421 protein-coding genes, 8 tRNA genes, 2 pseudogenes, 2 riboswitches and 3 other annotated features (2 of these 436 running past the window's edge) are annotated in these 461,373 nt (G+C 49.3%); of the genes and pseudogenes, 156 read left to right on the top strand and 275 right to left on the bottom strand.

Annotation, left to right across the window (positions count from 1 at the left end):
- The 11 genes from ACGTIC_RS03490 to ACGTIC_RS03440 form a co-directional block, all read right to left on the bottom strand.
- Positions 1–1,070 carry the 5' portion of an HAD family hydrolase gene (locus ACGTIC_RS03490; protein WP_257536630.1) on the bottom strand. Its footprint begins 55 nt before the window's first position, so 1,070 of the gene's 1,125 nt are visible here — the first part of the coding sequence; it begins with the start codon at positions 1,068–1,070; its stop codon lies beyond the left edge, outside the window.
- Positions 1,071–1,087: 17 nt separating this feature from the next.
- A complete protein-coding gene (hisIE, locus tag ACGTIC_RS03485; protein ID WP_059076077.1) occupies positions 1,088–1,804 on the bottom strand; it encodes a bifunctional phosphoribosyl-AMP cyclohydrolase/phosphoribosyl-ATP diphosphatase HisIE in 717 nt (238 codons plus the stop codon).
- Positions 1,804–2,568, bottom strand: a complete 765-nt coding sequence (gene hisF, locus ACGTIC_RS03480; protein ID WP_059076076.1) for an imidazole glycerol phosphate synthase subunit HisF — start codon at positions 2,566–2,568, stop codon at positions 1,804–1,806. The genes hisIE and hisF overlap by 1 nt, the downstream gene beginning before the upstream one ends.
- Entirely contained in the window at positions 2,569–3,285 is a 717-nt protein-coding gene (hisA, locus tag ACGTIC_RS03475) for a 1-(5-phosphoribosyl)-5-[(5-phosphoribosylamino)methylideneamino]imidazole-4-carboxamide isomerase (protein ID WP_113855382.1), read from the bottom strand.
- A 4-nt stretch (positions 3,286–3,289) separates the two neighbouring features.
- Positions 3,290–3,904, bottom strand: a complete 615-nt coding sequence (gene hisH, locus ACGTIC_RS03470) for an imidazole glycerol phosphate synthase subunit HisH (protein ID WP_059076074.1) — start codon at positions 3,902–3,904, stop codon at positions 3,290–3,292.
- A 1-nt stretch (position 3,905) separates the two neighbouring features.
- The gene (hisB, locus tag ACGTIC_RS03465) at positions 3,906–4,547 is read right to left on the bottom strand and encodes an imidazoleglycerol-phosphate dehydratase HisB (RefSeq protein ID WP_372237432.1); all 642 of its coding nucleotides are present in this window, start codon (positions 4,545–4,547) and stop codon (positions 3,906–3,908) included.
- The gene (gene hisC / locus ACGTIC_RS03460; protein WP_113855381.1) at positions 4,483–5,568 is read right to left on the bottom strand and encodes a histidinol-phosphate transaminase; all 1,086 of its coding nucleotides are present in this window, start codon (positions 5,566–5,568) and stop codon (positions 4,483–4,485) included. The genes hisB and hisC overlap by 65 nt, the downstream gene beginning before the upstream one ends.
- Complete coding sequence (gene hisD / locus ACGTIC_RS03455) at positions 5,558–6,850, bottom strand: histidinol dehydrogenase (protein WP_113855380.1); 1,293 nt, start codon at positions 6,848–6,850, stop codon at positions 5,558–5,560. Before hisD ends, hisC begins: the two co-directional genes overlap by 11 nt.
- A gap of 26 nt (positions 6,851–6,876) precedes the next feature.
- Entirely contained in the window at positions 6,877–7,509 is a 633-nt protein-coding gene (gene hisG / locus ACGTIC_RS03450) for an ATP phosphoribosyltransferase (RefSeq protein ID WP_059076070.1), read from the bottom strand.
- Position 7,510: 1 nt separating this feature from the next.
- Positions 7,511–8,728: an ATP phosphoribosyltransferase regulatory subunit gene (locus ACGTIC_RS03445; RefSeq protein ID WP_059076069.1), complete on the bottom strand. Its 1,218-nt coding sequence runs from the start codon at positions 8,726–8,728 to the stop codon at positions 7,511–7,513.
- A 131-nt stretch (positions 8,729–8,859) separates the two neighbouring features.
- Positions 8,860–9,072, bottom strand: a complete 213-nt coding sequence (locus ACGTIC_RS03440) for a DUF951 domain-containing protein (RefSeq protein ID WP_059076068.1) — start codon at positions 9,070–9,072, stop codon at positions 8,860–8,862.
- Between the two features lie 232 nt (positions 9,073–9,304).
- On the opposite strand from ACGTIC_RS03440, the gene ACGTIC_RS03435 reads away from it, so the two are divergent.
- Genes ACGTIC_RS03435 through ACGTIC_RS03425 form a run of 3 tightly spaced genes read left to right on the top strand, consistent with a single transcriptional unit; the run spans position 9,305 to position 10,829 of the window.
- Positions 9,305–9,586 carry a hypothetical protein gene (locus ACGTIC_RS03435; RefSeq protein ID WP_059076067.1) on the top strand — a complete coding sequence of 94 codons (282 nt, stop codon included), beginning with the start codon at positions 9,305–9,307 and terminating at the stop codon, positions 9,584–9,586.
- 7 nt (positions 9,587–9,593) lie between these two features.
- Positions 9,594–10,382: a DUF1700 domain-containing protein gene (locus ACGTIC_RS03430; protein ID WP_075581931.1), complete on the top strand. Its 789-nt coding sequence runs from the start codon at positions 9,594–9,596 to the stop codon at positions 10,380–10,382.
- A 3-nt stretch (positions 10,383–10,385) separates the two neighbouring features.
- Positions 10,386–10,829: a hypothetical protein gene (locus ACGTIC_RS03425; RefSeq protein ID WP_113855379.1), complete on the top strand. Its 444-nt coding sequence runs from the start codon at positions 10,386–10,388 to the stop codon at positions 10,827–10,829.
- 262 nt (positions 10,830–11,091) lie between these two features.
- On the opposite strand, the gene ACGTIC_RS03420 is transcribed toward ACGTIC_RS03425, so the two are convergent.
- The 3 genes from ACGTIC_RS03420 to ACGTIC_RS03410 are packed head-to-tail and all read right to left on the bottom strand — an operon-like array spanning position 11,092 to position 13,559.
- Positions 11,092–11,961: a DMT family transporter gene (locus ACGTIC_RS03420; protein ID WP_113855378.1), complete on the bottom strand. Its 870-nt coding sequence runs from the start codon at positions 11,959–11,961 to the stop codon at positions 11,092–11,094.
- Positions 11,962–11,985: 24 nt separating this feature from the next.
- Complete coding sequence (locus ACGTIC_RS03415) at positions 11,986–12,693, bottom strand: response regulator transcription factor (RefSeq protein WP_059076063.1); 708 nt, start codon at positions 12,691–12,693, stop codon at positions 11,986–11,988.
- 26 nt (positions 12,694–12,719) lie between these two features.
- Positions 12,720–13,559 (bottom strand): D-alanyl-D-alanine carboxypeptidase family protein, encoded by an 840-nt coding sequence (locus ACGTIC_RS03410; protein ID WP_059076062.1) that lies wholly within the window; start codon positions 13,557–13,559, stop codon positions 12,720–12,722.
- Between the two features lie 313 nt (positions 13,560–13,872).
- On the opposite strand from ACGTIC_RS03410, the gene ACGTIC_RS03405 reads away from it, so the two are divergent.
- From ACGTIC_RS03405 to hemB, 4 genes are read left to right on the top strand one after another with little or no spacing between them, the layout of a single operon-like run.
- Positions 13,873–14,529, top strand: coding sequence for a bifunctional precorrin-2 dehydrogenase/sirohydrochlorin ferrochelatase (locus tag ACGTIC_RS03405; protein WP_162816211.1), 657 nt, complete (start codon positions 13,873–13,875; stop codon positions 14,527–14,529).
- Positions 14,519–15,466 (top strand): hydroxymethylbilane synthase, encoded by a 948-nt coding sequence (hemC, locus tag ACGTIC_RS03400; RefSeq protein ID WP_059076060.1) that lies wholly within the window; start codon positions 14,519–14,521, stop codon positions 15,464–15,466. Before ACGTIC_RS03405 ends, hemC begins: the two co-directional genes overlap by 11 nt.
- Positions 15,463–16,989, top strand: coding sequence for a uroporphyrinogen-III C-methyltransferase (gene cobA, locus ACGTIC_RS03395; protein WP_113855376.1), 1,527 nt, complete (start codon positions 15,463–15,465; stop codon positions 16,987–16,989). Before hemC ends, cobA begins: the two co-directional genes overlap by 4 nt.
- A complete protein-coding gene (gene hemB, locus ACGTIC_RS03390) occupies positions 16,979–17,971 on the top strand; it encodes a porphobilinogen synthase (RefSeq protein ID WP_059076058.1) in 993 nt (330 codons plus the stop codon). Before cobA ends, hemB begins: the two co-directional genes overlap by 11 nt.
- 73 nt (positions 17,972–18,044) lie before the next feature.
- On the opposite strand, the gene ACGTIC_RS03385 is transcribed toward hemB, so the two are convergent.
- From ACGTIC_RS03385 to ACGTIC_RS03355, 7 genes are read right to left on the bottom strand one after another with little or no spacing between them, the layout of a single operon-like run.
- A complete protein-coding gene (locus tag ACGTIC_RS03385; protein ID WP_059076057.1) occupies positions 18,045–18,284 on the bottom strand; it encodes a sulfurtransferase TusA family protein in 240 nt (79 codons plus the stop codon).
- Complete coding sequence (locus tag ACGTIC_RS03380; protein ID WP_113855375.1) at positions 18,281–19,144, bottom strand: 4Fe-4S dicluster domain-containing protein; 864 nt, start codon at positions 19,142–19,144, stop codon at positions 18,281–18,283. Before ACGTIC_RS03380 ends, ACGTIC_RS03385 begins: the two co-directional genes overlap by 4 nt.
- Positions 19,117–19,563 carry a M67 family metallopeptidase gene (locus ACGTIC_RS03375; protein ID WP_059076055.1) on the bottom strand — a complete coding sequence of 149 codons (447 nt, stop codon included), beginning with the start codon at positions 19,561–19,563 and terminating at the stop codon, positions 19,117–19,119. The genes ACGTIC_RS03380 and ACGTIC_RS03375 overlap by 28 nt, the downstream gene beginning before the upstream one ends.
- Entirely contained in the window at positions 19,560–20,381 is an 822-nt protein-coding gene (locus tag ACGTIC_RS03370; protein WP_113855374.1) for a molybdopterin-synthase adenylyltransferase MoeB, read from the bottom strand. Before ACGTIC_RS03370 ends, ACGTIC_RS03375 begins: the two co-directional genes overlap by 4 nt.
- Positions 20,378–20,587, bottom strand: a complete 210-nt coding sequence (thiS, locus tag ACGTIC_RS03365; protein WP_059076053.1) for a sulfur carrier protein ThiS — start codon at positions 20,585–20,587, stop codon at positions 20,378–20,380. Before thiS ends, ACGTIC_RS03370 begins: the two co-directional genes overlap by 4 nt.
- Positions 20,588–20,598: 11 nt before the next feature.
- Positions 20,599–20,820 carry a hypothetical protein gene (locus ACGTIC_RS03360; protein WP_075581923.1) on the bottom strand — a complete coding sequence of 74 codons (222 nt, stop codon included), beginning with the start codon at positions 20,818–20,820 and terminating at the stop codon, positions 20,599–20,601.
- 52 nt (positions 20,821–20,872) lie between these two features.
- Entirely contained in the window at positions 20,873–22,351 is a 1,479-nt protein-coding gene (locus ACGTIC_RS03355) for a putative sulfate exporter family transporter (protein ID WP_075581922.1), read from the bottom strand.
- A gap of 305 nt (positions 22,352–22,656) precedes the next feature.
- On the opposite strand from ACGTIC_RS03355, the gene cysK reads away from it, so the two are divergent.
- The 4 genes from cysK (at position 22,657) to ACGTIC_RS03335 (ending at position 26,985) form a co-directional block, all read left to right on the top strand.
- Positions 22,657–23,589: a cysteine synthase A gene (gene cysK / locus ACGTIC_RS03350; RefSeq protein WP_113855373.1), complete on the top strand. Its 933-nt coding sequence runs from the start codon at positions 22,657–22,659 to the stop codon at positions 23,587–23,589.
- Positions 23,590–23,731: 142 nt separating this feature from the next.
- Complete coding sequence (gene hemA, locus ACGTIC_RS03345; RefSeq protein ID WP_113855372.1) at positions 23,732–24,988, top strand: glutamyl-tRNA reductase; 1,257 nt, start codon at positions 23,732–23,734, stop codon at positions 24,986–24,988.
- A 21-nt stretch (positions 24,989–25,009) separates the two neighbouring features.
- On the top strand, positions 25,010–26,320 hold the full coding sequence (gene hemL / locus ACGTIC_RS03340) for a glutamate-1-semialdehyde 2,1-aminomutase (RefSeq protein ID WP_059076048.1): 1,311 nt from the start codon (positions 25,010–25,012) through the stop codon (positions 26,318–26,320).
- A gap of 5 nt (positions 26,321–26,325) precedes the next feature.
- Positions 26,326–26,985 (top strand): Crp/Fnr family transcriptional regulator, encoded by a 660-nt coding sequence (locus ACGTIC_RS03335; RefSeq protein WP_113855371.1) that lies wholly within the window; start codon positions 26,326–26,328, stop codon positions 26,983–26,985.
- 94 nt (positions 26,986–27,079) lie between these two features.
- Here the strand turns inward: ACGTIC_RS03335 and ACGTIC_RS03330 are convergent, their stop codons facing one another.
- From ACGTIC_RS03330 to ACGTIC_RS03300, 7 genes are all read right to left on the bottom strand, one after another.
- Positions 27,080–27,409, bottom strand: coding sequence for a helix-turn-helix transcriptional regulator (locus ACGTIC_RS03330; protein WP_257536629.1), 330 nt, complete (start codon positions 27,407–27,409; stop codon positions 27,080–27,082).
- Positions 27,410–27,582: 173 nt separating this feature from the next.
- The gene (locus ACGTIC_RS03325) at positions 27,583–28,323 is read right to left on the bottom strand and encodes a hypothetical protein (RefSeq protein ID WP_113855369.1); all 741 of its coding nucleotides are present in this window, start codon (positions 28,321–28,323) and stop codon (positions 27,583–27,585) included.
- Between the two features lie 108 nt (positions 28,324–28,431).
- A complete protein-coding gene (locus ACGTIC_RS03320; protein WP_059076044.1) occupies positions 28,432–29,193 on the bottom strand; it encodes a formate/nitrite transporter family protein in 762 nt (253 codons plus the stop codon).
- A 10-nt stretch (positions 29,194–29,203) separates the two neighbouring features.
- Positions 29,204–30,253, bottom strand: a complete 1,050-nt coding sequence (gene asrC, locus ACGTIC_RS03315; RefSeq protein ID WP_075581916.1) for a sulfite reductase subunit C — start codon at positions 30,251–30,253, stop codon at positions 29,204–29,206.
- A 13-nt stretch (positions 30,254–30,266) separates the two neighbouring features.
- Entirely contained in the window at positions 30,267–31,076 is an 810-nt protein-coding gene (gene asrB, locus ACGTIC_RS03310) for an anaerobic sulfite reductase subunit AsrB (RefSeq protein ID WP_075581915.1), read from the bottom strand.
- The gene (asrA, locus tag ACGTIC_RS03305; protein WP_113855368.1) at positions 31,066–32,088 is read right to left on the bottom strand and encodes an anaerobic sulfite reductase subunit AsrA; all 1,023 of its coding nucleotides are present in this window, start codon (positions 32,086–32,088) and stop codon (positions 31,066–31,068) included. Before asrA ends, asrB begins: the two co-directional genes overlap by 11 nt.
- Positions 32,089–32,365: 277 nt before the next feature.
- A complete protein-coding gene (locus tag ACGTIC_RS03300; RefSeq protein WP_113855367.1) occupies positions 32,366–34,066 on the bottom strand; it encodes a subtype B tannase in 1,701 nt (566 codons plus the stop codon).
- Positions 34,067–34,295: 229 nt separating this feature from the next.
- Here ACGTIC_RS03300 and ACGTIC_RS03295 point away from each other — a divergent pair, with 229 nt between their 5' ends.
- From ACGTIC_RS03295 to ACGTIC_RS03270, 6 genes are all read left to right on the top strand, one after another.
- A complete protein-coding gene (locus tag ACGTIC_RS03295) occupies positions 34,296–35,432 on the top strand; it encodes an efflux RND transporter periplasmic adaptor subunit (protein WP_113855366.1) in 1,137 nt (378 codons plus the stop codon).
- A 15-nt stretch (positions 35,433–35,447) separates the two neighbouring features.
- Positions 35,448–36,152: an ABC transporter ATP-binding protein gene (locus ACGTIC_RS03290; RefSeq protein WP_113855365.1), complete on the top strand. Its 705-nt coding sequence runs from the start codon at positions 35,448–35,450 to the stop codon at positions 36,150–36,152.
- Positions 36,142–37,359 (top strand): ABC transporter permease, encoded by a 1,218-nt coding sequence (locus ACGTIC_RS03285; RefSeq protein ID WP_059076037.1) that lies wholly within the window; start codon positions 36,142–36,144, stop codon positions 37,357–37,359. Before ACGTIC_RS03290 ends, ACGTIC_RS03285 begins: the two co-directional genes overlap by 11 nt.
- A gap of 251 nt (positions 37,360–37,610) precedes the next feature.
- Positions 37,611–38,852 carry an LL-diaminopimelate aminotransferase gene (locus ACGTIC_RS03280; RefSeq protein ID WP_113855364.1) on the top strand — a complete coding sequence of 414 codons (1,242 nt, stop codon included), beginning with the start codon at positions 37,611–37,613 and terminating at the stop codon, positions 38,850–38,852.
- A gap of 25 nt (positions 38,853–38,877) precedes the next feature.
- The gene (gene ychF / locus ACGTIC_RS03275) at positions 38,878–39,984 is read left to right on the top strand and encodes a redox-regulated ATPase YchF (protein ID WP_059076035.1); all 1,107 of its coding nucleotides are present in this window, start codon (positions 38,878–38,880) and stop codon (positions 39,982–39,984) included.
- 211 nt (positions 39,985–40,195) lie between these two features.
- Entirely contained in the window at positions 40,196–41,122 is a 927-nt protein-coding gene (locus tag ACGTIC_RS03270) for an RNA-guided endonuclease TnpB family protein (protein WP_394542148.1), read from the top strand.
- A 212-nt stretch (positions 41,123–41,334) separates the two neighbouring features.
- Here ACGTIC_RS03270 and ACGTIC_RS03265 read toward each other — a convergent pair whose 3' ends face one another.
- The 12 genes from ACGTIC_RS03265 to ACGTIC_RS03210 all read right to left on the bottom strand — a co-directional run bounded on the left by ACGTIC_RS03265 (position 41,335) and on the right by ACGTIC_RS03210 (position 53,987).
- A complete protein-coding gene (locus tag ACGTIC_RS03265; RefSeq protein WP_257536628.1) occupies positions 41,335–41,943 on the bottom strand; it encodes a DNA-3-methyladenine glycosylase I in 609 nt (202 codons plus the stop codon).
- Between the two features lie 102 nt (positions 41,944–42,045).
- Complete coding sequence (locus ACGTIC_RS03260; RefSeq protein WP_113855363.1) at positions 42,046–43,338, bottom strand: CitMHS family transporter; 1,293 nt, start codon at positions 43,336–43,338, stop codon at positions 42,046–42,048.
- Positions 43,339–43,425: 87 nt separating this feature from the next.
- Positions 43,426–44,802 (bottom strand): tripartite tricarboxylate transporter permease, encoded by a 1,377-nt coding sequence (locus ACGTIC_RS03255; RefSeq protein ID WP_257536627.1) that lies wholly within the window; start codon positions 44,800–44,802, stop codon positions 43,426–43,428.
- Positions 44,799–45,248: a hypothetical protein gene (locus tag ACGTIC_RS03250; protein WP_113855362.1), complete on the bottom strand. Its 450-nt coding sequence runs from the start codon at positions 45,246–45,248 to the stop codon at positions 44,799–44,801. The genes ACGTIC_RS03255 and ACGTIC_RS03250 overlap by 4 nt, the downstream gene beginning before the upstream one ends.
- A gap of 18 nt (positions 45,249–45,266) precedes the next feature.
- The gene (locus ACGTIC_RS03245; RefSeq protein ID WP_113855361.1) at positions 45,267–46,526 is read right to left on the bottom strand and encodes a hydroxymethylglutaryl-CoA reductase, degradative; all 1,260 of its coding nucleotides are present in this window, start codon (positions 46,524–46,526) and stop codon (positions 45,267–45,269) included.
- 61 nt (positions 46,527–46,587) lie between these two features.
- Positions 46,588–46,908: a hypothetical protein gene (locus tag ACGTIC_RS03240; RefSeq protein WP_199595676.1), complete on the bottom strand. Its 321-nt coding sequence runs from the start codon at positions 46,906–46,908 to the stop codon at positions 46,588–46,590.
- A gap of 4 nt (positions 46,909–46,912) precedes the next feature.
- Entirely contained in the window at positions 46,913–48,274 is a 1,362-nt protein-coding gene (locus tag ACGTIC_RS03235) for an acyclic terpene utilization AtuA family protein (protein WP_257536626.1), read from the bottom strand.
- Positions 48,275–48,502: 228 nt separating this feature from the next.
- Complete coding sequence (locus ACGTIC_RS03230) at positions 48,503–49,948, bottom strand: sigma-54-dependent Fis family transcriptional regulator (RefSeq protein ID WP_162816210.1); 1,446 nt, start codon at positions 49,946–49,948, stop codon at positions 48,503–48,505.
- 300 nt (positions 49,949–50,248) lie between these two features.
- Positions 50,249–50,662: an amino acid-binding protein gene (locus tag ACGTIC_RS03225; protein ID WP_059076989.1), complete on the bottom strand. Its 414-nt coding sequence runs from the start codon at positions 50,660–50,662 to the stop codon at positions 50,249–50,251.
- Positions 50,663–50,693: 31 nt separating this feature from the next.
- Complete coding sequence (locus ACGTIC_RS03220) at positions 50,694–51,734, bottom strand: 3-deoxy-7-phosphoheptulonate synthase (RefSeq protein WP_059076990.1); 1,041 nt, start codon at positions 51,732–51,734, stop codon at positions 50,694–50,696.
- Between the two features lie 91 nt (positions 51,735–51,825).
- A complete protein-coding gene (locus ACGTIC_RS03215; protein ID WP_059076991.1) occupies positions 51,826–52,518 on the bottom strand; it encodes a response regulator transcription factor in 693 nt (230 codons plus the stop codon).
- A complete protein-coding gene (locus tag ACGTIC_RS03210; RefSeq protein WP_059076992.1) occupies positions 52,515–53,987 on the bottom strand; it encodes a cell wall metabolism sensor histidine kinase WalK in 1,473 nt (490 codons plus the stop codon). The genes ACGTIC_RS03215 and ACGTIC_RS03210 overlap by 4 nt, the downstream gene beginning before the upstream one ends.
- A gap of 167 nt (positions 53,988–54,154) precedes the next feature.
- Between ACGTIC_RS03210 and ACGTIC_RS03205 the strand changes: the two genes are divergently transcribed.
- Both ACGTIC_RS03205 and ACGTIC_RS03200 read left to right on the top strand, forming a co-directional pair.
- The gene (locus ACGTIC_RS03205; RefSeq protein WP_113855359.1) at positions 54,155–55,618 is read left to right on the top strand and encodes a glycosyltransferase family 39 protein; all 1,464 of its coding nucleotides are present in this window, start codon (positions 54,155–54,157) and stop codon (positions 55,616–55,618) included.
- Between the two features lie 229 nt (positions 55,619–55,847).
- Positions 55,848–56,279, top strand: a complete 432-nt coding sequence (locus tag ACGTIC_RS03200; protein ID WP_113855358.1) for an Hsp20/alpha crystallin family protein — start codon at positions 55,848–55,850, stop codon at positions 56,277–56,279.
- A gap of 165 nt (positions 56,280–56,444) precedes the next feature.
- On the opposite strand, the gene cytX is transcribed toward ACGTIC_RS03200, so the two are convergent.
- The 5 genes from cytX to ACGTIC_RS03175 all read right to left on the bottom strand — a co-directional run bounded on the left by cytX (position 56,445) and on the right by ACGTIC_RS03175 (position 62,183).
- Positions 56,445–57,611: a putative hydroxymethylpyrimidine transporter CytX gene (cytX, locus tag ACGTIC_RS03195; RefSeq protein ID WP_113855357.1), complete on the bottom strand. Its 1,167-nt coding sequence runs from the start codon at positions 57,609–57,611 to the stop codon at positions 56,445–56,447.
- 42 nt (positions 57,612–57,653) lie between these two features.
- Positions 57,654–58,019 carry a DUF488 domain-containing protein gene (locus tag ACGTIC_RS03190; RefSeq protein WP_075581887.1) on the bottom strand — a complete coding sequence of 122 codons (366 nt, stop codon included), beginning with the start codon at positions 58,017–58,019 and terminating at the stop codon, positions 57,654–57,656.
- Positions 58,020–58,109: 90 nt separating this feature from the next.
- A complete protein-coding gene (locus ACGTIC_RS03185) occupies positions 58,110–58,943 on the bottom strand; it encodes a pyridoxamine kinase (RefSeq protein ID WP_113855356.1) in 834 nt (277 codons plus the stop codon).
- 96 nt (positions 58,944–59,039) lie between these two features.
- Entirely contained in the window at positions 59,040–60,977 is a 1,938-nt protein-coding gene (locus ACGTIC_RS03180; protein ID WP_113855355.1) for an ABC-F family ATP-binding cassette domain-containing protein, read from the bottom strand.
- A gap of 21 nt (positions 60,978–60,998) precedes the next feature.
- A complete protein-coding gene (locus ACGTIC_RS03175) occupies positions 60,999–62,183 on the bottom strand; it encodes a CaiB/BaiF CoA-transferase family protein (RefSeq protein ID WP_113855354.1) in 1,185 nt (394 codons plus the stop codon).
- A gap of 112 nt (positions 62,184–62,295) precedes the next feature.
- Here ACGTIC_RS03175 and ACGTIC_RS03170 point away from each other — a divergent pair, with 112 nt between their 5' ends.
- The 3 genes from ACGTIC_RS03170 (at position 62,296) to ACGTIC_RS03160 (ending at position 66,488) form a co-directional block, all read left to right on the top strand.
- Positions 62,296–63,237 (top strand): carbon-nitrogen hydrolase family protein, encoded by a 942-nt coding sequence (locus ACGTIC_RS03170; RefSeq protein WP_059077000.1) that lies wholly within the window; start codon positions 62,296–62,298, stop codon positions 63,235–63,237.
- Positions 63,238–63,475: 238 nt separating this feature from the next.
- Positions 63,476–63,718 (top strand) — a binding site (T-box leader).
- Between the two features lie 79 nt (positions 63,719–63,797).
- Complete coding sequence (locus ACGTIC_RS03165) at positions 63,798–65,078, top strand: O-acetylhomoserine aminocarboxypropyltransferase/cysteine synthase family protein (protein WP_059077001.1); 1,281 nt, start codon at positions 63,798–63,800, stop codon at positions 65,076–65,078.
- Positions 65,079–65,189: 111 nt separating this feature from the next.
- The gene (locus ACGTIC_RS03160; protein ID WP_113855353.1) at positions 65,190–66,488 is read left to right on the top strand and encodes a branched-chain amino acid transport system II carrier protein; all 1,299 of its coding nucleotides are present in this window, start codon (positions 65,190–65,192) and stop codon (positions 66,486–66,488) included.
- Between the two features lie 117 nt (positions 66,489–66,605).
- Here ACGTIC_RS03160 and crcB read toward each other — a convergent pair whose 3' ends face one another.
- From crcB to ACGTIC_RS03110, 10 genes are all read right to left on the bottom strand, one after another.
- Entirely contained in the window at positions 66,606–66,983 is a 378-nt protein-coding gene (gene crcB / locus ACGTIC_RS03155) for a fluoride efflux transporter CrcB (RefSeq protein ID WP_113855352.1), read from the bottom strand.
- A gap of 59 nt (positions 66,984–67,042) precedes the next feature.
- Positions 67,043–68,191, bottom strand: a complete 1,149-nt coding sequence (locus ACGTIC_RS03150; RefSeq protein WP_257536625.1) for a type II secretion system protein GspD — start codon at positions 68,189–68,191, stop codon at positions 67,043–67,045.
- Positions 68,175–68,759: a hypothetical protein gene (locus ACGTIC_RS03145; RefSeq protein ID WP_113855351.1), complete on the bottom strand. Its 585-nt coding sequence runs from the start codon at positions 68,757–68,759 to the stop codon at positions 68,175–68,177. The genes ACGTIC_RS03150 and ACGTIC_RS03145 overlap by 17 nt, the downstream gene beginning before the upstream one ends.
- The gene (gene galE / locus ACGTIC_RS03140) at positions 68,749–69,744 is read right to left on the bottom strand and encodes a UDP-glucose 4-epimerase GalE (protein ID WP_113855350.1); all 996 of its coding nucleotides are present in this window, start codon (positions 69,742–69,744) and stop codon (positions 68,749–68,751) included. Before galE ends, ACGTIC_RS03145 begins: the two co-directional genes overlap by 11 nt.
- Positions 69,745–69,825: 81 nt before the next feature.
- Positions 69,826–71,265 carry a glucose-6-phosphate isomerase gene (locus tag ACGTIC_RS03135; RefSeq protein WP_113856506.1) on the bottom strand — a complete coding sequence of 480 codons (1,440 nt, stop codon included), beginning with the start codon at positions 71,263–71,265 and terminating at the stop codon, positions 69,826–69,828.
- A 118-nt stretch (positions 71,266–71,383) separates the two neighbouring features.
- Entirely contained in the window at positions 71,384–72,151 is a 768-nt protein-coding gene (locus tag ACGTIC_RS03130) for an amino acid ABC transporter ATP-binding protein (protein WP_059077007.1), read from the bottom strand.
- A gap of 11 nt (positions 72,152–72,162) precedes the next feature.
- A complete protein-coding gene (locus ACGTIC_RS03125) occupies positions 72,163–72,813 on the bottom strand; it encodes an amino acid ABC transporter permease (protein ID WP_059077008.1) in 651 nt (216 codons plus the stop codon).
- Positions 72,814–72,906: 93 nt separating this feature from the next.
- Positions 72,907–73,710: an amino acid ABC transporter substrate-binding protein gene (locus ACGTIC_RS03120; RefSeq protein ID WP_075581879.1), complete on the bottom strand. Its 804-nt coding sequence runs from the start codon at positions 73,708–73,710 to the stop codon at positions 72,907–72,909.
- A gap of 17 nt (positions 73,711–73,727) precedes the next feature.
- Positions 73,728–74,528 carry an amino acid ABC transporter substrate-binding protein gene (locus ACGTIC_RS03115; RefSeq protein WP_113855349.1) on the bottom strand — a complete coding sequence of 267 codons (801 nt, stop codon included), beginning with the start codon at positions 74,526–74,528 and terminating at the stop codon, positions 73,728–73,730.
- 160 nt (positions 74,529–74,688) lie between these two features.
- Complete coding sequence (locus ACGTIC_RS03110; protein ID WP_059077011.1) at positions 74,689–75,198, bottom strand: hypothetical protein; 510 nt, start codon at positions 75,196–75,198, stop codon at positions 74,689–74,691.
- Between the two features lie 155 nt (positions 75,199–75,353).
- On the opposite strand from ACGTIC_RS03110, the gene ACGTIC_RS03105 reads away from it, so the two are divergent.
- Together ACGTIC_RS03105 and ACGTIC_RS03100 are read left to right on the top strand one after the other, a co-directional pair.
- The gene (locus ACGTIC_RS03105; protein ID WP_070807769.1) at positions 75,354–76,127 is read left to right on the top strand and encodes a GntR family transcriptional regulator; all 774 of its coding nucleotides are present in this window, start codon (positions 75,354–75,356) and stop codon (positions 76,125–76,127) included.
- Positions 76,117–76,989, top strand: a complete 873-nt coding sequence (locus tag ACGTIC_RS03100) for an epoxyqueuosine reductase (RefSeq protein WP_113855348.1) — start codon at positions 76,117–76,119, stop codon at positions 76,987–76,989. Before ACGTIC_RS03105 ends, ACGTIC_RS03100 begins: the two co-directional genes overlap by 11 nt.
- A gap of 64 nt (positions 76,990–77,053) precedes the next feature.
- Here the strand turns inward: ACGTIC_RS03100 and dnaB are convergent, their stop codons facing one another.
- From dnaB to ACGTIC_RS03030, 14 genes and pseudogenes are all read right to left on the bottom strand, one after another.
- Positions 77,054–78,379 carry a replicative DNA helicase gene (gene dnaB / locus ACGTIC_RS03095; protein WP_113855347.1) on the bottom strand — a complete coding sequence of 442 codons (1,326 nt, stop codon included), beginning with the start codon at positions 78,377–78,379 and terminating at the stop codon, positions 77,054–77,056.
- An 11-nt stretch (positions 78,380–78,390) separates the two neighbouring features.
- Positions 78,391–80,297: pseudogene (lonC, locus tag ACGTIC_RS03090) on the bottom strand (Lon family ATP-dependent protease).
- A gap of 16 nt (positions 80,298–80,313) precedes the next feature.
- Positions 80,314–80,760 carry a 50S ribosomal protein L9 gene (gene rplI / locus ACGTIC_RS03085; RefSeq protein WP_059077015.1) on the bottom strand — a complete coding sequence of 149 codons (447 nt, stop codon included), beginning with the start codon at positions 80,758–80,760 and terminating at the stop codon, positions 80,314–80,316.
- Positions 80,757–82,766: a DHH family phosphoesterase gene (locus ACGTIC_RS03080; protein ID WP_113855346.1), complete on the bottom strand. Its 2,010-nt coding sequence runs from the start codon at positions 82,764–82,766 to the stop codon at positions 80,757–80,759. Before ACGTIC_RS03080 ends, rplI begins: the two co-directional genes overlap by 4 nt.
- Positions 82,767–82,783: 17 nt before the next feature.
- Positions 82,784–83,740: a DUF2232 domain-containing protein gene (locus ACGTIC_RS03075; protein ID WP_059077017.1), complete on the bottom strand. Its 957-nt coding sequence runs from the start codon at positions 83,738–83,740 to the stop codon at positions 82,784–82,786.
- Between the two features lie 85 nt (positions 83,741–83,825).
- Complete coding sequence (locus tag ACGTIC_RS03070; protein ID WP_059077018.1) at positions 83,826–85,487, bottom strand: ribonuclease J; 1,662 nt, start codon at positions 85,485–85,487, stop codon at positions 83,826–83,828.
- Positions 85,488–85,654: 167 nt separating this feature from the next.
- Positions 85,655–86,584 (bottom strand): hypothetical protein, encoded by a 930-nt coding sequence (locus ACGTIC_RS03065; protein WP_059077019.1) that lies wholly within the window; start codon positions 86,582–86,584, stop codon positions 85,655–85,657.
- 20 nt (positions 86,585–86,604) lie between these two features.
- Positions 86,605–87,405: a bifunctional hydroxymethylpyrimidine kinase/phosphomethylpyrimidine kinase gene (thiD, locus tag ACGTIC_RS03060; protein ID WP_113855345.1), complete on the bottom strand. Its 801-nt coding sequence runs from the start codon at positions 87,403–87,405 to the stop codon at positions 86,605–86,607.
- A 30-nt stretch (positions 87,406–87,435) separates the two neighbouring features.
- Entirely contained in the window at positions 87,436–87,933 is a 498-nt protein-coding gene (locus ACGTIC_RS03055; RefSeq protein ID WP_113855344.1) for a histidine phosphatase family protein, read from the bottom strand.
- Between the two features lie 26 nt (positions 87,934–87,959).
- Positions 87,960–88,274 (bottom strand): helix-turn-helix transcriptional regulator, encoded by a 315-nt coding sequence (locus tag ACGTIC_RS03050; protein ID WP_059077022.1) that lies wholly within the window; start codon positions 88,272–88,274, stop codon positions 87,960–87,962.
- A gap of 150 nt (positions 88,275–88,424) precedes the next feature.
- Positions 88,425–89,195, bottom strand: a complete 771-nt coding sequence (locus tag ACGTIC_RS03045; RefSeq protein ID WP_113855343.1) for a serine hydrolase — start codon at positions 89,193–89,195, stop codon at positions 88,425–88,427.
- Positions 89,188–89,646, bottom strand: coding sequence for a Fur family transcriptional regulator (locus tag ACGTIC_RS03040; protein ID WP_059077024.1), 459 nt, complete (start codon positions 89,644–89,646; stop codon positions 89,188–89,190). The genes ACGTIC_RS03045 and ACGTIC_RS03040 overlap by 8 nt, the downstream gene beginning before the upstream one ends.
- Before the next feature lie 4 nt (positions 89,647–89,650).
- Positions 89,651–90,469: a metal ABC transporter permease gene (locus ACGTIC_RS03035; protein WP_075581874.1), complete on the bottom strand. Its 819-nt coding sequence runs from the start codon at positions 90,467–90,469 to the stop codon at positions 89,651–89,653.
- Positions 90,462–91,139, bottom strand: coding sequence for a metal ABC transporter ATP-binding protein (locus tag ACGTIC_RS03030; RefSeq protein WP_059077026.1), 678 nt, complete (start codon positions 91,137–91,139; stop codon positions 90,462–90,464). The genes ACGTIC_RS03035 and ACGTIC_RS03030 overlap by 8 nt, the downstream gene beginning before the upstream one ends.
- Positions 91,140–91,259: 120 nt before the next feature.
- On the opposite strand from ACGTIC_RS03030, the gene ACGTIC_RS03025 reads away from it, so the two are divergent.
- Entirely contained in the window at positions 91,260–92,180 is a 921-nt protein-coding gene (locus tag ACGTIC_RS03025) for a metal ABC transporter solute-binding protein, Zn/Mn family (protein ID WP_075581873.1), read from the top strand.
- Between the two features lie 82 nt (positions 92,181–92,262).
- Here ACGTIC_RS03025 and ACGTIC_RS03020 read toward each other — a convergent pair whose 3' ends face one another.
- Complete coding sequence (locus tag ACGTIC_RS03020) at positions 92,263–93,600, bottom strand: acetyl-CoA hydrolase/transferase family protein (protein ID WP_113855342.1); 1,338 nt, start codon at positions 93,598–93,600, stop codon at positions 92,263–92,265.
- 48 nt (positions 93,601–93,648) lie between these two features.
- Positions 93,649–94,863: a MalY/PatB family protein gene (locus ACGTIC_RS03015; RefSeq protein WP_075581871.1), complete on the bottom strand. Its 1,215-nt coding sequence runs from the start codon at positions 94,861–94,863 to the stop codon at positions 93,649–93,651.
- A gap of 392 nt (positions 94,864–95,255) precedes the next feature.
- Between ACGTIC_RS03015 and ACGTIC_RS03010 the strand changes: the two genes are divergently transcribed.
- Entirely contained in the window at positions 95,256–95,957 is a 702-nt protein-coding gene (locus tag ACGTIC_RS03010) for a helix-turn-helix domain-containing protein (protein ID WP_113855341.1), read from the top strand.
- A 62-nt stretch (positions 95,958–96,019) separates the two neighbouring features.
- On the opposite strand, the gene ACGTIC_RS03005 is transcribed toward ACGTIC_RS03010, so the two are convergent.
- The 7 genes from ACGTIC_RS03005 to ACGTIC_RS02975 form a co-directional block, all read right to left on the bottom strand.
- On the bottom strand, positions 96,020–97,357 hold the full coding sequence (locus tag ACGTIC_RS03005; RefSeq protein WP_257536623.1) for a M20/M25/M40 family metallo-hydrolase: 1,338 nt from the start codon (positions 97,355–97,357) through the stop codon (positions 96,020–96,022).
- Between the two features lie 118 nt (positions 97,358–97,475).
- Complete coding sequence (locus ACGTIC_RS03000; protein WP_059077034.1) at positions 97,476–98,225, bottom strand: amino acid ABC transporter ATP-binding protein; 750 nt, start codon at positions 98,223–98,225, stop codon at positions 97,476–97,478.
- Positions 98,226–98,242: 17 nt separating this feature from the next.
- Positions 98,243–98,908: an amino acid ABC transporter permease gene (locus tag ACGTIC_RS02995; RefSeq protein ID WP_394542145.1), complete on the bottom strand. Its 666-nt coding sequence runs from the start codon at positions 98,906–98,908 to the stop codon at positions 98,243–98,245.
- A gap of 60 nt (positions 98,909–98,968) precedes the next feature.
- Complete coding sequence (locus ACGTIC_RS02990) at positions 98,969–99,763, bottom strand: amino acid ABC transporter permease (RefSeq protein WP_234995414.1); 795 nt, start codon at positions 99,761–99,763, stop codon at positions 98,969–98,971.
- A 19-nt stretch (positions 99,764–99,782) separates the two neighbouring features.
- Positions 99,783–100,646 (bottom strand): transporter substrate-binding domain-containing protein, encoded by an 864-nt coding sequence (locus ACGTIC_RS02985; protein WP_059077036.1) that lies wholly within the window; start codon positions 100,644–100,646, stop codon positions 99,783–99,785.
- Positions 100,647–100,686: 40 nt separating this feature from the next.
- Positions 100,687–101,685 (bottom strand): uroporphyrinogen decarboxylase family protein, encoded by a 999-nt coding sequence (locus tag ACGTIC_RS02980; RefSeq protein WP_113855340.1) that lies wholly within the window; start codon positions 101,683–101,685, stop codon positions 100,687–100,689.
- 422 nt (positions 101,686–102,107) lie between these two features.
- A complete protein-coding gene (locus tag ACGTIC_RS02975; protein ID WP_113855339.1) occupies positions 102,108–102,878 on the bottom strand; it encodes an SDR family NAD(P)-dependent oxidoreductase in 771 nt (256 codons plus the stop codon).
- A gap of 138 nt (positions 102,879–103,016) precedes the next feature.
- On the opposite strand from ACGTIC_RS02975, the gene ACGTIC_RS02970 reads away from it, so the two are divergent.
- The gene (locus ACGTIC_RS02970; RefSeq protein ID WP_059077039.1) at positions 103,017–104,417 is read left to right on the top strand and encodes an FAD-binding oxidoreductase; all 1,401 of its coding nucleotides are present in this window, start codon (positions 103,017–103,019) and stop codon (positions 104,415–104,417) included.
- A 96-nt stretch (positions 104,418–104,513) separates the two neighbouring features.
- On the opposite strand, the gene ACGTIC_RS02965 is transcribed toward ACGTIC_RS02970, so the two are convergent.
- The 6 genes from ACGTIC_RS02965 to ACGTIC_RS02940 form a co-directional block, all read right to left on the bottom strand.
- Positions 104,514–105,674 carry a sugar MFS transporter gene (locus ACGTIC_RS02965; protein ID WP_257536622.1) on the bottom strand — a complete coding sequence of 387 codons (1,161 nt, stop codon included), beginning with the start codon at positions 105,672–105,674 and terminating at the stop codon, positions 104,514–104,516.
- A 233-nt stretch (positions 105,675–105,907) separates the two neighbouring features.
- The gene (locus ACGTIC_RS02960) at positions 105,908–106,681 is read right to left on the bottom strand and encodes a response regulator (RefSeq protein ID WP_206084848.1); all 774 of its coding nucleotides are present in this window, start codon (positions 106,679–106,681) and stop codon (positions 105,908–105,910) included.
- Positions 106,668–108,386 carry a sensor histidine kinase gene (locus ACGTIC_RS02955; RefSeq protein ID WP_059077040.1) on the bottom strand — a complete coding sequence of 573 codons (1,719 nt, stop codon included), beginning with the start codon at positions 108,384–108,386 and terminating at the stop codon, positions 106,668–106,670. The genes ACGTIC_RS02960 and ACGTIC_RS02955 overlap by 14 nt, the downstream gene beginning before the upstream one ends.
- 23 nt (positions 108,387–108,409) lie before the next feature.
- On the bottom strand, positions 108,410–110,074 hold the full coding sequence (locus tag ACGTIC_RS02950; protein WP_113855338.1) for an iron ABC transporter permease: 1,665 nt from the start codon (positions 110,072–110,074) through the stop codon (positions 108,410–108,412).
- On the bottom strand, positions 110,061–111,170 hold the full coding sequence (locus ACGTIC_RS02945; RefSeq protein ID WP_113855337.1) for an ABC transporter ATP-binding protein: 1,110 nt from the start codon (positions 111,168–111,170) through the stop codon (positions 110,061–110,063). The genes ACGTIC_RS02950 and ACGTIC_RS02945 overlap by 14 nt, the downstream gene beginning before the upstream one ends.
- 86 nt (positions 111,171–111,256) lie before the next feature.
- On the bottom strand, positions 111,257–112,303 hold the full coding sequence (locus ACGTIC_RS02940; RefSeq protein ID WP_059077043.1) for an ABC transporter substrate-binding protein: 1,047 nt from the start codon (positions 112,301–112,303) through the stop codon (positions 111,257–111,259).
- Between the two features lie 299 nt (positions 112,304–112,602).
- Positions 112,603–112,700: riboswitch (SAM riboswitch) on the top strand.
- Between the two features lie 89 nt (positions 112,701–112,789).
- Between ACGTIC_RS02940 and ACGTIC_RS02935 the strand changes: the two genes are divergently transcribed.
- The 3 genes from ACGTIC_RS02935 (at position 112,790) to ACGTIC_RS02925 (ending at position 114,375) form a co-directional block, all read left to right on the top strand.
- Positions 112,790–113,614, top strand: a complete 825-nt coding sequence (locus tag ACGTIC_RS02935; RefSeq protein WP_113855336.1) for a MetQ/NlpA family ABC transporter substrate-binding protein — start codon at positions 112,790–112,792, stop codon at positions 113,612–113,614.
- Between the two features lie 136 nt (positions 113,615–113,750).
- Positions 113,751–114,116 (top strand): thioredoxin, encoded by a 366-nt coding sequence (trxA, locus tag ACGTIC_RS02930; protein WP_083237093.1) that lies wholly within the window; start codon positions 113,751–113,753, stop codon positions 114,114–114,116.
- A 19-nt stretch (positions 114,117–114,135) separates the two neighbouring features.
- A complete protein-coding gene (locus ACGTIC_RS02925) occupies positions 114,136–114,375 on the top strand; it encodes a TIGR03905 family TSCPD domain-containing protein (protein WP_113855335.1) in 240 nt (79 codons plus the stop codon).
- Between the two features lie 91 nt (positions 114,376–114,466).
- Here the strand turns inward: ACGTIC_RS02925 and ACGTIC_RS02920 are convergent, their stop codons facing one another.
- The 4 genes from ACGTIC_RS02920 to ACGTIC_RS02905 form a co-directional block, all read right to left on the bottom strand.
- Positions 114,467–115,240, bottom strand: coding sequence for a PhzF family phenazine biosynthesis protein (locus ACGTIC_RS02920; RefSeq protein WP_059077047.1), 774 nt, complete (start codon positions 115,238–115,240; stop codon positions 114,467–114,469).
- A gap of 91 nt (positions 115,241–115,331) precedes the next feature.
- Positions 115,332–116,720 carry a PLP-dependent aminotransferase family protein gene (locus ACGTIC_RS02915; RefSeq protein ID WP_113856503.1) on the bottom strand — a complete coding sequence of 463 codons (1,389 nt, stop codon included), beginning with the start codon at positions 116,718–116,720 and terminating at the stop codon, positions 115,332–115,334.
- 82 nt (positions 116,721–116,802) lie between these two features.
- A complete protein-coding gene (locus ACGTIC_RS02910; RefSeq protein WP_162816209.1) occupies positions 116,803–116,940 on the bottom strand; it encodes a hypothetical protein in 138 nt (45 codons plus the stop codon).
- Positions 116,940–117,146, bottom strand: a complete 207-nt coding sequence (locus tag ACGTIC_RS02905) for a hypothetical protein (RefSeq protein WP_162816208.1) — start codon at positions 117,144–117,146, stop codon at positions 116,940–116,942. The genes ACGTIC_RS02910 and ACGTIC_RS02905 overlap by 1 nt, the downstream gene beginning before the upstream one ends.
- A 209-nt stretch (positions 117,147–117,355) precedes the next feature.
- On the opposite strand from ACGTIC_RS02905, the gene ACGTIC_RS02900 reads away from it, so the two are divergent.
- Entirely contained in the window at positions 117,356–117,721 is a 366-nt protein-coding gene (locus tag ACGTIC_RS02900) for a helix-turn-helix transcriptional regulator (protein ID WP_113855334.1), read from the top strand.
- 61 nt (positions 117,722–117,782) lie between these two features.
- Here the strand turns inward: ACGTIC_RS02900 and ACGTIC_RS02895 are convergent, their stop codons facing one another.
- From ACGTIC_RS02895 to ACGTIC_RS02885, 3 genes are all read right to left on the bottom strand, one after another.
- On the bottom strand, positions 117,783–118,682 hold the full coding sequence (locus ACGTIC_RS02895; RefSeq protein ID WP_257536621.1) for a 5'-nucleotidase, lipoprotein e(P4) family: 900 nt from the start codon (positions 118,680–118,682) through the stop codon (positions 117,783–117,785).
- Positions 118,683–118,998: 316 nt separating this feature from the next.
- Positions 118,999–119,700 (bottom strand): RraA family protein, encoded by a 702-nt coding sequence (locus tag ACGTIC_RS02890; RefSeq protein WP_075581860.1) that lies wholly within the window; start codon positions 119,698–119,700, stop codon positions 118,999–119,001.
- 40 nt (positions 119,701–119,740) lie between these two features.
- Positions 119,741–120,151, bottom strand: coding sequence for a hotdog fold thioesterase (locus ACGTIC_RS02885; protein ID WP_236699689.1), 411 nt, complete (start codon positions 120,149–120,151; stop codon positions 119,741–119,743).
- A gap of 137 nt (positions 120,152–120,288) precedes the next feature.
- On the opposite strand from ACGTIC_RS02885, the gene ACGTIC_RS02880 reads away from it, so the two are divergent.
- The 3 genes from ACGTIC_RS02880 to ACGTIC_RS02870 are packed head-to-tail and all read left to right on the top strand — an operon-like array spanning position 120,289 to position 122,159.
- Positions 120,289–121,221 (top strand): PTS glucose transporter subunit IIA, encoded by a 933-nt coding sequence (locus ACGTIC_RS02880; RefSeq protein WP_059077052.1) that lies wholly within the window; start codon positions 120,289–120,291, stop codon positions 121,219–121,221.
- A 12-nt stretch (positions 121,222–121,233) separates the two neighbouring features.
- On the top strand, positions 121,234–121,623 hold the full coding sequence (locus ACGTIC_RS02875) for a NusG domain II-containing protein (RefSeq protein WP_059077053.1): 390 nt from the start codon (positions 121,234–121,236) through the stop codon (positions 121,621–121,623).
- A gap of 11 nt (positions 121,624–121,634) precedes the next feature.
- Positions 121,635–122,159: a Gx transporter family protein gene (locus tag ACGTIC_RS02870; RefSeq protein WP_113855333.1), complete on the top strand. Its 525-nt coding sequence runs from the start codon at positions 121,635–121,637 to the stop codon at positions 122,157–122,159.
- A gap of 101 nt (positions 122,160–122,260) precedes the next feature.
- On the opposite strand, the gene ACGTIC_RS02865 is transcribed toward ACGTIC_RS02870, so the two are convergent.
- From ACGTIC_RS02865 to nifJ (ACGTIC_RS02845), 5 genes are all read right to left on the bottom strand, one after another.
- Positions 122,261–122,863, bottom strand: a complete 603-nt coding sequence (locus tag ACGTIC_RS02865) for a hypothetical protein (protein WP_113855332.1) — start codon at positions 122,861–122,863, stop codon at positions 122,261–122,263.
- Between the two features lie 18 nt (positions 122,864–122,881).
- Entirely contained in the window at positions 122,882–123,859 is a 978-nt protein-coding gene (locus ACGTIC_RS02860; protein WP_059077056.1) for an AEC family transporter, read from the bottom strand.
- Between the two features lie 32 nt (positions 123,860–123,891).
- Positions 123,892–124,557 (bottom strand): 3'-5' exonuclease, encoded by a 666-nt coding sequence (locus ACGTIC_RS02855; protein ID WP_113856501.1) that lies wholly within the window; start codon positions 124,555–124,557, stop codon positions 123,892–123,894.
- A gap of 185 nt (positions 124,558–124,742) precedes the next feature.
- Positions 124,743–127,118: a phosphoketolase gene (locus ACGTIC_RS02850; protein ID WP_113855331.1), complete on the bottom strand. Its 2,376-nt coding sequence runs from the start codon at positions 127,116–127,118 to the stop codon at positions 124,743–124,745.
- Between the two features lie 266 nt (positions 127,119–127,384).
- On the bottom strand, positions 127,385–130,918 hold the full coding sequence (gene nifJ, locus ACGTIC_RS02845) for a pyruvate:ferredoxin (flavodoxin) oxidoreductase (protein WP_113855330.1): 3,534 nt from the start codon (positions 130,916–130,918) through the stop codon (positions 127,385–127,387).
- Positions 130,919–131,383: 465 nt separating this feature from the next.
- On the opposite strand from nifJ (ACGTIC_RS02845), the gene ACGTIC_RS02840 reads away from it, so the two are divergent.
- The 3 genes from ACGTIC_RS02840 to ACGTIC_RS02830 are packed head-to-tail and all read left to right on the top strand — an operon-like array spanning position 131,384 to position 133,359.
- Positions 131,384–132,022 carry a tetratricopeptide repeat protein gene (locus ACGTIC_RS02840; RefSeq protein ID WP_113855329.1) on the top strand — a complete coding sequence of 213 codons (639 nt, stop codon included), beginning with the start codon at positions 131,384–131,386 and terminating at the stop codon, positions 132,020–132,022.
- 12 nt (positions 132,023–132,034) lie between these two features.
- On the top strand, positions 132,035–132,679 hold the full coding sequence (locus ACGTIC_RS02835) for a lactate utilization protein (protein WP_113855328.1): 645 nt from the start codon (positions 132,035–132,037) through the stop codon (positions 132,677–132,679).
- A gap of 35 nt (positions 132,680–132,714) precedes the next feature.
- Positions 132,715–133,359 carry a lactate utilization protein gene (locus tag ACGTIC_RS02830; RefSeq protein WP_059077061.1) on the top strand — a complete coding sequence of 215 codons (645 nt, stop codon included), beginning with the start codon at positions 132,715–132,717 and terminating at the stop codon, positions 133,357–133,359.
- Between the two features lie 111 nt (positions 133,360–133,470).
- Here ACGTIC_RS02830 and gmhA read toward each other — a convergent pair whose 3' ends face one another.
- From gmhA to ACGTIC_RS02810, 4 genes are all read right to left on the bottom strand, one after another.
- Positions 133,471–134,028 (bottom strand): D-sedoheptulose 7-phosphate isomerase, encoded by a 558-nt coding sequence (gene gmhA, locus ACGTIC_RS02825; protein ID WP_059077062.1) that lies wholly within the window; start codon positions 134,026–134,028, stop codon positions 133,471–133,473.
- A 12-nt stretch (positions 134,029–134,040) separates the two neighbouring features.
- A complete protein-coding gene (locus tag ACGTIC_RS02820; protein ID WP_075581852.1) occupies positions 134,041–134,604 on the bottom strand; it encodes a carbonic anhydrase in 564 nt (187 codons plus the stop codon).
- A 10-nt stretch (positions 134,605–134,614) separates the two neighbouring features.
- Entirely contained in the window at positions 134,615–135,979 is a 1,365-nt protein-coding gene (locus ACGTIC_RS02815) for an NAD(P)-dependent oxidoreductase (RefSeq protein ID WP_059077131.1), read from the bottom strand.
- A gap of 55 nt (positions 135,980–136,034) precedes the next feature.
- Positions 136,035–136,111 (bottom strand) — tRNA-Arg (locus tag ACGTIC_RS02810).
- 193 nt (positions 136,112–136,304) lie between these two features.
- Here ACGTIC_RS02810 and murQ point away from each other — a divergent pair.
- Genes murQ through ACGTIC_RS02795 form a run of 3 tightly spaced genes read left to right on the top strand, consistent with a single transcriptional unit; the run spans position 136,305 to position 139,683 of the window.
- Positions 136,305–137,225 carry an N-acetylmuramic acid 6-phosphate etherase gene (murQ, locus tag ACGTIC_RS02805; protein ID WP_075581850.1) on the top strand — a complete coding sequence of 307 codons (921 nt, stop codon included), beginning with the start codon at positions 136,305–136,307 and terminating at the stop codon, positions 137,223–137,225.
- The gene (locus ACGTIC_RS02800) at positions 137,225–138,598 is read left to right on the top strand and encodes a PTS transporter subunit EIIC (RefSeq protein WP_113855327.1); all 1,374 of its coding nucleotides are present in this window, start codon (positions 137,225–137,227) and stop codon (positions 138,596–138,598) included. Before murQ ends, ACGTIC_RS02800 begins: the two co-directional genes overlap by 1 nt.
- Before the next feature lie 2 nt (positions 138,599–138,600).
- On the top strand, positions 138,601–139,683 hold the full coding sequence (locus ACGTIC_RS02795; RefSeq protein ID WP_113855326.1) for a MupG family TIM beta-alpha barrel fold protein: 1,083 nt from the start codon (positions 138,601–138,603) through the stop codon (positions 139,681–139,683).
- Between the two features lie 2 nt (positions 139,684–139,685).
- On the opposite strand, the gene ACGTIC_RS02790 is transcribed toward ACGTIC_RS02795, so the two are convergent.
- The 9 genes from ACGTIC_RS02790 to ACGTIC_RS02750 form a co-directional block, all read right to left on the bottom strand.
- The gene (locus tag ACGTIC_RS02790; RefSeq protein ID WP_059077067.1) at positions 139,686–140,525 is read right to left on the bottom strand and encodes an MBL fold metallo-hydrolase; all 840 of its coding nucleotides are present in this window, start codon (positions 140,523–140,525) and stop codon (positions 139,686–139,688) included.
- A 49-nt stretch (positions 140,526–140,574) separates the two neighbouring features.
- Positions 140,575–141,084 (bottom strand): flavin reductase family protein, encoded by a 510-nt coding sequence (locus tag ACGTIC_RS02785; protein ID WP_075581847.1) that lies wholly within the window; start codon positions 141,082–141,084, stop codon positions 140,575–140,577.
- A 108-nt stretch (positions 141,085–141,192) separates the two neighbouring features.
- Positions 141,193–142,158, bottom strand: a complete 966-nt coding sequence (locus ACGTIC_RS02780; protein WP_059077069.1) for an ATP-dependent 6-phosphofructokinase — start codon at positions 142,156–142,158, stop codon at positions 141,193–141,195.
- A 30-nt stretch (positions 142,159–142,188) separates the two neighbouring features.
- Entirely contained in the window at positions 142,189–143,217 is a 1,029-nt protein-coding gene (locus ACGTIC_RS02775; RefSeq protein WP_113855325.1) for a zinc-binding dehydrogenase, read from the bottom strand.
- Between the two features lie 72 nt (positions 143,218–143,289).
- On the bottom strand, positions 143,290–144,048 hold the full coding sequence (locus tag ACGTIC_RS02770; protein ID WP_059077071.1) for an SDR family NAD(P)-dependent oxidoreductase: 759 nt from the start codon (positions 144,046–144,048) through the stop codon (positions 143,290–143,292).
- A gap of 79 nt (positions 144,049–144,127) precedes the next feature.
- Positions 144,128–145,471 carry an MFS transporter gene (locus tag ACGTIC_RS02765; protein WP_113855324.1) on the bottom strand — a complete coding sequence of 448 codons (1,344 nt, stop codon included), beginning with the start codon at positions 145,469–145,471 and terminating at the stop codon, positions 144,128–144,130.
- Between the two features lie 63 nt (positions 145,472–145,534).
- Positions 145,535–146,470: a transketolase family protein gene (locus tag ACGTIC_RS02760; protein WP_059077073.1), complete on the bottom strand. Its 936-nt coding sequence runs from the start codon at positions 146,468–146,470 to the stop codon at positions 145,535–145,537.
- A gap of 1 nt (position 146,471) precedes the next feature.
- Positions 146,472–147,302: a transketolase gene (locus ACGTIC_RS02755; RefSeq protein ID WP_113855323.1), complete on the bottom strand. Its 831-nt coding sequence runs from the start codon at positions 147,300–147,302 to the stop codon at positions 146,472–146,474.
- Positions 147,303–147,554: 252 nt separating this feature from the next.
- Positions 147,555–148,283: a FadR/GntR family transcriptional regulator gene (locus tag ACGTIC_RS02750; protein WP_113855322.1), complete on the bottom strand. Its 729-nt coding sequence runs from the start codon at positions 148,281–148,283 to the stop codon at positions 147,555–147,557.
- 251 nt (positions 148,284–148,534) lie between these two features.
- Here ACGTIC_RS02750 and ACGTIC_RS02745 point away from each other — a divergent pair, with 251 nt between their 5' ends.
- The 3 genes from ACGTIC_RS02745 (at position 148,535) to ACGTIC_RS02735 (ending at position 151,799) form a co-directional block, all read left to right on the top strand.
- The gene (locus ACGTIC_RS02745) at positions 148,535–149,629 is read left to right on the top strand and encodes a M48 family metallopeptidase (RefSeq protein ID WP_113855321.1); all 1,095 of its coding nucleotides are present in this window, start codon (positions 148,535–148,537) and stop codon (positions 149,627–149,629) included.
- 148 nt (positions 149,630–149,777) lie between these two features.
- Positions 149,778–150,641, top strand: a complete 864-nt coding sequence (locus ACGTIC_RS02740) for an NYN domain-containing protein (RefSeq protein ID WP_113855320.1) — start codon at positions 149,778–149,780, stop codon at positions 150,639–150,641.
- Positions 150,642–150,680: 39 nt separating this feature from the next.
- Positions 150,681–151,799, top strand: coding sequence for a hypothetical protein (locus ACGTIC_RS02735; RefSeq protein ID WP_075581841.1), 1,119 nt, complete (start codon positions 150,681–150,683; stop codon positions 151,797–151,799).
- Positions 151,800–151,884: 85 nt separating this feature from the next.
- Here ACGTIC_RS02735 and ACGTIC_RS02730 read toward each other — a convergent pair whose 3' ends face one another.
- From ACGTIC_RS02730 to ACGTIC_RS02710, 5 genes are all read right to left on the bottom strand, one after another.
- Positions 151,885–152,697, bottom strand: coding sequence for a CpXC domain-containing protein (locus ACGTIC_RS02730; protein ID WP_113855319.1), 813 nt, complete (start codon positions 152,695–152,697; stop codon positions 151,885–151,887).
- A gap of 15 nt (positions 152,698–152,712) precedes the next feature.
- A complete protein-coding gene (locus tag ACGTIC_RS02725; protein ID WP_075581839.1) occupies positions 152,713–153,468 on the bottom strand; it encodes a macro domain-containing protein in 756 nt (251 codons plus the stop codon).
- Between the two features lie 193 nt (positions 153,469–153,661).
- Positions 153,662–154,417 carry a class I SAM-dependent methyltransferase gene (locus tag ACGTIC_RS02720; RefSeq protein ID WP_113855318.1) on the bottom strand — a complete coding sequence of 252 codons (756 nt, stop codon included), beginning with the start codon at positions 154,415–154,417 and terminating at the stop codon, positions 153,662–153,664.
- Positions 154,418–154,425: 8 nt separating this feature from the next.
- A complete protein-coding gene (locus ACGTIC_RS02715) occupies positions 154,426–155,373 on the bottom strand; it encodes a metal-sensing transcriptional repressor (protein ID WP_113855317.1) in 948 nt (315 codons plus the stop codon).
- Between the two features lie 90 nt (positions 155,374–155,463).
- The gene (locus ACGTIC_RS02710; RefSeq protein WP_059077083.1) at positions 155,464–156,207 is read right to left on the bottom strand and encodes a class I SAM-dependent methyltransferase; all 744 of its coding nucleotides are present in this window, start codon (positions 156,205–156,207) and stop codon (positions 155,464–155,466) included.
- Between the two features lie 235 nt (positions 156,208–156,442).
- On the opposite strand from ACGTIC_RS02710, the gene ACGTIC_RS02705 reads away from it, so the two are divergent.
- Genes ACGTIC_RS02705 through ACGTIC_RS02685 form a run of 5 tightly spaced genes read left to right on the top strand, consistent with a single transcriptional unit; the run spans position 156,443 to position 161,286 of the window.
- Positions 156,443–157,381, top strand: coding sequence for an ABC transporter permease (locus ACGTIC_RS02705; protein WP_059077084.1), 939 nt, complete (start codon positions 156,443–156,445; stop codon positions 157,379–157,381).
- Positions 157,382–157,384: 3 nt separating this feature from the next.
- Positions 157,385–158,200, top strand: a complete 816-nt coding sequence (locus ACGTIC_RS02700; protein ID WP_059077085.1) for an ABC transporter permease — start codon at positions 157,385–157,387, stop codon at positions 158,198–158,200.
- 5 nt (positions 158,201–158,205) lie between these two features.
- Positions 158,206–159,753, top strand: a complete 1,548-nt coding sequence (locus ACGTIC_RS02695) for an ABC transporter substrate-binding protein (protein WP_113855316.1) — start codon at positions 158,206–158,208, stop codon at positions 159,751–159,753.
- Positions 159,754–159,771: 18 nt separating this feature from the next.
- Positions 159,772–160,530, top strand: a complete 759-nt coding sequence (locus ACGTIC_RS02690; RefSeq protein WP_113855315.1) for an ABC transporter ATP-binding protein — start codon at positions 159,772–159,774, stop codon at positions 160,528–160,530.
- 12 nt (positions 160,531–160,542) lie between these two features.
- Entirely contained in the window at positions 160,543–161,286 is a 744-nt protein-coding gene (locus ACGTIC_RS02685) for an ABC transporter ATP-binding protein (protein WP_059077088.1), read from the top strand.
- A 32-nt stretch (positions 161,287–161,318) separates the two neighbouring features.
- Here the strand turns inward: ACGTIC_RS02685 and ACGTIC_RS02680 are convergent, their stop codons facing one another.
- The gene (locus ACGTIC_RS02680; protein WP_113855314.1) at positions 161,319–162,683 is read right to left on the bottom strand and encodes a replication-associated recombination protein A; all 1,365 of its coding nucleotides are present in this window, start codon (positions 162,681–162,683) and stop codon (positions 161,319–161,321) included.
- 131 nt (positions 162,684–162,814) lie between these two features.
- On the opposite strand from ACGTIC_RS02680, the gene ACGTIC_RS02675 reads away from it, so the two are divergent.
- Together ACGTIC_RS02675 and ACGTIC_RS02670 are read left to right on the top strand one after the other, a co-directional pair.
- Positions 162,815–164,026 carry a diaminopimelate decarboxylase gene (locus ACGTIC_RS02675; protein ID WP_162816207.1) on the top strand — a complete coding sequence of 404 codons (1,212 nt, stop codon included), beginning with the start codon at positions 162,815–162,817 and terminating at the stop codon, positions 164,024–164,026.
- Between the two features lie 13 nt (positions 164,027–164,039).
- Complete coding sequence (locus ACGTIC_RS02670) at positions 164,040–164,918, top strand: MBL fold metallo-hydrolase (protein ID WP_113855312.1); 879 nt, start codon at positions 164,040–164,042, stop codon at positions 164,916–164,918.
- A 170-nt stretch (positions 164,919–165,088) separates the two neighbouring features.
- On the opposite strand, the gene ACGTIC_RS02665 is transcribed toward ACGTIC_RS02670, so the two are convergent.
- From ACGTIC_RS02665 to ACGTIC_RS02610, 12 genes are all read right to left on the bottom strand, one after another.
- Positions 165,089–166,276: a pyridoxal phosphate-dependent aminotransferase gene (locus ACGTIC_RS02665; protein ID WP_113855311.1), complete on the bottom strand. Its 1,188-nt coding sequence runs from the start codon at positions 166,274–166,276 to the stop codon at positions 165,089–165,091.
- Between the two features lie 31 nt (positions 166,277–166,307).
- The gene (locus tag ACGTIC_RS02660) at positions 166,308–167,069 is read right to left on the bottom strand and encodes an IclR family transcriptional regulator (protein WP_113855310.1); all 762 of its coding nucleotides are present in this window, start codon (positions 167,067–167,069) and stop codon (positions 166,308–166,310) included.
- A 64-nt stretch (positions 167,070–167,133) separates the two neighbouring features.
- Positions 167,134–168,579 (bottom strand): 4-hydroxyphenylacetate 3-hydroxylase N-terminal domain-containing protein, encoded by a 1,446-nt coding sequence (locus ACGTIC_RS02655; protein ID WP_307788817.1) that lies wholly within the window; start codon positions 168,577–168,579, stop codon positions 167,134–167,136.
- Positions 168,580–168,688: 109 nt separating this feature from the next.
- On the bottom strand, positions 168,689–169,582 hold the full coding sequence (locus ACGTIC_RS02650; protein WP_113855308.1) for a thiamine pyrophosphate-dependent enzyme: 894 nt from the start codon (positions 169,580–169,582) through the stop codon (positions 168,689–168,691).
- A gap of 1 nt (position 169,583) precedes the next feature.
- The gene (porA, locus tag ACGTIC_RS02645) at positions 169,584–170,765 is read right to left on the bottom strand and encodes a pyruvate ferredoxin oxidoreductase (protein ID WP_113855307.1); all 1,182 of its coding nucleotides are present in this window, start codon (positions 170,763–170,765) and stop codon (positions 169,584–169,586) included.
- Positions 170,762–171,064, bottom strand: a complete 303-nt coding sequence (locus tag ACGTIC_RS02640) for a 4Fe-4S binding protein (protein WP_113855306.1) — start codon at positions 171,062–171,064, stop codon at positions 170,762–170,764. The genes porA and ACGTIC_RS02640 overlap by 4 nt, the downstream gene beginning before the upstream one ends.
- A gap of 1 nt (position 171,065) precedes the next feature.
- Positions 171,066–171,611, bottom strand: coding sequence for a 2-oxoacid:acceptor oxidoreductase family protein (locus ACGTIC_RS02635; RefSeq protein WP_113855305.1), 546 nt, complete (start codon positions 171,609–171,611; stop codon positions 171,066–171,068).
- A 121-nt stretch (positions 171,612–171,732) separates the two neighbouring features.
- A complete protein-coding gene (locus tag ACGTIC_RS02630) occupies positions 171,733–172,926 on the bottom strand; it encodes a DUF362 domain-containing protein (RefSeq protein WP_113855304.1) in 1,194 nt (397 codons plus the stop codon).
- A 30-nt stretch (positions 172,927–172,956) separates the two neighbouring features.
- Entirely contained in the window at positions 172,957–174,714 is a 1,758-nt protein-coding gene (locus ACGTIC_RS02625) for a cobalamin-dependent protein (protein WP_113855303.1), read from the bottom strand.
- Positions 174,715–174,856: 142 nt separating this feature from the next.
- Positions 174,857–176,614, bottom strand: coding sequence for a cobalamin-dependent protein (locus tag ACGTIC_RS02620; protein WP_113855302.1), 1,758 nt, complete (start codon positions 176,612–176,614; stop codon positions 174,857–174,859).
- Positions 176,615–176,632: 18 nt separating this feature from the next.
- Positions 176,633–178,021 carry a methylaspartate mutase accessory protein GlmL gene (glmL, locus tag ACGTIC_RS02615; RefSeq protein WP_113855301.1) on the bottom strand — a complete coding sequence of 463 codons (1,389 nt, stop codon included), beginning with the start codon at positions 178,019–178,021 and terminating at the stop codon, positions 176,633–176,635.
- Positions 178,022–178,061: 40 nt separating this feature from the next.
- Positions 178,062–179,387 carry a sodium-dependent transporter gene (locus tag ACGTIC_RS02610; RefSeq protein WP_113855300.1) on the bottom strand — a complete coding sequence of 442 codons (1,326 nt, stop codon included), beginning with the start codon at positions 179,385–179,387 and terminating at the stop codon, positions 178,062–178,064.
- Between the two features lie 909 nt (positions 179,388–180,296).
- Here ACGTIC_RS02610 and ACGTIC_RS02605 point away from each other — a divergent pair.
- Positions 180,297–181,190 carry a LysR family transcriptional regulator gene (locus ACGTIC_RS02605; RefSeq protein ID WP_162816206.1) on the top strand — a complete coding sequence of 298 codons (894 nt, stop codon included), beginning with the start codon at positions 180,297–180,299 and terminating at the stop codon, positions 181,188–181,190.
- Between the two features lie 110 nt (positions 181,191–181,300).
- Here the strand turns inward: ACGTIC_RS02605 and ACGTIC_RS02600 are convergent.
- Positions 181,301–182,866: pseudogene (locus ACGTIC_RS02600) on the bottom strand (IS3 family transposase).
- 382 nt (positions 182,867–183,248) lie between these two features.
- Between ACGTIC_RS02600 and ACGTIC_RS02595 the strand changes: the two are divergent.
- Positions 183,249–183,572, top strand: coding sequence for a pyrimidine/purine nucleoside phosphorylase (locus tag ACGTIC_RS02595; protein ID WP_113855298.1), 324 nt, complete (start codon positions 183,249–183,251; stop codon positions 183,570–183,572).
- Positions 183,573–183,608: 36 nt separating this feature from the next.
- Complete coding sequence (locus ACGTIC_RS02590; RefSeq protein ID WP_113855297.1) at positions 183,609–184,766, top strand: hypothetical protein; 1,158 nt, start codon at positions 183,609–183,611, stop codon at positions 184,764–184,766.
- 435 nt (positions 184,767–185,201) lie between these two features.
- On the opposite strand, the gene ACGTIC_RS02585 is transcribed toward ACGTIC_RS02590, so the two are convergent.
- Together ACGTIC_RS02585 and ACGTIC_RS02580 are read right to left on the bottom strand one after the other, a co-directional pair.
- A complete protein-coding gene (locus ACGTIC_RS02585) occupies positions 185,202–186,053 on the bottom strand; it encodes an alpha/beta hydrolase (RefSeq protein WP_113855296.1) in 852 nt (283 codons plus the stop codon).
- A 22-nt stretch (positions 186,054–186,075) separates the two neighbouring features.
- Positions 186,076–187,422 (bottom strand): branched-chain amino acid transport system II carrier protein, encoded by a 1,347-nt coding sequence (locus ACGTIC_RS02580; protein WP_075581818.1) that lies wholly within the window; start codon positions 187,420–187,422, stop codon positions 186,076–186,078.
- Between the two features lie 276 nt (positions 187,423–187,698).
- On the opposite strand from ACGTIC_RS02580, the gene ACGTIC_RS02575 reads away from it, so the two are divergent.
- Both ACGTIC_RS02575 and ACGTIC_RS02570 read left to right on the top strand, forming a co-directional pair.
- Positions 187,699–188,622 carry a LysR family transcriptional regulator gene (locus tag ACGTIC_RS02575; protein ID WP_059077099.1) on the top strand — a complete coding sequence of 308 codons (924 nt, stop codon included), beginning with the start codon at positions 187,699–187,701 and terminating at the stop codon, positions 188,620–188,622.
- A gap of 39 nt (positions 188,623–188,661) precedes the next feature.
- Positions 188,662–189,447 carry a hypothetical protein gene (locus tag ACGTIC_RS02570; RefSeq protein ID WP_113855295.1) on the top strand — a complete coding sequence of 262 codons (786 nt, stop codon included), beginning with the start codon at positions 188,662–188,664 and terminating at the stop codon, positions 189,445–189,447.
- A gap of 156 nt (positions 189,448–189,603) precedes the next feature.
- On the opposite strand, the gene ACGTIC_RS02565 is transcribed toward ACGTIC_RS02570, so the two are convergent.
- The 21 genes from ACGTIC_RS02565 to ACGTIC_RS02465 form a co-directional block, all read right to left on the bottom strand.
- Positions 189,604–190,860: a peptidoglycan-binding protein gene (locus tag ACGTIC_RS02565; protein WP_394522470.1), complete on the bottom strand. Its 1,257-nt coding sequence runs from the start codon at positions 190,858–190,860 to the stop codon at positions 189,604–189,606.
- A gap of 232 nt (positions 190,861–191,092) precedes the next feature.
- Positions 191,093–192,103: a GGGtGRT protein gene (locus tag ACGTIC_RS02560; protein ID WP_059077102.1), complete on the bottom strand. Its 1,011-nt coding sequence runs from the start codon at positions 192,101–192,103 to the stop codon at positions 191,093–191,095.
- A gap of 13 nt (positions 192,104–192,116) precedes the next feature.
- Entirely contained in the window at positions 192,117–192,809 is a 693-nt protein-coding gene (locus ACGTIC_RS02555) for an iron-sulfur cluster assembly scaffold protein (protein WP_113855294.1), read from the bottom strand.
- 14 nt (positions 192,810–192,823) lie between these two features.
- Positions 192,824–193,699, bottom strand: coding sequence for a LysR family transcriptional regulator (locus tag ACGTIC_RS02550; RefSeq protein ID WP_059077104.1), 876 nt, complete (start codon positions 193,697–193,699; stop codon positions 192,824–192,826).
- Between the two features lie 210 nt (positions 193,700–193,909).
- Positions 193,910–195,058, bottom strand: coding sequence for a galactonate dehydratase (gene dgoD / locus ACGTIC_RS02545; RefSeq protein WP_113855293.1), 1,149 nt, complete (start codon positions 195,056–195,058; stop codon positions 193,910–193,912).
- A gap of 221 nt (positions 195,059–195,279) precedes the next feature.
- Positions 195,280–195,558, bottom strand: coding sequence for a TIGR04076 family protein (locus tag ACGTIC_RS02540; RefSeq protein WP_113855292.1), 279 nt, complete (start codon positions 195,556–195,558; stop codon positions 195,280–195,282).
- 43 nt (positions 195,559–195,601) lie between these two features.
- Complete coding sequence (locus ACGTIC_RS02535; RefSeq protein WP_113855291.1) at positions 195,602–196,378, bottom strand: TatD family hydrolase; 777 nt, start codon at positions 196,376–196,378, stop codon at positions 195,602–195,604.
- Positions 196,378–198,315, bottom strand: a complete 1,938-nt coding sequence (metG, locus tag ACGTIC_RS02530; protein WP_113855290.1) for a methionine--tRNA ligase — start codon at positions 198,313–198,315, stop codon at positions 196,378–196,380. The genes ACGTIC_RS02535 and metG overlap by 1 nt, the downstream gene beginning before the upstream one ends.
- Before the next feature lie 71 nt (positions 198,316–198,386).
- Complete coding sequence (gene rsmI, locus ACGTIC_RS02525) at positions 198,387–199,244, bottom strand: 16S rRNA (cytidine(1402)-2'-O)-methyltransferase (RefSeq protein ID WP_113855289.1); 858 nt, start codon at positions 199,242–199,244, stop codon at positions 198,387–198,389.
- Between the two features lie 50 nt (positions 199,245–199,294).
- Positions 199,295–200,029 carry a tRNA1(Val) (adenine(37)-N6)-methyltransferase gene (locus ACGTIC_RS02520; RefSeq protein WP_113855288.1) on the bottom strand — a complete coding sequence of 245 codons (735 nt, stop codon included), beginning with the start codon at positions 200,027–200,029 and terminating at the stop codon, positions 199,295–199,297.
- Positions 200,019–200,861, bottom strand: coding sequence for a stage 0 sporulation family protein (locus ACGTIC_RS02515; protein ID WP_059077111.1), 843 nt, complete (start codon positions 200,859–200,861; stop codon positions 200,019–200,021). Before ACGTIC_RS02515 ends, ACGTIC_RS02520 begins: the two co-directional genes overlap by 11 nt.
- A complete protein-coding gene (locus ACGTIC_RS02510) occupies positions 200,862–201,854 on the bottom strand; it encodes an AAA family ATPase (protein ID WP_113855287.1) in 993 nt (330 codons plus the stop codon).
- 98 nt (positions 201,855–201,952) lie between these two features.
- Complete coding sequence (locus ACGTIC_RS02505; protein ID WP_113855286.1) at positions 201,953–202,630, bottom strand: thymidylate kinase; 678 nt, start codon at positions 202,628–202,630, stop codon at positions 201,953–201,955.
- 4 nt (positions 202,631–202,634) lie between these two features.
- Positions 202,635–204,092 carry an aminotransferase class I/II-fold pyridoxal phosphate-dependent enzyme gene (locus ACGTIC_RS02500; RefSeq protein WP_113855285.1) on the bottom strand — a complete coding sequence of 486 codons (1,458 nt, stop codon included), beginning with the start codon at positions 204,090–204,092 and terminating at the stop codon, positions 202,635–202,637.
- A complete protein-coding gene (locus tag ACGTIC_RS02495; RefSeq protein ID WP_075581807.1) occupies positions 204,085–204,558 on the bottom strand; it encodes an NUDIX domain-containing protein in 474 nt (157 codons plus the stop codon). Before ACGTIC_RS02495 ends, ACGTIC_RS02500 begins: the two co-directional genes overlap by 8 nt.
- Before the next feature lie 123 nt (positions 204,559–204,681).
- On the bottom strand, positions 204,682–205,719 hold the full coding sequence (locus tag ACGTIC_RS02490; protein ID WP_257536619.1) for an LD-carboxypeptidase: 1,038 nt from the start codon (positions 205,717–205,719) through the stop codon (positions 204,682–204,684).
- Positions 205,716–206,252 carry a hypothetical protein gene (locus tag ACGTIC_RS02485; protein WP_257536618.1) on the bottom strand — a complete coding sequence of 179 codons (537 nt, stop codon included), beginning with the start codon at positions 206,250–206,252 and terminating at the stop codon, positions 205,716–205,718. Before ACGTIC_RS02485 ends, ACGTIC_RS02490 begins: the two co-directional genes overlap by 4 nt.
- Before the next feature lie 20 nt (positions 206,253–206,272).
- Positions 206,273–208,123, bottom strand: coding sequence for an ATP-dependent zinc metalloprotease FtsH (gene ftsH / locus ACGTIC_RS02480; RefSeq protein WP_075581806.1), 1,851 nt, complete (start codon positions 208,121–208,123; stop codon positions 206,273–206,275).
- Between the two features lie 140 nt (positions 208,124–208,263).
- Entirely contained in the window at positions 208,264–209,046 is a 783-nt protein-coding gene (locus ACGTIC_RS02475; protein ID WP_113855284.1) for an amidohydrolase, read from the bottom strand.
- A gap of 11 nt (positions 209,047–209,057) precedes the next feature.
- Positions 209,058–210,302 carry an L-fucose:H+ symporter permease gene (fucP, locus tag ACGTIC_RS02470; protein ID WP_059077118.1) on the bottom strand — a complete coding sequence of 415 codons (1,245 nt, stop codon included), beginning with the start codon at positions 210,300–210,302 and terminating at the stop codon, positions 209,058–209,060.
- Positions 210,303–210,322: 20 nt separating this feature from the next.
- Positions 210,323–211,099, bottom strand: coding sequence for an SDR family oxidoreductase (locus tag ACGTIC_RS02465; RefSeq protein WP_059077119.1), 777 nt, complete (start codon positions 211,097–211,099; stop codon positions 210,323–210,325).
- Positions 211,100–211,376: 277 nt separating this feature from the next.
- Between ACGTIC_RS02465 and ACGTIC_RS02460 the strand changes: the two genes are divergently transcribed.
- Complete coding sequence (locus ACGTIC_RS02460; RefSeq protein WP_059077120.1) at positions 211,377–212,243, top strand: AraC family transcriptional regulator; 867 nt, start codon at positions 211,377–211,379, stop codon at positions 212,241–212,243.
- A 132-nt stretch (positions 212,244–212,375) separates the two neighbouring features.
- Positions 212,376–213,743 (top strand): MATE family efflux transporter, encoded by a 1,368-nt coding sequence (locus tag ACGTIC_RS02455; protein WP_162816205.1) that lies wholly within the window; start codon positions 212,376–212,378, stop codon positions 213,741–213,743.
- 122 nt (positions 213,744–213,865) lie between these two features.
- On the opposite strand, the gene ACGTIC_RS02450 is transcribed toward ACGTIC_RS02455, so the two are convergent.
- The 5 genes from ACGTIC_RS02450 to ACGTIC_RS02430 form a co-directional block, all read right to left on the bottom strand.
- The gene (locus ACGTIC_RS02450) at positions 213,866–214,870 is read right to left on the bottom strand and encodes a PdxA family protein (RefSeq protein ID WP_113855282.1); all 1,005 of its coding nucleotides are present in this window, start codon (positions 214,868–214,870) and stop codon (positions 213,866–213,868) included.
- A gap of 24 nt (positions 214,871–214,894) precedes the next feature.
- Complete coding sequence (locus ACGTIC_RS02445; protein WP_059076130.1) at positions 214,895–215,566, bottom strand: cyclase family protein; 672 nt, start codon at positions 215,564–215,566, stop codon at positions 214,895–214,897.
- A 17-nt stretch (positions 215,567–215,583) separates the two neighbouring features.
- Positions 215,584–216,816 carry an MFS transporter gene (locus ACGTIC_RS02440; RefSeq protein ID WP_159897787.1) on the bottom strand — a complete coding sequence of 411 codons (1,233 nt, stop codon included), beginning with the start codon at positions 216,814–216,816 and terminating at the stop codon, positions 215,584–215,586.
- Between the two features lie 551 nt (positions 216,817–217,367).
- Positions 217,368–219,296: a sigma 54-interacting transcriptional regulator gene (locus ACGTIC_RS02435; protein WP_113855281.1), complete on the bottom strand. Its 1,929-nt coding sequence runs from the start codon at positions 219,294–219,296 to the stop codon at positions 217,368–217,370.
- Positions 219,297–219,317: 21 nt separating this feature from the next.
- Entirely contained in the window at positions 219,318–220,406 is a 1,089-nt protein-coding gene (locus ACGTIC_RS02430) for a hypothetical protein (protein WP_113855280.1), read from the bottom strand.
- Positions 220,407–220,608: 202 nt separating this feature from the next.
- Here ACGTIC_RS02430 and ACGTIC_RS02425 point away from each other — a divergent pair, with 202 nt between their 5' ends.
- From ACGTIC_RS02425 to ACGTIC_RS02405, 5 genes are all read left to right on the top strand, one after another.
- Complete coding sequence (locus ACGTIC_RS02425) at positions 220,609–221,505, top strand: DMT family transporter (RefSeq protein ID WP_162816204.1); 897 nt, start codon at positions 220,609–220,611, stop codon at positions 221,503–221,505.
- 223 nt (positions 221,506–221,728) lie between these two features.
- On the top strand, positions 221,729–222,292 hold the full coding sequence (locus ACGTIC_RS02420) for a manganese efflux pump MntP family protein (RefSeq protein WP_113855278.1): 564 nt from the start codon (positions 221,729–221,731) through the stop codon (positions 222,290–222,292).
- Positions 222,293–222,586: 294 nt separating this feature from the next.
- Positions 222,587–223,795 carry a hypothetical protein gene (locus tag ACGTIC_RS02415; protein WP_059076136.1) on the top strand — a complete coding sequence of 403 codons (1,209 nt, stop codon included), beginning with the start codon at positions 222,587–222,589 and terminating at the stop codon, positions 223,793–223,795.
- A 297-nt stretch (positions 223,796–224,092) separates the two neighbouring features.
- Entirely contained in the window at positions 224,093–225,301 is a 1,209-nt protein-coding gene (locus ACGTIC_RS02410; RefSeq protein ID WP_113855277.1) for a hypothetical protein, read from the top strand.
- Between the two features lie 150 nt (positions 225,302–225,451).
- Positions 225,452–226,621, top strand: coding sequence for an amidohydrolase (locus tag ACGTIC_RS02405; RefSeq protein WP_059076138.1), 1,170 nt, complete (start codon positions 225,452–225,454; stop codon positions 226,619–226,621).
- Positions 226,622–226,689: 68 nt separating this feature from the next.
- On the opposite strand, the gene nrdG is transcribed toward ACGTIC_RS02405, so the two are convergent.
- From nrdG to ACGTIC_RS02385, 4 genes are all read right to left on the bottom strand, one after another.
- On the bottom strand, positions 226,690–227,244 hold the full coding sequence (gene nrdG, locus ACGTIC_RS02400; protein ID WP_113855276.1) for an anaerobic ribonucleoside-triphosphate reductase activating protein: 555 nt from the start codon (positions 227,242–227,244) through the stop codon (positions 226,690–226,692).
- Between the two features lie 74 nt (positions 227,245–227,318).
- Positions 227,319–229,529 carry an anaerobic ribonucleoside-triphosphate reductase gene (gene nrdD / locus ACGTIC_RS02395; RefSeq protein WP_059076140.1) on the bottom strand — a complete coding sequence of 737 codons (2,211 nt, stop codon included), beginning with the start codon at positions 229,527–229,529 and terminating at the stop codon, positions 227,319–227,321.
- A gap of 343 nt (positions 229,530–229,872) precedes the next feature.
- Positions 229,873–230,703 (bottom strand): hypothetical protein, encoded by an 831-nt coding sequence (locus tag ACGTIC_RS02390; protein ID WP_113855275.1) that lies wholly within the window; start codon positions 230,701–230,703, stop codon positions 229,873–229,875.
- A gap of 135 nt (positions 230,704–230,838) precedes the next feature.
- On the bottom strand, positions 230,839–232,236 hold the full coding sequence (locus ACGTIC_RS02385) for a metallophosphoesterase family protein (RefSeq protein WP_059076142.1): 1,398 nt from the start codon (positions 232,234–232,236) through the stop codon (positions 230,839–230,841).
- 209 nt (positions 232,237–232,445) lie between these two features.
- Between ACGTIC_RS02385 and ACGTIC_RS02380 the strand changes: the two genes are divergently transcribed.
- The 4 genes from ACGTIC_RS02380 (at position 232,446) to ACGTIC_RS02365 (ending at position 237,201) form a co-directional block, all read left to right on the top strand.
- Positions 232,446–234,584, top strand: a complete 2,139-nt coding sequence (locus ACGTIC_RS02380; protein WP_257536617.1) for a TonB-dependent receptor — start codon at positions 232,446–232,448, stop codon at positions 234,582–234,584.
- A gap of 55 nt (positions 234,585–234,639) precedes the next feature.
- On the top strand, positions 234,640–235,572 hold the full coding sequence (locus ACGTIC_RS02375; RefSeq protein ID WP_113855274.1) for an energy transducer TonB: 933 nt from the start codon (positions 234,640–234,642) through the stop codon (positions 235,570–235,572).
- A gap of 218 nt (positions 235,573–235,790) precedes the next feature.
- Positions 235,791–236,258 carry a GAF domain-containing protein gene (locus tag ACGTIC_RS02370; protein ID WP_113855273.1) on the top strand — a complete coding sequence of 156 codons (468 nt, stop codon included), beginning with the start codon at positions 235,791–235,793 and terminating at the stop codon, positions 236,256–236,258.
- Between the two features lie 88 nt (positions 236,259–236,346).
- Positions 236,347–237,201 carry a fumarylacetoacetate hydrolase family protein gene (locus ACGTIC_RS02365; RefSeq protein WP_059076144.1) on the top strand — a complete coding sequence of 285 codons (855 nt, stop codon included), beginning with the start codon at positions 236,347–236,349 and terminating at the stop codon, positions 237,199–237,201.
- A 71-nt stretch (positions 237,202–237,272) separates the two neighbouring features.
- On the opposite strand, the gene ACGTIC_RS02360 is transcribed toward ACGTIC_RS02365, so the two are convergent.
- Positions 237,273–237,707 (bottom strand): SoxR reducing system RseC family protein, encoded by a 435-nt coding sequence (locus ACGTIC_RS02360; RefSeq protein WP_059076145.1) that lies wholly within the window; start codon positions 237,705–237,707, stop codon positions 237,273–237,275.
- A gap of 184 nt (positions 237,708–237,891) precedes the next feature.
- On the opposite strand from ACGTIC_RS02360, the gene ACGTIC_RS02355 reads away from it, so the two are divergent.
- Positions 237,892–238,287: a VOC family protein gene (locus tag ACGTIC_RS02355; RefSeq protein ID WP_113855272.1), complete on the top strand. Its 396-nt coding sequence runs from the start codon at positions 237,892–237,894 to the stop codon at positions 238,285–238,287.
- 238 nt (positions 238,288–238,525) lie between these two features.
- Here the strand turns inward: ACGTIC_RS02355 and ACGTIC_RS02350 are convergent, their stop codons facing one another.
- The 8 genes from ACGTIC_RS02350 to ACGTIC_RS02315 all read right to left on the bottom strand — a co-directional run bounded on the left by ACGTIC_RS02350 (position 238,526) and on the right by ACGTIC_RS02315 (position 249,755).
- Positions 238,526–239,701 carry an MFS transporter gene (locus ACGTIC_RS02350; protein WP_113855271.1) on the bottom strand — a complete coding sequence of 392 codons (1,176 nt, stop codon included), beginning with the start codon at positions 239,699–239,701 and terminating at the stop codon, positions 238,526–238,528.
- A 10-nt stretch (positions 239,702–239,711) separates the two neighbouring features.
- Complete coding sequence (locus tag ACGTIC_RS02345; protein WP_059076148.1) at positions 239,712–242,105, bottom strand: AAA family ATPase; 2,394 nt, start codon at positions 242,103–242,105, stop codon at positions 239,712–239,714.
- 169 nt (positions 242,106–242,274) lie between these two features.
- Positions 242,275–243,219, bottom strand: coding sequence for a glycosyltransferase family 2 protein (locus ACGTIC_RS02340; RefSeq protein WP_113855270.1), 945 nt, complete (start codon positions 243,217–243,219; stop codon positions 242,275–242,277).
- The gene (locus ACGTIC_RS02335; RefSeq protein WP_113855269.1) at positions 243,216–244,892 is read right to left on the bottom strand and encodes a glycosyltransferase family 39 protein; all 1,677 of its coding nucleotides are present in this window, start codon (positions 244,890–244,892) and stop codon (positions 243,216–243,218) included. The genes ACGTIC_RS02340 and ACGTIC_RS02335 overlap by 4 nt, the downstream gene beginning before the upstream one ends.
- A gap of 220 nt (positions 244,893–245,112) precedes the next feature.
- A complete protein-coding gene (locus ACGTIC_RS02330; RefSeq protein WP_059076151.1) occupies positions 245,113–246,414 on the bottom strand; it encodes an MFS transporter in 1,302 nt (433 codons plus the stop codon).
- A gap of 237 nt (positions 246,415–246,651) precedes the next feature.
- Entirely contained in the window at positions 246,652–248,103 is a 1,452-nt protein-coding gene (locus tag ACGTIC_RS02325; protein ID WP_075581784.1) for a 4-hydroxyphenylacetate 3-hydroxylase family protein, read from the bottom strand.
- 68 nt (positions 248,104–248,171) lie between these two features.
- Positions 248,172–248,588, bottom strand: coding sequence for a MaoC family dehydratase (locus ACGTIC_RS02320; RefSeq protein ID WP_059076373.1), 417 nt, complete (start codon positions 248,586–248,588; stop codon positions 248,172–248,174).
- A gap of 27 nt (positions 248,589–248,615) precedes the next feature.
- Positions 248,616–249,755, bottom strand: a complete 1,140-nt coding sequence (locus ACGTIC_RS02315; RefSeq protein WP_059076372.1) for an acyl-CoA dehydrogenase — start codon at positions 249,753–249,755, stop codon at positions 248,616–248,618.
- A 377-nt stretch (positions 249,756–250,132) separates the two neighbouring features.
- On the opposite strand from ACGTIC_RS02315, the gene ACGTIC_RS02310 reads away from it, so the two are divergent.
- Positions 250,133–250,936 carry an IclR family transcriptional regulator gene (locus tag ACGTIC_RS02310; RefSeq protein ID WP_059076371.1) on the top strand — a complete coding sequence of 268 codons (804 nt, stop codon included), beginning with the start codon at positions 250,133–250,135 and terminating at the stop codon, positions 250,934–250,936.
- A gap of 165 nt (positions 250,937–251,101) precedes the next feature.
- Here ACGTIC_RS02310 and ilvD (ACGTIC_RS02305) read toward each other — a convergent pair whose 3' ends face one another.
- Entirely contained in the window at positions 251,102–252,823 is a 1,722-nt protein-coding gene (ilvD, locus tag ACGTIC_RS02305) for a dihydroxy-acid dehydratase (protein ID WP_075581782.1), read from the bottom strand.
- A 113-nt stretch (positions 252,824–252,936) separates the two neighbouring features.
- Positions 252,937–254,256, bottom strand: a complete 1,320-nt coding sequence (locus ACGTIC_RS02300; RefSeq protein WP_059076369.1) for a lactate racemase domain-containing protein — start codon at positions 254,254–254,256, stop codon at positions 252,937–252,939.
- Between the two features lie 564 nt (positions 254,257–254,820).
- On the opposite strand from ACGTIC_RS02300, the gene ilvD (ACGTIC_RS02295) reads away from it, so the two are divergent.
- Positions 254,821–256,503 carry a dihydroxy-acid dehydratase gene (gene ilvD, locus ACGTIC_RS02295; protein WP_257536616.1) on the top strand — a complete coding sequence of 561 codons (1,683 nt, stop codon included), beginning with the start codon at positions 254,821–254,823 and terminating at the stop codon, positions 256,501–256,503.
- 57 nt (positions 256,504–256,560) lie between these two features.
- Here the strand turns inward: ilvD (ACGTIC_RS02295) and ACGTIC_RS02290 are convergent, their stop codons facing one another.
- The 12 genes from ACGTIC_RS02290 to ACGTIC_RS02235 form a co-directional block, all read right to left on the bottom strand.
- On the bottom strand, positions 256,561–257,826 hold the full coding sequence (locus ACGTIC_RS02290) for an MFS transporter (protein WP_113855267.1): 1,266 nt from the start codon (positions 257,824–257,826) through the stop codon (positions 256,561–256,563).
- A gap of 305 nt (positions 257,827–258,131) precedes the next feature.
- Entirely contained in the window at positions 258,132–258,893 is a 762-nt protein-coding gene (locus ACGTIC_RS02285) for an SDR family NAD(P)-dependent oxidoreductase (RefSeq protein ID WP_075581779.1), read from the bottom strand.
- A 16-nt stretch (positions 258,894–258,909) separates the two neighbouring features.
- A complete protein-coding gene (locus tag ACGTIC_RS02280) occupies positions 258,910–259,668 on the bottom strand; it encodes an SDR family NAD(P)-dependent oxidoreductase (RefSeq protein WP_059076365.1) in 759 nt (252 codons plus the stop codon).
- 39 nt (positions 259,669–259,707) lie between these two features.
- Positions 259,708–260,478, bottom strand: a complete 771-nt coding sequence (locus ACGTIC_RS02275; RefSeq protein ID WP_059076364.1) for an IclR family transcriptional regulator — start codon at positions 260,476–260,478, stop codon at positions 259,708–259,710.
- A 200-nt stretch (positions 260,479–260,678) separates the two neighbouring features.
- Positions 260,679–262,088 carry an FAD-binding oxidoreductase gene (locus ACGTIC_RS02270; RefSeq protein ID WP_059076363.1) on the bottom strand — a complete coding sequence of 470 codons (1,410 nt, stop codon included), beginning with the start codon at positions 262,086–262,088 and terminating at the stop codon, positions 260,679–260,681.
- Positions 262,089–262,383: 295 nt separating this feature from the next.
- A complete protein-coding gene (locus ACGTIC_RS02265; protein ID WP_113855266.1) occupies positions 262,384–263,703 on the bottom strand; it encodes an MFS transporter in 1,320 nt (439 codons plus the stop codon).
- Positions 263,704–264,310: 607 nt separating this feature from the next.
- Positions 264,311–264,607 carry a hypothetical protein gene (locus tag ACGTIC_RS02260; protein ID WP_059076354.1) on the bottom strand — a complete coding sequence of 99 codons (297 nt, stop codon included), beginning with the start codon at positions 264,605–264,607 and terminating at the stop codon, positions 264,311–264,313.
- Positions 264,608–264,614: 7 nt separating this feature from the next.
- The gene (locus ACGTIC_RS02255) at positions 264,615–266,063 is read right to left on the bottom strand and encodes a 4-hydroxyphenylacetate 3-hydroxylase family protein (RefSeq protein WP_059076353.1); all 1,449 of its coding nucleotides are present in this window, start codon (positions 266,061–266,063) and stop codon (positions 264,615–264,617) included.
- Positions 266,064–266,158: 95 nt separating this feature from the next.
- The gene (locus tag ACGTIC_RS02250) at positions 266,159–266,920 is read right to left on the bottom strand and encodes an HpcH/HpaI aldolase/citrate lyase family protein (RefSeq protein WP_059076352.1); all 762 of its coding nucleotides are present in this window, start codon (positions 266,918–266,920) and stop codon (positions 266,159–266,161) included.
- Positions 266,921–267,007: 87 nt separating this feature from the next.
- Positions 267,008–268,168, bottom strand: coding sequence for a UxaA family hydrolase (locus ACGTIC_RS02245; RefSeq protein ID WP_059076351.1), 1,161 nt, complete (start codon positions 268,166–268,168; stop codon positions 267,008–267,010).
- A 15-nt stretch (positions 268,169–268,183) separates the two neighbouring features.
- On the bottom strand, positions 268,184–268,468 hold the full coding sequence (locus ACGTIC_RS02240) for a UxaA family hydrolase (protein WP_059076350.1): 285 nt from the start codon (positions 268,466–268,468) through the stop codon (positions 268,184–268,186).
- Positions 268,469–268,698: 230 nt separating this feature from the next.
- Positions 268,699–270,312, bottom strand: a complete 1,614-nt coding sequence (locus ACGTIC_RS02235) for a gamma-glutamyltransferase family protein (RefSeq protein ID WP_234995356.1) — start codon at positions 270,310–270,312, stop codon at positions 268,699–268,701.
- Positions 270,313–270,525: 213 nt separating this feature from the next.
- Here ACGTIC_RS02235 and ACGTIC_RS02230 point away from each other — a divergent pair, with 213 nt between their 5' ends.
- Positions 270,526–271,464, top strand: a complete 939-nt coding sequence (locus tag ACGTIC_RS02230) for a diacylglycerol kinase family protein (RefSeq protein ID WP_059076349.1) — start codon at positions 270,526–270,528, stop codon at positions 271,462–271,464.
- Positions 271,465–271,531: 67 nt separating this feature from the next.
- Here ACGTIC_RS02230 and rpsR read toward each other — a convergent pair whose 3' ends face one another.
- The 4 genes from rpsR to ACGTIC_RS02210 all read right to left on the bottom strand — a co-directional run bounded on the left by rpsR (position 271,532) and on the right by ACGTIC_RS02210 (position 276,475).
- On the bottom strand, positions 271,532–271,762 hold the full coding sequence (rpsR, locus tag ACGTIC_RS02225) for a 30S ribosomal protein S18 (protein WP_059076348.1): 231 nt from the start codon (positions 271,760–271,762) through the stop codon (positions 271,532–271,534).
- 45 nt (positions 271,763–271,807) lie between these two features.
- Complete coding sequence (locus ACGTIC_RS02220; protein WP_059076347.1) at positions 271,808–272,269, bottom strand: single-stranded DNA-binding protein; 462 nt, start codon at positions 272,267–272,269, stop codon at positions 271,808–271,810.
- Positions 272,270–272,285: 16 nt separating this feature from the next.
- Positions 272,286–272,570: a 30S ribosomal protein S6 gene (gene rpsF / locus ACGTIC_RS02215; RefSeq protein ID WP_059076346.1), complete on the bottom strand. Its 285-nt coding sequence runs from the start codon at positions 272,568–272,570 to the stop codon at positions 272,286–272,288.
- A 161-nt stretch (positions 272,571–272,731) separates the two neighbouring features.
- Positions 272,732–276,475 (bottom strand): phosphoribosylformylglycinamidine synthase, encoded by a 3,744-nt coding sequence (locus tag ACGTIC_RS02210; protein WP_113855265.1) that lies wholly within the window; start codon positions 276,473–276,475, stop codon positions 272,732–272,734.
- A 201-nt stretch (positions 276,476–276,676) separates the two neighbouring features.
- On the opposite strand from ACGTIC_RS02210, the gene ACGTIC_RS02205 reads away from it, so the two are divergent.
- Positions 276,677–277,252, top strand: a complete 576-nt coding sequence (locus ACGTIC_RS02205; protein ID WP_059076344.1) for a xanthine phosphoribosyltransferase — start codon at positions 276,677–276,679, stop codon at positions 277,250–277,252.
- 84 nt (positions 277,253–277,336) lie between these two features.
- Positions 277,337–277,948 carry a hypothetical protein gene (locus ACGTIC_RS02200; RefSeq protein ID WP_059076343.1) on the top strand — a complete coding sequence of 204 codons (612 nt, stop codon included), beginning with the start codon at positions 277,337–277,339 and terminating at the stop codon, positions 277,946–277,948.
- 277 nt (positions 277,949–278,225) lie between these two features.
- Here ACGTIC_RS02200 and pepD read toward each other — a convergent pair whose 3' ends face one another.
- The gene (gene pepD / locus ACGTIC_RS02195) at positions 278,226–279,674 is read right to left on the bottom strand and encodes a beta-Ala-His dipeptidase (protein ID WP_059076342.1); all 1,449 of its coding nucleotides are present in this window, start codon (positions 279,672–279,674) and stop codon (positions 278,226–278,228) included.
- Between the two features lie 244 nt (positions 279,675–279,918).
- Between pepD and ACGTIC_RS02190 the strand changes: the two genes are divergently transcribed.
- Positions 279,919–281,997 carry an OPT family oligopeptide transporter gene (locus ACGTIC_RS02190; RefSeq protein ID WP_113855264.1) on the top strand — a complete coding sequence of 693 codons (2,079 nt, stop codon included), beginning with the start codon at positions 279,919–279,921 and terminating at the stop codon, positions 281,995–281,997.
- 167 nt (positions 281,998–282,164) lie between these two features.
- Here ACGTIC_RS02190 and ACGTIC_RS02185 read toward each other — a convergent pair whose 3' ends face one another.
- The 9 genes from ACGTIC_RS02185 to ACGTIC_RS02145 form a co-directional block, all read right to left on the bottom strand.
- A complete protein-coding gene (locus ACGTIC_RS02185; protein WP_059076340.1) occupies positions 282,165–282,428 on the bottom strand; it encodes a DUF3343 domain-containing protein in 264 nt (87 codons plus the stop codon).
- Positions 282,425–283,021, bottom strand: a complete 597-nt coding sequence (gene yedF, locus ACGTIC_RS02180) for a sulfurtransferase-like selenium metabolism protein YedF (protein ID WP_059076339.1) — start codon at positions 283,019–283,021, stop codon at positions 282,425–282,427. The genes ACGTIC_RS02185 and yedF overlap by 4 nt, the downstream gene beginning before the upstream one ends.
- Before the next feature lie 12 nt (positions 283,022–283,033).
- Positions 283,034–284,056: a selenide, water dikinase SelD gene (gene selD, locus ACGTIC_RS02175; RefSeq protein ID WP_113855263.1), complete on the bottom strand. Its 1,023-nt coding sequence runs from the start codon at positions 284,054–284,056 to the stop codon at positions 283,034–283,036.
- Positions 284,057–284,225: 169 nt separating this feature from the next.
- A complete protein-coding gene (locus tag ACGTIC_RS02170) occupies positions 284,226–285,497 on the bottom strand; it encodes an MFS transporter (RefSeq protein WP_113855262.1) in 1,272 nt (423 codons plus the stop codon).
- 72 nt (positions 285,498–285,569) lie between these two features.
- Positions 285,570–286,736: a M20 family metallopeptidase gene (locus ACGTIC_RS02165; RefSeq protein ID WP_059076336.1), complete on the bottom strand. Its 1,167-nt coding sequence runs from the start codon at positions 286,734–286,736 to the stop codon at positions 285,570–285,572.
- Between the two features lie 181 nt (positions 286,737–286,917).
- Positions 286,918–288,063, bottom strand: coding sequence for an aminotransferase class V-fold PLP-dependent enzyme (locus ACGTIC_RS02160; protein WP_113855261.1), 1,146 nt, complete (start codon positions 288,061–288,063; stop codon positions 286,918–286,920).
- 189 nt (positions 288,064–288,252) lie between these two features.
- Positions 288,253–289,545 carry an adenylosuccinate lyase gene (gene purB, locus ACGTIC_RS02155; RefSeq protein ID WP_059076334.1) on the bottom strand — a complete coding sequence of 431 codons (1,293 nt, stop codon included), beginning with the start codon at positions 289,543–289,545 and terminating at the stop codon, positions 288,253–288,255.
- A 105-nt stretch (positions 289,546–289,650) separates the two neighbouring features.
- On the bottom strand, positions 289,651–291,384 hold the full coding sequence (locus ACGTIC_RS02150) for a proline--tRNA ligase (protein ID WP_113855260.1): 1,734 nt from the start codon (positions 291,382–291,384) through the stop codon (positions 289,651–289,653).
- A gap of 72 nt (positions 291,385–291,456) precedes the next feature.
- Positions 291,457–292,848, bottom strand: a complete 1,392-nt coding sequence (locus tag ACGTIC_RS02145) for an NAD(P)/FAD-dependent oxidoreductase (protein ID WP_059076332.1) — start codon at positions 292,846–292,848, stop codon at positions 291,457–291,459.
- 219 nt (positions 292,849–293,067) lie between these two features.
- On the opposite strand from ACGTIC_RS02145, the gene ACGTIC_RS02140 reads away from it, so the two are divergent.
- Complete coding sequence (locus ACGTIC_RS02140) at positions 293,068–293,508, top strand: hypothetical protein (protein WP_059076331.1); 441 nt, start codon at positions 293,068–293,070, stop codon at positions 293,506–293,508.
- A gap of 115 nt (positions 293,509–293,623) precedes the next feature.
- On the opposite strand, the gene nifJ (ACGTIC_RS02135) is transcribed toward ACGTIC_RS02140, so the two are convergent.
- The 3 genes from nifJ (ACGTIC_RS02135) to hydF form a co-directional block, all read right to left on the bottom strand.
- Positions 293,624–297,136 carry a pyruvate:ferredoxin (flavodoxin) oxidoreductase gene (gene nifJ, locus ACGTIC_RS02135; protein WP_113855259.1) on the bottom strand — a complete coding sequence of 1,171 codons (3,513 nt, stop codon included), beginning with the start codon at positions 297,134–297,136 and terminating at the stop codon, positions 293,624–293,626.
- Between the two features lie 327 nt (positions 297,137–297,463).
- Entirely contained in the window at positions 297,464–298,030 is a 567-nt protein-coding gene (locus ACGTIC_RS02130; RefSeq protein ID WP_075581765.1) for a phosphatase PAP2 family protein, read from the bottom strand.
- Between the two features lie 11 nt (positions 298,031–298,041).
- Positions 298,042–299,241, bottom strand: coding sequence for a [FeFe] hydrogenase H-cluster maturation GTPase HydF (gene hydF / locus ACGTIC_RS02125; RefSeq protein WP_113855258.1), 1,200 nt, complete (start codon positions 299,239–299,241; stop codon positions 298,042–298,044).
- Positions 299,242–299,369: 128 nt separating this feature from the next.
- Between hydF and ACGTIC_RS02120 the strand changes: the two genes are divergently transcribed.
- The 6 genes from ACGTIC_RS02120 to ilvD (ACGTIC_RS02095) all read left to right on the top strand — a co-directional run bounded on the left by ACGTIC_RS02120 (position 299,370) and on the right by ilvD (ACGTIC_RS02095) (position 306,319).
- Complete coding sequence (locus ACGTIC_RS02120) at positions 299,370–299,567, top strand: zinc-ribbon domain-containing protein (protein WP_059076327.1); 198 nt, start codon at positions 299,370–299,372, stop codon at positions 299,565–299,567.
- 258 nt (positions 299,568–299,825) lie between these two features.
- Positions 299,826–300,059: a binding site (T-box leader), on the top strand.
- Between the two features lie 37 nt (positions 300,060–300,096).
- Complete coding sequence (ilvC, locus tag ACGTIC_RS02115; RefSeq protein WP_372237435.1) at positions 300,097–301,122, top strand: ketol-acid reductoisomerase; 1,026 nt, start codon at positions 300,097–300,099, stop codon at positions 301,120–301,122.
- A gap of 21 nt (positions 301,123–301,143) precedes the next feature.
- Complete coding sequence (gene ilvB, locus ACGTIC_RS02110) at positions 301,144–302,844, top strand: biosynthetic-type acetolactate synthase large subunit (RefSeq protein WP_113855256.1); 1,701 nt, start codon at positions 301,144–301,146, stop codon at positions 302,842–302,844.
- Positions 302,841–303,347 carry an acetolactate synthase small subunit gene (gene ilvN / locus ACGTIC_RS02105; RefSeq protein WP_113855255.1) on the top strand — a complete coding sequence of 169 codons (507 nt, stop codon included), beginning with the start codon at positions 302,841–302,843 and terminating at the stop codon, positions 303,345–303,347. Before ilvB ends, ilvN begins: the two co-directional genes overlap by 4 nt.
- Positions 303,348–303,359: 12 nt before the next feature.
- The gene (locus tag ACGTIC_RS02100) at positions 303,360–304,619 is read left to right on the top strand and encodes an ATP-binding protein (RefSeq protein ID WP_113855254.1); all 1,260 of its coding nucleotides are present in this window, start codon (positions 303,360–303,362) and stop codon (positions 304,617–304,619) included.
- Positions 304,620–304,666: 47 nt separating this feature from the next.
- Positions 304,667–306,319: a dihydroxy-acid dehydratase gene (gene ilvD / locus ACGTIC_RS02095; protein ID WP_075581760.1), complete on the top strand. Its 1,653-nt coding sequence runs from the start codon at positions 304,667–304,669 to the stop codon at positions 306,317–306,319.
- Positions 306,320–306,404: 85 nt separating this feature from the next.
- Here ilvD (ACGTIC_RS02095) and ACGTIC_RS02090 read toward each other — a convergent pair whose 3' ends face one another.
- The 4 genes from ACGTIC_RS02090 to ACGTIC_RS02075 form a co-directional block, all read right to left on the bottom strand.
- On the bottom strand, positions 306,405–307,763 hold the full coding sequence (locus tag ACGTIC_RS02090; protein ID WP_059076321.1) for an acetyl-CoA hydrolase/transferase family protein: 1,359 nt from the start codon (positions 307,761–307,763) through the stop codon (positions 306,405–306,407).
- 239 nt (positions 307,764–308,002) lie between these two features.
- Positions 308,003–308,908 carry a polyphosphate kinase 2 family protein gene (locus tag ACGTIC_RS02085; protein WP_113855253.1) on the bottom strand — a complete coding sequence of 302 codons (906 nt, stop codon included), beginning with the start codon at positions 308,906–308,908 and terminating at the stop codon, positions 308,003–308,005.
- 158 nt (positions 308,909–309,066) lie between these two features.
- Positions 309,067–310,278 carry a DUF819 domain-containing protein gene (locus tag ACGTIC_RS02080; protein WP_075581757.1) on the bottom strand — a complete coding sequence of 404 codons (1,212 nt, stop codon included), beginning with the start codon at positions 310,276–310,278 and terminating at the stop codon, positions 309,067–309,069.
- A gap of 465 nt (positions 310,279–310,743) precedes the next feature.
- Entirely contained in the window at positions 310,744–311,505 is a 762-nt protein-coding gene (locus ACGTIC_RS02075; RefSeq protein ID WP_059076318.1) for an HpcH/HpaI aldolase/citrate lyase family protein, read from the bottom strand.
- A gap of 259 nt (positions 311,506–311,764) precedes the next feature.
- Here ACGTIC_RS02075 and ACGTIC_RS02070 point away from each other — a divergent pair, with 259 nt between their 5' ends.
- Together ACGTIC_RS02070 and ilvD (ACGTIC_RS02065) are read left to right on the top strand one after the other, a co-directional pair.
- The gene (locus ACGTIC_RS02070; RefSeq protein ID WP_059076317.1) at positions 311,765–312,454 is read left to right on the top strand and encodes a GntR family transcriptional regulator; all 690 of its coding nucleotides are present in this window, start codon (positions 311,765–311,767) and stop codon (positions 312,452–312,454) included.
- Positions 312,455–312,660: 206 nt separating this feature from the next.
- Positions 312,661–314,322 (top strand): dihydroxy-acid dehydratase, encoded by a 1,662-nt coding sequence (gene ilvD / locus ACGTIC_RS02065; RefSeq protein ID WP_113855252.1) that lies wholly within the window; start codon positions 312,661–312,663, stop codon positions 314,320–314,322.
- Positions 314,323–314,378: 56 nt separating this feature from the next.
- Here ilvD (ACGTIC_RS02065) and ACGTIC_RS02060 read toward each other — a convergent pair whose 3' ends face one another.
- Positions 314,379–314,627 (bottom strand): helix-turn-helix domain-containing protein, encoded by a 249-nt coding sequence (locus tag ACGTIC_RS02060; protein ID WP_059076315.1) that lies wholly within the window; start codon positions 314,625–314,627, stop codon positions 314,379–314,381.
- Between the two features lie 251 nt (positions 314,628–314,878).
- Entirely contained in the window at positions 314,879–315,151 is a 273-nt protein-coding gene (locus ACGTIC_RS02055) for a hypothetical protein (protein ID WP_059076314.1), read from the bottom strand.
- A gap of 211 nt (positions 315,152–315,362) precedes the next feature.
- On the opposite strand from ACGTIC_RS02055, the gene ACGTIC_RS02050 reads away from it, so the two are divergent.
- Both ACGTIC_RS02050 and ACGTIC_RS02045 read left to right on the top strand, forming a co-directional pair.
- Positions 315,363–315,438, top strand: a tRNA-Ala gene (locus ACGTIC_RS02050).
- A 159-nt stretch (positions 315,439–315,597) separates the two neighbouring features.
- On the top strand, positions 315,598–316,647 hold the full coding sequence (locus tag ACGTIC_RS02045) for a protein tyrosine phosphatase (RefSeq protein WP_113855251.1): 1,050 nt from the start codon (positions 315,598–315,600) through the stop codon (positions 316,645–316,647).
- Here ACGTIC_RS02045 and ACGTIC_RS02040 read toward each other — a convergent pair.
- The 5 genes from ACGTIC_RS02040 to ACGTIC_RS02020 form a co-directional block, all read right to left on the bottom strand.
- Complete coding sequence (locus ACGTIC_RS02040) at positions 316,619–317,584, bottom strand: metallophosphoesterase (RefSeq protein ID WP_162816203.1); 966 nt, start codon at positions 317,582–317,584, stop codon at positions 316,619–316,621. The genes ACGTIC_RS02045 and ACGTIC_RS02040 overlap by 29 nt on opposite strands.
- Before the next feature lie 164 nt (positions 317,585–317,748).
- Positions 317,749–318,216 (bottom strand): hypothetical protein, encoded by a 468-nt coding sequence (locus ACGTIC_RS02035; RefSeq protein WP_113855249.1) that lies wholly within the window; start codon positions 318,214–318,216, stop codon positions 317,749–317,751.
- A gap of 171 nt (positions 318,217–318,387) precedes the next feature.
- On the bottom strand, positions 318,388–319,227 hold the full coding sequence (locus ACGTIC_RS02030; protein WP_113855248.1) for a hypothetical protein: 840 nt from the start codon (positions 319,225–319,227) through the stop codon (positions 318,388–318,390).
- A gap of 37 nt (positions 319,228–319,264) precedes the next feature.
- Positions 319,265–319,435, bottom strand: coding sequence for a hypothetical protein (locus tag ACGTIC_RS02025; protein ID WP_162816202.1), 171 nt, complete (start codon positions 319,433–319,435; stop codon positions 319,265–319,267).
- Positions 319,436–319,443: 8 nt separating this feature from the next.
- Complete coding sequence (locus ACGTIC_RS02020; RefSeq protein WP_113855247.1) at positions 319,444–320,046, bottom strand: SWIM zinc finger domain-containing protein; 603 nt, start codon at positions 320,044–320,046, stop codon at positions 319,444–319,446.
- Positions 320,047–320,213: 167 nt separating this feature from the next.
- Here ACGTIC_RS02020 and ACGTIC_RS02015 point away from each other — a divergent pair, with 167 nt between their 5' ends.
- The 3 genes from ACGTIC_RS02015 (at position 320,214) to ACGTIC_RS02005 (ending at position 323,833) form a co-directional block, all read left to right on the top strand.
- Positions 320,214–321,545 (top strand): anaerobic nitric oxide reductase flavorubredoxin, encoded by a 1,332-nt coding sequence (locus tag ACGTIC_RS02015; RefSeq protein ID WP_059076307.1) that lies wholly within the window; start codon positions 320,214–320,216, stop codon positions 321,543–321,545.
- Between the two features lie 224 nt (positions 321,546–321,769).
- Positions 321,770–323,005 carry a [Fe-Fe] hydrogenase large subunit C-terminal domain-containing protein gene (locus ACGTIC_RS02010; RefSeq protein ID WP_113855246.1) on the top strand — a complete coding sequence of 412 codons (1,236 nt, stop codon included), beginning with the start codon at positions 321,770–321,772 and terminating at the stop codon, positions 323,003–323,005.
- Between the two features lie 24 nt (positions 323,006–323,029).
- Entirely contained in the window at positions 323,030–323,833 is an 804-nt protein-coding gene (locus ACGTIC_RS02005; protein WP_075581748.1) for a C39 family peptidase, read from the top strand.
- A 128-nt stretch (positions 323,834–323,961) separates the two neighbouring features.
- Here ACGTIC_RS02005 and ACGTIC_RS02000 read toward each other — a convergent pair whose 3' ends face one another.
- The 16 genes from ACGTIC_RS02000 to ACGTIC_RS01925 all read right to left on the bottom strand — a co-directional run bounded on the left by ACGTIC_RS02000 (position 323,962) and on the right by ACGTIC_RS01925 (position 335,236).
- Complete coding sequence (locus ACGTIC_RS02000) at positions 323,962–325,491, bottom strand: ATP-binding protein (protein ID WP_113855245.1); 1,530 nt, start codon at positions 325,489–325,491, stop codon at positions 323,962–323,964.
- Between the two features lie 326 nt (positions 325,492–325,817).
- On the bottom strand, positions 325,818–326,270 hold the full coding sequence (locus ACGTIC_RS01995; RefSeq protein ID WP_162816201.1) for a SoxR reducing system RseC family protein: 453 nt from the start codon (positions 326,268–326,270) through the stop codon (positions 325,818–325,820).
- A gap of 71 nt (positions 326,271–326,341) precedes the next feature.
- A tRNA-Val gene (locus tag ACGTIC_RS01990) sits at positions 326,342–326,417 on the bottom strand.
- Positions 326,418–326,424: 7 nt separating this feature from the next.
- Positions 326,425–326,499 (bottom strand) — tRNA-Glu (locus tag ACGTIC_RS01985).
- Between the two features lie 16 nt (positions 326,500–326,515).
- Positions 326,516–326,591, bottom strand: a tRNA-Lys gene (locus tag ACGTIC_RS01980).
- Between the two features lie 5 nt (positions 326,592–326,596).
- Positions 326,597–326,671 (bottom strand) — tRNA-Gln (locus ACGTIC_RS01975).
- A gap of 3 nt (positions 326,672–326,674) precedes the next feature.
- Positions 326,675–326,750, bottom strand: a tRNA-Asn gene (locus tag ACGTIC_RS01970).
- Positions 326,751–326,755: 5 nt separating this feature from the next.
- A tRNA-Gly gene (locus ACGTIC_RS01965) sits at positions 326,756–326,830 on the bottom strand.
- Between the two features lie 339 nt (positions 326,831–327,169).
- A complete protein-coding gene (locus ACGTIC_RS01960; protein ID WP_113855243.1) occupies positions 327,170–327,718 on the bottom strand; it encodes a glutathione peroxidase in 549 nt (182 codons plus the stop codon).
- A gap of 15 nt (positions 327,719–327,733) precedes the next feature.
- Positions 327,734–328,186, bottom strand: a complete 453-nt coding sequence (locus ACGTIC_RS01955) for a desulfoferrodoxin family protein (protein ID WP_113855242.1) — start codon at positions 328,184–328,186, stop codon at positions 327,734–327,736.
- A 176-nt stretch (positions 328,187–328,362) separates the two neighbouring features.
- Positions 328,363–329,649, bottom strand: coding sequence for an RNA polymerase factor sigma-54 (gene rpoN / locus ACGTIC_RS01950; RefSeq protein ID WP_113855241.1), 1,287 nt, complete (start codon positions 329,647–329,649; stop codon positions 328,363–328,365).
- Positions 329,650–329,745: 96 nt separating this feature from the next.
- On the bottom strand, positions 329,746–330,504 hold the full coding sequence (locus ACGTIC_RS01945; RefSeq protein ID WP_113855240.1) for a sulfite exporter TauE/SafE family protein: 759 nt from the start codon (positions 330,502–330,504) through the stop codon (positions 329,746–329,748).
- Between the two features lie 217 nt (positions 330,505–330,721).
- The gene (locus ACGTIC_RS01940; protein ID WP_113855239.1) at positions 330,722–331,297 is read right to left on the bottom strand and encodes an indolepyruvate oxidoreductase subunit beta; all 576 of its coding nucleotides are present in this window, start codon (positions 331,295–331,297) and stop codon (positions 330,722–330,724) included.
- A complete protein-coding gene (iorA, locus tag ACGTIC_RS01935) occupies positions 331,297–333,078 on the bottom strand; it encodes an indolepyruvate ferredoxin oxidoreductase subunit alpha (protein WP_113855238.1) in 1,782 nt (593 codons plus the stop codon). Before iorA (ACGTIC_RS01935) ends, ACGTIC_RS01940 begins: the two co-directional genes overlap by 1 nt.
- A 35-nt stretch (positions 333,079–333,113) precedes the next feature.
- Positions 333,114–334,022, bottom strand: coding sequence for a hydroxymethylglutaryl-CoA lyase (locus tag ACGTIC_RS01930; RefSeq protein ID WP_113855237.1), 909 nt, complete (start codon positions 334,020–334,022; stop codon positions 333,114–333,116).
- An 11-nt stretch (positions 334,023–334,033) separates the two neighbouring features.
- Complete coding sequence (locus ACGTIC_RS01925; protein ID WP_113855236.1) at positions 334,034–335,236, bottom strand: CaiB/BaiF CoA-transferase family protein; 1,203 nt, start codon at positions 335,234–335,236, stop codon at positions 334,034–334,036.
- A 203-nt stretch (positions 335,237–335,439) separates the two neighbouring features.
- On the opposite strand from ACGTIC_RS01925, the gene ACGTIC_RS01920 reads away from it, so the two are divergent.
- On the top strand, positions 335,440–337,311 hold the full coding sequence (locus tag ACGTIC_RS01920) for a sigma 54-interacting transcriptional regulator (RefSeq protein ID WP_257536615.1): 1,872 nt from the start codon (positions 335,440–335,442) through the stop codon (positions 337,309–337,311).
- Positions 337,312–337,397: 86 nt separating this feature from the next.
- Here the strand turns inward: ACGTIC_RS01920 and ACGTIC_RS01915 are convergent, their stop codons facing one another.
- Positions 337,398–338,684 carry an SLC13 family permease gene (locus ACGTIC_RS01915; RefSeq protein ID WP_113855234.1) on the bottom strand — a complete coding sequence of 429 codons (1,287 nt, stop codon included), beginning with the start codon at positions 338,682–338,684 and terminating at the stop codon, positions 337,398–337,400.
- 412 nt (positions 338,685–339,096) lie between these two features.
- On the opposite strand from ACGTIC_RS01915, the gene ACGTIC_RS01910 reads away from it, so the two are divergent.
- Together ACGTIC_RS01910 and ACGTIC_RS01905 are read left to right on the top strand one after the other, a co-directional pair.
- Positions 339,097–339,924 (top strand): hypothetical protein, encoded by an 828-nt coding sequence (locus ACGTIC_RS01910; RefSeq protein ID WP_113855233.1) that lies wholly within the window; start codon positions 339,097–339,099, stop codon positions 339,922–339,924.
- A complete protein-coding gene (locus tag ACGTIC_RS01905) occupies positions 339,924–341,321 on the top strand; it encodes a VWA-like domain-containing protein (protein ID WP_113855232.1) in 1,398 nt (465 codons plus the stop codon). The genes ACGTIC_RS01910 and ACGTIC_RS01905 overlap by 1 nt, the downstream gene beginning before the upstream one ends.
- A 121-nt stretch (positions 341,322–341,442) precedes the next feature.
- On the opposite strand, the gene ACGTIC_RS01900 is transcribed toward ACGTIC_RS01905, so the two are convergent.
- The 4 genes from ACGTIC_RS01900 to iorA (ACGTIC_RS01885) all read right to left on the bottom strand — a co-directional run bounded on the left by ACGTIC_RS01900 (position 341,443) and on the right by iorA (ACGTIC_RS01885) (position 347,032).
- A complete protein-coding gene (locus tag ACGTIC_RS01900) occupies positions 341,443–343,092 on the bottom strand; it encodes an RNA-binding domain-containing protein (protein ID WP_257536614.1) in 1,650 nt (549 codons plus the stop codon).
- 135 nt (positions 343,093–343,227) lie between these two features.
- A complete protein-coding gene (locus ACGTIC_RS01895; RefSeq protein WP_257536613.1) occupies positions 343,228–344,385 on the bottom strand; it encodes a M20 family metallopeptidase in 1,158 nt (385 codons plus the stop codon).
- Positions 344,386–344,660: 275 nt separating this feature from the next.
- Complete coding sequence (locus tag ACGTIC_RS01890; RefSeq protein ID WP_059076288.1) at positions 344,661–345,251, bottom strand: indolepyruvate oxidoreductase subunit beta; 591 nt, start codon at positions 345,249–345,251, stop codon at positions 344,661–344,663.
- Positions 345,251–347,032, bottom strand: coding sequence for an indolepyruvate ferredoxin oxidoreductase subunit alpha (gene iorA / locus ACGTIC_RS01885; RefSeq protein ID WP_113855230.1), 1,782 nt, complete (start codon positions 347,030–347,032; stop codon positions 345,251–345,253). The genes ACGTIC_RS01890 and iorA (ACGTIC_RS01885) overlap by 1 nt, the downstream gene beginning before the upstream one ends.
- A 235-nt stretch (positions 347,033–347,267) precedes the next feature.
- Here iorA (ACGTIC_RS01885) and ACGTIC_RS01880 point away from each other — a divergent pair, with 235 nt between their 5' ends.
- Positions 347,268–349,142 (top strand): sigma-54-dependent Fis family transcriptional regulator, encoded by a 1,875-nt coding sequence (locus tag ACGTIC_RS01880; RefSeq protein ID WP_113855229.1) that lies wholly within the window; start codon positions 347,268–347,270, stop codon positions 349,140–349,142.
- 56 nt (positions 349,143–349,198) lie between these two features.
- Here ACGTIC_RS01880 and fucO read toward each other — a convergent pair whose 3' ends face one another.
- From fucO to iorA (ACGTIC_RS01840), 8 genes are all read right to left on the bottom strand, one after another.
- A complete protein-coding gene (gene fucO, locus ACGTIC_RS01875) occupies positions 349,199–350,350 on the bottom strand; it encodes a lactaldehyde reductase (protein WP_113855228.1) in 1,152 nt (383 codons plus the stop codon).
- A gap of 255 nt (positions 350,351–350,605) precedes the next feature.
- Entirely contained in the window at positions 350,606–352,561 is a 1,956-nt protein-coding gene (locus ACGTIC_RS01870) for a sigma-54-dependent Fis family transcriptional regulator (RefSeq protein WP_113855227.1), read from the bottom strand.
- 358 nt (positions 352,562–352,919) lie between these two features.
- Positions 352,920–353,627 carry a B3/4 domain-containing protein gene (locus tag ACGTIC_RS01865; protein WP_059076282.1) on the bottom strand — a complete coding sequence of 236 codons (708 nt, stop codon included), beginning with the start codon at positions 353,625–353,627 and terminating at the stop codon, positions 352,920–352,922.
- Entirely contained in the window at positions 353,624–354,961 is a 1,338-nt protein-coding gene (locus ACGTIC_RS01860; protein WP_075581736.1) for an acetyl-CoA hydrolase/transferase family protein, read from the bottom strand. Before ACGTIC_RS01860 ends, ACGTIC_RS01865 begins: the two co-directional genes overlap by 4 nt.
- A gap of 53 nt (positions 354,962–355,014) precedes the next feature.
- On the bottom strand, positions 355,015–356,199 hold the full coding sequence (locus tag ACGTIC_RS01855) for a pyridoxal phosphate-dependent aminotransferase (protein ID WP_059076280.1): 1,185 nt from the start codon (positions 356,197–356,199) through the stop codon (positions 355,015–355,017).
- 181 nt (positions 356,200–356,380) lie between these two features.
- The gene (locus ACGTIC_RS01850) at positions 356,381–357,574 is read right to left on the bottom strand and encodes an MFS transporter (RefSeq protein WP_113855226.1); all 1,194 of its coding nucleotides are present in this window, start codon (positions 357,572–357,574) and stop codon (positions 356,381–356,383) included.
- Positions 357,571–358,149: an indolepyruvate oxidoreductase subunit beta gene (locus tag ACGTIC_RS01845; RefSeq protein ID WP_113855225.1), complete on the bottom strand. Its 579-nt coding sequence runs from the start codon at positions 358,147–358,149 to the stop codon at positions 357,571–357,573. The genes ACGTIC_RS01850 and ACGTIC_RS01845 overlap by 4 nt, the downstream gene beginning before the upstream one ends.
- 2 nt (positions 358,150–358,151) lie before the next feature.
- On the bottom strand, positions 358,152–359,933 hold the full coding sequence (iorA, locus tag ACGTIC_RS01840; RefSeq protein ID WP_257536612.1) for an indolepyruvate ferredoxin oxidoreductase subunit alpha: 1,782 nt from the start codon (positions 359,931–359,933) through the stop codon (positions 358,152–358,154).
- A 202-nt stretch (positions 359,934–360,135) separates the two neighbouring features.
- Here iorA (ACGTIC_RS01840) and ACGTIC_RS01835 point away from each other — a divergent pair, with 202 nt between their 5' ends.
- The 4 genes from ACGTIC_RS01835 to ACGTIC_RS01820 all read left to right on the top strand — a co-directional run bounded on the left by ACGTIC_RS01835 (position 360,136) and on the right by ACGTIC_RS01820 (position 365,961).
- The gene (locus ACGTIC_RS01835) at positions 360,136–362,013 is read left to right on the top strand and encodes a sigma-54-dependent Fis family transcriptional regulator (RefSeq protein WP_113855223.1); all 1,878 of its coding nucleotides are present in this window, start codon (positions 360,136–360,138) and stop codon (positions 362,011–362,013) included.
- Positions 362,014–362,062: 49 nt separating this feature from the next.
- Positions 362,063–363,250, top strand: coding sequence for a M20 family metallopeptidase (locus ACGTIC_RS01830; protein WP_113855222.1), 1,188 nt, complete (start codon positions 362,063–362,065; stop codon positions 363,248–363,250).
- Positions 363,251–363,334: 84 nt separating this feature from the next.
- Positions 363,335–363,549, top strand: a binding site (T-box leader).
- Positions 363,550–363,612: 63 nt separating this feature from the next.
- Positions 363,613–364,794 carry a M20 family metallopeptidase gene (locus ACGTIC_RS01825; protein ID WP_236699651.1) on the top strand — a complete coding sequence of 394 codons (1,182 nt, stop codon included), beginning with the start codon at positions 363,613–363,615 and terminating at the stop codon, positions 364,792–364,794.
- A 15-nt stretch (positions 364,795–364,809) separates the two neighbouring features.
- Positions 364,810–365,961 carry a hypothetical protein gene (locus ACGTIC_RS01820; protein ID WP_059076274.1) on the top strand — a complete coding sequence of 384 codons (1,152 nt, stop codon included), beginning with the start codon at positions 364,810–364,812 and terminating at the stop codon, positions 365,959–365,961.
- 148 nt (positions 365,962–366,109) lie between these two features.
- Here the strand turns inward: ACGTIC_RS01820 and ACGTIC_RS01815 are convergent, their stop codons facing one another.
- From ACGTIC_RS01815 to ACGTIC_RS01755, 13 genes are all read right to left on the bottom strand, one after another.
- Positions 366,110–366,790, bottom strand: coding sequence for a GntR family transcriptional regulator (locus ACGTIC_RS01815; RefSeq protein ID WP_201784365.1), 681 nt, complete (start codon positions 366,788–366,790; stop codon positions 366,110–366,112).
- Between the two features lie 40 nt (positions 366,791–366,830).
- On the bottom strand, positions 366,831–367,514 hold the full coding sequence (locus ACGTIC_RS01810; protein ID WP_059076272.1) for a GntR family transcriptional regulator: 684 nt from the start codon (positions 367,512–367,514) through the stop codon (positions 366,831–366,833).
- Positions 367,515–367,556: 42 nt separating this feature from the next.
- Positions 367,557–368,243: a GntR family transcriptional regulator gene (locus ACGTIC_RS01805; protein ID WP_113855221.1), complete on the bottom strand. Its 687-nt coding sequence runs from the start codon at positions 368,241–368,243 to the stop codon at positions 367,557–367,559.
- Positions 368,244–368,514: 271 nt separating this feature from the next.
- Positions 368,515–369,192, bottom strand: a complete 678-nt coding sequence (locus ACGTIC_RS01800; protein WP_059076270.1) for a cyclase family protein — start codon at positions 369,190–369,192, stop codon at positions 368,515–368,517.
- A gap of 35 nt (positions 369,193–369,227) precedes the next feature.
- Entirely contained in the window at positions 369,228–369,929 is a 702-nt protein-coding gene (locus ACGTIC_RS01795; protein ID WP_059076269.1) for a cyclase family protein, read from the bottom strand.
- A gap of 54 nt (positions 369,930–369,983) precedes the next feature.
- Positions 369,984–371,264, bottom strand: coding sequence for an MFS transporter (locus ACGTIC_RS01790; protein WP_059076268.1), 1,281 nt, complete (start codon positions 371,262–371,264; stop codon positions 369,984–369,986).
- Positions 371,265–371,700: 436 nt separating this feature from the next.
- The gene (locus ACGTIC_RS01785; protein WP_059076267.1) at positions 371,701–372,720 is read right to left on the bottom strand and encodes a zinc-binding alcohol dehydrogenase family protein; all 1,020 of its coding nucleotides are present in this window, start codon (positions 372,718–372,720) and stop codon (positions 371,701–371,703) included.
- Positions 372,721–372,761: 41 nt separating this feature from the next.
- Positions 372,762–374,363: a mannitol dehydrogenase family protein gene (locus ACGTIC_RS01780; protein WP_113855220.1), complete on the bottom strand. Its 1,602-nt coding sequence runs from the start codon at positions 374,361–374,363 to the stop codon at positions 372,762–372,764.
- A 39-nt stretch (positions 374,364–374,402) separates the two neighbouring features.
- The gene (uxuA, locus tag ACGTIC_RS01775) at positions 374,403–375,482 is read right to left on the bottom strand and encodes a mannonate dehydratase (RefSeq protein ID WP_059076265.1); all 1,080 of its coding nucleotides are present in this window, start codon (positions 375,480–375,482) and stop codon (positions 374,403–374,405) included.
- Between the two features lie 157 nt (positions 375,483–375,639).
- Positions 375,640–376,587, bottom strand: coding sequence for a 2-hydroxyacid dehydrogenase (locus ACGTIC_RS01770; protein ID WP_113855219.1), 948 nt, complete (start codon positions 376,585–376,587; stop codon positions 375,640–375,642).
- A 121-nt stretch (positions 376,588–376,708) separates the two neighbouring features.
- Positions 376,709–377,146, bottom strand: coding sequence for a MarR family winged helix-turn-helix transcriptional regulator (locus tag ACGTIC_RS01765; RefSeq protein WP_236699650.1), 438 nt, complete (start codon positions 377,144–377,146; stop codon positions 376,709–376,711).
- Positions 377,147–377,154: 8 nt separating this feature from the next.
- The gene (locus ACGTIC_RS01760; protein WP_113855218.1) at positions 377,155–378,366 is read right to left on the bottom strand and encodes an MFS transporter; all 1,212 of its coding nucleotides are present in this window, start codon (positions 378,364–378,366) and stop codon (positions 377,155–377,157) included.
- 148 nt (positions 378,367–378,514) lie between these two features.
- Positions 378,515–379,069, bottom strand: a complete 555-nt coding sequence (locus tag ACGTIC_RS01755; protein ID WP_113855217.1) for a 3'-5' exonuclease — start codon at positions 379,067–379,069, stop codon at positions 378,515–378,517.
- A gap of 188 nt (positions 379,070–379,257) precedes the next feature.
- On the opposite strand from ACGTIC_RS01755, the gene ACGTIC_RS01750 reads away from it, so the two are divergent.
- Complete coding sequence (locus tag ACGTIC_RS01750; RefSeq protein WP_113855216.1) at positions 379,258–379,977, top strand: M48 family metallopeptidase; 720 nt, start codon at positions 379,258–379,260, stop codon at positions 379,975–379,977.
- Between the two features lie 10 nt (positions 379,978–379,987).
- Here ACGTIC_RS01750 and ACGTIC_RS01745 read toward each other — a convergent pair whose 3' ends face one another.
- The 6 genes from ACGTIC_RS01745 to ACGTIC_RS01720 all read right to left on the bottom strand — a co-directional run bounded on the left by ACGTIC_RS01745 (position 379,988) and on the right by ACGTIC_RS01720 (position 385,616).
- Positions 379,988–380,854, bottom strand: coding sequence for a cation diffusion facilitator family transporter (locus ACGTIC_RS01745; protein ID WP_059076259.1), 867 nt, complete (start codon positions 380,852–380,854; stop codon positions 379,988–379,990).
- Positions 380,855–381,069: 215 nt separating this feature from the next.
- Positions 381,070–382,257 (bottom strand): ABC transporter substrate-binding protein, encoded by a 1,188-nt coding sequence (locus tag ACGTIC_RS01740; RefSeq protein ID WP_075582468.1) that lies wholly within the window; start codon positions 382,255–382,257, stop codon positions 381,070–381,072.
- A gap of 78 nt (positions 382,258–382,335) precedes the next feature.
- Positions 382,336–383,253 (bottom strand): peptidoglycan DD-metalloendopeptidase family protein, encoded by a 918-nt coding sequence (locus tag ACGTIC_RS01735; RefSeq protein WP_236699649.1) that lies wholly within the window; start codon positions 383,251–383,253, stop codon positions 382,336–382,338.
- A gap of 41 nt (positions 383,254–383,294) precedes the next feature.
- Entirely contained in the window at positions 383,295–383,819 is a 525-nt protein-coding gene (locus tag ACGTIC_RS01730; protein WP_059076258.1) for a DUF4446 family protein, read from the bottom strand.
- Between the two features lie 89 nt (positions 383,820–383,908).
- A complete protein-coding gene (locus ACGTIC_RS01725; RefSeq protein ID WP_234995368.1) occupies positions 383,909–384,850 on the bottom strand; it encodes a ParB/RepB/Spo0J family partition protein in 942 nt (313 codons plus the stop codon).
- Positions 384,840–385,616: a ParA family protein gene (locus ACGTIC_RS01720; protein ID WP_059076257.1), complete on the bottom strand. Its 777-nt coding sequence runs from the start codon at positions 385,614–385,616 to the stop codon at positions 384,840–384,842. Before ACGTIC_RS01720 ends, ACGTIC_RS01725 begins: the two co-directional genes overlap by 11 nt.
- A gap of 195 nt (positions 385,617–385,811) precedes the next feature.
- Between ACGTIC_RS01720 and ACGTIC_RS01715 the strand changes: the two genes are divergently transcribed.
- Positions 385,812–386,468 (top strand): hypothetical protein, encoded by a 657-nt coding sequence (locus ACGTIC_RS01715; RefSeq protein WP_059076256.1) that lies wholly within the window; start codon positions 385,812–385,814, stop codon positions 386,466–386,468.
- A gap of 156 nt (positions 386,469–386,624) precedes the next feature.
- Here the strand turns inward: ACGTIC_RS01715 and ACGTIC_RS01710 are convergent, their stop codons facing one another.
- From ACGTIC_RS01710 to ACGTIC_RS01700, 3 genes are all read right to left on the bottom strand, one after another.
- On the bottom strand, positions 386,625–387,908 hold the full coding sequence (locus tag ACGTIC_RS01710) for an adenylosuccinate synthase (protein ID WP_059076255.1): 1,284 nt from the start codon (positions 387,906–387,908) through the stop codon (positions 386,625–386,627).
- 285 nt (positions 387,909–388,193) lie between these two features.
- Complete coding sequence (locus ACGTIC_RS01705; RefSeq protein WP_113855215.1) at positions 388,194–389,267, bottom strand: site-specific integrase; 1,074 nt, start codon at positions 389,265–389,267, stop codon at positions 388,194–388,196.
- Positions 389,268–389,478: 211 nt separating this feature from the next.
- Positions 389,479–390,459 carry an Abi family protein gene (locus ACGTIC_RS01700; protein ID WP_394522787.1) on the bottom strand — a complete coding sequence of 327 codons (981 nt, stop codon included), beginning with the start codon at positions 390,457–390,459 and terminating at the stop codon, positions 389,479–389,481.
- A gap of 122 nt (positions 390,460–390,581) precedes the next feature.
- Here ACGTIC_RS01700 and ACGTIC_RS01695 point away from each other — a divergent pair, with 122 nt between their 5' ends.
- Positions 390,582–390,767, top strand: a complete 186-nt coding sequence (locus ACGTIC_RS01695; protein ID WP_113855213.1) for a hypothetical protein — start codon at positions 390,582–390,584, stop codon at positions 390,765–390,767.
- A gap of 120 nt (positions 390,768–390,887) precedes the next feature.
- On the opposite strand, the gene ACGTIC_RS01690 is transcribed toward ACGTIC_RS01695, so the two are convergent.
- The 4 genes from ACGTIC_RS01690 to ACGTIC_RS01675 form a co-directional block, all read right to left on the bottom strand.
- The gene (locus ACGTIC_RS01690) at positions 390,888–391,757 is read right to left on the bottom strand and encodes a DNA adenine methylase (protein WP_113855212.1); all 870 of its coding nucleotides are present in this window, start codon (positions 391,755–391,757) and stop codon (positions 390,888–390,890) included.
- A gap of 342 nt (positions 391,758–392,099) precedes the next feature.
- Positions 392,100–393,188 (bottom strand): topoisomerase DNA-binding C4 zinc finger domain-containing protein, encoded by a 1,089-nt coding sequence (locus tag ACGTIC_RS01685; protein WP_113855211.1) that lies wholly within the window; start codon positions 393,186–393,188, stop codon positions 392,100–392,102.
- Positions 393,189–393,212: 24 nt separating this feature from the next.
- Positions 393,213–393,857 (bottom strand): hypothetical protein, encoded by a 645-nt coding sequence (locus tag ACGTIC_RS01680; RefSeq protein ID WP_113855210.1) that lies wholly within the window; start codon positions 393,855–393,857, stop codon positions 393,213–393,215.
- Positions 393,858–393,969: 112 nt separating this feature from the next.
- Positions 393,970–394,416, bottom strand: a complete 447-nt coding sequence (locus tag ACGTIC_RS01675; RefSeq protein WP_113855209.1) for a helix-turn-helix domain-containing protein — start codon at positions 394,414–394,416, stop codon at positions 393,970–393,972.
- A gap of 134 nt (positions 394,417–394,550) precedes the next feature.
- On the opposite strand from ACGTIC_RS01675, the gene ACGTIC_RS01670 reads away from it, so the two are divergent.
- The 46 genes from ACGTIC_RS01670 (at position 394,551) to ACGTIC_RS01445 (ending at position 434,611) form a co-directional block, all read left to right on the top strand.
- Positions 394,551–394,745 carry a helix-turn-helix transcriptional regulator gene (locus tag ACGTIC_RS01670; RefSeq protein ID WP_257536611.1) on the top strand — a complete coding sequence of 65 codons (195 nt, stop codon included), beginning with the start codon at positions 394,551–394,553 and terminating at the stop codon, positions 394,743–394,745.
- 663 nt (positions 394,746–395,408) lie between these two features.
- Positions 395,409–395,588: a hypothetical protein gene (locus ACGTIC_RS01665; RefSeq protein WP_113855207.1), complete on the top strand. Its 180-nt coding sequence runs from the start codon at positions 395,409–395,411 to the stop codon at positions 395,586–395,588.
- Positions 395,589–395,832: 244 nt separating this feature from the next.
- The gene (locus tag ACGTIC_RS01660) at positions 395,833–396,159 is read left to right on the top strand and encodes a hypothetical protein (RefSeq protein ID WP_113855206.1); all 327 of its coding nucleotides are present in this window, start codon (positions 395,833–395,835) and stop codon (positions 396,157–396,159) included.
- Between the two features lie 5 nt (positions 396,160–396,164).
- On the top strand, positions 396,165–396,398 hold the full coding sequence (locus ACGTIC_RS01655) for a hypothetical protein (protein WP_162816200.1): 234 nt from the start codon (positions 396,165–396,167) through the stop codon (positions 396,396–396,398).
- The gene (locus ACGTIC_RS01650) at positions 396,395–396,637 is read left to right on the top strand and encodes a hypothetical protein (RefSeq protein WP_162816199.1); all 243 of its coding nucleotides are present in this window, start codon (positions 396,395–396,397) and stop codon (positions 396,635–396,637) included. The genes ACGTIC_RS01655 and ACGTIC_RS01650 overlap by 4 nt, the downstream gene beginning before the upstream one ends.
- Positions 396,638–396,804: 167 nt before the next feature.
- Positions 396,805–397,629 carry a hypothetical protein gene (locus ACGTIC_RS01645; protein ID WP_113855204.1) on the top strand — a complete coding sequence of 275 codons (825 nt, stop codon included), beginning with the start codon at positions 396,805–396,807 and terminating at the stop codon, positions 397,627–397,629.
- 138 nt (positions 397,630–397,767) lie between these two features.
- Complete coding sequence (locus ACGTIC_RS01640; RefSeq protein WP_113855203.1) at positions 397,768–398,067, top strand: hypothetical protein; 300 nt, start codon at positions 397,768–397,770, stop codon at positions 398,065–398,067.
- 224 nt (positions 398,068–398,291) lie between these two features.
- Positions 398,292–398,516, top strand: a complete 225-nt coding sequence (locus tag ACGTIC_RS01635; RefSeq protein ID WP_162816198.1) for a hypothetical protein — start codon at positions 398,292–398,294, stop codon at positions 398,514–398,516.
- A 1-nt stretch (position 398,517) separates the two neighbouring features.
- On the top strand, positions 398,518–398,724 hold the full coding sequence (locus ACGTIC_RS01630) for a hypothetical protein (RefSeq protein ID WP_113855201.1): 207 nt from the start codon (positions 398,518–398,520) through the stop codon (positions 398,722–398,724).
- A 13-nt stretch (positions 398,725–398,737) separates the two neighbouring features.
- Positions 398,738–399,217, top strand: coding sequence for a DUF1492 domain-containing protein (locus ACGTIC_RS01625; RefSeq protein WP_113855200.1), 480 nt, complete (start codon positions 398,738–398,740; stop codon positions 399,215–399,217).
- A gap of 106 nt (positions 399,218–399,323) precedes the next feature.
- Positions 399,324–399,512 carry a hypothetical protein gene (locus ACGTIC_RS01620; protein ID WP_113855199.1) on the top strand — a complete coding sequence of 63 codons (189 nt, stop codon included), beginning with the start codon at positions 399,324–399,326 and terminating at the stop codon, positions 399,510–399,512.
- Positions 399,509–400,108 (top strand): helix-turn-helix domain-containing protein, encoded by a 600-nt coding sequence (locus ACGTIC_RS01615; RefSeq protein ID WP_113855198.1) that lies wholly within the window; start codon positions 399,509–399,511, stop codon positions 400,106–400,108. The genes ACGTIC_RS01620 and ACGTIC_RS01615 overlap by 4 nt, the downstream gene beginning before the upstream one ends.
- On the top strand, positions 400,105–402,555 hold the full coding sequence (locus ACGTIC_RS01610; RefSeq protein WP_113855197.1) for an LAGLIDADG family homing endonuclease: 2,451 nt from the start codon (positions 400,105–400,107) through the stop codon (positions 402,553–402,555). The genes ACGTIC_RS01615 and ACGTIC_RS01610 overlap by 4 nt, the downstream gene beginning before the upstream one ends.
- A 4-nt stretch (positions 402,556–402,559) precedes the next feature.
- The gene (locus ACGTIC_RS01605) at positions 402,560–402,814 is read left to right on the top strand and encodes a hypothetical protein (RefSeq protein WP_113855196.1); all 255 of its coding nucleotides are present in this window, start codon (positions 402,560–402,562) and stop codon (positions 402,812–402,814) included.
- Between the two features lie 5 nt (positions 402,815–402,819).
- Positions 402,820–404,562 carry a portal protein gene (locus tag ACGTIC_RS01600; protein WP_113855195.1) on the top strand — a complete coding sequence of 581 codons (1,743 nt, stop codon included), beginning with the start codon at positions 402,820–402,822 and terminating at the stop codon, positions 404,560–404,562.
- Positions 404,559–404,915: a hypothetical protein gene (locus tag ACGTIC_RS01595; protein WP_113855194.1), complete on the top strand. Its 357-nt coding sequence runs from the start codon at positions 404,559–404,561 to the stop codon at positions 404,913–404,915. Before ACGTIC_RS01600 ends, ACGTIC_RS01595 begins: the two co-directional genes overlap by 4 nt.
- Positions 404,912–405,583, top strand: a complete 672-nt coding sequence (locus tag ACGTIC_RS01590; protein WP_113855193.1) for a hypothetical protein — start codon at positions 404,912–404,914, stop codon at positions 405,581–405,583. Before ACGTIC_RS01595 ends, ACGTIC_RS01590 begins: the two co-directional genes overlap by 4 nt.
- A 13-nt stretch (positions 405,584–405,596) precedes the next feature.
- A complete protein-coding gene (locus tag ACGTIC_RS01585) occupies positions 405,597–406,604 on the top strand; it encodes a major capsid protein (RefSeq protein ID WP_113855192.1) in 1,008 nt (335 codons plus the stop codon).
- 9 nt (positions 406,605–406,613) lie between these two features.
- Positions 406,614–406,967: a hypothetical protein gene (locus ACGTIC_RS01580; RefSeq protein ID WP_113855191.1), complete on the top strand. Its 354-nt coding sequence runs from the start codon at positions 406,614–406,616 to the stop codon at positions 406,965–406,967.
- Positions 406,967–407,125, top strand: a complete 159-nt coding sequence (locus ACGTIC_RS01575; RefSeq protein ID WP_162816197.1) for a hypothetical protein — start codon at positions 406,967–406,969, stop codon at positions 407,123–407,125. Before ACGTIC_RS01580 ends, ACGTIC_RS01575 begins: the two co-directional genes overlap by 1 nt.
- Before the next feature lie 42 nt (positions 407,126–407,167).
- Positions 407,168–407,764: a hypothetical protein gene (locus tag ACGTIC_RS01570; protein WP_113855190.1), complete on the top strand. Its 597-nt coding sequence runs from the start codon at positions 407,168–407,170 to the stop codon at positions 407,762–407,764.
- Entirely contained in the window at positions 407,757–410,021 is a 2,265-nt protein-coding gene (locus ACGTIC_RS01565; RefSeq protein WP_113855189.1) for a hypothetical protein, read from the top strand. Before ACGTIC_RS01570 ends, ACGTIC_RS01565 begins: the two co-directional genes overlap by 8 nt.
- Positions 409,990–410,544 carry a hypothetical protein gene (locus ACGTIC_RS01560; protein ID WP_113855188.1) on the top strand — a complete coding sequence of 185 codons (555 nt, stop codon included), beginning with the start codon at positions 409,990–409,992 and terminating at the stop codon, positions 410,542–410,544. Before ACGTIC_RS01565 ends, ACGTIC_RS01560 begins: the two co-directional genes overlap by 32 nt.
- On the top strand, positions 410,465–411,253 hold the full coding sequence (locus tag ACGTIC_RS01555; RefSeq protein ID WP_162816196.1) for a hypothetical protein: 789 nt from the start codon (positions 410,465–410,467) through the stop codon (positions 411,251–411,253). Before ACGTIC_RS01560 ends, ACGTIC_RS01555 begins: the two co-directional genes overlap by 80 nt.
- Before the next feature lie 131 nt (positions 411,254–411,384).
- Entirely contained in the window at positions 411,385–413,883 is a 2,499-nt protein-coding gene (locus tag ACGTIC_RS01550; RefSeq protein WP_162816195.1) for a transglycosylase family protein, read from the top strand.
- Between the two features lie 10 nt (positions 413,884–413,893).
- Positions 413,894–421,321: a hypothetical protein gene (locus ACGTIC_RS01545; RefSeq protein ID WP_113855185.1), complete on the top strand. Its 7,428-nt coding sequence runs from the start codon at positions 413,894–413,896 to the stop codon at positions 421,319–421,321.
- Entirely contained in the window at positions 421,318–422,166 is an 849-nt protein-coding gene (locus ACGTIC_RS01540) for a hypothetical protein (RefSeq protein ID WP_113855184.1), read from the top strand. The genes ACGTIC_RS01545 and ACGTIC_RS01540 overlap by 4 nt, the downstream gene beginning before the upstream one ends.
- A gap of 67 nt (positions 422,167–422,233) precedes the next feature.
- A complete protein-coding gene (locus ACGTIC_RS01535; RefSeq protein WP_113855183.1) occupies positions 422,234–422,740 on the top strand; it encodes a hypothetical protein in 507 nt (168 codons plus the stop codon).
- 5 nt (positions 422,741–422,745) lie between these two features.
- Positions 422,746–422,997, top strand: coding sequence for a hypothetical protein (locus ACGTIC_RS01530; protein ID WP_162816194.1), 252 nt, complete (start codon positions 422,746–422,748; stop codon positions 422,995–422,997).
- Positions 422,998–423,017: 20 nt separating this feature from the next.
- Positions 423,018–423,356, top strand: a complete 339-nt coding sequence (locus ACGTIC_RS01525) for a hypothetical protein (protein WP_113855181.1) — start codon at positions 423,018–423,020, stop codon at positions 423,354–423,356.
- Positions 423,357–423,508: 152 nt separating this feature from the next.
- Positions 423,509–423,916 carry a hypothetical protein gene (locus tag ACGTIC_RS01520; protein WP_162816193.1) on the top strand — a complete coding sequence of 136 codons (408 nt, stop codon included), beginning with the start codon at positions 423,509–423,511 and terminating at the stop codon, positions 423,914–423,916.
- Positions 423,855–424,310: a hypothetical protein gene (locus ACGTIC_RS01515; RefSeq protein ID WP_113855180.1), complete on the top strand. Its 456-nt coding sequence runs from the start codon at positions 423,855–423,857 to the stop codon at positions 424,308–424,310. The genes ACGTIC_RS01520 and ACGTIC_RS01515 overlap by 62 nt, the downstream gene beginning before the upstream one ends.
- Before the next feature lie 137 nt (positions 424,311–424,447).
- Complete coding sequence (locus tag ACGTIC_RS01510) at positions 424,448–424,687, top strand: hypothetical protein (protein ID WP_113855179.1); 240 nt, start codon at positions 424,448–424,450, stop codon at positions 424,685–424,687.
- A 10-nt stretch (positions 424,688–424,697) separates the two neighbouring features.
- Positions 424,698–425,006 (top strand): hypothetical protein, encoded by a 309-nt coding sequence (locus ACGTIC_RS01505; protein ID WP_113855178.1) that lies wholly within the window; start codon positions 424,698–424,700, stop codon positions 425,004–425,006.
- Entirely contained in the window at positions 425,003–425,221 is a 219-nt protein-coding gene (locus ACGTIC_RS01500; protein WP_113855177.1) for a hypothetical protein, read from the top strand. The genes ACGTIC_RS01505 and ACGTIC_RS01500 overlap by 4 nt, the downstream gene beginning before the upstream one ends.
- Before the next feature lie 63 nt (positions 425,222–425,284).
- Positions 425,285–425,566, top strand: a complete 282-nt coding sequence (locus ACGTIC_RS01495) for a transposase (protein ID WP_113855176.1) — start codon at positions 425,285–425,287, stop codon at positions 425,564–425,566.
- On the top strand, positions 425,503–426,477 hold the full coding sequence (locus tag ACGTIC_RS01490) for an IS3 family transposase (RefSeq protein WP_113855175.1): 975 nt from the start codon (positions 425,503–425,505) through the stop codon (positions 426,475–426,477). Before ACGTIC_RS01495 ends, ACGTIC_RS01490 begins: the two co-directional genes overlap by 64 nt.
- A 57-nt stretch (positions 426,478–426,534) precedes the next feature.
- Positions 426,535–426,768 carry an MW1434 family type I TA system toxin gene (locus ACGTIC_RS01485; RefSeq protein WP_113855174.1) on the top strand — a complete coding sequence of 78 codons (234 nt, stop codon included), beginning with the start codon at positions 426,535–426,537 and terminating at the stop codon, positions 426,766–426,768.
- Between the two features lie 3 nt (positions 426,769–426,771).
- Positions 426,772–427,353 (top strand): N-acetylmuramoyl-L-alanine amidase, encoded by a 582-nt coding sequence (locus ACGTIC_RS01480; RefSeq protein ID WP_113855173.1) that lies wholly within the window; start codon positions 426,772–426,774, stop codon positions 427,351–427,353.
- A 15-nt stretch (positions 427,354–427,368) separates the two neighbouring features.
- A complete protein-coding gene (locus ACGTIC_RS01475; RefSeq protein WP_162816192.1) occupies positions 427,369–427,821 on the top strand; it encodes a hypothetical protein in 453 nt (150 codons plus the stop codon).
- 347 nt (positions 427,822–428,168) lie between these two features.
- Positions 428,169–429,278 (top strand): NADH:flavin oxidoreductase, encoded by a 1,110-nt coding sequence (locus ACGTIC_RS01470; protein ID WP_113855171.1) that lies wholly within the window; start codon positions 428,169–428,171, stop codon positions 429,276–429,278.
- An 84-nt stretch (positions 429,279–429,362) separates the two neighbouring features.
- A complete protein-coding gene (locus ACGTIC_RS01465) occupies positions 429,363–430,097 on the top strand; it encodes a hypothetical protein (RefSeq protein WP_113855170.1) in 735 nt (244 codons plus the stop codon).
- Entirely contained in the window at positions 430,090–430,515 is a 426-nt protein-coding gene (locus ACGTIC_RS01460) for a GerW family sporulation protein (RefSeq protein WP_059076252.1), read from the top strand. Before ACGTIC_RS01465 ends, ACGTIC_RS01460 begins: the two co-directional genes overlap by 8 nt.
- 117 nt (positions 430,516–430,632) lie before the next feature.
- Positions 430,633–431,061, top strand: a complete 429-nt coding sequence (locus tag ACGTIC_RS01455; protein ID WP_059076251.1) for an OmpH family outer membrane protein — start codon at positions 430,633–430,635, stop codon at positions 431,059–431,061.
- Between the two features lie 315 nt (positions 431,062–431,376).
- On the top strand, positions 431,377–431,727 hold the full coding sequence (locus ACGTIC_RS01450) for a metal-sensing transcriptional repressor (protein ID WP_059076250.1): 351 nt from the start codon (positions 431,377–431,379) through the stop codon (positions 431,725–431,727).
- A gap of 10 nt (positions 431,728–431,737) precedes the next feature.
- A complete protein-coding gene (locus tag ACGTIC_RS01445; RefSeq protein ID WP_113855169.1) occupies positions 431,738–434,611 on the top strand; it encodes a heavy metal translocating P-type ATPase in 2,874 nt (957 codons plus the stop codon).
- A 142-nt stretch (positions 434,612–434,753) separates the two neighbouring features.
- Here the strand turns inward: ACGTIC_RS01445 and ACGTIC_RS01440 are convergent, their stop codons facing one another.
- The 4 genes from ACGTIC_RS01440 to ACGTIC_RS01425 all read right to left on the bottom strand — a co-directional run bounded on the left by ACGTIC_RS01440 (position 434,754) and on the right by ACGTIC_RS01425 (position 437,747).
- A complete protein-coding gene (locus ACGTIC_RS01440; RefSeq protein ID WP_162816191.1) occupies positions 434,754–435,032 on the bottom strand; it encodes a DUF1294 domain-containing protein in 279 nt (92 codons plus the stop codon).
- A gap of 108 nt (positions 435,033–435,140) precedes the next feature.
- Entirely contained in the window at positions 435,141–436,244 is a 1,104-nt protein-coding gene (locus ACGTIC_RS01435) for a cell wall metabolism sensor histidine kinase WalK (RefSeq protein ID WP_113855167.1), read from the bottom strand.
- Positions 436,237–436,938, bottom strand: coding sequence for a response regulator transcription factor (locus tag ACGTIC_RS01430; RefSeq protein WP_059076246.1), 702 nt, complete (start codon positions 436,936–436,938; stop codon positions 436,237–436,239). The genes ACGTIC_RS01435 and ACGTIC_RS01430 overlap by 8 nt, the downstream gene beginning before the upstream one ends.
- 155 nt (positions 436,939–437,093) lie before the next feature.
- The gene (locus ACGTIC_RS01425; protein ID WP_234995370.1) at positions 437,094–437,747 is read right to left on the bottom strand and encodes a DUF6803 family protein; all 654 of its coding nucleotides are present in this window, start codon (positions 437,745–437,747) and stop codon (positions 437,094–437,096) included.
- A 322-nt stretch (positions 437,748–438,069) separates the two neighbouring features.
- Here ACGTIC_RS01425 and ACGTIC_RS01420 point away from each other — a divergent pair, with 322 nt between their 5' ends.
- The 3 genes from ACGTIC_RS01420 (at position 438,070) to ACGTIC_RS01410 (ending at position 442,039) form a co-directional block, all read left to right on the top strand.
- Entirely contained in the window at positions 438,070–439,176 is a 1,107-nt protein-coding gene (locus ACGTIC_RS01420; RefSeq protein ID WP_113855166.1) for a histidinol-phosphate transaminase, read from the top strand.
- Between the two features lie 60 nt (positions 439,177–439,236).
- Positions 439,237–440,382 (top strand): hypothetical protein, encoded by a 1,146-nt coding sequence (locus ACGTIC_RS01415; RefSeq protein WP_394522743.1) that lies wholly within the window; start codon positions 439,237–439,239, stop codon positions 440,380–440,382.
- A gap of 250 nt (positions 440,383–440,632) precedes the next feature.
- Positions 440,633–442,039, top strand: a complete 1,407-nt coding sequence (locus ACGTIC_RS01410) for a sodium:solute symporter family protein (RefSeq protein ID WP_113855165.1) — start codon at positions 440,633–440,635, stop codon at positions 442,037–442,039.
- 83 nt (positions 442,040–442,122) lie between these two features.
- On the opposite strand, the gene ACGTIC_RS01405 is transcribed toward ACGTIC_RS01410, so the two are convergent.
- Entirely contained in the window at positions 442,123–442,929 is an 807-nt protein-coding gene (locus ACGTIC_RS01405; protein WP_113855164.1) for a basic amino acid ABC transporter substrate-binding protein, read from the bottom strand.
- 219 nt (positions 442,930–443,148) lie between these two features.
- Positions 443,149–444,402 (bottom strand): NADP-dependent malic enzyme, encoded by a 1,254-nt coding sequence (locus ACGTIC_RS01400; RefSeq protein WP_059076242.1) that lies wholly within the window; start codon positions 444,400–444,402, stop codon positions 443,149–443,151.
- Positions 444,403–444,561: 159 nt separating this feature from the next.
- Between ACGTIC_RS01400 and ACGTIC_RS01395 the strand changes: the two genes are divergently transcribed.
- The 3 genes from ACGTIC_RS01395 to ACGTIC_RS01385 all read left to right on the top strand — a co-directional run bounded on the left by ACGTIC_RS01395 (position 444,562) and on the right by ACGTIC_RS01385 (position 450,539).
- A complete protein-coding gene (locus ACGTIC_RS01395; RefSeq protein ID WP_113855163.1) occupies positions 444,562–445,515 on the top strand; it encodes a LysR family transcriptional regulator in 954 nt (317 codons plus the stop codon).
- Positions 445,516–445,715: 200 nt separating this feature from the next.
- On the top strand, positions 445,716–449,249 hold the full coding sequence (gene nifJ, locus ACGTIC_RS01390; RefSeq protein ID WP_113855162.1) for a pyruvate:ferredoxin (flavodoxin) oxidoreductase: 3,534 nt from the start codon (positions 445,716–445,718) through the stop codon (positions 449,247–449,249).
- A gap of 84 nt (positions 449,250–449,333) precedes the next feature.
- Positions 449,334–450,539, top strand: coding sequence for a CaiB/BaiF CoA-transferase family protein (locus tag ACGTIC_RS01385; protein WP_113855161.1), 1,206 nt, complete (start codon positions 449,334–449,336; stop codon positions 450,537–450,539).
- A 58-nt stretch (positions 450,540–450,597) separates the two neighbouring features.
- Here ACGTIC_RS01385 and ACGTIC_RS01380 read toward each other — a convergent pair whose 3' ends face one another.
- The gene (locus ACGTIC_RS01380) at positions 450,598–452,487 is read right to left on the bottom strand and encodes a PrpR N-terminal domain-containing protein (RefSeq protein ID WP_113855160.1); all 1,890 of its coding nucleotides are present in this window, start codon (positions 452,485–452,487) and stop codon (positions 450,598–450,600) included.
- Between the two features lie 229 nt (positions 452,488–452,716).
- Here ACGTIC_RS01380 and ACGTIC_RS01375 point away from each other — a divergent pair, with 229 nt between their 5' ends.
- The 6 genes from ACGTIC_RS01375 to ACGTIC_RS01350 all read left to right on the top strand — a co-directional run bounded on the left by ACGTIC_RS01375 (position 452,717) and on the right by ACGTIC_RS01350 (position 458,333).
- The gene (locus ACGTIC_RS01375; protein WP_113855159.1) at positions 452,717–453,841 is read left to right on the top strand and encodes an aconitase family protein; all 1,125 of its coding nucleotides are present in this window, start codon (positions 452,717–452,719) and stop codon (positions 453,839–453,841) included.
- Positions 453,842–453,857: 16 nt separating this feature from the next.
- Positions 453,858–454,355: a 3-isopropylmalate dehydratase gene (locus tag ACGTIC_RS01370; RefSeq protein ID WP_113855158.1), complete on the top strand. Its 498-nt coding sequence runs from the start codon at positions 453,858–453,860 to the stop codon at positions 454,353–454,355.
- A 10-nt stretch (positions 454,356–454,365) separates the two neighbouring features.
- On the top strand, positions 454,366–455,619 hold the full coding sequence (locus tag ACGTIC_RS01365; RefSeq protein WP_113855157.1) for an aconitase/3-isopropylmalate dehydratase large subunit family protein: 1,254 nt from the start codon (positions 454,366–454,368) through the stop codon (positions 455,617–455,619).
- Positions 455,620–455,630: 11 nt separating this feature from the next.
- On the top strand, positions 455,631–456,263 hold the full coding sequence (locus tag ACGTIC_RS01360) for an RraA family protein (protein ID WP_113855156.1): 633 nt from the start codon (positions 455,631–455,633) through the stop codon (positions 456,261–456,263).
- Between the two features lie 18 nt (positions 456,264–456,281).
- Positions 456,282–457,313, top strand: coding sequence for a 2-keto-3-deoxygluconate permease (locus ACGTIC_RS01355; RefSeq protein WP_113855155.1), 1,032 nt, complete (start codon positions 456,282–456,284; stop codon positions 457,311–457,313).
- Positions 457,314–457,418: 105 nt separating this feature from the next.
- Positions 457,419–458,333, top strand: coding sequence for a LysR family transcriptional regulator (locus ACGTIC_RS01350; RefSeq protein ID WP_113855154.1), 915 nt, complete (start codon positions 457,419–457,421; stop codon positions 458,331–458,333).
- 153 nt (positions 458,334–458,486) lie between these two features.
- Here ACGTIC_RS01350 and ACGTIC_RS01345 read toward each other — a convergent pair whose 3' ends face one another.
- A complete protein-coding gene (locus tag ACGTIC_RS01345; protein WP_113855153.1) occupies positions 458,487–459,524 on the bottom strand; it encodes a sirohydrochlorin cobaltochelatase in 1,038 nt (345 codons plus the stop codon).
- Positions 459,525–459,649: 125 nt separating this feature from the next.
- A riboswitch (cobalamin riboswitch) is annotated at positions 459,650–459,828 on the bottom strand.
- Between the two features lie 91 nt (positions 459,829–459,919).
- On the bottom strand, positions 459,920–461,373 hold the 3' portion of the coding sequence (ptsP, locus tag ACGTIC_RS01340) for a phosphoenolpyruvate--protein phosphotransferase (RefSeq protein ID WP_113855152.1). It continues 178 nt past the right edge of the window; the window shows 1,454 of its 1,632 coding nt (coding positions 179–1,632); its start codon lies off the right edge, out of view; it ends in the stop codon at positions 459,920–459,922.

Below are 461,373 nucleotides of genomic sequence, written 5' to 3'. Positions count from 1 at the left end.
TCTTTTTCGAACATGGCCCGGGCGTTCTGGCCGTCGAGGCCGGTGAGGGTGCCAATCATGACGGCGCCCATGGATCTGGCACACCATACGTCAGCCAGGGAGTCGCCTACGACGTAATAGGTCCCCTGTTTGAACGTATCCGGATGATCTGCGTAATCAGCGTAGCGGTCCGGGTAATGGCCGAAGGCTCCCAGGTAATAAGCAAAAGGATTGGGTTTGTCCAGGGAGCGGTGGAGCAGGGCCGCCGCTTCGTCGACGTCGGTCGAAGTCGAGATGTAGAGAGGATCGAATTCGTCATACCAGCCGTAGTGGCGGAAGGGAATTTCCATTTCCCGGCGGCTGCGGCCGGTGGCGATGGCGATGTCATAGCCGCGGCGCTTCAGTTCCTGGAACAGGTGACGGATATCATCCGGATCGGCCAGGGGGGCTTCGTTGGTGAGAAAACCGATTTTTCCGGGGTTATCCGGTTCCCTGCCGTACGTTTCCCGGTACAGGTCGTCGCCGAAATACCAGTTCTGGAAGCAGTCCACGTGGAGATGCCACAGAAAGGAGTCGAGGGATGCATAGGGTACGAGGGCCTGTCCGCCCTTCGATTCGCCGGCGGCTTTGCCCAGGTATTCAAAGACCTGGTCCTTGCTGGCGCCGTCGGGGACGGTATCCCTGAGGACATCCAGTACATCGCTGGCCGTAGGCATGTCGCAGTTTTTCAGGAAAATACCTGCCAGGCGGACGCCGCGCAGGGTGTCAAAGGAGAGGCGGCGGATCTGTCCTGTCGTCGCCGCATACTGTTCCAGCATGAGCCAGAGGGTCACGAAAATATGAGCGTGGACCATATCCCAGTTGTCGTTGACGCCATGGCCTTTGAGCCACTGCAGGATTTCATCGTCTTTCCAGTAACGGGCCCGCAGGTCCCGTATTTCCTCTTCTGTCAGATTGGCCCGGACCGGTTCCTGGGACAGCCCCATGTACAAAGGGCTGTTGTACCATTCCCAGAGAGTCAGGGCCGATACGTCAAAATAGCGTTTTTCGCTGAGAAGCACGCCATCGACATCAAAAATTACTTTCTTCATTTTATTTCACCTTGTAATCAAAATGTCTTGTCCTGATGGCCGACGGTTTTTTTATTGCCTTTGACATGGCTCCGCCCTTCGAGGATGGTCATGACATCGTTGACGGTCACGCCCGTATCTTCCCAGAGCACGGCCAGATGATACAGGAGGTCGGCCGATTCCTTGCACACTTCCAGGCGCAGATTGTCCGCTTCTTCGTTCTGTTCTCCAGCCACGGGATCGGCGTTTTTGGCGGCGATGATGACTTCTGCCCCTTCTTCGCCGATTTTCTTGCCGATTTTATCGATGCCCGTCTGCAGGAGATAGGCCGTATAGGATTTTTCCGTCGGATGGACCCGTTTTTCCTTTATTTCATCCTGCAGGTCGGCCATCATGGACAGGCTGCCCGCATAGGATGTTTCGTCTTTGCCGGCAAGGCCCCGGTAGAAGCACGATTTGTGCCCCGTATGGCAGGCGGCTCCCGTCTGATTGACGGTGATGAGCAGCGTATCGGCATCGCAATCGACGGCGATAGCCTGCACGTCCTGGAAATGGCCCGATTCTTCGCCTTTGTTCCAGAGTTTCTGGCGGCTGCGGCTGTAGAACCAGGTCCGCCCCGTTTCCAGGGTCTTTTTCAGCGATTCTTCGTTCATGTAGGCCATCATCAGGACTTTTCCGCTCCGGCCTTCCTGTACGATAGCCGGCACGAGGCCTTTTTCATCAAATTTGATATTCTGTATATCTACATATTCCATTATTTTTCTGCCCCTCTCATGGGAATTCCTTCGCCCTGAAGATACGCTTTGAGGTCCGGGATGGCGATCTGGCCGAAGTGAAATACCGATGCAGCCAGAGCGGCATCGGCACCGGCGTCGAAGACGTCCTTGAAATCTTTCATTGTGCCGGCCCCGCCGGAGGCGATGATGGGCACGGGCAGTTCCGTGGACAGGCGGTGGTTGAGGGCCAGGTCGAAGCCCGATTTTTCACCGTCCGAATCCATAGAATTGATGCAGATTTCCCCGGCTCCCAGAGCAACGCCCTGCTTGGCCCAGGCGATAGCATCGAGGCCGGTATTCTTGCGGCCGCCATCGACGTAGACCTGCCAGCTGCCCTGACCATCGCGCTTGGCATCGATGGACAGGACGACGCACTGGCTGCCGTAGCGTTCTGCCGCTTCACGGATGAGTTCCGGCCGCCGTACAGCTGCCGAATTGACAGAAACCTTGTCGGCACCGGCCCGCAGGACCTGATGGAAATCGTCGATACTGCTGATGCCGCCGCCGATGGTAAAGGGAATGTTGATTTCTTCCGCTACGGCCCGGACGACATCGATGAAGATATGACGTTTTTCGTATGAAGCGGTGATATCGTAGAAAACGAGTTCGTCCGCCATCTGATCGGAGTAGAATTTCCCCAGTTTCACCGGGTCATCTACGTCCTGTATATTCTTGAACTGTTTGCCTTTGACGACGCGTCCGTCGCGCACATCGAGGCATGGTACAATACGTTTTGCCAGCATTTACCGTCCCCCCAGACTTCGGATCTGTTCCATCGTAATCCGGCCTTCGTACAGGGCCTTGCCTGTAATGGCCCCGTAGACACCCATATTCTGCAGCGTCTTCAGGTCTTCTATGCTGCTGATGCCGCCCGAGGCGATGAGGCGGATGTACGGCAGATGCTGCAGCTGTTCCATCATGTCCAGATTGGGGCCGGTGAGCATGCCATCGCGGCTGATATCCGTGTAGACGATGGTCCGGAGGCCAATGGAAATGAGGAAACTGGCAAAGGGCAGGACTTTCTTGTCGCTCCCTTCCACCCAGCCGCGAGTCGCGACCGTGTCGCCCTTGGCATCGATGGAAACGACCAGTTCCGAGCCGTATTTCTTTGCCATTTCGCGGGTAAAGGCTTCGTCTTCGGCGGCCTTGGAGCCGATGATGACCCGGGCCACTCCCTGTTCGAGATAGGTGTTGATGGCTTCTTCGCTACGGATGCCGCCGCCCACTTCTACGGGGATATCGACGGCGTCGCAGATGCGGCCGATGACCGAAGCGTTGCAGCGGTCGCCCTTGAAGGCTCCGTCGAGATCGACGACGTGGAGAAACTGAGCTCCCCCGTCGGCCCATTTCCGGGCGGCTTCGACGGGATCATCAAAATAGGTCGTGCTGTCTGTCTCTACGCCCTGGCGCAGGCGGACGGCATGGCCGTTTTGTATATCTATAGCCGGAAGTACGATCATACTATCATCCCTTCTGTACGTAATCTAAGACATTCTGCAGGAGCTGTGCTCCGACGGGACCGCTCTTTTCCGGATGGAACTGCATGCCCAGGACGTTGTCCCTGCCGCAGATAGCCGGGACCGGTCCGTCGTAATCGGCGGTCGCGATGACGTCGGGCGTATCGGCCGGCGTCTTGTGGTAGGAGTGAACGAAGTAGACGTAGGGATGGGCGGGAAGATTTTTCTGCAGCCAGTGGGGCTGACAAAATTCCAGTTCGTTCCATCCCATGTGGGGTACTTTGAGCTTCGTCTGAAATGGTACGACTTCGCCGGGAAGGAAACCCAGGCAGTCGTATTTGCCGCCTTCGTAATCGGTTTCAAAGAGTGCGTGCATGCCCAGGCAGATGCCCATAAAGAACTTTCCCGCCTGTACCTGTCCGGTCAAAAGCGGAATGAGGTCGAATTTCTGCAGATTGGCCATGGCGTCGCGGATGGCGCCGACACCGGGCAGTTCCACCAGGGCCGCGTCGCGGATGACCTGGGGATCGCGGGTGATGACCGGATCCTGGCCGAGGCGGCGCCAGGCATTGTATACATTGGCCAGATTGCCGATTTCATAATCAATGATGGCTATTTTCATCTTATAACACCCCTTTGGTAGAAAGTACGCTGTCGGCATTGCCTTCGATGGCAACGGCCTGACGGAGTGCATGGCCCAGACCCTTGAATACCGATTCGACGATGTGATGGGCATTGGTGCCGTACAGATTGGTCACGTGCAGGTTCATTTTGCCGTGGACAGCCAGGGCGTAGAGGAAATCCTGCAGCATTTCCGTTTCAAAGGTGCCAATCCGTTCGACCGCCAGTTTCACATCATAGACCAGATAGGGACGGCCGCTGAGATCGATGACGACCCGCGTCAGGGCTTCATCCATGGGGCAGTAGAACATGCCATAGCGGTTGATGCCTTTCTTGTCGCCCAGGGCCTGGGTGAGGGCATCGCCCAGGACGATGGCCAGGTCTTCCAGTGTATGATGGGTGTCGACGTCGAGGTCGCCGTGGACGTGAAGCGACAGGTCCATGCCACTGTGGCAGGCCAGGAGATTGAGCATGTGGTCAAAAAAGCCGATGCCCGTCGAGCCGACAAAGGTCCCTTCCCCATCGAGTTCGAGCGAAACGGCAATCTGTGTCTCTGCCGTTTCCCTGTTGACAGACGCATTACGCACGGCCGGCCACCTCCTTGTAGAGGCTGCGGAACACGGCGAGGATCCGGTCGGCCACATCGCGGGTCGTCACGGTGAGGCGGATGCAGTTCTGCAGGTCTTTGGCGCTGTAAAAGCGGACGCATATATCGGCTTTTTTCATAGCAGCGATGAGGGCCGGACCGTCGGGGACGCGGACGAGGATGAAATTGGTCGCGCTGGGATAGACCGTGACGCCCTCAAAGCCGCTCAGTTCCCGTTCCAGATAGTCCCTGTTTCCGATAGTCGGCGGGACGTTGTGCCCGAGGATTTCATCACGGTGTTTCATGGCCACGCAGCCCATGAGCTGGGTAACGCTGTTGAGGTGATAGCTCAGCTTGGTCAGCGACAGGGCGTCGATGACGTCTTCCCGGGCCACGCCGTAGCCCAGACGGAATCCGGCCAGGCCAAAGGCTTTGGACAGGGTGCGGATGACGATGAGGTTGTCGTACCGGTCCATGAGGGGAATGACGCTGTCCTGTCCGGAAAATTCCAGATAGGCTTCATCGACGACGACGATATTGTCTGCCGTCTGCAACAGTTTTTCAATGACCGCAACGGGCCAGATGCTGCCCGTCGGGTTGTTGGGATTGCAGACGAAGGTCACTTTCGGCTGCATGTCGGCGATGGCCTGCTGCAGTTTTTCCGCATTGCGGCAGTATCCGTCATCGTCGGGTACGTGGACGACGCGGGCGCCGAGGACCGTGGCGTCGATGCCGTAGATGTCAAAGGTCGGCGTATGGACCAGCACGGTGTCACCGGGGTTGATAAACGTATTCAGGATGAGACTGATCGTTTCATCGCCGCCGTTGGTAGCCAGAATCTGGCCGGGACGGCAGTGGACGTACCCGGCGAGGGCCTTGCGCAGGTCTTCGGCGTAGGGGTCTGGATAGCGGTAACTTTTGATTTCATCCAGACCTTTCAGGAAATCGGCCCGGACCGATGGGAAATCGAGGATATTATAGGGGCTTTCATTGGCATTAATAATCGTATGTTCTTGTATTTCCGGTACCTTATACGGTTCAAAATCGCGTATGGTCTGACGCAGCCATTCAGTTTTCATCGATTCTCCTCCTTACAGCCAGGCCGTGAGCCTGCAATCCTTCTACATTGGCGAAGCGGATGACTTTTTCTGCCACCTTGTCAAAGGCTTCTTTATTATACGACAGGAGACTGCTCCGTTTTACGAAATCATAGACTCCCAGGGGCGAGGAAAAGGCCGCCGTCCCCATGGTCGGGAGGGTATGATTCGGACCGGCAAAATAGTCGCCGATCGGTTCCGGCGTATAGGGTCCGATGAAAATAGCGCCGGCGTTCTGGATCTGATCCACATACTGCTCAGCATCGGGGAAATCGATTTCCAGATGTTCCGGGGCGATGAGGTTCATGATATCGATGGCCTGCTGCCGGTCTTTGGTAATGAAGATTTTGCCGTGGTCGGCTACGGATGCAGCGGCAATATCCTTCCGGGGCAGCTCTGCCAGCTGTTTTTCCACTTCCCCTTCGACGGCCGATGCCAGGGCGGCACTCGGCGTGGCCAGGAAGACGGCGGCCCGGCGGTCGTGTTCGGCCTGGGCCAGAAGGTCTGCTGCCACCCATACGGGATTGGCGTTTTCATCGGCCAGGATGCCCACTTCGCTGGGACCGGCAATCATGTCGATGCCGACGGTGCCGAATACGAGGCGCTTGGCCATGGCGACGTAGGCATTGCCGGGGCCGACGATTTTAAAGACCGGCGGGATGCTTTCCGTGCCAAAGGCGGCAGCGGCGATGCTCTGGGCGCCGCCGACTTTATAGATTTCCGTAGCACCGGCTACGTGGGCAGCGGCCAGGATGTAGGGATTGACTGACCCGTCTTTGGCAGGCGGTGTAAAGACGGCGATGGATGGCACGCCGGCCACTTCGGCCGGGATGACGTCCATGAGGACCGTCGAGGGATAGGCAGCCGTACCGCCCGGCACGTATACGCCGACCCGCTGGATGGGCGTATACCGGGCTCCGAGGCGCACGCCGTCGCGGAAGGTATCCATCCACGATTCCTGTTTTTGCCGTTCATGATAGGCCCGGATATTATCCCGCGCTTCCGTCAGGATATCCATGAATTCCGGCCCGACCTTGCGGGCTGCTTCCTCGATTTCCTCTGCCGTGACCAGGAAACTGTCGAGGCGCACACCATCGAATTTTTCTGTCAGCTCCCGCACGGCCCGGTCGCCTTCTTCCTGTACAGCCGTGAGGATATCTTCCACACTCTGGCGGATACCGGCGTTTTCTGCCTGGCTCCGTTTGGTGATATTCCGTATTTCCTGCAGCGTCAGCCCGTCATCGGGCACTTCTATCCATTCCATGTATATCTCCCCCTCTGGTAGCGGTCTTATCGGATTTCTTTCTTCTTGATGACATCGATCAGCGTATGTATTTCATCATATTTCATCTTAAAGGAAACGGGATTGCAGATCATGCGGGCACTGAAATCCATGAAATAATCCAGGACTTCCAGCCCGTTGGCCCGCAGGGTATTCCCTGTTTCGACGATATCGACAATGACATCGGACAGGCCGACCAGCGGTGCCAGTTCGACTGAGCCATTGAGCTTGATGATATCGACGCTGTGATGATTTTCTTCAAAATATTTCCGGGCGATGCGCGGGTATTTCGTCCCGACCGTGATGCGCCGGGACATATCCACTTTCTTTCCCTTGACGCCGGCTACGGCCATGTTGCAGCGGCCGATGCCGATATCGAGTACTTCGTAGACGTTGGCGCCGGCATTGTCTTCGATGAGGACATCTTCCCCGACGATGCCGATGTCGGCAGCGCCCCGTTCGACGTAGACGGCCACATCGGGCGATTTGACCAGTGTCAGCTTCAGCGTATGGCCGGCATCTTCAAAGATGAGTTTGCGGCTGTCTTCCGAATAAGATGGAAATTCATAGCCGCTTTCCATCAGATATTTCATAACTACTTTATGGATGCGCCCCTTGGCGAGCGCTATATGTATGGACATCTCAAAGCCCCCTCATCATGTCTTCCAGATCGTGTGCGCTCATTTCGCGGCCGTCTTTATAATAGCTGTGATTGCGGTATACGGCGTGGATACTGTAATCACCGCTGTCGATAAAGGACGAGTCGGGATAGGCGGCGACGCGGAAGCCCCGCTGACGCCACTGCATGAGGTCGCGGATCAGCGTCTGGTCACTGTCCGTATAGGAGACGGCCAGCTGGAAACTGGGCTGGGCGTCTTCGAGAAGGCCGGCGTCACTCATGAATTCGTAGAGAAGGTTGATGTTCATGCCAAATCCGCAGGCCGGCCGGTCTACACCGAACTGGGCCGATAATTTGTCGTAGCGGCCGCCGTCGATGACATCGTACAGGGCGCCGTCCACGTAGACTTTGAACACCATATCCGTATAATATCCCAGGGTGCTGGTAAAGCCGAAATCGAGCTGTACCTTGTCGGCATAACCGGCATAGAGGATGTAGTCGTAAACTTTTTCCAGCCGCGTCAGGGCATTGCGCATGCCGCTGTTGATGCAGTAGCCGCGGGCCTTGCTGAGCGTTTCCGCATAGGGGCCGAAGAGGACCGGGATGGCTTCCAGGGCCTTGCGGGCTTCGCTATCGAGGGACAGACCCGAGAGGTACTTGCCAAAGGCGACGAGATTGCGCTCTGCCATATACTGGCGCAGTGTCTGCTTCTGAGCTTCTTCCAGGGGCAGTCCGTCGAACAGGGCCTGGGTATAGGCCGCCGTCCCCATGTCAATGCGGATATGTTCCACGCCGACGGCTTTGAGGATTTCCGCCGCCATGACGATGACTTCCCCATCGCATTCAGGACTGGGATCGCCGAGGATTTCAATGCCGCCCTGAAGGAAATCCTTGCCATAGGTAGACCGGCCAAAATATTCCCGGAATACTGTGCTGACATAGCCGAATTTGAGGAGCTGGTTGGCCCGGGGAAATTCCCGCGCTGCCGTTTCGACGAGAGGCACGGTCACATCAGGCCGCAGGACCAGGACCCGGCCGTCCGTATCGATGGTCTTGACCATCTGCTGGCGCAGCTGGGGAAAGTAATGCTGGTATACATCATAATCTTCAAAACTTGGCGTTTCGATGATTTTGCAGCCGTGATTCATGATGACCGACACGAGTTTTCCCTGGATGCGGTCATAATTCCGCATTTCATCGTGATGGAGCATCTTGACTCCATCCAGTGTATTACTGAGCATCTTTATGCACTCCTTGCATACTATGTATTTGCTTTATTTCTTTATCGCTTTACCGAAGTAAAGCAATGAAGAACGACTGATTAGAATTGTAGCACAAATCACAGCAAATAAAAAGCCCTTTTTCAAAAAATTTACCCATCTTGTTCCGGTGTGGCACGACGGATGATTTTCCTGACCGATTTTTCAAATTTCGGGCGCGGCACCATGACCCGGTGGCCGCAGCCGCAGCAGCGGATGACAAAATCGACGCCGATGCGCAGCACTTCCCATTCATTGGAACCACAGGGGTGGGATTTTTTGAGCTGGACTACATCCCCGATCTGATAACGGACAAAATCTGCCATAACAAGTACCTCCTTTACTGCCTCGTGCAGTCTATGATACATTATGTTACTTCAAATACGGGCGGGATGCAAGCCAAAGGGAAAACGACTCTCCCGGCAGACAGGCTGCCGGCCCCTTTCCACGGAATACTGGAAAGGAAGGCCGTTATGTGATAGTATAGTGTGAGCAGCGTACGCCATACAAGGAAAAATACGCTCATTTCTGATTATATTTCTGGGAGGTAGTCCTATCATGGCAGATTCACCCCGTCCCCGGACCCTGCGCGCAGCCTATCTCATGCTGTATACGCTGGGCGGCTGCTGTACCGCCGTCTGCGTGGCCCTTCTGGCCTGGGTCGCTTTTTGTATTGCAATGGAAAAAGAGCCGCTGGCAGCGATTTCTTTCCTGCCCCACGTCCCGGCCGCCGTCATTCTGCTCCTCATCCTGGCCATCATGGTCCTGGGAGTCGTCTGCTGGCAATGGGGCGCCCGGTTTCATCAGCGTTACGAAGAGTATGTGTTAAAACAGAGGTAAGGAATCCATGCGAAAGTCTGAATTTATGGACCTGTTGAAATACTATTTCCGCAAGGCCGATAAAGACGACCTGAAGGGCATCATCGAGGACTGTGAAGAACAGTTCCGCCTCGGTGCCAAAGAGGGGAAATCGGAAGAGGAAATATGTGTCAAACTCGGTTCACCAAAAAATATTTACCGTTATTACATCGGCAAGCCCATCATCCCCGAAGACAATCCCCGTCTTCCCGGCGATGATTACGATACGCCCCGGAGCCAGCGCCGCAATGCCGCGCCCTACGACTGGGAAAAGGATCCGGACCGGCTGCGCCGCCGTGCCCAGAGCCAGCAGTATTACCGCGATGGCAAGAGCTGGGACGATACCTTTTACGATAACGGAAATCCGCCGCAGAATCGCCGTTCTTATGATGATGACGGATATTACGACAGCCGCAGGCCGCGGCGCCGGGGACGCAGCCGCCGCCCGTCTGCAGGGGAAGACTTTGAATGGGATAAGGACGATTCCCTCAGCCGCGCCGGAAAGGCCGCAGCCCGGCCGGTACTTGATATCATCGGGACGCTGTTCTCCGTCCTGAGCGGCATGATCTACGCCGTCCTCTTTCTGGCCATCATCGCCTGCCTGTTCCTCGTCGCCATGCCGTCGTACCTCTTTTTCGGCCTCGTCCCCATGCCGCCCATTTCCGGCAAGACGATGATCTTCCTTCTCCTGACAATCCTCTTTGCCGGCATGACAGCCAGCTCGGCCGCCTCGGCCCTGCACGCCGCCGCCAAAAGTCCGAAAGAAAGGAGGGCCTGAATCATGGCCAAAACCATTATCTGTCTGGTGCTGACGGCCGTCTTTGCTTTCCTCAGCCTCAGCTCCTATACCAGTACGGATGCCCCGCGCATGCGCCAGTGGCTGGCCTATTACGAAGAATACCAGGCACTGAAGACCCTGGGCGACCGTGGCGATGACGCCAAAATGACCCTCCTAAACAAACTGCGCACCATGTATCCGGAAAAGGCCAGCCTCTACGAAGCCAAATTCAAGGAAGAATTTGGCGACCTCGAGGCCAAGGCCGAAGCCGAAAAAGAAAAGGCCGCTGCCGACGAACGGGCCAGGGCGGAAGTCGAAGCCCACCGCCGTGAACTAGCCCAGGAAAAAGCCCGCCTCGATAAAGAACGGGAACAACTGCGCCAGCAGCAGACCCGTCAGAGCAATCAGACCCAGAAAAACAGCAATACGAACGGGAATAGAAGATGATAGTTTGTAGTTTGAGGTTTGATGAAAAGAGCGGTTCGACGGATAGCGAATCTTTGCCGTCCCTGCGATAAGCAGAGGACGCCATGCTATACGGCACTTCAAACCGACATTCGTACCTAAAAACTAACACAAAGCGAACCCCCCGGGGAGCTGTACAAAAGCAGACAGCTCCCAGGGGGGTTCGCTTTTAACTATCTTTTTCTATGCTTTTTCTTCAAACATCAAACATCAAACATCAAACTATCTTTTCACTATCTTTTCACTATCTCTTATTCAGTATGATGACCGATCCCAGGATGAGGGCCATGCCTATGAGTTTCAGCGGGCCGTGGGGTTCGGCAAAGAAGAAGATGCCCACAGCCGATCCTACGAAGGGTTCGATGGTCGCCATGATGGCGGCTTTTCCCGATTCCATATATTGGAGTCCAACCGTATAGAGAAAATATGGCAGGACCGAGCAGACGACGGCGATTCCCGTAACCCAGAGCCAGAGGGACGGGTCTCCCATCAGTACTGCAAAGATATAGCGGGGATGGCCCAGAGGAAGCATCGCTGCCGTAGCAAAGGTAAAGGTATAAAAGGTAACGGTCAGCGGGTCGTAGCGGCTCAGGGCAAAGCGGCCAAAAATGGAATACAGGGCGTAGAGAAATCCCGACGCCAGCCCCAGGGCCAGTGCTGGAAGCGGTACGGCCAGATGCCCCTGGAAGACGCCTGCCACGAGAACGCAGCCCGTAACGGTACACACCAGGGCCAGCCATTTCCGGCGCGTCATCCGTTCATGGAAGATCACCGCTGAAAGAAGGGTGACAAAAACAGGCGATGTATACAACAGCATGACCGCTACCGACACCTGGCTCATGGCGACAGCCATAAAATAGCACGTACTGAATAAGGTATAACTGATGACGCCCGTACCGATAAAGTACCAGCAGTCGCGCAGGCGGATGGAAAGCAGCTGCGGTGAGCGGATGGCCAGGAAGGCCCCGGTAATGAGCCACGCCAGCAGGGTACGGATCAGGCAGACCTGCAATGCCGATAACCCGGCTCCGTCGAGGTGGCGGATAAAAATACTAATCGTTCCCCACATGGCGCCGGCAGCCAGCACACAGGCGTTCGCTTTTCCCGCCGTCATAAGCTTCACCCCTTTTCAGGAAATTTAATTTTCGAGACGGAAGCGGTAGCCATTGCCCCAGACGGTTTCAATGGCTGTAAATTCCGGTTCCACTATATTCATCTTGTCCCGGAGGCGGTTGACATGGACCGTGACCGTAGCCATTTCTCCCAGGGCGTCGAGATGCCATATTTTTTCAAACAGTTCTTTTTTTGAAAGAACCTGATTGGGATGCTGGGCCAGATATAACAGGAGATTGAATTCTTTCCCTGTCAGCGGGATTTCCGTCTGTCCCCGGAATACCTGCCGGCGGCGGATATAGATGCGCAAATCTCCGCTCTGGATGTCCGGCACGGCTTCATCTTTCGTCAGGTGTGCCCCGGCCAGCAGGTGTTCATGCATCACCATATGGGCCTTGATGCGGGCTACCATGACCGACGGATTGAACGGTTTGATGATATAGTCATCGGCACCCAGGGCCAGCCCTCTGATCTGGTCTTCGTCACTGCCGCTGGCTGTCACAAAAATGACGGGAATATCGTATTTTTCACGGATGGCACGGCACAGGTCAAAGCCGTTTATATCGGGCAGGTGGACGTCGAGGACGACGGCATCGATAGCCATCTGTTCCAGCGCCCGGAGTCCCGGCCGGCCTTCGCGGGCCACCGTGACTTCAAATCCATTGTTCTGCAGAAAATCCCGCTCCAGCGCGGCAATTAATTCATCATCTTCTATGACTAATATGCGTTTCATAGTCTTTCCCCCTCTCGTGCTAACGGTCAGCGACCTGTCTGGATGCGTCGGAAGCCATAGTCCAGGATGGCCGGCGCATCTTCCCAGCGATCGTCATCATTGAACAGGGCTACTACCAGCGTGTGTCCGTTGCGGGTCGCCGAGGCGACCAGGCAGTCTCCGGCCGCCTGGGTATATCCCGTCTTGACTCCGCTGGCTCCCTCATAGCCACTGGTCAGGAAATGATTGGTCGTCGTGACATATTTGGTGTGACCGTCTATATAATGCATCTGATACGACGGCAGAGCCACCGTATAGGCAAATTCAGGATAATGCTTGAGTCCATACGCGGCCATACGGGCCATATCGACGGCCGTCGTATGATGTCCCGCTGCGGTCAGCCCGTTGGGATTGACGAAGTGGGAATGGGTCGCCCCCATCTTGACGGCTTCGGCGTTCATCATGTCGGCAAATCCGGCGACAGAGCCGCCGACCGTTTCCGCTACGGCTACGGCCGCATCATTGCCGGAAACGACCATCATCCCCCGCATCGCTTCTTTCAGGGTAATCTGGTCTCCCGGGGCAATGCCCAGGCAGGATGGTTCCGTATTGGCTGCTCCCCAGGATATGTACAATGGCTTGTCGAGCTTGTCTTTCCCCTGATCGAGGGCAGTAATCATGGTCACGATTTTCGTCGTACTGGCCGGATGGACCCATTTATCGGGATTGACCCGGTACAGGATGCGTCCCGTATCGGCGTCGATCAGACAGGCCGCTTCGGCCGACGTAGGCGGTACATCAGCCTGAACGGATCCGGCCGTGCCGCCGACGGAAACAAGCAGAATGACAAACAACGAGCATAGTAATTTTTTACAAGCAGAAAACATCCAATCTCTCCTTTTAGATCATTTTGTGTCTGATTGTATCCAGACTCTAACAAAACGATTTTTTCAATACCAGAAAGCATGCTGGTACAGTTTATATTTTTTATAATCTCTCACATATTATTATGCAAATCGGTAGGATTGTCAATAAAAAATATCTATTCGCTGCCACACTGTCCGATACTGCCACCGGTTAGTATTTTCGCGGATTGTTGCTCCGGCAACGCGCAATTCTATAAAGATGTGCTATAATAACAAGTATGTGCCATATTTTTATAAATCCATTATACACATGCACAGAAAGGACCTATCGTTCATGTACCCTATAAATCTCATCCTTGATGACAAGGAATGTCTCATCCTGGGCGGCGGCGCCGTAGCTGCCCAGAAAGTGCAGGGTCTGCTCGACGCCGGCGCGGCCGTCACCGTCCTGTCGCCGTCGCTCTGTCCGCCTCTTCAGGAACGGGCCGACCGGGGAGACATCACCTGGCTGAAGAAACTATACGAAGAAGGCGACGAAAGCCCTTTTTATCTGATTATCTGCGCTTCCAACGACAGCGAAACCAACAGCGCCTGTGCCGCTGCAGCCCTTAGCCAGCACAAGCTGGTCAATGTCTGCGACGCCCCACAGGAAAGCAACTGGACGACGCCGTCCGTCGTCCGCCGCGGCGATATCCTCTGCAGCATATCGAGCAATGGGAAATCACCGGCCTTTACCCGCTGGATGCGTCATCATCTGGAACAGGAAATCACCCCCGACTGGTCCCGGTGCCTGGACCGTCTGGCCGTCATCCGTCAAGAAGTGCGTTCCCAGATTCCATCCGGCAAAGACCGGCAGGTCTTCTGGCGTTCGTCGCTTACAGACGAACTCATGGAACAAGCCCTCGGCGGCCAGATGGCCGAAGCCGAACAGGTACTCTGGCAGAAACTGGCCTTCTGGCTCATCGGGAAAGGAGGTCCCCATGCTTCCTGATTCTCTCGTCATCGGCACCCGCCGCAGCCGCCTGGCCCTGTGGCAGGCCGGTTACGTCCGCCAGCTCCTGCAAAAGGCCTGTCCCGGCCTTACCATTACCCTGCAATGTGTCACTACCCGCGGCGACCGCATCATCGACCGGCCCCTCAGCGCCATCGGCGGCAAGGGCCTGTTTACGGAAGAAATCGAGCGCGGTCTCTATGGCCACACGCTGGACCTGGCCGTACACAGTCTGAAAGATATGCCATCGGAACTGCCGGACGGACTGATCCTGGCAGCGGTCCCGGCTCGGGGAAATGAAAAAGACGCCTTCGTCTCACGCCGCTACCAGAGTCTTTCTGACCTTCCCAGAGGCGCCGTCGTCGGTACATCCAGTCTGCGCCGAAAGGCCCAGCTGCTGCACCTGCGGCCGGACCTTACGGTCTCTGACCTCAGGGGCAACGTCGATACGCGCCTGTCCCGTCTCGATGACGGGGACTACGACGCCATCATCCTGGCCGCAGCCGGTCTCATCCGCCTGGGCCTTTCGGACCGTATCACCAGCCTGCTGCCGCCGGATCAGTTCCTGCCCGCCGCCGGACAGGGGGCTCTTGCCATCGAAGCCCGTTCGGATGACGAACCGGTCCTCCGGCTGCTGCAGGCCATCCACGACGAGCGGACGGCAGCAGCCGTCACGGCTGAACGGGCCTGCGCCGCAGCCATCGGCGGCAGCTGCCAGATTCCGGCCGGAGCCTTTGCCTCCTGGCAGGGAGGAGACCTCGTCCTGCGGGCCTTCATCGCCTCACCGGACGGCCGCACCTGCCTGAACCGGCAGGCCACAGCGCCGGCAGCCGATGCCCGGAAACTGGGCTATGAGCTCGGCAAAGACATGCTGGCCGGCGGTGGCGAAGCCCTGCTCCGCTCACTTCGAACTACCATAAAAGGAGATACATTATGACAGGAACCATCTATCTCGTCGGCGCCGGTCCCGGAGACTGGCGCCTGCTCACCCTCCGGGGAAAGGAATTGCTGGAACGGGCTGATACGGTCGTCACCGACCATCTGGCCGACGAACGGCTGCTGGACTTCGCTCCGCCCCAGGCCGAACGCATTTACGTCGGAAAAACCGCCGGTCATCATACGCTGCGTCAGGAAGAAATCAACGACCTGCTCATCGCCAAGGCCCGAGAAGGCCGCACGGTCGTGCGCCTCAAAGGGGGCGATCCCTTCGTCTTTGGCCGGGGCGGCGAAGAAGGTGCTGCCCTGTCCCAGGCCGGCATTCCCTTTGAAGTCGTGCCGGGCATTTCCTCGGCCATCGCCGTACCGGCCTATGCCGGCATTCCCGTGACCGAACGGGGCATGGCTTCCTCCTTTTCCGTCATTACCGGCCATGAAGACCCGAAGAAAAACGGATCGGCCATCGACTGGGAAAAACTGGCGACCGGTACGGATACACTGGTCTTTGTCATGGGCGTCCGCAACCTGCCCGACATCACGGCGCGGCTCATCTCCTGTGGCCGCAGCGCCGATACGCCGGCGGCCATCATCCGCTGGGGCACCCGCAGCGACCAGACGACTATCGTGACGACCCTGGGAAGCGCCGCCTATGAAGCCGCCCGACAGGGCATCACGCCGCCGGCTATCTTTCTTGTCGGCGACGTCGTCCGCTGCCGCGGCCGCCTGCGCTGGTTCGACAAACGGCCCCTCTTCGGTCTCACCGTCGGCATCACCCGTACACGCCGTCAGGCATCGGCCCTGTCGGCCCGGCTGGAAGAACTGGGCGCATCGTGCATCGAAATCCCTACCATCCGCCTGGAAGATCCGTCAGACCACTATGCAACCCTCGATCAGGCCATTTACCACCTGACCTCGTACGACTGGCTGCTCTTTACCAGCAGCAACGGCGTCCACCGCTTCTTCCGCCGCCTCCGGGAATTTAAGGAAGACAGCCGCGCCCTGGGAAACCTCCGGCTGGGTGTCATCGGCAGTGCCACGGCAGAAGCGCTCCGCTCATACGGCCTGCGGGCCGACGTCGTGCCGCCTGAGTACCGGGCCGAATCGCTGGCCGACAGCCTCCTGCCCCATATTTCCCCGTCTTCCCGCGTCCTGCTCGTCCGGGCCGAACAAGCACGCAACGTCCTTCCGGACCACCTGCGTGGCGCCGGTGCCAGAGTGACCATCGCCCCGGCATACCGGACGGTACCCGCTTCAGAAAACAGAGAGCGCCTCGTATCGCTTCTCGAAGAACACGCCCTGGACCTCATCACCTGTACCAGTTCTTCGACAGTCACCTCTCTTCTGGACCTCCTGGGAGACCGCCGCGACCTGTTGGAACCGGTACCACTGGCCTGTATCGGTCCCGTGACTGCCGCAACCTGTACCCGCGAAGGACTCACACCGGCTCTCACGGCTTCGACCTATACCATAGAAGGCCTGACTCAGAATATACTCGATTGGAGACGACATCATCATGAAATATAACGCCTTACGCCCGCGCCGCCTGCGCATTTCCGCTCCCGTCCGCTCTATGGTTCGGGAAAACCACCTGTCCGTATCGGACCTGATTTACCCTATCTTCGTCGTTCCCGGCAGCCATGTAAAAGAAGAAATCCCCAGCCTGCCCGGCTGTTATCACCTGTCAGTCGATAAAGCCGTAGAAACGGCCCGCCTCGCCGTTTCCCTCGGCATCCCGGCCATTGAAGTATTCGGCCTGCCCGGATACAAGGATGAAACAGGCTCATCGGCATGGGACCCGAAGAGCCCGGTGCAGCGGGCCATGGAAGCCATCAAAAAAGAACTGCCCGGTCTGGTCATCGTCGGCGATGTCTGTCTCTGCCAGTACACCAGCCATGGCCATTGTGGCAAGCTCTGCGGCCATTACGTCGATAACGACGCTACCCTGCCGCTCCTGGCCCGGACGGCCGTCAGCCAGGCAGCAGCCGGTGCCGACATCATCGCCCCGTCAGACATGATGGACGGCCGCATCGCCGCCATCCGCACAGCCCTCGATGAAAAGGGTTTCCAGAACGTTTCCATTATGTCCTACGCCGTCAAATACGCCTCGGCCTTTTATGGCCCCTTCCGCGATGCGGCCAACTCGGCCCCGCAGTTCGGCAACCGCCGCCAGTATCAGATGGATCCGGCCAATTCCCGTGAAGCCATGAAGGAAATCAGCCTCGACCTCGATGAAGGGGCTGACATCATCATGATCAAGCCGGCCATGACTTATCTCGATATCGTCCGTCAGGCCCGGGACCGCATTGACCGCCCCATCGCCGTCTACAACGTCAGCGGTGAATATGCCATGGTCAAAGCGGCTGCCCAAAACGGCTGGATCGACGAAAAACGGATCGTCCTGGAATCGCTTCTGTCCATGAAACGGGCCGGTGCCGATATCATCATCACCTATCACGCTCTGGACGTCGCCCGTTGGCTCAGCGAAAAAGATTGTCTGACGTTTTAAATTTGATGTTTGAGGTTAAGCAAAAAACGGATTCTCCTGTGAAATCAGCTGTTTCATAGGAGAATCCGTTTTTTTAGTCGTCCTGTCCCCGTTCGACGAGAATCGTGTAAGTCCCGTCTTCGTTGTCTGTCACGTCGAAGACGCGGTGTCCGTCATTTTTCAGACTCCGCGGGACGTTCTGCAGAGCGTCGCCGCTGTTGAGCCGGACGGACAGGACCTGTCCCGGTTCCATATCTTCCAGTTCGACCTTTACTTTGACATAGGTCACGGGACAGACGACATCCGTAATATCGATAGTGTTGTCTATGTTCATAATACCTCCCGAACGAGTCGTTCTACTGTGTCCCAGCCAATCCGTTCTACCGTTTTGGCAAAGCGTTCTCCCGGTTTGGCGTGGTTTTCAAAAAAGTCGAGAACTACATCGATGACGCGATACAGTTCTTCTTCCGAGTGAAGGAGGGGCAGGAAATGCCTGCCAATAGTGATCTGCTTGCCATAGAGGCCTCCCAGGGATACGTTATAGCCGGCTGTTCCTACCCAGGCCGAAGACGGGCAGGTGGTAACGCACTTGCCACAGAACAGGCACTGGTCCGCCGTAAAAGAAAGGGTCTTTTCTTTCTTATCCACTGTAATGGCCGAAGACGGGCAGACGGCCTGACAGAGGCCGCAGAAAATACAGTCATCATGATGCCATTGCGGTTCGATGCCGCCTTTGATGCCCAGGTCATTTTCTTCCGTCTTCAGACAGTTATTGGGACAGCCTGTGATGCCGATTTTGAATTTGGCTGGAAATTCCCGTCCGCCATAGCGGGCTTCACATTCCCTGGCTATGTGCTGGGTGTCGATCAGCCCCGACGGGCAGACGGCGTTTCCCTGACAGGCCGTAATCGTGCGCAGCCGGGCGCCACAGACGCCATTCTGTACGCCGCCTTGGGCCAGTTCTTTCTTTACCGTATCGATGTCTTCCAGGGCGATAAAGGGGATTTCAATGCCCTGCCGGGATGTGAGATGGATATATCCGTGTCCATAGGTTTCGGCGACGTGACGGATCGTTTCCAGCTGTTCTATAGTCACCTGTCCGCCAATAGTTTTCAGCCTCATGGAGAAACGATCTTTCTGCTTCTGTTTCATGAAGCCGCCTTTTTTTAGTTCCTTGAAATTTGCATCTGCCAATGTGATTCCTCCTCTTCGATGTGTAGTGGCTCTGCTATCGCCTCGCCGCCGCGGATACGAAAACTGCGCAGGACCGGCCCGCTTTCCGCCAGCGACAGAATCAGATAGCGCAGCGACGGGTCGAAGGCCAGCCGTTTGTCTTCGTCGGACGGGCGGGACGGCGTTGCCGGGTGGCTGTGGAAATTGCCGATGAGGGCCAGATTACGCTGGCGTATATCCCGCATGACGGCAAACTGCTCTGCCGGATCCATGGAAAAATGTTCCGGACTGGCATCGGTATTGTTCAGATAATATACCTTCTCAACGAATGCGTCGCCACCACTTCGTTTTCCCGCCAGCAGACCGCAGCATTCATTGGGCAGCTGTTCCCGGGCATAGGCCGTCATGGCCTCATAATCAGACCGTGTCAGATGTATCATAGCGACCCCTTTCCCACTTTGCTTTCACATACAGGCTGTTTATAGTCGATGAGCTCGTGAATGGACGGGGCGTCGCCGCAGATTGCGCAATGAGGATTATGTCCAACAGGAATCTTGCGGAATCGCATGGTCAGAGCATCGTAGGTGAGAAGGGCACCGGTGAGCAGTTCACCCTGTCCCAGGAGGTACTTGATGGCTTCTGTGGCCTGTATGCAGCCGATGACGCCGCCAACGGCTCCCAGTATGCCCGCTTCTTTGCACGATGGCACCGCCCCGGCCGGCGGCATGGTGTCAAAGATACAGCGGTAGCATGGACCTTTGCCCGGCACATAGGTCAGGGTCTGACCGCCGAAGCGGATGATGCCGGCATGGGAAAAGGGATGGCCTCCCAGTACGCAGGCATCGTTGATGAGGAACTTGGCCGGGAAATTATCCGTCGCGTCGATGATGAAATCATAATGCTGGTCGTCGATAATCTGGGGCAGCGTCTGGGAATTGACCCATTCATTATAGGTGACGACGTGCACATCCGGATTAAGTCCTTCCAGGGTATGGCGGGCCGAATCGACCTTGCGCTGGCCCACCGATGCCGTGGAATGGATGATCTGGCGCTGCAGATTAGACAAATCGACCACATCGTAATCGACGATGCCGATAGTACCGACGCCGGCCGCTGCCAGGTACAGAGCCGCCGGTGCACCCAGTCCACCGGCACCGATGACCAGCACCTTGCCGGCCAGGAGTTTCTTCTGTCCCTTGCCGCCAAATAGGATGATGTGCCGCGAATACCGTTCCAGTTGTTCGTTCGTCAGTTTCACCGGGAACCGCCTCCCATATAGTACAGGAAATCGACGACATCGCCATCGCTGAGCACGGTCGTATCAAAATCGTCCCGGCGGATAAACTGCTGATTGAGCTGGACGGTCACATATTCCGGGGCTTCTACCCGGGCTTCTTTCAGAAGCGTTGTCACGCTGATCGGGATTTCTGTCTGAAATGGTTCCCCATTTACCTGAATGGTCATATTGATGCCTCCTATAATACTTTAAATATAATCACGAAAATAAAGAGCAGGATGATTCCCAGGCCGAACGTATAGGCGCAGAGTTTCTTTTCGATGGGCTGGAGGGGAAAATAGGCCCCGGCGTCCGCCCCTGTTTCTATTTCGTTATCCCTTGGGGTAATGTGATTGTTCGTCTGTTTATAATAGTATTCGTCAGCCTGTGGCAGCCGATGCGATGTCAGTTCACTTGCCATAGATGATCACACCTTTCATACGGTAACTATTCCTATTTATTGTACTTATATGTTATATGGCCGGCGGGACGATGCCCTGATAAAAGAGCCAGGAAATACCGAGGCCGACCCAGATGATGAATCCCAGGAGCGCTACGGCATAAACACCGGTCACGCGTCCCAGGCCGGCATGCCATAATTTGCGGACATTGGTCACTAGTCCGATGGAGAAAAAGCAGAGGCCGAAAAAGATTGTCCGGATGAGATTAGCCTGTCCGGCACCGGCTTTGAGTCCCGCAATCAGGTCGGGACGGACGAGTCCGGAGAAAAAGACCACCGCCAGGAGTCCGACGAAGCCGATGATGAATTTTGGGAACCGGTCCCAGATTTCCCGTTTGGAAACGCTGCCGGCAGGACGGCTCACGCCGTCGCGGCTGCTCAGGTGCCAGACCGACCATACGACGGCCAGGATAAAGGACCAGACGCCGATGAAGATATCGATGAAGACTTTGGCTGTCGTCGTCGCCATGAGAATCCACCCTTCCTGATAGGCTATCCCCGTCTGTTCCAGTACCTGACTGCGGATGAGCGAATCAGCGATGGCTCCCGATGCGACGGCACCGCCATCGCTCTTGACGACCAGTCCCAGCCAGGAGCCGGCTACCATCGGTTCACCGGAGAGAAAGAAGGCGGCGGCGAAGGGCAGGATCAGCAGTTCCACGGCGACGAATACGATAATGACCGAAGCCAGTATAGCCGGGATGATCTGCCGTGCCCGGATGGCACTGCCTGTGGCAATGGCAGCGGCGACGCCGCAGATGGAAATGCCGGAGGCCATGGGGGCCGCCCATTCCGGTGTGAAATGGAAGAACTTGCGGGCGATGATATAGACGACAGGCCAGTAAATGAGGTAGGCTTCGACGACGGCGCACAGGCCGCGGACGATGACCGTTCCGGCCAGGCTCATGGCACTGATGGCCTGAATGCCGATGTTGGCACCGAGGATGACAATGCCCGTCTTGATATACCATTCCGGTCTGGCTGCTACCGAGAGGAAGCGGGCCGCCGACGGAAAGAAATTTCCGATGATGAGTCCTGCCACAAGGGCAAAGACGAATCCCAGTTCACCCAGGCTCAGAGACCAGGTGATGTGAAAAGCCGCCCGTTTATCCGGCGTCGCTGCCAGATATGCATAGTTGCCGAGTATATTGGCTCCGATGGTGAGCCAGTACAGGATAGAAAAGCTGGCTATGAACCGTTTGATCCGTGCGCCCATGAACCAGGCGCCTATAGTCGTAAGAAGGAGGACAAAGAAATAGGCGGCGATGACAGTTCCGGCACCGCCGAGCCAGGAAAAGGCCGGGGAATTGGCCGCCACGGCTTTGACCGGATCCATCCAGACGCCGAATTTTGGAACCCATCCCAGAAGATCGACATCCCCGATGCGTCCGGCACCGAGGGCAAAAATGAATAATCCCAGCCACACGGCCCACCAGTCTTCACTGGCAAGAAAAGCCGAACGGCTCCGTGCAGGTATTGAAGTATCGGTCATACATATCACCTCTAACATAAAAAACATGAAATGATGGAACAAGAGACAGTCCCGTCACCAAGCGGACAGCTCCCTTTCGATCTCCCTCACCGTTTCGATGTCAGGAAATACGAGTACATAGAAGCATTGCAATGTTTACGCAAATAGTACACTTTTATATTTCGTCTGTCAAGAGATTACAGTCCTTTGAAATAAAAAATTTAGAATTAAATTCTAATTATTTGACATGGCGTAATCTCGGTATATAATAGGGATTATCCAAATCATTACCAAATTTATATATTTTAAAAGGAGAACGTAATACTATGAAAAAAGTGTACACTGGCATGACCGGCCTCGTCGGTCATACGCCCCTTCTGGAACCGGTCCGCTTCAACGACAGCCACCATCTGGCAGCCCGCCTTCTCGTTAAACTGGAATACCTGAATCCCGCCGGCAGCGTCAAAGACCGGGTCGCCCTGGCCATGATTGAAGACGCCGAACACCAGGGCATCCTCCAGGCGGACTCGGTCCTCATCGAACCGACCAGCGGCAATACGGGCATAGGCCTGGCTGCTGCCGCTGCCGCCAAGGGATACCGGGCCATCTTCGTCATGCCCGATACGATGAGCATCGAACGGCGGAACCTCATGGCCGCTTACGGTGCGGAAATCGTCCTGACCGAAGGGTATAAGGGCATGACCGGTTCGATTGAAAAAGCACAGGAACTGGCCCGGGAAATTCCCCACTCCTTCATTCCCGGCCAGTTCACCAATCCCGTCAATCCCAGGATCCACGAAGAAACGACGGGGCCGGAATTATACGATGACACGGACGGACAGATTGACCTGTTCCTCGCCGGCGTCGGCACGGGCGGTACTCTGAGCGGCATCGGTCATTATTTAAAACGCACCATCCCGTCGGTACGCATCGTCGCCATCGAACCGGCTGATTCGCCTCTGCTCTCGGAAGGTCATGCCGGTCCGCACATGCTCCAGGGTATCGGCGCCAATTTTATTCCCGACACGCTGGATACGCACGTATACGATGACGTAAAGACTATTACCACAGAAGAAGCTTTCACGGCTGCCCGGCAGTTCGCCCGCACGGAAGGCATCCTGACCGGTATTTCCGGCGGAGCCGCCCTGGCTGCCGCCGTTTCGTATGCCCGGCAGGAAGCATATCGCGGAAAAACTATCGTCACCCTCCTCCCCGACTCGGGAAACCGTTACCTGACTATCCCCGGATTTTTGCGCTAACCCAACATCAGACATCAAACAAAAAAGGCGGCTCCATTAAGCAACTAACGCTTATCAGGGCCGCCTCATTTTCTATTTTCCTCTTGTAATGTTATAAAGAATTGACTACACTAATAACAAGAACAACTATAAGGAGATTATTATGGAATTATTCGTCTGGGGCCTGAATCACAAGACAGTCCCCGTTTCCGTACGTGAACAGTTCTCTGTGCCGCCGGAACGCATCCGCACTGCCTTGTCGCAGAGCGGACAGTATCAAACAATACATGAAGCGGTCATCCTCTCGACGTGCAACCGCAGTGAAATCTATGCTGTCTGTCCCGAAGGCACGCCGGCCCGCGTGCTGCAGGATTTCTTTCTTTCCCTGCTGAACGGTAAACCGGAAATCCGGCCGGACTATTTCTATACCTATACCGGGCGGGACTGCATCGTCCACCTGTTGCGCGTCGCTTCCAGCCTCGATTCCCAGATCATCGGCGAAGGCCAGATTCTCAGTCAGGTAAAGCAGGCTTATCTGCTGGCCCATGACTGCGGTGCCACGGGAATCGTCCTAAACCTCCTGTTCCATCAGGCCATCGCCACAGGCAAACGGGTCCGGACGGATACGCACATCGCCTACAACGCCGTTTCCGTAAGCTATGCCGCCGTCCAGCTGGCAGAACATCTCCTGGGAGACGTCACCGGAAAGACACTGCTCCTCTTCGGCGCCGGTCAGATGGCGGAACTAGCGGCCCGCAATTTTTTAGGCAAAGGTCTGAAAAAACTGTATATCGTCAACCGCCATATCGAACGGGCGCAGAAGTTGGCATCCCTTCTTTCCGGCACGGCCGTCCATTACCAGAAGGGCAATGAAGCTGCTGCCCGGGCCGATATCATCGTCACTTCTACGGGAGCGCCCCACTACGTCCTGACTGAAGAACGGCTGGCCGCCATCATGAAGGCCCGCAAGGGGCGTCCGCTGCTTCTCATCGATATCGCCGTTCCCCGGGATATCGAGCCGTCTGCCGCAGATCTTCCCGGCATTTCCCTGTATAATATTGACGACCTGACGACGACGGTGGCGGAAAATGAACAATCACGGCAGCGCGAAGCCGCCCTGGCCGGAACGATTGTCCAGGAAGAGGCAGAGGAACTGCTGCAGCGCTTCCGCTACCTTCCCGTACGGCCGGCTCTCCTGCGCCTGTCGGAAAAAGCAGAACAGGCCCGGAAGCGGGAATTCCGCCGGGCCATGAACAAATTACCGGGCCTGACAGACGAACAGTACCGCATCATCGAAAATATGACCCACATGATCGTACGCAAACTCCTGCGCGATCCCATGATGCAGACCGTCGGCGCGGCCCGGACCGATAAAGAAGAAGAAACGGTCCGCTCTCTTTCCGATTTCTTCAAACTGTAACCGATCAAGGAGGATGTATCCATGCTCACACTGACTCATTCCCAAGCTGCATTTAAGGACGCCCAGTCCCTCATGCCCGGTGGCGTCAACAGCCCCGTCCGTTCGTACGGACGCGTCCGCTGCACACCGCCATTTATCGCCTCGGCCAAAGGATCTTCCATCACCGATATCGACGGCAACACCTATATCGATTACGTCGGTTCGTGGGGTCCCATGATCGCCGGCCACGCCCATCCCCGCGTCGTCAAGGCCCTGCAGGAAGCGGCGGCCCGCGGCACGAGCTATGGCGCGCCGACCCTGCTCGAATCGGAAATTGCCCGCCTCATCAAGAGCATCTATCCCTCTATCGAAAAGCTGCGCATGGTCAATTCCGGCACGGAAGCCACCATGAGTGCCCTGCGCGTCGCCCGCGGTTTTACGGGCCGCGATAAAATCATCAAATTCCAGGGATGTTATCACGGCCATGCCGACAGTCTCCTGGTCAGCGCCGGCAGCGGTGCCGCCACCTTCGGCCAGCCCGACAGCCCCGGTGTTCCCGCTGCGACGGCTGCCGACACCATTACCCTTCCCTATAACGACAGTAAATCCTTCAACCGCATCATGGACGGTTTCGGCAACGACATCGCCGCCGTCATCGTCGAACCCGTTGCCGGCAATATGGGGCTGGTCCTGCCGGAGGAATCGTTCCTGCAGGCCCTGCGCAGCCAGACCCAGGCCCACGGCGCGATTCTCATTTTCGATGAAGTCATGTGCGGATTCCGTACGGCCCTCCACGGTGCCCAGGCCTATTATGGCATTACGCCGGACATGACCTGTCTCGGCAAAATCATCGGCGGCGGCCTGCCGGCAGCGGCCTATGGCGGCAAAGCCTATCTCATGGACTGCGTCTCCCCGGCCGGCCCCATCTATCAGGCCGGGACCCTTTCGGGCAACCCCCTGGCCATGACAGCAGGCATCGAAACGCTGCGCATCATCACGGAAGATCCGTCTTACACGGTGCGGGTAACGGCCCATACGACGACCCTTACGGAAGGTCTGCGTCAGAAAGCGGCCGAAGCGGGCGTAGCCGTCTGCGTACACCAGTCCGGTTCCATGTTCAGCCTGTTTTTCACCGACAAAGATGTGAAGAATTTCGCCGACTCGTCTGCCGCCGACCAGGACGCCTTTGCCGTCTATTTCCAATCCATGCTGGAACAGGGTATCTACCTGCCGCCGTCCCAGTTTGAAACGTGTTTCGTCTCCGGCGCCCACACCGATGACGACATCAGACGGACCATTGAAGCCGCCGGCACGGCCTTTGCCGCTGTCGCATCGTATCGTCAAAGCAGGTGATCGCCATGCGTCCCGATTATGAAATGCTGTCCCACCTGTCTCTGTTTTCCGGAATCCACACAGATAACCTGCAGGCCATGCTGCAATGCATCGGCGGCCGCTTCCAGACACTGCATAAGGGAGAATTCCCCATTCTGGCCCGGGATGAAGTCCCCTATGTCGGCATCATCCTTAAAGGGCGGATCCATATGATCCACGAAGACGCCTGGGGCGATACGGCCATCCTGTCTGCCATGGGGCCGGGCGAGTTGTTTGGCGAAACCTTCGCCTGCGGGACCAACCTGCACTCGTCTGCCACCTTCCAGGCCGTCCGTGAAACCCGCATTCTGGCGCTGCCCTTCCGCAAGGTCATCCATACCTGCCAGAACTCCTGCCCGTTCCACTATCAGCTCATCGAAAATATGCTGCGCATGGTATCCGATAAAAATGCCCGGCTCATGGAAAAACTGGAAATCGTTTCCAAAAAAACGCTGCGCCGCAAAATCCTGACCTATCTGTCTTTTCAGGCAGAGTGCCAGGAAAGCCGTACCTTCGAACTGCCTCTGAGCCGCACCCAGCTGGCCGACTATCTCTGCGCCGACCGCACGGCGGTCGCCCGGGAGCTGGCCCGGATGAAACAGGAAGGCCGGATCGATTTCGAAAAAAATACATTTACTCTTTTATAACAAACAGAGGCTGCCCCACTGTGCAAAAAAGCACGATGGGACAGCCTCTGTTTGATGTTTGAAGTCTGACGTTTGGGTTTGATGTTTGAGGTGGTCAGTCTGTTTCTGGCAGACGTTCTGATTGGCATCGGCAGGCGTCCGATACGGGTTTTTTTTCCTGGAACAGGTCTTTGAGTGCCTGTTCTGCCCGGCCGGCCCGGACGCGGTTCAGGGAATAATACACCCATTTTCCTTCTTTGCGGCTCGTCACCAGATGAGTTTCGCACAATATCTTCATATGATGGGATAAGGTAGGCTGGGACAGATTCACATGTTCCAGCAGGACACAGGCACAGCGTTCCCCATGCTGCAGCATGGAAAGAATATACAGGCGGTTTTCATCACCCAATGCCTTGAATAATTTCGCTGTCTCTCCATACTCCATAGTCATTGCCTCCGCCATAAATGATATTGATACTTATAACTTCTTTTATCTGTAGTGTACTATTGTTGAATACGTTTGTCAATATAGAGAAACATGGAGGAGCGTATCCCTGCTGTTAAAACACCGTATGGATACGCTCCTCTTCGTACGACTGATGGCAAATATTCTGTTCCTTACATCCGGAACGCTTCCCGGTGCTGGAACAGCAGCTCTGCCAGATGGACCGCCCTGGCCCCTCCCAGAAGCAGCCCTTCCATACAATAATGACAATAGGATACAACTTCATTTCCCTGAAAGCGCTGGCAATAATCACTCATGGCCTGTTTCTGTTCATCCGGCGTATACGGGCGGAACTTGTCCTGGGCATTGGCATTGCGGGAAAAGCGCTGCGGTGCCAGTTTCAGGTTGCGCGGCGGTGCCGGGCGCAGAACGGAAACGCCGCAAAAATTCGTCTGTTCCCGGTTATCCGGCAATTCGGTTATCGAAACGCCCATGCGCTGCAACAGGGTCCGGACGGCATCCTGTTCCCCCATGCGGTCGAAGGCCCGCCAGCAGTCCTGAAGGATCATCGTCCGGCCCGTAAGTTCCGGCAAGGGAAACGATCCGTCCGCCGCGATGTATTCCCAGAGTGAGGTAACGATAACGCCGGGTTTCGATTCTTCCAGGATGGCCGAACAGTTGTGACAGAGGGAATACACCGTATCACCGGGCTGGAAATCTCCCGAGTCCGGCAGGGCCTGCCACTGTTCTTTGTACAAATTGGGCATGAGTCCCGTAAAATGGGGCAATTTGTATTTGGGCACACAGCAGCGCACGACCTGGATGCCATGGGCCGTCATATACTGCTGGATCATCTGGCTCAACTCCGGATAATGCCAGGTAAAGACACAACTGGCAATATAATATGTACTCATCATAAAACCTCCTTCAGACAGGAATACCGTCCGGCCATTGGCAGGCACGGCGTCTGTTCATATAAACAAACAGGACAGTACTGCACTGACAGTACTGCCCGTAGGAATTTATTTTTTCAGCGCCCCGATTCCATAGGGAATAGACAGGAACAGGACGGCGCCGACGATATTGCCCAGCGTAACGAAAAACAGGTTATAGGCATAGCCGCTGAGGCTGACGGCGGCATCGAAGGGAGCCAGCATGCCGACGGTGAGGACGGTCATATTGGCGATGCTGTGTTCAAACCCGCAGGTAAAGAAGGCGTAGAGACACCAGAATACCATGATGAGTTTGGCCACGTCATTTTTCGTGCGGAAGCCGCACCAGACAGCCAGGCACACGAGGACATTACAGAGGATGCCCCGGGCAAAGAGCACCAGTGGCGGCAGGCTCATCTTCATGGCAGCCGCCGCAGCCAGAGCCTTGCCCGTCGCCCCGACCGGACCGGCCGCCGCCAGAAAGAGCAGCGACAGGATGATGGCACCTGCCCAGTTTCCCAGGTAGCAGACGACCCACAACTTCAGCACGTCCCCGGCCGTCACGGTTTTAAGGCGAAGGCCGTTGAACATGACGAAGGCATTTCCCGTAAACAGTTCTGCCCCGGCAAGGACGACCAGACTCAGGGCGACGCCAAAGGACAGGCCCATGGCAATTTTCGTGAACGGCATAGCCCCCAGGGTGCCGCTTACCGTAAAGGATAAGAGGATACCAAAGCCGATATAGGCCCCGGCCAGTGCCGAGAGAAGGAAATATCCCAGAGGGTTCTTCCGGAGCATGCCGGCTTTCGCTGCCGCACCGGCAGCCGATGCAGCGTATTCGTCGTTGTACATGAGATTCTCCTTATTTGAGCGGCAACGGTTTCTGGAACACATCCAGATCGGCGGGGTTTACGTCCTTGCCTACATAGAACGGTTCCGATTTCAAGCCGACATAGCGGATACCGGACCAGTTGAGAGGACGGTAAATTTCTGCTTTCTTCGGCAGATGTACGTCCTGAAGGATGAATTTGATGAATTCTTCCGGACCGGTACGGTCTACCATGTAGCCGATGTGTTCCTTGCCGCCGGGAGCCGTCGGATCGATATATTTCTTGGCAAAGGCATATACGTTGGAAACGATTTTTACGACGCTGTCCGCATCGGCCCATTTAATGAAATCGACGCCCATGCGCGGATTCTTTTTGCCGGAGCGGCCCAGGAGGGTAATGCGGAAATACTGTTCCTTGCTGCGCGTCCAGGCGCGGTTCGGGCAGGCCCAGACGCATACGCCGCAGCCGATGCATTTTTCCACATTGCGGACCGGACGGAAATTCTTCATATGCAGGGCTTCTACGGAAAGCTGTTTGCACTTGCGGACGCACATGCCGCAGCTGACACACCGCGTGGGGTCGAACTGGGGTTCAGTCATGCCCATGATGCCGAAGTCATGCATACGCACTTTATCACAATCGTTGGGACATCCCGTAAGAGCGACCTTGACGTGAAGATCGTTAGGGAAAATAGCCTTTTCGATGCGTTTTGCCAGTGCCGTCGTATCGTAGTTGCCAAAGGGGCAGACGCGGTTGCCGATGCAGGCCATGACGTTCCGCGTACCGGACGCTTCAAAACCAGCGCCCCGTTCACTCTGATTGATGTCGAGTTCATCAATGATCGGTTGCAGTGCTTTCTTGACTTCTTCCACCTTGTCAAAGGGAATCCCCAGGATTTCAAAGCCCTGACGGATGGTCAGATGGACGTCGCCATTGCCATACGTTTCTGCAATATACTGAATCTGGCCCAATATCTTGGCATTCAGGGAGCCACCGGGGACACGTACACGGGCCGAAGCCACATCGCGATGCTTCGTTACCCGGAAAGCGTATTTCTTTAACTTACCACAATTCATATCCATGGCTATATCCCTCCTAGTCAATCATCGAACTGATTTTCGTATATTTGAACACCGGTCCGTCCTGGCAGATATAGATGTCGCCAATGCGGCAGTGACCGCATTTTCCCAGGCCGCAGCACATCTTGCGCGATTCGGACAGCCAGATATTTTCCACGTCGAAGCCGATTTTCTTCAACTCCAGGATGGAGAATTTAATCATCGGCGGTGGACCTACGACGACGGAGATGGCATTGGGCATGTCTTCAAAAGTCAGGTCAGGAATGTATTTGGTAACCATGCCGACGTGGCCCGTATAGCCTTCGGGAGCCCGGTCGACGGTAGTGATGAGGGAAATTCCTTTTTCAGCCCAACGTTTCTGATCTTCCTTAAAGAGAATGTCGTCCGGCGATTTAAAGCCGACAATGACTGTCAGCTTCTTGCATTCATCCATGTGGTCGGCAAAGTAATCAATGACGCCGTGGATAGGCGACAGGCCCGACCCGCCGGCGACGAGGATGATTTCCTTGCCCTTGAACATATTGACATCGAAGCCGTTGCCATAGGGTCCGCGCATGAAGAAATAATCGCCGACGTAGTTTTCGAAGATTTCGTCCGTCAGCGAGCCGACGCGGCGGATGGTGAAATCGAGGGAATGGTCCGTAATACCGCTGACGGAAATAGGCGCTTCCCCGTATTTCGGGATGGAAATTTCAAAAAACTGGCCCGGCTTGACCGGATGTTCGTCGCCGCGGTCATAGGACATGCGGAATGTATATTCCAGTTCGGCATGTTTGATGACTTCCAGAATTTCCGAACGGAAAGGCAGATATTCATTATTGACCATTTTCCAGTACCTCCTTCATGCCCTGGGGCAGCTTTTCATTAATGCAGTGAGTGAGCGAAATGTATTCCGGACAGATGGCATCACAGCGGCCGCAGCCTACGCACATCTGAAAACCGGCTCTCTTCTTGAAATCGAGGACTTTGTGCAGTACCTTGAAGCGCATCCGTTCGCCCGCTTTCTGCCGGAAACAGCCCCCACCGGCGACGAGCGTATAGTCGTCGAACATGCAGCTCGTCTGTACACGGCGCCGTTCACCGGCCTTGCCGTTTTCCGTGTAGAAGATATCCTGCATAGACCAGCAGGTACAGGTCGGGCAGGCCAGGGTGCAGCGGCCGCATTTGATGCAGCGTTTGTCGTATTCATCCCAGATAGAACTCTTGGCGATGGCCGATGTCAGGTTGTCCGGGATATGGACTTCCACATCGTCTTTTTCCACGTGATCGGCTGTCACGTCGCAAGTTCCTTCGGCATGATTTTTCAGGGCAGCCGCCAGGATTTCATCAGGACAGTCCACATAATACATGCCATCTTTAAAATTGACAGCCGCATCATAATTGGTGCTCACGTTGGTACCCATAGACACGCAGAAGCAGCCGTCAAAGGTATGGTCACAGCCCATGACGACGAATTTCACCTTGTCCCGCAGAGTCTTATAGTAGTAATCTTCCGGCCCGTTCTGGAGGAACATATAATCGAGTCGTTTCACGGCATGCAGATCGCAGCTGCGCAGGAAAATGATGGCTCCTTTTTTGGGAAATTCCGATTCCTGCACGCTGTGTTCCGTAAAGTAGAACAATACCTGACATACAGGAATCAGGATTTCTTTAAAGGAATAATCAGACCGTGCGTCCCAGACGATATCGGCGGGATCGGTCACTTTGCCATAACGGATGACATCGGTTTCGGAAAACCGGCCCGTACCGGCAAATACGGTAGGAGCGTACACATCGTACGTCCCGGACCAGGATTTAAAGGCGTCGGCCAGAGCCCGTCTGCTCAATTGATACCCCATTCTGTTACCTTCTTTCTCTTGTATTCACAAGAAACCATAACAAAAAAACTGTAATTTATAACCAAAAGAAAAATTTCACATACTATGTCGCAATAGTACGGTATCGTATTGACAAGTGTATGCTATCAGAAAAAATGAGTTCCTTCTGTTGCTATGGCAACGAAAAGAACTCATTTTGCTGTTTACCTATATCTATATTTCATTCTTAATCATTTTAATTTGCACATAGGTAATCTTTATTTCTTATTGATTTATCTGGCAGACATGTTACATTATTTTACGATTTATTTACAATCTGTGTGTTCCCGCAAATGGTGTCGATCCAGGCAAAGAGTTCGTCCAGATCATAGTCTCCGGCGTGGCCCCGTCCCCAGGGAACGGCAAAATCTACGTCATGGCCGGTCTGCTGCAGGCACAGGGCCAGAATAGCCGGTACGACCAGAGACGTGTCACGGTCTTTGCTGCCATGGCGGATCCGCCAGTGGGGAGCAGTGGTGACATCCCGTTTGCCGATGAAATAAAGCGGATTCAGGAGATGAATGAGTTTACTATCCGCCTGGTATGCTTTACCGGCTGTATTATATTTCTTCCCCCAGGGAGTGAAATGACGGGCATTGATGGTTGCACTACCGAATTCACTGTTTTCCCCTGCTGAAAGGTCCAGCGAGTCGAAGGCAGGAGCTGCCTTGAGACGGGTTGCATACACGGCGTATTTTCCCAGATCCATATCGGTTACAACGCCATTGTGGATGGTCAGCCAGTCCATACCGGACAGGTCCGTTCCTGAATCGAGAGCCGTCTGGGCCGATTTCATGTATAATTTCTTGATATATTCCTTGAACGTCCCTTCGCCGTTCTTGTCCAGAGTCAGAGCTGTTCCGTCAGGAGCCGTAAGGTGCAGTCTGTTCACATAGGCAGGAAAGGCCTTGCGCAGGACGGCGGAAACGGCTTTCTGCTGGTCGCTCATTTCCGTGCCTTTCTGTTCTTCTGCCGGTGCATCGGCAGGCCGGTCCAGGACGAGCATATTCTGATTGTTACTGTCCGTACTGCCCGGGCTGGCAACGACCGGTCCCGGCCCCATGGGAATCGTCTGACCGCCGGCCTGGAGAAATGCAGGCATCGCCCCTATGGCATTATTCTGATGATAGTCCGTCACGTCTCCAAAGACCCATTCATAGGCCATATCGGCATGTTCCAGATCGGTAATAGGGCAATAATCACTGGAGGCAAAGATATCGTCCCGTTCCTCTGCTGCCCCCATGGCTTTGAGATACGGTTCGTACTCTTTGCTGTTCCCCGTCGCCCCGATGAGGGCCGAAAGGGCGCCGCCGGCACTGGTACCATTGGAAATGATTTTTTCTGTATCGCCGGGAAGGACCCCTTTATTGTGGCGCAGGTAGCGGATGGCAGCTTTCATATCGACCAGAAGCGCCGGGGCCTTGCCTGTATAGGTGCCATCGGCAGCCTGATTCGTCCTGCCTCTGGCACCGGGAGCCGCTACGACGCAGCCCCGTGCCAGGGCGGCCAGTATGGCGTTAGGACCGCCCTGCCGCTGATCGTATTCTGACGGCTGTCCTGCCTTGCCCGGCATATAACCGCCGACGGTATTGGGCAGGAATATGGGGGCCGTCTGCGCCGTATACCCATGGACGGATTTTCCTTCAAAGTATTCTTCCGGCACGTAGATATTCATGGACTGATATGTCGTATCGACGGGGTGTGCGACGTAGACTTTATTTTCATAGGCCCGGAACACGATGTGTTTCCCCTCGTACTGCATCGTATCGACAGCATAATCCGACACATCCAGATCCAGACTATAGGTCTGCTGCGATTGCTGCGTTGTCTGTTGTGTCTGCTGTAATTGCTGCCTTGTCTGCTGTGCCGGAACGGCAGTGGTCCCGGTCGTATCGGCTGCATATACGGCCCCGGTGCACAACATCGCTGCCACCACGGCTGTCGTGAGTTGCTTCTTCATACCTATCCCTCCGGATATTTTATATATTGAGAATTATATTTAATTCGTTCCATGATGTAGTATACCATAGAAAAAAGACAGATTTGTCACAATTTTTAGTAATCTTTTCCATACAGCCTGTTCTGTCTTTTTTACTGCTTTTTTCTATGATATACTTAATAAAACATACAGTACCCCACGTATGTTTCCGTTATATTGTAACTCATTCCTATTTTCAAAAGGTGATCCCATGAAGCTGAATAAAAAAATCACAGCCGCCATCGCTGTCATTATCATTGCCGCCTGTGCCGGCGGCGGCTGGTATTACTACCAGACACAACAGAAGGCCCAGCAGGCATCCGCCGTCGAAACGGCCCAGGTAGAACGCATGAATCTCACATCCAAAGTCTCTGCGACCGGTACGATCCGCCCTGTCGATTCTGTCGAAGTCTCACCGAAAATCACGGCCCGTATCAGTCAGGTTCTGGTCAAGGAAAACGACCAGGTCACAGCCGGCCAGACCGTCGCCACGCTGGATGGCAAGGACTATCAGGCCAAATACGATCAGGCCCAGTATAAAGTCACCAATACGCGCCTCGACTACGAACGGTATAAGATGCTCTATGACCAGGGTGCCGGTACCAAACAGACACTGGATAATGCCGAATACGAATACAAGACGGCCCTTTCCAATCTGAGCGCCGCCGAATCGGATCTGGCAGAAACGACGATCACCGCCCCCATGAGCGGCGTCGTCGTCGGGGAACCCAAGCCAGCCGGTACCATGGCCGTACAGGGAAACAGCAACCCGACGGTCATCATGCGCATCGCCGATACGAGCAAAAAGCAGATCATGGCTAAAATAGATGAAACGGATATCGGCAATATCAAGGTCGGCCAGGATGCCACCTTCACCGTCGATACCTATACCAATCAGACTTTTACGGCTCACGTGTCCAAGATTTCCCAGACCGATACGAGCAATACGTGGGATACGAACGGCACGAGCACTTCATCCAGTTCGTCTTCTTCGTCGGCCAGCGTCATTTATTACTATGTCACCCTCGACGTGGATGACCCCGATGACGTACTGCGCCTCGGCATGACCGCCCGGGTAGAAATCAACACAGCCGAAAAAGAGGATGCTCTGGTCGTCCCCATCGCCGCCCTCAAGACCAACGACAACGGATCCTACGTACTGCGCGTCAATACCAGCGGCCAGACCGAACAGGTTCCGGTCACGACGGGTATCTACAGCGATGAATACGTGGAAATCCTGTCGGGCCTTTCTGAAGGAGACAGCGTTTCCGTTTCCTATAATGCCCCATCCAAATCTTCTTCCCAGTCATCCAATTCCAACAGACGACAGGGACCGCCGCCCATGTAATCAGGAGGCATCACCATGAATCATGTCATTGAATTAACCGACATCAAAAAGATTTATCACATCGGCGGGGAAGATTTTGCCGCCCTGGCCGGCATTACCCTGAATATCGAAGAGGGGGAATTTGCCGCCCTCATGGGACCGTCGGGTTCCGGTAAATCGACACTCATGAATATCCTCGGCTGTCTCGACAGGCCGACGTCCGGCTCGTACCGGCTGGGCGGCAAAGAAGTAGCCAACCTGAGCGACGACGAACTGGCCTCCGTCCGCAACCAGCATATCGGCTTTGTCTTCCAGAATTTCAATCTCCTCTCCCGCATCTCCGCTCTCGACAACGTGGCCCTGCCCCTGGTCTACGCCGGCGTAGGCCACAAAGAACGGACCCAGCGGGCCATGGAAAAGTTAAAAGCAGTCGGCCTGGAAACCTGGGCCCACCACAAGCCCAACGAACTCTCCGGCGGCCAGCGTCAGCGCGTCGCCATTGCCAGAGCTCTAGTGAATAATCCCCATATCATCATGGCCGACGAACCGACAGGCAACCTCGATACGAAATCGACACGGGACATCATGGGTCTTTTCGAAGCCCTTCATGAAGAACACAAGACCATCATCCTGGTCACGCATGAACCGGAAATCGCCGCCTGTGCCAACCGGCAGCTCCTCTTGTGTGATGGCAGAATTACCAAAGATGCCGGAAAGGGGGTCGTCATGGATGTTGTTTAGTGAAAGCGTACAGATTGCCGTTACGGCACTCTTGTCCAATAAACTGCGCTCCATCCTGACCATGCTGGGCATCATCATCGGTGTCGGCGCCGTCATCGCCATGATTTCCATCGGCATGGGCGTGCGCCAGAACGTCACCAATTCCATTGCCAGCCTGGGCAGCAATATGCTCATCGTCACACCGGGTTCGACCAATAAGGGGGGCGTCCGATCGGCCGCCGGTTCCGGCCAGAAACTGAAATACGACGACGCCGAAGCCATCAAAAAGAAAATCAAAAATATCGACTATGTTTCGCCGACCGTCAACAGTTCCTATCAGGTCGTAAACGGCAATCAGAACTGGAACACCTCCGTATACGGCGTGACACCGGAATACCTCCACATCCGCTCTCTCAACGTCCAGAGCGGTTCCTTTATCACCAACAATGATTTGAAATCGCGCAACCGCGTTGCCGTCATCGGGACGACGGTCGCATCCAATCTGTTCGATACATCCAATCCCGTCGGCAAGACAATCCGCATCAACAACCAGCCTTACCGTATTATCGGCGTACTGGAAAGCAAGGGCCAGTCTTCCATGGGCCAGGACCAGGACGACATGGTCATCGTTCCTCTCACGACTGCTCAGGAACGTCTTCTGGGCATCACCTACGTGCGTTCCATCAATATCCAGGTCTCCCGCTCTGATAAAATCGAACAGGTGCAAAGTGAAGTGGAAACACTGCTGCGCCAGCGCCACCACATCACAGGGGACAAGGAAGATGACTTCACCGTCCGCAACCTGACCAGCCTCATGGAAACCATGACCAGCACGACGACTATGCTGACCCTGTTTCTGGGAAGCATTGCCGCTATCTCCCTTATCGTCGGTGGCATCGGCATCATGAACATCATGATGGTATCGGTCACAGAACGGACGCGGGAAATCGGCATCCGCAAGGCCCTGGGCGCCACCTTCCAGAATATCATGATGCAGTTCCTCATCGAATCGGTCGTCATCGGTGTCATCGGCGGCCTGCTGGGCATCGCCTGCGGCGTCGGCATCGCCCTTACCATTGCAAAAGCCGGACTCTTCCAGACGGTCATCACGGCGGCACCGATCATCATTTCCTTCAGCTTCTCCGTCGGCATCGGCCTGTTCTTCGGCATCTATCCGGCGCGGAAAGCGGCCCGCCTCGATCCCATCGAAGCCCTGCGCTACGAATAGTGAAGGAGAGTACGACGGCCCCGGCCTTAACCACGACGAACGCCAAGCAGCAAAGAGCGCTGCCACACGAAACAGAGATTTCTTTGTGTGGCAGCGTTTTTCATTGAACACTGAGACAAATTACAGTGATTTTAATTTCTCATCATCCGGAAGTACCCTCTGTCCTTTTCAAGCGATGGCGAATGTAGTACAATGAATAGTGTTGTATAGCCAATATATACTCATTATCGCATATAAAAGGAGGTCATTTTATGGCTCACGTAAATGAAAATTACTTAAAACTTCCTGGCAATTATCTCTTTGCTACCATTGCCAAAAAAGTTGCAGCCTATTCCAAGGCCCATCCCGACGCGGACATCATCCGTCTCGGTATCGGCGACGTAACCCGCCCGCTGGCTCCGGCCATTATCGAAGCGATGCATAAAGCTGTCGATGAAATGGGAAAAGCCGAAACGTTCCGCGGCTATGGTCCCGAACAAGGCTATGATTTTCTCCGTCAGGCCATCATTGACGGAGATTATAAAACGCGCGGTATCGACCTGGAACTGGACGAAGTCTTCGTCGGTGACGGTTCCAAGACCGACGTTGCCTGCATCCAGGAAATCTTTGGCAGCGACCTGACCTTTGCCGTAGCCGATCCGGTCTACCCCGTATACCTTGACTCCAACGTCATGTGCGGTCACACCGGTGTATACCATGCCGAAACAGGCAGATACGATGGCGTCGTCTATCTGCCCTGCACACCGGAAAACGGCTTCAAAGCCCAGCCGCCGAAAGAAAAGGTCGATATTGTCTACCTCTGCAACCCGTCCAACCCGACCGGTACAGCCATGAGCAAAGCAGAACTGGAAAACTGGGTCCGGGCTGCTAAGGAAAACAATTTCGTCATCATCTACGATTCGGCCTATGAAACATATATCACCGAACCGGACGTTCCCCACAGCATTTTCGAAGTGGAAGGCGCCAAAGACGTAGCCATCGAACTGCGCTCCTACTCCAAATGCGCCGGCTTCACCGGTACGCGCTGCTCCTATGTCGTCGTTCCCCATGCCTGCAAAGCCTATAAAGCCGATGGTTCCGCTGTCGAACTGAATCCACTCTGGAATCGCCGCCAGTGCACCTTCTTCAACGGCACACCGTACGTCGTACAGCGCGCAGCCGAAGCATACTACAGCCCGGAAGGCCAGAAACAGTGCCTGGCTGATGTCGATTACTACATGGAAAACGCCCATATCATCCGCGACGGCCTGACCGAAGCCGGCTACACCGTATATGGCGCGACCAACTCCCCTTATGCCTGGGTACAGACACCTAACGGCATGAAGAGCTGGGATTTCTTCGACCTCCTGCTGGAAAAAGCCCACGTCGTCACCACGCCGGGTTCCGGATTCGGCCCCCACGGTGAAGGCTACCTCCGCCTTACGGCATTCGGCACACGGGAAAACACTATCGCTGCCGTAAAACGCATTGCCGATCTGCACATCATAAAATAAGAAATAGAGAAAGGACTGCTCACTCATGAGTACCAATCTGGAAATAGGCATTGTCGGACTGCCGAACGTAGGCAAGAGCACCTTGTTCAATGCCATTACCAAAGCCGGCGCAGAAGCGGCTAATTATCCATTCTGCACGATTGAACCGAACGTCGGCGTCGTCGAAGTCCCGGATAACCGCATCCAGGTCCTGACCGACATGTACCATCCCAAACGCACCATTCCGGCCGTCACCCGCTTCGTCGATATTGCCGGCCTCGTCGCCGGGGCATCCAAAGGTGAAGGTCTGGGGAACAAATTCCTCAGCCACATCCGCGAAACCGATGCCATTGCCGAAGTCGTCCGCTGCTTTGAAGACAGCAATATCACCCACGTATCGGGCTCTATCGACCCCGTACGCGACGTCGATGTCATCAACACGGAACTGTGCCTGGCCGATATCGAAACGACACAGAAACGGGCCGACCGCATCGCCAAAGTCGCCCAGTGCGGCGATAAAACGGCCAAAGCCGAATACGACGTACTGAAAAAAGTGCTGGCCTGCCTGGAAAATGGCGAACCGGCCCGTAAGGCAGGGCTCACCAAGGATGAACTGCCACAGGTCCACGATCTCAACCTGCTGACGCTCAAGCCGATTCTCTATATCGCCAACGTGGCCGAAGACGAAGCATCGGATCCCGATTCCAATCCCCACGTACAGGCACTGCGGGCTTTTGCCGAAAAAGAAGGGTCGGAAGTCGTCGCCGTCTCTGCTAAAATCGAAGCGGAAATCGCCGAACTGCCCGATGATGAAGCCCAGGTCTTCCTGGAAGAACTGGGACTTCCCGAAGCCGGCCTCGATAAACTAATCAAAGCAAGCTACGCCATGCTGGGCCTTATCAATTTCTTTACGGCCGGTGCCGACGAAGTCCGCGCCTGGACCATCGTCAAAGGCACGAAAGCCCAGAAAGCAGCCGGTAAGATCCATACCGATATCGAACGGGGCTTTATCCGCGCTGAAATCGTTTCCTACGATGACCTCATTGCCTGCGGCAGTGAACAGGCCGCTAAAGAAAAAGGCCTCGTCCGCCTGGAAGGAAAAGACTACGTCATGCAGGATGGCGATGTCACCTACTTCCGGTTCAACGTCTGATAGGTCATCCCTGCCTGCTCCTGGCAGGCAGAATATTCCTGTCCTGCGTCAACACCAACAGCAAGGGACTTACGCATGAAGGTTTCTACTATCATACGTAAGTCCCTTTTACTGTATAGTTTGTAGCTTATAGAAGATGATTTAACCTAATCCGCCTTCATCCTCCACCTCTTAGGTGGGGGATGAAGGCGGGTAGGAAGAATTCCCTTGGCTGAAAGAAGTGGACAGTCTTGCTCTTGCCAATGCACAGATGAACCTGAACAAGGCATATAACAATTTTTTTCGCAACCGAAAACATTTCGGCAAACCGCACTTCAAGTCTAAGAAGACAGGCCACTGCTCATATTCTACGAACAATCAGAAAGGCTCTGTCCGATTAGAAGGAAATAAGGTTAAATTGCCTAAAGTTGGTTGGGTAAAATTATGTCTGCATCGTCCCCTGATGGAAAACAGCACGATAAAGAGCGTTACCATAAGCAGAACACCTTCAGGAAAATTCTATATCAGTATTTTGGTGGAGTACGAAAACCAAATACTCCCTATAATGCCGAAGAAATTTCTTGGGCTTGATTTTGCCATGCACGGTCTATATGTTGCTTCTGACGAAGATGATGCGAATTATCCAAACTTTTTGCGTAAAACCGAGAAGAGATTGGCTCAAGCACAAAGAAAACTATCCAAAAGGCAAAAAGGAAGCCACAATCGTGAGAAGCAAGGGCTTCGCGTAGCTGTGCTTCATGAGAAAATTGCCAATCAACGCCGCGACTTCCTGCACAAAAAAGCCCGCTACTTGGTAGACCACTATGATGCCATAGGTATTGAGGATATCCGCGTCAAGGCGATGGCTAAACGCAAGAAAGGCGGTAAATTCAGTTTTGGTAAGTCCCTAGCCGACAATGGCTGGAATATGTTCACAAATATATTGGAATATAAATTAGCATGGCAAGGAAAACAGCTTGTAAAGATAGACAAGTGGTATCCAAGCAGTCAGCTATGTCATGTTTGTGGCTTCCAAAACGATGCAACTAAGGACTTATCTGTAAGGGAATGGGATTGCCCTAAATGTGGCAGTCACCATAACCGAGATAAGAACGCTGCGATAAATATACGAGAAGAAGCTAGGCGAATATCTGCCTGACATAACGCATAAAGTACCGTGGGTCGTACGGGAATCTACGCCTGTGGAGAGAGTGTAAGCCGCAGCAGTTCCTCGGAGCTGTAGTGCTGTTCTCGTTGAAGCAGGAAGCTCCCGCCTCTGTAGGCGGGGGTACGTTCACACTTTTTAACCCACTACAAACGGCAAACTCAAACTCAACGGGGAGCTGTCTTTATGCGACAGCTCCTCGTTTTTTATGGGCATACCGGACGGTCTTCCGCATGCTGCACCTGCTTCCAGCATCCCTCATCATGACTGCAGATGACGCCCATGGCCTGCAGGTAGGCATAGATGATAGTCGTACCGACAAAGGTCATGCCCCGTTTCTTAAGGTCCGCCGAAATCTGGTCCGACAGAAGAGACCGGGTACAGCCCTGCTCACATATGACCTTCCCCTGCGTCCAGTGCCACAAGTAGGCATCAAAACAGCCCCACTCCGCCTGAATGGCCAGAAAGACGCGGGCATTGGTCCTGGCAGCCCTGATTTTCAGCTTATTCCGTATAATGCGGGAATCGTGCCGCAGCGCTTCTAATTTTTCATCGGGATAACGGGCTATCACCAAAGGATCGAACCCGTCAAAGGCCTGACGGAACCCTTCCCTCTTATTGAGAACACATTCCCAGGAAAGACCGGCCTGAAACCCTTCCAGGACCAGCATCTCAAACAACCGCTGATCATCATGGCAGGGCACACCCCACTCCGCATCATGATAGGCAATATACAGCGGATTCTGTGGATTGCACCACCGGCACCGCACCCTGCCATCGGCCCATTGCATGATATGATTATCCTGTTCAGACATTTTGCCACCTCTCCATACGGCTATATCTAATTTCATTTATTTTTTATTGTATCATATATTAGGCCGGCATTGGTAAAAAATATATATCATCTATTCTTATTATCAAAGATTAATACTACCTGTAAAAACAGCCGTAGATAACATAATCAACGTTACCAAAAAGGCCCAGGGCAAGGTGTGTTTTTGATGATCCGCCAAACTTACGCCACTTAATCCCATTAATACGAACGTACTACCCGTTAAAGGACTGAAGGAAAAGCCCATATTCATTTGTCCGAGAAAAGCCGCCCGTACGATACTCATTGTATCGACACCATTCAAATTTCCCACTTCTGCCAATACGGGCAGTACTCCGAAATAAAAGGACGACGGATCAAAAATAAGACTGGCAGGGACTGATGCAATCCCCATAATGAGTGGTAGATGTATTCCCATACTTTCCGGGATAATAGTCGCTATAGCATATGCCATAGCGGTAATCATACCCGTTTCATTTAGGATTCCTACAAGAACGCCTGTTGCAAAAACGACACCAGACATGGTCAGTGCATTTTTAGCATAATGTGATATAATGAATTTCTGATCTTCCAGATTGGGATAATTGATAAGGAGAGCTACCGAAAAAGCAATCATAAATACAGCTACCGATGATAGGTAACCACTCACGAGACCTTCTAACGTTGCAACTACCAAAAAAGAATTCATCATAACGTTTCCGGGCCTCTCATAAGCACCGTATGGATTTTCTTTCTCTTTTTTCGCATTAAATATTATTTTATTTACCGGAATTCTACGCTTTTCCTGCCATCCCAGAAAGCCATCAATACAAACAATACAACACATACCCACTCCCAGCGGTACAACCAGTGGAATCCATAAATCATTAATTCCAATCTGAAAAGCAGCCATACATCGCTGTGCCGTCGCACCCCAGGGTTGTGTATTCTGCAATCCGGCACTGAGACCAATGATAGTCGTCAGTGTAATCCGCCGCATGCCCAACATATCAAAAATAGAAATCATAGGAGGAATGAGCAACATATAAGTAACTGCTCCACTACCACTTGTATGTACCAAAAAAGTTAAGAGCCCAAGTCCAACGCAAATTTTGATTGGATTTCTGCCCGCAGCGCGGATAAAAAAGTTCATATACGGTTTTAACGTACCTGCTGTCAGGATAACCCCGAAAAATAATGTAGCAAAAATGAACATAACACCAATAGGTGCTACAATATAAATCCCTTTTACGATAATATCTGATATCGTCTCTCCATATCCTCCTATGACGGCACATAGGACAGGTACAATGATAAAGGCAGGAAGAGGATTCATAATTTTTTTCAGAATAAGCAACACCGTAATAAAAATAATAGCAAAGCCCAGAATAGCCGTCATCTGTATTCTCCCCGCAATAAAAGCCAACGATCCGACTCACTTGAGATAAGACCGCTGGCTTTCTTTGCTTTTAATCATTTAAATATTTTACTTAATTCCTAACAATGTAAGCATGAGCCATGGCGATGCATAATAGACCATATATTGTACACCTGTATGTACACCGAAATAGCGATTCAAAATGCCGCCAAATACAGCAATCGTTACTGCGATAGCAATTCCAACCGGCCCTGCTTCAAAATAAGAGATAACTACAATCAGGCCAGAAAACATACTGATAATAGCTTCCTGACTGACATGCTTTAAAACCCATGCACTAGCTTTTCTAGCGTAATTCATAGAAAATGGATAGGCAACCAGAAATGCGACAACCAGTCCGATATACCCGTAAAACAGATAATCTACAGGAGTCAGAAAATTATGCAGATTATGAACCGGTTGTGCGGAAAAGACAGGCGGGGCATTGAAGAGCGGTGCTGCCGGGCCCAATCCGACAGGACTGAGGGGAATGCCAAATGCCAGCAGTGGGATAACCGTTTCTGCAATATAGGTGGCTTCCGTCGTTCCATTCATGACAGCCAGAGTCGATGTCATTCTCTGATATAACCCTTTGATCCGGGCACCTACAAACTCACCCATCATAACAGTCATGCCTACAGGGCTGAAGGTAAACGTAAGTGCTGAAACAGCGGCTGTCAACGCATTGTACAAAAGCTGATGTCTGGACAGGATTTTAAAAGGATTTGGGAAATATCCCTTCCATGTTTTTAACTCAGGAGCCAGCCAGAATTCCCGTGACGATTTTCTCTGCAGGATATGCCGGGATCCCGGAGACAATATAGTCATCAAATCAGCAAACATAGGACCAATTGCAATCCCCAGGAACATGCTGATAAATACACCATGTCCGATACTGGCAATAGCCATCTTATTTAATCCCTGTACAAAGAAAGCAAACGGAATCAGTGCAAACAGGCTCGCCCATTTTCCTCCAGAAGTATAGGCAATGATAATGGCCGCTACCGTAAATACGACAGGAGCCCAGGCTTTAACAATATCCGCAAACGGTGCCAGCAGAGAAGCAAAACCAACACTAATGGGCAAAGCCAGAAATGCGGCTATGATACCGCCAGATATCATCTTACGAAGGGCCATATGTGGAACACCTAATTTCCGTAAGACTGAAGCATCTTCCAGCATAGGAACAGCCATAGTATCACCAGGAACACCCATAAGCGCCGTCGGAATGGCATGAATCATATGCTTCGATATAGCAGCCGCCATGAACCAGGAAAAAATAGCAACTGGCGGGACCCCCAGCAATACGATTAATAGTGTCAGTGGCGCAATAGTTGATGTTTCATCTGTACCTGAAATCAACCCTACACCGGAGAATATAATCCCACCAGCCAAGGCCATCCCCAGGGCCCAGAGCAAATCATTGAATACGAAGCCATCCATCATGTTTCATCTCCTTTTGGCGGGCTGCTCGGGGTTTGTTCAGTACGTTCCGGCCCATAAAATAATTCATATAACTTTAAATCTTTCATTTCCTGAAGTACCTTTGGATCTGCGTATTTTAGTTCTTCTTTTTCCTTCTTAACATCAACATTCAATTCTTTTAGCACACGGTCTCTGTCCTGCTCAGAAAACTGTTCTTCATTCAGTGTCCGTTTAGGTTTAAACAAATTGGCAGACACAATGGCGGAAATGACACATCCCCCGATCCCGAACAACAGGGAATATGCGGAAACCAATTTTTCAGCCATATCCGGAGCCTGCATAGCAATCACTTTATTTGCACCTAAATAACAACTGAGGCTGATAATAATCCCAATAATAATCCCCTTGCCTAAGTCATGCAGATCAACCGTATCTCCCCATATATCTGCTAAGTATCCTTGTTTCATTGCAGGAGCCTCCTTATTTTATAATTTGGCAATCAGTTCTTTGGCATATTCAACAGAAATCTTTTTATCAGCTACCATCCTGGCTACTACTTTATCCAGCATATCTCCGGTTGCACCTGCTACTGTTGCAATGTTTCTGGCATGTAATTTCATATGGCCTTTTTGAATACCATCTGTTGCAAGCGCACGCATAGCTGCAAAGTTCTGTGCCAGCCCCACTGCTGCAATGATACGGGCTAATTCTTCTGCCGTTTTTACACCGAGAATCTTAATAGCCGCCTGAGCTGCCGGATGAATCTTGGTTGCACCGCCGACAAGGCCCACCATCATAGGAATCTCAATGGCCCCGGTCAGATTTCCATCGGCATCTTTTTCCCATCGTGTCATAGAAGTATATTTTCCATATTTATAATACATATATGAATGTGCTGCCGCTTCCATACCACGCCAGTCATTACCCGTTGCAACTACAACAGGATCCATACCATTCATGATTCCTTTATTACTAGTTGCTGCACGGAACGGATCGGCTTCAGCAAAGGCATATGCGGCAATAATGCCATCAACCACAGAGTCTCCACCAATAGCGTCTTTATAAAAAGTGGCTGTCGCCCGTGCTAATCTGTAGGCAGCAAGGTTAGATAAGATCCGAAGTTTGACCGTACCATGCGTAATTTGTTCAATGAGTGGTGCTACTGCTTCTGCCATTGTGTTAACGGCATTCGCCCCCATAGCATCTCCTGTATCAACAATCAGATGCGCAATAACCATAGGACCAATCAGTGTATCAATAACCCTGACTTCGACATCTTTGGCCCCACCCGTAATTTTCACTAGTATAGGATCTTTTGCATTGGCAGCCGCTAATATTTCTTCTTTATGATGCAAGATAGAGTGGCATGCAAAATGTGGATTAGAAACGCCTACTACCTGAACCTGGGCAATCATAATATTTCCTGTATAGCTGGTATAAAACCCCCCGCTCGGTCTAGCCATTTTAGCCGCATTGGAAGCCGCCGCAACAATAGAAGCTTCTTCGACAACCATGGGAATTAACCGCTCTTGTCCATCAATAACAAAATTCATAGCAATCCCCATGGGCAACTGATACGTTCCAATAACGTTTTCAATACATTTATCAGCTACATTGTCCGAAAGTGCACCTGGTTTCGTAATATGCGCCAGTTCTTCCGCTGTCAGACCTGCAAATTCTGCTACTTCCTGAGCACGCTGTTCCATTGTAAGTTTATGAAATCCCGAATACTGATTTGTCTTCATGATATTTATCTCCTTTTATTTATAAAATTAAATTCATATCGATATATTTGTAGTATACTAATTATTCATCATCAATTTCAATATACATTCTGAGAAGAGCAGCTTCCATGCATTTTCCCAGTGTGTCCAGGCGCAGGGAACGGGTCGCACCGCCATCGAGGGCATGATGCATGACGAAGTTGAAGCCGTCCAGCTGGGGGACGTCGTAACGTACGACATCGCCGAATACGAGTCCTTCGAAATGACGGCGCACGGCATCAGCCGTCAGTTGTTTTTCCATCGCTTTATAATACTGGGGTTTCCGTGCATAGATGCAGATATTGGATGTATCGCTTTTATCGCCGCAGCGGCCATGGGCGATATCTTTTAATTGTACTTTCATGATTTCAGACCTCCTCAACAAATGTCGTAAGTTTGATAGCGTCACGCGGAATCAGTGTCGGCCAGAGAGCAAATACTTCACTGGGACGGCTGCGGCCACCGAAGAAGCAACCCTGTGCCGGGCCGTTCAGATTACTGACAGCTGCTACTTCCGGCGTCAGTTTCAGGCCTTCTTTTTTCGATTCCGTCATGATTGCGTAGCGGAGGACGACTTCATTGAGGTCGGCATCGATTTCCGGAGCCAGCGGTCCATGGAGGGCATTGACGCCGAGATAGCTGATGTTCTTGCGGATGATTTTAGCATTCTTCATGGCAAGCCGTTTGTCGAGGATATCGGCAGCCATTTTTGCCTTGTCGTAAGCGCGCGGCCAGGAATAGGGCAGGTAGGCAATGGTACGGTACCCTTCCAGATAACCGACGCAGAGTTTTAGTGTATCCGGAGCCGGTGTACCTGTAACACCGCGGACAGCTACGTGATCCCGTTCGATTTCTTCCAGTGTAATCTTGCTGAAATCGGCGACGACATCGGGAGTAATGTATTTGGATGGATCATGGATTTCATAGAGCAGCTGTTCTTTGACCGACTGAGGCGTAACCAGGCCGCCGGTATTCTTCGTCTTCGTCAGGACGAGGCTGCCTTTTTCGCTGATTTCGGCAATAGGATAGCCAAGGTTTTCCGGGCTCGGCACGTGTTCCCAGTCGTAGTCATAGTTTCCGCCGGTCGCCTGGGCGCCACATTCGCAGAGATGGCCTGCCAGGATGCCCGTAGCTTTGGCTGTCCAGTCGTCGAGTTTCCAGCCAAATTCATAAATGAGGGGCGCTTCAAACATAGCTGTATCGGTCGAGCGGCCGAGAATGATGATGTCTGCTCCGTCTTCCAGGCATTTGACAATCGGTTCTACCCCGTAATATACGTTGGCGTTTACCATATTGGGCAGGATGCGGTCGATATCTTCACCCGTATCCATGTGTTTCATCGTGATACCCTGGGCACGCAGCTGGGGAATCAGTTCGCGCACGTCGTCACCGAGTACATAGCCGACTTTCAAATGATAACCGCCTTCGCGGATGGCTTCTTTTGCTTTTTCCACGCAGGCTTTGACATTCATGCCACCGGCATTGGTAATGACCTTGGTCCCTTTTTCGGCAAGATAGGGAAGCATACCTTTTAGAGCCGTGATGAAATCGCGGGCATAGCCGGCTTCAGGCCGTTTTTCCTGCTGGCGCCGCATAATAGAGAGTGTAAGTTCTGCCAGATAATCACAGCAGATATAATCAAGATTGTCTTCCCGTGCCATCGTAATGGGGGCATCGCTCAGATCGCCCCAGAACCCCTGGCCTCCGCCGATCCGGATTGTTTTCATCATAACGTAACCTCTTTTCATAAATAGTTGTGATAATAAGTATATGCAAGTCATGACTGTAACACATTGCTTTCACCATTTTATATGAAATTATAATGCCAATAAATTCTTCCGGAAGTATACGCGGAAACCATCCATAATATGCCCTTTTGACACAGAAACAGCCAGCGTATCCACTCCTCGTTGTATACACTGGCTGTTTCTTTTGTATACTAGGTATACACATAATGTTTACTTAGTATACACATTATTGGAAAAACCATATAATTTATATTTTTTATAAAAAGTCCGCCGGCTGATGCCCAATAATTCCATGGCTTTCGTCTTGTTTCCCTGTGCTTTTTCCAGGGCTTCACGCATCCGTTCCCGTTCAATCTGCTGAATATCCATCCGAAGCGGCGATACATTCTGCTCCTGGCCGGACGGAGCTCTCTGTTCTTTTTCAGGCAATTCTGCCGTATATCCATCCCGGCTCTGTCCCTGCAGCAGTTCGTCAGGCAGATCTTCCGGCAGGATCACACTCCCTCCTGCGACGATGACGGCATATTCTACGCAGCTTTCGAGTTGCCGGACATTTCCCGACCAGGGACTCTTCTGCAATACGGCTGCCGTACCGGGAGAAAAAGACAGGTGCTTATGATATTTTTCTGAAAAAATATCCAGGAAATGGTTTGCCAGGAGCAGGATATCTTTCCGCCGTCTGCGCAGGGGCGGTATGACAATTTTAAAGGTATTGAGGCGGAAATACAAATCTTCCCGGAATTTCCCGTCTTCTACCATCTGTTTCAGATTCCGGTTCGTCGCCGCAATGACCCGGACATCCACTTTCTGTACTTTGTCGGACCCTATCTTCTGGATTTCTCCGGACTGGAGAACCCGCAATAATTTAGACTGCATGAATAAGGGCATCTCGCCGATTTCATCGAGAAAAATCGTACCGCCATCAGCCAGTTCAAACTTGCCGGCTTTCCCGCCCCGGGAAGCACCCGTAAAGGACCCCGACGTATAACCAAAAAGTTCGCTCTCAATCAGCGTTTCAGGAATGGCCGAACAATTCATGCTGACAAACGGATAACTCCGTTTGCCGCTCAGGCTGCGGATAGCCTGCACGAAAACTTCCTTCCCGGCTCCGCTTTCCCCTTCGATGAGGACCGTCGCATCCGTCGGCGCCACGATTTCCGCCATTTTCAAACAGCGTAAAAAGGCCGGGTCTTCGCCGATAATATGAGAAAATTCCCTTGGCAATGACGGCTTCTCCGTTGACAAAGCTTTAAATATGGAATGACTCAGGCGCTGGGTCTTCTCCAGTTCCCGCTGCACTACTGTAATTTCCGTAATATCTTTAAATACCGATATGGCACCACAAAAGACGCCTTCCTTAAAGATAGGCGTAATGTTGACGAGAATCTTCTTTCCCCGCGTCCGTACCTCAACAAACTGATGCAGCCGCGGCTTATGATCCATCAGCGTATCCAATATGACCGCTCCCGGTTCAATTTCATCCATGCGCCGGTATAACACTTTTTCTTTTTTTACGTTCAAAATATGCGTATACGCTTCATTTAAATACACAATCCGCGAATCCGTATCGACAATGACGACGCCATCGGTTACGGCATCCATTGCCTCCATAAGCATATCCGGGCTGACACCCTGCACGGCCCGTTTTCCTGCCACGACGACCACCTCCGGAATACATTGCATAATTTTTTATCGTCACGTTACATGTATCAAGATATCACCATAGATATCGATTCCTTCATTGACCATTTACCTTTATTATACAATGAACCATCCTGCTTTTGCCACAAAAATGCATGGATTATGTAGATTGTAAACTGAAAAAGACCGCATACCTCGCGGTACACGGTCTTCTTCAATCAACATTAATAGAGGAGAGCCGATGTGCTGCCACCGGACTATCTCCTTTTTTAGTATTATCACACGAAAGGAAAGACTGGACAAACACACGCCGCATCAGAAGCGGTCTAACAGGCGATAGCCTTTGCCTTTGAGAAAAGTTTCCGTTTCCGGTTCGTCTGTTTTGAGAACAGCTATGGGAGAGGATGTTTCCCGGTCAAAGGAAATGTAGCAGTATTTGACGAATACGTTGGCCCGGCTCAGGTTGGACAGGATTTTGTTCAGTGTGCCTGGTTTATCCGATGCCATATCAATGGCCAGTACTTTGTCGATGCGGCACTGATAGCCCGCTTTGACCAGTTCTTCCTGCGCTTTTTCCGAGTCATCTACGATCATGCGGAGGATGCCGAATTCGGCACTGTCATTGGCCAGTATGGTGTAAATATTGATATTTGCCTTAGCCAGCACATCTGTAACCCGGCCCAGGGCGCCATTTGTATTTGCCGTGAAGAGAGAAATCTGTTTAAGCATGAATGTTATCTCCTTATATCTGAAATTTAGGTTAGTAATCTACGCGGTCTGCCAGTTCCAGAATCAGTGCTTCTGTTTTTTCCCAGCCCAGGCAGGGGTCAGTAATCGATTTGCCATATACGCCATCACTGATTTTCTGGTTTCCGTCTTCAATATAGCTTTCAATCATCAGTCCTTTTACCATCTTTTTGATGTCCTTATTCATATGACGGCTGTAGAGGACGTCATTGGAAATGCGGATCTGTTCCAGATATTGTTTACCTGAGTTGGCATGATTGACATCGATGATGACGGCCGGATTTTCCAGGTCCCGTTTGCCATATTCTTCGAACAGGCGCTGCAAGTCTTCATAATGATAGTTGGGAAGGCTTTTGCCGAATTTATCCACATAGCCACGCAGGATCGCATGGGTCAGCGGATTCCCCAACGTCTTGACTTCCCAGCCACGGAACAGGAACTGCTGTTCATGCTGGGCTGCGGCGATAGAATTGAGCATGACGGAAATATCACCCGATGTCGGGTTTTTCATTCCTACAGGAATACCGACGCCGCTGGCAATCATACGGTGCAGCTGATCTTCGACCGAACGGGCCCCGATGGCGGCATAGGATAATAAGTCCGATAAATACCGGTGGTTTTCCGGATAGAGGATTTCTTCTGCACAGGTAAATCCCGTTTCCCTGATGACCCGCATGTGCATATCACGGATAGCGATGATGCCGGCCAGCATGTCTTCTTTACCTTCCGGATCCGGCTGGTGCAGCATTCCCTTGTACCCTACCCCGATGGTACGCGGTTTATTGGTATATACGCGGGGAATGATATAAATCGTGTCCTTGACCTGTTCCTGCACGCGGGCCAGGCGGTGTGCGTAGTCCACGACGGCTTCTTCATTATCGGCAGAGCAGGGCCCGATGATGAGCAGGAAACGGGAATCTTTGCCCGTAAGGATATCTTTAATTTCTTCGTCGCGCCGGCGTTTCGTTTCATAAATGGCCGGCTCGACCGGATAATCTTCTTTCAGTTCCTGCGGCGACGGCAGTTTCCTGATGAACTCCATTTCCAATTCCATATACTATACCCCCCAAAAAACTAAATGGTAGCTTCAATTATACCATAGGAAGGAATCTTTCATCCAGTATTTTTCACGGATTCCGTGCCTGTTATGGCTTAAACTTATACCCTACGCCCCATATGGTGAGCAGATGGCACGGCTTATTGGGATCTTTTTCGATGGCTTCCCGGAGGCGGTTGATATGGACCGGCACCGTGGCCGTATTGCCCAGGGAATCCATGCCCCATATCTTGTCATAAATCGTTTCCTTGCTGAATACCATATCGGCATTGACCATAAGAAATTCCAATACCTGGAATTCTTTATTGGGCAGGACTTTTTCCTTATTTCCCACAAATACCCGGTGTGTATCAGGGTCGAGGGAAATATTTCCCAGAGTAATGCGCGATTTTTTCCTGAGCGATGACCCTTTCAGGCGCTGGTACTGGGCCAGCTGGGATTTGACCCGGGCCACGAGGACGCTCGGTGAAAAAGGCTTTTCCACGTAGTCGTCGGCACCGAAGCCGAGTCCCCGGATTTTGTCGATATCTTCCCGCTTGGCCGTGACGATCATAATAGGGATATCAACCTTGTCCCGCAGGCGGCGGCAGACTTCAAACCCGTCCATGCCGGGCAGCATGACATCGAGAAGTACCAGCTGGTACGTACCACTCAGCGCTTCGTTCAGCCCGGCCAGCCCGTCAGAGGCAATGACGACGGTATATCCGCTCATTTCCAGGTAATCTTTTTCAATAAAGGCAATATCCTGATCATCTTCTATTATTAAAATACGTTCATTCATAGAGCATCTCCCCCGGCAGGCAGTTCCATATGTACACATAAGCCATGAGGATGGACCGGCAGAAAAATGACGGTCCCGCCCATGAGCTGCATCCCCCTTGCGACTATAGAAAGGCCCAGGCCGCTGCCATCACCAGTACGGCTCCGCGCCTTATCCGTCCGGTAAAACGGCTCTGCCAGGCGCGTCAGCGCTTCTTCCGGCACACCCGGCCCATCATCGGCGACTTCCAGGCAGACCGTGTTATCCTGCCTCCATGCGCGGATACGGATATGTACATCTTCTTCTGTTTTATATTTTATACTATTGGCCACCAGATTCGTCATGATGCGCTGCCATACTTCCCGGCTTCCGATCACAGGCAGTTTCTCTGGGGAACGCTGCCACACTACCAGAGCCTGATGACACTGCCAGCCTTCTTTATTTTCTTCTATTATATCAGAAATTACTTCATTTAGCTCTAGTGACTGTAGAGGCAATGCTTTTTCTCCCAGATCCATTTTAGAAAAGAGGAACAGCTGGTCAATCATGCGGCTCATATCTTCTGTCTTTTTCTGGATGACCTCAATATAGTGTCTGCGCCGTTCCGGCGTATTGGCCACGTTGTCAGCCAGCCCTTCAATATAGGCACGGATAGCCGTGAGGGGCGTGCGGATGTCGTGGGACATGCTGGCGATGAGTTCCTTTCTGTTTTCTTCCTGCCGCGTCCGTTCCTGCAGCGACCGTTCCAGTTCTTCCGTCATGATATTGAAGGTATCGACGACGGGCGCTACTTCATCCATATGGTTGTAGGTCAGGCGGCAGGTGAGATTTCCCTGCCGCACCTGATCCGATCCGTTCTGAAGCAGCCGGAGCGCCTGCAAAATATAGCGCAGTACAAACCGCGTCAGGAAGAAAATGGTCCCGGCCAGGAGCAGGAAAAAGGCGAGAAAGATGGCAAAGAGCGTTCCCTGGGTAGCATGTTCCACGGCATCATCCGTACCATGAGGCATCTGCCGGCTGACAAAATACAAATGATACAGCGAATCATTGATATATTGTTTTTCCATATAATAAAACTGCCCCGTATCGGCATGGACGTATGTATCCCGCTTCTGGCTGAAAAACGGACGTTCCCGGATATCACGGGGAATGTCTTCCATCATGCCGGCAAGCTGGCCATTGCCGTATTCGTAAATACGGCCGCCGTCTTTTTCCAGTACGACGTAACTCTGTTCCGGCGACAGCATTTCAATGATCCATTTATAATGTTCCGGATCATCACCGCTGCTGCGCAGGGCCCGGAACACGAAATGATGGACCACATCGCTGGCCCGGTTAAACTGGGTGGAACTTTCGACGTAGACGTGGTTTCCACTCTGCGTAAAAAGCCAGAGTCCGCCGGCAGCCATCAGAAACAGGATGGCCGTCATGAGTATGGGTACGACGAAGACGAGTATATGCGATAGGATCAGGCGTTTTTTTATAGTCACAATCATCCCTCCCGTTCTATCTTACTATCCGTCCGCCCCGGTTGCAATGACCGTTTTTTCTGTTTAATTTTTATTTAACACTTCTTATATTTTCTTTAAATGTCCTTACGCTTTTTATAACATTTCTCTGGTACCATAAACCTATCTTGCAGAAAGAAGGTTATGGTATGAAGTACATCGAACGGCATCCCTATGTAGTTCTCAGCATCTGCGCGCTCGTCCTGTTTCTGGCGGCCAATTCGTTTCTGGCGATTACCGATTCCGCCGAATCGAATTACGCCCTGACGGCAAAGGAAATGGTCCTCTCCGGCGACTGGCTATCGCCTCAGATATACGGCCATTACTGGTATGATAAGCCTATTTTCTATTACTGGGAACTGGCCCTTTCCTTTTCCGTATTTGGTTTTACAGAATTTGCGGCACGACTTCCGTCGGCGCTGATGGGGACTGCAGGTGTACTGTTCACATACTGGTTCACCGCCCGGGTATACGGCCGGTCTCTTGCCTTTTCTGCCGCTATCATCCTCATGACCAGCGTCGAATGCTGGCTTCTCTCCAAGGCAGTCATCACCGATGCGACGTTATTCCTCTTCATGAGTGCCTGCCTGGCCTTCTTCTACCTCGGCTATAGGGAAAACCGCCGCTGGTACTGGGCCGCCTATGTCATGGCCGCCCTGGCAGTACTGACCAAAGGTCCCATAGGACTGGCCCTGCCGGCACTGGCTGCCCTGATATTTCTCATCCTGCGCCATGACCTGAAAGAACTGCTCCACGTCCATCTGCTGAGCGGCATGGTCCTTTTCTTCGTCATCACCGGTCTCTGGTACGGCTTCATGTACAAGGTTCATGGATCGGATTTTCTCCTGAACTTCTTCGGTGTCCACAATTTTCTCCGGGCAACCGTTCCGGAACACGGCAGCAAAAACGTCTGGTATTTCTATATCATCATCTTTTTTTCCGGTTTTGCCCCCTGGAGTTTTACCTGGCCCTGGGCTCTCTGGAAATACAGGAAAGAACGCCGTATGCCCTTTGCAGGCAGTGATCCCTGTGCGCTGCTGCTCGCCCTGTATGCTGCCGTAACATTCATCTTCTTTACTCTTATCGCCACGAAATACACGACCTATACCTATCCCGCCCTATTTTCTCTCGCCATCCTGAGTGCCGGCATGCTGCAGCACTGGCATCTGCCTGTCCGGAAAATCGCACTGGCCGGCGGGGTCCTGTATACGATTCTCGCATTTACGGTGGCTCCGCCCATCATGCTGCACCAATCCGGCAAGACCATCGGTCAGACTCTGGCCCAGATGGACACCAGCAACACGGCTATCTGCTTTTACAAAGGATACAGCACCAGTGCCGTGTTTTATAGCGGCAAAACGATATACCGGGCCGTACCTTCCGGTGAATTGGAGAAATTACAGCCGGGAAAGCTGGACTGGAATGCCAAAAACGTCATGCCCATGGCTCCCATCGACAGTCTCATGCAGAATAATCCGAAGCTGATCATCATCGACCAGAATCACGATACGGCTCTGGCCAGCCGCTATTATGCCCTGTACGGCCAGATGCCGGATCATATCTCACTGCCCGGTCATACGACCATCTGGTCTGCCAGCCATGCCAAAAGTTGACACGATGCAAGATATCCCTGAAAAGTTCCCACAACGGGGGCTTCAGGGATATTTTTTAAAAAATAATAATTTTTCTTAGCACTCTATTGACATGGTGGCTAACAAGACGTATAATACAAGTGTAATCGGAAGTAAGAAGATTACAAGGAAAGGTCAAAAGAACAGAAGCAATGCACAGACCTGTAAATAATGATCTCAGGCATTACCAATTACGAAAGAGGGTATTATTATGAGAGACTTATTTCCAGTATTAAACAATGATTTTTCTATTCCGAGTGTATTTGATGATTTCTTTAATGACGGCTTTTTCTCCCGTATACCGCAGATGAGCATGCCGAAATGCGATATTGAAGACACGGGTACCGCTTATATTGTGACGACGGATCTGCCCGGTGTCAATAAAGAAGACATCAGCGTCACCTATGACAACGATGTCCTGACTATTGCCGCCCAGCATAAAGAAGACCAGCATGATGCACAGCATCAGACGAGTTATGTATGCAGAGAACGGATGAATACAGCGTTCCAGCGCCAGTTTGTCATCCACAATATTGACAAATCCGGCATTAAAGCAGCTTTCCGCAATGGTGTCCTGAAAATCGGCCTGCCGAAACTCAACCCCCAGACGCAGGAACAATCAGGCACGATTGATATCCAATAACCCCCCTTTGTCCAGGGCCTGACGCCACTAGGTGCCAGGCCCTTTTCCTATCATTCCGGCAATCATGGCAGCTATAAAAAACGGGCCGGTATACCATGAATACGTTTATCCATGGTATACCGGCCCGTTTCGCTTATCCGGCGACGGAGCGCTATGGCACGGCCCTTACGCTCTGGCCGGCAACAGTTTATGAATGATGGCACTGGCCAGCATGACCAGTACGATGACCGGGAAAGTAATCCCCCACGGCGTCTGCACATCGAGGAGTGCCCGGTACAGGGCAAAGCCCGCTACCCAGAGAATCAGATTAATCCAGCAGACATTCTGACTGCTATGGTCCTGCCGCAGGATAAAGTAATCCGAAAGGAGGATAGCCGTCATGGGCGCAAAGACTGATCCGATGAGATAGAGGAAATCTTCAAACCGGCTGGCATCGACAGCAATGGCCAGGACCATACCGCCGGCACAGGCGATAAGGGCCAGGACCGTATCGGAAACCTGGGGGATCAGGCTGCGGCCGCTGACACCGGCGGAAAAGGCATCGAGGAAGGTCGTCGTCACAGTGGACAGGAGGATGATCAGGATGCCGATCAGCCCCATCCCTGCCTGGAGCATAATGGCGGCAATGTCGTCTTGTCCCGTGTACAGAGCTGCCCCCATGCCGATGACAAACATCCAGGTACTCGCTATAAAGTAGGCGCCACAGCTGGCGGCCGTCGCCTTGATGGGCTTTTCTGCCGTACGGGTATAATCAGAAATAATGGGCAGCCAGGAAAGGGGCATAGCTACGGTCAGTTCGATGGCTTCCCCCATAGTCATCGTGCCATCCGCCTGGAAAGATGCACCACCACCGAAAATGACAGCGCTCAGGACCAGCGTGAGGATCAGCAGGGCCGCTATGACGATGACATTGATGCGTCCCAGATTTTTCAGTCCCAGCACGATCCACAGCGCGATGAGAGCTGCTATGATGACGCTCCAGAAGGCCGTACCGATAGCCGCAATCGTATTGGCCGCTACGGCAGCACTGGCAATCATGACGGCAGTCCAGCCGATGAGCTGGATGACGTTCAGCCCGGCAAACAGTTTTGCGCCCTGGCGTCCAAAAGAAATCTGCACCGTTTCCATGGCGCTCCTGCCGGTCCGGCCGCCGATCACGCCGGCGCCGAACATGACAGCACCGCCGATGACGTGGCCGATGATAATGGCCAGAAGCCCCTTGCCGAACCCCAACGGTGCCAGAAGCATCCCCGTCAGAATTTCGGCAATAGAAATACCGGCGCCAAACCATAAAAGTCCATTGGATAATACCGAAGTTTTTGTTTCATTCATGAAAATACATCCATCCTTTCTTTCTATGTCTCTGTCCTGTCGTTATGGCAGGGCCTGAAGCAGCCAATGCTGCAGGACCAGGGCATGACTGTGTGCCGTGTCTTTTGCCGCATATACGAGGGTCACATTTCCCCGCTGCAGATAGGCACGACAGTCCTCCAGAAATGAAGCACCTGCCTCATTCATGTCAAGTTCTGCCACATAGCGCTTTGAAAATTCTTCATACAACGCCGCATCATGGCCATACCATTTCCTAAGTTCCGGCGACGGGGCGATTTCCTTGGCCCATCGGTCCAGATGGGCCCGTTCCTTTGAGATTCCCCTGGGCCAGAGCCGGTCTACGAGAATCCGTGTGCCATCGGCCGATTCCGGCTGATCATATATCCGCTTGATTTGTATCGTATACATCGCAATCTCTCCTATCTGATATGATTCATATACCTGCCATTATCCATAAAAAAGCACTGCTGCCCTCCGGCTGCAGCGCTCTTTTCCATGTCAATCGGTCTGTACTTCTTCGACGAGATTCAGGCATTGTTCGATGGGGATTCCTTTGTAAATATCCTGTACTCCCATATTGGCGGCGATAAGATTTCGCACACTCTCCATGGAAAGAAGGGCCGCTGTTTCCAACGCATGTCCACGCAGCACCTGTCCTGTCAGGATAGCTGAAAAAGCATCGCCCGTGCCCGGGAAGCGGACGGGGATCAGATTGTACGGCAGCTGGAAATAGGTATTCCGCTCATGATCATACCCCAGCACGACATAGGTTCCCCCGGTCCGCACGCTGGTAATAAGGATGGAATGAGGACAGATGGCGCGGAGCGCATCGACGAGCTGCCGTGTTTCCGTTTCGTCCAGGTCGCCTTCTCTGCAGTCCATGCCGGCCAGATAGGCGGCTTCTGTATAATTGGGCATGATGTAATCGGCAACACGGCACAGATTACGCATCCGCTCTACCGTTTCTGTTTCCACGCCATTATACAAATGTCCTTCATCGCCCATGATGGGATCAACAAAAATGCGCACACCCCGGCAGGATTGTTCCTGGCAGAAGCGAGTCACAATGTCTGCCTGTTCCTGGGATACGATAAACCCCGTCGTAACGGCATCGAAGGAAAAGCCCAGTTCATCCCAGACCTGCAGCGCCTTTTTCATGTATTCCGTCGTTTCCAGGATATCGAACTTCCCATAATCCAGCGTATTGGATACGACGGCCGTCGGCAGATTATACACATCGTATTTCATATGGGCCAGAATGGGCATCATCGCTGCCAGTGCTACTTTTCCATACCCCGGTATATCATTGATCAGCAAAATTTTTTCGTTCATCTACATAACTCCCTGCTTTGTATTTGTCAACACGATGTCACTCTACTGGTTAGTATATATTACATTGGTGCTGACTGCAAGGAAAAGGAGCCATCTTTATTCTTTTTCTGATAGTTCCGCCCAGGTGTCATAAGCTTCGTCCAACTTCTGCTGCGTACATTCATAGAGTTCTGTCAGTTCCATCGCCTTATCAGGGTCCGTCTGATTTTCCGGCTGGTTCAGCTGGAATTCATACATTTTGACGGTCGCTTCCAGTTCGGCAATCTTCATTTCTATCTGTTCCAGCTTGCGTGCCGTCCCATAGGACGGCGCTTTTTTCACGGCTGGTGTATCAACCGCTTTGACCGGTTGTGCCGCTGTCTGGGAAGACGGCCGTTTTTCTTCTTGTTTTTCTTCCGTTTTTCCAGTTCCCTGTTCTGCTGCCTCCTGTGCCTGCAGTTCCGCCGCTTCCCGTTCTTTTTCCCGGTAATAGGTGTAATTGCCCAGGAATTCCTTCAGCTTCTTGTGTTCCAGAACCAGCGTCCGCCCGGTAATCTTATCGAGGAAATAGCGGTCATGGGATACGACCAGATAGGTACCGCCGAAATCAAGCAGGGCCTGTTCCAGGATTTCCCGTGTCGGAATGTCCAGATGGTTCGTCGGTTCGTCGAGAATGAGGAAATTCGGGCCTTCGAGAAACAGCTTCAATAAGGCCAGACGTGCCTGTTCGCCACCGCTCAGACTATCGATTGTTTTAAATACATCGTCGCCGGTGAACAGGAACCGCCCCAGGACATTGCGTGCTTCATCTTCGCTGTAGCTGAAGGCATTCATGATTTCTTCCAGTACACTCCATGCCCCGTGCAGTTCCGTATGTTCCTGGGCAAAATAGCCGATACGGACCCGGCTCCCCAGTGTGATATGACCGCTGTCCGGTTCTTTTTCTCCCATAATCATCCGCAGCAGCGTCGTCTTGCCCGTCCCATTGGGGCCGATGAGGGATGCCGACTCACCGCGGCGCAGGAGCAGGCTCAGGTGATCGAAAAGCTGTCTGTCACCATAACCGCCACAGACATTGTCGAGGACCAGCACTTTTTCCCCGCTGCCTTCCGCCGGGGCAAAATGAAAATGCAGTGTCGCTTCTTCCGGTGCCAGTTCAATCCGTTCCAGCCGGTCCAGCTGGGACTGACGCCCCCTGGCCTGTTTGGCCTTGATTCCGGCTTTGTATTTGCGGATATACTCTTCCGTTTCGTGAATGTGTTCCTGCTGCTTCCGGTAGGCATTTTCCAGTGCTTTGCGACGGGCACGGCTTTGTTCTACATACCGCGTATAATTTCCTTTGTACTTGGTGATTGTCCCATGGCTCAGTTCCAAAATCCCCGTAGCGACCCGGTCGAGGAAATACCGGTCATGGGATACGATGAGAATGCCCCCGCCATAGGATAAGAGGTATCCTTCCAGCCATTCGAGCATATCCATGTCGAGATGGTTCGTCGGTTCGTCCAGGAAGAGATAGTCCGGACGCCGCACCAGTGCCTTTGCCAGATTGATACGCGTCTTCTGTCCACCGGAAAAGCTCTGTACGGGCCGGTCCATATCCGCTTCTCCAAAGCCCAGTCCCTGAATGATCTTACGGCTCATCGATTCATATTCGAATCCTCCCAGCCATTCGAACCGTTCCTGCATATGGGCATAACGGTTCATCAGTTCCATATTATCCGGCTGGCTCTGCATCTGTTTCTCTACATCTTTTAACTGGCCTTCCAGACGGAGGACATCCTGCCAAGCCTCTGTCATCGTGTCCCTGAGCGTTATGTCATCATCATAGGTGATGTCCTGCTGCAGGTATCCTACCGATTCTCCTTCGGAAAGGACAAACGTTCCTCCATCATACTCTTCTTCTCCGATGAGACATTTCAGGAGTGTCGATTTGCCCGCACCATTGGCCCCGATCAGGCCCAGCCGTTCTCCCCGGCGCAGTTCAAAGGATACGTCGTGGAAAATATTCCGTACGCCAAACGATTTTTCTAATTTTTGTACTTTTATGCTGCCCAATTGTATATAATTCCTTTCTTTCTAGACGATGTCCCGGTCTTTCAACTCCTGTATTTTTTCCTTGCTAAAGCCGAGCATGACCGCCAGGACGTCATCCGTATCGGCGCCGAGGAGCGGTGCCGCTTTGCGGACCGGAGTCTGTATTTCTGAAAAGTGAGCGGGAAATCCCGGCATTTCAAAATCACCGATGATGGGATGATGCTGCGTTTCCATCATGCCGCGCTGCCGTATCTGCGGGTGATGTACCAGTTCATCGATGCGCAGGAGCGGTGCCACCGGTACTCCCGCCTGATCAAACAAAGAAACGATGTCTGCCGTCGTATGCTCTTTCATCCACGCCCCAATGATGGGCTTCAGCTCGACATAGTTCTTGCGGCGCAGCGTATTTTCGGCAAACCGCGGGTCCGACATGATATCCATGCCCATGGCGTCCTGCATGCGGCTGAACAGGCGGTTGCTGGCCGTCGCCACGGCGACATAGTCGTCTTTCGTCACATAGACATCAAAGGGCGCCGAGGCCGAATGTTCATTGCCCATCCGTTCGGGCACGACGCCGTTCAGCGTATACTGAATGACGAAGTTTTCCAGCACGGACATGGTCGTTTCCATCATAGAAATGTCGATATACTGGCCTTTTCCCGTATGCTCATGATAGTACAGGGCAGCCATCAGGCAGAACGCCGCGTGAATGCCTGCGTTGGCATCGGCAATAGATACCCCTACTTTGACCGGCGGCTGGTCCGGATATCCCGTGACCCGCAGCAGGCCGCTCATAGCCTGGGCGATATTGTCATAGGCCGCTTTATGACAGAGGGGGCCGGTCTGGCCGAATCCGGAGATGGACGCATAGATGATGTCAGGGTGGACCTTCCGGGCTTCTTCATAGGAAAGACCCAATTTCTCCATCGTACCGGCAGAAAAGTTTTCTATGACGATATCGCTCTGCTTCATCAGCCCGAGGGCTATCTCTTTCCCTTCCGGCGATTTCAAATCCAGGGTGATACTCTCTTTATTGCGGTTCAGATAGGCGAAATACCCGCTTTCATTATTTTTAAATGGCAGGTAATGCCTCGTGTCGTCGCCACTTCCCGGCCGCTCTACTTTAATGACTCTGGCCCCCAGGTCGGCAAAGAGCATGGTGCAGTACGGACCGGAGTAGACATGTGTAAAATCTAATATCGTTATATTTTCAAAGGGATTGTTCATGATTCATTTCACCTCACGGCTTCTAGTATATCATAGATTCTCCTTTGAGCGTATCTGCTAATCTATGATATAATAAACTATACCAATTCACTATGAACGGAGGAATCTATCCATGAAAAATCTGAAAAAGCAGCTGCGGGCTGCCATTGTCCAGGCTTCACCGGTCTTATTCGACAAAAAGGCTACGATCGACAAAGTCGTGCGCCAGATCATGGAAGCCGGTCAGAACGGAGCCGAGCTCATCGTTTTCCCGGAATCGCTCATCCCCTGCTATCCCTACGGGCTGACCTTTGGCTTTACCGTTGGCAGCCGTAATGAAGACGGCCGCAAGGACTGGAAAGTCTATTATGACAACGCTGTCGTCGTCCCCGATGATACGATCAGCATTGCCGCCGCTGCCAAAAAAGCCCACGCCTACGTCAGCATCGGCGTTACTGAACGGGATCCCATCAATTGCTCCTTATACTGCAGCAATCTGATTTTCTCGCCTGAAGGAGAACTGGTTTCCCTGCATCGCAAGATAAAACCGACCGGCGCCGAACGCTATATCTGGGCCGACTCCCATGTACCGGAAACGTACTTTCCCATGGTCGATACGGAATGGGGCCGCATGGGAAGCCTGATCTGCTGGGAAAACTACATGCCCCTGGCCCGCGTCGCCTTGTATGAAAAAGGAGTGGCCCTCTATCTGGCTCCCAATACCAACGACAACCCCGAATGGCAGGATACGATCAAGCACATTGCTATCGAAGGGCACTGCTACGTGTTCAACGTCGATCAGTATTTCACTAAAGACATGTATCCCTCTACCCTTCTGGAACAGGAAGAAATCAGCCGCCTGAAAGATGAAACGTGCATTGGCGGCAGCTGCATCATCGACCCCTATGGCCATTACGTGACGGAACCGGTCTGGAACAAAGAAGCGATTATCTATGCCGACCTCGACATGGACAAAGTTCCCATGAGCCGCATGGAATTCGATGCCACCGGCCACTATTCCCGTCCGGATATTTTAGAATTCTACATCAACGACGGCGACGAAGAGTTTGAATAATTATACAATCAAAAAACTGGGGATGACTTGCCATGAGCTGTCCCCGTTTTTTTTGCATTTCTATAGAATGATATTTTTATTATTTTTTTATTTCCCTTTTCTCTTATATAATATATACATATACGGCCTTTATTGGCATTCATCTAATTGGAACTAAATTCTAATATTTTAAAAATTTCTCTGAAAAAGAGTTTGACAAATCCTGTTTTCCATGGTAGACTTACGTCATCAACTTGATAGTGTTGCAATGAAGAGAAGAGTACATGGAAGGAAATGGCACAGAGAGCTTCCGTCCGGTGAAAGGGAGCGCAGGGAATTCCGTGGAAGATGGCCTCAGAGCAGATTGGTCGAATAATTAGACCGTCCGGTTGCACCCGTTATCGTGCTATGGTATTCAAGACTACAGTCTGCGTACCTGAAGAGGCCTGGCTTGTGAGAGTCAGGTGAAATTGGGTGGTATCACGGTGCTTCCGTCCCTTACAAGGGGACGGAAGCTTTTTTTATTACAACACGCCTTCAAGTAAAAAAATTACATTTTTACATCACAGGAGGAATTCACTATGAGCACAAATTACAAATTCGAAACATTACAGCAGCATGCAGGTCAGGTTCCCGATCCGGCAACAGGCGCCCGTGCCGTTCCTATCTATCAGACAACAAGCTATGTATTTGAAAATACACAGGACGGCGAAGACCAGTTCGGCCTGAAGAAACCGGGCTTCATTTATTCCCGCCTTGCCAATCCGACCTGGGATGTGCTGGAAAAACGGATTGCCGCACTGGAAGGCGGCACGGCTGCCCTGGCTACGGCTACCGGCGCTGCTGCTATTTCCCTTTCCCTCATCAACCTCGCCGGCGCCGGTGATGAAATCATCGCTGCTCCGACGCTGTATGGCGGCACCATCGAATTGTTCACCGATACATTCAAACATCTCGGCATTACCGTCAAATACGCCGACCCCGATGATCCCCAGTCCTTTGCTGCACTGATTACGGACAAGACGAAAGCCATCTATCTGGAAAGCCTGGGCAATCCGGCTATCAACATTCCTGATTTCGAAGCCATTGCTGAAATCGCCCATAAAAACGGCATCCCTGTCCTCGTAGATAACACCTTTGCTACGCCGTTCCTCTTCCGCCCCTTCGAACACGGCGCCGACATCGTTCTCCATTCGGCTACCAAATTCATCGGCGGTCACGGCACGACATTGGGTGGCCTCATCGTAGAAAAAGGCGATTTTGACTGGGAAGGCTCCGGCCGGTTCGAAGACCTGGTAAAACCGGATGAATCGTACGGCGGTCTCAGCTTCGTCAAAGACGTACCCGGTGCCAGCTTTGTAACCCGCGTCCGTGCCAAATACCTCCGCGATCTCGGCGCATCGCTCAGCCCGTTCAACGCATGGCTGCTCATCCAGGGTCTCGAATCCCTGTCCCTGCGCATTGAACGCCACGTCTCCAATGCCCAGAAAGTAGCCGATTTCCTGGAAAACCATCCGAAGGTTACGAAAGTAAATTATCCGTCCCTGCCGAGCTCGCCGTACTATAAGCTGGCTCAGAAATACTTCCCGAAGGGCACGGGCTCAATTTTCTCCTTCGAACTCCAGGGCGGCCGGGAAGCAGCCCGCCGTTTCATCGACGCTGCACAGATTTTCTCCGATCTGGCCAATGTAGGCGATTCCAAGTCACTCCTCGTACATCCGGCTTCGACGACACATCAGCAGCTGAATGACGAAGCGCTCAAAGCGGCCGGCATCACCAGCGGCACGATCCGCATTTCCGTCGGTCTGGAAAATGTCGATGATTTGCTTGATGACTTGAAACAGGCTTTGGAAAAAGCATAAAATCGTACCAGGACCACTAAAAAAGTATACTTCGACCAAAGAGGGCCGGTAATGCCTGTATACGGTGTCATTGCCGGCTCTCTTTGTATACGTATTTCAGGAGGTTTTATCATGTCTGCTCTTCATTCTATCCGCTTCCGCGATGTATGCATTCTGGGTTTTGCCTTCTTTGCTACGTACTTCGGTGCCGGCAATCTGATTTTCCCGCCCCAGCTGGGTCTCAACAGCGGGTCGGCCTACCTGGCCGGTCTTTCCGGTCTGACCCTGTCAGGGATTTTCCTTCCCATTTTCACACTCATCGTCATCGGCCTCAACGGAGATGTACACGCCATTACCGATCATGTCGGCAAATACACCTATAACATCCTGCTGGCCGCACTGATGCTGGTCTGCACCTTCGTTTCCATCCCCCGCACGTGTGCCACGGCTATCCAGCTCGGTATCCAGGGCAATGTTCCATCAGCACCGTTCATTCCTCTCGTCATCGTATATTTCATTATTTCATTCTTCTTCGCCGCTGATAAGAACAACGTAATGGACCGGATGGGCAAATACCTGACGCCTCTTTTGGCCCTGATTTTGGTCGTCATCGCCATTATGGGCGTCGCCAGCCCCATAGGAACACCCATTGATCCGGCTGTTCCCAATTCCTTTGTCAACGCATTCCTGGGCGGATATAATACAGGCGATGTACTGGTCAGTTTCATTATGGCCGCTGTTTTCATCAGTTCCATCAACGCCAAAGGATATACGACGGTCGCACAGCGCAACCGCTGCCTCATCGGCTGCGGCATCATCGCCTTTGTTCTGCTGTTCATCATTTACGGTTCCCTCCTCTACATGGGAGCCTGCGTCAGCAGTGACTATCCCCAGTCTATCGGCCGGGCTGAACTTTTGGTAGCGATTATCCAGCGCGTAGGCGGTGCCGTCATGATTCCCATGGGCATAGCCGTCGTACTGGCCTGCCTGACGACGGCTATCGGCCAGATTGCAGCCGTAGCCGAATTCACCAGCCAGGCCACAGGCCGTTTCTCTTATCGTCAGGTAGCCATCGTCTGCTGTATTCTTTCCGCGCTTACGGCCCTTCTTGGCGTAGACGGCATCGTCACTTATGTAGGCTGGATTTTCGGCGTCTGCTACCCGCCCTGCCTGGCTCTGCTGGTTCTGGGCGTCCTGGTCCGCATCATCCCCAATGACGGTGCTTACAAGGGATCGGTCTATCTGGTGACGATATACGCACTCCTCGAATCCCTGCCCGGTCTTTCCGGCCTCGGCTTTGCCAAAGCTATCGTCGCTGCCACACCGCTTTCTACGTACGGTTTCGGCTGGATTATCCCGTTCATCATCGGCTTCGTCCTCGGCACGATAATCTACACTGCCAGAGAAAAAAAAGAACAGGCAGCGGCATAAACGGAATTCTAACAAGCAAAACGCAAAAAGACTGACGTCGGAAGTAACTGATCTTCCGGGTCAGTCTTTTTTGATGTCCCTGGATAATACATTTATATAGAAACTAGTATCATACCATCAGACGATGGCATTGCCGGCTGCGTATCCCAGCCAGCAGGCCGCAAAACCGCCGATGACATTGAGTCCCAGATAGAGCAGGGCAAAGGTAAATTCGCCGGTCCGGGCCATAGTCAGGAGTTCCATATTGTATGTAGAAAAGGTCGTGAATCCTCCGAGAACGCCTGTTACGAAAAGGAGTTTGACCAGCGGTGAAAGAGAGGAATGGCTGTTGAAAAAAACAAACAGGACGCCGATCAGAAAAGACCCGATAACATTAGCCAGTACTGTCCCATAGGGAAAAAATGCCCCTCCATGCATGTTGCACAGTTCCGTCAGTATATACCGGCAGGCCGCCCCGATGCCGCCTCCCAATGCTACACATAGTATTTTTTCCATCTGTTCCTATCCCCTTTCTGCTGAAAACACATCTATGGTAGCAGATTCCATACGGCCTGTCAACGAACCGATTCCGGGGAAGATGATGCTGCGCGGGACCGGATGAGGATGACCAGTTCCGTTTCTTTTTTTGATGTGTAGTGATACCGGAATAACTTTCCCAGGACAGGGATGTCTGCCAGTATGGGGACTTTGCGCAGATTATTGATTTCCTCCCGGCTGATGAGGCCGCCGATGAGCAGGTCCCTCCCGGGCTGCATACAGACGTCCGTATCGGCCCGGCGCGTCGTAATCCGGTAGGCCTTGAGTTCCGGTACGAGGATAGGCGTTCCCACTTCGGCCCGGATGTGGGCAGTCACACTGCCATCCTCATGAATCCGCGGCGTAAAGCTCAGCTTGATGCCCGCATCTTCATATTCTGTCGTGCGGGACACTTCCCCATCGGTCACGTGTTCTGTCAGGACGGGGATGCGGTCCCCTATGAGGATCTGCGCTTCCCGCCCATTCTGTGCCATAAGATGAGGACGGGCCAGGACCCGGGCTTTACCCTTGCTTTCCAGCGCCCGCAGCTGGCCCGTATACAGAAAAGACCGGTGGCCCGGTCCGCCTTCCATGGCCGTCCAGTCCCAGGAAATCCCCCTGTCTTTGACGGCATCGGTCTGAAGGGACAGGAATTCTATTTCCACACTGACCTGCCGCACCGGCACATCGAGGGATTGCACCAGCCGGTCTACCGCCGCTGCAGTCTGGGCCGAGCCATGAAGGACGAGAGCATTGGTATCGCTGTGATAGCCGATATGACCAGACCCTGCCATCGCTTCTGCCGCCTGACGCACACTGTCCGGATCGGCATGATGAAGTTTCCAGGTATAGCAGCTCCTGGCCTGATCATGAGCTCTTCCTGCCGTAATGAAGGCAATGGCCCCGTCCGTGCGGTACAACAGATTCTGGCTGCCCGCCAATACGCGGATTGCCTCTTCTGCCGGTACATCATGAAGCTCCATCGTCACCGTGCCATCCACTGTGTCGTCTATGACCAGGTTGATTCCAGCACTGCGTGCCAGTCCGGCCAGAACGGTACGGACCGGAGCTTCATGAACGCGGACATCGAGAGCTTCCGCCTGTACCGGCCATCCCATCAGCATCATCCCCATGGCCAGAAATCTCAGTGGCAGCCACGTCTTCCCTGTCTTAAAAATACACTTCATGAATGACACCTTCTTTCGAAAGACCTGCTACACCGTGGGAAATATAAGCAATCTGCCAGGAATCAAACGATTCTCCTGCCGCACAAGCCTGTGACCGCAATCCATTGCTGAGCAGGATAAGACGCCGGCCTCCTTCTTCCAGCACTCCCAGTACCTGTGGCAGCGGTACCGGCCGGGACAGTTTCTCTTTCTCTCTGCCGTTCTGTTTTTTCTTCTGTTCCGGATTATCTTCCTTTTTTGCTTCTTTTCCCGCAGTCTCCATGGCAACTGGCGACTCAAATAAATCGGCCAGTGGTTTTGTCCGCCGGATGCCCGCCAGGCTGTGGATACACCTTCCTTCTCCTTTTGAAGGGGGACCGGCTTTTTTATGCAAAAAAGAAGGAGGCGGAGAATCGGTATGATTCTTCGTCTCCCGTACTACTACGCTCTGATCTGATGCCGGTCCATCCCACCAAAACCAGATTCCTGTCAGACATGCCAGGATTACTCCATACGGGAGCCATGTTTTCGCGTGATGAACTAAAATGTTCCAAACAAGGTGACTATATGCGGACAGCCTATTTCCCATCCCCGTATCCTTCCGGATGCGTACGGTGCCAGTTCCAGGCGTCGGCAATGATGTGTTCCACATCACTGTGGACAGGACGCCAGCCGGTTACGGCCTGAATCTTTTCCGAACTTGCGATGAGTACGGCCGGATCACCGGCACGGCGGGGCGCTTCTTCTACGGCAAAGTCGCGGCCCGTTACCTTTTTAGCCGTCTCGATCATCTGGCGCACACTCATGCCGTGCTGGGTTCCCAGGTTGAAATACTGGGACTGGCCGCCACGGGCCAGATAGTCCAGGACCCGCACGTGGGCATCGGCCAGATCCGTTACATGGATATAATCACGGATACAGGTTCCGTCAGCCGTCGGATAATCCGTACCAAAAATCTTGATACTCTGACGCTGTCCCAAAGCCGTCTGCAAAATCAACGGAATCAGATGGGTTTCCGGTGTATGATCTTCCCCGATTCTGCCATCTGCATCGGCTCCGGCGGCATTAAAATAACGCAGGGCCACATACCGCAGACCATAGGCACGGCTGAACTGGGCCAGCATGTGTTCGATCATCAATTTTGTCTGTCCATAGACATTGGTCGGCGCATACGGCATATCTTCTGTAATGGGAGTCTGTTCCGGTTCCCCATATACGGCAGCGGTAGATGAAAAAACCATATAAGGCACACCGGCCTGGCGGACCGCTTCCAGCAGGTAATAGGAACCGACTATATTATTGTCATAATAGATAGTCGGTTTGACCATCGATTCCCCTACCTGGCTGTGGGCGGCAAAATGCATGACCCCTTCGATTTTCCGGTCTGTCAGGATTTGTTTTACCCGTTCCAGATGGTGTATGTCTTCTTCAATGAGTTCCACGTCTGCTGGTACGGCCTGACGGTGTCCCCGGGACAGATTGTCCAGTACGACTACGGAATGACCTTTTTCCAATAATGCTTTTACAGTATGGCTGCCAATATATCCGGCACCCCCGGTAACGAGAATATTCATAATACACAGTACACCTTTCACTACAAATTTAAACGAAAGACATCAGATCTACGCCTAATGGCGGAGCCGGGAACGAACCCGTTATTTTTTCATTTCTGCCAGATGCTGCCCCAGATAGCGTTTGTATATTTCTACCCCCGGCTGGTTAAAGGCATCGACATCGGCATATTCCCCTTCATAGGCAATGGACCAGCAGAGCAGGAACATGAGCTCTCCCAGATAAAAGGCGTTCAGTTCAGGAAGGATGAAATTGGCACTGGGCCGGCCATCTCCAATGAGGGCTTCTTCATTAGCCCGGCGCGCCGCTTCCAGGATCCGGCTCAAGGGCAGGCCGCTGAAGGCAGCCAGCTTGGCAAAGGAATCGTACGTATGGGGAACGACGAGATCATCAGGCCATTTTTCGATGGAGACGAACTGGACGACTTTGTCCTGGGGGCCTTCCTGGTGTTCCTGCGTCTGGGCATGCATATCCGTCGTACCGACAGCGACGATCGGCGTCCGTCCATAATGGACGACCTGCCCTTCTTTATTCAGCCGTTTACCCAGTGATTCTGCCAGGAGCTGGATATACCATTCGGATAAAGATTTCAGATTGTCGGCATAGGGCATGAGAACTTCCAGGTTTCTCCCATGGCGGCTTCCGGCCAGGAATTTCAGGACACTGTTGAGAAGGGCCGGATTTTTCGTGATGTCATCGCTTTTGACAGCCTGATCCGCTTCACGGGCACCGGCAAGGAAGGACCGGATATCAAATCCCGTAAGGGCTCCGACGATGAGTCCTACTTCGGAAAAGACGCTGAACCTGCCACCGATGCCGTCCGGTACGTAGAAGATAGGCCAGCCCGATTCACGGGCCAGCGTATGCAGCAGCGTTTCCTTTTCTCCTTCATGGGGATCGGTGACGGCTACGGTTTCCATAGAAATCCCCGCAGCTTCCATGGCTTCTTTGAAAATCATATAATTCGACATGGGTTCGATGGTAGATCCCGATTTGGATATAACGACGGCCATGACCGTGTAATCCTGCTGTCCCGTACTTTCTGCACGCATTGTCTGGATCAGGCCGGACAACTTATGGGCATCGACGTTATTGCCGGCAAAAAATGCCTTAGGGTATCCGTTGCGTTCTTTCCGGCTCCTAAGATTCCAGAATTCGCCGCACTGGACATCAAACAGGACTTTGCCGCCCAGATACGACCCGCCAATGCCGAAGAATACGACGGCATCGACGCGGTTGCGCACCGTCCGTCCCAGTTCTTCCAATGCCACGATGCGTTCAGGATTATTGATATTGCCTTCTGCAATATACGGCAGCTGCGGAAAGAGTACCGCTTCCGGTTCCCCATCTTTAGAAAGGTGGCCGGCAACCGTTCCCTTTTGGCGCAATTCCATCATGACAGAGTGAGCTTTCTGATAGACAGGAGCAAACTCTTCCACTTCTCGTTCCGTTATCAAGGCATCCGGCCCGTAAAGGTGGGACATATCCAATACAAGGCCAGACGGCAAGGTAATCCGATTCATCATAATACCACAGCCTTTCGTTCGAATTGTTTACCTTTCCATTATATCATAAATACCGGAATCCGTGGGAGAAATAAAAAACTGCACCATATATCTAAAATATACAGTGCAGCTTTGATCAAAAGCGCAGCATGGATTTCAGGAAACTCTGGGTCCGTTCATTCTGCGGATGTTCAAAAATCTGTTCCGGATTTCCTTCTTCCTGGACAATACCGTCTGCCATGAACAGGACCCGGTCGGAAACTTCTTTGGCAAAGGCCATTTCATGGGTCACGATGATCATGGTCATATCTTCATCGGCCAGCTGCTTGATAGTCCGCAGTACTTCTCCGGTCAGCTCCGGATCGAGTGCCGATGTCGGTTCGTCAAAGAGCATGATATCCGGCTGCATGGCCAGAGCCCGGGCAATGGCCACACGCTGTTTCTGTCCGCCCGAAAGCTGGGACGGATAGGCGTCCTTCTTACTCCACAGGCCGACCCGTTTGAGGAGTGATTCAGCTATAGGCAGGATTTCATTCGTCTTCATTCCCTTGACGACACGGGGAGCCTCGAGAATATTATCGAGGACCGTCATGTGGGGGAAAAGGTTGAAATGCTGGAATACCATGCCCATGCGGCGGCAGATGGCCCGTACACGGGAAGCCGGTTCGTAGACGGCGCGCTGGCTGCCTTCCGGCGTCTTGACCATGTACTGTCCATCGACGATGATTTCTCCTCGATTGATGGTTTCAAGCTGACAGAGACACCGCAGGAAAGTACTCTTGCCACTGCCGGATGGACCGATGATGGAAATGACTTCACCGCGTTCCATATGCAGCGTCACATCTTTCAGTACTTCCAGATTCCCGAATTGTTTACGGATATGATTCATTTCAATAAAACTCATCGTAGTGCCTCCTATTCATCGTATACGGCAAAGCGTTTTTCCAGATAACTAAATACCTTGGTGAGGATAAACGTAAAGAAGAGATAGAAGACGGCGGCTACGATAAAGGCGGTCGTATCAAAATCGCGCTGTACGATGGACCGGGTAATGCGCAGGATATCATTCATGGCCAGGATATAGACCAGGGACGTATCTTTCAGCAGGTTGATGGTTTCATTCGCCACCGGCGGCAGGACGCGTTTTACGACCTGGGGCAGGATGATGCGGCGCATGGTCTGGACATAGGTCATACCCAGAACTTTAGCCCCTTCATACTGGCCTTTGTCAATAGACTGGATGCCGCCGCGGAAAATTTCAGCGAAATATGCGGCGTAGTTAAAGACGAAGGCGATGATAGCTGCCGGGAAGTCCGCCAGTTTCAGACCGTCGATGATAAAAGGCAGGCCATAATAGATAAAGAGGATCTGCAGCATGAGCGGCGTGCCCCGCATGATATAGATATAGGCTCCCATAAACTTGCTGAGGGGCTTGATTTTTGAAATACGGGCTATAGCCATGACCACCCCGAGAGGCAGGCTGAGCACAATAGTAATGATGAAAATCTTCAGCGTAACCTGCAGCCCCACGGCTACGGCAGGCACGATATGCAATAAATACTCCATAAGGCACTCCCTTACTATGTACCTGTGTCAGGACAAACAAGCGGGCCGCCCAGACACAGGCGGCCCCTCCACCAGATACAGCAACACTATACACTATTTAACGGGAATCGTAATATCTTCCCCGAACCATTTATCGGACAACTTAGTCATTGTACCATCTTCTGTCATCTGTTTCAAGACGTCGTTCAGCTTATCCTGAAGCACTTTGTCGTCCTTGCGCATGCCGACGCCAAACTGTTCATCGCCCATCTTATCATCGATGACTTTGAACTTTCCTTCTTTCTTGGTCATGTAATAGCGGCCGACTACGCTATCGACGAGGACACCGTCAGTCCGGCCGATTTCCAGGTCCATAAAGGCGTTGACGAAATCGCCGTATTTCTTGACTTCCTGAAGGGAATTTTCAAATTCTTTATTCTTATCCAGAGCATCAATAGAACTGCTGCCTTCCTGGGTACCGATAATCTTTCCGGCAAGACCAGCCCGGTCCGTAATCGGGGAATCCGCCCGCACGACGAGAAGCTGAGCGTTTTTCATATACGGCTTGGAAAAAGCTATCTTTTCCGAACGGTCTTTGGTAATAGTCAGGCCATTCCAGAGGAGGTCTACCTGCTTGCTCTGTAAGGCCGCTTCCTTACTGTCCCAGTCAATGGGCTTGAATTCTACTTCCACACCCAGCCGTTTGGCCGCTTCTTTTGCCAAGTCGATATCAAAGCCGACGAGTTCGCCGCTTTCATTGCGGAATCCCATAGGCGGGAAATTATCGTCGAGGCCGATGACGATTTTATCAGGCAGCTTCTGGTCTGCTGCCTTTTTATCCTGTCCGCCGCAACCTGTAATCATGGCTGCCGTCGTGACTGCCAGCGTGCCTGCCAGTATTACTTTTTTTAAGTTCATATTTCATATCCTCCTTATTACATCGAAATATCAATGCCAAACCATTTTTCCGAGATGGCTTTGCTCGTACCGTCATTATGCATGTCTTCCAGCACTTTATCCAGTTTTGCCTTCAGTGCCGTATCGTCCTTGCGCATGCCGACGCCACTGGGGATATCCGGATATCCTACATCGATGATGCGGAAGTTCGCCTTGTTCTTCTGCATAAAATAAGCGGCTGTCGTCTTGGCTACGACGACGGCATCAATACGTCCGACTTCCAGATCCATGAAACTCGTCACATTATCCGAATATTGCTTGAGTTCTTTGAAGGAATCACGCAGCTGTGGTTCCTGGTTGATGGCTTCCAAACCGGTACTGCCCTGCTGCGTGCCTACGATTTTGCCTGCCAGGTCCGCTTTTCCCTGGATGGGAGAATCGGCCCGTACGAGGAGAATCTGCGGCCCGTTTTCATACGGCCGGGAAAAGAGGATATTCTTTTCCCGTTCCGGTGTAATAGACAGGCCATTCCAGATGGCATCGATTTTCTTGCTGTTCAATTCCGTTTCTTTGCTATCCCAGTCTATCGGTTTGAATTCTACTTCAATGCCCAGGCGTTTGGCCGCTTCTTTTGCCATATCGATATCAAAGCCGACGAGTTCCCCGCTTTCATCGTGAAATCCGAAAGGCGGGAAATTGTCATCGAGACCGATGACGATTTTATTTTTTTCTCCTGATGCACCCTGTTCTGCTTTTTTATCACTGCCACAACCGGTCATAAGACCGGCAGCCAGTACAGCCGTCATGCCTATTGCGGCATATTTCTGCCAATGTTTCATCTGATCGCTCCCCCACATCCTGTTCAAGGACTATAAAGTAAAACATCAATGCCTATATTTTACTTTATTTTATTAAAATAATAAAGTAAAATAGGTATACGGAATTATCATAGTTCAGGTCAGGATAATGCAATAACACATAGTTAAACAGAAACGCCTATCATCCCTTTTTATCGTCCTTATCATCCGTTTCCTGTTCTTTTTTAATACGGTCCATGATTTCCTGCTTATATTGCCGGGGAAGGAATTGCAGATGAACGGGCAGTACGGCCAGGCCGCCTTCTTCTGCCGCTCCGAGCTGTATTTCCTTCCAGTTGTCGGAAATTTCAAAAATATCTTCATAGCGGATAAACACCAGATTGCGGTCCGGATGGAGCTGTTCATCAAAAAACTCTTCCAGAGACATGAACTGCCGCCGGACGACCAGCCCCTTTGCCGTGACGTAACAAATGACATCGCGCTGCCGGTCGATACGCCAGAGACAAAAAATCAGGACGGCTATGTTATCCAGCTTGGCTGCCAGTGTCGTTTCTGCCAGCATGAGCCAGAAGAAATAAATGCCGACGCCCGTAAACAGAAGCTGCATAAAGACAGAAAACCATTTGGAATTTTCATATGCTTGTTCCACTGTACCGCAGCCGAAATGCTGCGATATTTCTTCCCTGGTCATGATTCAGCCTCCCATCCCACATCCCCCGACGCCCTTATTATACCATAGCCTGCCATCTCTGGATATGCCAAAGACAGCCACCACTGGTTAACAAACTATTGTGGGATATGATATAATACTGATAGCTCATTAAACACAAAGGGGTTGATATAGTTATGGAATACAAAAATCAGTCCTTACAGATGCAGGTCTACCGTACGATGAAACAGCGGCTTCTCGATCAGACCTACGTCAATGGCCAGATGCTCAGCGAACGCACGCTGGCCGCGGAACTTCAAATCAGCCGCACGCCTGTCCGCCGGGCTGCACTGCAGCTGCAGAAAGAAGGCTGGATCCAGTATATTCCCAAGCGGGGTATCCTGGTCAAGGGGCTCAGTATGCAGGATCTGAAAAACATCTTCCAGATCCGGACAGCCCTGGAAATTCTTGCCGTACGGCTGGCCTGCGAACATATCTCTGCCGACCATCTGGAAGTCCTGCGCCAGACGGTGCAGCAGCAGCTGTTTAAGTATAAGCAGACCCAGGCGGCACCGGATTATCAGGAATTCATCCGTTCCGATACGGAGTTCCACAACACGATCATCGTCGCCAGCGGCAATCTGATGTTGCGCCGTCTCGTTGAAGAAATGCGGGATAAAATCAAACGGACCGGCATTAATTCTTTATACAGCCGCCGCAGCCGCTGTGCCGAAGCAGCGGAAGAGCACTGGCGGATTGTCCATGCCCTGGAAAACAAAGACACACACGAAGCCTGCCAGGCCATGGACAGCCATCTGGGCATTTGCTATATAACGGCTCATGACTATATTCTCCGCCACACGCCGGCACTGGCTGCCGATACACTTCCCACAGAGTCCCTGTCCGTAGAAGGGATGATCCTGCCGCCGGAACTGGAAGAACCGGTATCAGAAGCAGTCCATGAACACTGATTTCATAAAAGACGCCGCCCGCAGGCTCGGCCTTACCTGTACCGGCATCGCCAGCGCCCATCTGCCCGTTCCGGAAACAGAGCAGCCCGTCTGTCCGCTGGCATCGGGAAAGGGAATGGAGCGCTATGACCTGACGTCTCTGTTACCGGATTGCAAGGCCGCCGTCGTCATTCTGTTTCCCTATTACAACAAAGAGACAGAAAAGACGAATCTTTCGCTCTACTGTCAGCTCGAAGATTATCATCTCATCGTCCCGGCCTATCTGGAAAAGCTGTCTGCTATCCTGACCTCGTATGGCGGTACACAGCGCTGTATTGCTGACACATCCCCTCTCACAGAACGGCTGCTGGCCGTAGAGGCCGGTCTGGGATTTGTAGGTGACAATCAATGTCTCATCCATCCCGTGTATGGATCGTACTGCTTTATCGGTGCCATCCTGACAACACTGCCTCTCACACCGGACGCTCCTATGGACAGGGAATGTCTCCATTGCGGTGCCTGCCAGCGCATATGCCCTGGCGGCTGCCTGTCGGAGGGAACATATGACTATCATCTCTGCAAATCCTATCTTACCCAGAAGAAGGAACTCCTTACCGATAGGGAAATGGAGGTTATAGCCAGGACACCGCTCATCTTCGGCTGTGATGAATGTCAGCGGGTCTGTCCCCATAATAAGGGTGTTCCCATAACTCCCATAGTGGAATTCCGTCAAAACCGCCTTACGATGCTGCGGAAAGAAGATATAGAATCACTTACGAACCGCCAGTTCCGCACAACTTACGGGAACCGGCCTTTTTCCTGGCGGGGGAAAAAGATTCTCTTGCGCAATCTCGATATCGTACATGCCAAAACGGGGCTGTAGCAACATGGAAAGAACCGTGTTGTTACAGCCCCGTCTGGGTATATGGGTAAAAGCAAAATATCTTTTATTCGTGAGTCGGGTCCAGATTCAGGAACAGCGTATATTCGCCACGGAAGTAGAGTTTAACCGTATCCGTCGGGCCATTGCGGTGTTTGGCCACGATGACTTCCGTAATATGCTGATTCTCTGTTTCCTTATCGTAATAATCTTCCCGGTAGAGAAAGGCAACAATATCCGCATCCTGTTCCAACGCCCCCGATTCGCGGAGGTCACTGAGCATGGGCCGCTTGTCCTGGCGGCTTTCTACACTGCGGCTGAGCTGGGAAAGGGCGATAAGAGGTACTTTCAGCTCTCTCGCCAACGCTTTTAGTGAGCGGGAAATTTCTGAAATTTCCTGCTGGCGGCTTTCTGAATTCCGTCCCTGCATGAGCTGCAGATAATCGACGATAATCAAATCCAGACCGTGTTCCGATTTCAGCCGCCGCGCCTTGGAGCGCATTTCCGATACGGAAATCCCCGGCGTGTCATCGATATAAATCGGCGCCTGATATAATTTGTCACACGCATCGGTGAGCTGGGCCCAGTCCTTATCCGTATTGAGCTGGCCTGTCCGGAGCTTCTGGGAATCGATATGGGAAATCTGGCACAGCAGCCGCTGCACCAGCTGTTCCTTGCTCATTTCCAGAGAGAAAAAAGCGACCGTCTTATGCTGACGCACACCGACATTCTGGGCAATATTCAGCGTAAAGGCCGTCTTGCCCATACTCGGCCGGGCTGCAATGAGAATCAGGTCTGATGGCTGCAAGCCCGACGTCAGCTTATCAAGGTCCCGGAATCCCGTAGGCAGCCCCGTCAGGCCGGCTTTATTTTCATAAAGCTTGGAAATCTTATCCAGCGTGTCTTCGACGACTTTTCCGACAGGATCAAAGTCGCCGCTTTTTTTATTTTCAGCGAGGTGGAATATTTTTCGTTCCGCATCGTCTATGAGTTCGTCTGCTTCTTTTTCTCCATCGTAGGCTTCTGTCGTCAGATCCGTACATGTCGTGATGAGATCACGGGTCATTGCCTTGTCTTTGACGATATTGGCATGATATTCAATATTGGCTGCCGTTGCCACCAGATTGGGCAGACTGAGGACGTATTCCAGACCGCCTGCTGCATCCAGTTTTTTCATACGGCGCAGCTCTTCCGGTAAGGTAATCAGATCGATTTCCTTATTTTCACGGTGCAGGTTTTCCATAGCCTCAAAAATGGTCCGGTGTATTTCCCGGTAAAAATCATGGGGCTGCAGGACTTCCATAGCCGTGACGACAGCATTATGGTCGAGCATCATGGCGCCGAGTACGGCCTGTTCTGCTTCGACATTCTGCGGCGGAATCCGTTGTTCCATACTATTCTCCCCTATTTTACAAGCATGATATCGAGGACTTCCTCAATGGTGCGGGTACTATAAATTTGAAGATTCAGATGATGCTCCGGTATATCCCGCTGATTTTCTTCGGGAATCACTATGCCTTTCATGCCAGCCTGGCGAGCTCCGTATGCTTTTTCAAACACACCGCCGACGGGCTTGACAAGTCCCTGTATCGAAATTTCGCCAGTCATGGCAATGTCCTGTCGGACCGCTTTCCCCGTAACTGCCGAAATCAGTGCCGTCGTGATGGCACAACCCGCCGAGGGGCCATCGATGTTGCCACCTCCAACGAAGTTGACATTGACATCGTAATCAGACAATTCCTTACCGGTTATGCGGCGTACGACAGCGGCGGCATTGAACATGGAATCCTTGGCCATGGAGCCGGCCGTATCATTGAAGCGGAAATACCCTTTTCCCGGCGTACGGGCCGGATAGGCAACAGCTTCAATTTCGATGGCGGAACCGAGAAAACCGGCTACGCCCAGTCCAAAGACTTTGCCCACAGCTGGAAGGGATGACGCTTTTTCGGTCACATACGGGACGAGACGGCTGATCTGGGCCACCCTCTCTACCAGCTCTTTCGTCAGTACGACATGATCATTGCTGCCGGAGCGGAAGACAGCCAGACCGTACGTATCGGCCAGGATATTGACGGCTTTCCGCCCTTCAATAGTAAAGGTACTAATCAGTTCGGCTACACCGTCCTCCATGGTAACACCCAGGGACTGTGCCGCATTGGTGACGATCTGCTGGATATCAGCCGGCACGAGGGGCTCGAAATATATTTCGGCGCACCGGGACCGGATAGCCGGATTAATTTCTGACGGATCCCTCGTCGTCGCACCGATGAGCACGAAATCAGCAGGCGCTCCTTCGGCAAATAATTTGCGGATATACGCCGGAATATGGGGATCCGTTTCATCATAATACGCTGATTCAAAGCGGACCCGCTTGTCTTCCAGTACTTTCAGGAGTTTATTGAGCAGCATGGGATCCATTTCACCAATTTCATCGATGAACAGAATGCCGCCGTGGGCTTCCGTCACCAGTCCCGGTTTTGGTTCGGGAATCCCCGTTTCAGCCAGGTCATGACGGGCACCCTGATAGATGGGATCGTGGACCGATCCGATGAGCGGATTGGTCATATCGCGGGCATCCCAGCGCAGTGTCGCCCCGTCCGTTTCGACAAAGGGCGCATCTGGTCCAAAGGGCGTAAAAGGCAGCTTTTTTGCCTCATTCAGGACAATTCTGGCTGCCGTCGTTTTTCCCACGCCGGGAGGCCCGTACAGGAGCAAGTGCTGGGGATACACCGATGCCAGCTTGCTTTCCATCGCTTCGACAGCCCGGTCCTGACCTACAATGGCTGAAAGCGTTTTAGGCCGGACGCGCTGCATGACCGATTCTGTCAGATGAATGGAATCAAGATGCTGCAGATCGTCCAGCTTTTTTTCGTCTGCGGTGTTTCCACATCGTGGAGTTCCTCCTTGATGAGCTCCATTTTGATTTCCTGTACGTACTCCTGCTGCTTTTCTTCCATGCGCTGACTGATTTTCTTTTCCAGCCGTTCTTCCACGGCCTGACGGGCCAGCATTTCTGCCAGCACATTCTCCAGCTCGTTCAGGACATCGACAACTTCGTCATCAGAAGGCACCTTATCATATGACGCATCTTCATAGACCAGCCGCTGCAGCCCGACGATACGACGGCGGGGGTCTTCCGAATGAACGTACGCCAAAGCCGAATATTTGCTGGCCCGGAGAACCATCTTTTCCGGACCGATCAGGCCGGTAAAGGCACCGTACAGGACATTCACCTGACGGCGCAGTTCTTCTTCCGCAGTCGGTTCCAGATACTTATGACGCTGCAGCAGCTTATCCAGTAATTCTTTCATAGGCTGACCTCAGGAATTATTCTTCTACGACATGAATTTTAATTTCACTGGAAATAGTAGGATGGACATGAATCACGACATCGTACGTTCCCAAAGCTTTAATCGGATTCTTGATTTCTACTTTCTTCTTGTCTAAATCGATATTATATTGCGCTTTAGCGGCTTCGCTGATTGTTTTCCCCGTAATAGCGCCAAAAATCTTTCCACCTTCTCCGACGCGGACAGGAATCGTCAGTTCTACCTTTTTCAGCTGGCTGGCAAGGATAAGGGCTTCATCAGAAGCGACCTGTGCCTTGTGGACAGCGGCAGCCTTTTTCTGTTTGGCATCGTTGATATTGCCGGATGTTCCCGGTGCAGCCAATTTGCGGGGCAGCAGGAAATTGCGGCCATAGCCTTCGGATACTTCTATGATATCGCCTTTTTTACCTAATTTTTTTACATCCTGTAATAATACTACTTTCATACTGTATCTCTCCCTTTATCGAGTACTTCATGGATGGCATCCATGACTTCATCTTGTGCTTCTATGAGCGTGCGCCCTTTGAGCTGTACGCCGGCGACCGTGCGGTGGCCGCCGCCGCCAATGGCTTCCATAATGAGCTGCACATTGATATCACCCTTGGAACGGGCGCTGACACCTATGATATTATCGGGTAATTCATAAAATGTAAAGGCTGCTTCTACATCAGTAATATTGACCAGCATATCGGCTACCTGGGCGGATATGATCTGAGCGTTGGGAACCTCTTTGGGACAGCTCGTCATGGCGATACCATCAGCAATGCGCGCTTCCGACAGCAGCCGTGCCTTAAGTTTGACCGAATCAAAATCAGAACTGAACAATTCGCGGACAATATCCGGATCTGCGCCACAGCGGCGCAGATAGGCAGCCGCGTCAAAGGTGCGCACACCCGTCTGGACAGAAAAATTCTTCGTATCGACGACGATGCCAGCATAGAGGGCGGTCGCTTCGATTTTCTGCAGTTCCGGGTCTTCGTCAAAATATTGCAGTAATTCTGTCACCAGTTCGCTCGTCGAGGAACTGGACGGTTCCGTATACACGAGCAGTGGTTTTTTGATGAAATCACTGCTGCGGCGATGATGATCGATGACGACACGCCGTTCCGTCTTATCGAGAAGCTGCGGTGCCACGGTCATATCCGGCCGGTGCGTATCGACGATGAACAGCAGGGTCTGGTCATTGCAGGCCACTTCGGCCATATCGGCCGTGATGAGCAGGTCCTTAAACTCCGGCACGTCGCGGATTTCCTTTTCAATCCGGCTGATGGCTTCCGTCTGGCGGCTGATGACGATATGAACCGGTTTGCCCCCGATTTTTGCCATGCGTGCTACGCCGATAGCGGCGCCGATGCTGTCATAATCTTCCCGTTCATGGCCCATGATGAGCACCAGATCAGAGGTTTCAATGAGTTCTCTGATAGCCTGAGATACGACTCTGGCACGGACGCGGGTATTTTTTTCTACAGACCGGGTCTTTCCGCCATAAAAATGCGCGGTCCCATCTTCTTCATAGACGACGACCTGATCGCCGCCACGCCCCAGGGCCAGGTCGAGTCCGGAATGAGCCTTGTCCGCCAGTTCGTTGAAATTGGCCTTTCCTTGTGTAACAATATCTTCAGAAAACGCGGCTATCCCCATGCTGACCGTAACGGGTATGCGGTTGACCGTATGGATAGAACGGATTTGTTCCAAGAAGGAGAAATTATCTTCCTTCAGCGTATTCAGCGCTTCCCGGCTCAGGCAGGCTATATAATTGTCATTGCCATAAGAACGGACAAACGCATTGTGTGCTGTCAGCGCATCAATCAGACAATTGTTGACGTTGGTCCAGAGCGTCGCCTGCTGTACGGCCGTCATGCCTTTACCAACTTCTTCCATATTATCGATGGCGATATCACAAAAGACAGGCATTGCAGCCAGACAATTCATTTTCTGCTGTTCCGTTTCCGTGATATCTTCAAAATACAATATGAGATAGTTGTCTTCTTCCGATCCCTCTGTCTGCAGATACTTATAGACTACGCGATAATAGCGCTTGCCAATATGTTCAAAAAAGTAACCGAATTTCCCCCAGAATTTGTCGATATTGAGGTTCGGCATAATATAATCCAGCCGCTGATCGTCTTCGATATCACCGACCCAGTCTCGGAATACGCTGTTAGCCCAGCACAGGCTCGATTCCATATCGACAATGGCGATGCCAATAGGCAGATTCTGGACGGCATAGGTCGATGCCTGGTCTACACTCTGGGAAATCGCATCGAAAAGCTGGCTGATTTCCCTGTTCCGTTCCGTATTGGTCTTATGCGTCAGAACATAGACGCCGCCGATGACAATGCCGGCAAGGAGCGCAATAATCCAGTTGTAAAAGGCAATGATCAGGAGCAGTACCAGCACGACGCCGATAAAGGTCTCTTCATTGCGGTTGGTTAATAATTTTTTAAACATATTCCCGCCTCCTGCGGTTACATGGCTTCCCGTTTTTTGCGGTAATTGAGCAGCATATCCGCGAGTCCGAAAATAAACGCCACAATCTGGAATATGGGGACAAAGAGTACGAGGATGACTATCATAGCCTGCGATCCCGATTTTAACACAAGCCGGTGTTGCAGCAGGTACAGAATAAAAGCCAGTCCTTCAATACAGATAAAAAATGAGGCCAGCTGATCGGCATTGACGGCCAGTATATTCAGCCAGTCAATGTGCCGGGACGTCCCCCAGTATTTCATGACCATAGCCAGTATATATAAGTATACCATAGCCCGTGGAATTTCCCAAAGCCGGATAGGGGGAAAGGGCAGAATATTATAGCCTTTGCGTGCCAGGACCGGCTGGGTAATGCGGATCTGCAGGTAGACCGTCATGAGAATTCCCATGCAGACCTGAAGTGGTATCATGACGGGAATGGTCTTCTTCAGCATTTCGACTTCCTGATGGACAGCTACTACCTGGGCCGAAGCGGGATTGCTCTGTATATAATACGCTACGGCTTCATCGGCTGCCTGGTTCACAATCTGCTGAAGCATATCGTATAATGGTACCTTTCCGATGACAGTCACACCGAGACAGGCGAGCAGGGCAAGGGCGATGATGCCGCCTGCCACAAATCCGAAGATGCGCAGTGGGGCGATACGGCGGCTATACCCGGTTCCTACAGCAAAGGCCATAACAGCCGGGATGCCCCACTGCAGCGCCGCCAGCACAGGAGAGGCCATAAAAGCCAGGACCAGCACAGGACCGGCCGCCAGTAGCAATGCCACTGGAAGTCCATACTGGACACACAGGACCGGCAAGTAAAATATAAGAATCAAAGCTCCGATAAAGGGCAGTCCCGGCACCAGCGGGGCCAGCAGCGCCATGATCAGCAGCAAAGCAGCAAAGAAGACGCCTGCTGTCCAGTAACCGGCACGTGTCTGCTCCATAGAGTTCCACTCCTTCCAGATAAAAGGGCTATCAAAACTGACAGCGGAGGCATAAACCTCCGCTGCCTGCTGTATGCAATTTAGGCTATACTTCCATGATGATAGGCAGAATCATGGGACGCCGCCGTGTTTTTTCATAGAGATAGCGGCTCAGCGTATCCCGGACCTGCGACTTAATGACAGCCCATTCGCGGATATTACCGGCTTCGCAGCGTTCCAGTACAGCTGCTACTTTTTCGTGGGCTTCACGCATGAGTTCTTCTGAATCCCGGACATAGACAAATCCACGGGATACGATATCCGGGCCTGCCAGAGCATGACTCGTGCCCTTTGCCAGGGTCATGACGACGATGACAACGCCTTCCATAGCCAGCTGCTGCCGGTCCCGGATGACGATATTACCTACATCGCCGACGCCGAGGCCATCGACAAAGACGCGTCCGGCATTGACATGGCCCGTCTTATGGCCGGAACGGTTGGAGAATTCGAAAATCTGCCCGTTATCGCCGATGAGGACGTGATCTTTCGCCACTCCCATCTGTACGGCCAGTTCCCCGTGTTTCCGCAGCATGCGGTATTCACCATGGACAGGGATGAAGTATTTCGGCTTGATCAGGCTGAGCATGATCTTCAATTCTTCCTGACTGGCATGGCCGGAAACATGCATTCTTTTATCCCGACCGGCAATGACCGTAGCGCCCAGCTTCATCAGGTTATCGATAGTCCGGCCCACACCGGTTTCATTGCCTGGAATCGGCGTTGCCGAGATAATAACCGTATCACCGGGCATGATGCTGACGCTGCGGTGATTATTAGATGCCATACGGGACAGGCCGGCCATAGGTTCGCCCTGGCTGCCCGTCGTCAGGATAAGCACCTGATCGGCTGGATAGCGGTTCAGTTCATCCGGTTCGATGAGCACGCCGTCCGGTACTTCCAGGTAGCCCAGATCAATGGCAATCTGCACGTTATTGACCATGCTGCGCCCGAGGACAGTAACTTTCCGTTTGAACAGTACGGCTGTATTGATAGCCTGCTGGATACGGGAAATGTTGGATGCAAATGTCGCCAGGATAATCCGGCCTTTCGCTTCGCCGAAGGCTTTGCGGAAGGCGACACTGACGGTTGTTTCCGACTCCGTATACCCCGGCCGTTCCGCATTGGTACTGTCTGACATGAGAAGCAGTACGCCGCGGCGGCCCAGGTCGGCAAATTTGTGGATATCCATAGGCAGTCCGTCTACCGGTGTCAGGTCCATCTTGAAGTCACCCGTATGGACAATGGTACCTACAGGCGTACGGAAGTAGAGAGCGCTCGCATCGGGGATGGAATGATTCGTATGAATGAACCCCACCTTCATACAGCCGATCTGCACTTCATCTCCATGATGCACTTCGTTTAACTGATAATTTGTAATATGATTTTCTTTTAACTTTCCTTCAATGAGACCGCAGACGAGTTTCGTCGCGTATACAGGCGCATTCACTTCATTCAGCAGATAGGATAAGCTGCCGATGTGGTCTTCATGACCATGCGTAATGACAATAGCCCGTACTTTATCTTTGTTTTCAATCAAGTAACTCATGTCGGGGATGACCAGGTCGATACCGAACATGTCATCGTCAGGAAATGCCAGCCCGGCATCGATGACAACAATATCATCGCCGTACTGGATAACGGTCATGTTCTTACCGATTTCACCCAGGCCTCCCAGAGGAATTACAAGAAGTTTTTCCTTCTTAGCCAATTTCTTACCTCCTATACATATTTGGGTTCGTGCTGTATCCGCTCAAACTACTTACTATTATTTTCTTTTATTTTGGGCTATCTGTCAATAACTATCGATTTTCTTTGACAAGAATTTTTCAAAATAACGATAAAAATATACACTATATGCCTGGCAAAAAGCATATATTATTTCTGGTCGCCGACCTGAAGCACGAGAATATTGCCATCTTTATCTTCTACCGCTTTTTTCTTAACTGATTCTGGTACAGTGAGATCAATCCCCTGAGGCAGCAGAGACCAGTCACAGTCAAAAGATACCGTACTATTCATGGCAAACTGTTTGGCCATAGCCAGTTCCGCTTTCTTGTCCGGTGCATAATCTGCTGCCTTATCGGCTATAGCCGATGTGACAGACCGCATCTGTGCCGTCAGCGGTACCGAGACATGGGTAATCCGGTGGGAACGGGGGTCAATGGTCAGCTGGGCCGATACATCGCCACTGTCCTTCAGAGCCAGAAGAACGGATTTCAACAGTTCCCGGTCCTCCGCTTTCGTAAGTCCCTGTTTTTCCCATTCCTTTTCGTCGCCATCTTTATAAATGCGGGACATATCATAGACGACATTATACCGGTCACCGCCGAGGGCCGTCACCGATTTAACGCCATTCAGGACATCTTTGTGCTGTTCATGACGAATGATTTCTGCCATAGAACGGCCGTCTTTCAGAGGTATGGATGCTTTCTTCCATACTGTTTTGGACGACTTGTTTTTATTCCGTTCTGTCTGGGGATAATAAATGACCAGTCTGGCCCCGTCCTGTTCCATGTAACCGGAAACTTTTTCACTGTCCCCGCCCTGGCTGCTTGTCGCCCACGTGTCGAAACGGGCTTTTGCTTCTGGTTCAAGCTGGATAAACGCCTGCTGATGGCCCGTAACGGTACCAACAAAGGGCATGACAATCTTCACCTGGGTCGTATACGTCCCTTCCGGATGGGTACTCATCGTATTCACTGCATCCATATAGGTCTGCTGCGGTGTCGCCGCAAAGGCCGCTCCGCCGATGGTACAAATTGCCGCCGCTGCCAGGGCAGCCTTTTTCAGTTTTTTTGTAAACATAGTATCACCTCACACCGGGGCTATTGCAGGCCCGCCTTTTTATATAATTCATAGAAATGATGGATCGGTCCGTGCCCCTTGCCAATCGGTTCGGCATGGGCAATCCCTTCATACACATACTGCTTGGCTTCCGCCACGGCATCGGCAAGGCTCATGCCATTAGCCAGGTCTGAAGCAATGGCGCTTGACAACGAACAGCCTGTACCGTGGGTACTCGTACTGTCTACGCGTTTGCCCTTGAAGTAATGGAGTTCCTGACCGTCAAATAAAATGTCCGTAGCATCTTCCACGCGGTGCCCGCCTTTGACCAGGACGGCCCTGGCACCCATGGCACTGATAGCTTTAGCCGCATCTTCCATGTCGGACAGGTTTTCTATCGTCTTTCCCGTCAGCACTTCTGCTTCAGGAATGTTTGGCGTAAGGACATCGGCCAGTGGAAGCAGGACTTCTTTCAGCGTCTGTTCCGCTTCGGGGACGAGCAGCCGGTGTCCGCTGGTAGCTACCATGACCGGATCAATGACGACAAAGCGCGGCTGATACTGCCGGAGTTTATCGGCAATGACGCGAATCGTTTCCGGCACACTTACCATGCCTATTTTGACGGCATCTACGTCGATATCTTCAAAGACAGCATCAATCTGGTCGGCAATGAGATCCGGCGTTACATCCATATATCCGCGTACGCCCTGTGTATTTTGCGAAACAACAGCCGTAATAACATTGAGGGCAAAACAGCCGTGGGCACAAAAGGTCTTGCAGTCCGCTGCCGCACCGGCACCACCGGACGGATCTGTACCGGCAATCGATAACACATGTTTCATATATAAAACCTCCCAAGAGTCAAAATCACATTACTGGGCAGCCTGTCCCAGGAACAGGCGCGCGCCAGCCGGGTGCAGATATAAAAGCAATTTTCCCTTTCCGAAGTTCCCATCATAGGGATCATACGAAACCAGGGCCATACTGGCCGTCTTGAATCCTGCAGAAGAACCGGTCCAGGCTTCGGTCCACCGGTCCAGATACGGCTGATGTCCGACAATCAGCAGTGTATCCATTTCCGGCAAGGCCTTCAGCTCCTCATACAGGCCGGAAAGGTCGCCATCGCCTATGTAGCAATCCGTGCGGATGGCGGCCGGCTGCAGGGACTGGCTCATGATATCTGCCGTCTGACAGGCCCGGATAAGCGGGCTCGTCCAGATGCGGGTCGTACCACCGGGCCACCATTTCCGGGCCAATGCCGCCATATCACGGACATCCTGTATACCCCGGCTGGTCAGAACGCGTCCGCTGTCATCCTGCCCGTCCCTGTATGGTTCCGCTTTACCGTGACGCATCAAACAAATATACATATAAATCCTTCTCTCTCAGCTACGGCTCATTCCGCCACATGCTCCAGCCCTACTTTCAGCAGGGTATATACGTGTTCATCGGCAAGGGAGTAATAAACCGTTTTTCCCTGACGCCGGAACTGGACAAGCGCCGCATCCCGGAGGACACGCAACTGGTGGGATACGGCCGATTGTTCCATGACCAGTTTGTCCGCCAGATCACTGACACAACACTCTCCTCCCATCAGTGCCTGCAGGATGCGCAGGCGCGTCGGGTCACCAAGGACCTTGAAAACACCTGCCAGCGGCACGATATATTCCTGTGGCACCGGAGCCTGCTGTGATGTTTCCTTTTCTGCCACTATTTCTCTCCCCTATTCCGTCTGGCATATGACTGCCACATATTATTGAATATCTTATTATATCATATGCGCATGATTTCTACAGCCTTTTTGTAGAAAAGTATTCTAAAAAATTTATAATATGTCTGAATATATCTGATTGCCGTGTTTCTATGACCGGGCCAGTTCATCATATACCGCCCGGGTAAAATACGAAAGCCCATAAAACAGACGGGGTTCATCGGATACGCCATCCGCCATGAGGCATAAAATGAACGGTCCGGACGGAGCATAAATGAGTCCACAGTCATGGTATATGCCATCCAGTTCCCCCGTCTTGTGATCCACCCGTACCGTATGAGGCAGCTGGGCCGGTAGGATGCAGTTATCTTCCTGATGGCTCAGGATATCCAGCATGCGCTGATCCCGGGCGGCATCGACGGCATGTCCTCGTGAAAGGAGCGAAAAAAAGCGCCCCATATCGGACACGGTCGTCATATTTTCCCGGCCATCCCGGCTGGCGATAAAGTCCATCATCTTGCGCTGCAGGATAGTGTGAGTCATTCCCAGACGCCGGATTTCCTCGTTGACCGCATCCATTCCCAGGCGGTCGATGAGAACGTTGGTACACGTATTGTCGCTTTCGACGATCATATGAAAAATCAGCTCGGAAATCGTGGCCAGTGTCCCGCCCCGTTTATAATAGGATCCGCCTTCTACGGGACTGGTAATCCGCAGCTTTTCCGAAAAAGATACCGTCCCTTCCTTGTCCTTGCGGAACAATGTACTCATGATGGGTAATTTTATCAGACTGGCCGACGGCAGGACCCGTTCATGATAGACAACGGGAGTCCCCTGCTCCAATGGGCGGCAATAGATGGACAAGTCCGTGCCGGCCGGAAGATATGGCGTCAGATGTTCTTCAATCCATTGACTATTCATGGTATTCTTTTCCCTCCCGTTTTTCCTTTTCCTGACAATCCCGGCACAGCCCGTATAATTCCAACCGGTGCCCTACCAGTTCAAATCCTGTTTCTGCTGCAACCTGTTTTTCAAAAGCCGAAAGAGGACAGGCCGAAATATCTACTTTTTTATGACACCGGATGCAGATGAGGTGATGAATATGACCGGGTACGCGCAAAAAATACCCGTAGCGGCGCACTTCCGGCAGGAAATCTTTTTCCACCAGTTTTTTTTCTTCAAATAAATCGAGTACGCGGTATACTGTAGAAACATTGACCGATGCCCCTCCGGCCAGGAGCTTCTGATAAATTTCTTCCGCCGTCACCAGTCCTTGCTGCTGCAGGAGCACTTCCAGTACCCAGCGCCGGGGCCGCGTATTTTTCATGCCATATTTATGGAGACACAAATCATATTTTTGCAATTCTGCCATCCTGTTACACCCCTTCCGGCCGTTTTTCCAATACCGTCCGCAGCTGTCTGCCAGCAATGACCAGAAGCAGCAGCAATACGGAAGTAATAGCCGTCACGCCACCTGGTGCCGCATCAATCCAATACGAAACAAACAGTCCGGATAAAATATCGATAAAGCTGAATACGACAGACCACTGCAGTGTACGGCGGAACCCCTGCTGCAGCTGGAGCGCCGTTGCTACCGGCAGAGCAATGAGTGAACTGATGACCAGGATACCGACGATGCGGATAGAAACAGAAATCGTCGCGGCTACGAGAATGGCAAAAATGTAATTAATAGCCCGGCAGCGGATGCCCGCGATGCGGGCCCCGTCTTCATCAAAGGTAATCATGACCAGCTGGGGATACAGCCAGAGAATCGTAGTGAGGGAAATGATACTGAGGATGACCACAGACCATACATCCGCTTGCGATACGGTAAGGATACTGCCAAACAGGAAGGACTCTACATTCGTATGGACCAGTCCGGCACTGATGATGGTAATGGCAATGCCGACGGAAAGTGACAGCACGATAATCAGCACGAGTTCGGCGTAGCGGCGGAACATGTTGCGCAGCACTTCGATGAGAACGCCAAAAAAGCTGGTCAGGCAAAACGCGCTGATAATAGGATTGACATCGATGAGGAGTCCCACGGCAACCCCTGCCAGCGATGCATGGGCCAGGGTATCTCCAATCATAGAGTAGCGGCGCAGGACGAGGAACATGCCTATCATGGGACAGACGAGAGATATGAGAAGAGCTACGATAAAGGCATTCTGCATAAAGGTGTATTCAAACATAGGATTCACTCCCTGTATTTTCAGAAACATATTCGCGGATATACTCATCAGGCGAGCAGAGATGACCGCTGCCACCGGCTACGTGGTACATATATTGGGAATTGCGCATAGCCGCCCGCAGATTATGTTCCACTGTGACGATGGTGATGCCATGCTCTGTATTGAGCTGTTTCAGGAACGGATATAATTCTGCCTGGGACTTGACATCAATTCCCGTAGACGGCTCGTCCAGTATGAGAAGGTCTGGATGGGCCATGAGAGCCCGGGCAATGAATACTTTCTGGCACTGCCCGCCTGACAGGTTTCCGATGAGTGATTCCCCGTAGGCATCCATTTTCATGAGCCCCAGATAATGGCTGACCGCTTCTTTATCCTTTATGCCGAGGACTTTACGGTATGTATTCATCACTTCACGCACCGTAATGGGAAATTGGCGGTTCAGCGTTTCAAACCGCTGGGGCACGTAGCTGGTCCGCTTGAAATCATTGACCAGTGTGCCCCTGGATGGCTTTAACAGCCCGAGAAGCAATTTTATGAAGGTACTTTTTCCAGATCCGTTTTCTCCTACAATAGAGATATAATCCCCATTGTGGATAGTCAGATTCAAATCGCGCAGCAAATAGGGTGTCCCCGTTTCATATGCGTAATAGACATGAGATATGGTAATCATAAGGCAGTCTCCTCTGTATATTGACAAGTAGTGTAATATATTATATCCTAATCCTAACCGCAAGTGCAAGTGATTTGCATTTATATATCTTTTTCATTTATAAGATAGGAAGCTGCCTGTATGAAACGTCTTTTCTATATATTCACTATCCTGTTGCTTCTCCTGCTCGGCGGATGTGCCCCGGAAAACAAAAAAACACCTCCTCCAGAAGCGGGAAAACTCCCGGTCGTCGTTTCCTTCCACGCTATGGGAGAACTGGCCCATGCCATCGGCGGAGACAAGGTCGATATCCACATGATCATACCGGAAGGGGAAGAACCGCATGACTTCCAGCCTAAATCATCCGATTTGACGGCCTTATCCCAGGCCCGTATCTTTATCATCAACGGCTGTGGACTGGAAACCTGGGCTGATAAAGCGGTAGAAGCAGCGGGAAATGAACAGCTTGCTGTTGTCACGGCATCAGACGGAGCCGATATCCACTATGTAGAAATGAAGCAGATTCTGCCCGGCCGGAAGCCGGAAAAACAGGCCGATCCTCATGTCTGGCTGAGTCTGAAAAATGCCAAGATAGAAGCGCGCAACATACGCGATGCTTTCGCCGCAGCTGACCCGGACCATGCAGACTATTATACCCAGCGGTATATGGAATTTGTTCAGAAAACAGATGCGCTGTACGCCCGGTACCAGCTGAAATTTAATACGGCCCCATCCCGGACGTTCGTCACCGGTCATGCAGCCTTTGCGTATCTGGCCCGGGACTTCGGCCTCCGCCAGCTCAGTCTGACTAATGTCTTTGCCTCGGGAGAACCCAGTGCCCGTCATATGACAGAATTGGCTGATGCCTGCAAAGCCGCCCATGTCCAGACCATTTTCGTAGAAAACATGGAAAGTCCCAAAATAGCGGAAACCCTGGCCCAGGAAACAGGAGCCAGCCTGGAATCGATAGATACGCTGGAAGAAGGAGACGAGGACGAAACGTACCTTTCTGTCATGGAAGACAATCTGGAAAAAATATACACATCCCTCCAGGAATCGTAATTAAATAAAAAGAGAGGGGGCCGCAACATGAACATTCCCGTTCATGTTGCGGCCCCCTCTCTTTTATCTATTGATAGTAATATTATCGTTTATGAGAAGCGCGCCATATGTGCTGGGCTTCCGCCGCACGGATCAGAGATTCGCGGAAATCGGGATGGGCAATGGCAATGAGCGCTTCTGCCCGCTGCCACGTCGTCCTGCCTTCCAGTTCTGCTATCCCGTATTCCGTTACGATACACGGAGCTATGGCCCGTACCGTCGTAACGATATCGCCATGTGAGAAAAACGGCTGTATGCGTGAATGTACGATACCCTGCCGGTCTGTATACGTCGAAGGCATAGTCAGAAAGGCCTGCCCATGAGGAGACCAGAAGGCACCGCTAATAAAATCGACCTGTCCCCCCGAGCCGCTGATATGCCAGAGGCCAGCCGATTCCGAGCAAACCTGTCCATATAAATCGACGGCCAGGCAGCCATTGATAGAAACGAACTGGTTCAGCTGACGGATCTGATCCACGTGATTGACATATTCAATAGGGGCTGATAGTAATGCCCGGTTGTGATCGACGAAATCGTACAGTTCCGTGCTGCCGGCACAAGTACCATACACGCCTTTGCCCGGCAGGAGTTCTTTTCTGCGATTCGTTATCTTCCCTGCCTCATACAGTTTCAGGCAGCCATCACTGAGATATTCCGTATGCATGCCCAGATCTTTCAGATCCGAATCGGCAATGAGCATCCCCAGGGCATTGGGAATACCGCCGACACCGATCTGCAGCGTCATACCGTCTTTCAGATAGGGGAGCAGCCAGGCCGCAATTTTCTTATCGATTTCCTGTACGGGCGGATTGGGTGCCATAAGCACCGGTACATCACTTTCCACGATAGCATCAATATCGGAAATATGAATAAAATCTCCTCCCAGGCCGTACGCTTCCGGCAGGTTGGGGTTAACTTCGACGATGATGCGGTCTGCTGCATCGAGAGCGCCCTGAGTGGCCGACGGATTGCAGGCAAAACTGAAGTTCCCATGACGGTCCATAGGAGAAACGGTCATCATGACAACATCGACCGGTGCCATTCCCCGGCGGTAATATTCTGCCAGATGACTGTACTGAATCGGGGCGAAATAAGCCCGGCCTTCATTGACATCCCTGCGGTCTATCTGGCTGCTATGCCAGGTATGATACGTAAAAGATACGCTATGGGGATCTTTTTCCAATATCTGCGGCCGTTTCAGGCAGAACATGCAGCGGATCTTCACATCGGCCAATTCCCCTGTCCGTTCTGCCAGGGCCTCATCGAGAAGCTGGGGAAAGGTAATACCCTGGGTGTAATCGACCCAGTCCCCGTCGCGGATCAGCTGCACTGCCTGCTGCGGTGTACAGCGTTTGCTCATGTATTCACTCTGGTAATCCATCAGCTCATCTCCCATCTGACTGACACCGTTTCTGCCTGACAATCCCTATTATCGTTCCTTGATGGCCTTGACGATGCGTTTCATCCCTTCGGCTATGATAGAGCGCGGCATGGCCAGATTGAGGCGGATATAGCCCTTGGCGTTATCGACAAAGAGCGCATCTCCTCCTTCCAGCAGTACGCCGGCTTTATTGGCCATAAAGTCAGGAATATCTTCCACATCGCCGAGATACGGATTCATGTTGACCCATGCCAGATAGGTTGCCTGTGGAATCTGGAAGGTGATATCCGGGAGTTCTCTGTCCAGAGTGTCCTTCACAAACTGGAAATTCCCGTCCAGATACGTCTTGAGCTGGTCCAGCCATTCACTCCCGTGTTCGTAAGCTGCCTGATGGGCGGCGATAGAAAGGGGATTTACGTTCATAGCATAGGCATTGGTCGTACCGATATAGAGATCGCGCAGCCCTTTATCGCGGATGATGATTTCGGCAAACATCATACCAGCCATATTGAAGCACTTGGAAGCTGACGTGCAAGTAATCAGTTTTTGATAATCCGGCATAATTTTAGCCATAGGAATGTGATGGACACCCTGCCGGAGTATATCACAATGGATTTCATCACTGATGATCCAGAGATTATATTTTTCTACAATAGCTGCTACTTTCCGCAGTTCTTCTTCCGTCCAGACGCGTCCCGTCGGATTCTGGGGATTACACCAGATGAGAAGCTTGGCCAGCGGGTTGGCTGCATCCCGTTCGAGGGAATCAAAGTCGATGGACCAGTTGCCTTCGTCATCGCATTTCATCTTATTATGAATAGCGTGTTTGTGCCGTTCATCGACAGGGTGTTGAAAATATCCGTATGCCGGCGTATTGATGATGGCATAATCATGGTCGCCCAGGAGCAGATCTACCAGCGTATACAAAGCCGGTATGATTCCCAGGGAAAAGCAGATTTCTTCTTTCGGATAGGTCCAGCCGTACATCTTTTCACTCCAGGCATTGTAAGCCTGGAAAAATTCCGGTTCAAACACCTGGCTGTATCCGATAATGCGCTTGTCGGCCCGGTCTTTGATTGCCTGGATAATAGCCGGGCACATGGCAAATTCCATATCGGCTACCCACATGCGGACAAATTCATCGTCCTTGAACGGAAAGGTCTTTTTCCCTTCAAAATCATGGAAAATGTAGCCACGGAACCCATCCGTATTGAGTGCATTCGTATGTCTCCTATCGACGATTTCATCAAAATTATACTTCATGTATCCCACTCTCCCTTGCTAAAAAATATACCATAAGACGCCTTGCTATAATTACTATATCAAGAAATGCATCCCCCGGCAAATATTTTATACTATACCGGCATGCCACATATTTACCAATTTTCTACAAATATGTGATTATTCAGAATTATAATTATTATAGGTAAGAGCGCTCTGTTTATGCTCATACTATATCAGTTCCGATGTCCACTGGCAAAAGCCCCTATGTTTCGTTTAAAGACATAAACATAGTCATTATGTTTCTTTAAGCGAAACATAAGAGCCAATCATCTTCCAATTTCATCAGAAGACATGTTTTTTCAATTGTTTTTTTTATTTTGAATATTTTAAAGAAACAAAAAAACGTGTACAATGACATCAGAGGTGATTTCATGTCTCTGGTAACAGAAAATACGGGTAAGGCAATCCGTACATTCCGGAAAAAGAATAAGCTGACCGTCCAGGAACTGGCGGATCGTATCTGTAAGAGCAAAGCAACAGTTTCCAAATATGAAAGCGGTAAAATTTCTTTGGATTTGGATACCCTGTTCGATATTGCACAGGTATTACAGGTCCGCCTCGAGCAGTTATTATACATGCCACCGGAAAATGTCCCAACAGAAACTGTAACCGTTCCCAATTTCTTCAAAAATCTGAATCACATGTACATATATATGTATGATGGCCGTAATAACCATCTGAACCGCACGATTATCGATGTATTTCCGGAAAATCAGCATATATTTCCAGCCATCATGTACATGAATATAAAGAATTATGATGAATATCAGAATTGTGAAAACACTTATACAGGAACAATATCCCATTACGACGCCCTGACCACTATGGAATTCCAGAATCAGGATACCTATATAGAAAAATATATTATCCGTGTCCTCGCGTCGTTTTTAGATGCTCCCACCAAATGGGCCATGGGATTCGGCGTTTCTTCCCGACCATTAATGCCCGTCGCTACCAAAATGCTTATTTCAAAAAAAATTCTCCCGGAAACAGACGACCTCATCAAATCTCTGATGATTTCCAAAGAGGATATCCGCCGCATGAAGCAATACAACATGCTATCTTTCGTATAAGTAAAAAAACTGGCTTATGGAACAAAATACTCCATGAACCAGTTTTTTTTAGGCTTATTCTGTTATGCATTGTAATTTTCCATCAGTCTGCGGAAGAAATTACGAGATCCCGGAAGTGCGGCAGCAGGAATGCGTTCGTTGACACCGTGCATGGGCCCCCACGTATCGTCCTGTTCATAGCCACTGAAAAGGAAGATGTGTTTAGCAATGTCCTTATAATAGCGGGAATCTGTCGCAAACAGCATCAGTTCCGGCATGACGATGACATCGTCGCCGTATACATCGTGGATAGTCTGTTCGACCAGACGGAATTCTTCACTGTCCGGGGTGTCTTCGTTGACCGGGTCGATGCCGGATACGCAGCGGACCTGAATGCCACCGGTGAGGTGCTGCTGGATATACGCCAGAATTTCGTCCCCCGTTTCCCCGGGAAGTACGCGGGCACTGATGGTAGCGCTTACGTGTGCCGGGATGACGTTAGGCTGCTGGGCTCCCTGGGCCATGGTCACACATATCGTCGTATGGAGCAGCGCATCGAGGCGGGCATCCTGACGGGCCAGTTCACACACTTCATCCCAGTACCGGTCGGGGTCACTGAAAATCCGCTGTTTATCCCCCGTTTCCAGTTTAGCCATACCTTTCAGCTGACCCCGGGATAAATCCGTCAGTTTATACGGACGGGGATGATCTTCCAGTGCCACGATGCAGCGGGCCAGAGCTCCCATATCCGTATGCAGTCCCGGTACACTGGAATGGCCGCCTGTCCCGTCTTTATAGAGTTCGTAGACAATCTGCGACTTATCTCCCAGACCGACGTGGGCAATGCGGTGCCCCTTATCGTCGGTCGTCACACTGCCGCCTTCGTCAAAGAGAACGATCTGATGAACGCCCCGTGCCGCCAGTGCTTCCTTGAGAAGCCGTCCGCCGTCTTCCCCGCTGATGGTATAAATTTCTTCACTGTATCCCAGTGCAATGTAGAGGTCATAGGAAGGACGGAATCCATCGGAAAAGGCGGCTTCCACGGCTTCCATTTCTGCCAGGAAGAGGTGTTTGCAGTCTGTCGTACCCCGTCCCCAGATGATGCCATCTTCATAAGCGCCGGAAAAAGGTTCTTTCTTCCAGAGTTCCAGGGCTCCCGGTTCGACTACGTCCTGATGGGCGCTGAGTACGAGCGGCGTTTTTTCCGGATGGCCCGAATCATAATGAAACAGCAGGCCCGCCCGGCCAACCGGAATGACTTCAAACAGTTTATATATAACAGGATAGTAGGCTTCCAGCAGGGCATGAAGCTTGGTAAATTCCCGCCAGTCCACTTTATCCAAATCTTCATTAGAAATGGTCTGACAGGCAATAAAGTGCTGCAGATGATCTGTCAGTTTCTGTTCTTCTGTAAAAGCCATATTGCATTCCTCCTTTAGATACCATCATCATATACAGGTTTGTCTGTTGCGTCAATACACATAATGAAAAGAGGAACTATTTTCCGTACAAGTTCTGTCAGAAATAGCTCCTCTCTGATTATTCGTAAGTATGGCAGAGGACGCGGTGCAGGAACTTTTTAGTCCGTTCTTCTTTGGGATGCTCGAAAATATCTTCCGACGTCCCTTCTTCGACGATGACACCGCCATCCATAAAAATAACGTGGGTTGCCACATCGCGGGCAAATTTCATTTCATGGGTCACGACAATCATGGTCGTTCCGGCTTTTGCCAGGTCCCGCATGACTTTCAGTACTTCCCCGACCAGTTCCGGATCAAGGGCCGATGTCGGTTCATCAAACAGGATGACATCGGGCTTGACAGCCATGGCCCGGGCAATTCCTACGCGCTGCTGCTGGCCGCCGGAAAGCTGGGACGGATAATAGTCCATCCGTTCCGCCATGCCGACACGCTGCAACGCGTCGCGGGCAATGGCTTCGGCATCAGCTTTTTTCATTCCCCTGCCCGTAGTCAGACCGAGAGTCACATTTTCAAGGACCGTCTTATTGGCAAAGAGGTTGTATCCCTGAAATACGAAAGCCGTCTTTTTCCGCACGGCCGTAATATCTTTTGTCGAAGGATGGCTGAGATCGATGTGCATACCGGCAAAATCCATTTCCCCGGCATCGGCCTTTTCCAGAAAATTCAGGCAGCGCAGGAATGTCGTCTTGCCCGACCCGCTGGGGCCCAGAATGACGACAACGTCGCCTTTTTCAATATCCATATGCACGTCTTTCAGTACTTCCAGATCGCCAAAGCTCTTGCGGACATGCTTAATTGACAATAACATGGGATAAATCTCCTTTCTTATGCACCGGCCCGGAAGGCACCTACATGCTGTTCTGCAAATTTATATGCCAGCTGGATGACCGTACATACGATGAGATATACAATAAACACATCCAGGTACGATTCGATATAGTTATAACCATAGGAAGCGGCAATTTTTCCGATAGCCAGGACATCTTTGACAGTCATAAGGAATGCCAGGGAAGTCCCTTTGATCAGATTGACCGTAATATTGCAGACCGCCGGCAGCGCTACGACCATAGCCTGGGGAATGATGACTTTACAGTATGTCTGGAATTCCGAAAGGCCGATAGAAACGCCGGCTTCAAGCTGTCCCTTAGGGATACTCAGCAGAGCCGAGCGGAATACTTCTGCCAAAAGGGCGATGGTATTCAGGGAAAAGACGACAACCGCATACCAGAACGGGTCGACGCTGTCGAAGACATTGAAGTCTGAGCCCAATGCTTTGACAACGACGTTGAGAAAGCTTGGGAGCAGGCTATAAAGAAGCAGAATCTGCAGAATAATAGGCGTACCCCGGACAAAGGATATATAAGCCTGGGTAATGCCACTGCCGATGAGATTGCCTTTAATGCGGAGGACCGCCATATAAAACGCAATCGGTGCCGCAATGAGGAGACTCAGGGCTGTCAGTCCCAGTGTCGTGCCAATGCCCCCCCCCATACCTTATAAAAGGTTTCTATCATAAATGTATAATCCAGTTCCATATGGTTACTCCTTTTTCTAGCCCTGACGCTGAATGCGCCGCATCAGCGCCGGTACGCTTTTCCATACAGGCAGTATGCGTGCTTTTGCCTGTGCCGGATTCTTTGCCCGCAGGCTCTGCCCTTTGTCAAGATGTTCTTCCAACCGGAGGAATCCCTTGGCAATGCAGGTCGTCATAATCCAGTAGACAATCATGCAGGCCAGATAAATTTCCACACCATATGCCCCAAAGTTCTGGGCAATGATCAGATTTCCCTTGCCAATCATATCGATGAGGCCGATGGTGTAGGCCAGGGCCCCTTCTTTCAGCAAATTGATGACGGAATTGCCAAAGTTCGGCAGGGCTATGACTGTAGCCTGGGGCAGCATGACCTGGCGGAATGCCTGAAACGGGGTCAGGCCAATGCTGACTGCCGCTTCATACTGCCCTTTGGGGACAGCCTGATAGGCGGCCCGGAATACTTCAGAAATATAGGCGCCAAATAACAACGTAAAGGTGATGATGGCAAAGACGGCACGGTTTGTATCGTTGATATCATAATCGGTCATCGACTCCACCAGTTTCGGCAGACCGTAAAATACGATGAACAACAGGACAATGGAGGGCGTGCAGCGCATGATATAGATGTAACCGTTGGCAATCCAGCGCAGCACGCGGTGGTGACCCGTCCTGGCCCAGGCCAGTATCATCCCCAGCAGAGAGCCGAGGAGGATACTTGTGACGGCTACGAGCAAAGTCACGTCCAGATAGGACAGAAGGTCCGGTATGACCTGTACGATCATGGACGGATCAAATACTCTCGTACTATTCACAAAGCACTCCTCCTCTCACTTACTGTCCGATATACTGGGACAGGCTTTCACCAAAATATTTTTGTTCCAGTTCGGCAATCTTTCCTTCATCACGAAGTTCTTTGATAGCCTGATCGACTTCGTCTTTCAATTTCGTTTCTTTCTTATTGATCAGCGGATAAGTCGGGATACCTTTGTAGCGGATATAGGTCAGCTGATCGTTGAACTGATGGTACGGAGCGTCGTCTTTGACGATATTGTTCTTGTAGCTCAGTTCAACTTCCAGATAGGCATCATAGCGGCCTTCCATGACCCAGCTGTAGGCATCGGCAATCTGGAATGCTTCCGACGATTTCAGGTCGATGGGCTTATCCGGATGTTCTTTATTGTATGTATCAATGACCATGTAGCGCGCATCCTGTGGGGCAATCGGCACGAGTTTGCCACTGTACTGGGCAAAGGAATCCATGTCTTTTACTTTATCGGCTTCATCTTTGCGGATGACCAGGCCTATGACGCTGGCACCGATGTAATTATCAGTAAAGAGATATTTCTTTTCCCGGGCTGCCGTTTTCCAGATGCCCTTGGTACCAATGGTGTATTTCCCCGATTCGACACCGATCAGAAGATCGTCGTCCGAGGTCGGCGTGAATTTCCATTCGTACTGCGGCAGTTTTTTGGCAACTTCTTTCATGACTGCTACTTCAAAGCCGTCGGCTTCTCCTTTGTCATTGACGAAATCATAAGGTACATAGTAATTCGTATACGCTACGTTGACGACTTTTTTCTTGCCGCCATCGCCGGCTGCAGCACTATCTTTCTTGCTGCATCCGGCAAGGCCGGCTGCGACGACACCAATCAAAGCGGCTGTGATGACAAATTTCCCTAATTTTTTTATATTCATGATATATTCCCCCTATATGCTTTACCCGTTATAATATCTATTATTTTGCAGCTTCCCGTACCCATTCAAAACGCTGCCAGTCCGTATCGCGCGGCACCGTGCAGTCTGCACCGAGGATGACGCCCTGCCGTCCGGCATGGTCCAGGATACGCTTCGTTTCGGCCTGTACTTCTTCTTTCGTACCATTGTACAGTACTTCCGTTTCCAGATTGCCAAATCCGCCGAGAGCAGCCCGGCCGCCAAAAATCTTCCTTCCTTCTTCCAGAGGCACGCCTTCGACGACAGCCGCCCAGTTAATGGTCTTCACATCGTAATCGGCATACCAGGTCAGATCATTGCGGTGGCCGGACCAGCCGCAGATATGGAGGATGTTGTAATCGCTTGCACTGTTAGCCGCGGCGAGGATCTGTTTTTCACCCGGCGCCAGCACCTGATCGTAAACATCTTTCGTAATTCCCTCACCGAGCAGATTCTGGAGACTGAAGTAAATACCGGTCACGCCGCCTTCGGTAATAATCCGGCGGGCCAGTTTTGCCAAATCTCCGGAAATGACATCGAGTCCCTGACGGACGGCGTCTGCATCTTCCTGTATAAGACGGCTCAGCCAGGCATCGCCCTGGGTAATATCGGGAAGCATGAATTTCACTGTCGTACCGGCGCAGAAGAGATTGTAAAACATGGCTACGTCATTACCGTATTTACTGGTCAGTCTCTTTGCATAGGCAATCTGCGTCGTAAACCACGGATCATCGTCAGCAAGGGGCTGGATCCGCTTGAAATCGGCCGCGCTTTTCAGATTGAATGCCGTTCTATTTTCATAAGGAAAGAATCCATCGGTCATGATTTTTACAAAATCCGGCTTGGCCGTTTCGATGTATTTCGTCTGTCCCGCATAGAGCTGTTCGATCAATTCCGGATGCTGAAACGAATCGGAATGGATTTCATCTCCCAGGAAATGAAACCAGAATCCCACAGGAACACGGTCTACCGGCTTGTTATCCATAGCGGCTAATACTAATTCTTTTTTACTCTGTGTCATAGTCATATCCTCCTCTATTACTCCCATCACATTTCATGAATTTTTAAAATATGTTTTGAAACATTGGCGAAATATCCTCGTTTTTCCCATTTAGAGACAAAAAAAACACCGTCCCCATGACAGAGACGGTGGTCCGTGGTTCCACTCTGCTTACAGCAAATGCTGTATCTCGGCCCCCGTAACGTGGGAAATCCGTATGAGCCTACTCGATTCGGCACATCCGCTCGCGGAGGCATTCCAGCGCATTTGGCTTCTGCAGGAACTCTCAGCCTGGATTCCTGCTCTCTGTCTGACCGCCTGCGTGTACTTGTTCCGGTCTTGGCGTTTCCAATGTTTACGAACATAGTACACTTTAAAACAGCACTTGTCAAGTGGACTTTTAAAAAATTAGAACATAATTCAATTTTATTTTTAGAATGTCATTATTCCCCATAGGAATACCCCGGATTCAGGGTCACACTACGGCCGCCGGAAATCTCAAGAGACGCTGCCGTCATATAGGAAGCCTGGGAGCTGGCCAGAAAGACAATAGGTCCGGCAATTTCTTCCGTTGAAGCGGCCCGGCGCAAGAGGCAGGTACGGCTCTGCTTTTCCAGATCAGCAGGGGCAATGGTCGCCCGGACCAGCGGCGTCAGCGTAAATCCCGGCAGTATGGATACGACACGGATGTGCTTTGACGCCACTTCCCCGGCAAAGGTATTGGTGAAGTTGACAACACCTGCTTTAAACGCTCCATAGAGCGTAGCCCGCCCGGATGTCGCACACCGCGCCGCCAGAGATGCCACATTGACAATGACCCCGCCCTGACGGGACAAATAGGGTACGGCTGCCTGGCTTCCCATGACGACGGATTTGAAATTGACGGCATAGGTCCGGTCAATTTCTTCTCCCGTATACCACGTCCCCTTCCGGGCAATGGTCGCACCGACATTATTAACCCATACGTCTATGCGGCCGAACGTATCAAAGACGCGTCGGGCAAAGTCATGGACATCGTCTTCCTTTGTCATATCACACGATACGCCAAAAGCCCGCGGCCCCAGTTCTGCCACGGCATGCGCCAATACGTTTTTTCTGCGTCCACATATAGCGGTATAGGCCCCTTCGGCAATAAAAGCTCTGGCAGCTGCAAATCCGATACCTTCACTCCCACCGGTAATAACGACAACTTTATCCTGCAATCCCATGTCCATATAAATCACTCCTTTTCGGTATAGTCTAGCAAACATAATTACACATTGCAAATAAGAATAGGAAATGACTCTTTCCAGCCTGCAGAAATGTGATAGAATATACGCATAATCAGATTACTTTATGACAGGAGGATCATTATGGAAACGTATCAGCCCATCACACCGGAAATCATTGAAAAACTCAAAGCCATTACCGGCCCTTCTTACGTAAAAACAGATAAAGACATACTGCTCCAGTACCAGACAGATTACGAAACGGACCCGCGCCGCTTCCATCTACCGGAAGCAGCCGTCATCCCGGCCAATGCCGAAGAAATTTCCCAGATTGTCAAACTGGCCAATGAATATCATTTTCCCATTACCGTCCGCAGTGGCGGCACAAGCCTGGCCGACGGTGCCATCCCTGTCTGCGGCGGCCTTGTCCTGTGCATGGAACGGCTCAACAAAATCATTGAACTCAATGAAGAAGGCATGTATATGACCGTCGAAGCCGGCGTGCGTACGGTAGATCTGCAGAAAGAAGCCAAAGCTCATGGCCTGCTCTACGCCGGAGACCCCTCCAGTGCAGAAAGCTGCATGATTGGCGCCAATCTGGCAACCAACGCCGGCGGCCTCAAAGCCGTCCGCTACGGCGTCACACGTCATCAGGTCTATTGTCTGGAAATGGTCACGCCGACCGGCGATATCGTCGAATGCGGCCGCATCCTGAAGAAATGCTCCACCGGCTACGACCTGGAACAGCTCATCATCGGCAGCGAAGGAACGCTGGGCATCATCACTAAAGTCACAGTCAAACTCATTCCCCTGCCGCCGTACCGGTTTGACGTCCTCGCCGTGTACACAGACCCGCGCAAAGCGCTGTACATGGTTCCCAAACTGCTTAAGGCCGGCATCGACCCGACCAGCGTGGAATACATGGATAACTCCTATGTCCGTGACACCGCCGATTATTGCCACTATTCGGATATGCCTCACTATGAAGACGGCATTTACGTCATCATCACCGTAGAAACGTTCCGTGAAGACGAACTGGACAGCAAGATGGAAAGTGTCTGCACCATCTGTGAAGAATCAGGCGCCGTCGATGTCCTCGAAGCGGATGAACGCATCTGGAATATGCGCCGCAATGTCCAGACATCGTGTGAAATGGTCAGCAAAGTCTTCCTCACCGATGACGTCGTCGTACCGGTCCACAAAATCGCTTCGACCATCGAAAAAATCATGGAAATCGGCGAAGATTACCCGTTCCAGGTCAAGATTAATGCCCACATCGGCGACGGCAACCTGCACATCGTCCTGTGCAAGATGGATATGAGCGACGAAGAATGGGAAACGAGCGTCGAAAAATTCCATCAGCAGGTATACGCCTATGCCTACAGCGTCGGTGGACGCCTGGCTGGTGAACACGGCATCGGAGCCAAGAAGCTCAAGTACATGGAAGAATTTACACCTAAAGGAGAACTGGCTATCATGAAAACCATCAAACGGGCCATGGATCCTAACAACATCCTCAATCCGGGAAAACTGATTGATGCATAAAAAAAGCGGCTGTCGTCCGAAGACAGCCGCTTTTTTGAGTTTGAAGTTGAAAGTTTGATGTGGATGGACTTTAATTTAAAACCAATGTTTCAAACGTCAAACATTCTTTAAGAGCCGCAGAGCTATGACCGACATGACGACCAGAAGAACCGTGACCAAGCCGAAGGAAGCATACAGGCTGAAGGCACGGCCGATAAAGCCGAGAACAGCCGGAGCCAGCAGAATCCCCACATAGCCGATGGTACTGACCGCCGAAACAGCATCCGCCACAGGCATGACCTTCTGCGTACCCAGCAGTGAGTAAAAGACCGGTACCGTATTGGCACAACCCACGCCAATCAGAATAAATGCCAAAAAGAGCAGCGGTCCCGGTGGCAGGAATAAAATGCCAAGAAATCCGGTAAAGGCGATGGGCAGAGAAACGGTCAGAATATGCCGGCTGCCAAAATGCATGACCAGGGAATCACCGGGCAGGCGCATGAGAAAGGCCGCTGCCGTAAACAGCGTCAGACCCAGCCCGGAATAAGAAATATCCACTCCCTTTTCTGTCGTCAGGAATACACCACTCCAGTCATTGATAGACCCTTCGACAAGAAAGGAGATGGTACAGATGACGCCGATAAGCAGAATATACGGCTTAGGCCGCACAAAATGGGAAGACCCGCGATTTCCCTGCCGATTCTGCATCAGGTGGGGAGCAAAAAAGAACAAGCATCCGGCAATGACCATAGTCGCCGCCAGAGCCACCAGTTTCCAGTGCAGTCCCAACGAGAGAAGCAGGGCGAAAAAAGCGGCGCCGGAAAAATTGCCCAGAGACCACATAGCCTGCAGTCCCGACATGAGCCTCTTGTGGATTTTCCGCTCTATATAAATGCCATTGATATTGACCACCACATCCGAAAGCCCCAGGGATGCTCCCAGTATAACAGCAAATCCTATCGCCCCGGCATAGACCGGCGCATGGCACAGCCCATTGAGACAGACAATCATACCCAGACCGCCCACGGTCAGTGAACGGCGGCATCCCAGCCGGGCCGCGATGGCACCGGCAAAGAACATCATGACCAGTGCCCCCGCTCCCAGTGTAAGGAGCAGAATGCCCAGGTGGTCATCGGGTATTTCCAGATTATGTTTCAAAAAAGGAATCAGAGATGCCCAGGCCGTAAAACCGAAACCGCCGAGGAAATAGAAGGCTTTTGCAGAATATATTTCCCAACGTATCTTTTTCTTATGCTCCATAGCTTCTGTATACCCCATTGGTCATCACCTCCACAAACAAAAATGCCGGACAAGAACCGGCAGGACATCCATATCTTACTTCGACAGGTATCCGTACGCAGAGACCTGTCCTCCGATATTTCGTCTGCCGACATCTTATCCGGCTGTATACATTACGGTTATACATCCTCCGATGAGCAGTATGTATTGTAACATGAAAAGACACATTCTGACAAGAGTCTCTTACTCCTTATGTCCACTTAGACAGCACATCATATTCTACCCGATCGTTCAAAAAATTTTTTCGGTGACATGCCGACGTATTTTTTGAATACTTGTATAAAATATTTGTAATCAGAAAAACCGACCATATCCGCGATTTCATAGACCTTATAATCGGTTTCCTTCATCTTTTTGACCGCCTGCTGAATCCGATAGCGATTGAGAAAATCGTGAAAGGTATAATGCATTTCTTCCTTAAACTTTGTCTGCAGATACACACTGGATACGCCCAGGTCTTCACAGAGATTCTGCAGGAGGATTTTTTGTGGATACTGCGACTCTATAATCTGCAAGACTTTTTTCACATAGCGGTTTCCCGGTTCCGGCAGCCCGTCCGGCAGATTCATCTGTACCGGATGGAACAGTGCCTGTTGTTCCATCTGGCGAAGAGCACCCAGTTTTTCCTTTACCCGCATCAAAGCTTTCTGGAGAGCGGTAAAATCCACTGGCTTCAGCAGATACTCCGTGACATCCAGAGAAATCGCCCGCTGGGCATATTCAAATTCATCATAGCCAGAAATGACAATGGCGGCATACGGTATAGACCGGGTCTGTTCCAGCATATCCAGGCCGCTCATAAAAGGCATCCGCACATCGGTAATGACGATATCCGGTCTCATCTGACGAATTTTTTCTGCACCTTCTGCCCCATCTCCGGCCTCACCTATGATGACACAGCCTTCCGTTTCCCAGTCCATCAGATACATGAGTCCTTTACGGATAATCTCTTCATCTTCTACGAGCAGTACCTTATACATCGTCATAATGTGACACCTCTTCTTTTACCATCGGCAGGGACAGAAAAACGCGGAACCCCTGGGCATCTCCTTCAATGCGGATGCCTGCCGTCCTGCCATATCGGAGCCGCAGTACGCGGTGCACGTTATACAGGCCGATATGGCTGGGTGCTACCACGTCCGATGTCAGCAGACGACGGAGAGATGCCATTTTTTCAGGGCTGATACCGGAACCATTGTCGATTACTGACAATACGAGCATATCTTCTTCTCTTTTTCCAGTAATGCTGATATGAATCGACCGTACATTTTCCAGTCCATGGACAATACTGTTTTCTACGACAGGCTGCAACAACAGCTTGGGAATCTGGCAATGATACAAATCCGGATCGATGACAACATCATAGGATAATCGTTCGCCGAAGCGCATCTTTTGAAGAGCCAGATAATCTTTTACGTACTGAAGATCCGTTTCCAGACTGACATCACCTTCACCGCGATGGATACTATAGCGCATCAGCCGGGCAAAGGAGACAGCCAGTTCCGATGCCTTTTTCGGATCAAACAGAATTTCATAGCGCAGCCCTTCCATGACATTGAAGGCGAAATGGGGATCCATCTGTCCCTCCAGATTCCGCACTTCCATGAGCCGTTTCCGTTCTGCCAGTTCTTTATTGCGTTCCATAAGACGATGGATTTCCCTCATCATACGGTTAAATTCCTGATAAATGACCTGAAATTCCTGCAGGCTCTGCTCTGGTTCCAACCGGTAATCGAGATTTCCATTTTTCCCTTCCCGCACAGCAACCAGCAGTCCATCCAATGGCTTCAATACTTTACGGGACAGTTTCCGCGCCACCAGAAATACAGCCAGACAGGCCGCTATGCCAATACATCCCAGGAAAAGAAGTACTGCCTGAAGCAGAGAATCTGTATGGGGAATAGCCGTGAACGCAATGACCTGAAGTTTATCTCCCCGGGCCGGCCGGCTGACATAATAACTGCGACCCTGAACAGTTTGTTTCCCTTCCATGGTCAGGGGCGTGCGCAATTTACCCATAGCATCTACAAACTGCGGGTTCGTTGAAAAAACGACGTGATCGAGGGTATCCATAATGACAATCTGCTCTGCCGGCCATGCGTCGGTCAGCTCCTGGAATCCTTCCTGCCGGAAAAAAAGGAAGATGTATCCTGCCGTTCCTGTTTCATCCCACACAGGCCTGAGAAGATAATACTGTTCCTGCTGACTATGTTGCAGCGGCAGTATCACCGGACCATAACGCAAATCCCTGACACCATCTGCCCCGGCCCGATGCAGCATGTCCTGTATATCCCGGTTCTCCATGACAAGCCCCAGATTATCCTGATACAGGCTGGTCATGACCGGTTTCCTTTTGCTGTCTAAAAGGAGGAAATCACCACGGACGACACCACTGTTCGTTATGTCATACAACTGTTGTGCCAGCTCCTGATCGGCCTTTCCGTCCTGCAAGGCGCGGATGAGGACAGGATTCCTGCCCAGTTCATCCAACATAGCCACACAGCGGTTCCACTCCCGGCTGACGGCCTGTTCTGCCTCTGCTGCATGGGCATCCGTTCCATCTACAACGCGTACCTGATAAAAACAGACCAGAAAGGATACGAATAAACATATCAGGAACAGTATGAGCAGTGCCGCCCCTTTAGTAAAAACCTGTTGTAAGTACAGATGAAAACTGCGTGGTCTGCTCATACCGCCCCTCCTTAAAAGTTAAATCAGATACTGATATCACGCCGTCCCGTCAGCTTGAAGAAAATCAGCAGGGACAAGATGGAGGTCAGCGCCAGAATTGTAGCATATGCTGATGCATTGCCGTAATTACCGCGGATGACTTCGGTATAAATAGACACAGTCAGCGTCTGATTGGCTGTCGTATATAAAATAATGGAAGAACTAAGCTCACTGATGATGGTCACCCAGCTCATAATGGCCCCTGCCAGGACGCCGGGCATCATCATGGGAAGGGTAATCCGGCGGAATGTCGTCATGTCGGAAGCCCCCAGCGAAATAGCCGCTTCTTCTACATTTTTGCTGATCTGTCCCAGAGCTGCCACGCTGGAACGCACGGTGTAAGGCATACGCCGGATGGCAAAGGAAATAATCATGATCAGAGCCGTACCGCTTAAAACGATAGGCGGACTGTTGAAGGCAAACAGGAAGGAAATCCCCAGTACAGACCCGGGAATAATGAAGGGGAACATGGTCACCGTATCGAGGATGCTGTTGAGGAGATTCTTTTTCCGTACACTCAGATAGGCAATGATAACTCCCATGACCAGTACGATTGCAATAGCGACAATACCCAGGAAATAGGTGTTCCAGATGACCGTGTTATCTTTGGCGAACAACGTCGCTTCATAACTCTGGAGCGCATACCCGCCAGTAAAGACCTGACCGCCATTACTGCGCAGAAACGATGTATACACGACGACGAGCTGGGGCAGAATAGCCAGCCCTGTTACTATATACACGATACCATGAGCCATGATATTGCGCAACCCCGATGCTTTTTCAGCTACGATAGGCTTCAGTGCTGTCATCGTATAGGTACTGCGGTTCGCCAGATAACGCTGGGCAAAGAACATGACCACCGTCAGTACAATCATGATGACGCAGATAGCCGCAGCAAATCCATCATCACCGCCGACTTCTCCCATAAAGGACGTATACACCAGTACGGGCATGGTCTTGAATCCTTCACCGATCAGCATAGGTGTACCAAAATCGGCAAAGACCCGCATGAAGACGAGCATCGAACTGGATAACAGCGTCGGCAGCAGAAGAGGTACCAGGATCCGCCGCATCCGCGTGAAGCGGGAACAGCCCAGGCTTTCCGCCGCTTCATTCAGCGAATTATCGAAAGTCTTGAGCGATCCGGACAAAAATATATAAATCAAAGGAAAGGACTGCAAGGTAAAGACGAGGACGATACCAGAAAATCCATAGACACCATTAAACGATGTATGAAACAGCTGGTTAAAAAACTGGGTGATGACACCGTTGCGCCCCAACAGCTGAATCCAGGCATAGGCTCCGATGAACGGCGGTGACAAATAGGAAATGACAATCAGGATATTGAGAAGGGCACTCCCCTTTATCTTGATACTCCGCATGAGATAAGCCATGGGAAGCCCCAGAAGAGCTGCCAGGATAGTAGAGACGACCGTGACTTCCATACTGTGAACCATGGTTTCCCAATAAAAAGGCTTGGTAAAGAACCGGGTAAAATAGGCCATCGTCGCACTGCCCGAAGCAGGGTCCACTACGCTCTTATATAATACGAGTATCAGAGGATATAAAACAAAAATGGCAAAAAAAGCAAAGAGCCAGAGACTGATTACGGTCCAGAATGAAATATGAGATCGTTTAGTTTGTGCCATTATGACCACCTTCTATCATCGTTTCTGCACTGTCGCTATGGAATACGTTGATACGGCCGCTCTTAAGCTGCAGACTCACGGCCGTCCCATCGGGAAGATAACTGCCTTCACCCTGGTACTGGATGACTTCCAGATTATTTCCATCATCCGATTTCATAAAATAGTGAGTAGCAATTCCCAGGAATACGCTGCTTTCGACGACTGCAGAAATTCCCCTTTCACCGGCCGGCACAATAGAAAATTCTTCCGGCCGTACGGATACGATGACGGACTCTCCATCTTTTGCCGACTCATCGAGATTATCCATGGTCACGTTATATCCATCTTTGAAATGCAGGGTATGGGCATTCCCGTCTTTTTGCAGCTTTGCATCGAGAAAATTGGACAGACCGATAAATCCGGCTACAAACGTATTGAACGGCCGTTTGTAAATATTCTGCGGCGTCCCGATCTGCTGAATAACACCATTATTCATGACAGCGATGCGATCTGATACAGCCAATGCTTCTTCCTGGTCGTGGGTTACATACACCGTCGTAATGTGGATATGACGCTGGATTTTCTTTATCGCATTCCGCATTTCTACCCGAAGTTTGGCATCCAGATTGGACAATGGTTCATCCATTAGGAGTACTTCCGGCTGAATGACGATAGCCCGCGCCAGGGCAACCCGCTGCTGCTGGCCGCCAGAAAGAGCCGCAGGCATACGGTCCTTTAAATGGTCAATTTTCACAATTTTCAGTATGTCGTCTACCCGTTTTTCTATATCGCCTTTCCCGGCCCCCCGCATCTGCAGTCCGAAAGCCACATTGTCCCGTACCGTCATATGGGGAAATATGGCATAGTTCTGAAACACCATGCCCATATTCCGTTTCTCTACAGGCACATCATTGATACGCTTCCCATTCAGCCGGATTTCCCCTTCTTCAATAGAGTTGAACCCGATAATCATCCGCAGCAGCGTCGTCTTGCCACAGCCCGATGGTCCCAGCAGAGTAAAAAACTCCCCTGGCTTAACATGAAGAGACAATCCCTTTACTACCGTATTGTCCCCATAGCGCTTTACCACGTGATCAATATCAATGGATACGCTCATTTTCTCTTCCTCCCTATAAAAAATGCGGCAGGACCCGCTGCACTGATACTGAGTTTCCTGCCGCAAACTGATGCAAATACAATCATTTATCTGTTATTTTCGAGATGCTGGTTCCACATCGACACGATATCCTGTTTATGATCCGATACCCAACCTTCATCATAGTTGGGGAACAGATGAATCTGATCAATAGGCGTCATATACGAAGCCAGCTCGATATTTTTGCGAAGCGGCCGCACCGTCAGTTCCTTACCAGCCATTTCCTGAATCTTCTGTGAAATCATGTAATCGACAAATTTTTTAGCGTTTTCCGGATGTTTGCATCCTTTGATAATCTGCACCGATTCACCAGGGAAAATAGCTCCTTCTTTCGGGAATACGACTTTGACGGGAGCGCTGTTGCGGACATAGGTAGCTGCCGGGTCTTCCCAAGTGAGGCCTACCGTATATTCCCCATCGGCAACGCCTTTGTGGACAGCGCCGGAACTGTTCAGCATCTTGCCATCGAGATTCTGAATGAATTTATCCACATATTCCCATGCTTCCGGACTCATAGGATCACCATTTTTTCCTTTGGCATAGAGCATAGCCATGAGAGACTGGAATGCCGAACTGGAATTAGCCGGGTCGCCAAAGGCGATCTTACCCTTTAATGCCGGATTCAGCAGGTCATCAAAGGTCTCGATTTTCGTGTCACCAGCCAGATTCGTGTTGACGATAAGGACGGTAGGATCAGCAAAAGCTGGTGTGAAATATCCCGTCTTATTGCGGAACGCTTCCATCATATTTTTATCTTCCGGCGACACATATTCCATGAATAAGTCTTTCTGGGATTCCAGCATCGTCTGATCTGCTGCCCAGAGGATATCGCCCTGTGGATTGCCCTTTTCTGACGAAACGCGTTTTAATAACGGTCCCGTACCGGCTACGACGACATTGACTTTGATTCCCGTATCTTTTTCAAAATTAGGAATGACCAGATTGTTCAGGCTTTCGCTACGGGCCGTATACACCGTAAGCACCTTATCATCACTGCCAGATGCACTCTTCTGACCACCTCCGCAGCCAGCCAATGAAACCAGTGTCGCCGCTGCAATCGCCAGGGTAATGATTCGTTTTGTGATTTGTTTCATCTTTCTGCTCCTTTCGCTTTACCAAATTCCGAAACACGTATTGCGCACTTTTATTGTACTGTATTCACATATATTGTCTATCCGGTAAAAGATAAAAAACATCTAATTTTCTTAATACATCCTATTTTTTCACATATAGTATATGTCATTTTTTATAAAAATTATCATATATTTCAATTGGAAATAATACAGTGCATTAAAAAACGGTATTTTTGCGGTCTGTATTTTTAGATATAGAAAAAACTAATACTTGACAAGAGAAAAAAACTATGCTAATATCTGCATCATCAACTGAATACGTTTCATCAAGAGCAGTCGAGGGAATGGCCCGATGACACTGCGGCAACCGCCATAAGGTATGGTGCCAACTCCATCGGATTATTCCGGCAGATGAATCATAGGATTAATAAAGCCGTCATCTGCATGACGGCTTTTTTGTTGATACGGACTTATTTTGTATGCACACTCAGGAGAGGGGTACGAAACATGAAATCATCTATTAAAAAAATCATTTCCGCCGGCCTCATCGCAGCTATCTGCGTATTTGCTGCCGGCTGCGGTTCCAGCAATGACAGCAAAGGCGACCAGGCAAAAAAAGAAATTAAAGTAGGGGTAACAGCCGGTCCTCATGCAGAAATCATGGATGAAGTAGCGAAAGAAGCTGCCAAACAGGGGATTACCATCAAAGTCGTAGAATTCAACGATTATGTACAGCCTGATAAAGCACTGGCCGAAAAAGACCTCGACATGAACTCCTACCAGCATCAGCCGTACCTTGACAATATCGTCAAAAAGCAGGGCCTGAAGCTCACGTCTGTTGGAAAGACGATTCTCATGCCTATGGCCGTTTATTCACACAAATATAAATCTCTCGATGAAGTCGCTCCGGGCAGCAAAGTCACCATTCCGAATGACCCGTCCAACGGTGCCCGTGCCCTGCTTCTCCTGCAGCAGGCCGGCCTGATCAAACTGAAGAACGGTGATTCCATCGAAGCATCCGTTGCCGATATCACGGAAAATCCGAAAAACCTGCAGTTCGTCGAACTCGATGCCGCCCAGACGCCGCGTTCTCTCGATGATACAGACATCGCCTGCGTCAATACCAACTACGCCATTCCGGCCGGTCTGAATCCGAAAAAAGATTCCATCCTCGTCGAATCGATTGAATCGCCCTACGCCTGCGTATTCGCTGTCCGCCAGGGTGATGAAAACAACGAAACATACAAAAAAGTCGTTCAGATTTATCAGTCTGAAGCGATCAAGAAATTTATTAATGACAAATATCAGGGAACCATCCTGCCTGCATTCTAATAGCCGGCAAAGCGGTCCGTCACATCGGTGGCGGACCGTTTTTTATTGGGATAACTATTGAATTTCTAAAATTATTAATATGTTTCATTAAAATATATCAGATATTCTTTATTATTTTTCTCGTAAAATTTGACAAATGTGTGATATAATAGAAGTGTCTCGCAGACAATACGCATACCAAAGGAGTGAATCATATATGGAATACACATTTACCAATGATAATTTCAATCAGGAAGTCCTGCAGTCCGATAAACCGGTCCTCGTTGATTTCTGGGCCACCTGGTGCGGTCCCTGCCGTATGGTAGCCCCCGTCGTCGAAGAAATAGCTAACGAACATCCGGAATACAAAGTAGGCAAAGTCAATGTAGATGAACAGCCGGAACTGGCCCAGCAGTTCAATGTCATGAGCATCCCGACTCTCCTGGTCTTCAAGAATGGCCAGCTCTACAAGAGTTCTGTCGGTGCCCAGCCGAAAGCCAGCATTCTGGCACTCTTCGATTAATGGCGAAAGGAGGATCCCCTTGCATACGTATAAACCGAGTGGCATCTGTGCCACACAGATTGATTTTGACGTCAGAGATGGAAAAGTCTATGATGTCGCCTTTACAAAGGGCTGTCCCGGCAATCATCTCGGCCTTTCCAGCCTTGCTGAAGGAATGCCCGTCGCCGAAGTCATCCGCCGTCTGGAAGGCATCCGCTGCGGAGAACGCACTACGTCCTGTCCGGATCAGCTGGCCCAGGCATTAAAAGAATACGTCTGATCTGGTTATCCTGACCGCTTAAAAGGGGATTGTACCAGCATGAGTAACCTCTCATGCCGGTACAATCCCCCTTTTATATTTTCACAATGAATCAAATTTTAAGGTCAGCTTCCGAATACAAGACCGCATAACCCGCCATGGCGATGTGACCATCTTCTATATGGCAGTACAATTCCCCGCCACGGCGTGACGCCTGATAGGCAACTAAATCACTCTTACCTAGTTTTTCTGCCATGACCGGGATAATATGGCAATGCCCGCTGCCGCATACCGGGTCTTCCGGCACGGATAATTTGGGAGCAAAGGAGCGGCTGACACAGTCATACTCCGTTCCTTTTGCCGTAACATTGCACAGCAGTCCATCAAGGTGTTTTAGTTTTTCCATATCGGGCTGGCATTCCCGGACCTGTGTTTCATTTTCCAGTACACAGAGAAGGTCCCGGGCCATGTATGCTTCTACCGGGCGGACTCCCAGCGCGTTTTCCATGGCATCGGTCACAGGCACCGGCTTCATATCATAAGCGGGAAAATCCATGGAGAACAGTTGACCTTTCCGGGTCACTGTAAGCACGCCGCTCAATGTATGAAAGACAAAGGTCTGACACTGTGGTTCGACAAAATTTGCCAGGACAAAGGACGTCCCCAGCGTCGCATGACCGCAGAGATCGATTTCTCCGCCTGGCGTAAACCAGCGCAGCCGGTATCCATCTTTTTCCTTTACAGTAAAAGCGGTCTCGGACAAATTATTTTCCATGGCAATGTTCTGCATCATCTCATCGGAAGGCCAGGAATCCATAACGCATACAGCGGCCGGATTTCCTTTGAATACTTCTTTCGTAAAGGCATCGACGACGTAACATTTCATGACCCATTCCTCCTCTTTTCAGACGAACCTGTTTTTGATATATTCATCATATCACGAGGGGAACCATCATACAATCAGTTAATTGTGTGGCCTACAAATTTCTCTGATTATCCAAAATCTCCCGCAGGCGCCATAAAGCCGTTTGTAATTCCTCTCTATCCCGGGGAGAGCCGACGGATAATCGTACGCCATGTTCCGGAGGCTGGGTTCCCACGGTAAAATGTTCTGCCCCAAGGACATGCACTCCCTTTTGCCGGGCCAGATTTTCAAACCGGCTGCCCGTAAGCGGCTCCGGCAATTCTAACCAGCGGCACAAGCTGCAGTCATCACCCCGGACCGTATATCCCTGCAAAATCGCATTGACGGCACTATTGCGCATGGTAATTCTCCTGCGGCGAAGGGACATCAAATCCTGTACCCTATGGGAAACGATAAGCCGGCTGGCCAGTTCCAGCAAGATTTCTGACTGGGACAGGTTCATCGCATACAACGTTTCTGCCAGAGAATCCCTGATGAGTTCCGGCACGACCAGATACGCCAGGCGCAGTGCCGGCAGTATCGTTTTGGATAAACTCAGGATATAGACAGTCTGCTCCGGCAGAAATCGCCGGACTGGCGGCAATGGCCGGGGCAACAAAAGACTTGTAATGGCATCTTCAATGACCAGAATCTGCGTTTTTTTAGCCACCCGTGCCAGCATGCGCCGTCCGTCGGTACTCATGATATGAGTCGTAGGATTCTGAAAGTCCGGTGTAATATAAATCCCCTTGATATGGTGATTCCGGATGGCATACCAGAGTCCTTCTTCACTCATTTCCCCACGTTCCTGCCCCACCGGCACGAGACGGATTCCCAGCAGTTTGGCTGCACTCTTCAGCCCCGGGTAGACCAGAGGATCGACACCGATACGGTCTCCCGGCCGGAATAAACCGGCCAGAACCGCTGCAATGGCATTCTGTCCGCCGCTGGCCAGGAGAATATCGCCCCGTGCCGCTTCTATGCCTGCCTCTCGCAATAGTGCCAGTGCCGCATCGCGATGCCAATTCTCCCCGCCCATACTGTACTGGAAAAAATCAAACCTCCCTGGTTCATCCATCATCTGACGCAAGAGACAGGTGATTTCATCGTCTGCCAGTGTTTCCGGCATCATGGATCCCATTTCAATCATCGGACTTACCTGATCCGGCACAACAGACAGACTGGTCCGGACATCGTAGGCAACAAAGGTGCCGCTTCCGGTAACACTGGTCAGCATCCCTTTATCCGAGCAGAGCCGGAAGGCGCGGGATACGGTACTGACATTGATATCAAGGAAATCGGCAAGTTCCCGCTGAGGAGGCAGCTTCGTCCCTGGAAGCAGAATGCCATTCATTACGTCATCGGCAAGCTGTCTGGCCAATGCCAGATACAACGGCCGTGAATTCCTGTCCAATACGGGTTTCCACGACATGGGATAATCGGCAAATGAATTGTACGGCATGTCCTCATCTCCTGTCTTTTCGTCTTTGTATGCCCGTTTCACCAGCCGTGATGAACCGCAGAAGCAGCATCTGCAGATGGAATCACGCATCATCCCGTTTCCAGTGATGATGACGGTTCACAGCATAGGCGCCATATATTTTAAAGGTAAATGCGGCTTCTGCTTCTTCCCGTTCATCCCAGCCAGCTCTTTTTACATCATCTATACGAGTTGTTCCCATTATAGGAAACAAAACTCGATACCGTCAATAGAAAAAAACAGGAAATCATCGGTACTGCCCAAATTGCATCCACCTATCAGCCCGATGTCATCATCGCGAACACCGGAGCCGCCACACTGCAGCACTGCGAACGTCTCATCATGAACACGGGCGACCTGCTGACCATGCACCACGCTCTCCCGACAGCACAGATTATCACCACCCACCTGGACAGCGTCCCCCCCACAATCTCTTTATGCGTCGCATATTGCAGGAGCAGCTGGAACTGGCCGGACTCTCCCACGCCATCTGCATTTCGTCAGATGGAAAAACACTGACATGTTAATCTAATCCGGGCCATGAAAATTCCCTGTTTTTTTATGCTTTCTTTTGTGATATACTAAATTCCGTATCTCATGATAAAGGAAGGCCCATTATGAAAAACGATGAAAAGAAAAAAAATTTCAGCTTTCATCTCCAGCAGCTGCTTGCCGGACAGAAACTGACGAAAAAACAAGTCTGTCTGGACCTGGGGATAAAACCGACGACACTATCGGCCTGGCTTAAAGAAGAAAAATTCCCCCGCAAGGACCGGCTGAAGGATGTCGCTGCCTATTTCCATACCAGCATGGAAGATCTGACCAGACCGGCTGGTCCGGACACTTCCACGGCTACACAACCAGTTCATGTACCATATGAAACAAAACTGGTCGATACCATCCGCCTTCTTTTGGAAGTATCCCCGGAAGAACTCTCCAGCATCGCCGACTACGCCGCTTTCATCCATCAGCGCAATCGATAAAGGTACGTAAAAAAAGATGGCCTATGTCACTACGACATGCGGCCATCTTTTGCCATCTCTATTAATAGTTTTTTGTCAGAAATTCCCGGTTGACTTCATCGCGCTGTTCCGGTGTCATGGTAAGATAATTCTTGGCAATAGCACTGACCCAGGCCCCGTATACGGGATTAGGGAAGACGATGTATTTCGTTCCGAAGTCGGCCTTGTGCGCATCGACAATCTGATTGCGTTCTGTCAGACTCTTACCATTCGTCCCGATGGGAAGGTCCCCGGCATTATCCCCCATATACACGACGACATCATAATCAGCCGTTATAGTATTAAAACGCAGTTGTTTATTGCCGCTCTTTTCCATGAGCAGGATGTGTTTTTTATCTGCCTGGGGAAAACGCAGAGCCTTCAGATTGGCTTCTGTCGCTTCATAATTGACCGGCGCATAGCGGTTCGATACGTAGAATATGGCCAGCCCTTTCTTATCTACCTGCTGGAGAAAATCGACGGCTCCCGGCATTGCGCCCGATTTACCTTCATGAACGACATCGCGCCACCAGATACTCTTATACTGGCCATTCCCATCGGCCGCCGCCTTTGCCAGAGCCGGTGTATTATCCGTTACCGTTTCATCACAGTCCAGGACAATAGCCAGCGGTTTGCCCTTCCGTGCCGGATCACTCAGTGCTTTATCCACTTCCATCATAGCCGCATTGTAGCCCTGATAGCAAAGTGCCCGGTATTCTGCGGCAGACCGCATCCACAAAAGTGCCATCGTTTCTTCCTGTGCCAGCTGCTTTTGTGTGCGCCAGGTCTCAATGGCGGATGTTCCCACTGACACCGGTGCCGATTGCTGGACCGGGACAGCACGCACCGGTACCGCTGCCGGACTACCGGCAGCCATCGCCGTGCTGCCTGCCAATACACAAACCGTTACTAAAGTTGCTAATTTTTTCTTTCCTTTTAACATCAGACATGCCCCCTGATAATAGTTATGGGCAAAAGAAAAAGCTTTCCAGCCAGGGCCAGAAAGCATACTACAACGAAGTAAAACGGGCAGACTCCTGCCCTGTCACCGTCCCGGTCCACTTCGGATCCAGGCAGTTGTGAAAAATATAACAAATGACACTACGAAAAGTATAACTCACCTACGGTGATATTATCTTCTGCCCTGTGCGTATAGTATCACAGGATGTCCGGGAAGGCAAGACGGAAAGAGAATAAAATCAGTTTAAATACATACTGCCTGTCCCGGATAGCAGGGCAGGCAGTATGTATCTACATGGTTACTGTTCTATGGCACCGCCGATTTTGCGCAGATGGTCACGGAAGCTGTACGATGGGGTCACGCTGTGCTGGGCCAGGTATTCTTTAAAATGCAGCTGGTCCCTCAGGCTCTTTCCTTCTTTCAGAAGTTTTGCCTGCCGTTCTTCCGCCGCTTTGATGGCTTCCCCCGCTTCGATGATGTCCGTCAGATGATCTGACGGCAAAAAGATGACGCCGTCGCGGTCGCCTGCAACGATATCGCTTTTACCGACAATCCAGTCTCCTACGCGGGCCCAGGCCAGAGCATCGGCCGCAGGCCGGCGGTCCAGTCTGACGGGCCCGGTAGGGATATGCCCCTGGGAAAAGAACGGTAACCCCGTTTCATGAATCTGCCACGTATCCCGGTGCAGACCCCAGATGATAATTCCCGCCAGACCTGCAGCCTGTACTTCGCGGGCAACGAGGTCACCAACGCAGGCATGATCTGTACGACCGCCATTATCAATGACCAGTACATCGCCGGGCTGCGCTTCTTCCAACGCGGCAAAAAAGATGTCTACACTGCCTGCATGACGGACAGGACAGACCCGTCCGACACAATGCATATCCGGTTCCAGTGCCTGCAGGTTACTGGGCGCACAGCGCACAGGGATTCCCAGACGCATACAGGCATCGGCTAACAGAGGTGTACTCAATTGATACAATCGTTCGTTTTGTTCCATACAAACCGCTCCTTTCCGGATATATATCCTGTACCATACTTTATTTGGCACTCATCATCTTGGCAGTCGCTTCGGCTGCTATGGACCCATCTTCTTTGGTAATCCTGCCCATCGTTTCATAGAGTCGTCCCCGGTGATGGACTACGTTACCCTCGATTTTAATTTTCTCCCCAATCCGCACAGGATGGCGAAAACGGACTTCTATGCGTGCCGTATAAGCCGGTATCCCCGTCTTCTGGTAGATAAAATCCCCCATCACTTCGTCGAGAAGTGTACTAATGAGTCCGCCATGCATGCGGTCATCATAACTTTCATGCTGTTTTTGCGGGACAAACCAGGCATAACAGCCATCTTCTGTCAAATGCATGTCCAGATGCAGTCCATGCGGATTCTTTTTACCGCATACGAAGCACCATGTATTCCGGTCTTCCATCGGTCCAGTCGGTTCCATCACAATCACACCCTCATCTATATTTAGATTACTTTATCCTTCGGTTTATGTTACAATATAATAGTACTTCTCATGACGTGCCCTGTCAAACAGCAATATGACAGAGACGGCATGGGACAGCAGGAGGTATAGCAGCAGTGGAACACGAATCACCTATTCCTTTCAATTCCCCTTTTACAGGAGAACTTCACCCAATCACGGACGCACCGGATGAAGCCTTTGCTCAAAAGATGACCGGTGACGGCTTTTTTGTATACCCTGAAGAAAATACGGTCTATGCGCCCTGTGACAGTGAGGTAACCTTTGTCTTTGATACCCGTCATGCCATAGGACTGACAGCGGCAGATGGAACAGAATATCTGCTCCACATCGGAATTGATACAGTCCGGCTGCAGGGAAAAGGATTTACGGTCTTTGCCGAATCAGGACAGCACGTCAAAAAAGGGGACCGGTTGCTAACTTTCGATAAAAAACTCATCTGTGAAAAGGCAACATCCGATGCCTGCATCTGCCTGTTCCCGGAGCTGCCGGAACATTGGGAGGTTCGGCTCTGTGCCGGCCCCCGCATCGCAGCCGGTGAAGAAGCCGTCCGCATCATCCCACCGTCATCTCCATCTCCGCAGTCTCATATTTTCTACGCGCCTTGTACAGGTATGCTCCATCCTCTTTCGGAAGCACCGGATCCGTTCTATTCCCATAAATCTACAGGAGACGGTTTTTTTATCTATCCGTCTGAATCCATTCTGTATGCTCCCTGTGACGGATCCGTCTTTTTTATTTTTGAAGAAAAAAATGCCATCGGCATGCATACAACCGACGGATTGGAGTATATGCTGCAGGTCGGCATAGGGACGGATGTACTAAATGGAAAGGGCTTTACCTTTTATGTCAAAGACGGTCAGACAGTCCGGAAAGGGGACCGGCTCCTTTCCTTTGATGATGCCTATATAAAAGCTAATGCCCAGTCCAATGCCTGTTTCTGCATCTTCACAGATCTGCCTCCAGAAAACGTCATTCATTTGAAACATCAAGGTTTTATCCAGACCGGTCAGGAAGCTGTCTGGTTTTAGGAGAGTGAATATATGATACGAAAATGGGATGTCGCCCTCATCGTCAGTCTGCTCATCTTATCCTGTATCCCTGCCGCCTTATTCTGGGCCAGCGGTCAGGCTGCTTCTGCCAATGGCACACACGCCATCATCTATGTAGACGGCAAGGAATACAAAACGATTCCTTTATCGGAACACCATGGGACAGATACACTGACTATCCGCACATCATCCGGATACAATACCATCCTGATCCGCGATGAAGAAATTGCCATCATCGATGCCGATTGCCCTGACCAGGTATGCGTCCACGAAGGATTTTTGAAAAATCCCGGTCAGACCAGCGTCTGTCTGCCCCATAAAGTCATGGTGGAAGTCCAGGCCAATGATGCATCGGATCCCGATATTATCCGCGCCCGTTAGAGAGGTATCTTATGAACAAAACGTTCCACCTTATTATATTGAGCCTGTTTGTTGCCCAGTCCCTGGTACTGTACATCGTAGAAGGCATGCTTCCCGTCCCGTTCATCGCCCCCGGCGCCAAGCTGGGACTGGCCAATCTGATTACGGTCATTGCCTTATACGCCCTTCCCCGGAAACGGGATGTTGCACTGATTCTCCTGCTCCGCATCATTCTTTCCACCGCTTTTGGCGGCGGAATCAACGCTTTCTTCTACAGTGTATCCGGGGCTGCTCTCAGCCTGGGAAGTATGCTGGTTTTCCAAAAATGCGGCAAATTCAGCCTTATTGGTGTATCGGCCGCCGGTGGCATTTTTCACAACTTCGGCCAGGTCCTCGTGGCATGTTTCATCGTAGAAAACATGAAAATCATGCTGTACCTGCCCGTACTGGCAGTTGCCGGAATGGGAACAGGCATACTCATTGGCATCACCGCCATGGTGACATTGAAACATCTGCAAAAACTGCCTTTGTACAAGCGCATACAGCAAACATGCTGACGGCCCAAAAAGATCCTGCTCGCTACAAACGACAAATGTAAAGGAGCGGCTTTCATACGAAACCATGGCTGTTTCATATGAAAGCCGCTCCTTCTGTACTATTATTTTATTATCGTAACAGATTTCATGATGTCGTCAATAGCCGGGGCATTCTTAGAATCGGCATCACAGGCGACGAGGATGACCCAGGTAGCGTTGCCATGGGAAAATCCCAACAGCTGCGCCTTCATCCGTTTATCATCGGCGGTAAACGTATAGGTCTGTTTCACCGCATGTTCCCCGGAAACACTGGCAGCTTCCTGCATGGCAGATACATTTTCTGCATCAATGCTGCTTAAAATAGCCTGAGACGCCCGTTCAATATTTTCGCTGAGCGTATTTCCCAGAGCCTGGCCATTCGTCAGATGCAGGTCACTGTACATCTGTCCCGAGTCAATGCTGACCGTAAAGATTCCGATGTGCAGTCCCTGATTAATTTCCCCATAAAAACGCTGTCCCTTCAGGTATCGTTGTGTCAATGGATCCAATGTGACCGGCAGGGGCAGTTCGTGGGCATTGCCGGGCAGTGCTATTGTAATCTGGGAATCGATACCGTCAATGCGCTTTTCCGTCAGGTTGACGGCATGACCACATCCGGCCAGAAACATTGCCATGATACAGGCTGTGCACAAAAACAACCACGATTTCTTCAGTTTTAAAATCATAAGTCACCTCTCATTAAATCAGGTAAAGGTAAGATATCCCAGGTGGACCAGAAAATAAAAAACGGGATAAAACAGGAATATATAAAACGCCGTCGTCGTAATAAAAGCGGACATAGCCAGATTGACATTGAGGTTGTATAAGCGTACGGCAAAGAGAGAAAAGATAGCCGTCGGCATCGACATGAGAATCATGAGCGTCCCAATCAGAACGGGATCGGTGAAACAGAATGTGCCCAGGACATAGCAGATAGCCGGCGTCACCAACAGCTTGATGGGTACGAGGTCAAAGGTCTTCTTATAGTACCGGGAGAGAGCCGCAAACTCTATCATGAACCCAATCGGTACCAGCCCGGACCAGGCCCCGATATGAATCAGCCCCTGAAAGGCATAATCCAGTATTTGTGGTCTGGAAATCCCGAGAGCATAAAGGGCAATACCCAGGGCCATGCCGACGACGGGCATCTGATTCCAGTTGATAAAGAGTTTACGCCAGCTCATAGAAACGAGATTGAGATGGCCGCCCGCTTCAGCACTGTACTTATAATAAGCTCCCAGAGGAAAAGCAATAAAAAAGGTGACGAAATTCTGAAATACGGCTGTCAACTGGGCATAAGCAAAGCCCCGTTCACCATACAGGATATAGCCACACAAACCGCCCAGTGTTCCCAGATTCGTCAGGAGCGCCGCCAGGATATAACTGCCCTGATCGGCCATGGATGTGAATTTGCGCTGCCGGTGAAAGAGAAAAATGACCCCTACAGGTATAAATGCATTAAGCACCATGAAAACAGGCAGCAGCATGAGATGCGGCTTAATCGGAAGGACCCAGAATGTCAGCGTCGTCAGCAATGTTGTAATGATAGTGATGTTGATGCGGATAAGGATATTGCATTGTTTTTCATCCAGCCACTGTTTCTGTCTGCACGCATAACCGGCTGCCATAGGCAGGATCACATCGATAAATAAAAAAATGATACGGATACCAACTTCCCCCAAAAGCTCTTTCCTTCTTTCTCTTCTATTTTTCCTTATCGCCTGGCTTTTTTAAAGGCTTCTGCCATAGAAAACGTAAGCGGTTCGGCCGAGGCCGTTACCTCGATGATGGAATCCATGACTTTGCGAAATTCCTCTTTCTTTTTGGACAACATATATAATTTGGCTGTATTGCGGGCATCCCACAATGCGTCATGCATCTGACCGTCAAAGGGTTCCCCCGTCGTCTCGATTGCCTTGTCCAGAGAAATGACATTATCCAGTCCCAGCAGATTGCAGTATATCTGCTGAAAATTCTGCCAGTGCCCCAGCATCCATGCCACACGGTCCGACTGGGTATTGATTTTTTTCAGCCGCATTTCATTATGGAGCTGCCGCCAGTCGTTTTCACTCCAGGCGTACATTTCATAATCATTTTCCCCGGTTTCATTGCACCAATCCAGAAACCGCCGGAATGCCGGTACAAACGTGTCGGCCTGACAAAGCATGTCCATGGTGATTCCCGTCAGTTCCTGACAAGTCTCATCCATCTCTGTCGCATATTTAGGCAGGACATATTCTTTAAAGCTACTGATTTCCTGCGCCTGTTCGTCGAGTTTGACCGCACCTATTTCGATGATTTCTCCCGGGCAGATTTTTCGTATCTGCCGACGCTCCTTGCTGATGGGATTCATTTCAAAATCCACGAATATTAATTTCATGATGGTCATCCTATCTCTCATTCACTCTTATTTTTAGGCTTATCATGTAATTATACCACAAGTCCGTTCCCTTTCACACGGTAATCCGTCAAGTAAAAACACTCTGTGAAGTAAGACAAGAACTCCTGCCATACAATGCTGGCAGGAGTTCTTGTCTTGTGATGCTGAAAGAGGTTAGTGATGTATTAGTCTTCCCATTTCCACTGGGATACTTCCGGTAAATCAACGCCCTTGTCATGAATGTACTGTTTGTGTTCAACAAGCTTGTCATTCATTTTTTGGAATAGGTAAGCCCCCCGGTTCCCAAGATTCGGGAGTCGTTTCAGAGCGCTGCGGACGAGGTGGAAACGGTCAACATTATTTTGTACGCGCACGTCAAACGGTGTCGTTATAGTCCCTTCTTCACGATAACCGCAGACGTGCATGAGACGGTTATTATGACGATGATAGGTCAGTTCATGGACCAGTTTGGGATAACCATGGAAATTGAAAATGACCGGTTTGTCTTTGGTAAAGAGCATGTCGTATTCGACATCAGTCAGTCCATGGGGATGTTCTGTCTGAGGCAGGAGTTTGAACAGATCCACTACGTTAATGAATCGGATCTTCAATTCTGGCAGTTCTTTCCGCAAAATCGATACGGCAGCCAGAGCTTCCAGTGTCGGCGTTTCACCGGCGCAGGCAAATACGATATCCGGGTCCTGTCCCTGGTCATTGGAAGCCCAGTCCCAGATGCCAATACCCTGGGTGCAGTGTTTGACCGCTTCTTCCATAGAGAGCCACTGCGGACGGGGATGCTTGCTGGCAATGATGACATTGACAAAATTCTGGGTACGCAGGCACGTATCCATGGTTGCCAGGAGGCAGTTTGTATCGGGCGGAAGGAAAATGCGGACGACATCGGCATTTTTATTGGCCATATGATCCATGAAGCCCGGATCCTGATGGGTAAATCCATTATGGTCCTGTTGCCATACAGTCGAGCACATCATGAGGTTCAGGGAGGCAATGCTGTGTCTCCATGGGAGCTGATTGCAGACTTTCAGCCATTTTGCATGCTGGGCTGCCATCGAATCGACAATCCGCGAGAAGGCTTCATAGGTGTCAAAGAAGCCGTGACGGCCAGTCAGAAGATATCCTTCCAGCCAGCCTTCGCACATGTGTTCCGACAGCATGGAATCCATGACGCGTCCAGACGGCGATAAATGATCATCTTCTGCCGTTGCCTGTACATTCCAGTCTCTATTTTCTACATCAAAGACGGCCTGGAAGCGGTTGGAATTGTTTTCATCGGGAGAGAAAATCCGGAAATTCTTTGCATCGTCATTCAGTTTGAAAATGTCACGGATATACGGACCGAGGTTCTGCGTATCCTGGCTGTCTTTTTCCCCGTGATTACCAATGTCAAAGGCATAGTCACGGAAATCAGGCAGCCGCAGTTCTCGGTACAGGATACCACCATTAGCATGAGGATTCATACCGATGCGGCGGTCGCCTTCCGGTGCCAGTGCCCTCAATTCCGGGAGCAGTTTTCCCGTTTCATCAAATAATTCCTCTGCATGATAGCTATGCAGCCAATCGGAAAGGAGCTGCAGATGTTCCGGTTTATCCATGGCAATTGGCACCTGATGGGCCAGGAAATTTCCTTCAATGCGTTTGCCATCGACTACTTTCGGGCCGGTCCATCCTTTGGGTGTGCGCAGGATGACCATCGGCCATACGGGGCGTGTGGCATCGTTCTGCTGCCGTGCATGGGCCTGGATTTCTTTGATTCTGGCAATGACCGTATCCATCGTATCTGCCATCAGCCGGTGCATCGTCATGGGATCGTCGCCTTCGACGAAGTACGGTTCCCAGCCGCAACCGTGGAAGAAATCGACCAGTTCCTGGTGGGACATGCGTCCGAAGATAGTCGGGTTGGCAATTTTATATCCATTCAGATTGAGGATGGGCAGTACGACACCGTCTGTAATCGGATTGATGAATTTATTGCACTGCCAAGACGTTGCCAGCGGTCCCGTTTCGGCTTCGCCATCACCTACGACAGTAGCGGCAATCAGGTCGGGATTGTCAAAAATAGCCCCACAGGCGTGGGCAATAGAATAACCCAGTTCGCCGCCTTCATGGATGGAGCCCGGCGTTTCCGGAGCGCAGTGGCTGGGCACGCCACCGGGGAAGGAAAACTGTTTGAACAGCTTCTGCATCCCTGCTTCATCCTGAGAGATATTCGGATAAATTTCACTATACGATCCATCCAGATAATCATTGGCAATGAAGAAATTTCCGCCGTGACCCGGGCCGGATAATAAAATCAAATCCAGGTCATAGAGTTTAATCAGGCGGTTCATATGAACGAATACAAAATTCTGTGCCGGTACAGTTCCCCAGTGGCCGACGATTTTCTTTTTTATCATGTCCGGCGTAAGCGGCTTTTTCAGGAGTGGGTTATCCAATAAATACAGCTGGCAGGCTGACAGATAATTGGCAGCACGCCAAAACTTGTTCATTTTTTCCAGATAGGCATTACTTGCTGGTACTTCATTCGTTACCATTTCAGTCATGTTATCCTTCCTTTCTGAATCCTCAGGTACGTCATTTCTGATTACGGCTATATTGTAACATCCTATGTTCAACATTGCAAGCAATATCTCTTGTAATAATCATAAAAAAAAGATAATGCCCTTTGTAAAAAAAGAACGAAACTGTCGCATTACGTATTTACGCTTAATGCAACAGTCTCGTTCATGAGTTTGAAGGTATAACAATAGGAGCTGCCGCTCCGTTATGCATGCGACAGCTCCTATTGTCTTTCTTATAAATCTGACTATCAGACTTCTGCAGCCAGTCTCTTGTAGAATTTATACCGCTTCATAGCAGCAGCTTCGGCTTCCGTAAAGAGCTGATCGGCTACTTCCGGGAAAGTACGCGTCAGTGCAGCATACCGTGTTTCACCCATCAGGAATTCACGATATTTGCCGTTCGGTTCCTTGGAATCGAGGCTGAATGGATTCTTGCCTTCTGCTTCCAGAGCCGGATTGTACCGGTAGAGCGGCCAGTAACCGCATTCGACGGCTTTCTTTTCTTCCATCTGTGCCGTGCTCATGCCCTTGACAAGGCCGTGATTGATGCACGGGCTGTAAGCCAGGACGATAGATGGGCCATCATACGCTTCCGCTTCTTTGAGGGCTTTCATCATCTGAGCTGGGTTAGCACCCATGGAGACAGAGGCGACATAGATGTGACCATAGCCAATCATAATACGGCCCAGATCCTTCTTATTGGTCCGGCGGCCGGCAGCAGCGAACTGTGCCACAGCGCCTTTCGGTGTAGCCTTGGAGGACTGGCCACCGGTGTTGGCATATACTTCGTTATCGATGACGAGAACGTTGAAGTTTTCCGTCGTTGCCATGATATGGTCCAGACCACCATAACCGATATCATATGCCCAGCCATCGCCGCCGACGATCCAGACGGTCTTCTTGCCGATGTGTTCTTTGTGAGCCAGGAGATAAGCCACTTCTTCGCCCGCTTTACCTGTAAGCTGTGCTTTTTCCAGTTCGGCAATCAGATCTGCGCTGATCTGTTTCGTCGTTTCGCCTTCATTATGGCAGCCATAGGAGTCGAGCCATTTCTGGATAGACGCTTTGAGCGAACCTTCATCGATGAGACCAGCCAGTGCTTCGAGATGGTTCTTTACATCTTCCCGCTGCTGATGGAGAGCCAGGTACATGCCGAAACCAAATTCGCCATTATCTTCAAACAGGGAGTTCGTCCAAACCGTCCCTTTGCCGTTCTTATCTTTTGTCCACGGGATGCACGGAAGTGCAGCAGCCCACGCCTGCATACAGCCAGCCGGCGTAGCGATATAGAGGCGGTCGCCATACAGCTGGGTCAGCAGTTTGACATACGGTGTTTCGCCGCAGCCTGCGCAGGCGCCGGAGAATTCCAGATACGGCAGTTTGAACTGGCTGCCTTTGACACTGAATTCATCGAGGCCCGTATCTTTGATGCTGACCGTCTGGGCATAGTCCCAGTTTGCCGCTTCTTTGCGCTGGGAATCGAGCGGTGCAAAGGAGAGTGCCTGTACAGGACAGGTCTTAATGCAGGAACCGCAGCTGTAGCAATCGAGCGGAGATACCTGAACGCGGAATTCATATTTTTCAAGGCCTTTGCCGACGGCTTTCTTCGTCACGAAGCCTTCGGGAGCTGCTTTTACTTCACTTTCATCGAGGAGATACGGACGGATAGCGGCATGCGGGCAGACCATAGAGCACTGGTTGCACTGTACGCATTTCGTTACATCCCAGACCGGGACATTGGTTGCAATGCCACGTTTTTCATAAGCCGCGCTGCCTACGGGGTAATCGCCGTTTGCATAAGGCAGGAATTCGCTGACCGGCAGGTCGTCGCCTTTCTGCAGATTGGACGGAATACAGATTCTCTTGACAAAATCAGGCAGATCTTTTGTCATATCTTCGACGGCTTCGTCTTTCGCCGTAGCCCATGCTTCCGGAACCTTGATTTCAACAACACCGGATACGCCGCGTTCAACGGCTTCACAGTTCATATTGACAATCTTTTCGCCCTTGGCCGAATAGGTATTGACGATGGCTTCTTTCATATATTTGACGGCATCATCGATAGGAATAATATTGGCCAGTTTGAAGAAGGCAGCCTGCAGAACCGTATTGGTACGGTTGCCCAGACCTATTTCAGCGGCAATCTTCGTCGCATCGATGGTGTAGAATTTAATATGTTTATTGGCAATCTGACGTTTTACGCTGGCTTTCAGGTGTGTTTCAAGGGCTGCCTGATCCCAGCTGCAGTTGAGGAGGAAGATGCCGCCATCTTTAATTTCACCGACGATATCGTAATCTTTGATATACGCTTCTTTATGACATGCTACGAAGTCAGCCGATTTGACATAATAGGTCGAACGGATCGGGCGGTTGCCGAAACGCAGATGGGATTTCGTAACGCCGCCGGATTTCTTCGTATCATATTCGAAATAAGCCTGAACGTACTGGTCCGTATTATCGCCGATAATCTTGATAGAGTTCTTGTTGGCACCAACTGTACCATCGGAACCGAAGCCCCAGAACTTGCAGCTGATGATTCCGTCCGTCTTGACATCCATCGGTACGAGAGGAATAGACAGGTTGGTTACATCATCATTGATGCCGACGGTGAAATGTTGTTTCGGATTATCACTCATGAGATGAACAAATACGGATTTGATGTGGGAAGGCGGAACGTCCTTGGAGGACAGGCCATAGCGGCCGGCAATGATCATGGGATCACTGTCAGAATTCTGGAATGCCGTACATACATCTTCATACAGCGGTTCGCCGATTGCACCCGGTTCCTTCGTGCGGTCCAGGACAGCAATGCGTTTAACCGTCTTCGGCATAGCTGCAAAGAAGTGTTTCAGCGAGAACGGACGATAGAGGTGTACCTGTACATAGCCGACTTTCTGGCCTTCTGCCGTCATGGCATCGATGCATTCTTCAATAGCGCCTGTTACGGAACCCATGGCTACAATGACGTATTCTGCATCGGGAGCACCGTAGTAGTTGAACAATTTATAAGTCCGGCCTGTAAATTCACTGATTTTGTCCATGTAATCCTGGACGATATCAGGCAGTTTGTCATAATAGGAATTGACGGCTTCACGGTTCTGGAAGAAAATATCCGGGTTATTAACGCCGCCGCGCATGGTCGGATGATCCGGGTTCAGTGCTTCATGTTTGAATTTATAGAGGGCATCGCGGTCCAGCAGTTTATCTAATTCTTCATAGGGCATAACTTCGACTTTCTGAATTTCGTGAGATGTACGGAAACCATCGAAGAAGTGCATCATCGGCAGGCTGGCTTTAATAGCAGAAAGATGTGCTACGCCGGCAAGATCCATGACTTCCTGGACGCTGCCGCTGCAGAGCATGCCCCAACCGGTATTACGGCAGCCCATGACATCGGAATGATCCCCGAAAATAGAAAGGGCATGAGACCCTACAGAACGGGCAGCTACATGGAGTACAGCCGGTTTGCATGTTGCGGCAATACGGTGCATGACAGGAATCATGAGCATCAGGCCCTGGGAAGCCGTATAGGAAGTACCCAGAGAACCTGCTTCAACGAGGCCGTGCAGGGCGCCGACAGCACCGGCTTCAGCCTGCATTTCCATGACGCGCACCGGCTGGCCGAAGAGGTTCTTTTTACCATGAGCCGCCCATACATCCACGTGTTCCGGCATCGGGGAAGACGGAGTAATCGGGAAAATTGTTGCAACTTCTGTCAATGCATACGATACGTATGCGGCAGCTTCATTACCATCCATTGTTTTCATCAATTTTTCAGTCACTTTAAACATCTCCTTGAGAAATAAAATGAGAAAAATAATAGTAGACAATACAAGCGCTTACAATTACAGAGGTTATTTAAACGTTTAATCTCTCTACCTTTATTATAGCAAGCTGAATTTATTTTTCAATTCATTTGCATAAATAGCACCATTCAGTATAGTCTATTGCGTTTCGAGCATGAGTATTGCGTTTTGAGCATACTAAAAATAAGCAAAATTCATCCTAAAATGGTATGGTTTCCCATCTGGTACATGTAGAATAAATTCACTTTACAATTAAAAATATTATCCGGTTGGCCGTGTACGGAAAGAAACTTCTATAAAAATGATACCATAGATAGTATAATAAAGCTATCCATAGTTTATGTATACATAGTAAGAAAACGTGAATACCGTGTATACGACTTTGTGCATTTATGAATTTTCTTATATACTATACGTAGCGTATGTATATGAGGTGAAAAAATGAAAAAGATTCCTATAGCAGTGGCCTTATGTCTTGCAGTTGGCCTGTTCATAGCCGGCTGCGGAAATCAGGAGCAGCCGGCACCGGCACAGAACCAGCAGCAACAGCAACAGGTTCAGATAGATGCCGCCTCAGAAGCCCTCTTTGAAAAGGGCTTGTCTTTCTACCAGCAATTCCAGTATGATCAGGCCATTTCCCTGTATAACCAGGCACTTGCCAAAGACCAAAAAAATTATAAAGCACTTTCCGGCAAGGGAATCGCCCTGGCCATGCGCGGCAACGGGGTAAATCCAAAGGAGGTCCGTCAGGGAATTTCTCTCATCCGGCAGGCACTGGAACTAAAACCAGATTATGTCCCATCTTTCTATGACCTGGCACTGGCCCTGAAAATCGACAAGCAATACGATGAATCGATTACCTGGTTCCAGAAAGTCATCGACAGCGAACCGGATAACACGTGGAGCTATTATGGCATCGCCACCATTTACGGCGACCAGGGGAATGCCGAAAAGGCCGTTTTATACCTGAAAAAAGCCGCTGCCATCGATAAAGAAAATGTAAAAGAGGCCGCCCGCAGCCAGTCTCATTTTGACCGTATACGTAATACCCGCGCATTTCAGGACTTTATGAACCAATAAGGAGGTTTTACAATGGAAAGAACCGATATAATGCATACCATGTATGATAAGAAAGGGCCGGCCGTTGCCCGGAACTTTGAAAAAAGAGGATTTGCCGCCTGGTACTGTCCAACTTGTGAGGAAGCCCTGGCTAAAGCTATTTCTCTCATTCCCAAAGATGACGTCGTCTCCTGGGGCGGTTCCCGCTCCATTGATGACATCGGGCTCCACGCTTATGTACAGGCCCATTACAAGGTCATTGACCGCGACACGGCAAAGACAGCGGAAGAACGGGTAGAACTCATGCGTAAAGCATTGTTATGTGATACCTTCCTCATGGGGACCAATGCTGCCGTCCAGGATGGTGAATTATTGAACATCGACGGCAACGGCAACCGCGTAGCGGCGCTCTCCTATGGTCCCCGTCAGGTGCTGGTCATCGTCGGCATGAATAAGGTCGTTCCAACAGTGGCTGCCGCTCTGGCCCGGGCCCGCTCGACCGCATCAGCCATCAACATCAACCGCTTTGCCGGCTCCAAAACACCGTGCTACCTGACAGGCATGTGCGCTGACTGCAAAGGCCAGGACACGGTATGCCGTCAGATACTGCGCACCCGCGCCTGCAATCCGGGCGGGCGCATCAAAGTCATTCTCGTCGGTGAAAACATCGGCTTTTAGCCTATGTCACAATATATATTTTAGGAGGAGTTAATATGGATCGTTCCGATATGATGCACACCATGTATGATAAGAAAGGGCCGGCCGTTGCCAAAAATTTTGAAAAACGCGGTTTTGCCGCCTGGTATTGTCCTACCAAAGAAGAAGCCCTGGCTAAAGCGGTATCACTGATTCCGGAAACAGACGTCGTTTCCTGGGGTGGTTCCACCTCTATTGTAGAAATGGGACTCTATGATTACGTCAAAGCCCACAACCCGGTTCTCGACCGCGATACGGCCAAGACACCGGAAGAACGGATGGAAATCATGCGTAAAGGTCTGACCTGCGATACGTTCATCATGAGTACGAATGCCGCCACCCAGGATGGTCAGTTATTTAATATCGACGGCAACGGCAACCGCACGGCAGCGCTCATCTTCGGGCCCAAACAGGTCATAGTCATCGCCGGCATGAATAAAGTAGAACCGACACTGGAAGCGGCCATCGCCCGGGCCCGTTCGACTGCCGCTCCAATTAATGCCCAGCGTTTCGGCATCCCGACGCCGTGCAACACCAACGGCATGTGCGCTGACTGTCTCAGCCCGCAGAGTATCTGCAATCAGATGGTCCGGACCCGCCGCAACAGCGGACCCCAGGGCCGTATCAAGGTCATCCTCGTCGGGGAAAACTTAGGATATTAATATCGCTGTTTTCCCTTCGTCAAAGGAATCAGAATGTATAGCAACAAAAACGGGAACAGAATGACGTAAAGCCATTCTGTTCCCGTTTTTTGTTGAACTAAGACTATTGTATCAATACGTTTCTTCTGCAATTTCACAGATGATATGGCCCATCATGATATGCATTTCCTGGGTGCGGGCCGTCACTTTGGAAGGAACGGCCAGACAAACATCACACAAGTCCGCCATTTTTCCACCACCAATGCCGGTAAAGCCGATGACGCTCATCTGCTTTTTACGGGCCGTTTCGATGGCGGCAATGACGTTCTTGCTATTCCCCGATGTAGAAATGCCAACCAGTACATCTCCGGCATTCCCAAGTCCTTCTACCTGTCTGCTGAATACCGTATCGTACCCGTAGTCATTAGCTACGGCTGTGAGGACCGATGTATCTACGGTCAGTGCCAGTGCAGGCAGGCTGGGCCGTTCTTTCTGGAAGCGGCCGACGATTTCTGCTGCCAGATGCTGGGAATCGGCAGCGCTGCCGCCATTTCCGCAGAATAAAATTTTGTGGCCACCAGCCAGCGCATCCCGGATCAGAGTGCCTGCTCTTTCTATATCAGGAGCCAGTGCTTTTGTCGCAGCCAGGACAGCTGCATGATCTGCCATACGTTGTTCAACGAGATTCATAATCTGCCTCCTTTATTTCTTTTCCGCATCCGTAATTACGAACCGGACGGCCCCTGTATCAGGATGGATGACTGCTCCATGGTAATGGATTCCCCTGGGCAGATAGGGATTGCGCTGCAAGTTGCGTACGGTAACCCGTACCGATTCTTCGCAGTCACAGATGGGATCGGCCCAGGCCATGAGCTGTGGTTCCACATCATCAATGATTGCCGGGTCAATCCCCGCCTCAAACATTTTTTTACAAAGTCCTTCTGCCGTCGTATGGAGCATGCCGCAATCTTCATGTCCGACGACGATAATGTCCGTCACATGAAGTTCATAGACAGCGACCATCAGACTGCCAACGACACTGTTAAAACTGCGGCCTGCCGTATTGCCAGCCACTTTAATGATCTTAGCTTCGCCCCGTTTCAAACCCATGGCAGGTTCCAGAAAATCCAGCAGGCGCGTATCCATACAGGTAAGGATGGCTACGCTGCGGGACGGATATTTGCTTACTTCTGTCAAGCCTCCGGCCTTATGTTCTTCTACAAAGGCCGCATTGGCTTTTTCAATCTGCTGTATCAGTTCGGACATATGGACCTCCTTATCCCTTGTTGACCTCTTCCATCATGTGTTTAGCCCGGATATATTCATCGATACCAGCCGCTGTCCGCTTGCCTTCACGCATAGCCAGCACGACCGTTTTCGGCTTGTGTACGACGTCACCGGCAGCAAATATACCGCGCCGGCTGGTCATACCGTAAGGGATATTGCGGGATTCGATGTAACCGTCTTCCGTAGCTTCAGCACCAAAAGCCTGAATAATGTCCATTTCCGGTCTATTGCCAATGGCAGCAATGATCTTATCGGCCGGCACAATTTCAAATTCTCCTGTCGGTACCATCGTCCCATCGTCCAAGATCTTCTGCTTTTCAATCCGGAGCCCTTCTACATGATCGGTACCGACGACGGCACGGGGCGCCGAATAGAACTGGAACTGGATTCCTTCCTCTTTTGCTTCCATATATTCGGAGGGCAGGCATTTCATATTCTTTTCGCCCCGGCGGTATACGATTTTTACCTTTGCTTTCAGGCGCAGTGCCGTACGGGCCGCATCAATAGCCACATTACCGGCACCGACGACGAGGACCGTATCTCCCGGTTTGACGGGCAGCCTGGATAATTGTTCTTCACCAAGCTGTACCTGTTCCACCTGGTACAGGAACTGGGCCGCATCAATCACACCAGATAAATGGTCATTTTCGACTCCCAGTTTCCATCCTTCCATTGTGCCGACGGCAATAAAAACAGCATCAAAGTCTTCGGCCAGTTTATCCAGAGAAATATCACGGCCCACTTTTGTTTCATACCGTATGGTAACGCCCAACTGCTCCATCCGTTCTACTTCCCGGAGGACATATTCTTTATGAAGGCGGAATGTCGGTATACCATAGGTAAGCGTTCCTCCCGGTTGGGTAGAACTTTCAAAAATCGTCACATCGTAGTCCATCCGTGCCAGGTCCTGGGCTGCTGCCATGCCTGCCGGGCCACTGCCGACAATAGCAACGGTCCCATTGCATTTTTTGCTGGGCACGTCATCGAGAATGTGATTATCCAGAACCAGATCGGCCACAAACCGTTCCAGTTTTCCGATTTCTATATGCTTTCCTTTTTTGCCCAGTACACAGGCCCCTTCACATTGCGTTTCCCTGGGGCAGATACGTCCACACAGTGCGGGAAAATCACTGCGGTGATAGATGTATTCGGCGGCCGCACCAAAATTCCCTTGTGCCAATTCATGAATGAACTGAGGTATTTCATTTTCTATGGGGCAGCTATTGCGGCATTGGGGCACACGGCAATTAAGACAGCGTTTCGCTTCGGCTACAGCCTCAGCCATGGTATAGTCACGGTCAGAAATAGGTTCTTCATGGAAAAAAGCAAGAGGGTTCTTTTCTATTTGGGACATGCAGACAGCCACCTTTCTGCTGAAGTTTGCAATAAATACAAAACAGATATAAAAATGGTGCGCCCAAGATGACTCGAACATCCGACACGCAGTTTAGGAAACTGCTGCTCTATCCAGCTGAGCTATGGGCGCACAGGCATGCACAGATTTTCCGTGCAAAAATATCATACCATGAAAAGGGAGGATTGTAAATTATTATCCTCAAATGGATGTATATTATCAAAACATTTGCATACATCCTGCGTATCCTGAATCACATCCGGTTGCTACAATACGGCTCCTGTTTTATAATATAATACACCTTGTAGAGAAAAGAGGCTCTATTATGATTGAATTAGCAGCTATTGCAACAGAACAGCGGAATCCCCGCAGTAAGAACATAGATCAGGTTTCTACGGAAGAAATGGTCCGCATCATCAATAGGGAAGACCATCGGGCGGCATCGGCCGTAGAAGCCATCATACCGGACATCGCAAGAGCCATTGACCTCATCAGCCATCATCTTCATGAAGGTGGCCGCTTGTTTTACGCCGGCTCTGGTACATCGGGACGGCTCGGGGTCCTCGATGCAGCAGAATGTCCACCCACCTATTCTACTGATCCGGACCTCGTCCAGGGACTGATTGCCGGAGGAGAATCTGCCATGTTCCGTGCCCGTGAAGGCGCAGAAGACGACGAAAATCTGGGAAAAAAAGACCTGCTCGACAAGGGCCTTACGAAAAAAGATGTCGTCGTCGGTCTTAGTGCTTCCGGCCGCACGCCTTACGTCATAGGTGCTCTCACCTGCGCCCGTCAATGTGGCGCTGCCGCCATTGCCGTTGATTGTTCTCCCCATTCTCCCATAGGCGCCTGTGCTGATATTGATTTATGTGCCGTTACCGGTCCGGAAGTCATTACCGGTTCCACCCGTATGAAAGCCGGCACTGCCCAGAAAATGATTCTGAATATGTTGTCTACGGGAACGATGATCCGCCTCGGTAAAGTTTACGGGAATCTGATGGTCGATGTCAAAGCGACGAATCATAAACTGGAAGAAAGAGCGCGGCGCATTGTCATGGAGGCCGCCGGCTGCAGCCGTGATGAAGCCATCCGGGCCCTCGCACAAAGTAAAGGACAGGCTAAACCAGCCATCGTCATGCTGCTCCTGCATATTTCTTATGAAGAAGCACAAGAAAAATTACAGACTGCCGACGGCTTTATTTCGAAGGTGCTTTCTGCTCAATCCGCTGCGAAAGGGACGATATAATGGATTATAAAGAACTGGCCCGGGAAATCTACGCTCTCACAGGACCTGCCTCCAATATCGTCCAGGCCTATCACTGTATGACCCGTCTGCGCCTGGTCGTAAAGGAAGAACATTTCATAAAAGAAGATATAGGCCGCCTGCGCGGCGTCATGGGCATCAATAAGTCCGGTGATGAATGGCAGATTATCCTGGGACCGGGCAAGGCCCAGGAAGTGACCCGGGAATTTCTGGAATTACTGAAAGAAGACAATCAATCTGCATCAGTTGGCGAGCTGGCCCGCAATGCCGCTGTCGGAGACGGGCAGGCACTGCATGAAGCCATCCGCAGAAAAAACGCCACTCCGGCCAGAGAAGCATTGAAAAAGATTGCCCAGATTTTTGTACCCATCATCCCCGCGTTCATCGCCTGCGGCCTGATTACGGGGCTGCTGAATATTGCCCTGAAACTCAATCCGGAATTATCCGCCCTGCCTGTAATACAGATATTTGCCATTGCCGGCAATGCCGCGTTTTACGGTCTCAATATCTTTGTCGGCGTCAATGCAGCCAAAGTCTTTGGCGGTTCGCCCATGCTGGGTGGTGTCATGGCCGCTATCATTACCCATCCGGGACTGGCCCATATCGTCTTTTCCGGCCAGCCTCTCGTTCCAGGGCGGGGCGGCATCATCGCCGTCATCCTCGTCGTCCTCTTTGCTTCCCTGCTGGAAAAGAAACTGCACCGCGTCATCCCCGATATGTTTGACCTCTTTCTGACGCCGCTCCTGGTCGTCCTCATCGCGACCTTTGTTGCCCTATTCATCTGCCAGCCCATCGGTGGATGGCTGTCGGAAGCCATCGGATATGCGGCAACTGAATCCATCGGCCGCGGCGGCGCCGTGACGGGCTTCATCCTCGGCGGCACGTTTCTTCCCATGGTCATGCTAGGCATCCATCAGGGCCTGACGCCTATCCATGCGGAACTACTGGCCCGCTATGGCGTTACCATCCTGCTCCCCATCCTGGCTATGGCCGGTGGCGGCCAGGTAGGCGCCGCAGCAGCCGTATATGTCAAAACAAAAAACAGGCAGCTGCGCAAAACCATTGCCTCTGCACTGCCTGTCGGACTCATGGGTATCGGTGAACCGCTGATTTACGGCGTTACGCTTCCTCTGGGAAAACCGTTTATCGGTGCCTGTATCGGCGGGGCCTGCGGTGGTGCCGTACAGGCTGCCTTTATGGTCGGCGCTGCAGCTATGGGCATATCCGGCCTTCCCCTGGCCGCCAGCACAGACAATATCCCCGTGTATCTTTCCGGGCTTTTCGTCTCCTATCTTGCCGGTTTTATTGCTACGTGGATCATCGGATTTGATGACCCTGCCGAGGAGGTTTGCTGACTATGAAAACAGGTATTTCTCTCTATCCCGGTTTAGGCCGCAGCTGTGCCGATGAACTGGCCCTTCTGGAAGAAGCGGCCGCTATGGGCATTACGCGGGTGTTTACATCCCTCCACATTCCCGAATCAGACACAGACGTCCTATCTATGGAGCTTCAGGAAATTTTATCTGTCGCTCGTCACCATCACTTCGATGTCATAGCTGATGTATCACCAAAGACGCAGGAATTACTGAATCTGCCATCTCTGACACCGGAACATCTGCTTTCCCTGGGCATTACGACGGTCCGCTTTGATTATGGATTCGATGTCCGCAAAATAGCTCTGTTCAGCCATATGATGAAGGTGCAGCTCAATGCCTCCACCCTCCGCCCGGCAGAACTGGCAGCCCTTCAGGAAGCCGGGGCTGATTTCAGCCATATAGACAGCCTGCACAACTTTTATCCCCGCCCTCATACGGGTCTGGGAGAAGACTATGTACAAAAACAGACACAGTGGCTGCAGAACCAGGGTATTTCCGTTGGTCTGTTCATCCCCAGTCAGGCCGGCCGGCGGCTGCCCCTCCGGGAAGGACTGCCCACATTGGAAGACGATCGGAATCGCACAGTAGATCTGGCGGCCCGCCACGCCCAGGCTATGGGCGCAGATACCGTTTATATCGGTGACTCTGCCCCCTCACAGGAAGAACTGACCGCTCTTTCCCATGCGGGCCGGGAGGAAAAAGGCCGAATCGTTCTCAAGGCACGCCTTCTCAGTCATGACCCGTTCCTGCAGGACCTTCTCAGCCAGCCTATGACGGCCCGCCTGGACCCGGCTCAGGATGTCATCCGCGCCGCAGAAAGCCGCTCCCGGCTGCAGGGGCACATCATTTCGGGTGATGAAACGGCAGACCAGCCCGTATCGTACGGCGACATCACCGTAGACAATGAAGGATACGGCCGTTATATGGGCGAGGTACAGATCAGCCTGAAGTCCTACCCAGGCGGCCCTAATTGCAACCGGGCAGCTTATATCCTGCCGGAAGAACAATTTCTCATACCCTATATCACGCCGGGGCGGGCTTTCCGCCTGGAATTCGTCCGCTGAGTCTATTCGTCGAAGCGCAGGCGAGTACCAGCTCCCAGTTCTTTTACGGGCAATTCCCGTGCAAGGAGTGTCTTATTTTCCAGGCTGACGCAATGGCAGGGATATACCAGCTCCGGCTGGCAGTCTTCTATGAAATCCAGTGTTTTCCGCATGACGTCCGGATTGTCCCGCAAAAGATGGAATCCGCCAATAACAGCATACACCGTATCGGTATGGCATACTTTTTTCGCATATGCAATGGTATTGCAGACGCCGGCATGGGCGCAGGGCGTTACAATGACCAGGCCCTTATCGGAACAATAGACCATGGCCGAGTCATCATACAAATAATCGTCTTCCCATACGCCGTTGCGCAGCGTATGACCTAAAGGCTTTTTCGCTTCAAAATCATTGGTCCGTTCAATTTCACTGAGGAATACGAGCCGGTCTGTCAGCCAGACCGGTTCTTTTGTTGTATGGACCGGCAGGATGGCATGGAGCGAAGCTTCGTCCAGGATGGAACCGATATTTTTGCCCCCTGCTTCCTTGGGCAGAAAAGTATCAGGATGGGCGTACACAGGCGCTGCTATGCGGGGGCGTTTTTCATACGTCGCTTCAATATGTGCCTGTACCAACGGCAGGAGGCCCCACGTATGGTCATAGTGACCATGGGATAAAACGACAGCATCGGCCTGGAGGCAGTCAATACCGCGGCGCCAGGCATTTTTCATGAACATGTCTGAGCGGCCGGCATCGAGGAGGACTTTCTTATCCCGGTCTTCAAACCAGGCAGAAAAGCCGGATTCTGCGCCGTAGCAGCCCCCGCTGATGGTGTAATTATCAATAAGAATGGTTAATTTCATAGGTATCACCTCTGATAAGTTAATATAATAGGAACATCTTAATTGGCGGTCATTCGGCTTTCTGATGATACGCTTCTACTACCTGACCTATGTACATGCGATGCCAGCCTTCCCGCGTATAGGAGCGAAGGACACGGGAATCGGTCACTCCCTTTGGCGACAGATCCTGCACGTACAGTTTCTTGCAGACCAGGGTCCAGTCTGCACTGGCAATGAACGGGGCATCCCCCATCCCATACTGCAAAGGGAATCCACAATTTTTGATTTTATCCGTATCGCGTCCACTGTGGATACCACAGTATATGACCTTGTCATGAAGAGCCATCGGCAGCACCGATACGGTAAAATAATCAAACCGCTCCATATACTCATACGTATACCGTTCCGGCCGTACATAGACGATGCACGTAGGAATATTCCAGGTCCGCCCCGGATTGGCCCAGCCAATCGTCATGACCCGTGCATCGTTTTTGTCTCCTGCCATGAGAAGTCCGTTATTCGTACCAAAAACAGAAAAAATATCCAGCTGCAGCTTGTCAGCTGTTACGAGTTCAAGCATCCATACCGCCTCCTGTTCTATATCTCTTATTATATGGGAAAGTACAAAAAAAAAGAAGAAGAAACTGCATGGGGAGATACAGTTCCTTCTTCTACAGAAGAGGGGAATTTACGTGCCTAACGCATGTACTAAGTCATATTCGTTTTCATCAATGGTAAACTTATATTTATCTACCTCGGTATAAGGCGTTGCCACAATCTTATCGTGAATAGAGCCAATGACAGCATCTTTTCCACCGGAAAGAAGGTAATCGACGGCCTTCTGGGCAAACAGCCCCGCCATTTTGGCATCTCTTGCCGAAGGGGCACCACCGCGCTGGAGATATCCTAGTACGGTCAGGCTGGGATTCATTTCCGGATGATGCTGTTTCATGTAGGTCAGCACGTCACATCCACTGACGGCACCTTCGGCAACGATGACAATACTGCTCATTTTCCACTGTTTATGGGATTCCACGAGATGGTCGGCCACTTCTTTCAGTGTGACTTTCTTTTCCGGTACCAGAACGATTTCTGCCCCGCAGGCCATGCCCGATTCGAGGGCAATGAACCCGGCGTGACGTCCCATAACTTCTACAATAGCTACCCGGTCATGGGAAGACGCCGTATCGCGGATGCGGTTCACTGCTTCCAGTACGGTATTGACAGCCGTATCATAGCCCAACGTATATTCTGTGCCAGGCATATCATTGTCAATCGTTCCGGGAATCGTTATCGTCGGTATGCCCAATGCACTCAGTTTTTCTGCCCCTTTCATAGATCCATCGCCGCCAATGACGACTAATGCGTCAATGTGGTTCTTCTGCAACCATTCATAGGCCTTTTGCCGGCCTTCTTCTGTCCGGAATTCTTCCGAACGGGCCGTCTTTAATAGTGTACCTCCGCGATGAATGATTCCGCCGACAGAACGGCGTGTCAGGGCAGTGCTGTCTCCATGGATCAATCCGTCATATCCCCGCAATATGCCTTCTACAGTCAGTCCTTTATACATAGCGTAACGGGTAACGCCGCGGATGGCAGCGTTCATCCCCGGTGCATCCCCGCCGCTGGTCAATATTCCGATTTTCTTTATCATAGGCGTCACATCCTTACGCTGTTTCACGATCTAAAATTCCAGAAGTGTCTTTACGACCGGTTCCGGCCGCTTATCCGTAAATTCCAGGGCTTCACCAAACTGGGTAATGGGGAAGCGTTTTGTAATAAACCCTGAGGGCTTCATATTGCCTGCCGCAATTTCTGCCAATACAGCTTCATAGTCACTACGGACATACATATTGGACCCGTCCACATGCAGCTCTTTCACCTGGATAAGGTCAAACGAAGCCTTTATATCCTTACCCATGATGGCGATTTCCGAAATCGTGCCGCCCGGACGGGTAATTTCCGCCGCCTGACGGACGCAGGCATCATTACCGAAGGCCAGGAAGGTGATATCGACGCCCTTACCATCGGTCCGTTCCATAATTTCTTTGACGACATCATCGCGCGTGCTGTTAAACGCAGCAACAGCTCCCATGGAGCGGGCTTTTTCCAAATTAAAATCGATGACGTCGATGCCAAAAAGGGCCGCCGGATGAAAACAAGCCGCGCTGAGAACGACACCCAGTCCTATCGTACCACAGCCGATGACGGCCACCTTTGTCGTCTCCTGTACATGATGCGCCCGTACGGCATGCATGCCGACCGCCAGTGGTTCAATGAGCGCCCCTTCGGCAAAGGATACGGCGTCCGGCAACGGTACGATGCATTGCTGGGGCAGAACGACGTACTCACCAAACGATCCGCTCCATCCGGAAGCGCCGAGTATCTTCTTTTCCGGGCACAGATTATACCGCCCGCTCTGGCATAAATAACAATGGCCACAGCCATATTGTGGTTCGGCCGTCACCCTGTCACCGGGCCGGCACGTCGTTACGGCGCTGCCCGTTTCGACGACGACCCCGGAAAATTCGTGGCCTGATACGACGGGTGGCACCCGCCAGGGATGCTTCCCATGATAAGCATGTACTTCAGAACCGCAGATGCCCGTCGCCCGGACCTGGATTTTGACATCCGTATCCCGTTCCAACTGAGGCTCCGGTGCGTCATTGATAAAGTAGGCTTTCATCGGTTTTTCTATAAATCCTGCTCGCATATCCCGTCCCACCTTTCGTAGAAAAGGGCGGCAGGAAGCCTGCCTGCTTTCTGCCGCTCGTTATATCCACTTTTAGTCCATGTGCTGACCGCCGTTGATATCGATTTCTTCGCCTGTAATGTACGATGCTTCTTTAGAAGCGAGGAATACGACCGTATCAGCGACTTCCTGCGGTTCACCCGGACGGCCCATAGGAATATTGTCGATAACTTTCTGGGCTTCGTCTTTCGGCAGGGATTTCCAGATTTCTGTATTGATCAGGCCCGGCGTTACGCTATTGACGGTGACACCATAGGGAGAAATTTCACGGGCCAGGTTCTTGGAGAAGCCGAGAACTGCCGCTTTAGCTGCCGAATAATGAGCGCCACCGAAGATGCCGCCACCGCGCTTGGCCGATACGGAGGAAAGATTGACGATACGGCCATAACCGGCTTTGACCATCGGTTTCATGCAGGCCTGGGTGCAGAGGAACAAGCCAAACATGTTGACGTTGAAAATGCGTTTCATATCATCGAGGGTCATATCGGCTACAGTAACATGCTGTGAAATGCCGGCATTATTGACGAGAACATCGAGGCGGCCATAGGTCTTCATGATATGATCGACCATGGCTTCGCACGATTCCTTGCTCGTAACATCCAGTTTGATGCCTTCGGCTTTGCCGCCTTCATTTTTGATGATATCGACCGTTTCCTGAACGCCGGCCATGTTGATATCTGCAATGATGAGCTGAGCGCCCTGCTTTGCAAATGTGCGGGCCATGACACGACCCATACCTTTAGGAGAACCACTACCTGTAACGATGACTACCTGATCTGTGAAATCTAACATTTGAAAAACCTCCTTGAAATAGCGCGTGTAATCTTACACGGTGTTAATAAAATGTATTGATGTAATAGATTGTGAATATTTATTTATCAGCTGAATCAACTGCATTTAACTTACTATCGTCGATAGCTTTCCCTGTCTGTTTAACCAGGACCGTGACGACAAAGGCACTGATGACCATGCAGATGGCCAGGAAGAGGACGCCGGCATCAAAGGAACCGGTTACGGTGCTGACGTAACCCATGACATAAGGACCAAAGAATCCGCCCAGGTTGCCGACACTGTTGATGAGGGCAATACCCGCTGCCGCAGCAGAACCGGAAAGATACGCCGGCGGAATGGCCCAGAACGGAGAATAGGCACCATAGGCGCCGCTCAGTGCGACGGCAAAGACGATGAGACTGGCTATGACGTTGGACTGGGCAATGTAGACGCTGGCGACGAGACCGACAGCAGCGACTACCAGACAGCCGGCTACATGATACCGCCGTTCATTGACTTTATCGGAATGACGGCCGACAGCATACATGACAAATGCAGCCAGGAGATACATGAGTCCGATAATCCAACCGATGGTCGTCGTAGCAATGGTGCTGGAAAGGCCATGAACCAGTGTCGGCAGGAACATGACGATGCCGTAATATCCGCAGATCCAGGCAAAGTATCCCAGGGCGAGGATGAGGACATCCCGTTCTTTCAGAGCCGTAAGGAAGGATACTTTCTTTTTCTTGGCCTTTGCAGCCTGTTCTTCGGCCACAATATTCTTCAGCCATTCCCTTTCATCCGTTTCCAGCCAGTGGGCTTCTTCAATCGAATCGGTCAGGTAATAGAAGCAGGCGACGCCGAGGATGAGCGACGGGATAGCTTCGAGGATAAACAGGGTCTGCCAGCCTTCCAGGCCAAAGAGGTTCAGTTCCAGCAGGTACGTAGAAATAGGCGAGCCGACGGCACTGGCGCTGGGGATAGCGATCATAAATCCGGCGATAGCCTTGGCATGGTTCTTCGTCTGGAACCAGTTGCTCAGATACCAGGCCATGCAGGGAAAGAAGCTGGCTTCGCAGACGCCAAGAGCAAATCGTACGCAATAAAACTGGATGTCGTTCTGTACAAATGCCGTCAGACAGGATACGAGGCCCCAGGAAACCATGATACGGGAAATCCAGCGACGGGCGCCGAATTTGGTCATGAGGGCACTTCCCGGCACTTCCAGGAGGAAGTAGCCGAAGAAGAAGATGCCGGCACCAAAGCCAAAGACGGCACTGGAAAAGCCGAGATCGGCATTCATCTGGAGGGCGGCAAACCCAATATTGACGCGGTCCAGGATGGAAATGGCAAAGCAGAGGAACAAGAATGGAATCAGTCTTCGTGTTACTTTGTGTACAGTACGTTTTTCTATATCCGCAACATTAGCTGCTGCTGTTGTCATAAAACTGCACTCCCTTTCTCCCAATATATGTCCAATAACCATTCAACGTTCAATGTAGGTTGTTTATTGGCAAAAGGATTTGGCCGTTTCTACGATATGGTCGACAGAGACGCCGTTCTTTGCCAGGAGATGTTCGTATGGAGCCGATTCGCCGAAGCGGTCCTGGATACCCATGCGTTTGACCTGACCTTTGCCAAGTTCTGCTGCTACTTCACAGACAGCGCTTCCCAGGCCGTTGATGATATTGTGGTCTTCGACGGTAATAACCTTGCCGATCGTTTCCAGGCAGTCTTTGACAACTTCTGTATCAAGAGGTTTGATGGTGTGCATGTCGATGATGCGTGCGGAGATACCTTCAGCCTGCAGTTTCTTTCCCGCTTCAATAGCCAGGCGGACCGTATCGCCGTTGGCAATGATGGCAATGTCTTTGCCGTCCTGAATCTGATGAGCTTTCCCAAGCTGGAGTTCTACGTCATCATCGTAGAGGACTGCAATGGGATCGCGTGTAAAGCGCAGGTATACCGGACCATACATTTCAGCAGCAGCTTTCGTCAGTTTCTTGGCTGCTACATAGTCAGCTGGCATGCAGACCGTCATGTTAGGCAGCGTCCGGAGAACACCCATATCTTCAATAGACTGATGGCTGGCGCCATCATTAGCCGGGGTAACACCGCCATGGGAGCAGGCAATCTTGACATTCAGATTAGGATAGCAGATTTCCTGGCGGATCATTTCGCACATGCGCAGGGAACCGAATACGGCATAGGTAACGACAAACGGGATTTTGCCGCATGTAGCCAGCCCTGCTGCCAGGCCGGCACCATTCTGTTCAGCAATGCCGACGTTGACGTGCTGTTGGGGCAGAGCCTTGGAAAAGGGCGTCGTCCGGCACGATTTCGCAATATCCACATCAACTACATATATATCTTTGTTATCTTTACCAAGGTTCAGTATTTCTTCACCGAAACCATCGCGGGTTGCTTTTGTCATATCTGCCATTTTATTTCAGGCCTCCTTCGAGTTCTTCCATCGCTTGTTTATATTCCGCATCGTTCGGAGCAACACCGTGCCAGCCGCACTGGTTTTCCATATACGATACGCCCTTGCCCTTTACGGTATGGGCGAAGATGCAATGGGGCTTCTTGTTTTTGCGCATGCGAATCATATCGAGTGTATGGACAATCTGGTGCATATCGTTGCCGTCGATTTCATATACGTCAAAACCAAAGGCTTCAAATTTCTTGCCCAGGTCACCGTTCGGCATAACTTCGTCCGTCGTACCATCGAGCTGCAGATTGTTGTTATCGACGAAAACAATCAGGTTATCCAGTTCGTATTTGTGCGCCGTATTGGCAGCTTCCCAGATTTCCCCTTCCTGGGCTTCGCCGTCACCGACGACTACGAATACACGATAGTCTTTATTATCCCGTTTGCCTGCCAGTGCCATGCCGACGCCACAAGCCAGGCCCTGACCGAGAGAGCCCGTCGAAATATCGATGCCCGGGCATTTCTTCATATCCGGATGGCCTTGCAGGATCGATCCTTCTTTCCGCAGTGTATGGAGTACATCAAGGGGGAAGTATCCCAGTGTTGCCAGAGCCGCGTACTGAATGGGGCATACATGGCCTTTAGACAGGATGAACCGGTCCCGGTCTTCCCATTTCGGATTCTTCGGGTCAATATTCATTTCACCAAAATAGCAGGCAGCTACAAAATCAGCGACGGAAAGTGAACCGCCGGGATGGCCGGATTGTGCTTCATAAATCATGGTTACGGCTTTTTTCCGCAGGTCTTTCGCAACCTCTTTCAATTCCTCTTCTGTTCGTTTCATGCAATGTCACCTCGTAAGATAAATAATAGATAAAAGTGTATTACTCTTTTCATCCCCTGTTGAACATAGGATGTTTAACTTTTGACTGTATTATACTTCCAACGTAGGATGTTGTCAATGACTTTATACAATTACGCGTTTGCTCCTTTTGCATCGATATAACTACTCTGATGAGCCATAAACATAAAGGCGGTCCTGTCTGGGTTATGACACCCTGACAGGACCGCCCGTGCAATAAACATCTATATCGTTTTAATTTCCTTCTTCATCCAGAACGCCATATTCATAGAAATATCCCTGACGCACTACTTCATTGACCGAAGCAAAGCGTTTGCCTTTGATAATATCGTACATGGATTTATGAATATCATACATTTCCTGAATTTTTCCCATTTTTCCCATATTATACACGGTCTGATAGCGGATTTTTTTTGTTAACAATCTCGTCACATCACCAATTTTAGCAAATAAAATATTATGAGTCATATCCGCCATACACTGATGAAACTCATCGTCGGCATCACACATGGCTTTGAAATTCTTGTTCACTGCCGCTTCCCGGATAGCGTCCAATGCACCTTTTAATTTCCGTAAGTCCTCATCATCTGCTTTCTGGGCGGCCTTATAAATGATACCGACATCAATCCATTCCCGCAACTCTTTCAATGATTCCATCGATTCCGTATCACTCAGGATGATGCCATAAAGGAGTGGATCAATCATGGATTCACTGAACCCCTGGCAGACAAAGGTCCCTTCAGGCCGGCGGATTTCCAATACGCCATAGGAAACGAGGATCTTGATGGCCTCCCGCACGGAGTTGCGTGACACGCCAAAGGATTCAGCCAATTCCTGCTCGGTCGGGATTTTATCGCCGGGATGAATGCGGTGATTTACAATCGCCTCCGTAATGCGGTCGATGACCTGTTGGACGACAGATTTGCTCTTTATAGGTTTTAAATACGTTTTTTCTGCTGCCATAATGATTCACATCCTGATTCAAAGTATTATTTAAAAATCTATACCTTAGTCATTATCCTCTGACCATTATTCTCTTCTAAATCTCTTCTTTAGTTTAATATATTTTATATTATATACAAAAATAGCCTACTATGCAATATACTTTGTTGAACGTTGGATGTTTATTTTTTTGTGAATCCCATGTTTTACCCCATGCTATTATGGTATAATGGGCTGTATAGAGTGTACCATGCGAAAGGAGTGGGGGTATCATGTTTATACACAGAACGAAACGGACCTTGCTGGCTGCCGCCGCGGTCCTGAGTCTTAGTTTTTGCACCATGGCAGAAACGTCTCCCGTACAGGCTATTGATATTGGTACCATCGGTACGATTGCCCAGGCTGGCGCCTATTACGCCCAGTTAAATCAGCAGCTTAATTACCTGGATAATGAAGGCCGCGACGACTATATGAAGCAGATAAAAGCCAAGTATGGCGTCAATACTGATTATCAGGCCAACGCCATGACAGAACGGGTCATGACGCGTCTTTCCAATGCCATTGCCAAAACAGATCCATCTATCCTGAAAAAGCCCTACAATTACTTTGTAAATAACGACATGAGTTTCAATGCGTTCTGCACTATCGGACATAATATGAGTGTCAATATCGGTCTCTTTGAACCGCTGAATTACAATGAAAATGAAGTTGCCTTCGTTCTGGCCCATGAAATGGGACATGGACAAAAAAATCATGCCATCAGCGGCGTAAAAAAACGCATGCCCCTCGACCTTCTGGCAGCGATTTATGGTTCCGGCGGAGGAGCCGCCCAGCTGGGTGCGGCTATTCTGGACCAGATAGGCTCTGCCAAACTGGTAACCAAACCGATGGAAAAGGAAGCCGATGCCCTCGGGTTCCAGTATGCCGTAGCGGCCGGGTATAACGTCGGTGGCGGCGCCGCCTTATGGCAGCGGTTCCTCGATAAAGAAAAAGACGTGCAGACCAGCGGCATTATGGAACTGTTCAACGATCATCCTACGACGGTAAGCCGCCGCGACACGTATAGCGCCGATATTACAAAATGGAGCAATAATGTCGTCGCTGTCAATAAGGACACAGGCATGATCACCATCCGCAAAAAGGACTTCTATCAGCCTCAGGATATCCCCAACATGAGTGGAAAAGAACGGGCATATCTGATTGCCGGCAATCTTTCAGCGGTCTACCACAATAACGGCAAACCATCCGTCAGCGATGTCCATGTAGACGGCAATAATATCTTATGCGTCGGCCAGCAGCAGATTATGGATTTATCCCCTGTCAAAAATCCGGAAGAAGTAACCAGTACACTGAAAAAATTATTATAATCCCTGTAACACGGCAACAGGGGCATCCGGTAAGTCGAGTTTTACTTTACCGGATGCCCCTGTTATTTTTTCCATTTCCTATAATCCTCTGCTTTATCTTTATTACGCTACATGATAAAATAATTCTATACAGGAGGAGCATACAGTTATGAACCAGGAAATGAAACTTGCGGTGTTGATTGATGCCGAAAATATTTCGACAAAGTACATTGATGTTATTTTATCTGAAGCCAATAATCTTGGCGATGTCATTTATAAACGGATTTACGGCAACTGGACTACACCACAGATGGCGTCATGGCGGACGACGATTCTCAACAATGCCATACAGCCCATTCAGCAATACAGTAATACGACGGGAAAAAATTCGACTGACTCAGCATTAATCATCGACACGATGGACCTGTTATACCAAAGCAATCTCGACGGTTTCTGCATCGTTTCTTCAGACAGCGATTTCACCCGTCTGGCATCCCGGCTCCGGGAATCACAGAAATACGTCCTCGGCATGGGAGAGAGTAAGACGCCCCGGTCTTTTATCTCGGCATGCAATAAGTTCCTCTATCTCGATGTCCTGCTGGAAGAAGCAGAAAATGAAGCCGATACAGAAACAACGGATGCGGCCAAACCGGCAATCATCGATGATACACCGCCTGTCATCTCTCCCGTCACAGAAGAACCGGTCAAATCAGAAAAAACTTCGGGCAAAAATTTCCGCACAATCCGGCAGGCGCTGGTAAAAATCACGGAAGAAAATTCCGACGATAACGGCTGGATTTTCTCCGGTACGCTGGGCAATCTGCTCAACAAACAATTTTCCGACTTCGATGTCCGCAATTTCGGATTCAAGAAATTTGTCCCCTTCATCGAATCTCTGGATATGTTCGAAGTCAATACGATTACCGATGATAAAAATAAAACGGTCAAGCACAATTATTTCAAATTAAAACCGGTTCACCGTCATCATTACACCCATTCATCCCGGTCCAGAAAGCGGCAGAGTAAAGTCTGATAGCCGCATACCAGATGCTCTTATAGAAAGGATGGTATTATGGAGGAGGACATCAAGACACAACAAATTTTACAATCCATCATGCGCCGTAAAAATAACTCGGCCATTGCCATCGCTTTCGACAAAGCCAGCAGCGACGATACCAGCATCTGCCGTATCGCTATCGCCTGGATCAGTGAATCCAAAGCTCACAGCATGACCTATCTGGTAAAGCCACCGGTAGATGACTTTTCATGTTCGCGCAAAGTGACGGCTTCTATGGTAGCACATAGTGCAGATTTTGCCACCGTATGGGACCGGCAAATCCTTCCCCTTCTGAAAGGAGATGTCCTGGCCTTGTATGATGCTTCACGCACTCTGCGTACACTGAAAGCCAGTTATGAAACATCGGGCCGGACATTTATGCTGCCTGAATTATACATACGCGATCTCCGTTTCCTCGCCATTACCTATATGCCCAATCTGGGAAACGATTCATTTATTTCTATTATCCACCGCCTGCGTCTCAGTGCCGATCTGGATGATGCTGCCAGCCGGGCCCGGGCCTGTACGAGCGCCCTCGACCGGTTGCAGATGATTTATCCGGCCAGTGGATACGGTGTCCCTCTTTCTATGGTACTGGCCGGGGCCCTGAATCTCCCTGCCGATACACTGCAGGAAGAAGAAAGTATGGAAGATGAGGAAGAAGAAGAACCACAGCCCCTTTCAGAGCGGTTGACACACGCTACCCGTTTCAGTCTCATTCCTCTTCTGATTATCTGTCTCTGCCTGTTTGGGTACTACATGTACCGCCAGCGCCAGAATGCACCGGCTCACGTCGATTTCTCATCGTATTCATCGACGGAAGTTCCTAAATCACAAAAAAAGGAATTTCCCAATTTTGAATCCGGAAAAACGTACATGATGACACGCGGCACTTATGTCGTCATAAACGAAAAGGACATTGATCTGTTTATTACAGCTGCTAAAAACCACGATACGGATAAAATCCGCACGATGCTGCGGAACAATCAGGTACTGGTTTTCCAATCGGCCGTTCCCATCGAAGTGACAGGCAATCCCCATGGAAACGGATTCGTTCCCATCACAATTAAAGAAGGAGATCATGCCGGGCAGAGCGGATATGCCGCTTACAGTATGATTACAAAAGCCAAATAATGTACGGAAAAATCAAGAGGCAGCAGCAAAATGACTTCCCACAGTTCATTTTGCTGCTGCCTCTGTCTTGTATTCGGAATAAATGTTACTGCCCTTTTAATTCTGTCTGAAAAATTTCGCGCCCTATCGTCCGTATCCAGAATCCGACGAGCTGACTGTACGTCTCCATCCCGGGCTTTTTGGCTGCTTCTATGATATATTTCATAAAATGTTCAGCCCAGGAATATCCATACCGTTCAAATACCCCCTTCCCGGCTTGCGGTGAAAGTTTCTGCAGAACCGGCAGGAATACATCGTGAGTCACTTCCAGCATCTTCGTATTCACGGGATATACATAGCCGTTTCCCTTCTGGTCTGCTTCCATGAATACAAGGGCCAGCTGATCTGGCTGATACGAATCGTCAGCGTAATCGAAGTGGTACATTTCCAGAGGCAGTTTTTCTTTCTGATCCGGTTTCAGCAACTGATATGCCCCATATTTAATCAGCTCGTACAGCCGGTCGTCAAAGGAACTTTCCATTTCTATAATCTTTTCCCGCCATTCTCCCCAGGTAAGAGCTACCCGGCAGTCATATCCGGAAAAATCATTCTGTCCCAGGAAATCTTCAACTTCTCCACTGGTAACGGTCATTTTTAAATCGGGAATATGCCATACCATGAAATGCTTCTTTTTATCAAAGTACAGACATTTTTCTTCTACATGGACTGCACTCTGGCAGTGTGGACAGGTGTAGAAGAAGAGTGACTGGTCATGCAGTACGCGCTGGCGCATTGCCAGGTCATCGGTACCATTGATACAGTCCCACGTATGAAATACGCCCTTTCCGTGACATGCCGGACAGGTCAGGGACAAATCGATTTCATGACTGCCACCGCTGCCAATAATAATAGTATCCATCTTTCATATCTCCTTTTAGTTGGCCTGTGCCTTCGTCCCGGCCAGATGATAAATGTCCATCACCTGCCGCGCCGTACTTTCCAGATTCATAATGCTCCGCGGTACCGGCAGGGCTGCAAACGGATGCAGAGTATGCCGCAGGGACAGAAGCATATCAGCCTGGGCCATCGGTTCCTGGCCATCACTCGTCTGGCGAAGCACGGTCAATGCCGTCAACGCCTTTTCCAATACGGTGTGTATATCCTCTTTTGCCGCATCATTGATCTGCTGCAGCCAGTAAAAAATGACCGCCTTAGTATAGGCGTCCTGTTCTTCTTGTGTTTCACAGACGAAGTCAATACGCGAAAACCCAAATCCTTCTTCCAGAAGTACAGGGATGGCAACGTCCGCAGCCCGGTTCAGAGGAATCCGTTTATCTCCCGTTCCCAGAGACGAAAATGCCAGATGATGCACTTCCTTTTCTCTCGCCAGAGACAGACTGGCCCGGTAACAAGACAGCAGCTGCGACTCTTCGTGATGGCTTCCTCCGCGCCAGAACGGAGCCACCGTATGAATCACATAGCGGGCCGGCAATTTATACCCAAAGGTAAGTACCGCTTTCCCTTCCGGGCAGCCGCCGAGACTGCTGCAGGCAGCACGCAAGGAAATGCCTCCTGCCTGATAAATGCGGTTATCCAGGCCGCCAGTACTCATCAGGCTTTCACTGGCTGAATTGACAATCGCCTCTGCCGGCCAGGTCGTTATATCTCCACAGATAATGCGCAATTGCATGGTATCACATCCTTTAGTAAGAGGAATCTCTTTACCGTATTATAACATATAATCCCCCTTTCTGTATCCCGTGCGGCTGAAGGAAAAAGAAAACGGGCTGTCCTAAAAACAGTCCCGTTTCGTGTATAAAATCATCCTTATTGCCGGTCCGCCAGCACCTATCCGCCACAGACAAGATTTTATCCGTATCCTATTATTTTTTATCTGCCGTCACCATAAAAAGCGGAATAGAATGGAATAACAGCCGGTACTTTTCATCATAGACCTGCTCGTTCAGCCGTGGCGTAATCTGCACGTTGGTAAATCCAAACCGGGACAGATGGTCCCGGTCCCAACGCGGCCGGTCAACGTGATTAAAAAACAGGGTCTGTTGAAACATCTGATCGGTAAGATCATCACCACAATACGTATCGACAGGCACGCCATATAACCGGCGGTATTCTTTCTCATCGCGTTCCCTTGCCGCCCGTTCCGCTTCGTCTTTTACATAATACCAGTTGGCATCCAGATACAAAAGACGGCCCCCTGGCTTTAACAGCCGGAACCACTCGCAAAAGGCTTTTTCCGGGTCATACAGAATCCAGGTGACATTCCGGCAGACTATGTAATCGAAGGACTGGCCGGGAAAAGATGTGGCATGAATATCTTCATGCCGGAATGTGGCATCTATTCCCGCTTTCCGGGCATTACGCGATGCCGTTTCTATCATGGCGGCCGAACAATCTATGCCTGTGACCTTCCAGCCGGCTTTTGCCATGAGGATGGCAAAAAATCCCGGTCCTGTACCTATATCGAGTAATTCGCCCGATTGGGCAGGCCGATGTGCCATAAGCAGCTGACGCCAGCATTCTTCCTGTGTCTGCCGTTCTTCTTCTATTATCTTGTCGTACCCGGCGGCACAATAATCCCAGCGCTGGCCCACAGCCCGGGCCTTGTCCTGCATCTCCATATTATCTCCTATTTAATGAATGTCGTAATGGCTTTTTTCAAATTGTCTACAGCTTCCATATCATTATCTTTTACCGCATCGACAATGCAATGGTCAATATGATCGCGGAGAATCACTTTTCCCACACTTACCAGGGCAGAATCGACCGCAGAAATCTGAATTAGAATATCACTGCAATCCCGTCCTTCTTCTACCATGCGCTTAATCGCTTCCAGATGGCCGCTGATCCGGGCCAGCCGATTCATGACAGCCTTTGTCTGCGTATGACTGTGTACGTGACTGTGCCCGGAAGTATCCGTTTCCTGACGGGAAGTTTCTTCCTGAAAATGCGGTTCCGGATACTGTTCATAGGGGATATACTGCTTCTTTTCCGCCTTGATGAAATAGTATGAATCCGTATCCATGGCTATTGATACAGAAAGTCCCGCCGTAATCAGCATCGTTGCCATGATATCTACAGGAGGAAGGACGCAGGACAGCGTTTTTTTCCCCTGATCATGCAGCGCATTGACCCGGTTCCGGGCCATGTCGTGCATGATGATAAGTGCCCCGTCCTGTTTAAGCGCATTGGTCATCTTCTTAATAAAGACTTCTTTATACTGTGCAATGTGTGGATAAAAGTTCAGGCAAACTATCGCATCATATGCATTCTGTGGAAGTTTGTATTTTAAAATATCCTTTTCTGTATATGTAATGCCCGGAACGGATGCAAACTTCTGTCTGGCCTGTTCCAGCATACGATGGGAATAATCCAGTTCTTCCACCCGTCCGGTGTCCGTTACCGCCTGATGCAGATAGGGAAGCAGAATGCCCGTCCCGCTGCCGGCGTCGAGTACCGTATCACCGACCGAAAGCCCTATGAGTTTTACCAGGAATGACAGGATTTCCGGATTTTCCTTGCGGTCCCGGTCCCAGGTCCCGGCATAATTTTCAAAAAAAACATGTTCTTTATCCATTGCTTTCACCACTATTTGAAAGAATTGTCACACGTTGTCATGTCTTATGATACGTTCACCGTCGCCGTGTGTCAATGGAAACAAATCATGTCAATGGGCACAGCGGGCCAATCCTTTTTTGTGTGCTGAAAGGCAGAATAAGGGAGCCGAATCATATTGCATACACGATGAAATATGAACAACCGGACGGATATCTTTTACGCACTGACAATCGGTAAATCCGATATCCTGCAGCCGGTACATATCCCATGCCGGACGACATTCCCTGCTGATAGATAAGGCATCTTTCAGGGATTCGCACTCCCGGATAAGGTCCGAATCGACAGTATGATGAATATTCTTTTCTTCTGATGCAGCCGAGGTAAACTGAACAGGACCATAATCGGAATCAAAATTCAAAAGCAATCCGCCATCGCGCAGTACGCGGTGCCAGTCCTGGTACGCCTTCACTGCATTTGGCAGGTTCCACGTCAGATTACGAGACAATACTACGTCAAACGAAGCCGATGCAAACGGCAGTGCCTGAGCGTCACCTGCCTGAAAATCAACAGATACGTGATGTTCCGCCGCATTCCGCCGGGCCTCTTGTATCATGCCTGTCGAAGAATCAATGGCTGTGACATCATGTCCCAGGCGTGCCATGAGAATAGCCAGGAACCCCGGGCCGGTACCGATATCCAATATCTTCAATCGGCGGCCACGTGGTAAATATTTCATAATATAGGACTGCCAGGCCAGTGCATCCGGGCTGGCCAGTTCTCTGCGTCGCACTGTACTAAAATCCTGACTGCGCTTATTCCAATATTCCTGAATTTGTTTGCTAAGTTCCTCCATCTGTATTTCCCCCTGATGATTTATAGCATACCCGTATATTTACTTAAAAGTATATAAGCAAAACTCTTTTTTGACTATCCCCTCAGGGGGCATATGGAAACACAGAATTCCTGCATGCAGTATAAGAGACTTTTATTGACTGCATCCCCCTACCCGGCTTACCATTTTTCATAAAAATATATTATAATTAATAGCGTTGATTACCGATAGATTCTCCCAGGAAAGAGGTCTCTTTATGAAACGGTATATATGGAAACGGCTGCTGCACCTTATTCTCATACTGATAGGCATTACGTTCATGTCATTCGCCCTGATGCACACCGTTTCGACCGATACAGTCGATATCCTGTATGACCAGAACGGGGGCGCCAACGAAGCTGCAGCGGCTGCCCGCCGTGCCAGTCTGGGCCTGGATCAGGATTTTTTTACCCAGTATGCATCCTGGGTCGTTAACATACTCCATGGCGATATGGGAAATTCCTTCGTTTCCGGCATGCCCGTCTTTACGATGATTATGGACAAGCTGCCTGCTACGATTGAATTGATGGCCATGGCATTGGGGCTGACATTGCTCATATCCCTGCCGCTGGGCATTCTTGCGGCAATCCGCAAAGGCAGTATCTGGGACCAGCTGGTCCGCCTGCTGTCGTTTACCGGAAATTCTCTGCCAGATTTTTTTATCGCTATTATTTTGTTATATATATTCGCCGTAAAGTGGCATGTTTTTTCTTTTCTGGGTACCAGCTCATCCATGCTGCCCATTCTGCCCGCCCTTACCCTTGCTATCGCTATGACGGCCAAATACACGCGCCAGATACGGGCTGTATTCCTCGATGAACTGAGCAAGGAATATGTACAGGCCGCCCTGTCCCGGGGACTATCTTACCAGTTCGTCATCACCCGCTATGTACTGCGTTCCGTACTGGCACCCCTTCTGGCATTGCTCGCCGTATCGGCCGGATCCCTGCTGGGCGGTGCCGCCATCATCGAATCTATCTTCCTTTGGGACGGCATCGGAAAATTGGCTGTAGATGCAATTATGATGCGCGATTATCCCATCATTCAGGCATACGTCATATGGATGTCCCTTATATACGTCGGAGTCAATCTTCTTTCTGATATAGTCTGCCGTTTTCTCGACCCGCGCATTGCTGCCCGGGAAAAGGAGGACTGACTCATGTACCTTACGAAACAACGCCGCTTTTACTTCTTTTTATCCCTGATTCTGGTAATCCTTGCAACCTCTCTTCTGGCAGACTATATGATGCCCTTTGGCCCGTACGACCAGAATCTGACTATGGCACTCAGACCACCCGATGCCATCCATTGGCTCGGGACAGACCGCTATGGCCGGGATATGTTGTCCCGCACCTTAGCGGGAGCCAGGACAACCGTATGTACTGCCCTGGCAGTAGCCCTGACAACATCTTCTTTTGGCGCCTTTATCGGACTGATCTGCGGTTATCATAAAGGAAAGGCAACGACCATACTGCTCCGCCTGACCGACGTATTCCTCGCCTTTCCATCTATGGTCTTTGCCATTGCCGTAGCGGGAATCCTGGGCGGCGGTACGTTCAATGCCGCCGCGGCCATCGCCGCCGTTGCCTGGCCTAAATATACACGTCTCGTACGCAATCAGGTACTGCCGCTACGCCATGAATATTACATCGAAGCGGCCCTCATGAGCGGTTTTTCTCCTTTAAAAATCTTGCTCGTACAGATTCTGCCTGAAATCATAGGTCCCGTATTGATCACCGCCGCTCTTGACATCGGTACGATTATCACGGAAATTGCCGGTCTTTCCTTTCTCGGACTCGGTGCTGCCCCGCCGGCTGCTGAATGGGGATCGATGATGAGCGGTGCGCGTAACCTGCTGCAGACTGCCCCATGGACAATTTTTGTTCCAGGTGCTGCTATATTCATTACCGTGGCCATATTCCAGCTTTTTGCCGATAGTCTGCGCGATCTGGCCGATTCCAAAACGACGAGGTGACATGTATGAACAACAAATTCAAATACCTGATTACGGCCCTTCTGGGAGCAGCCCTGCTCGTATCGGGCTGCGGATCCGATGCAGGCAAAACAGCGAAAGAAGAAGGGAAGATATTTCATTATGGGACCATGGCCTACGGCCCGGCTATGCAGAATGCCAGCACAGATCCTCATGATACCTACTGTGGCTGGAGTACAATCCGCTATGGTGTAGGGGAAACACTGTTTAAATTCGACAATGAAATGAATGTCCAGCCCTGGCTTGCCGAATCATATGAACAAATGGATGATTATACGCTAAAAATCCACTTGCGCGATGATATTACCTTTTCTAACGGAAAAAAAGTAACGGGCGAAGCCGTTAAGGCCTGTCTGGAAGACCTCATCAAACGGAATGACCGGGCTCCCCATGACCTGAAAATCGACCAGATCACCGCTGACGGTCAGACTGTCACCATCCATTCGTCAGAAAAGGTACCTGCCATGATTCATTACCTGGCAGATCCTTATGGTGCTATTATCGATATGGAAGCCGGCATCAAAGATAAAATCGCTGTCGGTACCGGCCCCTATGTGGCAGTCAAAGTGACCGACCAGGGCATAGAACTCAAAAAGAACGAACAATACTGGGGCCAGACAAAGCCAAAATTAGATAAAATCGTCGTCCGCAGCATTACTGATGGCGACTCCTTGTCCATGGCTATGCAAAGTGGAGAACTCGATGCCGTTCAGGGTCTCCCCTATGCCAGCCTGCCTAATTTCCAGGATACAGACAAATATAATATTAGTTCGGCTGCCACGTCCCGTGTATATCAGGCAGCTATGAATCTTAAAACACCGGCACTCCAGGATAACCGCATACGCAAAGCCATCGCTATGGCCTTGGACAAAAACACCTTTGTAAATGTACTGCTGAATGGCAACGGAGTGATCGCAACAGGCGCTTTCCCTGATACGACACCTTATGGAAAGGGACTGAATGGCCCTGGATATGATCCGGAACAAGCCAAAACCTTGCTGAAAGAAGCGGGGTATACAGAAACAGACAGCGATGGTTACGTCATAAAGGACGGCCAGCCTCTGACACTGCGCTGGCTGACTTACACGTCACGCCAGGAACTTCCCCTTCTCGCCGAATACGCCCAGTCGGCCCTGAAAGATATCGGCATCAAACTCGATGTCAACGCCACGGATAATTACAAGGATTTCCTGAAACGCGGGGAATACGATATATATGCCCAGGCAATCGTGACAGCACCTACGGGGGATCCGGAATATTATCTCATGAGTAAAATCTATTCGGGCCAGCCTTATAACAACGGCAACTACAACAATCCCCGGACCGATGCAATGATAGATGAACTTCACAATACCTTTGATGCCGGGCAGCGCATAGAACTGGCACGACAAATCCAGCAGCAGGTACTCGATGACAACGCCGTATGGTACGCCTCATTCCTGAAGATGAATATCGTCATGAAAAAGAACGTAACCGGCTTTTCCGCCCATCCCTGTGATTACTATGAAATCACACCGGAATTAGATATCCAATAGAACCAGGAGCCTCTCACTATGTCAGAACCTCTCCTTGCGTTTCAGCACATTACCATTTGTGCCGAAAACCAGCTATTAGCAAACGATATCTCCTTTACCCTACAGGAAGGAGAAATACTGGTGATTGCCGGTGAAAGCGGCAGTGGCAAATCGACACTACTGCGCACCGCTGCCGGCCTGCCGGCACCCGATACCACGATCACCCGGGGAATCATTACCTGGGACGGCCACCGGCTCCATCACCGGGCATCCTGGAAAGCGCTCTATCCTACAGGAATGAGCGTCGTATTCCAGGATGCCCTGACATCCTTCTGCCCGGTCTGTACGGTGTACCAGCAGCTTTGGGATGCCGCCCGCGCTGCCGGCCTCTGTCATCAGGAATTTGACCGCATCCTCGCCGACCGGGCTTCTGTTCTGTCCCTGCTGCCAGATAGTCTGGCTTCCTATCCGAAGGAACTGTCCGGTGGCATGATCCAGCGGGCTGAACTCTTATTTCCCCTTATCATCCCGCCACGACTGGTCCTGGCTGACGAACCGACTTCAGCCGTAGACAGCATCACCCAGAAAAAAATGGCCGATGCCCTACTCCGTCTGCGCCGTCATCATCGCACAGCCATCATCCTCGTCACCCATGACCTGCGGCTGGCATCCTATCTGGCAGATACACTGCTCATTTTAAAATCGGGCCGGATCCAGGAATACGGGCCGGCGCCTGCCGTGTTGAAACATCCCGGATCTGCATATACCCGGGAACTGTTGTACCATTCCGGACTATGAAAGGATTAACCTATGTTTTTTGAAGTACAGGATCTGACAAAAACCTATACTCATAACGGTCATCATTTTGCTGCCGTAGATCATCTGTCTTTCTCTCTGGCCCCCGGTGAAATTCTCGCTGTGGCCGGTGAAAGCGGCAGCGGAAAAAGTACGCTCTGCCGCATCATCTGTCAGTTTTCCCGGGCCGACAGCGGCCATATTCTCTTTCATGATCAGGACATTACTAATGTGCCAGAAAAAGAAAGGAAACAACTATACCGGCACATACAGATGGTCTTTCAGCATCCGTACCGGTCTTTCCATCCCCGGTTTACACTGGAAAAAAGCATTCTGGCCGGAATTCGCAATTATCACCTTCCGGTTACACCAGAAATGTTCCAGCAATATATGGAAGAAGTACATTTGACGAGAGATATTATCCGGCGCTATCCCCATGAAGTCAGCGGTGGCGAATGTCAGAGAGCAGCCCTGCTCCGCAGCCTTGTCATAGGCCCGGAACTGCTCATCTGTGATGAAGTGACCAGTGCTCTCGATGCCACCATCCGCAATGAAATCGCAGGCCTGATACGCCGCATATGCCAACATCACCGCATAGCCTGCCTGTTCATTACCCATGACCTCTATCTGGCCCGGACCATGGCAGACCGGATTCTCATCATGCATCACGGACGAGCTGTAGAGGAGGGGCCGGCAGAACAACTATTTCATCATCCACAGCAGACCTATACGCAAGAATTACTGTCGTCCCTGTTATGAAGACAACCAAAACAGTGCAGACATGTATGCTTCTATACGTCTCCATCTGGTGACGCGTTGTTTTCCTGCTTTTCCCCCTGCCTGTGCGCTTTTTTCCATTGTTTGATGCGCTGCAGGCGGGCAGAAAATTCTGCTTCCTCTCCCTTTTGTCCCGGCCGGTAGTATTCCCTTCCTGCCAGTGCATCGGGAAGGCACTGCATGTCCGTCAGCTTTTCTTTTGTTTCATGGGCATACTGATATCCCTTCCCATATCCCAGGTCTTTCATAAGCTTCGTTACCCCGTTCCGTATCACCAGCGGCACCGGTTCGGATAATGTCCGCAGTGCATCATGACGAGCCTGGCCATAGGCCGTATACAGCGCATTGGATTTGGGAGCCAGTGACATATATACGACGGCTTCGGTCAGATGAACCGTACATTCCGGCATGCCGATAAAATGGCAGGCCTGGTACGCGGCGACGGCAATGGTCAGCGCCCGTGGGTCTGCCATACCGATATCTTCACTGGCAAAACGTGTGACCCGGCGGGCCACATATAGTGGATCCTCGCCGGCTTCCAGCATGCGGGCCAGCCAGTAAACAGCCGCATCGGGATCGGAATTCCGCATAGACTTATGCAGCGCCGAAATGATATTATAATGCTCTTCCCCATTCTTATCATATAGAAGAGATTTCTGTGACGTACACTGCTCCAGTATATCGGGGCTCACTACCAGCGTACCGTCCTCCTTGCATTCACTGTTCAGGACAACCATTTCCAGTGTCGATAAGGCCGTACGGGCATCCCCGTTGGCAAAGACGGCAATCCGAGTCAATACATCTTCGCTTATAGATACAGATTCTTTCCCCAATCCGCGGGGACTCTGGACAGCCCGCCGGAGGAGCTGTACCAGATCATCCGTTGTCAACGCTTTCAGGACAAATACCTTGCACCGTGAAAGGAGAGCACTGTTGATTTCAAAAGACGGATTTTCTGTCGTAGCACCGATAAGAATAATACTTCCCTTTTCCACAAAGGGAAGAAAGGCATCCTGCTGGGCTTTGTTGAACCGGTGGATTTCATCGACAAAAACGATGGTCCGTTGTCCGTACATCCTGTTTTTCTCCGCTTCTTCCATGACTTTGCGGATTTCCCGTATACCGCTGGTAACGGCGGAAAAATCAATAAATACCGACTTGGTATGGTGAGCTATGATCCGTGCCAGCGTCGTTTTGCCTACACCGGGCGGTCCCCAGAAAATCATAGAAGAAATACAATCTTTTTCAATCAGATTATACAGTACCTTCCCCTTTCCTATGAGGTGCTGCTGACCGACAAATTCATCCAGTGTTTCCGGCCGCATGCGGCTGGCCAGCGGTTGCGGCACATCCTGTGAAAAAAGCGATTCTTCACGCATTTCGTTTCCTCCTCCAACGCAAGATATACGTCTGGAATTTCTGTTAACAATATGGTACGCTTATAGTAGCATTATACCACGTCTATAGCGAATCGTATCTGTATTCCATCCCGAAAAAGAGGTGCATGTCTATGTTAACCCAGCGTCTGCGTACCCTATTACTGGCCGAAGCAAAAAAGCACGAAAGTTTCTATTTCTATGATGAACAGACCCTCGTGGAATCCATTCATCATCTGCAGCAGGCCTTTCCTCATGAACAGATTTTGTATTCCATCAAATGCAATCCCCATCGGGCAATCTTAAAGACCATATTCTCCAGTGACATCGATGCCGATGCTGCCAGTCTGGGAGAAGTGTATGCTGCAAGTGACTGTGGCGTACCATCCGACCACATCTATTACTCTGCCCCAGGCAAGAGCGATTATTGTCTGGAAAAAGCACTAGGCCAGTGTATCCTCATCGCCGACAGTCTGAATGAAATACGCCGTATCAACGCACTGGCCGCCACAAAGAATATGAAAGTCCCCATCGGCGTCCGCATCAACCCCAATTTCTCCTATACTGACAAGAAGGGACACAGCTCAAAATTCGGCATCGATGAAGATGCGTTTTTCTCTGCTCTGCCGGAATTAAAAAAATTATCTCATATCCTCATTATCGGGGTACACACCCACCTGCGCAGCCAGGAGCTGAACTGGAACACACTTTGCAGCTATTATAAAAATGTCTTCTCCCTGGCTTCACTCATTCAGGAAAAACTGGACAGCCCGCTATGCTTCCTCAACCTGGGCAGTGGCATTGGTATCCCCTATTGTCAGGACGAAACAGATTGCGACATAGAATCTCTGGGACAGGAACTGGAAAAACTACGCGTCATTTATGAAGATACGTTTTCACAGGCCCGTATCCTGATTGAAAGCGGCCGCTATCTGGCGGGCCCCTGTGGCTGGTATGTCACCCATATCATCGATACGAAAGAATCTCACGGCAGCCATATCGCCATAGCAGCCAATACATTAAATGGTTTTCTCCGTCCCTGTCTGGAACACCTCGTCACCAGCATCAGTGAAACAGCACCAGCACGGGAACCCTTATTTTACCGCACCGGTTCGACTCCCTTCTACGTGCTGAACGACACGCAGGAAATGGAAAAAGTCACCATCTACGGCAATTTATGCACGGCAGCAGACATCATCGCCTCGGACGTGCTCCTGCCAAAACTATCGCCTGGGGACGTATTAGCTTTCCCTCACGCCGGAGCGTACAGTGCCGTACTCACACCATTCCAGTTTTCCTCACAAGTTCCCCCGGAAATCCTGTTTCTCACAGCATCCAAACCGTAAAGAGGTGTCCTGAATGTTTGAACTTACGGCCCTTACCGGCAAAACCTATTATATCGAAAGCCCCGCTAAAATCGGCGTCTGGTGCCCCGACGGTGCCCACGCCTGGTTTATCGACAGCGGGAATGACAAAGATGCGGGGCGAAAACTGCGTCAAATCTTGGAACAACAGGGCTGGCAGCTGCAGGGAATCCTCAATACCCACTCCAATGCGGACCACATCGGAGGCAATCAATATCTGCAGCGTCAGACGGGATGCCGCGTCTATGCCGGCGGACTGGAAAAGGCATTTACATCGTATCCCATTCTGGAACCATCCTTTTTATATGGCGGCTATCCCATGAAAGATTTGAGACACAAATTTCTCATGGCAAAAGAAAGTCATGTCACCGATTTTTCCGACCCGTCCTTTCCCCAGGATATAGAAATCATTCCCCTGCCCGGCCATTTCTTCCATATGGTTGGATTCCGTACACCCGATAATGTCGTATTTCTCGCAGACTGCCTGAACAGCCGGGCGATTCTCGATAAGTATGCCCTGGGATATATCTACGACGTTCAGGCTTATCTCGATACACTGGACAAAGTAGAAACGATGGAAGCAGACTGGTTTGTACCGGCTCATGCTGAAGCCGTGCAGAATATCCGCCCGCTCGTGCAGTACAACCGGCAGAAGGTGCAGGAAATCGCCGATCTGATTCTCCAACTCTGCCAGGCCCCCCTGAGCTGGGATGACATATTGCAGTCCGTATTTGACTATTATCATCTCACACTCACAGTGGAACAATACGTCCTCATCGGAAATACCATCCGGTCCTACCTTTCCTGGCTCCGCGATACGGACAAAGTGACCATTCTCATCAAAGCAAACCGCCTGCTCTGGCAGGCCGTATAACCAGGAAATCGTGAAAAAAAATATAGCAACAGACAGTGGCATGAAAAGTATGAATTCATGCCACCGTCCGTTTATCGTAAGATATCCAAAAACCGTTACAATATAGGGGACAAGCCATATTGTAACGGTTTTTCATAAAGAGAAAAGGGGTATTGATTTGTATATAATTATTACTTGTACATATCTCGAAGTTTCTGGAAGACTGGCAGAGACCGTTCAACCATCTCTGGCTGTTTACAGTAGGATATGCGAACATATCCCGGGCAATCAAATCCTGTCCCTGGTACGAGGAGCAGATTGATTTTCTTACCATTTTCCATGAGCTGCATATCATCGCCGTCAGGCGCTTTCATGAATAAGTAGAAAGCACCGCTAGGATATACGCAGTCAAATCCCATTTCACTGAGATTATTGTACAGTGTCTTACGGTTCTGGTCATAGACGCTGAAATCGGAAGTCATACCCATACATTTCAGGATGACATGCTGATAGAGATTGGGCATGTTGACAAACCCCAAGGCACGACCGGCGCCAATGACGGCCGTATAAACATCTTTTCCATCTTCTACGCCTCCCGGCACCAGGATATAGCCGGCACGGTTGCCCGGAAGCGATAAGGATTTGCTGTACGAATAGAGGATAATGGAATCCTTATAGAACTTCGGTACATACAGAATGGGAATATTATCATAGACGATTTCCCGGTACGGTTCATCGGAAATCAGATAAATGGGATGTCCCAGTTCCTGTGATTTTTCCCGCAGAAGATCTCCTAATTTCGTCAGCGTTTCTGCTGAGTATACCATCCCTGACGGGTTATTCGGCGAATTAATCAGGACAGCTTTCGTCCGCGGGGTAATCGCCGCTTCCAGCTTTTCAATATCGAGCTGGAAGTGTTTTGTGTCCGGTGGCACAATGACGACTTTACCACCCGGTACAGTGACGAAGGTTTTATATTCCGGGTAATAGGGAGCGATGATGATGACTTCATCCCCATCCTGTTCTATGAGTGCCTTCATGATAATAGACAACGAAGCACTGGCACCACAGGTAAGATAGAAGTTATCTGCCTTAAGCTCCGCCCCATAAGTCTTATTCATATAGTCGGCTAGTCCCTGACGGACTTCCGAAAGACCCATAGCCGGAGTATAGCTGTTGATTTCCATAGGGGAATACTTCGTTGCCAGTTCGACAATGGCATCGGATACAGCCTGCGGTGGTGGCACCGACGGATTGCCGATACTGTAATCAAACACATTTTCTTCCCCAACTGTTTCAGCCTGCTGCAGGCCGAACATGTAGAGCGTACGGATCAGGTTGGCTTTAGCTCCCAATTCATACATTTTCGTTGCTACCATATCTATCCCTCCCTGATATCAGTTCAGTCCATTATAAACACAGAATTTGTGCATAAGAGTGAGAAATACGCTTCGTTGCAGCCAGTGTACATTGTAAAATATGTTGCACAATATCTGGAGTAATCCGGGCCTTGGGCACACTGACACTGACTGCAGCCGCTACCTTGCCGGGGTAGGCAAAAACAGGTGCCGCCACACAATATAACCCAAGGCTGAATTCCTCATCATCCAGGTAATATCCCTGTCTGCGGGTCTGGAGGACCGTATTGTAGAGATGCTCGAAGTCCGGCTGTGCCCGGTCCGTACCCGCCGTGAAGGTTTCCGGCAGAAGTTCCCGGATATCTTCCCGCGGCAGATATGACAACAGACACCGCCCCAGTCCCGTACAATACAGAGGATATCGTTTCCCTAAGATGAAATTGGGCCGCAGCAGCTGGTCTGTATCGACTTTGGCGATATATTCCAGCTCACCGCCCATCCGGATTCCCAGATTGACAGTTTCATGTGTTTCTTTCTGAAGACGAGTCAGTTCTTTTTTCGCAGCGTCCAGCCACTGTGGTGCATACCGTGCCGATGACAATGAGCGAAGAATACGCAGAGAGAGGCGGTATTTTTTATTGTTGGGATTTTGAAAAATGACTCCGATAAATTCCAGTGTATTGACCAGGCGCTGAATCGTACTTTCCGGCTGTCCGGTCAACTGACTGAAATCACCGATGCCGTACTCATCTGTATCACCATGATAGCAGTCCAGCAGGGCCATTCCTTTGATTAATGAGCTGTTATAGGCCATAGGGACCTCCCACCTTCAGGTAAAATGCAATTCTGTCATACAGACTGACTATATATTACGAGAGTCAGTCTTCTACTTTCACACCGGCAATCTTGAGAGCCGCTTTCTTTTTTGCTTCCAGATTTGCCAGTTTGGAATACATAACTTCCTGAGCCTGAGGGCTGCCCGCGCCATGCATGCTTTCTGCCAATGCCGTGCCACCTGTCATGACTTCGATTAGACGGGCTACCCGCATGCGGTCTGCCGTCGATACGCCATCAACGCCTTTGAAGTATTTTTCTACGTATTTACCGACTTCCGGGCTTTCCAGGTCTGCCTGGCTCGGAAGCGTCGCGATGAAACCACCGGCAATATCATGTGCCAGTCGATCGATTTCATAGATATACCGGGTAACATTGTGTTTCCCGACATTAGCTAAAAGCATATTGACAAAGTACTGACCGCTTGGCAGCTGTACCCCTTCGGCTGAGCAGGCGATGGAGCACGCATACAGCGTTTCTGTCAGGTGGATCATTTCATTAATCTTCGATTTGATATGGTTGGCCTTGGCATAGCCGTTCATGTCGGCAATAGCTGCCGCTGCACCGATGACGATATCCGATACGCCACCTTTGCATCCGCCGTAGTTCTGGCGGTGGTAGCTGGCAAATCGCGTCACCAGCATGCCGGCAAAATCCGTTTCGCCGCACATGAAGACCCGTTCCCACGGTACAAAAACATTATTCAGGACCGTCAGGCATTCTCCACCAACTACGCCATACTTAGCATTGCCCTGATCAATATCTCCTTCCAATTTTCTATCATCATTGCTCTGACGACCAAAAATGTGAATTACCCCCGGCGCATCAACCGGCAGAGCACAGCAGACAGCATAGTCTTTGTCTTCCGGTTTCAGGCTCATGGTCGGCATAATCAACATTTCATGGCTGTTGACCATCCCTGTCATATGGGCCTTGGCACCGCGGATGATGATACCCTTGTCATTCTTTTCTACGACGTGGACGAACAGATCCGGGTCACTCTGCTGACTCGGCCGTTTGCTGCGGTCGCCCTTCGGGTCGGTCATGGCACCGGCTAACATGAAGTCCGTATTCTGTATGTATTCAAGAAATTTCTTGAAGCGTTCATGATAGTGAGTACCATATTTCTGGTCCATTTCAAAGGTCGTACCATATGTGGCATTCATGGCATCGAAGCCGACGCAACGTTGATAGCACGTCCCGGTTTTCAAGGAAATCATCCGTAACATTTTAACCTTCTTAATCAAATCATCGACGCTCTGATGAATATGTGTAAAACGATTAATCTTTTTCCCCGTTAAATGAGAAGTCGCTGTCATTAGTTCTTCACATGTAGGATCAAAAGCTAAATCATAAGTTAGTGCTGCAGAATTAACGTGACCACGAAGATATGGATTATTAGGAATTTCTTTTGCTGGAATTTGTTTTCCTTTAAAATAAACAATAATATTTCTTTTACGCAAACTATCTTTATATTCCTGCCCAGTCATCATAATTGTTCAACCTCCCATTTACATTAAAATATTTTTCGGGTCCTGCTACGGACACACGAGCAGGACCCATATTTCCCTATTGCAATAAAAACAACCTGATTCATCATTATTTGCAGTTCCAGTGCTTGCGCATCTGTGCCCATTTGGCATCGCGGATCTTGCAGATTTCTTCAATGTCCTTATCTTTCAGGTGGGCAAACCGTCCCTGTTTTTTCAAATATTCTCTGACATCACTGAATGCTTTCGGGTTGCGGTTCAGCGTATATTCATGATTTTCGTATTCTGCCAGATACCAGAGACCGCTGTCTACGGCTTTTTTCGCAATATCTACAGTCAGTTCAGAGGCACATCCCCAGCCAGTAGGACAGGGAGCGAAAATATGAATATAAGAAGGTCCGTCGATTGCTTTGGCTTTAGCGACTTTATTAAGCAGATCTTCCGGATATCCCAGACTTGCCGTAGCCGCATAGGGAATATCGTGAGCGGCAACGATTTCAAAGACATTCTTCTTCGGCTTCGTGTTGCCCGGCAGACGGTCACCGGCCGGAGAGGTCGTTGTCTTGGCACCATACGGCGTAAGACCCGATGTCTGGACGCCCGTATTCATGTAGGCTTCGTTATCGTAGCAGATGTACATGATCCGGTCGCCCCGGTCAATAGCACCGGAAAGAGACTGAAGGCCGATATCGGCGGTACCGCCATCACCGGCAAAACCGACGACGGTATAATCCGTAAGGCCAAGAGCTTTAGCCCCAGCTTCAATTCCAGCTTCCATCGCAGCAGTTCCAGCAAATGGTGTAATAGTACCACTGCATCCAAAGGTCATGCTCGGATAAATGAAGGCAACTGTAGACATGCAGTTTGGCGGCACCACTACAAAAGTACGTTTTCCGAGTACTTTCATAACCAACCGGATTGATAATGCTGCACCGCAGCCGCCACAGGCCTTATGCCCGTAGAATAATTCTTCATTTGTTATATTCTGTGCATTCAAGCCCATCTTATTCACACCCCAATTTCACAAATTCAACGGTCGGAGACTGCGGCGTTCCGGCAGCCTGACACAATAACTTAGCAAAGCAGTTTTCGATGTCGCTCTTTAAGATAGAGCGACCGCCCAACCCGGCAATAAAGCTGAAGGTTGCCGGTTTATCAGCAGCACGCATAAGCGCAGAGTTGACGTTCGTGTAAACAACACCTTCAAAACCATGGTCCACATCTTTTTCCAGCACACCGACAGCTTTGACACCTTTGAGTGCATCAACGATTTCCTGAACGGGGAACGGACGCATGCAGCGGATACGGAGCAGGCCGACTTTCTTTCCTTCTTCACGCATCTTATCGACAACACAGCGGGTCGTCCCGGCAACGCTGCCGAGGGTAACAATGACAGCGTCAGCATCGTCCGTCTTATAAGTTTCAATCATACCGCCATAGGTGCGGCCAAAGAGTTTTCCATATTCTTTATCGGCAGCTTCTAATTTTTCACCGGCTTTGATTGTTGCCAGGTGCTGCTGATAATGGAGTTCCATATTATAATCCGGACCAGCTGTAACGCAGTTGCTCATGGGATGTTCCAGATCCATTCTGTTGGCATACTTCTGATACGGAATGAAGGCATCTACCTTATCCTGTTCTGGAATTTCTACGACTTCATAAGTATGTGTCAGGACAAATCCATCGAGGCAGACCATGACAGGCAACATGACTTCCGGATCTTCGGCAATTTTGTAAGCCTGAATCGTCAGATCCAGTGCTTCCTGGGCATCTTCGGCATAAAGCTGTATCCATCCGGCTTCGAGCTGGGACAGGGAATCGCGCTGGTCACCATAAATATTCCAGGGAAGAGCAAGTGACCGGTTGGCATCCATCATGACGATAGGAAGGCGTCCACCGCTGGCGTAATAAAGGCCTTCAGCCATATACAGGAGACCCTGGGAAGAAGTAGCCGTAAAGGTACGGGCTCCGACAGAAGCAGCACCGATAGAAGCCGTAATAGCACTGTGTTCCGATTCGACGTGGAGGTACTGGGCATCGAGGCTGCCATCTTCTACATAGTCGGAAAGACGTTCAACAACAATGGTCTGCGGCGTAATCGGATACGCTGCAATAACTTGTGGTCTGGCCAGTTTTGCGCCGAGAGCGACCGCTTCATCGCCGCAGATAAACATTTTTTCACTCATGCTTCTGTCTCCTTTACTAATGTAATGGCGCCGACTTTGCATTCATGGGCGCAAACACCACAGCCTTTGCAGTAATTGAGATCAATCTGCAACTGATCTTCCGATTTATCAATCGTGCCTTCCGGACAGACGAGGAAGCAGCGAAGGCAATGAACGCATTTGTCATGGTCGATAACCGGACGGAATGTACGCATACCGGCATTGATACCGACGATATGGGCTGATGGACAGCACGGGCCGAGAGGATAATCAGCCAGTTTTTTAGGCGGTACAAACTCTACAGGCAACGGTTTATTCATGTTATTTATCCCCCTTTACAGCATTATAGGCGGCAACGAACAATTTTTTATTCTTTTCGCAGATCCGCGGTGCCAGCTGGTCATCAATAGCAGCCAGGACCGAATCTACGCTGACATTGTCCGATGCGGCAGCCAGTGCAGCCAGCATGGGAACGTTTGTGATAGGCCGGCCCAGGATATCCAGGGCCAATGCTGTCGCATCAATAGTGATGACCTGATAATCGCCAACTTTCGGAAATGCCGATGCTTCTTTTGTCGTATTGATAACAAGAACACCTCCGTCTTTCAGACCTTTGGTTACATTTTCACCATATAGCGTATCATCGAGGACGACGACATAATCACATGTTTCAACTTCGCTGCGGTCTGTAATTTTTTTGTCATCGATACGCGTAAAGGCAAGGACAGGTGCTCCCCGGCGTTCCGGCCCAAATGATGGGAATGCCTGCACGTATTTGTGTTCATGAATCGCAACTGCCTGACCCAGGAGACGTGCTGCTGTAAAAGCGCCCTGGCCGCCACGGCCATGCCAACGTACTTCAATCATGACTAATCAACCTCCGTCAAAATAAATATCAAAACGATATCATGCATATTTTAAGGACAGATACAGGTGGATAATAACTTCCAGTTCCACCTGTATTCCTCATTATATAAATTAATTTCTACTAATCTTTTTCATCCTCTGCATAGCGACGTCCAACTTTCATTCGATCACCAGCAACAGCTTGAACAAACCAAACATTGTTCGGCGGACAGCCTTTACACGGTGTACCCATATCCCAAAGATGACGAGTGCAGACGCCCATGAGGATAAGGTCTTCTTTTTTGATGCCAGCTGGAATCCGTTCTTTCGGTACCGGTCCGAGAACGATGGTTTTTCCTTCGAGAAGATGTTCGATGTGCTGGGCTTTCATATCCATGATAGCACTGATCATCGTCGTCTTGCAGCCCGTGCAGGCTTTATCATCTTCTATTTTCGTAAAGGGCGGTACCCCTTCAATTTCCACTTCACTGGCCCGTTTGAAACGTTTGCTTACATCGGCCAGTTTTTCCCCAACAATGTCAATCTTGTCGAGATCCATCTCTCCGAGTCCCCGTTCGTGAGCCATTCTGGTTACTTTAACCTCTTCTGGTTCGTATCCCATGACAGCACTAGTTACAGCATCACAGGCTACGCAATCTTTAGAAGCAATAATAAGGTCCATCTGTACCGGCTCCCCGAAAATGGGACCAAGGCCCTGCTGTCCTACAATCCCATCAACAACGGTAAGCACGCGGGGAACACATTGGTTGATATCCACGACGCCGCCGAAAACACCTTTTTTATGAAATTCTTTCTTTTCCGTATCCTGGATCAGACCTTTGAGATTCTTGATGCCCAAGGTGACTTCTGTCTGATCGTGGGTTTTCATGACCGGAACACTGATGATAGCATCGGCATCAACAACAGGCTGCCAGGTATCAAGTTCCTGTACAATTTCTCCCTGTGGGAACGGAATGACTGCTTTCTTTTCTTTTTTGAGGTCTAGTACGGTATATCCCTGTTCACGAAGTTTGGTATATTCTGCAAATTCAATGACTTTTTCTGTATCGACACCGGCTGCAGACGATTCGGCAATGAACGGTTCTGCTCCGGCTTCCTTACAAATATCGTAGATGGCTTTACAGACTTCATAGCGGGTTACAGCACCAGAGAAACGGTCAGATCCGGGAGCTACGAGGTTCGGATTAATAAGGACTTTATATCCCGGTTTGATAATATCGCTGATGCCTCCAATTGCATCCAGTGCTTTGCGGACAGCTGCCAGTACAGCTGTTTCATCATGACCTTGTGTTTTGATAATAGATACTGTGCTCATAATTTTCGCTCCTTTTCATGCATGATATAGTTACATATTTTTTTTAATGATATCTACCAATTCATCGGCACTTGCGGAACAAATAATCCCAAGTTCTGTCAGTTCTTTATCTACATTAACGGGCAGGGACTCTCCTTTCATATTTTCATTGAGAAGGCCTCCCATGATGACAGTCGTATCACCCAATCCTTTTTTCTTCAAATCCTTAAGTAATGTTTTGCCATATGTAAGCGCAATTCCATTATATGTAGACATAAGGATAAAACTGCTTCCTGTTTCTACGACTGTATCAACCACTTCATCAGGAGTAACGTTTGCACCCAGATCGAATACAGTAGCTCCGGCTTCCTGCAGTACCGCTTTAACGATTTCCTTACCAAATTCATGAACATCCGTAGCTCCCACGACCGCATGAACACCGGTAAGAGAATTTTCTAAATTATCAATACTATCACATATTTCACCACAACGTTTATCAATATTCGCTACAATATCCGTCGGTTTGATTGGAACATGGCCCCGCATGGCCTTCGGATCTTCTTTGCCTGCTCCATACAATTCTTCCATCTTCGCCGGCCCCATCGCTTTGAGCGCCAGGAACATTTCGCATGGATTCCTCGTATCGACACCGATATCACTGAGACCATTCATGAGCCGTTCGAAGAACACTTTCCCACCGGCCAGAAGCATATCCCGCTGGGCTATCAGTTTTTTAATATCAAGGAAGTCTTTATAATAATGTGCCTTATGTTCCAGCATATTCGCCGTCACATGAACCTGAATGATTTCATCTGCCGAAGGAATCCGGATAGCCTCGGTAATAGGAATCGGCGTCACCGCATGTCCTGACGGGAAGAGGAGTTCTGCACAAGAATCGGCCAGAACAAAGGAACAGAGCGCCCCGTAGTTACGGTCATAATCATTGGAAAAATCAATGGTATTTCCATACATCATGGAACCAGGTGTATGGTATTTATTGATGGCATTATTAACCATGAGGAAAATAATGCGCAAAATCGGATCACTGAACAAGTTGCCAAAACAGTGAGAAAGGCGCCCGCCCAGGAGTTCTTCTACCAGATACCGTTCCATCATAGCCCAGCCAGTCATATTAGCCAGATCGTGGAACATGGCCCCGAATCCATCATCCAGATTAGAATGGATAACCGCCCCCTGATCCCGGAAAATTCCCATAAGTGCAATAGCTGTACACATATTGACGACCCGGTCTTCTTTGGAAATAGGAACGCCTGGATATTCATAGGTATAATACTGGGCAATATTACCCATACACGTGACCCCAGCGTTTAATGCCAATCTGACATTTTCCGTAGAGTTCAGGGAACCAATCATGTGATCTCCGAAATGTGGCTGAATGGGTACCACCTGACCGACAGCAGCCCATTCTTCCGGCGTTTCAAAAATCAGGCTGCCACCTTTCATGACCTTGTCCCGGTGTTCTTCCGGCACTCCCATGACCCAGTCCAGCGCTACGCCGAATCGATCCAGGACGACATCACACTTTTTGAGTTCTTCATAGATGTAGCGGAAACCTTTTGCTGTTTCTTCCCAGGAATTCCAGCCGATGTGGGCATGGTGCATGACTTTGCCTTTTTTGGCCATCTTCATTTTGTATTCGGCTTCAGACCGTACACCATATTCTTTCATGAAAAATGTTGTTCCTACAGACAGCCCTTCCGATTCTTTGCGGGCCCGTGACAGTATTTCTGTCAAATCGGGTACTTCGTTGGGAACCAAATCTTTTTTCAGAAATACCGTACTACTCATCTTTATTACCACCTCATATCAGACTAAGAGAACAAGTTATGTTTCAATATGTACAATGCCTTCCCAGAACCTTTCTGAATCAGAAGACCAACTGATATATGACTAATCACCGTTTTGATGGGAAGAATATCTTTTTATATAGTTACATATTTTTTTTAATTATATCTACCAATTCATCGGCACTTGCGGAACAAATAATCCCAAGTTCTGTCAGTTCTTTATCTACATTAACGGGCAGAGACTCTCCTTTCATATTTTCATTGAGAAGGCCTCCCATGATGACAGTCGTTTCACCCAATCCTTTTTTCTTCAAATCCTCAAGTAATGTTTTGCCATATGTAAGCGCAATTCCATTATATGTAGACATAAGGATAAAACTGCTTCCTGTTTCTACAACTGTATCAACCACTTCATCAGGCGTTACATTAGCCCCAAGATCAAACACAGTTGCCCCTGCTTCAATCAAAACAGATTTAACAATTTCTTTTCCAAATTCATGAACATCTGTTGCACCAACTACAGCATTAACACCAGTAAGAGAATTTTCTAAATTATCAATACTATCACAAATTTCATCACAACGTTTGTCAATATTTGCTACAATATCCGTCGGTTTGATAGGAATATGCCCCCGCATGGCTTTAGAATCTTCTTTACCAGATCCATACAATTCTTCCATTTTAGCTGCACCCATATTTTTTAGTGCCATAAACATTTCACATGGATTATTTGTATCGATACCGATGTCATCAAGTCCATTCATGAGTCGTTCAAAGAAAATCTTGCCCCCCTGCAGCAGAATATCCCGCTGAGCTTTTAATTTTTCCACATCCAAAAAATCTTTATAAAAATGGGCTTTTTGTTCTAACATATTCGCTGTCACATGAACCTGGATGATTTCATCTGCCGATGGAATCCGGATAGCCTCGGTAATAGGAATCGGCGTCACCGCATGTCCTGACGGGAAAAGCAACTCTGCACAGGAATCAGCCAGAACAAAGGAACTTAGTGCTCCATAATTACGATCGAAATCATTAGAATAGTCAATGGTATTCCCATACATCATGGAACCAGGTGTGTGGTATTTATTGATGACATTATTTACCATAAGGAAAATAATGCGAAGCATAGGATCACTAAATAAATTACCAAAACAGTGGGAAAGACGCCCGCCCAAGAGTTCTTCTACAAGGTAGCGTTCCATCATAGCCCAGCCAGTCATATTAGCCAGATCATGGAACATGGAACCAAATCCATCATCCAAATTAGAATGAATGACAGCTCCCTTACTGCGGAATAAGCCCATCAAAGCAATTGCCGTACACATGTTGATGACCCGATTTTCTTTGCTAATTGCAACACCAGGATATTCGAAAGTATAATATTGAGATATATTACCCATGGTAGTTACACCAGCACTAAGAGCTAATTTAGCGTTTTCTGTAGAGTTTAAGGACCCAATCATGTGATCTCCAAAGTGTGGCTGGATAGGCACTACCTGACCGACAGCTGCCCATTCTTCCGGCGTTTCAAAAATCAGGCTGCCACCTTTCATGACTTTGTCGCGGTATTGTTCCGGCACGCCCATAACCCAATCCAGCGCTACACCGAATCGATCCAAGATGACATCACGTTTTTTGAGTTCTTCATAAATATGACGAAATCCTTTAGCCGTTTCTTCCCATGAATTCCAGCCAATATGGGCATGATGCATGACCTTACCTTTTTTAGCCATTTTCATTTTATATTCTGCTTCTGATGTAACGCCATATTCTTTCATAAACAAAGTAGTGCCTACCGTAAGCCCATGTGCTTCGCTATGAGCTCTGGACATAATATCCTGCAGATTGGGCAGTTCATTAGGTACTAAATCCTTTTTTAGCAATACATTATTGCTCATATTTCATACCACCTTATACTATGTCAAGGGAACTAAATTTTGTTTTAATAATTTTAATGCAGTCTTTTTATCATATTTTGCTAACAATCCAGCTGCATAAAAAATGTACGATGTATCTAAATAAAATCGTGCTGCACTTGGTATGAGAACATTTTTCTCATCCGATGATTTTAATGCTTGTTTTAAAATCAAGCGTGGATTCTCACTATCTATAATAGGTCCTCCTGTGCCAACAATAGCTTTTACATTCAATAAATCTTTTCCTTTTTGAATCCGCTGTACTCCTTCTGCATATCCATCATAAATCTGACCAGCATGACGCCGTACTGAAACCCGCACAGCTTCCATAGCAATAGCCTGTTCAAATCGCTTTTCCATTTCTGTATCAGGGACAAAATCATGATGAGCCAGGCGTTTATCACGGCAAGCGGCAATCGCTTCTTCTGAAAGTCCCGATATATTCCGAAGCCTTCTCATATCAGCCGCTTCAATCAACGAATTGACCGATTCTCTGGCTCCGATATCACCTTCGACAGTTCGTTTTGCTTTAGGTTCTGGAGCTCCAACAATACGCACGCCTTCCAACGAATCTTGCTCGGCATAAGAGTGAACATCAGTAGTGGCTCCTCCCATATCGACAAGCATGACTTCGTCCCATCCTTTTTCATCATAAGTTCCTTTAGCCAAAAGCTCTACTCCAGCCAATACAGCTGCCGGTGTTGGCATAACGATATCACCAACATATTGCCGCACCGTATCAAACCCTTTCATATGCGTGATACGTTTCATGAAGATATTTCGGACAGCTTCTACTGAAGATTCAATATCCAACTCATTAATAGCAGGAATAATATTGTGAGCTAAAATGCAAATTTTATCATGTTGCATAAAAGCAAGCCGTACTTCTGCTGCTATGTGACTATTCCCTGCATAAACGACAGGAGCTTGTATTGTAGGACTTGCAGCTATTTTTTTTGCATTTTCTAGAACCCAGGTAGTATTACCATTTTCATATCCACCACATAAAAGAATAATTTCTGGCTGTATATCGCCAATTTCTTCTATTTCATTTTTGGTAAGATTACCAAAAAAAGTTTTAATAATTTTCGCCCCAGCACCGTAAGCAGCATTTTTCCCCGCTGTCAGGCTGAGTGATTCCGTTAGGCCCACTACAATCATCCGCAAGCCTCCAGCCGCACTACTGGAGGCTATCTTTTTGGATGATCGTAATTCCTCAATACCGATAACCGGCTGTATAGCATCAAAACATTTACATAACCCAATCGATGCATCTGTACCAACTGTAGAAGGAGTCCTAAACGTATACGCAATGCATTGTTTATGCATATCAACAACAGTAGCTTTGGTAAACGTACTGCCAAAATCAACTAAAATAGTAAAACCCATCTACTATCCTCCCCCTTTAGTGTCCAAAAGCACGCATCTTTTAGAAAAACACCTTAGGTATATTCATCAACGATTGGATAAACAAAAAGATGAATATAGGTACTGCTACGTACTTACAAAGAATATCAAACCATTTCCCTAAAGGAATACTGCTTCCATCCATCCATTCGGTGCGAATCTTTTTTATTCCAACAACCCAGGAAAGGACAATGACAGAGAACATGGCTGTAAAGGTGTATCCCAAATCCCCCACTAGATAATCAAGTTTTGCAAGAAATGCATCACTCCAAATACAAGGAATACTGCCAAGAACAGTAATAATAACTACGGCCAGCAACGTTTTTTTACGACTCCATCCCAATCCGTCACTAAACGTTGTTACAGAATTTTCCATAATGCCAATAGCGGCTGAAAGCCCCCCAAGAAGCATCGCAAAGAAAAACAGGAATGCAACCAGCCCTGGCATAGGCATCTGGGCAAAAACATACGGCATTGTTACGAAAGTAAGATTCGGTCCAGATTGCAAATCAAGGCCAAAAGCAACTACTGCCGGAATAACAACTAATCCTGACATGATACATCCAAACAAATTCCACCATGTTATAGTAAAGAAGTCCATAGGAATATCAGATTTTTTAGGCAGATAACTACCATAAACAATAAGATACCCAGGTCCAAGGCCTACAGCAAACAACGCCATCCCCATAGCACGGGCCCAAACAGAAGGATCAAGAAGCATGGACATATCCGGTTTTGCAAACATCATCAACCCTTCTTCAATCCCTGGCAGAGTAAGTACACGGATAACAAGCGCAAAAAGGATAATAAAATGCAACGGAATACAGAATTTACAGAATTTTTCTACGCCATTCTTTATCCCCTTTAAACAGACAACAGCAATAACCAGCAATGTAAATACAACCCATGCAAAGACGCCTATGCGATTCCCCGTAAAAGATTGAAAGAATCCTACAGAATCAGCCGTAATTTCAGGCCCGCAATATAAACTAAAGAGTGTATAAGCCATTGTCCACGCTACAACAATGAGATAATACATATTTAATCCCAAAGGTATGAAAGGGAATACCCAGGATATTTTACCCAATTTAGGTCCTAAAACCTTATGATAAGCTGCAACGGGACTTGTACGTAGCTTTCTTGCAAAAGCAATTTCAGCCCAACTTGCCGGTAATACGATAAAAACAGTAATTATCGTAAAAGCTAAAATGAATGCACCGCCACCACTTTCAGCAGCAACATATGGAAAACGCCAAATAGCGCCAAGCCCAAATGCCATACCTATTGTCGATAAAATAAAACCAATTCGAGAACCCCATACTTCGCGTTCTTGCGTTTGCTCAGCCATAATTGCGCCTCCTTTTGTCAATCATTCCAATTATCTTTATTCCGTAAACTATGAACTAATGTCCAAATTGCAATCCCACCAATACCAATAATATATACGCCTAGCATAAACCATGTTGCACCATCCATATTTTTCACCTCTCTTAACCACACAGTTAAAGAACCATTATATATATTTGTCTGCGCATGACAAACTTCCAAAAATGAAGAATTGATTAGTGTCAAATATTTACTCTCGTGCCGTGTATCATTAATTAAATGATACAACCGCATTTATAAAATGTAAAAAGGTAAACTATTATATTGGTATAAAGCTTTTTCATACTATTCCATTTTTATGAATTACTTTTAATCTTACACAACAGTTTTTGATACGTTTCACAATTAATTCACCTACCCATAAAATAAAAGGCGCTGTATTCACGAATTGTTTCTTTTCGAAAAAATACAGCGCCGTATCAAATACTATTTTCTTTATTTTTTACTTTTCAATACTTATGAAATATTTTAATTTAACTTTTTCAATTAGTGAAGTTTGGATTCTTCATAATGATATGACAGTTATTCATGGTTAACTTAAAATAGTTTTATTATTTGATATAATATAAGAAATAACTATATATTATTTAGGTAACTTTAATTGCTATTTTTATGTTCTCTAATCAATTTATTTATCCCCAAATTTGTTGTTCTCATTGTCAAGGTAATTCCATTTTTGATAATTATACTGACAAACTTATTCATCATCTAAACCAAAAGCTTTGTGCTCTCTTTATAAAAAACTTTCTACAATCAAATTCTGTTGTTCCCATTCTTATTTTATGTTAACATTTATATTGTAATTTTATTATTCCTATTAATGCTATATGATATGTTTTCTATTATTCTTAACATGAAGAGGGATGATTACATGGATATCAAAAAATATGAAGTTTTATTAGCAGTCATAGATAAAGGGAGTTTTATAAAAGCAGCTTCTGATTTAGGTTACACACAATCAGGTATCACTTATATGATGAACAGTTTAGAAAAAGAATGCGGATTCCCATTACTACAACGCAGCAACAAGGGCGTCGTTTTAACGCTTGAAGGAGAACGTCTGATTCCAGAAATACGCCAGCTGGTCCAACTAAATAAAAGACTGGAACAGGATTTTTCAGAAGTAAAAGGTACTATTGAAGGAAAGGTCCGTATTGGTTGTTTTTCTACTATTCTCTACGCGATTGTTCCCCATATCATGAAAATCTTTCATAATAAATTTCCCAAAATCACTTTTGATTTAGTTGAAGAAAACAGTGCTGGTATCTTAGAACAATGGCTTAATTCAGGTTTTATTGATATGGCTTTTATCAGTCGTCAGCCACAATACGATTACGAGTGGATTCCTTTAAAGAACGATCCATTTGTTATTGTCTGTCATAAAGATTCAAAACTCGCTCAATACGAAACTATTCCCATATCTGAATTAAAAAACCAATCCTTATTCATATACCGTGGGGTAGACGGAGTAGATGTTGACATAGCCAAATATTTTAAACGCTATCACGTGGATTTATTCCCTACCTTTACTAGCTGTTCCGATTACGCAGTATTGTTTATGATTAAAGAAAAATTAGGGATTGGCATGGTCCCAGAACTTTTAACAAAACTAAAAGAACAAAATTTTCCCACTCTTACTACACGATATTTAGATCCTATGGCAAGTCGTGAAATCGGTCTGGCCGTAAGGAATTACAATGAAAGTACCCTCGCTGTTCGAAATTTTGTTAAAACTGTCCAAAAGTATATTTCTACAGAACTATAGTTATTCGTATTTAATCTATTGATTCCTGATAAGTTTCCTAAATTACTCATTTTTTCTTGTCAAGGCCGGAATATTTTTGACCTATTGGGGGTGCGGATATTTTTTTGGACCTACACCGCAATGCCCTGCATCTTCCTATATTGTATTGGGCTCATACCACCAAGTGAAACTTTAATCCTTTTTTCAGCATACCAGTGGATATATTGATCCAATATATCCATGAACTCTTGTATAGTTACCGTTGATCAAGAACGATTGTAAAATAATTCATTCTTGAGACGTCCAAAAAAGCCCTCACAAGCTGAGTTGTCTGGAGAACACCCCTTCTTGGACATAGAACGGATCAGACCTGAATTTTCCATTCGTTCAATCCACCCTGGCCAACGATAATGTGCACCCCGATCGGAATGCACTATTGGCCGTTCACCATTCTTTAAGGTAGTAATGGCGGTGTCCAACATGGTGTTAACAAGCTCTGCGTTGGGAGAAGTTCCTATGGTCCATGCTACAGGAAGACCGTCAAAACAATCAATGACAGGAGAAAGATAGACTTTCCCATCAGGAATATGGAATTCTGTGATATCGGTCAGCCACTTCTCATTTGGCTTTTCTGAATGGAAGTCTCGTTGCAGTAAATTTTCTACTGCTGGGCTGATTTCACCCTGATAAGAACTATATTTCTTGTGCTTTATGCATTTAACAATAAGTCCTTCTTCCCGCATTAAGCGACGAATGACCTTTTCTGAATAATTACTGCCATCTGGTTTCTTCAAACATAGATGCATACGGCGATAACCGTAGCTTTCGTAAGTTTCCGTAAAGATTGACCGAAGTTGTTCCCGAGCTTCTTTGTATTTATCCGGTTCAGAGAGTACCTTCTTCTGATAACAGTAACTGCTTTTCGAAGAGTGACATATTATCAATAACTCCTTAAGGCTATATCTATTTCTAAGGACACCAATCACTACAGCCTTTTCTCTGTTCGATAGAGTATCAAGACTGATGCCCTGGTCTTTTTTTATTAATTTTGCTGCTATCTCAAGTGCTTCTTTTTCTAATTTCAACCGATGGACTTGCTGTCTTAGCTGGTTTGCCTCATCCGTTAATGTTTTTACTTCGCATTTTAGAATTTCTATATTTTTAGATGTAGAGTGATATTCCGCCTTATCTTTCGTCATCTGGGTAGGTCTCCAATCGGGAAAAAGCTTGTGCTTCCAGGCATAAAGTGAAATTCGACTGACACCATATTGGTCAGCAACATCCTTGGCAGATCCAGTACGTGAGCATAAATCCAATACAGCTTGCTCTTTTTGGGCTTTTGTTAATTTTACTAAAGATGTGCTTTGCGTACAATAGGGAAAATCTTCTGGATGTATTTCTCGCAGCCATTCGCCTAATACAGTGCGGCTTGGGAAGCCAAGTTTGCGAACCGTTCTAGCAAGACACCGCCCATGTTCATAATAGTAGTTGATTGCCAGTTGCTTCTGTTCAGGAGAATATTTAAGCCTTCTTGAAGATTTTTTATGCAATCCTTTCGTTTCCTCAAATTCTTTATACCATGCCTTCAGAGTCTTTCGATTTTGGGGATATCCTAATTCATGCTGGACAGACGAAAGACTATAATCATACTGAATATATAGTTTGACAGCCCTCATGCAATCATCGTATGAATACATTACGCTTGAACCTCCTGATTTATCCTAAATCAGGTCCAAGATTTCGTCCGCACCTCCTTTAGGTCAATTATAGTCCGGCCTTGACATTTCTTTAGTATATTATAAAAATCCCTGTTATTAATATGAATATTCCTATCTTTACTTTCAATCTTACATGTTTTATTCTTCTTTTATGAAGAGGAAGTATCAATATTACATTTTATATACAATGTCGTATATAACATGAATCAGCTCATGTTATATACGATATTTTTTTACGTAAATTGAGTGATTCAAACACTGCTATGATACTTTCTGTCTTCTGATTTTAATTGTCCCTTGTTATCATTTAATTAATAAAAAATGATAACGTATTTATTCTAATATTTAGGAGGTAATTTGTATGATTACAAAAGAACTGCTTGATATTAAAGTAACGACAAAGGCTAATATTTATTGGAATGGAAAAGTAGTCAGCCGAACATGTTATCGAAAAGACGGAAGTAAATTTACCCTAGGTATTATTACCACCGGCACGTATACCTTCGATGTCGGTGATAAAGAAGTGGTCTCTCTTATCGCTGGAGAAGCAGAAATTATCTTACCTGATGAAACAGAATGGCGGGTTGTAAAAACTCCTGACGTTTTTGAAATTCCCGCTCATTCAAAATACCAGATTCGCACACCAGAAGTAGTTGAGTATCTTTGTGACTACATTCCTGATTAATGTAGGTAAGGCTAATTATTAAAAGGGGGCTATCATATGAATATCAAGCGTGTATTGACAATAGGCGGAGCCTTTACAGCATATTGCATTGGAGCCGGCGTCGCTTCCGGACAAGAAATATTACAATTTTATGGAGCATGGCCCGGATCAACTCCATTTCTGCTCGTTGCTCTTGGTTTTATCTTGATGCTCCTATTCTGTATCGGCACATATAAAACCGGTGCTATCAAACACTTTAAAGATCCTAACGAAGCATATTCTTATTATTGCGGTCCCCATTTAGGACGCCTTATTGATTATTTTTGTACGCTCTCATTAGGCCTCTGTACATTGATTATGTTCGCTGGAAGTGGAGCCGCATTAAATCAGTATTTAGGAATTCCCGTTTATGTCGGCACAATCCTCATGGGAATTGTCGCCATTGTCGTCGTTTGTCTGGGATTGCAAAAAGTTGTCGATGTATTAGGTTGTGCAGGCATTATTATCATTGCTATAACGGTTATAGCAGGCATTTATTGCGTAACTACCAGTCCTGTAACTATTGCAGAAGCACAACAGCGCCTTCCTGAATATATCGCAAATGGATCCATTTTACAGGGAAAATTCATGGGAATTAATAGCTGTGTCGTTGCAATGTTTTCATTGATAGGGGCATATATAACCTTGGGTGTATTATTTAATGTATCCCTTGGTTATAATATTAAAAACAATTCTGAAGTATTGGCAAGCGCCTTTTGTTCAACGATTTTATATTACGCAGGCATTTTAATGGTACTGCTTACCCTAATAAAAAACCTCGATTACATAGCTTCTATTAAAGCACAAATTCCTATGTTAGCCGCTATTGAAAACAATATCCCTGTTCTGGCATTCCCGTTTACATTTGTTATCGTTATAGGTATCTTCACCACAATTGTAGGATATCTTTGGGCCTTCGGCAGACGCTTTGCAGAAGATAAAACAAAGAAACAACGGATTATCGTCATTGTTGTTACGCTTATCGGAGTAACGGTAGCCTCTTTTATCCCCCTGGCCCAGCTAGTCAACGCCATCTATCCCGTCGTAGGCATTGCCGGGGTCTTACTGCTCATTGGTATTGTATACCGGATGTTTACAGACAAAGAAGGATTTCATGATGACGTAGCTGAAACATCTGCTCCTGCAAGCACTAATACTTCTGTTACTGATAGATAGTCAATCCCTTAAATTGTTTTACTTTCAATAAAGTGGGTTAAACATGCATCGTCCGAACAAAAAGACAGTGAAAAGAGAGTACGCCTCTCATTCCACTGTCTTTTTGCCTATACGCATCCGGATTCATTCGAAGAATCTTGCAAAACATTAATATACCATCTTCATCCCTATGTATCTCGTCATCAAAAGGCATAGAAGATATCGGAAAATAGCCCTGCAGGTATATGCTAAATCCCATCAGTTTTTTCAAATCATTTGATAAACCCAGGTGAGTTTTATCAAATCTTTTATAAAATTCTCGATAAATTTCACTTAATTTTCATTTTATTCCATTCGTTTTTATAAATCATTCTTCGTAATTTATAAAAACAGACCTCCTGACGAGTTTTTATCCATATCAGGAGGTCCAATGTAATCAAATAGGCTATCTTTTATTTACGTTTCTGCTTCCAGGACTTTGTCAATCCACTGGGCAAACATGCGACTTACAGTAAGGCGCACGTCATTATAGGCATGTTCTGTCGGCAGTGTATCATAATCCTGGATAGCCGTTGTCTGATGCTGGCTGAGCTGGTTCCAAAGAGGTTCAATCATCGTTTTGGCAGGTGCCACGTCATCCTGGCTGGCTCCGATAAAATAGAGGTTCCGGTCTTTGATATCTTCAAAAGCCTGGGAGATACCGTATCCCTGCTGACAGCAGTATACGACGTTCCGGTACAAGGCTTCCGGTGATTCAATATGAAGAACGTAAAGGCTGGAGTCGATGAGTTCGTGCATAGCCGCGTCCAGACCATGGGCAGGCCAGTACGGCAGGTCATACGGTGACATGACGGCCGTCCCTTTCAGCCAGGGAAGGCGCCGTGTGACATTAATGGAGACAAAACCGCCCATACTGTGACCAATGAAGAAGATGTTGTTTTTATCGATGTGGTATTGAGCTGCGTTTTTTTCGTCATGAGCCCATTCGGCCACGCAAACGGCATCGTCGATAGCACCAGAAAAGGTATAATTCCCCTGACTCCCCCAGTTGCCACGGTAAGAAAAACTGATGACTACCAGGCCGGTACGGCGCAGGTTCTGGGCAATGTCAAAAGTTGAGGCAAAACCGGGAAAGCCATGGCAGATAATGACACAGGGATAGGTCTGGTCCCTGGCTCCACCGGGAATCAGAGCCGTGCCATATACCTGGCAGCCATGACTGGAAAAAGTCAGCGATTCCAGTGATGCCGGCCGTTCCTGAGGACAACAAAGAGGGTCTTTTTCTATATTTTCAATCTGTAACGCCATATCAATCGCTCCTTCGTCCGTTTTACTGATTTTTCGAAATCATAGGATAGGGATCGCCGCCTTTGGATTTTACAATGACAGTGCCAACGATGAAACCAATAACAGCCGGCAGAACCCAGGCAAAGCCTTCCGCTGCAAAGGGAATGTGATTATACAGCTGGATGAGTGAGTCGAGGGGAAGATTGGTAATACCACTCTTATTGAGCTGCATCAGCCCTTCAAACAAACCGATAATGGTTGCCATGGCGATGGTCCCTTTCCAGGCACCATGATTAGGAACGTATTTGCAGAATACGCCAAGAAGCATAAGGGCGATAGAAACGGGATAAATAGCAATGAAAATCCAGAATGTATAACGGATGATCCCCTGTACGCCAATGCAGGCTTCAGCAAGGCCGAAGAGGCACACAAATACCATCATGTATTTGAAAGGAATCTTACCATCTGATAAATCAACGGTCAGATTGGCAATAGTCGAACCGACGCCAATGGTCGTCGTCAGGCAGGCCAGGAAAATACCAATGCCGAGCACAACATTACCGGTAGCACCGGTCAGCGCATGGACGAGGCCATTGAGAAGAGCTGTCTGATCCATTTTGCCATCAAACATACTGGATCCGGTAGCACCGAGGTACAACAGGCCGCCATAAACGATGAGAAGTCCCAGGAAGGCGACAACGGCAGCTTTCAGTGTCATTTTATGCCGTGCTGACGGGTCGGTATATCCTTTGGCTTTGATGGAAGCGACGAACATGCCCGCAATGGCAATGCCGACGGCAACGTCACCAGTCTGATAGCCCTGCAGGAAAGAATAGGAGAATACGTTATCTACCTGCGGCGCAATCGGTGTTCCCAGCGGTTCGAAAACAGCCAGGGCAATCATGACGACCAGGCAGATGAGCAGGAACGGTGTCAGATATTTTCCGACGATATCGACGATTTTAGATGGACGGAAGGTAAGCGCCAGAACGATGACAAAATATCCTGCCAGAAGAGCAATACGGACGGCGTCATTTCCTTGCAGTCCCGGCAATACGCTGAGCAGGCCGCTTTCAATGCCAACGCCTGCCTGCCGGGGCACGCCACAGGTGAGGATAAAGATAATCCACATGACCATGTAGCTTTTCGTAAACCATTTGGCTACAGGTGCACAAATAGCCTGGACGTTACCGCCCATATTATCGACAGCAATAATCGTAGCAATAGGAAATAAAATAGCTGAAATAGCAAGGCCGATAATAGCGATTTCCCAGGAACTCCCTGACATGAGCCCGATAAGAGGCGGAAATACCAGATTGCCCGCACCGAAGAATACGGCAAACATGGCAAAGCCAATAATCAGGGCATTTGCGTTTGCATTTTTTGACATAGGTAACATCTCCTTAAAATAGGTGAATGTATATTCACAATATACATTTGTCTTTCATTATATCTCGTTATGAGACATATGACAATACACCACTTCCATGTCTTATAGATTAAAATATTATTAAAATTTCAGCTTATAGATAAAAAGTCCCCTCTGCCTTACACACATGATGAAAAATAAATAAACTTGACATATCAGTAACATTCCATTTATGCATGGTTCTATTATGCTAAGAAATATGGTAATATAGTGTCATAAGAGAGGTGACGTAAGGCTATGGATCTATTTCAATTAACCTACTTTGTCGAAGTAGCCCAGAAAAAAAGTTTTACCAAAGCTTCAAAATCACTGCATATCAGCCAGCCTTCCATCAGTAAAGGCATTAAGGCACTGGAAGACCATTGGAATGTCAAGTTGTTTAACCGGAACGGCAAACGCGTCGAACTGACGGAAACGGGCGCCTGGCTGCTTCCGCGTATCGAGTCACTCATAAAAGACTTTTCTCAATTGAATGAACAGATGGAATCCCCCCAGCTCCTCAATTCCGGACAACTGACGGTTGGGATTCCCCCCATGATCGGCTCGTCTTTCATCACGTCATTTATCCGGCATTTCATCTCCGATTATCCCCAAATTGAATTAGAACTGCTGGAAGTCGGCTCCAATGACATTATTTCATCGATTGACGAAGGACTTATCCAGGTCGGGTTTGTTGCGCTACCCGTGGCAACGGAAATGACCTACGATTTCTTTATCTTCAACGAAGAGCACCTGGAAGTTGTCCTCTGGCCGGAACATCCCCTTGCCAAAAATAAAGTCATTACCCTGGAAGAGATAAAAGACGAACCGCTGGTATATTATCCCAAATCATTCTCTCTCAATCCGTTCATCAAGACATTTTATCAGAAAATCATGGCCCATCCCCGGATTGTCTGCCAGAGCAGCAACTGGGATTTCCAGGCCGAAATCGTACGCACCCAGCTGGGCATTGCACTCCTGCCTCACACGATCTGTCAGCGTCTGGATGACGAAAAACTCGTCCATATTCCCCTCGTAGAGCCGCAGATTCCCTGGACACTGGCCATGGTATGGAAAAGCAAGGGCTTCCTGCCTCATCCGGCTCGTACATGGGTACAATCATTCAAAAATTTTTACAGCGATTCCCACAAAGCAGCAGAAAAAAATGCATCTGCCCAATAACGTTCCGGACAGATACCTCACCAAAAAGGACCGATAGAAATGGATACATCCGATTTGACAGAAAATGATTTCAAGCAGATTTTTTTCCAGCAGCCAGTTTCTGGAACCTTCCGTGTACTTGCCGTTTCCTGCAGCGGCCTGAACTATCTGCAGGCATTGAAGCGTACCTTCGCCGATAGCCAGCTGGACCAGCCATGCCGGCAGAAGGCCGCTCATGACTGGCTCGCGCTGGAACCCCGTCTGTACCGGTACACCTGCCAGAACACGCCGCTGAGCATTTACGATGCCGGATATAAAGAAGAAATGAAAGCGTATATCCGTCTCCGCACCATCTGGCTCGATGCTGCAGACTGCACGTTCATGCGCCATCGTCATGCCATGCTGATGGATCTACTGCGCCTGTGTCATAACGATATCTGCCAGTGCCTGCCCACAAGGGATATCATGGCCAATGAACTGGAAAAACAATTATTCCATGAGTATCTGCTGTATGACATGGGGCTGGAAAACACCCGTTTCGTCGGCAGGGAAGCCGTATCGAACGGATATCATGAATGCGACTTCACACTGGAAATCGAAGATATTATGAAAGAACCTCACCAGGCCATTCCCCGGACACGGTTCCGTTACCTGAAGCGCAGCCTGTCGGAAAGCCGCATGGCCCGATGCTGTGCCCAATGGCTGTATGAACACCGCCAAAATCTGCGGCGGAATCACTGGATTGTCGATGAAACAGCCATTGAAAAATCCTATGACAGTGGTGATAATCCTGAAATAACCGATGCTATACTGCATGAACTGGAACAGGTCTACTGCAATATATAAAGAAAATAGGATTGTGGTACGCTTTCGTTAAAGAAGTGGTTTTTCCCACGATAAACAAACAGAGGCTGCACTAAAATGATTGCTAAAGACATTTTAGTGCAGCCTCTGTTTAATTGGCAACTCGCCCCATGGTGATATTTCCTACAAACCTTATTTTTACATAACCCGTTTTGCCCCTACATAGCGGCTGGACCAATAGCGGCTGTCCAGGCTGTCAATACTGACCCCGGAATTGGAGGCATTGATAAACTGGTTATTTCCGATATAAATCCCTACATGGGAAACACCGGGCAGATAAGTCGTGAAAAATACGAGGTCCCCCGGCTGCAAATACGAACGGGATACATCGTATCCTACATTATATTGTTCGTCAGCCATGCGGGGCAGATCGATTCCTACGGCCGAATAGACATACCGGGTAAAACCGGAGCAGTCAAATCCGGACGGATCATTTCCGCCAAACACATAGGGTACGCCAATATACTGGTTTGCAATGCCCATAAGGCGCTGAGCCCTATCTGCCACCATAGTAGATCCGCCATATCCCCCGTTACCAAAGCGGCGCAGCGGACCGGAAGGAAGGAATTTCCCAGTCAGTTCATAAAACGTAGCCTGGCCGGCTACGCCATCTACTTCCAATCCATGACTGGCCTGGAAATTGCGGACGGCATTTTCCGTTCCGACGCCAAACACGCCGTCTACATCGACATCATATCCATTATTGGCCAGCGCCTGCTGCAGTAACACAATAGCGTTGGACGCCGTTGCCGGTTCTAAAGAGGCAGCAGGCTTATTATCTGCCGGTGCTGCTGGAGCCGTATCAGTCCGGAACCGGTCTGCCATGGAAAAGGTTGTCTGTCCGGCAGGCATAGGCTGGCCCATCAGTGCTTCGTAAGTAGCCGGGCCAATGACACCGTCGGCATTCAGACCATTACTGCTTTGAAAAGACCGGACAGCCGCATCGGTTCCTTTGCCGAATACGCCATCCACATCAACACTGTAGCCCCGATCAGCCAGCGCCTGCTGGATATCCTGCAGCTGGGAAGGCTGCACCGGTGCTGCTTCTGGGGCCGGTGCGTCTTTCTGCACAAAATGACTGCTCATATTATCCGGCATAGCCGATCCCATCAGGGCTGCATAGGTCGCTGCGCCGAGAATGCCATCAGCCGTCAGGCCATGATCCCGTTGAAACTCCCGGATTGCCTCCGTCGTTCCAGTCCCGTAGTCCCCATCAACGGTCAGTGAATAGCCGTCAGCGGCCAGTTGCTGTTGTACTGCCAGAACCTGGCTGCCCCTGTCGCCAGGATGGAACGTGGCTCCGGCAAAAGATGTAGAAACGAAAATCATGCAGCAGGCAAGACCTGCAATTTTTTTATGTCTGCCATTGTATCCCCTTTCTGGTATTCCTGCCAATCATCTGCAACTCGTATTTCCAGCTCTTAAGACGTACTGCTAATCTTTATGGCGTATGAAACAAGCTATCCGCCAAGGCCTGCTCGTTGGATAGCTTGAATTTGTGCATTGATTATAAATCCGCTATATATTATAGCATAATATGAGACTATGTGTCAAAAACAGGACTACTAACGAAGTGTACCTGACTTCGTCGGTAGTCCTGTTCATTTGAGTCATCATTTACGATAAATCAGAATTTTCCTGCTTTGGCTGCACCTTCTACGGCGACAGCTACGGCTACGGATGCGCCAACCATGGGGTTGTTGCCCATGCCGAGGAAGCCCATCATTTCTACGTGAGCCGGTACGGACGAAGAGCCAGCGAACTGGGCATCGCTGTGCATACGGCCCATCGTATCGGTCATGCCGTAAGAAGCTGGGCCGGCAGCCATGTTATCTGGATGGAGTGTACGGCCCGTGCCACCGCCAGATGCAACGGAGAAGTATTTCTTGCCCATTTCGATGCATTCTTTCTTATACGTACCTGCAACGGGATGCTGGAAGCGGGTCGGGTTCGTCGAGTTCCCCGTGATAGAAACATCAACGCCTTCATGATGCATGATAGCCACGCCTTCACGTACGTCATCGGCACCGAAACAGCGGACAGCAGAACGTTCGCCTTTGGAATAGGAAATTTCCCGGACAATGTGCAGTTCTCCCGTTTTATAGTCAAACTGGGTCTGTACATAAGTAAATCCGTTGATACGGGAAATAATCTGGGCCGCGTCTTTACCCAGGCCGTTCAGGATAACGCGAAGTGGCACTTTGCGCGCTTTATTGGCATTGCGGACAATACCGATAGCTCCTTCAGCGGCGGCAAAAGATTCATGGCCGGCCAGGAAGCAAAAGCACTGTGTGCTGTCCTGAAGCAGCATAGATGCCAGATTACCATGGCCCCGCCCTACTTTGCGGTCTTCGGCGACGGATCCGGGAATGCAGAAAGCCTGCAGGCCGATGCCGATGGCTTTAGCCGCATCAACAGCCGTACGGCAATTCTTCCTGATGGCAATGGCCGCCCCTACGGTATATGCCCAGCCGGCATTTTCAAAGGCGATGGGCTGGATTTCCTTGACGGTCTGATACGGATCAATGCCGGCATTCTGGCAGATATCACGGCATTCTTCTACGCTTTTAATGCCGTATTCTTTCAGCACGCCGAGGATTTTATCTATTCTTCTGTCATAACTTTCGAATAATTCCATCTGTAGGTTCCTCCTATTGCTGTCTCGGATCAATATACGAAGCGGCTTCTTCAAAACGGCCATAATGACCTTTAGCATCTTCCATGGCTTTAGCTGGTTCTACGCCCTTTTTAATGGCGTCCATCATTTTGCCAAGGTGGATAAATTCGTATCCGATAACCTGATTTTCTTCATCCAGGGCCATACGGGTGACATATCCTTCGGTCATTTCCAGATAACGTGTCCCTTTTGCTTTTGTGCCAAACATAGTCCCGGTCTGGCTGCGCATACCTTTTCCCAGATCATCCAGGCTGGCGCCGATAGGCAATCCGCCTTCAGAAAAAGCCGTCTGGCTGCGGCCATACACGATCTGGAGGAACAACTGGCGCATGGCAACGTTGATAGCATCGCAGACCAGATCCGTATTGAGCGCTTCCAAAAGAGTCTTTCCCGGCAGTATTTCCGATGCCATGGCGGCAGAATGGGTCATACCGGAACAGCCAATCGTTTCTACGAGAGCTTCTTCAATGATACCGTCTTTGACATTGAGGGTCAGCTTGCAGGCTCCCTGTTGGGGAGCGCACCAGCCTACACCATGAGTAAGACCGCTGATATCCTTAATTTCTTTGACCTGTACCCATTCGCCTTCTTCGGGAATCGGGGCCGGTCCATGATATGCACCTTTAATAACGGGGCACATATTCTTGACTTCTGCTGAATATATCATGTTATTCATCCTTTCTAATCTTTCAGTGCTTCAAACATGCCGCGGAACGTATTGCCATACATACTTCCCTTACGCCATAAGAACGTAAAGGAATGTTCGGCTGTAAAATTGCGGATATGAATCTTACGAAGCGTACCTGCGGCTAATTCATCACGCACCGATTTTTCATAGGAAAACGAGAATCCCGCATTGCAGTGTACCAACGCCTTGATGGTCTGAGGACTGCCAATTTCCGCCCGGTATGGAAAATCTTCCAGCGACAGGCTGTATTCGGCCAGAGTCCGTTCCAAAAGATCCCGTGAGCCGGATCCCCGTTCTCGGACGCAAAGGCGTTTTAGCAAGAGATCGGTCAGCTCTACTTCATCGGGAACATCGAATTCCGGACCGCATACGGCAATGAGCGGTTCTTTAGAAAACAGCATAGTTTCGTATTGTTTCTGTTCAAAAAATCCTTCGACGATGGCAAAGTCGATTTTACCATCATTAATTTCCTGCAATAACTGCTCCGTATCAGCGATTTCCAACCGCAAAAGGACTTCCTGATTTTCCCTCAGATACTGTGCCAGCTTGTCTACAATCATAAACTCGCCTATTGTATGGGTCGCACCAAAGGAAACGATTTTCGTACTGCGCCTGAGTTCCTGCAGTTTTTCCTTCAGGATGAGATCATCATGCCGGATAGTGGCTGCTGCATCCAGAAGGATATGTCCGGCCTGTGTCAGAATGAGGTGCTTGCCCGTATAATCGAATAATTTGGCATGGTACTCATTTTCCAGGTAGCGGATGTGCTGTGAGACAGCCGGCTGTGTGATATGCAGCTCTGCTGCAGCCTTGGTATAGTTCATATGGCGGCAGACACACAAAAACGTATGAATACGAAAATCTAGCATGAGGCGGCTCCTCTCTCAATTAGAAATATAATACGTATCAATAATTTAAGCGTAATCCTCATGAACATTCTACGGTATTTCTGAAATTTAATCAAGGTGTAATACGGTGGAAACAGCTGTACTATGCACAGTTATACTATTTTTATACTTGTTAACAATATATATCGGTCCATCTTTGGTTCAGGATACACCATTCTCATTTTACGTGTACTACCATTCCAATACGGTACCCGTCTCATCGCGCCATACGGGATTCTTCCAATGATGTCCCACGGCTGCAGCAGCCCGTACCTTTGCTTCGTCTATTTCGATTCCCAGCCCTGGTTTTGTCAGAAGATTGACATATCCCTGATGATAGATAAATACGGACGGGTCTTTCAGATAATCAAGCAGATCAGATCCCTGATTATAATGGATTCCCAGGCTTTGTTCCTGAATGACCGCATTATATGTACAGAAATCAATCTGCAGTGCCACCGCAAGGGCAATCGGACCCAGCGGGCAGTGAGGAGCCAGTGCTACATCGTAGGCTTCTGCCATAGCCGCAATCTTCTTCGTTTCCAGGATTCCCCCGCAATGGCAGGGATCGGGCTGGATATAATCGACACCGCCCCGGGCCAGCATCTGCTTGAATCCCCAGCGGGTATAATTCCGTTCCCCTGTAGCAATGGGCGTAGAGAACTGCTGCCGCAGCATGGGGAAGATTTCTTCATTTTCACAAAGGACCGGTTCTTCGACGAAAAGAAGACGATACGGTTCCAGTTCCTTCATGAGCGTAAAGGCCAGCGGTTTATGGACGCGGCCATGGAAATCGACAGCAATATCCATGTCGTATCCGAATGCTTCCCGGATAGATGCCACACGGGCTACGGCTTCATCAATCTGTCGGTTGTTCTGGATCCAGCCTACCTTGGGAACACCGTTCATCTTAACAGCCCGGTATCCCTGTTCGTATTTTTCTTTTGCCGCCTGCAGCACTTCGTCGGGCTGATCGCCGCCAATCCAACAGTATACTTTCATTTTATCGTGGCATACGCCGCCCAGGAGCTCGTATACGGGCACGCCCAGAGCTTTGCCCTTAATATCCCACAACGCTTGTTCAATACCAGAAATGGCACTCATCAGGACGGGACCGCCTCGATAAAAGCCAGCGCGGTACAATACATTCCACAAGTCTTCAATCCGCCCTGCCTCTTTGCCGGTAAGGTACTCTTCCAATTCCGTAACAGCAGCCGCTACCGTATCAGCTCGTCCTTCAATAACAGGTTCCCCCCATCCTGATAGCCCTGTGTCAGTCGTAATCTTTAAAAAGAGCCAGCGGGGTGGTACCTTAAATAATTCTATCGATTGAATTTTCACTTTTACGCCTCCTCACACCTATGGCAGATGACTCATAAAATTATCTTATATATTTCTAATTATATCAATTGCCTTTTCCAACCGCAACATCCCGGTGCCAGGTGGGCCTGAAGCGGTCCCTCTGGACGATGTATCGGCGATTCATGGCAGACAAATCCTGCCCTGGAGCAAAAAAGCGGGCACACGAAACAGGGTTGTTTCGTATGCCCGCCTATCCGGACTTATTCCTCTTCTTTTATGACTTCTGCTTTAAATACCATGGCCACATCCGCATCGGAACAACAAAATTCTGCCGTTCCTTCCGGCTGCCCCGGCAATGTGCCTCCGTAGCGCAGGATGTCAATATAGGGAAAGGCGCAATGAAGTGCCATAGGGCAAATCCTGCCCCGTTCGGTATCATAATCAAACGTTTCACCGACATGATGACCACGGTGGCAGCCCATTTTCCCTAACTTTCCCGTAATGGTCAGCCGTATGTCCGGCCGTTTTCCTCGTGTCATACTACTCTCCTTTTCTGAGCGGACCAATAGCATCCGATGAGATTCAGACATCTTCTGCTATTCCGAATACTTGTAACCCATTAGCCGTAGTCTGACTGGTGACGTATTCTACATCGAGGCCGCGCAGCCGGGCTATTTCTTCTGCCACATACCTCACATAGGCCGGCTCATTGCGCCTGCCCCGGTACGGCGGCGGTGTCAGGTAGGGACTATCCGTTTCGATAAGCAGGCGTTCCATCGGGATACGGGAAGCCACCTGTTTTGCCCGCTTGGAATTGGGAAATACGACCGTACCGGTAAAGCCAAAATAAAACCCCATGCGGATCAGTTCTGTCGTCATTTCCAGGCTCCCGGAATAACAATGGAAGACGCCGCGCAAGCCCTTTCCATACCGACGGAGGATTTCCATTGTATCGCCGTGGGCCTCCCGGTCATGAATGTCAATAGGAAGGTCTAAATCGCGGGCCAGACCTATCATCTCAATGAAGATTTCTTTTTGCGTGTCCCGTGCCGGCGTGTCGTAATGATAATCGAGGCCCACTTCGCCAATAGCCACGACAGCCGGCTCCTGCTCCGCCATACGGCGGATTGCTTCTATATCACCAGGCTGCACGCGGCCCGCTTCCTGCGGATGGATTCCTACCGCTGCATATATCCCGTCATAGTGCCGTGCCAGTTCTACGCAGGCTTCAGAAGACTGCCGGTCCGTCGCCGGGCAGAGCATCCTTCCAATACCGGCAGCACAGGCACGCTCCAGCACGGCCGGCCGGTCTGCATCATACGCTGCATCGTAAAGATGACAGTGTGTATCAAACAACATCAGCGGACGCGGCTTCCCGGTGCCATGCCATCGACAAAGACGACCTGCAGATGATCGTTGCCATCCGATGCTGCCAGCAGCATCCCTTTCGATTCTACACCACACAGCTTAACCGGTTTCAGATTCGTCACGACAATAACATTATGACCAATCAGGTCTTCCGGCTTATAATACAGAGAAATACCACTGACAATCTGACGGGTTTCTGTACCCAGATCAACCTGGATTTTGAGAAGTTTTTTGGCTTTCGGTACTTTTTCACAGGCTACAATTTTGCCGACGCGGAGATCATTTTTGCCGAAATCATCAATGTTGATTTCATCTTTGAACGGTTCTTTTGCTGCAGGGCAGGCAGCGGCCGCTTTCTTTTCTTCTTCCGCTTCAGCAATTTCTTCTTTCGGATCATACCGAGGGAACAAAGGTGCTCCTTTGCAAACTTTCGTACCGGCCGGATACAGGCCCCAAGTCTGTCCATCTGCCAAAATTGCCTGGGAGAAATCACCCAGCCCCAGCTGTTTCCATATTTCAGCAGCCGCCGACGGGATGACCGGGCTTACCAGCATGGCAATGATACGCTGTACTTCCAGGAGATTGTACAGAACAGTCTGGAGGCGTTCTTTTTTAGCCGGGTCTTTGGCGAGAATCCACGGTGTCGTTTCATCGATATATTTATTGCTGCGATGGATCAGAGCCCATGTATCGTTAAGGGCGTCATTAATCTTCATGTCATCCATCTGCTGTTCGTATTTTTTAGCAGTTTCTACGGCCATCTGGGACAATTCGCTGTCCACCGGTTCTGCAGCCGAAGGACCGGCTGCCACTCCGTTTTCATACTGTTCAACCATAGCCAGCGTACGATGGAGAAGATTGCCCAGGTCATTGGCCAGATCGGCATTGATCCGGTCGATAAAGGTCGGCAGAGAGAAGTTGCCATCCTGACCGAGACGGATTTCACGCATCAGATAATACCGGAGTGAATCGGCGCCATAGCGTTTAATCAGTGGAATCGGATCGACGACATTGCCCAGGGATTTACTCATCTTCGTCCCATCGACAATCAGCCAGCCGTGACCGAATACTTTTTTAGGCAGTGGCAGACCGGCACTCATCAGCATAATGGGCCATATAATCGAATGGAACCGTACAATTTCCTTGCCGACCAGATGAAGATCTGCCGGCCACCATTTTTTGAAGCGTTCTTCATCAAATACATAGCCAGCTGAAGTCAGGTAGTTAGCCAGGGCATCATACCAGACGTATACGACATGTTTCGGATCCCAGGGTACGGGAATCCCCCAGTTAAAGGATGTACGGGATACGCACAAATCTTCCAGACCGCTTTTGACAAAGGCAATCATTTCATTGCGGCGGGCTTCCGGCTGAATGAAATCAGGGTTTTCATCGATGAACTTCAACCAGCGGTCCGTATAATTGCTCATCTTGAGGAAATAAGCTTCTTCCGAAACGAGTTCCAGCGGGCGGCCGCAATCCGGGCAGATGTGTTTGCCTTCGGGCAGTTTGTTTTCCGGCCAGAACGATTCACAGGGAGTGCAGTACCAGCCTTTGTATTCTCCTTTATAAATATCTCCCTTGTCATAGGATTTCTGCATCAGGGCCTGCGTCACTTTGACATGATCGGCATCAGTCGTACGGATAAAGCGGTCATGGGAAATGTTCAGTTCTTTCCAGAGTTCTTTGAAAAGAGCCACGATGCCGTCAACATATTCCTTAGGCTGCATTCCCTTGCTTTCAGCGGCACGCTGGATTTTCTGACCATGTTCATCGGATCCAGTAGTAAAAAAGACGTCATCGCCGCGGAGACGATGGAACCGGGCCAGTGTGTCGGCAATAGTCGTGCAGTACGTGTGACCGATATGCAGCTTGGCACTCGGATAATAAATCGGGGTGGTAATAAAATACTTCTTCTTGTCTGTCATGGAAATTCCTCCTCTGCCGGCAAATGAGCCGGCCTTTTGTACGGGAAACGCTGCTGATGAACCAGCGTTTCTTAAGGGGCTGAGCTGCCCTCTGAAGCAAGCACCGCCTGATATACCACACGGCGGCTGACACCACAGCGCTGGGCTACGGTCCGGATAGCCTGCTTTTTATCTGTTCCCTTATCCATCAGTTCCCGGACAAGGGATGCATAATCATCGTCGGAAGGGCCCTCTTCTTGCGGAACGGCACCGGCGACGAGGATCACAAATTCACCGCGGACCCCTTCCTGTTCCAGTCCCGTCCGGAGCTGGGACAACGGTCCCCGAAGATATTCCTCATAGCGTTTGGTCAGTTCCCGGCAAAGCACTGCTTTGCGGTCTCCCAAGGCGTCTTCTATTTCTGCCAGCACAGCAAGGATGCGGTGCGGCGCTTCATAAAAAATCAATGTGCCCGTATAGTCTTTGATACTTTCCAGTACGGGACGGCGGTGTTTCTTTGTCTTTGGAAGAAACCCTACAAACGTAAACCGCGTCGTATCCATGCCCGATGCAATGAGCCCCGTAAGACCCGCATTGGCTCCGGGAAGCGGTACGACGGGGATATGCTCGGCAATGGCCATCTGTACGAGGTCACTGCCGGGATCACAGATAGCCGGCATGCCTGCATCGCTCACCAATGCAAGCATACAGCCTTCTTTGAGTTTTTCAATAAGCTGCGGCCCTTTTTCCGCCTTGTTATGTTCATGGTAACTCGTCGTCGGCGTCCCTATATCGTAGGCCGAAAGGAGAAGTCTCGTATGGCGTGTATCTTCTGCGGCGATCAAATCGGCTTCCCTGAGGCATCGCACGGCCCGGTAGGTGATATCTTCCATATTGCCAATGGGCGTAGCACACAGATACAATGTGCCTTTTTGAAATTGTTCAGCCATCATGACCTCCTTCAGCCCTGTTCGTATTATATACGATAATATACCAAATATTACAATTTTCCATATAATTTCAAAACGTCTTCCGTATAGGTCCCATCGGCATGATGTACGATAAGCGGCGGCAGGACATCTACACCCTTGCTGCCACCCCGTATTCCTTCTACGAGGAACAGTTTGGCCTTCTTATCTGCCCTTCCATGGACCATCTGTACCACTTTGGGTTCAATGGCATGGATGCGCATCGCCGTCAGGATATCTGTCAGGCGTTCCGTTATATGCACCATACGGAAGCGTCCATGGAACTTGAGCGCAAAGGAGGCCGCATCGAGCACATCATCCAGTGTAGCCGTTTCTTCGTGACGCGCCCGCCGGATTCCTTCGGCATCACTGTACGCGCCACGGCTTTTTTCCCGATACGGCGGATTAGCATATACTGCTGCAAACCCTCCGCTGTCCGACCACTGCCGGATAGTACGGTAATCTCCTTCCACTATGGTAATGACCGGCTCACGGCCATTGAGTATCACATTCCGCCGGGCAATATCCGCCATGACCGGATTGAGTTCGGCACCGGTCACGGAAACAGCACCGCGGGCGCTCAGAATAAGCGGGATTGCCGCCGTCCCTGTACCCAGGTCCAGGACTTTCCCCCGGGGTACCGTACCAAAATGAGCCAGCAGCACCGTATCGAGAGAAAAGCAGAACTGATCATCGCGCTGGATAATTTTCATCCCGTCCAGGACCAAGTCATCGAGCCGTTCGTGAGGTCCCAGACTAACTTTCATGATCTGGTTCGGCTACATCCGACCAGGGAACGTTGACATTGTGCCCTGATTCGAGCTGTACCTTGACCGTATGGTCTTTCATATGGACGCGCAGGACCGTACCCAGGCCTTCATCGGTAATGACCCGCTGTCCGACCTGCGGTGGTTTCTGTTGTTCACAATTTTTCTGACAGTTCTGGCATTTGAGTTCCCCTGACGTATACAAATCATTTTCGTAGCGCAGGCAGCACATGAGGCGGCCGCAGATACCGGATATTTTCGTCGGATTGAGGGACATGCCCTGTCCTTTTGCCATGCGGATCGATACGGGCTTGAAATCACCCAGGAAGGAAGCACAGCATAACGGCCGGCCGCAATACCCGATACCGCCAATCATCTTGGCTTCATCGCGGAGGCCGATCTGCCGCAGCTCGATACGCGTACGGAATACAGATGCCAGGTCGCGCACCAGTTCCCGGAAATCAATCCGCCCGTCAGCGGTAAAAAAGAATATGATTTTTCCCATATCGAAGGTGTAATCCACATCGATAAGCTTCATGGGAAGTTTATGTTTGGCGATTTTTTCCAGGCAGATGGTAAACGCTTTCTTTTCTCTTTCCTTATTGCGTTCCACCTGCCGCATATCTTTCGCCGTCGCTTTGCGGATAATAGGTTTTAGTGGCTGTACCACTTCCGAAGCGGCGACACTGCGCGGGGCAATGACCACCGTTCCGTATTCCATACCGCGGGCCGTTTCGACAATGACCCCGTCCCCTTCAGCGAGAACGATCTCTGTCGGGTCAAAATAATATATCTTGCCGGCTGGTTTAAAACGAATGCCAACAACTATCAACTATATTCCTCCTTTTGCCCGGATAAACCGGATACACACCGCATCCCACACCAGCCGCACGTTGACGTGACGGAGGATTGCTTCTCCCGCTTCATCGAGAACATGCTGGAGTGAAAAAATACAGGAATCCGGCCAGGCCGGCAGCAATTCTGAAACTTCATGGGCATACTGGCCCAGGCGGAGTCGTCCTGCCGGTACACCCGAACGCATGACTGCCATGTCGCGAAGAAGCATCTGGATCCAGCGGAAAACCTCCTGCGATTCCTGATCCGTCCACCCCGCCGAGATACTGTGCCACTTGGCATAAGGGCATGCGTGACGGGCCATGACCTGCAGGAAGGACAGTGCCTGCTGCAACGCTTCAAGGCCTTTTCCCTCTTTCAGGGCAAGGACACGGGCGACATTGCCACCGCCCCACAACACAGCCTGACGATAGGATTCTGCCGTTCCTCCATATTGCCGCACCAGCCCGTCTAACATTTCCTCATCACCGACCGGTTCAAAGGATATGATGGCACAGCGTGACACAATCGTCGGCAGTAATAAGTCGGGCTGACTGGTCACAAGAATGAAATGCACGCTTTCTGGCGGCTCTTCCAATGTCTTGAGCATGCGGTTGGCAAATTCCTTGTTCATCGTTTCTACGTGATTAATAATGCAGACCCGGCTCCCGGAAGCGCGTAACATCAGCTTTTCCTGAAGCTGCCGGAACTGATCTACCCGGAGCATCGTACCGATGACATCCAGATAAAAAACGGTTCCTCCATCTTCAATGAATGGCGTATCGGCATCGCAGGACAGGTGGGTAAAATCAGCCAGGAGCGGACGGCCACTGAGCGTTTCTGCAACGGCCCGTGCCATCAGCGCTTTGCCAAGGCCTTCCGGTCCGGCAAAAATCATGGCGTGGGGCAGCCGCTCTTCTGCAATCAGACGGCGCAGACGTGCCTTGACCGTCTCATGACCGATAACAGCATCAAAATAGTCCTGACTCATGCCGCGCCCTCCTGTTGAAAAATCTATACTAATCCTTTCTATTATAAGGAAAATAAAGCATAAAGTCTATACTATGCCTTCCATGAGAAAAATACCGCTTACGGTATCAGGACTGCCGCGACTGCCTGGTATACGTCAGCGTGTATATCGTCTATGCTGCGCATACGCCCGTCTTCCGTACAGGCAATACGCTGCCAGCCATATCGGTCTGTCAGTTCATCATAGGCATCATGGCATTTATGTAAAAAAGACCCGTTTTTTTCATGAATGTCACCCGTAGTGCCGCCGGTTTTCCCTTGTCTGCCCGCCATCAGCTGTTCTGTCACATCGAGTGGCACATCGAGAAGACATACCAGGTCCGGGCGGGGAAGCCCCATCTTTCCAAATTCAAAATCTTCCAGCCAATCCAGATAGGCACGGCGATCTGCCGGATCATTGAATTTAATCATCTGATAGAGCATGTTACTCGTCGTATACCGGTCAGCCAGAACAATCCCGCCCTGTTCTAAAAATGATTTCCAGTGCATCTGATAGGACGCGAAGCGGTCTACAGCGTAAAAGGCAGACGCTGCATAGGGATTGACCGCGTCGGCATCAGCGCCGAAATCGCCCCGCAGGTACATGCGTACGAGGGCACTGGAATCGCTGTCATAATCGGGAAAACTTACGGCCCGTACCGATTGTCCTTCTCTTTGGAGATGCTCCTGCAGCAATTTCGTCTGTGTCGCCTTGCCGCTGCCGTCTCCGCCTTCTATGATAATCAACCTGCCTTGCATGATATCATCCTTTCCGTACGACCTGTATCGTGTCCAGACTGCTGTCTGCCGCACCATTAGTTACATATCCCTCATTTAATTTCTGGTCAATATATGCCAGTACCTCCCCGGTCAATACTTCCCCTGCCGCCACAACAGGGATTCCCGGCGGATAAAAGGTAATCGTTTCTGCACATATTTGTCCTGCACAAAGAGGACGGGCCATCGCTTCTTTTTCAGCATACCAGGCTTCCCGTGGCGCCATGACGACGCGGGGCTGTGGCAGTGGCGGTTCAGCGGTATCTTTCCGCTCCACGGTCTCATGCGTACAGGCAATCGTACGGCAGCCCTCCAGTAAAGTCTGTATGCTTTTTTCTGTATCACCAAAGGTAACAAGTGCCAACACGTGATGGCCGGCGGTAAGTTCTACTTCGATATGGGCAGTCCGCAGCAGACGTTCCGCTTCCCGCCCGGTAAGCCCCAGGCCTGAAAAATCAATCGTCAGTTTCGTTTCATCCAAGGACTCAACGGCTTCATAACGCGTCATCTCCCCGCCAAAGCAGCTGATTCCGGACAGGGCATTGAGCTGCTTGCGGGCCTGTCGGGCTAGAAAAAGTGCCTTCTCTTCCAGTTCTCTTCCTTCCAGTGCCATTTGCTGCCGCGCCAGATCCAGCGATGCCAGAAACCAGTAATGGGGACTCGTAGACTGGACAAGCGCCATAGCTGCCGCTACCCGTTCTGTATACGGGAACCCCTTGCGGCAGTGAAGCATAGACGTCTGTGTCAGCGATCCCGTCAGTTTATGCGTGCTCTGAGCCACACAATCGGCACCACAGGCCAGGGCATCTGCCGGCAGGTCTTCATGAAAGGCCAGATGCGCCCCGTGAGCCTCATCAACCAGTACAATTAGTCCGTGCTGGTGGGCAATCTGTACCATCTCTGCCAACCGTCCGGCCAGACCGTCGTAGGTCGGATAGGTGAAAAGTACAGCTTTTGCCTCCCCATGAGCCGCAATGGCCGCCTGCAGACTGGCCGGGTCAGGGCCGAGTGAAACTTCTTCCCTGCCGGCATAGCGGCTTTCCATATACGCTGGCATGGCCCCGCTCAGAATCAGGCCGCTCAGGACGCTGCGGTGGGCTTCTCTTGGAATAAGCACGGTATCACCGGGCCCGCAGACAGCCAGAATCATCGCTTCAATACAGGCCGTCGTCCCATTGACGGAAAAGAAAGTCCGTCCGGCACCATAGGCATCTGCCGCCAGTTCCATCGCCTCCCGGAGCGGGCCTTCCGGCTGAAATAAGTCATCCAGAGCGTACATAAGGCCCAAATCCTGCCGCAGCGCTGTTCCAAAAAGGGCCTGTTCCCTGCAAGGGGCTCCAGTCCCCAATTTATGCCCCGGCGTATGAAATGGCACCATCTGCTGCTGGCAATATTCCTCTAACGCATCGGCAAAAGGAGTTCTCTTCTGCGCTTCTTTATTCATGTCCAATCACTCCATGAAGACGCAGGAACGGCTGGAGCAGGAAATCCTGCCGCTCATAGTCTGCCTCCTGCATCCGGTCCAGCGACCGTCTCAGTGACCCGTGAAGTTCACACGTACGGAATTCTTCCGGCGTCACCCAGCGGTAATCACAGTGTTCGTGAGAAAGGCGTACGTCCTCCTTATCTGTCACAGCCGTAAAAATAACGCCGTTCAGAAACTGGCCGTCTTTTTTCTGATAACTCCATGTTCCTGCTGTCGCCAGAATCTGAATAGAAAGCCCGGTTTCTTCCATGACCTCCCGGCGTACAGCCATAGCAAAGTCCTCATCGCGCCTCAGTCCTCCGCCGGGAAATTCCCAGTGATGCAACCCTTCCGAATCATTTTTCTGCAGCACGAGCAGGCGGCCGGCATGAAAAATCATTGCCTTTACGCTCAGTCCCATATGCACCCGTTCTTCCTGTGCCATAGCGCACTCCTTTCTGCATCTTTCATATACAACTATAATAGATTATTTTAACAAATACGGGACAACAAAAAAAGCCCTGATTCGGCCATAACCGGGACCGGACACACAAAAAAACGCATCTCGTCATTTCGATGCGTTTTTTTGTGTCGTATGAGCTTCTTTGATAATCAGCTGCGCCGTTCCATCGGACCGGGCATCCAGTTCGCTGTCTGCGCCTATAGGAATGCAGGCCTTATCTGCCCCGTGACCAAAGGGTAATCCCCGGGCAGCAGGCTTTCCGGCTTTCTTTGCATAATAGTCCAGCACTTCATCGGTCGTAAAATCACCGGAATCGTGGCCACAGTCTGTAAAATCGCCATAGACAATTCCTTCCACCTGCTGTAGCAGCCCATTTTGCCAGAGCTGGTTCAGCATCCGATCGATGCGGTATGATTCTTCTCCCACATCTTCCAGAACCAGAATACAGCCTTTTCCTTTTAATTCATACGGTGTACCGGCGAGGGAGGCAACGACGGAAAGGTTGCCACCTATAAGCCTGCCGGAGGCTTTCCCCGGCAGCACGGTCTGTAAGACTCTGCCGGCCGGCATGGTCACAGCTCCCAGCGGCACCGAGGTGGTCACGGCCTTTTCAAACTGCTGAGAGGAATAAGGACTGCCCGGAAGAGTGATGAGTAGCGGGCCATTGAGCGTCACGAGATGGCTTTTCTCATAGAGCGCTGCCTCAAGGGCCGTAATATCACTAAATCCGACCAGCAACTTGGGATGGGCCGCAATCATAGTATAATCAAGCTGGTCCAGAATGCGGGAACTGCCATATCCGCCATTGAGACAGAGAATGGCATCAATCCGGTCATCGCGGAAAAATTCATTGATATCAGAGGCCCGTTCCGAATCGGTACCGGCAAAATAACCATACCGGCGCAGTGCCGACGGAGCCAGGCACGTTTTATATCCCATGGCATGAAGCGCTTCCAGATGGGGAGCCAGTTCGATATCTTCGCTATGCGTTGCCGGTGCAACGATGCCTATCGTATCGCCAGGCTGAAGAGGGCGTCCTTTGACGACAGGCAAACCGTATGCACAGACTGGCACCACAATGACACTTGTCAGCAGGGATATCAGTACCACGGCCAGCAGACCATAAATACGAAGACGCCTCACGGTACATCTCCCACAGCCGGCATCACCGCCGGTCCGCGATAATACCGTTCCATGGCTTGTGCGTACTGGCCGGCATCATAGAGATACTTGCCGGTTTTTGCTTTATAGCAGAGATTAACCGCCACATAATCTGCCATCTGGCTGTGCTGTATCCGTTTGCTCATGGGAACAGCCTGCCAGGAATGCGTCCCTTCATCATAGACCCAGGCCTCTCTGCTCCGGTCTATCTTATAGGTAATCGTATACGTCCCGTCTATTTGTCCAGAATCTTCTTTAGAATTAAACATAGGGACTTTAAATACCCAGTCTCCTCCTTGTCCCGGTATCGTTTCCAGACGCGACAAATCAACATATACTTCGTATCCCATGCCGAAATTTACAGGCCGGTAACGGGAATCGGCGGCCAGCGGGCTCTTGAAATACGCTTGTACCGGCAGCACACTTCCAGCACCCAGACACAAGGCCAGGCTCATCAGGACGGCTACCTTTTTCCATATGTTTTCGTTTCGTCTGCCATACTTGCCGTTTTTCATCCTATCTCCGCCTCTCTTATTTAATCTTCCGGCAGTTCCGGAACATCTTTGACTTCATCCTGTTTATAATATTTACGCAAAATAGCCATAAATTCCTTTCCTGTAATCGTTTCTTTTTCATACAGGAACTTTGCCAGCTCATCCAGAAGGGGGCGGTTATCGGAAAGAATTTTTCTGGCTTTGTTATGCTGTTCCTTGACGAGTGACACGACTTTGGCATCGATGTACTTCTGCGTTTCCGGTGCGCAGGCCAGAGACGTATCGCCGCCCAGATACTTATTAGTCACCGTTTCCATAGCGACCATATCAAACTCATCACTCATACCATATCGGGTAATCATGGCCCGGGCCAGCTTCGTCGCCTGTTCGATGTCATTGGAAGCGCCGGTCGTCACCCGGCCGAATACGACTTCTTCCGCAGCGCGGCCACCGGTAAAGGTAGCTATCTTATTTTCCAGTTCTTCTTTGGAAAGAATATATTTATCCTGCTGATCCACCTGCATGGTATAGCCCAGAGCCCCGGACGTACGGGGAATGATGGTGATTTTCTGTACCGGTGCCGAATGGCTCTGAAGAGCAGCTACCAGGGCATGTCCGATTTCATGATAGGCCACAGTCCGCTTTTCTTCATCCGACAAAATAGCATTCTTCTTCTGATAGCCGGCGATGACGACTTCGATGCTTTCTTCCAGGTCGGCCTGACAAACGGCATCCCGGTGGTCCCGGACAGCACGCAGCGCCGCTTCATTGACAATGTTAGCCAGTTCTGCCCCGGAAGCGCCGGCAGCCATACGGGCAATGGTGTGGAAATCGACGTCCGGCCCCAGACTAACCTTGCGTGCATGGGCCTTGAGGATGGCTTCGCGCCCCTGAAGATCTGGCAATTCGACAGGAACGCGGCGGTCAAACCGGCCCGGGCGCAATAGTGCCGGGTCCAGTGATTCCGGACGGTTGGTAGCCGCCAGAATGACGACACTGTCATCGGCATCAAAGCCGTCCATTTCCGTAAGGAGCTGATTCAGCGTCTGTTCCCGTTCACTATTGCCCATAGCACTGCCCGTCCGCTTCTGACCGATAGCATCTATTTCATCGATGAAAATAATGCACGGCGCTTTCTGTTTGGCCTGATTGAAAAGGTCCCTCACTTTGGAAGCACCCATGCCGACGAACATTTCTACAAATTCCGACCCCGCAATTGGGAAAAAGGGAACACCGGCTTCGCCGGCTACAGCCTTGGCCAGCATAGTCTTTCCTGTGCCCGGAGGGCCTACGAGGAGTACCCCTTTGGGCATCTTAGCCCCTACTTTGGCATATTTATCGGGATGATGAAGGAAATCGACGATTTCAGACAGATTTTCCTTGGCTTCATCTTCCCCGGCTACATCGGAGAAATGAATGCCATTAGCAGAGGGAACATAGACTTTGACCTGATTTTTCGAGCCGAACATGAGCGAATTTCCGCCACCGCGGCTCATCAGTTTGCGGTTGAAATAATAGCCGATACCAAAGAAAATCAGAATAGGCAGAATCCAGGCAATGAGGAAATCTGTAAAAGGCGAATCCTTTTCTTTGATGACCTGATTGAAAGAAACGTCGGCTTTATGCAGCCGTTCTGTCAGCTGAGGATCATTGACGACACCGGTCCGATATTGATTGCCGTCTTTGTCTTTGAAGAGAATCTGATTTTCTTCAATTTCCACACTGGCCACCGATTTGTCATCGGTCATATTCATGAAGGTGCCATAATCGACATTTTTGACGCTCTGCTGATCATAATAAGGTTTGGCAATGGCATTAAACACAAATATTATCGCCAGCGCCACGATATAATAAAACAGCATGGGCTTCTTTTTTTCTTTGACTTCTTTCATGGTGTCACTCCCTTACTGTGCAAACTGTACTATGTGGTATTATTATAACCCCAAACAGGGAAAATGATACGGAAAAAAGCACTGCCGGCAGAAGCAGTGCTTTTCCTCAGAGAAGTGGCTATCTAACAGGCATAAGCGTATTAGTCTGTAATCCGATATAACGCTTTTGTCGTATTAGCAAAGAAATCAGGATCGTCGTGGAAATAATCGCGGACGATATTGAGGTGTTCATCAAAGGTTGAATACAGTGATACGACGGGGAAATTGGATGCGTATATGAGGCGGTCCGGAGCAAAGGTCCCGCTCAGGAAATCGAGGAGTTCTTTCACGAACGTTTTATCCTGGGTCGGAAAGCCCGAAACCTTGCAGTACACATTGGGAAGAGAGGCAAATTTAGTCATCACTTCTTTATATGCTGGAGTCACTTCCGTAGCATTCCCACAGTGATTGATGACGATTTTGGCCTGCGGAACGGTCTTTGCCGCCTGATACATATCGTCCAGTTCTTCCGTACGGTTGCAGCTTTCAAAGAGAAGTCCCGCATCAGCCAATGCTTCCAATCCTTCGATAAAGCTTTTCTGCAGGCAGCGGCCTTTAGGCGATCCCGGCACATGGAGCGGTTCGCGGACACCGGCAATGCCAAGGGGTACGCGCATGTGTGCCGAAAGGGGGGCCCGCATGACTTTGGCCAGCATCTTCGGTTCGTGAAGGCCATAAATGTATTCGTCTTCTTTAAAACGGTCGTCGCAATCGACTTCGATATAGACGCCGCCGAGGAAGTTGACATCGGAGTGGCGACCATAGGCTTTCAGAAGATCTGACACGACATAGCTATGAGCAATGGCCGGACAGTCTTTGAGCCAGGGAAGACGAAGTACATCGAGATTCCATATATGGAAATGGCTGTCAATAATATCTAACATAACAATTCTCCTTACTGCTGAACAGCTTTCTTGGCACTGTCATCAGCATGGCAGCCTTTGAAGCCGTACCAGGCAACATAGAGGAAGCATGGGATGAGCAGCAGATACCCGGCAGCTGTATTGACCATATCGGCGACATGACCCATGAAGTACGGCATGATAGCTCCACCGACGATGCTCATGATAATGATACTGGATGCCGTCTTGACCAGATTCTGTGGCAGATTGACAATGCTCAGGGCAAAGATGGTCGGGAAACTGATGGACATGAAGAAAAATACGGCAATGAGAAGGAATACGGCTGTGCTGCCGGAAACGACATTCAGCAGTACGACGAGGACGACGTTAATAGCTGAATACGCACCGAGGATTTTACCAGCACTGAATTTTTTCATAAGCGGTGTCGTTACGACACGGCCAATCAGAAAGGCTACGAGCGCGATACTGAAGAAATAAGCGGCACGGCTGTCGGAAAGTCCCTGCCAGTGTTCAACACTGTAGTTGATGAAGAAGGCACCGGCGCCGACCTGGGCTGCAATGTAGAGGAACTGGGCGAGAGCACCGAGGCGGAAGTGTTTGTAGCTGAACAGCTGGCTATACGATCCATCTCCTTCGGCGGCATCTTCATCCCCGGAAACTTCTGCCCCTTCCGGCAGTTTGTTGACCACGAAAAGGATAAGCATAACGACGACGATAGCAGCAATACCGACATAAACCATCTGTACGTTGTGCATGTTTTGTGAAATATCTGTGCCGCTGGCGATGGACAGGAAGAGCATGCCCCCGATGATAGGCCCTAAGAACTGGCCGATACCGTTGGCGCACTGAGCGACATTCAGCCGGAATGCAGCATCCTTATCACTGCCTAACTTAGTGATATACGGATTGGCATTCGTTTCCAGGCTGGCCAGACCACAGGCGATGATGAAGAAGGCTACGAGGAAAATCTGGAAGCTGTGGGCATTGCTGGCCGGGACAATCAGGAGGGCACCGATAGCATACAGTGCCAGGCCCATCATGATGCCGCCTTTATAACCGTATTTGCGGGCTACGAGAGAAGCCGGCGTGGCGAAAACGAAATACCCGCCGAAATAAGCTGCCTGCAACAGACCGGAAGTAGCTTTTGTAATCCCCAGCTGGTTCTGGAAATTCTTATTCATGACATCGATCAGGCCATAGCTGAGCCCCCAGAGCAAAAACAGCGTCGTAACCAGGATAAACGCAATCTTTATACTTTTATTGCTTGCACTTGGCATACGTCCTTACCTCCCTGCTGTTAGGTTAACGCACGGTCGAGATGTACATAGCCGCCATCGACGAATACCCACTGGCCCGTCGTATGGGATGATACCGGTGAGAGGAGGAATACCGTATTGTCTCCAATTTCTTCAATTGTCGTAAAGCGGTGCTGGAACGGAATCTTATCGGTAATGACTTTCTTACGGGCTTCCGGATCATCAAAGGTCTTGATCCATTTTGCATACAGCGGAGTCCAGCATTCGCTGACTACGATGGCATTGACGCGGATTTCATATTGAAGGAACGCAGCGGCCCATTCACGGGTCAGGCCCAGGATAGCCCCTTTGGCAGCTGCATAAGCACTCGTCTTTCCCTGGCCGGTAAGAGCCGTTTTAGACGTAATATTGAGGACCGATCCTTTGCTCTTAATCAGGTAGGGAAGAGCCGCCCGGACAAGTTCATAATAATGGGTCAGATTACCATGTAGACTCTTTTCAAAATCCTGCCACGACGTTTCTTCAATAGCTTTATTATCGTTGCAACCGGCATTATTTACGACGCCATAAATACCACCGCGGCGTTTCGCTACATCGTCAACAATCGGTTTGATCTGGTCGGTGTTGTTGAGGTCGATGAGGTGAAATTCATAATCGGCGCCCATCGCATCCAATTCTTTTTTGAATTCCGGTTTATCCGAACGGGTCAGAATAATGGGAACAGCGCCTTCTTTTACGAGAGAGACTACGATACCGCTGCCAATACCGGCACCACCGCCAGAAACCAATACGACTTTTCCTTTTAACTGTAAATCCATGATATAATACCATCCTTTCTAACCATACCATAAAGTCATTAACTGTTTAACTTTGTTGCGTATCATGCATGATTTTAATTTTTGTTATTCCTTTTGTTCATGCTTATAGTATAGCATTAGGCAAAGTTCTTTACTTGTGTTATACTACCTATTAGTATAATAATTTTATGTCAATTTCGGTTATTTTATTTATTTTTGTTAGTTAACAATGTTAAAATATAATAATTTTATCGTTTGTTTGTACAATATTACGCATCAGAAGGAGGTATCTGGTCCATTGGAACACGAAAGTTATCATGAAATGATGAAGCGCGGCCGCTTCGATTTTCCCATAGGCTTTTATCATGTTGAAAAATATCATCCCCGCTTTAACATGCCCTATCACTGGCACATGGAATATGAACTCATCCGTATGCTCCGCGGCGGTTTTACTATCTCGCTCAATGAGGAAACACTCCATCTCGTTCCGGGAGATATCGTCTTTATCCGCGACGGAATCGTCCACGGAGGTGTTGTCGATTCCGATGATACGGCGTATGAATGTCTCGTATTTGAGCCTCCCAAACTGCTTCATTCGGCCAATTATCAATCCAGTGATCTCAATAATCTGCTCAATCATACCTTCAATGTCCGCAACCATTTCAACCAGGATGATAAGAAAATAGCTCTCATCGTCCGTATACTCTTTGAAGAAATGCAACGGGAAAATCCCGGTTATGAACTGATTGTCACAGGCATGCTGTATACAGTGTTCGGACTTATCATTCAGGAAAAGCAATATACTCCTGTGACAAAGCAGCCTGTAGAAACGAGTCATCTTCAGATGCAAAAACTAAAAAAAGCATTTCAGCTCATTGATGACAAATACGCTGCACCCCTTACGCTCTCCGAGCTTTCCAGTGCTGCCGGATTGTCACCTAATTATTTCTGTAAATTTTTCCAGAAAATGACGCATTATACACCGATTGAATATCTGAACCAGTACCGTATCGACCAGGCCTGCCTGAAACTGGCCTACACAGACAAATCCATCACGGATATTGCCTATTCCTGCGGATTCAATAACCTCAGTTATTTCATCAAAACGTTCCGCAAACAAAAAGGGATTTCCCCTGGTAAATTCCGTCAGGTCAACCGGAAATAGCACTTTTCCACCCGGGACAGGTCTGGTATAATGTCGATATAGCAGTTTTCTGCTGATACAACAATAATAAAACATAAAGGATGAGAGCCTGCAGCGAATTCTATGCTACAGGCTCTCTGTGTTTCAGCTGCAATGAATAAATCAACTTATGTCACGGACTTTACGACAGGCAGCGTCACCCGGCAGCTTCTCTGGTTCGCCCTGCCTATGCTTTTGTCCCAGTTATTACAAATTACATATAATATGGCAGATATGATTATTGTCGGCCAGGTACTGGGAAAGGCTGGCCTGTCGGCAGTTTCTATCGGCGGAGACCTGACGAATTGCCTGACTTTTATCGCTATGGGATTTTCCAGCGCCGGTCAGATTCTCATATCCCAGTATATCGGGGCCCGGCGTCATGATCAGCTGGCTGCTCTGGTAAGTACCCTGCTCCTGTTGCTGCTCTTTTTTGCTCTGCTTATGACCGCAGGTTGCCTGTATGAACGGCACGCCATTATGGCTCTCATGAATACACCGTCTGAAGCATATGGCGAAACGATGGGATATGCCGTCGTAAGCATGACAGGCATTCTGTTTATCTACGGATACAATGCTGCCAGTGCTATTCTCCGTGGCATGGGGGATGCCCGGCATCCCTTTTATTTCATTGCCTGCGCTACAGTCCTCAACGTCATTCTGGATCTCGTTTTCGTCTGCTTCTGGAATATGGGAGCCGCCGGCGCTGCCCTGGCTACCGTATTCAGTCAGGGAGTCAGTTTTCTGGCCGCATCCTGTTTTGTCTGGCGCCATCGCAGCCAGTACTACCTGCCTGCTTCCCTGGGAGAATTCTTTCATCCTGATTTTCAGATTGCCGGTGATCTTCTCAAACTAGGCGTTCCCATGGCCATCAAAAACGCTTCTGTCCAATTTTCCAAATTATTCGTCAATTCATGGATTAATTCCTATGGCGTAGCCGTTTCCGCATTTTCCGGAGTGGCCAACCGTCTCTATGTAACATCCAATCTTATTTCCAATGCCATCAATACAGCCGGATCGTCCATGATAGGGCAGAACATCGGAGCTGCCCGGTACGAACGGGTCAATCAGATTATCTGGTCCATCTTCCGCATCACCGTTACTCTGGCTATCCTTTTTTCTATCCTGCTGTACACCTGGCCGGTAGAAATTTTTCAGATATTTACCGATGACCCTGAAGTAGCCCGTATCGGCTTAGAATATGTCCCCATTGGCATCCTCTGCTTTTTCAGCTGTGCCGGCCGGTCTGCCATGAATTCCCTCATTAATGGCAGCGGCAATACCAAAGTAAACTTTGCAACAGCCCTCTTTGACGGCCTCATCCTGCGGCTGGGTCTGTCCGTCCTGTTCGGCATCTATCTGAATATGCGCTATATGGGCTTCTGGCTCGGGGATGCCCTGGCCAACTTCACGCCATTCTGGGTAGGTATCCTCTTTTATCTGAGCGGCGCCTGGAAAAAATCCCGGGTCCGGCAAAAATGACTGTGTCCAAATGAAAAGGACCGCATACCCGGAGGTATACGGTCTTATTCATTAACGTCTTATAAGAGGTTCCGGTGTGCTGCCACCGGAGCCTTTTTTACGCATCTGCAAAAAGCAGATGATCATGCTTCTTCTCCCCTCCAGCCGGACATCTGGGCTGCCAGACGGATTGCATGGGCAAAAGAGCTCGTTTTGGCAATACCTTTGCCGGCAATATCAAATGCCGTTCCATGTTCCGGCGTCGTAATGGCATACGGCAGGCCACCGGCTACGGTAACTCCTTCATCAAAAGCCAGGAGTTTCGTAGCAATCTGCCCCTGGTCATGATACAACGTCACGACGGCATCGTATTCGCCCCGGAAGGCATGCATGAAAATGGTATCTGCCGATACGGGACCGACAATATCTTTTCCCTGGGCCTGCAGGCTTTCTACGACGGGCTTGAGGATATCGATTTCTTCGGTACCGCACAGGCCGCCTTCCCCGCAATGCGGATTGAGTGCTGCCAGAGCAATACGGGGATTATCATAGCCAGCCCGTTTCATCGTCTGATAGGTCAAATCGATGGTCTTCAGGACGTTTTCTTTAGTAATATATTTAGGTACTTCTTTGAAGGGGATGTGCGTCGTCACGCGGAATGTCCACAATTTATTCATGACATTGAGGATACCGCGGGGCTTATCCATCCAGTCGAGGCACTGAGCAAAGAGTTCATGTTCGTCTTCTACATGATACCCGCCCCGTTTGAAAGCCTGTTTGTTGAGAGGGCCAAAGACGAAGCCATCAATCTGATGATCCTTCAAAAGGTCCATCGAATACACGAGGGTATCACCGGTCACTTTGCCGGATTTAGGATCGACTTCTCCGATTTTGACCGTATCAGGGTCCAGATTTTTCAAATCAATGATGGAAACAGGACCATCCCAGTCAATCTGATCTACCTTATCTACACAGGTGAATGGAAAATCAACGTGAGAAATTTCCATCCCCCGGCGCAATACACGGGCATCGCCGATGAGTACAGGGCGGCAGCACGTATCCGGCATTTTTTCTGCTACCAGTTTGGCAATCAGTTCCGGGCCTACACCGGCTGCTTCTCCTAAAAATATACCGATAATTGGTTTCATAGTTATATATTTCTCCTTACGTTATTATAAAGATTTGACGGCCACAGCCCGTACGGGGCAGCCTTCCACACCTACAAGGCGCAGCGGCAGAGCCATAAAGGTAATTCTGTCTTCTGTAATCTGATCCAGACCCGCCAGATATTCAATAAGGAATACACCTTTCAGGAGTAATGCGTAATGTGTCGTCGATTCACTCATAGGCAGGCATCCTTTATACGTAGCCGCCTGTTTAAGAATCTGATCCTGCGGAAAATCAAAGGCGACAGCCTTAGGCTTTTGGGCATAGAGCCAGTCAGCTGCTTCTTCACTGACAAAAGGAGCATCCGTCCAATATTCTTTAGACTGGATATCACGTTTCTTATCCCAGCAGGTCTTTAAGATAATAATGTCCCCTTCACGGATATCCTTGGCATGTTCTTTTAAATCATCTGCCGTGATTTCATGATCGGCACCGATATGAGAAAGGTCGATGACGGCTGCAGCCCCGCTATAGGTATCGACAGGCAGTTCGTCCAAAGCCGGCGCACCACCTGGTTTGCAGTGCAGCAGTGTATCAACATGAGTAAAGGCATGTGCCGGAAGCGTCATGACAGAAGCGCGGAAATCATCGCCGGCTTCTAATGTATGTTTCAAACTTTGTTTATATCCCCAACGCCAATGATCGCGGATAGGAAAAGATAAATCGATCAACTTCATGATATTTGCATCTCCTTTTAAGCTTCTTTACTTACCGGGGCAGCCGTAGCAGACGGTGCTTTCGTTGCATCTTTTTTCAGGAATAACAGAAGAAGCGGCGCTACGATGGAAGCAGCGACCAGGAATACCATGCCACCCAGGGAGCTTCCCGTAACGGTTGTGAAATAACCAAAGAGCCATGGTCCGAAGAAACCGCCCAGGTTGCCGACTGCGTTGATGACACCCAGGGTAACAGCCAGTACATCTGCCGTAAGGAATGTTGTCGGAATAGCCCACCAGATACCATAGTAGCACTGGATCAGGCCGCCACAGCAAATCAGGGCGATGACGGCTGCCGTAACATTACCAGAACTTGCCAGAAGTGTAGAAGCCAGCAGGCACAGAGCCGATGTAACAGCCGGTACAATCATGTGGAAACGGCGTTCGCCCGTCTTATCGGAATGGCGGGAGTTCAAAGTCAGCATAATCATGGCAAAGAACCAGGGAACAGAAGTCAGCAGGCCAACCAGCATCTGGCTGCTGCCCGTCAAATCTTTCATCATGGTCGGAAGCCAGATAGAATAACCGGCAAATCCGGTCTGTGTCAGGAACCAGATAGCAATGAGAATGATTACATTACGGGTCTTAAGGGCTTCCATGACCGACATACCTTTAGTGGCAATTTTCGATTCTTCTTTTGCAGCAGCATTGACAAGGTAATTCCGTTCTTCTTCAGAAAGCCATTTGGCATCTTTCGGATGATCCGTAATGCAGAGCATCCAGATAATGCAGAATATAATCGGGAATGCGCCTTCAATCCAGAACATTTCACGCCAGGTAGCATAGGTAAGGATGAAACCGCAGATAGGCGACATAATCATGGCTGCAAACGGAATGGAAAGCATCCAGATGCCATTGGCCCGGGCCCGTTCATCCAGCGGGAACCACCGTTTCAGGAGCAATACAATGGCTGGCAGGATACAGCCTTCGACGAAACCGATCATAAAGCGGACAATCAGAAGCTGTGTCACGTTCTGGATAAAGCCGGTAGCAGCAGCAAAGATTCCCCACGCAATGAGAGCTACGCCAATCAGTTTCTTAGCACTCCAGCGTTCTGCCCATAAGCCGCCAGGAACCTGAAGGAATAAGTAACCAATAGCAAAAATACCACCGGCAAGACCGGCATAGGTAGCACCAATTCCCAGGTCTGATTCCATGCCCGGGAAGGCAAAACCGATATTATTTCTGTCAATCATGTTGATGCAGTACATAAGAAATACTGCCGGTAAAATTCTAAACCATCTTTTCTTTGGAACCGTATTCATTTTTTTCTCCTTTACGTCCGTATTAGTTCATTATAATAGAATAAAAACAAGATTGAAACATATTACGGTCAACGTTCGAGTATTAAATCAAATGGCCATTTCGTTTATTCTCACGTTTCGCATGTCTATATGAAATATTTATGCCAATGCGTATTTACAAACTGCCACCTATGATGTAATAACATAAGATATACTCTTTTTATTTCAACATGATTTAAAAAGATAAAATTTTCACATAATTTACACACAAAAAAGCCTTCTATTTCGATTAAGGCATCGTTCAATGGAACATATCTTTTCTGTTTTTCATATTTACCGTTTCATATTTTTCATTTTATGAAACAGAATAATTACTTCGGAATTATTCTGTTTCACAAAACCTTTATGCAAGGAACAAACTTCAATATAAGAAAAAAACCGCATACCTCGCGGTACACGGTCTTCTTCAATCAACATTCTAAGAGGAGAGCCGATGTGCAGCCACCGATTCTATCCTGTCACTTCATCTGCTTCATTTTCCGCCACAGTGTCGTACGGCTGATTCCCAGTCGTTCTGCTGCGTGTCCATAATGATAGTGAGTTTCTTCCAGCACTTGCCGGATACGCTGGTATTCATCCACCTCTCCGGCTGCCGGCACTGCCACGGTTTTCTGCTCTGCAGGCATTGGCGATTCTTCTGGCAGGGCCTGTTGGGTAGTTCCAGTCTGTACGCCTCCGCTCAGGGCAATACGCAAGTCGTTTTCGTCCAGTTCAGCCCCTTCGGTAAATACAGCGACGCGTTCCGCCACATTATACAGTTCGCGGATGTTTCCAGCCCAGTGCTGCTGCAGCAGACACTGCTCTGCCGCCTTTGTCATGCCTTCCCAGATAATGCCGACACGGCTGTAAATCCCCGACAAAAAGCGGCGGAACAGGAATAACACATCCTGTCCCCGGTCCCGCAGCGGTGGCAGCACCAGATGCAGCGTATTAAGGCGATAATATAGGTCTAACCGAAATTTCCCTTCTCGGCTCATAGCCGCCAGATCCCGGTTGGTCGCCGCGATGACGCGGACATCGACGGGAATAATCCGGTCATCGCCGACGCGCATGATTTCATGTTCCTGCAATACCCGCAAAAGCAGTCCCTGCATACGTGGAGAAATTTCCGCTATTTCATCCAGAAAGAGCGTACCGTGGTGGGCCGCTTCAAAGAGGCCGCTCTTACCGCCCTTCCGTGCATCGGTAAAGGCGCCTTCCACATAGCCGAAGAGTTCACTTTCCAGAAGATTTTCCGAAAGGACGGCACAGTTTACGGCGACAAATGGTTCCCGGCTGCGGCTGCTGGCATTATGGATACTCTGGGCAAAGAGTTCCTTCCCTGTACCCGTCTCGCCATTGATCAGCACATTGGCATCGGCCTTGCTGTACTGTTTAGCCAGATGAATCGTTTCCAGAAGAGCCGGGCTCTCGCCCAAAATATCATCAAAGTGAGCTTTGGCTATATGCCCTTTCTGATTTTTTTTGCGCCGGATTTCATTTCCCAGGTTCTGCACCTTCAATACGGGCTGAAATGCCGCAACGGCACCAATTGTCTGATTTCCCGTCTGCATGGGAATACAGGTCAGAGTGACATCCTGGTCGTTGAAACGGGTAATGCGGTTGAGTACCGGCTGGGCCGTTTCCACCACCTGGCGCAGGGGGATATGAGGCAAAAGAGATGCCAGCCGCTTGCCCGTGCTCTGTGGCGAAAGTCCTGTAATATTTGCGGCTTCCCGGTTTATGAGCAGAATCTCATCGTTCTTATCCACGGCAATGATGCCATCGTTCGTATAGTTCAGGATAGCCCGGAACAGTTCGGCCCGGCGCCGTTCCTGCAGGGAAAGCTGATAAGCCCTTTTTACCTCTACCAGCGCCTGATACACAGCTTCCCGGCCGGAGCTGATGCGAACAGCAGAAAAGCCCAGTTTACGGGCAATAATCGTAGCCGTCACACCGCCGATGACCGCTCTGACTCCTTTTTCTTTCATTTCCAGAAGTCGTTCCCGTATGCCATCTTCTTCAAATGCCGCAGCAGTTACCAGCTCTACGGGTATCAATTCAGAAATATGCTGGGCGCCGTAAATCATTTCCGTCGTTCCAATGAACCCGATACGTTCTTCGCCCGATTCTTTTTTACAGGCCAGCGCCGCCCGCATGATATCGTATCCACTGATTTTCAGTTCCGTAACCGGCACATGCTTCAGCAATTGTTTCAGTTTACGATACGTAGCCCCTCTGGCCACAACTACGTCGCCGCCAATAGCCACATCATCCAGGATCTGAGTTCCCAGCCGGAGTATCGTTTCCAGCTGCCACTCTTCCCCGCTCTGCTCCTGTTGCTCAAGAAACGTATGGCAGACGACGTCTTTCATTTCCATATATGGCAAAAAGAACGTAATTTTCATAGCTTTCAGCCTGTCTCCTTATCAACAGCAGAGATTGTTGCGCACATTGACGATGAAATCCTGCACATTGGTTACGATAGAATCGACACTCAGACTGCCCCGGTCACGCAATTTGTTGACAGCAAATTCTGAAATATCGACACAATAAAAATAAGTCGGACGTACGACACCATCCACCATGCGATACGACGGGAACATATTGCCGGTCGCTATGGAATGAAGCATGGTGGCCATACAGATAATCGTCGTGGCATCGCTGATCATGGCCCTCATCGCATCCTGTGCCTGATAAACATTTCCAATGACTTCCGGAAGAGGACCGTCATCGCGGATAGAACCGGCCAGAACGAGCGGGACGTGACACTGGTCACATGCCGCGATAATCCCATTGTCTATATGTTCCTGTTCAATAAAAGAATGAATGGAACCATATTGACGTACTTTGTTAATCGTATCGAGATGGTTATAATGTCCCAGCGGTGCCAGCTTTTGGGTATAGATATCCTGCCCCAGAGCCGTCCCCAGATACGCCGCTTCCAGATCATGGGTAGCCAGCGCATTTCCCGCCATGAGTCCATTGACATAGCCATTGCGTACAAGATCCGAAAAGGCCTTTCGCGAATCGGCATCAAAAGCGCAAGCCGGTCCCAGAATCCAGACCACTTTGCCATGGGCTTTTTCATGCCGCAGGAGTTCATAGATAGAATCGTAATCTTTGGAATACGACGTTTCCCGCGAGCGGCCTGTGCGGAATACGAACGTATCTTTATGTTTCTCTTCTTCCGTCAAAAAGCCATCGACGTGTACATAAATCCCTTCTTCACCGCATTCTTTCCGCCCTATGACGACAAGGTCCCCTTTTTTCAGGTTACGGAATTCCACGATGCGGATTTTCTGACCATCATATACGGGCACGCAGTCCATCCGGCTTTCTTCGGCCAGAAGCCAATGTCCGTTTATTTTAAAGTATTCCGGGAAAATCGACATGGAATGGTACTGATCTGGAGCTCCTCCATCTGTCGGTGCCGGCACTAATGTAACGTCCGGAGCATGGACAAACGGTTCTTTCGTAAAATCCGGTGCAGTATAAACTGGCATAGACCAACTCATGATAATTCCTCCTCACTCACATAATATTCTTTATATTCTATATTACATATATATAGTACCTTATTTTATATTGTATCATGCCCGGCCTGAATGAACAAATGATTATTTCTTTCTGATATGGCACTATTTTCTCATTTCCCATGCCTTTACAATCCCTTTTTCATTTCTTATAATGAAGAAAATACACAGAAGGGACGATAGTATGGCAGATGAAAATGTAAAACGAGGAATGGTCTGTGCCACTTTCGGCGCACTCAGCTGGGGACTGTCCGGCACATGCGGCCAGTATTTATTCATGCACTACACCATAGACGCCCTGCTCCTGACGAATATCCGCATGCTCGGTGCCGGTATCGTCCTCATGATTCTGGTCATTTCCCTGCAGCGGCAAACATTGACAGCCCTTTTGCACAACCGGCGCGATATGGTACAACTGGCGGCCTTTTCTGTATTCGGACTCGTTACCTGTCAGCTTACGTATCTATCAGCTATCCAATACGCCAATTCAGGAACAGCCACGGTCCTGCAATCCCTTAATGTAGCCCTTATGTCCTGCGTAGCGGCCATCCGCTTCCGGCGCTGGCCCGACCGCTGGCAGATAATAGCCATCTTTCTGGCATTAGCCGGAGTTTTCCTCATTGCCACAGGCGGCCAGATACAAACTATGGTCATCTCTCCCCAGGGGCTGTTCTGGGGCATCGGCGCCGCTATCGGCTCTATCCTGTACACGGTTATTCCCCATAAACAAATCCGCAAATGGGGAACGCTTCCCGTCAATGCCCTGGGTATGCTCATCGGAGGCATCGTGCTGACGCTCTGCCTGCGCCCCTGGCAGAGCGCCATGAACCTCGATACGGCCGGAATCCTGGCAATCGCCTTTATTGTCCTGATTGGCACGGTAGCCTCCTTCACCTTGTTTCTGCGCGGCGTCGGTGATATCGGTCCGGTCAAAGCAACTTTTATCGGCACCCTTGAGCCGGTTTCGGCTACGCTCTCCTCTCTGTTCTTCCTGGGCACACCCTTTTCGTTCACCGATTTCATTGGATTTGCCTGCATCATCGCCACTGTCTATCTGATTACCATGAAAAGCCAGACCTGATTCTCAACTATTTTCTCAATTTTATTGACATGAATGTATAGATACTATATAATGTGTACATTACCTCAAGGGAGTAATCGGTACATAGAAATATGTATAGTAGTATCGACATACTGGTGCCCGCACCCGGTACTATTTGAAATGATGAGACTTGAAGACAGTTTTTCTGTCTTTACGTCTCTTTTTTTTTATGATTTTTTATACAGAAAAGGAGCCATCCCTCATGAATACCATCGAATTATTTTTACTGGCCCTGGGTCTTTCCATGGATGCCTTTGCCGTATCGGTCTGTAAAGGCCTTTCCCTTGGACATATCCGCCTGCGCCATATGCTGATTGCCGGTGCCTGGTTCGGCGGCTTTCAGGCCCTGATGCCAACGCTGGGCTATCTTCTGGGCAGTTTCTTTTCCACCTATATCGTGCAGTACAACTACTGGATTTCCTGCCTCCTGCTCGTCCTCATCGGTGGCAATATGATCCGCGAATCAGGCAGCAGTGAACAGGAAAATAACGGTGGCGCCGCTCTCGATGTCCGGACCATGCTCATACTGGCCATCGCCACCAGCATCGATGCCCTGGCAGTAGGTGTTACCTTTGCTTTCATGGGCGTATCTATTCTCTACTCCGCGCTCTGTATCGGCTGTACGACTTTCATCTGTTCTGCCATCGGCGTAAAAGCCGGCAGTCTCTTTGGCCTGCGGTATCAGAAGAGTTCTGAACGCCTCGGCGGTATCGTACTCATCCTCATCGGTCTGAAAATTCTCCTGCAGGGGCTTGGTATACTATAGTTCTCAATTTTGCATGCAATGCATTAAATACTTTTCTTAATATTTTTAAGTTTCTTCTTAACTTTAATATTTTCTGGCATTTTGTTTATTTCTTTATTGACGGAGCGAATATTTTGTGCTAGGATGAGAACAAAATTGAATAAAAGGGGGATAGAAAAACGTTCTACTGTCCAAGCTGTCTGGGGAGACAAGATGACAGTCCGTCAGGAACCTATACTGGCGGAGTAAAGAATATGCGTGCGTTATACCTGACGCATGTATATATTACGTTTTAAGAGGGGAGTATCAGGTATTATGGTCCTTTACAATTTTGCTTTAGCATTTTTTGCCTGCGGCTGCGCATACGTAATCGGTGAATATGTATCCACCATTACCAAAGCGTGGATTCCATCCGTTTTCGTTACGGCCTGCATCATGCTGGTCGGCTACTGGACAATCTTTCCAAAGGAAATGATTACTAATGCTGGTCTCATGCCGTTTGCCAACACTATCGCTATTTTTCTTCTAATCGTTCATATCGGCACTATTATCAGTATCCAGCAACTCATCCGCCAGTGGAAAACGGTCGTCATTTGTCTGTTCGGCCTCTTAGGGATGTGCGTCATCGGCTATTACGTCGGCTCACTCTTTATGGACCGCACCCTTATCATCGCTGGCCTGCCGCCTCTTACAGGTGGTATCGTCGCTGCCACGATCATGCAGATGGCCGCTTCCAAAGCCGGCCTTATGACTGCATCGGTCTTTGCTATCACTATGTACTGCATCCAGGGTTTTGCCGGCTATCCGCTTACGGCTATCTGTCTGCAGGCTGAAGGCCGTCGTCTTCTGAAACAGCTCCGCACGGGAGAAGTCGTCCTTACGCCGGAAGAAATCGAACGTAATTCCCATGTCGGCATGACAGCTATTGCCGATGACAGCAACCGGAAGACACTGATTCCGAAAATGCCGCAGAAATTCAATACACCGGTCTTCATGCTGACTAAACTCGGTCTCGTCGCCTGGTTTGCCATCCTGCTCGGTCAGGCAACACCCGTTAATGGCGCTATCTGGGCACTTGTTCTGGGCGTCGTCTTCACCTACCTCGGCTTCCTCGAACAGAACACGCTGAGCCGTGCCGGTTCTTACTGGATTGTCATGTTTGCCCTGATGATGTTCGTATTCGACGGCCTGAAGAACTGCACCCCCGATATGCTGATTTCCATCATCGGGCCTATGATCATCCTCATCGTTACCGGGACGCTGGGCATGTGCATTTTCTCCTTTGTCATTTCCAAAATCCTCAAGATTTCCTTCCCGCTGGCTTTTGCCAACGGCCTGACGGCACTCTACGGATTCCCCTGCGATGCCATCATTACGGAAATGACCTGCGATTCTCTGGCTGATGATATGGTCGAACGGGGCTATCTCATGAGCCACATGTTCCCGAGCATGATTGTTGGCGGCTTTACTTCCGTTACAATTACATCCGTACTGATTGCTGGTTACTTTGCTACCCTGCTCTGATCAGACAGAGGTCTGCACATATCGGTACAAACCATACAGGCGTTATTCTTTATGGATAACGCCTGTTTTTTTATATCGAAAAAGTATTCTTCTCTATACTGATTATACAAATCAAATATTAATATATTACATCGCATTTATTATATTATTATCTTGTGTATATCAGTAAAACGTTTAATTTAATATTTTAATCTATTATAGCTAATTTTTTATTGACAAACCATTTTGACAGCACTAGTATATGAGTCACCACCTCAGAACGAGGGGATTTAGTTATATGAGAGGGGTTTTGGTATTATGGTACTGTATAACTTTGCCCTGGCCTTTTTTGCCTGTGGCGTCGTATTCGTCATCGGCGAATACGTTTCCAAATTATCTAAAGCCTGGATTCCATCAGTTTTCGTCACCGCCTGCCTCATGTTGCTTGGCTACTGGACGATTTTTCCAAAAGAAATGGTCACGAATTCAGGCCTTATGCCTTTTGGCAATACAATTGCTATCTTCCTTCTGATTGTGCACATCGGTACGATTATCAGCGTCCAGCAGCTCATTCATCAATGGCGTACTGTCGTCATCTGCCTGTTCGGTCTCCTCGGCATGTGCATTATCGGCTATTTTGTCGGTTCTCTCCTCATGGACCGCACGCTGGTCATCGTCGGTCTGCCACCACTGACTGGTGGTATCGTCGCTACGACCATCATGCAACAGGCCGCAACGAAGGCAGGTCTCATGAGTGCCTCCGTCTTTGCTATTGCCATGTATTGTATCCAAGGTTTTGCCGGATATCCGCTCACAGCGGTCTGCTTGCAGGCGGAAGGCAGACGCCTTTTAAAACAACTCCGTACAGGTGAAGTCGTTCTTACACCGGAAGAAATCGAACGTAATTCCCACGTCGGACTGACAGCTGTGTCCAATGACACTCAGCGTAAAACCCTGATTCCTAAAATGCCGGACAAATTCAATACGCCTGTCTTCATGATGACCAAACTTGGCCTCGTTGCCTGGTTTGCTATTCTCCTCGGTCAGGCCACACCGGTAAACGGTGCTATCTGGGCTCTGGTCTTAGGCGTATTCTTCACCTATATCGGTTTCCTCGACCAAAACTCTCTGACCCGTGCCGGTTCGTTCTGGATCATCATGTTCGCTCTGATGATGTTCGTCTTTGACGGCCTGAAGAACTGCACGCCGGACATGCTGATGTCTCTTATCGGCCCCATGGTCATACTGATTCTCGTCGGTACCGCTGGTATGGGTGTATTTGCCTTCATCATTTCCAAAATCATGCGCATTTCCTTCCCACTGGCATTTGCCAATGGCCTGACTGCACTCTACGGATTCCCGGCAGACGCTCTGATTACCGAAATGACGTGTGATTCTCTGGCTGATAATATGGTAGAACGGGGTTATCTCATGAGTCATATCTTCCCGAGTATGATTGTCGGCGGTTTTACCTCCGTTACTATTACATCCGTACTGATTGCCGGATATTTTGCTACATTGCTCTAAATGCTATAATGACTATAACGTATTTTACTATAGCAAAATCAGCAATCTGATTTATCTTTTTTTCTTTCTGTTTATTTGACAGCAATGTTTCATAGGTTTAATATTCTAAATGAAGTTTATTTTTATTTAAAAGAAGAGGGGTCTTTTAACATGGATATCAAAGAAGTTGCAAAGAAATATGCTGACTATCAGATTAACATGAGACGGTATTTCCATGAAAATCCGGAACTCAGTGAAAAAGAATTCAATACGAGTAAAGTCGTCAAAGAAGAACTCGATAAAATCGGCGTACCCTGGGTTCCCTGCGGTCTGGAAACAGGCGTGCTCGCTACCATTAAAGGCAGCAAACCGGGCAAAACCATTCTCCTCCGCGGTGATATGGATGCCTTGACAGTAACGGAAAAAACAGGGCTTCCGTTTGCCAGCAAGAACGAAGGCGTCATGCATGCCTGCGGCCATGACTGCCATATTTCCATGATGCTGACCGCCGCTCATATCCTGAATGATATGAAGGAAGACCTCTGCGGTACAGTTAAACTGGCTTTCCAGCCGGCTGAAGAAGTAGCCACAGGGGCTCCTGCCATGATCAAAGACGGGGCATTGGAAGGCGTCGACGGCTGCTTCGCTATTCACGTCTGGTTCGACGTCGATGCCGGTCATATCTCCTGCGATGCCGGTCCGCGTATGGGTGCTGCTAACATGTTCACCATTGATGTCACCGGCAAAGGCGGCCACGGTGCTACTCCGCACAGCTGCGTCGATGCCGTTGTCGTCCAGGCTGCAATCATCAACAACCTGCAGTCTATGGTCAGCCGTGAATTCTCGCCGATGGAACCGGTCGTCGTTACGGTCGGCGAAGTCAAAGCCGGCTACCGCTGGAATGTCATTGCCGAAAGTGCTCATCTCGGTGGCACATCCCGCTGCTTCAGCAAAGAAATCTTTACGGCTCTCCCGAAAGTCATCGATCGCATCGCCAGCGAAACAGCTGCCGCCTATCGGGCTACGGCTGTTACAAAAAATACAGTACTCTGCCCGCCGGTCATCAACGATGAACACATGGCTGCCGTTGTCCAGGGTGCATCCCGCAAAGTCATTGCTCCTGATGCTCCCGTAGCAGTTCCAGCCACCATGGGCGGTGAAGATTTCGCTTTCTTCATGGATAAAGTTCCTGGCTGCGTCTGCCAGCTTGGTATCCGCAATGAAGCTTGCAAAGCCGTTTATCCACAGCATTCCTGCTACTACACCGTAGATGAAAGTGCCCTCCTGGGCGGTGCTATGCTCTATGCCCAGACAGCACTGGATTTCAATGCTGAAAAATAATCTGTCCACGTCTCGTAAAAAGACCTGCCGCACATGCAGCAGGTCTTTTTATTACGTTCAAATTATCATTATACTTTTGCCATCTTAGACATGGATACATGTCCCGGGTCCCAGAAAATAATATCCCCCGTCCGGAGTGACTCAGGAACGTTGATCGTACGCTGGTTACTGGATCCTTTGAAGAGAAGGGTAACGTCTTTTTTCTCCAGGACAAATTCTCCATCGACGAGAACGTCAATATAGGACAGCAGCTCTTTCGTTTCCGGTACACTGGATACCATGCGCCCCAGAAGATCCCGGTCAAAAAGGTATCCCGTAAAGCACCATACATCCTTATGAGGATAGGTCTGCCGGACCCGCCGCAACAGAGGCAGCAGGCCTTTCTGATTGACTGGTTCCATGGGCTCTCCTCCCAGAAGAGTCAGTCCCTGATAGCATTCTTCCCCCAGTAAGGTTATAATCTTGTCTTCTGTTTCCTGTGTATATGGTTTTCCATAAGAAAAGTCCCAGGTCATGGGATTAAAACATCCTTTGCAATGGTGGGTACAGCCGGATACGAATACACTCAGCCGCACGCCCGGACCATTGGCAATATCGTATTCTTTTATTTCTGCATAATTCATGATTCTGCCTCCGCGATGAAAGGAGGAGCTGTCTCAGGCAGACAACTCCTCTATGGTCAGACATTTTGCTGTTCTTATAAATGAAGCACCCGGTCTTTGATTTCCTGTGTACGTCCCTGGTTCCAGAACTGGGTACCGATGTATCCGCAGGTCCGGCGTGCAACGGACATCTTGCTCTGATCCCGGTTGCCACAGTTCGGGCATTCCCAGACCAATTTTCCGCTGTCATCTTCTACGATTTTGATTTCACCGTCATATCCACAGACTTCACAGTAATCGCTCTTCGTATTGAGTTCTGCATACATAATATTGTTATATATGTATTTCATAACTGTCAGGACGGCCGGAATATTATTCTGCATATTCGGCACTTCAACATAGCTGATGGCGCCACCGGGCGAAAGGCGCTGGAAATCGGCTTCGAATTTCAATTTATGGAACGCATCAATCGGTTCCGTCACATGGACGTGGTAACTATTGGTGATATAATTTTTATCCGTTACACCTTTAATAATGCCAAACCGTTTCTGAAGGCATTTGGCAAAGCGGTATGTCGTCGATTCCATGGGCGTGCCATATACAGAATAACTGATATTTTCTGCCTGCCGCCATTCTTTGCATTTATCATTAAGACGCTGCATGACAGACAGGGCAAAATCCCGGCCTTCCGGTGTCGTATGGGATTTACCGAGCATGCGCATGCACATTTCATAGATGCCCGCATATCCGAGGGAAATCGTCGAATAGCCATTATACAGAAGCTTATCAATCGTTTCCCCTTTCTTCAGCCGTGCCAGAGCGCCATACTGCCAGAGAATGGGAGCTACGTCCGATACGGTACCACAAAGCCGTTCATGGCGGCAGCGCAGGGCCCTGTGACAGAGTTCCAGCCGTTCATCGAGGATGTTCCAGAATTTATCCATATCGCCATTAGACGAACAGGCCACATCAACGAGATTGATGGTTACGACACCCTGATTGAAACGGCCATAAAATTTGTGGCTGCCATCGGGATTGCGCTGGGAATCTTCGACGGTAAGGAAGGACCGGCAGCCCATGCAGGTATAGACATTGCCCTGTTTCAGCTGTTTCATGATTTTTGCAGAAATGTAGTCCGGCACCATCCGTTTGGCTGTACATTGCGCAGCGAGTTCCGTCAGGTACCAATAGGGCGCGTCTTCACTGATATTATCTTCATCGAGGACGTAAATCAATTTCGGGAAAGCCGGTGTAATCCAGACTCCCTTTTCATTTTTGACGCCCTGCATACGCTGGTGCAGCACTTCTTCAATAATCATGGCCAGGTCGTCCCGGGTCTGACCTTCCGGCACTTCATCGAGATACATGAACATCGTCACAAACGGTGCCTGTCCATTACAGGTCATGAGTGTAATAAGCTGATACTGTATCGTCTGGATACCGCTCTTTACTTCCTCCCGCAGCCGGCAGGCAACGATTTTATCTATAATGGCCGGATCGAGACTTTCTCCGCATACCTTCCGTTCTTCTTCAACCTGACGGCGGATTTTGCGGCGGCTGATATCGACGAACGGAGCCAGATGAGCCAGTGTGAATGACTGGCCACCATATTGATTGCTGGCTACCTGGGCGACAATCTGGGTCGTGACGTTACAGGCTGTAAAGAAACTGTGCGGTTTTTCAATCAGCGTTTCACTGATGACAGTGCCATTCTGCAACATATCTTCCAGATTGATGAGGTCGCAGTTATGTTCTTTCTGGGCATAATAATCCATATCATGGAAATGAATGATTCCCTGTTCGTGAGCCCGGACAATATCTTCCGGCAATAGGACGCGCCGCGTCAAATCCTTGCTGACTTCTCCCGCCATGTAGTCCCGCTGTGTCGAATTAATGACCGGGTTTTTATTGGAATTTTCCTGCTTGACTTCTTCATTCATCTGTTCGATGAGTGACAGGATACTGTCATCTGTCGTATTCGTTTTCCGGGATATTTCACGCTTATACCGGTACCGCACATACTTCTGGGCCACTTCATAGCCGCGCATTTCCATGATGCCCTTTTCTACCATATCTTGTATATCTTCGACATTGACAGCATGGGGCTGGCTGGCAATATTCTTAGCAATGGTGTCGGCTACAGCCCGGATCTGGTAGCTGTTCATCTGGTGAATCCCGCTGACTTCCTGATTGGCCTTACTGATTGCATTGATGATTTTGGAAATATCAAAGCCCACTTCCTGACCATTGCGCTTGATGACATGGGTCCTTACATTGATGGTTTCTGTCTGCTGTACCTGTTCCATACTACATCTCCTTGTGTCTCAAACATACGAGGTATTCCTCTTTTATATACAAAATATTGTCAATTAATGTTTTAAAAATACTATATATAGTGTCGTTAATGCCGTGTATTATAATACTACAAAATAAGGGAAAAGCCAATAGAAGAATTGGTATTTCACAGGTTTTTGTGAAAACAATATAAGGAAGCCTTGTCCAGTATCAATTTATCATCTGTTATATCGGGCCATTCCCTCGCTATACGGGCGCACAGAAAAACCGGAAGGCGTATAGAAAGTGAATACCTTCCGGTTATACAATATATAGTGTTTTTTATGACAAGCCTGGGAGCCTGCACGCGCCCTGTTACATCGTATGTCCGGTATCTGCCTTTGGCTCTTTTTCCGGTTTACCATCAGAAGCTGCCGGCTGTCCTCCCAGTTTCTGTCCTTCCGGAAGAAGCCGTCCCCCTCCGGGCAGATCCCGCACAGCTTTTTTCAGCCAGGCATTATCAGGAATATCACCATTGTAATAAATGTCATATCCGTTACTGTGAACGTTCGCCAGCGTCGTATCTTCATCCGTAAAAGCTGTCACATAAGATGTACCCGTTACGTCCCACACAGCTTCTTTATCGAGGGAGACCGATACGGCCCGCGCCGTTTTGTCTTTATTAAGTGCTCCTTTAAAATAGGTCTTGTCCCGCAGCACCAGTTTTAATGAACTGTTTCCATCGGCCGTCACATCGCCGGCAATCGTCTGATTGGATACGGCATAGCTGATATCGGTGTCGGCCGGAATCCCATTGCCCCAGGTACTGAACTGCATCAGACTGCCATCCGTCCCGGTAAGCTGCAGCCCGGAAGAAGAGCCGTTGCCTTTCCCATCCTGGGAAAGCATGGTCTGCATATTTTCCAGACTTTGAAACTTATCCTGCCAGATACGGGCAAAGGGATCCGGCATAACCATAGAATGATCCATCCAGTCATTGAAGAACTGACGCTGCACTGTCATATCGCGGTCCATGCGCCGTTCCATTGCATCCATACGTTGTTCTAATTGATCCATCTGGCGTACCAGCTGGTCGTCCCAATTACCGGAAACTGTACCTGCGGCCTGGGAAACGAAGGCAGTATTGGCAAATCCCAGTGCCAGTACCGCAGCGGCAGCCAAGAATTTACATGTTTTATTTTTCATTATTATCTACCTCCTGTTCCCTAATTATACTACACCATTGTCACGATTACATGACAGCCCGGCTGGAACGGGATATAGACTTTACGCCACACGATGGCAGACATTCCCGTTCCTGTTGCCGGATACGTTCATTCTTTATTTCTGTATGCGCTCCGGTTTTTCTTTCTGTAAAGAGCCGGGGTCTTTAGTTGAATTCTTCTTCTGTAACAACCGATTTTCCGCCGGTTTCTTGACTACTTTGCGGACTTTCTTTTTCTCACTGGATGTTCCGGCAGATGCAGTCACCGTATTTCCTGAAGGAGATGGAGCCGCGATAGAAGCCGTATCGATAACCGCGCCATCCATCTTATAAGCCGTCACGACAAAGGAATCCGGGGTTACATCTAATACCAGATACATGGGCTGATCCGTAGGATTATAATAAGCCGCATCACAGTATCGTTTTACCGTATCCGTATACGATTCCGTCCCGGCACGGCCTGTTGAAATATACGTCGTGCCTCCTGTGCCGGGCCTGCCATCTATCAGCGGTTCCGTACGGGCATAGCAGTGTTCATGGGCCGTAAAAACCAGTGGCACATGGTACTTATCAAAGAGAGGCATGAAATATGTCCCGTTGATATCAGGAAGTGCCCGATATGTAGCCGTTACTGCCGGCCGGTGCATGAGCACGATCAGCCTTTTCCCCCGTTTCTGTGCATCTGCCAGATCCCGATCCAGCCAGGTCACTTCATGTTCCATCATGTCCGGATATAACTCGTGCAATTCTTCATAATCCGTATTAAGAGCTGCGTAATGAACGTCGCCATAATCAAAAGAGTAGGCCAGGCGGCTCTGTCCTTCCGGGGCCCCGTACGGTACGGGAAACAGCGCCTTATAGGTATAGGGTTCACAGAATTTCCAGTCCAGAGAATAGGCTTCATGGTTCCCCAGGACCGGTGCTATCGGCATATAGGACGTAAGGATATCAGTATTTTCGTACCACTCTTTCCACTGATACCAGGACTGGCCATTATCGCTCAAATCTCCTACGACCGTAAAAAAAGCGGCTCCGGGATGGGCTTCATAGGCAGACTGCGCCGTCTGTCCCCAGACGCTGTAATCTGATGACTGGGTATCACTGAAGACGAGTACCTCATACCGGTTGAGCTGTTCCGTCGTCGTGTGGAAGGGAAACCAGCCGCTTTCCCCGTCCCCATCGGCAATTTCATATTCATAATCCGTATCGGGCCGGAGTCCCTGCATATAGGCACCATACGTATACGGCGGGACCCAGTCCGCATCGTATACAGGCGGGCGTTTAGGGTTGGTGACAAAGGCCCTTTCTGTTTCCCTGCTGCCTTTCTGACGATACGTAACGGTATAGTCACGGCGTCCGCTGTCATCCTGCCAGGCCACAGTCTTGGCCGTCGCCGAATCGGAAGCGACTATCTGCACCAGATTATTGACAGGAATCGTATCCGCCAGAACCGGCATCAGAGAAGCGCACCAGAAGACAGATAGTATCCCTGCTATGATATGATTATATTTCATCACAATGTTCCTTTCTTATCTTATACTGCATGACCTATTCTAACACGAATAGAAGGACTGGCAAGAGTTATGACACAGTCTGCATAAAAAAATGTCGGAATGGATTGCTTTTTGTCTGAATGGAGTAGAAATTGTCACATTACGCGTGTATACTTGATAAAGATTGTCACAATCGTTTGTGAAATCTCGTATACATAAGGAGGATTATTTTGAAAAAGAAACAATACATACCACTGCTGACAGTTTCAGTTCTTCTGGCCTGCGGTTCTAGTCTGGCGGCCGAACCATCTACCATTAAATTGCAGGATTCCTACGTCCATCCTGACTATGTGGAAGTCGAGCGTCTCAAAGATACAAAAGAAGTCATTGTCATACAGAAAAAAGATATCCAGGAAAAGGGCTACACCAGCCTGTCAGACATTCTGAAAGATGTCCCATCCATCAACGTCGGCCTCACCGGACAGGGCGATATCGATATTCGTGGTCAGGGTTCGGACCAGTCTGCCCGTAACCTGCAGGTACTCCTCGACGGGGCTCCCATTACCTCTGTCGTCAATCATCCTCTCAAGACAAACTATGATGTTGTACCCGTGGAAAATATCGAAAAAATTGAAATCATTCCCGGTGGTGGATCCGTCCTTTACGGTTCCGGAGCTTCTGGCGGTGTCATCAATATTACGACGAGTCTGCGGACGATGAATCAGGTACAGAACACGCTCAATACAGAATGGAATTCTGACGGGGAGAAGCTGAATCTGAACATCGGATCCAAAGTCAATGACAAGCTGACCGTTACGGCCGGTTATTCCAAAATCAACCGCAACCTCTATTTTAAAAACACCTACCGCAATAGTGATTATGTATACGGCGGCTTCCGCTATGACATCGATAAAAACCAGCGGCTGACCGTCCGTGCCAGCCATCTGGAAGAGGACAGCCGCTATATCGGTAATATTTCTATTTCCAAAATGCTGAAAGAAGGTAAAAATTATGTTCCCGCTTATCAGACAGTCACAGTCGGCCTCGATGCAGACGGTCACAAAATAACAGAACAGCGGCGTGATTATCTGAATGGCGACCGCCATCTCGATTCATATAATATGACTTATGAATCCAGTATTGGCTCCAACTGGCGGTTTATTGGCGACTTTTTCTATAACAAGGGGTATTACAGCAATACCGATACGGACGATAAGCGCATGTATCACGATACTAAAGGGGCCAAACTGAAATTCGATTATTCCTACGGTTCCGGCAAGCAGAATAACCTGCTGCTCGGCCTGGACATCTACCGGCAAAAAGCTAATCTGGATTATAATAACTATAAATTAGTGAACTATCGGACTAAAACCTATACACTGGAACCATTATCGTTTAATTACGACAAGAAAGTAGAAGCCCTCTATGCTCTGAATGTCATGAACAAAAAGAAATGGACATTCACCCAGGGACTGCGCCGGGAACGCCTGCTGTGGGACTTTGACAAACAGGCAGCCAGCGGACTTTCCGGCGCTGATGAAAGCAATCGCTGGAACACAGCAGCTGAACTGTCGGCAGCATACCATTACAACGATACAGGACGTATATACGCCCGCTGGGAACGGGGCTTTACTTCCCCCGACGGCCTGCAGATCACCGATGAAACGCGTATCGATGGATACAAGCGCTATGTCACGACCGGGGCCGATGACGAAATTTTCAACATGTATGAAGTGGGCTGGCGTGATAAAATCGGAGCTTCCACAATCAGCCTGACAGGTTTTTATTCGTATACAGATAATCAAATGAACCGTTTCTATATTTTTGACGCCCAGAATCACTTGAACATGAAAACCATGAATATTCTGAAAACACAGCGAAAGGGAATTGATTTATCAATCCAGCAGCATGTAGGAAAATGGAAATTTACTGAAGGCTATACGTATCTAAAAGGCCGCAGCAATTATAACGGTGCCGGCGAAGCCTGGATGGCAGAACACCCGAAAGACCGGATTGATTATACCAAGAGCGGGCTCATGAAAGTTCCCAAACATAAAGTCATGCTCCGCGCCGACTACGCTTTCAATAAAAAATTTAATATGGGCGCCACCTACACCTATATCGGAAAATATAATAACTTCCTATCCGATGCCGATAAATATGATAACGATGGCGGAATCATCGGATCTCACTCTCTCGTCGATATCGATGCTCATTATAAAGTGAACAAAAATCTGGAAGTATTCGGTGGCATCACCAATCTGTTCAACAAGACGTATTACGAATACGAATCTGGTATCGGACCCTATAGCACCATCACGGCAGGATCGGACCGGACATATTATGGCGGCGTCAAATATACGTTTTAACATTAAGGAGGTGCCGGAGATGCTGACTCCTTCAGAAGGATAGCACTCCCTGTATATGAATACTCTTTCCTGGAAAAAAGCATACACCGTATCCGGCCTGATTCATGTCCTTTTCTTTTTCATCCTCGCCCTGTTTTTTGTCCATACAGCAGCTACGCAGCCCCCACAAATGGTCATGGTCGAACTGGAAGGAAATGGCAATACAGGTAGCAATGGCAATGGCGGTGGCGGTGGGGGCGGTAGCAGCGGAACCCCCGGCTGGCAGAATACGGCTTTTCCCCAGCCCCTCAGTGAATCAGCCGTTTCCAGCAGCCTGCAGGCCGTTAACCGTGCAGGCAGTGTGGCGACAACAGCTGAGTCCGCCAAGATACCGTCAGATCAGAACCGTATATCCATCCCGGATGCAGCACCGGCTTCCCATACAGCAGAGGATGCCGCAACACCGGTTCCTGCAACTGCCGCCTCGGCCGGCAGCACCACCACAGAAAGTACCAACAGCAATATAGGCGGGGATGCCAGTGGAGAAAGTGGCACCGGTAACGGTGATGGCACTGGAGAAGGTAGTGGCAGCGGTAACGGTGATGGTGAAGGTAGTGGTAGTGGCAGCGGTAACGGTGCTGGTGAAGGTGATGGCAGCGGTAACGGAACTGGCGGAGGTTTAGGAGCCGGTTTCATTGATAATGGTGACGGATCGTATACCGCTCCCGACGCCTCCGGCATCGACTATCAGATTCTGCAGGATGCCCGGGCCGTCTATCCCGATGAAGCCCGATCCATCGGATATGCCAAAACCGTATCTGTCACCGCACATATATTGGTCGGCCTGGATGGCTCTGTCGAATCAGTTTCGATTCTCTCTAACCCACCCAACCTGGGCTTCCGAGAAGCGGCTGAATCCGCACTATGGCAAATGCGTTTTTCTCCTATGACCTATGAAGGTCATCCCGTCAAAGTACCATTTGAAAAAACAATTTACTTCCAGCCATGATGCCGCTCTCTCCATAACGGGATACATGAGTCCACAGTCTGTCGGAATCATAGCACCAATAACAAAAGGACTGCCTTCACAGGGCAGTCTTTTTGTTATCTGATTCTGTAGTTATTTTCTGACTTTTCCCGGAAAAGGATGCAGAATCAGCGCTACCTGTAGTATAATAAGGTCTGAACTAATTCACTCAATTTTTTATAATAAGGGAGTACAATATCATGATAAATTTCGAATTGATGAATAAACAGCTACGGGCGCTGGCAGAAGCCGATGCCTCCTGGCTTCCTGTTTTTGCCAACGCGTCTGCCCTGCTCTGGGACTGCTTTCCTTCCATCAACTGGGCAGGTTTTTATATCGTAAATCAGGGCAGTCTGCTTCTGGGGCCGTTTCAGGGAAAAGTCGCCTGCATCCGCATCCCTATCGGCAAGGGCGTTTGTGGTACGGCCGTATTGGAAGATGCTACCCAGCGGATTGACAATGTTCATCTTTTTCCAGGTCATATCGCCTGTGACAGCGCTTCCAATTCAGAACTCGTCATCCCTATCCACCATGACGGCAAAGTCGTAGCTCTTCTCGATATGGACAGTCCCATCTACAATCGCTTTTCAGAAAATGATCAGAAGGAACTCGAATCATTTGTCCGGGCACTGGAAGAAATTACAGAATTCTCACCCATTTCTTTCTGACAAAGTATTTATTTCTATATTTCTTATATTTAATATGCTATAATGGAATGAACTAGTATTCTAGAAAGCCAGAGGAGGGGATTCATTTATGAAACTATTTAATTTCTACAAAGGCACCGAAATCCATCTCGGCGTCATGGACGAAAACGGCACGGCCCGCGACGCTACTGCCGGTGGATACCCGGCTATTCCAGCCACAATGCAATCTGCCATAGATGGGACGTATACCCTGGACGCCATTCGTACAGCTGCCGGAAACGGACCGGTTGTCGATACAGATACGGTACGCTTTGCCCCGGCCGTACTCAATCCCGAAAAAATTCTCTGCATCGGCCTCAATTACGCGGCTCATGCCAAAGAATCCAAGCTGCCTATTCCCGACTATCCTACGCTGTTCAGCAAGTTCAATAATGCATTGAATGCCCACAAGGAAAATATCGTCCTGCCTGACACGGCGTATAAATACGATTATGAAGTCGAACTGGTCATCGTCATCGGGAAAACAGCCCACATGGTACGTAAAGAAGATGCCCTCGATTATGTTTTCGGCTATACCATCGGAAACGATTTCTCTGCCCGTGATCTGCAGATGCGTACCCCCCAGTGGCTTATCGGCAAAACCTTTGACGGCTTTGCTCCTCTGGGACCATACATCGTACCCGCATCAGAAGCAGATCCGGCTCATTTCCAGGTCCAGAGCTTTGTCAATGGACAGCCGCGTCAGGACTCCAATACAAATGACCTGATTTTCGACTGTGCCACTATCGTCAGTTACCTCTCCCAATATATGACACTGAAACCGGGAGACGTCATTTTCACCGGTACGCCTTCAGGAGTCATCCTCGGATATCCGGAAGACAAGCAAGTCTGGCTGAAAGCCGGCGATACGGTCACCGTAAAAATCGACGGCATCGGCGAACTGACCAATACCCTGACAAAATAACCGTTTTACCCGGTTCACTCATATACGTTATTAGTAAACGAGCCTGCCATCAATACGGCAGGCTCGTTCTTCTATGCTGTTACGGATTCATTATCATCTTCTCCATCCTCCAGGATGGCCGTAATGGAAGCTTTTGTATCAATCACCTTTCCCAACCGGTTGTCATAGTATTTGACTCCGGCAACGCCAAACGCCAGGCCGATAACGGCGCCGGCAATCCCCCACATAGTCTCTGTTCCCAGACCATATCCGGCCAGCGCACCAGCGGCCGCCAGGAGAAGGGGCATGATAAAGCAAATAAACGAGCTCATGGCCAGGTGGGAATCATCTACTTCGTAACGGACGCGGTCTCCTTCCCGGGCTCCCAGCCCATTATAAGCCATAATCATGACATGTTCGGCTCCGGCACAGGCACTGCAAGCTACATACAGGAAATCCCGGCTTACTTTTACTTTTGCCAGACCGTTTTCCTTGATTTCTTCAATCGTACCTTCACCTATACGCATAAGGATTCCTCCTTTATCATATATTAATTAATAATCATTATTCATTGTATACATTATAGCATGGGACCACCTAAAAGGCAATGCCCCGGAATGATCGTTTTTTATTTTCCTTCTGATCTGGCAGTAACAATCAGACAATTCCTATGATACAATAAGTATATATCATTAATCAGGGGGTCTTAGCATGAGTTTAATCAAAGGAATCCACCATGCTGCATTAAAATGTGCCAATTTAGAAAAATTCCAGGAAACCGTTCATTTTTACCGGGATGTCCTCGGCCTTCCGGTCCTGCGCCGTTGGGGTAATGAAGAAAAAGCAGGTATTATGTTTGATACGGGGGACGGCCTCATCGAAATCTTTGCCAGCGGAAGTGCCAGCTGCACAACCGGGTCGGTCAATCACTTTGCTCTGGCAACAGATGATACCGATGCCTGCATCGCCGCTGTACGTCAAGCAGGTTATACCATTGCTGTGGAGCCTAAAGATATCACTATCGCTTCCCAGCCGCCCTTTCCAGCCCGCATCGCCTTTGCTATCGGTCCCTGCGGTGAAGAAATCGAATTTTTCCAGGAAAAATAATCTTTTATATATTCGGACATGCAACAGACGGGCCTGCCATATTTTGACAGGTCCGTCTTCTATTTTGCATCCTATGCTATACATGGAATAAACGGCGATTAATGATGATGGGAAATGGTCGATACGCCTTTGACGGCTTCTTTTTTGGCAGAAACGGCTACTGCAGCACCATCACCGCATTTCATCTGGCGCATACGGGAAAGAATACTGTGCCGGTATCCATATCAGGCATTTGTTATCAGGCAGCTCCATGATTTGCCGGCTCAGGCAACAGGAATGAACAGGTTGCGGCCCCTATCGTGCATGCCGTAATGATTTCCATCGCTGCTATCAGTCCATATATATCAGCAAACCATCCCAGGACGGGAACGAGCATGCCTCCAATACTGAAAGCCAGCCCCATGGTAACGCCCGATGCAAATCCGATGCTGCGTGCCAGGTAGCGCTGTCCCAGGACGACATAAGCCGAATAGGCACCGCTCACGCAGAAACTGAGTGGCAGCAGCAGAGCATAGACCATCCAGATTTGCGTAGAAATCGTGACCAGTATCATGAGAGGTACAAACAGGATACAACACAGGCGGAGTGTCCATACACAGCCATACCGGTCAGCCAGATTGCCACCCCAGAGCGTCATGACGATACCAGAAAGAGAAAGAACCGACAGGACCAGACTTCCTACCGCTTCCGATGCTCCCAGCATATTGATACAGAACAGGGGCAAAAAACTAAATAGCGACGAGACGGCAATGGCCCGGAATATGATGACGACCGTAAGCTTGGAAAACTGTCGCCAGTCATTTTTTCCTGTGACAGTACTATCCGGAACGGTTTCCCGGGAAGTCAGAGAAGGAGACACAAGCTGTGCAGCCTGCCGGAGCGATGGAAGAGTCCGTACGAAAAGCAATGACATAATAGCCGCAATGCCGGCAAAAACGACCATGCCATGCATGCCAAACGAAGTGATAACCCCGACGACCAGGAGCGGCCCTACGCCAAATCCCCCGTTGCCACCAACAGAAAAAATCCCCATCGCTTTGCCTTCGTTCCTTCCGGAAACGGCATGAACCAGACGGGCTGCCTCGGGATGAAACATAGAACCTCCGACCCCCATGAGTGCAACGACGGTAAAAATAGCCCAGTAATCTGAAAAAAATCCCGTCAGGGAAAAACAGGCTCCCGACAAAAAGACGCCCGCTACCAGAAACCATGATTGGGACAACTTATCGGACAGGTAACCAAAGACAGGCTGAATGACCGATGACAAAAAGGACGAGGCAAACATGAGCCCACCGACGGCGGCATAATCGAGATCGTAATACAGTACGAGGAACGGCAACAGGGCTGGCAGCGCTCCTCCGCTTAAGTCAGTACAAAAATGGCCAAGCGAAAGCAGATACAAATATCGTTTCATCGTAGTCTCCTCAATCATAAAATACACTGCGCAGAACATGTCCCCAATGCCGCACTTTATCAGGCTTGTCCGGCCAGTATTCTAAAAGAAGTGGCATGATTTCATAATCGACGATTTCCATGAGCCATTCTTCAGTATATTCCGTCTGACCACAGAAATACCCATGACCGATGCAAAAGCCCCGTCCCAGCCGGGGATCCTCGGAAATCTCTGCATTGAGTTTTTTTATGCGGGTAATCAAGGCCGTAAATGTATCACTATCGAGCTTCTTCATATACTCTTGAAATCCATCAGAATCAAATTCGGGAATCAGTTCAAAAAATCCAAAGCGGCGGCGCAGGATATAATCGCGGATGGAAACCGTATCCGCCATATTCATCATACCGATGATATATATATTTTTCGGTACAGAAAAAGGCATTCCGTTGCAGGAAAGAGTTACAGATGTACCGCGGTATGGTTTTTCAATGAGCATCAGTAATTCGCCAAAAATTTTGCTGATATTCCCCCGGTTGATATCGTCAATAATGAAGAAAAAAGGCTTGTTTGGCATGTTGGCGGCCCGCTGGCAGAACCGGTAAAAAATGCCGTACCGGAACACATAGCCTGTATCCTGAGGTTTATACCCTGCCACAAAGTCGTCGTACCCAAAGCTTTCGTGAAAATGGACAAATTCAATGCGGCTGTCATCCCGTTCTCTCATCATCGCATAAGCAATACGCCGTGCCGTGTAGGTCTTACCCACGCCGGGGGCCCCCTGCAGAATAATATTTTGTTTATGCTTCAAAAGAGAAATCAGAGTAGCAAAATGGCCACGGCTCATATAGACTTCCCGGATAAAATCATCATGGGTATAAGGCTTAACCACCCGTTGGTGATCCACCGGGTTTTCATCACGGATAAGATCCATGATAGACGTATACTCACTTCGGGTCAATTTAAATAAATTTCCCTGGGGATTTTCAAAATATTCCATCCGCCGGAGCTCTGGCACAGCCTGCACTGCCGTATATCCAATAGGATGTACCAGACCTTCCACTTTTTCCAGATAGATATTTTCACCGTCGCTTTCTTTGACAATTTTTCCAATAGCTACAATCTGGCGCACCGGCGATGATTCATAACAAATAAGGAAGTCCCCGCTTCGTGCAGCCAGGAAATTTTCAAAAACGCGCCGCTTATTGCCGTTTTCATTATACAGGGAAAAGCTGCGCGGTTCCCCTATGCCCATAGAAGAAAAGCTCCACAACACGGGGTTGACACTAAACCACCAGGCCGCATGCCTTCCTTCAGGAAGCGATACATGCGCATATAAATTTACCCGCGACAAATCGACCTGTTGCAGGGCCTCTGCCAGTTCATCCCGCAATTTCCAGATATATCCGCCATCGGCATTGTGTTCATCTATCTTTCCCACGTATAAAATCGGCCACCATTTGGCGCTTTCGTCTTCTGTAGTCAGGACGTTGCAATCCGTTTTTTCCGCTACCCGTTTTGCCAGGGAAACAGAACAGAAATTATAAAAATTTTTAGGCTCACCATATTTATTGGCCAACTGCCGGCATGTTGCCATTCCTCCAAAATCGAGGAACCGCCGCATCACTTCCAGGCTGCTTTCCGTAAATACGGCATCATCCTGCAATAAAGCGACCCAGTCCTGAACAGACAATTCCGGGCTGTACCCAATGGGCAGCCAGTCCGGATCGCCACTGCCGATGCCTTTTTTCGAATAAATACGACTGATATACATGCAAAGGTCGACGGTCAGCGTATGGCACGAGGTGTCAGCCCAGCAGTTGTCATGGCGCTGCGCCCTGTACACCGTCTGCAGTTCGCTGTCTTGTTGAATGGCATCACAGATTTCATCAAAAAGGCCATAGGCACCGATGAGATTTCCTGCATGAGCACCGCGGTGAGGCATAAATGAACTATGAAGTTCTTTCGCTACGACACGGCAATCGGAATAATTGTACAGGTAATACCGGTCGGGATAACGGAGCCACAAATACGTACTGATGGCGTTCAATTTCTGATAATGCTGCTTCCAGATGCCTTCCCCATATTCCCGCCGGATATGTTCGGCATCTTCCCGAAACCGTTCTACGCGGACCGCCAGGTCCTTTTTTTCGTCAAAAAGATTAGAAAACATAGCCTTGGTCGCATCCCGGTTGACGGCCGCAAAGCCACGCATAACCCCGCGGGGATAATAATTAACCGACGTAAGCAAATCCTTTGTCCGGGCCGTAGCAGCCGTAAACATTTCTTCAAAATCCCGGGCCGTAAAGTCCCATGCCGTCTGAAAACAGCGCACAGCTTCCCACTTATACTTTTCCAACGGCCAGCGCTGGGGAAAATCCCTTTTATATTCAGTCAGAATGTCCTTCAACTTATCTCTATCGATCATGGCGGTCCCCTTCTTTCTCGTCTGCCAGGGCGGACTTGGATACATACTAGTTGTATTGTACCATGTTTGCCGCGGAAAATAAAAGAAACCGCCCGTGAGGCGGTTTTGTAGTGCCCCCCAAAAGTTAGACCTAAAAATCTAACGAATGGGGGGCAGTTCATTTCACTTCCTATGATTTCTCTTTTCTTTTTACGCCTCTTTCCTCTGCTATATAAGGCGGGCGGCCCTTGCTTTCATTATAAATACGGCCGATATATTCCCCCATAATTCCCATGAACATGAGTTGTACGCCGCCGATAAACAAGACGACCGAAATAAGGGACGGATACCCGGCTACATCACCGCCGTATACGAGTGTACGTACGACGATGAAACACATATATAAAGCCGCCAGAAAGGCCAGCAGACAGCCTGCAAAAGAAGCCGCCCGCAATGGGGCCGTCGTAAAACTGGTAATGCCATCTACAGCGAGGTTAAAAAGCTGCCAGTAGTTCCATTTCGTTTTGCCCGCGGCCCGGGGCGGACGATCAAAGAGAATTTCTTTCTTTTCAAAACCGATCCAGCTGAAAAGCCCTTTGGTATAGCGCTGACATTCCCGCAGACTGCACAAAGCCTGGACGCAGCGGCGGTCCAGAAGGCGGAAGTCGCCCACATCCTGTTGAACGGGAACGGACGTCAGTTTTTTCAACAATTTATAATATACGTGGCTCGACCATTTTTTGAAAAATGTTTCTCCTTCCCGGCAGCGACGGCGGGCTGAGACATCACGGTATCCTTTTTCCCACCAGGCAATCATTTCCGGCAGAAGTTCCGGCGGATCCTGTAAATCAGCATCCATGATGACCAGGGCATCGCCATCAGCATAATCCATACCAGCCAGCATAGCCGCTTCCTTTCCAAAGTTACGGGATAGAGAAATATAAGAAACACGGGCGTCTTTTTCATAAAGCTCCCGGATAATCGATATTGTACGATCGCGGCTGCCGTCGTTGACAAAGATAAAAGTGAACTGGTAATTTTCTATCTGTTCCAGAACCGAGCTGGTCCGTTCATAAAACTGGTGGAGTACTGCTTCTTCATTGTAGCAGGGTACGAGAATGTCTATACGCTTCATGGCAATACGCCCTCTTTCAACGGCCGGTTAATCAATACGGTATAATCCTCTTCTTCCATACGCTGGTATATATTCCCGTCAAGGACACTCAGTGCCTCTTCAAGGTATTTCGGCTGTACTACGACAATGACCGGCTGGCTGCTATGCCAGACATCATACAGTTCCTTACTGCCATAATACATCCCCGTACGATCCGTATGGTGAATGCCGAACTCCAGTTCACCCATAAAATTGGCAGCCGCCACGGGCCGGTCCAGATAATATACCAGCCCCGGAATGAAAGAACCGTACATAATAATCGGCGTATCTTCCGACGGATGCAGAGTCTTAATATCCTGGCTGACCTGATAGGCTGACTGGTGATCATGGATCTGCCCCTGCACCTGATGGGCGCCAAGTCCGAAGCCATAGGCCATACAGCTTAGAATCAGGAAAACAGCAAAGAAACTGCGGCGCTTTTTATAAGACCAGCAGGCTGCCAGCGTACCTGCAAGAAGGGACGCGATGAGCAGGCCGCCATTTTTCAGGAAATCTGGCACAGTCAGGAAATCTGTATGCATGAGATAGGCAATCCCGCCAGCCGTAAATAACAAACAGAGCACGGAGTTTACAAAAAAGCTGTGGCATAGCCAGTCTTTTTCTCTCCGGCACCGTTCCAGTGATGCTGCCAGAAGGACCGATAACGGCAGCCAGCAGGGAAGAATATAGGTCGGCAGTTTGGAATCAGAAATGCTGTAAAAAACGTAAATAAGGCCTGCCCAAAGTCCGAGGAACAAAATATCCTGCCGATGCCGCAGGGTACCCGGCCGGCGCAGGATGCCTTTTTTGCTGAAAAAAGTCAATAAAAACCCGGTCCAGGGCATCGTGCCAGCCAGCAGGACCGGCACAAAATAATACCAGGGATGAAACCGTTCATGCATCTTGGTAGCAAAGCGGAGAAAGTGTTCACGGATAAAGAAAAAGTAAAAAAAGTCAGGATTCCGCTGGCATACCATATAATACCACGGCACAGCGATGACAAGGAACAGCAGGATTCCCGGCAGATAAAACAATTTCAGGAACAGGCGGGGTCGTTTCGTACAAAGGGCATACCAAAAAATAATCCCGCAGGGAAACACGATGGCAATCAGCCCTTTGGTTAACATTCCGAACCCCATGAATGCATAAAATAGCAGCAGATATTTCTTATTTTCCGTTCTCTCAAATACATAAAAGGTGACCAGGCAGGCATCGATAAAAAAAGTCAGCGCCATGTCGAGGACACCGATGGAAGCGACGATGAGCTGCAATGCTGACGTTGCCAGAATGACGGCCGCCATAACGCCCGTACGACGGTTGTACATTACCCGGGCAAGCCAGAAGGCCAGCAGGACATTCCCCAATCCCGAAAGGGCCGGCAGGACACGTCCCGTAAATTCGCGGAAACCAAAGAGTTCCATGGAAAGAGCCGTTATCCAATACTGAAAGATTGGTTTTTCAAAATACGGCATATAGTCAAAATGAGGCGTAATGTAATCGCCGGAAAGAACCATTTCCATGGCTACCCGGTGATATCTTCCCTCATCTAATTCAATCAGATGATAGGAACCAATATGAGCCAGGTACAGGAAAACCGCAGCAAACAATAAAACAAAAAAAATCAGACGCTGATGACGCCGTATGGCACAATTCATATTCATTTCCTCCCACTGTATCCTATATAGTGACAGTATACAGCTTCTATCTAAACAAAACCTAAACAGGCCTGTAACATTTTTTATATCCCTGATTCCAAAAAAAAGCAGCTGGAACAAAACCGCCCCGCAGGTTGGTTCCGCTTAACAGCCGGCAGAGAAAAACCCTCTATCCAGTATACATGGAATAGAGGGTTTTTACTAGAGCAAAGTACAATAATCAGGAAGCAGAACCGACTTTTTTGTTCATATTGATGCCAATCGGGAAAATGCAGAGTCCGATGGCAAAGGCCATAAAGAGGATAATAGCCCAGTAATACGATCCCGTCAGTGTGACAATCATACCGACGAGAATCGGTACGATGGCGCCGCCGATATTGCCCATAAAGTTCATGGCACCGGCAACAATGCCGACATCATCTTTTTGCGAAATAGCAGCCGGCATCATCCAGAACGTCGCACCAACCCATTTTTCACAGAACATGGCAACAGACATATACACGATAGCCAGCGTCATGGATGTAGCCGTACTGAGAAGATACATGGCGATTGCCATCACGATTCCCAGACCTGCCAGGGCATACTTAACGACTTTGCTGGGGTCATATTTCATGCACATCGTATCAATCATATAGCCGCCAAAGAGGGAACCAATAACACCACAGCCAAAGATAATGAAAATAGAACCGCCAACAGCCATGAAATTGACTTTAAATACCTGGGATAAATACATAGGCCCCCATGTCATTAGACCATACCAGAAGCAGTCATAGCAGACAAATCCCAGGACCATGCCCCAGAAAGTGACACTGCGCAGATACCGCGGCAATCCCAGTGACGTTTTGCCGCCACTAGCCATCTGTTCGCTTTCGTATTCAGCTTTCAGGGCATTATCGATATATTCCCGTTCAGCCTTGTTGATCATTTTATTCGTATCCGGTGTCGTATGAACGAATTTATAACAAATGAGGACTACTACCATCGTAAAGACACCGGCTCCCATCAAGGCACCACGCCAGCCGCCAAACCAGGCAAGGAAGGCAATAATGAGTGGCCCGCCAATAGCTGTGCCGAGAGCCGATCCGGCATCGACAATAGCTGCACCACGGGTACGTTCATTCTTCGTCAGCCACACAGACTGGAGCTTGCTGCTGGCCGGATAAATCGGGGCTTCCGATGCACCGAGCAGTGCCCGTACAGCCATAAAAGCAGAACTGCTGCTCAAAAAGCCGGTGATGACCTGAAATACACCCCACAAAATCCCGGACCCCAGGATTGTCTTGCCCGGCCCCAGACGGTCCGCAATCCAGCCTGAAGGAATCTGCATCAGCGTATAGCCCCAGAAAAAGGCACTGAGAATGACCCCTACCAGAGCAGGACCAAAGTGGAGATCTGCTTCAATGGAAGGCATACAAATAGAAATAACGGCACGGTCGATATAGTTTACCGTACATAATGCCAGTAAGGAGCCGAAGACCATCCAGCGGACTTTCGTCGGCTTTTCTGATTGTAACGTAGTCATGTTACTTCACCTCTCTCATTCATTCCTATTCACTTGTTCCGATCGGAGATATACCAATATATTGGTATGCTAGTGATTTAATTATACGTCGATTATCCATAATTGTCAATCTGGTTATGCACAATTTGTATTATTGCATCCAAAATACAGATGAACAGAAAGTCCCATGACAGCCGGAGCTATCATGGGACTCTCTGTTTATACCCCTATGCGGAGCATGTTGCTATGGCTCAGAGGTTATTCTTCAATATGGGCAATCTTCTTGGCCAGTTCTTTCTTCATTTCCAGGTTCCCCTGACGGGAAATCATGATGCGCTGTGCCTGCGGGCTGCCGGCACCGTGCATGGATTCTGTCCGGTAGCCGACGGCGGCCGTGCCCAGGCAGAGGTTTTCGATGAGACGCAGGACTTTCAGGCGGTTTTCCGTCGATACGGACGATACGCCTTTGAGGTATTTATCGACATACGGCCCGATTTTCGGATCCCGCAGGTCGATTTCCGACGGCGCCGTGACGACCAGGCCGCCAGCAATATCTTCGGCCAGGCGGACGATTTCATAGGGGAAACGGGTGACGTTCTGCTTGCACACGTTGGCCAGCAGCAGGTCGATGAGGTAGTTACCCGATTTCGTCGGTTTGCCCAGGGCCGAGCAGGCGATGCCGCAGCCGAAGAGCGTTTCGTTCAGGTGCTGCATTTCGATAATCTTGTCTTTGATGTGCGATGCCTTGGCACAACCGTTATAATCGGCTGCCAGGGCCGCAGCCCCGATGAGGACGTCGCCTACGCCGACTTTGCAGCCGCCATAGGACTGACGGTGATATCCGGCAAAGCGTTCGACCATCATGCCGGCAAATTCCACTTCGCCGTTGAGGAAGATCTGGTCATTGGGAATAAATACGTTATCGAAGATAACCAGTGCTTCCGTGCCGCCGAATTCGGGGTTGCCCGTATCCATGGGAGCTCCTTCCAGTTTCCGCGTATCGCAGGACTGACGGCCGACGATCATGAAAATGCCTTCGGCATCGGTCGGACAGCAGAAGGAAATAGCGTAATCCTTATCAGCTTCCCGCATGGCGATGGTCGGCATAACGATGACTTCGTGGGAGTTGATGAAGCCTGTCTGATGGGCTTTGGCACCGCGTACGACGACACCGTCGGGACGGCGTTCGACGACGTGGAGATACAAATCGGGATCATCCTGGGCATGAGGAGCCTTGCCGCGGTCGCCTTTCGGGTCGGTCATGGCGCCATCGACGGTAAAGTCGTTCTGCTGTACCCGGGTCAGGAATTTCTTGAAGTTTTCATGATAATGAGTGCCGTATTTCTGGTCGATTTCATAGGTCGTGGAGAATACGGCGTTGGATGCATCCATGCCGACGCAGCGCTGGAAGCAGGCTGCCGTCTTCTGTCCGAGGAGACGCTGCATCCGGACTTTGTTGATGAGGTCCTGGGTGCTCTGGTGGATATGGGTAAAACGGTTGATCTTTTCACCAGTCAGGGACGACGTAGCCGTCATGAGATCTTCGTATTCCGGCATCTGGGCCAGGTCGTAGGTCATGCGGACCGAGTTCAGGGACGGACGCAGGATGGGGTCATCGACGACGTTGTCGATTTTTTTGCCGAACATGTACACCTGCAGATTGAGCTTGCGCATGCTTTCGATATACTGTTCACCAGTCATTAATGCCATGAGTATAACCTCCTTGTGCTTTTCAGATAACGCACAAGGAGCCCGGGCCCCCTGCGCGTCAAATCAACTTAGAATTTTAAAATCATTGCTTTACCGTCTGTAACGACTACGCCGTCCTGATTGGTAACGACGGTGCGGTAAATCAGACGATGTTTTTCCGGAATCTTTTCAATGAGTTCTGCCGTGCAGGTAATGGTATCACCAATATGTACAGGAGCCTTAAATTTTAATTCCTGTGAGCAGTAAATCGGCGTGCCGCCATGAGCAGCTTTCGTCATGGTCGTGGAGATGATGCCGGCACTGAGCATGCCATGGGCAATACGGCCTTTGAACATGGTCTTCGATGCTTCTACTTCATTGACATGCATCGGGTTGAAATCACCCGTAACACCTGCAAAAGCATATACATCACATTCACCAATTGTTTTGCCGAAAGTGGTCTTATCGCCGACTTTCATTTCATCATAGGTTAATACATCACTCATCGTTATCTCCCTTTCTGTATGAACGATTTACTGTAAAAGCTGGCCGGAAATAATCAGTCTCTGAATCTGGTTCGTACCTTCATAAATCTGGGTAATCTTGGCATCACGCATGAGCCGTTCTACCGGATATTCGCGGATGTAGCCATAACCGCCGAGAATCTGTACGGCGTCCGTTGCAATGGACATAGCCGCATCGGTCGCATACAGCTTGGCCATGCACGATTCTTTCGTGCACGGTTTGCCCTGTTCTTTGAGGGCTGCTGCACGGTACACGAGAAGACGGGCTGCATCCAGTTTCGTTGCCATGTCGGCAAGCATAAAGGAAATAGACTGGAATTTGCAGACCGGTTTGCCAAACTGTTCCCGTTCCTTGGAATACTTGATGGCCGCTTCCAGCGCAGCACCGGCGATGCCCAGGCCCTGGGCAGCAACACCGATACGGCCGCCATCGAGGCCCTGCATAGCGATTTTGAAGCCTTTGCCTTCTTCACCGAGAAGATTTTCTACCGGAACTTTGACATCCTGGAAAATCAGTTCTCTCGTCTTGGAAGCATGAATCCCCATCTTCTGTTCTTCTTTGCCAAAAGTGAAGCCTTCCATTCCTTTTTCAAGGATGAACGCGGAAATCCCTTTTGTGCCTTTTGTCTTATCCGTCATAGCAAAGACGACATAAATGTCTGCTTCCCCGCCATTGGTGATAAAGATTTTGCTGCCGTTGAGGATATAATGGTCGCCTTTACGGACAGCCGTGCTCTGCTGACGGGCAGCATCAGAACCGGCATTGGGTTCTGTCAGGCCGAAAGCACCCAGTTTCGTTCCTTCTGCCAGCGGTGTGAGGTATTTTTTCTTCTGTTCTTCTGTACCAAATTTCCAGATAGGCCATGCGCACAGAGAAATGCTGGAGGCATACCCGGCAGCTACGGCGTCATCAACCTTGGATAATTCTTCATTAGCCAGGATATAGCTTACATAACTGCCATCACTTCCACCGTATTCTTCGGGGAAAAAGATGCCGCACAAGCCTAATTCACCAATTTTATCAAAGATTTCACGGGAAAATTCTGCTTTTTCATCCCGTTCCTGGACAGTCGGTGCAATTTCCTTTTCTGCAAATTCGCGTACCAATTTCTGAATCGCCTGCTGTTCATCAGAGAATTCAAAATTCATAAAAAAATACCTCCTTAAATTATACGCCTCGTAAGGCATTTATTCAAAACTATTTTCATAGTTTTAAAGCAGAATTATATCTATATCGGAATAGATAAATATGACAATTTCTTTTGCAATTTGTTTGTATATGAGTTATAATTTGTATATACGTTTTACGTCTATATTCTACCATTTTTCACATAAAATAGCAATATTCGCCGATAAATTCCTTTTGTGGTTTATATCTGCCCGTGCTATAACCAGACTTCTCAGTCTTGTATCATCTATTTCCATTTGCAAGGTTGTCCCATTTTCGCTATACTGATGATTGTGAACTTCAATGTACTGCCTGCGATTTACCGTCATCATATATATTTTAAAGGAGGTAATATAGGATGCCCTATACCACGCACCGCCCTACAGCCCGTGTATTGGACATTATGCAGCTTCTTTCCACATCGAAGGAAGGCTGCTCCCTGACAGAAATTGCCACGGCTATCTCTGTCCCCAAAAGTACGATTGTTCCCATTATCCGCACACTGTGTGAACGCCGCTTTATCACCCAGCATGGATCCAACAAGTATACAGTCGGCATCAGCGCTCTCATCGTCGGATCCGCCTGCCTGCAGGACATGGACATACTAGAACTTTTCAAAGCCCAGATGAAACGCATCGTCAATGCCACATCGGAAGCCTGCCAGCTCGGTGTTCTGGTAGGCGGTGATGTACTCTATCTGGCAAAAGAAGAATCTCCCGAACCGATACGGCTCATTTCTTTCGTCGGCAAACGGCTTCCTGCTTACAGCACGGCTATCGGAAAGGCGCTGCTAAGCGAATACACCCTGCAGGGCCTGCAAACACTCTATCCCCAGGGGCTGGCCCCGGTAACAGAACGGACCTGTACGGACTTTAACCGTTTCTATGATGAATGCCAGCAGGGCAAGACGCTTGGATATTTCACGGATAAAGAAGAAATTTCTCCCGGCATCAATTGTTTCTCCGTTCCCCTGGCGTATCACGGTCATTATATCGCTGCCATGAGCGTCAGCATCCCTTCTTTCCGTCTGACAGAGGAAAAGAAGGAAAAAACCATTGACGCATTGAAGACATCGAAGGAAAAACTGGAACACACCTTTACGGAACTGAACATCAACGATATTGATTTCTTTGCCAAATCATTCCAGTCCCAGCCAATATAAGATGTTAAGTCACTACATGTATAAAAAAGACCTGTTCTCAGCAACAGGTCTTTTTTATATCTGAATTTTGTTGTTATTTACTATAAACGTACAGCTAAAAAGGTATCGTACAAAGCACCACTGTTTCGTACGATACCTTTTTTATTAGCTGCAAACTAGTATGAATTACTGAAGATATCCGCCGGACATTGCCGATGTCGCATATTTGCTATAGCGAGCCAGATAGCCTTTTTTCTTCGGGAAATCAGGCATCTTCCAGTTCTTTTTACGTTCAGCCAGAATAGCATCTACTTCTTCCGCCGTCTTCTTTTCACCTTTTACGCCGATCATATTGATTTTGCGGTTCGGAATGTCGATTTCAATCATATCGCCGTCTTCCAGGAGCGCAATGGGGCCGCCTTCTACGGCTTCCGGTGATACGTGGCCGATAGCCGGGCCCTGGGTAGCACCGGAGAAACGGCCGTCCGTTACCAGTGCAACCGTGCCATCCAGGCGTTCATCAAAGGCAATGGCATCGGTCGTCATGAGGCTTTCAGGCATACCAGCGCCTTTCGGGCCTTCATAACGGATAAATAAGATGTCGCCCTGATTGACCTGACCAGTAATGATAGCCTGCTGGCAGTCTTCTTCCGAATTGAATACCCGTGCCGGTCCGATATGATGCATCATATCGGGATTCTTGATAGCCGAGAATTTAACGACACTGCCATCAGGAGCAATATTGCCGTCCAGTACAGCCAGAGAACCATATTTATTCGAATGTTCCGGTTTGCGGATGATATCTTCCGGATTAATGCCATAAGTCTTGAGATAGCCAAGGCCGCGTTCAAAGAAGTCGCTCTTTTCAATCATTTCCAGGTTTTCACCCAGCGTGCGGCCCGTAACGGTCATGACGTTGAGATCCAGTTCGTCTTTGAGATACATCTGGATCATGGGAATCCCGCCGGCATACCAGAGGAATTCTGTAATGTATTTGCCGCTAGGCTGTACATTCGTCAGATATTTGATATTCTTGCCGATTTCATCGAACATGCGCGGATGAATATCAATGCCCAGCTGATGGGCAATAGCCGGGAAATGAATGGTAGCATTAGTAGAACCACTGATAGCCTGATGGACTTTAATGGCGTTGATGAAGGCCGCTTTCGTCATGATTTTTGACGTGGTGATGCCTTTTTCAGCCAGCTCCATAATCTTCTGACCTGCCAGACGGGCATAGCGCTGACTTTCCATCAATGTAGCCGGTACGACAGCATTGCCGGGAAGGGCCATACCAAGTGCTTCAGACATGCACTGCATCGTGCTGGCCGTTCCCATGAACTGACAGGAACCACAGGTCGGACAGCCCGTCAGTTTATAATCACGCATTTCATCTTTGCTGACCAGACCGCGTTTATCACGGGCCGTAATCGGGCCGGCAAGGTCGGATGTCGTACACCCCGGGCCGCTGCGCATAGAACCGCCGGGAATGTGGATGACCGGCATGTCGAGACGGGCAGCTACTTCCAGGTGAGCCGGTACGGCTTTATCACAGCTGGAAATCAGAATAACGCCATCCCAGGGAATGACATTGGCATGGATTTCTACCATATCGGCAATGACTTCACGGCTGGGAAGGATAAAGTTCATGCCATCATGGCCCTGAGCCCATCCGTCACAGATATCAGTGACATGGAAATTAGCAGGTTTGCCACCCGTTTCATAGACGCCGATAGATGCCTGTTTAGCATACTTATCGAGGTGAACACTGCCGGGATGGCTTTCACCCCATACATCATCAATCAAAATCTGCGGTTTCGCGAGATCGCCTTCGGAGAATTCGGTGCCGAGTTTCAATGCATCCGACTGGGCCCATACTTTGCGTACGCCTTTACATCTCTGTTCCATTCATGTTCCTCCTTGTTTTAGGGATTGGGAAACAAAATATAAATATAATATGTTATATATGAGAGGCCGTATGCTGCCAGATACAGCATACGGTCTCCTATCGTCATGACGGATTAAAACAGGTTGCCATTTTCATCAAACGGCATAGGAGCCAGTTCCCCGGCTACTTCCATATCCGGGTTAGCTTCAACTTCCGGAAGCAGTGCTTCTGATACGTAAATATCCTGCACTTCCATCGTATTCTTGATGCGGACGATTTTCGGAGCTGTCTTATCAGCTTTCGTAGCCGTTTTCAGTGCAACCTGGATAGCCAGTTTATCATTTTCCGTCCAGAACGGAATCTTGACCATTTCCAAAATCGTCGAGGTAACGGCATTCGGATATGCTGCAGCATTGACAATCTTGTCAACGCAACGCTGTGTCGTTACATCTGCCAAGCCCAGGCCATTGGCGTTGCCATGAGTTTCTTCCGTGAGATCCAGGACAATTTTGCGGTCGGCATTGAATTCACACTTGGACGGGAATTCACCGTTCGGGCCAAAGGGGACGCCCGTTTCACGGGGCAGCATATTGGAAACGTTGGGGTCATGGCCGTCGCCACTGATGTTTTTGCCAATTTCATCGATGATGAGAAGGTCGGCATGTTTGATCATGATATGTCCCATGAGAGCTTTTGCTTTTTTCAGGTATTCCGGTTCCTGTTCGATGATTTCATCCGGCGTGAGGGCGACAATGGTATGCGTCTGATCTGCCGCATTTTCCAAAAGGCCGACGCCACAAATAATCGGAGCGTTTTTCAGAATGACTTTGCCATAGCGCTGGATGTTTTCTGCCATATGGACAAAGCCTTGTTCATGGACACCTTCGGCGCCATGCTGTTTGCCCATGCCGATAACAGCCATCTTCATCAGGCCGCTTTCATAAGGGCCAACGAACTGCGTATGGGCTTTGATACGGCCCAGCATGATGATACCATCCGATTCAGCTGCATATTTATCAATGAAAACAGGACGGCCATCATCGGTCGTGCCAATCTGTTTCGTTTCCATAGTCGCACGAATCGGGCATCCTACATAGTCTTCCACGACGCCATAGCCATTGACGATCTGAGTCTGTCCTTCCGGTGTAGCACCGCCATGACTGCCCATAGCCGGGAATACGAACGGTTTAGCACCTTTTTCCTTAACATACGATGCAATGGTCTTGATAATAAGAGCCGTATTGGATACGCCGCGGCTGCCGCAGGTAATGGCAATCGTCATGCCCGGTTTTATTTTGGATGCGATGATGTCACGATCGAGCTGAGCCCGGACAACACCGGGAATATCTTCCGGTTTAATGTACGATAAATCAAATTTCTGATGTACTTTCACCATTTTAGGAATAAATACGTCTTTACATAATTCTCCTACAACACCTGTACCTTGTTTCATACTACTACTCCTCTCTTTACAGCAACAGAACGAATTTGTACCAGTTCCTGCCTCATGCAATTGCACATTAATTCGCATATACACATGTGTATACATTTACGAATTCACATACTATTATTGTACTAGAATGGCAGTGTCTGTCAAATAACGGGATTGCACCTTATGTTCGCTCGCTATGAGAAAATCACATATATAAAACAGCCATCAACCCTTATGAATACCGGAATCCGACGGCAATTTTATCAAAGAATGACACATCTGTTATAACGCATCTAATATACGTACATATTAGCATATTCTAGTATCCTAGTCTATAGAAAAATCATAACTAATATGATTTTTCTGGTATCATTCATCGATTTTACGTTATTGTTTTCACATTTGTTCATTTGAACGGACTCATCTGATTCTGTCTCAAAACTGAGACACCGATTTTACAATTATTCATACAAAATAGTTGCAAATAAAATGAAAAAAAGTTATAGTGAAGAAAGGGACATGTACTATTTCATTTAGAAAGCACAGCTTTCTGCTGACACCTGATGGTGGGAAAGGATGAAGAAAATGTACAGAAGTAAAGAAATTTTAGGAAGGCCGGAATGGTCTTTTAATCGCAGTGTATTTAAATCCATCGGCTATTCCGATGACGATCTGAAGCGCCCGCTGATTGGCATTGCCAACTCCTGGAATGAACTCGTGCCGGGACACTACAACCTGCGCCAGATGGCCGAAGCCGTCAAAAAGGGAATATACCGGGCAGGCGGTACAGCCTGTGAATTTGGCGTCATCGCCGGCTGTGACGGCACGGCCCAGGGCCACGCTGGCATGCATTATATTCTGCCTTCCCGCGACCTGATTGCCAATGACATCGAAACGATGGTAGAAATCCATCATCTGGATGCCGTCGTGCTGCTCGGCTCCTGTGACAAAATCGTGCCGGGTATGCTCCTTGCGGCAGCCCGCCTCGATATTCCAGTCATATTTATGGGTGGCGGTCCCATGCTGGGAGGCAAGGTATTCGACAACCGCAAATCCGATCTGACTTCTATGTCGGAAGGACTGGGAATGCTGCGTGCCGGAAAAATAGACGAACCTACATTTAACAGTCTGGAAGACGTCTGCGGTCCGACCTGCGGGTCCTGTTCATTCTATGGCTCAGCCAATACGATGAACTGTGTCGCCGAAGCCATGGGGATCTCACTTCCCGGTGCCGCTCTGATTCCGGCCGTCTATGCTGATCGTACGCGCTGTGCCGAACAAACCGGTGAAGCAATCGTACGCCTTACCCAACAGGGCATCACCAGTCATGACATCCTGACGATGGACGCCATTGAAAATGGCATCCGCGTCCTTATGGCAACGGGAGGCTCTACGAATGGCGTACTCCACCTGACCGCCATGGCTCATGAATTAGGCATTGATCATGAAACGATGCTGGCCGTCTTTGATAAACTCAGCGCCACGACACCACTCATTGCCAAAGTCAACCCGGCATCATCTTATGACATGGAAGATTTCTATAAGGCCGGCGGCATCCCCAAAGTCATGACAGAAATCCTGCCGCTGCTTCACAAAGACTGCATGACCGTTACAGGCACGACCGTTTCCGAAAATCTGCAGAACTATATCTACAAATACGAATTTAACCCCCAGGTCATCAAAACCATGGCTGAACCGTTCGAATCCCGCAAGGGCCTGGCTATCCTCCGGGGAAATCTGGCTCCGGAAACGGGCGTCACCAAGCCGGCTGCTATTGACCCGTCAATCCTGACGTTTACGGGAACGGCCAAATGTTATGATTCGGAAGAAGAAGCTGAAAAAGCCATCTTGGGCGGCGATATCGTAGCCGGTGACGTCGTCGTCATCCGTTATGAAGGGCCAAAAGGCGGTCCTGGTATGCGGGAAATGTTCAAGGCCATGAAGTATCTGTACGGCCGGGGACTGGCAAAATCGACAGCCCTCGTTACGGATGGACGTTTCTCCGGTACCAACAACGGCTGTTTTGTCGGTCACGTTTCTCCTGAAGCCGCAGATGGCGGCCCCATTGCCCTCGTCAAAGACGGCGATAAAATCACCATTGATATCCCTAACAATACCCTGACGCTTCATGTATCAGATGAAGAACTGGCACAGCGCAAAAAGAATTGGGTCCGCCCCAAACCGAAATTTACACATGGATGGCTCGGCCTCTATTCCCGCATTGCAAAATCAGCCGCCACTGGCGCTATCCTCGATTTAAACGAATAACAGCAAAAAAGAGCATCCCCGCTGCGGGATGCTCTTTTTTGCTGTTTATGAAAGAAATTATTTACCTTCTGTCTTCTTCGGCAGGCTCAATGTCAAGAAGAAGCCGCAGGCAAGCATAGCTGCCAGGAAATAAATGCCCGCATAAATGGACATGAACTGCGTGGTCAGCCAGCCAACGATGAACGGACCGACGAAACCGCCGAGGTTGCCGAGAGCGTTGATGATGCCCAGGCTGTCGCCAGCAACTTTAGCCGGAAAAAGCATGGTCGGGATAGTCCAGAAAATCCCCGATGCGCACTGCAGGAACAGGCCGCAGCCGCAGAGGAAGGCAAAGGAAACCCAGGTGTAATCTTTCAGGAAAGCCGATGCCAGGAAGCAAAGAGCAAATCCCAGGAGGGGCAGGGCAACATATTTTTTACGGTTACCGCTGCGGTCAGACAAATGCCCAAAGATATACAAACCGGCCATGCAGGCGAAATACGGAATGGTGGAGAGGAAACCAATGCTGGTCATGCCGCTATTAGTAAGGCTTTTGAGGATAGTCGGCAGCCACATAGCAAAACCATAGATACCTACCTGATAGAAGAAATAGATGAGGATCAGTTTCCACATATTGACACTGCTGAGAATAGTGGAAAGAGACGTAGGCGCATCATCTTCCGAGCTGAGTTCTTTCTGTTCAGCAGCCAGCGTCGTTTCCAGGTATTCTCGTTCTTCTTTGGAAATCCATTTGGCTTCCGACGGACGGTTGCTGATAAGAGGCCACCACACGAAAATGAGCAGGAAAGAAACGGCACCTTCGGCGATGAAAACGGAACGCCAGCCAAAGGTCGTAACCAGCCAGCCGGAGATAGGACCGGTAATGATAGAAGCAATAGCTACATTCATGATGAAGTAGGAATTGGCCCGGCCACGTTCAGACGAGGGGAACCAGTGACTGATGATGACCAGGATAGCCGGCCATACACCGCCTTCAGCAACGCCGACGAGAAAACGCAGGACCAAAAGCTGGGTAGCTGTCTGCACAAACCCGAGGCTGGTACAAATAAGACTCCAGGCAAGAATGGAAACAGCTATGAACTTTTTGGCATTGCCCGTTTCAGCAATATGTCCGCCCGGTACCTGGAGAACCATATAGCCGATAAAGAAAATACCTGCTGCCAGGCCGGATAAGGTTGCCGTCATCTGCAACGCATCGCTCATGCCGCCGGCCATAGCAAAACCGATATTAGTGCGATCCATAAATCCGAAAATATAGACGAGGATCGCCGGTGGAATAATACGCCCCCAGCGTTTAGCCGGGATAGCTTCTGTTGATGCCATACTTAACACATCCTTCTAATAAAATAACCACAAGGTATAATGGCCATATCATAGAAAATAAAATTATAAATACGTCCTTTATATTCATTTCAAGAATAAAAAATATGTATTTTCTATAGCCATCATTCATAGAAGTGGTGTACCTATTATAGCACCATTATTTTGTTTAGCAAGTAGCAGACCGGGTATTTTCAGTATTCTTGTATCCCAATTTTTTATTGTTACCATTCTATTTTTACATAAAAAATGCAGGAATTATATTGTTAACATTAACAATATAATTCCTGCATACTTATCATAAGGAATTACTGCATGGTCCAGCCACCATCGAGAACGATGGGCTGTCCCGTCATATAATCAGAGGCCGGCGATGCCAGGAAAACAGCAGCACCTGCAATATCCCCTACTTCACCGAAGCGGCGCATGGGAATCTTTCCTGTAATATGTTTATAGATTTTTTCTTCACTCAATGCGTCTTTGTTGATATCTGTAATGACATACCCCGGGCAGATAGCGTTGACCTGAATATTGTATTTGGCCCATTCCAGCGCCAGAGCCTTTGTCATCTGCAGGACGCCGCCTTTGGCGACGCAATATGGCAGAACCTGTTTTTCTGCAACAAGGCCAAGCATGGAAGCGATATTAATGATTTTTCCGCTCTTCTGGGCAATCATATATTTTCCGGCAGCCTGTGCCATGAAGAATACGGCTTTCATATCCATATCAATCACACGGTCCCAGTCAGCTTCCGTCAAATCTTCTGCCTTTTTCGTAATTGCGCTGCCGGCATTATTCACGAGAATATCAATATGTCCAAACGCATCCATCGTCTTCTGCATCAGATTGGCGACATCGCTGGCAATGGTAACATCGCATTTGACGCCCAGTCCCTTGACGCCGTATTGTTCCATTTCTTTTGCTACGGCATCGCATTCATCCTGATGACGGCTGACTACGACGACATTGGCACCACTCTGGGCCAGACCTTCCACAATACCTTTGCCAATCCCCTTCGTACCGCCTGTAACAATAGCGGTTTTCCCTGTAAGTTGCAATTTTTCAAACATGTGTCTGTCTCCTCTCTTAATCGCACCAGGCAGCGCCGTTTACATCCAGGATTTCTCCAGAAATATATTTCGCCTTATCACTGGCAAGGAAAATAATCGCTTCGCTGATATCATCGGGTTCACCAAATTTGCGGCCCAGAGGGATAGTCTTAACGAGTTTTGCACACATTTTGGGATCCCATACGGCAGTCATTTTCGTCTGGATAGGTCCAGGTGCAACGGCATTGACGCGGATGCCATAACGGGCCGCAAAGGTAGCCGCCGAAATCGTCACATTGACGATAGCTGCCTTGCTGGCCGAGTAATCGACACCGACAGCACCAGAGCCAGTCTTGGCCGCAATGGATGTAACATTGACAATATTTCCCTTTGTTCCCGTGCGCATCATGGATTCGATGGCCTTCTGGTTAGTATATAACGTTCCGAAGGCATTGATTTTCATGACCCGGTCCCAGCTTTCCGGCGTAACACCGAGGAAATTCATACCACTGGTACAAATACCGGCAATATTGGCAAAAATATCAATACGGCCAAATTTCTTTTCCGTATCTGCTATGAGGGCATCTACATCGGCCGGCTTGCTTACATCACATGCCATAACGCTGGCTGAAAAGCCGTCTTTTTTTAATTCGGCAGCACATTCTTCACATTCAGACAGGACATTGCTGGAAATGACGCAGTGAGCTCCTTCTTCACAAAAACGACGGGCTGTCATGGCGCCGATACCGCGGCCGCCACCGGTTACTACTACAACTTTGTCTTTGAAATCATTCATACTGATCCATACCTTCCTTTTCCATAGAAATATCTATCATTAAATGAAGCTTAAATCCTGTTGTAATCCTGCTGTCTGCTCGGCAATTTCACTTTTATGGCGCTTCAGGATGCGGAGTATTTCCTGCTGTTTTTCTGGCGTAGAACGGTAAATCGGCAGGCTGACACTGATGGCCATCGTCTGGTCTGCCACCTGGATGGGAATGGAAATACATTCAATATCCTTATTTACTTCCCCATTTTCCAGCGCATATCCCTGTTTACGGATCGTATGCAACTGACTCAGAAGTTCATCGACCGTGCGCACGGTCTGTTCCGTATACTGTTGCAGTACAGGCGGGCAGATACGGCGTACTTCTTCGTCTGTATAGCAACTGAGAAGGCTTTTTCCCAGACTCGTGGCATAGGCAGCCAGCGTCGCCCCTACAGATGAACTGACCCGGATAGCCTGCTGAGGTTCCATTTTAGCAATGTACAGGACATTCATCCCTTCCAAAACACCGAGCTGACAAATTTCATTACAAGCCGTAACGATTTCTTCCATATGTGCTTTGACAATATCGAGGCAGCTCAGTGTGCGGGTGTATGCATATCCCAGACGGAAACAGCTTTTGCCTAGTGTAAAAAGCGAATGCTGGCATTGCAGATATCCTTTTGCTACGAGAGTCATGACAATGGGGTGCAAGGTACCTTTAGAAATTCCCGTCTGCCGGGATAATTCTGTAAAGGATATCCCATTTTCATGACTATACGCCGTTTCCAGAATATCCAGAACGCGGACAGTCGGATTATGTAACTTTTCCTCTTCCATATCTCCCCTCCTTTTGTTCGAATACGCAACATTAGTTCGTATATTCTAACTTCAGGTATAGAATATCATAGCCACAGCGTAAAGTCAATGAAATCACCTTAACCTGCAAATTACGCATGCAGAACCTGACTACCATGCAATATAGGAATTAAAAAAGCTGCTGCACCAAACAGTGCAGCAGCTCTGAAGTGAAGGACGGTTTAGTCTTCGTCGTATGTGAAAATTTTTCCTGGATTCAAAATCAGATTCGGGTCCAGTGCCTTCTTGATGGCCTTCATCATATCGAGAGAAACCGGATCGGTAAATTTCTTCATTTCATTGATTTTCCGCAGACCGATGCCATGTTCACCAGAGAGGCATCCGCCCAGGCTGTAAACCAGTGTATACAATTCGTTGTGATATTTAGGAATGACTTCATTCCACTGTTCCATAGGCATGTCCATTTTCAGGGCATTGACATGGATATTGCCATCACCGATATGGGCAGATGTAGTCGTAGCAATGCCATATTTCTTTTCAATAGCCGGAATCTGGGCCATGAGATCGGCAATTTTATCGACAGGAACGACGATATCTTCGGCAAGCCAGATCTGGCTGTCATTGCGGGCCGCTTCCCCGATATTATACCGTGCGCCCCAGATACGGTCGTCCGCAACCAATGTTTCAACGGAACCGTTCTTTTCGCAGATTTCATCAGCCGTAGCCACACGGTTGTCCAGGTCGTCCTGATCATAGGAATCAATAGTAATAATGATATAGTTCCCATTATCTTTAGAATGAGGAAGGGTCATATTCATGAATCGTTCTTCACTCTGAATCCCTTTATTGTCCAGGAATTCAATAGCTGTCGGCTGAACACCAGCCATAAGGAGCTGGTTCGGTACAGCCAGGGCTTTTGTTTCATCCGTAAAGATGGCAACCATATCAAAGTGATACGGAGCGATAGGACGGAGTTTCAGGCATAATTTAGTAATGATTCCCAACGTGCCTTCACTGCCGCAGATGAGTTTTTCCAGAGCATACCCGGTCGTATTTTTCTGCAGTCGCTTGCCTACCTGGGTAATTTCACCTGTCGGCGTTACGATTTCAGCCCAGTACACCTGATCGCGGGTCGTCCCGTATTTTACGACGCGGCTGCCGCCGGCATTAGTAGCCACGTTGCCACCGATTTCACTGGACGCTTTTGAGCTGGGATCTCCGGCGTAATACAAGCCAGCTTCTTTAGCGGCAGACTGTACGGCCGTCGTAACGGCGCCTGCTTCTACGATCATATACAGTGCTTCTTTATTGACTTCAATGATTTTATTCATTTTTTCCAGGCAGAGAACAATTCCATTATAAACAGGAATTGCCTGGCAGGCAAGGCTGCTGCCACCGCCACGTGGTGTTACAGGAACCATGTATTCGTTGGCCAGCTTCATAATAGCCGCTACCTGTTCCGTCGTTTCCGGGAAAACTACCACTTCCGGCGTGTGGAAATAGGCCGGATTGGTTTCTTCGTCCGTCTTATAAACATCCAGTTTTTCCGGATCTGTCGTCATGTTGTGTTTTCCAAGTAAATCAAGCAGTTTCTGAATCAGTTCAGGTGTTACTTTGTTGTATTTAGGCATAAGTCAGCCCTCCCCGTTTAAAATAGAACGATTAGCAAATCATCCTTTCCTACAAAACGATACATGTCACAGTATATTATACCCCTTGTGATATATATCATTGGATACTAACATGTTAGTTTATTATGATTTATTTGTCAATATAGTATGAAAATAAAGTATTGAATTTTTCATAACAATGAAAAATCCGTAAAACCTTATTCTGCTATATACTAGGAAAACCCCGTCACTCTGACAGGGTTTTTCTAGTATATATGGAATTTTCAGTTAAAAGCTTCTTATAAAGCACCCAAGATTAATTTTTTTCAATCTTGCTGTAGTCAACTTTCTTACCATAGATATTGTTCATGACATGGCACAGGACAAGGCCTACGAATACGCATACACCAAGGAGCAGCAGGCCATAATGGAAATCGCCTGTCGCATCTTTAACCATACCAACAGCCGTCGGTCCGAAGAAACCGCCGAGGTTGCCGATAGAGTTGATAACGGCGATACCCGTTGCAGCAGCCGTACCAGTAAGGAACTGGGCCGGAATCGTCCAGAACAGCGGAATAGCTGCGAACATACCAGCAGCACCTACGCAGACACAAATCATGGTAGGAATAGTCCCTGTGACAAACATGCTTGCGCACAGAGCAACAGTAGCCATGCCGAGAGCTACAGTCAGATGCCATTTACGTTCCTGACGAACCTGGGAACTATGACCAAAGATAATAACGGAAATGAATGCACATACGAACGGAAGTGCACCGATAAAGCCAATTTCCATGGAAGACATATTGGACCAGGATTTAAGCATCTGAGGAATCCACATGTTAATGCCGTATACACCTTCACAGATAGCAAGGAAGTAAGCAATCCCGAGGACCAGAACAGCCGGGTGCGTAAGAGCTTTCATAATAGAGTAGTCGGCGTTAGCACCTTTAATGGCCGCAGCTTCTTCAGCCATACGGTTTGTGAGCCAATTGCGTTCTTCTTCCGTAAGCCATGTGGCATCAGCCGGTTTATCTGTCAGATAGTAGAGAGTTACAAAGCCGAAGAATATAGTCGGAATCCCTTCGACGAGGAACAACCAGCGCCAGCCGGACCAGCCCATGACGCCATCGAGAGAACTGATAAGGAACCCGGAAACGAGAGAACCGACGACGAGAGCAACAGGCTGAGCCAGATTGAAACGGGAGAGCGCTGCTGCACGATATTTGTTAGGGAACCATTCGCCGATGAAATACGTAACGCCAGGATAGAAGCCAGCTTCAGATGCACCGAGTAAGAAACGCATGACGAGGAAGCTCGTCGTACCGTTAATCATGCACATAAGAGCCGCTACGGCACCCCAGGTAACCATGATACGGGCAATCCAGCGGCGGGCGCCGAACTTGGCCAGACACAGATTGGACGGAACTTCGAAAATAAAATAACCAATAAAGAACAGGCCAGCACCAAAACCAAACGTAGAAGCCGTCAGACCTAATTCCGGAGACATCTGGATACCAGCAAAGCCTAAGTTTGTACGGTCAATATAGCAAAGCAGGAACATAAAGAGCAAGTACGGCAAGAGCCGGCTTGAGCACTTTCTCATACACGATTTTTCAATAGCTAATTCGTTAGACAAAACAGCCACCTCCACTAAGATTCATACCTTCTATAGTGAGCCCGTTTCATACGGGTTCGATAGTCACCTGCATCACAAATACTGCATCCTGCGTTCTCTATTTCACAACCTATAATAAAATAATAAAGAACATCGTAACCAGATCCGGATTCACCCCGCTTTCCTTATAGTACTGAAAACGCCGGATTGTTTTGTGCTGCATCGTGTTATCTACAATACTTTTCAATAGATTTCTGTTATTGATAACACTAGTATCCCATTTTTAAAGATAAAGAAAAACTTTACGTACATAATTTCATAACTGCATATATGCCATAATTCATATATAAGAAGCATGACGCATATACGAATCAATCACACATATATTATACGGTTTTCCTTATCCAGCGTCAAGAGTCAAAATTTATATTTTTTCAATCTTTATAAATAAGCAATGAACTCTATTCACCTATGCTTTTTTCATATTATTTATTATACAATCATGATTGCAGGCTGTAATAAAGAAAAAATCCCAGATTCTGTCTATAAAACAGAATCTGGGATTACTATTTTATATTATACTTTTTATTGGTATATTTTTGCACTATACGCAAACATACTCTGCCTGTTACATTGCCGGTAATTTACAACGGATGGCCGCAATAACTTTCTGCACCAATTCTCCTTCATCTACATCCCAATGCTCCACTGACAATCCGCTGACAACGACAGGATTCCTATATTCTTTCTCTTTCAGACAGCCTGCCGGGCAGGCGTTCAAAAGGAGGGTAACATCCCAATGCGGCAGCGTACGGCTGATAATGCGGAATTCTAAGTCCGGGGCCGCCGCTATCAGCCTTTTAAGCAGTGTTGGCGTTTCGATGAAAGGATTGCAATTACCACAGAACTTAACACCGACAATCATACGCGCCTCAGTCTTCTACTTTAACGCCGGCAATCTTGAGAGCTGCTTTCTTTTTCGCTTCCAGATTTGCCAGTTTGGAGTACATAACTTCCTGGGCCTGCGGGCTGCCCGCGCCATGCATGCTTTCTACCAATGCCGTGCCACCTGTCATCACTTCGATCAGACGTGCTACCCGCATGCGGTCTGCCGTCGATACGCCGTCGACGCCTTTGAAGTATTTTTCTACGTATTTACCTATTTCCGGGCTTTCCAGGTCTGCCTGGCTCGGAAGTGTGGCAATGAACCCGCCGGCAATATCCTGGGCCAGCCGGTCGATTTCATAGATATACCGCGTGACGTTGTGCTTGCTTACGTTTGCCAGCAGCATGTTGACGAAATACTGGCCGCTCGGCAGCTGTACCCCTTCGGCTGAGCATGCGATGGAGCACGCATACAGCGTTTCTGTCAGGTGGATCATTTCGTTAATCTTCGATTTGATGTGGCTGGCTTTGGCATAGCCGTTCATATCGGCCATAGCTGCCGCTGCACCGATGACGATATCCGATACGCCGCCCTTACAGCCGCCGTAGTTCTGGCGGTGGTAGCTGGCAAACCGCGTTACCAGCATGCCGGCAAAATCCGTTTCCCCGCACATGAATACCCGTTCCCACGGTACGAAGACGTCATTCAGGACCGTCAGGCATTCGCCGCCGACGATACCGTACTTGGCATTGCCCTGATCGATATCTCCTTCCAGTTTACGGCCATCATTGCTCTGGCGGCCGAAGATGTGCAGTACCCCCGGTGCATCGACTGGCAGCGCACAGCAGACAGCGTAATCTTTGTCTTCCGGTTTCAGGCTCATGGTCGGCATAATCAGCATTTCATGGCTATTGACCATCCCCGTCATATGGGCCTTGGCGCCGCGGATGACGATACCCTTGTCATTCTTTTCCACGACGTGGACGAACAAATCAGGGTCACTCTGCTGGCTCGGCCGTTTGCTGCGGTCGCCTTTCGGATCGGTCATGGCACCGGATACCATGAAGTCCGTATCCTGGATGTATTCGAGGAACTTCTTGAACCGTTCATGATAATGGGTTCCATATTTCTGGTCCATTTCAAAGGTCGTGCCATAGGTGGCATTCATGGCATCAAAGCCGACGCAGCGCTGATAGCAGGTCCCCGTTTTGAGGGAGAGCATGCGCAGCATTTTGACTTTTTTGACCAGATCTTCCACACTCTGGTGAATATGGGTGAAGCGGTTGATTTTTTTGCCCGTCAGGTGGGATGTCGCCGTCATCAGGTTTTCATATGCCGGGTCAAAGGCCAGGTCATACGTTACGGAAGCGGAATTAACATGGCCACGGATGAAGGGATGGTCCGGCAATTCTTTAGCCGGAATCTGTTTGCCCTGAAGATATACGACGATATTACGTTTCCGCAAGCTTTCTTTATATTCCTTACCTGTCATCATAGGTGAATCGACTCCTTTAATGTGCTAAATTTCACAAAGGCAGGGACAAAGAAAAGCACACGCCAGTGCCTTTCTTTGCCTTACCGTTTCTATAATCAGCCTTTGGCAAATCCGTCAGCTGCTTCTTTAAAGCGTTCATAGAGCTGCCCAATATCAGAAGAGAAGGAAACGTACTGAACGCCACGGTTTTTCCATTCTACAGCCGTTGCCACATCATCGCAGAAGAAACCGACAGCTACGCCGACTTCTTTAGCCTGACGCATGATTTCTTCCATCTGGGCAATGACTTTCGGATGATTGACCTGTCCCGGGATTCCCAGGGAAGCAGATAAATCATAGGGTCCGACAAACAATACATCAAAGCCTTTGACTTTCAGGATATCTGGCAGAGCCTGTACACCGTCCTGACCTTCAACCTGGAGAATGACAGCCGTTTCGTCATTTGCCTTGCCAAAGAAATCAGCTTTATCAATAGAGCCATATTTGCCAGCACGAACATACCGGTTGCATCCACGGCTTCCTTCTGGCGCAAATTTAGCGGCGCTGACAGCGATTTCAGCAGCTTCTTTGGATCCAATATTCGGAATCTGTACACCATCGGCACCGAGGTCCAGGGCCTTATCAATGAGTTCCGGGTTTCCTTCATAAACGCGGACAATGGATGGAATGCCAGCAAGTTTGCAGGCGCGGATCATATCCAGCGTTCCTTCTACCGGAATTTCACCGTGTTCATTATCGATGATGCAGAAATCAAAGCCAGCCATACCGGCTACTTCTACGACAGCGGGGTAATTCATGTTGATAAAAGGCCCAAAGAGCTTTTCACCATTCTTTAAACGTTCTTTGAATTTGCTCATGCGACAAAACTCCTCTTGGAATATAAAATATTATAACATAGCGTACAGGCGTAACGTCTGTACCGCTGCGCCTGTATGCCATAATGATTAAACGTAGTTGCAGACACGGGCAATGGCCATTTCTGTATAGCCCAGAGATTCTGCTTTAGACTGCTTGCCGTTGACGACTTCCATAGTCATAGCCAGGAGTTCATCGCCCTGTTCACCCATGGTCTTTTTGCCGTAGATAACCGGGCTGGCATCGTAGTCGATATTGTCTTCCATATTCTGGAATGTCAGTTTATTGCCCGTGATTTTGATGACCGGTACGATTGGATTGCCTGTCGGCGTGCCGCGGCCCGTAGAAAATACGACTACCTGGCAGCCGCCTGCTACCATGCCGGCTACAGAAGACGGGTCGTTCCCCGGAGTATCCATGATGACCAGGCCTGTTGTATCGACCTGTTTGCCATAGTCATATACAGCCTGAATCGTGCGATGGCCGCCCTTATGGATGCATCCCAGCGATTTTTCTTCCAGCGTCGTCAGACCACCGGCTTTATTGCCCGGGCTCGGATTGCCTTCGCGGACTTCTTCGCCGACGAGCTGCAGGGCATGTTCATAACGGTGTACGATACCGAGGATCTGTTCTTTTACTTTTTCATCTTTACCACGGCGGGCGAGGATGTGTTCTGCACCGATGAATTCCGTCGTTTCGCTCAGGATAGACGTAGCACCGAGGTCAACGAGACGGTCGCTCAGTTCACCGATGGTCGGGTTGGCAGCCAGGCCAGATGTCGGGTCGGAACCACCGCATTCGGTACCGACGATGAGTTTGCTCATGTCGCATTCTTCACGGCGCAGCATGCTGGCTTCCTGTACCATTTCCTTGGCATAGCGGACCGCTTTGTCAATAGCTTTCAGCGTGCCGCCTTCTTCCTGGATAATGACCTGTTTGAGCGGCTTGTTCGTCCGTTCCTGGATAGCTTTGACTACCAGGTCCATCTGACAGTTTTCGCAGCCCAGAGAAACGACGACCGTACCATATACGTTTGGATTAGCAGCATAACCGGCTTCTACATCCATGGTAAGCTGCTGGTCAGGCGGTACCTGGGAACAGCCGTTCTGATTGTTGAAGGTAACGGCGCCATTGACCTGGGAGGCAATGATACGGGTCGTATCAGAAGCACAGACACTGGCCGGCAGAATTAATACATGATTACGGACACCTACGCGTCCATCCGGACGTTTATAACCCCAAAATTTCATTATGATTTCCTCCTCTTAGCCCAAATTTTCACGAACGGATTTAACATTGTGTTCGTGTACGTGTTCGCCTTGTTTGATATCACGGGCAGCATGACCAATATGTTCACCATATTTAACGACTGGTGCATCGGCCGGAATATCTTTGATGGCGATTTTGTGATAAATCTGGACATCTTCTACGGCAGTAAAGGAAACGGTCTTCTTGTTTTTGTCAACGTAAGAAACCGTATCGCCTTTCTTTACCGGTTCGATGACGACAGCAACGTTGTCTTTTTCATCGATAATCATTGCATTAATCATGAAAATGAAACCTCCCTCTTGTAGTTCAAAATATACCATACACCCAGGATAACCACTCCTTAGCTGACAGGTTATGGCAAGTTCCTGTTTGTATATAAGACCTATTGTGTATATACGTCCTGTATACTCTCATTATAGAATTGCAATTGTAAAATGTCAATTCTAAGTTGGCATTGCAATGTGCTAAAAAAGAATAGCTTTTACCTTATCACTGCCTTCTATTTATACCTTTACCATGCCGCAACAGCACCATCTGCCCGGGGTTCTGTCGCACCGGAAAGAACTCCCTGTTCATTGCGCCAGATAATCTGCCCCCGTCCATAGGGAATAGGATCAGCATTTACTATTACCTCATGGCCTTTACGGCGCAGCCCTTCAACAACCGCCGCCGGAACGGCCGCTTCCACTTCGATGCGTTTACCGCCTACCCACTGCCAGCGTGGCGCATCAAGTGCCGCCTGAGGATTAAGATGGAAATCTATCGTATTCATCAGTACCTGGAACTGTCCCTGGGGCTGCATGAACGCTCCCATGACACCAAACGGTCCTACAGCCTGCCCGTCCCGTGACAGAAAACCGGGAATGATTGTGTGGTAGGATTTTTTTCGCGGACCGGCACAATTGTCGCTCCGTGGGTCCATGCTGAAATTATTGCCCCTGTCACTGAGGGCCACTCCATATCCCGGAATGACGATGCCCGAACCAAACCCCGTATAATTACTTTGGATATACGATACCATGTTGCCTTCTCCATCAGCCGAACAGAGATAGACCGTCCCGCCATTATTGGGACTGACTGGCCTGGGCATCAGTGCCATATCCCCGATTTCTGCCCGCCTCCGGACTGCATAGGATTCAGAAAGCCAGTCTTCTACAGACGTGTTCATAAAACGGGGATCGGCTATGTATTCACGCCCGTCGGCAAAAGCCAGTTTCATCGATTCAATCTGGCGGTGGAACGTTTCAACCGTATCCCGCTCTGCAAAGGAAAAACCACTGGCAATATTCAGAGCCATGAGTACGACCAGTCCATGGCCATTGGGCGGAATTTCCCAGACATCATAGCCTCTGTAATTCGTATGGATTGGCTGGACCCACTGAGGCCGGTAATCCATCAAATCCTCTTTGCGAAGATATCCGCCCGTCTTTTTCGACCAATCATCGATGGCTGTAGCGATTTCCCCTTCATAAAGATCCCGGCACCGGCTCCTGGCCAGGAGGCGCAGGGACCGTGCCTGCTGAGGCAGGCGCAGGATATCTCCCGCACCGGCAATGACATCACCAGCATAAAAGGTATCGAACAAGCCCTTAAAAGCCGGTTCATGACGGTACGGAGCAAAGCTTTCATAACCTTCTTTCAGCATGACCGCCAGATTGGGCATGACAGAATAGCCATCCTCTGCATAAGAAATAGCCGGTTTAAATAGTTCTTCAAAGGGAAGTCTTCCAAAACGGCTGTGTATTTCCGCCCATGCTGCCGGCGCCCCCGGTACCATAACGGGAGTCCAGCCGCGAAGGGGAATTTCCGACAGTCCTTTTTCATGCAGCGTTTCCCAGGTCAGTGTACGTGGCGACCAACCACTGCCATTGAGACCGTATAACTTTCCCTTCATCCATATCAGTGCAAAGGCATCACTGCCCAGGCCATTACTGGTTGGTTCCAGTACAGTCAGTGCTATCGCCGTAGCCAGTGCCGCATCGACGGCATTGCCTCCCAACTTCAGCATATCCAGCCCGGCCTGCGCCGCCAAGGTCTGCGATGTACAGACCATTCCGCGGCGGGCATAGACGACTTCTCTCCGCGAGGGATAGGGATATATCTGTCCGTCCCATGTCATTGCCATATTAACACGCCCTTTCCTTGTATATACGATTATCATATCACATTCCTTCACACGGGTCAGTAAAACCAGCCTGCTTTTTGTATAGAACAGATAAAATACACTCTAAAAAAAGCAGTCCCTGCTCTTCCCGAAAATCTGTTTTGTGTCTATAATAATGTATATGTAACTTTCTGCGACAGCTCTGTCTGTCCTGCCGTAAAAGGAGGAATCACCGTGAGTCGGTGCTTGTTAATTGTCAATCCGACAGCCGGCCGTGAACGGGCCAAGTATTTTAAAGAACCATTAAAAAACCAGCTGGATACGATGTATGACGATGTAGAAATGCGCATCACGACCGGTCCGGGAGATGCGACTGACTGGGCCCGTGAAGCCTCCCTTACCGGATTTGATGCCGTTTTCTGCATGGGTGGCGACGGTACATTGAACGAAACCGTCAACGGGCTGGCCCTTGCCGGACGGAGCAGTATAACGTTTGGCTTCATCCCGCTGGGCACGGTCAACGACCTGGGGCGGGCTCTTTCTATGCCCCTGCATCCGGAAGCAGCCATTGCCGGTCTTAAAAACGCCCATATCCAGCGCGTAGATATCGCCCGGGCCAATGACCGCTATTTCGTCAACACCATTGCTGCCGGTTTTATGCCTGAAGCCGTCAGTCACGTATCGATTGAGCAAAAAACACGGCTTGGCCCTCTTGCCTATTTTCTGACGGGCCTGAAAGCCCTGCAAAATCATGAAACATACCTGTTTAAGATAGAAAACGATAACGGCGTTTATATCCATCGCTCTCCACTCATCGTCATCATGCTGACTAATTCCGTCGGAAGCTTCCGAAATCTCGCACCGGCTGCTCAGGTCGATGATGGTAAACTCTGGGTCGGCGTCTTCAAGGATTGCAGCTATCTCGATATGATTAAAGCCATACCGGAATTTCTTGCCGGCTCGCCCCTGAGTTCAGAATACATGAATCTGTCTACGACGACTCATCTGAAAATCACGCTGATCGATGGCACCCTCACGACAAACATGGATGGTGACAAAGGCCCTGATTTCCCGTTGGATCTGGAAATTTTACCTTCTTTCCTAAATGTCTGTGTCCCATCTGCGCCTCCTTCCAGTCTGCCACTGGTCCATCTGCTTCCTCACAAAGGTTAAACAAAAAAGAGGATGTAACAAAATGGCTGTAAAGCACATTTTGCTGCATCCTCTTTTTGATATCCGATTAGTCTGCTGTGTACGGAAGCAGAGCGATAGCTCTGGCCCGTTTGATAGCAACCGTCAGTTTACGCTGGTGTTTAGCGCAAACGCCGGAGATACGGCGCGGCAGGATTTTGCCACGTTCGGTCGTAAAACGGCGGAGCTTTGCAACGTCTTTGTAATCAATCTGTTCAGCATGATCGACACAGAAGCTGCATACTTTTCTTCTCGGTTTTCTCGAGCGATCTCTTCTCATTATATATCCTCCCTTTAAAACATAATTAAGGGATGTGTTTGACTATTAGAATGGGATTTCTTCATCCGATGTGCTGGAGCCCATGCTGTCAAAGCCGGTCCCCGGAGCAGCCGGTTTAGGCTGCGGCGCGCTCGGCTGCGCAGCACCGGTATATGAAGAGGACGCCGTACCATTCTGGCGTTCCGTTCCCATCGTCTGTGCCACAAAATTAGCTACGACTTCCGTCCTGTACCGTTTCTGGCCGTCCTGCGTTTCGTACGAACGCGTGTTAAAACGGCCTTCCACAAAGACACGACTGCCTTTAGCCAGGTTGTTACCACAGGTTTCTGCCAAATTACCCCAAGCAACACAAGGAACAAAATCAGTGAATTCCCGTGGTTCCGTAGCTCCGTATGGAATATACGTGGTCGTGCAGGCTACGGTAAACATAGCAACAGCCTTGCCAGTCTTCGTAAAACGGATTTCGGGGTCACGAGCCAAATTGCCTAACAACTGTACTGAATTCATACCTTTGCGCCTCCGGTTATTCGTCAATCTTGACGATCAAGTGCTTCAGGATGTCGTCCTGGATCTTCATAACACGGTCGATTTCTTTGATAACTTCAGGATCAGCTTCAAAGTTAATCAGTACGTAGTTACCGTCAGCCTGTTTTTTGACAGGATATGCCAGGTGGCGTTTGCCCCAACGATCAACCTTTTCGACATTGCCGCCATTTTTCTTGATCAGATTGGAAACAAATTCAGCAATCGGATCTACTTCTGCGTCTTCCAGCGGCTTTGCGATAAACATGACTTCGTACTTATTCACGAAATCACCTCCTCTTCTGGACTATGGCCCTTCATTTCAAAAGGGCAAGGGTAGCTTGAAGTAATCAAGCTTTATTATTGTATCACAGATTTTCCGCCATAGCAAGTAAAAAGGATGTCCCACAAAAGAAGATCTTTTCACGGGACATCCTTTTTCTTCAATTATTCAAAATATGCAACACCGGCTGCAAAGAGAGGCTGCAGCTTATTGCCAGAAATATTTTCAAAAATATCGGGACCGCTGAACCGTTCAGTATGAGCCATCTTACCGAGCACGCGGCCATCGGGACTGGTAATCCCTTCGACAGCCATAATGGACTGGTTAGGATTATATTCGCTGTCATTGGATGCATTGCCACTAAGATCTACATACTGTGTCGCAATCTGTCCTTTCTCAGCCAGTTCCCTGATCTGCCGGGGTGTCGCTACAAAACGGCCTTCCCCGTGGGAAATAGCGATAGTATGGACATCGCCGGCTTTCATGTTGCTGAACCAGGGACTCATGACAGAAACGACCTTCGTATTGACCATCCGCGACAGATGGCGGCCAATTGTATTGTATGTCAGCGTCGGGCTGTCCGAACGCAGAGGCTGGATCCGGCCATAAGGCAGGAGCCCCAGTTTAATCAGCGCCTGGAATCCGTTGCAGACACCCAATGCCAGGCCATCCCGTTTATAGAGCAAATCGTTCAGTGATTCTTTCAACGCCGGACTGCGGAATAAAGTAGCAATAAACTTGCCAGAACCTTCTGGTTCATCGCCAGCACTGAAGCCACCGGGAAACATGATAATCTGCGCATGGGCAATGCGTCTTGCCATTTCGTCGATCGATTCCGCCAGATCCTGTGGCGTTTCGTTACGCAGTACCATGATTTCTGCCGTCGCGCCAGCCCGTTCAAAGGCAGCGGCAGAATCGTATTCACAGTTCGTTCCAGGGCAGACCGGGATGAACACATGCGGTTTGCCAAAAGATTCACTGCGTTTGGGACCATAGGTCGTGAAGAGAGGCAGTGTAGGATCATCAGAAGAACTTTCACTCTTAATCGGGAATACTTTGCTGAGCGGTTCTTCCCATGCCTTCTGCAAATCTGTCAGGGCTATGGCGGTACCTGCTGCCGTAATGTCGGCAGCTTCTTTCGTTACGCCAACGCGGCACACGTGATCTTCTTTTTCCCAAATGCGCGCAGTAGCTTCATCAGTTTCAACAAGAATAGCTCCATACCGGAGATTGAAGAGTTCCTGTACGGGGAACTGGTCATCAACGGTAAAGCCAATGCGATTGCCAAACGCCATTTGTACCAGCGCCGCAGCAGCCCCGCCCTGGCCTACGGCATGCATAGCCCGGACCTTGCCATCGAGAACAGCCTGATGGAGGAAATCACAATGACGGCGGAACACATCAAAATCAGGCATATCTTCGGCATCCCTTGGCAGATCAAAGAGCAGAACCATATCGTCAGCCTGTTTGAATTCCGGAGAAATAATATGATTGGTCTTTTCCGGTACGATAGCAAAGGATACGAGCGTAGGAGGAACCGTCAGATTTTCAAAGGTGCCACTCATGCTGTCTTTGCCGCCGATGGCAGCAATCTGCAGCTCTTTCTGTGCCACATATGCCCCGAGGAGCGCGCTGACCGGCTGGCCCCAGGCTTTTTCATTGGTGCCGAGGCTCTGGAAAAATTCCTGCATCGTCAGATAAGCCTGACGACGGTCACCGCCGAGAGCAACCAATTTCGCTACCGATTGGAGTACGGCATACAATGCGCCGTGGAACGGACTCCATACGGCCAGGTCCGGATCATAGCCGTGCGTGAAAATGCTGGCAGTCGTCGTTTTACTTCCCGGGACAGGAATCTTGGCGACCATGCCTTCTACGGGCGTCTTCTGATACTTTCCGCCAAAGGGCATGAGTACCGTCCGCGATCCGATAGTGCTGTCAAAGCGTTCTGCCAGTCCCTGTTCTGACGCGACATTCAGCGTTGCCATCGTCTTGAGGAATGCATCTTTGACATCACTTACAGGAGCTGCCGTAAAGAAATCTTTTTCTTCCGGAGCAGTGACAATGGCATTCCGCTTCTGCGTTACGCCATTAGTATCGAGGAATGCCCGGGTGATATTGACGACATTCTGGTCGCGCCAGTGCATGACCAGTCGTTTCGTATCGGTAGCGACGGCAACAATCGTCGCTTCCAGATTTTCTTCCGCCGCGTATTTCATGAATTCTTCTACATGTTCCGGAGCCACTACGACGGCCATCCGTTCCTGCGATTCAGAAATAGCCAGTTCCGTTCCATCCAGACCTTCATACTTCTTCGGGACTTTATCGAGATTAATATCCAGGCCATCGGTCAGTTCGCCAATGGCGACGGATACACCGCCGGCGCCAAAATCATTGCACCGTTTGATGAGGACTGTCACTTCATGGCGGCGGAACAGGCGCTGGATTTTCCGTTCCGTCAGGGCGTTCCCTTTCTGGACTTCGGCGCCACACGTTTCCAAGGATTCTACTGTATGCTTTTTGGAAGAACCAGTTGCGCCGCCCATGCCATCACGGCCGGTCTTGCCGCCCAGCAGGATGATTATGTCTCCGGGAACCGGTTCTTCCCGGATAACGTTGGCCCGCGGAGCCGCCCCCAGAACAGCACCGATTTCCATGCGTTTTGCAATAAATCCCTGGTGATAATATTCTTTTACTTCCCCTGTCGCCAGGCCAATCTGGTTGCCATAGGAGCTATATCCTTTAGCAGCGCCTGTCGTCAGCGTACGCTGCGGAAGTTTCCCTGGCAGTGTATCTTTAATGGATTGCCGTGGATCACCTGCACCGGTAACACGCATAGCTTGATATACATAAGACCGGCCGCTCAGAGGATCGCGGATACAGCCGCCCAGGCAGGTAGCAGCACCGCCGAACGGTTCGATTTCCGTCGGGTGGTTATGTGTTTCATTTTTAAAGAGGAGAAGCCATTCTTCTTCTTTGCCATCCACATCGACAGGAATGATGATGGTGCAGGCATTGATTTCTTCAGAGGCATCCAGATTCTGTAATTTGCCAGCCGCTTTTAATTCCTTTACGGCAATGGTTGCCATATCCATCAGCGTCTGTGGTTTATTGCGTTTTAATGCATCACACGTTGTTTTATATGCTTCGTAGGCTCTCTGGATAGGAGCTGTATATGTGCCGTCTTCAAAGGAAATGTCGGTCAATTCCGTCATAAACGTCGTATGGCGGCAATGGTCAGACCAATACGTATCGATAACCCGGATTTCTGTAATCGTCGGGTTACGTTTTTCTTCATCGCGGAAATAAGTCTGCACAAATTTCAGATCATCAAAGCTCATAGCCAGACCCATATGGGCAGATAATTCCCGGAGTGCTGCATCATCCATCGTATCGAAGCCATCGATAGTCGGAACGTCAGCCGGTTTTTCCCATGCCATGGAAAGGTCCGTTACCTGATCCAGCAACGCTTCCCTGGCTTCTACCGGATTGATACAATAATGCTTAATAGCGGCAATATCATCAGCGGAAAGGGTGCCCGATAAAACAATGACCTGTGCCGTGCGGACAGCACTGTCACTGTTCATAGTGAGCATCTGCAGGCATTGCATCGCCGAATCGGCACGCTGGTCATACTGCCCCGGCAGATATTCGATTGCCAGTACCGTATCGTCTTTACCGGCCGGCAATTCATCGTATACGGCATCGACAGGCGGTTCCGAAAAAATCATATTCTTGGCCGCTTCAAAGGCTGCATCATCCAAACCACCTACGTCATAACGATTGAAAATCTTGACATCGGTCAGACCCGAAATAAGCAAGTTTTTCTTCAAATCATTGAGCATCCTCTGTGCATCCTGGGCAAAAGGACCTTTTTTGGTAACATATAAACGTCGAATGGATTGCATTCAATGAACCTCCTTAAAAGACATATAAGCATTAGTGACACAACTTTAGTATACCCGTTTTGCTTTCATAAGTAAACGGAAAATTGCAGTAAAACAGCGTCAAATCCGTGATTCTGACGGGCCTGACCCTCTGAAATCAGGCGTTGACTTCCCTCACAAATCGTATTAGACTGGTTATAATAACTATTAGGAGGCCCCCTCATGGAAGAATTGAAAAAACGCATCTTGCAGGATGGTACGATTATCGACAACCGTATTTTAAAGGTGGATAATTTTCTCAATCAGCAGATTGACCCATCACTGGTAATGAAAATGGGACAGGAATTTGCCCGCCGGTTCGCCGACTGCCCGATTGACCGGATCGTGACTATCGAATCATCCGGTATCGCAATTGCACTGGCGACAGCCGTCGCAATGGGAAATATTCCCGTCGTCTTTGCCCGCAAGAAAAAATCTCTTCTCATGCAGGATGCTGTATACACAGCGTCTATCTATTCGTATACAAAAGAAGAAACCTATACAGCCAGCCTCAGCAAATCATACCTGCATGCCGGCGAACGCGTACTGATTATCGATGACTTTCTGGCTAGTGGCGCCGCAGCAGTCGGCCTGACCGAATTAGTCAGACAGGCCGGCGCTATCCCTGCAGGCATCGGCATTGTCATTGAAAAATCATTCCAGCCCGGACGCGGCCGGCTGGAAGCACTCGGCTATCGTGTAGAATCATTAGCCCGCATTGCTGCTTTTCGTGATAATAAGCCCGTATTCAAGGAGTAGTACTTTATTTCCTTTGTCGCCCCTTATATAATACATATTAGATGTATACATAAAATCCCGTTCCCCAAAGACAGGAGCTGCCTTATGAGATCCCAATTTTTTGACGGATTTGATTTTGCCGAATATAAATTCAGTATCGTCGCTGTAGAACACGTCGATGAATTCTTTAACATAGAAAAGTACGGTCTGCATCCGGTCATTTACGATGAATCGTGTCTCCGGGGATATGCCTGCATTTTTGGTTTCACCGAAGACAAACACCTGGCTCTGCACAAATTATTCACAAATAATAATGGCCGGCCTGCCCCATCTATAGATGGCATCGAACCGGTACCGTTCCACTCCCCTGCCGGTGATCTGCGCTACGACCTGGAGCTGGCCATTCCCTACTCTGGTTCTATTCTCATCGCCAATGGATTTATCCAGAAATATTTCGTTCCTTTCGGATTCCAGATTCCCCATGCCTTTAAAAAGGTATATGAACTCACCTTTGACCAGGGATTATTCGTGCGTGTAGAAGACCGCTCTGAAGCTGCCCGTCAGCTGCGCATCGAATATAAGGAACCCCTGCCACCGGAAAAGAAACTGCGGCTGCGTGTCGCACACTGGTTCAATAAACCAGAAGAATATGGTTTTGACGATGAAACGCTGGCCCAGTATATGGACCTGAGTTACGATACAAAATATCTCTTTTAACAGCCGACGGGAGACAATCAGCCGATTGTCTCCCGTCAGTTCATAAACACATATATATCCGGTCCTTACCGGACTGGACAGCGCTTGTATTGTGTTATGCAATAAGTGTTTACATGTATAGTATACGTCCCGTTAAACGTATAAGCAATCCATAGGGATCACATTTTAAACAACCATGACTCCCATTTCAGACTAAAACGCCTGTCAATGCCCAAACAAAGGCACTGACAGGCGTTCCTGCATCTGGTACATAATTAAATGCCAGATTGATGCCAGATTATTTTTTAAGAGCCGTCAGCGTACCGGCTATGACACGCGTAACTTCCGCAACGGTTTCCAGATCAACTGATTCGTCCGCACTGTGGATAGCAAATGTCGTCGGTCCGACCGAAACAATGTCCAGATCCGGGTTCATGGCAAAGAAATACCCCGTTTCCAGACCGCCATGCATCGCTTCGATGCGGGGCGTACGACCCAGTTCTTTTTCATAAACGGCAGTCATGGCCGGAGTCAGGACACTGTGCGTGTTTTCTGACCAGGCCGGAGCCGGTGCAGACGCTTTGAAAGTAAATCCCGTCACTTCTGCAAATACCGGCAGGGACAACAGCATTTCCTGCAGTCGGGCATCGGAAGAGGAACGGGGGAAATACTGGATGTCCACCGAATCGGCACCGATATGAATCGTACCAATATTAGAAGACAGGTCCGGCAGTTTCGGCAAATGCTGATTCATAGCGAAGACGCCGAAGTGAAGCAGATTAAGGATCTGTACGACAGCACGGCTGTCTGCTTCAGAAATAGTTTTTTCCGGTACATCTGTTTTTTCTGCTTTCAGGGATAACGTCGTTTCTACAGCCCCATATACGGCTTTATGTGCCGCTTCTCCTTCGGCAGTAAGCTGGCATGCCTTATCTGCATCTGCATCAGAAAGAACAATGACAGCCTGGGCAAGGGACGGAATGGCATTAGCCGCATCGCCGCCGTCATAGGAAGCCAGTGTATAGGAAATACCCGCCTGATGGAGACGCTGCAGGACGAGAGCCAGCGCTTTTATAGCATTGCTCTTTCCCTGATTGATTGTTTCACCCGAATGACCTCCGATAAAGCCCGATGCCGTTATCTTCAGAGCAGCTGTCCCTTCTGCTTCCTGCCAGGAAACAGGACGGCTGAAATAGGTATGAACACTGCCGGCAGAAGCCACACAGATAACATCGACAGATTCAGAGTCACAGTTAATGACATAATGGGCATCCTGAACATATTGGGAATCCAGATGGGTGGCACCGGTCATACCTACTTCTTCATCTACTGTAAAGATCAGGCGCAGCGGACCATGGGCAAAATCCTGCTGAATGAGGAACATAGAAATGGCAATAGCCATACCGTCATCAGCACCCAGGCTCGTCCCATCAGCAGAAAGCGTCTTGCCATCCCGTTTGATGGTAATAGGATCTTTCAGCGGATCATACGCGCGTCCTGGTTTAGCCACACAGACCATATCCATATGGCCTTGTATAATCGTCAGCGGCACATCTTCATATCCTTTTGTCGCCGGCACATCGGCAATGATGTTGTTGACTTCATCCTGAACAACGGAAGCACCGAGTTGACGAAGCCGGGCAGCAATATAGTCACTGACTTCTTTTTCATGACCTGATTTGCGGGGATGCCGGGCAAGGCCTGCAAATTCCTGCAAAACGCCTTCAATAATCTTTTCATTTTCCATTGGAAATTCCTCCTTATGTCTAGAAATATCCATACGCGAGTATTATAACACGTTTATACAAAAGAAACACCTCGGCTATTATTCTCTCCTTGCATAATTATCTATAAGTAAAGATAATATAACCGTTTCTTGTTATATTTTAAATCATTGTGATTTGAATGACAGTTCAAAAAAAATATGCTATAGTGAAACAAGCTAGCTGTTATACGGCCAATTATTTATTTTTTATGCGGGAGGTCTGATTATGAAACGTCAATTTAATCTGACTGCCACGTACCCCACATTACCGGAATTAACATTCCGGGGCATGTTCCTGGGCATGCTGATTACCGTTATCTTTACGGCATCCAATGTCTATCTGGGGCTCAAAGTCGGTCTGACATTTTCGTCATCTATTCCGGCGGCAGTCATCTCCATGGCGATCCTGCGCATGTTCAAAAACTCCAATATTCTGGAAAATAACATGGTACAGACGCAGGCATCTGCCGCGGGCACTTTATCAGCTATTATCTTTATTCTTCCTGGTCTGCTCATGCTGGGATACTGGCAGGGATTTCCATTCTGGCAAACGTTATTGCTCTGCGCATGCGGCGGTTCATTAGGGGTATTATTTACTATACCACTGCGGCGCGCCATGGTCGTCAACAGTGACCTGCCCTATCCGGAAGGCCGGGCGGCAGCAGAAATCCTGAAAGTAGGCAGTGAAATCCGCCGTGAAGAAGCTGCCGGCGAAGATACGAGCAAAAAAGAAACAGGGATGAAAGATATCGTTCTCGGTACTGGCATGGCCGGTATCTTCAGTTTCTGTGCCAACGGACTGCACATTGCTTCTTCTGAATTCAGTCACTGGATACAGATTGGCAAGGCGGTCACCCAGCTCCCCATGGGCTTTTCCATGGCGCTTCTCGGCGCCGGCTACCTTATCGGTATCGCCAGTGGCATCGCTATTTTGACGGGGACACTGCTGGCCTGGGTCATCTTCGTCCCCTACCTGACATCGGTCATCTCTCCGGCAGAAGGTCAAAGTGCTGCCGCCTTTGCCCAGGCTATCTGGGCCCAGAAAGTACGTTTCATCGGCGCCGGCTGTATCGGTATCGCTGCTATCTGGACACTGATTCGTCTGGCCAAACCGGTCGTTGACGGTATCAAAATGTCCATCAACGCTATCCGGGCCAATGACACGGAAGAAAAACAGATCCTTCATCATACGGATATCGACATGTCGCCCAAATCGGTCGGCATTGTATTCCTCGTAATCCTGGCCGGACTGTTCGTGACATTCTACTCGTTCGTCAGCGCCGCCGGTCTCCCGACGACAGTTACCATTATTTACATCGTCGTTGGTATCCTGGTCGCCATGCTCATGGGATTCTTTGTTGCCGCAGCCTGCGGCTATATGGCAGGTCTCATCGGTACATCAGCCAGCCCGATTTCTGGCATAGGTATCCTGGGCATCATCGTTTCTTCACTGGTTGTCCTCGGTATCGGTTCATCCTTCGGCGTCTTTGCCACGCCAGAAGGTACTCAGTTCGCTACGGCACTGGCCATCTTTATCACAGCCGTCATCGTCAGTATCGCCGCTATTTCCAACGATAACTTGCAGGACCTCAAAACCGGTTATATCGTCGGCGCCACGCCTTGGAAACAGCAGGTAGCCCTGATTCTCGGTTCTGTCATCGGTGCCTTCGCCATCGCGCCTGTACTGAATCTGCTCTATCAGGCTTATGGATTCACGGGAGCCCTTCCCCGTGCCGGCATGGACCCGTCCCAGGCCCTCGCCGCTCCCCAGGCAACGCTGATGACAACGATTGCACAGGGCATTTTCAGCGCCAGCCTCGATTGGAATTACATTTTGTTTGGCATTGTCGTAGGTATCGCTGCCATTATTGTCGATATGCTCCTGAAGAGTCATACGAAATCCCTGGCCCTGCCACCTCTGGCTATCGGCATGGGTATTTATCTGCCGCCGACTTTGGAAATTCCGCTGGTCATCGGCTCTGTCATGGGCTGGTTCATCCACCGTTATCTGCACCAGCGTGCAGCGCTCCGCAGCCCTGGTCATGAAGAAGAAGATGTGGAAGCCTGCAATCACCGTGGCGTCCTCTTTGCATCGGGCCTTATCGTCGGTGAAAGCCTCGTAGGCGTCATTATTGCCCTGATCATCGTCGTATCTGTTACGTCTGGTGGCAGTGAAAATCCGCTGGCACTGGTCGGCAAAGACTTTGAAACAATCGCAAACGGCATTGGATTTGCCGCATTCATTGCGACAATTGCTATTTTCGTCCGTCATATTGTCACGACGAAATTTACTCCGGAAAAATGAGTTCATTAAAATAAAATTAGAATTACATTAAAATTTGATTAAAGTTTATGCAGAACGGCGTTAAAATAAAACCTTTAACGCCGTTCATTTTTGCATAAATATTTATTTTGTAACGATATATCCATCAATTCCATAACAGGAAGATCCATAAGAAAATTTTTTTACTTTCATTTCCATCTCTCGTAGTCCGTGCGGAGCCCCTGACGGCTGGCGTGGTACCAGCCGTCGGTGCGGACGGAGAGATGCTGCAGGAACTGGTATAACTCGTCTTCCCCGGTCAGGTCATAGCGCAGAGAAAAGCCGCACGAGGCAACTAGTTTTCCCGGCGTCGGTACGATGCGAACGGAAAGGCCGTGAGCCCTTCCTTCCTTTTCTGCTGTCATGGCCTCCCGCGTTTCGGGGAACAGGATCAGACCATACCGTTCCGTCATGGTCGTACGACGCGGTTGGCCGTACGCAGGATTTCAATGATACGGTAGAGATTGGTAATCTCCCCAACGGCCACTTTCTCCGTCAAACCGTAGTAATTGAGGCAGGCTCCGCAGGCATAAATCTGCACACCGGCCGCAGCCAGTTCCTGCAGATCAGCCAGAGACTCCGACGTATCCGTCACCAGGGGTACACCACCGTTGTAGAACAACATCATATCGGGCAGTACATCTTGTTCCTTCAGAGTGTAAATAAAATTTTTGAGCAGCGTCCGGCCAAACGTTTCGTCACCCGTCCCCATAGTCGGAGAATTGATGACGACGATGTATGAATCGTCCCGTACAGCTGTAGTTTGCGCAACCGGTTCCGGAACAGCTTCTGCCGCCTCTCCTTTCGTGATGACCACCGTATAATGGGCCGGGCCATCTTCGGTTACGCTGCACGAACAGCCCAGCTGACGGGCCATTTTCTGCAGGTTTTCTGTAGCTATCCTGTTATCGACCAATGTCTGTACGGCATCGTGTTCCTTCAGTGCCTTGCGGGTCTCAATGACCGGCAGCGGGCAGGCTTTGCCCAGAGCATTTACTTGAAACATATCCTTCACTCCTCATCCAATATAGATTTCTTTTTCCTTCTTTTCCGTGACGACGCCGATATCCGACGCCGGAATATGACCGGCCTGAAGGCGCGCTACCAACATCGGCGCCTGACCGGCCTCACAGGATACGAGCAGGCCTCCCGATGTCTGGGGATCGAAGACGATTTCTTCCAGGGCGAAGTCCTGTCGTTCAAAGGCCACCTTGTCTTCCAGAAAATCGCGGTTCCGCTGTCCTCCTGCCGTGAAGATGAAGTGTCCGGCTCCCCAGTAGGCTTCCTCAAAGTACGGCAGACGGGACGTATCGATGCGGGCCGAGCAGGCACCGTGAAGCATTTCATGAAGATGGCCGCAGAGGCCGAATCCCGTCACATCGGTACAGCCGTGCACACCGGCGGCATCGCGGATGATATCCATGGCATAGGCATTGAGCGTACACATACTGTCTACGGCCTGCTGGAAACCTTCTTTACTGATTTCACCGGCACTGTATCCAATGGTCAGGATACTGACTCCCAGGGGCTTGGTGAGAATGAGATGATCGCCGGCCACACAGGCATCGTTGCGCAGGATGCGGTCCGGATGGACGGTACCATTCACAGCCAGGCCGTATTTCACCGTCCGGTCGTGAATGGAATGGCCCCCCGACAGGAGTCCGCCAGCTTCCTTAACCTTTTCCGCCCCACCACGCAGAATCTCCCGGAGAATAGCGAAATCCTGTTCTTCCGGAAAGGCGACGATATTGAGAGCCGAAAGGACCCGGCCGCCCATGGCATAAACGTCACTCAGTGCATTAGCCGCACCAATCTGGCCAAAAAGGTAAGGATCGGTTACCATAGGCGGGAAAAAATCCACCGTCTGGATGAGGGCCAGGTCATCCCGCAGACGGATGACAGCCGCATCATCAGACCCATCAAACCCGACAAGCAGATCCGGGCTCTCCCGGCGCGGAAGGTCCTGGAGCAGTGGCCCCAGATTACCTGCCCCTATCTTGGCATTACAGCCGCCACAGACGACGAGCTGATTCGTATCCATCGTATCGCCTCCATTTTTTTTAGCTTCCCTAATTATTTTTCTTTCTTTTCATTATACTCCCTGCAAAGAAAAGAGACAATGCAGTGTTGGGAGGAAATTAAAAAAAGGAACTGTGCATGATAGCATAGGCTTTCATGTACAGTCCCTTTTGTCAGGAAGCGGCCCGTATTTACGCCGCCGTTTCTGTATGCGTTTCTTTTGTATTGGCGTTTTCTTTAATAGTCATGGTCACCAGAACGGACACGACGGTGGCACCGACCAGGCAGGCAAAGCTGGTGCCGAAACTACCTCCGGCGAGCTGGATGAGATAACCGATGATGATTGGCGAAAGGAAGCCGGCAATCTGACCGGCCATATTGACAAATCCCATAGCCCGGCCGGTGATTTCACTGGAAATGGAACTCATAGGCAGTGCCATCAGGGCGCCAAAGGCCCCATAGAGGAATAAGCCGCTCAGGGTTTCACAGATGATGGCCATAGTCGCATCGGGTACGGCAAAGGTCAGATACAGGAAAATCGCGCCGGGAATCTGGGTGATGATAACCGGCATTTTCCGGTTGTGCGTAAAATACTTGTCCGACAGCCAGCAGAACAGGATGACGCCAGCCGTACCGGCAAAGAACGGCATGGACGCTGTGATGCCCATCTTGGTCATTTCAAAACCCCGGGCTTTGACGAGATAGCTGGGCAGCCAGGACAAGAAGCCCCAAAGAGTGATATCAAAGAAGAAAAAGCTGACGAAGGTCCGCCATACGGCCGGTACCTTGATAATCTGCCAGAAGGAGATTTTTGCCTGTGCCGTCTGTTCCGTATGGTCTTCTTTGAGTTCATCCAGTTCGGCCTGGCTGATGCCCTTGCTGTCAGCCGGATTGTCGGGAATAAAGAACTTAATCAGCAGGCACATAATGATGCCCGGGATGAACAGCGAATAAAAGACCATGCGCCAGCCCCAGGCAGCCATGATAGCAACGACGAACAGCGGTGCCAGTGCCGGCCCGAAGGCATTGGACGACATCATGAGCCCCGTCGCCGTGCCGCGGTCTTTGGCCGGGAACCAGTTGGAAATCGTCCGGTACGACGCGGCCGGGAAAATTCCTTCACCGACGCCAAAGGCAACGCGGACCAGGAGCATGTGGACGAGATTATTGGCAAAGCCCGTAATAGCCGTAAATACGGACCACCAAGCGATGCCGGAAAACATTACCTTCTGAGCGCCGAAGCGGTCTGCCAGAAGGCCGCCGGGAATCTGACAGAGCGCATAGCCTACGAAAAAGGCACTCATGACGCCGCCCATAGCGACCGGTGTCAGCCCGAATTCATCAGAAATGTAAGGAATAGCCGTAGCCATGACCATGCGGTCCAGATAGGCTGTAACCCATATAATAAACAAAATGATAACTACCGTATTGCGGTGCTTCCAGCCACCATTGCTGTTTGCCATGATTCTCCCCCTTGCCGGGATGCCGTCATACTCCCCTCGACGGCATCTCCTATCCCACGGATTTAGTATTCGTTAGTCGATCAGATATTTTTCTGCCAGTTCGGCATAGAACCGCACCGATTCATACAGGCGGTCGAGTCGGATATATTCATCCGGCTGATGTGCCATATGCTGTTCCCCCGGTCCGTACACGATGAGAGGAATATGAGTGTGAGGCAGGAATACGGCCGCGTCTGTATAGCACATAAAGCCGTTCGGTTCAGGATTGCGGCCCGTCACGTCCTGCTGCACATCACGGCAGAGGCGGACGAAGTCGTCGCCGGCCTTAGTTTCTACGGCAGCCCGGTCGCTCAGGACTTCAATATCGGCCATAAATTCCGGTATTTCTTGTTTGACTTCATCGCACATGCGCTGGAAATCGGCGATGATATCCTTATGCACCTGGCCGGGGACCGTGCGGATATCGACGGTCAGTTCGCAGCGGTCGGGTACGACATTAGTCTTAAAACCACCGTGCAGCGTGGCAATATTCATGGTCGGTTTCCCCAGGATAGGGCTTTCCGTATACTGGAACTGGTACTGCAGCAGTTTATCCAGGAATTTATTCATGTGAATTACGGCGTTGACGCCTTTTTCCGGCATCGCTCCGTGGGAGGTCTGCCCGTGGGTCGTCACTTTCAACCAGAGAGCGCCCTTTTCACAAATAGTGATTTCGTTGTAATTCGGTTCGCCGATGACGATGGCACCTACGCCGTCAAGTCCACCTGATTTCAGCAGGTCCCAGGCGCCGAGACTGTCCGTTTCTTCATCGATGGAAGCGGCAAATACGAGGTCCCCTTTAAGAGCGGCTCCCGATTTCTTGATGGCTTTAACGACATGCATCATCGCAGCCAGACCGCCTTTCATGTCCGATGCCCCCAAGCCATAGAGTTTGCCGTCTTTGACGACAGCCCCCCAGGGGTCTTCCGTCCAGTTTCCCGGCGGAACCGTGTCGAGATGGCCGTCGAAAAGCAGGGCTTTCCGTTCACCGCTGCCTTTGATCCGCGCCACGACGTTAGCCCGGCCGTCGCCCATATCGCGCACTTCGGCTTCAATGCCGGCTTTTTTGAAATCATCGGCAATCCACTGAGCCAGAACTTTTTCATTACCCGGCGGGTTGACCGTATTAGTCTGGACAAATTTGGTCAGGATGTCTTTTACTTCCTCATTACTGAGAGCTGATGCAATCGTTTCGTTCATGATACTCACGCCTCCAATAAAATATGTCCCGGTGGCGGACCGGGACAGATATTCCCCTTTTCTTTCCCAAGAAATGAGGACGTTACGTATACCACACGCCTGTACTATACGATACTATTTCCACTCTAAATAGTCAAGCGTCCATTTGAAACAGACATATCATATTTGTTATGCATTTCGTTCATCTTTGCAGGGCACTTATCTTTTTCAGGGCGACAAGGGCTGCGTCCAGGTCATCCCGTGTCGTAAAGGATGAAAGGGAAAAGCGCACGGCTCCCTGCTCTTTTGTTCCCAAAGATTCATGCAGGAGGGGAGCACAGTGAAATCCCGGCCGCGTAGCGATGCCATAGGTCTCCCAGAGTATATCACTGACGACGGTTGATTCAGCACCGGGGAAATTGACGGCAAAGACGGGGACGCGCGGACCGGAAACATCGCCATAGAGTACTAGATCCGGAATCTGCTGTAGTCCCTGGAGAAAATAGTCACTCAGAACCGCCTGCTTCCGCTGCAGCTCCTGCCAGTGTTCCCGTATATAGGACACGCCGGCACTCAGGCCGGCAATGCCGGCGACATTGGCCGTCCCCGCTTCCAGTATGGCAGGGACACCGCCGGGCTGGTCGTGGTCAAAGGCATGGACGCCATCGCCACCGGTCAGGACCGGCCGGACCGGTGCATCGCGGCGGATGCAGACACCGCCCGTTCCTCCCGGTCCGTAGAGTGATTTATGACCCGTAAAGCAGATAGCCGTTATCGTCCCGTCCGACACATCGATGGGAACGACGCCAGCCGACTGGGATGCATCGATGACGAGAAACAGGCCATGGGCTTTACAGAAAGCCCGTATGCGGGATATATCCAGCACATTTCCCGTCACATTGGACGCATGATTGCATACGACCAGCTTCGTTTCCAGCCGGAGTTTCTGCTCCAGTTCCTCATAACGGAGCTGCCCCGTGCGGGCATCACTGCCGATAAAATCTACGGTGGCACCTTCTTTCTCCAGCTGGTACAACGGGCGCAGGACGGCATTATGTTCCCACATCGTCGTCAGCACGTGGTCTCCCGGACGCACCAGTCCCTTGAGGACCAGATTGAGCGCCGTCGTCGAGTTGTGCGTAAAGGCCACCTCATAATCCTGCCCGGCAGAAAACAGGCTTTTTACCTGCTCTTTGGCCTCCAGCACCAGTTCATACGCCCGCAGGGAATACCCGTGGGCGCCACGGGACGGATTGCCATACAGGCCGCTATGAAGCACTTCGTACACCGCCTCAGCAACAGCCGGCGGCTTCTGTACCGTCGTAGCCGCATTGTCAAAATAGTACATAGTACACCTCCGGGATAGATAGTTTGATGTTTGATGTTTGATGTTTGACGAAGAAACTGCCGTTCGCAGGCTGTTAAACCAGTTCGTCTGGCGGCCTCTCTTTTTTATACAAAAACGGGGAGCTGCCGGCATCTGTAACATGCTGCAGCTCCCCTCTTTCTTATATTGTATCGTCTATAGCCGGCTGGATCAGATGCCGAAGCGGGCGAAGATAGTATCGACATGGCGGAGCATCTTGTTGACGTCGAAGCAGCCTTCGATTTCTTCTGCCGTCATATATTTCTTTACGTCTTCGTCTTTCTTCAGGTTTTCCAGGAAATCTTCCCCTTCGAGCCAGCGTTTCATGGCATTGCGCTGTACCCAGCGATACGCCTGTTCGCGGACGGCGCCTTTTTCTACGAGCGTGTTGAGGATGATCGGGCTGTAGATAAGGCCGCCGGTCAGGTTGAGGTCCTTCATCATCTTGTCAGGATATACGAGGAGACGGTCGATGACGCGGGTAAAGGTCTGGAGCATGTAGTCCAGGGCAATGGTGCTGTCCGGCAGGATAACCCGTTCGACGGACGAATGGGAGATATCCCGTTCATGCCAGAGAGCGACATCTTCCAGGGCTGCCTGGGCATTGCCGCGGATGACGCGGGCCAGGCCGCACATGCGTTCACACGTAATGGGATTGCGCTTGTGGGGCATGATGGACGAGCCCTTCTGTTTGGGGCTGAAATATTCTTCTGCTTCCCGTACTTCTGTCCGTTGGAGATGACGGATTTCCGTTGCCATCTTGTCGATGGAGCTGGCGATGACGGCCAGAGTCGTCACGTATTCAGCATGGCGGTCACGCTGCAAAGTCTGGGAAGAAATCGGAGAAGCTTCGATGCCCAGGTGTTCGCAGACGTATTTTTCAACGAACGGGTCGATATCGGCATAGGTGCCGACGGCGCCGGAAATCTTGCCGACGGCGATGGTCTTTTTGGCGTGTTTCATGCGGTCGATATCCCGTTCGATTTCAGCCATCCAGTTGCATAATTTCAGGCCGAACGTAGTCGCTTCGGCATGGATTCCATGAGTACGGCCGATACAGGGAGTGTATTTGAATTCGACGGCACGGCGGCGCAGGACGGCATGGAAGTTTTCCAGGTCCTTGATGAGGATATCCGATGCCTGTTTGAGCATGTAGCCCAGTGCCGTATCTTTGACATCGGTCGATGTCAGGCCGAGATGGACATACTTGCCGGCTTCGCCGATATTTTCAGACAACGTGGATACAAAAGCGGCAATGTCATGATGGGTTTCGGCTTCGATTTCATGGATGCGTTCTACCGTAAAAGCAGCTTTTTCGCGGATTTCCTTCGCCGCTTCCTTTGGGACGTTCCCCAGTTCAGCCTGGGCTTCGCTGGCCAGGATTTCTACTTCTTTCATAGTATTCCATTCATTGTATTCAGCCCAGATCTTACCCATTTCTTCTTTTGTATAACGTTCTATCACGAGTATCTCTCCTTTGAACAGATGTATATTGGAAATAAGCTTACGCTTTATTATACACCATCCCTGCCGCCAGAGCCATAGGAAATAGCGCAGGAACAGCAGTTCTTACATGTTTTTGCTGCGCAGATCCGAAAGGATTTCCTGTACCCGTGTCAGGGCCTGTTCCTTGGCTACGACTTCTTTTTCGCCTGTCCGGCGGACCTTGATTTCGACCGTGCCGTTATTCTTCGTATCTTTGCCGATGACGACCTGGACAGGGTAGCCGATGAGGTCTGCGTCGTTGAATTTGACACCGGCCCGTTCCTTGCGGTCATCGAGAACGACGTCAGAGGAAACGGCCATAAACTGTTGGTACAAATCCTGTGCGTAACCGGCCAGTTCTTCATCTTTCATGTTGAGCGGCAGGATGACTACTTCATACGGAGCAATGGCTACCGGCCACATGATGCCTTTATCATCGTGGAACTGTTCGATGGCAGCGGCAATGGTGCGGGTGACGCCGATGCCGTAGCAGCCCATGTAGAACGGTTTGGCCTTGCCGTCCTGGTCGAGGAAGGTAGCGTGGAGGGATTCGGAATACTTGGTCCCCAATTCAAATACCTGGCCGACTTCGATGCCGCGCATGATGTGAACCGGCGCGCCGCAGTGCGGGCAGGCATCGCCTTCGACCATCATGCGGATAGTGGCCACCGTGACGTTTTTGAAATCCCGGTCCGGATTGACATTCTGGTAATGATACCCGGCTTTATTGGCACCGGTGACGCCGTTAGGCACATTCATAGCCGTCGGATCGACGAGGACGAAGAACGTTTCATTATCGGGTGTATCAGCGCCGATAGGACTCATATAGCCCGGCTGCAGGCCATGGGCCTTCAATTCGTCTTCCGTCGCAGGTTCGATGGCATTACCGCCAACGAAGTTCTGGACGGCTACATCGTTGACTTCGTGATCGCCGCGGACCATGCAGAGGACCGTCTTTTCGCCGTCGATAGTGAAGGCTACAGCCTTGATAGTCTTTTCTACGGGAATCTTCATAAAGGCTGCCAATTCTTCAATGGTAGAGCAGCCCGGCGTTTCGATGAGTTCCATATCCTTTGCGTCTTCTGCTGCCATCGCAAGGGCTGCCGGTTCAGCCTTTTCAATATCTGCCGCGTATTCGCACTTCGGGCACGATACGACTTCCGCTTCCCCTGCTTCGGCCAGAGCCATGAATTCGTGGGTATGGCTGCCGCCGATTTGTCCGCTGTCGGCTTCGACAGGCTTGAAGTTCAGGCCACAGCGGGTAAAGATACGCGTGTAGGCATCGTATTCATCCTGATAGCTCTTGTGCAGTCCTTCGGCATCGACGTCAAACGAATAGGCGTCTTTCATGACAAATTCACGGCTGCGCATGAGGCCGAAGCGGGGACGGATTTCATCGCGGTACTTATTCTGCATCTGCCAGAGTGTGACCGGCAGCTGCTTGTACGAGCGCAATTCGTTGCGGACCAGCGTCGTAATCAGTTCTTCGTGGGTCGGTCCCAGACAGAAATGATTGCCATGACGGTCTTCCAGCTTAAACATTTCCGGGCCGTAAGCGTTCCAGCGTCCCGATTCATGCCAGATTTCTGCCGGCTGCATGATGGGCATCATGATTTCCTGTGCGCCGATTCCGTCCATTTCTTCGCGGACAATGGCTTCGATTTTCAGCTCAACCCGCCGTCCCAAGGGCAGGAACGAATACAAACCGCCGCCGTTCTTGCGGATCATACCGGCTTTTAACATATACTGATGGCTGGCGATTTCTGCTTCTGCAGGGATTTCGCGCAGCGTCGGGCAATATAACTTCGATGCTAACATGAATGACATCCTCCTCGTATGGTATAGATCAAAATCTCTATCTTTTCATTGTATCGTCTCTCTGGCGCCGCGTCAATGATGCCGCGTGCGCGACAGGATTTCCTGGCCTACGGTGACACCAGCTGCCGATGCCTGTACGAGGCCACGCGTGATACCGGCCCCGTCACCGATGGCAAAGAAATTAGGAATCTTCGTTTCCAGTTTATTGTTCAGTTCCAGGCGGTTAGAATAGAATTTCACTTCCACGCCGTACAAGAGTGTGTGGCGGGAATTAGCTCCCGGCGCTACCTTATCCAGGGCTTCGAACATTTCCTTAATATCCAGCATATGGCGGTACGGCAGGACCAGCGACAAATCGCCCGGTGTCGCGCTGGGCATGGTCGGCCGCACGAGACCGCGGCGGATCCGTTCCGGCGTCGAGCGGCGGCCGTCGAGGAAATCGCCCAGACGCTGTACGATGACGCCGCCGCCAAGGATATTGGCCAGGCGGGCGATGTACTTGCCGTAGCGGATCGGTTCGTGGAACGGTTCAGTGAATTTCTTGGAAACGAGAATGGCGAAATTCGTGTTTTCACTGCGCTTGTGAGCATAGCTGTGGCCATTGACCGTCAAAAGGCCGTCGTTGTTTTCCGTGACGACAAAGCCATAGGGATTCATGCAGAACGTCCGGATGCGGTCATCAAAGGACTTGCTGAAATATATGAGTTTCGATTCGTAGACGATATCCGTGATGGGTTCAAAGATTTCCGCCGGCATTTCGACGCGGACGCCGATATCGACGGCATTGGATGTCAGGGACAGGCCCATCTGTTCTACTTCGCCGACGAACCATTCCGACCCTTCCCGGCCCGGCGCGGCTACGAGGTACTGGCAGCCGTAGAGCTGGCCGTCGATGATGACGCCCCGTACTGTGCCGTCTTCAACGACGATGTGTTCCACCGCCGTATCGGACAGGATATCCGCCTTACCATCAAGGAAATCGCGCATATTTGTCAGGATCTGGGCGTTGACATCCGTCCCGAGATGACGGATCCGGGCCGGGATGAAGCGCAGGTCGGCCGCAGCGGCCCGGCGCTGGATACGGCGGATTTCTTCAGGATTTTCATCACCGTACACCTTGCGGTCGGCCCCGCCGAACCGGCAGTACACCGAATCGACATAGCGGATTTTTTCCGCCAGTTCCGCCTGGGACATATAATCATCGAGATTGCCGCCAAACTCTGTCGTCAGAGTCAGTTTACCATCACTGAACGCGCCGGCACCGCCCCAGCCACAGACGACGTTGCGCACTTTATCCTTGGCCAGAGCCTGCGGATTGCGGCTCGTGGCAATCCGTTCGCGGATATCCTGCCCCTTTTCCACCATAAGGATCTGGTACCCTTTATCTGCCAGCTCCAGAGCCGTAAAAATCCCGGCCGGACCGGCACCGATAATAATGACATCATAATTTTTTACAGCTTTCATCAATTCCGCCTCCCAAATAAAAACGCCCTCACGGGATGACCGTCAGGGCGTCATGAATTCGGTATAAGTTATCCTCGTTCAGCGTACCATATAGGAAAGCCAATGTCAATAAACGCAGCCCGTCTGCCTGCCGTCCGGCAAAAAAATCTGCCCATCGCCAGAGATGGCGGCAAAAGGTAAATATGCTATAATAAGAAAGAACTTAAAGGAGGTGATTCCATGGCACGTCATCGCAACCGGGACGCCCGTACCTACGAAGAAGAAGACAAACAGGACATCCGCCGGCAGGAAGGTATTTTCCTGTGCACTCTCTTCCTCATGGTACTGCTGCTCGTCTCACTTTACTTCCAGCTGAGCGTTCTCGCCATCGGCATCGTCACGGCAGCGCTTATCCTCTCGACTATCGGTTTTTATATCCATTACAAAGAATTCTTTTCCATGCGCGACCGCGGACAGCGGACGGTCAGTGTCCTTATATCCATGTACGGCAGCCTTATACTGACCCTCATCTGTGCCTGGTACTACGTACAGGACGAACCGCTCACACTGGATTACGCTCTGGTATTCCTGTTCGGTTTCTTCTTCTTTACCTTCATGGTCTACCGCAGTATCAGCCGCTACCTCGTCGTAGGTAACAAACGCCAGCGGATCAAAGGGTAGGCTGAAAGAATCAATCCAATATAGCAGATACCCCCGGGGATTTCCCCGGGGGTATCTGTGCTCATAAACACAAGAGTGTATGTATCATTAAGCTTTACAGCTCATGACGCCTGTGTTATTTTTCATCATAGGCTTTCGTCAGGCGTACATATCCTTCATACCGTTCTTTGGCATCCTGTTCCGTCTTTTCAAACAGAGCTTCTGCCGTATCCGGGAAGGTGCGTTTCAAGGAAGCGAACCGTGTTTCGCCCATGAGGAAATCGCGGAAGTTTGCTGTTGGCGGTTTCGAATCGAGTGTGAACGGGTTCTTGCCCTGTTTCTTGAGTTCCGGATTGTATCTCCACAGATGCCAGTATCCGGCTTCGACAGCCCGTTTTTCTTCCAGCTGGCTCTGTCCCTGGCCTACTTTCAGGCCATGGTTGATGCACGGTGCATAGCCGATAATCAAAGACGGGCCTTTATAGGCTTCTGCTTCTTTCAGTGCTTTCAGGAACTGATTCTTATCAGCACCCATAGCTACCTGAGCTACATAGATATATCCGTACTGGGCTTCCATCATGCCCAGGTCTTTCTTCTTCGTCTTCTTGCCGGAAGCTGCGAACTGGGCAACAGCTGCTGTCGGCGTTGCTTTGGAAGCCTGGCCGCCCGTGTTGGAATATACTTCCGTATCGAATACGAGGACGTTGATATCCTGACCCTGGGCCAGTACGTGATCCAGGCCGCCATAGCCGATATCGTAAGCCCAGCCATCGCCGCCGAAGATCCACTGGCTGCGTTTGACGAGGAACTTCTTCATTTCATAGATCTGTTCCAGAGCCGGTTTGCCTTCTTTTTCCTGTTCCAGCAGAGCGATGATGGTATCGGAGCGCTGACGCGAACCTTCGCCTTCCAGTTTATGTTCTTTCCAGTCCTTGAATGCTTCCTGCAGCTGCGGGCTGGCAACATCCATGGCATCGTCAATATATTTTTCGAGCAGTTTGCGTTCTGCCTGTTCTGCCAGCATCATGCCAAAGCCATATTCGGCATTATCTTCAAAGAGGGACGTAGACCAGGCCGGTCCATGACCCTGGGCATTCTTCGTATAGCCGCAGTCAGGAGCACTGCCGCCCCATACAGAGGAACAGCCGTGAGCGTTAGCAACCATCATGCGGTCGCCGAAGAGCTGGGTAACGACTTTACAGTACGGCGTTTCAGCACAACCAGCGCAGGCACCGGTAAATTCAAGCAGCGGCTGTTCGAACTGGCTGCCGATGACCGTGTCTTTCTTCATGGGGTTCTTCTTCTGCGGCAGGGCAATGACATAATCCCACAGTGCAGCTTTGTATTCTTCGTCGTCGAACGGTTTCATGGTCAGGGCTTCCTTCGGGCAGACATGAGTACAGCTGCCGCAGCCCAGGCAGTCCATGACCGATACGACAATGTTGAATTTGTATCCCGGAGCTACTTTGATTTCTTTATCCTGATAGCCTTCCGGTGCTTTGGCGGCTTCATCCGGCGTCAGGAGGAACGGACGAATAGCGGCGTGCGGGCAGACGAAGGAACACTGGTTACAACCGATACATTTTTCTGCATCCCAGCTCGGCACGAACATGGCTACGCCGCGTTTTTCTTCTGCGCATGTACCAGTCGGCCATCTGCCGTCTTCCATGCCGTTGTATGCACTGACTGGCAGGTCGTCGCCTTCCAGGGCATTGACCGGAATAGAGAATTCGCGGAAGAATTTCGTGTGCTTCGAAAGATCAACCGGTTCGTCCTGTGCATCAGCCCATTCGGCCGGTACATCGATCTTCACAATATTCTTCAGGCCTTCATCAATTGCCGCATTATTCATATCGACGACTTTCTGGCCTTTCTTGCCATAAGATTTGACGACCGATTCTTTCAGTTTATCAATAGCCAGGTCTACAGGAATGACTTCGGACAGTTTGAAGAAAGCCGACTGCATAATCATGTTGATACGGCCGCCGAGACCGATCTTCTGGGCAATACCTACGGCATCGATAATGTAGAATTGTACGTCATTGCGGGCAATATCGCGTTTTAATCTTGCCGGCAGCTTTTCACCCAGTTCTTCCGGTTTCCACACCGTATTGAGCAGGAACGTACCACCTTTTTTAATGCCTCTCAGGAGGTCAAAACCATGTACGTACGACTGGCGGTGGCAGGCAATGAAATCGGCGTTATTGATCAGATATGGCATCTTGATGGGCGTATCACCAAAGCGCAGATGCGATACGGTGACACCGCCTGATTTCTTGGAGTCATAGGCAAAATATGCCTGGGCATACATGTCCGTATTATCGCCAATAATCTTGATAGCGCTCTTATTGGCACCGACCGTGCCGTCAGACCCGAAGCCCCAGAACTTACATGCTTTGAGGCCTTTACCGCCTGTATGGACACCTTCCACACGGGGCAGGGATTTATAGGTCACATCATCGACGATGCTCAGTGTGAAATCATTCTTCGGTTCAAAGGCTTTCAGGTTTTCAAAGGCAGCTACGACATCGCCCGGCAGGAATTCCTTGGAAGCAATACCATAACGGCCATGATAAATCTTCGGCGACCGGTCAGCAGCGGCAAAAGTAGCGGCGACGCTGTGGTATAACGGTTCCCCGTTGGCGCCGGTTTCTTTCGTGCGGTCCAGGACGGCAATCTTCTTGACCGTATTCGGCAGGACGGACAGGAAATGCTTTTCCGACCACGGACGGAACATGTGGACGTTGATGCAGCCTACTTTTTCGCCTTTTTCAACCATCATCTTGACCGTTTCTTCAATGGTCTGTGCGCCAGACCCCATAGCTACCAGGACGAATTCTGCATCCGGTGCACCTGTATAGTTGAAGAGGTGATATTCCCGGCCGGTGATTTCGCTGATTTTCTTCATATAGCTTTCGGCTACATCCGGTACGCGGTCATAGAATTTATTCAACGATTCACGATGCTGCATATACGTTTCTGCCGGTTCGCAGAAAGAAATCGCTTCCGGATCATCCGGGTTCATGCCACGGGCACGGAACGCCTTGACGGCTTCCATATCCAGCATCGGGCGGAGCTCTTCATAAGGGATGACTTCTATCTTCTGAATTTCGTGAGATGTACGGAATCCATCGAAGAAGTTCAGGATAGGAATGCGGCAGGAAATAGCCGTTGCATGGACGACGGCAGCCAGATCCATGACTTCCTGTACGCTCGATTCACACATCATGCTGATGCCCGTGCCACGCATAGCCATGGCATCATCATGACCTGCAAAAATCGTATACCCGTTGGTGGCTACTGTACGGGATGCTACGTGGAATACGCCAGGCAGAAGTTCACTGGAAATCTTGAACATGTTGGAAAGCATGATCATCATGCCCTGGGACGAAGTAAAGGTCGTCGTCAGCGCACCGGCATTCAATGCGCCATGCATTGCACCGGCTGCCCCTTTTTCAGACTGCATTTCCTGTACCTGGACCGTCGTCCCGAACAAGTTCTTCCGACCATGGGCTGCCCATTCATCTACGTGTTCAGCCATAGGGGATGACGGTGTGATTGGGAAAATAGAAGCGATTTCTGTAAAGGCATACGCTATGTATGCAGCCGCTTCATTACCGTCCATTGTTTTAAAAATTTTCTTTGCCATAATGTGTTACTCTCCTCTCTCTTGTGATTTATAAGCGGTATCCTCAAGTACGTTGCCGTACTCTTATTGACAAATTTATTGTATGCTAAATAATGTATTTTTACAAGAAAAATAACATCATTGTGTTTTATTCATTTTTTAATCTAATTTTAATAAAGCCCGAAAATGCCTTATATATCGCATTTTCGGGCTCATAAAAAGCTGGCACATTATTATGTGCCAGCTGTATACCACCACGTGTTTATAGTACGCTATTTTAAATATCAATAATTACGTTTTAATTTGAACGTATTTTCGAATTTATTCGTCAATACATCCCTAATTATTTTATCTTTTTCTGCCTATTTTCAAAACCACTGGCACCAAAAAAGATACCAGACGAACCAGTCTGCTCCGTCCGGCAATGCGGCTGCTCATATATCCCAGAATCATTCCGCCTAAAATATCTGTCACATAATGTACACCGCAGGCAATCCGCGATGCGCCAATTAGTATACTCCATATCAGGAGCACCGTCCCTGACCTCTTTTGATAACGAAATACCGTCAGTGCTGCAGCTGCTGCATTCATCGTATGGTTACTGGGAAAGGACGCGTTATTTTTATGTATGACCGCCTGCCTTACGGAACCATGGGCGGCAAAGGGACGCTGACGCCGCCATATGAGCGATATGAGAAATGAAAAGAAAGAACTGATCCCCACGGAAAACAAGGCCTCTGTCATTGATTGCCGGCGCCGGATCTGCTGCGGCAGATTTCCCGGGCGGAACCATTGCACAAGGCCATAGAGGATATACGCCCAGAATCCCCAGCGGGCCATCCCGACGACGCTCTCCCTTGCGGCGGGATTATGGAATAAAACCGATTGTATTTTCAAAATAAGCCAGCGTTCCATCGTTCTCTCCTCTACGGGACCCGTTTCTGTAATTCGGGAAATGGTGCCAGGCTGCGTTTCAGTATCCCATGGATGCAGGCAATAAAAATCCCATAATTTGTAATGGGTACATGCTGTCTTTGTGCCCGCTGCATCCGTGCTGCCACTTCCCGTTCATTCAACATGCATCCACCGCAGTGAATGACCATGGCATATCTTGTCAAATCCATAGGGAAATCCCGTCCGGAAGACGTTTCAATGACCAGCTTTTTCCCCGTATACTGCTGCAGCCAGCGGGGAATTTTGACAGTCCCGATATCGTCACACTGCCTATGATGGGTACATCCTTCTGAAATAAGCACCATATCGCCGTCCTGGAGTTGTTTCAGGGCTCTCACCCCTTCTATGGCAATATCCAGGAAGCCTTTGTGGCGTGCCATGAGAATGGAAAAAGAAGTCAGCGTAATGTCATCCGGCGTATCGGCTGACACCCGCTTAAAAGCCTGACTGTCGGTAATGACCATCTGTGGCTTCTGGCCCAGACGATACAGGGTATCTTTCAGCCCCGTTTCCTTGACGACGATGGCCGTCCCGTCTGCATCGAGTATATCCCGTATAGTCTGCTGCTGGGGCAGGATCAGCCGCCCTTTCGGAGCCGCCGAATCGACAGGTACGACGAGTACAAAAAAATCTCCCCGATGTACCATATCCCGCACGATAGGAACTCCCGTATCCTGCGGTTTCAGCCGGGCCATCCGTTCTTTTAATTCATGAATGCCCGTATTGTTTCTGGCACTGACATATAAAACATCATCGGGAATCTGATTGGGTACAGTAGTTAAATCACTCTTATTATAAACGATAATATAGGGAAGTTGTTTTTCCCGGATCAGGGCCAGCGTCTCTTTGTCGCTCTGCTGCATTCCTTCTGCTGCATCGATGACCAGAACCGCTATATCCGTTTTATTGAGCACCTGCCGTGTCCGCGCCACGCGCAGTTCCCCCAAAGCCCCTGTATCATCAAACCCCGGTGTATCAATGATCAGTACCGGTCCCAGCGGCAAAAGTTCCATGGCCTTATACACCGGATCAGTCGTCGTCCCCTTCGTATCCGACACAATAGCCAGATTCTGTCCGGTCACAGCGTTGACAACACTGGATTTACCGGCATTGCGGCGGCCAAAAAAGCCAATATGTACGCGTTCGCCAGAAGGTGTATCATTCATTCCCATAGCAGTTCCCCCTCTTTTTCTTTTTGCTCCATTATATCACAAATGCCGGAATGCACACTAGCAAGACCCTTCCGCTCATGGTATGATACAGGTGGAAATATAAAACAACATTTCAGGAGATGACATATATGATTTGTAAAAAATGCGGCACTGAACTGCGCGATGGCGTACGGATGTGCCCGATCTGCGGCACCCAGCAGGTAGAAGCCCCCAAACCGACGCCAGGAACGGTCAATGATCCCAAAATCTTTTCCAAAACCCGCGTGATAAGTTTCATCATCATCATGGCCCTGGTACTCATCGGTCTTTGGAAGGTATTTGCCTGATATCCGCCCCTTTACTCCGGGGGATGCAAAAGCAGACCCATTTAATTTATTTTTGTTTTTATAATGTATTTTATTAATATACTAATTTTTAATGTCGTTTTTATAAAACATGTTTTGTTTGCCCTTAATTATTCGAAACCGCCGTTTCGTTCTATTCTTCCAGGCTATATTTTCTATTGACAAACAGGAATAGTTCCGTTACAATGTTCACAACTTCTCTCAAGGGACAGGAGTCCTCAGGGAGCAAGCACATAAAGGCTAAATCTGATGACGGGAACGAGTACTCTGCCCTTGGTATTTACAGAGAGCCGGCACTTGGTGCAAGCCGGTAATACAAGACAGACGAAAATCCTCCCTGAAGAGTGATGCTGAATGTATTAAGCATCAACGGTATTTCCACGTTACTGGAAACGCGTATGTTGGTACGTTGTGAGGAGCTTCACCGTAGTGAAGAATTTGGGTGGTAACGCGGATATACAATCCGTCCCTTATAAGGGACGGATTTTTTTTATTCTTTATCAGAAAAAGCATTAAGGGGGAAATTAATATGGCAAAAGTGTTTTATGATCAGGATGTCAATTGGGAAGCTATGGAAGGAAAGAAAGTCGCTATCATCGGCTACGGCAGCCAGGGCCACGCCCATGCGCTCAACCTCCGCGACAGCGGGATCGATGTCACCATCGGCCTCTATAAAGGGAGCAAATCGGCAGAAAAAGCCCGTAAAGCCGGTCTTACCGTCCAGACCGTCGCCGAAGCCGTCGCCGGTGCGGACATCACCATGGTCCTCATTCCCGATGAAAAACAGGCCGACGTATATAAAAACGAAATCCGGGATAACCTCAGACCGGGCAGCGCCCTGGCCTTTGCCCACGGCTTCAATATCCACTTCAAGCAGATCATCCCGCCCGACGACGTCGATGTCTTCATGGTAGCCCCCAAAGGTCCGGGCCATATCGTACGCCGCCAGTTCGTTGAAGGCAGCGGCGTCCCCGATGTCTTTGCCGTCGAACAGGACGCTTCCGGTCAGGCTTTTGACATCGCCCTGGCCTATGCCCGCGGCATCGGCGGCACCCGGGCCGGCGTCATCCAGACGACGTTCCAGGAAGAAACGGAAACGGACCTCTTCGGCGAACAGGCCGTCCTCTGCGGGGGTATCTGCCAGCTCATCACCAACGGATTCGAAACGCTGTGCGAAGCAGGCTATCAGCCGGAAATCGCCTATTTTGAAACGTTTCACGAAATGAAGATGATCGTAGACCTCATGTACGAAGGCGGCATGGCCAAGATGCGCTATTCCATCAGCGATACGGCAGAATACGGCGATTACACGGCTGGTCCGCGGGTCATCAGTGACGCATCGAAACAGGCAATGAAAGACGTACTGCACGATATCCAGGACGGGACCTTTGCCAAAGACTGGCTTCTGGAAAACAAGGCTGCCGGCCGGGCCCATTTCCTGGCGATGCGCCGCCAGCACGCCGAACATCCTATTGAAGAAGTAGGTGCCAAACTGCGCAAGATGATGTCCTGGCTGAACGAAGAAAAACCAGAATAATACGAAAGAGGGGATGGGGCAATGAACATCAATGGTGCACAGGCAATTATCGAATGCCTGAAAAAAGAAAGCGTGTCTGTCGTATTCGGTTATCCCGGCGGCACCGTACTGACGTTATACGATGAATTATATAAGGCAGAATTTCCACATATTCTTACCGGTCATGAACAAGGTGCTATCCATGCAGCCGATGGTTATGCCCGGGCGACGGGAAAAACAGGAGTCTGCTTTGCTACTTCTGGTCCCGGTGTCTGTAACATGGTTACGGGCATTGCGACAGCCAACATGGATTCCGTTCCGCTGGTCATCATCAGTGGTCAGGTCACCACCAGCCTGATTGGCCGTGATTCCTTCCAGGAAGCCGACATTTCCGGCATAACGACGCCGATTACCAAGCATAATTACTTGATAAAAGACGTGGAAGAATTGCCTCATATCCTGAAAGAAGCCTTTTACATCGCCTCGACGGGCCGGCCTGGTCCTGTCCTGATCGATATCGCTAAAGATGTATTCGATGCTACACTGAATTTCAAATATCCTAAAACGGTCCATCTGCGGGGGTACAGCGGCCGCTATATCGGTCAGGAAGACCATGTCACCCAGGCCGTAGAAGCACTGGCTGCCGCACACAAGCCGCTGCTTCTGGCCGGTGGTGGCGTCATCCTTTCCAATACGTCCGGCTATCTGCGTTCCTTTGTAGAAAAAACGCAGATTCCGGTCATCACGACGCTGATGGGCAAAGGAGCCGTACCAGACAGCTATGCCAATCACCTGGGAATGGTCGGTATGCACGGATCATATGCAGCTAACATGGCCGTCATGGAATGCGACCTGCTGCTGGCCATCGGCAGCCGTTTCGACGACCGCGTGACCGGCGATGCCGAAAATTTTGCGCCAAATGCCCGGATTGTCCATTTCGATATCGATAAGGTGGAAATCAATAAAATCGTCCACGCTGATATCAGTGTCGGCGGCGATCTCCGCTGGTCCCTGCCACTGTTGGCCAATCAGGTGCAACAAGGGCGGACACCGTACAAAAAACAATATCAGGAATGGCGCAATCACGTTCTGGCAATGAAGAAAGATCATCCATTTGCCTGCCGACATCTGGAAAATCAAATTTCCCCAGAAGTGCTGATTAAAAAACTGAACCAGCGTCTGGATGATGATACCATTGTCGTCACTGACGTAGGCCAGCACCAGATGTGGGCCGCCCAGTTTTACAACACGGAAAAGCCCCGCCATTTCATTACTTCCGGCGGGCTGGGAACGATGGGATACGGACTCCCTGCTGCCATGGGAGCCAAACTCGCCTGTCCCGGGCAGACGGTTCTCCTGTTGAGCGGCGATGGCAGCATCATGATGAATTGTCAGGAATTTGCCACGCTGGCCGATAACGGCATTGCTGTCAAGACCGTCGTTCTCTGCAACAGTGTCCTAGGCATGGTAAATCAGTGGCAGCGCATGTTTTATCACCGCCGCTACGCGGCATCTCTCCTGAAAAAAGGAAACCGCATTCCCGCTATTTCAGAAGCCATGGGAGTTCCCGGCTTTACGGCCACAACGCCGGATACGTTGGATGAAGCCATAGAAAAATTCCTGTCCGTTCCGGGACCGGCTCTTCTGGAAGTCCGCATCCCCGCCGATGAAAACGTCTATCCCATGGTACCCGGCGGTAAACGTCTGAACGAAATGATTCTGGAAGGAGGCAGCCGTACATGAGACAACATCTGGCTCTGCTCGTAGATAATAAACCTGGCGTCCTGACCCATGTCGCCGGCCTCATCAGCCGCCGTGGCATCAACATCGAAGCTATCAATGCCGGCTATACCGAAGACGCCGATATTACGCGCATCAATATCATCGTAGAAGTAAAAGATCACTGGGAACTGGATCAGGCCGTCAACCAGCTGGCCAAACTAATCAATGTCATCAAAATCGTCATTCTCGATGACAAGCCATTCGTCAGCTATGACCTGGCCCTGATTAAAATCCGGTACATCACGGCGAAAGACAGGATTGAACTGAGTAATCTGGCGGAACTGTTCCATGCCAAAATCGTAGACGTGGACAAACAATCCCTGATTTTCCGCCTTGCCGGCCGGGAGGATCATATCGATGCCATGCTGAATATGCTGCAGTATTATGAAATACTGGAAATCGCCCACACTGGTTCTATCAGCCTGTCACGCGGAAAAGATGCGGTCAAGCATATGGAAACGTAGGAAGGAGACATTATGATTTGTCCCGATTTGCAACAACTCCTCGTCTGTCGTGACTTGCTGACAGATTCTCTCATCCAGACACTGCAATCCCTGCAGCAATCCCCGGAATCAGAGAGCCTGCAATCCCGTCTGGCTGCCCAGCTCATTGAAAAAGCCGAACAACTGGGACTTTCAGGAAACCTGCTGCCAGCCTATCTGACCTATCAGCTCATCTGGGGCGACAATACGGCCTCGCGGACGCTGGAACAGAATGGTACGTACGGCCCCGGCCTCATGGCGGCCCTGGCCTCGGATATGGCTGTATTACTGCCCTGGCTGCGCATCGATACACGGGAACTCACCGGTCGTGACTTTCTGTCTTCCTATGTGCCGGCTGTCCCAATCCGCTCTCATGAACGGGATGATCTGATGAAAGCACTCATACAGGCAGAATCTCCCGGATGGGCAGCACAGATACTGTTAGACCATTATAAGACCCATGGCAGTGGTTCTCTGGCCCAGTTTACGGCATTCCGCCTTTCTTCATCAGGCCGCCTTACGGGAATCCGCGATTTTCCCGTATATGACTGGGACGACCTCATTGCCTACCAGCGGCAGAAAGAAAAGCTGCTGGCCAACACACAGGCATTTATCGCCGGTCACCGGGCCAACAACGTACTCCTTGCAGGGGCACGCGGCACAGGCAAATCGACCGCCGTCAAAGCACTGGTAAGCCGTTACCGGGACAGTGGACTGCGCCTGGTACAAATTGCCCGTGGCCAGTTATCGCAGCTGTCAGCCGTTATGGAACGGCTATGTGCCAGTAAAAATCTGAAATTCATCCTCTTTTTCGACGACTTGTCCTTTGACGAAGGGGAAACGGAGTACAAATACCTGAAATCGGTCATCGACGGCGGGGTGACACCCCAGCCGGACAATGTCCTCATTTACGCGACCAGCAACCGCCGCCATCTCCTGCGGGAATCCTGGCAGGACCGCAGCGACCAGATCGATGATATCTACATGCAGGACAGTGCCAACGAATCTATCTCCCTGTCAGACCGGTTCGGCCTCATCCTGCATTATACCCAGCCCACCCAGGACGAATATCTGGCTATGATCGGCCATGAACTGGAAAAATCCGGCATTTCTCTCGATAAAGAAACACTGCGGATTCTCGGCGTACGCTGGGAGCACGAGCATTCCGGACGCAACGGCCGCATCGCCCATCAGTTCGTCACCTGGTATCTGGGACAGCAAGGACTAAAACAGGCTGCGACACGCAATGCCTGACTATCATATATTAGATATAATGCATATATTCATAAAGGAGGTACCTTATGCGTAGTGATATCGTAAAAAAAGGCAGTACCCGTACAGCTCATCGTACGTTATTCCATGCCATGGGCTATTCCAATGAAGACTTGTCCAAACCGCTGATTGGCGTCGTTAACGCGTTTAATGAAATCATCCCCGGCCATATCCATCTCCGGGAAATCGCCCAGGCCGTCAAACTCGGCGTAGCCGCGGCCGGAGGCACGCCGATTGAATTTCCCGCCATCGGCGTCTGTGATGGCATCGCCATGGGCCATGACGGCATGAAATTTTCCCTGTCCAGCCGTGAACTGATTTGTGATTCCATCGAAGCCGTAGCCACCGCCCACGCCTTCGACGGATTGGTCCTCATTCCCAACTGCGATAAAATCGTACCGGCTATGCTCATGGCTGCCGGCCGCCTGAATATTCCTGCCGTCGTCGTCAGCGGAGGACCTATGCTGGCTGGCCGTTACCAGGGACGCGATATCAGCGTCAGCACCATGTTCGAAGCCGCCGGTAAAGTGGAATCGGGCCAGATTACGCCAGACGAGCTGGAAGACATGGAAGAACGGGCCTGCCCGGGTTGTGGCTCCTGTGCCGGTCTGTTCACAGCCAATACCATGAACTGCCTTACGGAAGTACTGGGCATGGGTCTTCCCGGCAACGGCACGATTCCGGCTGCCTATTTCGGACGGCGCCGCATGCTGGCCAAAAAAGCCGGCGAAGTCATCATGGATCTCGTGCGCCGCGATATACGCCCCCGCGACATTATGACCCGCGAAGCCTTTGAAAATGCCATCGCCGTCGATATGGCCATTGGCGGTTCGACCAACACGGCGCTCCACCTGCCCGCCATCGCCCACGAAGCGGGTGTAGACCTGCCGCTCCGCGTGTTCGATGAAATCAGCCGTAAATCAGCTTATATCACGAAGATGAGCCCGGGCGGTACGTACCATATGCAGGACCTGGATGAAGCCGGCGGTATCAGCGCCGTCATGAAGGAACTGACCAAACTGGGACTCATCCATACGGGAGCGCAGACGGTCACCGGCACCATTGCCAGCCGCATCGAACATGCAGAAATCCTGAACCATGAAGTCATCCACGGTGTGGAAAACGCCTATATGCATAAAGGCGGCATCGCTATCCTGACAGGTAATCTGGCTCCCGACGGCTCGGTCATCAAGGAAAGCGCCGTAGACCGGGATCTCCTCGTCTACAAAGGAACGGCACGCTGTTTTGATGCCGAAGAAGATGCCATCGAAGCCATCATCGGCGGTAAAATCCACGAAGGAGATGTGGTCGTCATCCGCTATGAAGGGCCTAAGGGCGGGCCGGGCATGAGAGAAATGCTCAACCCGACAGCCGTCATCACCGGCATGGGGCTTAAAGTCGCCCTTCTGACAGACGGCCGTTTCAGCGGTGCCAGTCGCGGAGCCTGCATCGGCCATATTTCACCGGAAGCCATGGAAGGCGGCCCTATCGCCCTCATCCACGACGGGGATATCATTTCCATCGACATCCCACAACGCAAGCTGGAACTCTGCGTCAGCGACGAAGAACTGGCCGCCCGCAAAGCGGCCTGGAAACAACCGGAACCGAAAGTCAAAACAGGCTACCTGTCCCGTTATGCCCGGCTGGTCACATCGGCCAATACGGGTGCCGTACTGAAATAAAAGAGAAACAAAAAGCGGGGCCGCATCCCATGAGTGTATACCCATGGGATGCGGCCCCGTCTTTATGCAAATATCCGTATCAGGATCAGTATTCTGTCTTGCTCGTCTTCGTCCAGATGCCCATTTTTTCTGCTTCTTTAATGAGTTCTTCCCGGAAATCAGGATGAGCAATATTAATCAGCGCTTCTGCCCGCTGCCATGTGGACTGGCCTTTGAGGAGGGCTACGCCGTATTCGGTAACGATGTAGTGAACGGCCGAACGCGGTGTCGTGACGACAGATCCCGGAGTCAGAGTTGGGCGGATCAGCGATTCCAGGCTGCCATCTTTCAGTTTACGCGTCGAATGGACGCAGATGAAGCCCTGGCCACCTTCGGAAAGATAGGCTCCCTGTGCGAAGTCCAGCGCACCGCCAGTACCACTGATATGGCGGTAACCTGCCGATTCGGCGCAGACCTGACCATAAAGGTCAAGGTTGATGCAGCTGTTGATAGAAACAAAGTTGTCAATGCTGGCAACGACATTGATATTGTTGACATAGTTGACCGGTGCATTGAACACGATCTGGTTGTCATCGATAAAATCATACAGACGCTGTGTGCCACCGGCGAAGGTATACATGATTTTACCTCTGTCGCGATTCTTTTTACCGGTAATTTTCCCGGCTTCGTACAATTCGACATAGGGATCTACCAGCATTTCCGTATGACCGCTCAGGTCTTTGACATCCGATTCTGCCAGCTTATGGCCAATAGCGGACGGAATCCCGCCGATACCGAGCTGCAGCGTACTGCCATCTTTGATCATCGGTACGACGAAGCTGGCAATTTTATCATCGACCGGGGTCGACGGTTTATTCGGGACAATCGGCATATCCGGATTGGACCCTTCGACGATGAAATCGACATCGGCAATATTCAATTCCGTTTCATAGCCCAGTGCCTTCGGCATTTTCTGATTGACTTCTACGATGACCTTATCCGCCGATTTGAGAATGCCCCTTAAATCGGCTACCTGAGGCCCCAGATTGAAGTTGCCCCATTTATCCATCGGATGTACCTGGAAAATGGCGACATCCACTTTTTTATGGCTCCAGTATTTCGGCAGTTCATTAAAGAGGAGCGGCATGAACCAGCAGCGGCCGGCTTTATTCATCTTGCGGTCGAATCCATTGAAATGGCCCGATACGAAACGGACCTGATCGTTGGATTCCGTTTCCGTATAGGTAAAGAACGGATGATCCTGAATCAGCGTCGCATCGATGATTTCCACATCTTTCAAGCCATCCTTATTGATATGGTCGGCCAGCGCTTTATCCGTATCATACGGTGCCGAACAGCCAAGGCCGTACGATACACGGTCTCCGCTTTTGACGACAGCTGCCGCTTCCTGCGGCGTCACGAGTTTCTTTTGGTACTCTTCTGCAATTTGTGAAAGTTTGTACATATCTGTTGTTACCTCCTTATGCAAAAACCCGTCCGGTCATGCCGGATAAATCCGCCGATGCATCCCTGTCCAGCGGTATCAGGTTCCTGTTACCCATAAATTTATTAAGATAAATAAAGAAGTTTTGTTCTTTTTTATTATACGAAATTTGTGAAAAATAAGTCAAGGTCAAACGCTTTACTCATGAGAAAAACATCTTGTATACATGATTATTTCGTATTTCTGTCATGGCTACTATTTTATTTCTTTTCAATAATAGTCTTGATATTTTTAAGATCGTCCAGGTTGACTTCCTTGAGCAGCATGCGGAATTGTGCCAGCTGTTTTTCCACATCCGGCGCCAGTTTGGGAAAATCCGGTTTGATAGCCCGCAGCTTTTCCAGGACAATCTGAGCTACGACGTACCGGGTATACCATTTATCATCAGCCGGTACAATATACCACGGCGCATACTTAGTCGATGTTGCACTCAGGACTTCCCCGTATATTTTCTGGTAGCGGTTCCAATATTTCCGTTCGTTGATATCGGACATGGAAAATTTCCAGTTCTTCTGTTTAGTCACGATCCGGTCTATGAGGCGTTTTTTCTGTTCATCCTTGGACACGTGAAGGAAAATCTTGACTATAGGAAATCCATTTTCCGATAAATACCGTTCCCAGTCCCTAATCTGGCGGTAGCGGCGTTCCCATATATCCTTGCCAATCAATTTTTCCGGCATGCCGTCACTCTTGATCAGGTTGTGGATATGAGTCACGACGACATCTTCATAGTGGGAACGATTAAATATACCTATTTCACCGCGGCTGGGCAGGGCTTTATTAATCCGCCACATATAGTCGTGATCTTTTTCTTCGGCACTGGGCTGTTTGAAACTGGTCACATGTACACCTGCCGGATCCAGCTGGGCAAAGACATGTTTGACCGTACCATCTTTTCCTGCCGCATCCATAGCCTGCAATACAATGAGGACTCCATAATGGTTATCGGCATACAGCTTTTCCTGCCATCCGTTCAGTTCTTCCATCACGCGGGGCATCCACTCTTTTTTTACCTTTTTCTTGTCAATGTCTACGTCACACGCCGTGGCATACTGGCTGAGGTCTACCTTTTCACCTTCTTTGACACGATATCGTTCAATATTCATGAATCCGCGCCTCCTTATTCACTGTATATATGTTTATTATACCTCATGAGCAAGAAAAAGTGTTCATTTTTGTCAATATCATATAACAAAAACGGAGCCGTACGAAAATAAACTGACGTTCATCTTAGTACAACTCCGTTTTAACAAATTTTTCGTAATCAGGCTCCCAGCAAACTGCCGACGATAATACCCAGGTAGGTGCCAATGACGTAGCCGAAGGTACCTACCAGCATGGAAGGACCGACCAGCCGGGTCCACCCCTGGGAAATAGCCATACCGGCAGCCGTCGTCGGCCCGCCGATATTGGCATTGGATGCCAGAATGATATCTTCCAGATCGAAATGGAACAATTTGCCACCGATAAAGCAGAAAGCCATATTGATGACAACCATGAGGAAACAGAAGACAAACAACAGCGGTGCATTACGCAGGATTTCCATAATCGATGCGGGCACACCGATAACAAAGAAAAAGAGATAGATGAAATAAGTACCCACTTCCTGAGCGCCATGCATAGTAGCTGCCTTTTTGGCAAAAAACGTCGCATACACCATGGAAATGACCGTAATCCACACATACTGACTGCCAAAGAAGGTATTGCACATATCGAGGAACCAGTTTCCCTTTGGAATGATACCGGCCAGTCCTGCCGCAATCAGTTTGGAAATCGTTACGACAATGACTGCGTAGGCCAGATCAATGGCAATATCCTTGAGGGAAATATCTTTTCTCCCCCAGTAGGCCGCAGCCAGCGTCTTTCCTTCTTCCGATACGCCGTTCTGCAATACGGCATCAATATGGGGATGTGTATAGACCCGGCGGAAAAAGGCATTGCCGGCAATAGCCAGCAGTACCAGGAAATAGACTGCCATATTGAGATTATCGGCAACTGTCGCCGAAGAAACGAGAGTACCGCCAGCCTTGAATGCATCGGCCAGGGCCGTAAAATTCACGCCGCCGCCAATATACGAACCGGTCATCATGGCCGCGACTTTGGGGAGTCCCGGTACGAACGGCCCCAACAGCCAGGTTCCCAGGACGGCTCCACAGACCGTACCGACAGACCCGATCAAAAAAATAAAGAGCAGCCGTCCCGTTTCCCTCCATATTTTCTGCAGATTTGCCTGCAGCAGAAGGAGCGGGATAGCCAGTGGCACAGCATAGCCCCAGACGACATCGTCATAAAGGGGCGCACTCGTAGGAATAATCCCCGTATTAACCAGAACCAAGGCCATGACCAGCGCGATGACGGCACCGGAAATCCGGGAAGCCCAGGTATATTTTTGTTCCAGATAGATGGAAACCGCTACGGCTCCACACATAATCGTCATGAGCATCCACGTATTCTGCGAACTCACCAAAGTTGCCATACAAAATCCCCCTTACCGATAATTGTTACCACCATAGGTATAGGTAAATTATACCCGATTTCCGCCAATTATCTACCCTCTATTCTTTCATTTGCCTCGCATATTAATGTATCACGCCCATAGATGCCAGTATGACAAAAATGACAAAAGCCACGACGACCAGCATCCCCATCTGCATCATATTCACAGCCATCCTCCTCTCCTGTACTATCCTATCATACCATAGATTGCCTAATCTGGAGAAGGACGTCACCGGTATCACACCGGCAAACCACTATATAAAAAAAAATGGGACTGCCCGATGATGTGACCCCAAAAAGTTAGACCTTGGGGCTATAACATAATAGCCTCTTCTAAAAAAGGGACTCAGTTATGAGCTGACCCCCAATCGTTAGATGTTAGGTCTAACAATTGGGGGTCAGCTCATGAAGACAGTCCCATTTTTATATGTGTGCACCTATAGTCTTATTCTGCGTGGAAGGCATCTGTATTGGCCTGGAAATGCTGATACAGGCTGACTGTATCTGTCTGGAGGGCCAGATACTGTACGCCTCTCTTTTTCCAGTTGATGGCCGATTCGATGCTGTCTACATACAGACCGATGGCTACGCCGTTTTCCTTGCCCAATTTCAAAATTTCATCAATCTGGGCCAGGACCTTGGGATGTTCCGTCTGTCCCGGAATGCCGAGAGATGCCGAAAGGTCGTACGGCCCGATGAATACGACATCGACGCCTTTGACTTTCAGGATATCTGAAATATTTCTGGCTCCGTCCTGTCCTTCTACCTGAAGCACGACAATAGTATTGGCGTTAGACTGGCCAAAAAACTGTTCACTTGTCATGCGGCCATATTCGCCGGCATGGACAAAGCGGTTGCATCCCCGTTCGCCTTCCGGTGTGAATTTTGCGCCTTTGATAGCCCGTTCCGCTTCTTCAGCAGAGCCGATTTCCGGAATTTCTACACCGTCAGCGCCTGTATCGAGTACTTTGCCAATGAGGGTCGGATCATTCGTATTGACGCGGAAAATAGCGGCAGTCCCTGCCAGTTTTGCCGCCCGGGCCAGATTGGCTGCATCTTCAACGGCGATTTCACCGTGTTCCCCATCGAGAATGACGAAATCATATCCTGCCAGCCCGGCAATCTGGGCAATAGCCGGATTATTCAGTTCGATGAACGTCCCCAGTAATGCTTCTCCCTTTTGAATTTTTTCCTTGAATTGATTCATACATACCACTCCTCTGTAAGAAACTCCTTATTTATAATCATAACACGTTTCACATTGAATCAAAATGCAAGTTCGTAATAGCAACAGAGCATACCATCACCTTCAATCATACCTGAAACGCGCCTCCGCCATCGTTTTTTCCGACATTGTTGAAATATGATTAAATCCTTTGAATATTTTGACATACATAGCAAAACATACGTCATCTATGCTATAATAACCTATAGCATGGATCTATAACGTTTACAGAGGATTAACTATGACAGAACTAAAACTATCACCTAAAAAACCAAGGGAAAACAGCCGGGAATATGTTTTCCGCATGATGTACAGCAATATCGTGTCCTTCCAGCTCGCTCCCGGTACCGCTATTTCAGAACAAGACATTTCCTCCCAGCTCGATATCAGCCGCACACCCGTACGTGATGCCTTCGTGCGCCTGGCCCAGCTGAAACTGCTCGATATCGTTCCCCAGCGCAAAACGACCGTATCGCGGATTCAGACAGAACAGCTCGACGATTCCTGTTTTATGCGCCAGGCCGTGGAATGTGCGATTATCAAGCAGGCATGCAAAAAATTTCCTAAGACACACCTGAAACGCCTGGAAAATAACCTGGTCCGGGAGCAGCAGGCCATTGCCAAATCAGATAATACCACCTTGTTCAAGCTGGACGAAGTACTGCATAAGACTATTTTCGATGGCTGTCATCGCAGCCGCATCTGGGATTACCTCACCAAAACGGACCTCAATTATCTCCGCGCCCGCGTGCTGGTCACCATGTCGCGGGTCAATCAGATGGAAATCGTACTCGACCAGCATCGCCAGATTGTGGAAGCCATCAAAAAACAGGACGAAGAAGCGGCTCTGCATGTAATGGGACCTCATGTCGTCCGTGTCCTCCCCCTGCTCAAAGGTCTGAAGGAGTTTTATCCCACCTACTTTGCCTGAGACTTCATATCGCACCGCCGGATTCGGCCTTGTCCATGACAGGGCCGGTTTTTGTATGCACAGGACACATGTATTCTCTATAAAGCATATAGATTATTCATACTAGACAGGATCTCCTCTTTCTTCATTGACACCTATGAGAAAGAAAACGTATACTTTATGTACATAAAACGAATACTAGGATACAAGAAAAGGAGTGCATCTATATGACATGGAGAAGTGCATCGTTTATTGGCGACCCGGACAAGGGAGCCCTGGCCCGCGGCCTGTACCGTTCTATGGGCTATAACGACGAAAATTTTAAAAAGCCATTCATCGCTATTGTAAACACCTGGAATGATATCTGCCCGGGACAGTATAATCTAAAACGCATTGCCGGATACGTCCGTGCCGGGATTGAGGAAAACGGCGGCACGCCTTGTGAATTCGGCACCATCGGTGGCTGTGACGGCATCGCCCAGGGCCACGACGGCATGCATTATATTCTCCCGTCCCGCGAAATCATTGCCGCCAGCATCGAAATCATGGTTCAGGCCCACATGCTGGACGGAATGGTCCTCCTCGGTTCGTGTGATAAAATCGTGCCGGGCATTCTCATGGCCGCTGCCCGGCTGAACCTGCCCGCCATCGTCGTAAATGGCGGCCCCATGTATCCCGGTCATCATAACGGAAAAGACATCGACGTCAACGAAACAGCCGTATACGCCGGGAAATACCGGTCCGGCCAGTGCAGCCGCGAAGAGTTCGAAACGGTAGAGCGCGCCGCCTGTCCCACTCCCGGATCCTGTCAGATGATCGGTACCGCCAATACCATGAGTTGTCTGGCTGAAGGACTGGGCATGTCCCTCACCGGTTCTGCCATGATTCCTACAGTAGATAAAAAACGCATGGATATTGCCCGCCAGTCGGGACGCCGCATCGTCGATATGGTCAAAGAAGGCTTACGCCCCCGCGACATTATCACCCGCAAATCCATTGAAAATGCCGTCCGCCTCGGCATGGCTATCGGCGGCTCGACTAATCTCATCATGCATATCCTGGCTATTGCCCATGAAGCAAAGGTTCCTTTTACCATTGATGATTATGAAGAACTGAGTCGCACAACACCGCAGATTGCCCGGCTCATGACAGCCAGCCAGTACGATATGGTCGATTTCTATGAGGCCGGTGCGGTACCGGCCGTTATGCACGAAATCCTGTCCCTGCTTCATGGGGATGCTCTCACAGTAACCGGGCGGACGATGAAGGAAAATCTACAGGGCGCCCGCATCCTGCGCCCGGAAGTCATCCATCCGCTGGAAAATCCGTTCCGCCCCGACGGAGGTCTGGCCATCATCAAAGGAAATCTGGCTCCCCTTTCCGGTGTCTGCAAACCTGCCGCCATTCCAGTAGAACATCATACCTTTGAAGGTCCGGCTAAAGTGTACGACAGCGAGGAAGAATTAACTCAGGCCATCTACGATAATAAAATCGAAAAAGGAGACATCATCGTCGTCCGCTACGAAGGCCCCAAAGGAGGCCCTGGCATGAGGGAAATGTTTACGCCGCTGGAATTACTACTTGGATACGGTCTTGCCGAAGATGTCTTTCTTATCACCGACGGCCGGTTCTCCGGTTCCAACAAGGGCGGCTTCGTAGGCCACATTTCTCCGGAAGCAGCCGAAGGAGGCCCCCTGGCTATCGTTGAAGATGGAGACCGCATCCGTATCGATATTCCCAACCGCCGTCTTGATCTCCTGGTTTCTCCGGAAGAAATCGATAAGAGACTGAAAAACTGGCAGGCGCCGGAACCTAAAATCAAAGAGGGTTACCTGTCCATCTATGCCCGTCTGGTAAAATCAGCGCATTACGGTGCCATTATCGAATAACAGAAAATAACAAAAGGACTGCCCTAGAAGCCCCTGCTTCTTTGCAGTCCTTTCGTTTAATGAATTTCTTTCCAGTTCTTTACATACGGGCCGGCCGGCTTCCGTTCATCTACAAGACCGACTATATAATCAATAGATGTCTCGTAGAAACGCGCCAGAATTACCAGCCTGGCTATAGAAATTTTCCGTTTCCCCGATTCGTACAGACTATACGCTACCTGCGTACAATGAAGCATGTTTGCCACTTCCTGTTGTGATAACCGGGCTTCATACCGCAATTCCCTCAATCTGCCATATTCCTGCATACTACACCTTCTCTCTGCAGCATACGAAGCAACCACCTATATATAAAATGCAGGGGCTACTGCCATTGCTCCTGCTATACATAATCCCCCGAGTTTCATTTGCTACGATTATTATAACACGTTATAGGCCATAATGTATTGCTTTTCGCAAAAAAGATAAGATATATGCCGTTTATGTATAGAAAACAGGTCTTGCCCTCATAATTTGCAAGACCTGTCCAAATAGAGAAAGTGGATAGAAAATAGAAATATTATTTTTTTAAAGAATCCCGCTCTGCTTCTACATCGTGAGAAGACCATCCTGCTGCCTGAGCAATGATTTCAGTCCCAACTCCCAGTTTCAATAAATTCTGTACGATTTTACGCGTCTGATCCCTGGCTCCATCCTGCCAGCCTTCGCTCCAGCCAGCCTGCCATACTTCTGTAGTAGAGACTCCTTGATCATAAAACTCTTCCTTCTGCTGCCATATGTTGAGCGTATCCAATTCATCCGGTGAAAACGTCATGTCATCATCGTGTTTCATACATATGCCTCCTGCGTTTTTTACTTATATTATGGCAGGAAGTTGCCTAAGAGTAAAGAAAAAGCTTAATAGAGCTGCAGCAACGGCAGAATCCATCACCATTCAGCTCTTGCCTACAGGTAAAGAGTCTTCTGGTAAAATTACGATAAATTTTTTAAATCAGGACTTGCGAAATTCCCAAAATTGATTTAGGATAATACTATCGGTTCATGGGGATGTAGCTCAGCTGGGAGAGCGTGCGGTTCGCATCCGTAAGGTCGAGAGTTCAATCCTCTTCATCTCCACCAAAGGACAGAGGCCGTCCACCAAAAACGGTCTCTGTTTTTATTTTGCCTTTTGAATACCATAACAGGAATTGCCCCATAGGAAATGTGAACCATGCCGCAATTCCTTTTTTATTGCCGGCCGGCTCTACCCGGTCCTCTCTCCGGCAAGAAAGGACTCCTATGAAAAACGTTGCCATCGTATTTCTGTTTGCACTACTTACCTGCCCCATCATGTCGTACGGGCAGACCCCGCCGGCCTCACCGTCTCCTCAGAGTCCGGCCCTTGTAGAAAAATCCCGGGATTCCTACGAAGGCAGGGTCTGGCGTCTCGATGCTTCTGATATGGCAGCACTGCCCCGTAACTTCCGTACGACCAATATGACCTTCCGTCCTGTCGAAAAAAAATACCTACAGGAAATCGATGCTGCCTATATTCCGTCCCGGCAGGGACTGTCCCAATTACACGCTTCCGGATCGGCACAATTCACGGAAAAACAGCTGCAGGCATTGGCTGACGTATTAAAAGAAAAGGCTACCGGACCAGTGTATATCGTAGACCTGCGGCAGGAATCCCATGGGTTTGCCAATGGGATCCCCATCAGTTGGTACGGGCCGCGGGACTGGGGTAATAAAGGCAAAAGCCGTCACGCTGTCCTTCAAGACGAAAAAAATCGGCTTCACCACATCAATGGAAAGACCATCATTCTGTATCAGCAGGGAAAAAACGATGCCGTCCTTCCTGTACGCACCGTATCTGTCGACCGGGCACAAACGGAACAAGAACTAGTGCGAGAAGCGGGCCTTCACTACTACCGCATCACAGCCACAGACCATCTCTGGCCCCGTCCGGAAACGATAGACCGGTTCATCCGCTTTGTCCAATCCCTGCCGCCTCAGGCCTGGCTGCATTTTCATTGCGAAGCCGGCATGGGCCGGACAACGGCTTTTATGAATATGTACGATATGATGAAAAATCCCTCCGTTCCCCTGAAAGACATTCTCTACAGAGAATATGAAATCGGAGGGAATTATACGGCTCACACCGTTTCCCATCCTTCCCCCTCAGACTGGAAAGGGCCCTATTATAACGAAAAGAGCCGCATGATACGGCTCTTCTATCAGTATGTACAAGAAAATTATCAGACAAACTTTGGCCGTTCCTGGAGTGACTGGCTCAAAGCACACACCCCCGTGCAGGACGCTACGCAGCCTGAGTCAGAACCGCAGTAGCCGCTATCACCCGGTCAAACTGCGGCAGCCATGCATGCTGCCGGTGACTGTACGTCCGGATAACGATTTTATCTTCAAACAAATACAGAGAATTCGTGTAGATATCGGATTCATTGTCCCAATCGGCATTGTATACATTGAGGATGCGTCCATGATAATAATTGGCGTCGGTCATGAAATCTCCATCTTTGGGGCGCGTATGGGTATGGCCGGACACCCAGAGCCGGACTTGTGGGTGAGCCAGCAGGATTCGTTCCAGCGCGTCTGCCGGCTGTACGGCATTGCGGCGTACCGGCCGGGCCGATCCATCAGCAGCCGGCAGAGCCGTCCCGGAAAGAGGTGCATGACAAAATATAATAGTGGGATACTGACTGTTTTCCGAAAGAGTCTGATCCAGCCAGGCCAGCTGCTGCTGGGACAATTCTACGGCAGCTTCACTATTCATTGTATCCGGTGAAAGGAATACAAGCAGATATCCACCCATCCTGCGAGAATGATATAACGGTCCAAAAAACCGGGTATACCGTTTAAAGTGGAATATCCGTTCCAGGAATCCTCCGGAAATCAGCCTGCCTTTTGTATCCGTACTGTAAAATAATTCATGATTTCCTGCCACGAAGGCTTTCCGTGCTTTCAGGCCCCGCAGCAAAGACCGGACCCGCTCGTATTCAGACAGACTGCCATCGCGCTGTACCATATCTCCCGTAAATACAGCCAGGTCAACATCATGCCAGCGATTGATATCCTCAAGAGCTTTCTTTTTATTGTGCATCTTATTCAGACAGACCATTTCATCCACCACCGACTTGCTGGGATAATGGATATCACTAAGGATAACCAGCCTTTTATACGGTTTCTGCTTTTCTACCATACGATTCCCTGCATGGGACATAAAAAATAACTGCTGTAAATTTTTAAGCCACCCTGTATAAGACATACGCATCCTCCCTGCCGCCAGGCCATCCACTCACTTTTATGAACACCCCCATCATAAAAGAAATGTATCTAATTACGGCAAAGGAATAGAAAAATATATGTAAACAAGGACTGCCTGACCGTACGAATTTCCGTCCGATCAGGCAGTCCTCTTCCATTAGCCTATTACTTAATTTTTCCTATTTCTATCTCGTCGATTTTGCCTTTTTCGATTTCAAAGACCATTCCTACATCAGGGGTTCCTACGGCTGTGTAAATAAACTTATCACCATGAATCACATCGGGCGTACCATACGTCTCCTGCAACACCGACGCGTCCATCCCTACATGAATTCCTTCCGGCGTCTGCCAGCCATTATTAGCCGAAGATTCTACACGGTATACGATTTCATCTACCAGATGAATGGATACGGAATCACCATATTCATACTCGACGACCGACCCGGACGGAACGGACGACGTATACTCCCGTTCAATCTCCGTCGGTGCACCATATATCTGCCGTACGTACGAACCATCATTGCCGTACCCGATGCCACCCAGATACAGGGATTCCTGCGGTACCGATGCCAATGCGGCCGAAGCAGCCAGTGTCAAGAGAGTTGCCGAAACAACTATTGTCCATTTTTTCATCGTAGTTCACACTCCTCTTTGATTTGGATAATTATTATCCACTACTATTCTATCATAAAATAATATGGATTTCCAACAACCCCTATTTTATTTCAGATATCAAAAAAGCAACTATGTCACGAAGGAATCGAAAGAGAACATGATTCCCCTTCCATATAACTGTCCTTATGGCTAAGCGATGACGCGGACGACGATTTTGACGGCTTTGTCCCAGTTATATCCATCCGGAATAATGGTAATCGTTGACGTCCCCGGTTTGTTTGCCGTAAACAGGTCATCTTTGCAAGTCAGCGGTCCCTGCCCATCGTACAAAACTCGTTCCCTCATCCCCCGGTTCAGCCGGCGCAGCTGCATCGTTTCGCCTACTTTCATGGTCAGTGACTGCTGGGATGTGTATACGACACCGTTATTTCCTATGGCGAATGATATGGTATATCCTGCCGGGACAGCAATTTCTTCCGGCAGTTCTTTTGCCATCATGCGCTTGCCCTTCCAGCGGTATACCGTATCCTGATGGCCCATGTATTCGATGAGCTGGCCATTTTTGATTTCTACATTTCCCTGGAAGATAGCCGACCGGCTCAACAATACCTGCGGTCTTTCATTCAGCCAGGCCAGCACATCATAGCTCAGGAACGCACCGCTTCCTTCGTGTTTATACAATAACAGCTGATCCCGTTTATTGTTCAGCAGATTCCCCGAAAGAACGTGTAGCGGGGCATATTTCCGCTCACTTTGATAGACAGAAGTCCATTTCTTCTGCACGTCATCATAGGTCATGACGGCCGCTACATGAGACGGTCCATAACCGGCACCCTTCACATATCCGCTCAGGACATAATCATCCGCATCAGCACCCGTAAAGTGGACCGGCACCTGTTCTTTGAGGACAAATTGCGGTTCCAGCTGCTGAAATGTATCCACTGGTTCAGCGGCCTGCACCAGCACACTGGACAAACAACAAACGCTCAGAATCTGCAATACTTTTCTCATCCATGTTTTCTTCATCATCAGATGTCCCTCCTGACTTTCTCATTACAATAACGGCTCAAAACCCTGCCTGTTCCAATTCTTCCTTCATAGCCCGGCGGGTTGTATAGGTCTGTTTCCAATCACGGGCCAGATTGCGTACGATTTCTTCTCCTCCCGGATACTGGCAGATTTTCTTCAAGTATTGGATACAATTGCGATACTGACTGCGATGGCGGGAATCAGGCATGAGTCCTTTTACGTACCAGACATACCTATCCCGTATTTTCTTCTCATAATGTGGCCGCAGTAGTCCACAAATTCCTCCCGCTCATACGGCCGGCACAGAGCCTTTGCCTGGCGGAGAAGTTTTTGCATCTCCTTTGGGGAAAGCCTGCCTTTAGAATAGGTTAAAACGAGAGACTGCTGCATCTCCGGATCACGTTCCAGCAATTGAAACAGCAACGACCGCACCTCTTGTTCCGGCATAGATTGCAGGATTTCCTTCCACGTCCGTTTCCGGCCTCCCGCTTCCGGCTCTTCCTGCAACTGTGGACTATCTTCCAAAGTCAATAATACCGCTGCCATATGCTTGCAATGTTCGCCTTTCGCAGCATACGGACAGGTACAGGTCATATTATAGACAGCATCCTCTTTGACATACAGCGTCACCGTATACGTATCAGAGCCATCTACGGCCGCCGTAATCTTATTTCCTGTCCTTTTTATGCTATGTACAGCCTCATCTTCATAATACGCCAGACCCCGTTCATAGATTCTGTCTGAAAACAGCTGCTGCCAGTCTCCCAAATCCAGTTTTGCCAAGATTGTCATCTCCATTTCATCGGCCGTTTTTTTCATTATACCATGGCCTCCCCTGCCAGCATCATATTTTTGTCCGGATTTTCTAAAAAGGCTTCACCCGTTGCAAATGCAACTGCTTTGTAACGCCTTCCCGATTATACTAGTCTTGTAAGAACGATGAACCAAGTCAGATTTCAATAGCTACATAAAAGGAGACGATAGACATGGGAAAAAAACTGACAGATAAAGTAACCTGGGTAGGTAAAATCGATTGGGAATTGAATGAATTTCATGGGCATGAATATTCTACAGAAAAGGGATCTTCCTACAACTCGTACCTGATCCGCGATACAAAGACTGTTTTGATGGATACCGTATGGAAACCCTTCGATGAAGAATTTGTCGCTAACTTAAAGCGCGAAATCGATCTCAAGGACATCGACTATATCGTCATGAACCATAATGAAAACGATCACAGCGGCGCCCTGCCGGCCCTGATGCGTGAAATCCCGGACACGCCGATTTACTGCACGAAGAAAGGGGAAGCCATCCTGCGCGGCCTGTATCACCAGGACTGGAACTTCGTCAATGTCAAGACCGGCGATACGCTGGACCTCGGAAGCAGCCAGCTCGTCTTCATCGAAGCACCGATGCTGCACTGGCCCGATACGATGTTCACCTATATGACCGGTGAAAACATCCTCTTCAGCAATGACGGATTCGGCCAGCACTATGCCAGCGAAAAGATGTACAATGACTGCGTCGATCAGGCTGAACTCTATCAGGAAGCCATGAAGTACTATGCCAACATCCTGAACCTGTACAGCCCCATGGTCACCCGCAAAATCGATGAAATCCTGAACATGAATGTCCCCGTATCGATGATCTGCCCCAGCCACGGCGTTATCTGGCGTGATAACCCGATGCGGATTGTTGCCAAATACCAGGAATGGGCAAAAGCCTACCAGGAAAATCAGATTACCATCATCTATGACACCATGTGGAACTCGACACGCCGTATGGCCGAATGCATTGCCGAAGGCCTGCGCGAAGCCGATCCAACAGTGACAGTAAAGCTTTTCAATTCCGCAGTAGATGACAAGAACGACATCGTAACAGAAGTCTTCAAATCCAAAGCTATCCTCGTCGGTTCGCCTACTATCAATTATGGCTATCTCTTCTCCATCGGCGGCATTATGGAAATGATCCGTGGCTTGAAATTCAAGAATAAGAAAGCCGCTGCCTTCGGCAGCTATGGCTGGAGCGGCGAAGCAGTCAAACAGATTACAGCCCTTCTTCAGGGAGCCGGTTTCGATGTCGTAAATGACGGGCTCCGCTGCCAGTGGAATCCGGACCAGGCAACACAGGAAACGTGCCGTGAATACGGCCGGGAATTTGCAAAAGCCGTCGGCGTTTCAGAAAGTCCGGAAGATGACGTGCCGACAGAACTCGGCGATTACAACAACGACGAACAGATCGGCCAGGCTGCGAAAGAACATTTTGAAGATTGGGAAAGAGATGCCCGTGAAGGCGTCAAAGGCGGTTATGCCGGCTAATAAAAAAGATAGTTGAGTTATATGTTTTTCTGTCAGAGATATTTTTAAAAATGTATATTCTTGTTTTTAGCTAAGCAAATACTCTTTGTTCACTTGTGGTGGGCAAAGAGTATTTGTCTATCGGGAAATGTTAAATTACGATAAAGCTATGGAAATTTCAAAAAATCTGTTAAAATAAAGTTGCATCATTCTATTTTAACGGATACTTATAAAGGAGGTTCCTTATGAAAACATTAGATGAACTATATCATCAGATGCTCCGGCAGGCCGCTGATGGCAAACCGGTCGATGTCGATGGAGATCCGAAACTCATTGACTGTCTGGCCCATCCGGACGATCATCCGCTGATCTGGCGGGTAAAGCCCTGCGTCTGTCCTCCTGATGAAAAACGCCCCTGTCAGGAAGCCTGTTCCTGGGGCGCTATCAAACCGTCTCCCGATGGCAAAGGGATGATAATCGACGATGCAGAATGTGTCGGCTGTCAGGCCTGTGTCGATGCCTGCAAACTGGAAAGTCTCAAAACGAGTAAAGATATCATCCCCGTCGTCCAGGAACTGCATGACTACGATGGCCCGGTCTACGCACTGGTAGCACCGGCTATCTCCGGCCAATTCGGCCCTAACGTCACCATGGGAAAGATGCGCACGGCCCTGAAACACCTGGGATTTACCGGCATGCTGGAAGTCGCCGTATTTGCCGATATCCTGACCATGAAAGAAGCGTTAGAATTTGATAAAAACGTCCATACAGAAGAACAGTTCCAGCTGACGAGCTGCTGCTGTCCTATGTGGATTGCCATGATCAAGAAGCTCTATCACCAGCTGCTGCCCAATGTCCCCGGCTCCGTTTCCCCTATGATTGCCGGAGGCCGCACGGTAAAGGCACTGCATCCCAATGCCAAAACTGTATTCATCGGTCCCTGTCTTGCCAAAAAAGCCGAACGGAAAGAACCGGATATCGCCGGTGCTATCGATTATGTCCTGACCTATCAGGAACTGCGTGATCTGTTTTCCGTCACCAATCTGGACCTGGAAAAAATGGAAGAAGAAAACGTCCCCCACGCCTCATCATCCGGTATCGGCTATGCCTGTGCCGGCGGGGTTGCCGACGCCGTAGCCATGACCGTCGCCCAGCTGGACCCGGACCGCAAGGTGCCCATCAAGACCCGCAAAGCCGACGGCGTCCCCGGCTGCAAAGCCATGATCAATGACATTCTCGCCGGCAATCGCGATGGCAATTTCTTTGAAGGCATGGGTTGCATCGGCGGCTGTGTCGGCGGTCCCCGGGCCATCATCAAAAAAGAAGAAGGCAAAGCCTGCGTACAGGCCTACGGGCAGGAAGCTCAGAGCCGGACGCCTGTAGAAAATCCCTACGTCATCGAACTGCTCAAACACCTGGGATTTGCTACCGTAGAAGAATTCCTGGAAAAGAGCGATCTTTTCGACCGTCATTTCGACTGATCGTTCATCAAATAAAGAATGCCTATGAATAAACTGAAACAACGGCTGTGTTCCTTGTTATGTACGACTATACTGATAGGTGCAGCAGGAGCAGCTTATGCCGCTTCCGATTTTACGAACGATATGAAACTGACCGTATCTGCCCGACTGACGCCTAATGAAGGAGCTGCCTCCATTGAACGGCAGTACGACCATCCCGATTCCCCGTATTACGCTCATCCCGATTTCTACCACATGAAATCCACGGCATCGCGGACCATTCTCAGCGGATACCAGACCTTCCAACAGACGAGCGAATGGTCCTGCGGACCGGCAGCCGCCCTGACCGTACTGCAATGGTATGGCCGGACAGACGGCTGGAACGAGCAAAAACTGGCCGCCCTGCGTCATCCTCTGAAGGACGTGACCGTCCCCGGTTTTCCCAATGGTTATCCGGGAACGACACTGCGCCAGATGAAGGATATATTTGATGGCGTCGGAGGCTTTCATTACATCTCCAGCAGTGACTATCAAAAGGAAGGCAAAACACTTTCTGCCAGCGATGTACGAAAATTTCTGAAAGAAGGCCATCCCATCCTAATCTGCTGGATAGACTGGAGTGGCCACTGGCAGGCAATCATCGGCTACGATGACATGGGTACGGCCAATGAGGCCGACGACGTCATCATCGTTGCCGATCCGTACGATACCACCGACCATAACCAGGACGGGTACGGAATCTACTCCTGGCAGCGGTTCCAATCGATGTTCTCCATGTACAATCAGTTCCCCGAATCAGAAGGCGGCAGCAACCAGCTTTTCTTAGTACCCATTCCGGATAAAAAGTAATAAATAAATCAAAAAATCACCTCTATGATTCAGTACATGTACTGACCTACCATCGTTAGATTTTTAGGTCTAACTTTTTTGGGGGACAGTACACCATGTACTAATATAAGAGGTGATTTTTTATTAAACTATTTTTCCTGACTGTAGCATGAATCTTTATTTACTAATGCTTCTCTAAAATAATATATTCCTCTCCTTTCTTTTCTAATGATGCCACACTCCATCGCCTTCTTTAAAATCCGTGATGCCGCATTTTGACTGATTCCAAATTGAGTTGCCACAATCTGCCGGTTAAAAGGGTAGGCGAATTCATAAATTTCCAATAAATTGATAATCTTTTTTAACGTGTCTTTTCGAAAGCTTTTAGCCGCTCTTGTTTGTATAATGATTTTTAAGTCGGTAAGTTGCGTTTTATCCGGAGTAAGTTGCGTTTTATCCGGAGTAAGTTGCGTTTTATCCGGAGTAAGTTGCGTTTTATTTGATTTCATTCCACTTCGCAACTCATTTCCCCTGTTAGGCAGTGAAACAAGGAAAAAATATTCATTGGAATAAAATATTGGCTTTATATCAAAATCTGCATATGAATTCATAACCCGGCGTATGCCACTACCTCTGCGATCCATATAATGCAGTCGGCCAAAAATATCAGATATAATTTCATTTCTTCTCATGGACGGAATCATTTTTAAATCTAAATCTTGAATACGACTTCCATTCATCATTCCTCCAGGGGAAGAGATATCCAGTCGATCATCATACATATCGACATGTATTTCCGAACCGATATTTTGATAGTCCCGATGAATCAAGGCATTAACTAAAACTTCACGAACCGCTTTAAACGGATAATCACTCTTCTCTTCCCTATGCATTCCCCGTATTGTCCAAGGATTTTTCGAATTATTTCGTATAAATGATTCTGCATTGTTAAGAAGAGTAATTAGACTCGCTCCAGAAAATTCTTCATCATCTAGTGCATCACCTTCAACAGCCCCTTTTGTTATCCCTTTCCAATGAGTACAAACAACACGCGATTGTTTTAAAATTCCTTGATCACAAAGCAATAATCCAGCATTTGTCACTTTACCAGCTTCCGTCATTAATCCCATAGAAATAGGATCTTGAGATAAATTAAATTCTTCGCCCGTCTCTCTTTTTAAAGTCGCTCCTAGTAAAGTAAAACTAACATCACTCACTTGATAAGAAGTAGGCAACGCATCATAAGTTTGATTCATTCCCTTTAGAATCAGGGTATTAAGTTCTAAGGTAGTTGCCAATTCAGATCTATCGCCACGTCGGACATAGCATTCTCTTGTATGCTCGTGAATATAATAGTACGGATAATTGGGTCCTGAAAAGATAGCCAAATCAAGACAATACTTACCTTCTCGATGGCTAGAAAATGTTATTAATGTATAATTAACCATAGGGCTAATCCGAGTTGAAAGAAATTCCGAAATCTTGCTGGCAGTTCCTTGAGCATCATCTAAGCCAATTGCTTCATGGTCACCGTCAGTTATCCCAAATAAAATATGCCCTCCTTTAGTATTGGCAAATGCAGAAACTGATTTTAGCCAACTTTTAGGTTTGTTTGCTTCTAACGAAACTTTATAGTCTAAAAAACTGGCCTCTATTCCTTTGAAGTCATTGATATCCATCCATCTTCCCTCCTATAGTGACTACATTGGAATATTTTTACTATTTTTTATTTTAACGTTATATTTGTCATCCCGTCAAGCTCAATGCAAAAAGGGTTAGTTTACACTAAGATGCAAATAACGCTTATACAATATTTAAATAACCATTGCAATAAAAAAGAAGGTGCAATAAGAAGTCAAAAGGTAATGAATTAGTTAGATGAGAAAAATATAGCACGTATGAAAGCCAAACAAAAAAAAGCTCGCAAAGCCTTCCAGAATAGGCTTTGTGAGCTTTTTTCCCTTTTAAAAGTATCGAAAATTATTTTTATATCGCCAAAAGCAGCTTACCCCTGCGGAGATTCCCCCTGTCCTTCTTCCGCATCAGGGCGGATGATACGGAGAATGGAGGCTTCTGAACGGTGTCCTTTCCAGGCTTTATTCAGAATTTTCATAATAATGAATGCCAGGATAAGGCCGCCAATGAATCCGGCTGCAGCCGAACCATTTTCCGATAATCCCCATGACGGGCCCTGGGTATACAGGACAACGATGCTCAGGAGGACAATCAGCATGGGGATACCAAAGCCGATAAATCCACCGAGGGCAATATTCCGTTCCGGCAGGGCGAATTCGACGAAATCTCCTTTTTCAGCTCCGATTTCATTGCGTACCTCAATGGGAGCCGTGGCATTGCCGATAGACGACGCGTGACGCGAAAAAAGGCTCGTCCGGCTGGCCTTGATCAATACCATGTGATCAGGCAGTATCTTTTCTACTACCCCGGTTTCTGTTCTCATACTATCTCTCCTATCGTCATCGTGTCCGTACATATAGCAAAACAGCACATCCTCCTGGATGTGCTGTAACCTGGTGGGCGATAACGGGCTTGAACCGCTGACATCCTGCTTGTAAGGCAGGCGCTCTCCCAGCTGAGCTAATCGCCCATAAAAATGGTGACCCCTGCGGGATTTGAACCCACGTTCACGCCGTGAAAGGGCGGTGTCTTAACCACTTGACCAAGGGGCCATGCAAAAGAAAATTATGGTGATCCACCCGAGATTCGAACTCGGGACACCCTGATTAAAAGTCAGGTGCTCTGCCAACTGAGCTAGTGGATCATATATGGCAGGGGTAGTAGGATTCGAACCTACGGATGACGGAGTCAGAGTCCGTTGCCTTACCGCTTGGCGATACCCCTGTATGGCTCCTCAAGTAGGACTCGAACCTACGACAAATCGGTTAACAGCCGATTGCTCTACCGACTGAGCTATTGAGGAATAAATGGAGCGGAAAACGAGGCTCGAACTCGCGACCCCCACCTTGGCAAGGTGATGCTCTACCACTGAGCTACTTCCGCATGACAAAAGGTATTTTACCACATTTGCACTAGCCTGTCAACACATTATTTTACGTATTGAATACTGGCTTTGTATCAGGTGCGTTTATCGGAACGCTTAATTATAATACCAAATCGCGCTGCTATTGTCAAGGGATTTTGTTAAAAAATATATTTTTTACTTCCCTGGCAAAGAGTTGTACTATGATAGCAAAATGAACAAGCAGCCCCATGAAGTTTAATCCGTTTCATGGGACTGTCTTTTTCTGGTGTGTACAATGGGTGTGTAATATCGTATCGTTAGAATGGAAGAGGTGTTATCTTTAGAAGGGAAGATGTGTAATGATAGGTGGAAGTGCTTTAGGAAAGAGCTTGGGCAATGACCGGATCGAGTTCTTCCGGTGTCGTACTCGGTTCAAATCGCTGAACCTGTGAGCCGTCGCGGCTGACGAGGAATTTCGTAAAATTCCATTTTACGCCGTTGCCATCGGCATTTTCCGGATAATACTGGACGACGACCTGTTTGATAAGGCGGCCGCTTTCTTTATCCAGTTCATAACCGGCAAAGGGTGCTGCTTCCGTCAGGTACTGATAGAGAGGAATAGCCTGTCCGCCACGTACGTCTACTTTGGCAAATAAGGGGAATGTCACGCCATGGTTGATGCGGCAGAAGCTTTCAATGCTGTCATTATCAGCCGGTTCCTGTTCGAGAAACTGATTGGAAGGGAAACCGAGAATGACCAGACCCTTATCTTTATATTTCTGATATAAGGTTTCCAGGCCATCATATTGCGGCGTAAAACCGCATTTACTGGCCGTATTGACGATGAGAAGAACGCTGCCCTTATACTGGCTCAGGGGCACGTCATTGCCCCGGATATCTTTGACGGTGTAATCGTATACGCTCATGATCAGGGCCTCCTATTATAATTCATGGATCCGGCAACCGCCGAATTCAGGAGAGCAGGCAGCGCCATCGAGAACGTCGGCATCACCCGTTTCAAAACTTTCCTTCCACAGGCCATGGAGATTGCAGTAGGCGTAAATTTCACCGGCATCGCCTGTTTCAAACAAAGCTTTCGGTTCTTCACCCGGCTTCAGGTAGTGGAAGTGGACACCGCTGTCATCAACCAGGGCAATCCATTCGATGTAATGCTTTTCTTCCATAGGATGGGTAACGGATCCAACATGGACCTCCAGGTGTCCATCGATTTTCTGGAAAGACGGTACGTGTTTTTCCTGTGCCGCATCGACAGAGCCAGCGACGAGGTGAGTCAGTTCCTGACCATCATAGATAACGCTGTCCGGAGCTTGTCCTCCCGTGAGTACTAATACTTTACCATCTATATTGTTGCGATAAAATTCTACATGTTTCATAATAGTGTCCTCCTTTGACGGGAACGAAATGGATGTATTTAATGTGATGTATTGATGTTTTTAAGTGGAATCTGTTTACTAGTGAATAATCATTTTTTATTACAAGTTAATTGTATACTAAAAAAGTCCATTTGTCAATAAAAAATAATGATTATCCGTTAATTATTTTTTCACAATCATCCGTTCTTCAGTCTCCGGCGGATACTGCTGTTGGGGATACGCATCTTCAGGCGGAATTTCGTTATCGTCCGGCGGGCAATATGGATATCGGCAGCGGCGAAGCGGTCGGCCAGTTCCTGGTCGGAATAAGGATGAGCCCCATCTTCAGCCCCGATTAGTTCCGCCATTTTCTGCTGGATGGCCTGATCAGAAATTTCCCCTTCAGCCCCGCTGTCTCTCCGGTAGGACTGGGCAAAGAAATCCTGTATGGCATAGGTCCGGCGGTCAAAGAGAACATATCTGCCATGACAGACACGGCTCACTGTCGCCGTGCTCAGCCCCGTTTCGGCAGCTATATCTTTCTGGCGCAGGGGCTGCAGCGTATCGCCATAGAGGAAATGACCCTCCTGATGGCGTATGATACAATCCATGACCGTAAAAATAGACTGCCAGCGATAGGCCAGAGCCGACTGGAGGTCGAGGAAAGCCCTCCGTGCCTTGTGGATATAGGTCCGCGTCTTTTTGTCGCCTTGTTCTTCATATTCCTTATAAAGGTCTTCACGGAAAAACACCTCCGGCAGTTCTTCCAGGGAACGGACCGCCAGGCGTCCCGATTCATCGGTATAGATTTCCACATCAGGACGGACAAATTCCGTTTCCGTCTCAGCCTGTCCGGCAGGCTGCAGAGCCAGAGTCTTCAAAAAATCCCGGATAGACTGGAGATCCGTATTGCTGAGTTCCATTTCTTTCTGCAGTTTCTGCCATTTCCCCGTGAGGAATTCCTGATAATGGTCCTGCAGGAGTTCTTCCGTCCGCGGCGGGGCATCGTCATGGCGCCGGGTCTGGATAAGCAGGGCTTCACAGATAGAACGGGCCCCGATGCCCGGCGGATCAAAGGATTGCACCAGAGCCAGTCCTTTTTCCATATCTTCCAGCGACAGGGCATAATCCTGGCCCAGAAGGTCAAGATCACCGGCAAAGAAACCTTTTTCATCAAGGGAGCGGATGATAAGGCCGGCAGCCAGCATGGTGGCTTTGGGAACGTTTTGTACCCGCAGCTGTTTCATTAGCCCTGTTTCCAGCGAATCACCGCGGTTCTTGATATTGTCAATGGGCTTTTCCTTGCCGTCTCCGCTGCTGGAACGGACATCTTTATACCGGATATCGAGGAGGGGATTATCGGTCACCTGTTCATGGAGGAAATCGGTCAAATCTTGTGAATGAAGGGTCAGCATCTGAATGGTCAGCCGCTGTATCTGGGACAATTTTGTTTTCTGTTCCAGTTTAAGTGCTATCTTTGCCATACTATCACGTCCTTTTACCTGTATGAAATAATTATACCATGATAGATGGCAAAAAAAAGCAGTCCCACTCTGGTTTTCATCATGGGACTGCTGACATTATTCTAAAAAGAGCACCAATGCCCCGATACCGGGAATGATGGTCATGACGACTTTCAAAACCTTCCGGGGAATGCGCCGGGTAAATTTAGCTCCTATGTAGGCCCCGGTCATGAGGCCGGCAACGACCTGGATGAACAAGGTGAAATCGAGATTGCCTTCCAGCAGATAACCCAGACCGCCAAACACGGCAATGGGCAGGATGACCATCATCGTCGTGCCAATAGCTACGGGAAGGGGCAGCCCAAATAAGATGAGCAGCACGAGCTGGATGAAGGGCGTCGCCCCAATGCCGAACGTGCCGGACAGACAACCGACGACGAATCCGGCCGGCACTGCGGTCAGCCAGAATCGGGAGCCACCCTCTAGTTCAGTCGTGCCCACATAGGCAAACGGCCCGGACTGGGGATGATAGAGGCGCAAGTACATGAGTGCCATAGAGAGGAGCATCATGCCACCAGTGAACCAGTGCAAATCAGCCGCCGGAATCATAGCCGCGATTTTAGCACCGGTAAACGCGCCGGCTGCACCGAATACACCGACAGCAGCTCCGGTGCGGATGCGGACATTTCCTTCACGGAAATGACTGACCGCCCCGGATAAGGTCGTAAAAGTCATGGCACTGAGACTCGTCCCCAGAGCCAGATGAATGGGCACGCCAAAGGCGGCCGTCAGCACGGCAATGACCACACCAGCTCCGCCAGCCCCGGTCATTCCCAATAGGAACCCCAAAACAAATAACGTTATTAGAATCAACATTTCCATCACTCCTGTCCCGCCTGGTATTCTCTGAATATTACTATAGCATATTTCCGGTCATCTGTTATCTCTCCACCCAAAAGATATCCAAGAACAGCAAAGGGCTCCGCCTCTCATGGCAGGCGGAGCCCTTTATTTCATACACCTATATCTATGTCCATACTGCCGGGAAAGCAGGACCCATCTGCTGCGTTACATCTTACTTCCCGTATACGGATTAAACAGCGGCAAATCCAGCATCGAAGGCTTTCTGGTTGACTTCGATGAATTTCGGTTTGACAGCCTTGGCAATAATGGCTTTCCAATCAATGTCGGTCATGCCGATTGCCTTGATGAGTGCCCCCAGGAGAACGACATTGGCACTTTTAGGATTACCCAGATCGGTAGCAATCTTTGTAGCGTCCAGACTCATGGTCGGCACCTGTTCAGAGAGACTTTCAACGATGTGTTCCGGATAGGTCCGGGACCCGGACAAAATAGGCATCGACGGAATCCGGTAGGTATTGACGACGATTTTGCCATCTTTCTTCAAATACTTGGCATAGCGGGCCGCTTCCATTTCTTCAAAGGAGACGAGGAGATCTGCCGTCCCTTCCCCGATGATAGGAGAATAGACTTTCTTGCCGAAGCGGACCTGGGTGCTGACGCTGCCGCCCCGCTGGCTCATGCCGTGTACTTCCGACATTTTTACATCATATCCATTTTCGATAAGCCCCATGGTCAGGATTTTGCTGGCCAGAATCGTTCCCTGACCGCCGACACCGACGAGAAGAACACTTTTTACATCACTCATTATTTATACCCCTTTCTGCTGATGGCTTTGACCGGGCAGACCTGCATGCAGACTTTGCAGCCGACACAGTCCGATTCCACGATTTCCGATTTCTTATCTTTCAGATTAAAGCGTAAGGCCGGGCAGCCTGTGGTCAGACACTTCTTGCAACCAATGCATTTTTCTTCATCGATGACGCACGGTGTCTTATCGAGATTGAATTCTTCTGCATCTTCGTGAGAATATTTCTTGAGTACGCAGGGCCACTTGGTAATGATGACGACCGGTTCCTTTTCGATGGAATACGCCCAATCAAGGGTTGCTTTCATATCGGCCAGATTATTCGGATCGACCGTACGGACATTGCGGATTCCGAGGGCATGGACAACTCGTTCTACATCGATGAGCGTTGTCGGTTCGCCTTTAATGGTATAGCCCGTCCCAGGATTTTCCTGATGACCGGTCATGCCCGTAATGCGGTTATCGAGGATGACACAGATCGTATTGGATTTATTATACGATACTTCTGTAAGGGCATTGATACCCGTATGGAAGAAAGTCGAATCGCCCATGACGGCTACGACCCGTTTCTGCTGGCCACTGTCAGCAAAGGCTTTGACCATGCCGTGGCCCAGAGAGAAGGCACTGCCCATGCAAAGGGCCATATCTTTGGCATTGAGCGGTTCAGCACCGCCCAGGGCATAGCAGCCGATATCGCCGACCATGACCGTATCTTTACGTTTAGCCAGTTCATAGAAGAAACCGCGGTGGGGACAGCCGGCACAGAGCGCAGGCGGACGGGGGACAAATAAGTCATCGGAAACGGTGACCCCTTCTTGTCCTTTATGGAGAATCGCTTCAGCAATGATGTTCGGGTTCAATTCATCGATATTAGGAATGACGTCTTTCCCATGGCAGGAAATGCCGGCGCGCTGGATTTGTTCTTCCATGAACGGATCCAGTTCTTCGACGACATACAGCGTATCGACTTTATCGGCAAAGGCACGGATTTTATTCATGGGCAGTGGATAGGAAAAGCCCAATTTCAGGTACGATGCATTGTCGCCAAATACTTCTTTACAATAGTTGTAAGATACACCGGCTGTAATGATACCGATTTTTGTATCGTGCATTTCTTCAAAATTGAGCGGCGTCTGTTCGCTGTATTCTTTCAGTTTCTGTTCCCGTTCTTCGACAACGAAGCGTCGTACTTTAGAAATAGCCGGCACGGGATCCATCTTATCACGCTGTTTGACATAGGGAACCGCTTTGAAGGGAACGCGTTCACCCAATTCCACGAGGCTCTTAGAATGATCGACACGGGTCGTCATGCGCAGCATGACCGGCGTACCATAAGTTTCGCTGATTTTATATGCTTCGGCAACCATATCCTTAGCTTCCTGGGAGTCGGACGGTTCCAGCATAGCAATCTTGGCAAATTTGGCATAGTTGCGGTTATCCTGTTCGTTCTGGGACGAATGCATGCCCGGATCATCGGCGGAAACAAAGACAAGACCACCGTTGATAGCCAGATAAGCAAAGGTAAAGAGCGGATCGGCGGCCACGTTGAGACCTACCATCTTCATAGCTGCAAAAGAGCGGACACCACCGATAGAAGCGCCGATAGCTGCTTCCATGGCTACTTTTTCATTTGGTGCCCATTCGGAAGAAATACCGTCGTATTTCGCTACGTTTTCCAGGATTTCTGTGCTGGGCGTACCAGGATAGGCAGAAGCAAAGGACACGCCGGCTTCATATAACCCCCGGGCAATGGCTTCATTCCCCGTCATTAACTGTTTCATTCTGTTACCTCCTGTAAATAGACATATTGGAAAAATTATCCCTGATGACACTTGCGTGCCTGGATGAGACTGCTCGTCGGAACAGCCTGGATTTCGTCGCACATAGAGCGGACGGTGGACAAGACCTTATCCAGATCATATCCTGTATCATATCCTAAGGCCTGCAGCATATGCACCAGATCTTCTGTTGCGATATTACCTTTGGCCCCGGGCACGAAGGGGCAGCCGCCCAGGCCGCCGGCAGCTGCATCGAGAGAGGTTACGCCTTCTTCGACAGCTGCGTAAGCATTGGCCAGGCCCATGCCGTACGCATCATGGAGATGGATATCGATCTGACTGATATCACAGATTGACTTCAGGGCGCGGATAATTTCTTTTGTATGGGCCGGATTGGAAATACCTGCCGTATCGCCGAGGCCGATGCGGGTGACGCCGACCTTAAAGGCTTCTTCACACAGATATTTGATCCGGTCCGCCGGTACGTCATCACCGAAAGGAGACCCGAGACCGCAGGCCAGTGCCAGGGTCATCTTTACTCCTTTGACCTGGGATGCCATAGCCTTGAAGTTTTCCAGTGATTCTTCTATGGTCCGGTTGGCATTGCGTTTATTGTGTTCTTCGCTGGCAGAAATGACAAACTGGACGCTCGTCGCACCGGCCTTGAGAGCATTTTCAATGCCTTTGCCATTCAGTGTCAAAGCCATGAATTCGATATCTTTTCCTAATTCTTTCGCATACTTCTTACTTTCCTGCAGGACTTCTGCCGCATCCTTCATCTGCGGGACCCACTTAGGGCTGACGAAGGAGACGAGATCGAACATAGTGGCACCGTAATCGATCATTTCTTTGATATATTTGACTTTTGTTTCCGTCGGAATGGGAACTTTATGATTCTGCCAGCCATCGCGGGGGCAGACTTCTACGACGGTTATCTTTTTACCCATGATTCTTCCTCCTATTTAATAGCGCCATCGGCCTGCATAGCCGCAATCTGTTCATCCGAAAAGCCAAGTTCCTTCATGATATCCACATCGTCTTCACCGAGGTCCGGAGCCGATTTGCGGTATGTGCAGGGATAGGTATCCATCTTGATAGGATTGCCCAGGACGGTAAATTCGCCGGCTTTTTTGTCAGGAACCTTGACCAGCATATCTCTGGCTTCAACGATATTCTTATCGTTGCATACGTCGGCAATATCATAAATCGGACCGGCCGGAACGCCTGCACCGAGAATGATATCGACGACTTCCCGGCTCGTCTTATCGCTGGCCCAGTCTTCAATGATTTTTTTCAGGGAATCGGCATTCTTTTTGCGCAGTTCCGTATTCTTGTACAACGGATTCTGTGCCAGTTCAGGCATGCCCATGGCTGCCGAGAGGTGTTCAAAATGCTTGTCCGTCCCGCTGGCCAGTACGAAATAGGCATCCTTTGCTTTAAAGGAATCGTAGGGAGCGGAAGAAATGTATTTATTACCCGTCTTTTCAGGAACTTTGCCGGTATACAGATACTGCATGCATTTGGCTTCCAGGCCGGAGACGATGGAATCGACAAGAGCTACATCGATTTTCTGGCCTACGCCGGTCTTCTGCCGCTTAATCAGCGATGCCAGGATGCCCATACAGCAATTCATGCCGGCCATCATGTCGCCGATTGCCATGCCGGCACGGGTCGGTTCCGAACCGGGCCATCCGGTAATGCTCATGGAGCCGCCCATAGCCTGGGCGATGAGATCATATCCCGGACGGGAAGAATAGGGGCCGTACTGGCCAAAGCCGGAAATGGAAGCAAATATGATGCGCGGATTCAGGGCTTTACATTCTTCGTAGCCGAACCCTAATTTTTTGATAACGCCGGGACGCATATTTTCTAGAAGCACGTCGGCCGATTTGACCAATTCAGCAAAGGCCTTTTTCCCATCTTCTGATTTCAGATTGACGGCAAAACCGCGTTTGTTCCTGTTCAGATTGCCAAAATACATACTGCGGCCTGTCTTTTCTTCCAATGGCCGGGCATAGCGGCAGAATTCGCCTTTGGTCAGTAAATTTTCTACTTTGATGACATCGGCTCCCATATCAGCCAGGAACATCCCGCAGTAGGGACCAGCCAGGAAACCTGTAAAATCGAGAACGCGGATACCTTCCAATAATCCTTCAGTCATGTCTTTCACCTTTTCCTTTCTTTTTATACAATCAGTCTTATGAGCATTTCATTCGCCAGTATATATGAAATTTCAATGCCAAATATGAAATTAGCCATATATAGGGATCTAGCGGTGTATGTGCGGGATGAACTGCAAGCGGCGTATATATTTTTTTACATTAATTTGACATTATCCCTATTTTCCCGTACACTGAACGTGAGGTGAGGATATTGGAAAAAATCTGCTTCCTGGCCACTGACCAGGTCATGAAAAATAAAATCGAACAAGCCTTATGGAATCATACGAAAGAACCGGACAGTATGCCCATTGACGTAGCCATACTCGATTTCAATCATATCTTCCGGCAGGCCCGGGATATGATAAAAGAAGGGGCACAAGTTCTCATCGCCAGCGGCGGCACCTATCAGGAACTAGCTCCTGTCATCCGGGAAGTCCCGGTCCTGCGTCTGTACATTTCGACCTATGATATTATGTACGCCTTGGAACAGGCACGGAAGTATAAAAAAATTTATCTTCTCCTGAATTCCAGTGTCATCTTCGAAAGTTCTATGTGTCCGCCGGAATTACGGAGCAAAACGGAAATATATACCTATAAAGACCGGCCAGATCTGGAACATCTGGTGGACAGTCTCGATGTCGGTCCCGATATTGCTATCGTCGGCACAGCTATCCTGCCACGCATCACCAACATTCCTCTGCCCATATTTACTATCATGCCCAGCAATCCGACCATCTTTTCACTGTATCAGTATGCCCACGACCTGGCCTCGTTCAATAAGCGGGAACGGCAGCAGTTATCTTTGCTCTCCTCTGTATTGTCCCACGTCGATGAAGGCATCATCATGTACGATGCCGAAGGCACTATTTCCCATATTAACAAACAGGCCCGGCTATTCCTGAAGATCAGGGAAGATACGCCGTCTATGGAAACCATTCTCCCCAGGCAGCAGGGAAGCCATGCCTATTCCTATTCCAATACAATCGTAGAAAAACCACCTTATACGCTCGTACTGAATTCCTCACCCTTTTCTATCGACAAGCAGACCCGGTACATCCTGAGCATCCGTGATGTCACGCAGCTGCAAAAAATGGAAAAGAATATCCGCTATAAACTCTCCAAAACAGGTCTGACGGCAGTGCATCATTTCGCTGATATCCTGACGGCGGATGCAAAAATGAAAGCCCTCAAGGCAACGGCAGAGACGATGGCCGCCTATGACGCACCAATCCTCATCCAGGGAGAAAGCGGCACCGGCAAGGAACTTTTCGCCCAGAGCATCCACAATGCCAGTCCTCGCCGCAGCGGTCCTTTCGTCGCCGTCAACTGCGCCGCCCTGCCACCGGAACTGCTGGAGAGCGAACTCTTCGGCTATGAAAGCGGCGCTTTTACCGGGGCCCGTAAGGAAGGCAAAGCGGGATTATTCGAGCTGGCCCACGGCGGAACGATTTTCCTCGATGAAATCAACAGCATGTCGCCAGCTATCCAGTCCAAGCTCCTGCGTGTCCTGGAAACGAAACAGGTCATGCGCATCGGCTCGGACTATGTCATTCCCCTCGATATCCGCATCATTTCCGCCACTAATACGGATATCATCGAAAAAATCAACGAGGGCGCGTTCCGCAAGGATCTATACTTCCGCCTGAACACCCTGACTCTTACCCTGCCGTCTCTCGACGAACGGCCTGCCGATATTGTCTACCTCTTCCTCCATTTCCTGTCGGAATTCGCCGGGCACACCGTAAAAAAATCTGCCCTTCCGGAACCGCTCCGCCAGGCATTACAGGACCATCACTGGTGGGGCAATATCCGGGAAATACGCAGTACAGCTTTGCGGTATTATATTTATGGGAAACCCGGTTCGCCTTCCTATGATTATCTCTTTGACCAGACAAATCACAAAAAGCGGGCCCACCTCATCGACCCGCGGACGTTCAAACTGGATATGAAAAAGGCCCAGCATACCTTCCAGCAGCTGGTCATCAACGACCTGCTGGAACAGGGGTATACAAAAACTGAAGTGGCTTCCATGCTCAACATCACCCGCCAGACTTTATTCAACCACCTGAAATAAAGCGTGCCGGCAGACTAAAAAGACGGAACCAAAATGGCTGAAAAGCTCATTGGGGTTCCGTCTCTGTTTATGTAGTCTATCTGCTTTTAAAGAGGACAGAGTATATTGGCAATAATATCAAAGAACAAGAACGCACAGATCATCAGTACCAGCAGGTTGGCTCCGGCAATGACGAGAAGCTGGACGAATACTTTATTCTGCTGTTCTTTGGTAAATTTATCCTTCAATTCTACAGCCATGATAGCAATGATCATGGCACCGCCCGTGGACATAGGAGAAATACCGCTGCAGGAGCCGCCGGCTGCGACGGCTGACATGAGGGCCACGGGATTGACGCCGCCAATCTGCTGGGCAATGCCGACGCTCATAGGCATCATCGTCGGATAGACGACACCCAGGGCCGAACTGACGAAACTCAGCAGGCCAGCCGACAAAGCCATGAAGGTAGACGCCGTCGATGGCGACATCATGCCGGCCAAGATCTGCGTTAGGAGGGCAATGCCACCCGTTTTGGCCACGATATGGAGCAGCGCGCCTACACCGAGGACCATGAGGATAGTCCCCCAAGGAACGGATTTGATACACTTGCCATCATCGGCAATATGACATAACAGGAGGACAGCCGATACAATCAGTGCCGCCAGCCCGACGTTGACCTTTGCAAAAATGATCAGGGCCAGCATAGCGATAATGCCGCCGAAAGAAATCCACTGCTTTGTCGTAAAGCTTTTTGTTCCTTCTTCGTCACTTTCCATCTGTTCCGGCGCTTTTACTTTGTATCCTTTAAAGGCGATGAATAGCAGAATGGCCACTACAGCATTGAACAGCGTCACATTGACAATAATAGCCGGCACGGCACTGGCACTGCTGATTCCCGTATTTTCCAAGGCACTGAAAATAATGGCCGTTTCCGGCGTAATCGGGGAGAACCGGCCGCCGGTCATACCGCAGATGCCGATGAGAGACAACATGACCGGATTATAGCCGACCCGTATACCGACGGCAATGCCCATGGGAATCATAATGGCCAACACAGGAATGCCGCCCGGGCCGGCACCGGTAATAATGCCTCCGGCGACAAATAATAGAATCGGGATGAGCCATAACCGCCGTCCGGCAACGGCGACTATTTTGTATGCCAGCAGACCGAGAGCCCCCGTATCATTGACGATAGAAAACAAAAGAGTAATGCCGACCAGGGTAATGAATAAATTCCCATTGACACCGGCAATGATTTCTTTGCCCGGCAGCCCGATCAGCATGGTACAGGGCACGGCCAGGGCCAGTGCCACGATGCCGATATTTATCTTACGGATAAAAGCCAGCACGATAGCTACAATAAAAAATATAATAGAAATAATATCTGCTCCCATATCAGGATCCTCCTCGTATTCACTAATCCGGTATTTCCGTACGTTCACCAATCCGGGCATAATACAATCACTGATTGATTCCATTATGCCCTTTTTCCCTTCCTGTTTGCTATCCCCCCTCTTGATTATATGAGATATGAAATATGCGTTTTTGTATTTGGTATTGTACATGAAATTATAATGCCAAAATAAAAAAGGCTGTATACAGCGGTTTCCGGCCGTTCCGGACAAAATAGTGGCTTATGATGTATATATTTTTTTACATATATTTGACGTTTCGTATATATCCATATGCCATAACCACTATGCACAACAGAACTTCAAAAAGATGGTCCAAGTATTTGAAATACAGGGAGAATCCTCGTACAATAATAGTACTGCATGAAATCTTTATTTTACAGACAGGTACATTATGGACGAAGAAAAATATTTAGAACTCATCAAAATAAATCCGCTGACCATCCGCCACATCGACCATCCGTCACGGCGCCTGCAACTGGCTGCCGTAGAAGGAAACGGCCTCATGATACAGTATATAGATCAGCCCGATGCCTCCATCCAAGAGGCCGCCATCGCCAATAAGCCTGAAGCTATCCGCTATATCCGCCAGCCCATTCCAGGACTGGCCGAAAAGGCCATCAAAGCCAACTGGTATAATCTGAGTTATATCAAGAATCCGCCAGAATCGCTGGTCCGTCTGGCACTGAAACAGTCGGCCTGGGCTATCCGCTACGCAAAAAATCCCAGCGAAGAACTGCAACTGGCCGCTATCGAAAAAAACTGGGAAGCACTGCAGTATATCAAGGATCCCACGCCAGCTGTGCAGCTGGCTGCCGTACGACAGAATCCGGAAGCGTTGCGCTATATGGAGTCTCCCACGGTAGAAGCTGCCGATCAGGCCATTGGCAGCGACGCGCGGACACTGCGCTTTGTCATGCATCTGACCCACGACCAGGCCCTGCATTTCCTGGGCATCAACGTGTCTGTACTGGCCACGCTGCCACCGTCCGTCCACATCAGCGAAGACGAATGCCGGTCCGTACTCAGCCAGGTCCTCGCCCGGACTGACGTACCGGAAAAATACGTCCGCAATCTCATCGGCTGCCGCGCGCTGAAGCAGCTCTACCACTGGACGCCGGCCGATGTACTGCGCCTCATCTATCACAAGGGCAGCTGCCGGACTAAACAGATTGCCGTCGATGAACGGCTTCGTTTTAAACAGAACCGGGAGGAATCATAATGGATACAACACTGGCAGACCAGGCATTCGACCTGCGCAATCGTCTGGAAATCTGGGCCAACGATTATTATTTTCTACCTGACCCCAAAGACCGGGCCAGTAAACTTCCAGCGCCTCTCAAAGCCGAATTTTTTATCTTTCTCAGCCACCTCAGCGTCGCCCTCATGGAAGATGAAGATAATTTCTTCGGCTACTTCTTTTTCCAGATGGGAAAAGAACTGGATCTGACGCTCCGAGCTCCTACGGGAGTCACCTTCCGGGGTACGAAATACGTTCTTTTTTTCCAGCCCTTCCTGTTTCTGGAACAGACACCGGAACAGATGCTCAGTTCCATCCGTCACGAAATCCTGCACATCGTATTCCGCCATCTCCTGCGCGCCCGGGACCTTCGCAGTTCGTACAGCAAGCTGGCCCTCAACCTGGCCATGGATGCCATCGTCAACACGTACCTCGACCCGGTCCCGGCTGACGGCGTGACAATTGAACGCATCAACGGCCAATATCAGCTCTATCTGACGCCATACGATACACTGGAAAATTACGCCGAACAAATCCAGCATGGCCTCGAATGGAAGGAAAAGAGCCAGACGACTACGACCGACCAGGTCACCGATTCGGACAAGCCCCAGTTCGACCCGGCCCACGCCCACGATTTGTGGGAAACGGCAGACGCCTCCGATCCGCAGACCATGGTCAAATTTACGGAAAAGTATCTCGACGAAGCCGATAAGGGCAATCTGCCATCTCATCTCAGCAGTGCCATCGCCGCTATCAAAAGCGAAAACCCGGCCCTGCCCTGGGACTGGTACCTGCGCCGCATGGCCGGCACGTTGTCGTGCGGCACCAAACACACGACGGCCCGGCTCAGCCGCCGCCAGCCGTACCGCCTCGACCTGCGGGGAGAACTCCATCATTATAAGGCGCGCATCCTCGTCGCCCTCGACGTGAGCGGCAGCATCAGCGATGCCGAGTTCCATCAGGCCATGGAAGAAGTATTGCATATCGTCCAGACCCAGCGCGTAGAAATCACGGTCATCGAATGCGATGATCAGATAAAAAAAGTCTATCACGTCCGTTCTGTCCGCGACTTGCAGGAACGCTATCCCTATCGGGGCGGCACGGCCTTTTCTCCGGTCTTTGCCTATGCCAACAAACATAAAATCGACCTGCTCATCTACTTTACCGACGGACAGGGAGAAGAGCGTCTGGAAGTCAAACCGGGAGGCTATAAAGTATTCTGGATTATGTCAGGCAAGGGGAAGACCTTGTCTCTCCTCAATCCGCCGGGCCTTATCAAACCATTGAAAACAAAAGAAGACATCACCCTTTCCGAACTGGATGACCCCCATAACGACGGCTATTCCATGAACAATCAGGAACCCATCGCTTTTACCTGATGCACCTTAACAGACGTTTAACACACACGTGCGTTAGAATTAATACACCCTAACGCATATGTGCGTTAGGGTGTATTAAGGTGTGTGTTAAAATACAATTTCTCCCTCAGTATTTTCATGACTATCTCCGATTCACTGGCTTATAATGGGCATATTTTCCTCTCCCTTCTAAAATAAGTTTATGGTTTTTCTTTAACTTATTAAGTAAATGATAAGCCTGAGCCGGAGAAACATGAAGAAGCTTGACAACATCTGATCTTGTTACCAGTCCTTGCTTTTGAGCCAGCTTCAAGATGAGTTCCGGGTAACGAACTGTATCGATGTCAGTTTGACGTACATATCCAATGGTGTTCTCTTGTCGCTGATATAGATGGGCACTGAGAAAATATCCACGACTTTTTCCCCGGCCTATCGCCTCAATCAGACCAGATTCTACAAGCGATTCAAGCGTAGTTGGGAGCTTATATGAAGGAATTCCGGCAGCATCAGCTATTTCCTTTTGTAACATCCGGTGATGTGTTTTCAACAGATTAAGGATCAAGAGTTCGTAAACGGTAAAATCACGGTTTAGTTTTTCTTGTTCTTCTATGAGCAAGCGGACAAAATTTTTATCAGGACGACTGTCCGGGATATAAAGCCGCACAGAAGTATCAGTAGATTGACTGTAGTCTGGTGGCAGTTTGCCATAGCGCAAACTGCCAGCATAGATGCGGTCAATACCCCGGCCAGACCGTTCGGCCATTCCAATGCGTTTTAAACAATCAGCAAGCACGGGATTTCGACCGTGAGGTTCAGCATCTAACAGAGAATCATAAGTAATGCCCTGGATAAAGCCACCAGGATTAGCAATAGTCATACCATCGCGTTCAATAAGGACACGGACACGTCCCAGCATGGAATAATCCCGATGACTATACGCATTAATGAGCGCTTCACGAAATGCCTGAGGAGCATAGTGCGGAATGGGAACACGGAATAGTCCAACATCAATTTCCTCTTCCTGATTAATAGAAAGAAAGTACGTATTAATTTTTTCAATACTGGCCAGCAGAGGAAGAGTAAAAGTTTCGTTGACACGAAGTTGGGCATTATCCATAATTTGTATAGATGATTCCGCTGTAGGGATAAGTTCCTGCAGGCGCTCTGCACGACCAATGAGCAACATTCCGGTGACAGTAGGAACATAGCCTTCGCTTATTTTTGTGACAAGCCGAAGAGCTTTATCCAGCTCCAGATCATCTAGCTCCAAAAGTGCGGACTCTCCATGATAGGTACGAATGATATGGCGCAACCGTTCCCGTTCAGCAGCGCTCAAATCATCCCGGGTTGAGTCAGGCAACGGTTGCGCAGAGAAATCCAATAAAGACAAACTGGAAAGCCGCTGAGGAATTTCATAGGGATATAAAGGAACATTTTCTGGTGTATGATCTGCTTTTAACCGACGTTTTTGTATTTTTCCGGTGGCACTTGCTACAATCGAGGTATATCGGGGAACGCTTAACTTCAAAACATCACATTGCCCATCATGAAGTATTGTCGCACGTGTGCTGACTGGAGGAACTGTTTTATTGGCAATGAAGGCGGTAAGACGAGTGATATCCCGATGTTTAGGATGAAGACCTGTTATTGTGCCATCATCCTCTATACCAAGATACAGATCACCACCTTCTGTATTGGCAAAAGCTACAACAACATCAATAATATCGTTATCAGATAAACAATTTCTGTCGCTTTTAAATTCTACGGTCAAGCTTTCTTTGGTGGGAAACATACACATCGTATCACATCCTTTGCATTGATTTTAACACACACGTGCGTTAGAATCAATAGACCCTAACGCACATGTGCGTTAGGGTCTATTAAGGGGTGTGTTGAAATGCCGTTTTTCCCTATGAAATCTACATTATCAGACCATGGTCACGACGTATGCCAGGGCTTTGGCGCGGGCATACAGTAATTCTACGCTGGCGTATTCTTCCGGACTGTGATGACGGCTGCCTTCGACACCCATAGCGCAGATGGTCGGCACGCCGGCCGCTACGGTATAGGCCGAGTCAGATCCGCCACCGACGATGATACCGCTGGGGCGGGGCATACCGAAAGACGCATAAGCCTCCTGGACTTTGGCCAGCAGACCATCAGTCCCGGCCATTCGTTCCATGGGAATGCAGCACGAAAGCTGTGTCAGAGATGTCTTTGTCCCATTGACATAGGTCGTATGGGCTACGTCCTGTAATTTTGCTTCAATATTGAGGACATACTCTTTCTTGAGATAGCGGACATCGATGAGGATAGATGCCGTATCCGGGACGGCATTGGCTACGGTACCGCCGGAAATGACACCTACATTATAGGTCGTTCCCTGTTGCCAATCCGTCAGATTCTGGATAGCAATGACCTTGTGAGCCATTTCCAGGATAGCACTGCGGCCTTTTTCCGGTTCATTTCCTGCATGAGCCGCAATACCGGTGACATCCATGCGATAGGTCAGTGCCCCTTTGCGCTGGACGACAACTTCATTTCCCAGACGGCCGCTTTCGCAGTTAAAGGCAGCTACGGCTCCCCGGGCTTGTTCCATGATCTGCTGGTCGCAGTCAGAATCGCAGTGGCCTACCTCTTCATCACCGGCCAGGACGAGGCGGACCGGTCGTTTGGCCCAGCCCGCTTCTTTCAATGCTTTCATGGCAAATACGGCAATGGTTACGCCGCCTTTCATATCGAGGACACCGGGACCATAGGCCTTGCCATCCCGCAGGGTAAACGGCCGGGCTGCTACGGTACCATCAGGGAATACCGTATCCATGTGTCCCAAGAGGAGAACCGGGGCTTCCGGTACGTCTTCATTCAGGGCCGACACGAGCATATTGCCGGCCCGTTTCATTTCGTGGATTTCCGTATAGGCCCCAATCGTATCCAGTTCTTCCTGTACCCGGTGCGCCACGGCATCGACACCGGCCTTATTGGCTGAACCGCTTTCTATCTGTACCAGCTGCCGCCAGAAATCTATCATGGCGTCGCGGTGCCCATCTATATAGACAGCAATCTGTTTCCGTATATCTTCCATTGTATATCACTCCTTTATACCATGTTCCCCTATATCATAGCATAAGGTCCGGAAAAAGATAGTTTGCAGTCCCGAGTTTGCAGAGGAAAGACCGCTGGCCGGGGAAGGCCAGCCGTTAGCAGTCAGCAGCTAACGGCTGGTGGTCAGTAGGGCTTTGCCGTTTCTGCGCGTAAAACGGGGCTGTACCCTAATGAGCTTTTCAGCCATTGGGGTACAGCCCCTGTCTCTGATCTGACACTGCCGGATTATTTTCCCTGCAAACTAATTACTGGTCACTATCTTTCCCCGCCTGCGACGGCTTCGCGGCCTTTCTGGAAGGCCTTGAGATTGACATCGACGAATTTCGGTTTGACCGTACGGGAAATAAAGTCCGACCAGTCCAGGTTGGTCAGGCCCAGTGCCTGGACGAGAGCCCCCAGGAGTACGACGTTGGCACTCTTGGGATTGCCGATTTCCGTAGCAATGCGGGTAGCATCGAGGTCGAGTACAGGGAAATCTTTTTTCAGTGATTCAATAATGTGTTCCGGATAGGCAACCTGACCGGAGAGGACCGGCAGGGACGGGATGCAGAGCCGGTTGATGACCATCTTGCCATCGGGTTTCAGGAATTTGGCATAGCGGGCCGCTTCCATTTCTTCAAAGGCGACGAGGATATCTGCCATGCCTTCCCCAATAATCGGAGAGTAGACCTTTTTCCCGAAGCGGACCTGGGTGCTGACGCTGCCGCCACGCTGGCTCATGCCATGTACTTCCGACATTTTTACATCATATCCGTTTTCTATGAGACCCATGGTCAGGATTTTACTGGCCAGAATAGTTCCTTGTCCGCCGACACCGACGAGCAGTACATTCGTTACATCACTCATTATTTATACCCCTTTCTGCTGATAGCCTTGACCGGGCAGACCTGTGCGCATACGCGGCAGCCAACGCAGTCGCTTTCGACGATTTCCGATTTCTTATCTTTCAGATTGAAGCGCAGTGCCGGACAGCCTGTGGTCATGCACTTCTTGCAGCCGATGCATTTTTCTTCATCGACGACGCATGGCGTATGATCCAGATTGAATTCTTCCGCATCTTCCTGGGAGAATTTCTTGAGTACACACGGCCATCTGGTGATGATGACTACCGGTTCATTTTCCAGAGAATAGGCCCAATCGAGGGTTGCTTTCATATCGGCCAGGTTGTTGGGATTGACCGTGCGGACGTTCTTCAGTCCCAAGGCGTGGACGACCCGTTCCACATCGATGAGCGTCGTCGGTTCGCCTTTGATATTGTAGCCCGAACCGGGGTTGTCCTGGTGCCCGGTCATGCCGGTAATCCGGTTATCTAGAATGACGCAGATTGTATTGGATTTATTGTACGATACTTCCGTGAGAGAATTGATGCCCGTATGGAAAAAGGTAGAATCGCCCATGCAGGCGACGACCCGTTTCTGCTGGCCGCTCTTGGAGAAGGCGTGGCTCATGCCGTGGCCGATAGAGAAGGCACTGCCCATGCAGCCACCTAGATCCTTGGCATTGAGCGGTTCCGACCCGCCCAGGGCATAACAGCCGATATCGCCGACCATGACCGTATCTTTGCGCTTGCCCAGTTCATAGAAGAATCCCCGGTGAGGACAGCCAGCACAAAGAGCAGGCGGACGGGGGACAAACAGGCCATCGGGAACAGTCTTGCTGGGGAAACCCTTACCCAGGATGCCCGTAGCCACGATATTGGGATTGAGTTCATCAATATTTGGGATGACATCCTTGCCGTGACAGTCGATGCCGGCCGCTTTTATCTGTTCTTCCATGACCGGATCCAGTTCTTCGACGACATACAATGTATCTACTTTTTTGGAAAAAGCACGGATTTTTTCAATCGGCAGAGGATAGGAAAAGCCGATTTTCAGGTACGACGCCTTGTCTCCCAGCACTTCTTTGGCATACATATAAGCCACGCCGGATGCGACGATCCCGATTTTCGTATCGTGCATTTCTTCATAGTTGAAAGGAGAATTTTCCGAATATTCCTTCAGCTGTTTTTCCCGTTCTTCAATGACATAGCGGCGCTGCTTGGAAACGGCCGGCACATCATCGAGGCGGTCCCGTTGTTTGACATAGGGAACAGCCGGGACTTCCTTCCGTTCACCCAGTTCGACCAGGCTCTTGGAATGGTCCACCCGGGTCGTCAGGCGGATCATGACCGGCGATCCGTATTTTTCGCTGATTTCATAAGCTGCCCGGGTCATATCGAGACATTCCTGTGAATCAGCCGGTTCGAGCATACAAATTTTCATCGCCTTGGCATAGCGGCGGTTATCCTGTTCGTTCTGTGAGGAATGCATGCCCGGGTCATCGGCATTGACGAAGGCCATGCCGCCGTTGATTCCCTGATAGGCAAAAGTAAACATCGGATCAGCCGCTACGTTGAGGCCGACCATCTTCATCGCTGCAAATGACCGGACACCGCCCATGGATGCCCCGATAGCCGCTTCGACGGCAACCTTTTCATTCGGTGCCCATTCGGAGTAGATTTCATCGTACCTGGCTACGTTTTCCAGGATTTCTGTACTCGGCGTACCCGGGTAAGCTGATGCAAAGCTGACGCCTGCTTCATAGAGCCCGCGGGCAATCGCTTCATTACCAGAAAGTAATTTTTTCATGTATAGACCTCCCGTCCTTTTTAGAACGTAAACTAAATGACTGCATTACACTACTGTACATGGAATAACCGTGCCAGATACTATAGCTGGCAAAATGCCCTGCAAATGCGCTTTGTCACCATCCGGCCAATCTGGTATTTGTACGGAATGTTAAATATTTTTGTCGTCTTTTACATCAGACATTTACAGTTGTTCTATTCCGGTATACACTAGTACAAAGAAAAGGAGGCCGACTATGGATACCATCTATTTTTTAATCGCCGATACCGTACAGGAACGTATGATAGAACAGACCTTGTGGTCCTATCAGGAGAGCTTCAATACACATCACGTCGCCATCAGGATTGAAATCATCGATTTCCCCCGTCTGCTGTACCAGGCCCGCGCTATGATCCGCAAAGGAGCCCGAGTCATCATCACCAACAGCGGGTCCTACCAGATATTGTCCAATGCCATCGACGATATTCCCATCCTCTGCCTGTACAGCTCGACAAATGATGTCCTGTATACTCTCCGGGATATCCACTGCCAGAAAATCCATTTGTTCCTGAATAAACATTTCATCTTCAATATCAGCGCCTGCCCGCCGGACGTACGCCAGCGCCTGATTGTCCATCCACCGTACGGAATCGAACCAACCTATCATAAATTGTTGAAAATGGTACAGAAACTCCCCGTCACACCCGATACGGCCATCGTCGGCTGCACTCTGCTGCCCCAGATTGCCCGGAACAGCCCCATGCCGATTTATCCCATCCGGCCCAGCGAATCGACCATCCTGTCCGTATACCAGTATGCCCTGGAACTCATTGCCTTCAATAAGAAAGACCGCCGCCAGCTTTCTCTCCTGGCCTCCATCCTGTCCCACGTGACCGACGGCATCATCCTGTATTCCACAGGAGGCGTCATTTCTCATATCAACCGTCAGGCCCGGGCTTTCCTGTCCCTGCCGCCCAATACGCGGAACATACGCGATATTTTCCCGGACTGGCAGGAGGGGAGCCAGCCATCGTTCAAAGAAAAAATCATCCAGCGGCCGCCTTATACCCTGGTAGCCAATTCGGACGTATTCCTCATGGATAAGGAAAAACAGTATATCCTCACTCTGCGTGACGTGACCGAACTGCAGCGGATGGAAAAAAATATCCGTTACAAACTCTCCCGGACAGGCCTCACGGCCAGCCATCATTTCTCCGATATCAAGACGACCGACCCGGCCCTGCAGACGCTGATCCGTCGTGCTGCCACCATGGCCTCTTACAATGCACCTATCCTCATACAAGGGAAAAGCGGCACCGGCAAAGAACTCTTTGCCCAGAGCATCCACAACGCCAGTCCCCGGCGCAACGGCCCCTTCGTCGCCATCAACTGTGCCGCCCTGCCACCGGATATCCTCGAAAGTGAACTGTTCGGCTACGTAGGAGGCACCTTCACAGGAGCCCGCAAAGAAGGCAAGGCCGGCCTCTTTGAAATCGCCCACAATGGCACGATTTTCCTCGATGAAATCAACAGCATGCCTCAAGACATCCAGTCCAAACTGCTGCGCGTCCTGGAAACAAAACAGGTCATGCGCCTGGGGTCAGACTACGTCATTCCCCTCGACATCCGCATCATCTCGGCCAGCAATGCCGATATCATCCAGTCGGTCCGCAAGGGGACATTCCGGCGGGACCTCTTCTTCCGCATCAACACCCTGCGCCTGACCCTGCCCCCCCTCAACGACAGACCATCGGATATCCCGTACCTGTTCTCCTATTTTCTCAATACCATCTCCGGCACCTCGGTCCCGGTCCCACAGACACTGAAAAAAATACTCACCCATCATCACTGGTGGGGAAATATCCGGGAACTGTACAGCGTAGCCCTGCGATACCATATCTATGGCGATACCGGTGATTCGTCCTACCAATACCTGTTCGACACGACAGAGGAAGAACAGACACCGCAGCTCCTTGATACGGGTTCCCTGTCCCTCAATATGAAAAACCTGGAAACGACCATCGAACAAATCCTCATACAGGAACTATCCGACAAAGGCTATACCCAGACAGACATAGCCAGACTCCTGAACGTCTCCCGCCAGACCGTATTCAACAAGATGAAGAAATGACAGTCAAAAACCGCCCTGCACGCGATACATGCAGGGCGGTTTTTTTAGCTGATTCATTAAAGAATGGATTTGTAGAGAGCGACGATCTGGGATTTTTCTACATCACGAGGATTGCCCGGTGTGCAAGCATCGGCCATGGCAGAGTCGGCAAGGAAGTCGATGTCTTTTTCCTGTACGCCCAGGTCAGATAATTTACGGGGAATTCCGACATCATCGGCCAGTTTCTGGCAGGCATCGATAGCAGCCTTGCGGTATTCTTCCTGGCTCATGTCATCGACACCGGCGACGCCCATGGCACGGGCTACTTCACGGTAGCGTTCGCCCGTTGCTTCAGCATTGAAGGTGAGGACCGGTGCCAGGAGGATAGCACAAGCTACACCGTGAGGAATGTCATAGAAGGCACTGAGGGGATGGGCCATGGAGTGATCGATGCCGAGGCCGACGTTGGAGAATCCCATGCCGGCGATATACTGGCCGAGGGCCATTTCTTCACGGGCTTTCATGTCGCCTTCGACGGATTTACGAAGCCATTTGCTGATGATTTCAATGGCTTTGAGATGCATCATATCGGTCATTTCCCAGGCGTTCTTTGTAATATAGCCTTCGATAGCGTGTACGAGAGCGTCCATGCCGGTAGCGGCACAGAGTTTCTTCGGCATCGATGCGACCATATCAGGGTCGATGACGGCTACGATAGGGATATCGTGGGGGTCACAGCAGACGAATTTACGGTATTTTTCCGGGTCAGTAATGACGTAGTTGATGGTTACTTCGGCTGCCGTGCCGCTGGTCGTAGAAACGGCAATGATGGGCAGACATTTGTTTTTCGTCGGCGATGCCCCTTCGAGGCTGCGTACGTCGGCAAATTCCGGATTGGTGAGGATGATGGCAATGGCCTTGGATGTATCCATGGCAGCACCGCCGCCGACGGCTACGATGATATCAGCTTTAGCCTGCTTGCAGAATTCGACGCCTTCCTGTACATTCTGGATGGTCGGGTTCGGTTTGATATGATCGTAAACGGTATAGGCAATGCCGGCCCCATCGAACAGGTCTGTGATTTTCGTCGCTACTTTAAATTTCATGAGGTCCTTGTCGGTGATGACGACGACATGCTGGCAGCCGCGGTTTTTGACTTCTGTTACGATTTCGTTAATGGCACCTTTGCCAAAATACGATGTTTCATTCAATGTAATCTTATTTGCCATAATAAGTTGTTCCTCCTTTTAACATAGGTAATACCAGATTTTGCTTATTTATATGGAATTTCTATGCCAAATAAAGAAATCAGGAGCCATCTGTCTGCCATATCCCGGAAGGATGCCCTATTGGCGGCGTTGAAGAGTCTGCAAAAAAACCTCGTCAGGTGAATACGCGAACCCTGCGAGGTTATTTTGTCTCATTATTCTTATTTTTCTCAAGAAACCGGTGATATATTTTGATATAAATGAGATTTTTGATACTTAGTGAAATTGCCGGCGGATCTGTTTCGGCACGATGCCATAGTGACGGCACAGGCGGTAAAAGGTGGCCCGGCTGACGCCCATGGCAGACGCCGCCTGTTCGACGCAGCCCCGGGCTTCTTCGAGATAGTGCAGGCATTCAGCTCGTTCATACGAAGCAGCTTCCGCCGGAGATTCCGGAGAAAGGGGAGACGATGGCGATAGGGCATCATGCTGTGATGAAGGCAGATGAAAGTCTGATGCCGTAATAGCCGGACCACTGCTGGTATAAAAGGCTCGTTCCAGGGCATTCTGCAATTCCCGCACGTTACCAGGCCAGTCATAGGCCAAAAGCGCCGGCATGGCATCGGGAGCCAGGTGGCGCTGCCGGCTGGGATATCGTTTGTTAAACCGGGCCAGGAACCGGTCTGTACAACAGGCGATATCGCCGGGCCGCTGGCGCAGGGGCGGGATGTCGAGACGCAGGACGTTGAGCCGGTAGTAGAGATCGCCCCGGAAAGCTCCCCGTCCTACTTCCTGTTCGAGATGGCGGTTTGTCGCGGCGATGACCCGTACATCCAGTTTTTTCTCTTCTTTACCGCCGATACGGCGGATGCGCAATGTCTCTACGGCACGCAGCAGTTTGGCCTGGAATTCGATAGGCATTTCCCCGATTTCGTCGAGAAACAGGGTGCCATGGTCGGCCAGCTCGAATTTTCCCGGATTTCCCTCCCGGAGAGCTCCGGTAAAGGCGCCTTTTTCATAACCGAACAGTTCGCTTTCCATGAGATCCCGCGGCAGGGAAGCACAGTTGACGGCGACAAAGGGGCCGTCAGCCCGGCTGCTGCCCGAGTGGATGGCCTGGGCAAACAGTTCTTTGCCCGTACCGCTTTCGCCTTCGATGAGGACGCTGCCATCATAGCGGGCATACTGGCGCGCCCGGTCGATGACCTGTTTCATCAGGGGATCGGCCGCATAGATATCGCCAAAGGTATAGGCGGCCTGATTGCCCGACACGCGATTGACTGAACGGAAGAGGTGTTCCTGCCGTCGCAGGATAACCGTATAGGTCCGGCCTGTCGCGTCGGCAGTCTGGGAGATGGTCGCACTGAACCGGCGTACATTTCCGGGCAGGACGACGCGCAGGTCATCAATATACAGCGGGGCATGGCGGTGGGCATCATCGGTCATGTCCCAATCGACCTGGGGCATAACCTGATGGAAGTCGAGTCCGGCCAGACGGGCCTGGGACAAGCCCAGTTCCCGCTGGGCCGTGGCATTGGCCCAGCGCAGTTCCAGTTTGTCATTCAGCAGCAGAATCGATTCGCGGATACCGTTAGCAGCGGCCCGCATGAAATGACTCTGATGGTAGCTGATGAGCGTCCGTTCGATACTGAACGCGCAGGCTACGACCAGTGCCAGCGTATGAGGATGGGCGGCTCCGGCACTGCCCGATAAGTCGAGGCTGCCGATGACCGCTCCGTCTACGCCGTGGATAGGGGCAGCAGAGCAGGTCCAGCCGTGCTGGTCGGCACAGTAATGTTCGGCACCGATGAGCTGGACGGGCTGATTATATTCCAGGGCGATGCCCGGCGCATTAGTCCCTACCTGATCGTTGCGCCACACCGAGCCCCGGCGGAAGAGGATATTTTCTGAACGGGCCAGGATGGCATCATCGCCGATGGTAGACAGGACATAGCCTTTTTCATCGGTCAGTGCCAGCAGGAAATGGGAATCGCGGATGATTTCATGGACGGACTGCATGATGGGACCAGCCGTCTGCAGAAGGAGACGGCTGCGCTGCAGGATCTGCTGCCATTTCCCCGGATCGGCGGTCGTACTGCTGCGCCGCCAGGGATCGACACCGCGGCACCGGCATTCCTGCCATGACCGGGCGACAAGAGGCGGCAGGCGCGGGTCCAGGGTCCCGTCTTCCATGAACCGCTGCCAGATTCGTTTCCGTTGTTCATTATCCATACAGCCTTACCTCCCAGTAAAAAAATAACTCCTGCCTATAAGAGTACCATGACAGGAGTCATTTTTCTATGGGTTTACCATTCTTTTGTAACGATAGCTCTGACCGGGCAGACCTGGGCGCACACAGGAAGCAGGCGGCGCAATCGTATATCAGGTAATGCTATGTACATTTCAAGTATATGAAACAGTTATGCCAAAATATAAAACCGACACAATCGGGAGTAGTATCCTCTTTCTGGTTTGTATTCCCGCCGCTCCATACCATAATATGTAAAATTTCTTTGCTCTCTTTGACAAAAAAAGCGGCCAGCAGGCCTCTGACAGGCATTCTGCTGGCCGTCCTATCTAAATGGACAAATTATAAGGTCACATCAACAGACGGATGGTCTTTGGTGACGACGCCGCTTACGACAGGGCATCCGAAGACGTTTTTCAGGATGTCCGACAGTTCGGCGATGACCGCATCAACCCGGTCTTTATTGAAATCGACGAATCCGTCGATAGGGAAGAACACATAGCTCGTATCAGCCGTGATTTTTCCGTGTTCGCTCTGGCGCCAGGTCCAGCGGCGCGTGCGGACTTCATGGCCGACGGCGTAGACGACTTCGTCTTCACCGGGCGCTTCTTCTTCCGTTTCCCCGAAAGGCAGGAAATGGTCGCCTTCCCGGGCGTAACGCATTTCCATATCTTCCGGCGACCGGCCCAGGTCATGGGTCCCCATGGGGATGGTATACTTCAATGACAGGGCATTGTTCAGGTCCACCAGCGGATTGATATGGGGCATCCCCTTGCCTTTGCTGATGCGGTTGAACATGGCTTCGACAGAGCAGGGGAAGCGGTTTGGGTTGAGGCCCAGCGTGCGGAACGCTTCGCGATAGGGCACGATGTCCGGCGATGTCTTGACTTTGACACCGTCGAATTTCTGCTGTGCTGCAGCGATGGATTCGTCCAGCATGGCTTCAATCTGCGGATAGGATTTGCTGTTATCTACGCCTTTAACGGCGACGACACCGATATATAAATCAGGTACGTTTTCAAAAATGCGGTCTTCTACGATAAATTTCATTTCTTGTTACTGTTCCTCCAGATTTTCTGTTGTTCTGCGGCTTTGATGAGTTCGTCCCGGAAATCGGGATGAGCGATACCGATCAGTTTTTCTGCCCGTTGCCACGTCGTAAGTCCGGCCAGATTGACCGCCCCGTATTCGGTGACGATGTACATGGTCTGTGCCCGCGGCGTCGTGATGATGTCACCGCCGGTAAAGCATGGTACGATATTGGAATGGCGGACGCCTTTCTTGTCCACCCGGCTCGACGCCATGGCCAGGAAGGTCCGGCCGTGTTCTGCCGTATAGGCACCGGTGACGAAATCAAGCTGGCCGCCGGTCCCACTGATCTGCCGCGTCCCCGCCGATTCGGAGCTGACCTGGCCGTAGAGGTCGCAGGCAATGCAGCCATTGATGGAAACGAAATGGTCCAGCTGACGAATCGTTTCCGGGTCGTTGACATAATGCATGGGCGCCGACAGAATGTCAATATTGTGGTCGAGGAACTCATAGAGTTCCTTCGATCCGCTGCAGATGGAAAATACGCCCTTTCCCTTCTGCAGGGTCTTACGCTTATTGGTGATCTTGCCGGCCTTATACAGGTCGAGGTAGCCATCGCTCATGAGTTCTGTATGCATGCCCAGGTCCCTGAGGTCTGACCCGGCAATGAGCGACCCCAGGGCATTGGGCATACCGCCGATGCCGAGTTGCAGTGTGTCTCCATCGTGGATGAAGGGAAAAATCTGGGCGGCAATCTGCTTATCCAGTTCACTGGCTCCCCGGCTTGGGGCTTCGCTCAGAGGCTGATCATTTTCAACGACAGCATCAACGTCGCGGATATTGATGTGATCATCTGCCATACCGTATATAAAAGGCATATGGGGATTGACTTCCAGGATAATCCGGTCAGCCGCATCGAGCATTTCCTGCATACAGCAGTTAGTCAGGCCATAGCTGAAATTGCCATAGCGGTCCATGGGCGATACGGTCACCATGGCCACGTTGACCGGCGCCTGGCCGCGGCTGTAATAGGAGCCGCAGAAGCGGAACATCATAGGCGAGAAGAAAGCCCGTCCCGTATCGATATACTTACGATCCAGTCCCGAGCAGTGCCAGAGGTTGTATGTAAAGGCCTGCCGCTGCGGGTCCTGTTCTACTATCTGGACAGGGCGCATCGATATGGCGTGGCGCACCTTCACGTCAGTGAGCTCATCCCGCCGTGCCGCCAGAGCCGCATCGAGAGCCGCCGGAAAGGAACAGGTCTGGCTATAATCGACCCAGTCGCCGGACTGGACGAGATGCACTGCCTCTTCGGGAGTGTGCAGTTTTTCCTGATATATTTCGAATGGATTCAAGAGTAAGACTCCTTTAAGAAAATTTCAAAATTCCCGGCCCATCGGCGCCACCATTATTTATACTGGTCGATGAGCTTCTGGAAGGCGGCAAAGCTGCGGCGGATCATATCAGCTTCGACGCAGTAAGAGACGCGGACGTAACCCGGGCAACCGAAGCTGTCTGCCGGTACGATGAGCAGGTTCAGGGCCTTGGCCTTGTCGGAAAATGCCTTGGCATCCGGTTCCGGTGATTTGACGAAGAGATAGAAGGCCCCCTGGGGATAGACGCAATCATAACCCATATCTTTCAGGCCATTGTACAGGAGCTTGCGATTGTCATCGTAGATGCTCATATCGCTGGTCTTGCCCAGGCACTGGAGGACGACATCCTGGAAGAGATGAGGCGCGCAGACGAAGCCCATGGACCGGCCGGCTCCACAGACGGCAGGATACACGTCTTTGTCCGATACAGAATCCGGTACGAGGATGTAGCCGATACGTTCGCCGGGAAGGCTCAGGGATTTGCTGTACGAATAGCATACGAGCGTATCGGGATAAATAGCCGGCATATAGAGGATTTCCAGACCGTCGTAGGTGATTTCCCGGTACGGTTCATCGGAAATAAGGTAGATGGTATGGCCGATTTCGGCACTCTTCTTAGTCAGGATGGCTGCCACTTTTTCCATCGTTTCCCGCGAATAGACCGTACCTGCCGGGTTATTCGGCGAGTTGACGATGAGAGCCCGCGTATGGGGGGTGATAGCAGCTTCCAGTTCGTCCAGTTTAATCTGGAAGTGATCCGTATCAGGAGGCAGCATGACTTTTTTGGCGCCAGCATTGGCAATAAAGACTGTATATTCCGGGAAGAAAGGTGCGACGACGATGATTTCATCATCAGGATCTTCGACGATAGCTTTAAGAGAAATGGTCAGTGATGCTGCAGCCCCGCAGGTCATGTAGAAATTATCGGCCCCAACGCCGGCATCATAGGTCTGATTCATATAGTCTGCCAGTCCTTTGCGAACGGCCAGATCCCCGGCAGCGGCCGTATAGCCGTGGATAGCGGCTGATTCCCGTGTAGCCAGGATATGTTCAATCGATTCCCGGATGCACGAAGGGGCCGGTACAGTCGGATTGCCGATACTGAAATCAAATACATTTTCTTTGCCTACCTTGGTGGCCTGGGCCTGTCCGTACGCAAACAGTTCGCGGATAGCCGAACCCTGGGAACCCAGTGCATACATTTCTTTATTTGCCATAGAAAATCACTCCTTTATGATGAATACCTATATTGTACCACAGGTTACCCCTGCAGTGCATTTGTTTCAACAGGCAGCACACAGACAAACCGGAAAGCATCATCCCGGCAAAGGCCGGAACGGTGAGAGAAGGGAGTACAGCTGGAGCCTTCCGATTCATCCATCTGCTGCCTGTCACTGGTTAGCGGCGGATTGCCGTCGTAATGACAACTCCGATAACGGCCAGTATGGCGATGATGATAAAAGCCATCATGGGCGTGCCATTGGCAAACATGGGGCCGAGGGTCGAAGCGCCGATAAGATTGAGATTGACGATACTGAAATTCATGCCATAATTCCGGGAGCCATAGAATGAGGCAGCAAAGGCAGACCCCGTCGGCGGACAGGCGCCATAGGCCAAGCCCGTAAGGACAAAGGCTGTCAGAAGGACAGGCTGGCTGTGGCTCACATCGGCACCGGCAAGGGCAGCAGCCGCTGCCAGATAGACCACAGAGACGGTATACATAGTGACTTTGCAGCCCTTGCTGTCAAAGAGCTGCCCCGCCAGTACGCGGCCCGCGCCATTGGCGATAGAAATGACACCGGCAATAGCTGCTGCCTGTGTGAGATTTCCACCTACGAAAGTCCCGGCATACCCGGCAGAAATATTGATGATGGAAAGGCCGGCCGCACTCAGGAGGATGGCCCAGAGAAAAAACAACCAGAACGATTGGCGGCGGAGCATATCCTGCCAGCCGATTTCTTCCCGTGCCTCTTTTCCTTGGGGGAGAGCGCCCGACAGAGCTGCCGTAAAGTCTGCATCAGGCGGCCGAAGGATAACAACGGCCAGGGCGATGACGACGGCATAAGACGCGGCGATGAGGAGAAAGGTCATACGCCAGCCGGCAAGGCTAATCAGTGAGGCTCCAGCCGTGCCGAGTATCATAGCACCAAATCCAAATCCCATGAGAGCAATGCCTGAGACGAGGCCCTGTTTGTCCGGAAACCAGCGCATGATGGTGCTGATGGCCGCATTATAACCGAGACCCACACCGAGACCGGCCATGCCGCCGTACGTCAGGTATATGCCCATGAGGGATGTAATCTGCGAGGCCAGCCCGAACCCGGAGACGAGGAGGAGCGCCGCCAGGACGAGAGTTATCCTCATGCCCTTGCGGGCTGTCAGGACGCCTGATATGAGACCGCCCAGGCAGAACATGACCATAGAGATGGAAAAGGTGAGCGATGTCCCGCTCTTAGACCAACCAAATTCCTGTTCCAACGGTATGCGGAATACAGACCAAGCATAAATGAGTCCGAGGAACAGCAGGAGAAAGACGCTGAGAACCAGGTAGGCCCAGCGTCTCTGTTTCTGCTGTATGATAAGCGCCGTCATCCTACCGCTGCCATACCGGCGGCGAAGGCTTTGCGGTTTACGTCAATGAAAACCGGTTTAACTGTCTTGGCAATGATCGGGTCCCAATCGATATCAGTCAGCCCCATGGCTTTGACCAGGGCTCCCAGCAAAACGACATTGGCACTCTTGGGATTTCCCACTTTTTCTGCAATCCCCGTCGCATCGAGAGCCATCGTCGACACGCGCTGGCGGAGCATGCCGATGATATCATCGGGATAGTCCTGATTACCGGTCAGGATTGGCATGGACGGGATACGGTACGTATTGACGACGGCCTTGCCATCTTTTTTCAGAAAATGAGCATACCGGGCAGCTTCCATTTCTTCAAAGGAAACGAGGATATCCGCCGTCCCTTCCCCGATGATAGGGGAGTAGACTTTCACACCGAACCGTACCTGGGTGCTGACACTACCACTGCGCTGGCTCATGCCGTGGACTTCGCTCATTTTGACATCGTATCCATTTTCTATGAGACCCTGGGTGAGAATCTTGCTGGCCAGAATCGTCCCCTGCCCGCCGACACCGACGAGGAGTATGCTTTTTACATCGTTCATGATTATTCCCCTTTCTTTACGATAGCCTGTACCGGGCAGACCTGGGCACAGACAGAACAGCCGTTGCAGTCTGCCGGAGAGATACTGGATTTTTTCGTTTCCTTGTCAAAGCGCAGGGCCGGGCATCCTGTCGTAAGGCATTTGCGGCAGCCGATACACGCATCTTCCACCACTCCGTATACGGCTTTTTCTATAGTAAATTCTTTCTTATCAAAAGGCGTAAGTTTCTTCAGGGCACATGGCCATTTGGTGATGATGACTACCGGTTCATCCGTAATGGCAAAAGCCCAGTCCAGCGTTTCTTTCATAGCCGTCAGATTCTGGGGATTGACTGTACGGACGTTCCGGATGCCCAGGGCCCGGACGATGGTTTCAATGTCTAGCATGGTCGTGATTTCTTCTTTCAGATTATAGCCCGTGCCGGGATTTTCCTGATGGCCCGTCATGCCCGTCGTGCGGTTGTCGAGGATGACACAGATCGTATTGGATTTATTATAGGAGACTTCCATGAGAGCATTGATACCGCTGTGGAAGAAGGTAGAGTCGCCCATATAGCCGACGACGCGCTTTTGCTGACCACTCCGGGCAAAGCCGTGTACCATGCCATGTCCCATTGAAAAGACAGCACCCATATTGAGGCCCATATCCTTGGCATTCAGCGGGGGAGCACCGCACAGGCCATAGCAGCCGATATCGCCGAGCATGACTGTATTCTTACGTTTGGCCAGTTCAAAGGCAAAGCCCCGGTGAGGGCAGCCGGCGCAAAGGACAGGCGGACGGGGGACGATGAATTCTTCTGGAACAGATACTCCATCATTTCCTGTACCCGTCAGTGCTTTCTGTACGATATCCGGGTTGAGTTCGCCTATATTGGGGATGATATCATGTCCATGGCATGGAATACCCGCAGCCTTGATCTGGTCTTCCATAAAAGAGTCCAGTTCTTCCACGACATACAGGGTATCTACTTTTTCCGCAAAGGCACGGATTTTATTCATGGGAAGGGGATAAGAAAAGCCGATTTTCAGGACCGATACGCTGTCGCCAAATACTTCTTTTACATAGTTGTAGGCGGCACCGGATGTGATGATGCCCATATTTGTATGACCTGCTTCTTCTACATTCCAGGGACAGGTTTCGGAATACGCTGCCAGATCTTTCTCCCTCTGTTCGATGACGACGCGGCGCACGCGGGAAATAGCCGGTACGGGATCCATTTTTTCCGGCTGTTTTACATAGGGTACAGCCGGCACTTCTACACGGGCCCCTTCTTCTACGAGACTCTTGGAATGGCAGACACGGGTCGTCATGCGGATCATGACCGGCGTATGGAACCGTTCGCTGACGGCATAGGCTTCTTTAGTCATGTCCTTGGCTTCCTGGGAATTGGACGGTTCAAACATGCATATTTTGGCGAATTTGGCATAATTGCGGTTATCCTGTTCGTTCTGGGACGAATGCATGCCCGGGTCATCGGCCGATACAAAGACAAAGCCGCCATTGACATGGAGATAAGCGTAGGTAAAAAGTGGATCGGCCGCTACGTTGAGACCGACCATTTTCATAGCCGCAAAGGACCGTACACCGGAAACAGAAGCTCCGATAGCCGCTTCCATAGCTGTCTTTTCATTCGGTGCCCATTCGGCATCGATTTCTTCATATTTAGCTGCATTCTCCAGGATTTCCGTGCTCGGCGTGCCCGGATAGGCCGAAGCAAAGGTGACACCGGCTTCATACAGGCCCCGTGCCAGGGCTTCATCACCTGATATTAATTTTTTCATCATGATACCTCCTCATACATGTCTTTTTCAGTTATGGGGTACTATACATCTGTCGGCAATATATATGAAAGATATATGCCAACTTAAATAATGGTGATATATCCCCATTTCTTTGTATTTCTTTCGTTTTTCCAAATTAATTTGTATATATTTATTGACACACCTTTACAATTTTCCTATGATAGAAGAAATCAGGAGGTATGTTATGGAATCTATTTATTTTCTCGCAGCCGACGAAACTCTGAAGGAAGAAATAGAAGCAGTCCTCCGTCAGGCTTCTGTGGCAGAACAAAAAAATTACATCCCCACGAAGGTAGCTGTCCTCGATTTCCCCAACCGCTTCGAACAGGGCCGTCACCTCGTAGAGCAGGGAGCCCAGGTCATCATTACCCACACCGGACCATACTACGAATTGTCCCAGGCCATCCGGGATATCCCCGTACTGTGCCTGCATTATTCGACCAGTGATATTCTCTATACGCTCCATCAGGTAGAGAATTATGAAAAAATCCACCTGTTTCTCAGCCAGCATGTCATTTTCAACGAGGCTATGTGCTGGCCGGAAATCCGCAGTAAGATGGTCATTCATCCCTATAGTGCCGATATCTCCCCTGAGACGCTGGGAGCCCTGGCCGATGCCATTCCGGAATCACCAGGTACGGCTATCGTCAGCTGTCTGGTCATGCCGATTCTTACGCACACACGGCTGCCAGTCTTTCCCATTACGCCCGGTGAATCGGCCATCTTGTCGGCCTACCAGTACGCCCATGACCTGGTACTTTTGAACCGGCGCGAACAGAATCAGATTTCCCTTCTGTCTTCCGTACTGAACAACGTAGACGAAGGCATCATCATCTATGATAAAAAGGGGAATATCACTCATTTTAATCCCAAGGCACACCATTTCCTGAAATTCCCCAGGACACCCGATACGATCCAGCATATGTTTCCCGATCTGGATGAAGCCTTCAAAAAACCGCCCTTTTTCCAGAACCGCATCCTGCACTGTCCGCCATACACGCTGGTAGCCACGACGCGGCCGTTCACGCTCAACGACAAGCCGTATTTCATCCTCAATATCCGCGACGTCACGGAACTGCAGCGCCTGGAAAAAAATGTCCGCTATAAACTGTCCCGGACAGGGCTCACGGCCCGCCACACCTTCAGCGATATCCTGACCAGGGATAAGGCCATGAAACGCTGCATCGCCACGGCAAAAATCATGGCGGCTTACAATGCGCCGGTCCTCATCCAGGGAGAAAGCGGCACCGGCAAAGAACTCTTTGCCCAGAGCATCCACAATGCCAGCCCGCGGCGCAGCGGCCCTTTCGTCGCCGTGAACTGCGCTGCCCTGCCACCTGAACTGCTGGAGAGCGAACTTTTCGGCTACGAAGGCGGATCTTTTACGGGAGCCCGCAAAGAAGGGAAAGCCGGCCTCTTCGAGCTGGCCCACACCGGCACGATTTTCCTCGACGAAATCAATAGTATGTCCGCCAATATCCAGTCCAAGCTGCTGCGCGTCCTGGAAACGCGGCAGGTCATGCGCATCGGGTCGGATTATGTCATTCCCCTCGATATCCGCATCATCTCCGCCAGCAATGCCGATATCATCCCCCAGATCGAATCGGGGCGCTTCCGCCGCGATCTCTATTTCCGCCTCAATCCTCTGACGCTCGACCTGCCGTCTCTCAACGAACGGCCATCGGATATTTTTTACTTATTCTCCATATTCCTGGAACGGTTGACCGGCCATGCCGTCGAGATTCCCGATGCCCTGCGCCCGGTCCTGGAAAAACATCGCTGGTGGGGCAATATACGGGAACTATACAGCGTTGCCCTGCGGTATCATCTCTACGGTGAACAGGGAGACCCGTCATACGGCTACCTTTTTGACCAGGCCGGCCACGGCTGGACCCGTCGCGATGCCGATACGCTGCATATCGACCTCAAAGGGCTGCAGGATACATTGCAGCAGTCGCTCATCCACGGGCTCATCGAACAAGGGTGCAGCCATACCCAGGCGGCGCGCATCCTCGGCATCAGCCGTCAGGCTTTATACAATAAACTAAAAAAAGAATCGTAAAATATATCTATTCGTAGTATACTTACGGTAAAAAAGGAGGCAGTTTGTCATGTCTGGAACAATGAAAAAATTAGCTGCAGCCTATGCAGCAGAAGTCATCAAAAACCGGCGGTATCTCCACGCCCATCCGGAATTATCCTTCCATGAAACGAATACAGCCCAATGGATCCGGGACCATCTGGCAGCCATTGGCATTCCCACCCTGTCTGGTATTACGGGCAACAGCACGGTCGGCGTCCTCAAAGGAACACAGCCTGGTCCGTCCATCGGATTCCGCGCCGATATCGATGCTTTAGGTCTTACGGAAATGAATGACCTGCCCTACAAGAGCACCCATCCCGGCATCATGCACGCCTGCGGCCACGATGCCCATACGGCAGTCCTCATGGCCATGGCCGAAATCTTTGCCTCTCACCGGGAACTCGTCCACGGCACTATCTATTTCGTATTCCAGCAGGGGGAAGAATTTCTCCCCGGCGGCGCCCAGCAGCTGGTCAAAGACGGCATCATGGACCGCATTGACTATATGTTTGCCTGGCATGCCGCAGCCCTCGAAAAGGTAGGCACTGTCGATGTCGCCGCCGGCGTCCGCGAAGCCGCCGTCGGTACCTACGACATCAAAATCACCGGTAAAGGCGGCCACGGCGGCTTCCCTCACAAGGCCAACAACCCGGTCATTCCCGCAGCCGAACTGGTCAGCGCCATCAATCTGATTCCAGCCCTGAAATGCGATCCCCTGGAAAACTGCACTGTCTCTGTGAGCTATTTCCAGTGCGGTGTAGACGGCGTAGCCAACGTCATTCCCGAACGGGTCAGCATGGGTGGCAATGCCCGCGTCCTCAATACGGATCTGCGCGACTTCGTCATGAAAGAAATCGAACGCCTGGCCAAAGCCATCTGTGCCGCTCACCAGTGCCAGTGCGATGTAAGCCTGGTCTATGGTTATCCGGCGAATACAATCGATGCCACATGCAATGACATATTCCGCAAAGCCGCCGCATCCATGGGCCTTACGGTCCTCGACAACCCGCCCGTTCTCGGTGCCGAAGACTTTGCCTATTATGCCCAGAAGAAACCGGCGGGCATCGCCAAACTCGGCATGGCCGATCCGACCGGCGCCATCGCCCCCACGTCCCATCACAATCCCTGTTTCTATATCGATGACGAAAAGGGGCTTCCCCTGGCACTGGAATATATGCTCACAGTCTACGAAACGGCTCTGCAGGAGCTGATGTAATGTCAGGATAGACATGTATCTTGACAGAAAAGATTTTTTCAGTATAATTTAGATATATCACATTTTAAAAATTTAAGGTGATTGCAAAAAGTAATGAAGGAAAGAGTAGTATGACTGGACTTTCCAGAGAGCTGCCGCCTGGTGCAAGACAGCAGGGACGGTCATATGAAGTACATTCCTGAACTGCCTGGCTGAACCGTGAGTAGGCCTGGCCGGCAAGCTCCCGTTACAGAGCGCAAGAGCTGATCTAAATATTTTAGATTAACAGGGTGGTACCGCGGATATATTTCGTCCCTCACGTACCGCCCTTTTTTGTTACCATCATCATGCTATTGTTATATTACAGAAAGAGAGTGATTCCTATGACAGACGTAAAAAAACTTGTAGAAGAATATGGTGACCAGATTATAAAGAACCGCCGCTATCTCCATGCCCACCCGGAACTGTCCTTCCAGGAAACGAATACGGCAGCCTGGATCCGGGACCATCTGACAAAGGCCGGTATCGAACTGATGCCGGGCATTACGGGCAACAGTACGGTCGGCTTCCTCAAAGGCAGCCAGCCCGGCCCGTCTATCGGACTGCGCGCTGATTTCGATGCCCTGGGCCTCACGGAAACGAATGATCTTCCCTACAAGAGCACCAATCCCGGCGTCATGCACGCCTGCGGCCACGATGCCCACGCCTCTATCCTCATGGCCGTTGCCGAAACATTGGCCCGTCACCGCGAACTCGTCCGCGGCACAGTCTATTTTGTCTTCGAACAGGGTGAAGAATTCCTTCCCGGCGGTGCCCAGCAGCTGGTCAAAGACGGTATCATGGACCACATTGATTACATGTTCGCCATCCATGTCAACGCATCGGCCCCGCTCGGCCAGATCGATATCCACGACGGCGTCCGTTTTGCCGCTGTCGGTACATACGACTTCAAGATCCGCGGCAAAGGCGGCCACGGCGGATTCCCCCACAAGGCCAACAACCCTATCTTTGCAGCGTCGGAACTGGTAAACGATATCGCCCTCATTCCGGCCCTGAAATGTGACCCTCTGGCCAATTGCACCGTCTCGGTCAGCTATCTCCACTGCGGCGTCGAAGGCGTAGCCAACGTCATCCCCGAAACGGTCAGCATGGGCGGCTGCGTACGCGTCCTCGATACGGATCTGCGCCAGTCAGTCATGGAAGAAATCGAACGGCTGGGCAACAGCATCTGCGCCGCCCATCAGTGTGAAGTCAAGACCACCATGGTATATGGCTATCCGGCCTGCAAAAACGATGCCTCCTGTGTCTCTATCATGCAGGACGCGGCTGGCGCTATAGGCATCACGGTCATCGACTGCCCGCCCAGTCTGGGTGCTGAAGACTTCGGCTATTTCAGCGAACAGAAACCGGCAGCCGTCGCCTGGTTCGGCATGGGCGATCCGACCGGTACCCACGAACTGACACCGCATCACAACCCCAAATTCTACCTGTATGACGAAAAAGGCCTGCCCCTGGCCTTGGAATATATGCTTTCCGTATACCTGAAAGCAGCCAATACACTATAAAAAGGAGTTGTTACTATGAATGCCCTGGTTGCCCTCGGCCTGATCTTTCTCATTTATTCCATCGGCGATTTCATCGCCGACAAGACAAAGGCTTTTGTCTCCATGCTGCTGGCCTGTGCCGTCATCTTTACAGCCGGCTTCTGGCTGGGCCTGCCCAAGACGATTTTTGCCGATTCCGGTCTCATCGCCTTTGCCAAGATTACCCTCTGCATGTTCCTCATCCATATCGGTACGGCCATCAAGATCAATGATTTCGTCAAGGAATGGAAGACCGTCTTCGTCACGTTCTTTGCTACCCTTTCCGTAGCCGGCGGCGTCTTCTTCATCGGAAAATTATTCATCGACGCCTATTACGCCCTGGTAGGCGCCCCGGTCCTGGCCGGCGGGGTCGTTGCCTATCTGGTCATGTCTCCTATAGGCGATGTCCTGGGACGCCCCGATATCAAAGTCTTTGCCGTGCTGGTCCTGGTGTTCCAGAATTTCGTCGGCATCCCCATTGCCAGCTTCTTCTGCAAAAAAGAAGGGGACCGGGTCCGCACGGAATTCAACAACGGCACCCTCTCTAACGGAGAATCGGGAAAGAATTTGAATCTCCGTCTGTTCCACATACCGGAAAAATACAGTACGCCCAATATCATCCTCTGCAAACTCTGTTTCATTTCCTATGTTTCCATGCTCCTGGCCCAGGCTACGGGCATCAGCATCCTCATCTTCGGCCTCATTTTCGGCATCATCCTTCATGAACTGGGCCTTCTGGAAGAAAACTGCCTGACAAAGGCCAATGCCCTGACCTTCGTCATGGCCGGTGCCGTCGCCCTGATTTTCGTCGGCCTGACCAACACGACGCCAGACATGCTCCTGGGCATGATTGCGCCTCTCCTGGTCGTCCTGGCCGTCGGTACGGTCAGCTGCTCGGTCATTGCCGTCATCGTCGGCCGGATTGTCCGTTTCGACTGGAGGCTTTCCATCGCCATGGCCGTCACAGCCTTTTTCGGCTTCCCCGGTACATACCTCATCTCCCTGGAAGTATCCCGCGCCTGTGGCAGGACGGATGAAGAAAAAGAAGCCATTCTGCATTACATCATGCCTAAACTGGTCATCGCCGGCATTGTATCCGTATCAGTCGTCTCCGGCCTCCTGGCCAGCATCATGGTCCACTGGATCTGATCTGTCTACAGATTTCTAACGGCAGAACCAAAAGGGGGAATCTGGCATATTCTCATCCATGATAAACTAAAAGGAAGCCGCAACAAAACAGCCTTGAGTGGTCATTTTGTTGCGGCTTCCTTTTTTCTGCCCTTATTCGATGCAGGCCTTACTGAAAATAGCCGGGAAAAGATTGTTTAATCATTTCCTTTTCTTCATTATACCGGTTCAGATGTGTCCGGGCCAGTTCATAGGCCTTATCCTCATCGCGGGCTTCTATGGCATCGATGAGCTGCATATGATCGGCCAGGACCTGGGAGGCAGGCATGCACTGGAAACTCAGGACAATCGCCCGGTCGAAATGCGGTGCCGCCGCTTCGACGATTTCACTCCAGTAGGGCTTTCCGCACAGCGTATAGAGGAGTCCATGAAATTTCTTATCCAATTCAAAAATTTTGCGCACCTGCTTGCGGCCAATGTAATATTTCCAGACAATGACGTTTTCCCGCAGCCGGTCCAGATCATCTGCCGTCAGTTTCCGGCAGGCTTCCCGGGCGATTTCCGCTTCCAGGACGGCCCGCAGCTGGCGCACTTCTTCCACCCGGTCTTCGTCAATGTATGAGACAAAGGTGCCTCGCTTGGGCATGACGTCGATGAGATGATTCTTGTGCAGGTCCAGAATGGCCTCCCTGATAGGCGTGCGGCTTACCTGAAACAAATCGCAATATTCCTTCTCGATAATCCGTTCACCCGGTTTGATTTCTACATTGACAATATTATAAAGCAAACAGCGCCGTACATACTGCCGCGACGACTCATCTTCTTTTTTTGCCAGAATTTCCATACCCATCACCTGTTTCAGCCTGGTTCATGACGCCAGAAGCCGCTTTTTATATAAAATAATCGGGGTAGAGCTGCATCAATTTACGGATACCCGTTTCCTGATTGGCCATATGCTGGCGGACCAGCCGGGCCGCCTTATCGCCCTCATGCGATTCTATCGCTTTCAGCATATCTTCATGGACAGAAAGGGGAATTTCTTTCGGTTCCAGAAAGGCATTGAGCACGCGGGCACGGGAATAATCGAGGCTGGCCCGCATCAGGGTCTGCCAGATATGAGGCCGGCCGCAGCCAGAAAAAACCGTTTCATGGAAGGCATTGTCCGCTTCAAAAAAAGCCCGTTTATCACCGGCATCTGCCGCTTTCTGCTGGCGCTCCAGGATTTCATACAGCTGCCGGAGGCAAGATTCAGGGAGGCCCTGACAGGCTTCTGCCATGACAGCTTCTTCCATGACAACGCGCATAAACCGGGCTTCCCGTATCATCTGGGTATGCAGCCTGGCCACAAACGTACCGCGCTGGGGAAAAATATCCAGCAGGTGATCCTGCCCGAGATGGATGAAAGCTTCCCGTACAGGCGTACGGCTCGTCTTCAGAAGGTCTGCCACTTCCTGTTCAGACATGGCCGATCCCGGCGGCAGATGGAGTGACATAATATTATCATATAACATGCGGTATACGTAAGAACGCACCGTCTCCCGCTGGAGAGGTGGCGTAATTTCCAAATCAATCATCGTTATCACCTGATTCATGTAGAATAGCGGACGGATCTCTCATCATTTGAAAAAATCAGGATGGGCCGCCCGCAGTGCCGCCAGGTCTATGATGATACGGTCGATGTGTTCATTGATGTCCCGTTCCGCCTGGTCCGTTTCATGCTGCCGTATATGAGTCACGAGCGACTGGTGCTTGGCATAGACAATATCCATTTCTTCTGTATTCAGTACGGAAAGCGCGCGGGACCGCAGATAATCCAGATTAGCCTGCATCAGTGTCTGCCAGACGTGGGGCTTGCCGCAGCCGGCAAAAATGATGCCGTGCATTTCATTATCAAGGGTCATGAAGCGGGCACTGTCGCCAGCATCCATGGCTTCTTTCTGATCGTTCAGAGATTGGTCGAGCTGTTTCAGGTACATGTCCGGCAGCTCCTGACAGGCCAGCCGTATGACGGCCCGTTCGAGAGTCAGGCGCATAAAACGGTTTTCTTCGATGAGTGCCGTGTCGATTTTAGAAACAAAGGTCCCCCGCTGGGGCAGGATTTCCACGAGCCCATCCTGGGATAAATGGATAAATGCTTCCCGTACAGGCGTCCGGCTGATATCCAGGTAGGAAGATACTTCCTGTTCGGAAACAGCCGTTCCCGGCGTCAGGCGGACTGCCATGATATTATGGTATAACAGCCGGTATACATAGGCCCTGACATTTTCCCGTGGTTCCATAGGTGTAATGGTAAGTTCAATCATACTGTAACCTCGCGCAGCAAAAGATAGCTTGCCTTCTTTATAATATCGATATTCTTATAATGATATTATAGCATACCGTCAATACATAAGCCAGTTCTAATATACGTCCGCAACAGGTAAAAAAGGACTGCCAGACAAATTGTTTTTCTGCAGATGAGTTTAACCGTCACGACAGACATTTCCTTTTCCCATATCTGATATGGCAAAATTTAAGAAAATGCCTGCCGCATGATAGCAGAATTCTTCATGCGACAGGCTTATGAGTCATTCCTTATTCAACTTCAGCAATGATGGTAACCGGTGCGCTATCCACGTCCAGTGCCCGGATAGGTGCTACGATGATACTCTTTACGGTTTTTCCTTCGAGAGGCGACAGCATCATATCTTCAATGACGGTCACGAATTTATCCGTATAATAACCCAGCAGCCAGTGATGGGCTTCCGTCGCATAGTCATTGCATACCGATCCAAGGGACAGGGAATCGAGGCCGATAGTGCAGAGATTGGGGAAATTTTCTACGAGATATTTGCACAGGCCGGGATGAGCACTCGGATTTTCGTATTTGTATCCCTGGGGATTCAGTTCCTTCTGTTTTTCAAAGCCCGTACGGAACAAGAGCAGTTTCGCTTTGGCAATCTGATCCTTGTAGGGCATGACATCTTCCGCCGTAATGACTTCCTTAAACGTTTTTGGGATGTCGAGGATAAGGATTTCATCGCCCTTGAAGCAGAAGTAATCCATCGGCAGTTCTGTGATTTTAGGCCCCTTGGCATTGAAATGACGCGGTGCGTCATAGTGGGTGCCGTAATGATTGGGAATCGTCATGACCGATGTATTGCAGTAACTACCATCAATACCGATGATATCATGGCGGCCGGAAGTATATACGGGGGCATCCGGCCAGGCAATCTGTCCTTCTGCAATGGGATAAGAAAGATATACGTACATAGAGACTCACTCCTTTTCTATAACAGGTAACTCACTTATTTCTTTTCTACAAAAGCGACGGCACGGATAGGAGAGCCGGAACCATCTTTAATCTTGAGAGGCAGCGTGGCAAACAGTACTTCATCGGGAAGAGTTCCCAGATTATACAGATTTTCAATAATCAGGATGCCTTTGGGGAGAAGTGTCTTATGGGTTGGGTCCGTTCCGCCGAATACATCGAGAGCCAGGGCATCACAGCCGACGATTTTCACTTTCTTTTCTGCCAGATACTGGGCACCATCTTCAGCCAGGCCCGGCCAGTCAGACAGGAATTCATCATAATCCGGTTTCAGGGCATACCGTTTGTCCCATCCGAAATGGAGCAGTACGACGTCTCCTTCCTGGATTTCTACATGGTCTTTTTCCCAGGCGATGATATCATCCTTATGGAACAATCCCAATGCACCGACCTGAGTCGCTTCGATTTTGACAGCATGACCGAAGAACTGTTTGAGCGGCACTTCATCGACGGGAGTTGCACCAGTTATGAAATGGCGCGGTGCATCGAGATGAGTACCACAATGTTCGCCCATCGTAACGGCATAATGAGTGGCCGGATCTCCCATTTCTGTCGATTCTACAATATTGTGATAGAAATGCTGATGTGTCGGCCAGACCGGCATGCCTTCTTCCATGGTCAGCGTCAGATCGACAACATCCATTCCTTCTAATACAGCAGCTAATTCTTTCGTGTTCATGTGAAAACATCTCCCTTTCTTACGTTCACGTACTTATCTATAGTGAAGACAGCCTTATGCTTCTGCCTGTTCTCCATCTTTATGTACCGTTTCCTTGATGATAGTCAGCGGGATATAGGACAGAGCCAGCATGATAGCCAGTACGACGTAGTGGGCCGTAAACCCATAGGTTTCAATAATCCAGCCTGCCGTCGGGGCAGCGAAGAACCCGGAAAGACCGAGGGCAATACCAATCATCAGACCCATAGAGGAGCCGGCCGATTTGGGCAGGGAATCGATGAGCAGGGCATACATGACCGGGAATGGCGAATTACGGAAGAGGCCCCAGAAAATGAGGATCATCCAGGCTGACATTTCCGTATTGATGAACATGCAGGCCAGGGTCGCAACAATCCAGCCGGCAGTGATGATGCGCAGGGCAAACTTACGGCCCGTAGAATCCGATACCGTACCCCAGCCAATCTGGCCAATCCAGCCAGTCAGGCCGGAAGCACCTGAAACGACAGCAGCAGCCGCCAGAGAGATGCCGGCAACCGTCGTCAGCTGCAGGGTCATAAATGTGGTGATAGCCGCTTCAGACCAGAGGAAAATAAAGATCGTGATGATAGCCATGACACAGTTGCGGTTCTGGAGGCAGACGCCGACGTTTTTGACCATTTCTTTAAGAGACGGTTTCTTGCCTTCGGCTTCGACTTCATCGAGCGGTTTGGTCATCTGATGGTCTTCAATCCATTTATAAACTTTTTTCTGATTCTTTTCCGTACCAAAAATCAGCTGCAGGATGATGATGGGGATAGCCAGGAGAGGAACAAAGGTAAAGGCGTCATGCCAGGTACCGACGGCCAGGATAAAACTGATGACGACAGGTCCCAGGAACTGACCGAAGGGGAAGCCCGTGTGATGGACGCCGATGGCGAAACCACGATGTTCTTTCGGCCACCATTCACCGATAATCGCTACGTTTACCGGTTCAGCACCACCAGTCCCCATGCCGAGGACAGCCAGTGCCGCACGCATGGCATTGACGGTCGTACACATAGCAGTCAGAATGCCTCCGATAGCCGCGACGACCATGCAGCAGATCCAGGTCCAGCCCCGTTTATAGCCGGAACCGACAGAGTCAGAAAGGATGCCAAAGAACGTAGCACCGATGAAGGCGCCGATGAACATAGCCGAATTCAGGAAGCCGACTTCAGTAGCACTCCAATGAAATTCTTCCATAATAGCCGGCAGAACGGTCGGCAGAATGATACGGGATACGGACGTAGCCAGAATGGCCAGGGTCGTAACCAGCAAAAGGATCCATGATATAGGATGGGCCTTAGGCATTTTCATACAAATACACTCCCTTTTCTTTTTTCCTTCATGATACATAATAAAATAACAGTAAGCTTCATTTTCCGTTCATCAAAGACGTACGGTTCTTCCTCCTTTCCTCATTACCTGAACGATGCCGGGACACATTGCGATTCATCGTTCGTATATACATATATTCTTTTATATCCGCACCCCATTGATGTACTAACATTCTAGCACTTGTATGATGAATAATCAACAAATACAACACATTTTTGCATATATATTTCTCATCGCTTTATCTATAACATTGCCTCTTTGTAATATAACTTCTTTTTATAAATAAAAAATAAATGGTAACTGCCACAAAAAGACAAGGCCAGTCCCTGTGTCGCGTGTAACGTTAAAAAAAAGATGGAGTCATCACATTACGCAAAAAACGTAATGTGATGACTCCATCTCATATCGGGCATAATTAATCAAAGGTAAGGATGATTTTCAGCACTTTATCAGGATGTTCGTCGTTAAAGGCAAAGGCTTCGCCAGCTTTTGCAAAGGGGAAGGTATGGGTAATGATTTCTTTTGGCTGTACTTTCCCATCTTTGAACCAGCCGATGACTTCGGGGAAGCGGTGGTTATTGAGCCGCGTGCCGATGATTTCCAGTTCCCGTCCCATGATGTCTACCTGGCGGATAGGAAGTTCCTGTGTCGTAAAGCCGAGGACGACGATGCGGCCGGCCTGGCTGGGCAGGTCGCGGATACACGTAGCCAGGATTTTCGTATTAGCCGTTGCTTCATAAATGAGGTTGAACCCTTCGCCATTCGTGAATTCCTTCATGGCATCGACTATATCCGTCGTCTTTCCATTGACGACCATATCGGCACCCATTTCTTTCGCTTTTTCCAGACGGCTTTCGACGATGTCGAGGATGGCGACTCTGGCCCCCTTCATCTTGGCAACCTGGAGAATGATCAGGCCGATCGGGCCGGCACCGCAGATGAGTACCGTGTCATCCCCGGTGAGGCGGCCGCGATGAGCGACCTGGGCCCCGATGGAGTACGGTTCTACTGTTGCCGCAATTTCCCAGGGAATATTGTCAGGCAGCTTATAGGCCTGGCGGTAGTCGGCAGCGACGTATTCCTGGAAACCGCCATCGCGATGGACACCCATGACCTGAAGGCTGGAGCAGACATTATGCCGGTCGTGCTGACAGGCATAGCAATGACCGCAGGAAACGACAGGATCGACGGCCACCCGGTCGCCGACAGCGATATGTTCCGTCTGGCTTCCCACTTTGACGACTTCACCGACAAATTCATGGCCGACGACGCGGGGATAGGTTGCAAAGGCATTTTTCCCATGGAAGATATGGACATCAGAGCCACAGATACCGGCAGCTTTCACTTTTACCAATACCTGGGTTTCCGTAATTTCCGGTATATCCCGTTCGACAACGGCAATACTGCCCGGTTTTTCAACTACAACTGCTTTCATGACATTTCCTCCTTCGTATGAGCACATATATATGACAGGACTCAGCCTACATATTTCTTCAGGACGGCACGGACAGCGCCAGGACCGGCAATGAGTTCTTTGAAATAGCCTTCGATGACTGGTTCAAGGCCCACTTCTGAAAGGTCCATACCGCCAAAAATATCGCGGTTGGACAGGATGGGATGCAGCGCCCCTGAGGCCGTTTCCGGATGACCGAAACAGACGCCGGCAAGGGTCTTCTGCAAATCTTCCAAAAGAGGATCCGGGCTGGGCGTAAACGCATTTCCCTTATCGTCTATACCGAGAAGGTAGCGGCACCAGCCGGCAATGGCCAGAGGGATATATTTCAGGTCTTTGGCCTTATCGCCATAGGCTTTGATAGTAATACCATAGCGGACGCCTACTTTCTGCGACGTGTCCGTAGCAATGCGCTGAGGCGTATCGGGGACATTGGGGTTGGGCAGCCGTTCTTCCAGCAGTTCATCGATGAATGCCTTCGGATTGAGGACGCCGGGATTAACGACGACGGGCAGCCCTTCATCATAACCGATTTTTTCAATGAGCCCTTTGAGCTGGGGATCGCCGATTTCATCGGAAATCTTCACATAACCCAGAAGGCAGCCGTACACGGCCAGGGCCGTATGGAGCGGATTGAGGCAGGTTCCTACTTTCATGCGTTCGCACTGGTTGACCGTTTCCCGGTCTGTAAAGATGACGCCGGCTTTTTCCAGGGGCGGACGACCGTTGGGGAAGGTGTCCTCAATGACCAGATATTCCTGCGGAGCTGCGTTGACAAAGAGGGCATAGGTGCTGCGGCCGGCTTTGATATATTCCGTATCAGCAAAGCCGCATTCTTTGAGATACGACTGTACTTTCGGCGACGGGCCCGGTACGATTTTATCGATCATGCTGTAGGGAAAAGCCGTTTTTTCTTCAATGTATGCCGTAAAACCTGCATCGGTATATCCCTTTTCTTCCCACGCTCTGGCAAAAGTCAGGAATGCCTGGCGGATCCGTTCACCGTTGTGAGAGCAGTTATCCATGCTGACAAAGGCAATGGGGCTGACACCTGCTTTATACCGGGCATAGGTAAGGGCCGTCAGACTACCCATGGCACTCTGCGGGTGGGCCGGGCCTTCCTGCAGATCAGACGCTACATCGTCATAGTAGTTGCCATCATAGTCCTTAAGATTATACCCTTTTTCCGTAATGGTAAAGCTGACCATCTGCAGCGACGGAGCCGTAAAAATATCGAGCAGGCGCTGCCAGTCGGCCGGTCGGCTTTCTTTGACGGCTGCCGATTCACAGACGCTGCCGATGACTTCTTTGCCGAACTGCCCATCTGCTTCCATGGTCACGTTGACATGGAGATTGTCATAAGGCCGGAACACATCGTCGACGACGGCCGCATTATGAGTCGTGGCGGCAATGATGCCTGTATGGGCCAGGCCCTGGTCGAGAAGGCGCTGCTGGAGGACAGCGATATACGCGCGGAACAGGTTGCCACTGCCGATATGGAGCCATTGCGGCGCTTTTTTTGTTTCCTCTATGACAGCTTTGTCATTAAACGAATAGAGAGTAAATCCTTTTTCTTCCCAAAGAGAACGATTTTCAGCAATTTCCTGCCGGTTCAGATGCAACATACACAATCCCTCCACGTAATAAATTTCATAGGTAAATCCTTAAAACTGCCCGCACAGGCGGTTGATGGCATCCCAGAGGCCACATATATAATTCGCACCGAGCGCGCGGTCATAGAGGCCGTAACCAGGCCGTCCTTCTTCACCCCAGATCATACGGCCATGGTCGGGACGGATAGGCCCATCAAAGTGGATATCATAAAGCGCTTTGGCAATTTCAAACATATCGAGAGAGCCAATGGCCGATTTGTGGGCAACTTCGTTGAATACCCACGGTTCATGCACCTGGACGTTGCGCAGATGGACGAACTGGACGCGGTGCTGACGGCCGAATTTGCGGATAATATGGGGGATGTCATTCTGGCGGTTCGAACCGAGAGAACCAGTGCAGATAGTAAAACCATTGCTTTCACTATCTACCATAGCCGCGATTTTGTCAAGGTCTGCTTCATTTTTGACGATGCGGGGCAGTCCAAAAACGGAAATAGGCGGATCATCGGGATGAATGCCCATCTTGATGCCACATTCTTCGGCTACGGGCACGACGGCTTTCAGGAAATAGGCCAGATTCTTGCGCAGGCCATCTTCATCCATGCCTTCATACTGTTCAAAAAGATGCGATAATTCCTGGAGCCGTTCCGGTTCCCAGCCAGGCAGGACAAAGCCATTGCTGTTATCCAGGATTTCCCGGGCCATATCCTGGGGCGTCTTGCCAGCGACGAGATGATAGTCATAAGCCAGGCAGGTCGAACCGTCATAGAGAGGTTTGGCCAGGTCCGTCCGTGTCCAGTCAAAAATCGGCATGAAATTGTAGCAGACGACTTCAATCCCTGCTTTGGCTGCATTTTTCAGCGACTGGATGTAATTTTCAATATACTTGTCACGGCTGGGCAGGCCCAGTTTGATATCTTCATGGACATTGATGCTTTCCAGGTCTTTGAATACGAGATTGTGTTTTGCCGCTTCTTCTTTGATATGAAGCAGCGGTTCGACAGGCCATACGTCGCCGACGGGGATATCAAATAACGCCCCGACGATGCCGTCCATCCCGGGAATCTGGTCAATCTGCTGCAGTGTAATATTATCATCTTTTTCGCCATACCAGCGAAATGTCATTCTCATATGAATAGCCTCCTCAAAAACTACAGAAACAGTATATACTGTTTATTATTTCTTGTCTTTGTTAAATACTACCATACCAGAAAGGCTGTGACAATAGAAAAGAAAGAAAAAAACAGACGGATGCTATTTCTGCATCCGTCTGCCTAAACGTATCTCTTTAGAGAATAATATTCTTCTGATTCCCGGCCAAGTACGCATCGATATTATCAAAGACGATGACGGCCCGTTTGGCCATGGATTCTGCCGTTGCAAAGGCGACGTGCGGCGTGACAATAGTGTTCTTGGAGTGGAGCAGCGGGTGATTCGTATCCAGTGGTGGTTCCTTTTCAAAGACGTCGATGCCGGCGCCGGCGATTTTACCGCTGTTCAGTGCATCTGCCAGATCCTGGGATACGACGACAGGGCCACGGGCTTCATTGATGAGGAATGCCGTCGGTTTCATGTAAGAGAGAGTTTCTTTATTGATCAGGCCCTTCGATTGGTCTGTAACCGGACAATGGAGGCTGACGATATCGGCCTGTTCCATCATTTCTTTCATGGGCAGGTAGGTAATCAGGTCCGTATCGGCTTTATGGGAAAATCCGTTATAGGCGATAACTTTGGCACCAAAAGCATGGACCAGTTCGGCGACGCGATGACCGATATGACCAGTACCGACAAGAGCGACTGTCTTACCTTCCAATTCATTGCCGACGAGACCGGCTTTCGTACCGCCAGCACGGCAGGCTGCATCGACCTGAGGTACGCAGCGGAGCAGATCGAGCATCATGGCAATGGTCAATTCGGCTACGGCAACAGTCGAATAGCCGGATGCATTGCTGACCTTAATGCCCTTGGCTTTGGCAGCATCGAGAGCAACATGATCGACACCCGTAAAGGCCACGTCAATATATTTCAATTTCGGACAGGCGTTGATGACTTCTGCCTTCAAAGGCATATTGGCGATGATGAGGATATCGGCATCCTTTGCTTCTTCGATCTGGACGGCCGGGTCATCATTGCGTTCATACGCGGCGAATTCATAGCCTTTTTCTTTCAGAGGTTTTACATACGAATCAAGTAATTCCTGACTGATACCTAACGATTCCAATAAGACAATCTTCATCATAAAAATCCCCTTTCATCATAGGCAATATCTGATTTTATTATAAGCATGCGTCGGGCAATTTGTAAGCTATCTATGGAAAATCAGTATAGATGTACTACCTATATGCTAAAAATATATACTATACTTCGTCTAAAGCCGCTTGTACTTTTGCACACAAAGTCAATAATAGTTTTCGTTCCTCTGGAGACAGTCCTTGCAACGCCTGTCTCCGGTGCGCTATCACAAAGGGTTCCGCCTGGACGAACAAATCCCTGCCTGCGTCTGTCAATTCGATATACTTACCCCGTCCCTTTTCCCGGGGGTGCCGGCATATCAGTCCTTTCTTTCCCAAGCGGCTCAACGTGCGCGTAATCGCTGCCGCTTCCACCTTAAAATAGCGGATTAAATCGGCCTGGGCAATACCTCCGTTCAAGTGGACAAGGTTCAGGACCATCCATTCCGAACTATGCAGCCCCAGAGGAGCTACACAGCCATTTAAGGTCCGGGAAAAAATCCGGGTCGTGCAGAATAATTGCCGTACCAGTTCGTCATCTTGCCGGTCTCGTACATCCATCATGATACCTCTCAATCTTTATGGATATCGGCAACAGGTCTTTTCACCGCTTTGGGACTGGCTATGCAATCATTACCATAATGGTAATGGCAGAACATGAACAAGACGGAAAAGCAGATCATGAGAGCCGTTACGCTCCAGTACATGTTGCGATAGCCCACCATCCCGGCAACGACACCCAGGACGAGGATGCCTGTACTGGTACCAATATCCAGCATATTATAAAAAGTCGCACTGGCGGAACTGCGCCGTTCCGGGCGGACCATATTCAAAATCCACGTCAGCAGGGCCGGAAGCAGCAGGCCGGCACCTAAGCCATAAAAGACAGATGCAGCCAATAAGACCGTCAGCGAGTGAGCTGCCATGATGAGCAATAAGCCAATCAAATATGAGACAGATCCCGGCACGATGACGGCGAAGGCTCCCTTGGAGTCGAGGAGGCGACCGCCAAAAGGACGGGAAATAAAGACAAACAGCGTCCCCACAATGAAGAACAGGCCAGCATTTCCAATATGTGCTTCAGCAGCCATCATAGCAATATACGTATTGACACTGCCATAGGCGGCTCCAAATAAAATCGTCAAAACAGAAGGAAGGCCCGTACCCGTTTCACAAATGCAATCACGTAACGATGTCTTTTCTATCACTTCTACACGACGTATCTTCCTGCCTGCATGGCAGAACCCAGCAGTCAGAACAGCCAGAAAAGAAACGGCAGCAGACGAAAAAAACAGTGCCGACGGGCCGATTTCGCTGAGTAAAAATAAACCGACCGCCGGTGCCAGTGCCATCATGACCGTACTTCCCAATCCAAAATAGCCAATTCCTTCGCCGCGGCGGCTGGCCGGGATGATATCGGCGACGATAGCAGCAGCAAAAGTCGTGCTCATGCCAAAGCCGAATCCGTGAAGGATGCGTGCCGCAACGATGGCGTGGATACTGCTAAACATATAATACGACACCGTCGCTAAAATAGAAAGAGCCAGCCCCAGGTAAAGACATTTCTTTTTTCCTAAATGGTGGACGCCCGCATCGGTAAACAAGCGTATGCAGATGGCCGAATAGCCAAAGATGCCACCAATGAGACCGATTTCCCCACCCGTCGCCCCTAAACTGGCTGCATACAGAGTAATCGTCGGCAAGAGAAAATGAAAACCAGCAAATAAAAAGCCGTTGGCCAGAACCAAGGCAACAAAATCACGAGTCCATAATGTTTCTTTCATCAATTCAACCTCTCCTCTATATTGACTAGTCAATTTAATCAGCATTGTATATCATAGCGCTTTTTAATTGACTAGTCAATATATTTATTCTAAAGCTTTTAATACAACCGATGGGTATCGTACCAATTAATTACTCTTCGTTTCACCACTATAGTATTTTCAATTTGAGGTGCGTCGCATCGAGCAGTTCTTCCATAGACGAAGCTCCAACGGCTTCGGCTGCCTTGACGACGATGAGGGCACAGGCCCGGGCATCATCCAGCGCCTGATGATGGTGGAAGGTATATCCCAGGAAGTTCGCTACCGTATCCAGCTTGTGGTTGGGCAGATCCGGCCAGACGCGGCGTGAAATTTCGACGGTGCAGGCATAGGAGGCCTGTGGCTTTTCCAGGTGATACGTTTTGAGAAGACTGCGCAGAACCCGCGTATCAAAGACGGCGTAGTGTGCGACCAGGATGCGTCCTTCCAGATGAAGCCGCACGGACGGCCAAAGCCGGTCAAACTGAGGTTTGTGTGCCACCTGGTCGGGAGTAATGCCGTGGATGCGAACATTATCAGGGGAAAATACCATAAAGGGCGGACGAATGAGCGTGTATCCTTCGCGGACGCACTGTCCGTCATGCATGGTAACCGCCGCCAGCGAGCAGGCACTATTGGCATATTTATTGGCTGTTTCAAAATCAATTGCCGTAAAGTATAACATAATGTACATACCTTTCTACAGAAGAAGCAGCCGCATAACGCGGCATCACGTTCAACATACCACACCTGACGGTTAAAAGCAACCTATCCTCCTATGGACAAACGGAGTATTTCAGTATAAAGTAGAGGAAGTATGAAAAGCGCAGGGCGGACATCATCTCTATACCGGACCTGCCAAAAGGAGTCATTATGCCACGTTCTGCCCAATGCCATTTCCAAAACGGCACTCTTTCTTTTTCTTATGAACTGACCCGGAAAGCTGTCAAAAACATCAATCTCCGCATCCGCCGCGATGGATCCATCCATGTATCGGCCCCTTCATTTGTCTCCAAAGACCGGATTGATGCCTTTCTGCTCCGGGAAACACCGTTCATCGTAAAAACGCTTTCCCAGATAGAAAAAAAGCCGGTATTCAGACTGAATACCGGCGATGTCCTGTATATTCATGGCCGTCCGCTGACACTCCGCGTCGTCCCCGGCCCTGCTGGAAAGGTATATGAAAAAGGAGACATCCTGTACATGGAAACGTCTCATGGCGATGAAGAGAGCCAACGGGCCCATCTCTATCACCAATACCTGCGCCAGCAGGCAGGTACTTTATTTGCTGCCAGTATATCCCGTATCTATCCCCGGCTCCAGCCATACGGAGTTCCCCTTCCCACGGTCACCCTGCGGCGGATGCGCTCCCGCTGGGGTTCCTGTACGCCAGCCAGAAAGCGGATCAGTCTTAACACCTATCTGGCGGTCATGCCCGATGGCTGTATCGACCAGGTCGTCCTTCATGAATTATGCCACTTCCTGGAATGCAATCATTCATCCCGTTTTTATGGCTGGATGAACCGCTTCATGCCCGACTGGAAAGTCTGGCGGCAGGAACTGGTACGATACGCTCCGTACTGCAACATCTGAATATATCCGGTTATCTCGGGTCCAGGTGAATCATAGGATCACAGGGCCCGTATTTTTTTTGCAATGCCGATTCTACCTTATCGGAAATAGCATGAGCCTGGGACAGGGGAAGTGTGCGGTCCAGTTCCAGATGAAAATCCATAATGGTTTCCGATCCGGAAATGCGGGTACGCAGATGATGATATCCTTTGACTCCCGGAGTTTCCATGATGATATGGCCGATTTTCGATTCTTCGTCATCACTGAGCGACGCGTCTGTCAAATCGTCATAACTGCGGCGGCACATCTTGTATCCGACGCGGAGAATCCCCAAAGCGACGAGGCAGGCGATGAGCGGATCCAGGATAGCCCAGCCCGTGACTTTCATGAGAAAGATACCGGCCATGACGGCAGCTGACGTCCAAACATCAGCCCGCAGATGCATGCCATCAGCCTTCAGTGCTTCCGAGCCGGTCTTTTCCCCGACATAATACAACCGGGCAGACACGATGGCATTGATCAGGCTGGATGCCAGCATGATGACAATAGCCAGATTCAGTGATTCCGGCACCTGGGGATGGAAAAATTTGCCCACCGCTTCGTAGAGGATACTCAGAGCCGCCACGATAATCAGCAGGGATTCAAAGGCGGCTGAGACATTTTCCACTTTACCGTGGCCATAGTCGTGATCCTGATCTGGCGGCAGGCAGGATTTGCGCACGGCCAGGCAGGCAATGGCAGCCGCGAGGAGATCGACACCGGAGTGGATGGCTTCGGATATCAGACTGACTGTGCCAGTCAGGATTCCAATGGATAATTTACCTATTACCAGAAGAGTATTGCTGAGTACGGAAAGACAAGCCGTACGGCGTTTGAGTGTTATTTCATCTGTCGTCATAATTAAAACTTCCTTTGTCTATGAAAATAATCAGACAGGACCTGCGGAACCGCATATCCTTACTTATATGTAGTCCCGCAGGTCCTGCCTGCTGCTTGCGCCCGACCGCTTGTGCAGTCTGTTCTTTACGCATATAGTATCATCCTAATTCTCATTTGTAAATATTTTTTGAGAATATCTGTATGGCAATTTTACATGAGCCCTATGCCTTTCAGCTATTGTATATTGACCGCCGGCTGCTTTTCCAGAAGGGCCGGTTCCCCTTCCCAGAAGGTGAGGATGAATACGGCTTTGATGGCATCGTGATTGGAGTCAAGGATGATGTGTCCCGTCGCTCCCGTAAAATCAATCGTTTTAGCCAGTTCCTGGGCTATCTGCTGCGGTTTGTCGGAATTACCGCGGCGGATGGCTTCGGCGATCATCATGAGAGAATCGTAGCCCAGCGCCGCATAGCTGTCCGGCCATTCTCCGTATTTTTCATAATACCGTTCAGCAAAGGTTTCTGCCGTTTTTTCGTGGACATCATTGGCATAATGGTCGGTATATACCAGATTTGTCAGGTATGCCGGATCCACGTTTTTGGCAAGAGCCGGACCGTTCCAGCCATCAGCCCCCAAAAGGGGAGTCGTCATACCGGATGAACGGGCGAGGACAATCACTTCCCGCGCCTTTTTATCATAGAGCGGTACATACACGGCCTGGCCCGGATCCTGCCGCACGGCGTCGAGTGCCGCCGCCAGATTGCCGTCATGATCAGCCAGATCGACAAATGCCGTAACGGTACCGCCACGGGCTTCTATGGTACTGCGGTAAAACTCAGCCAGCCCTTTAGAATAAGAGCTCTCTCCGTTGTATAGGACAGCCGACCGGGTCACGTGAAGATTTTCCATGGCATATTCGCCCATAGCCCGGGCCTGATAAGGATCGATGAACGTGGCCCGGAACATATACTGGTATACCTGCCGCGATTTGGCATCGACGGTAATATCCGGATCAGTACAGGCCGGACTGACTACGGGAATGCGCAGCGCTTCCGCTGGCTGCATGACTGCCGCCGCACAGGCTGTCATGTTGGGACCGATAATGGCACTGACGTGGCGTGTCGATAACTGCTGCACCGCCATAGCTGCATCATCAGCCTTGCCATGATTATCGACCGTGACCAGATTGACCTCCTTACCCAGAAGTCCGCCCTGCTCATTCAGTATATCCCTGGCCAGCTCTACCCCCTGTTCTGTTGAACGGCAGTATGCTTCGCCAGGGCCGGTAAGGGAGAGATTGGTGCCAATCAGCACTTCTTGGCGCTGAACGGCCTGTGGTGCCTGTTTGCTGCATCCTGAGGCCAGGAAAGCCAGGGACAGCAGGCATAGGCCTGCCGCCAGCAGGGTGCTGATACGTTTCATAGCATGTGTCTCCTTTTCATAAAAAAACAGGGCGGTCCCGTCCATCCGTTCCCCCCTGTTTTATCTTCCTATGATGAATTATGGTAAAAACAGCAACGGATCCGTCGGAGTGCCGTTGACTCGTACTTCATAGTGGCAATGCGGCCCCGTACTGCGTCCCGTACTGCCTGCCAGAGCGACGATATCGCCCGTCCTGACTTCCTGGCCTACGACGACCAGAAGCATCGAATTGTGGCCGTAGCGGGTAACGAATCCGCCGCCGTGGTCGATTTCTACGAGATTGCCATAGCCATCGACCCATCCGGCCATGGTGACTTTTCCCGAAGCCGTAGCCCGTACAGGTGTCCCGTAATCGACGGCAATATCCAGTCCTTCATGATAGCCGGTACCACCGCCAATGGGATTGCCCCGGTAGCCGAAGTTCGACGTAATCGTACCGTTGACCGGCCAGATAGACGGATAATTCGAAGCCTGGTATTTCTTGGAAACCTGCTGCATCTCCCGGACCTGCTGACCGGCCGTATCACTGAGCACGGTCTTAAGCGTAATGAAACTGATGATGCGGGCATTTGTTTTGGTTTCCAGCCGGGAGGTGGCATGGAGCAGGTCGTTGTAGTCAGCATGAGAAACGTCCGGTGATTTCTTCTGCTGTCCTGCTACGCCACCTTCACCTTTTGGGCTGTCACCCGTACCTGCCCCCTTGACCATCTGCCGCAGCTCCTGGTCGAGGGCATCCATCTTATCCATTTTTTCCTGGAGCGATGCCGTTTTTTCCCGCATCAGTTCCAGCTGTTGTTCGTGAAGCGCGTTCTGTTCCTTCATGTGCTGCAGCGAAATAAATTCATATATACCGATGCACAGTCCGGCAGCAATGACGACAACGCCTGCGATGACCGCTGCCAGTATCTTTTTATACTGTCCCGGTGTGATGACCAGCGGCTCTGTACGCCTGAGGCAGGAAGCATGGCCGGCCATACCAGCAGCACGTTGTTTCAAACGCGCAAGAAAATCCTGAAAATTCAAATATAGTCCCCTCTTTAATCCTTTTGTACCGTATCCAGCGTACCCGTATACTGCAGGGCGTTATCCAGACTTTCTTTTTCTTCTTCACTCATGCCATACAGGCACTTGCCATCGACGATCGGCTTGGCGAAAATGCGGGATTCGTTACGACCGTAAACACTGGAAAGACAGAAACCGTCGTTCTTGCCGTCGAGCACCGTAAAGGCAAAACTCAGATTGTTGCCAATATTGTCAAAGGCATTGTATTTGACAAAGCCGATTTTGCGGAAACAGTGGTTCTGCACGGCCATGATATCTTTCTGGGTCTTGTGGATGAGTTCCAGTGAATCCTGCAAATCGTGCAGCCGGGCAACATCTTCATGCAGCTTGGCTTCTACACTTTTGCCCGTTTCATCCTGCATAAAAAACTCATATTTTTCTTTGAGTTTGCCCATGCGGTGGGTCAGTATGCCAATGTAGATGATCAGCAGCAGCAACAGCACTCCCACAGCGCCGGCGGCAGCCAGATAAATAAGCTGCCAGTCTAATCCATAAAACATGTCTTTCCTCCTGCAGTATTACAAAAAAAGTCTGTATCTTATATTACACAAAAGAACTCTAAAAAACAACCGCTTTCCAGGATTTTTTTCTAAACTGTAAAAGAAGATGGCGTTTCCGTGCCGTCTCCCGTCTTTTCTTCTGTCAAAAGAGCCAGAAGCCGTTCAAATTCGGCTTCCGACGCTACGGAGATTTCGATTTTCCCCTTTTGCCTCTTCCGGTTGAAATGAATAGAAACATTAGTCCCCAGATGCATTTTAATTCGGTCCTGCATGGCTTCCAGATAGGCATCGGGTTCTTTCGGTCCCTTGTCCGTGCCACCCTGCAGCATACGGGCCACGAGGGCTTCACACTGCCGTGCCGATAATCCCTGGCGGATAATCTGTCCGGCTGCCGCCAGCTGCTGATCTTCATCGGCAAGCTGAAGCAGGGGGCGGGCCTGTCCCATAGACAGTGTCCCATCGCGGAGGAACTGGCATATTTCGTCAGGCAGTTTCAAAAGGCGTATCATATTGGCTACGTGGGGACGGCTCTTGCCCACTTTCTGTGCTGCCTCTTCCTGCGTCAGTCCGAACGTATGGATCAGCATGTCATATGCCGCTGCTTCTTCCATGACATTCAGATTTTCCCGCTGCAGGTTTTCAATGAGTGACACTTCGGCAGCCGCATCGGGTGTATACTCCCGTACCAGAGCAGGAATCGTTTTCAGGCCGGCCAGTTTCGCAGCCCGCAGGCGCCGTTCTCCCGCCACCAGTTCGTACGTGCCATCAGGCTTCTTCTGTACGACCAGCGGCTGGATCAGCCCATACTGGCGGATAGAGGAGGACAATTCTTCCAATGCCACGCTGTCAAACTCACGCCGCGCCTGATGAGGATTGGGCACAATGGCCGAAATATCCAGTTCCGCCGGCATCGTTCCGTCACCAGAAGCAGCCTTATCTATTTCATCTATTTTTTTTTCTTTTAATCCCAGTGCCTGAAGCCGGCTTCCCAGGATGGCATTACTGCCAAGTCCCTTTTTCCTAACCGACACGGCGAATCACCTCTCTGGCTAATTTTCGATACACTTCCGCACCGCGGGAATGAGGGTCGTACACGGTGATAGGCTCTCCATGACTCGGAGCTTCTCCCAACCGTACATTGCGCGGGATAATCGTGCGGAACACCTGTCCGCTGAAGTATTTTTTTACTTCTTCGGCAACCTGCAGAGACAGGTTCGTACGGCCGTCAAACATAGTGAGCAGCAGTCCCAGCAGGCGCAGGCTGCTGTTCATATTATCCCGTACCATCTCGACGGTCTGCATCAGCTGGGCCAGACCTTCCAGTGCATAAAACTCACATTGCACGGGAATCAGTACCTGGTCCGATGCCACCAGAGCATTGATGGTCAGAAGCCCCAGTGAGGGGGGACAATCGATGAGAACAAAGTCATAGGGCTTTTTCGCCGCTTCCAGACAATCTGACAGCGCCTGCTTCAATACCTGTTCCCGTTTATCCATATTGACCAGTTCTACGGCTGCCCCGGCTACATCCATCGTCGCCGGAATGACAGACAACTTTTTCACTGCCGTCTTCTGCAATACCTGTTCCATCGGTACGCCATCAATCAGGCAGTCATATAAATTGCCGGAAAGGCTTTCTTTATCGATACCCAGACCGCTCGTCGCATTGCCCTGGGGGTCCAGATCCACCAATAATGTACGCTTGCCGCAGTCTGCCAGACAGGCGCTCAGATTAATGCTGGTCGTCGTCTTGCCCACGCCGCCTTTCTGGTTCGTCACGGCAATAATATGAGCCAACGCAGTCACCTCATTTCCAAATTTAAGTCTATATATTAGTATACCTTGCTACGATTATTTTAGCAAATATTTCATGCTCATCAGAACGGTCGTTCCGGCCTTTCCACACTTTTACTAGCCACTATAAGAAAAACTTGCTATAATGGAACAAAAAGTCAGGATTATCGCCGATAGTCCGGGAAAAGAGGATACCCTATGCCTGTTTATAAAGGAAATCTGAAACACATCGATACCAATAATGTACTCACCCTGGCAGGACAGCGCGCCGTTGACGATGCAACGCCGGAAATGGCAGAAGAAGTCTGCCAGACCGTCGTCCGCCTGGCCCAGCCGGTCAGTGTATTTTATCAGTTCTTTTATGATAAAGATACACACACCTTTTTATGCAATGATCCATTTGTCATCGAAGGGGAAACGGTCCGCAATTATCTGGAAAATACGGAAGTCGCCATCATCATGGCCGTCACTCTCGGGAAAGAAGTAGAAGATGCCTGTGATGAATTATTCATGCAGAAAGACTTCACCAAAGGCATCCTCATGGATTCCGCCATTTCTATCGCAACAGAACAGATGGTAGGACAGTTATGCGGCTATATCGACACCCTCGGCGCACCGGAAGGCTACAAGATTCTCTGGCGCATCACGCCGGGCCACAGCGACACGCCCCAGAAACAGGAAGTCACGCTGGTACAGGCCCTGCAGGCCGCCCAGATCGGCATTTCCGTTACGCCGACCAATATGCTCGTACCGCGTAAAGCCGTCACGGCTATCGTCGGCATGAACCACGTCGGGGGAGAAGGAGGCTGCAGCCCGTCCGGTTGTGCCAGCTGCTCCCACAACTGCCATGAATGATTCTAGGTACATCATACATCTGAAAACTAATAACGGAAAGCTCAGAAAGAGATTGTCTTCAATGGCAATCTCTTTTTTCTGCTCATATACGAAAAGCAGGCCCCGTGAACAGGGCCCGCTTTTCGTATATCGTTATGGTGAAAACCCAAAATAGCATTAGAAAATCGGCTGAAGGATAATCGTCTGGCTGCGGTTCGGACCGACCGAGACAATACCCAGGGGTACGCCGACGAGTTCACTGATGCGTTCTACATACTTACGAGCTGCTTCCGGCAGTTCATCATAGGTCTTGCAGGCAGAAATATCTGTCTTCCAGCCCGGCATTTCTTCATATACCGGTTCGACCTGTTCCAGTACTTCCAGACTGGCCGGGTATTCCGGCAGGAGCTGGCCATTGTACCGGTAACCAGTGCAAATCTTTATCGTGTCAAGGTCATCGAGGATATCCAGGCGGGTAATAGCCAGATAATCCAGGCTGTTCAGCATAGCCGCATATTTGACGACAGCCGTATCCAGCCAGCCGCAACGGCGCGGACGGCCCGTAACAGTGCCAAATTCATGGCCCGTATTGCGCAGATATTCCCCAATTTCATTATTCTGTTCCGCCGGGAACGGACCGGCACCGACACGGGTCGTATAAGCTTTGACGACGCCTACGATGTTTTCCATGCGGCGCGGGCCGACGCCGGAACCGGTGCAGGCACCGCCGGCTGTCGGGTTGGAACTGGTGCAGAACGGATAGGTACCATGATCGATGTCGAGCATGGTCGCCTGGGCACCTTCAAACAGTACCTTTCTGCCTTCGTTGATATATACGTTGGCAGAATAGTTTGTATCTTTTACATAGGGACGGATGCGGTCAGCATACCCGAGGTATTCCTGATATATCGTGTCGAAGTCAAAACCCTGGCAGCCATAATAGGTTTCAAACAAGCGGTTCTTTAATTTCAGATTGACCCGCAGTTTTTTTGCAAAAATATCCTTATCCATCAAATCGCCAATACGGATACCGACACGATTGATTTTATCGGCATAACAGGGACCGATGCCATTTTTCGTCGTACCGATCTTGGCATCCCCTTTGAGTTTTTCATCTTCTTCATCGATGCGGATATGATATGGCATAATCACATGAGCCCGCGTGGAAATTTCCAGTTTGCTGATTGTGACGCCTTTTTCTTTCATGCCATCCAGTTCCTGGAGAAGGACTTCCGGGTTTACTACGACGCCACTGCCGATGATGCACGTCTTATCAGAGAACAGGATCCCTGATGGCAGGAGGCGCAGCGCAAAGGCCTTGTCATCTACCACGACAGTATGTCCGGCGTTATTCCCGCCCTGGGAGCGGATAACTACATCGGCTTTCTGTGCCAGATAATCAACAATCTTACCTTTACCTTCATCACCCCACTGGGTGCCTAATACCATTGCTGTTGCCATTGCTTCAACATCCCTTCGTGAATTAGAGATTAAGAAAACAGGATACGGTATACCAGTTCCCGTTTTCTAACGTACGTGTATATTATACACGAATTTAATTAAAATTCCTATCATATTAACCGAAAAAGCGTACATATTTCAAAAGAGCCGGTCAGGATATGTCTAGCCACGTTTCTTATTTTAGTTTATAATGAATAATTGAATGGTTTTTGGGTGCAGAATGGCTATTTAATGCCACTCTGCACTCTGATGACAAAAATTTGACAAAAATTTTTTTGAGAAAAATTACGCGAAAATCCGGTTGATGGTGTCGGCAGCATGCTGACGCATGTCATCTGTATAATCCACGTAGACATTTAAAACGGTCGTTACGGTGTCTCCCAACAAGGCAGACACCGTTTTTATATCTTCCCCATTGGCCAACAAAAAAGTAGCATACGTATGACGCAGGCTATGAACAGATATATCAGGAATAACCTTACGGAGATACCGGTTCAGATTGCTGTTGCAGGGGCGGCCGTTTATCCAGAGAGAACCTGAAAAAGACAAGGGCTGAGTGTGGCGGTACTGCTGCAGGATTTGTAATAACGGAAGCGGGATAGGAAGGATACGGCAGCCTTTGTCCCCATTTTTCAACTGACGTATCCCAGACTTACCCCGACTGATGCGGCCATACTGTTTCGTGACATGGATCTGCTGCTGTTTAAAATCAATATCGTACCAGGTCAAAGCAACTATCTCGCCAAAACGCATCCCGGTATATCCAGCAATAGCACATGCCAGACGATACTTGGGAGGAAATGCTTCCATGGCCTGAAGCAGATGAGAAAACTCTTTTCGTGTCAATGCCCGGACTTTATGGCGCCGGCCTGTTTTGGGTAGTTTTATATCGTTTGCCGGATTATCATTACGAAGATGATACGGGGAGACGGCATACGACATAACCAGTTTAAGACAGGTAATATTCAATAACCTGGTAGCGGCAGCACAATCCCAATGTGCCATAGCGCGCTGGATATCCAGATACGTGATTTCCTGAACCGGCCGGGAGAGAAGCGAACCGAATTTTTGCAGTGCATATCGGTAAGCCAGCAGGGAATTGTAAGACAGGTGCCGATCCCGGAATACGTATTCTGAAAATTCCTTCAAACGGATACCAATCAGTGATGGATCAATCGGGGTAACTGACAACATCTTTTGGACACGTTGTAGCAGCTCAGCTCCGGCAGCCTTAGCTGCCTTTTTGGAAGGCAGGCCTTGCCGGGACCTTTGCCTCCAACGACCTGACGGATCTTTATAAGAGAGAATGACCTGCCAGGACTTACTGCGTTCGCGAAATGAAAAATGATACGTAAACATGTAAGTGACCTCCTTTAAAAAGAGGCCGTAATGATAGAGAGAGAAATGTAATATTAATTAATAAAAAAACCATTTGTCAAAAGACAAATGGCCCATATAGAAAAATTGGGGACGTATAAATACGTCCCCGCCAAAACGAATAGCTCGTTTTCAAGATATGCTTATCTTACATGAAACGGGGACATTTGTCAATTGTTTCAGAAAAAATATTTCACAAGTTTAGAACAAAATAAATAGGCATGTGTAATATAATTATTTTGTATGAAATAATCACGGTGCTCGAGCATTCTTTTAAAGAATAACTGATACAAATCTTTTTTCTGGTACGTTGTAATCCCTCGCTTTTTACATATGTAGAATACCAAAATAATAGAACTGTAAAATCATGAATAGGTTGTACGCGCAAATATTTTAAACGACTATTAGTTGAAATAGTCGGGATTCTTGCAACAATATTATTTATATCAGCATTGACATTTCCACTGTTAGATGGAATTTTATTAATTAAACAATTACTATGCGCTGAAGCATTTCTCAAATTACGGATAGGATATAAAAAATTATATTTAGGCAATCCCCGTCGATTAGGGTATGTCTTTAAATAGGTTTTATATAGTTTACACAGGCCACCAAAATCAACCAATTCACAATATGCCCAAATGGGATAATGAAAAAATGGCGGTTGGTACTTTTTGATTAAACTACTTGAATAACTTGTATCAATCCTTTTATAAAAATTACTGCGATTTTTTCTGTCCTCATCCGCTAAATTAATAATATTATATCCATCTTCATCCGGATTTTTCATAATATCATTTATTAGCATTACCTTTAGCTGATGCTCAATATCCAAACACATATCCAAAATTAAATATCTTAAATGCATGTCAATAATCGACAATTCTTTTAAATACGAAAAATCCAAACTCTTATATTGCCCTTTTAATGGTCCTTTAGGAACTTTATCATAATTGCTTCTATACGCAGCAAATTTGAAATAATAATTATGCTCCATTAAAAAATGCTTTGCTTCATCAATAGTCAAATAATTAAAAGTAATTCCTTTACTTTGCATATGCTTAACTAGTTCATCAGCAGAATAGAGTCTTTTTGCAAATAAAACACTATCGACAGAATCTCGTATGTTTTTAGAAAGATTTTTATATGCAATTACGACTTTTAAAGGATACATATATTGCTCACCCCACTTTTCTTAATTATAATCAATATATGAGTTATATCTCTCGTTTTGGATATAAAGTGTTTTTACATTCAAGAAATTATTTTTAAAAATTGGACCGGAGGTGATAGAAGATGACACTAGATCTGATAAAAGAAATAGTAGAAAAACATCAAGACAAAAAAGGACTTAAAGCTATTGAAACGACAAATTTCATGCTTAATGATTTACACGAAAAAGGGATTGGTAAGCCTCCTACTTATCCAGAAAAAGATTTTAATGGATTACTTTCAAGAAAAAGCAATTTACAATTAAAGTAAAATTCTATATTGTATTTAGTATTTTCCCGTCAGTGAATGGATACTGGCGGGATTTTTTATAAAGAAAAAGAGCCAGTTTTGCCTAAAAGAAAATGCGAAATACTTAACAAAACAAGGTTTTTATATTTCTTCCAAAGTTACTCGTTCATAAGATTCAAGCTGAGTAATAGGACTTTTATATAGCAATTCGGATTCTCTCCGTTTTTCATTGGCGGTATAGCGAATCTTATATCTCCAACCTTCACAGTCGGCATATAAAGTTCTGATTTCATCAACATTATCATAAGTGACTATCCAGTGCTGCCGTTGAAGATTACAAATAGCTTGTGAAAGTTCCGCATGGTATGTTGCATCGAGTGCATTTTTGTAAAGATTCTTTCCCTGTTTAAAATAAGGAGGGTCGAAGAAGATAAAAATATTTCCTTGAAAAGGTTCAATAACACGCCGAATAAATTCTATTCCATCGTAATTATAAAGATGAATCCTATTACGCAATGCATGTATCTTCTGTATTTTTTTTATAAGACTCGGCTTATTGAAACGACAGTCAATTTTATATTTAGCGGTTTGTGTTAAACCGCCAATAGGACCGCCTTCAATAATTCCTGATCGATTTGTCCGGTTTAAATAAAAAGTCGCCCACGCTAAATCAAAATTGTATCCTCTAATCACCTTCAATCTATTATATATAGCGCGCTGATTATACCACTCATCTAAAGTTACAGGAGTATCCAAAATATTCTCTATCAGTTCATCCGCTTGATGAAGAATAGCATACCAAACAGAATAAATAGCTGGATCGTAGTCATTTAATAAAACCTGATTCACCTTATTATTTAACAGCAAGGACATAGCTACCCCGGCACCACCACAAAAAGCCTCGCAATAGGTTGCATGGTCCAAATGGTTCATTTCTAAAGTATGTGAAATGTATTTGAAAAGCTGGGATTTTCCCCCAGGGTACCGTAATGGTGAATTATTACTAGGCATAGAATCACCTCCTTATAATAGGATAGCAAAGGAGAGCAGGTGTTGGTCAATAAAAAATAAGAATAACTATGGCAACGTAGGAAGATTATTTTTTTTAGCCAAATAGTTATATCCTTTTTCAAATTCGTGTATAAATGCGTCAACAGCATCCTTATTATTTTGTATCCAACAGCGAAAAGCTGATAATTTATTTGCATTCCAATACTGGCTTTGTTGTTTAAACCAGTCTTTATAGAATAATCTTACCATTATAAAGAAAATATAGAATATTCAAAATCGAACAACAATTACATTGCCTTGTCGTTCTTAATGTTTAGCGCGACGTCTTCGTATAGATCTTTATCATGGATTACAAATTTGACAAGGCCTGAATCCACGATTGATAAGTTCATTGCGATTATCAAAATAGAGTCGGTTTCTTTCACTCATTCGTCTCTCTGCACGACATCCGGCGCGATGAAAAACACCTGTACGTTTGTTTCCTACATAAGCTGTAGTGATTGGATTTTGATCACCTGGATTCGTATTTGATATGGATTGCGAACGTCTTGTATAAGAATTAGAAGTCGCTGAAGATGCTTTAGCAGGCGCCGCGAATTCAGGGTGTAAAGATTTTGAACTCGTTGAAGATGATTTACTGGAAGCCGGCTGTGATTTTACTGGGGCAGATTGTGTAGTACGCGGTGTTGCATTAGGTTTGACCGGAGAAGGACTCAGAAGCCCAAATCCACGAGAAAAAAAGGCCACCAAAATAACTATACATAATGCAAGATATTTAAATTTTATAAAAGAATAAGAATGCGGTTTTGAACTGATATCAATATACCCATTACGAGGTGGAGGAGGATTAGAGCATGTAACCGTAATATGGTTATTGGGCGGAGGTAAAATTGAATCAGGTTGCTGCATCTTACGACGGATATAAGTATCTAAATTATGTAGTTTTTCAGCATTGGCATCCGTAGAGTAAATCAGGCCTTGAGCAATACCATTAATCCGCAGAGCTTCCGTAAGAGCATTTAGGGAACATAAAGTCGTAGCACCGGTATAATATACCAATCCAGCTAAAGTATTGACATATTCCTGCATAGAAAAATATTTTTGCCTTTGGAAATAAGTTGCGATCGATTTTTTGGCTGCAGTAAATTCATTTTCAAAAGAAACCAATAAAGACTGTATTTCTGCTTCATCAGTTCCCTTAGAAATCTTTGAAGAATAAGACTTGCAAAGATCTTCGATAGCATTTAATTTGGTTAAAAAATCTTTCTGTGAAACAGACAATTTCCCATCAGGATAATCAAGAGTAAAAGGACATCGGGGATAATTGGGACAACCCCAAAAGAAACCAAAACGGCCGTGTCGTTTTCGCATAGCAATCCCACAATGTGGACAGAGCGGAGCAGTAGTCTGAGGAAGTTTATCTGTAGTCATAAGACATCACCTTATGTAATGTTTTTAACTATCTAATGGTTGCCTGTTAAAATACTCAATTATGGCTGGACTTAAACGGACATGAGTAACTCCAGCAGCAAAAGAAGCCAGAAAATACGGTTGATAGAGTAAGTCAATGCTCCCATTCCCTGGCAAACAATAATTATGGGAACATTCTTTTATCGGGTAATGCGTAGTTAATATTTTATTAGATTCGGAATAAACAGAAATAAGTGGGCCGTAAGAAAATTGATTAATTTGTTCAGCTGTAGGGGGAGTTACAAAATATTCTAAAGGAATTTTATCACCAGTTTCCTTATCATAGACTAAACCTTGACCGGTATAAAAGCCATGAACCCCTAATCCATTCCAATAATAAGTATAAAAAATAATAGAAAGGTATCGTTCATCTTCAAAAGTAATATCATAGAATGTCCTGACTTCAAAACTCTTTTTGTTATAATATAGGTCTTTAGCATATAATACACGATTTGCAATATCTTGGTTTATTTTTTCTTGAGCTACAGGGTTATTAATATATACCAAAGGATATTTTAATTTTAAGTTTACATCTGATTGACTATTTTCTATAACACTTGCAAAAGATAATGTAGATAGAAGTAACGTAAACAATAGAAGTAAAATTGTCATTTTTTTACCAATAATCATAAGTTACCAGCACCTACTTTCTTTATTGAGCTAAAAATTAAAAATTAATAATCAATTATCACAATAAAACCCATATTTCACTTATATTACAACTGCCGAAAGTTAACGATAATTAAATTGCCTTGTCGTTCTTTACTTTGGGACGATATTTTTCTGAACGAAGCATTCCCTTCATTTCACCTCTTATTTCTCCCCGATCAACAGAATCAAGAGAGATATATAGTGATACTGCTTCAGATAGGTCAGGAAATTTTGATAAGAGAGAATCGTACTGCAAAGCCGCGGCTGATACAGAAGGATTAGAAGGTGTTTTCCCCTTTTTGAAATGATCAGAATCACTATGCTCAGTTAATAATGAATTTCTTCCTATAGTAAAAAAAGCACATATTTTATCAATTTTATCCATACGGGGCATTTTGTATCCACGAACCCAGTTCGTAACAGTGGTTCCACTTACTCCTAAATATTCAGCCAAATCCTTTTGAGTTTTATCCTGTTTAGTAAGATAAAATGAAAGATTATGGGCAAATGTTTTTTTTATTTTAGATTCGTCTGACATAACTTTACCCCCTTTTCTAATATTTTATAACCAACAGTTGATTTAAGTCAATACCAAAAGATAAATAAATCAACTTTTAGTATTGACATTAACTTAAAGTTGATTTATGATGTAAGTGAAAAGAGGTGATGAATATGCTTAAAATATCACTTAAAGCTGCACGCGTAAATGCCAATTTATCTCAGTCTGAAGTAGCAAAAATAATGAAGAAAAATAAGCAAACAATTATCAATTGGGAACGTGGTAAAACAGTTATTGATGCAGCGAATTTTACAGCTTTGTGTAAATTATACAAAGTAGATAAAGAGTATATTTTATTGCCTTATTGATAAACTTTAAGTTGATTTAATAGTGCATAAAAAAACTCACAAGAACATGAATATGGAAAATCTAGATAAAAAAGAAAGAAGATACATTTATTAAAAGGGCGTATAGGGTAAATGACACTGAATAAAAGACAAGAAAGGACGATGCAATGGAAAAGGTAATAATGGAATCACATAGGGATTGTACAGGAACGTTTTTGGTAGAGGAGCTGATGTAATGAGAGACGAAATAAAAGTCGCAATTTTCTGGGTATTCGGCATCGTTTACCTGTTTATTTTAGTATTACAGTTAATCGACATGGCAGGGCAGATATGGTGAATATGAAAAAGATAAAAGCCGTCATAATGTGATTTGGAAAATAGGAAAGGGCGTGAGAAAACACAATGGAAAAGACTGGTAACTCTGTCATAGAACACAGATGGGAAGTAACAATAAAGACACGAATCGTCCCGGAAGAATTGCCAGGCATCATAAACGGCATAAAAAAGATACAGAAAGAACACAAAGGGGATTGCATTCTTTCTGTACGAATACCAGACGAAGATCCTAGTTGGATAGAACCACCACTTTAAGTCAAAGCCAGTTTTACAGCAGTATCGAAAGCCAAAGTATTACACCAGGCGGCTTCGATCGTCAAGTAGCGAGGAAAGGAAGGAGTGAACGAGATGGATAGTAAAAACTGGGATACGGAGATTGAAGCGATGGGAGTATCCGAAAAAGTAAAAAAGACCGCCAAGGAAATACGATTCCTTTTAAACGGTCTTACTTACGAAGAAGCGCAGGAAGCATTGCAGATTGCGGGAGAGAATTTGGAATCCTACGCGGTTATACAAATTCATCAGTGAGATTGCATAATGATTAAAATCCTTTCATGCCAATTATAGCATGAGGAAACACAAACGAATTAAAGAGGCCGTAATGATAGAGAGAGAAAGGCCATGTGGAAAATCAGGGAGGAACATAAATGGATGAAGCAACGATAGCGGCAAAAATTATAGGCGGGACATTCTTCTTTATGCTGGGTGTAATTATCGCCCTAATTTCAATTCTTAGATATCGCTAAAAGCAATTCGTTGAAGGGAGTGCGGCATGGAAAACGACAAAACGGTCATCTCGTTAAAAGAACTTCTAGCCAGGTGGAACGTAAGCCGCGGATCGATTACGAAAATGGAGCACGCTGGCGGATTAAAGCGGCTGAAAATACCAGGGATCTATTACAGCATGAAGAATGTTCTGGAAATCGAGGGCTTTGATGAAAAAGATCTGACACATAGCCCGTTTGAATGGAGACGGATGACCCGCGAACTGGAGCAGACAAAAGAGGAATTGCATCAATATAAGTCATTCTTCAGACAGCTGACAGCTAATATTGCAGAATTGAACTATAAGTACAGTCAGGATGCAAAGAAAGGATGAACCACATGGAACAAATACCGCAATGGATTGAACAACATCATAACGATGCCAAACTCATCAATGAATTGTTGGCAGAAAACATCAGGCTGCGGGACGAAAATATGTCCTTAAGCGAGAAATGTATAGGACTGAGAGAACGGGTATTTACGTGTAAGGCCATATCCATTACTATCATCCTCGGTTTCGGCAGTCTGTTACTGGCAGAGCAGCTGTCCGGTATGATACTGCCTCTTCCATGACGTGCCCGGTATGCGGACAAGAAACGAACAGCTGGGTACATTGTGCCATGAGGCAGGCTAAGATATGCCAGGCACACTGTGAAGGGTGCCGTTGGTTCTCCGGACGGCAGCTATGGGCCTGCTGGTACGGACGGATTGTATTGAACGGAAGGCAACGGACACGGGGAGAAATAGCCGTCGAACATTTCCGTAACAGGATGCAGGAAATAGAAAAGCGCATTGCCGCTTCTAAACGGTAATGCGCGCTCTATTCCTTGTGCGAGAAGAGATGCAAGGAAAACAAAGACTGTCTGGTCTGTATATATATTATATATCTAGCAGGACAAGAGATAGGGCGCGGCCCTATTTTACACTTGCTTAAAGGTATTAAATATACGACCAGCATACGTCAGTCAGGAGCAGATCCATGTATGTACAGGAAACCGTCCAGGCCGGACCGGTCATTGAGATAAAAAAATATCACACATCACGATATCGGACACCAGCCATGCCGCGATCAAAGAATCATGATTGGACGAGTGCTGAACAATGGAAGGTGAACGAAAAGAATTCAATCCGCCAGCTCCGGCTGTTGATTCTGGAAAACTTCAAAGAAGAAGATATCCGGATAGATCTGACATACGCAGGGGAAGAACCGGAAGAGGCAGAAGCGACACACCGGTTCAACAATTTTTTGAAAACACTGCGTCGGCACTATCAAAAAGCAGGGCATGAACTGAAATGGATAGCTACGACAGAATGTAACGGGCACCGGATCCATCATCATCTGCTGGTCAACAATATTGGCTGGAGCCGGAAATCCTACAAAGATTTATGGAAGTGGGGAGACATTCCTTACCGGGCATTCCGGTACTATGACGGCAAACCATCTGATGCGGAACGGGTAGCCAACTATCTGGTAAAGGAGACGCGGGAAACCTTCTGTCAGAAGGAACGATGCCAGCGGGCGCGATACCGGTCCAGCCGGAACCTTCGAAAGCCAATGGTAGTAAAAGAAATCATCCAGTCAAAAACATGGCGTGAGCCGAAACCTAAAAAGGGATATTACATCGAAAAGCCAGTACAGTACGGGTATACAGCCTATGGGTTCCCGTACATGTTCTATCGCATGATACGGGAGGAGGAGCATGTTGTATCTGATCAGAACGGCACCGGAGAAATTCGCGGCCATTGTAGAGGGAAAGGAAAACACATTGCTGATAGGCAAGAACGACTGCATGCACCGGGATGAAGTACTGCACTTCGTCGAAATGGTAAACGGCGAGCGGACCGGTAATGAAGTATTTGCCAGGATTGAACGGATCTACGAAAAGCGACTGATTCAGTACCGGATTTATAAGACACGGATAAATCAATGGAGGCGCGAAAAATGGAACTCAAAAAGACCGAACGGGTGCACCTGACAGGGAAGAAGGCCAGGTCATTCTATGACAAAATCTATGAACGGGATGGCGGGCATTGTATCTGGTGCGGGAAGCCAATCGAGTATGGCGTGAAGTACCATCATGAACCATGCGGCATATACCGGAGCGACGAAGAAAACAAGGTCGTTATGCTCTGCCCGGAATGCCATTATGCCCGGCATAACACAGCCCCGAAGGTTGCCAAGGAGATATGCGAAAGATATCTTCATGGTCTGTATGGAGAGAAGGGGGCCAGGAAAGAATGAAACACGAATGCGCATTGTGCCATCAAGAATTTGAAAGCGCATACCGGATGCTGGTATGCGACGACTGCTACAACCGGATACTACAAAATATGGCAAAAGGTGAGCTGGGAATCTGCCCCGTCTGTGGGGTTCATTCGGATGCACTCCTTCGGAATCCGAGGAAAAAGTTTTGTGGGAAACGATGCTATCATATTGGTCATACTGTGATATCGAGGAAGTACAGAATGGATCACAGTCAGCGAATACGGGAGATGAAAAAGAACAGGATCGAGAAGAAAAAAGCCCGTCTGCGCCGTAAGCGGTCACGGATAGACGAGATAGCTCTGATTGGGAAAACAATGGATAAAAGCTACGGCATAACCCGTATGCTGCTACAACAGCGGGCAGACCAGGAGGGGATATCCATTGATATCGCAATAGCAGCCGTACGTCAGGAAAGGGGAATGTAGGATGAACTGGATATCGACGAAAGAAGAACTGCCGGCAGAAGGGCGCCGTGTCCTGGTAGGGATGCATGCCAACACAGATTGGCCAATTATCACAGTCGGAGTATGTTGTGAAGATCATTGGCTCATTGATGCGGAAACACGGCCAGTAGGAATGCAGGAGGTACAATACTGGACACCTATTGCAAATCTGCCAAGGAACCAGGGATGAAACGAGGACACCAATGGATATTGTGAAAGAAAATATCACGGACGCCAAAAAATATCTTACCGCAATCCGGGAGCAGCACTATGAACTGGAAGAACTGAAATACGAACGCTATCTGGAGGAAAACGGGCTGTGCATCAAAGTATCAAATCCGGCACGGATCTGCATCAGTTCAGGAGGGTCAAACGATCTATCCAATATTCCAGTCCACATTGAACAATTCATGAAGCGGATTGAAAAAGAAGAAGCAGAACTATACCGAATGCGGGACACCGGAAAAGAATTTATTGATCAGCTTCCAGATGCCAGAGGAAGAGCTATTTTAAAATATTATTACGTCGATTTCCTGACATGGGAACAGGTAGCCTTACGGATACACCTGTCCCAGTCACGGACATATAACAGCCATCGTCTGGCTCTGGAAAATCTAAACAGTAAGATCCGGGCGGCATGGATGCAAAAATGCATCCAGATTTTGAAAGACAGGAGTAAATAGGAGTACGTAATGTGATAAAATGATAGTGTCAAAAAGAGACGAAAAGAATAGAGGCGCCCGTGCCTGATGCGGAGCGCCTTTTTTGTTACCTGAAAGGGGGCAGGACATGATTCACTGCGACAATATCCGCTGCCGGTTTAACCAGATGGAACTCTGTACGAACCTGCGGCTGGAAATCGTACATGAACACTGTGTGTGTTTCGAAAAGAAATATCACCGTGCAAAGAAACGGAATATCTCCGATCTGAATCATGAGCCGGTCCCATACAGCACCCGAAAGAAGGTATTCAAATGACAGTCAATAAAGTGAGAGGAGCTCCCATCAAGCGGGAAAAAGTATTTTTAAATAAAAATAATACGCGCCCAAACAGCACGCGCAAAATAAATACTAAAAGGAAACGCCGGGCAATCACATGGAACAAATTTTTCACATTGAAAAACATGGAAATCGTCCGATCCATGTGCCGGAAAGGCTGGACAAACGATGAGATTGCCGATCATATCGGCATCAGCCTGTCTACGTTCTACAAATGGCAGAATGAACATGTAGAGTTTTCGGAGGCCCTAAAGGAGCCAAAAGAGTATTGTATCGCCAAAGTAGAAAATGCGCTGCTGACACGGGCATTAGGCATTGAAAAAGAAGTCGGAGAAAAAGAAACCATTACGACGAAGGATAAAGACGGGAAAGAGATATCAAAGACCACAGAAAAAACATCCCTGATTTATTATCCGCCGGATACGAAAGCGGTCATTTTCTACCTGACGAACCGGGCCGGAAGCGACTGGAAGCAGAAACAGCAGACGGAAATGACAGGAAAACTGAGTATAGACGCTGCCGTAAATACGGAAGACCGGCTTAAGTCAGCACTGGAAAGGACGAAAACGGAATGACGATAGATGAAGCCTATACGGTCATAGACTGCCTGGGAAAAGTGAGCAAAGATCCGGAAACGTTTGTCTGGTTTGCTTTCGACTGGGACCATGACCCAGATCTGAAAGGGCAGGCACCCCAGGAATGGCAACTGGAACAACTGCGAAACATCGGAAAGGGATTAGCCACCCCAAACGAAGTCATCCGCCAGGCAGTAGCATCAGGGCACGGCATTGGAAAAGCACATGACGTGGATATGGTACTGGATACGCCGGCAGGGAAACGCCGCTGGGGAGATTTAAAGCCAGGGGATACCGTGTTTACCATTGATGGAATCGCAAAAATTTTGCAATGCAAACAATACAAGAGTGTGCCCCTGTATCGCGTATATCTTGATGATGGGTCCTTTTGTGACGTGTCATCGGGGCATTTATGGACGGTAAAAGGTCGGAAAGAGCGTCGTAGGAACCTTGGGTGGACCACATTGTCAACGCTGGATATCCTGAAAAAAGGGGTAAGACGCAGTAACGGCAAAGTACAGGCCCGGCAATGGGAACTACCTGGCATATATCCGGTGGTTTATCCGCGTCGCAAGGTGCCGGTACATCCGTATGTAATGGGCGTATGGTTAGGAGACGGGCATAAGGGCAGGCCGACATACAGTAAACCTTATCCTGAAATTGCCGAAAGAATTAGATCCCTTGGATATAGCTTGAGTGTTGGGGCAAGGGGAAAGACAAGAATACAAAACATCACGCATTTATGGAAGATGGACGTATTCCAGCACCATTCATATGAACGATACATTCCCGACAACTACAAATACAACTGCATAGAATGCAGGAAAGAACTGCTGCGGGGACTGCTGGATACAGACGGGGAAATAACGAAAGGAAACAGCATCGGTTACAGTACAACGTCCAAACGATTAGCTGACGATATAATCTGGCTGGTACGCTCGCTGGGAGGGAAGGCTAAACAGCAGCAGGCCTTTAAACATGGATGGTACTATGACAAATCAGGAAAGAGAAAAGAAGGGCGAACTTGCTATCGCCTGACTATCAATGTACCATTCAACCCTTTTACTCTGAAACATCGAAATGAACGATATCGAAACCGTCAAAAACGATATCTCACCAGATGGATAGACCGGATAGAACCGATTGGAAACAAACTGGCTATGTGTATCACCGTAGACAGAAAAGACGGATTGTATTTAGCAAATGACTTCATACCGACACATAATTCAGCCCTTGTCTCCTGGATCATCCTTTGGGCGATATCGACGTATCCCAATACGCGCGGCATTGTGACGGCTAATACGGAAGTACAGCTGCGCACGAAGACATGGGCAGAGCTGGCGAAATGGTACCGCCGGTTCATAGGGAAAGACCTGTTCCAACTGACGGCGACGTCGATTTTCTCTATACAGGAAGGACACGACCGGACCTGGCGCATTGATGCGATTCCCTGGAGCAAAGAGAACCCGGAAGCCTTTGCGGGCCTGCACAATCAGGGAAGCCGGATACTGCTGATATTCGATGAAGCGTCGGCTATTGACGATGCAATCTGGGAAGTAGCTGAAGGGGCACTGACAGACCGGGATACGCAGATCATCTGGTGCGCGTTCGGCAACCCGACACGGAACACAGGCCGGTTCCATGACTGCTTTACCAAGTACCGGGCCTACTGGAACACCAAACGGATAGACAGCCGTTTTGTAACCATATCGAATAAGCAACAAATCAAACAATGGGAGGACCAGTACGGGGAAGACTCGGACTTCTTCAAGGTCCGCGTACGCGGCGAATTTCCGTCTACATCGGAAAATCAATTCATCTCGGCACAACTTGTAGAAGATGCACAGAAACGCGCCCTGCGGCCTGCTCAGTACAATTTTGCGCCGGTTATACTCGGCGTAGACATGGCTTGGAGCGGCGGCGACGCCACGGTTATTTATTTGCGGCAGGGATTGTACAGCAAGAAACTGGCATCCTATGAAAAGAACGATAATGATGGAGTCATCGCCGGAAAAATAGCAGCTTTTGAAGACCGTTACCGTGCCCAGGCAGTATTCATAGACCAGGGATATGGAACCGGGGTCTATTCCTTCGGGCAGACCATGGGCCGCAGTTGGCGCCTAGTATCCTTTGGCAGTGCATCCGGAAAGCGGGGATATGCCAATAAACGGGCAGAAATGTGGGGCAATCTGCGCGAATGGCTGCGTGACGGCGGCGTACTGGAAGACGGGGAAATCATCCACGATGATCTCATCGGGCCGGAAGCATTCGTCAATAACAAGGGAGAAATCCAGCTGGAAAAGAAAGAAGACATGAAACGGCGCGGCCTTCCGTCACCGAACGAGGCCGATGCCCTGGCACTGACCTTTGCCTATCCAGTCCTGAAAGACAGCACCCGGCTGGAAATGGCCAATACGAAGTACGATTTATTCAAGAAAAGGAGATGATCCTATGTGTGGACATGTAGGGAAAGCAATTGGGAGAGTATTCGGTATAGGTGGCTCATCGACCCCCAGTGTACAGCAGGCAGATCCTGTAGCAACGACTGTCAATGTAGGCGATGATACGGGCACGACCGGCGAAGACGAAGCGACGAAAAAAGCAAAGAAGAAAAAAGGCTTTTCATCGACACAGCTCAACGACTGGCGGTCCGGTCTTTCCTCCATTCTGGGTGGAGAAACCAATAATAAAAACACGTTAGGGTGATAACCATGAGAGCATTAGTTGAAACAGAACTGGCCAGGTCTCCGACCGGAGGAAAAACATTTCCAAAAGCAAACCGGATAGGAGATAAAAACCGTCTGATACAACGACACGCAGCCTTATTCAGACGCCGTCAGAATTGGATGGATGTATGGAAAGAAATCCGGAATTATGAACTGCCCTATGATGGCCAGTTCGATGACGACCAGCCGGATAAGCCCAATCTGCATGACGATAATATATACAGCAACATCCCAAATATCTGCCGGGCTATTTTCGCGGCAGGAATCCAATCCGGGCTGACTCCTCCATCACGGAAATGGTTCCGGTATACACTGGCCGATATGACACTCAATGACAATATGACAGTGAAGCGGGTATTGGATCAGCGCTGCGATATCACGGAATACGTACTGGCCCGGAGTAATTTCTATAACGCCGTACATACCGTATATACGGAACTGCCCTATGGACAGGCACCGATGGGTATATTCTCGACGGGTACAGGAATCACCTTTGTTCCGTACCCCATTGGAACATATGCCCTGGGGACCAATGCCCAGGGACAGGTCAACACCTTTGCCCGTAAAGTCAAGATGACGGCCTCTCAGATCGTAGGCCAGTTCGGTATAGAGAACTGCCCTCGTTTCGTACAGGATACATACCGAAGCAATAATGGGTACACCGAATATTTTACAGTTTGCTGGTTAGTCGAACAGAACGACAAAAGCAATCCGGAAGAACTGGGAAGCAAAAAAATGCCATATCGGTCTGTCTACTGGGTAGATGGATCGGACAGCAACGAAGTACTAGCGGCTACAGGCTTTGAAGAATGGGCCATACCAGTAGCCCGTTATGATGTCAAAGGCCTGAATTCGTACGGGACGGGACCTGGCTGGGATGCACTTCCCGACTCACGTATGCTGCAGAAGATGGAATACGATTCAGCCATGGCAACCGAACTCGGTATCAAACCACCGATGCAGGGGCCATCTGACCTGGCACACCGGATCAATCTGTTTCCGGGAGGATTCACGCCAAATACCGACGCTAATAATGCCATCCGGCCGCTGTTCCAGGGACAGTTGGATATCGGTACACTGGACCAGAAGATTGTCCGCGTCGAAGACCGTATTAAACGGACTTACTCTACGGATCTGTTTATGATGTTGGACCAGCTGGAACGGGGACAAATGACAGCCCAGGAAGTCATGGCCCGCAATCAGGAAAAACTACAGCAATTGGGACCTGTCGTAGAACGACTGCAGTCAGAATTCCTGAATGCCGTCCTGGACAGGGTATACAACATCCTGGACCGGAACGGTATCTTTCCGCCCGTGCCAGACGATGTGCAGGGACTGATGAACGGACAGGAAATCAAGATAGAATATCTGTCCCCATTGGCACAGGCACAGAAGATGTCCGGCCTGACCGCTATCGAACAGGGCATTGCGTTTGTAGGTCAGACGGCGCAGCTGGATCCGCGCGTGGTCAACCGCGTTGATTTTTCTGATGCGGTGGCCAAATACCTAGACCGTATCGGAGTACCGGCAACGATGGTCCGGTCTGAAGAAGAATATCAGCAAATCATAGAACAGCAGCAGAAGGCAGAAGAAGCTGCCAAGCAGCAGGCCATGGAAGCCCAACAGGCACAACAGGCTGCGCCTCTAGCCCAGGCAGCCAAGAACCTGACGGATGCAGCCAATGACGGCAATCCGGCATTGCGTGAATGGATGGGGATGGAAACATGACAAACCTGGAAAAAGAAGTCATCCGTCTGGATGATGAAGCCCTGCATTACCTCCTGCACAGCCGGAAAGGCCGATGGTTCCTGATGCGGCTGCTGGACCGGGCATACATCAATATGCGGACTTTTGATCCGGATAACATGAATATGACGGCCTTCAATGAAGGGCGCCGGTCCCTGGGAATGGAATACCTGGGAATGCTGATACAAACCCCGCAGCGGATAAAGCTTAAGCAAAAAGCAGAAATGGAATACGCAGAAATCAAAAGCCTGATGGAACTGTTGGATAGAAAGCAGGAGGAGACAAAAGAACCCTATGTGGCGGTAAAAGGCCATATGGAAAGGAGCACACCATGAGTGATTTTGTATTTGACTTACAGCGCTTTGCCGATACCGGCGGGGCCGATAGTGGAGCAGGAGATCAGGCAGGACTTCCTGCAGTCGATACCGTCCTGGGCGGAACAGAAGGAACGACACAAACAGAAACCGAAGATACGGGAACCAGTGACAATGGGACCGGTAATGCAGGAACCGGAGCACCGGAAACTTACGACTTCAGCGGAGTACTGCAGGAAGTCTTTGGGGATGGCGCAGATCTGGATGCTGATATATCCAGCCAGTTCACAGATATCCTGCACGGACTGAACGCCACCCAGGATCAGGCAGCCGCAGCGGCCAAATTTGGTATGGAATATGCCAAAAGCACAGCCCAGGCAGTAGCAGAAGGAATCCGGGAACAGGACCGGCAGGAAGTGATAGGCTGGGGAGATGCGGCCCGGAAAGAACTGGGCGGAAAGTTCGATGAAACCGTAACCAAGGCCTGCACGACCCGGAACTATCTGGAACAAAAAATCCCAGGCTTTACCGCCATGCTCAACCAGACCGGGGCCGGGAATCATGTCGCCATGATAAAAGCCATGGCCATGATAGCCCCGCTTGTCGGGGAAGACCCTGGCCACAATGATACGGTAGGAACCGTATCCGGGCAGGGTATATACGATCATACAGATTTCAGCAAATACTAAGGAGGACTAACCTATGCCTACGTATGGTAACACAGCACTCACATTTACGGATCTGCGGAAACGAATGGATCCCGATGGAAAAATTGCCTGGATCATGGAAATCATGGCTCAGAGCAACCCGATTATGCAGCACATCCCCTGGATGGAAGGCAACCTGCCGACAGGCAACCAGACGACACTGCGCACGTCGTATCCCCATCCACAGCTCCGCCGTATCAACCGCGGAATCAAGCCGGGTAAATCGACGACACGTCAGATTGTCGATACCTGCTGCCTGATGGAAGGAATGAGCCAGGTAGACGTCCGTATCGTCAATCTGGCACCGGATAAAGAAGCGACACGCCGCTCAGAAGACGGAGCGTTCGTCGAAGGGTTTACCCAGGACCTGGCAAAATACATGTTCTACGGAGATACAGAAAAGAATCCGGACGAATTCAACGGCCTGGGAATCCGGTTCAATACCTTTACGGGCGACAAAGGGACCTATGGCTTCCAGACCATCAATGCCGGCGGTACGACGGAAAACAAACAAACGTCTATGTACATTGTAGACTGGGGAGAAAATGCTGTCACAGGTATCTACCCCAAAGGTTCCCAGGCAGGCCTGAAGATGGAAGACAAAGGCGAACATATCGTAGAAGACGCAGACGGCAGCAAATACAATGCCCTTGTCACCTGGTTTTCATGGGACGCCGGACTGGCTGTACAGAACCTGCGCAAAGTAGCAGCCATCCGAAACGTCGATGTAGGAACAGTTCCAACGGGTATTTCGGCGTCAGACCGGAAAAAACTCGTAGAAAACATCATCGTAGCCAAGAACCGCATCGTGAATCCGAAGCGCCCGATTCTGTATGTATCGGATAAAGTCTATACAATTCTCGAGCTTTATCTGAACGACAAGAACAACATTTATGTTACACAGAGCGAAGCCATCAATGGCATTCCCAAACTTTATGTACAGGGTCTTGAAGTATCGAAATGCGATGCTCTGAGCGACACGGAACCGGTTATCGCGGAATAGGAGGACACTATGGTTTACGATGGCGAAAATACGTTTTACTGGAAGAAAGCTTTGAACGGGACGACGACAGGAACATCAGATGTAATCAAGACGGGGAACGGGGATGCAGGCAATCCGCTGATTCTCCATGTCATGGCCCCGGGAGTAACAGCAGACCTGACCATTGAATTGCAGACCGCTGTCGATGAAGCCTTCACAAAGGCTGTAATCCTGGGCACGTATACAGTAAAGAAAGGGGACAATCTGAAGACGAAAGTCCCCTATGGCGACCTCGGATTTATGCGCATCAAATATACCGGAGCATCAGCCCTTACAGGCGGCACATTGTCGGCAGCACTTGTCTTTGATGCGGATATCGCATAATGACGGGAATCCCATTTAAAGATGCCGGGCCGAAACGGAGACTGGAAGACTTACATGCCAATGAACTGCGGCTCCGCCTGGAGAATGCCGGGATAGCCTATCCGGATGATGCAACCAAAAAAGAACTCGTCGAACTCGTCCGAAAGTACAGATTGTAGAAGGGAGGGGCTGCGGCCCCTCTGTCTATGAAAGGAGCAGCAATGACAGATACGGATATTTGCAACATGGCACTGTCCAATCTGGGTAAAGGTGTGATTGCCAATATGGAAGAAGGGATAGAAGATGCACGAGCCTGCAAGCTATTCTATGAAACGACGCGTCGTGAAGTCTTACGGGAATTTCCCTGGGGGTTTGCACACCGGATTGAGCGCCTGGCCGTAGTAGATACAGACGTTCCCGGCTGGAGCCATGCCTATGGCTACCCGGCCCAGTGCCTGAAGATCAATAACGTATTCAACAACGATTACCGGGGAAGATACGAGCGGTTTGATGTAATCAATATCGGCAGCAGCACTAAAGTCATTGTTACGGATTTTGAACCCTGCTATGCCGATTATACGTGGGACGTTGAAGATCCGGAACTGATGGATGATCTATTCATCCAGGGATTCGCCCATCTGCTGGCATCTAAAATGGCCATGCGCCTGACCGGTAACCCACAGCTGGGACAGAATGAATACCAGTTATATCGCGCACGGATAATGCAGGCACAACTGCAGGATGCCAGGGAACAGGAACCACATACCGTATTTGAAAGCAGCTATATCGCTGCCAGAAAGGGATGGAACCATGTCTAACCTCTATGTCATCCAGCCGGCATTCACGACAGGGGAAATATCACCGGCAGTAGGGAACCGTGTAGACATTGACCAATATAAGTCGGCCCTTCTCAATGCCGAGAATACTGTCATACGGCCCTATGGCGGCTGTTACAGGCGGCAGGGGTCCAAGTACATAGGCGAGCTGAAATACAGCGATAAAGAAGCAGTTCTAGTCAGTTTTTATAATTCAGAAACAGATGCCTATCTGCTGGAAGTAGGATATCAGTATATCCGGATCTGGAAAGACGGAGCGTATACAGGAACGGAATTAGCTACGCCATATACGAATCCGAAGCAATTACAATTCACGCAGAGCGGAGATATCATGTTCATCTGCTCCGGGACATATCCCGTCAAACAATTGCGTCATAAGGCAGATGGATGGGACATTGTGAATATGGATATCACGGAGCCATATTACGATCCGCTGCTGGATGCTTCAGAAAACAATAAGATAACCCCGTCAGGAACAACGGGGAATATCACGATAACATCCCAGCAAAGTATATTTGCCAAGGGGATGGAAGGAGGATATATCCAGCTCAGGCAGGAAATGGGCAGCCAGACAGTATCGGGAACATGGGGAGAAGAAACAGCATCCTGGACATCAGGCGAGCTATATGTCGGGGAAAAATGGAAAATCATCACGCATGGGACGCATCACTATCAGATTGTACTGCAAAAACGGGATACGGAAGGCGGCCCATGGAAGGAATTCAGGAAATATACCTCCAATGATGATCAGAATTATACGGAATCAGGAAGCGAAACAGCTCCGTGTTATTTGCGCATGATTGTAGACGTATGGAATGATGACGAGGCGGGCAAGTCAAAACTGACGGTAGATCTGACCCGTCTGCCATATACACACACAGGAACAGCCAAAATAACGGCCGTCAATTCAGGGACCAGCATTACCGCGACAGTCAAAGATGTCCTGGGAAGCACAGACGCTGTATCAGACTACGCCTTTTCTTCCTGGTCCGACTACTTTGGCTATCCCCAATTATCCTGCTTCTTCCAGGACCGTCTTATTTTTGCGGCGAACTGGAAAAATCCGTATACCTTATGGATGAGCCGGACCGGTGACTATCCCAATTTCTCTGTAGAAAAGACGGATGGGACCGTAACTGACGACAGTGCCATCAAAATGGATCTCATTGTACGGAACTCCTATCAGATACGCCATCTCATCCCATCTCAGGATCTGGTAGTCCTTACGTCCGGTAATGAATGGGTTATCAGTGGAGACAGCGTACTGACACCGACAAAGGCCTATCCCAAAGCCCAGACGATGCGCGGCTCTTCGACGTGCCTGCCTCAGCACATCGGCAACCGGATTATCCATGTACAGCGGTCAGGATCAACGGTCCGTGACCTGGGTTATCAGTACGAATCAGATAATTACAACGGGGATGAACTGGATATCCTTGCCACTCACCTAGTCAAGAATCATAAACTGCTTTCATCAGCCTATTGCCAGGAACCGGACTCTACCCTCTTCTTCGTCCGCGAAGACGGAGTATTGCTGGCATTTACCATAATTCGGGAGCAAAAGGTATTCGCCTGGTCCCATTTCGTCACAGAAGGAAAATATAAATGGGTCGTGGCTATCCCGCACGATGAAAACGACGAACTCTATACTATCATCGAACGGACGGTAAACGGACAGACAAAGCGATACATTGAGCAGTTTCCGGTGATGCGGGATGACCGGGACGAATACGCTGACAGCTATGTAACGGGAAGAGGAAATAGTATCAGCCTGCCTCACCTGATTGGGAAAACGGTCTGTATCGTAGGAGACGGCATCCGGCAGCAGGATGCCGTTGTACCGGCTGATGGTGTGGTGCAGCTGGATGAAACGTATACGCGGATCATAGCCGGACTGCCCTATGCAACGAAAATAGAACAGCCGGCCCTGGAAATCAACCTGAGTGAAGGTACACTGCAGGCCCGTATCCATAAGATAAATACCGTAACACTACGTGTAGAAAGCTCGTATGGCGGTAAAATCGGGCTTACGTTCGATAAGATGGATGAACTCCGGTATGACGATGAATATACACTGTATACAGGAGATATTACACAAAGTGTGCCTCTGTACAATATAGGGGCGAATACGAGAAATCACCTGTGCATACTCAGCGATGAACCGTATCCGTTCCGGCTGAATGCAATCATCAAGGAGGTAAGCATTGATGGCGGAATGGTCCGATCATATAACGGTTGAACGAATCACAAAAGAAACATTGCCGGATGTACGATGGCTGAAATATCGCCTGCGTCGTCAGGATGACTTAGAAATAAAAGCGACCGATACCAATCTGGAATCGCTGGCAATAGATGAAGAAATGGAAAACTACATCGTGTATACCTGTGGCAGCCCATTGATCTTATTCGGAGTCAGTAAAACACCGTTAGCAGGATACGGACACATGATATGGTGCGTAGCCAGAGACGATCTGTACAGCAACCACAAAAAAGAATTTGTCTCATTGGGAAACCGGATCCTGCCAAAATGGAAACAGAAATACCCCAGGATGTTCAACATGATTACTGTCAGCAACGAAACATCATACCGCTGGCTGAAAGCTATGGGAGCGAAATTCTCCGAAGCGTTCATGTTCAAAGACATGTCCTGGAAACTATTCTTTATTGAAAGGAGTGAACCGTATGTGCGGTGCAGCGGGAATGATTGCCCTGACAGCGATACAGGGAATCAACCAGTACAATCAGCAAAAACAGCAGTATAATGCCCAGGCGGCCATGTACAATACCCAGGCAAAACTGGCCGAAAATAATGCCCGTATCAGCCAGAAAAAGCAGGAACAGATTGCCGAGCAGTATGCAGCCCAGCAGTCCAAACTAAATGCCCGTATGAAACTGGCAGCCGGACAGACAGCCGCCCAGGCAGGTGCCAGCGGGCTACAGCTGAGCGGTTCCCCACTCGATGCCCTGGCATCCAGCTATAGTGCCTGGAACGATGACAGCCATACACTGCTGCAGAATCAGCGGAATGATATCTGGTCCGAACGGATCAATGAAATCAATTACCAGAACCAGGCCAACTCATATCGGGCCAGTGCAGCCAATATGCTGAGCCAGAAACAAAGTGCCCTGCTGGGGACCATTTTAGGGACAGCCGCCAATATATACGTCATAAAGAGCCAGTATGGCAGTGCCGGAAAGAATACCGGAACGGACAACGTATTTACTGGTCAGTATGATATCAATGCAGCCAATCATTATACTGGGAAAGATCCCGAACAAGGGCATTACACGTACGGCATAACGGCCAACAGTTTTACCGGCAAGTTCAGGCCATCCTATACGTATTCCATACGGCCCATAAATCTGGATCAGGCAGCGGCCCGGTACGATGCACTGTCATATAAAACGAGATACAGCGGTTTTGGAAATCTCAATCCCTATCCGGGATTTAAGGGAAAATATAAATATTAGGAGGACGTATGCAGATAAAAAGCTATAATCCGGCAGTCGATCCCAATACCATACATGGAAGCGTACAGGCTCCGGCAGACGCCAATGCATACGGAGCGAACACCTCTGGAAGCAAAGTATTACAGGCCGGGTTGAATGATGTACAAAAACAATGGCAGGCTTATATAGACGACCAGATTAGTCTGGCCGTTGTAGATGCCAGTAATAAGTATCATCAGGGATTAAATGATCTCCTAAATAATCCCGATACCGGACTGCTCACAAAGCAGGATATCAATGCACTGGATGTAATGAAACAGTATCAGGAAGGGGAAGTTAAAATCCGCCAGAATGCGCTGGGAGCCCTGCCAAATTATAAAAAAGCGCATGACGCCTTTTTGAAAATGGCGGATGATACAAATATTAATAAACTGGGAACTGTGATGCAGTACCAGTACAGTAAACAGAAAGAATATAAAGCCAACGTTCTGCAAACGCGCTTAGACCTGAACACCAACAATGTGGTGGAAGAAGGAGTCACTGCCAATGTATTTGCAGGGTTTGCCAAAAATGCAGCCACGATTGATGCATTATACATGAATGAATTAGGCAGAGAAAATCTGGCTCAAAAAAGGCGGGATGCCAATACAACAATGCTGACAAAATGGTTGGATAATATTATTGCAGATGGAAGCCAGACGTCATTAGATGTAGCAGGAGAGGTATTGTCCCAGGCAGGGGACTTTGTAAACAGTGCAGATCTCGCAAAATATACGCATATTGTATCTACTCATAAAAAAGAAGCGGATTTGACCAGGCGGGTTGATGCGGTATTAGATGCAACAGACGATAGAGCCGAGCAGCTGAAAATGTTACAAGAAGGCAATCGAAGGACCATAAGGCGGCTGATACATGGGGCAGGCGGGGCAAACGGAAGTAACAGCTATTTCGAAGCCAATGCATCCATAGAAAGCGCTGGCAGTGGGGACTATAATGCGTATAATCGAGATTCAGGAGCATTTGGTAAATACCAGTTTCTTCCCAGTACATGGGAATGGGTATCCGGACAGACCGGAGTAAACCCGGAAGATCATTCCCCAGAGGCACAGGATACCAATGCAAAATGGTATTGGAATTATCTTAAAAGTGAATTAAACGGTGATGAAGAAGCTACTTCCGTAGCATGGAACTGGGGACTGGAAAACGGGAGACGCTGGCAGCAGGGGCTGTCTACCGGTATGTATGATGGACAGGAATTCAGCTTCAATGAACCTTATAAAGGCAATATGGCAGTCACGGAACGAGTCCGCCGGTTAAAAGAACTAGCAGGGAATCAGAGCAGCAATCTGGTAGATGAAGGGTTCAAATACTCGATAGATGCGGGCTTAGTAGGTATACAAATGGATAATGGCAGAAATGGCTGCGCAGAGTTTGTAGGGAAGTTCGGGGCAAGTTACAGCGAGTTTCTGGCAAAGGAAGCCCAGAACAACGTGGTAAATGTTCCCATGATGGTAGAAGACGCAAAAAAAGACAACATACCTGTCGTGCCGTTTGATATAGAAAATCTGAATAAGGGAGACTGTATTTTCTATAAGACAAATGAAGGCAGCCAGGGGCATATCGTAATATACGACGGGAACGGCGGTTTTTATGGAAACTCCAGCAGTACCGGCCCCAATGGTACAACCATTCATGGCGGGGATATAAACATTCCTGGAATGGTACCGGAAGGAATTATAAAAACAGGGATAAGCGGAACGCAGGATAGATGGGTAGAAAGTGAAGAACAGATCTATTCAGAAGAAGAATTAGAAAAAGAACTGGATGCCCGCCGTGCCTTAAGAAAGCGGATTAAGCAGGAAGCCATTGAAGCAAAAGTAACGAATGCAAAGAAGCAATACGCGGACTGGGCATTTAATCATGCGCAGGCAACGGATACGGAACGCAGGCAGGCACTGGCAGGTATCATAGGAGATGATGAAGATCTAAAGATAAGCGTGTTAGGCGGTCAGGTAATATCCCTGGATAAAAGTATACAAAATAAAGCAGAAGCCATGGCCGCAAAGTCAAGAAAGGCCAATGTATTCGACGTACAATCAGTAAAAGCAGGGATTCATAATGGAAAACTGGATACAAAAGAAAAATTAAATGAATTTTTTTCAAATGTCGATAAGACCTTCACCCCCGACCAGGTAAATCAGATATACACAGAATTCGACAAGGTGCAAAACGGGGAAGGATTCGATATAGGCAACTGGCTGACAAGATATGATATGAACTGGGACACCGAAACATGGAAAGCCAACAAAAATGCATTGGATGTAATCGTTGGAGAGGAAGTAAATAAATATCAGCAGGAGCATAACGGAGAACAGCCAGATAAAGACACTATTCGGAAAATGGTAGTCAAAGCAACCACCCGATGGGATACCGGTGCCACTGCTGAATATGGAATATTTACAGACACACCATTAAAGCTGTCGCAGGTAGATGTAAAACGACTAGGATATGCAACCTGGGATTTAATCAAAACAGACGAAGGGACATACGTGAGGTTCTATAACTATGATTCCGATGGTAATCCGTACTTGGCCAATACGATTTATGCAACAGAATTGCCTGATTTCATGAAAAGGAATGGTATTAAATAAGGAGTATACAATGAAAGATACTACATTAGATCCCGGAGTACAAAGTGTAATTGATGATATAAATAACGGAAAGATGACGACAACATACCAGGCAGAAGGGAAGCCAGCACTTCTGTTTGATACCAACACGGTATATAGTGATGAAAAAGGAGAACAGTGGCGTAAAGAAAACGATTATGGGGGCACTTTATGGGACCGTGCGTCATCTAAAATCATGGACATATATCGTAACATGTTTAGCGATGATGCGATGAAAATGAAGGATGCCAAACAATATGGAGATGAACTGGGAATTTCTTCTCAGTTTCTAATGGATAATGAAGATGCGCTGGAAGAAGCAAGAAGAATTCATGACGAAGCCATACAATGGAGCTTTTTGTCAGGGCAGCCGTTTAATGCAGAAAACATTGATACCATGTATCCTGAAATAAAAAAGATGAGAGAAGCGGATTCAGTCGGCGCCTCCATAGCCCTGCAAAATTATCATGATTTAAAGGAAACACGAAACATCTTTAAACCCGTCATTGATTTTGCATCCTATACAGGCCAGCTATTTTCTGATGCGGCTGCCAGTGGTGCCGATATGGTCCGCCTCTATGATGCTCAGATGAAAGCCGTGGAAAGCGGGGATATCGAAGGAAACCGTCCCTATATCGAAGAACTGGCGAATAAACTGAATGAAGAAGAAAAGGCCAAACCAGATGATTTTGCAGGGGAAGTCGTGTATGAAGCAATAAAACAACTAACCATATACGGAACACAAGGAATTCGCGCATTGCAATACGTGCCCAAAAGTATGGCCTTGGCCATGACCGCTGCAGCCCCGGCAGCACTGGCCGCTGGAGCTTCTTCTCTAGGTATCGGGGCCGCAGCGGTAGAAACAGGGGCCGGACTGACCGGTGCTGCCTGGGGACTGCGTACGGGTATGTTTAAGGAAATAACCAAACAATCCATGGCAGACCGATACTGGGAACTGGCACAGCGAAAAGATGAAAACGGAAATCCTCTGTATAGCAGGGGGCAGATGCTGGCAGATAGTTCTGTCGTAGGGGGAATCAACGGGGCAGTAGAACTGGGACTGCTGGAATTTGGATACGCACCAATCAAAGCAGCCTGGGGCAATAAAGCCGCCCAAAGCATCCTGAAAAATGGAGCAGCCCAGAAACAGATCGTAGATGCCGGGAAACTGGCACTGGCCCGTATGGCGGCCTGGGGAGCAACAAAGCAGTATGCCCGCAGTGTAGGATCAGAACTGATAGAAGAAGGGGTCCAGCAGACAGTAAATGATGTAGCGGATAACCTGGAATACGCAATTCAAGGCCAGCAAGGGAAATACCACACAGCAAAAGACGTCCTGAATGATGCTGTAGATGCTATGGTACAGGCCGTTCCGGCAGCAATTGGTATTGGCGGTATGGGTGCTGCCGCGCACGGCATCGGGCATTATAATGGCATGTCTGCCATTGCCAGTATGAAAGTCAATGACTGGCGCGAAGCCTATCAGCGCCAGGTAGAAGAACAGACAATGGAAGCCCTGGTAAAGCAGAAAGAAAAAAATAACCTTGCCAAAGAGAATCCCGAAGTCTATGGCAAGGTTATTCAGGCACAGGCTGAAAAAAATGATATGGGTACGATCTATGTAGATGCCCAGGAACTGTCCCGTACAGATGAAGGAATCGCTGTACTCAATGATGCGGTACAGCGAGGGATGGTAACGGAAGACCAGGTGGAACAGGCCGTAAAGAACGGAACCGATATAGAACTCCCGACTGGGATATTTGCCCAGCTGAGTGATGAATCCTTCGATACAAAAACGCTAATGGATGCATCGACTATGAATAAAGGCGGCATACATCGTGCAGCCCTCCGTCAGCGTGCCGAACGTATGGAAGCCCTGCGTAAAGAATTACGTGATATAGCCAATGATACGTCTGACAGTGTATCAGAAGAAATCATGCAGGAGCATTTTGCAGACACGGATGAAGAAACCCAGGAACTGGCCAGAGATGTCGTGTACCGGAATCCCTATGATCTGGAATCGGCATATAAAGAAGCCGTAAAAGACACCCGGGAGCAGCTGGAAGACATCCTCGGATTCAATGCATATTGGAACTATAAACCTCAGGGCGTAGCCAAAGTCGTAGTAGACCAGGGCACCCATACCAATGTACAGACTGGCCGGGGCCTGCGCATGTCCAACAATGAAAAATGGTGGTCCGATATGTACAGTGATCTGGGCCGGAAAGCAACTAAGGAAGAAATGCTGTACATTGCATATAAAGACCAGAAAAACGAAGTAGAGCATTATGCCAGCCCGGAAGATGCGGCAAAATGGAATCAGGAAACGGGAGAGCTGCTGAGACGGTATGAAAGGCTGCGGGATATGGAACAGACATTCCATGAGCTCGCACAGGGAGATTATGCGCTCCGTAAATCCTTCCAGACGAAAGAAGGGGCAGCCGTATATAAACAGACAGCGCAAACATTATCTACTGCCGGGCAGAAAGCCTCAAAGGCGGCAAGAGAAAACGCGTATATCTATGCCCGTATGGCAGAACGCTGGGCAGATATACGTCATGAATACGGAGACACGGCCTACACAGCACAGGACTTTGCCAAGGCTCATCCTATCGTTATGAATCAGCAAGCGGGCCAATTTGGACAAGCTATGTATAATGTACGAAAATCAGGGACAAACACATTTGACGAATTTATCAAAAAGATCAACGATAGGAGACAAAAAGGAAAACCGGCAAACAAGCTAATGTTTATAGGTAATTCTGGTGTCATTTATGCAGAAGCCCAAGTAGTGCATGCCACAACACCACACCATGGACACGTTTTAAATGCCGGGCAATTGGATGACATTGACGCGCATATCGGTACGTTGCAAAACGCAGCTATATCCAACAAAAAAGACACCGCCGTTTTTTCAGGGATTCCCGTACTAACTCATGTAAAAGGGAAACTTGGAGATTATTATGTCGTTCTCGAAATTGACGATAAAGGGACCACATGGTTTAAAACAGGATTCCCGGGAAAAGCAGAATCTATTGAAAATATTATAAAAACAAAAATAGCGGAACATTCAGCTAGAATCCTTTCACATAACGCGCAGGGCCCTTCTAGTCAGAATAAAACCGCTATTTCACTTTCAAGTATACAAAAAGAGTTATCCAATGTCAACGAAAAATACAAGCAGGCAGGGCATGATAATCAAGCTTATCGACAAGGTCAGCTCCAGGCAGCCTATGACTCCCATACCGGTGCTATTCACCTCTTTGATGCGGCTGATCAGTCATCCTTTGTCCATGAAGCAGCGCATATGTGGCTGTCAGAGATGGAAGCGATGGCACAGAAAGACGGTGCTCCTGTTCAACTGATCACCGACCTGCAGACAATCCGGGACTGGGCCGGGTATGCGCCGGAAAGGCTGGATGATTATAAAGGAACAAAACTGGAAAAAGAATTTGCCGGACACGCAGAAGCCATTGAAAATGCCCGTAAGAGCGGCGATGACGTCGCCATTAAAGCTGCCGAAGAACGATGGATGCAGGAACGGTTTGCCCGTGGGTTTGAACGATATATAGCAGAAGGAAAAGCCCCGACAAAGGAGCTGACCGGGATCTTCCGCCGGTTCAAGAAATGGTTGATAGGAATCTATCAGGATCTGAAAAACCTGGGCAAAGAACCACCGGCAGACGTAAAACGTGTCATGAACCGAATGCTGGCAACAGACAAAGATATCGAACTCTGGGCCAAAACAAGAGAACTGAATGCCTGGGACCGCAAAGGATTTTCCGGGGATCTCACGGGGCCGGAAGGCGAAATGATCCGCAAATGGAGTGAAGAAGTCAAAGAACGCAGTAAGGAACGACTGTTGCAGGAATTCATTGCCTCTGAACAAAATAACTGGAAAACTCTGAGAGAAGAGTCATTGAAAAAAGAACGCCTGGACTATGAAAAACAGGTTTGTGATGAAAATGAAATCTACCGTATAGAAAATATATATAATCACATGCCGGAATCCCGTAGCATCATCCTGGAAAAGAATGGGTACAAAAACGAAGCCGCTTTCCGTCAGGCTCTGCATGATGCGGGAGGAACACTGGAAGAACGTTCTGCCACATACATGGAAGAACGAAAAAAACTGTATGATGACATGATGCCGACCTATGAAGATATCTGCAAAGAAGCAGATAAACAACTGGCATCGACAAATGGCCAGGCACGGCTGAATGATCTGGAACGGGCGGCAATGCAGCGAAAAATCAATGCATACATCGCAGAGTGTGTACGAGCAATGCAGGAATTAGGCCGTATAAAAGGTAGTGACGAAGAAGTCAGAGCCCAACTCCGTCAGATAATGGGCATTGCAGACCAGGAGGATAAAGCCCGTGTAGCTAAAGGGCGTATGGACAATATTCTGCTGAGCCGGAATGAAGAAATACGGGAACTGAAGAAATCACTGGCAGCCGAGCGGAAAAAGGATAAACTTACCAAAGAAGAAAATGAAACCCAGATAAAAAGCCTGAAGAAAGCACTACGTGAAGTCATCCATGGATTGAATCAGGTACGGGACATGCCGTCAGCCTCGTATGTAAAAATGCTGGAATTATCCAGACAGGAACTGGAAGATATGAAGGTATCAGAAGCGACAACGTGGAGGCACTTTGAAATCAAGGCCAAAGCAGCATCTCATCTGGCAGATCAGCACATGAGTGCCGGGAACTTTGAACAGGCATTGCTGGAAAAAGGAAATGCCCAAAAATTCTACTGCATGGCCAGAGCGGCCAAAGACAATGAAGAATACGTCCGGAAAGCGCTGGAAGGTCAGAAAGGGACACTCGACAACCAGGGCGATGAACGCTATGGCATAAAAGGGATACTGAACCGGATCAGCCGGGCGAAAAATCCGGTACGCATGGGCATGCATTCCCGGTATTTCCTGCAGCATCTGGCATATAATCTGGGAATCACTGACCGGGACGGCCGGCCTCCGACGCAGGACGGGAAAATTATCGGGTTGGACTGGAATTACATCTATCGGGATTTGTCGCCAGATTACTGTTTGGCTGAAGACTCAAACGGGAAAATAGATAAGCCCAATGAAAGCAGCATTGTAGCTCCATGGATTCGTAATATCGTGGATGGAAAAGAACGCATGAAGTATCAGGATCTGTCACTGGCTCAATTCCGTGATATCGATCAGGCTATTACGGCCCTGTATAAATCAGGCAGACGGGAGTATGAAGCAACGACCATCTTAGACGAAGAGGGCAAACAGGTCAGTATTCCGGACGCCGTAGAACAGTTATCCCAATCCATGAAACAGGACCTTGCCTGGAACCCGCAACAGACACTGAATAATCAGAACCGGAAAGGCAGACTGAAGGAAAAAGCATCGGACGCCATCTTGTCTCTGACGAAGATAGAAGTCATCCTGGAAGATATGGGACCGAAATGGATGCAGTATATATGGAATCCCATTGACCGGGCAGACCGGAAAGAAATCACTATGCAGCAGGAAGCTGTCAGGACGTTTGCCAAAATATGCCACATATACAGTCCGAAAGAATGGCAGCATATACGGAATGATAAAGCCTGGGCAGTAGGAGCAACAACGAATTTCACTCATGAACAGATATTGGCCATGGCACTGAATTGGGGAAATAAAGAAGGTCGCCAGCGTATCATGGATTATCACCATGTCAATGAAGCGGATATGGAAGACTTGTTTACAAGAGCACTGACTAAAAAAGACCTGGACTTCCTGGAAGCTGTTTGGGATTCACTGAAACAATATTGGCCGGAACGAAACGCCGTGCAGGAACGGCTCTACGGCGTAGGTTTGGGGCAGGTACAGCCGATGCCCTTCACGATCAATGGCAGGAAAATCAGCGGCGGGTATTATCCTATCCGATATGATCCGAAATTATCAGTCAAAGCCAGCGAACATGAGATGGATGATATTGTAAAAACACAATTATCTGGATCATCGACAATGGCAATCGGGATGGGAAGCACAAAGAAACGAGCAAAAACAGTACAAGGAATGGGCCTGGACCTGTCACTAGATGTATGGCCGGCAGCCATCAATGAAGCTATTCATCATATTTGTATGCGGGAAGCGGTAACAGACGTATATAAAATCATATCCCATCCAGACATCCAGAAAATCATCCAGGAAAATTACGGAATGCATACGTACGATGCGATCAAACAATGGACGAAGGACTGCTGGAAAACGGACGTACAGAAGATGACAGCCCTGTCCAGAACGCTGGAACGATTGCGCAGGAAGACGTCTTATGCTGTTATGGCTTTCAGAACCAGTACAGCCGTACTCAACGCCTTGAATATATTCCCAATGATGAACCGGATTGGGGCTATCAATACCATACGGGCACTAGGAGAGTTCGGAGCCGGTATCCTGGGAGGCGGAACCAAAATATATCACCAGAACCGGCAGTTTGTCATGCAAAACAGCCCCATGATGGCAGATCGGATCAATACGATTGACCGGGACCTGCAACAGGGAATGGCATTCCAGGTACAAAAAGGCAGTTCCCGGTTATCCGTAAAACTGCAGCAGAAACGGGACAGTATTGGCCGATACGGCTACTGGTTCATCACAGAAACAGACTTGATGTGCAGCATGGCACTATGGCGATACGCCTATAATCAATCACTGAGAGAACAGGTTCAGGCACAAAAAACGGACCCAGGAATTATTAAAGACCAGGCCGTACTGGCAGCCGATAAGGCTGTTCGGGATATATTCGGCAGTGGCCGGGTAAAAGATCAGCCGGCCATGATGCGGCAGAATGACATAATTGCGCAATTAGCCCCGTTCTATTCGTATAGTAATACGGTGTTGAACGCCATGATTAAGGGCGGGTATCAATGGAAGAAAGGCAACAGAATAGCCCTTTTCAATGCAATGCTATGGTGGGTGATACTGCCAACGGTATTTGAAACGGTATATCGTGAAGCCGTAGCCGGAGATGATGATCCAGAAAAAATTCTGAAGAAGATGGGCATCAAATTGGTTTCCAACACGGCACAGGGGATACCCGTTGTCCGGGATACACTGGAAGACGCCATGTATGTCATGCTGGGCCTGCCGTCGTTCCAAAACAGTAACCTATTGGGCTTATCCATGGGTGAAGAAGCCATAAAAGCACTCCAGGCCGGCTTTTCGCCTAATAAGGACTGGACTGATGTAGGGCGCAGTACCAGCCGGGCAGTGAACCGGTACTATGGATTCAGCGACACGTTGACAGACGGATTCTGGGCGCTGATGCGGTTCAGCATGGTCGATACAGACCGGAGCGTCAGCACACTGCTTAATTCCATCATTTTTGACAGGAGGTATAAGACATTGAAAGAACGTCAGCGGGAAGAGAGGAAGAAAGAAAAGGAGGCTAAAAAATGATCCAGGCCACAGAAGTAACAATTGTGTACCGTGGCGATGGCAAACAAACGGCATTTTCCTTTCCCTACCCTTATCGGACGAGTGGGGATATACATGGTTATCTCGTCGATGAAATGGGAATGGAAACGGAGATTGTAAGTAATTACCGATATGACACGGTAGAAAACACCTATATATACCCAGTTCAGGGAGATCCGCTTACCGCTGATATGAGTATCCGCTTATCACGGGAAACACCACTGCAAAACAATGTCGATTTACCAGACAAACTGCCGTTTTCACTGATTGAAAAAAGCATGGACTGGATAATCATGATGTTGCAGGAAACAATTTACCGTGCCAATTTAGCACCAATCAGCGCCCAGGAATCAGCAAAGCAGGCAGCCCTGGCCCTGACATATGCTTACAAAGCAGCGGATGAAGCAAAGTTGGCTGAACAGTATGAAAACGCAGCAGAAACAAATGCAGATCAGGCGAAACAGGAAGCGGCTACAGCAGCCAACTGGGCAGCAGAAGCCGCTGCTTATTCCAGTACAGCTTATGCAGCTTCCGCACCTGCCTGGGATGTATCAAAAACATATGATTATCCTGCTGTTGTTGCCTACGAGGATGGAAACAGTTATCGCTGTATTGGTAAGTCTATAACAGGAGAAAATCCACAGTCGTCACCGTACTGGGTCAAAGTAACATTAGATGGGGAAAATTACTTTGAAATCGATGAAACGGGCGGATTAATGCCTGCAACCAGTCCAACATATTCGTCACGCTGGGAACTGGACAGCAATGGAGACATCATGCCAAAGGGGTTACCGTCCCAGCGGGCGGGTGGACGGGAACAACAGTAACGCCGATACCAAGTAATTACGGGAAGATTACGTACAACGGGACTATGACCGTAGAATAGGAGGAAATATGGCTAAAACAGTAAAAATCAACAATGTAACGTATGAAAGTGTACCGCAGGTATCCATACCATTATCGAGCGGAACAGGGAATGCAAATTATTATGAAACAACGGGAGCAACAGCCACCGCCAGCGATATTCTGCAGGGAAAGACAGCCTTTTTAAATGCAGGGCAGTCTACTGGCAGTATGCCTAATAATGGTGCAATTGCGGGGGAAATAAACAAAAAAGACGGGATTTATACAGTGGCTGCCGGGTATCATGATGGAAAAGGCACTGTACAGCTCAGCGAAACCGAACAGGCCAAACTGGTAAGTGAAAATATTAAAGCAGGATCTACTATATTGGGAGTATCAGGCAAAACAAGCGTCGTAGATACATCTGATGCTACCGGTACATCAGGGACCATATTAAGCGGCAGTACGGCTTATGTAAACGGAGCCAAGATTACAGGGACATTGACAACAGCCAAAATTACACAAGACTCCACTTCCAAAATATTGACTATTAAATAAAAGCTATGGCAGAAGATATAAAAATAAACGGGCAAACCTATGCATCAGTGCCGGCGATTAACGTAACGACAACAACGGGTGGAACAGCAACGTATTTATCTTCAGATGATTTCTATACGAAGACGGAAATCAATGAAAAATTAGCAACAACCGGAACCGTCCAGACATTTTTTGAAATAGATATAAATGGAAGCCTGATGCCAAGCGAATCGCCGGCTTACTCTGCAGAATGGGAACTGATGGTAATGGCGATTTAGAACCAAAGGAGGAATAGAAAATGGCAACACGTAATATTGTGCCCAGAGCCGATGGAGAAGGGCAGTTGGGAACAGAAAGCAAAAAGTGGCAAAGTGTAAACACGAAAAAAGTGACTGCGGAGAGCGTAAATAGCACAGATGCAATCATTGAGAAAGTAAGGGCAATCACTATTACATCAACAGATTTGACAATAATAAATGGAATCACGACGTTACAGCGTAATAAAGCCTATGAAGTAGGTGATATTGCGTACAGCAAAAACCTGCCCTCATGGGCCTATTTGGAATGTATTACGGCTGGAACCACTGGAGATAAAGAACCGGATTTCAGTAGCGTGTCCTCTACGGGGGGGCAATAGCTGATATGGCCGACGGGAATGTACATTGGAGGGTAAGAGATACTCGTTGCCGCTATGAAGTCGGTGACATTATTGCTAAAACTACTACTCCAAAAAGCTACGAATACCTGTTACCATGCGACGGGTCATCTTTTGATAAGACTAAGTATCCTATGTTAGCTAATATATTTACAGATGGGAAAACACCGACATTAAATGATGGCCGTTTCTTAGAGGGTAGTACATCTGCAGGAACTAGTAAAAATGCTGGATTGCCGAATATCACAGGCAATTTCAGAAAAATATACACTTACAGTGACCAGATTGGCGTTAGTGGTGCCTTTTCGACACAAACAGGGGATACAAGTAGTGGGCCTAATTCGCAAGGAGCAGGGACATATAAGTCAGTAACTTATGATTTTGATGCCTCTAAATCTAATAATATTTATGGTGCTTCAAATACCGTACAGCCCAAATCGTATACGGTGGTTTATTACGTATGTTATGGAGGGGATATAAATGACAGAAATTATAGATGGCAACGCAACGTTTGTAGTACGGAAAAATGCTACCAAAGATGATATAAATGATATAAAAACCCAAACTGATTCTGCTTTGTACTTTCATGCAGGGGATAGTTTTAACTTACCCGCACTTATCCCTGCGGCATTCCTTACATCAAGTAACACACGGATACAATTTAGTATAGTACTTCCCAAACTAATAGGAGATGACGTAAAAACAATAGTAGCACAAGGGGAGTATCGATGTAGGCAGAATGATAATTATATAGCAGGAGATGCTACTACATATAATCATTTTATAACAGGCACCACTGATACTGTTGACAGATGGAGTGGAAATATTATTAATATTAGTATTTTTAACAATGATGATAAGGTAGCGTATCCGAACAGTATTAATAATGATACAGTTGGTTTATATTTAAATAATGTTACTATTGCATTTACATAGGAGGGCAATCATGAAAGAAAATGATGTAAATATCAACAGTGGTCATGCTCGTTTAGCCTTCGCTTCCAGTGTAGAATTACCTACCATACCACCTTTCTACGCTCTGGCTTATATAATGAAACTATAAAGGGGATTGTATGAGTGAACGCGATTTTCAAACGGAAGTTCTCGAACGGATGGCACGGCTGGAAGCGCAACTAAATGAAGCCCTGGATTCCGTGCATAAGCTGCAGGAACAATTCCAGGCTACAAAAGAACTGGCAATCATTGCAGATCAGCGTGGCCGTTCAGCTCATCATCGTATCAATTCAATGTATGTCATCGCCGGCATTATCGGCGGAGTCATATCATTTATTGTTGATTATTTTCGGAATTAGGAGGGATGCTATGAAAAAGATTGTCCAATTTGGACATTGGGCAGAGAAAAATTGGCTAGCTTTAGTCATCATGTTGTCCGTCATCATGATGATTTTTCTTTGCCTGATTTTATGTAGCTGGCTGTATGGGTATTGGTCCAATGCCTTACACGGGACAAAATTTGAACTCATGAGTTGCTGGTCCGGCGTCTCTGCCGTGGCCGGCGGCTTGGCCGGTATCGTAGGCCTGGCAAAAGCAGCTTGGACAAAGTATGGCATGGATTCACGTTATAACTCGCCAGTCGGAGCTATGCCCTTAAGATCGGAGGAGAAAAAATGAAAACATATATTGGAACTAAAGTTGTAAAAGCTGAATACTGCAAGGCATGGAAAGAAATGGGGAATCATCATTTAGGTGAAGATGGTTATAAAGTAACATACCCAGACGGATATATCAGTTGGAGCCCTAAAATGGTTTTTGAAAAAGCATACCATGAATTAAACTCTAAAATGACGTTTAGCCAAGCACTTGATGTGATGCTAGCATATAAATAGGACAAGTCAAACTGAGGTTTTCCATAAAGTGATACAATAAAAGTATATATAGGGGGCCTTAGTATGACGAAGTTCGACAAACAATTTAAAATGGATGCTGTCCAATATTACCATGATCATCGTGACTTAGGACTGATTGGGTGTGCCCATAATTTAGGAATTTCCCAACAGACACTGTCACGATGGCAAAAGCAATTACGGGATAATGGGGAAATGCCATATCGCGGATCCGGAAACTATGCATCTGATAAAGCCAAGGAAATCGCTCGTTTGAAACGTGAATTACGAGATGCCAAGGATGCCATCAATGTCTTAAAAAAAGCTATCAGCATTCTAGACAAATAATCCCCGCCATTTACCATAGCGTCAAACAGGAAGCCGAAAAAGCCCATCAGGGGAAACGCCATTTTTCGGTATCTGGAGTGCTGGCAGAATTGGGCGTTTCTACATCAGGTTACTATGGATGGAGTCATCGCAAATTATCCAAACAAGCTACGCACCGTAAGGAGGTAAAAAAACAGATTCAAACCATTTACGAAGATTCAAAGCAAATCTATGGAGCACCCAAAATTACTAAATTGCTTCAACAGAAAGGTGAATGTATTTCCGAAAGGACAGTGGGCCTTTACATGCGGCAGATGGGGATTCGTGCTTGTTGGGTCAAGCATTATACCGTTACGACCCAGAGCAGTTGTTTTGATGCCATATTAGTTAATATTCTGCAAGAACAATTTAATCCGCCAAGACCAGATACGATCTGGTGCAGCGATATTACTTATATTTGGACCACTGAAGGATTTGTGTATTTGGCCAGTATCATGGATTTATTTTCTCGAAAAATCATTGCCTGGAATTTATCCCGGAAGTTGGATGCATCTGGCATTATTAGGATGCTTCAAACGGCAAAGCAAACCAGGAATCCAGGCCGTCTGGTAGTAATTCACACTGACCGCGGTTGTCAATATCTTTCGCAATCCTATATCAAGGAAACCGCACAGATGTGCCGCAGCTATTCGAAGAAAGGCTATCCATGGGATAATGCCTGCATAGAATCATTCCACGCCTTGATTAAGCGAGAATGGCTGAATCGATTTAAGATTGAAAATTATCAACAAGCCTATATGCTGGTGTTTGAATACATTAACACGTTTTATAATACCGTTCGAATTCACAGTCACTGTAACTATATGTCACCAAATGACTATGAGAAATTATATGCAAACTACAAGAAAAAGGCAGCTTTGATTGCTGGATAACTGATTGATAAAAACCTCAATTTAACTTGTACTCAAACTTGACATAGGACCAATGCAATGAAAACAGGGCATAAAGTTGCTCGTGAAGGATGGAATGGAAAAAATCAACATATAGAGATTATTGATAGCATTAGTTATAAAAATCATCAAGGTGAAATAGTCAATGCTAAACACGAAACAATGGGAAATCAAGCCATTGCATTTGTAGGAACACAAGGCATACAAGTCGGTTGGCTAGCCAGTCAGAGTGACTTGTTAAGTCATGATTGGATTATTGTAGATCAGGAGTAAGTCATGAGACCGATAACACTAAGTGAATTAAAACAATTAGCCAGACAGTCCTATGACGGATTGTGGAGTGCGGCCAAGAGTATGGACCGGGATGTAAAACTATACTGCCACTGGACGGGCGGACATTATGTCCAACATTTTGACGATTATCATATCTCCATTGATGCGGATGGTTCGCTATATGTCTCAACGGACAATATGTCTGAACTAAAAGCTCATACCTGGCATCGTAATACCGGGGCAATAGGAATTGCTATGGCGTGCGCCTACAATAGCTTTTTAGGCTCCCATGCCGATTTAGGGCCCGAACCGCCAACAGACGCACAGATTGAATCTATGGCACAGGTCATTTGTGTATTAGCCGATGTGTTGGATTTGACGATTGATCTCCAAAGGGTTATGACACATGCTGAAGCTGCCGATAATAAAGATGGTCTGTACCTGCATGAACCGTACGGACCTGATGCGGATTGTGAGCGATGGGATTTATACGTGTTGAAAGAAGGAGATGCCCCATACACAGGCGGCGATATCCTTCGGGGAAAAGCCAACTTCTATCGCGCTCAACGATTATTATCCGATTAATAGGAGGTGATCCTTTTGTATCTGCCGTCAAAAGAGGAGGCTGAAACGATTGTTCAGAAAAATAAAACTATTCTTATTGCTGGCGTGTTGTGTTTCATTTTGGCTATTGCCGGGGCATGGCTGGTGTGCCGACACTACGACGATGCAGCCAGCGCAGAAAATAACAATATCATTGACACAGTACAATCAGCTGAAAGAGATAATCAACGAGCAAGAGACGATATTGGAAACGCTGCAAGCGCGATTGAACGTTCTCAAGAGCAACTCGACCGAGCAACAGCAGATATTGATCGAGCTACAGAATCAGTTACAAGATTGCAGAAGTCAACTGCAAACAACACAGCAGAACTTGACCAATGCCAAAAGCTCATTGAAACAGGCAGAGGAAACATTGCAGCGGCAAAGTCAATCTTTGCAAATATTGACAAAGAAAATAAAAGCAATGGAACACAAACAAGCAGTCATTAAACGCCAACGTGACACCTGGGCTGTTCTGGCCGGGGGGCTGGCGGTTTGCTTATTAAGCAACAAGTAAAAAAAGATAGCGTCCACTATATACGGATATAGGCGGGCGCTATCTAAATTATCATTACGGCCTTCTTATTGAAAAAATGACAAAAATTGACAAAAAAAAGATGGAAAAATAGGTGAAAATGTGAAACATAAGATACGCTAAAAAATTAAAAAGTCGCTATTTTATCAAATTCATGCCAATCATTTGCATAGTATGGGCAAGTAAGGGTATAATGAATAATTATATGGCAACAATTGTTCCATATAATTGATTATTATAGAATACATAAGGAGAGATTTTCATGTTATTTGATGCGTGTACCATAGGCGGCATCCATGCAGCCTGCCGTATTGTCCGTTCTGCAACGTTTGAAGGTATGGCTGATGCAGAAGGGCATCCGACAGATAAGCTCTGCCACATGTATGAAACACTGGCAGAAGGGGGAACGGGAATCATCATTACCGGCATGATTGCTGCTTCCAGACTGGAACCGCACCAGCATCACCAGATACTGCTCGATGACGATAGTTGTATCGCCCCCCTGGCAGCCATCACCCAGGCAGTCCACGCCAAAGGCGGAAAAATCATTGCCCAGATTGTCATCATGGGTTCGGCCATTATGGTTCCCGAAGGAGAAGACCGTATTATCGTAAGTCCAAGCGGTGTCCCTGATAAAATCGGCCGGACACTGCAGGAATCCCAGGCGCTGACAAAAGAGCAGATCCAGCGTCTCGTCGAAGACGTAGGACAGGCGGCGCTGCGTGCCCGCAAAGCCGGATTTGACGGCGTCCAGTTCCATGGAGCCCACGGCTATCTGGCCAGCAAATTCCTGACTCCTTATTATAATCAGCGCAGTGATGAATACGGTGGCGACCTCATGGGCCGTGCCCGTTTCCTCCGTCAGTGTATTGCTTCCATCAAACAGACCGCTGGCAGCGATTTTCCTGTATGGGTCAAATTGAACTGCGCCGATTTCATGAAAGAAGGCGGTATGACCGCAGAAGAAAGCCTGCAGGTCATGCACTGGCTGGCTGACGACGGCATTTCGGCCATTGAAATCAGTGGAGGCAATACATCCTCCCTGCCCCGCAAAGGCCCGATCCGCGCAATCCGGCGCACGAAAGAGCCCATGTACTTTGCCCCGTATGCAGAAAAAGCAGCCAAAGAACTGCAGGGCCAGACCGATATCGGTGTCGTCGGCGGCTGGAGAAGTGCCGCTGAGATGGAAGAATTCCTCAATACCGCGCCTGTATCGTTTATATCCATGTGCCGCCCGCTCCTCCGCCAGCCGGATCTGCCAAACAGATGGCGCCGCGGTGATACGGAACCGGCAACTTGTATTTCCTGCAGCCGTTGTTTCGGGGATACTGATGTAGATTGTATTTTCCATGATACAGCGGAAGAAGACTGACGTAAAAAGGAAATATCCGTATTGCGGCGAATATTCTAAGTATGACAAGGAATAGCGGCATCTGCCGGGAGAGGAGAGAATATCATGCTGATACTGTTGAGCCTGCTGGCCTTTATCGCTATGCTGTGTTCCTTCTTTCTCTTCCTGCCGCTTACGTATAGTCTGAGTGCAGATATTCAATCCCCATTTCACATCCGGACGGTCCTTTCCTTTCTGAATCACGGATTGTATTACGAGTGGGATTACGTTTTCGGTCAAAAACCAACGAAACTCTGCTATATAGGCTGGCATAAGGAACCCCTATCCGGTAGAGGACAGCCACCCGGTATTGTTCCTGACAAAAAAGACCCAGAAGAGCCAGACAAAGAAGAAGAGGACCCGCTGTCTGAAAACACAATCCGGGATGCCCTGCAGGGTGCAGACTCCCCGGAACCAGATGATGTCTGTGCCGCGTCCGATACATTCTGGTGGAAAGACTATGTATGGTCTGAAGACTTTCTTTCATCATGCCTGTCTTTCTTCCTGCGCCTTTTGCATCACAGCCGCATCCGCACCGTGCAGACGACAGGGACGTTAGGCCTATCTCAGCCGCATCAGACGGGTATGCTGTCCGGTTTCCTCTACATGCTCCTGCCACAAGCTGCGCAGGATCTGCAATTCGATTTCCTGAATGAAATATACGACTGCCACATACAAATAGCAGGACGCATCTATCCCGGTGTCATTGTGCTGTATGCCCTTTCCTTCATCGTTTCCCCGCCAGTCCGCCGGCTGCTTTGGGCCGTACGTCAGCACAGAAAGGAATTCGCTCATGGATAAAAATTATATAAAAAATAATTTAGAAACAATCTTTGAAAATTTCCAGAACATGATTAAAGTTGAAACGGTCGTCGGCCAGGCTGTACACATCGGCGATACGATTCTCGTTCCTTTTGTAGACATCACCTTTGGTTTTGGTACAGGAGGCGTGAACGGCAAAGAAGAAACAGGCCGTCAGAGCGGCGGCGGTGGCGGCGGTGCCAAAATGGAACCGACAGCTGTCCTGGTCATCAAAGGTGACCGGGTCGAAATGTTTTCTATCAAAAAAGGCGGATATCAGGCATCGGCCTTTGAAAAGCTGCTGACCATGGCTCCGGAAATTATCGACAAGCTGAAAAAGGATAAATACATCTACATTAAAGATGAAGATGAAACTACAGCCGCAGCTGAACCGGTTCAATCCGATGCAAAACTTTAAACATTTTGTCAATTATAATCACAGTATGGTCACAACCGTTGTACTTTCCGTTCTATTCTGATATAATATCTAAACAGACAGTAACCCTATTATTTTAATATACAGGAGGATCATATAATGAAATTAAGAAAACAACTGGCTTCCCTCGCCGTAGTAGGGATGATGAGCGTCGTCGCTGCTTCTTCCGCTTTTGCTGCCGGCGTTGGCTATGTCAATTTTGATACCCTCGTCCAGGCTCATAAAGATTTCCCGAAAGTAAGCGCCCAGATGCAGTCTGCTATCAAAAACGCCAATCAGGAATTTGCCAAAAAAGCTCCGACTCTGAAAACAGATCAGGAAAAACAGGAATTAGGCCGTCAGCTCGCCCAGAACCTGAGCAAGCTGGAAAACAGCCTCATCGTTCCTATTGAAAAAGATGTCGTCAATAAAGTCGAACAGGTCCGCAAGGATAAGAACCTGGACTGCATCGTAGCCCAGGGCGCCATCATTGCCGGTGCTGACAAAGCGACTGACGAAACCCAGGAAGTTGCTAAACTCCTCAAATAATTAGTATACGGGTAAAGGACCATACACGACGGTGGAAACCGTCATGTATGGTCCTTTTTAGCTTGTCACGGATGGTCGATAAAAACGCCTTTTAAGGCGTTTTTATTTTTCTTTTTATATTATATATCATAAAATCACGTTTTGCCCGTTACAGCGACGTTTACGGCGTTTTTCTATATTTAAATCATTTAGTTGTATTTTTTTAATCCATATTTCATCTTTTTGAAATAAATTCTTGTTTTCTCTTGACATATACCCCTTGTAGGTATATTATACTCACAGATACCCGATAGGGGTATATAGGAGGAGAATACGATGGAAGAGAAAAAACAAGAGACAGGATTGACAGACCATCCGGCCAAAACGTGCTGCTGTACCGGTCCCAAGCATAAATACCGTGATAAAACCAGTAAGGAATATAAATGCCTTATTTCACGCCTCAACCGGATTGAAGGCCAGGTACGCGGTGTCCGCAATATGGTAGAAAATGACCGTTACTGCGTCGATATCCTGATGCAGGTCAGCGCTATCCAATCGGCTCTCAATTCATTTAATAAAGAATTGCTGGCCCAGCATATTAAAAGCTGTGTCGTTCACGATATCCGTGAAGGAAAGGATGAGGTCGTCGATGAACTCGTCTGTATGCTGCAAAAATTAATGAAGTAGGTGATATGAGATGAAACATGAGAAATATGCCATTACCGGTATGAGCTGCTCGGCCTGCTCCAGCCGGGTTGAAAAAGCCGTTTCCAAACTGGCAGGCATGAAAAAAGCCAGTGTCAATTTACTGACTAATAGTATGCAGGTCGAATATGATGAAGGAACGCTATCCAGCCAGGATATCATCCAGGCCGTCATAGATGCCGGATACGGGGCAACTCTTACCGGAGGAAATAAAAAAACAGCTGCGGCTCCAGAGCCCAGTCCTTCTGATTTGGCAAAAAAAGATATGGCAGCCATGAAAAAGCGATTGATCGGGTCTATCCTGTTCCTGATTCCCGTCATGTATATCGCCATGCACCATATGCTGCTGGAATGGTTCGGCATCCCCGTTCCGGAATCGTTCCAGGCAATATTCCATGGCGATGAAAACGCCATCACCTTTGCTTTTACCCAATTTCTGCTTATACTGCCCATCATGTATCTCAACAGAAAGTATTATATCAACGGCTTCCGGACCCTGTTCCAGGGCGCACCGAATATGGATACCCTCGTGGGCATGGGTTCTATGGCAGCCGCCGTATATGGTGTCTTTGCCATTTTCCGCATGAGCTGGGGCATGGGCCACGGCGACTGGGCTCTCGTTTCCCAGTACAGCACAAATCTCTATTTTGAATCAGCCGGTATGATCGTTACCCTCATCGATATCGGCAAGTACCTGGAAGCCCGCGCCAAGGGAAAAACCAGTACGGCCATTGAAAAACTGATGGATCTGGCTCCCAAGCAGGCCACGGTGCTCCGCAATGGCAAAGAAGAGATCATTCCCGTAGAACAACTCGCCGTAGGTGATGAAATGGTCATCCGCCCGGGAGAAAGCATCCCTGCAGACGGCATCATTTCTGAAGGATCGACCAGTATCGATGAAGCCGCCATCACCGGCGAAAGTATCCCTGTAGAAAAACAAAAAGGCGATTCCGTCACCTCTGCTACGATTAATAAAACAGGTTTTATTCACGTCAGGGCCAGTCGTGTCGGAGCGGATACGACAATCAGCCAGATTATCAAGCTGGTTGATGAAGCCAGTGCCAGTAAGGCGCCTATTGCCAAAATGGCTGATAAAATTTCCGGGATTTTCGTTCCTGTCGTCATGACCATCGCCGTTATCACAGGGCTGGTCTGGTACTTCCTGCTCGGTGCCACTGCAGAATTTGCCTTTTCTACGGCCATTTCTGTTCTCGTCATTTCCTGCCCCTGCGCACTGGGACTGGCAACACCGGTCGCCATCATGGTAGGTACTGGTAAAGGAGCCGAAAATGGTATCCTCATCAAATCAGGAGAAGCATTGGAAACGGCCCATACCATCGATACAGTCGTCATGGATAAAACCGGTACCATTACGGAAGGCCGCCCCCGCGTAACTGACATCTGGGTCCGCAAGGGAACAGAAGACCAACTGCTTACGCTGGCAGTCAGCCTGGAGCAGGGGAGTGAACATCCCCTGGCAGAAGCTATTATGAATTATGCCCAGGACCATCATGCCGTTCCCGAAGCGGTAACAAACTTTAAAGCCCTTTTCGGGCGCGGTATTGAAGCTATATGGAATGGCCAGACTTACTATGCTGGCAATACCCGTCTCATGGAAGAAAAGGGTATTGCCACAGAAGAAATCCGACAACGGCTGGATGGACTGGCAGACGCTGGGAAGACACCGCTCATCTTTGCCGACAGTACAGAAGTCATCGGCATCATCGCTGCCGCCGATATGGAAAAAGAAAGCAGCGCCCAGGCGATTTCGCTCTTTGGCAAAATGGGAATCGACGTTGTCATGCTGACCGGGGATAATCAGCGCACAGCTGAAGCCATCCGCAAGCGGCTCCATATTCCTCAGGTAATCGCCGGCGTCCTGCCACAAGATAAAGAACGCCATATTGCAGCTCTCCAGGCACAAGGCCATAAGGTCGCTATGATTGGCGATGGTATCAACGATGCTCCGGCACTGGCCAAAGCAGATTTAGGGATTGCCATAGGGGCTGGCACGGATGTAGCGATTGAAAGCGCCGATGCCGTACTCATGCGCAATGATCTCCTCGACGCCGTAAGCGCCGTCCGCCTCAGCAAAGCTGTCATACGCAATATCAAAGAAAATCTGTTCTGGGCATTCTTCTACAATGCCATCTGCATTCCCCTGGCAGCAGGGGTCCTATATCCGGCCTTTGGCATCCGTCTCAATCCGATGATCGGTGCAGCGGCCATGAGTCTTTCCAGCTTCAGTGTCTGCATGAATGCCCTGCGCCTGCGCTTCTTTAAACCAGATCACCAGACTCACCATGTTTCACGTGAAACAAGGCAATCAGAATCCACCCATACCGCTTCGTCAGCCACAACCGATGCACTTACAATACAGCCGTCAACGGCCACTGAAATCATGGAAGAAACCGATCAGACAGTACCTGTTGCAGCGCATCAATATAAACTGACTATCGACGGAATGATGTGCCAGCACTGCGTCCGCACGGTCACCAAAGAACTAGAAGCAATGCCCGGCGTTGCAACGGTTCACGTCGATCTGGACAGCAAAGGTGCCACTGTCACCAGTTCATCTGCCATCCCGGCCGATGACTTTAAAAAAGTCATTACGGCTGCAGGATATACATTACTTTCAGAGAAAGAAGAGGATTCCACTATGAAAACCACATTAAAAATTGAAGGCATGATGTGCCAGCATTGCCAGAAACACGTCCAGGAAGCATTATCCGCTATGAATGGCGTAACCGCCGTATCGGTTGATCTCGATGGCGGCAAAGCCGACGTAGAAGCCACCCGTGACATCTCTACAGAAGAATTTGCCAAAGTCATTGCCGATGCCGGTTATAAACTGGTAACTGCCTGATAGACACCACCGGATTCTGTCGTGTATGGGTGAACTAGTACGGAAATTCCCATAGAAAAGACAAACGGACCTGCCGAAAAAATACCCCAGGTATTTCACGGCAGGTCCGTTGTGTATTACCCTCTAATGCAGGACCGGCAAATCAGAATATGCCCAGCCGGACACAGATTGCGAATTGTATGGCATACAGGGCAAGGATTCCGTATTTAAATTTTGGCCGGTCTTTTTTATAAGTAAAAATATAAATAGCAAAGAAAGCTCCCATCGATCCTCCCAGTACAGCCAGCAGGAGCAGGACCCATTCCGGTATACGGGAAGATCCGCCGTCCTGAAATCGTTTTTCCAATCCAAACAGGGCAAAGGCAAGGATATTCAGTAAAAATAAATACCAGTACACAAAGGTCAGATTAATATTCAGCATATACGAACTCCTTTCTTTCAATCCGCTCATTTCTGTTATTCCTATTGTATCATAAAAAAAGGATGCTGTACCATGTTTCACGTGAAACATGGTACAGCATCCTTTTCATTATAAAATGGGGAAGCAGATTGTAAAGATCGTGCCTTTTCCCTCTTTACTGTGGACGCGTATATATCCACCCTGATTGATGACATATTGCCGCGCCAGAGCCAGGCCAATACCGGAACCTCCACTCTTACGGTTTCGTGATTTCTCTGCCCGATAGAAATACTCAAAAATATGAGGTACGTCCTGATGACTGATACCCGGTCCGGAATCAGCAATACAGATTTCGACGCGCTGGCCGTTTTTTAGCCGCCGCAGCCGCGATTGAATGAAAACAGCCCCTCCGCAAGGTACATAGCGGATAGCATTATTTAAAAGATTATAAATAACCTGATTCATCCGGTCTTTATCCAGTGAAAGGAGCGGTACCTCATCATCTGCAGAAAGGCGGACCTGTAATTGTTTTTCCTCAAAAAGCGGTTCCAGCATACTGGCCGCCTGTTGAAGAAGGTCATTTATTTGCAAAGGATGGCAATGAAGTTGTAATTCATTGATTTCTGCCAGGGACAAATCCCGCAGATCCTGAACGAGCCGGCTTACGCGGAGAACTTCGTCTTCCAGAGACAAAAATGTTTTCTTGTCTGCCGGAATGACATTATCGATCATGCCCTCCAGATTTCCCTGGATAATGGCAAGAGGTGTCCGGAGTTCATGGGCTATACTGGCAAAGAGATGGCGACGCATCGTGTCATTGTATTGTAACTTTTTTGACATAGCATTAAAAGACTGGGCCAGTAATCCCACTTCATCCTGTCGGTCAACGAGCACGGTTTCCCCGAAGGAACCAGCCTCAACATGACGGACGGCTTCTGTCAGATCCTGCAGGGGCTGAATAGACCAGCGGATGACAATCCAGCTGATAAATACACTGAGAAGAGTCATGACGGCACCAACCCATAAAAGAGACCGGTGAACAGAAGAAACATATATTTCTTCTGCCATCCCATGGGAAGTTATGCCCATTTCCATGGAGTGATTATAAAGATAATGAGAGAAGTGCGCATCCATCTGATAATTGACTAAAAACAGAAGGATGCCAATAGTCATAATAAAAAGAAAAAAGATAATGCCTGTCAGCCGGAAGACAAGACTATAATAGTTAGTCATGAGCAGTCCCTCCAAATTTATAGCCAATCCCGTAGACGGTAAGTATGTATTCAGGATGGGCCGCGTCACGCTCCAGTTTTTTCCGCAGATTCCGGATGTGCGTATCAATAGTCCGTTCATACCCTTCAAAACTGTATCCGCCCTGTGCCCGCTCCATGAGCTGCATGCGGCTAAAAACACGACCGGGAGAAGAGGCCATCACTTCCAGCAGATTAAATTCTGTCGGAGTAAGCGAAACAGCCTCTCCGTTGCGGGTGACGGTGAATTTTTCTTTATCAATGACCAAATCCCCCCGTATAAGCTGTGACGACTGCTGTATGACTTCTCCCCGCGCTCTACGAAGCATGGCATGGGCACGGGCCATCAGTTCTTTAACGTTAAACGGTTTGGTCACGTAGTCATCGGCACCAATGTTCAGCCCCACAAGACGATCTGTTTCATCGTCTCTGGCTGTCAGGAAAATAATGGGAATATCATTAGTCTGGCGTACATGCCGGCAGACTTCAAAACCGTCCATATCCGGCATCATCACATCGAGAACCAGGAGCTGAGGCTCATATCGTTTGAGTATATCCAGCGCTTGCCGGCCTGTCTGGGCCGTATATACCAGACATTGATCCTGTTCAAAATAAGAACGGAGCACGGTAAGTAATTTTTCATCATCATCAGCAATGAGAATAGAGTAGGGGAGCACAATACCACCTCCAAAAAATCTATATCCAATATGTATTGTACATCAAAATTCTACGCGGGAGAACTGTTCCATACCAAGTCGTGTCAATCGGTATACAAAAAAGCCTCCCCACACAACGATTGTACGAGGAAGCTTTTAGGAAACATCATTGACTTCTATTTGTTATTGTTCATCTGGTCGTGCATTTGTTCATGGTTCATCTGGCTATGATCCATCTGATTATGATTCATATTGTTTTGATTCATATTATCATGATTCATCTGGCCCTGCTGCATAGTATCCTGATTGGTCATCTGGCCGTGATCCATACTGCCCTGTTGCATGTTCATCGTATTCATAGGCGGCTGATATCCTGCCAGCTGGGGATCGGCCATGCCGAATACCATAGCCAGGTGAGTGAATAAGACAAAGAGTATCATGAGCACAATATGACGTTTGATTTTCATGGTGTTATCCAGCTTTTTATAGATAATTCCCAATTCCTGGAGCAGAATCAATACGGCCGGAATAATGGCCAGTACATAAGACCAGATAGAAATGTAATCAATCGGGCCTCTCCATTCAATCGTGGGGACATAGCAGGCCACGATGTAAACAGATGCACAGATAAAGAAAATACCAAGGACCAATCCACAAACATGACTGAGAGAATCCCACTTGGCACTGCGTCCGTCTTTGTACAACAGAGAAAAAGCGCCGGAAGCGAGAATCGTTTCTGCCAGTACCATCGGTACGAGCATAAATAAAATTAAAAACCAGGGCTGGTGCAGAGACAGCAGCTCCATGTAGTGAGTCATTACCATAGTCATATATTATTCCTCCTTTTGAACATATCCATACTTTACACGATGCATATAGAGAAATCATGTAGAAAGTATGAAGAAACTATGAAGATAAAAAAATTTATTTGTTTCACGTGAAACAAATTTTCTGTATCAACATCTAAATTACCTGCCAGATGCACCTCAGCCATACCGCCCACGAGTAAAACGTTTTAATCCTGATGGCCTGTCTAATGCCTTGAGAATCGCTTTACAAACCCGTCCCATAACGGTAGAATAGGGTTATTATAGGCTGTTTGTACTCATTATCAGTATAAGTATCAGCTGAATATATTATGGAGGTGATACCATGCATTACCATATCCGTCACGCTCTGGAAAACGTGACCGTATACAGTTATTTGAAAGATGAAGGCACATCTCTGGAAAAGGATATCATCGATTGCTCACTGGGAGTCAATCCCTGCGGTGTTACACCGACTCTGACAAAAGAAGCCTATGCCGATACGTTCAATCTGCTTCATTCGTATCCGGCCCATCCTTTTACGGAAACCCGCCGCCATATCTGCCAGTATTTTTCAGATATCGCCGATCTGGACATATCCCAGATATCCATGCAAAGCGGATCTATGAGTGCCTTGTGCCGCATCAACAGTATCTTTCTGGAAGAAGGGACGACTGTTGTAGCACCGATGCCGTGTTTCTCGTCGTATACGTCCAATGCCCGCTCCTGCGGAGCAGCCATCGTATCCGTCCCGCTGAAAGAAGAAGAGAAATTCGCCTTTGACACAGACCGCTATATTGCGGCACTGAAACCAGGTCAGCGGCTGGCTTATATCGACAATCCCAATAATCCGACAGGGCAGGCACTACCGCTGGCTGACATCCGCCGTATTCTCGACGCGGCACGAGAAAAAGAAATTGTCGTCGTCATCGACGAAGCCTACGGCGATTTTCTCGAAAAAGAAGAATCGGCCGTTTCGCTCATCAACGACTATGACAATCTGGTCATCGCCCGTACCTTTTCCAAAGGATTCGGACTGGGTGCACTCCGTGCCGGTTACATAGTCCTGCCTAAGGCAATGGTCCCGGTCCTAGCTAAAGATCCCGGCGAAATGACCATCACGACACCAGCAGACAAACTGATTCCCATTGTGCTTCAAGATCCGGGCTTTTTGAAAATGTCCAGAGAAACCATTGCAAACAATAAAAAAGCCCTCATAGATAGTCTGCACGTCCTGCATGTTTCAAAAACACGCCCCGATGTGCCTATCGGACTGTATTACACAGATGCCGATACGGACTTGGGCGCCATATTCTGGAAACATGGCATCCGCGTCGAATATGGTGTCGATTTTGAAGGAATCGGAAAACGCCACGTCCGTCTGCGCGTCCCCGATGATGTAAAACCGCTGCTTACACGTATTGCCGCTATAGAAAGCGAGCTCCAGGCATAGGGTGGGGGATACCTATGGCCGGGTCCTGTCCAAATTTAAATAAAACTGGGGGAAAAAACATTGGATATCAATAAGACAGGCAAGACAAGTTTGAAAAACATTATTATTTTTGCCGGTGCCTATTGTGCTTTTATGATAGGTTCTGGCTATGCTACAGGACAGGAAGTCCTGCAGTTCTTTGGCGCGTACGGACCGGACGGTTTCATTGGCGCAGCCATCAGTATGCTCATATTTGCATTTTTTGGTGGCGCACTGATGCAAAAGGGCTATGATTTAAAATTAAAATATCACACCCAGGCTTTTCGTTATTATTGTGGAAAATATGTAGGAACCATCTTAGAATGGGTGACTGTCCTGTTCCTGTTTTCAGTCGTCTCTATCATGATTGCCGGAACAGGAGCCATTGCTTCTGAATTCGTAGGCATTCCTGCCGATGCCGGCCGTGTCTTCATGGCCGTTCTCTGCGTCCTTACGGTCATGCTGGGACTGATGAAGCTGGCCGATATCATCGGTGCCATCGGTCCTGTCATCATCGTCTTTACACTGGGCATCGGCCTCATGACGCTCATCAGCTTCCATGGCGGCTGGGCACAGAACTGGGAAGTCCTGTATGACCTGCGTGCCACTAAATCCTGGTGGTTCGCCAAGTACGCCTTCCTGGATTCCGCCTGGTTCAGTGGCGTCCTTTATGCATCCTGCATGGTATTTGGCTCTATCCCGTTCCTGACCGGGCTGGGCGGCAAGGCCAATAACCGCAAAGAAGCATTTCTCGGCGGCTTCATAGGCGGCGTCGCCCTCATGTTGGCCGGCGGCCTCATGACGGCTGCCATGCTCTGCTTCCCGGAACAGGTCGCCAAGCTGCAGGTTCCTAATCTGTTCCTGGCCCAGCAGTTCGCTCCGGCGCTGGCAGCCGTCTTTTCGATTATCCTTCTTATGGGTATTTACAGTACCGGCGCTCCTATGTTCTGGGTCGTCATCAACAAACTGGAACAATGGCTTCCCAATAAAACCGCCAAAATGGCCGTCTCCGTCATTCTGGGCATCGTCGCATTTTTCGGTGCACAGATTGGTTTCGGCAAACTGATTGGCTTCCTGTATCCACTTCTGGGACAGGTCGGCATCATCATGATCATCATCGTCTTCATCAAAGTATATTTCATGAAAGATAAAGAAATCGGCCTGGAACGGGAAGATTCAGATAATTAACCGGCTATATCCATCACATCATAAACGGGTCCCTCCCATGACTATCCTGTTGTCATAGGAGGGACCTGTTTTATATTACCTATGAGTTTCTGCAGGCAGATGCCTTTAAATACGCAAAGCAGGTATAACAAACTCTTTCACCTGAATGAATTGATTTTTTATTCATTTTCCCATACAATGAATCCATATATCAATGCCGGCAGCTACAGGGGGAAACCGTACTGCCCGGCAGGAAAGAGGGGAGTTTTTCATGTCAATTCAGCTCAGTATCGTTATTTTGTACATCCTGCTATTATTTGGTATTTCTTTGTATGTAAAACGCCGGGCCGGACAGAATCCAACAGAATACCTGTTTGCCGGCCGCAAGTTTTCTGCAGGGCTCGTCGCTGTCAGTATCACCGGTATGGCCGTCGGAGCTGCTTCCACGGTAGGTGTCGCCGAAAGTGCCACAAAGATCGGGTTGTCAGCCGGCTGGTATAATGGAGCCTGGTCCATCGGTGCCATCATTATGGGGATCGTCGCTGCCGGCAGATACCGTTCACTGGACTGCACGACCATCCCGGAACTCTTCGAACGGTGTTATGATAAAAAAGCCCGTGTCATCAGTGTCATCGGCCTGTCTCTGATCATGATATGCATTACATCTCTCCAGTATGTCGCCGGCGGATCTATACTGCACGCGCTCATGCCAGATATCTTTTCTCTTCATGGCGGGATGATTACTAGTGCCATCGTCTTCATCGGCATCACTGCCATCGGTGGTCTATGGTCGAGCGGCCTTTCCAATGTGCTCAGTGTCGCTATTATCTATGCCGGCATCGTTTATTCCATGATACGTATCCTATTGCGGGATGGCGGCATATCCGGTATCAATGCCGCACTTCCCCCTTCTGATTTTGACTGGTTCAGTCCTTTTGGCGGACTGTCTCTGGCCGTACTCCTGGGCTGGATCATTGTCATGACTACCCAGGCCATTACTGCCCAGGGGCCGGTCCAGATTGCCTGTGGCGCTAAAAATGCCACAGCGGCCCGTAAAGGATTTATCCTGGGCGGCCTGCTCATTTTTCCTGTCGGATTCCTGTCTGCCATCCTGGGACTGGCTGCCAAAGCCCAGTTTCCGGGTCTGAATCCAACCATGGCTCTGCCACAGATTATCATGAGTCTGGACCCGTTTTCTTCCGGAATGACCCTGGCCGCACTCTGGGCCGCCGATGTATCAACCGCCTGTACAATTCTGCTCGGGGCCGGTACTCTCGTAGCCCAGGATATTTACAAACGTTTTTTCAATCCGTCTATCTCTGAAAAAGGATATGTCCGGGCCAATCGTCTCATCATCCTGATTATCGGGGCTGGAACACTCTGGCTGGCCTTCAATGCCGTCGGCATCGTCAAAATCATGCTTATCGGTTTGTCTCTTACGACGGCCTTTACACTGGTTTTTCTGGCCACTATGTTCTGTCCGTCTCTATGCCGGAAAAATACGGCTTTTGCCACTACTTTGGTAGGTATCATCGGATTATTCCTGTGGCAGCTATGCCCGCAGATACGATTCCTGCCTCACGTCATTTATTTTGAATGGCTAATATGCCTGATCACCTTTTTCCTGGTGTGGCTGATTGATAAAACACCAATCCGGACACCAGAAGTAAAAAAATAATTTATCCTATGCCACCATACAAAAAGGACCTGACACATGAATCTATCCATCTTCATGTGTCAGGTCCCTGCTATATCTTCATCTTATTTCAAAGCATCGTCTCCCGATTTTGGCAAATCTGGCATGTCGGTATTAAACCATTTTTTATACAATTTCTGGAATTCACCTTTTTCTTTCAATTTTGCCATGGCATCGTTGACCTGTTTCATCAATCCGGTATCCTTTTTATTGAAGGCAAAGGCCAGGTATTCCGATTTTGTATTCGGAATTTCGATGACTTTGTATTTGCCCTTTCCGTCCTGAGTGAGGAAATAATCGGCGACGGGTTTATCGAGGATAGCCGCCGGCGATCCGCCTACCTGAAGTTCCATGATAACATCGGAATTATTGTCAAACTGTTTGACCGTATATCCCTGATTTTCTGCATACTGGGCACCAGTCGTGCCAATCTGGACGGCAACCTGTTTACCTGCAATGGCGTCTGCTGAATCAATGCCGCTTTCATTAGGCGTCAGGATGACTAATTTAGATTCATAGAAGGGAGCAGAGAAATTGACTTTCTGGGCCCGTTCTTTTGTCACGGTCATACCGGCGGCAGCAATATCCATATCTCCCTGCTGCAGGATGGGGATAATACCGGAAAAAGCAATATTATTGATTTCTACGTCTCTGCCCATTTCTTTGGCAACAGCCCGGAGCAGATCCATTTCAAAGCCCTGATATTCCTTGGATTCATCGTTTTCTTTGAACTCAAAGGGAACAAAGGTAGCATTCGTCGCAACGCGGAGCGGTTTCTTCGCATCTTCTTTCTTTTCGCTGCCACATCCTGCCAGTACCGATACGGCCAGGATGCCTGCCAGACAAGCTGTCATCATCGTTTTCCATTTCATGATATATCCCTCCACATATGAATAAAAATTTGTGTTGATTTTGATATTATACACATTATTACGGCGATTGTAAATGGTTTATACAAAATATTTGCATAAAAAAGAGTTATCGCAAACTAACCCGGTCTCTGAGCATGCCTATTGTCAGGCAAAGACGGAAACGATAACTCTTTTTATACAGTACTATTATTTTTTATGCAGGAATATATAAGATATGCCTTAGCCGTGCAGTTTGTCAATCATATCATGCAATGCAGCAATCTGTTCAGCCGCTTCATGGCGGATATCTTCAGGATTACGCTGGATACGGGCCGACCCGGTTTCCATGGCAGCTTTGGCAACAGCCGCGGCTACAGCCGGGGCAACGCGCTGGTCAAACGCATCGGGAATGACATATTCATCATTTAATTCGTCATCACTGATGAGGCCGGCAATCGCATAGGCAGCAGCTACTTTCATGTCTTCATTGATATGGCGTGCCCGTACGGCCAGGGCACCGCGGAATATGCCGGGGAATACGAGGACGTTATTGATCTGGTTTGGTGAATCAGACCGGCCTGTTCCGACGACACGGGCACCGGCTGCCTTGGCAGAATCATAATCCGTTTCCGGAATAGGATTGGCCATGGCAAAGACGATGGCATCGTGATTCATGGACTGGATGATTTCTTTCGTAAAGATGTGGGGAGCCGATACGCCGAGGAGCATGTCCGCCCCTTTTACGACATCTGCCAGTGTTCCCTGCACCTTATCCCGGTTCGTCACGGCGGCTAGTTCTGCCTGTACGGGATTGAGGCCGTCCATACCTTCATAGAGGGCGCCACAGCGGTCTACCATAGTCACATTCTGAGCACCGGCCCGGACGAGGAGACGGCCGATGGAAGCCCCGGCAGCACCGGCACCGTTGATGACGATTTTTGCCGTCTTCAAATCTTTGCCGACGCAGCGGAAAGCTCCGATGGCACCGGAGAGGGCAGCAATGGCTGTACCGTGCTGGTCGTCATGGAATACGGGGATGTCCATTTCTTTTTTCAATGTATTTTCAATTTCATAGCATTTCGGTGAAGCAATATCTTCCAGGTTGATACCGGCAAAGGAGGGCTGAAGCAGTTTGACCGTTTCAATAAATTTCTTTGGGTCCTTCGTATCCAGGCAGATAGGAACGGCATTGACACCACCGAATACTTTGAACAGGACAGATTTTCCTTCCATGACCGGCATGGCCGCTTCTGGTCCGATATCGCCAAGGCCCAGGACACGGGTGCCATCGGATACGACGGCAATCATATTGCCCCGGCAGGTCAGATCAAAGGAAAGGTCTTTATTCTTGACGATTTCCCGGCACGGCTGGGCTACACCCGGCGTATAGAGTGTACTCAGATCATTGCGGGTTTTCAAAACGGCACGGGGCATCGTTTCAATAATGCCCTTTTTGCCACGGCGTACCTTCATTGCAGCTTCATCAAAATTCATGACATTCACCTCATTGTATTGAACATAACCACACTAATTTTTATTTCTTGTTTCCTGTACATGCCTATCTTATAATGGATTTATCTATAAGTCAAAGTCTTTTAAAATTATAGAATCTATAGCATGTGACTTATACTACAAATACGAAGGGGTGACATCATGCATAGCAATTCACGGGAATGGGAATATATCACGAAAATAGCCGAAACAGGCAGTTTCTCAACGGCTGCGGAAAAATTATTTATCTCCCAGCCTTCACTGAGCCAGTTTATACGCAGGATTGAAAAACATATGGGGACAACGCTGTTTGAACGCCGCGGAAGTGGTGTCATCCTGACAGAAGCAGGGCGGATTTATCTCACAGCAGAAGAAAAAGTGCGGGAAATCTACCGCGAACGTGATAGCCGCATCCAGGACCTGCAGCAGACCGTAAGCGGTACCGTACGCATCGGCAGCTCCTATTACCGCAGTGCCACCATTCTGGCCGCCGTATTTCCGCAGCTGCACAAAACGTATCCTCATATCCATATCCAGCTGTCGGAAGGAACGACGCGGGAACTGGAAGAAGATGCCCTCGAAGGGAGGACGGATTTTTCTATTGTACTCCACCCGTTCTTCCATGCCGGCCTTGCTTATGAAGAACTGTTCCGGGAAGAACTGCTCCTGGCCCTGCCGGAAGAGCAGGCACGGCACTATGAAAACCAGGCCCGCACTGTACCTTTTTCCCAATATCCCGCCTTTGATTACCATCTGCTGGGTAATGAGCCATTCATTGTCATCAAGGAAGGGCAGAAACTGCGTCAGAATTTCTATGAATTTACCCAGAAAGCCGCTATTTCGCCGCCTGTCGTCCTGGAATCCAACGATATGGTAACAGCCCTTACCCTGGCCTCTGTCGGCGTAGGAGCGACAATCATCCCGCAAGGCCGGTCTATCTACAGCCGCCTGCCCGCCCAGCCCCGTTACTACACGCTGCGCCAGTATACGCCAGACTGGAACGTCGCCATCGCCTATAAAAAAGGCCGGTATCTCTCCCAGGCAACGCGGGCCGTCATAGACATCATCCATCAGGAAGCCCAACGGACAGCCAGTGCGGGGAAGAGAGCAGGGTAATTCATCATATAAAATACACCGTCATATCCTGAAGCTATGGCCTGCGATAAAATAAAAGTGTTATCTATGGGAAAACAATAACTGGTATAATACATCCTGTAAAGAATATGTTAAGTATTTATACAAACTGCGCGCAGAATATAAAGTTTTTTAATCGTAATATGTATTAGAAATTTACAGGCATACAGGAGGAGAAACTCATGATTAAACCAGTCATTAAAACCGTAGATGGCAATGAAGCTGCAGCTGATATCTCTTATGCATTTACCGATGTTGCTGCGATTTATCCTATTACACCTTCTTCTACGATGGCAGAACATATCGATACCTGGGCTGCCCATGGACGCAAAAATCTATGGGGCCAAAAAGTAAAACTCGTAGAAATGCAATCAGAAGCAGGCGCAATCGGCGCCGTACATGGTGCTTCTGAAGCAGGCAGCCTGTGTTCATCCTATACGGCATCCCAGGGACTGATGTTGATGATTCCCGTCATGCACAGGCTGGCCGGCCAGTTAAAACCCGTCGTCCTGCATGTAGCAGCCCGGACAGTCGGCAGTAACGGAATTTCTATTTGTGGTGATCATTCCGATGTCATGGGATGCCGCAATACAGGGTGGGCCATGCTTTGCAGTGCCAGCGTGCAGGAAGCTGCTGATCTGGCTGCAGTAGCCCATCTTTCAACCATTAAGGGACGTGTGCCGTTTCTCCATTTCTTCGATGGATTCCGCACCTCTCATGAAATCCAGAAAATTAAAATGTTACCCAGGTCAGTCCTGAAATCCCTCATCGATGAAAAAGCCTTATTCCAATTCAAACATACCGGCCTGAATCCAGAACATCCGACTATGCACAGCCTTGGTATAAATGGAGACTTATTCTTCCAGAGCCGGGAAGCCAGCAATATCTGGTACAACAATATGCCCGATATTGTACAGGAATATATGGACAAGATTTCTGCACTGACCGGCCGTTCTTATCACTTGTTCGACTATTACGGTGCTCCCGATGCGGAATATATCACGATTGCCATGGGTTCGGTCACCGGCACGATTCAGGAAACAGTAGATGCTCTTAATGAACAGGGCATCAAAGCAGGGTATATTCAAGTTCATCTGTACAGACCCTTTTCACTCCGTCATTTTCTGAATATCCTTCCTGAAACAGTCAAAGCCATCACTGCCATGGATCGTACCAAAGAAGCCGGCGCTTTGGGAGAACCACTCTTTGAAGACGTATGCACGGCTTTGCGCGACGGCGATAAAAACATTCCCGTTTACGCGTGCCGGTATGGCATTTCCGGTAAAGATGTCCCACCTGCCTCTATCCATGCAGTATATCAGAATATGAAAGCCGCTGCACCTAAACGTCATTTTACCTTAGGCATTACTGACGATGTAACTCATTTATCCCTGCCAGATATCCCTATTGATGTCCATACGAAAAATACGATTAACTGTAAATTCTGGGGCTTCGGATCTGACGGTACCGTCGGGGCCAATAAGAACTCCATCAAAATCATCGGCGATAACACCGATATGTATGTTCAGGCCTATTTTGAATACGATGCTAAAAAATCTGGTGGCGTCACCAAATCCCATCTTCGTTTCGGACACAATCCCATCCGTTCTGCCTATTATATTAAACAAGCTGATTTCCTCGCCTGTCATAAACAAGCCTACATGAATTCCTATGATATCATCAGGGAAGTCAAGGATAACGGCATTTTTCTCCTGAACTGCAACTGGTCTGACACCGAACTGGATCAGGCGCTTTCCCATGACGTAAAACGCCAGATTGCACGGAAACACATTCGCTTTTACACGATTGATGCCACCAAAATCGCCATTGAAATAGGCCTCGGCGGCAACCGTACCAACACGGTATTACAGGCATCCTTCTTTAAATTATCCCACATTCTGCCTATAGATGATGCCGTCCGTTATATGAAAGAAGCAATCCAGAAGACCTATGGTGCCAAAGGAGAAAAAATCGTTTCCATGAACCAGGCCGCTGTTGACCGCGGTATTGCAGACGTCCATGAAGTCGCTGTACCCGCGGCCTGGGCTGACCTCCCGGACGATGCACCAAAGGACGAAAATGAGCTCCCCGATTTCATCAAAAAAATCATCATTCCCTGCAATGCCCAGAAAGGTGATGATGTACCAGTCAGCGAATTTCTCCCTTATGCGGATGGTTCTTTCCCTGTCGGTTCGACACAGTATGAAAAAAGAGGCATTGCCGTCAGCGTTCCCAAATGGGATGCCACAAAATGTGTACAATGCAATCGCTGCTCCCTTGTCTGTCCCCATGCCTGCATCCGTCCTTATTTGATTGATAAAGAAGAAAAGGTGGCAGCTCCGGAATCATTCGAAACGAAAAAAGCTATCGGAAAAAATCTGAACCGCTATGAATTCCGTATGCAGGTCTCACCACTGGACTGCTATGGTTGTGGAAGCTGCGCAAATATCTGTCCGGTAAAAGCGCTTTCAATGGAACCGCTTGAAACGCAACGTGCGGAAAACGAAAACTGGAATTATGCCCAGACACTTTCTACAAAACAGACCGATATTGATATGTATTCCGTAAAAGGCAGTCAGTTCCAGCGCCCGCTCCTAGAATTTTCCGGCGCCTGTGCCGGCTGTGCTGAAACAAGTTACATGAAAGTCCTGACTCAGATATTTGGTCCCCGTATGCTCATTGCCAATGCTACAGGCTGTACCCAGGCCTGGGGTGCCATGATTCCCAGCCTGGCATATACGAAAAACAGTGATGGTCACGGTCCGGCCTGGTCCAATTCTCTCTTTGAAGACAATGCGGAATTTGGACTCGGCATGGTCCTTTCTACGCAACAGCAGCGGGAAGACCTCATCTTGCACACTCATGAACTCCTCTCCCTGACCGATAACCCCGACGTAAAAACTGCCGGCCAGAAATGGCTCGATTCCATCGGTGCTGATGATGAAGGAAGTATCACTACAAGAGTAAGCAATACCTATGCCGATGCACTGAACCATGCAGAGTTACAAGGCCCGGCCCGTGAGCTGAGTGATTATATCCTGGCCCGCAGAGAACATCTCATTAAAAAATCAATCTGGATGTATGGTGGCGATGGCTGGGGATATGACATTGGTTATGGCGGTCTCGACCATGTACTGGCTATGGATATCGATATCAATGTCATGCTCGTCGATACAGAAGTATATTCTAATACCGGTGGTCAGTCATCAAAAGCGACCCCTCTCGGTGCTGTCGCACAGTTTGCTGCTGCCGGCCGGCGGATAAATAAAAAAGACCTGGGACGCATTTCCATGACCTATGGACATATTTATGTCGCCCAGGTAGCCATGGGAGCTGATTCCAATCAGCTCATGAAAGCCATTAAAGAAGCAGAAGCTTATAAAGGGCCGAGCCTGATCATTGCCTATGCGCCATGTATCAACCACGGACTGAAAAAAGGCATGGGGACCGCTCAGATTGAAATGAAGAAAGCCGTTGAATGTGGGTATTGGCATCTGTACCGTTACAATCCGGATTTGAGAAAACAGGGCAAAAACCCGTTTACTCTGGATTCGAAGGAACCAAAAGCCTCGTTCCGGGATTTCCTCATGGGAGAAAACCGTTATGCCTCTCTCGTCCGTACCTTCCCGGAAACGGCGGATGAACTCTTCACACGGGCTGAAGAGTTTTCAAAAGAGAAATATCGGCTTTATAAGAAAATGGCTGAAGAACAGTAGTATATCCTGATTTAAAAGCAGCTTTCTCTCTGGAGAAATGCCGGAGAAAAAGCTGCTTTTAACACTATTTGCAGAGGTAAAAAAATGGCTGATAAAAATGTTTCTACTATTTTAACCGGACTAAAAGTCTTAGATATGACCCGCGTCATCGCCGGTCCCTACTGCGGCATGATGCTGGCTGATATGGGAGCAGAAGTAGTCAAACTGGAAGTTCCAGGCCGCGGTGATGATTCCCGGTACTATCCGCCTTTTCAAAAAGGTGAATCCCTGTTGTATCAGCTTTTTAACCGTAATAAAAAATCTATTACGATTAATTTAAAAACAGAAAAAGGAAGAGCTATCTTCAAAGAAATCCTGCCTCATTTTGATATTTTATTGGAAAATTTCCGTCCTGGTGTCATGGAAAAAATGGGCCTTGGCTATAAGGACCTGGAAAAAATCCATCCCGGACTGATTTATGGCGCCGTATCCGGCTTTGGTCATACCGGCCCTTATTCCCAGCTGCCCGGCTATGACATCATTGGTCAGGCCGTAGGAGGCCTCATGAGTACTACCGGATGGCCTGGCGGCGAACCGACGCGCACAGGTCCGGCAATGGCTGATATTCTGAGCGGACTGAATCTGACCATCGGCATTCTTAGTGCTTACATCCGCCGTCAGCAGACGGGCAGGGGAGATAAAGTAGATATTGCGCTGGTAGATTCTGTCGTATCTGCCCTGGATTTTCTTCCCCAATGGTATTTTACAACAGGAAAAGTACCGGAACGAAAAGGCAATATGTACGATGCTGCTTACCCTTATGATACGTTTAAAGCGGAAGATCAGACCTTTGTCATCGCCTGTGGGAATGACAAATTATTCCATATTGTCCTCAACGTACTCGGCCGTACCGATTTATTAGATGACCCCCGTTTTCAAACAAACGAGTCCCGTCTGAATCATCACGACATCATTAAACAATTGATAGAAGAGTGGGCTTCCGACAAAAAGGCTGATGATATCGTCCGTATGCTGACTGATCATGGCTGTCCGGCCTGTGTCGTATTCGATATTGAGAGAATTGCCCACGATCCACACATCGTCGGTGATCGTCATATGTTTGTAGAAGTAGAAAGCCCAAAAATAGGAACGATGCATCTTACCGGTTCTGTCTTTAAGTTTACCAACGGTCATACGGGAGAGTATACGGCCGCTCCAGAACTAGGAGAGAACACACAGGAATATTTAAAAAACTTATTAAACTATGATGATACCAAATTGAAACAACTAGAAAAAGACCATATTATATGACAAAAAGCACCTGTTTGGATGGATCTCAACCAGTACACAATCCAAACAGGTGCTTTTATTATTTGTGTAATAGCCTCCACAGCGTCGTACGGCTCATGTGAAGCCGTGCTGCCGTTTCTTCATAGGTTTCATCAAAGACAGTACGCAGTACCCGGACCGCCTCTTGAAAAGGAGAAATCTGTTCTACGGGACGCTGGCAAAGGACGGGATATTGTGAAAAGATATCTGACTCCAACGTCTCATCTCCTATAGCTTCCAGCAGAAGACGGTATCGGTAACGGGCCGTACGGGTAACTGCTTTTTTCAACAGAACAGCATAACGGGTACTGACTGCACGCAGTTCAACGACATTTCCAGGCCAGCTGTACGTCATGAGTACCCGTTCCATCGCTTCCGTTACGATATTACCACGACTTCCGGGCAGCTGCTGGCGGACGTAATTTGAAAAAAGGAGACAAATATCTTCCTTACGTTCATGCAAAGAGGGGATAGGAAGCACGAGAATAGATAAAAGCCGTCTCAGACCTGCCGGTATACGGTGATATTCTTCGTCCGTCACCACCGTATAAAACATAAGGTCCAATGTCATCGGAGCTTCCATTCCGGGGCGGAAAAATTGGCGGACCGTAAGGGCTTCCTGCAGAACGGCCTGAAGGCGCGGCCCTGCCAGACCGGGATGCTTGATGATAACACTGCCGCCAGATGCCGTGAGCAATAATCCGTCGGTCGTATTATTTCCCTGACTGTAGCCATACAGCATTTCCACAGCCCGATCATCTATAATCGTGGCACAATCAATAGTAATACACGGCTTACCGGCCCTCCGGGATGCATTATGCAGGCAGTGAGCCAGTTCTTCCCGGCCGCATCCGGCAGGACCGACAAGCGTAGTCGCATACTCTACAGGAGAAATCTGGCGGCACAAATTCACAATATGGCTCATTTCTTTTGATTGCGCCGTAACTTTTTCTAATTTGTAGACAGGCGCAACGGTATATACCGGATGCTGCCGGTCTTTTTTCCTGTTATGGGGATTGGGATGAAAGGTAAGCAGTACGCCGCCTTCATGAATTCCTACAACAAGACGGCGGAAAACGCAGCGCATCATAGTCGCATTAATCAGGTGATAGCTATCCTGCTGGTTGAACCCGCTTTTCAAAAAATCTGATAAAGGCAGGTTAGGAAACACATCAGACAACGATCTGCCGCTTACCTGATGCAGTGCCAGTCCGGTATAATTCTGCATAGTGTGATTAAAAAATTCAATCATACCCTCCCTGCTGGTTACCACAATACCAAGCTGCGCCGTATCCAATACAGATTCTGCAATGACGTGACTGCGCCGGGTATCATACATTTTTTTAATCAGTTCCCCTGCTTTAAGGCAGGCGTCGCGGATGGCGTCTTTCCCTGCATAGATGAGAAGCGAATCCTTTCCCGCCGCATCAGCTGCATCCTGTACAACTACAGGCCCGATGAGGACATCACAAGATGTCTTTTTCGCTATTTCATAGACCTGAGGAACTTCATCATAGACTAATTCTGTAAGTTTCGCCTGCATGAGATATTCATATTTTTTTAAATCAAGTGGCAGTGCATAGCGGTAATGCATAATGCCGATACGATGATGTCCCTGATTGAGAGCCTTACGGATGGCATTCATATAATCCATGTCACTCACCTGGAACGAAATGACAGGATAGCTATACCGGGTGGCAAATAACGCCGCTCCGGCCGGTCCGGCTATGAATACTTCACATCCCAGGCGGCGTGCTTCTTCCACACAGATGGCCTGCTCATCGGCCAGACCTGACTCCATGATAATGTATTCTACATCACCATCGGGTAATTCACTAATAACTTGCCGGGCTACATCAGCTACGCGGCTGTAGGCCAGAATGCAGACCTTATATTGTTTTTTCATAGAATCTGATGTGATATGTGCCATAAAAATTTCTTTATAAATACCTTTCTCCTACTAGAAAAAATCAGAATAATTAACAGAAAAATAAACCATGATACCTGTTTTTTTGTTTCATTAATAAAAAAATATCATTTTTTGAAACATAAATCAACGCTTTATCATAACATAGCCTGTAAATTGGCAGAAAAGTCACGGGATATTATAATCAGCCTATAAGCAAAAGCGATTATAAAAAGAAAAGGAGCTATTTACTATGAATCAACCGCTAGTACAGCAATTTTCACAAGCCACGCAAGCTGTTCACTGTCTCATACCCGATTATATTATGCTTACGGACACGATTTCAGATGCCCTGTTGGAAAAATTAGAAACTGTGTCCATTCCATGCAAAAAGAAACTCATCGTATGCATTGATCATGATACACCAAACAGCAGCATTGCTGTCGGAAAAAAACAACGCCGCCTTCTGAACTGGGCAGTAAAAGAACATCTGCCCATAGAAAAATGCCAGGGCGTCGGCTATATCCGCCTCCTCGAATCCTATATCCATCGTAATGACATAATCGCCGGTACAGGATGCCATATGGCATGTCTGGGAGCTGCCGGTGCACTGGGAATACAGATGACAGAAGATGAGTTATGGGAAACCATAAAGAATGACAAAGTAACACTGCCGCATCCGGCTGTCCTCACGATTTCCCTGACAGGAACCATGCCAAACTATGTATCCATTCAGGACGTTGCTCTGGCAATACAGAAAGAATACAGCCATAAAATCGATGATCATACGCTGATTGTCTTCAAAGATGAAATTGGCCTTACGACAGACCAGCGTTACGATCTCTGTCATTTCGCACAGCAATATGGTGCCTGCAGTGCCTTGTTTACTGAAGAAACGATCTCCTGCAATACGACATTCGATATATCTGCCACCCAGCCACTGGTTGTCCTTCCGGGAACGTCCAATCAGACAGAATATCTGGGCGCTCTGCACGGCATCCACGTAAACGAAGTCTTTATCGGCGGATGCCGCGGTGGCAAACTGGAAGACCTGCGGGCAGCCGCCGCGATTCTCAAAGGGAAACACATCGCCTACCGTCTCCGTCTGGTCGTCACTCCTGCTACCAGTTCCATATACCTGCAGGCATTACGGGAAGGACTCATTGATATTTTTCTGGACTGCGGGGCTGTCGTCATGAATCAGGGATGCAGCGTCTGCTGGGGGAAAGCACAAGGCATACTGGACGCCGGAGAAGTCCTCGTTTCAACCGGCTCTTATCATTATCCCGGCTGTTGCGGCGACGCCAGCGCAGATGTTTATCTCGCCTCGCCCTGCACGGCAGCACATTGTGCTATTACAGGAATACTGAGTGAATGAGGAGGTAACAATATCTATGGAAAAGTCATTTGAAGGAAGAATCTGGAAACTCGGTGATGATATTGATACGGATATCATCATGCCAACGCAATGGGTCACACTGGATACGATGGACGAAGTAAAAAAGCACGCCTTTGAACCATTACGGCCGGACCTGGCTGCTGCTATCCAGCCGGGGGATATCATCGTTGCCGGTAACAATTTCGGCTGCGGATCTTCCCGCGAACAGGCACCGGAAGCACTGAGTGCCCTCAAAATTAAATGCATTATCGCCAAATCATTCGCCCGTATTTTCTTCCGCAATGCTATCAACAATGGTCTGCTGCTCATCGAATCCAAAGACCTCCCCGACCATTGCCAGGAAGGAGATACCGTAAAAGTCGAAATCAATCACTGCATCTGGTGCAACGGAAAAGAATACGATATTCCCCGCATGCCGGAAAACATCTTCCAGATCATCGAAGATGGAGGACTCGTAAAGAGCATGCAGAAACGAAATCATTGTCTGAAATAGGAGGACCATCATGGGACATACATTAGCAGAAAAAATTCTGATGCATAATACAGGCGTAGCAGACTGCAGACCCGGTGACATCGTCATCACTCATCCGGACTGCGTCATGTTTCACGATATCTATACGACGAATGTATACCGGAAGTTCAAGGAAATGGGATTTACTAAATCCTGGGATCCGGAAAAAGTCATCATCATGTTTGACCATCTGCTTCCGACCTGCCTTCCCCTCGATGGGGACCACATGAAACACGGATATCAGTTTGCCGAAGAATTCGGTGCCAGAAAGGTCCATGCCGGCGACGGCATCTGCCATCAGCTCATGCCGGAACTGGGATATGCCCGGCCTGGTGACGTCGTATTTGTCACTGATTCCCATACGACAACCTACGGTGCTGTCAGCGCTTTTTCTACGGGCATCGGCTACACGGAAATGGCGGCCGTCCTGGGTACAGGAGAAATGTGGGTCCGCGTACCGTCAGCCATTAAAATCCAGATAGACGGCACACTGCCGGACGGAGTCTGCTCCAAAGACATCGCCCTGCGCATCCTGGGAGATCTGAAAGCTGCCGGCGGCACCTATAAATCCCTGGAATTCTGTGGCTCTACCATCGATGCCATGCCCGTTGACGAACGGCTGACTATTGCCAATATGGCCGTCGAATGTGGTGCCAAAGTCGGACTGTTCGCACCGACAAAAGAAAGTTGTGCTTACAGCAACGTAAATTATGACGACGTATCGTGGCTCCATTTTGATGACGATGCAGAGTACGAAAAAGTGCTGACGTATAAAGCTGAAGATATGGTACCGTATATTGCGGCCCATCCGTACGTAGATAACGTCAAACCGCTGTCCGAACTGGAAGGAATGAAAGTAGATAAAGTATTCATCGGTTCCTGTACGAATGGAAGGCTGCAGGATCTGGCAGCTGCCGCCCGCATACTGGACGGACATCATATTGCACCTCATATCGAACTGCTCATCACCCCGGCATCGCGGTCGATTTTTAAACAGGCCATTGCTCTGGGGTATGTAGAAAAACTGGTCCGGGCCGGCGCCATGTTCACCCATCCCTATTGTTCTCTCTGTGAAGGACGGAGTGGAGGGCTGCTCTGTGATGATGAAGTATTACTTGGAACGAATAACCGGAATTTCCTGGGCCGTCTGGGCAGCCCGAAGTCCAAGACATACCTGAGTTCACCAGCTGTAGCTGCTGCCACGGCTGTAACAGGATATTTGACAAATCCTGCAGATGTAAAATAGGAGAGTATACTATGAATTTCGATATATCCGAATGGGGAGAAGTTTCTTCTACTTCCTTATCTGATGCCATGCTGGGACTCCACACGATGGAATCCTCTATCAAGCCACTGAACCGGAAAATGCGGGTTGTCGGCCCGGCCTATACCGTGCAGATCATAAAAAATGACTGTGCGATTATCTTCAAAGCTCTTCAGGAAGCTCCAGAAGGATCCGTCCTGGTCATAGCTGCCCAGGGTACGACCGATGTGGCATTCCTTGGGGAAATAGTCACTAAAATTGCACAGAAACGAGGAATTGCAGGCATTGTCATTGACGGATGTATCCGCGACAGCCTGGCTATAGAAGAAGGAACATTCCCTGTATTTGCCAAAGGAGCGATTCCCAAAATACCCGCCGCCAATTATCTGGGACAGGTCCAGAAGACCATCGTATGTGCCGATGTAATCGTGCGCCCCGGGGATATCATCTGTGCCGACGCCGATGGTGTGGTCGCTGTTCCTTTGGAAGAAACAAGCCAAGTTCTGCAGAAAGCGATGGAAAAAGAAACCAAAGATCACTGGAAAATAGAAACGATGATTCCCGATTCCGAAGCACTACAATCTTATCTGGCTAAAATTAGTGAAAAATATAAAACCGCCCTGTAAATTCGAAAGGAGAAAAAAATGACACATATCTGGCGTGATATTCCCTGCATGATGTTCCGTAAAATTCCGGCAGCAGCCATGATTATTCCCATGTTCTTGTCGGTTATCTTCAATTATTTCTTCCCCGATTTTGTAAAAATGGGCAGCCTGACGACGGCTATTTTCTCAAAATCAGCTGTCGTCCCTCTTACGGCTGCCGTCTTATTCTTTGCCGGCACCCAGCTCAAAGTCAATGAAGCGCCGGCTGCACTAAAACGGGGCGGTGTCCTGCTCCTGGCCAAGTTTGCCGTCGGGTATGCCGTAGGTACACTGTTCTCCATGACATTCGGCCCCATCGGTTTCCTGGGAATTTCTACACTGGCCGTATTTACAGCCCTCCTGAGCTCCAATGGTTCCATCTATCTCGCCATTGTCGGCGAATATGGTGATGACAAGGATTTCGGAGCTTACAGTCTCCTTTCCATCAAAGACGGCCCCTTCCTGACCATGCTGGCTCTCGGCGCTTCGGGAGCATCAAATATCCCTGTCATGGCTCTCTTTGCCACATTGTTCCCCATGATTCTCGGTATTGTCCTCGGCAATCTGTATCCGGGAATCCGCAATTACTTTAAAGGCGGTGCCCGCCTTCTCATTCCTCTCATCGGTATTTCCGTAGGTTCTTCTTTGAATCTTTCCATGATGTTCCAGGCTGGCCTGAGCGGTGTCGTCCTCGGTATCATCGCCTTTGTAGCCGGCGGTATCATCCTCATCGGCGCAGATAAGCTGATTCTCCGCCGCCCTGGCTATGCCGGTGCATCCCTGGCATCTGTCGCCGGTAGTGCCGTAGCGACACCGACCATCGTAGCCGGCGTCGTCCCGGGACTGGAAGAAGCAGCAGCCCTGGCATCCGTACAGGTTGCCGCAGCTGTTATTGTAACAGCCATTCTCTGTCCCATGTTATCATCCTGGGCCTTAAAGAAATGGGGTGCTCCCCGCTACGGCATAAAAAAAGAAACCACAGAAGCTGCCGCTGAAAGCAAGGTAAATGCCACTGTTAAATCCCATGTCTGATGAAAAACAGCTGTAGCATATACATGCCATGCAAATTGTGAATCCTAAAGAGGCTGTCCCAAAAGACAGTCTCTTTTGTCCATAAAAAAAAGAAAGGCGCCCTCTATGACACTGCAAAACCTCCGCTATATTATTTCCATAGCAGAAACCGGTTCCATTACAGAAGCATCCAAACGTCTGTTTATTTCCCAGCCCAGTCTTTCAAATGCCGTAAAAGAAGTAGAAAAAGAAATACATTTTCCTATTTTTATCCGGACCAGCCGTGGTATCACAGTGACAGCAAAAGGATTAGAATTTATTGGCTGCGCACGACAGGTCATCCAGCAAATGAATGTACTGCAGGATACATATATTACTATGCGGCCACAAAAAACATATTTCAGCGTATCTACCCAGCATTATGTATTTGCAACGAATGCTTTCGTAGATATGATTCGTAAATATGGACAGGAACGCTATGAATTCTGTCTCAACGAAACACAGACGTACCAGATTCTGGAAAACGTTAAAAATCATATCAGTGAACTGGGGATCATCTACCTGAGCAACACAAATGAAATCGTGATTCGCCGTACCTTAGAAGATATGCGTTTAGAATTCCATCCACTTTTTACAGTTAAACCGCATGTCGCTTTATACGTAAAACATCCACTGGCATGTCATACCTCTCTCAAGCTGATTGATTTAATTGAATATCCACGGTTAAAATTTATACAGGGAAATTATGAATCTTCTTTTTTTTCTGAAGAATTGTATTCATCCCTTCCCGTAGATAAAGAAATACGGGTCAGTGACAGAGCCGCTATGATCAACATGATGATTGGCCTCAACGGCTATTCCATCTCTACGGGAATATTTCCCAAATACATGCAGGGCGATGCCATTAAAGGAATCCCACTGCATGAAAAAGAGAGGATGACTGTAGGATATGTCATTAACACAGGCCAGACGCTGTCCGATTTGGGAATGATGTATATAAAAGCGCTGGAACAATATCAAAATGGCGGAAAGCTCCTTTGAAATTTGTTAGAAAAAATAATATATCATTACCTGAAAATACGATAACAATAAGTACTCCATGATAGTTACACTGATTCATGTATGTCATTTAAAATCGTAAAAACCGGGAATGCCCATAACGACAGTCCCGGCTTTTACATGTATATTAATTTTTTAATGGCGCATCATATGGGATTTTGCCGGAATTCCGTTGTCTTTTTCCAGGGCATCCCAGGCTTCATTGGCCCGTTCTACGAACATCTTGCGCACGGCTGTATTTTCACCGAGGCCATGAATATAGGGTGTGACTTTGAATCCTTCTTTTTCCAGGATGCTCTTGTGAGAATCGGCGTCATCACCGGCCATATCATTGTTGGCATGGTCGCCGGCGACCATCATCATGGGCATGAGTGTCACGTGCTGGATACCCTTAGCCTTCAGCATAGGAATGACCGTATCCAGATGAGGCCAGCCTTCGACGGAGTAAACGTAGACATTGCCGAGATGGGCTTCGTCAATCCGGTTCTGCAAGACAGAATAGTAGGCATTGGCCGGATGGGGCGTGCCGTGGGCCATGACCAGGACGGCGTCTTTTTCGCCCATTTTCGGGAACTGTGTAGAAAGAGCCTGCACGAATTCACTGACATCGTCGCGCTGGTTTTCCTGTCCCATCCAGTAGAGAAGAGACGTACCCATGGTCATTTTTTTGAAATCCTTTTTATACATGTCGTAAATAGCCGTATCGTAGGCGTACTCCATACCGGGGATGACATCGAGAGATGTCAGGGCCACCCGCGTATATCCCTGGGCTTTGAGGTCTGCCATGGCTTTTTCCGGTGTAGGAATTTCCAGACCTTCATTGGCTTTGATGCGATCGACGATAATATGAGAGGTGAAGGCCAGGACGACTTTCGTATCCGGATGGGCAGCCTGGATATCGGCCACCGTTTTTTCAATCGTTGCCTTACGGCTGTCTTTAAATGTCGTACCAAAACTCATGACGACAATGGCATCTTTATTGGCCGCATCCTGCATATCCGGGTTATTATACGTACGTACGCCTATTTCTGCGGCCTGTTTGAGAGCCGGTGTCGCATCTTTGACTTCCGGATTCAGGGTATACGAGGCCTGGGCCGGCATACCCGTAAAAGTCCCGAATGCCGTAATAGCCAGGGATAACATCAATACTGTCTTCAGTTTCTTACCGAACATATCCATCACTCCTTAAGAAATATACAAACGGCCTGCCTTAATATGCAAAAGCCGCAAGGATATCCTTGCGGCTTATTGATGCGCCAATTCGCATTATAATCTCCATTCCCATCGCTCGCAGGTCCATCGGTGATTATCAGTCAGGCAGTTCTTCTGGCTTGGATTCATGGCTTTGCTGCGCCTTCCCATACGAATCGTACAGTGACATCATTGCAGCATCGCTCTTCCTTACAGCGGCGGGACCGCGCCGGCTTATACCGGCTTTTCTATTGAGTCTTGCGACACCTGACCTGCATATTAAACTAATTTTACTCTACCACAATCCATTATTATCTGTCAATGAATCCATACTGAATATGTATCATGACAGCCGTGGAATTTCTCATATATAGTACTTATTTCTTCAAATCAAGAGACCGGATTTTTTCCCGGAGGGGCAGTACAGCCGGAGGGCTGACAGACAATTCATCGACGCCCATGCGCAGGAATGTCTCCGTCAGCGCAAGGTCTGCACCGAGTTCCCCGCAGATGCCGACCCAGATTCCTTCCTTATGGCCGTTGGCAATGGTCTGTCCGATAAGGCGAAGCACGGCCGGGTGATGGGCATCAAAGAACGCATCGAGCTGGGTCTGCTGGCGGTCGATTGCCAGTGTATACTGGGTCAGGTCATTGGATCCGATACTAAAGAAATCAACTTCCTTAGCCAGTTCATCACTCATGACGGCCGCAGCCGGCGTTTCAATCATGATGCCGACTTCCATATGAGAATCGTATTTCACGCCCTGTTCATCCAGTTCACGCTGTACATCCTGGAGGATTGCCTTGGCACGGCGCACTTCATCGGTAGAAATAATCATGGGAAACATGACGGCAATGGTACCAAAGGCCGATGCCCGGCAGAGTGCCCGTAACTGCGTCCGGAACAACTCCGGCCGGGTCAGGCAGATACGGATAGCCCGCATGCCCATGGCAGGATTTTCTTCCGGGGCCAGATTGAAATAATCGACTTTTTTATCGGCACCGATATCGAGAGTACGGATGATGACTTTTTTCCCTGCCATCGTCTGGGCCGTCTTTTTATAAGCTTCAAACTGTTCTTCTTCTGTCGGATAAGTATTCCGTCCCAGATAGAGGAACTCACTGCGGAACAGGCCGATTCCTTCGGCATCATTAGAAAGGACCTGGGACAGGTTGTCAGGATTTCCAATATTGGCATAGACATCAATGTGGCGGCCATCGCGGGTTATCGATTCGGTTCCGCGTACCGATTCCAATTCCTGCCGGCGCCGGATTTCTGAATCCTGCCGTTTCTTCATGCGTTCCAGTGTTTCTTCATCAGGGTCAATGTACACTGTCCCCGTCGTCCCATCGACGATAGCCGTTTTGCCATCGACGTCATTATGCAGCTGGGTACCGGTGCTGACGACGGCAGCAATGCCCAGTGTACGGGCCAGGATAGCCGTATGGGAATTGGTACTGCCACCGGATGTGACAAATCCCAGGATTTTGTCCGTATCGAGCTGCAATGTCTCACTGGGAGCCAGATCATCAGCGGCGATGATGACCTGATCGTATGCGCTGAAGTCAATTCCTTCACCGCCGCATAATTCCCGTTCGACACGGCGGGAAATATCCAGGACATCGGCAGCACGGGCCTGCATATAAGCATCATCCATCCCGCGGAACATGGCAGCGAAATTCTGTGCCGTATGTTCTACAGCGGCTTCGGCGTTGAGTTTTTCATCCCGTATCTGGGATACGATGTCATCGACATAATCGTCATCATCGAGCATCATCTGATGCACTTCAAACACGGCAGCCTGTTCTTCACCAACTTTTTCTACAGCCT

The sequence above is a fragment of the Megasphaera hexanoica genome (assembly GCF_043520715.1).
Lineage (GTDB): Bacteria > Bacillota > Negativicutes > Veillonellales > Megasphaeraceae > Megasphaera > Megasphaera hexanoica.
Note: the sequence above shows the minus strand (reverse complement) of the source record. Positions and strands in the feature narration are given on the sequence as shown.

What these genes read in the sequence shown, in the direction of transcription:
- hisIE (WP_059076077.1), bottom strand. Translation starts at nt 1,804, where the DNA reads ATGGAATATGTAGATATACAGAATATCAAATTTGATGAAAAAGGCCTC.
- hisF (WP_059076076.1), bottom strand. Translation starts at nt 2,568, where the DNA reads ATGCTGGCAAAACGTATTGTACCATGCCTCGATGTGCGCGACGGACGC.
- hisA (WP_113855382.1), bottom strand. Translation starts at nt 3,285, where the DNA reads ATGATCGTACTTCCGGCTATAGATATACAAAACGGCCATGCCGTCCGC.
- hisH (WP_059076074.1), bottom strand. Translation starts at nt 3,904, where the DNA reads ATGAAAATAGCCATCATTGATTATGAAATCGGCAATCTGGCCAATGTA.
- hisB (WP_372237432.1), bottom strand. Translation starts at nt 4,547, where the DNA reads ATGTGGCCGACCGGATCCTCGCCGTGTTCCGCAGCCTCTACAAGGAGG.
- hisC (WP_113855381.1), bottom strand. Translation starts at nt 5,568, where the DNA reads ATGAAAACTGAATGGCTGCGTCAGACCATACGCGATTTTGAACCGTAT.
- hisD (WP_113855380.1), bottom strand. Translation starts at nt 6,850, where the DNA reads ATGGAATGGATAGAAGTGCCCGATGACGGGCTGACGCTGCAGGAAATA.
- hisG (WP_059076070.1), bottom strand. Translation starts at nt 7,509, where the DNA reads ATGTCCATACATATAGCGCTCGCCAAGGGGCGCATCCATAAAGTAGTT.
- ACGTIC_RS03445 (WP_059076069.1), bottom strand. Translation starts at nt 8,728, where the DNA reads ATGCTCAGTAATACACTGGATGGAGTCAAGATGCTCCATCACGATGAA.
- ACGTIC_RS03440 (WP_059076068.1), bottom strand. Translation starts at nt 9,072, where the DNA reads ATGGCAGATTTTGTCCGTTATCAGATCGGGGATGTAGTCCAGCTCAAA.
- ACGTIC_RS03435 (WP_059076067.1), top strand. Translation starts at nt 9,305, where the DNA reads ATGGCAGATTCACCCCGTCCCCGGACCCTGCGCGCAGCCTATCTCATG.
- ACGTIC_RS03430 (WP_075581931.1), top strand. Translation starts at nt 9,594, where the DNA reads ATGCGAAAGTCTGAATTTATGGACCTGTTGAAATACTATTTCCGCAAG.
- ACGTIC_RS03425 (WP_113855379.1), top strand. Translation starts at nt 10,386, where the DNA reads ATGGCCAAAACCATTATCTGTCTGGTGCTGACGGCCGTCTTTGCTTTC.
- ACGTIC_RS03420 (WP_113855378.1), bottom strand. Translation starts at nt 11,961, where the DNA reads ATGACGGCGGGAAAAGCGAACGCCTGTGTGCTGGCTGCCGGCGCCATG.
- ACGTIC_RS03415 (WP_059076063.1), bottom strand. Translation starts at nt 12,693, where the DNA reads ATGAAACGCATATTAGTCATAGAAGATGATGAATTAATTGCCGCGCTG.
- ACGTIC_RS03410 (WP_059076062.1), bottom strand. Translation starts at nt 13,559, where the DNA reads ATGTTTTCTGCTTGTAAAAAATTACTATGCTCGTTGTTTGTCATTCTG.
- ACGTIC_RS03405 (WP_162816211.1), top strand. Translation starts at nt 13,873, where the DNA reads ATGTACCCTATAAATCTCATCCTTGATGACAAGGAATGTCTCATCCTG.
- hemC (WP_059076060.1), top strand. Translation starts at nt 14,519, where the DNA reads ATGCTTCCTGATTCTCTCGTCATCGGCACCCGCCGCAGCCGCCTGGCC.
- cobA (WP_113855376.1), top strand. Translation starts at nt 15,463, where the DNA reads ATGACAGGAACCATCTATCTCGTCGGCGCCGGTCCCGGAGACTGGCGC.
- hemB (WP_059076058.1), top strand. Translation starts at nt 16,979, where the DNA reads ATGAAATATAACGCCTTACGCCCGCGCCGCCTGCGCATTTCCGCTCCC.
- ACGTIC_RS03385 (WP_059076057.1), bottom strand. Translation starts at nt 18,284, where the DNA reads ATGAACATAGACAACACTATCGATATTACGGATGTCGTCTGTCCCGTG.
- ACGTIC_RS03375 (WP_059076055.1), bottom strand. Translation starts at nt 19,563, where the DNA reads ATGATACATCTGACACGGTCTGATTATGAGGCCATGACGGCCTATGCC.
- thiS (WP_059076053.1), bottom strand. Translation starts at nt 20,587, where the DNA reads ATGACCATTCAGGTAAATGGGGAACCATTTCAGACAGAAATCCCGATC.
- ACGTIC_RS03360 (WP_075581923.1), bottom strand. Translation starts at nt 20,820, where the DNA reads ATGGCAAGTGAACTGACATCGCATCGGCTGCCACAGGCTGACGAATAC.
- ACGTIC_RS03355 (WP_075581922.1), bottom strand. Translation starts at nt 22,351, where the DNA reads ATGACCGATACTTCAATACCTGCACGGAGCCGTTCGGCTTTTCTTGCC.
- cysK (WP_113855373.1), top strand. Translation starts at nt 22,657, where the DNA reads ATGAAAAAAGTGTACACTGGCATGACCGGCCTCGTCGGTCATACGCCC.
- hemA (WP_113855372.1), top strand. Translation starts at nt 23,732, where the DNA reads ATGGAATTATTCGTCTGGGGCCTGAATCACAAGACAGTCCCCGTTTCC.
- hemL (WP_059076048.1), top strand. Translation starts at nt 25,010, where the DNA reads ATGCTCACACTGACTCATTCCCAAGCTGCATTTAAGGACGCCCAGTCC.
- ACGTIC_RS03335 (WP_113855371.1), top strand. Translation starts at nt 26,326, where the DNA reads ATGCGTCCCGATTATGAAATGCTGTCCCACCTGTCTCTGTTTTCCGGA.
- ACGTIC_RS03330 (WP_257536629.1), bottom strand. Translation starts at nt 27,409, where the DNA reads ATGGAGTATGGAGAGACAGCGAAATTATTCAAGGCATTGGGTGATGAA.
- ACGTIC_RS03325 (WP_113855369.1), bottom strand. Translation starts at nt 28,323, where the DNA reads ATGAGTACATATTATATTGCCAGTTGTGTCTTTACCTGGCATTATCCG.
- ACGTIC_RS03320 (WP_059076044.1), bottom strand. Translation starts at nt 29,193, where the DNA reads ATGTACAACGACGAATACGCTGCATCGGCTGCCGGTGCGGCAGCGAAA.
- asrC (WP_075581916.1), bottom strand. Translation starts at nt 30,253, where the DNA reads ATGGATATGAATTGTGGTAAGTTAAAGAAATACGCTTTCCGGGTAACG.
- asrB (WP_075581915.1), bottom strand. Translation starts at nt 31,076, where the DNA reads ATGGTCAATAATGAATATCTGCCTTTCCGTTCGGAAATTCTGGAAGTC.
- asrA (WP_113855368.1), bottom strand. Translation starts at nt 32,088, where the DNA reads ATGGGGTATCAATTGAGCAGACGGGCTCTGGCCGACGCCTTTAAATCC.
- ACGTIC_RS03300 (WP_113855367.1), bottom strand. Translation starts at nt 34,066, where the DNA reads ATGAAGAAGCAACTCACGACAGCCGTGGTGGCAGCGATGTTGTGCACC.
- ACGTIC_RS03295 (WP_113855366.1), top strand. Translation starts at nt 34,296, where the DNA reads ATGAAGCTGAATAAAAAAATCACAGCCGCCATCGCTGTCATTATCATT.
- ACGTIC_RS03290 (WP_113855365.1), top strand. Translation starts at nt 35,448, where the DNA reads ATGAATCATGTCATTGAATTAACCGACATCAAAAAGATTTATCACATC.
- ACGTIC_RS03285 (WP_059076037.1), top strand. Translation starts at nt 36,142, where the DNA reads ATGTTGTTTAGTGAAAGCGTACAGATTGCCGTTACGGCACTCTTGTCC.
- ACGTIC_RS03280 (WP_113855364.1), top strand. Translation starts at nt 37,611, where the DNA reads ATGGCTCACGTAAATGAAAATTACTTAAAACTTCCTGGCAATTATCTC.
- ychF (WP_059076035.1), top strand. Translation starts at nt 38,878, where the DNA reads ATGAGTACCAATCTGGAAATAGGCATTGTCGGACTGCCGAACGTAGGC.
- ACGTIC_RS03265 (WP_257536628.1), bottom strand. Translation starts at nt 41,943, where the DNA reads ATGTCTGAACAGGATAATCATATCATGCAATGGGCCGATGGCAGGGTG.
- ACGTIC_RS03260 (WP_113855363.1), bottom strand. Translation starts at nt 43,338, where the DNA reads ATGACGGCTATTCTGGGCTTTGCTATTATTTTTATTACGGTGTTGCTT.
- ACGTIC_RS03255 (WP_257536627.1), bottom strand. Translation starts at nt 44,802, where the DNA reads ATGATGGATGGCTTCGTATTCAATGATTTGCTCTGGGCCCTGGGGATG.
- ACGTIC_RS03250 (WP_113855362.1), bottom strand. Translation starts at nt 45,248, where the DNA reads ATGAAACAAGGATACTTAGCAGATATATGGGGAGATACGGTTGATCTG.
- ACGTIC_RS03245 (WP_113855361.1), bottom strand. Translation starts at nt 46,526, where the DNA reads ATGAAGACAAATCAGTATTCGGGATTTCATAAACTTACAATGGAACAG.
- ACGTIC_RS03240 (WP_199595676.1), bottom strand. Translation starts at nt 46,908, where the DNA reads ATGAAAGTACAATTAAAAGATATCGCCCATGGCCGCTGCGGCGATAAA.
- ACGTIC_RS03235 (WP_257536626.1), bottom strand. Translation starts at nt 48,274, where the DNA reads ATGATGAAAACAATCCGGATCGGCGGAGGCCAGGGGTTCTGGGGCGAT.
- ACGTIC_RS03225 (WP_059076989.1), bottom strand. Translation starts at nt 50,662, where the DNA reads ATGCTTAAACAGATTTCTCTCTTCACGGCAAATACAAATGGCGCCCTG.
- ACGTIC_RS03220 (WP_059076990.1), bottom strand. Translation starts at nt 51,734, where the DNA reads ATGGAATTGGAAATGGAGTTCATCAGGAAACTGCCGTCGCCGCAGGAA.
- ACGTIC_RS03215 (WP_059076991.1), bottom strand. Translation starts at nt 52,518, where the DNA reads ATGAATGAACGTATTTTAATAATAGAAGATGATCAGGATATTGCCTTT.
- ACGTIC_RS03205 (WP_113855359.1), top strand. Translation starts at nt 54,155, where the DNA reads ATGAAGTACATCGAACGGCATCCCTATGTAGTTCTCAGCATCTGCGCG.
- ACGTIC_RS03200 (WP_113855358.1), top strand. Translation starts at nt 55,848, where the DNA reads ATGAGAGACTTATTTCCAGTATTAAACAATGATTTTTCTATTCCGAGT.
- cytX (WP_113855357.1), bottom strand. Translation starts at nt 57,611, where the DNA reads ATGAATGAAACAAAAACTTCGGTATTATCCAATGGACTTTTATGGTTT.
- ACGTIC_RS03190 (WP_075581887.1), bottom strand. Translation starts at nt 58,019, where the DNA reads ATGTATACGATACAAATCAAGCGGATATATGATCAGCCGGAATCGGCC.
- ACGTIC_RS03185 (WP_113855356.1), bottom strand. Translation starts at nt 58,943, where the DNA reads ATGAACGAAAAAATTTTGCTGATCAATGATATACCGGGGTATGGAAAA.
- ACGTIC_RS03175 (WP_113855354.1), bottom strand. Translation starts at nt 62,183, where the DNA reads ATGAACAATCCCTTTGAAAATATAACGATATTAGATTTTACACATGTC.
- ACGTIC_RS03170 (WP_059077000.1), top strand. Translation starts at nt 62,296, where the DNA reads ATGAAAAATCTGAAAAAGCAGCTGCGGGCTGCCATTGTCCAGGCTTCA.
- ACGTIC_RS03165 (WP_059077001.1), top strand. Translation starts at nt 63,798, where the DNA reads ATGAGCACAAATTACAAATTCGAAACATTACAGCAGCATGCAGGTCAG.
- ACGTIC_RS03160 (WP_113855353.1), top strand. Translation starts at nt 65,190, where the DNA reads ATGTCTGCTCTTCATTCTATCCGCTTCCGCGATGTATGCATTCTGGGT.
- crcB (WP_113855352.1), bottom strand. Translation starts at nt 66,983, where the DNA reads ATGGAAAAAATACTATGTGTAGCATTGGGAGGCGGCATCGGGGCGGCC.
- ACGTIC_RS03150 (WP_257536625.1), bottom strand. Translation starts at nt 68,191, where the DNA reads ATGAAGTGTATTTTTAAGACAGGGAAGACGTGGCTGCCACTGAGATTT.
- ACGTIC_RS03145 (WP_113855351.1), bottom strand. Translation starts at nt 68,759, where the DNA reads ATGGGAAATAGGCTGTCCGCATATAGTCACCTTGTTTGGAACATTTTA.
- galE (WP_113855350.1), bottom strand. Translation starts at nt 69,744, where the DNA reads ATGAATATTCTCGTTACCGGGGGTGCCGGATATATTGGCAGCCATACT.
- ACGTIC_RS03135 (WP_113856506.1), bottom strand. Translation starts at nt 71,265, where the DNA reads ATGAATCGGATTACCTTGCCGTCTGGCCTTGTATTGGATATGTCCCAC.
- ACGTIC_RS03130 (WP_059077007.1), bottom strand. Translation starts at nt 72,151, where the DNA reads ATGAGTTTTATTGAAATGAATCATATCCGTAAACAATTCGGGAATCTG.
- ACGTIC_RS03125 (WP_059077008.1), bottom strand. Translation starts at nt 72,813, where the DNA reads ATGGAGTATTTATTGCATATCGTGCCTGCCGTAGCCGTGGGGCTGCAG.
- ACGTIC_RS03120 (WP_075581879.1), bottom strand. Translation starts at nt 73,710, where the DNA reads ATGAACTTAAAAAAAGTAATACTGGCAGGCACGCTGGCAGTCACGACG.
- ACGTIC_RS03115 (WP_113855349.1), bottom strand. Translation starts at nt 74,528, where the DNA reads ATGAAACATTGGCAGAAATATGCCGCAATAGGCATGACGGCTGTACTG.
- ACGTIC_RS03110 (WP_059077011.1), bottom strand. Translation starts at nt 75,198, where the DNA reads ATGACCAGGGAAGAAATATCGCAGCATTTCGGCTGCGGTACAGTGGAA.
- ACGTIC_RS03105 (WP_070807769.1), top strand. Translation starts at nt 75,354, where the DNA reads ATGGAATACAAAAATCAGTCCTTACAGATGCAGGTCTACCGTACGATG.
- ACGTIC_RS03100 (WP_113855348.1), top strand. Translation starts at nt 76,117, where the DNA reads ATGAACACTGATTTCATAAAAGACGCCGCCCGCAGGCTCGGCCTTACC.
- dnaB (WP_113855347.1), bottom strand. Translation starts at nt 78,379, where the DNA reads ATGGAACAACGGATTCCGCCGCAGAATGTCGAAGCAGAACAGGCCGTA.
- rplI (WP_059077015.1), bottom strand. Translation starts at nt 80,760, where the DNA reads ATGAAAGTAGTATTATTACAGGATGTAAAAAAATTAGGTAAAAAAGGC.
- ACGTIC_RS03080 (WP_113855346.1), bottom strand. Translation starts at nt 82,766, where the DNA reads ATGTTTAAAAAATTATTAACCAACCGCAATGAAGAGACCTTTATCGGC.
- ACGTIC_RS03075 (WP_059077017.1), bottom strand. Translation starts at nt 83,740, where the DNA reads ATGGAGCAGACACGTGCCGGTTACTGGACAGCAGGCGTCTTCTTTGCT.
- ACGTIC_RS03065 (WP_059077019.1), bottom strand. Translation starts at nt 86,584, where the DNA reads ATGTTTACAAAAAAACTGAAAAAGGCTGCCCTGGCAGCGGCGGCAATT.
- thiD (WP_113855345.1), bottom strand. Translation starts at nt 87,405, where the DNA reads ATGAAACATGTGTTATCGATTGCCGGTACAGATCCGTCCGGTGGTGCC.
- ACGTIC_RS03055 (WP_113855344.1), bottom strand. Translation starts at nt 87,933, where the DNA reads ATGTATATTTGTTTGATGCGTCACGGTAAAGCGGAACCATACAGGGAC.
- ACGTIC_RS03045 (WP_113855343.1), bottom strand. Translation starts at nt 89,195, where the DNA reads ATGAATAGTCAATGGATTGAAGAACATCTGACGCCATATCTTCCGGCC.
- ACGTIC_RS03040 (WP_059077024.1), bottom strand. Translation starts at nt 89,646, where the DNA reads ATGGCAGAATTGCAAAAATATGATTTGTGTCTCCATAAATATGGCATG.
- ACGTIC_RS03035 (WP_075581874.1), bottom strand. Translation starts at nt 90,469, where the DNA reads ATGTTTGAATACACCTTTATGCAGAATGCCTTTATCGTAGCTCTTCTC.
- ACGTIC_RS03030 (WP_059077026.1), bottom strand. Translation starts at nt 91,139, where the DNA reads ATGATTACCATATCTCATGTCTATTACGCATATGAAACGGGGACACCC.
- ACGTIC_RS03025 (WP_075581873.1), top strand. Translation starts at nt 91,260, where the DNA reads ATGAAACGTCTTTTCTATATATTCACTATCCTGTTGCTTCTCCTGCTC.
- ACGTIC_RS03020 (WP_113855342.1), bottom strand. Translation starts at nt 93,600, where the DNA reads ATGGATTACCAGAGTGAATACATGAGCAAACGCTGTACACCGCAGCAG.
- ACGTIC_RS03015 (WP_075581871.1), bottom strand. Translation starts at nt 94,863, where the DNA reads ATGAAGTATAATTTTGATGAAATCGTCGATAGGAGACATACGAATGCA.
- ACGTIC_RS03010 (WP_113855341.1), top strand. Translation starts at nt 95,256, where the DNA reads ATGTCTCTGGTAACAGAAAATACGGGTAAGGCAATCCGTACATTCCGG.
- ACGTIC_RS03005 (WP_257536623.1), bottom strand. Translation starts at nt 97,357, where the DNA reads ATGGCTTTTACAGAAGAACAGAAACTGACAGATCATCTGCAGCACTTT.
- ACGTIC_RS03000 (WP_059077034.1), bottom strand. Translation starts at nt 98,225, where the DNA reads ATGTTATTGTCAATTAAGCATGTCCGCAAGAGCTTTGGCGATCTGGAA.
- ACGTIC_RS02995 (WP_394542145.1), bottom strand. Translation starts at nt 98,908, where the DNA reads ATGGGGGGGGGCATTGGCACGACACTGGGACTGACAGCCCTGAGTCTC.
- ACGTIC_RS02985 (WP_059077036.1), bottom strand. Translation starts at nt 100,646, where the DNA reads ATGAATATAAAAAAATTAGGGAAATTTGTCATCACAGCCGCTTTGATT.
- ACGTIC_RS02980 (WP_113855340.1), bottom strand. Translation starts at nt 101,685, where the DNA reads ATGACACAGAGTAAAAAAGAATTAGTATTAGCCGCTATGGATAACAAG.
- ACGTIC_RS02975 (WP_113855339.1), bottom strand. Translation starts at nt 102,878, where the DNA reads ATGGACATGGGATTGCAGGATAAAGTTGTCGTTATTACCGGTGGGAGT.
- ACGTIC_RS02970 (WP_059077039.1), top strand. Translation starts at nt 103,017, where the DNA reads ATGGAAACGTATCAGCCCATCACACCGGAAATCATTGAAAAACTCAAA.
- ACGTIC_RS02965 (WP_257536622.1), bottom strand. Translation starts at nt 105,674, where the DNA reads ATGGGGTATACAGAAGCTATGGAGCATAAGAAAAAGATACGTTGGGAA.
- ACGTIC_RS02960 (WP_206084848.1), bottom strand. Translation starts at nt 106,681, where the DNA reads ATGACGATGTATAAGGTACTGCTCGTAGAAGATGAAGAGATTATCCGT.
- ACGTIC_RS02955 (WP_059077040.1), bottom strand. Translation starts at nt 108,386, where the DNA reads ATGAGCAGACCACGCAGTTTTCATCTGTACTTACAACAGGTTTTTACT.
- ACGTIC_RS02950 (WP_113855338.1), bottom strand. Translation starts at nt 110,074, where the DNA reads ATGGCACAAACTAAACGATCTCATATTTCATTCTGGACCGTAATCAGT.
- ACGTIC_RS02945 (WP_113855337.1), bottom strand. Translation starts at nt 111,170, where the DNA reads ATGAGCGTATCCATTGATATTGATCACGTGGTAAAGCGCTATGGGGAC.
- ACGTIC_RS02940 (WP_059077043.1), bottom strand. Translation starts at nt 112,303, where the DNA reads ATGAAACAAATCACAAAACGAATCATTACCCTGGCGATTGCAGCGGCG.
- ACGTIC_RS02935 (WP_113855336.1), top strand. Translation starts at nt 112,790, where the DNA reads ATGAAATCATCTATTAAAAAAATCATTTCCGCCGGCCTCATCGCAGCT.
- trxA (WP_083237093.1), top strand. Translation starts at nt 113,751, where the DNA reads ATGTGTGATATAATAGAAGTGTCTCGCAGACAATACGCATACCAAAGG.
- ACGTIC_RS02920 (WP_059077047.1), bottom strand. Translation starts at nt 115,240, where the DNA reads ATGAAATGTTACGTCGTCGATGCCTTTACGAAAGAAGTATTCAAAGGA.
- ACGTIC_RS02915 (WP_113856503.1), bottom strand. Translation starts at nt 116,720, where the DNA reads ATGCCGTACAATTCATTTGCCGATTATCCCATGTCGTGGAAACCCGTA.
- ACGTIC_RS02910 (WP_162816209.1), bottom strand. Translation starts at nt 116,940, where the DNA reads ATGGGAACAACTCGTATAGATGATGTAAAAAGAGCTGGCTGGGATGAA.
- ACGTIC_RS02900 (WP_113855334.1), top strand. Translation starts at nt 117,356, where the DNA reads ATGAAAAACGATGAAAAGAAAAAAAATTTCAGCTTTCATCTCCAGCAG.
- ACGTIC_RS02895 (WP_257536621.1), bottom strand. Translation starts at nt 118,682, where the DNA reads ATGTTAAAAGGAAAGAAAAAATTAGCAACTTTAGTAACGGTTTGTGTA.
- ACGTIC_RS02890 (WP_075581860.1), bottom strand. Translation starts at nt 119,700, where the DNA reads ATGGAACAAAACGAACGATTGTATCAATTGAGTACACCTCTGTTAGCC.
- ACGTIC_RS02885 (WP_236699689.1), bottom strand. Translation starts at nt 120,151, where the DNA reads ATGGAACCGACTGGACCGATGGAAGACCGGAATACATGGTGCTTCGTA.
- ACGTIC_RS02875 (WP_059077053.1), top strand. Translation starts at nt 121,234, where the DNA reads ATGATACGAAAATGGGATGTCGCCCTCATCGTCAGTCTGCTCATCTTA.
- ACGTIC_RS02870 (WP_113855333.1), top strand. Translation starts at nt 121,635, where the DNA reads ATGAACAAAACGTTCCACCTTATTATATTGAGCCTGTTTGTTGCCCAG.
- ACGTIC_RS02865 (WP_113855332.1), bottom strand. Translation starts at nt 122,863, where the DNA reads ATGATTTTAAAACTGAAGAAATCGTGGTTGTTTTTGTGCACAGCCTGT.
- ACGTIC_RS02855 (WP_113856501.1), bottom strand. Translation starts at nt 124,557, where the DNA reads ATGAAATTAATATTCGTGGATTTTGAAATGAATCCCATCAGCAAGGAG.
- ACGTIC_RS02850 (WP_113855331.1), bottom strand. Translation starts at nt 127,118, where the DNA reads ATGACTGAAATGGTAACGAATGAAGTACCAGCAAGTAATGCCTATCTG.
- ACGTIC_RS02840 (WP_113855329.1), top strand. Translation starts at nt 131,384, where the DNA reads ATGAAAAAGATTCCTATAGCAGTGGCCTTATGTCTTGCAGTTGGCCTG.
- ACGTIC_RS02835 (WP_113855328.1), top strand. Translation starts at nt 132,035, where the DNA reads ATGGAAAGAACCGATATAATGCATACCATGTATGATAAGAAAGGGCCG.
- ACGTIC_RS02830 (WP_059077061.1), top strand. Translation starts at nt 132,715, where the DNA reads ATGGATCGTTCCGATATGATGCACACCATGTATGATAAGAAAGGGCCG.
- gmhA (WP_059077062.1), bottom strand. Translation starts at nt 134,028, where the DNA reads ATGAATCTCGTTGAACAACGTATGGCAGATCATGCAGCTGTCCTGGCT.
- ACGTIC_RS02820 (WP_075581852.1), bottom strand. Translation starts at nt 134,604, where the DNA reads ATGTCCGAACTGATACAGCAGATTGAAAAAGCCAATGCGGCCTTTGTA.
- ACGTIC_RS02815 (WP_059077131.1), bottom strand. Translation starts at nt 135,979, where the DNA reads ATGTCCCAAATAGAAAAGAACCCTCTTGCTTTTTTCCATGAAGAACCT.
- murQ (WP_075581850.1), top strand. Translation starts at nt 136,305, where the DNA reads ATGATTGAATTAGCAGCTATTGCAACAGAACAGCGGAATCCCCGCAGT.
- ACGTIC_RS02800 (WP_113855327.1), top strand. Translation starts at nt 137,225, where the DNA reads ATGGATTATAAAGAACTGGCCCGGGAAATCTACGCTCTCACAGGACCT.
- ACGTIC_RS02795 (WP_113855326.1), top strand. Translation starts at nt 138,601, where the DNA reads ATGAAAACAGGTATTTCTCTCTATCCCGGTTTAGGCCGCAGCTGTGCC.
- ACGTIC_RS02790 (WP_059077067.1), bottom strand. Translation starts at nt 140,525, where the DNA reads ATGAAATTAACCATTCTTATTGATAATTACACCATCAGCGGGGGCTGC.
- ACGTIC_RS02785 (WP_075581847.1), bottom strand. Translation starts at nt 141,084, where the DNA reads ATGCTTGAACTCGTAACAGCTGACAAGCTGCAGCTGGATATTTTTTCT.
- ACGTIC_RS02780 (WP_059077069.1), bottom strand. Translation starts at nt 142,158, where the DNA reads ATGATAAAGAAAATCGGAATATTGACCAGCGGCGGGGATGCACCGGGG.
- ACGTIC_RS02775 (WP_113855325.1), bottom strand. Translation starts at nt 143,217, where the DNA reads ATGCGAGCAGGATTTATAGAAAAACCGATGAAAGCCTACTTTATCAAT.
- ACGTIC_RS02770 (WP_059077071.1), bottom strand. Translation starts at nt 144,048, where the DNA reads ATGTTAGATTTCACAGATCAGGTAGTCATCGTTACAGGTAGTGGTTCT.
- ACGTIC_RS02765 (WP_113855324.1), bottom strand. Translation starts at nt 145,471, where the DNA reads ATGACAACAGCAGCAGCTAATGTTGCGGATATAGAAAAACGTACTGTA.
- ACGTIC_RS02760 (WP_059077073.1), bottom strand. Translation starts at nt 146,470, where the DNA reads ATGGCAGATATGACAAAAGCAACCCGCGATGGTTTCGGTGAAGAAATA.
- ACGTIC_RS02755 (WP_113855323.1), bottom strand. Translation starts at nt 147,302, where the DNA reads ATGAAACGAACAGAAGAGGAATTGAAAGAGGTTGCGAAAGACCTGCGG.
- ACGTIC_RS02750 (WP_113855322.1), bottom strand. Translation starts at nt 148,283, where the DNA reads ATGGCAGCAGAAAAAACGTATTTAAAACCTATAAAGAGCAAATCTGTC.
- ACGTIC_RS02745 (WP_113855321.1), top strand. Translation starts at nt 148,535, where the DNA reads ATGTTTATACACAGAACGAAACGGACCTTGCTGGCTGCCGCCGCGGTC.
- ACGTIC_RS02740 (WP_113855320.1), top strand. Translation starts at nt 149,778, where the DNA reads ATGAACCAGGAAATGAAACTTGCGGTGTTGATTGATGCCGAAAATATT.
- ACGTIC_RS02735 (WP_075581841.1), top strand. Translation starts at nt 150,681, where the DNA reads ATGGAGGAGGACATCAAGACACAACAAATTTTACAATCCATCATGCGC.
- ACGTIC_RS02730 (WP_113855319.1), bottom strand. Translation starts at nt 152,697, where the DNA reads ATGGATACTATTATTATTGGCAGCGGTGGCAGTCATGAAATCGATTTG.
- ACGTIC_RS02725 (WP_075581839.1), bottom strand. Translation starts at nt 153,468, where the DNA reads ATGCAATTGCGCATTATCTGTGGAGATATAACGACCTGGCCGGCAGAG.
- ACGTIC_RS02720 (WP_113855318.1), bottom strand. Translation starts at nt 154,417, where the DNA reads ATGGAGATGCAGGACAAGGCCCGGGCTGTGGGCCAGCGCTGGGATTAT.
- ACGTIC_RS02715 (WP_113855317.1), bottom strand. Translation starts at nt 155,373, where the DNA reads ATGGATAAAGAACATGTTTTTTTTGAAAATTATGCCGGGACCTGGGAC.
- ACGTIC_RS02710 (WP_059077083.1), bottom strand. Translation starts at nt 156,207, where the DNA reads ATGGAGGAACTTAGCAAACAAATTCAGGAATATTGGAATAAGCGCAGT.
- ACGTIC_RS02705 (WP_059077084.1), top strand. Translation starts at nt 156,443, where the DNA reads ATGAAACGGTATATATGGAAACGGCTGCTGCACCTTATTCTCATACTG.
- ACGTIC_RS02700 (WP_059077085.1), top strand. Translation starts at nt 157,385, where the DNA reads ATGTACCTTACGAAACAACGCCGCTTTTACTTCTTTTTATCCCTGATT.
- ACGTIC_RS02695 (WP_113855316.1), top strand. Translation starts at nt 158,206, where the DNA reads ATGAACAACAAATTCAAATACCTGATTACGGCCCTTCTGGGAGCAGCC.
- ACGTIC_RS02690 (WP_113855315.1), top strand. Translation starts at nt 159,772, where the DNA reads ATGTCAGAACCTCTCCTTGCGTTTCAGCACATTACCATTTGTGCCGAA.
- ACGTIC_RS02685 (WP_059077088.1), top strand. Translation starts at nt 160,543, where the DNA reads ATGTTTTTTGAAGTACAGGATCTGACAAAAACCTATACTCATAACGGT.
- ACGTIC_RS02680 (WP_113855314.1), bottom strand. Translation starts at nt 162,683, where the DNA reads ATGCGTGAAGAATCGCTTTTTTCACAGGATGTGCCGCAACCGCTGGCC.
- ACGTIC_RS02675 (WP_162816207.1), top strand. Translation starts at nt 162,815, where the DNA reads ATGTTAACCCAGCGTCTGCGTACCCTATTACTGGCCGAAGCAAAAAAG.
- ACGTIC_RS02670 (WP_113855312.1), top strand. Translation starts at nt 164,040, where the DNA reads ATGTTTGAACTTACGGCCCTTACCGGCAAAACCTATTATATCGAAAGC.
- ACGTIC_RS02665 (WP_113855311.1), bottom strand. Translation starts at nt 166,276, where the DNA reads ATGGTAGCAACGAAAATGTATGAATTGGGAGCTAAAGCCAACCTGATC.
- ACGTIC_RS02660 (WP_113855310.1), bottom strand. Translation starts at nt 167,069, where the DNA reads ATGGCCTATAACAGCTCATTAATCAAAGGAATGGCCCTGCTGGACTGC.
- ACGTIC_RS02655 (WP_307788817.1), bottom strand. Translation starts at nt 168,579, where the DNA reads ATGACTGGGCAGGAATATAAAGATAGTTTGCGTAAAAGAAATATTATT.
- ACGTIC_RS02650 (WP_113855308.1), bottom strand. Translation starts at nt 169,582, where the DNA reads ATGGGCTTGAATGCACAGAATATAACAAATGAAGAATTATTCTACGGG.
- porA (WP_113855307.1), bottom strand. Translation starts at nt 170,765, where the DNA reads ATGAGTGAAAAAATGTTTATCTGCGGCGATGAAGCGGTCGCTCTCGGC.
- ACGTIC_RS02640 (WP_113855306.1), bottom strand. Translation starts at nt 171,064, where the DNA reads ATGAATAAACCGTTGCCTGTAGAGTTTGTACCGCCTAAAAAACTGGCT.
- ACGTIC_RS02635 (WP_113855305.1), bottom strand. Translation starts at nt 171,611, where the DNA reads ATGATTGAAGTACGTTGGCATGGCCGTGGCGGCCAGGGCGCTTTTACA.
- ACGTIC_RS02630 (WP_113855304.1), bottom strand. Translation starts at nt 172,926, where the DNA reads ATGAGCACAGTATCTATTATCAAAACACAAGGTCATGATGAAACAGCT.
- ACGTIC_RS02625 (WP_113855303.1), bottom strand. Translation starts at nt 174,714, where the DNA reads ATGAGTAGTACGGTATTTCTGAAAAAAGATTTGGTTCCCAACGAAGTA.
- ACGTIC_RS02620 (WP_113855302.1), bottom strand. Translation starts at nt 176,614, where the DNA reads ATGAGCAATAATGTATTGCTAAAAAAGGATTTAGTACCTAATGAACTG.
- glmL (WP_113855301.1), bottom strand. Translation starts at nt 178,021, where the DNA reads ATGGGTTTTACTATTTTAGTTGATTTTGGCAGTACGTTTACCAAAGCT.
- ACGTIC_RS02610 (WP_113855300.1), bottom strand. Translation starts at nt 179,387, where the DNA reads ATGGCTGAGCAAACGCAAGAACGCGAAGTATGGGGTTCTCGAATTGGT.
- ACGTIC_RS02605 (WP_162816206.1), top strand. Translation starts at nt 180,297, where the DNA reads ATGGATATCAAAAAATATGAAGTTTTATTAGCAGTCATAGATAAAGGG.
- ACGTIC_RS02595 (WP_113855298.1), top strand. Translation starts at nt 183,249, where the DNA reads ATGATTACAAAAGAACTGCTTGATATTAAAGTAACGACAAAGGCTAAT.
- ACGTIC_RS02590 (WP_113855297.1), top strand. Translation starts at nt 183,609, where the DNA reads ATGAATATCAAGCGTGTATTGACAATAGGCGGAGCCTTTACAGCATAT.
- ACGTIC_RS02585 (WP_113855296.1), bottom strand. Translation starts at nt 186,053, where the DNA reads ATGGCGTTACAGATTGAAAATATAGAAAAAGACCCTCTTTGTTGTCCT.
- ACGTIC_RS02580 (WP_075581818.1), bottom strand. Translation starts at nt 187,422, where the DNA reads ATGTCAAAAAATGCAAACGCAAATGCCCTGATTATTGGCTTTGCCATG.
- ACGTIC_RS02575 (WP_059077099.1), top strand. Translation starts at nt 187,699, where the DNA reads ATGGATCTATTTCAATTAACCTACTTTGTCGAAGTAGCCCAGAAAAAA.
- ACGTIC_RS02570 (WP_113855295.1), top strand. Translation starts at nt 188,662, where the DNA reads ATGGATACATCCGATTTGACAGAAAATGATTTCAAGCAGATTTTTTTC.
- ACGTIC_RS02560 (WP_059077102.1), bottom strand. Translation starts at nt 192,103, where the DNA reads ATGGAATTATTCGAAAGTTATGACAGAAGAATAGATAAAATCCTCGGC.
- ACGTIC_RS02555 (WP_113855294.1), bottom strand. Translation starts at nt 192,809, where the DNA reads ATGATATATTCAGCAGAAGTCAAGAATATGTGCCCCGTTATTAAAGGT.
- ACGTIC_RS02550 (WP_059077104.1), bottom strand. Translation starts at nt 193,699, where the DNA reads ATGCTAGATTTTCGTATTCATACGTTTTTGTGTGTCTGCCGCCATATG.
- ACGTIC_RS02540 (WP_113855292.1), bottom strand. Translation starts at nt 195,558, where the DNA reads ATGACACGAGGAAAACGGCCGGACATACGGCTGACCATTACGGGAAAG.
- ACGTIC_RS02535 (WP_113855291.1), bottom strand. Translation starts at nt 196,378, where the DNA reads ATGTTGTTTGATACACACTGTCATCTTTACGATGCAGCGTATGATGCA.
- metG (WP_113855290.1), bottom strand. Translation starts at nt 198,315, where the DNA reads ATGACAGACAAGAAGAAGTATTTTATTACCACCCCGATTTATTATCCG.
- rsmI (WP_113855289.1), bottom strand. Translation starts at nt 199,244, where the DNA reads ATGGCTGAACAATTTCAAAAAGGCACATTGTATCTGTGTGCTACGCCC.
- ACGTIC_RS02520 (WP_113855288.1), bottom strand. Translation starts at nt 200,029, where the DNA reads ATGAAAGTTAGTCTGGGACCTCACGAACGGCTCGATGACTTGGTCCTG.
- ACGTIC_RS02510 (WP_113855287.1), bottom strand. Translation starts at nt 201,854, where the DNA reads ATGAGTCAGGACTATTTTGATGCTGTTATCGGTCATGAGACGGTCAAG.
- ACGTIC_RS02505 (WP_113855286.1), bottom strand. Translation starts at nt 202,630, where the DNA reads ATGCAAGGCAGGTTGATTATCATAGAAGGCGGAGACGGCAGCGGCAAG.
- ACGTIC_RS02500 (WP_113855285.1), bottom strand. Translation starts at nt 204,092, where the DNA reads ATGAATAAAGAAGCGCAGAAGAGAACTCCTTTTGCCGATGCGTTAGAG.
- ACGTIC_RS02495 (WP_075581807.1), bottom strand. Translation starts at nt 204,558, where the DNA reads ATGGCACAGGAAGAACGGGTGCATATGGGACTGAGCGTAAAGGCAATG.
- ACGTIC_RS02485 (WP_257536618.1), bottom strand. Translation starts at nt 206,252, where the DNA reads ATGAAAAACGGCAAGTATGGCAGACGAAACGAAAACATATGGAAAAAG.
- ftsH (WP_075581806.1), bottom strand. Translation starts at nt 208,123, where the DNA reads ATGAAAGAAGTCAAAGAAAAAAAGAAGCCCATGCTGTTTTATTATATC.
- ACGTIC_RS02475 (WP_113855284.1), bottom strand. Translation starts at nt 209,046, where the DNA reads ATGTTAGATATTATTGACAGCCATTTCCATATATGGAATCTCGATGTA.
- fucP (WP_059077118.1), bottom strand. Translation starts at nt 210,302, where the DNA reads ATGCCAAGTGCAAGCAATAAAAGTATAAAGATTGCGTTTATCCTGGTT.
- ACGTIC_RS02465 (WP_059077119.1), bottom strand. Translation starts at nt 211,099, where the DNA reads ATGGATTTACAGTTAAAAGGAAAAGTCGTATTGGTTTCTGGCGGTGGT.
- ACGTIC_RS02455 (WP_162816205.1), top strand. Translation starts at nt 212,376, where the DNA reads ATGAATAAATCAACTTATGTCACGGACTTTACGACAGGCAGCGTCACC.
- ACGTIC_RS02450 (WP_113855282.1), bottom strand. Translation starts at nt 214,870, where the DNA reads ATGAAACCAATTATCGGTATATTTTTAGGAGAAGCAGCCGGTGTAGGC.
- ACGTIC_RS02445 (WP_059076130.1), bottom strand. Translation starts at nt 215,566, where the DNA reads ATGAAGTTGATCGATTTATCTTTTCCTATCCGCGATCATTGGCGTTGG.
- ACGTIC_RS02440 (WP_159897787.1), bottom strand. Translation starts at nt 216,816, where the DNA reads ATGTACTGCATCAACATGATTGACAGAAATAATATCGGTTTTGCCTTC.
- ACGTIC_RS02435 (WP_113855281.1), bottom strand. Translation starts at nt 219,296, where the DNA reads ATGAAAATTACGTTCTTTTTGCCATATATGGAAATGAAAGACGTCGTC.
- ACGTIC_RS02430 (WP_113855280.1), bottom strand. Translation starts at nt 220,406, where the DNA reads ATGAGTTGGTCTATGCCAGTTTATACTGCACCGGATTTTACGAAAGAA.
- ACGTIC_RS02425 (WP_162816204.1), top strand. Translation starts at nt 220,609, where the DNA reads ATGGCAGATGAAAATGTAAAACGAGGAATGGTCTGTGCCACTTTCGGC.
- ACGTIC_RS02420 (WP_113855278.1), top strand. Translation starts at nt 221,729, where the DNA reads ATGAATACCATCGAATTATTTTTACTGGCCCTGGGTCTTTCCATGGAT.
- ACGTIC_RS02415 (WP_059076136.1), top strand. Translation starts at nt 222,587, where the DNA reads ATGGTCCTTTACAATTTTGCTTTAGCATTTTTTGCCTGCGGCTGCGCA.
- ACGTIC_RS02410 (WP_113855277.1), top strand. Translation starts at nt 224,093, where the DNA reads ATGGTACTGTATAACTTTGCCCTGGCCTTTTTTGCCTGTGGCGTCGTA.
- ACGTIC_RS02405 (WP_059076138.1), top strand. Translation starts at nt 225,452, where the DNA reads ATGGATATCAAAGAAGTTGCAAAGAAATATGCTGACTATCAGATTAAC.
- nrdG (WP_113855276.1), bottom strand. Translation starts at nt 227,244, where the DNA reads ATGAATTATGCAGAAATAAAAGAATACGATATTGCCAATGGTCCGGGC.
- nrdD (WP_059076140.1), bottom strand. Translation starts at nt 229,529, where the DNA reads ATGGAACAGGTACAGCAGACAGAAACCATCAATGTAAGGACCCATGTC.
- ACGTIC_RS02390 (WP_113855275.1), bottom strand. Translation starts at nt 230,703, where the DNA reads ATGAAAAATAAAACATGTAAATTCTTGGCTGCCGCTGCGGTACTGGCA.
- ACGTIC_RS02385 (WP_059076142.1), bottom strand. Translation starts at nt 232,236, where the DNA reads ATGAAATATAATCATATCATAGCAGGGATACTATCTGTCTTCTGGTGC.
- ACGTIC_RS02375 (WP_113855274.1), top strand. Translation starts at nt 234,640, where the DNA reads ATGAATACTCTTTCCTGGAAAAAAGCATACACCGTATCCGGCCTGATT.
- ACGTIC_RS02370 (WP_113855273.1), top strand. Translation starts at nt 235,791, where the DNA reads ATGATAAATTTCGAATTGATGAATAAACAGCTACGGGCGCTGGCAGAA.
- ACGTIC_RS02365 (WP_059076144.1), top strand. Translation starts at nt 236,347, where the DNA reads ATGAAACTATTTAATTTCTACAAAGGCACCGAAATCCATCTCGGCGTC.
- ACGTIC_RS02360 (WP_059076145.1), bottom strand. Translation starts at nt 237,707, where the DNA reads ATGCGTATAGGTGAAGGTACGATTGAAGAAATCAAGGAAAACGGTCTG.
- ACGTIC_RS02355 (WP_113855272.1), top strand. Translation starts at nt 237,892, where the DNA reads ATGAGTTTAATCAAAGGAATCCACCATGCTGCATTAAAATGTGCCAAT.
- ACGTIC_RS02350 (WP_113855271.1), bottom strand. Translation starts at nt 239,701, where the DNA reads ATGAAACGATATTTGTATCTGCTTTCGCTTGGCCATTTTTGTACTGAC.
- ACGTIC_RS02345 (WP_059076148.1), bottom strand. Translation starts at nt 242,105, where the DNA reads ATGATCGATAGAGATAAGTTGAAGGACATTCTGACTGAATATAAAAGG.
- ACGTIC_RS02340 (WP_113855270.1), bottom strand. Translation starts at nt 243,219, where the DNA reads ATGAAGCGTATAGACATTCTCGTACCCTGCTACAATGAAGAAGCAGTA.
- ACGTIC_RS02335 (WP_113855269.1), bottom strand. Translation starts at nt 244,892, where the DNA reads ATGAATTGTGCCATACGGCGTCATCAGCGTCTGATTTTTTTTGTTTTA.
- ACGTIC_RS02330 (WP_059076151.1), bottom strand. Translation starts at nt 246,414, where the DNA reads ATGACTACGTTACAATCAGAAAAGCCGACGAAAGTCCGCTGGATGGTC.
- ACGTIC_RS02325 (WP_075581784.1), bottom strand. Translation starts at nt 248,103, where the DNA reads ATGGCATTAATGACTGGTGAACAGTATATCGAAAGCATGCGCAAGCTC.
- ACGTIC_RS02320 (WP_059076373.1), bottom strand. Translation starts at nt 248,588, where the DNA reads ATGAGTGATGTATTAACCTATGATGAAATGAAAGTCGGCGATAAGACC.
- ACGTIC_RS02315 (WP_059076372.1), bottom strand. Translation starts at nt 249,755, where the DNA reads ATGAATTTTGAATTCTCTGATGAACAGCAGGCGATTCAGAAATTGGTA.
- ACGTIC_RS02310 (WP_059076371.1), top strand. Translation starts at nt 250,133, where the DNA reads ATGCCCTATACCACGCACCGCCCTACAGCCCGTGTATTGGACATTATG.
- ilvD (WP_075581782.1), bottom strand. Translation starts at nt 252,823, where the DNA reads ATGGAACAGAGATGTAAAGGCGTACGCAAAGTATGGGCCCAGTCGGAT.
- ACGTIC_RS02300 (WP_059076369.1), bottom strand. Translation starts at nt 254,256, where the DNA reads ATGAAACAAGGTACAGGTGTTGTAGGAGAATTATGTAAAGACGTATTT.
- ilvD (WP_257536616.1), top strand. Translation starts at nt 254,821, where the DNA reads ATGTACAGAAGTAAAGAAATTTTAGGAAGGCCGGAATGGTCTTTTAAT.
- ACGTIC_RS02290 (WP_113855267.1), bottom strand. Translation starts at nt 257,826, where the DNA reads ATGGCATCAACAGAAGCTATCCCGGCTAAACGCTGGGGGCGTATTATT.
- ACGTIC_RS02285 (WP_075581779.1), bottom strand. Translation starts at nt 258,893, where the DNA reads ATGTTTGAAAAATTGCAACTTACAGGGAAAACCGCTATTGTTACAGGC.
- ACGTIC_RS02280 (WP_059076365.1), bottom strand. Translation starts at nt 259,668, where the DNA reads ATGAATGATTTCAAAGACAAAGTTGTAGTAGTAACCGGTGGCGGCCGC.
- ACGTIC_RS02275 (WP_059076364.1), bottom strand. Translation starts at nt 260,478, where the DNA reads ATGGAAGAGGAAAAGTTACATAATCCGACTGTCCGCGTTCTGGATATT.
- ACGTIC_RS02270 (WP_059076363.1), bottom strand. Translation starts at nt 262,088, where the DNA reads ATGCCTAAATACAACAAAGTAACACCTGAACTGATTCAGAAACTGCTT.
- ACGTIC_RS02260 (WP_059076354.1), bottom strand. Translation starts at nt 264,607, where the DNA reads ATGATTGTCGGTGTTAAGTTCTGTGGTAATTGCAATCCTTTCATCGAA.
- ACGTIC_RS02255 (WP_059076353.1), bottom strand. Translation starts at nt 266,063, where the DNA reads ATGATGACAGGTAAGGAATATAAAGAAAGCTTGCGGAAACGTAATATC.
- ACGTIC_RS02250 (WP_059076352.1), bottom strand. Translation starts at nt 266,920, where the DNA reads ATGAGCAAATTCAAAGAACGTTTAAAGAATGGTGAAAAGCTCTTTGGG.
- ACGTIC_RS02245 (WP_059076351.1), bottom strand. Translation starts at nt 268,168, where the DNA reads ATGAAATTTTGGGGTTATAAACGTCCGGATGGACGCGTAGGTGTCCGT.
- ACGTIC_RS02240 (WP_059076350.1), bottom strand. Translation starts at nt 268,468, where the DNA reads ATGATTAATGCAATGATTATCGATGAAAAAGACAACGTTGCTGTCGTC.
- ACGTIC_RS02235 (WP_234995356.1), bottom strand. Translation starts at nt 270,312, where the DNA reads ATGGCAATGACATGGGACGGACAGATATATCCCTATCCCTCGCGGAGA.
- rpsR (WP_059076348.1), bottom strand. Translation starts at nt 271,762, where the DNA reads ATGAGAAGAGATCGCTCGAGAAAACCGAGAAGAAAAGTATGCAGCTTC.
- ACGTIC_RS02220 (WP_059076347.1), bottom strand. Translation starts at nt 272,269, where the DNA reads ATGAATTCAGTACAGTTGTTAGGCAATTTGGCTCGTGACCCCGAAATC.
- ACGTIC_RS02210 (WP_113855265.1), bottom strand. Translation starts at nt 276,475, where the DNA reads ATGCAATCCATTCGACGTTTATATGTTACCAAAAAAGGTCCTTTTGCC.
- ACGTIC_RS02205 (WP_059076344.1), top strand. Translation starts at nt 276,677, where the DNA reads ATGGAAGAATTGAAAAAACGCATCTTGCAGGATGGTACGATTATCGAC.
- ACGTIC_RS02200 (WP_059076343.1), top strand. Translation starts at nt 277,337, where the DNA reads ATGAGATCCCAATTTTTTGACGGATTTGATTTTGCCGAATATAAATTC.
- pepD (WP_059076342.1), bottom strand. Translation starts at nt 279,674, where the DNA reads ATGGAAAATGAAAAGATTATTGAAGGCGTTTTGCAGGAATTTGCAGGC.
- ACGTIC_RS02190 (WP_113855264.1), top strand. Translation starts at nt 279,919, where the DNA reads ATGAAACGTCAATTTAATCTGACTGCCACGTACCCCACATTACCGGAA.
- ACGTIC_RS02185 (WP_059076340.1), bottom strand. Translation starts at nt 282,428, where the DNA reads ATGACGGAACGGTATGGTCTGATCCTGTTCCCCGAAACGCGGGAGGCC.
- yedF (WP_059076339.1), bottom strand. Translation starts at nt 283,021, where the DNA reads ATGTTTCAAGTAAATGCTCTGGGCAAAGCCTGCCCGCTGCCGGTCATT.
- selD (WP_113855263.1), bottom strand. Translation starts at nt 284,056, where the DNA reads ATGGATACGAATCAGCTCGTCGTCTGTGGCGGCTGTAATGCCAAGATA.
- ACGTIC_RS02170 (WP_113855262.1), bottom strand. Translation starts at nt 285,497, where the DNA reads ATGGCAAACAGCAATGGTGGCTGGAAGCACCGCAATACGGTAGTTATC.
- ACGTIC_RS02165 (WP_059076336.1), bottom strand. Translation starts at nt 286,736, where the DNA reads ATGAACGAAACGATTGCATCAGCTCTCAGTAATGAGGAAGTAAAAGAC.
- ACGTIC_RS02160 (WP_113855261.1), bottom strand. Translation starts at nt 288,063, where the DNA reads ATGTACTATTTTGACAATGCGGCTACGACGGTACAGAAGCCGCCGGCT.
- ACGTIC_RS02150 (WP_113855260.1), bottom strand. Translation starts at nt 291,384, where the DNA reads ATGTTAGCATCGAAGTTATATTGCCCGACGCTGCGCGAAATCCCTGCA.
- ACGTIC_RS02145 (WP_059076332.1), bottom strand. Translation starts at nt 292,848, where the DNA reads ATGAAAGCTGTAAAAAATTATGATGTCATTATTATCGGTGCCGGTCCG.
- ACGTIC_RS02140 (WP_059076331.1), top strand. Translation starts at nt 293,068, where the DNA reads ATGGCACGTCATCGCAACCGGGACGCCCGTACCTACGAAGAAGAAGAC.
- nifJ (WP_113855259.1), bottom strand. Translation starts at nt 297,136, where the DNA reads ATGGCAAAGAAAATTTTTAAAACAATGGACGGTAATGAAGCGGCTGCA.
- ACGTIC_RS02130 (WP_075581765.1), bottom strand. Translation starts at nt 298,030, where the DNA reads ATGGAACGCTGGCTTATTTTGAAAATACAATCGGTTTTATTCCATAAT.
- hydF (WP_113855258.1), bottom strand. Translation starts at nt 299,241, where the DNA reads ATGGGAATGAATGATACACCTTCTGGCGAACGCGTACATATTGGCTTT.
- ACGTIC_RS02120 (WP_059076327.1), top strand. Translation starts at nt 299,370, where the DNA reads ATGATTTGTAAAAAATGCGGCACTGAACTGCGCGATGGCGTACGGATG.
- ilvB (WP_113855256.1), top strand. Translation starts at nt 301,144, where the DNA reads ATGAACATCAATGGTGCACAGGCAATTATCGAATGCCTGAAAAAAGAA.
- ilvN (WP_113855255.1), top strand. Translation starts at nt 302,841, where the DNA reads ATGAGACAACATCTGGCTCTGCTCGTAGATAATAAACCTGGCGTCCTG.
- ACGTIC_RS02100 (WP_113855254.1), top strand. Translation starts at nt 303,360, where the DNA reads ATGATTTGTCCCGATTTGCAACAACTCCTCGTCTGTCGTGACTTGCTG.
- ilvD (WP_075581760.1), top strand. Translation starts at nt 304,667, where the DNA reads ATGCGTAGTGATATCGTAAAAAAAGGCAGTACCCGTACAGCTCATCGT.
- ACGTIC_RS02090 (WP_059076321.1), bottom strand. Translation starts at nt 307,763, where the DNA reads ATGTACAAACTTTCACAAATTGCAGAAGAGTACCAAAAGAAACTCGTG.
- ACGTIC_RS02085 (WP_113855253.1), bottom strand. Translation starts at nt 308,908, where the DNA reads ATGAATATTGAACGATATCGTGTCAAAGAAGGTGAAAAGGTAGACCTC.
- ACGTIC_RS02080 (WP_075581757.1), bottom strand. Translation starts at nt 310,278, where the DNA reads ATGGCAACTTTGGTGAGTTCGCAGAATACGTGGATGCTCATGACGATT.
- ACGTIC_RS02075 (WP_059076318.1), bottom strand. Translation starts at nt 311,505, where the DNA reads ATGAATCAATTCAAGGAAAAAATTCAAAAGGGAGAAGCATTACTGGGG.
- ACGTIC_RS02070 (WP_059076317.1), top strand. Translation starts at nt 311,765, where the DNA reads ATGACAGAACTAAAACTATCACCTAAAAAACCAAGGGAAAACAGCCGG.
- ilvD (WP_113855252.1), top strand. Translation starts at nt 312,661, where the DNA reads ATGACATGGAGAAGTGCATCGTTTATTGGCGACCCGGACAAGGGAGCC.
- ACGTIC_RS02060 (WP_059076315.1), bottom strand. Translation starts at nt 314,627, where the DNA reads ATGCAGGAATATGGCAGATTGAGGGAATTGCGGTATGAAGCCCGGTTA.
- ACGTIC_RS02055 (WP_059076314.1), bottom strand. Translation starts at nt 315,151, where the DNA reads ATGAAACACGATGATGACATGACGTTTTCACCGGATGAATTGGATACG.
- ACGTIC_RS02045 (WP_113855251.1), top strand. Translation starts at nt 315,598, where the DNA reads ATGAAAAACGTTGCCATCGTATTTCTGTTTGCACTACTTACCTGCCCC.
- ACGTIC_RS02040 (WP_162816203.1), bottom strand. Translation starts at nt 317,584, where the DNA reads ATGTCTTATACAGGGTGGCTTAAAAATTTACAGCAGTTATTTTTTATG.
- ACGTIC_RS02035 (WP_113855249.1), bottom strand. Translation starts at nt 318,216, where the DNA reads ATGAAAAAATGGACAATAGTTGTTTCGGCAACTCTCTTGACACTGGCT.
- ACGTIC_RS02030 (WP_113855248.1), bottom strand. Translation starts at nt 319,227, where the DNA reads ATGATGAAGAAAACATGGATGAGAAAAGTATTGCAGATTCTGAGCGTT.
- ACGTIC_RS02025 (WP_162816202.1), bottom strand. Translation starts at nt 319,435, where the DNA reads ATGCCTGATTCCCGCCATCGCAGTCAGTATCGCAATTGTATCCAATAC.
- ACGTIC_RS02020 (WP_113855247.1), bottom strand. Translation starts at nt 320,046, where the DNA reads ATGAAAAAAACGGCCGATGAAATGGAGATGACAATCTTGGCAAAACTG.
- ACGTIC_RS02015 (WP_059076307.1), top strand. Translation starts at nt 320,214, where the DNA reads ATGGGAAAAAAACTGACAGATAAAGTAACCTGGGTAGGTAAAATCGAT.
- ACGTIC_RS02010 (WP_113855246.1), top strand. Translation starts at nt 321,770, where the DNA reads ATGAAAACATTAGATGAACTATATCATCAGATGCTCCGGCAGGCCGCT.
- ACGTIC_RS02005 (WP_075581748.1), top strand. Translation starts at nt 323,030, where the DNA reads ATGAATAAACTGAAACAACGGCTGTGTTCCTTGTTATGTACGACTATA.
- ACGTIC_RS02000 (WP_113855245.1), bottom strand. Translation starts at nt 325,491, where the DNA reads ATGGATATCAATGACTTCAAAGGAATAGAGGCCAGTTTTTTAGACTAT.
- ACGTIC_RS01995 (WP_162816201.1), bottom strand. Translation starts at nt 326,270, where the DNA reads ATGAGAACAGAAACCGGGGTAGTAGAAAAGATACTGCCTGATCACATG.
- ACGTIC_RS01960 (WP_113855243.1), bottom strand. Translation starts at nt 327,718, where the DNA reads ATGAGCGTATACGATTACACCGTCAAAGATATCCGGGGCAATGACGTG.
- ACGTIC_RS01955 (WP_113855242.1), bottom strand. Translation starts at nt 328,186, where the DNA reads ATGAAACATGTAGAATTTTATCGCAACAATATAGATGGTAAAGTATTA.
- rpoN (WP_113855241.1), bottom strand. Translation starts at nt 329,649, where the DNA reads ATGGCAAAGATAGCACTTAAACTGGAACAGAAAACAAAATTGTCCCAG.
- ACGTIC_RS01945 (WP_113855240.1), bottom strand. Translation starts at nt 330,504, where the DNA reads ATGTTGATTCTAATAACGTTATTTGTTTTGGGGTTCCTATTGGGAATG.
- ACGTIC_RS01940 (WP_113855239.1), bottom strand. Translation starts at nt 331,297, where the DNA reads ATGAGTGATGTAAAAAGTGTTCTTCTCGTCGGTGTCGGCGGTCAGGGA.
- iorA (WP_113855238.1), bottom strand. Translation starts at nt 333,078, where the DNA reads ATGAAACAGTTAATGACGGGGAATGAAGCCATTGCCCGGGGGTTATAT.
- ACGTIC_RS01930 (WP_113855237.1), bottom strand. Translation starts at nt 334,022, where the DNA reads ATGGGTAAAAAGATAACCGTCGTAGAAGTCTGCCCCCGCGATGGCTGG.
- ACGTIC_RS01925 (WP_113855236.1), bottom strand. Translation starts at nt 335,236, where the DNA reads ATGACTGAAGGATTATTGGAAGGTATCCGCGTTCTCGATTTTACAGGT.
- ACGTIC_RS01915 (WP_113855234.1), bottom strand. Translation starts at nt 338,684, where the DNA reads ATGGGAGCAGATATTATTTCTATTATATTTTTTATTGTAGCTATCGTG.
- ACGTIC_RS01910 (WP_113855233.1), top strand. Translation starts at nt 339,097, where the DNA reads ATGGACGAAGAAAAATATTTAGAACTCATCAAAATAAATCCGCTGACC.
- ACGTIC_RS01905 (WP_113855232.1), top strand. Translation starts at nt 339,924, where the DNA reads ATGGATACAACACTGGCAGACCAGGCATTCGACCTGCGCAATCGTCTG.
- ACGTIC_RS01900 (WP_257536614.1), bottom strand. Translation starts at nt 343,092, where the DNA reads ATGTTTCCCACCAAAGAAAGCTTGACCGTAGAATTTAAAAGCGACAGA.
- ACGTIC_RS01895 (WP_257536613.1), bottom strand. Translation starts at nt 344,385, where the DNA reads ATGGAAGATATACGGAAACAGATTGCTGTCTATATAGATGGGCACCGC.
- ACGTIC_RS01890 (WP_059076288.1), bottom strand. Translation starts at nt 345,251, where the DNA reads ATGAGTGATGTAACGAATGTACTGCTCGTCGGTGTCGGCGGACAAGGA.
- iorA (WP_113855230.1), bottom strand. Translation starts at nt 347,032, where the DNA reads ATGAAAAAATTACTTTCTGGTAATGAAGCGATTGCCCGCGGGCTCTAT.
- ACGTIC_RS01880 (WP_113855229.1), top strand. Translation starts at nt 347,268, where the DNA reads ATGGATACCATCTATTTTTTAATCGCCGATACCGTACAGGAACGTATG.
- fucO (WP_113855228.1), bottom strand. Translation starts at nt 350,350, where the DNA reads ATGGCAAATAAGATTACATTGAATGAAACATCGTATTTTGGCAAAGGT.
- ACGTIC_RS01870 (WP_113855227.1), bottom strand. Translation starts at nt 352,561, where the DNA reads ATGGATAATGAACAACGGAAACGAATCTGGCAGCGGTTCATGGAAGAC.
- ACGTIC_RS01865 (WP_059076282.1), bottom strand. Translation starts at nt 353,627, where the DNA reads ATGAAATTTATCGTAGAAGACCGCATTTTTGAAAACGTACCTGATTTA.
- ACGTIC_RS01855 (WP_059076280.1), bottom strand. Translation starts at nt 356,199, where the DNA reads ATGGCAAATAAAGAAATGTATGCACTGGGTTCCCAGGGTTCGGCTATC.
- ACGTIC_RS01850 (WP_113855226.1), bottom strand. Translation starts at nt 357,574, where the DNA reads ATGACGGCGCTTATCATACAGCAGAAACAGAGACGCTGGGCCTACCTG.
- ACGTIC_RS01845 (WP_113855225.1), bottom strand. Translation starts at nt 358,149, where the DNA reads ATGAACGATGTAAAAAGCATACTCCTCGTCGGTGTCGGCGGGCAGGGG.
- iorA (WP_257536612.1), bottom strand. Translation starts at nt 359,933, where the DNA reads ATGATGAAAAAATTAATATCAGGTGATGAAGCCCTGGCACGGGGCCTG.
- ACGTIC_RS01835 (WP_113855223.1), top strand. Translation starts at nt 360,136, where the DNA reads ATGGAATCTATTTATTTTCTCGCAGCCGACGAAACTCTGAAGGAAGAA.
- ACGTIC_RS01830 (WP_113855222.1), top strand. Translation starts at nt 362,063, where the DNA reads ATGTCTGGAACAATGAAAAAATTAGCTGCAGCCTATGCAGCAGAAGTC.
- ACGTIC_RS01825 (WP_236699651.1), top strand. Translation starts at nt 363,613, where the DNA reads ATGACAGACGTAAAAAAACTTGTAGAAGAATATGGTGACCAGATTATA.
- ACGTIC_RS01820 (WP_059076274.1), top strand. Translation starts at nt 364,810, where the DNA reads ATGAATGCCCTGGTTGCCCTCGGCCTGATCTTTCTCATTTATTCCATC.
- ACGTIC_RS01815 (WP_201784365.1), bottom strand. Translation starts at nt 366,790, where the DNA reads ATGGGTATGGAAATTCTGGCAAAAAAAGAAGATGAGTCGTCGCGGCAG.
- ACGTIC_RS01810 (WP_059076272.1), bottom strand. Translation starts at nt 367,514, where the DNA reads ATGATTGATTTGGAAATTACGCCACCTCTCCAGCGGGAGACGGTGCGT.
- ACGTIC_RS01805 (WP_113855221.1), bottom strand. Translation starts at nt 368,243, where the DNA reads ATGATTGAACTTACCATTACACCTATGGAACCACGGGAAAATGTCAGG.
- ACGTIC_RS01800 (WP_059076270.1), bottom strand. Translation starts at nt 369,192, where the DNA reads ATGTACGTATATCTTTCTTATCCCATTGCAGAAGGACAGATTGCCTGG.
- ACGTIC_RS01795 (WP_059076269.1), bottom strand. Translation starts at nt 369,929, where the DNA reads ATGAACACGAAAGAATTAGCTGCTGTATTAGAAGGAATGGATGTTGTC.
- ACGTIC_RS01790 (WP_059076268.1), bottom strand. Translation starts at nt 371,264, where the DNA reads ATGAAAATGCCTAAGGCCCATCCTATATCATGGATCCTTTTGCTGGTT.
- ACGTIC_RS01785 (WP_059076267.1), bottom strand. Translation starts at nt 372,720, where the DNA reads ATGAAAGCAGTTGTAGTTGAAAAACCGGGCAGTATTGCCGTTGTCGAA.
- ACGTIC_RS01780 (WP_113855220.1), bottom strand. Translation starts at nt 374,363, where the DNA reads ATGTTGCATCTGAACCGGCAGGAAATTGCTGAAAATCGTTCTCTTTGG.
- uxuA (WP_059076265.1), bottom strand. Translation starts at nt 375,482, where the DNA reads ATGAGAATGACATTTCGCTGGTATGGCGAAAAAGATGATAATATTACA.
- ACGTIC_RS01770 (WP_113855219.1), bottom strand. Translation starts at nt 376,587, where the DNA reads ATGAAGATTGTCTTATTGGAATCGTTAGGTATCAGTCAGGAATTACTT.
- ACGTIC_RS01765 (WP_236699650.1), bottom strand. Translation starts at nt 377,146, where the DNA reads ATGATGGATGTACGAGACCGGCAAGATGACGAACTGGTACGGCAATTA.
- ACGTIC_RS01760 (WP_113855218.1), bottom strand. Translation starts at nt 378,366, where the DNA reads ATGAAAGAAACATTATGGACTCGTGATTTTGTTGCCTTGGTTCTGGCC.
- ACGTIC_RS01755 (WP_113855217.1), bottom strand. Translation starts at nt 379,069, where the DNA reads ATGTTATACTTTACGGCAATTGATTTTGAAACAGCCAATAAATATGCC.
- ACGTIC_RS01750 (WP_113855216.1), top strand. Translation starts at nt 379,258, where the DNA reads ATGCCACGTTCTGCCCAATGCCATTTCCAAAACGGCACTCTTTCTTTT.
- ACGTIC_RS01745 (WP_059076259.1), bottom strand. Translation starts at nt 380,854, where the DNA reads ATGACGACAGATGAAATAACACTCAAACGCCGTACGGCTTGTCTTTCC.
- ACGTIC_RS01740 (WP_075582468.1), bottom strand. Translation starts at nt 382,257, where the DNA reads ATGAAACGTATCAGCACCCTGCTGGCGGCAGGCCTATGCCTGCTGTCC.
- ACGTIC_RS01730 (WP_059076258.1), bottom strand. Translation starts at nt 383,819, where the DNA reads ATGTTTTATGGATTAGACTGGCAGCTTATTTATCTGGCTGCCGCCGGC.
- ACGTIC_RS01715 (WP_059076256.1), top strand. Translation starts at nt 385,812, where the DNA reads ATGCCTGTTTATAAAGGAAATCTGAAACACATCGATACCAATAATGTA.
- ACGTIC_RS01710 (WP_059076255.1), bottom strand. Translation starts at nt 387,908, where the DNA reads ATGGCAACAGCAATGGTATTAGGCACCCAGTGGGGTGATGAAGGTAAA.
- ACGTIC_RS01705 (WP_113855215.1), bottom strand. Translation starts at nt 389,267, where the DNA reads ATGTTTACGTATCATTTTTCATTTCGCGAACGCAGTAAGTCCTGGCAG.
- ACGTIC_RS01700 (WP_394522787.1), bottom strand. Translation starts at nt 390,459, where the DNA reads ATGTATCCTTTAAAAGTCGTAATTGCATATAAAAATCTTTCTAAAAAC.
- ACGTIC_RS01695 (WP_113855213.1), top strand. Translation starts at nt 390,582, where the DNA reads ATGACACTAGATCTGATAAAAGAAATAGTAGAAAAACATCAAGACAAA.
- ACGTIC_RS01690 (WP_113855212.1), bottom strand. Translation starts at nt 391,757, where the DNA reads ATGCCTAGTAATAATTCACCATTACGGTACCCTGGGGGAAAATCCCAG.
- ACGTIC_RS01685 (WP_113855211.1), bottom strand. Translation starts at nt 393,188, where the DNA reads ATGACTACAGATAAACTTCCTCAGACTACTGCTCCGCTCTGTCCACAT.
- ACGTIC_RS01680 (WP_113855210.1), bottom strand. Translation starts at nt 393,857, where the DNA reads ATGATTATTGGTAAAAAAATGACAATTTTACTTCTATTGTTTACGTTA.
- ACGTIC_RS01675 (WP_113855209.1), bottom strand. Translation starts at nt 394,416, where the DNA reads ATGTCAGACGAATCTAAAATAAAAAAAACATTTGCCCATAATCTTTCA.
- ACGTIC_RS01670 (WP_257536611.1), top strand. Translation starts at nt 394,551, where the DNA reads ATGCTTAAAATATCACTTAAAGCTGCACGCGTAAATGCCAATTTATCT.
- ACGTIC_RS01665 (WP_113855207.1), top strand. Translation starts at nt 395,409, where the DNA reads ATGGATAGTAAAAACTGGGATACGGAGATTGAAGCGATGGGAGTATCC.
- ACGTIC_RS01660 (WP_113855206.1), top strand. Translation starts at nt 395,833, where the DNA reads ATGGAAAACGACAAAACGGTCATCTCGTTAAAAGAACTTCTAGCCAGG.
- ACGTIC_RS01655 (WP_162816200.1), top strand. Translation starts at nt 396,165, where the DNA reads ATGGAACAAATACCGCAATGGATTGAACAACATCATAACGATGCCAAA.
- ACGTIC_RS01650 (WP_162816199.1), top strand. Translation starts at nt 396,395, where the DNA reads ATGACGTGCCCGGTATGCGGACAAGAAACGAACAGCTGGGTACATTGT.
- ACGTIC_RS01645 (WP_113855204.1), top strand. Translation starts at nt 396,805, where the DNA reads ATGTATGTACAGGAAACCGTCCAGGCCGGACCGGTCATTGAGATAAAA.
- ACGTIC_RS01640 (WP_113855203.1), top strand. Translation starts at nt 397,768, where the DNA reads ATGGAACTCAAAAAGACCGAACGGGTGCACCTGACAGGGAAGAAGGCC.
- ACGTIC_RS01635 (WP_162816198.1), top strand. Translation starts at nt 398,292, where the DNA reads ATGGATCACAGTCAGCGAATACGGGAGATGAAAAAGAACAGGATCGAG.
- ACGTIC_RS01630 (WP_113855201.1), top strand. Translation starts at nt 398,518, where the DNA reads ATGAACTGGATATCGACGAAAGAAGAACTGCCGGCAGAAGGGCGCCGT.
- ACGTIC_RS01625 (WP_113855200.1), top strand. Translation starts at nt 398,738, where the DNA reads ATGGATATTGTGAAAGAAAATATCACGGACGCCAAAAAATATCTTACC.
- ACGTIC_RS01620 (WP_113855199.1), top strand. Translation starts at nt 399,324, where the DNA reads ATGATTCACTGCGACAATATCCGCTGCCGGTTTAACCAGATGGAACTC.
- ACGTIC_RS01615 (WP_113855198.1), top strand. Translation starts at nt 399,509, where the DNA reads ATGACAGTCAATAAAGTGAGAGGAGCTCCCATCAAGCGGGAAAAAGTA.
- ACGTIC_RS01610 (WP_113855197.1), top strand. Translation starts at nt 400,105, where the DNA reads ATGACGATAGATGAAGCCTATACGGTCATAGACTGCCTGGGAAAAGTG.
- ACGTIC_RS01605 (WP_113855196.1), top strand. Translation starts at nt 402,560, where the DNA reads ATGTGTGGACATGTAGGGAAAGCAATTGGGAGAGTATTCGGTATAGGT.
- ACGTIC_RS01600 (WP_113855195.1), top strand. Translation starts at nt 402,820, where the DNA reads ATGAGAGCATTAGTTGAAACAGAACTGGCCAGGTCTCCGACCGGAGGA.
- ACGTIC_RS01595 (WP_113855194.1), top strand. Translation starts at nt 404,559, where the DNA reads ATGACAAACCTGGAAAAAGAAGTCATCCGTCTGGATGATGAAGCCCTG.
- ACGTIC_RS01590 (WP_113855193.1), top strand. Translation starts at nt 404,912, where the DNA reads ATGAGTGATTTTGTATTTGACTTACAGCGCTTTGCCGATACCGGCGGG.
- ACGTIC_RS01585 (WP_113855192.1), top strand. Translation starts at nt 405,597, where the DNA reads ATGCCTACGTATGGTAACACAGCACTCACATTTACGGATCTGCGGAAA.
- ACGTIC_RS01580 (WP_113855191.1), top strand. Translation starts at nt 406,614, where the DNA reads ATGGTTTACGATGGCGAAAATACGTTTTACTGGAAGAAAGCTTTGAAC.
- ACGTIC_RS01575 (WP_162816197.1), top strand. Translation starts at nt 406,967, where the DNA reads ATGACGGGAATCCCATTTAAAGATGCCGGGCCGAAACGGAGACTGGAA.
- ACGTIC_RS01570 (WP_113855190.1), top strand. Translation starts at nt 407,168, where the DNA reads ATGACAGATACGGATATTTGCAACATGGCACTGTCCAATCTGGGTAAA.
- ACGTIC_RS01565 (WP_113855189.1), top strand. Translation starts at nt 407,757, where the DNA reads ATGTCTAACCTCTATGTCATCCAGCCGGCATTCACGACAGGGGAAATA.
- ACGTIC_RS01560 (WP_113855188.1), top strand. Translation starts at nt 409,990, where the DNA reads ATGGCGGAATGGTCCGATCATATAACGGTTGAACGAATCACAAAAGAA.
- ACGTIC_RS01555 (WP_162816196.1), top strand. Translation starts at nt 410,465, where the DNA reads ATGTGCGGTGCAGCGGGAATGATTGCCCTGACAGCGATACAGGGAATC.
- ACGTIC_RS01545 (WP_113855185.1), top strand. Translation starts at nt 413,894, where the DNA reads ATGAAAGATACTACATTAGATCCCGGAGTACAAAGTGTAATTGATGAT.
- ACGTIC_RS01540 (WP_113855184.1), top strand. Translation starts at nt 421,318, where the DNA reads ATGATCCAGGCCACAGAAGTAACAATTGTGTACCGTGGCGATGGCAAA.
- ACGTIC_RS01535 (WP_113855183.1), top strand. Translation starts at nt 422,234, where the DNA reads ATGGCTAAAACAGTAAAAATCAACAATGTAACGTATGAAAGTGTACCG.
- ACGTIC_RS01530 (WP_162816194.1), top strand. Translation starts at nt 422,746, where the DNA reads ATGGCAGAAGATATAAAAATAAACGGGCAAACCTATGCATCAGTGCCG.
- ACGTIC_RS01525 (WP_113855181.1), top strand. Translation starts at nt 423,018, where the DNA reads ATGGCAACACGTAATATTGTGCCCAGAGCCGATGGAGAAGGGCAGTTG.
- ACGTIC_RS01520 (WP_162816193.1), top strand. Translation starts at nt 423,509, where the DNA reads ATGTTAGCTAATATATTTACAGATGGGAAAACACCGACATTAAATGAT.
- ACGTIC_RS01515 (WP_113855180.1), top strand. Translation starts at nt 423,855, where the DNA reads ATGACAGAAATTATAGATGGCAACGCAACGTTTGTAGTACGGAAAAAT.
- ACGTIC_RS01510 (WP_113855179.1), top strand. Translation starts at nt 424,448, where the DNA reads ATGAGTGAACGCGATTTTCAAACGGAAGTTCTCGAACGGATGGCACGG.
- ACGTIC_RS01505 (WP_113855178.1), top strand. Translation starts at nt 424,698, where the DNA reads ATGAAAAAGATTGTCCAATTTGGACATTGGGCAGAGAAAAATTGGCTA.
- ACGTIC_RS01500 (WP_113855177.1), top strand. Translation starts at nt 425,003, where the DNA reads ATGAAAACATATATTGGAACTAAAGTTGTAAAAGCTGAATACTGCAAG.
- ACGTIC_RS01495 (WP_113855176.1), top strand. Translation starts at nt 425,285, where the DNA reads ATGACGAAGTTCGACAAACAATTTAAAATGGATGCTGTCCAATATTAC.
- ACGTIC_RS01485 (WP_113855174.1), top strand. Translation starts at nt 426,535, where the DNA reads ATGAAAACAGGGCATAAAGTTGCTCGTGAAGGATGGAATGGAAAAAAT.
- ACGTIC_RS01480 (WP_113855173.1), top strand. Translation starts at nt 426,772, where the DNA reads ATGAGACCGATAACACTAAGTGAATTAAAACAATTAGCCAGACAGTCC.
- ACGTIC_RS01470 (WP_113855171.1), top strand. Translation starts at nt 428,169, where the DNA reads ATGTTATTTGATGCGTGTACCATAGGCGGCATCCATGCAGCCTGCCGT.
- ACGTIC_RS01465 (WP_113855170.1), top strand. Translation starts at nt 429,363, where the DNA reads ATGCTGATACTGTTGAGCCTGCTGGCCTTTATCGCTATGCTGTGTTCC.
- ACGTIC_RS01460 (WP_059076252.1), top strand. Translation starts at nt 430,090, where the DNA reads ATGGATAAAAATTATATAAAAAATAATTTAGAAACAATCTTTGAAAAT.
- ACGTIC_RS01455 (WP_059076251.1), top strand. Translation starts at nt 430,633, where the DNA reads ATGAAATTAAGAAAACAACTGGCTTCCCTCGCCGTAGTAGGGATGATG.
- ACGTIC_RS01450 (WP_059076250.1), top strand. Translation starts at nt 431,377, where the DNA reads ATGGAAGAGAAAAAACAAGAGACAGGATTGACAGACCATCCGGCCAAA.
- ACGTIC_RS01445 (WP_113855169.1), top strand. Translation starts at nt 431,738, where the DNA reads ATGAAACATGAGAAATATGCCATTACCGGTATGAGCTGCTCGGCCTGC.
- ACGTIC_RS01440 (WP_162816191.1), bottom strand. Translation starts at nt 435,032, where the DNA reads ATGCTGAATATTAATCTGACCTTTGTGTACTGGTATTTATTTTTACTG.
- ACGTIC_RS01435 (WP_113855167.1), bottom strand. Translation starts at nt 436,244, where the DNA reads ATGACTAACTATTATAGTCTTGTCTTCCGGCTGACAGGCATTATCTTT.
- ACGTIC_RS01425 (WP_234995370.1), bottom strand. Translation starts at nt 437,747, where the DNA reads ATGACTATGGTAATGACTCACTACATGGAGCTGCTGTCTCTGCACCAG.
- ACGTIC_RS01420 (WP_113855166.1), top strand. Translation starts at nt 438,070, where the DNA reads ATGCATTACCATATCCGTCACGCTCTGGAAAACGTGACCGTATACAGT.
- ACGTIC_RS01410 (WP_113855165.1), top strand. Translation starts at nt 440,633, where the DNA reads ATGTCAATTCAGCTCAGTATCGTTATTTTGTACATCCTGCTATTATTT.
- ACGTIC_RS01405 (WP_113855164.1), bottom strand. Translation starts at nt 442,929, where the DNA reads ATGAAATGGAAAACGATGATGACAGCTTGTCTGGCAGGCATCCTGGCC.
- ACGTIC_RS01400 (WP_059076242.1), bottom strand. Translation starts at nt 444,402, where the DNA reads ATGAATTTTGATGAAGCTGCAATGAAGGTACGCCGTGGCAAAAAGGGC.
- ACGTIC_RS01395 (WP_113855163.1), top strand. Translation starts at nt 444,562, where the DNA reads ATGCATAGCAATTCACGGGAATGGGAATATATCACGAAAATAGCCGAA.
- nifJ (WP_113855162.1), top strand. Translation starts at nt 445,716, where the DNA reads ATGATTAAACCAGTCATTAAAACCGTAGATGGCAATGAAGCTGCAGCT.
- ACGTIC_RS01385 (WP_113855161.1), top strand. Translation starts at nt 449,334, where the DNA reads ATGGCTGATAAAAATGTTTCTACTATTTTAACCGGACTAAAAGTCTTA.
- ACGTIC_RS01380 (WP_113855160.1), bottom strand. Translation starts at nt 452,487, where the DNA reads ATGGCACATATCACATCAGATTCTATGAAAAAACAATATAAGGTCTGC.
- ACGTIC_RS01375 (WP_113855159.1), top strand. Translation starts at nt 452,717, where the DNA reads ATGAATCAACCGCTAGTACAGCAATTTTCACAAGCCACGCAAGCTGTT.
- ACGTIC_RS01370 (WP_113855158.1), top strand. Translation starts at nt 453,858, where the DNA reads ATGGAAAAGTCATTTGAAGGAAGAATCTGGAAACTCGGTGATGATATT.
- ACGTIC_RS01365 (WP_113855157.1), top strand. Translation starts at nt 454,366, where the DNA reads ATGGGACATACATTAGCAGAAAAAATTCTGATGCATAATACAGGCGTA.
- ACGTIC_RS01360 (WP_113855156.1), top strand. Translation starts at nt 455,631, where the DNA reads ATGAATTTCGATATATCCGAATGGGGAGAAGTTTCTTCTACTTCCTTA.
- ACGTIC_RS01355 (WP_113855155.1), top strand. Translation starts at nt 456,282, where the DNA reads ATGACACATATCTGGCGTGATATTCCCTGCATGATGTTCCGTAAAATT.
- ACGTIC_RS01350 (WP_113855154.1), top strand. Translation starts at nt 457,419, where the DNA reads ATGACACTGCAAAACCTCCGCTATATTATTTCCATAGCAGAAACCGGT.
- ACGTIC_RS01345 (WP_113855153.1), bottom strand. Translation starts at nt 459,524, where the DNA reads ATGTTCGGTAAGAAACTGAAGACAGTATTGATGTTATCCCTGGCTATT.